The sequence below is a fragment of the Streptomyces qinglanensis genome (genome assembly GCF_900111245.1).
Taxonomy (GTDB): Bacteria; Actinomycetota; Actinomycetes; order Streptomycetales; family Streptomycetaceae; genus Streptomyces; species Streptomyces qinglanensis.
This window is the reverse complement of record NZ_FOGO01000004.1, coordinates 2496-462184: the sequence shown is the minus strand read 5'-3', so window position 1 is coordinate 462184 and position 459689 is coordinate 2496. Positions and strand designations below refer to the sequence as shown.

Annotated in this window: 389 protein-coding genes, 1 tRNA gene and 9 pseudogenes (1 of these 399 only partly in view); 164 read left to right on the top strand and 235 right to left on the bottom strand. The window is 72.6% G+C overall.

The genetic code is table 11. The features are described 5' to 3' along the window. Window positions 1-39: the 3' end of a TetR family transcriptional regulator gene (locus BMX65_RS11860; RefSeq protein ID WP_075000159.1), read on the top strand. It extends 570 nt beyond the left edge of the window; only the last 39 of its 609 coding nucleotides appear in the window; its start codon lies beyond the left edge, outside the window; the stop codon is at window positions 37-39. Between the two features lies 1 nt (window position 40). Further along, window positions 41-1003 carry a glycoside hydrolase family 113 protein gene (locus tag BMX65_RS11855; RefSeq protein WP_075000158.1) on the top strand — a complete coding sequence of 321 codons (963 nt, stop codon included), beginning with the start codon at window positions 41-43 and terminating at the stop codon, window positions 1001-1003. Window positions 1004-1074: 71 nt separating this feature from the next. On the opposite strand, the gene BMX65_RS11850 is transcribed toward BMX65_RS11855, so the two are convergent. Both BMX65_RS11850 and BMX65_RS11845 read right to left on the bottom strand, forming a co-directional pair. Further along, window positions 1075-1635 carry a cysteine hydrolase family protein gene (locus BMX65_RS11850; RefSeq protein ID WP_075000157.1) on the bottom strand — a complete coding sequence of 187 codons (561 nt, stop codon included), beginning with the start codon at window positions 1633-1635 and terminating at the stop codon, window positions 1075-1077. A 60-nt stretch (window positions 1636-1695) separates the two neighbouring features. Then, a complete protein-coding gene (locus BMX65_RS11845; protein ID WP_075000156.1) occupies window positions 1696-3183 on the bottom strand; it encodes an MFS transporter in 1488 nt (495 codons plus the stop codon). A gap of 477 nt (window positions 3184-3660) precedes the next feature. On the opposite strand from BMX65_RS11845, the gene BMX65_RS11840 reads away from it, so the two are divergent. Then, complete coding sequence (locus BMX65_RS11840) at window positions 3661-5352, top strand: APC family permease (RefSeq protein WP_075000155.1); 1692 nt, start codon at window positions 3661-3663, stop codon at window positions 5350-5352. 102 nt (window positions 5353-5454) lie between these two features. Here BMX65_RS11840 and BMX65_RS11835 read toward each other — a convergent pair whose 3' ends face one another. From BMX65_RS11835 to BMX65_RS11790, 10 genes are all read right to left on the bottom strand, one after another. Beyond that, the gene (locus BMX65_RS11835) at window positions 5455-7038 is read right to left on the bottom strand and encodes an FMN-binding glutamate synthase family protein (protein ID WP_075000154.1); all 1584 of its coding nucleotides are present in this window, start codon (window positions 7036-7038) and stop codon (window positions 5455-5457) included. Between the two features lie 272 nt (window positions 7039-7310). Further along, the gene (locus BMX65_RS11830) at window positions 7311-8597 is read right to left on the bottom strand and encodes a PP2C family protein-serine/threonine phosphatase (protein WP_075000312.1); all 1287 of its coding nucleotides are present in this window, start codon (window positions 8595-8597) and stop codon (window positions 7311-7313) included. A gap of 8 nt (window positions 8598-8605) precedes the next feature. After that, window positions 8606-9652 carry a SpoIIE family protein phosphatase gene (locus tag BMX65_RS11825; protein WP_075000153.1) on the bottom strand — a complete coding sequence of 349 codons (1047 nt, stop codon included), beginning with the start codon at window positions 9650-9652 and terminating at the stop codon, window positions 8606-8608. Next, on the bottom strand, window positions 9649-10218 hold the full coding sequence (locus tag BMX65_RS11820) for an ATP-binding protein (RefSeq protein WP_239502006.1): 570 nt from the start codon (window positions 10216-10218) through the stop codon (window positions 9649-9651). Before BMX65_RS11820 ends, BMX65_RS11825 begins: the two co-directional genes overlap by 4 nt. Further along, window positions 10215-10604 (bottom strand): STAS domain-containing protein, encoded by a 390-nt coding sequence (locus tag BMX65_RS11815; RefSeq protein ID WP_075000152.1) that lies wholly within the window; start codon window positions 10602-10604, stop codon window positions 10215-10217. The genes BMX65_RS11820 and BMX65_RS11815 overlap by 4 nt, the downstream gene beginning before the upstream one ends. After that, the gene (locus BMX65_RS11810; protein ID WP_075000151.1) at window positions 10601-11512 is read right to left on the bottom strand and encodes an STAS domain-containing protein; all 912 of its coding nucleotides are present in this window, start codon (window positions 11510-11512) and stop codon (window positions 10601-10603) included. Before BMX65_RS11810 ends, BMX65_RS11815 begins: the two co-directional genes overlap by 4 nt. A 532-nt stretch (window positions 11513-12044) precedes the next feature. After that, window positions 12045-13079 (bottom strand): ArsR/SmtB family transcription factor, encoded by a 1035-nt coding sequence (locus tag BMX65_RS11805; protein WP_075000150.1) that lies wholly within the window; start codon window positions 13077-13079, stop codon window positions 12045-12047. A gap of 446 nt (window positions 13080-13525) precedes the next feature. Beyond that, window positions 13526-14005 (bottom strand): PDZ domain-containing protein, encoded by a 480-nt coding sequence (locus BMX65_RS11800; protein ID WP_075000149.1) that lies wholly within the window; start codon window positions 14003-14005, stop codon window positions 13526-13528. A 257-nt stretch (window positions 14006-14262) separates the two neighbouring features. Further along, window positions 14263-15162, bottom strand: a complete 900-nt coding sequence (locus BMX65_RS11795; RefSeq protein ID WP_143081834.1) for a hypothetical protein — start codon at window positions 15160-15162, stop codon at window positions 14263-14265. A 194-nt stretch (window positions 15163-15356) separates the two neighbouring features. Next, a complete protein-coding gene (locus tag BMX65_RS11790; protein WP_143081833.1) occupies window positions 15357-15743 on the bottom strand; it encodes a hypothetical protein in 387 nt (128 codons plus the stop codon). A 480-nt stretch (window positions 15744-16223) separates the two neighbouring features. Here BMX65_RS11790 and BMX65_RS11785 point away from each other — a divergent pair, with 480 nt between their 5' ends. Further along, window positions 16224-16892, top strand: a complete 669-nt coding sequence (locus tag BMX65_RS11785; protein ID WP_075000146.1) for a sensor domain-containing protein — start codon at window positions 16224-16226, stop codon at window positions 16890-16892. A gap of 245 nt (window positions 16893-17137) precedes the next feature. On the opposite strand, the gene BMX65_RS11780 is transcribed toward BMX65_RS11785, so the two are convergent. The 3 genes from BMX65_RS11780 to BMX65_RS11770 form a co-directional block, all read right to left on the bottom strand. Next, window positions 17138-17557 carry a carboxymuconolactone decarboxylase family protein gene (locus BMX65_RS11780; protein WP_075000145.1) on the bottom strand — a complete coding sequence of 140 codons (420 nt, stop codon included), beginning with the start codon at window positions 17555-17557 and terminating at the stop codon, window positions 17138-17140. After that, window positions 17554-17979, bottom strand: coding sequence for a MerR family transcriptional regulator (locus BMX65_RS11775; RefSeq protein WP_075000144.1), 426 nt, complete (start codon window positions 17977-17979; stop codon window positions 17554-17556). Before BMX65_RS11775 ends, BMX65_RS11780 begins: the two co-directional genes overlap by 4 nt. A gap of 170 nt (window positions 17980-18149) precedes the next feature. Next, window positions 18150-18803, bottom strand: coding sequence for a TetR/AcrR family transcriptional regulator (locus tag BMX65_RS11770; protein WP_075000143.1), 654 nt, complete (start codon window positions 18801-18803; stop codon window positions 18150-18152). A 424-nt stretch (window positions 18804-19227) separates the two neighbouring features. Here BMX65_RS11770 and BMX65_RS11765 point away from each other — a divergent pair. Then, window positions 19228-19845, top strand: a pseudogene (locus BMX65_RS11765) (DUF5701 family protein); the annotation flags it as partial. Between the two features lie 172 nt (window positions 19846-20017). On the opposite strand, the gene BMX65_RS11760 reads toward BMX65_RS11765, so the two are convergent. The 8 genes from BMX65_RS11760 to BMX65_RS32815 all read right to left on the bottom strand — a co-directional run bounded on the left by BMX65_RS11760 (window position 20018) and on the right by BMX65_RS32815 (window position 28381). Further along, window positions 20018-20629: a TetR/AcrR family transcriptional regulator gene (locus BMX65_RS11760; RefSeq protein ID WP_075000142.1), complete on the bottom strand. Its 612-nt coding sequence runs from the start codon at window positions 20627-20629 to the stop codon at window positions 20018-20020. A gap of 100 nt (window positions 20630-20729) precedes the next feature. Beyond that, window positions 20730-21638, bottom strand: coding sequence for a 3-hydroxybutyryl-CoA dehydrogenase (locus BMX65_RS11755; protein WP_075000141.1), 909 nt, complete (start codon window positions 21636-21638; stop codon window positions 20730-20732). Between the two features lie 116 nt (window positions 21639-21754). Beyond that, window positions 21755-22927, bottom strand: coding sequence for an acyl-CoA dehydrogenase family protein (locus tag BMX65_RS11750; protein ID WP_075000140.1), 1173 nt, complete (start codon window positions 22925-22927; stop codon window positions 21755-21757). 115 nt (window positions 22928-23042) lie between these two features. Beyond that, window positions 23043-24215, bottom strand: coding sequence for an acyl-CoA dehydrogenase family protein (locus BMX65_RS11745; RefSeq protein WP_075000139.1), 1173 nt, complete (start codon window positions 24213-24215; stop codon window positions 23043-23045). A gap of 63 nt (window positions 24216-24278) precedes the next feature. After that, window positions 24279-26351 (bottom strand): acetate--CoA ligase family protein, encoded by a 2073-nt coding sequence (locus tag BMX65_RS11740; RefSeq protein ID WP_075000138.1) that lies wholly within the window; start codon window positions 26349-26351, stop codon window positions 24279-24281. Between the two features lies 1 nt (window position 26352). Then, window positions 26353-26544 (bottom strand): ferredoxin, encoded by a 192-nt coding sequence (locus BMX65_RS11735; protein ID WP_075000137.1) that lies wholly within the window; start codon window positions 26542-26544, stop codon window positions 26353-26355. A gap of 23 nt (window positions 26545-26567) precedes the next feature. After that, on the bottom strand, window positions 26568-27938 hold the full coding sequence (locus BMX65_RS11730; protein WP_075000136.1) for an NADH-ubiquinone oxidoreductase-F iron-sulfur binding region domain-containing protein: 1371 nt from the start codon (window positions 27936-27938) through the stop codon (window positions 26568-26570). Beyond that, entirely contained in the window at window positions 27935-28381 is a 447-nt protein-coding gene (locus tag BMX65_RS32815) for a hypothetical protein (protein ID WP_075000135.1), read from the bottom strand. The genes BMX65_RS11730 and BMX65_RS32815 overlap by 4 nt, the downstream gene beginning before the upstream one ends. A gap of 390 nt (window positions 28382-28771) precedes the next feature. Here BMX65_RS32815 and BMX65_RS11720 point away from each other — a divergent pair, with 390 nt between their 5' ends. The 7 genes from BMX65_RS11720 (at window position 28772) to BMX65_RS11690 (ending at window position 37188) form a co-directional block, all read left to right on the top strand. Then, window positions 28772-29956 (top strand): aromatic ring-hydroxylating oxygenase subunit alpha, encoded by a 1185-nt coding sequence (locus tag BMX65_RS11720; RefSeq protein WP_075000134.1) that lies wholly within the window; start codon window positions 28772-28774, stop codon window positions 29954-29956. A gap of 289 nt (window positions 29957-30245) precedes the next feature. Further along, window positions 30246-31412, top strand: a complete 1167-nt coding sequence (locus BMX65_RS11715) for a polyamine ABC transporter substrate-binding protein (RefSeq protein WP_107437462.1) — start codon at window positions 30246-30248, stop codon at window positions 31410-31412. Between the two features lie 4 nt (window positions 31413-31416). Beyond that, on the top strand, window positions 31417-32412 hold the full coding sequence (locus BMX65_RS11710; protein WP_079171829.1) for an ABC transporter permease: 996 nt from the start codon (window positions 31417-31419) through the stop codon (window positions 32410-32412). Next, window positions 32409-33257: an ABC transporter permease gene (locus tag BMX65_RS11705; RefSeq protein ID WP_079171828.1), complete on the top strand. Its 849-nt coding sequence runs from the start codon at window positions 32409-32411 to the stop codon at window positions 33255-33257. Before BMX65_RS11710 ends, BMX65_RS11705 begins: the two co-directional genes overlap by 4 nt. Continuing rightward, a complete protein-coding gene (locus BMX65_RS11700) occupies window positions 33254-34366 on the top strand; it encodes an ABC transporter ATP-binding protein (RefSeq protein WP_075000133.1) in 1113 nt (370 codons plus the stop codon). Before BMX65_RS11705 ends, BMX65_RS11700 begins: the two co-directional genes overlap by 4 nt. A gap of 70 nt (window positions 34367-34436) precedes the next feature. After that, window positions 34437-35783 carry a flavin monoamine oxidase family protein gene (locus BMX65_RS11695; RefSeq protein ID WP_075000132.1) on the top strand — a complete coding sequence of 449 codons (1347 nt, stop codon included), beginning with the start codon at window positions 34437-34439 and terminating at the stop codon, window positions 35781-35783. Further along, complete coding sequence (locus tag BMX65_RS11690; protein WP_075000131.1) at window positions 35776-37188, top strand: aminobutyraldehyde dehydrogenase; 1413 nt, start codon at window positions 35776-35778, stop codon at window positions 37186-37188. Before BMX65_RS11695 ends, BMX65_RS11690 begins: the two co-directional genes overlap by 8 nt. 213 nt (window positions 37189-37401) lie before the next feature. Here BMX65_RS11690 and BMX65_RS11685 read toward each other — a convergent pair whose 3' ends face one another. Beyond that, window positions 37402-38211: an IclR family transcriptional regulator gene (locus BMX65_RS11685; RefSeq protein WP_075000130.1), complete on the bottom strand. Its 810-nt coding sequence runs from the start codon at window positions 38209-38211 to the stop codon at window positions 37402-37404. Window positions 38212-38405: 194 nt separating this feature from the next. Between BMX65_RS11685 and BMX65_RS11680 the strand changes: the two genes are divergently transcribed. The 5 genes from BMX65_RS11680 to BMX65_RS11660 all read left to right on the top strand — a co-directional run bounded on the left by BMX65_RS11680 (window position 38406) and on the right by BMX65_RS11660 (window position 44269). Further along, window positions 38406-38981 carry a thioesterase family protein gene (locus tag BMX65_RS11680; protein WP_075000129.1) on the top strand — a complete coding sequence of 192 codons (576 nt, stop codon included), beginning with the start codon at window positions 38406-38408 and terminating at the stop codon, window positions 38979-38981. An 11-nt stretch (window positions 38982-38992) separates the two neighbouring features. After that, window positions 38993-40168 carry an acyl-CoA dehydrogenase family protein gene (locus BMX65_RS11675; protein WP_075000128.1) on the top strand — a complete coding sequence of 392 codons (1176 nt, stop codon included), beginning with the start codon at window positions 38993-38995 and terminating at the stop codon, window positions 40166-40168. Beyond that, entirely contained in the window at window positions 40168-42291 is a 2124-nt protein-coding gene (locus tag BMX65_RS11670) for an acetate--CoA ligase family protein (RefSeq protein WP_075000127.1), read from the top strand. The genes BMX65_RS11675 and BMX65_RS11670 overlap by 1 nt, the downstream gene beginning before the upstream one ends. After that, window positions 42288-43073 carry an enoyl-CoA hydratase-related protein gene (locus tag BMX65_RS11665; protein WP_075000126.1) on the top strand — a complete coding sequence of 262 codons (786 nt, stop codon included), beginning with the start codon at window positions 42288-42290 and terminating at the stop codon, window positions 43071-43073. The genes BMX65_RS11670 and BMX65_RS11665 overlap by 4 nt, the downstream gene beginning before the upstream one ends. Window positions 43074-43696: 623 nt before the next feature. After that, a complete protein-coding gene (locus BMX65_RS11660; RefSeq protein WP_075000125.1) occupies window positions 43697-44269 on the top strand; it encodes a hypothetical protein in 573 nt (190 codons plus the stop codon). A 21-nt stretch (window positions 44270-44290) separates the two neighbouring features. Here BMX65_RS11660 and BMX65_RS11655 read toward each other — a convergent pair whose 3' ends face one another. Continuing rightward, a complete protein-coding gene (locus BMX65_RS11655) occupies window positions 44291-44542 on the bottom strand; it encodes a type II toxin-antitoxin system RelE family toxin (RefSeq protein ID WP_075000124.1) in 252 nt (83 codons plus the stop codon). After that, window positions 44539-44793, bottom strand: a complete 255-nt coding sequence (locus tag BMX65_RS11650) for a type II toxin-antitoxin system Phd/YefM family antitoxin (protein ID WP_075000123.1) — start codon at window positions 44791-44793, stop codon at window positions 44539-44541. Before BMX65_RS11650 ends, BMX65_RS11655 begins: the two co-directional genes overlap by 4 nt. Before the next feature lie 1054 nt (window positions 44794-45847). On the opposite strand from BMX65_RS11650, the gene BMX65_RS32050 reads away from it, so the two are divergent. From BMX65_RS32050 to BMX65_RS11630, 5 genes are all read left to right on the top strand, one after another. Beyond that, window positions 45848-45955, top strand: coding sequence for a keywimysin-related RiPP (locus BMX65_RS32050; RefSeq protein WP_107437461.1), 108 nt, complete (start codon window positions 45848-45850; stop codon window positions 45953-45955). Between the two features lie 93 nt (window positions 45956-46048). Next, the gene (locus BMX65_RS11645; RefSeq protein ID WP_275435151.1) at window positions 46049-47956 is read left to right on the top strand and encodes a lasso peptide isopeptide bond-forming cyclase; all 1908 of its coding nucleotides are present in this window, start codon (window positions 46049-46051) and stop codon (window positions 47954-47956) included. Further along, complete coding sequence (locus BMX65_RS11640) at window positions 47953-48207, top strand: lasso peptide biosynthesis PqqD family chaperone (protein WP_075000122.1); 255 nt, start codon at window positions 47953-47955, stop codon at window positions 48205-48207. The genes BMX65_RS11645 and BMX65_RS11640 overlap by 4 nt, the downstream gene beginning before the upstream one ends. 91 nt (window positions 48208-48298) lie before the next feature. Next, window positions 48299-48715, top strand: coding sequence for a lasso peptide biosynthesis B2 protein (locus BMX65_RS11635; protein ID WP_075000121.1), 417 nt, complete (start codon window positions 48299-48301; stop codon window positions 48713-48715). Next, window positions 48712-50538 (top strand): ABC transporter ATP-binding protein, encoded by a 1827-nt coding sequence (locus BMX65_RS11630; protein WP_239502012.1) that lies wholly within the window; start codon window positions 48712-48714, stop codon window positions 50536-50538. The genes BMX65_RS11635 and BMX65_RS11630 overlap by 4 nt, the downstream gene beginning before the upstream one ends. A 260-nt stretch (window positions 50539-50798) precedes the next feature. Here the strand turns inward: BMX65_RS11630 and BMX65_RS11625 are convergent, their stop codons facing one another. After that, complete coding sequence (locus tag BMX65_RS11625) at window positions 50799-51443, bottom strand: nitroreductase (RefSeq protein ID WP_239502013.1); 645 nt, start codon at window positions 51441-51443, stop codon at window positions 50799-50801. A gap of 198 nt (window positions 51444-51641) precedes the next feature. Here BMX65_RS11625 and BMX65_RS11620 point away from each other — a divergent pair, with 198 nt between their 5' ends. Continuing rightward, entirely contained in the window at window positions 51642-52235 is a 594-nt protein-coding gene (locus BMX65_RS11620; protein ID WP_075000119.1) for a TetR/AcrR family transcriptional regulator, read from the top strand. Window positions 52236-52322: 87 nt separating this feature from the next. Here BMX65_RS11620 and BMX65_RS11615 read toward each other — a convergent pair whose 3' ends face one another. The 5 genes and pseudogenes from BMX65_RS11615 to BMX65_RS11595 form a co-directional block, all read right to left on the bottom strand. Then, entirely contained in the window at window positions 52323-54254 is a 1932-nt protein-coding gene (locus BMX65_RS11615) for an Hsp70 family protein (protein ID WP_162637659.1), read from the bottom strand. 69 nt (window positions 54255-54323) lie between these two features. Then, window positions 54324-54451 (bottom strand): annotated as a pseudogene (locus tag BMX65_RS33455) (IS5/IS1182 family transposase); the annotation flags it as partial. Window positions 54452-54540: 89 nt separating this feature from the next. Next, on the bottom strand, window positions 54541-55428 hold the full coding sequence (sigJ, locus tag BMX65_RS11605) for an RNA polymerase sigma factor SigJ (protein WP_275435152.1): 888 nt from the start codon (window positions 55426-55428) through the stop codon (window positions 54541-54543). Between the two features lie 28 nt (window positions 55429-55456). Further along, complete coding sequence (locus tag BMX65_RS11600; RefSeq protein WP_075000117.1) at window positions 55457-56014, bottom strand: carboxymuconolactone decarboxylase family protein; 558 nt, start codon at window positions 56012-56014, stop codon at window positions 55457-55459. A 154-nt stretch (window positions 56015-56168) separates the two neighbouring features. Next, window positions 56169-60404: a CHAT domain-containing protein gene (locus BMX65_RS11595; RefSeq protein ID WP_162637660.1), complete on the bottom strand. Its 4236-nt coding sequence runs from the start codon at window positions 60402-60404 to the stop codon at window positions 56169-56171. Between the two features lie 316 nt (window positions 60405-60720). Between BMX65_RS11595 and BMX65_RS32810 the strand changes: the two genes are divergently transcribed. Further along, window positions 60721-61161, top strand: coding sequence for a hypothetical protein (locus tag BMX65_RS32810; RefSeq protein ID WP_075000115.1), 441 nt, complete (start codon window positions 60721-60723; stop codon window positions 61159-61161). Next, entirely contained in the window at window positions 61158-62117 is a 960-nt protein-coding gene (locus BMX65_RS11585; protein WP_075000114.1) for a hypothetical protein, read from the top strand. The genes BMX65_RS32810 and BMX65_RS11585 overlap by 4 nt, the downstream gene beginning before the upstream one ends. Here BMX65_RS11585 and BMX65_RS32805 read toward each other — a convergent pair. Beyond that, entirely contained in the window at window positions 62042-62440 is a 399-nt protein-coding gene (locus tag BMX65_RS32805; RefSeq protein WP_177214243.1) for a hypothetical protein, read from the bottom strand. The genes BMX65_RS11585 and BMX65_RS32805 overlap by 76 nt on opposite strands. 184 nt (window positions 62441-62624) lie before the next feature. On the opposite strand from BMX65_RS32805, the gene BMX65_RS11570 reads away from it, so the two are divergent. Next, the gene (locus BMX65_RS11570; protein WP_075000113.1) at window positions 62625-63257 is read left to right on the top strand and encodes a hypothetical protein; all 633 of its coding nucleotides are present in this window, start codon (window positions 62625-62627) and stop codon (window positions 63255-63257) included. An 82-nt stretch (window positions 63258-63339) separates the two neighbouring features. On the opposite strand, the gene BMX65_RS11565 is transcribed toward BMX65_RS11570, so the two are convergent. Genes BMX65_RS11565 through BMX65_RS11555 form a run of 3 tightly spaced genes read right to left on the bottom strand, consistent with a single transcriptional unit; the run spans window position 63340 to window position 68170 of the window. Then, window positions 63340-64809: an MFS transporter gene (locus BMX65_RS11565; protein WP_075000112.1), complete on the bottom strand. Its 1470-nt coding sequence runs from the start codon at window positions 64807-64809 to the stop codon at window positions 63340-63342. Then, the gene (locus tag BMX65_RS11560) at window positions 64806-66827 is read right to left on the bottom strand and encodes a PEP/pyruvate-binding domain-containing protein (RefSeq protein ID WP_075000111.1); all 2022 of its coding nucleotides are present in this window, start codon (window positions 66825-66827) and stop codon (window positions 64806-64808) included. Before BMX65_RS11560 ends, BMX65_RS11565 begins: the two co-directional genes overlap by 4 nt. Continuing rightward, complete coding sequence (locus BMX65_RS11555) at window positions 66824-68170, bottom strand: ATP-grasp domain-containing protein (RefSeq protein WP_425315511.1); 1347 nt, start codon at window positions 68168-68170, stop codon at window positions 66824-66826. Before BMX65_RS11555 ends, BMX65_RS11560 begins: the two co-directional genes overlap by 4 nt. Before the next feature lie 485 nt (window positions 68171-68655). Between BMX65_RS11555 and BMX65_RS11550 the strand changes: the two genes are divergently transcribed. Beyond that, the gene (locus BMX65_RS11550; RefSeq protein WP_075000304.1) at window positions 68656-69945 is read left to right on the top strand and encodes a PAS domain S-box protein; all 1290 of its coding nucleotides are present in this window, start codon (window positions 68656-68658) and stop codon (window positions 69943-69945) included. Window positions 69946-70021: 76 nt separating this feature from the next. Next, a complete protein-coding gene (locus BMX65_RS34270; RefSeq protein ID WP_079171824.1) occupies window positions 70022-70618 on the top strand; it encodes a transposase in 597 nt (198 codons plus the stop codon). A 22-nt stretch (window positions 70619-70640) separates the two neighbouring features. Here BMX65_RS34270 and BMX65_RS11540 read toward each other — a convergent pair. The 17 genes from BMX65_RS11540 to BMX65_RS11460 form a co-directional block, all read right to left on the bottom strand. After that, a tRNA-Leu gene (locus BMX65_RS11540) sits at window positions 70641-70725 on the bottom strand. A gap of 148 nt (window positions 70726-70873) precedes the next feature. Then, window positions 70874-71935, bottom strand: coding sequence for a sugar phosphate isomerase/epimerase family protein (locus BMX65_RS11535; protein WP_075000108.1), 1062 nt, complete (start codon window positions 71933-71935; stop codon window positions 70874-70876). Beyond that, a complete protein-coding gene (locus BMX65_RS11530; RefSeq protein ID WP_075000107.1) occupies window positions 71932-73335 on the bottom strand; it encodes an alkaline phosphatase family protein in 1404 nt (467 codons plus the stop codon). The genes BMX65_RS11535 and BMX65_RS11530 overlap by 4 nt, the downstream gene beginning before the upstream one ends. Further along, window positions 73332-74513, bottom strand: a complete 1182-nt coding sequence (gene eboE, locus BMX65_RS11525; RefSeq protein ID WP_075000106.1) for a metabolite traffic protein EboE — start codon at window positions 74511-74513, stop codon at window positions 73332-73334. Before eboE ends, BMX65_RS11530 begins: the two co-directional genes overlap by 4 nt. A gap of 13 nt (window positions 74514-74526) precedes the next feature. Next, window positions 74527-75405: a TatD family hydrolase gene (locus tag BMX65_RS11520; protein WP_075000105.1), complete on the bottom strand. Its 879-nt coding sequence runs from the start codon at window positions 75403-75405 to the stop codon at window positions 74527-74529. A gap of 45 nt (window positions 75406-75450) precedes the next feature. Further along, entirely contained in the window at window positions 75451-76290 is an 840-nt protein-coding gene (locus tag BMX65_RS11515; protein WP_075000104.1) for an EboA domain-containing protein, read from the bottom strand. Continuing rightward, entirely contained in the window at window positions 76284-77198 is a 915-nt protein-coding gene (locus BMX65_RS11510) for a sugar phosphate isomerase/epimerase family protein (RefSeq protein ID WP_075000103.1), read from the bottom strand. The genes BMX65_RS11515 and BMX65_RS11510 overlap by 7 nt, the downstream gene beginning before the upstream one ends. Further along, window positions 77195-78127, bottom strand: coding sequence for an SCO3242 family prenyltransferase (locus BMX65_RS11505; RefSeq protein WP_075000102.1), 933 nt, complete (start codon window positions 78125-78127; stop codon window positions 77195-77197). Before BMX65_RS11505 ends, BMX65_RS11510 begins: the two co-directional genes overlap by 4 nt. Next, entirely contained in the window at window positions 78124-79404 is a 1281-nt protein-coding gene (locus BMX65_RS11500) for an inositol-3-phosphate synthase (RefSeq protein ID WP_079171823.1), read from the bottom strand. Before BMX65_RS11500 ends, BMX65_RS11505 begins: the two co-directional genes overlap by 4 nt. A 214-nt stretch (window positions 79405-79618) precedes the next feature. Next, on the bottom strand, window positions 79619-80986 hold the full coding sequence (locus tag BMX65_RS11495; protein WP_075000101.1) for a ThuA domain-containing protein: 1368 nt from the start codon (window positions 80984-80986) through the stop codon (window positions 79619-79621). 13 nt (window positions 80987-80999) lie between these two features. Further along, complete coding sequence (locus BMX65_RS11490; protein ID WP_075000100.1) at window positions 81000-83462, bottom strand: PQQ-dependent sugar dehydrogenase; 2463 nt, start codon at window positions 83460-83462, stop codon at window positions 81000-81002. 287 nt (window positions 83463-83749) lie between these two features. Continuing rightward, the gene (locus BMX65_RS11485) at window positions 83750-84748 is read right to left on the bottom strand and encodes a sugar phosphate isomerase/epimerase family protein (RefSeq protein ID WP_075000099.1); all 999 of its coding nucleotides are present in this window, start codon (window positions 84746-84748) and stop codon (window positions 83750-83752) included. A gap of 9 nt (window positions 84749-84757) precedes the next feature. Then, a complete protein-coding gene (locus BMX65_RS11480) occupies window positions 84758-85972 on the bottom strand; it encodes a Gfo/Idh/MocA family protein (protein WP_075000098.1) in 1215 nt (404 codons plus the stop codon). 124 nt (window positions 85973-86096) lie between these two features. Next, window positions 86097-87182: a substrate-binding domain-containing protein gene (locus BMX65_RS11475; protein ID WP_075000097.1), complete on the bottom strand. Its 1086-nt coding sequence runs from the start codon at window positions 87180-87182 to the stop codon at window positions 86097-86099. Beyond that, complete coding sequence (locus BMX65_RS11470) at window positions 87179-88189, bottom strand: ABC transporter permease (protein ID WP_075000096.1); 1011 nt, start codon at window positions 88187-88189, stop codon at window positions 87179-87181. The genes BMX65_RS11475 and BMX65_RS11470 overlap by 4 nt, the downstream gene beginning before the upstream one ends. A gap of 127 nt (window positions 88190-88316) precedes the next feature. Further along, the gene (locus BMX65_RS11465; protein ID WP_075000095.1) at window positions 88317-89819 is read right to left on the bottom strand and encodes a sugar ABC transporter ATP-binding protein; all 1503 of its coding nucleotides are present in this window, start codon (window positions 89817-89819) and stop codon (window positions 88317-88319) included. Between the two features lie 193 nt (window positions 89820-90012). Beyond that, the gene (locus tag BMX65_RS11460; RefSeq protein ID WP_075000094.1) at window positions 90013-91194 is read right to left on the bottom strand and encodes an ROK family transcriptional regulator; all 1182 of its coding nucleotides are present in this window, start codon (window positions 91192-91194) and stop codon (window positions 90013-90015) included. Window positions 91195-91403: 209 nt separating this feature from the next. Between BMX65_RS11460 and fdhD the strand changes: the two genes are divergently transcribed. After that, complete coding sequence (gene fdhD, locus BMX65_RS11455; protein ID WP_075000093.1) at window positions 91404-92291, top strand: formate dehydrogenase accessory sulfurtransferase FdhD; 888 nt, start codon at window positions 91404-91406, stop codon at window positions 92289-92291. 55 nt (window positions 92292-92346) lie between these two features. Here the strand turns inward: fdhD and BMX65_RS11450 are convergent, their stop codons facing one another. Beyond that, window positions 92347-93375, bottom strand: coding sequence for a bile acid:sodium symporter family protein (locus tag BMX65_RS11450; RefSeq protein WP_075000303.1), 1029 nt, complete (start codon window positions 93373-93375; stop codon window positions 92347-92349). Window positions 93376-93736: 361 nt separating this feature from the next. On the opposite strand from BMX65_RS11450, the gene BMX65_RS11445 reads away from it, so the two are divergent. Both BMX65_RS11445 and BMX65_RS11440 read left to right on the top strand, forming a co-directional pair. Then, window positions 93737-95563: an AMP-dependent synthetase/ligase gene (locus tag BMX65_RS11445; protein ID WP_075000092.1), complete on the top strand. Its 1827-nt coding sequence runs from the start codon at window positions 93737-93739 to the stop codon at window positions 95561-95563. Window positions 95564-95700: 137 nt separating this feature from the next. Continuing rightward, complete coding sequence (locus tag BMX65_RS11440; RefSeq protein WP_075000091.1) at window positions 95701-96540, top strand: aldo/keto reductase; 840 nt, start codon at window positions 95701-95703, stop codon at window positions 96538-96540. A 34-nt stretch (window positions 96541-96574) separates the two neighbouring features. Here the strand turns inward: BMX65_RS11440 and BMX65_RS11435 are convergent, their stop codons facing one another. Beyond that, window positions 96575-96970 carry a 4a-hydroxytetrahydrobiopterin dehydratase gene (locus BMX65_RS11435; protein ID WP_338068939.1) on the bottom strand — a complete coding sequence of 132 codons (396 nt, stop codon included), beginning with the start codon at window positions 96968-96970 and terminating at the stop codon, window positions 96575-96577. On the opposite strand from BMX65_RS11435, the gene BMX65_RS11430 reads away from it, so the two are divergent. Together BMX65_RS11430 and BMX65_RS11425 are read left to right on the top strand one after the other, a co-directional pair. Continuing rightward, entirely contained in the window at window positions 96969-97796 is an 828-nt protein-coding gene (locus tag BMX65_RS11430; RefSeq protein WP_075000090.1) for a helix-turn-helix domain-containing protein, read from the top strand. The two genes, BMX65_RS11435 and BMX65_RS11430, sit on opposite strands and share 2 nt — an antisense overlap. A gap of 21 nt (window positions 97797-97817) precedes the next feature. Next, complete coding sequence (locus BMX65_RS11425; RefSeq protein ID WP_075000089.1) at window positions 97818-98126, top strand: YrhK family protein; 309 nt, start codon at window positions 97818-97820, stop codon at window positions 98124-98126. A 230-nt stretch (window positions 98127-98356) separates the two neighbouring features. Here the strand turns inward: BMX65_RS11425 and BMX65_RS11420 are convergent, their stop codons facing one another. From BMX65_RS11420 to BMX65_RS11410, 3 genes are all read right to left on the bottom strand, one after another. Continuing rightward, on the bottom strand, window positions 98357-99367 hold the full coding sequence (locus BMX65_RS11420) for a TolB family protein (RefSeq protein WP_075000088.1): 1011 nt from the start codon (window positions 99365-99367) through the stop codon (window positions 98357-98359). Further along, a complete protein-coding gene (locus BMX65_RS11415) occupies window positions 99364-100638 on the bottom strand; it encodes an MFS transporter (protein ID WP_075000087.1) in 1275 nt (424 codons plus the stop codon). The genes BMX65_RS11420 and BMX65_RS11415 overlap by 4 nt, the downstream gene beginning before the upstream one ends. A gap of 93 nt (window positions 100639-100731) precedes the next feature. Continuing rightward, complete coding sequence (locus BMX65_RS11410; RefSeq protein WP_239502014.1) at window positions 100732-102486, bottom strand: S8 family serine peptidase; 1755 nt, start codon at window positions 102484-102486, stop codon at window positions 100732-100734. 282 nt (window positions 102487-102768) lie between these two features. Between BMX65_RS11410 and BMX65_RS11405 the strand changes: the two genes are divergently transcribed. Together BMX65_RS11405 and BMX65_RS11400 are read left to right on the top strand one after the other, a co-directional pair. Beyond that, window positions 102769-103749, top strand: coding sequence for a helix-turn-helix transcriptional regulator (locus BMX65_RS11405; RefSeq protein ID WP_075000086.1), 981 nt, complete (start codon window positions 102769-102771; stop codon window positions 103747-103749). Window positions 103750-104021: 272 nt separating this feature from the next. After that, entirely contained in the window at window positions 104022-105158 is a 1137-nt protein-coding gene (locus BMX65_RS11400) for a fatty acid desaturase family protein (RefSeq protein WP_075000085.1), read from the top strand. Between the two features lie 4 nt (window positions 105159-105162). On the opposite strand, the gene BMX65_RS11395 is transcribed toward BMX65_RS11400, so the two are convergent. Continuing rightward, the gene (locus BMX65_RS11395) at window positions 105163-107328 is read right to left on the bottom strand and encodes a phage holin family protein (protein WP_075000084.1); all 2166 of its coding nucleotides are present in this window, start codon (window positions 107326-107328) and stop codon (window positions 105163-105165) included. A 364-nt stretch (window positions 107329-107692) separates the two neighbouring features. On the opposite strand from BMX65_RS11395, the gene BMX65_RS11390 reads away from it, so the two are divergent. Continuing rightward, entirely contained in the window at window positions 107693-108469 is a 777-nt protein-coding gene (locus BMX65_RS11390) for an MBL fold metallo-hydrolase (protein WP_075000083.1), read from the top strand. Beyond that, window positions 108466-109131: a DedA family protein gene (locus tag BMX65_RS11385; protein WP_177214241.1), complete on the top strand. Its 666-nt coding sequence runs from the start codon at window positions 108466-108468 to the stop codon at window positions 109129-109131. Before BMX65_RS11390 ends, BMX65_RS11385 begins: the two co-directional genes overlap by 4 nt. Window positions 109132-109192: 61 nt before the next feature. Here BMX65_RS11385 and BMX65_RS11380 read toward each other — a convergent pair whose 3' ends face one another. Next, entirely contained in the window at window positions 109193-110587 is a 1395-nt protein-coding gene (locus tag BMX65_RS11380) for an MBL fold metallo-hydrolase (protein ID WP_420856808.1), read from the bottom strand. Beyond that, entirely contained in the window at window positions 110588-111907 is a 1320-nt protein-coding gene (locus BMX65_RS11375; RefSeq protein ID WP_075000082.1) for an aminotransferase class I/II-fold pyridoxal phosphate-dependent enzyme, read from the bottom strand. Window positions 111908-112485: 578 nt separating this feature from the next. Here BMX65_RS11375 and BMX65_RS11370 point away from each other — a divergent pair. The 3 genes from BMX65_RS11370 to BMX65_RS11360 all read left to right on the top strand — a co-directional run bounded on the left by BMX65_RS11370 (window position 112486) and on the right by BMX65_RS11360 (window position 114528). Continuing rightward, the gene (locus tag BMX65_RS11370) at window positions 112486-113040 is read left to right on the top strand and encodes a CBS domain-containing protein (RefSeq protein ID WP_075000081.1); all 555 of its coding nucleotides are present in this window, start codon (window positions 112486-112488) and stop codon (window positions 113038-113040) included. A gap of 220 nt (window positions 113041-113260) precedes the next feature. Beyond that, complete coding sequence (locus tag BMX65_RS11365) at window positions 113261-114070, top strand: class I SAM-dependent methyltransferase (RefSeq protein WP_075000080.1); 810 nt, start codon at window positions 113261-113263, stop codon at window positions 114068-114070. A 95-nt stretch (window positions 114071-114165) separates the two neighbouring features. After that, complete coding sequence (locus tag BMX65_RS11360; RefSeq protein WP_075000079.1) at window positions 114166-114528, top strand: VOC family protein; 363 nt, start codon at window positions 114166-114168, stop codon at window positions 114526-114528. A gap of 67 nt (window positions 114529-114595) precedes the next feature. Here the strand turns inward: BMX65_RS11360 and BMX65_RS11355 are convergent, their stop codons facing one another. After that, on the bottom strand, window positions 114596-116605 hold the full coding sequence (locus BMX65_RS11355; RefSeq protein ID WP_075000078.1) for a DUF5107 domain-containing protein: 2010 nt from the start codon (window positions 116603-116605) through the stop codon (window positions 114596-114598). A gap of 335 nt (window positions 116606-116940) precedes the next feature. Beyond that, complete coding sequence (locus BMX65_RS11350; protein ID WP_338068936.1) at window positions 116941-117594, bottom strand: AraC family transcriptional regulator; 654 nt, start codon at window positions 117592-117594, stop codon at window positions 116941-116943. 327 nt (window positions 117595-117921) lie between these two features. On the opposite strand from BMX65_RS11350, the gene BMX65_RS11345 reads away from it, so the two are divergent. Further along, the gene (locus BMX65_RS11345; protein ID WP_075000077.1) at window positions 117922-119139 is read left to right on the top strand and encodes an MFS transporter; all 1218 of its coding nucleotides are present in this window, start codon (window positions 117922-117924) and stop codon (window positions 119137-119139) included. Here BMX65_RS11345 and BMX65_RS11340 read toward each other — a convergent pair. Further along, the gene (locus BMX65_RS11340) at window positions 119117-119809 is read right to left on the bottom strand and encodes a 4'-phosphopantetheinyl transferase family protein (RefSeq protein ID WP_075000076.1); all 693 of its coding nucleotides are present in this window, start codon (window positions 119807-119809) and stop codon (window positions 119117-119119) included. The genes BMX65_RS11345 and BMX65_RS11340 overlap by 23 nt on opposite strands. A gap of 267 nt (window positions 119810-120076) precedes the next feature. Between BMX65_RS11340 and BMX65_RS11335 the strand changes: the two genes are divergently transcribed. Then, on the top strand, window positions 120077-120586 hold the full coding sequence (locus tag BMX65_RS11335) for a hypothetical protein (RefSeq protein ID WP_075000075.1): 510 nt from the start codon (window positions 120077-120079) through the stop codon (window positions 120584-120586). 123 nt (window positions 120587-120709) lie between these two features. On the opposite strand, the gene BMX65_RS11330 is transcribed toward BMX65_RS11335, so the two are convergent. The 7 genes from BMX65_RS11330 to BMX65_RS11300 all read right to left on the bottom strand — a co-directional run bounded on the left by BMX65_RS11330 (window position 120710) and on the right by BMX65_RS11300 (window position 130309). Next, window positions 120710-121243, bottom strand: coding sequence for a DinB family protein (locus tag BMX65_RS11330; protein ID WP_177214240.1), 534 nt, complete (start codon window positions 121241-121243; stop codon window positions 120710-120712). After that, complete coding sequence (locus BMX65_RS11325) at window positions 121240-123264, bottom strand: S9 family peptidase (RefSeq protein WP_075000074.1); 2025 nt, start codon at window positions 123262-123264, stop codon at window positions 121240-121242. Before BMX65_RS11325 ends, BMX65_RS11330 begins: the two co-directional genes overlap by 4 nt. A 6-nt stretch (window positions 123265-123270) precedes the next feature. Next, a complete protein-coding gene (locus tag BMX65_RS11320; protein WP_239501962.1) occupies window positions 123271-124716 on the bottom strand; it encodes a M20/M25/M40 family metallo-hydrolase in 1446 nt (481 codons plus the stop codon). Window positions 124717-124741: 25 nt separating this feature from the next. Continuing rightward, window positions 124742-125575 carry a M55 family metallopeptidase gene (locus BMX65_RS11315; RefSeq protein WP_075000072.1) on the bottom strand — a complete coding sequence of 278 codons (834 nt, stop codon included), beginning with the start codon at window positions 125573-125575 and terminating at the stop codon, window positions 124742-124744. Between the two features lie 74 nt (window positions 125576-125649). Next, window positions 125650-126345 (bottom strand): nitrogen regulation protein NR(II), encoded by a 696-nt coding sequence (locus BMX65_RS11310; RefSeq protein WP_075000071.1) that lies wholly within the window; start codon window positions 126343-126345, stop codon window positions 125650-125652. A gap of 347 nt (window positions 126346-126692) precedes the next feature. Beyond that, a complete protein-coding gene (locus BMX65_RS11305) occupies window positions 126693-129254 on the bottom strand; it encodes a DHA2 family efflux MFS transporter permease subunit (protein WP_420856811.1) in 2562 nt (853 codons plus the stop codon). A gap of 602 nt (window positions 129255-129856) precedes the next feature. Next, the gene (locus BMX65_RS11300) at window positions 129857-130309 is read right to left on the bottom strand and encodes an SRPBCC family protein (RefSeq protein WP_075000070.1); all 453 of its coding nucleotides are present in this window, start codon (window positions 130307-130309) and stop codon (window positions 129857-129859) included. Window positions 130310-130480: 171 nt separating this feature from the next. On the opposite strand from BMX65_RS11300, the gene BMX65_RS11295 reads away from it, so the two are divergent. Beyond that, a complete protein-coding gene (locus BMX65_RS11295) occupies window positions 130481-131578 on the top strand; it encodes an Rv2578c family radical SAM protein (RefSeq protein WP_075000069.1) in 1098 nt (365 codons plus the stop codon). Window positions 131579-131590: 12 nt separating this feature from the next. After that, complete coding sequence (locus tag BMX65_RS11290) at window positions 131591-131989, top strand: RidA family protein (RefSeq protein ID WP_075000068.1); 399 nt, start codon at window positions 131591-131593, stop codon at window positions 131987-131989. An 88-nt stretch (window positions 131990-132077) separates the two neighbouring features. On the opposite strand, the gene BMX65_RS11285 is transcribed toward BMX65_RS11290, so the two are convergent. Further along, complete coding sequence (locus BMX65_RS11285) at window positions 132078-132242, bottom strand: hypothetical protein (RefSeq protein ID WP_398761629.1); 165 nt, start codon at window positions 132240-132242, stop codon at window positions 132078-132080. A 122-nt stretch (window positions 132243-132364) separates the two neighbouring features. Between BMX65_RS11285 and BMX65_RS11280 the strand changes: the two genes are divergently transcribed. Continuing rightward, on the top strand, window positions 132365-132949 hold the full coding sequence (locus tag BMX65_RS11280; RefSeq protein WP_075000067.1) for a GNAT family N-acetyltransferase: 585 nt from the start codon (window positions 132365-132367) through the stop codon (window positions 132947-132949). A gap of 83 nt (window positions 132950-133032) precedes the next feature. Here BMX65_RS11280 and BMX65_RS11275 read toward each other — a convergent pair whose 3' ends face one another. Continuing rightward, window positions 133033-133617, bottom strand: a complete 585-nt coding sequence (locus BMX65_RS11275; protein WP_075000066.1) for a HEAT repeat domain-containing protein — start codon at window positions 133615-133617, stop codon at window positions 133033-133035. 358 nt (window positions 133618-133975) lie between these two features. Between BMX65_RS11275 and BMX65_RS11270 the strand changes: the two genes are divergently transcribed. The 10 genes from BMX65_RS11270 to BMX65_RS11225 all read left to right on the top strand — a co-directional run bounded on the left by BMX65_RS11270 (window position 133976) and on the right by BMX65_RS11225 (window position 146665). Continuing rightward, window positions 133976-135760 (top strand): 3-hydroxyacyl-CoA dehydrogenase family protein, encoded by a 1785-nt coding sequence (locus tag BMX65_RS11270; RefSeq protein WP_075000065.1) that lies wholly within the window; start codon window positions 133976-133978, stop codon window positions 135758-135760. Between the two features lie 101 nt (window positions 135761-135861). After that, window positions 135862-136653 (top strand): TetR family transcriptional regulator, encoded by a 792-nt coding sequence (locus tag BMX65_RS11265; RefSeq protein WP_204357564.1) that lies wholly within the window; start codon window positions 135862-135864, stop codon window positions 136651-136653. Between the two features lie 211 nt (window positions 136654-136864). Beyond that, window positions 136865-138394, top strand: coding sequence for an amino acid permease (locus tag BMX65_RS11260; RefSeq protein ID WP_239501961.1), 1530 nt, complete (start codon window positions 136865-136867; stop codon window positions 138392-138394). A gap of 314 nt (window positions 138395-138708) precedes the next feature. After that, a complete protein-coding gene (gene ccrA / locus BMX65_RS11255) occupies window positions 138709-140082 on the top strand; it encodes a crotonyl-CoA carboxylase/reductase (RefSeq protein WP_075000063.1) in 1374 nt (457 codons plus the stop codon). 10 nt (window positions 140083-140092) lie between these two features. Further along, window positions 140093-142192 (top strand): protein meaA, encoded by a 2100-nt coding sequence (locus tag BMX65_RS11250; protein ID WP_075000062.1) that lies wholly within the window; start codon window positions 140093-140095, stop codon window positions 142190-142192. Next, a complete protein-coding gene (locus BMX65_RS11245; protein WP_075000061.1) occupies window positions 142189-143160 on the top strand; it encodes an HpcH/HpaI aldolase/citrate lyase family protein in 972 nt (323 codons plus the stop codon). Before BMX65_RS11250 ends, BMX65_RS11245 begins: the two co-directional genes overlap by 4 nt. Window positions 143161-143163: 3 nt before the next feature. Continuing rightward, window positions 143164-143688, top strand: a complete 525-nt coding sequence (locus BMX65_RS11240) for a MaoC family dehydratase (RefSeq protein WP_075000060.1) — start codon at window positions 143164-143166, stop codon at window positions 143686-143688. Between the two features lies 1 nt (window position 143689). Continuing rightward, on the top strand, window positions 143690-144904 hold the full coding sequence (locus BMX65_RS11235; RefSeq protein ID WP_075000059.1) for an acyl-CoA dehydrogenase family protein: 1215 nt from the start codon (window positions 143690-143692) through the stop codon (window positions 144902-144904). Window positions 144905-145074: 170 nt separating this feature from the next. Continuing rightward, window positions 145075-145767: a phosphatidylserine decarboxylase gene (locus tag BMX65_RS11230; protein ID WP_075000058.1), complete on the top strand. Its 693-nt coding sequence runs from the start codon at window positions 145075-145077 to the stop codon at window positions 145765-145767. Next, a complete protein-coding gene (locus tag BMX65_RS11225) occupies window positions 145754-146665 on the top strand; it encodes a CDP-alcohol phosphatidyltransferase family protein (protein WP_075000057.1) in 912 nt (303 codons plus the stop codon). Before BMX65_RS11230 ends, BMX65_RS11225 begins: the two co-directional genes overlap by 14 nt. 777 nt (window positions 146666-147442) lie before the next feature. Here the strand turns inward: BMX65_RS11225 and BMX65_RS11220 are convergent. The 3 genes from BMX65_RS11220 to BMX65_RS11210 all read right to left on the bottom strand — a co-directional run bounded on the left by BMX65_RS11220 (window position 147443) and on the right by BMX65_RS11210 (window position 151063). Then, window positions 147443-148576 carry a glycerate kinase gene (locus BMX65_RS11220; RefSeq protein ID WP_398761646.1) on the bottom strand — a complete coding sequence of 378 codons (1134 nt, stop codon included), beginning with the start codon at window positions 148574-148576 and terminating at the stop codon, window positions 147443-147445. 178 nt (window positions 148577-148754) lie between these two features. Then, window positions 148755-150185, bottom strand: coding sequence for a phytoene desaturase family protein (locus BMX65_RS11215; protein ID WP_075000055.1), 1431 nt, complete (start codon window positions 150183-150185; stop codon window positions 148755-148757). 35 nt (window positions 150186-150220) lie between these two features. After that, entirely contained in the window at window positions 150221-151063 is an 843-nt protein-coding gene (locus BMX65_RS11210; protein WP_075000054.1) for an inositol monophosphatase family protein, read from the bottom strand. A 52-nt stretch (window positions 151064-151115) separates the two neighbouring features. Here BMX65_RS11210 and BMX65_RS11205 point away from each other — a divergent pair, with 52 nt between their 5' ends. Continuing rightward, a complete protein-coding gene (locus tag BMX65_RS11205; protein ID WP_075000053.1) occupies window positions 151116-151898 on the top strand; it encodes an SIR2 family NAD-dependent protein deacylase in 783 nt (260 codons plus the stop codon). A gap of 67 nt (window positions 151899-151965) precedes the next feature. Here the strand turns inward: BMX65_RS11205 and BMX65_RS11200 are convergent, their stop codons facing one another. Then, window positions 151966-152658, bottom strand: coding sequence for a B3/B4 domain-containing protein (locus tag BMX65_RS11200; RefSeq protein ID WP_075000052.1), 693 nt, complete (start codon window positions 152656-152658; stop codon window positions 151966-151968). Window positions 152659-152978: 320 nt separating this feature from the next. On the opposite strand from BMX65_RS11200, the gene BMX65_RS11195 reads away from it, so the two are divergent. From BMX65_RS11195 to lplAB, 4 genes are all read left to right on the top strand, one after another. Then, on the top strand, window positions 152979-153737 hold the full coding sequence (locus BMX65_RS11195) for an SDR family NAD(P)-dependent oxidoreductase (protein WP_075000051.1): 759 nt from the start codon (window positions 152979-152981) through the stop codon (window positions 153735-153737). Between the two features lie 120 nt (window positions 153738-153857). Continuing rightward, on the top strand, window positions 153858-154409 hold the full coding sequence (locus BMX65_RS11190; protein ID WP_075000050.1) for a COG4315 family predicted lipoprotein: 552 nt from the start codon (window positions 153858-153860) through the stop codon (window positions 154407-154409). A 49-nt stretch (window positions 154410-154458) separates the two neighbouring features. Beyond that, window positions 154459-154926, top strand: coding sequence for a hypothetical protein (locus BMX65_RS11185; protein ID WP_075000049.1), 468 nt, complete (start codon window positions 154459-154461; stop codon window positions 154924-154926). Window positions 154927-154988: 62 nt separating this feature from the next. Continuing rightward, the gene (gene lplAB / locus BMX65_RS11180; protein ID WP_075000048.1) at window positions 154989-156044 is read left to right on the top strand and encodes a lipoate-protein ligase LplAB; all 1056 of its coding nucleotides are present in this window, start codon (window positions 154989-154991) and stop codon (window positions 156042-156044) included. A gap of 51 nt (window positions 156045-156095) precedes the next feature. Here the strand turns inward: lplAB and BMX65_RS11175 are convergent, their stop codons facing one another. The 3 genes from BMX65_RS11175 to BMX65_RS11165 form a co-directional block, all read right to left on the bottom strand. Then, on the bottom strand, window positions 156096-156671 hold the full coding sequence (locus tag BMX65_RS11175) for a DUF3237 domain-containing protein (protein WP_079171820.1): 576 nt from the start codon (window positions 156669-156671) through the stop codon (window positions 156096-156098). Further along, window positions 156668-157165 carry an ester cyclase gene (locus BMX65_RS11170; protein WP_204357563.1) on the bottom strand — a complete coding sequence of 166 codons (498 nt, stop codon included), beginning with the start codon at window positions 157163-157165 and terminating at the stop codon, window positions 156668-156670. The genes BMX65_RS11175 and BMX65_RS11170 overlap by 4 nt, the downstream gene beginning before the upstream one ends. A 117-nt stretch (window positions 157166-157282) precedes the next feature. Continuing rightward, window positions 157283-158143 (bottom strand): NAD(P)H-binding protein, encoded by an 861-nt coding sequence (locus BMX65_RS11165; protein WP_239501960.1) that lies wholly within the window; start codon window positions 158141-158143, stop codon window positions 157283-157285. Between the two features lie 253 nt (window positions 158144-158396). Here BMX65_RS11165 and BMX65_RS11160 point away from each other — a divergent pair, with 253 nt between their 5' ends. Both BMX65_RS11160 and BMX65_RS11155 read left to right on the top strand, forming a co-directional pair. Further along, window positions 158397-158999: a DsbA family protein gene (locus BMX65_RS11160; RefSeq protein ID WP_075000046.1), complete on the top strand. Its 603-nt coding sequence runs from the start codon at window positions 158397-158399 to the stop codon at window positions 158997-158999. A 136-nt stretch (window positions 159000-159135) separates the two neighbouring features. Continuing rightward, the gene (locus BMX65_RS11155; RefSeq protein ID WP_075000045.1) at window positions 159136-159504 is read left to right on the top strand and encodes a GNAT family N-acetyltransferase; all 369 of its coding nucleotides are present in this window, start codon (window positions 159136-159138) and stop codon (window positions 159502-159504) included. On the opposite strand, the gene BMX65_RS11150 is transcribed toward BMX65_RS11155, so the two are convergent. The 4 genes from BMX65_RS11150 to BMX65_RS11135 form a co-directional block, all read right to left on the bottom strand. After that, window positions 159471-160481, bottom strand: coding sequence for a TIGR03842 family LLM class F420-dependent oxidoreductase (locus BMX65_RS11150; protein ID WP_075000044.1), 1011 nt, complete (start codon window positions 160479-160481; stop codon window positions 159471-159473). The two genes, BMX65_RS11155 and BMX65_RS11150, sit on opposite strands and share 34 nt — an antisense overlap. A gap of 64 nt (window positions 160482-160545) precedes the next feature. Further along, complete coding sequence (gene hydA / locus BMX65_RS11145) at window positions 160546-161946, bottom strand: dihydropyrimidinase (RefSeq protein WP_075000043.1); 1401 nt, start codon at window positions 161944-161946, stop codon at window positions 160546-160548. Further along, entirely contained in the window at window positions 161943-163304 is a 1362-nt protein-coding gene (locus BMX65_RS11140) for an aspartate aminotransferase family protein (RefSeq protein WP_075000042.1), read from the bottom strand. The genes hydA and BMX65_RS11140 overlap by 4 nt, the downstream gene beginning before the upstream one ends. Continuing rightward, the gene (locus BMX65_RS11135) at window positions 163301-164143 is read right to left on the bottom strand and encodes a nitrilase-related carbon-nitrogen hydrolase (RefSeq protein WP_075000041.1); all 843 of its coding nucleotides are present in this window, start codon (window positions 164141-164143) and stop codon (window positions 163301-163303) included. Before BMX65_RS11135 ends, BMX65_RS11140 begins: the two co-directional genes overlap by 4 nt. Before the next feature lie 239 nt (window positions 164144-164382). Between BMX65_RS11135 and BMX65_RS11130 the strand changes: the two genes are divergently transcribed. Beyond that, entirely contained in the window at window positions 164383-165975 is a 1593-nt protein-coding gene (locus tag BMX65_RS11130) for a CocE/NonD family hydrolase (protein ID WP_075000040.1), read from the top strand. 32 nt (window positions 165976-166007) lie between these two features. Here BMX65_RS11130 and BMX65_RS33445 read toward each other — a convergent pair whose 3' ends face one another. Both BMX65_RS33445 and ggt read right to left on the bottom strand, forming a co-directional pair. Further along, window positions 166008-168380 carry a serine/threonine-protein kinase gene (locus tag BMX65_RS33445; RefSeq protein WP_075000039.1) on the bottom strand — a complete coding sequence of 791 codons (2373 nt, stop codon included), beginning with the start codon at window positions 168378-168380 and terminating at the stop codon, window positions 166008-166010. A gap of 428 nt (window positions 168381-168808) precedes the next feature. Beyond that, window positions 168809-170728, bottom strand: coding sequence for a gamma-glutamyltransferase (ggt, locus tag BMX65_RS11120; protein WP_239501958.1), 1920 nt, complete (start codon window positions 170726-170728; stop codon window positions 168809-168811). Between the two features lie 148 nt (window positions 170729-170876). Here ggt and BMX65_RS11115 point away from each other — a divergent pair, with 148 nt between their 5' ends. After that, entirely contained in the window at window positions 170877-171596 is a 720-nt protein-coding gene (locus BMX65_RS11115; RefSeq protein ID WP_177214239.1) for a hypothetical protein, read from the top strand. A gap of 12 nt (window positions 171597-171608) precedes the next feature. On the opposite strand, the gene BMX65_RS11110 is transcribed toward BMX65_RS11115, so the two are convergent. From BMX65_RS11110 to BMX65_RS11090, 5 genes are all read right to left on the bottom strand, one after another. Continuing rightward, window positions 171609-172499, bottom strand: a complete 891-nt coding sequence (locus BMX65_RS11110) for an amino acid ABC transporter permease (protein ID WP_075000038.1) — start codon at window positions 172497-172499, stop codon at window positions 171609-171611. Next, window positions 172496-173140 carry an amino acid ABC transporter permease gene (locus BMX65_RS11105; RefSeq protein WP_075000037.1) on the bottom strand — a complete coding sequence of 215 codons (645 nt, stop codon included), beginning with the start codon at window positions 173138-173140 and terminating at the stop codon, window positions 172496-172498. The genes BMX65_RS11110 and BMX65_RS11105 overlap by 4 nt, the downstream gene beginning before the upstream one ends. Window positions 173141-173159: 19 nt before the next feature. Further along, window positions 173160-174068, bottom strand: coding sequence for a glutamate ABC transporter substrate-binding protein (locus tag BMX65_RS11100; protein ID WP_075000036.1), 909 nt, complete (start codon window positions 174066-174068; stop codon window positions 173160-173162). Between the two features lie 63 nt (window positions 174069-174131). After that, complete coding sequence (locus tag BMX65_RS11095; RefSeq protein ID WP_075000035.1) at window positions 174132-174869, bottom strand: amino acid ABC transporter ATP-binding protein; 738 nt, start codon at window positions 174867-174869, stop codon at window positions 174132-174134. 77 nt (window positions 174870-174946) lie between these two features. Then, a complete protein-coding gene (locus BMX65_RS11090; RefSeq protein WP_075000292.1) occupies window positions 174947-175390 on the bottom strand; it encodes a DUF6278 family protein in 444 nt (147 codons plus the stop codon). Between the two features lie 177 nt (window positions 175391-175567). Here BMX65_RS11090 and BMX65_RS11085 point away from each other — a divergent pair, with 177 nt between their 5' ends. After that, window positions 175568-177412, top strand: coding sequence for an SGNH/GDSL hydrolase family protein (locus BMX65_RS11085; RefSeq protein WP_107437458.1), 1845 nt, complete (start codon window positions 175568-175570; stop codon window positions 177410-177412). Between the two features lie 39 nt (window positions 177413-177451). Here BMX65_RS11085 and BMX65_RS11080 read toward each other — a convergent pair whose 3' ends face one another. From BMX65_RS11080 to BMX65_RS11040, 9 genes are all read right to left on the bottom strand, one after another. Further along, on the bottom strand, window positions 177452-178231 hold the full coding sequence (locus tag BMX65_RS11080) for an exodeoxyribonuclease III (protein ID WP_019357141.1): 780 nt from the start codon (window positions 178229-178231) through the stop codon (window positions 177452-177454). A 47-nt stretch (window positions 178232-178278) separates the two neighbouring features. Continuing rightward, window positions 178279-178956 carry an MBL fold metallo-hydrolase gene (locus BMX65_RS11075; RefSeq protein WP_177214238.1) on the bottom strand — a complete coding sequence of 226 codons (678 nt, stop codon included), beginning with the start codon at window positions 178954-178956 and terminating at the stop codon, window positions 178279-178281. Further along, window positions 178946-180244, bottom strand: coding sequence for a bifunctional 3-oxoadipate enol-lactonase/4-carboxymuconolactone decarboxylase PcaDC (gene pcaDC / locus BMX65_RS11070; protein ID WP_075000034.1), 1299 nt, complete (start codon window positions 180242-180244; stop codon window positions 178946-178948). The genes BMX65_RS11075 and pcaDC overlap by 11 nt, the downstream gene beginning before the upstream one ends. Before the next feature lie 194 nt (window positions 180245-180438). Then, on the bottom strand, window positions 180439-181008 hold the full coding sequence (locus BMX65_RS11065) for a hypothetical protein (RefSeq protein ID WP_075000033.1): 570 nt from the start codon (window positions 181006-181008) through the stop codon (window positions 180439-180441). Between the two features lie 59 nt (window positions 181009-181067). Continuing rightward, a complete protein-coding gene (locus BMX65_RS11060; RefSeq protein ID WP_019357145.1) occupies window positions 181068-182162 on the bottom strand; it encodes an ROK family glucokinase in 1095 nt (364 codons plus the stop codon). 213 nt (window positions 182163-182375) lie between these two features. Beyond that, the gene (locus BMX65_RS11055) at window positions 182376-183173 is read right to left on the bottom strand and encodes an ATP-binding cassette domain-containing protein (RefSeq protein ID WP_075000032.1); all 798 of its coding nucleotides are present in this window, start codon (window positions 183171-183173) and stop codon (window positions 182376-182378) included. Further along, window positions 183170-184273 (bottom strand): ABC transporter permease, encoded by a 1104-nt coding sequence (locus BMX65_RS11050; protein ID WP_079171819.1) that lies wholly within the window; start codon window positions 184271-184273, stop codon window positions 183170-183172. Before BMX65_RS11050 ends, BMX65_RS11055 begins: the two co-directional genes overlap by 4 nt. After that, a complete protein-coding gene (locus BMX65_RS11045) occupies window positions 184270-185265 on the bottom strand; it encodes a sugar ABC transporter substrate-binding protein (RefSeq protein WP_075000288.1) in 996 nt (331 codons plus the stop codon). The genes BMX65_RS11050 and BMX65_RS11045 overlap by 4 nt, the downstream gene beginning before the upstream one ends. 232 nt (window positions 185266-185497) lie before the next feature. Further along, complete coding sequence (locus tag BMX65_RS11040; RefSeq protein WP_075000031.1) at window positions 185498-186217, bottom strand: GntR family transcriptional regulator; 720 nt, start codon at window positions 186215-186217, stop codon at window positions 185498-185500. Window positions 186218-186361: 144 nt separating this feature from the next. Here BMX65_RS11040 and BMX65_RS11035 point away from each other — a divergent pair, with 144 nt between their 5' ends. Beyond that, window positions 186362-187384, top strand: coding sequence for a Gfo/Idh/MocA family protein (locus BMX65_RS11035; RefSeq protein ID WP_075000030.1), 1023 nt, complete (start codon window positions 186362-186364; stop codon window positions 187382-187384). Window positions 187385-187467: 83 nt separating this feature from the next. On the opposite strand, the gene BMX65_RS11030 is transcribed toward BMX65_RS11035, so the two are convergent. From BMX65_RS11030 to BMX65_RS11015, 4 genes are all read right to left on the bottom strand, one after another. Further along, the gene (locus BMX65_RS11030; protein ID WP_075000029.1) at window positions 187468-187962 is read right to left on the bottom strand and encodes a GNAT family N-acetyltransferase; all 495 of its coding nucleotides are present in this window, start codon (window positions 187960-187962) and stop codon (window positions 187468-187470) included. A gap of 109 nt (window positions 187963-188071) precedes the next feature. After that, entirely contained in the window at window positions 188072-189301 is a 1230-nt protein-coding gene (locus tag BMX65_RS11025) for a cytochrome P450 family protein (protein WP_075000028.1), read from the bottom strand. A gap of 133 nt (window positions 189302-189434) precedes the next feature. Further along, window positions 189435-190067: a bifunctional 4-hydroxy-2-oxoglutarate aldolase/2-dehydro-3-deoxy-phosphogluconate aldolase gene (locus tag BMX65_RS11020; protein ID WP_075000027.1), complete on the bottom strand. Its 633-nt coding sequence runs from the start codon at window positions 190065-190067 to the stop codon at window positions 189435-189437. A gap of 73 nt (window positions 190068-190140) precedes the next feature. Next, entirely contained in the window at window positions 190141-191070 is a 930-nt protein-coding gene (locus tag BMX65_RS11015; protein ID WP_079171818.1) for a sugar kinase, read from the bottom strand. Between the two features lie 591 nt (window positions 191071-191661). Between BMX65_RS11015 and BMX65_RS11010 the strand changes: the two genes are divergently transcribed. Further along, window positions 191662-192189, top strand: coding sequence for a sigma-70 family RNA polymerase sigma factor (locus BMX65_RS11010; RefSeq protein WP_075000025.1), 528 nt, complete (start codon window positions 191662-191664; stop codon window positions 192187-192189). Next, entirely contained in the window at window positions 192186-192893 is a 708-nt protein-coding gene (locus BMX65_RS11005; RefSeq protein WP_079171817.1) for a hypothetical protein, read from the top strand. Before BMX65_RS11010 ends, BMX65_RS11005 begins: the two co-directional genes overlap by 4 nt. A 108-nt stretch (window positions 192894-193001) precedes the next feature. On the opposite strand, the gene BMX65_RS11000 is transcribed toward BMX65_RS11005, so the two are convergent. The 3 genes from BMX65_RS11000 to allB all read right to left on the bottom strand — a co-directional run bounded on the left by BMX65_RS11000 (window position 193002) and on the right by allB (window position 196024). Next, window positions 193002-193427 carry a ribonuclease gene (locus BMX65_RS11000; protein ID WP_075000024.1) on the bottom strand — a complete coding sequence of 142 codons (426 nt, stop codon included), beginning with the start codon at window positions 193425-193427 and terminating at the stop codon, window positions 193002-193004. Between the two features lie 114 nt (window positions 193428-193541). Further along, window positions 193542-194684, bottom strand: coding sequence for an allantoicase (alc, locus tag BMX65_RS10995; RefSeq protein WP_075000023.1), 1143 nt, complete (start codon window positions 194682-194684; stop codon window positions 193542-193544). Beyond that, window positions 194681-196024 (bottom strand): allantoinase AllB, encoded by a 1344-nt coding sequence (gene allB / locus BMX65_RS10990; RefSeq protein ID WP_075000022.1) that lies wholly within the window; start codon window positions 196022-196024, stop codon window positions 194681-194683. The genes alc and allB overlap by 4 nt, the downstream gene beginning before the upstream one ends. Window positions 196025-196354: 330 nt before the next feature. Between allB and BMX65_RS10985 the strand changes: the two genes are divergently transcribed. Further along, a complete protein-coding gene (locus tag BMX65_RS10985; RefSeq protein WP_075000021.1) occupies window positions 196355-197164 on the top strand; it encodes an IclR family transcriptional regulator in 810 nt (269 codons plus the stop codon). A 3-nt stretch (window positions 197165-197167) separates the two neighbouring features. Here the strand turns inward: BMX65_RS10985 and BMX65_RS10980 are convergent, their stop codons facing one another. Both BMX65_RS10980 and BMX65_RS10975 read right to left on the bottom strand, forming a co-directional pair. Next, entirely contained in the window at window positions 197168-198967 is a 1800-nt protein-coding gene (locus BMX65_RS10980) for a serine/threonine-protein kinase (protein ID WP_075000020.1), read from the bottom strand. Between the two features lie 63 nt (window positions 198968-199030). Further along, entirely contained in the window at window positions 199031-199366 is a 336-nt protein-coding gene (locus BMX65_RS10975; RefSeq protein WP_239501957.1) for a DUF5955 family protein, read from the bottom strand. Between the two features lie 210 nt (window positions 199367-199576). On the opposite strand from BMX65_RS10975, the gene BMX65_RS10970 reads away from it, so the two are divergent. Continuing rightward, entirely contained in the window at window positions 199577-200275 is a 699-nt protein-coding gene (locus BMX65_RS10970; RefSeq protein ID WP_075000018.1) for a nucleotidyltransferase family protein, read from the top strand. A gap of 509 nt (window positions 200276-200784) precedes the next feature. Continuing rightward, entirely contained in the window at window positions 200785-202413 is a 1629-nt protein-coding gene (aceB, locus tag BMX65_RS10965) for a malate synthase A (protein ID WP_075000017.1), read from the top strand. An 85-nt stretch (window positions 202414-202498) separates the two neighbouring features. Here the strand turns inward: aceB and BMX65_RS10960 are convergent, their stop codons facing one another. Both BMX65_RS10960 and BMX65_RS10955 read right to left on the bottom strand, forming a co-directional pair. Next, entirely contained in the window at window positions 202499-203170 is a 672-nt protein-coding gene (locus BMX65_RS10960) for a GOLPH3/VPS74 family protein (protein WP_075000016.1), read from the bottom strand. Between the two features lie 74 nt (window positions 203171-203244). Further along, complete coding sequence (locus BMX65_RS10955) at window positions 203245-204771, bottom strand: YfcC family protein (RefSeq protein ID WP_075000015.1); 1527 nt, start codon at window positions 204769-204771, stop codon at window positions 203245-203247. Between the two features lie 266 nt (window positions 204772-205037). Here BMX65_RS10955 and BMX65_RS10950 point away from each other — a divergent pair, with 266 nt between their 5' ends. After that, on the top strand, window positions 205038-205733 hold the full coding sequence (locus BMX65_RS10950; RefSeq protein WP_075000014.1) for a helix-turn-helix domain-containing protein: 696 nt from the start codon (window positions 205038-205040) through the stop codon (window positions 205731-205733). 112 nt (window positions 205734-205845) lie between these two features. Here BMX65_RS10950 and BMX65_RS10945 read toward each other — a convergent pair whose 3' ends face one another. From BMX65_RS10945 to BMX65_RS10910, 8 genes are all read right to left on the bottom strand, one after another. After that, the gene (locus tag BMX65_RS10945; protein WP_075000013.1) at window positions 205846-207333 is read right to left on the bottom strand and encodes a nucleobase:cation symporter-2 family protein; all 1488 of its coding nucleotides are present in this window, start codon (window positions 207331-207333) and stop codon (window positions 205846-205848) included. 220 nt (window positions 207334-207553) lie between these two features. Further along, window positions 207554-208960 (bottom strand): 8-oxoguanine deaminase, encoded by a 1407-nt coding sequence (locus BMX65_RS10940; RefSeq protein ID WP_075000012.1) that lies wholly within the window; start codon window positions 208958-208960, stop codon window positions 207554-207556. A 75-nt stretch (window positions 208961-209035) separates the two neighbouring features. Further along, window positions 209036-209971 carry a factor-independent urate hydroxylase gene (gene pucL, locus BMX65_RS10935; protein WP_075000011.1) on the bottom strand — a complete coding sequence of 312 codons (936 nt, stop codon included), beginning with the start codon at window positions 209969-209971 and terminating at the stop codon, window positions 209036-209038. A gap of 4 nt (window positions 209972-209975) precedes the next feature. Further along, complete coding sequence (locus tag BMX65_RS10930; protein WP_075000010.1) at window positions 209976-210431, bottom strand: hydroxyisourate hydrolase; 456 nt, start codon at window positions 210429-210431, stop codon at window positions 209976-209978. Continuing rightward, window positions 210428-210946, bottom strand: a complete 519-nt coding sequence (uraD, locus tag BMX65_RS10925) for a 2-oxo-4-hydroxy-4-carboxy-5-ureidoimidazoline decarboxylase (protein ID WP_075000009.1) — start codon at window positions 210944-210946, stop codon at window positions 210428-210430. Before uraD ends, BMX65_RS10930 begins: the two co-directional genes overlap by 4 nt. Window positions 210947-211140: 194 nt before the next feature. Continuing rightward, window positions 211141-211527, bottom strand: coding sequence for a helix-turn-helix domain-containing protein (locus BMX65_RS10920; protein ID WP_075000008.1), 387 nt, complete (start codon window positions 211525-211527; stop codon window positions 211141-211143). Beyond that, window positions 211527-211781: a YkoF family thiamine-binding protein gene (locus BMX65_RS10915; protein WP_075000007.1), complete on the bottom strand. Its 255-nt coding sequence runs from the start codon at window positions 211779-211781 to the stop codon at window positions 211527-211529. Before BMX65_RS10915 ends, BMX65_RS10920 begins: the two co-directional genes overlap by 1 nt. 38 nt (window positions 211782-211819) lie before the next feature. Further along, window positions 211820-212725, bottom strand: coding sequence for a helix-turn-helix domain-containing protein (locus BMX65_RS10910; RefSeq protein ID WP_075000006.1), 906 nt, complete (start codon window positions 212723-212725; stop codon window positions 211820-211822). A 528-nt stretch (window positions 212726-213253) separates the two neighbouring features. Here BMX65_RS10910 and BMX65_RS10905 point away from each other — a divergent pair. From BMX65_RS10905 to BMX65_RS10885, 5 genes are all read left to right on the top strand, one after another. After that, complete coding sequence (locus BMX65_RS10905; RefSeq protein ID WP_075000005.1) at window positions 213254-214078, top strand: TIM barrel protein; 825 nt, start codon at window positions 213254-213256, stop codon at window positions 214076-214078. Window positions 214079-214152: 74 nt separating this feature from the next. Continuing rightward, complete coding sequence (locus BMX65_RS10900) at window positions 214153-215082, top strand: 2-hydroxy-3-oxopropionate reductase (protein WP_275435126.1); 930 nt, start codon at window positions 214153-214155, stop codon at window positions 215080-215082. 112 nt (window positions 215083-215194) lie between these two features. Next, the gene (gene gcl / locus BMX65_RS10895; RefSeq protein WP_075000003.1) at window positions 215195-216964 is read left to right on the top strand and encodes a glyoxylate carboligase; all 1770 of its coding nucleotides are present in this window, start codon (window positions 215195-215197) and stop codon (window positions 216962-216964) included. Between the two features lie 167 nt (window positions 216965-217131). Then, on the top strand, window positions 217132-218598 hold the full coding sequence (locus BMX65_RS10890) for a catalase (RefSeq protein ID WP_075000002.1): 1467 nt from the start codon (window positions 217132-217134) through the stop codon (window positions 218596-218598). 353 nt (window positions 218599-218951) lie between these two features. Continuing rightward, a complete protein-coding gene (locus BMX65_RS10885) occupies window positions 218952-219719 on the top strand; it encodes a hypothetical protein (RefSeq protein WP_075000001.1) in 768 nt (255 codons plus the stop codon). A gap of 63 nt (window positions 219720-219782) precedes the next feature. On the opposite strand, the gene BMX65_RS10880 is transcribed toward BMX65_RS10885, so the two are convergent. Further along, complete coding sequence (locus BMX65_RS10880) at window positions 219783-221471, bottom strand: AMP-binding protein (protein ID WP_075000000.1); 1689 nt, start codon at window positions 221469-221471, stop codon at window positions 219783-219785. Window positions 221472-221595: 124 nt separating this feature from the next. Between BMX65_RS10880 and BMX65_RS10875 the strand changes: the two genes are divergently transcribed. Beyond that, window positions 221596-222618: an endonuclease/exonuclease/phosphatase family protein gene (locus tag BMX65_RS10875; RefSeq protein ID WP_074999999.1), complete on the top strand. Its 1023-nt coding sequence runs from the start codon at window positions 221596-221598 to the stop codon at window positions 222616-222618. 32 nt (window positions 222619-222650) lie between these two features. Here BMX65_RS10875 and BMX65_RS10870 read toward each other — a convergent pair whose 3' ends face one another. From BMX65_RS10870 to BMX65_RS10850, 5 genes are all read right to left on the bottom strand, one after another. Next, on the bottom strand, window positions 222651-223811 hold the full coding sequence (locus tag BMX65_RS10870) for an XdhC family protein (RefSeq protein ID WP_074999998.1): 1161 nt from the start codon (window positions 223809-223811) through the stop codon (window positions 222651-222653). 94 nt (window positions 223812-223905) lie between these two features. Continuing rightward, on the bottom strand, window positions 223906-225387 hold the full coding sequence (locus BMX65_RS10865) for an NCS2 family permease (protein ID WP_074999997.1): 1482 nt from the start codon (window positions 225385-225387) through the stop codon (window positions 223906-223908). A 202-nt stretch (window positions 225388-225589) separates the two neighbouring features. Then, window positions 225590-227983, bottom strand: coding sequence for a xanthine dehydrogenase subunit D (gene pucD, locus BMX65_RS10860; protein ID WP_074999996.1), 2394 nt, complete (start codon window positions 227981-227983; stop codon window positions 225590-225592). Window position 227984: 1 nt separating this feature from the next. Further along, window positions 227985-228503, bottom strand: coding sequence for a (2Fe-2S)-binding protein (locus BMX65_RS10855; protein ID WP_074999995.1), 519 nt, complete (start codon window positions 228501-228503; stop codon window positions 227985-227987). Further along, window positions 228494-229399 carry an FAD binding domain-containing protein gene (locus tag BMX65_RS10850; protein ID WP_074999994.1) on the bottom strand — a complete coding sequence of 302 codons (906 nt, stop codon included), beginning with the start codon at window positions 229397-229399 and terminating at the stop codon, window positions 228494-228496. The genes BMX65_RS10855 and BMX65_RS10850 overlap by 10 nt, the downstream gene beginning before the upstream one ends. 382 nt (window positions 229400-229781) lie before the next feature. On the opposite strand from BMX65_RS10850, the gene BMX65_RS10845 reads away from it, so the two are divergent. Further along, window positions 229782-231518: a PucR family transcriptional regulator gene (locus BMX65_RS10845; RefSeq protein ID WP_074999993.1), complete on the top strand. Its 1737-nt coding sequence runs from the start codon at window positions 229782-229784 to the stop codon at window positions 231516-231518. Window positions 231519-231540: 22 nt separating this feature from the next. On the opposite strand, the gene BMX65_RS10840 is transcribed toward BMX65_RS10845, so the two are convergent. From BMX65_RS10840 to BMX65_RS10830, 3 genes are all read right to left on the bottom strand, one after another. After that, a complete protein-coding gene (locus BMX65_RS10840) occupies window positions 231541-232254 on the bottom strand; it encodes a response regulator (protein WP_280528991.1) in 714 nt (237 codons plus the stop codon). Window positions 232255-232350: 96 nt separating this feature from the next. Next, window positions 232351-233772 carry a sensor histidine kinase gene (locus BMX65_RS10835; protein ID WP_239501956.1) on the bottom strand — a complete coding sequence of 474 codons (1422 nt, stop codon included), beginning with the start codon at window positions 233770-233772 and terminating at the stop codon, window positions 232351-232353. After that, window positions 233766-235013: a glycosyltransferase family 4 protein gene (locus tag BMX65_RS10830; RefSeq protein WP_079171814.1), complete on the bottom strand. Its 1248-nt coding sequence runs from the start codon at window positions 235011-235013 to the stop codon at window positions 233766-233768. The genes BMX65_RS10835 and BMX65_RS10830 overlap by 7 nt, the downstream gene beginning before the upstream one ends. Window positions 235014-235627: 614 nt before the next feature. On the opposite strand from BMX65_RS10830, the gene BMX65_RS10825 reads away from it, so the two are divergent. After that, window positions 235628-236503: a hypothetical protein gene (locus BMX65_RS10825; RefSeq protein ID WP_398761710.1), complete on the top strand. Its 876-nt coding sequence runs from the start codon at window positions 235628-235630 to the stop codon at window positions 236501-236503. Between the two features lie 26 nt (window positions 236504-236529). Here BMX65_RS10825 and BMX65_RS10820 read toward each other — a convergent pair whose 3' ends face one another. Beyond that, the gene (locus tag BMX65_RS10820) at window positions 236530-237348 is read right to left on the bottom strand and encodes a GntR family transcriptional regulator (protein ID WP_074999991.1); all 819 of its coding nucleotides are present in this window, start codon (window positions 237346-237348) and stop codon (window positions 236530-236532) included. A gap of 141 nt (window positions 237349-237489) precedes the next feature. On the opposite strand from BMX65_RS10820, the gene BMX65_RS10815 reads away from it, so the two are divergent. Then, window positions 237490-238341, top strand: a complete 852-nt coding sequence (locus BMX65_RS10815) for a (2Fe-2S)-binding protein (protein ID WP_075000284.1) — start codon at window positions 237490-237492, stop codon at window positions 238339-238341. 212 nt (window positions 238342-238553) lie between these two features. After that, window positions 238554-239675 (top strand): DUF2637 domain-containing protein, encoded by a 1122-nt coding sequence (locus tag BMX65_RS10810; protein WP_074999990.1) that lies wholly within the window; start codon window positions 238554-238556, stop codon window positions 239673-239675. A 90-nt stretch (window positions 239676-239765) separates the two neighbouring features. On the opposite strand, the gene BMX65_RS10805 is transcribed toward BMX65_RS10810, so the two are convergent. Further along, window positions 239766-241010: an MFS transporter gene (locus tag BMX65_RS10805; RefSeq protein ID WP_074999989.1), complete on the bottom strand. Its 1245-nt coding sequence runs from the start codon at window positions 241008-241010 to the stop codon at window positions 239766-239768. 103 nt (window positions 241011-241113) lie between these two features. On the opposite strand from BMX65_RS10805, the pseudogene BMX65_RS10800 reads away from it, so the two are divergent. Continuing rightward, window positions 241114-241476 (top strand): annotated as a pseudogene (locus tag BMX65_RS10800) (MerR family transcriptional regulator); the annotation flags it as partial. Between the two features lie 163 nt (window positions 241477-241639). On the opposite strand, the gene BMX65_RS10795 reads toward BMX65_RS10800, so the two are convergent. Further along, complete coding sequence (locus BMX65_RS10795; protein WP_074999988.1) at window positions 241640-242776, bottom strand: protein phosphatase 2C domain-containing protein; 1137 nt, start codon at window positions 242774-242776, stop codon at window positions 241640-241642. Between the two features lie 205 nt (window positions 242777-242981). Between BMX65_RS10795 and BMX65_RS10790 the strand changes: the two genes are divergently transcribed. From BMX65_RS10790 to BMX65_RS10770, 5 genes are all read left to right on the top strand, one after another. Beyond that, window positions 242982-243542, top strand: a complete 561-nt coding sequence (locus BMX65_RS10790) for a nitroreductase family protein (protein WP_074999987.1) — start codon at window positions 242982-242984, stop codon at window positions 243540-243542. A gap of 650 nt (window positions 243543-244192) precedes the next feature. Further along, a complete protein-coding gene (locus tag BMX65_RS10785; protein ID WP_074999986.1) occupies window positions 244193-244534 on the top strand; it encodes a MerR family transcriptional regulator in 342 nt (113 codons plus the stop codon). Window positions 244535-245036: 502 nt separating this feature from the next. After that, window positions 245037-245240, top strand: coding sequence for a cold-shock protein (locus tag BMX65_RS10780; protein ID WP_074999985.1), 204 nt, complete (start codon window positions 245037-245039; stop codon window positions 245238-245240). Window positions 245241-245580: 340 nt separating this feature from the next. Further along, entirely contained in the window at window positions 245581-247041 is a 1461-nt protein-coding gene (locus BMX65_RS10775; protein ID WP_074999984.1) for a DEAD/DEAH box helicase, read from the top strand. Between the two features lie 269 nt (window positions 247042-247310). After that, window positions 247311-247733 (top strand): PPOX class F420-dependent oxidoreductase, encoded by a 423-nt coding sequence (locus BMX65_RS10770; RefSeq protein WP_074999983.1) that lies wholly within the window; start codon window positions 247311-247313, stop codon window positions 247731-247733. On the opposite strand, the gene BMX65_RS10765 is transcribed toward BMX65_RS10770, so the two are convergent. The 4 genes from BMX65_RS10765 to BMX65_RS10750 form a co-directional block, all read right to left on the bottom strand. After that, on the bottom strand, window positions 247708-249228 hold the full coding sequence (locus tag BMX65_RS10765; protein WP_074999982.1) for an AlkA N-terminal domain-containing protein: 1521 nt from the start codon (window positions 249226-249228) through the stop codon (window positions 247708-247710). The two genes, BMX65_RS10770 and BMX65_RS10765, sit on opposite strands and share 26 nt — an antisense overlap. Window positions 249229-249261: 33 nt before the next feature. After that, window positions 249262-249894: a hypothetical protein gene (locus BMX65_RS10760; RefSeq protein WP_074999981.1), complete on the bottom strand. Its 633-nt coding sequence runs from the start codon at window positions 249892-249894 to the stop codon at window positions 249262-249264. Window positions 249895-249972: 78 nt separating this feature from the next. Continuing rightward, complete coding sequence (rsgA, locus tag BMX65_RS10755; protein WP_075000283.1) at window positions 249973-251103, bottom strand: ribosome small subunit-dependent GTPase A; 1131 nt, start codon at window positions 251101-251103, stop codon at window positions 249973-249975. A 359-nt stretch (window positions 251104-251462) separates the two neighbouring features. After that, complete coding sequence (locus tag BMX65_RS10750) at window positions 251463-252707, bottom strand: YihY/virulence factor BrkB family protein (protein ID WP_107437455.1); 1245 nt, start codon at window positions 252705-252707, stop codon at window positions 251463-251465. A gap of 17 nt (window positions 252708-252724) precedes the next feature. Here BMX65_RS10750 and BMX65_RS10745 point away from each other — a divergent pair, with 17 nt between their 5' ends. Further along, complete coding sequence (locus tag BMX65_RS10745) at window positions 252725-254398, top strand: acyl-CoA dehydrogenase family protein (protein WP_074999980.1); 1674 nt, start codon at window positions 252725-252727, stop codon at window positions 254396-254398. Between the two features lie 4 nt (window positions 254399-254402). On the opposite strand, the gene BMX65_RS10740 is transcribed toward BMX65_RS10745, so the two are convergent. Then, window positions 254403-255038 carry a TetR/AcrR family transcriptional regulator gene (locus tag BMX65_RS10740; protein ID WP_074999979.1) on the bottom strand — a complete coding sequence of 212 codons (636 nt, stop codon included), beginning with the start codon at window positions 255036-255038 and terminating at the stop codon, window positions 254403-254405. 162 nt (window positions 255039-255200) lie between these two features. On the opposite strand from BMX65_RS10740, the gene BMX65_RS10735 reads away from it, so the two are divergent. Both BMX65_RS10735 and BMX65_RS10730 read left to right on the top strand, forming a co-directional pair. Further along, window positions 255201-256196, top strand: a complete 996-nt coding sequence (locus BMX65_RS10735) for a beta-ketoacyl-ACP synthase III (protein WP_074999978.1) — start codon at window positions 255201-255203, stop codon at window positions 256194-256196. Between the two features lie 35 nt (window positions 256197-256231). Beyond that, on the top strand, window positions 256232-256639 hold the full coding sequence (locus BMX65_RS10730) for an NUDIX hydrolase (protein ID WP_074999977.1): 408 nt from the start codon (window positions 256232-256234) through the stop codon (window positions 256637-256639). A 1-nt stretch (window position 256640) separates the two neighbouring features. Here BMX65_RS10730 and BMX65_RS10725 read toward each other — a convergent pair whose 3' ends face one another. From BMX65_RS10725 to BMX65_RS10695, 7 genes are all read right to left on the bottom strand, one after another. Then, on the bottom strand, window positions 256641-257606 hold the full coding sequence (locus tag BMX65_RS10725) for a carbohydrate kinase family protein (RefSeq protein ID WP_074999976.1): 966 nt from the start codon (window positions 257604-257606) through the stop codon (window positions 256641-256643). A 60-nt stretch (window positions 257607-257666) separates the two neighbouring features. Beyond that, window positions 257667-259346 (bottom strand): murein biosynthesis integral membrane protein MurJ, encoded by a 1680-nt coding sequence (gene murJ / locus BMX65_RS10720; protein WP_074999975.1) that lies wholly within the window; start codon window positions 259344-259346, stop codon window positions 257667-257669. A 167-nt stretch (window positions 259347-259513) separates the two neighbouring features. Further along, window positions 259514-260635: a metallophosphoesterase gene (locus tag BMX65_RS10715; RefSeq protein ID WP_074999974.1), complete on the bottom strand. Its 1122-nt coding sequence runs from the start codon at window positions 260633-260635 to the stop codon at window positions 259514-259516. Between the two features lie 71 nt (window positions 260636-260706). Beyond that, window positions 260707-262140: an MFS transporter gene (locus BMX65_RS10710; RefSeq protein WP_074999973.1), complete on the bottom strand. Its 1434-nt coding sequence runs from the start codon at window positions 262138-262140 to the stop codon at window positions 260707-260709. Then, the gene (locus BMX65_RS10705) at window positions 262137-262739 is read right to left on the bottom strand and encodes a TetR/AcrR family transcriptional regulator (RefSeq protein WP_074999972.1); all 603 of its coding nucleotides are present in this window, start codon (window positions 262737-262739) and stop codon (window positions 262137-262139) included. The genes BMX65_RS10710 and BMX65_RS10705 overlap by 4 nt, the downstream gene beginning before the upstream one ends. Before the next feature lie 33 nt (window positions 262740-262772). Next, the gene (locus BMX65_RS10700; protein ID WP_239501954.1) at window positions 262773-263216 is read right to left on the bottom strand and encodes an ATP-binding protein; all 444 of its coding nucleotides are present in this window, start codon (window positions 263214-263216) and stop codon (window positions 262773-262775) included. Continuing rightward, window positions 263213-263455: a hypothetical protein gene (locus BMX65_RS10695; protein ID WP_177214236.1), complete on the bottom strand. Its 243-nt coding sequence runs from the start codon at window positions 263453-263455 to the stop codon at window positions 263213-263215. The genes BMX65_RS10700 and BMX65_RS10695 overlap by 4 nt, the downstream gene beginning before the upstream one ends. Window positions 263456-263636: 181 nt before the next feature. On the opposite strand from BMX65_RS10695, the gene BMX65_RS10690 reads away from it, so the two are divergent. Together BMX65_RS10690 and BMX65_RS10685 are read left to right on the top strand one after the other, a co-directional pair. Then, window positions 263637-264488, top strand: coding sequence for a helix-turn-helix domain-containing protein (locus tag BMX65_RS10690; protein ID WP_074999971.1), 852 nt, complete (start codon window positions 263637-263639; stop codon window positions 264486-264488). After that, window positions 264469-264705: a DUF397 domain-containing protein gene (locus BMX65_RS10685; protein ID WP_074999970.1), complete on the top strand. Its 237-nt coding sequence runs from the start codon at window positions 264469-264471 to the stop codon at window positions 264703-264705. Before BMX65_RS10690 ends, BMX65_RS10685 begins: the two co-directional genes overlap by 20 nt. Before the next feature lie 269 nt (window positions 264706-264974). Here BMX65_RS10685 and BMX65_RS10680 read toward each other — a convergent pair whose 3' ends face one another. Beyond that, complete coding sequence (locus BMX65_RS10680; RefSeq protein ID WP_019357378.1) at window positions 264975-265355, bottom strand: hypothetical protein; 381 nt, start codon at window positions 265353-265355, stop codon at window positions 264975-264977. A 168-nt stretch (window positions 265356-265523) separates the two neighbouring features. After that, the gene (locus BMX65_RS10675) at window positions 265524-266264 is read right to left on the bottom strand and encodes an NIPSNAP family protein (RefSeq protein WP_074999969.1); all 741 of its coding nucleotides are present in this window, start codon (window positions 266262-266264) and stop codon (window positions 265524-265526) included. Window positions 266265-266390: 126 nt separating this feature from the next. Here BMX65_RS10675 and BMX65_RS10670 point away from each other — a divergent pair, with 126 nt between their 5' ends. Continuing rightward, a complete protein-coding gene (locus BMX65_RS10670; RefSeq protein ID WP_074999968.1) occupies window positions 266391-267368 on the top strand; it encodes a helix-turn-helix transcriptional regulator in 978 nt (325 codons plus the stop codon). Between the two features lie 79 nt (window positions 267369-267447). Here the strand turns inward: BMX65_RS10670 and BMX65_RS10665 are convergent, their stop codons facing one another. Continuing rightward, window positions 267448-267669, bottom strand: a complete 222-nt coding sequence (locus tag BMX65_RS10665) for a hypothetical protein (protein WP_074999967.1) — start codon at window positions 267667-267669, stop codon at window positions 267448-267450. Between the two features lie 372 nt (window positions 267670-268041). Between BMX65_RS10665 and BMX65_RS10660 the strand changes: the two genes are divergently transcribed. The 3 genes from BMX65_RS10660 (at window position 268042) to BMX65_RS10650 (ending at window position 270769) form a co-directional block, all read left to right on the top strand. Continuing rightward, a complete protein-coding gene (locus BMX65_RS10660) occupies window positions 268042-268563 on the top strand; it encodes a pyridoxamine 5'-phosphate oxidase family protein (RefSeq protein WP_074999966.1) in 522 nt (173 codons plus the stop codon). 5 nt (window positions 268564-268568) lie between these two features. Then, entirely contained in the window at window positions 268569-269657 is a 1089-nt protein-coding gene (locus tag BMX65_RS10655; RefSeq protein WP_074999965.1) for a serine hydrolase domain-containing protein, read from the top strand. A 566-nt stretch (window positions 269658-270223) separates the two neighbouring features. Beyond that, window positions 270224-270769 carry a GNAT family N-acetyltransferase gene (locus tag BMX65_RS10650; protein ID WP_074999964.1) on the top strand — a complete coding sequence of 182 codons (546 nt, stop codon included), beginning with the start codon at window positions 270224-270226 and terminating at the stop codon, window positions 270767-270769. Window positions 270770-270907: 138 nt separating this feature from the next. Here the strand turns inward: BMX65_RS10650 and BMX65_RS10645 are convergent, their stop codons facing one another. The 4 genes from BMX65_RS10645 to BMX65_RS10630 all read right to left on the bottom strand — a co-directional run bounded on the left by BMX65_RS10645 (window position 270908) and on the right by BMX65_RS10630 (window position 274558). Then, complete coding sequence (locus BMX65_RS10645) at window positions 270908-271408, bottom strand: SRPBCC family protein (RefSeq protein WP_074999963.1); 501 nt, start codon at window positions 271406-271408, stop codon at window positions 270908-270910. A gap of 473 nt (window positions 271409-271881) precedes the next feature. Then, window positions 271882-272496 carry a dihydrofolate reductase family protein gene (locus BMX65_RS10640; RefSeq protein WP_074999962.1) on the bottom strand — a complete coding sequence of 205 codons (615 nt, stop codon included), beginning with the start codon at window positions 272494-272496 and terminating at the stop codon, window positions 271882-271884. 89 nt (window positions 272497-272585) lie between these two features. Next, window positions 272586-273044 carry a TIGR03618 family F420-dependent PPOX class oxidoreductase gene (locus BMX65_RS10635; RefSeq protein WP_074999961.1) on the bottom strand — a complete coding sequence of 153 codons (459 nt, stop codon included), beginning with the start codon at window positions 273042-273044 and terminating at the stop codon, window positions 272586-272588. A gap of 38 nt (window positions 273045-273082) precedes the next feature. After that, a complete protein-coding gene (locus tag BMX65_RS10630; RefSeq protein WP_074999960.1) occupies window positions 273083-274558 on the bottom strand; it encodes an MFS transporter in 1476 nt (491 codons plus the stop codon). Window positions 274559-274668: 110 nt separating this feature from the next. Between BMX65_RS10630 and BMX65_RS10625 the strand changes: the two genes are divergently transcribed. The 3 genes from BMX65_RS10625 (at window position 274669) to BMX65_RS10615 (ending at window position 276593) form a co-directional block, all read left to right on the top strand. Further along, the gene (locus tag BMX65_RS10625) at window positions 274669-275154 is read left to right on the top strand and encodes a MarR family winged helix-turn-helix transcriptional regulator (protein ID WP_074999959.1); all 486 of its coding nucleotides are present in this window, start codon (window positions 274669-274671) and stop codon (window positions 275152-275154) included. Window positions 275155-275354: 200 nt separating this feature from the next. Then, window positions 275355-275657 carry an acylphosphatase gene (locus BMX65_RS10620; RefSeq protein ID WP_177214235.1) on the top strand — a complete coding sequence of 101 codons (303 nt, stop codon included), beginning with the start codon at window positions 275355-275357 and terminating at the stop codon, window positions 275655-275657. A gap of 114 nt (window positions 275658-275771) precedes the next feature. Beyond that, window positions 275772-276593, top strand: coding sequence for a Mut7-C RNAse domain-containing protein (locus tag BMX65_RS10615; RefSeq protein ID WP_074999958.1), 822 nt, complete (start codon window positions 275772-275774; stop codon window positions 276591-276593). Between the two features lie 6 nt (window positions 276594-276599). On the opposite strand, the gene BMX65_RS10610 is transcribed toward BMX65_RS10615, so the two are convergent. After that, window positions 276600-277034 carry a protein-tyrosine phosphatase family protein gene (locus BMX65_RS10610; protein ID WP_074999957.1) on the bottom strand — a complete coding sequence of 145 codons (435 nt, stop codon included), beginning with the start codon at window positions 277032-277034 and terminating at the stop codon, window positions 276600-276602. A 907-nt stretch (window positions 277035-277941) separates the two neighbouring features. Between BMX65_RS10610 and BMX65_RS10600 the strand changes: the two genes are divergently transcribed. The 3 genes from BMX65_RS10600 to BMX65_RS32455 are packed head-to-tail and all read left to right on the top strand — an operon-like array spanning window position 277942 to window position 283015. After that, window positions 277942-278340, top strand: coding sequence for a hypothetical protein (locus BMX65_RS10600; RefSeq protein ID WP_074999955.1), 399 nt, complete (start codon window positions 277942-277944; stop codon window positions 278338-278340). A 24-nt stretch (window positions 278341-278364) separates the two neighbouring features. Further along, window positions 278365-282561: a DUF6531 domain-containing protein gene (locus BMX65_RS10595; protein ID WP_079171812.1), complete on the top strand. Its 4197-nt coding sequence runs from the start codon at window positions 278365-278367 to the stop codon at window positions 282559-282561. A 46-nt stretch (window positions 282562-282607) separates the two neighbouring features. Continuing rightward, window positions 282608-283015: a hypothetical protein gene (locus tag BMX65_RS32455; RefSeq protein ID WP_143081831.1), complete on the top strand. Its 408-nt coding sequence runs from the start codon at window positions 282608-282610 to the stop codon at window positions 283013-283015. A gap of 66 nt (window positions 283016-283081) precedes the next feature. On the opposite strand, the pseudogene tnpC reads toward BMX65_RS32455, so the two are convergent. The 3 genes and pseudogenes from tnpC to BMX65_RS32800 form a co-directional block, all read right to left on the bottom strand. Beyond that, window positions 283082-284284 (bottom strand): annotated as a pseudogene (gene tnpC / locus BMX65_RS10580) (IS66 family transposase); the annotation flags it as partial. Window positions 284285-284330: 46 nt separating this feature from the next. Further along, window positions 284331-285308, bottom strand: a pseudogene (locus tag BMX65_RS34265) (putative transposase); the annotation flags it as partial. Between the two features lie 152 nt (window positions 285309-285460). Continuing rightward, the gene (locus tag BMX65_RS32800; protein ID WP_162637648.1) at window positions 285461-285886 is read right to left on the bottom strand and encodes a hypothetical protein; all 426 of its coding nucleotides are present in this window, start codon (window positions 285884-285886) and stop codon (window positions 285461-285463) included. A 368-nt stretch (window positions 285887-286254) separates the two neighbouring features. Here BMX65_RS32800 and BMX65_RS10570 point away from each other — a divergent pair, with 368 nt between their 5' ends. Next, window positions 286255-286782 carry an SRPBCC family protein gene (locus BMX65_RS10570; protein WP_074999952.1) on the top strand — a complete coding sequence of 176 codons (528 nt, stop codon included), beginning with the start codon at window positions 286255-286257 and terminating at the stop codon, window positions 286780-286782. Between the two features lie 100 nt (window positions 286783-286882). Here BMX65_RS10570 and BMX65_RS10565 read toward each other — a convergent pair whose 3' ends face one another. Continuing rightward, complete coding sequence (locus BMX65_RS10565) at window positions 286883-288019, bottom strand: MFS transporter (protein WP_074999951.1); 1137 nt, start codon at window positions 288017-288019, stop codon at window positions 286883-286885. A gap of 523 nt (window positions 288020-288542) precedes the next feature. On the opposite strand from BMX65_RS10565, the gene BMX65_RS10560 reads away from it, so the two are divergent. The 14 genes from BMX65_RS10560 to BMX65_RS10495 all read left to right on the top strand — a co-directional run bounded on the left by BMX65_RS10560 (window position 288543) and on the right by BMX65_RS10495 (window position 301348). Beyond that, entirely contained in the window at window positions 288543-290390 is a 1848-nt protein-coding gene (locus BMX65_RS10560) for an ABC-ATPase domain-containing protein (protein WP_074999950.1), read from the top strand. 72 nt (window positions 290391-290462) lie between these two features. Continuing rightward, window positions 290463-291044, top strand: coding sequence for a GNAT family N-acetyltransferase (locus BMX65_RS10555; RefSeq protein ID WP_177214234.1), 582 nt, complete (start codon window positions 290463-290465; stop codon window positions 291042-291044). 102 nt (window positions 291045-291146) lie between these two features. After that, complete coding sequence (locus BMX65_RS32025; protein WP_218158012.1) at window positions 291147-291611, top strand: hypothetical protein; 465 nt, start codon at window positions 291147-291149, stop codon at window positions 291609-291611. 96 nt (window positions 291612-291707) lie between these two features. Continuing rightward, the gene (locus tag BMX65_RS34135) at window positions 291708-291791 is read left to right on the top strand and encodes a putative leader peptide (RefSeq protein WP_312000843.1); all 84 of its coding nucleotides are present in this window, start codon (window positions 291708-291710) and stop codon (window positions 291789-291791) included. Window positions 291792-292025: 234 nt separating this feature from the next. Further along, window positions 292026-293720, top strand: coding sequence for a nitrite/sulfite reductase (locus BMX65_RS10545; protein ID WP_074999947.1), 1695 nt, complete (start codon window positions 292026-292028; stop codon window positions 293718-293720). Beyond that, window positions 293717-293941 (top strand): hypothetical protein, encoded by a 225-nt coding sequence (locus BMX65_RS10540; RefSeq protein ID WP_074999946.1) that lies wholly within the window; start codon window positions 293717-293719, stop codon window positions 293939-293941. The genes BMX65_RS10545 and BMX65_RS10540 overlap by 4 nt, the downstream gene beginning before the upstream one ends. Beyond that, window positions 293938-294654: a phosphoadenylyl-sulfate reductase gene (locus tag BMX65_RS10535; protein WP_074999945.1), complete on the top strand. Its 717-nt coding sequence runs from the start codon at window positions 293938-293940 to the stop codon at window positions 294652-294654. Before BMX65_RS10540 ends, BMX65_RS10535 begins: the two co-directional genes overlap by 4 nt. Window positions 294655-294715: 61 nt before the next feature. Beyond that, window positions 294716-295258, top strand: a complete 543-nt coding sequence (gene cysC / locus BMX65_RS10530; RefSeq protein ID WP_074999944.1) for an adenylyl-sulfate kinase — start codon at window positions 294716-294718, stop codon at window positions 295256-295258. After that, window positions 295255-296190: a sulfate adenylyltransferase subunit CysD gene (gene cysD, locus BMX65_RS10525; RefSeq protein ID WP_074999943.1), complete on the top strand. Its 936-nt coding sequence runs from the start codon at window positions 295255-295257 to the stop codon at window positions 296188-296190. The genes cysC and cysD overlap by 4 nt, the downstream gene beginning before the upstream one ends. A gap of 2 nt (window positions 296191-296192) precedes the next feature. Continuing rightward, window positions 296193-297542, top strand: coding sequence for a sulfate adenylyltransferase subunit 1 (locus BMX65_RS10520; RefSeq protein ID WP_074999942.1), 1350 nt, complete (start codon window positions 296193-296195; stop codon window positions 297540-297542). Between the two features lie 176 nt (window positions 297543-297718). After that, a complete protein-coding gene (locus tag BMX65_RS10510; RefSeq protein WP_074999940.1) occupies window positions 297719-298840 on the top strand; it encodes an ABC transporter substrate-binding protein in 1122 nt (373 codons plus the stop codon). 6 nt (window positions 298841-298846) lie between these two features. Beyond that, complete coding sequence (locus BMX65_RS10505; RefSeq protein WP_074999939.1) at window positions 298847-299626, top strand: ABC transporter ATP-binding protein; 780 nt, start codon at window positions 298847-298849, stop codon at window positions 299624-299626. Continuing rightward, complete coding sequence (locus BMX65_RS10500) at window positions 299613-300569, top strand: ABC transporter permease (RefSeq protein ID WP_074999938.1); 957 nt, start codon at window positions 299613-299615, stop codon at window positions 300567-300569. The genes BMX65_RS10505 and BMX65_RS10500 overlap by 14 nt, the downstream gene beginning before the upstream one ends. Further along, entirely contained in the window at window positions 300569-301348 is a 780-nt protein-coding gene (locus BMX65_RS10495; RefSeq protein ID WP_074999937.1) for a sirohydrochlorin chelatase, read from the top strand. Before BMX65_RS10500 ends, BMX65_RS10495 begins: the two co-directional genes overlap by 1 nt. A gap of 173 nt (window positions 301349-301521) precedes the next feature. On the opposite strand, the gene BMX65_RS10490 is transcribed toward BMX65_RS10495, so the two are convergent. From BMX65_RS10490 to BMX65_RS10480, 3 genes are all read right to left on the bottom strand, one after another. Next, window positions 301522-302760, bottom strand: coding sequence for a S8 family peptidase (locus BMX65_RS10490; RefSeq protein WP_074999936.1), 1239 nt, complete (start codon window positions 302758-302760; stop codon window positions 301522-301524). Window positions 302761-302929: 169 nt separating this feature from the next. After that, window positions 302930-304264 carry an SAV2148 family HEPN domain-containing protein gene (locus BMX65_RS10485; RefSeq protein WP_074999935.1) on the bottom strand — a complete coding sequence of 445 codons (1335 nt, stop codon included), beginning with the start codon at window positions 304262-304264 and terminating at the stop codon, window positions 302930-302932. 546 nt (window positions 304265-304810) lie between these two features. Beyond that, a complete protein-coding gene (locus BMX65_RS10480) occupies window positions 304811-305701 on the bottom strand; it encodes a LysR family transcriptional regulator (RefSeq protein WP_074999934.1) in 891 nt (296 codons plus the stop codon). 151 nt (window positions 305702-305852) lie between these two features. On the opposite strand from BMX65_RS10480, the gene lpdA reads away from it, so the two are divergent. Then, the gene (gene lpdA, locus BMX65_RS10475) at window positions 305853-307277 is read left to right on the top strand and encodes a dihydrolipoyl dehydrogenase (RefSeq protein WP_074999933.1); all 1425 of its coding nucleotides are present in this window, start codon (window positions 305853-305855) and stop codon (window positions 307275-307277) included. A gap of 160 nt (window positions 307278-307437) precedes the next feature. Here lpdA and BMX65_RS10470 read toward each other — a convergent pair whose 3' ends face one another. Further along, entirely contained in the window at window positions 307438-308886 is a 1449-nt protein-coding gene (locus tag BMX65_RS10470) for an MFS transporter (RefSeq protein ID WP_420856806.1), read from the bottom strand. A 413-nt stretch (window positions 308887-309299) separates the two neighbouring features. On the opposite strand from BMX65_RS10470, the gene BMX65_RS10465 reads away from it, so the two are divergent. Beyond that, a complete protein-coding gene (locus tag BMX65_RS10465) occupies window positions 309300-309557 on the top strand; it encodes a hypothetical protein (protein ID WP_074999931.1) in 258 nt (85 codons plus the stop codon). Window positions 309558-309850: 293 nt separating this feature from the next. Here the strand turns inward: BMX65_RS10465 and msrB are convergent, their stop codons facing one another. From msrB to BMX65_RS10445, 4 genes are all read right to left on the bottom strand, one after another. Further along, window positions 309851-310258, bottom strand: coding sequence for a peptide-methionine (R)-S-oxide reductase MsrB (msrB, locus tag BMX65_RS10460; RefSeq protein ID WP_074999930.1), 408 nt, complete (start codon window positions 310256-310258; stop codon window positions 309851-309853). A gap of 57 nt (window positions 310259-310315) precedes the next feature. Then, the gene (murC, locus tag BMX65_RS10455) at window positions 310316-311731 is read right to left on the bottom strand and encodes a UDP-N-acetylmuramate--L-alanine ligase (protein ID WP_074999929.1); all 1416 of its coding nucleotides are present in this window, start codon (window positions 311729-311731) and stop codon (window positions 310316-310318) included. Between the two features lie 180 nt (window positions 311732-311911). After that, window positions 311912-312382, bottom strand: coding sequence for a hypothetical protein (locus tag BMX65_RS10450; protein ID WP_019358861.1), 471 nt, complete (start codon window positions 312380-312382; stop codon window positions 311912-311914). A gap of 100 nt (window positions 312383-312482) precedes the next feature. Then, the gene (locus tag BMX65_RS10445; RefSeq protein WP_074999928.1) at window positions 312483-313304 is read right to left on the bottom strand and encodes a pyrimidine reductase family protein; all 822 of its coding nucleotides are present in this window, start codon (window positions 313302-313304) and stop codon (window positions 312483-312485) included. A 63-nt stretch (window positions 313305-313367) separates the two neighbouring features. Between BMX65_RS10445 and zapE the strand changes: the two genes are divergently transcribed. The 4 genes from zapE (at window position 313368) to BMX65_RS10425 (ending at window position 318838) form a co-directional block, all read left to right on the top strand. Then, window positions 313368-314489: a cell division protein ZapE gene (zapE, locus tag BMX65_RS10440; RefSeq protein WP_239501953.1), complete on the top strand. Its 1122-nt coding sequence runs from the start codon at window positions 313368-313370 to the stop codon at window positions 314487-314489. Window positions 314490-314664: 175 nt separating this feature from the next. Continuing rightward, complete coding sequence (locus BMX65_RS10435; RefSeq protein WP_074999926.1) at window positions 314665-316071, top strand: alkaline phosphatase PhoX; 1407 nt, start codon at window positions 314665-314667, stop codon at window positions 316069-316071. Window positions 316072-316227: 156 nt separating this feature from the next. After that, window positions 316228-316932 (top strand): peptidyl-tRNA hydrolase, encoded by a 705-nt coding sequence (locus tag BMX65_RS10430; RefSeq protein WP_074999925.1) that lies wholly within the window; start codon window positions 316228-316230, stop codon window positions 316930-316932. Window positions 316933-317194: 262 nt separating this feature from the next. Then, entirely contained in the window at window positions 317195-318838 is a 1644-nt protein-coding gene (locus BMX65_RS10425) for an alpha/beta hydrolase (RefSeq protein ID WP_074999924.1), read from the top strand. Between the two features lie 7 nt (window positions 318839-318845). Here the strand turns inward: BMX65_RS10425 and hemQ are convergent, their stop codons facing one another. Further along, on the bottom strand, window positions 318846-319562 hold the full coding sequence (gene hemQ / locus BMX65_RS10420) for a hydrogen peroxide-dependent heme synthase (protein WP_074999923.1): 717 nt from the start codon (window positions 319560-319562) through the stop codon (window positions 318846-318848). Window positions 319563-319663: 101 nt separating this feature from the next. Beyond that, entirely contained in the window at window positions 319664-321094 is a 1431-nt protein-coding gene (gene hemG / locus BMX65_RS10415) for a protoporphyrinogen oxidase (RefSeq protein WP_074999922.1), read from the bottom strand. 104 nt (window positions 321095-321198) lie between these two features. On the opposite strand from hemG, the gene BMX65_RS10410 reads away from it, so the two are divergent. Further along, window positions 321199-322611 carry an FAD-dependent oxidoreductase gene (locus BMX65_RS10410; RefSeq protein WP_074999921.1) on the top strand — a complete coding sequence of 471 codons (1413 nt, stop codon included), beginning with the start codon at window positions 321199-321201 and terminating at the stop codon, window positions 322609-322611. A gap of 129 nt (window positions 322612-322740) precedes the next feature. On the opposite strand, the gene hemE is transcribed toward BMX65_RS10410, so the two are convergent. Then, window positions 322741-323853, bottom strand: a complete 1113-nt coding sequence (gene hemE, locus BMX65_RS10405; RefSeq protein ID WP_074999920.1) for a uroporphyrinogen decarboxylase — start codon at window positions 323851-323853, stop codon at window positions 322741-322743. A 73-nt stretch (window positions 323854-323926) separates the two neighbouring features. Between hemE and BMX65_RS10400 the strand changes: the two genes are divergently transcribed. From BMX65_RS10400 to BMX65_RS10380, 5 genes are all read left to right on the top strand, one after another. Next, entirely contained in the window at window positions 323927-324598 is a 672-nt protein-coding gene (locus BMX65_RS10400) for a DUF3000 domain-containing protein (protein ID WP_074999919.1), read from the top strand. 422 nt (window positions 324599-325020) lie between these two features. Then, window positions 325021-325704, top strand: coding sequence for a response regulator transcription factor (locus BMX65_RS10395; RefSeq protein WP_026005023.1), 684 nt, complete (start codon window positions 325021-325023; stop codon window positions 325702-325704). A 165-nt stretch (window positions 325705-325869) separates the two neighbouring features. Beyond that, window positions 325870-327132 (top strand): ribonuclease D, encoded by a 1263-nt coding sequence (locus BMX65_RS10390; RefSeq protein ID WP_074999918.1) that lies wholly within the window; start codon window positions 325870-325872, stop codon window positions 327130-327132. Window positions 327133-327301: 169 nt separating this feature from the next. Then, entirely contained in the window at window positions 327302-328516 is a 1215-nt protein-coding gene (locus BMX65_RS10385; RefSeq protein WP_074999917.1) for a thiolase family protein, read from the top strand. Window positions 328517-328518: 2 nt separating this feature from the next. Next, window positions 328519-330639: a 3-hydroxyacyl-CoA dehydrogenase NAD-binding domain-containing protein gene (locus BMX65_RS10380; protein WP_074999916.1), complete on the top strand. Its 2121-nt coding sequence runs from the start codon at window positions 328519-328521 to the stop codon at window positions 330637-330639. Window positions 330640-330797: 158 nt separating this feature from the next. Here BMX65_RS10380 and BMX65_RS10375 read toward each other — a convergent pair whose 3' ends face one another. From BMX65_RS10375 to ngcE, 14 genes are all read right to left on the bottom strand, one after another. Continuing rightward, window positions 330798-333113 carry a hypothetical protein gene (locus BMX65_RS10375; protein WP_074999915.1) on the bottom strand — a complete coding sequence of 772 codons (2316 nt, stop codon included), beginning with the start codon at window positions 333111-333113 and terminating at the stop codon, window positions 330798-330800. Then, window positions 333110-333661 (bottom strand): hypothetical protein, encoded by a 552-nt coding sequence (locus BMX65_RS10370; RefSeq protein WP_143081830.1) that lies wholly within the window; start codon window positions 333659-333661, stop codon window positions 333110-333112. Before BMX65_RS10370 ends, BMX65_RS10375 begins: the two co-directional genes overlap by 4 nt. A gap of 195 nt (window positions 333662-333856) precedes the next feature. Next, entirely contained in the window at window positions 333857-335401 is a 1545-nt protein-coding gene (locus BMX65_RS10365; RefSeq protein ID WP_074999913.1) for an ArnT family glycosyltransferase, read from the bottom strand. 464 nt (window positions 335402-335865) lie between these two features. Beyond that, the gene (dxs, locus tag BMX65_RS10360; protein WP_074999912.1) at window positions 335866-337782 is read right to left on the bottom strand and encodes a 1-deoxy-D-xylulose-5-phosphate synthase; all 1917 of its coding nucleotides are present in this window, start codon (window positions 337780-337782) and stop codon (window positions 335866-335868) included. A gap of 535 nt (window positions 337783-338317) precedes the next feature. Continuing rightward, window positions 338318-339646, bottom strand: coding sequence for a sugar ABC transporter permease (locus BMX65_RS10355; protein ID WP_079171810.1), 1329 nt, complete (start codon window positions 339644-339646; stop codon window positions 338318-338320). Continuing rightward, window positions 339643-340449, bottom strand: coding sequence for an ATP-binding cassette domain-containing protein (locus BMX65_RS10350; RefSeq protein ID WP_074999911.1), 807 nt, complete (start codon window positions 340447-340449; stop codon window positions 339643-339645). Before BMX65_RS10350 ends, BMX65_RS10355 begins: the two co-directional genes overlap by 4 nt. A gap of 67 nt (window positions 340450-340516) precedes the next feature. Continuing rightward, the gene (locus tag BMX65_RS10345) at window positions 340517-341629 is read right to left on the bottom strand and encodes a substrate-binding domain-containing protein (protein WP_074999910.1); all 1113 of its coding nucleotides are present in this window, start codon (window positions 341627-341629) and stop codon (window positions 340517-340519) included. 165 nt (window positions 341630-341794) lie between these two features. Next, window positions 341795-342979: an ROK family transcriptional regulator gene (locus BMX65_RS10340; protein WP_075000276.1), complete on the bottom strand. Its 1185-nt coding sequence runs from the start codon at window positions 342977-342979 to the stop codon at window positions 341795-341797. Window positions 342980-343283: 304 nt separating this feature from the next. Next, complete coding sequence (locus tag BMX65_RS10335; RefSeq protein WP_177214233.1) at window positions 343284-344207, bottom strand: carbohydrate ABC transporter permease; 924 nt, start codon at window positions 344205-344207, stop codon at window positions 343284-343286. Beyond that, the gene (locus tag BMX65_RS10330) at window positions 344207-345157 is read right to left on the bottom strand and encodes a carbohydrate ABC transporter permease (protein ID WP_107437452.1); all 951 of its coding nucleotides are present in this window, start codon (window positions 345155-345157) and stop codon (window positions 344207-344209) included. Before BMX65_RS10330 ends, BMX65_RS10335 begins: the two co-directional genes overlap by 1 nt. Window positions 345158-345203: 46 nt before the next feature. Further along, window positions 345204-346463, bottom strand: a complete 1260-nt coding sequence (locus tag BMX65_RS10325) for an extracellular solute-binding protein (RefSeq protein WP_074999909.1) — start codon at window positions 346461-346463, stop codon at window positions 345204-345206. A gap of 232 nt (window positions 346464-346695) precedes the next feature. Further along, the gene (locus BMX65_RS10320; protein ID WP_398761817.1) at window positions 346696-347634 is read right to left on the bottom strand and encodes a carbohydrate ABC transporter permease; all 939 of its coding nucleotides are present in this window, start codon (window positions 347632-347634) and stop codon (window positions 346696-346698) included. Between the two features lie 19 nt (window positions 347635-347653). After that, window positions 347654-348574 (bottom strand): carbohydrate ABC transporter permease, encoded by a 921-nt coding sequence (locus tag BMX65_RS10315; protein ID WP_239501975.1) that lies wholly within the window; start codon window positions 348572-348574, stop codon window positions 347654-347656. Between the two features lie 175 nt (window positions 348575-348749). Then, a complete protein-coding gene (ngcE, locus tag BMX65_RS10310) occupies window positions 348750-350174 on the bottom strand; it encodes an N-acetylglucosamine/diacetylchitobiose ABC transporter substrate-binding protein (RefSeq protein ID WP_074999908.1) in 1425 nt (474 codons plus the stop codon). A gap of 528 nt (window positions 350175-350702) precedes the next feature. On the opposite strand from ngcE, the gene BMX65_RS10305 reads away from it, so the two are divergent. Continuing rightward, window positions 350703-354062 (top strand): GH92 family glycosyl hydrolase, encoded by a 3360-nt coding sequence (locus BMX65_RS10305; protein WP_239501952.1) that lies wholly within the window; start codon window positions 350703-350705, stop codon window positions 354060-354062. Between the two features lie 148 nt (window positions 354063-354210). On the opposite strand, the gene acnA is transcribed toward BMX65_RS10305, so the two are convergent. After that, a complete protein-coding gene (acnA, locus tag BMX65_RS10300) occupies window positions 354211-356931 on the bottom strand; it encodes an aconitate hydratase AcnA (RefSeq protein WP_074999907.1) in 2721 nt (906 codons plus the stop codon). Between the two features lie 497 nt (window positions 356932-357428). Between acnA and BMX65_RS10295 the strand changes: the two genes are divergently transcribed. From BMX65_RS10295 to BMX65_RS10285, 3 genes are all read left to right on the top strand, one after another. Then, window positions 357429-358802, top strand: coding sequence for an APC family permease (locus BMX65_RS10295; protein ID WP_074999906.1), 1374 nt, complete (start codon window positions 357429-357431; stop codon window positions 358800-358802). Between the two features lie 255 nt (window positions 358803-359057). Beyond that, entirely contained in the window at window positions 359058-360587 is a 1530-nt protein-coding gene (locus BMX65_RS10290) for a helix-turn-helix domain-containing protein (RefSeq protein ID WP_074999905.1), read from the top strand. 495 nt (window positions 360588-361082) lie between these two features. Continuing rightward, window positions 361083-362357: a hypothetical protein gene (locus tag BMX65_RS10285; RefSeq protein WP_074999904.1), complete on the top strand. Its 1275-nt coding sequence runs from the start codon at window positions 361083-361085 to the stop codon at window positions 362355-362357. 16 nt (window positions 362358-362373) lie between these two features. Here the strand turns inward: BMX65_RS10285 and BMX65_RS33440 are convergent. From BMX65_RS33440 to BMX65_RS10255, 6 genes and pseudogenes are all read right to left on the bottom strand, one after another. Further along, window positions 362374-362707 (bottom strand): annotated as a pseudogene (locus tag BMX65_RS33440) (hypothetical protein). Window positions 362708-362802: 95 nt separating this feature from the next. Next, window positions 362803-364224 carry an amidase gene (locus BMX65_RS10275; RefSeq protein WP_074999903.1) on the bottom strand — a complete coding sequence of 474 codons (1422 nt, stop codon included), beginning with the start codon at window positions 364222-364224 and terminating at the stop codon, window positions 362803-362805. Beyond that, on the bottom strand, window positions 364215-365399 hold the full coding sequence (locus BMX65_RS10270; protein WP_079171809.1) for an MAB_1171c family putative transporter: 1185 nt from the start codon (window positions 365397-365399) through the stop codon (window positions 364215-364217). Before BMX65_RS10270 ends, BMX65_RS10275 begins: the two co-directional genes overlap by 10 nt. Before the next feature lie 35 nt (window positions 365400-365434). Next, entirely contained in the window at window positions 365435-365776 is a 342-nt protein-coding gene (locus tag BMX65_RS10265; protein WP_112494222.1) for a hypothetical protein, read from the bottom strand. Window positions 365777-365940: 164 nt separating this feature from the next. Beyond that, a complete protein-coding gene (locus tag BMX65_RS10260) occupies window positions 365941-366369 on the bottom strand; it encodes a helix-turn-helix domain-containing protein (RefSeq protein ID WP_074999900.1) in 429 nt (142 codons plus the stop codon). A gap of 436 nt (window positions 366370-366805) precedes the next feature. Further along, window positions 366806-368170 carry an MFS transporter gene (locus BMX65_RS10255; RefSeq protein ID WP_074999899.1) on the bottom strand — a complete coding sequence of 455 codons (1365 nt, stop codon included), beginning with the start codon at window positions 368168-368170 and terminating at the stop codon, window positions 366806-366808. 123 nt (window positions 368171-368293) lie between these two features. On the opposite strand from BMX65_RS10255, the gene BMX65_RS10250 reads away from it, so the two are divergent. Continuing rightward, window positions 368294-368902 carry a CGNR zinc finger domain-containing protein gene (locus BMX65_RS10250; protein WP_074999898.1) on the top strand — a complete coding sequence of 203 codons (609 nt, stop codon included), beginning with the start codon at window positions 368294-368296 and terminating at the stop codon, window positions 368900-368902. A 78-nt stretch (window positions 368903-368980) separates the two neighbouring features. Here BMX65_RS10250 and BMX65_RS10245 read toward each other — a convergent pair whose 3' ends face one another. Beyond that, on the bottom strand, window positions 368981-369403 hold the full coding sequence (locus BMX65_RS10245) for a RidA family protein (RefSeq protein ID WP_239501951.1): 423 nt from the start codon (window positions 369401-369403) through the stop codon (window positions 368981-368983). Beyond that, on the bottom strand, window positions 369400-370716 hold the full coding sequence (locus tag BMX65_RS10240; protein WP_074999897.1) for an acyl-CoA dehydrogenase family protein: 1317 nt from the start codon (window positions 370714-370716) through the stop codon (window positions 369400-369402). The genes BMX65_RS10245 and BMX65_RS10240 overlap by 4 nt, the downstream gene beginning before the upstream one ends. Window positions 370717-370920: 204 nt before the next feature. On the opposite strand from BMX65_RS10240, the gene BMX65_RS10235 reads away from it, so the two are divergent. After that, a complete protein-coding gene (locus tag BMX65_RS10235; protein ID WP_074999896.1) occupies window positions 370921-372645 on the top strand; it encodes an AMP-binding protein in 1725 nt (574 codons plus the stop codon). Window positions 372646-372666: 21 nt separating this feature from the next. Next, window positions 372667-373542, top strand: coding sequence for a PaaX family transcriptional regulator (locus tag BMX65_RS10230; protein WP_075000270.1), 876 nt, complete (start codon window positions 372667-372669; stop codon window positions 373540-373542). 93 nt (window positions 373543-373635) lie between these two features. Here the strand turns inward: BMX65_RS10230 and BMX65_RS10225 are convergent, their stop codons facing one another. The 4 genes from BMX65_RS10225 to BMX65_RS10210 all read right to left on the bottom strand — a co-directional run bounded on the left by BMX65_RS10225 (window position 373636) and on the right by BMX65_RS10210 (window position 378004). Next, the gene (locus BMX65_RS10225) at window positions 373636-373908 is read right to left on the bottom strand and encodes a DUF3099 domain-containing protein (RefSeq protein WP_074999895.1); all 273 of its coding nucleotides are present in this window, start codon (window positions 373906-373908) and stop codon (window positions 373636-373638) included. 31 nt (window positions 373909-373939) lie between these two features. Continuing rightward, the gene (locus BMX65_RS10220; protein ID WP_074999894.1) at window positions 373940-374692 is read right to left on the bottom strand and encodes an alpha/beta fold hydrolase; all 753 of its coding nucleotides are present in this window, start codon (window positions 374690-374692) and stop codon (window positions 373940-373942) included. A 170-nt stretch (window positions 374693-374862) separates the two neighbouring features. Beyond that, window positions 374863-377169, bottom strand: a complete 2307-nt coding sequence (locus BMX65_RS10215; RefSeq protein ID WP_074999893.1) for a bifunctional salicylyl-CoA 5-hydroxylase/oxidoreductase — start codon at window positions 377167-377169, stop codon at window positions 374863-374865. A 7-nt stretch (window positions 377170-377176) separates the two neighbouring features. After that, the gene (locus BMX65_RS10210) at window positions 377177-378004 is read right to left on the bottom strand and encodes an enoyl-CoA hydratase family protein (RefSeq protein WP_074999892.1); all 828 of its coding nucleotides are present in this window, start codon (window positions 378002-378004) and stop codon (window positions 377177-377179) included. A 233-nt stretch (window positions 378005-378237) separates the two neighbouring features. Here BMX65_RS10210 and BMX65_RS10205 point away from each other — a divergent pair, with 233 nt between their 5' ends. The 3 genes from BMX65_RS10205 (at window position 378238) to BMX65_RS10195 (ending at window position 380547) form a co-directional block, all read left to right on the top strand. After that, complete coding sequence (locus tag BMX65_RS10205) at window positions 378238-379578, top strand: AAA family ATPase (RefSeq protein WP_075000269.1); 1341 nt, start codon at window positions 378238-378240, stop codon at window positions 379576-379578. A gap of 89 nt (window positions 379579-379667) precedes the next feature. Then, on the top strand, window positions 379668-379988 hold the full coding sequence (locus BMX65_RS10200) for a nucleotide pyrophosphohydrolase (protein ID WP_075000268.1): 321 nt from the start codon (window positions 379668-379670) through the stop codon (window positions 379986-379988). 103 nt (window positions 379989-380091) lie between these two features. Further along, entirely contained in the window at window positions 380092-380547 is a 456-nt protein-coding gene (locus tag BMX65_RS10195) for a DUF6099 family protein (protein WP_074999891.1), read from the top strand. A 164-nt stretch (window positions 380548-380711) separates the two neighbouring features. Here the strand turns inward: BMX65_RS10195 and BMX65_RS33435 are convergent. Next, window positions 380712-380762 (bottom strand): annotated as a pseudogene (locus tag BMX65_RS33435) (cation-transporting ATPase); the annotation flags it as partial. Window positions 380763-380861: 99 nt separating this feature from the next. Here BMX65_RS33435 and BMX65_RS10185 point away from each other — a divergent pair. The 11 genes from BMX65_RS10185 (at window position 380862) to BMX65_RS10135 (ending at window position 391821) form a co-directional block, all read left to right on the top strand. Beyond that, window positions 380862-381293, top strand: coding sequence for a hypothetical protein (locus BMX65_RS10185; protein ID WP_177214231.1), 432 nt, complete (start codon window positions 380862-380864; stop codon window positions 381291-381293). A gap of 88 nt (window positions 381294-381381) precedes the next feature. Beyond that, entirely contained in the window at window positions 381382-382305 is a 924-nt protein-coding gene (locus BMX65_RS10180; protein ID WP_074999890.1) for an LLM class F420-dependent oxidoreductase, read from the top strand. Next, the gene (mmuM, locus tag BMX65_RS10175; RefSeq protein ID WP_074999889.1) at window positions 382302-383222 is read left to right on the top strand and encodes a homocysteine S-methyltransferase; all 921 of its coding nucleotides are present in this window, start codon (window positions 382302-382304) and stop codon (window positions 383220-383222) included. The genes BMX65_RS10180 and mmuM overlap by 4 nt, the downstream gene beginning before the upstream one ends. Window positions 383223-383297: 75 nt before the next feature. After that, window positions 383298-384548 (top strand): arginine deiminase, encoded by a 1251-nt coding sequence (locus BMX65_RS10170; protein WP_074999888.1) that lies wholly within the window; start codon window positions 383298-383300, stop codon window positions 384546-384548. 60 nt (window positions 384549-384608) lie between these two features. After that, on the top strand, window positions 384609-385619 hold the full coding sequence (argF, locus tag BMX65_RS10165) for an ornithine carbamoyltransferase (protein WP_074999887.1): 1011 nt from the start codon (window positions 384609-384611) through the stop codon (window positions 385617-385619). A gap of 327 nt (window positions 385620-385946) precedes the next feature. Next, the gene (locus BMX65_RS10160; RefSeq protein ID WP_074999886.1) at window positions 385947-387470 is read left to right on the top strand and encodes an amino acid permease; all 1524 of its coding nucleotides are present in this window, start codon (window positions 385947-385949) and stop codon (window positions 387468-387470) included. Between the two features lie 185 nt (window positions 387471-387655). Next, on the top strand, window positions 387656-388054 hold the full coding sequence (locus BMX65_RS10155; RefSeq protein WP_074999885.1) for a hypothetical protein: 399 nt from the start codon (window positions 387656-387658) through the stop codon (window positions 388052-388054). Between the two features lie 100 nt (window positions 388055-388154). Further along, window positions 388155-389027 (top strand): PP2C family protein-serine/threonine phosphatase, encoded by an 873-nt coding sequence (locus BMX65_RS10150; RefSeq protein WP_074999884.1) that lies wholly within the window; start codon window positions 388155-388157, stop codon window positions 389025-389027. Next, window positions 389027-390097, top strand: a complete 1071-nt coding sequence (locus BMX65_RS10145; protein WP_079171807.1) for an MASE1 domain-containing protein — start codon at window positions 389027-389029, stop codon at window positions 390095-390097. Before BMX65_RS10150 ends, BMX65_RS10145 begins: the two co-directional genes overlap by 1 nt. A 9-nt stretch (window positions 390098-390106) precedes the next feature. Further along, complete coding sequence (locus tag BMX65_RS10140; protein ID WP_239501949.1) at window positions 390107-390820, top strand: hypothetical protein; 714 nt, start codon at window positions 390107-390109, stop codon at window positions 390818-390820. Window positions 390821-391188: 368 nt separating this feature from the next. Beyond that, window positions 391189-391821: a LysE/ArgO family amino acid transporter gene (locus BMX65_RS10135; RefSeq protein WP_074999883.1), complete on the top strand. Its 633-nt coding sequence runs from the start codon at window positions 391189-391191 to the stop codon at window positions 391819-391821. A gap of 263 nt (window positions 391822-392084) precedes the next feature. On the opposite strand, the gene BMX65_RS10130 is transcribed toward BMX65_RS10135, so the two are convergent. From BMX65_RS10130 to yhfZ, 9 genes are all read right to left on the bottom strand, one after another. After that, on the bottom strand, window positions 392085-392909 hold the full coding sequence (locus BMX65_RS10130) for an aldo/keto reductase (protein WP_074999882.1): 825 nt from the start codon (window positions 392907-392909) through the stop codon (window positions 392085-392087). A 151-nt stretch (window positions 392910-393060) separates the two neighbouring features. Next, entirely contained in the window at window positions 393061-394311 is a 1251-nt protein-coding gene (locus BMX65_RS10125) for a phosphopentomutase (protein ID WP_074999881.1), read from the bottom strand. Then, on the bottom strand, window positions 394308-395471 hold the full coding sequence (locus BMX65_RS10120) for an alanine racemase (protein ID WP_074999880.1): 1164 nt from the start codon (window positions 395469-395471) through the stop codon (window positions 394308-394310). The genes BMX65_RS10125 and BMX65_RS10120 overlap by 4 nt, the downstream gene beginning before the upstream one ends. 1 nt (window position 395472) lies before the next feature. Continuing rightward, window positions 395473-396837, bottom strand: coding sequence for an aminotransferase class V-fold PLP-dependent enzyme (locus tag BMX65_RS10115; protein WP_420856805.1), 1365 nt, complete (start codon window positions 396835-396837; stop codon window positions 395473-395475). A gap of 1 nt (window position 396838) precedes the next feature. Beyond that, window positions 396839-397837 carry a phosphotriesterase family protein gene (locus BMX65_RS10110; RefSeq protein WP_074999879.1) on the bottom strand — a complete coding sequence of 333 codons (999 nt, stop codon included), beginning with the start codon at window positions 397835-397837 and terminating at the stop codon, window positions 396839-396841. A gap of 96 nt (window positions 397838-397933) precedes the next feature. Then, entirely contained in the window at window positions 397934-399292 is a 1359-nt protein-coding gene (locus BMX65_RS10105) for a YhfT family protein (RefSeq protein ID WP_074999878.1), read from the bottom strand. 53 nt (window positions 399293-399345) lie between these two features. After that, window positions 399346-399699 carry a DUF2620 domain-containing protein gene (locus BMX65_RS10100; protein ID WP_074999877.1) on the bottom strand — a complete coding sequence of 118 codons (354 nt, stop codon included), beginning with the start codon at window positions 399697-399699 and terminating at the stop codon, window positions 399346-399348. 190 nt (window positions 399700-399889) lie between these two features. Further along, window positions 399890-400264, bottom strand: a complete 375-nt coding sequence (locus BMX65_RS10095) for a PRD domain-containing protein (RefSeq protein WP_074999876.1) — start codon at window positions 400262-400264, stop codon at window positions 399890-399892. A gap of 105 nt (window positions 400265-400369) precedes the next feature. Further along, window positions 400370-401314 (bottom strand): GntR family transcriptional regulator YhfZ, encoded by a 945-nt coding sequence (yhfZ, locus tag BMX65_RS10090; protein ID WP_074999875.1) that lies wholly within the window; start codon window positions 401312-401314, stop codon window positions 400370-400372. A 191-nt stretch (window positions 401315-401505) separates the two neighbouring features. On the opposite strand from yhfZ, the gene BMX65_RS10085 reads away from it, so the two are divergent. The 4 genes from BMX65_RS10085 to BMX65_RS10070 all read left to right on the top strand — a co-directional run bounded on the left by BMX65_RS10085 (window position 401506) and on the right by BMX65_RS10070 (window position 408986). Continuing rightward, entirely contained in the window at window positions 401506-404313 is a 2808-nt protein-coding gene (locus tag BMX65_RS10085) for a SpoIIE family protein phosphatase (protein ID WP_074999874.1), read from the top strand. 80 nt (window positions 404314-404393) lie between these two features. Further along, complete coding sequence (locus tag BMX65_RS10080; protein ID WP_079171805.1) at window positions 404394-406187, top strand: PucR family transcriptional regulator; 1794 nt, start codon at window positions 404394-404396, stop codon at window positions 406185-406187. Between the two features lie 554 nt (window positions 406188-406741). Beyond that, the gene (locus BMX65_RS10075; protein ID WP_074999873.1) at window positions 406742-408094 is read left to right on the top strand and encodes a type III PLP-dependent enzyme domain-containing protein; all 1353 of its coding nucleotides are present in this window, start codon (window positions 406742-406744) and stop codon (window positions 408092-408094) included. Between the two features lie 73 nt (window positions 408095-408167). Continuing rightward, a complete protein-coding gene (locus BMX65_RS10070; protein WP_074999872.1) occupies window positions 408168-408986 on the top strand; it encodes a DUF1266 domain-containing protein in 819 nt (272 codons plus the stop codon). Window positions 408987-409015: 29 nt separating this feature from the next. On the opposite strand, the gene BMX65_RS10065 is transcribed toward BMX65_RS10070, so the two are convergent. Then, window positions 409016-409918, bottom strand: a complete 903-nt coding sequence (locus BMX65_RS10065) for a LysR family transcriptional regulator (RefSeq protein ID WP_074999871.1) — start codon at window positions 409916-409918, stop codon at window positions 409016-409018. A 69-nt stretch (window positions 409919-409987) separates the two neighbouring features. On the opposite strand from BMX65_RS10065, the gene BMX65_RS10060 reads away from it, so the two are divergent. Beyond that, entirely contained in the window at window positions 409988-410332 is a 345-nt protein-coding gene (locus BMX65_RS10060) for a nuclear transport factor 2 family protein (protein ID WP_074999870.1), read from the top strand. Window positions 410333-410442: 110 nt separating this feature from the next. Here BMX65_RS10060 and BMX65_RS10055 read toward each other — a convergent pair. Both BMX65_RS10055 and BMX65_RS10050 read right to left on the bottom strand, forming a co-directional pair. Continuing rightward, window positions 410443-411693: pseudogene (locus tag BMX65_RS10055) on the bottom strand (DUF2075 domain-containing protein); the annotation flags it as partial. 126 nt (window positions 411694-411819) lie between these two features. After that, on the bottom strand, window positions 411820-412311 hold the full coding sequence (locus BMX65_RS10050) for a peptidase inhibitor family I36 protein (protein ID WP_074999869.1): 492 nt from the start codon (window positions 412309-412311) through the stop codon (window positions 411820-411822). Between the two features lie 695 nt (window positions 412312-413006). Between BMX65_RS10050 and BMX65_RS10045 the strand changes: the two genes are divergently transcribed. Next, window positions 413007-415298, top strand: coding sequence for a winged helix-turn-helix domain-containing protein (locus BMX65_RS10045; RefSeq protein WP_177214230.1), 2292 nt, complete (start codon window positions 413007-413009; stop codon window positions 415296-415298). Between the two features lie 250 nt (window positions 415299-415548). After that, window positions 415549-415833, top strand: coding sequence for a hypothetical protein (locus BMX65_RS10040; protein ID WP_143081829.1), 285 nt, complete (start codon window positions 415549-415551; stop codon window positions 415831-415833). A gap of 111 nt (window positions 415834-415944) precedes the next feature. Here the strand turns inward: BMX65_RS10040 and BMX65_RS10035 are convergent, their stop codons facing one another. Beyond that, window positions 415945-416154 carry a DUF397 domain-containing protein gene (locus BMX65_RS10035; protein ID WP_074999867.1) on the bottom strand — a complete coding sequence of 70 codons (210 nt, stop codon included), beginning with the start codon at window positions 416152-416154 and terminating at the stop codon, window positions 415945-415947. Further along, window positions 416136-416977, bottom strand: a pseudogene (locus tag BMX65_RS10030) (helix-turn-helix domain-containing protein). The gene BMX65_RS10035 and the pseudogene BMX65_RS10030 overlap by 19 nt, the downstream one beginning before the upstream one ends. 185 nt (window positions 416978-417162) lie before the next feature. Here BMX65_RS10030 and BMX65_RS34130 point away from each other — a divergent pair. Both BMX65_RS34130 and BMX65_RS33430 read left to right on the top strand, forming a co-directional pair. Further along, window positions 417163-417576 carry a hypothetical protein gene (locus BMX65_RS34130; protein ID WP_338068934.1) on the top strand — a complete coding sequence of 138 codons (414 nt, stop codon included), beginning with the start codon at window positions 417163-417165 and terminating at the stop codon, window positions 417574-417576. Further along, window positions 417573-417908 (top strand): hypothetical protein, encoded by a 336-nt coding sequence (locus tag BMX65_RS33430; RefSeq protein WP_398761896.1) that lies wholly within the window; start codon window positions 417573-417575, stop codon window positions 417906-417908. The genes BMX65_RS34130 and BMX65_RS33430 overlap by 4 nt, the downstream gene beginning before the upstream one ends. A 58-nt stretch (window positions 417909-417966) precedes the next feature. On the opposite strand, the gene BMX65_RS10015 is transcribed toward BMX65_RS33430, so the two are convergent. Further along, entirely contained in the window at window positions 417967-418887 is a 921-nt protein-coding gene (locus BMX65_RS10015; RefSeq protein WP_107437450.1) for an RNA polymerase sigma-70 factor, read from the bottom strand. Beyond that, window positions 418884-420089 (bottom strand): NAD(P)/FAD-dependent oxidoreductase, encoded by a 1206-nt coding sequence (locus tag BMX65_RS10010; protein WP_075000263.1) that lies wholly within the window; start codon window positions 420087-420089, stop codon window positions 418884-418886. The genes BMX65_RS10015 and BMX65_RS10010 overlap by 4 nt, the downstream gene beginning before the upstream one ends. Before the next feature lie 435 nt (window positions 420090-420524). Between BMX65_RS10010 and BMX65_RS10005 the strand changes: the two genes are divergently transcribed. From BMX65_RS10005 to BMX65_RS09995, 3 genes are all read left to right on the top strand, one after another. Then, entirely contained in the window at window positions 420525-421319 is a 795-nt protein-coding gene (locus tag BMX65_RS10005) for a response regulator transcription factor (protein WP_275435110.1), read from the top strand. A 95-nt stretch (window positions 421320-421414) separates the two neighbouring features. Continuing rightward, window positions 421415-422905: a sensor histidine kinase gene (locus tag BMX65_RS10000; protein ID WP_075000261.1), complete on the top strand. Its 1491-nt coding sequence runs from the start codon at window positions 421415-421417 to the stop codon at window positions 422903-422905. 26 nt (window positions 422906-422931) lie between these two features. Further along, on the top strand, window positions 422932-424284 hold the full coding sequence (locus tag BMX65_RS09995; RefSeq protein WP_079171804.1) for a bifunctional glycosyltransferase family 2/GtrA family protein: 1353 nt from the start codon (window positions 422932-422934) through the stop codon (window positions 424282-424284). Between the two features lie 83 nt (window positions 424285-424367). On the opposite strand, the gene BMX65_RS09990 is transcribed toward BMX65_RS09995, so the two are convergent. The 19 genes from BMX65_RS09990 to BMX65_RS09900 form a co-directional block, all read right to left on the bottom strand. Beyond that, on the bottom strand, window positions 424368-424859 hold the full coding sequence (locus BMX65_RS09990) for a phospholipase (protein WP_074999865.1): 492 nt from the start codon (window positions 424857-424859) through the stop codon (window positions 424368-424370). A 307-nt stretch (window positions 424860-425166) separates the two neighbouring features. Next, complete coding sequence (locus BMX65_RS09985) at window positions 425167-426717, bottom strand: TRAFAC clade GTPase domain-containing protein (protein ID WP_074999864.1); 1551 nt, start codon at window positions 426715-426717, stop codon at window positions 425167-425169. Between the two features lie 6 nt (window positions 426718-426723). After that, on the bottom strand, window positions 426724-429312 hold the full coding sequence (locus tag BMX65_RS09980) for a GTPase-associated protein 1-related protein (RefSeq protein ID WP_074999863.1): 2589 nt from the start codon (window positions 429310-429312) through the stop codon (window positions 426724-426726). Continuing rightward, complete coding sequence (locus BMX65_RS09975) at window positions 429309-430499, bottom strand: TRAFAC clade GTPase domain-containing protein (protein WP_074999862.1); 1191 nt, start codon at window positions 430497-430499, stop codon at window positions 429309-429311. The genes BMX65_RS09980 and BMX65_RS09975 overlap by 4 nt, the downstream gene beginning before the upstream one ends. Then, on the bottom strand, window positions 430499-432649 hold the full coding sequence (locus BMX65_RS09970; protein WP_074999861.1) for an Hsp70 family protein: 2151 nt from the start codon (window positions 432647-432649) through the stop codon (window positions 430499-430501). The genes BMX65_RS09975 and BMX65_RS09970 overlap by 1 nt, the downstream gene beginning before the upstream one ends. Continuing rightward, entirely contained in the window at window positions 432646-434883 is a 2238-nt protein-coding gene (locus tag BMX65_RS09965; RefSeq protein ID WP_074999860.1) for an AAA family ATPase, read from the bottom strand. The genes BMX65_RS09970 and BMX65_RS09965 overlap by 4 nt, the downstream gene beginning before the upstream one ends. A 2-nt stretch (window positions 434884-434885) precedes the next feature. Continuing rightward, complete coding sequence (locus tag BMX65_RS09960) at window positions 434886-436364, bottom strand: hypothetical protein (RefSeq protein ID WP_074999859.1); 1479 nt, start codon at window positions 436362-436364, stop codon at window positions 434886-434888. Beyond that, complete coding sequence (locus BMX65_RS09955) at window positions 436361-437011, bottom strand: 4Fe-4S single cluster domain-containing protein (protein WP_074999858.1); 651 nt, start codon at window positions 437009-437011, stop codon at window positions 436361-436363. Before BMX65_RS09955 ends, BMX65_RS09960 begins: the two co-directional genes overlap by 4 nt. Continuing rightward, on the bottom strand, window positions 437008-438117 hold the full coding sequence (locus BMX65_RS09950) for a hypothetical protein (RefSeq protein WP_074999857.1): 1110 nt from the start codon (window positions 438115-438117) through the stop codon (window positions 437008-437010). Before BMX65_RS09950 ends, BMX65_RS09955 begins: the two co-directional genes overlap by 4 nt. Then, window positions 438114-439187, bottom strand: coding sequence for a protein phosphatase 2C domain-containing protein (locus BMX65_RS09945; RefSeq protein WP_074999856.1), 1074 nt, complete (start codon window positions 439185-439187; stop codon window positions 438114-438116). Before BMX65_RS09945 ends, BMX65_RS09950 begins: the two co-directional genes overlap by 4 nt. Next, window positions 439184-439954, bottom strand: a complete 771-nt coding sequence (locus tag BMX65_RS09940) for a vWA domain-containing protein (protein WP_074999855.1) — start codon at window positions 439952-439954, stop codon at window positions 439184-439186. Before BMX65_RS09940 ends, BMX65_RS09945 begins: the two co-directional genes overlap by 4 nt. Continuing rightward, a complete protein-coding gene (locus BMX65_RS09935; RefSeq protein ID WP_239501946.1) occupies window positions 439951-440199 on the bottom strand; it encodes a hypothetical protein in 249 nt (82 codons plus the stop codon). Before BMX65_RS09935 ends, BMX65_RS09940 begins: the two co-directional genes overlap by 4 nt. A gap of 140 nt (window positions 440200-440339) precedes the next feature. Next, window positions 440340-441461 carry a macro domain-containing protein gene (locus BMX65_RS09930; protein WP_074999853.1) on the bottom strand — a complete coding sequence of 374 codons (1122 nt, stop codon included), beginning with the start codon at window positions 441459-441461 and terminating at the stop codon, window positions 440340-440342. Window positions 441462-441561: 100 nt separating this feature from the next. Next, on the bottom strand, window positions 441562-442239 hold the full coding sequence (locus BMX65_RS09925) for an RES family NAD+ phosphorylase (protein ID WP_074999852.1): 678 nt from the start codon (window positions 442237-442239) through the stop codon (window positions 441562-441564). After that, the gene (locus BMX65_RS09920; protein ID WP_074999851.1) at window positions 442239-442997 is read right to left on the bottom strand and encodes a hypothetical protein; all 759 of its coding nucleotides are present in this window, start codon (window positions 442995-442997) and stop codon (window positions 442239-442241) included. Before BMX65_RS09920 ends, BMX65_RS09925 begins: the two co-directional genes overlap by 1 nt. Beyond that, entirely contained in the window at window positions 442990-446829 is a 3840-nt protein-coding gene (locus BMX65_RS09915; RefSeq protein WP_074999850.1) for a CHAT domain-containing protein, read from the bottom strand. The genes BMX65_RS09920 and BMX65_RS09915 overlap by 8 nt, the downstream gene beginning before the upstream one ends. A 109-nt stretch (window positions 446830-446938) precedes the next feature. Next, on the bottom strand, window positions 446939-447481 hold the full coding sequence (locus tag BMX65_RS09910; protein WP_177214228.1) for a hypothetical protein: 543 nt from the start codon (window positions 447479-447481) through the stop codon (window positions 446939-446941). 148 nt (window positions 447482-447629) lie between these two features. Next, window positions 447630-448919, bottom strand: a complete 1290-nt coding sequence (locus BMX65_RS09905) for a condensation domain-containing protein (protein WP_074999849.1) — start codon at window positions 448917-448919, stop codon at window positions 447630-447632. Between the two features lie 37 nt (window positions 448920-448956). Next, window positions 448957-449154 (bottom strand): hypothetical protein, encoded by a 198-nt coding sequence (locus tag BMX65_RS09900; protein WP_162637646.1) that lies wholly within the window; start codon window positions 449152-449154, stop codon window positions 448957-448959. A 261-nt stretch (window positions 449155-449415) separates the two neighbouring features. On the opposite strand from BMX65_RS09900, the gene BMX65_RS09895 reads away from it, so the two are divergent. After that, the gene (locus tag BMX65_RS09895; RefSeq protein ID WP_079171801.1) at window positions 449416-450921 is read left to right on the top strand and encodes an amino acid adenylation domain-containing protein; all 1506 of its coding nucleotides are present in this window, start codon (window positions 449416-449418) and stop codon (window positions 450919-450921) included. 191 nt (window positions 450922-451112) lie between these two features. On the opposite strand, the gene sbnA is transcribed toward BMX65_RS09895, so the two are convergent. The 6 genes from sbnA to BMX65_RS09865 all read right to left on the bottom strand — a co-directional run. After that, window positions 451113-452120 (bottom strand): 2,3-diaminopropionate biosynthesis protein SbnA, encoded by a 1008-nt coding sequence (sbnA, locus tag BMX65_RS09890; protein ID WP_075000259.1) that lies wholly within the window; start codon window positions 452118-452120, stop codon window positions 451113-451115. Window positions 452121-452135: 15 nt separating this feature from the next. After that, a complete protein-coding gene (sbnB, locus tag BMX65_RS09885) occupies window positions 452136-453191 on the bottom strand; it encodes a 2,3-diaminopropionate biosynthesis protein SbnB (RefSeq protein ID WP_074999846.1) in 1056 nt (351 codons plus the stop codon). A gap of 61 nt (window positions 453192-453252) precedes the next feature. After that, window positions 453253-454293 (bottom strand): TauD/TfdA family dioxygenase, encoded by a 1041-nt coding sequence (locus BMX65_RS09880; RefSeq protein WP_074999845.1) that lies wholly within the window; start codon window positions 454291-454293, stop codon window positions 453253-453255. Continuing rightward, the gene (locus tag BMX65_RS09875; RefSeq protein ID WP_074999844.1) at window positions 454290-456890 is read right to left on the bottom strand and encodes a non-ribosomal peptide synthetase; all 2601 of its coding nucleotides are present in this window, start codon (window positions 456888-456890) and stop codon (window positions 454290-454292) included. The genes BMX65_RS09880 and BMX65_RS09875 overlap by 4 nt, the downstream gene beginning before the upstream one ends. 89 nt (window positions 456891-456979) lie before the next feature. After that, the gene (locus BMX65_RS09870) at window positions 456980-457198 is read right to left on the bottom strand and encodes an MbtH family protein (protein WP_074999843.1); all 219 of its coding nucleotides are present in this window, start codon (window positions 457196-457198) and stop codon (window positions 456980-456982) included. Between the two features lie 86 nt (window positions 457199-457284). After that, on the bottom strand, window positions 457285-459689 hold a 2405-nt coding region (locus BMX65_RS09865), incomplete at its 5' end, for an AMP-binding protein (RefSeq protein WP_143081841.1).

Here is a 459689-nt window from a genome sequence, read left to right as displayed (position 1 = left end):
CTGCTGGCGCACGGACTCGACCGAACAGAGGGGCGCTGAGGTGCGCGCACGCGGCATCAACTACGACACGGGCACCTTCCCCGGCGCCCGGCTCACCCGCGAGAACTTCGACCCCGAGCCGGTCCGCCGCGAACTGGCCGTGATCGCCACCGAGCTGCACTGCGACGCCGTACGCATCTCGGGCCGCGACCCCGGGAGGCTGAGCACCGCCGCCCGGTACGCCGCCGACGCCGGGCTGGAGGTGTGGTTCTCGCCGTTCCCCGTGGACCTCGGCCCCGAGGAGATCCTGGAGCTGCTCATCGACTGCGCCCGGCGGGCCGAGGAACTGCGCCGCGGCGGCGCGGACGTGGTGCTGGTCGCCGGCTGCGAGCTCAGCGCCTTCGCACACGGCTTCCTGCCCGGCGACACCCACCTCGACCGGCTGCACGCCATGGCCACCGCCGACATGCAGTGGTGGGCCTCGCTGGGCCCGGTTCCCGAACGTCTCAACGCCTTCCTCGCTCGGGCCGCGGCAGCGGTCCGGACGCACTTCGGCGGGCGGGTCAGTTACGCCTCCGGCGCCTGGGAGCCCGTCGACTGGACCCCTTTCGATCTGGTCGGCGTCGATGCCTACCGCACCGCGCAGAACGCCGGGACCTTCCGCGAACGACTGCGCGCACTCCACTTCCACGGCAAGCCGGTGGCCGTCACCGAGTACGGCGCCTGCGCCTACCGCGGCGCCGGCGACCTCGGCGGCATGGCCTGGCAGCCGCCCCCGGGAGCGGTCCGGGACGAGGACGAGCAGGTGCGGTATCTCAGCGAGCTGCTCGACATCTTCGAGGAGGAGGGCGTGGACACCGCGCTGTGGTTCTCCTTCGCCAACTACGACAAGCCCGGCGACCGCGATCTCGCCTCCTACGGCACCGTCCGCATGCTCGACGAGACCCGCTGGGAACCGAAGCCGGTCTTCCACGCCATGAGCGCTCGCTACCGGCGCCCGGCAGCTCGTCCCGGCGGCCGGTGAGACCGTCGGCACTCGCCGGACGCCCTCCGCACCAGCCGCCCGCCCGGCCGTGCCCGAGGAGCGACGTGCGCTCAGGCGGCAGGGGCGTCGAGGGCCCCCCGCCAGGCGTCGACGGTCGCGACCTCGCAACGCCGGGCGAGGACCGAAGCGAGCAGCGTGTCGTGCAGGGCGGGGTCGGAGTCGGCGCAGGCGTCGGACAGCACGGTGACCCGGTAGTCGAGGTCGACGGCCTGCAACGCGGTGGAGAGGACGACCCCGCCGGTGGAGATGCCGGCCAGGACGAGATGGCCGATGTCCTGGGCGGCCAGCAGCTGCTGGAGATTGTTCCCGGAGAACGCGCTGACGCGGTTCTTGTGGACGACGATCTCCCCGTCGGCGGGAGCGGCGTCGGGATGGATGGCGGCGCCGGGGTCGTCGGGGATGAAGAGGTGGGACGGCAGGGCGCCGAAGGTCTTGTTGCGCGGATGGACGTCGACGTGGCCGGGGCGCAGGCCGAGCGCGATGTGGAGCACCTGGACACCGGCGGTGCGGGCCACTTCCAGGGCGTGCGCTGCTCGTGGCAGACAGCCGTCGGGCATCCGGGCGAGGGTGTTGTGCTGGAAGTCCATGACGAGCAGTGCGGTGCGGGACATGTGGATGCCTCTCGGGTCGGATGCGGTGGGATGCGGCCGGGCCGTTCGCCGACCGGCGGGCTACTCCGCCGCAGCCCGGGCGTCCGCTGCCGCCACCCGGCCCAGCGAACGGTCGAGTGCGGTCAGCAGGAGATGGAGCGCACCGGCACCGAGCATCACGCAGCCGAGCCGGTGCATGCCCGCGGTGTCGGCGTGCTGCCCGAAGGACGCGGCGGCCGCGGAGGAGGCGATCATCGAACCGACGTAGGCGAAGGTGCGCAGCAGTCCGGCAGACGAGGCGGTGCGTTCGGGATCGGCCTGGAAGTAGACGGAGTTCTGCAGGGCGAGGTTGTTCAGCCCCTGCGGGACGCCGAAGATCAGGGCGACCAGCACCAGCATCCACAGCGCGCTCCGCCCGGTGAGCGTCAGCAGCACCGCGCTGGCGGCGAGCTGCCCCAGTGCGCCGACCACCAGCTTTCCCCGGACCCCAGCACGCCGCCCCGCGACGACGGCCACGCCGATCGCCAGCAGGAACATGGGCATTTGCACCAGCCCGGCGTGGAAGGGCGTCAGTCCGTAGCCTTCTTCCGTCCACTGGCTGAAGCCGTAGAGAAAGGAGTAGGAGACCGTGTAGGCCAGCAGCGCCCGCCCGAACGTGGCCAGCAGCGGGGTGTTCCCGCCGAGTACCCGCAGGTCGATGAAGGGAGCGGCGGTGCGCAACTCCCGTAGGGCGAAGGCGGTCGCCGCGGTGGCGGCGATCACCAGCAGATACCAGTCGCGCAGGTGCAGGTTCATCAGGAACAGCAGCAGCGAGGTGAGCGTCGCGGCGAACAGGGCCATGCCGGGCAGATCCAGCCGGGCGGCCGGGCCCTCGCGGGGCGGAGGGCCGCTGTCCGCCGCGGGCCCGGGCCGGGACTCGCCCGATCCGCCGGGTTCGCCCGTCCCCGGCGGGGGCCCGGTCCGAGCGGGGCGGATCCGGTCCGCTCCCGTCGTCCGCGGCAGCCGGCGCAGGCCCAACAGCACCGCCGCGACGGACAGCGGCACGTTCAGCGCGAAGGTGGCGCGCCAGCCGCCCGCCGCGATCAGCAGACCGCCCAGCAGCGGACCCACGACGGCGACGGTCTGATTGGCGACCGCCAGTGCTGTCAGCACCCCGCGCGGGCTGTCCCGGCCGGTGCGCTCCGACTCGCTGCGCACCAGGGCCATCGCAGAGGGGTAGCCAGCGCAGGTGCCGAACCCGAGCAGGACCCGGGCACCGATCAGCACCCCCAGGTCGGGCGCCGCGGTGCCGACCACGCCGGCGACCCCGACCAGAGCGGTGCTGAGGAGGAAGAGCCTGCGCGGGCCGAAGAGGTCGATGAGCCGCCCCACGACCGGCTGCCCGAGCGCGGTGGCCAGGTAGAGGGCGGAGACCAGCCACGCGGTCTGCGAGGGAGGCGCGCCCAGCGCCGCTCCGATGGGCACGAGCGCGACGGAGATGATCGTCGAGTTGACCGGGTTGAGGACCGAGCCCAGCAGCATCGGCGCCAGCAGCCGCCGGTCGAACCCCGGCTTGTCCGCCTGCCTCATCGCACTCGTTCCCGCCCTGCTCGTGGGTCGGCCGCTCCGACACGGCCCTGGCCGCGAATACGTCGCAGCACCCCTCTTCCGTGCGTCTGGCCTTCGCGGCGAGCGCGACGGCTGCCGCCGTCACCGGCCGGAGCCGCTCGCCCCGGTTGCAGCCAGGGCGACGTCCTCCTCGCCCGACAGTCGGGGGCACGGTCGCCCGCCCCCAGGGCGAGGTCCTCGACACCGGCGCGGGCGACCGGTCCGCACCCCGGCATCGGCGCCCCTCGGGGGAGTCCGCGTCGGATCGCGCTCGTGCGGCCCGTGCGACGGCGCGACCTCGGTTCACTGTACATCTTTGTCGTTTCTTTAAAGCCATGGATTCAATCATCGCTTCTACTGGACCCCCGGACGGCCTACGACGGCGGCCCACCGAGGATGCTGCGCGAAAATCCCAGATGCGGCAAATCGCGACATCTGAGCAAGCAGAGGAGGTTCCTTATGTCCATGGACACCAAGCCCCCTGACACATCAGTGTCCGCCGGGGACGACAGTCGGCTGAAACGTGAATTCGGCACCGTCGGCCTGCTGTTCACCGCGGTCGGCTCCATCATCGGTTCCGGATGGCTCTTCGGCGCACTCGACGCCGCTCAGATGGCCGGTCCCGCCGCCGTACTCTCCTGGGCGATCGGCGCGGTGATGTTCATTTTCATCGGCATGACCTATTCCGAACTGGGCACGATGTTCCCGCACTCGGGAGGGGTGGCCCGCTACCCGCACTACTCGTTCGGCTCCTTCACCAGCTTCTCGATGGGCTGGGTCACCTGGATCGCGGCCGCGGCGGTGGCGCCGGTGGAGGTGCTGGCAGTCGTCCAGTACTCCACGAACTGGCTCTCCTGGCTCCAGCGGCTCGACGAGAACAACGAGGCCGTACTGACCCCAGCCGGAACGGGCATCTCCGTCCTGCTGATGGCGATTTTCGTGGCCGTCAACTTTTTCGGAGTCCGCTGGTTCGCCCGAATAAACAATGTACTCGTGTGGTGGAAGCTCGCGATCATTCTGCTGGTGATAGCCGTGTTCTTCGCAATGGGCTTCACCACCGACCACTTCAGCATGGGCGGAGAGGTGGGCGGCTTCGCGCCCTACGGGGCGCAGGGTGTCTTCTCGGCAGTGGCGAGCGCCGGCATCGCCTTCTCCTTCTTCGGATTCCGCCAGGGAGTCGAGCTCGCGGGCGAGACGGACAACCCGAAACGGAACGTCCCGCTCACGATGATCGGCTCCGTCGTCCTGTGCGGCGTCATCTACGTCCTGCTGCAGATCGCCTTCATCGGCGCAGTGCCCACCGGCGCCATCAAGGCCGAAGGCTGGCAAGCGGTCGGCGCCCATTTCAGCTCGCACGGCGACGTCCTGGCCACCTTCGGCCCGCTCGCCGCCATCGCCGGCATTCTCGGTGCCGTCTGGCTGGCCGGGTTGCTCTATGCCGACGCGATCATCTCCCCCGGTGACACCGGGCTGATCTACGCGGGCGTCACCGCCCGCATCTCCTACGCCATGGGGCGCAACGGCAATGCTCCCGCCGGACTGGCGAAGGTGAACTCCACCGGTGTGCCCTGGGTCAGTCTGATTCTCGCGTTCGCCGTGGGCTGCTTCTTCTTCCTGCCGTTCCCCGGCTGGAGCCAACTGGTGGAATTCGTCACCAACAGCACGGTGCTCTCCTTCGGCTGCGGCCCCCTGGTGCTGCTGGCGATGCGCAAGCAGCTACCCGAGCAGACCCGCCCGTTCAGCCTGGGCAAGCTGGGCCCGGCGGTGTCCTTCGTCGCCCTGTGGTCGACCAATCTGATCGTCTACTGGACTGGCTGGGACACCAACTGGAAGCTTTTCCTCGCCATCGGACTGGGCTACGTCCTGATGGCGGTGCACCACGCCACCACGAAGCAGCGTACGCCCGCTCTCGACTTCCGGTACGGCTGGTGGGTGCTGGTGTGGTTCGCCGGGCTGGCTCTGGTCAGCTACCTCGGCGACTTCCCGAAGAAGGCGGAGGGCGCGGGCAATCTCGGCGTGCTCGGCCTCGGCCTGGGCGCCGCGGCCACCTTCGTCCTCAGCGGTCTGGTGGTCTGGCTGGCCCTGCGGTCGACGCTGCCCGCGGCCAGGGTCCGCGAGATCCTCGCGGAGCAGGATCCGCAGGACGCCTGAGCCCGGCCCTGTCCCGCAGCCGCCGAGCGGTGCGGTGTGGCCCGTTCGTACGCGCCGCACCGCACCGCTCGACCGTCGTGCGTGAGAACGACGAGGTACGGGTCAAGCAGCCGCGAAGCGGTCCGGGTCGGCGGCGGCCCAGTCGGCGGCCCAGTCCTCCGGCGGGTCCTTGAGCAACTGGCCGGGGGTGAGCCACTCGTGCAGTTGCGCGGCGGAGCGGATGGTGACGGGGTCCAGGCGGCGGCACAGCATGTGCGGGCCCAGCTCGCTCACCGATCCCGCCCCCATCGCGGCCATGATCCGCTGGGCACTGCGGACCGTGGCGTCCTGGAAGCGCTGCACGCGCGCTGACTTGTCGGTGACGTCGAGCGCCCGGGCACGCCGCGGATCCTGGGTGGCGACGCCGCTGGGGCAGGCGTTGGTGTGGCAGTTCATGGCCTGGATGCACCCGACCGCGAACATCATGCTGCGAGCCGCGTTGGTGTAGTCGGCACCCTGGATCAGCCGCTTGACGATGTCGGCGCCCGTGGCCACCTTGCCGCTCGCGCCGATGCGAATCCCCTCCCGCAGTCCTGTGCCGACCAGCGCGTTGTGCACCGTCATCAGCCCCTCGGACAACGGGAGGCCCATGTGGTCGCAGAACTCCAGCGGTGCGGCACCCGTTCCGCCCTCGGCACCGTCGACGACGATGAAGTCGGGCGTGGTCCCCTCCGCGAGCATGGCCTTGCACAGGGCCAGCACATCGCGCCGGCTGCCGACGCACAGCTTGGCGCCGACGGGCTTGCCGCCGGCCAGCTCCCGCATCCGGGCCAGGAACCGGACCAGCTCGCGCGGTGTGGAGAACACCCGGTGGTAAGGCGGCGAGATCACGGTCCGGCCCTCCGACACCCCGCGCACCCGCGCGATCTCGGCGTTCACCTTCCCGCCGGGCAGCACACCCCCGATACCCGGCTTGGCCCCCTGGGAGAGCTTCAGCTCCACACACTTGACCTGATCGAGCGCGGCCTTCTCGGCGAACTGGTCCGGGTCGAAGTCGCCGTCCTCCGTACGGCAGCCGAAGTACCCGGTGCCGATCTCCCACACCAGGTCGCCGCCGTGCCGCAGGTGGTAGTCGGATATGCCGCCCTCGCCGGTGTCGTGCGCGAAGCCGCCCAGCGCAGCGCCCTGGTTGAGGGCGAGAACGGCGTTGGCGGAGAGCGATCCGAAGCTCATCGCCGACACGTTGAGCAGCGCCATGTCGTAGGGCTGCGTGCACTCCGGGCCGCCGACGCGCGCGGACGGCGGCGTGTCGGGGACCGGCACCGGGCCCAGGGAGGGGGTCAGGAACTCGTAACCGGTGGCGTAGAGGTCCCGCTCGCTGCCGAAGGGCTCCTCGGCGGCGGTGCCCTTCGCCCGCTGGTAGACGAGGTCGCGGGTGTCGCGGTCGTAGGGGCGCCCGTCGTGGTTCCGCTCGATGAAGTACTGCTGCAGCTCCGGACGGATGCTCTCCAGCAGGTACCGCAGATGGCCCAGCACCGGGTAGTTGCGCAGCACCGCGTGCTTGCGCTGGAGCAGGTCGTACACGCCGACCGCGGCGGGCACGAGCAGCAGCGCGGCGGGCAGCCACCACCACGGGGACTGCACGGACAGGGCGGCGGCCAGGACGGCCGCGAGCGCGAGAGCTGCGACGCTGAGAATTCTGATCACTGTGGAGACGGTCCCTGGTCGGCGGCGAGGCGGCTGGTGCGGCGGCCGAGGCGCACCACGGGTGCCCTCGCCCCGGGGCGCGCGGCGCCGGGTGCCGACGTGATCACGCTCGCCGCCTCCTCCGTACGGCGGATATGGCGTGTGCACCGGTCCGTGTGCCCGACACGGAGAAGTTCACGCCCCCGAGGTGGCAGGGCCCCGGTACGATCACGCGTCGGCGCCGACCGGATCCCCGGCACACCTGCCGCTCACCGGCGGCGCAGCCGCCCCGCTCACGTGCGGGGTACCCGCAGTGCCAGGGCGAGGGTGTCGTCCGGGTGCAGCACGACGGTGTGCATGTCCTCGGCGATCGCCTCGGGGATCTCCTCGATGGGGCGCCTCCGGTGCCGGGCCGCGGAGGCGACCAGCCGGGCCTCGCCCTCCAGGGGGTCCTTGCGGCTCTCGGTCAGCCCGTCGGTGTAGAGCACCAGCAGGTCACCGGGGGCGAGGCGGGCCCGCAGCACGTCCTCGCTGCCCGGCAGCGGGAAGCCCACTCCCCGCCCGGACACCTGGAGGTAGGCGGTGGTGCCGTCCTCCCGTACGACCAGAGCCGGCGGATGGCTGCCGTTGGCCAGCAGCACCTCTCCGCCGTCGGGATCCACCCGGGCGAGCAGGACGGTGGCCAGCAACTGCGGATCGATGCTGGCCAGGATCTCGCTCGCCCGCTCGACGATGGTCCCCGGCGGGTGGCCCTCCAGAGCGAGCGTCCGCACGGTCTGGGTGACGTTCAGGGCGGCTCCGGTACTGCGGACCCCGTGTCCCAGCGCGTCGACCACGGTGATGTGCACCGTGCCGTCGGGCAGCCGGAACCAGTCGTAGAGGTCACCGCCGGTGGGGGCGTCGGTGTCCGCCGGGGCGTAGTGCACGGCCAGTTCCAGGCCGGGCACGGTGAGCGGTGCGGGACGCAGCGCGTCCTCCAGCTCGCGCAGCATCTGGCCGTGGGCACGCCGCAACTGCTCGTCGCGTTCCTCGAGCTGGACGTAGAGGGCCAGGACACCGCTGTTGGTCTCCTCCAGCTCCTCCTTCAGCAACCGGTGCTCGGCCTCCACGGCGTCGCAGCGGTCCAGTACCGCGCGCAGCTCCTCGTGGACCGCCTCCCCGTCGGGGACCGCCTCCCGGACAGGGGCCATGTCACCGTCGGGGACCGTCTCGCCGTCGGGGAGGTGCCCGGCTCCGTTCCCGGACGTGCGCGGCGGAAGGTGCCATACCGCGGCACCGTCCGCGTCGGCCGTGGCGGGCAGCGGCAGTCCGTCGAGCGCTCGCCGGCCGGCCTCGCAGGCGGTGCCCACGGGCGCCAGAACGCACGCGAGGGCTTCGCCGCCGTGCGTCTGCCCCGCCCCTGCCGAGGAGAGGCGGACCCGGACGCCGCGGCCTTCGACGAGTTCGTCCCGTGCGACGGCGGCGACGGAGACCACCAGCCGGGCCCGCAGCTCGGCCGGGACACCGTGGGTCCGGGCGAGGCGGCGCACTGCTCGCCGCACCCCGCCCAGCGTGGTCAGATGCCCGCTCTCCTGTCTCATCAGCAGCCTCATCGCAGTCCTGTCAGTGCCAGTGCGGTGGCGTCGTCCCGGAGCCGGCGGTGCCGATGTGCCAGAGCCGCGGGCAGCAGCGGCGCCGGCAGGTGCGACAGGAACCGGGAGGGATCGTGCGACCAGCGGGCCTGTATCCCGTCGGAGTGCACCACTGCCAGGCGGTCGGCCTCCAGCGGCTCGGTGCGGACGTGCGGAGTGGGAAGGTTCCACCCGACGATCCCCGGGCGGCTCTCGATCCGCCGCGGGGGCCGGTCGTGGTGGAGCACGCAGACGCGCACGTTGCCGACCCCGCAGAAGTGCAGCCGTCCGGGTTCGAGGCGCACCAGCCCGACGGCGGCGCCGCGGGTGTGCCGCAGAGCCCGGTGCATCTCCGACATGAGCGCCGGGAGGGCGCTGTCCGGTGCCTCCCGCGCGATGCGCAGCGCCAGTCGCGCGGCGCGGGCCGCGGCCTCGCCGTGCCCCAACCCGTCGACCACGGCCGCCGTCACCTGCCCGGCGGTGGCGTGCAGCGACCAGCCGTCCCCGCAGTGCTCCTCGCCCTCGGCAGGCAGACAGATCGCGCCCACACGGTGACCCGGCAGCCCGTCCCGACCGGACGGTCCGGCAGGCCCTCCGGCCGGGGAGCCGCCGCGGGGTGTCAACCGGGCGGAGGCGACGGTGCCGTCCGGTACCCGGGTGCGGATCACGAAGGCGTCCGCGACCCGGCTGACCGCGCCCAGACCGGTGCCGAGCGTGTTCGTGGTGGTGTAGCCGTCGGCCAGGCAGCGCTGCAACTCGCCCATTCCCGGACCGCGGTCGACGGCCAGCACCTCGAATCCTTCGCCCGTCGGAAGGGGCTGGAGGTAGACGACGCCGTCCCCCGCGTGCTTGTCCAGGTTGCTGGCCAGTTCGCTGGCCACAGCGGCCGCCTGGTCCGGCAGCGAGCCGTCCAGCCCGCACTGCCGTGCCGTACGCCGGGCCAGCTCGGCAGCCAGATGGACGGCGCTGTGGTGATCGATGCGTACCTGTGCCGTCGGCACGGTGCCGAGCTCGCCTCCGCTCACCGCTCGCTCCACCGTACGGCGGTGACCACGGCTCCGCTGCCCGGCTCCGAGCGCACCTCGAACTCGTGCATGAGCCGCCGCGCCCCGCCCAGGCCGTGCCCCAGTCCCGCCCCTGTGGTGTACCCGTCGGCCAGCGCGCTCGGCAGGTCGTCGATGCCGGGGCCCTCGTCCCGCACCGTCAGCCGCACCCCCCGCCGGATGCCGTGGCGCAGCAGCTCGATGGTCAGCGCGCCTCCGCCGCCGTGCACATAGGCGTTGCGGGCCAGTTCGCTGGCGGCGGTGACGACCCGCGTCTGGTCGACGAGGCTGAACCCGGCCTCCACGGTGGCGGCGCGCACCGCGTGCCGCACCAGCAGCAGGTCCTCGTCCGTGCGCACCGGATGGGTGACGGCGTCGGAACCCTCCGCCTCGGCGGGCGAGCCGCCGGCAGGCTCCTGGGGGCGCTCCCGGGGTTCCGCGCGCCTGCCCGGGGTCGCGGGATCAGCAGTCCGGCCGTGCGCGGGGGCCTGCTGTCCGGGGACCAGCCGCTCGCCGCGCTCGCCGTCAGCCGCGCCGAAGGTCCTCACGTCGGCGGCTCCTGCAGGCCGGAGGACGAGTGGCGCCAGCCCAGGGCGGACATGCCCTGTTCCGCGTTCAGCGCCGTCTCCACGCCCTTCAGTTCGATGCCCAGCTCCACCAGGGTGATGGCCACGGCGGGCCGCATGCCGGCCACGACCACGCGGGCTCCCAGCAGTTGCGCCATCGTCGAGAGTTCCATCAGCGCACGCGCCACGAAGGAGTCGATGATCTCCACGCGGGAGATGTCGATCAGCACGCCGCGGGCCCGGTCGGAGACGATGCGGTCGGTCAGTTCCTCGGCCAGCGCGAGGGCCGAGGAGTCGTCGAGTTCGTTGAGCAGGCCGGTGACCAGCGTGTCGCCCAGCCGCAGAATCGGTACCGGTCCTCCCCTCACGGCGCCGCCCGCACCTCCGGCGCGCCGGGCGCCGCCAGCGGGCCGGAGACGGTCCCGGTCCCGTCCTCCCCCGTCAGCCGCACCGCGGTGGCCAGGGCGTCCGCCAGATTGGCGCGGGTGAGGATGTCCGAGAGGTCGATGCCCAGTTGGACGATGGTCTGGGCGATGGCGGGCCGGATCCCGCTGATGACACAGTCGGCGCCCATCATCCGTACCGCCTGCACGGTCTGCATCAGGTGCTGGGCGACGGACGTGTCCACCGTCGGCACTCCGGTGATGTCGATGATGGCCACCGTCGCCTCGTGCTGCTGGATGGCCTCCAGCAGGGTCTCCATCACCACCTGGCTGCGCGCGGTGTCCAGGGTGCCGACCAGCGGCACGGCGAGAACGTGCCGCCACAGCCGCACCACCGGCGTGGAGACCTCCAGCAACTGGCGGCTCTGCCGGCGGATGATCTCCTCGCGGCCCTCGACGTAGGTCTCGAAGCACAGTGCCCCGGCGGCGTCCAGCAGCCGGTTGAGCAGCAGGGCGGCCGCCAGCATGTCGTCGGCCGCGAGGGACTCCTGCTGGGCCGCCTCCAGCAGCACGTCCTTCAGCGCCAGCACGGACAGCGAGGTGGCGGTCGGCGAGGAACCCGCACGTGCCCGCCGCATCGACATGTCGACCACCGCCTCGCGCAGCTCCTGGTGGGAGGCGACGACCCGGTCCGTGGGCAACTCGCTCGCCATCCCCCGGCGCAGCGCGGCGACCAGCGCGTCCGCCTCCTCGTGCAGGTCCTCCTGGGCAAGACCCTCACTCAGCGAAACCCGCTCCACCTGCTGCCGCACCCAGCGGTCGGCGATCTCGTCGCCCCGCCGCACCAGCACCTCGCACAGGCGCTCGCGCAGGGCGGACTCGGTGACACTCATCAACGGACCCCTTCACTCACACATTTGACTGTCGTACCCACCCGGGCACCGCACACCCACCGGGGACTGCCGCCGGGCGGGTTCCGCCCGCACAGGACGGCACCGGGCACGGGGACGCGACCGGGGGAACGGGAAGGTACTCGCACGCAGCGGCCGGACGGGCGCCGGTCCGGTCCGGATCCGAACCCGTCCCCGGCTGCCTCGGGCGCCCTCCTCACCAGGGCGCGGGCAGGACCCGGCCGGGAGGGCGCGGCACGAACTCTGCGGCGGCGGCACTCATGAAACGTCGATGCTCCCGTCTGCTGACCTGTGGGGGACGGGAGGAAGTCGACGCGACGGCACGCCACAGTCCGCTCCCGCGGAAAGGCGTGCCTGCTGTCTAAGCACGGAGTTACTGCGTTCCTAGCATCTCACACCCCACCCGACTCCCCCGGCCCGGACCTCTCCCCTGCCGGGCTCCCCTGGCCCGGAGCACCCGCCCGAAGTCCCTGCCCGGCACATGCCCGCCCCCGGGTGCCTCCTCCTCATCCGGTCACCGGCCCGGAGCGGCGGGCTCCGCGGCCGGTCGGGGCAGGGCCGCCGCCGGCACGGTGCGCTGGTAGTACACGGAATTGCGGCTCCTCGTGCGGCTCACCAGGCCCGCTCGGTGCAGCAGGCCCAGGTGGTAGGAGACGGTCGAGGCGCTCAGGTGGTGCAGGGCCGCGAGCTGCGTGGTCGTGCGCGCCACCTCGAGGTCCGCGAGCAGGGCGGATCGGGTGGGACCGAGGACGCCCCCCATGGAGCGGTTCCTACCGTCGGGCGGAGAGGACGAGGGTTGGGGACGGGCCGGGTAGATGAGATATGCCGGACGCTGCTCCTGAGGGTCGACGCTCAGCAGCCAGGTGTGCGCCCAGGGCGAGGGGAACAGGACGAGGTGTCCCCCGGCGGGCACCTCGGCGGTACCCGGGCCCACCATGCGGAGGGCCCCGTCGCCGTAGCAGACGGAGTCGTGCAGCGACCCCAGCGCTCCTGCCATGCCGTGATCCGCGAGCAGCCGGGTGCGCAGAGCGATGTCCTCCGCGGCGCCGGCCGCGGCCTCCGACCAGGTGCGGGAGAGGCCACGCAGCCAGAACCTGTCCAGTTCGCAGGCCAGTTGGTTCGCGAAGTCCGCCTCTCCGCGGTCCGCGACCCTCCGCAGGATGCGCAGCGCGGCGAGCGCGGCGCGGCCGTGCTGGGACTGCACGCCCAGGAGGCTGTCGAGCTGCCGGGCCACGACCCGGCTGGGAGCGGAGGCGACGCGGTGCAGATCCTCATGCGGCTCGGGGATCCGGCCCGCGGCCGCCGGGGGCGTCAGGAAAACCGGCGCGTAGAAGACCGGCGCGAAGGCGTGCACCATCTGGCGTACCGCGGCGAGCAGATGCAGCCGCTGCTCCCGCAGCACACCACTGACGTGGCTGTATGACAGGGAATACGCGCCGGTCGTGGTGCGCGGTCGGTACGGATGCAGCAACGCTCCCGCGTGCATCAGCGGGGAGACCGCGAATCGCGTTGCAGCCAGCGCGTCCGCGCTCAGCGGGATGGTGATCACGAAGCTGCCTTCTTCCGTGCCCCTCTTTCGATTAATCGAATCACCTTCTGCTCAGCCACGTCCACCTGATGGACTCCGTCCCGGTGGGAATGTGGCGCATGCGGCCGCAAAACCGGTCAAGTACCCGTGCGCTGAGGCGCGCAGAGGTGATTGAAAGTGAAACCGGATCGTTCGGAGCCGAATGCCCTGCACCGCATTCCGGAGAAGGGCACCGGCCGGAGAAGGGCACCGGGAGAGCGCCTCTCTCCGGTGAGCTGGGCAGACCGCAGCGACCGGCCCGGAACACGGGCCTCGGGACCGGGAATGTACGACCGCGTCAGCCTCCGCACCGCCGTTCCGGCGAGGACGCCTCCCGGTTTCCCGACCGGTTCGGGGTCCGCGGCGGTCGCCTGCGCGAGGGCGACACCTCACCCTCCCCGCGGCTCCGCGCAGCGGCGGCCGGAGGCTCATTTCACCGTGTACTCGCACGGCTTCTCGGAGGCGCCGCCCTGGTTGTCCGCGACCTTCTTCCCGTCGACCGTGATGACGCAGTCCGCCGGGCGGAGCGTGCCGTCGGAGTCGGGTACGGAACCGGGTGCGACGGACACCGTGGTGCCGATCCGCTTCTGGGCGTCGGTCTTCAGGGTGATGGTCGAGGTCTTCTTCCAGGGCAACTTCACCGTCTCCATCTTGTTGGTGGCGAGGGTGTAGGAGATCTGCGACGTACCGCTGCCGCGGACTTCGAGAGCGACCTTGTGCTCGACCTCGCCGCTGCCGCTCCCCGTGCCCGGCGTCGGCTGCGACGTCGCTTTCGGTTTCGGCTGCACGCTCTCGTGTGCGGAATTGTCGTCCTCGTCCGCCGACGAGCCGCCGTCGTCGCGGCCGCCGCAACCCGTCAGCAGCGCTGCCGTGACGAGGACAGCCGTACCACTGATGACCTTGCGCATGTTTCTCCTTTGCGGATGGGTAGATGATCACAATTTCACGGACGGCCACCTCGCGGACGGGTCCCGGCTGTTCCCTCTCCGGGGGGCGGTGAGGAGCCACTGGCGGCGCCGGCGGGGATGCGCTCACGTGGTTCCTGCCGTCGCACACCGCCGGACGACCGCATGCCGACCTGGTCGTGCAGGGACGACCGAACACGATGCAGCTCCCCGTGGTGCCGGCGAGGCCCTCGGACGCGGTGGATCCGGCGCGACGGATCTCAGCCGGAGCGGCCGTGAGTGACCTGCTCGGCCTTGCGGGTACGGGCCCGGTGGAAGTCGCGCACAGCTCGCAGCCGCGAACGGTGGCGAGCCTCCGCTCGCTTTTCATGCCGAACGGTCAGCGCATCCACCACCCCGAGGAAATTGACGCGCAGTTGGCACCGGGTGTGGGCCACGGCTGCGTGGATCTCCTTGGCGGACGGTTCGGAGGAGCGCTGCCAGCGCGGATCGCGCGCGGCAGTGTACGGATTGGCCCGGGAGAGACCGGTCGCCTTCCGATAGCACTTCGCCCAGCGTTTGGTGACGGCCACGACACGCGGCTCCTCGGCGACGGCTCCCGCCGCATGCGCCCGCAGCCGCTGGACGAAGTTGAACGCGTCCTGCGCGCCTCCCGGGGAGTTCCCGGGAACCGGCTGGTCCAGCCCCGCGGACAGCCGGGTGTCCGCCTCCCCGAAACAGCCGTACTCCGGAATCCTCCGACCGTGGTACGTCTTCTGCGGCCTGACGTTCCGTCCTGCTTCGCGCGCCTCCTGCGCCCGATGCCATCCGTTGAGGACCGGCAGCATCGCCTGCAGCTCCCTCCGGTTCTTCTCCACCGACTCCGCGTCGGGCCGCGTGTTGCCCTTCACATGCTGCGGCGACTTGCCGGAAGGCCGGTGGAATCCGTGACGGCGGGCCTGTTCTTCGGGAACGAACAGGGCATCCTTCATCTCCCGGAGCTGGATGGCGATTCCGCTGTCCTCCGGGATGACGGGATGTTCCGCGGCGAATCCGTAGCGGCGCAGGCAGCTCCGGGCGAAGGAGTCCGCGGCCGCGGACATCGTGTTCTCCGCCTTCCGGGTGGGAAAATAGGCGTCGAGCGGGAGGGCCACCGTTCCGTCGGCGGTCGGCGAAGGCACCGCCCCCGGCTCCGGATCTCCGGACCCGGGGGCGGTGGAACACCCGCCGAGCGCCATCACCAGAACGGACAGTACTGCGCCCACACCCGGCAATCCTCTGCGCGTCACACGTCCCCCAAGATGCTCCGTAGAAGCGGTGCAACCGAGCAGGGGGCGCGCCTGACCGGCCCGCCCCCTGTCGAGTGCCGGGCCGGTCAGGTGACTCCCATGCCTTCCATCGCTCCGCAGTCCCCCATTTCCCGGCCGGCGTACTCACCGGTGCACGGGAAATAGAACATGTACCAGCCTTCAGGGGTGTAGGCCGGGTCCTTCCCGTCGCACGTCCGCTTGACCAGATGTCCGGATCCCTTGGCGTTCCAGAGCGGAGTGCAGTAATAACGCATGTCGTGGTAGTACCAGTGCTGTCGACGCGCGGCCAGGACGGCGGACTTTCCGTCCGCCACCGCGTCCCAGGCAACGAGCTTGTCGCCCTTGTGCTCGAACCAGCCGCTCACGTGCCCCGAAGTGTCCCAGGTCTCGGGCCCGTTCCGGCTGTGGGGCTTGTCCGATGCCATGGCGGCAGTGGGCATGGCGGTCGTCATACCAGCAGCGCAGGCGGCCACGAAAGCCACCCCGGCGGCGAATGCTCCGCGCCGCCCAGATCTCGCTTTCAAGGAATTCCCCTTTCCTTTCCACCATGTTGTTCGTCGTCGTTCGTCGTCGTCCGTCGTCGTCCGTCCTGAGTGGACCACGCCGACCAGGACTGGGAGAGGATGATTCGACGAGCCTCGAAAGTCCCGCAGCGCGCAGCGCCTTGCGCCCTACCGCCCGTGTGTGCAGTACGCCGGCGAACGGGTGCCGAGAGAGGCCGTGTTCTCCCCTTCCCGTTCCCGTGTGGCCCTGTCGACCTCGGCGCGATGCCGGTCAGCCTCCTCGGCGGCCCGTGAAGGACAGCCTGTCCCCCGGACAGCGGTGCTCTCCGTGCCGTCATCTACGCTGCGTGGTCGGGTTCGTGTCAAAGGGGGGGTCCAGTGGGAGTTTCGGCACGCGGCAGAGCGGCTGTTGCGGGGGCGGGAGTGCTGGTGATCCTGCTGGGGGCCTGCACGTCGGGAGCGGGTCCGGCAGCACCGGAGAGCAGCGACAAGAGCGAGAAGCACGTGCGGCACACCGAGCCGCTGTCGCGGGCGCAGTTGAAGAAGCTGCTGCTGACCCGGAACGACGAACTCGACACGGAGTACCGCCGGGCCTGGGACACGACAACCAGCGGCAAGGACTGGAAGGCGTCCGAGCCGGAGTGCCAGCCGCTGGTGGACGGTATCCGCCCGTGGACCACGGACCGGGCCGGCGCCCGGGCGAGCCGGCGCTTCGTGAAGACGCCCGAGGACTTCGTCAGTGTGATCCTGGTGTCCTATCCCTCGGTGAAGGACGCGTCGGATGTGATGAGCAGCCTGAGCTCGTCCACCAAAGCCTGCGCCTCGCCGTTTCGCGCGGGAGAGACACCCGAGGACAGCGACCCCTACCGGGGCGTGAAGCGGAGGGCCGGGCCGGACGACGGCGACCAGGCCCTCTCCTACTACCTGCGTACGGTCTCCTACGCCGAGGACCGTCACGAGTTCCCCCACCTCTTCGTGCACGTCCGGGTGGGGAACCTCATCGTCACCTTCTCCCGGTACGGGTCCTACCGCCCCGGAGACAACACCATTCCCCCGAACCTCATCACATCCCAGGTCGACAAGATCCAGACCACGTAGGACGCGACCGCCGACCGCGGTCTCCTCCGTGGAGGACAGTGGCGCCCGGACGCAGGCGCCGTCTCCAGGAGTCCGCCGGCTCCGGTCGGCATCGGAGGACCGCGAGGCCGGTGCTCTCCGGGCAGCGGCACCGAGGATGTGCGTGGAAATCGGGCACAGCGGCTCCACCGGGTCCGGGCCTTCCGAGTGCTGCCGGCCGATGTCTCCGACACCGCGGTTCGGAAGGCCGGGCCCGGTTGTCGCGGCTACTGGTTCCTGACGGGCAGCAGGTCCCGTTCGGCGAAGACCTTCTTTGCGACGAAGGTGGCGTTCAGGGCTTTGGGCATTCCGCAGTAGACGGCCGCGTGCAGCAGGGCCTCGACGATCTCCTCGGGGGTGAGCCCGACGTTGAGGGCCGCGTTGATGTGCACCTCCAACTGGGGTTCGCAGCCGCCGAGGGCGGTGAGCATGCCGAGGGTCACCAACTGGCGGTCGCGCGGGGGCAGGGCGGGACGGTCGTAGATCTCCCCGAAGGCCCAGGCGACGACCTGGTGGCCGAGTTCGGGGCTGATGTCGGCGAGGGAGTCGACGACCTTCTGTCCTCCCTCGCCGTCGACCTGGGTGAGGATCTCCAGACCATGTGCGAAGCGGTCCTGGCGGGTGGTGGCTGCGTCGGTGGCGCTCATGCGGGTGTGTCCGTTTCCGGCTGCTCAGTGAGCAGCTGTTCGTAGTGGTCGATCTTCGCGTCCAACGCGGTGGCGTTGCGACGCAGGCTGCGGATGCGCTCGGCGAGGCTGCTGCGGTGTGCGCGCAGCATGGCCAGCCGGTCGGGGACGGTGGCGGCCCCGTCGGCTCGCAACCGGGCGAAGTGCTGCATGTCGGTGATGGACATGCCGGTCTCGCGCAGCCGCAGCAGAAACTCGAGCCAGGCCAGGTCGGCGGCCGCATAGCGACGCTGGTTCCCTGTGGTGCGCCCCACCCGGTCGATCAGCCCGGCGCGCTCGTAGTAGCGCAAAGTGTCGGGCGACAAACCGGTCCGCTCGGCGACCTGGGCGATCGTCAGGGCGGGTTCCCGGTTCTGCTCGGGGAGGGTGCTTCCGTCGGCCATGAAGAAGACCGTAGAACTTGGAGTGTGCTCCAAGTCAAGCTTTACCCGGACGTCGTCTGCCGCCCGGTCCGGCACCGGCCACGTGCGGTGGTCGGCCGGCAGGCGTGGCGGATCCCGCCCGGACGGTCCTGGGAGCGAACGGGCGCCAGGCACCGGGCAGCGCACAGCCGTCAGGCGACGGCGTAGCCGCCGAGGGCGGGTTCGACGAGGCCGAACGCGTCCTCGGCCGCTGCAGTGATCTCGGTGCGGATCCGCGTCATGTCCTCCCCGGCGAGGGTGAGGCGCTGGATGCGGTCGAAGAGGATGCGGTGGACCGCGCCGAGCAGTCCGGCGGCGGTGCGTACGCCGACGTCGTCGGGTTCCGCACCGGTGGCCTCGGTGAGCGCCGCCGCCAGGGCGGCTTCGCGCAGATCGTGCAGTTCGCGCAGCCGGGCCGTCAGGGTGGGGCTGTCGGCGATCATGCGCGCGAACCCGGGTCCCGAGAACCCGGCGACCGGGTCGGCAGCGGCTACCGCGCCGCTGAAGGCGCGCCGCAGGGCGGCCAGTGCCGACTCGCCCGGTCCGCGGTCGGTGACCGCGCGGGCCAGCGAGGCGACAAAGGCGTCCTGGCGGTCCAGGGCCAGGTCCTCTTTGCGCGGGAAGTAGTTGGTGACGGTCTTCTTCGCCACCCGTGCGGCGGCGGCGATCTCGGCGATGGAGGTCTGTTCGAACCCCTGGGCGAGGAAGAGCCGGGTGGCGGAATCGGAGATCAGCCGGCGACTCTCCTGCTTCTTCGTCTCACGGAGTCCGGGCTGCGGAGTCGGCGGTGCGGTGCGGGTGGCCATGGCGAAATCTTACCCTCGTAGCATTTTTATGTTGACCCTCTTCTTCGTCTGGAGTATTTTTACACTGAAGGTACGACCGTTCCGCCGGTGCAGACTCTCCGCGACGGGTTCCCGTCGCTCACCCGCTCGTTCCTGCTCCCGCTCCCGTCCTGAGGGACCCCTGACCGTCCCTGCGCCCGCGTGCGCAGTACCGAACGACTGCTCCGCTGCTGCCGGAGCCCGCCCTCGTGTCCACCGCCGCCGCGCCCCGGTGAACCGGCCCCGCACGGAGCCGAACCGCTGCCGGGAAGCGGTGCCGACCCACCAGGGCCGGCCCGGCAGCACCCCGTCGGCCGCACCTGGTCGGCCGCACCCCGCCGACCCTCCACATCCGTTCCCCCGCACATCAGGGAGTGCTTTGCCCACCTCGACGCCCGCCGCCGCCATGCCCACACTCCCGGCGCTCACCGCCCAGGCAGAACACCTGATCGCTCTCGGCGTGCACGACCTGGCCGGGTTGCCCGCCCGCACCCTCCGCTCCTTCGCCGCGGAATCCGCCGCCGACGACGGCACCCTCCTCGCCGTCCACCCCGACCGGGTTCCGGCCTCCGCGCTCGCCCCGCTGCTCCGCCACGGGGACAAGCCCGGCTTCGTCGTCAGCGACATGGCCGACGTCGACCGCTTCACCCCCTCCGGCATCGACCTGCCCGACGCTCCCCTCTACCTCGCCACCGGCATCGACCGCGGCGACCACATGGCGAACTGGAGCCCGGAAGAGGCCCTGCCCGCCCTGGCCGAGCAGGGCCGTACGCCCCTGCTGCTCACCGAGGGCATCCACTGGGTGCTCAACCAGCCGGCAGCGCTGGAACGCAACCGATGCTTCATGACCATCGGCTCCCGGCTGCGCAAGCCCAACGGCACCCTGGACGCCCGCACCCCGGCCCTGTGGATCAGCAACGGCACCGGCCGGGACGGGCGGGAACGCCGCGGCGCCCCGAAGGTCGGCTGGTGCTGGTGGCGCAACCGGCACACCTGGCTCGGTTTCGCCTCCACGGAAGGCCGCGGAATCCAGGACCCGTCCCGTCCGGCGGCTCCTGGTGCGGTGTCCGCAGCGGCCGTCGGAGGCGATGACGGCCAGGCGGGCGGCGCCGGGCCGGGTGAGGTCGCGCCCGGGTGAGCCCCCACCGCCGCCGCAGCAGTGGTACGCGGCGCGCAAGGGGCCGCGGAGGTGGGCGTCACAGCTGCGGGAACTGCGGCGCGATCTTCAGCTCCCGGGCCGCCGTCGCCCACAGCGCCGTCTGCGCCGACGCGACGGTGACCCGGGGGTCGCCCAGCATCAGCCGGATACCGAAACCGTCGCACAGCGCCAGCAGCGTGGTGCTGGTCGCATCGACGTCGCAGTCGGCGAACTCGCCGCTGTCGACACCGCGCCGCAGGGCCTGTCCGACCCAGTCGTGCAACTGGTCGTAGAGGTCGACGGCGAGGCGCTGCGTGGTCTCGTCACGCAGCGCGCGCACCCACAGCTCCTGCCACAGCCGCCAGTCCTGGCGCAGCACCGGGTCGGTGGGCAGGAGGCTGTGCAGGATGCGGGCGAGGATGACGGCCGCGGGCACCGTGTCGGCATCCCGTTCGAGTTCGGTGCTGGTGTGGGCGAAGGAGTGCGTCATCGCCTCGGTGAAGAGCTTCTCGCGGTTCTCGAAGTGGTAATGGAGCAGCGCCGTCGACACCCCGGCGTGCTCGGCGACCATGCGCATGCGGATCTTCTCGAAGCCCACCTCGGCGATCACTTCGCAGGCGGCGGAGAGGATCCGCTCGCGGGACGCCCGGGTGCGTTCGGCGCTGGACACGTGCGTGCTCCCCTGATCGGTCCGGTGGCCGGGAGTGCGCCGGCCGCTCGCCTCCCCCATCCTCCCGCATCGGCACGGAAACAGCCGGAGTGGTGCCCGTTCAGCGGTAGGAGTGGCGGTAGGAATGGAAGCCGCTGCCCGTCTTCCGGCCCAGCATCCCCGCGTCGACCATGCGGGCCAGCAGCGGCGGCGGGGCGTGGAGGGGTTCGCGGAACTCGTCGTACAGCGATTCGGCGATGGCCTGGACGGTGTCGAGCCCGATGAGGTCGGCGAGCGCGAGCGGGCCGAGCGGGTGGGCGCATCCGAGCGTCATGGCACGATCGACGTCCGCGGCCGATGCCGTGCCGGACTCGACCATGCGGACGGCCGCGAGCAGATACGGGACGAGGAGGGCGTTGACGACGAAGCCCGACCGGTCCCGGGCACGTACGACCTGCTTGCCCAGCACCTCGGTGGCGAAGGACTCGGCGAGGCGGGCGGTGTCCTCGCCGGTCAGCAGGGAGGGCACCAGCTCCACCAGCGGCAGGACGGGAACGGGATTGAAGAAGTGCAGCCCCACGACGTATTCGGGGCGTCGGGTGGCGGTGGCGAGACGGATGACCGGGAGGGAGGAGGTGTTGGTGGCCAGGACGGCGTCCTCGCGCCGCACCACGCGATCCAGCCGGGTGAACACCTCCAGCTTCGCCGCCTCGTCCTCCGCGACGGCCTCGATCACCAGGTCCCGGTCGGCCAGCCGGTCCAGGTCGTCGGTGACGGTGAGCCGGGACAGGGCGGCGTCCCGGTCCGCCGCGGTGAGCTTGCCGGCCGCGGCTGCACGTTCCAGGGAGCCGGCGACCCTGGAGCGGCCCGCCCCGGCGGCGGCGGCGCCGGACTCGGCGACGACGACGTCGAGTCCGGCGCGGGCGCACACCTCGGCGATGCCGGACCCCATGAGGCCGCAGCCCACGACGCCGACGCGCTGTACGGATGGTGCGCTGCCCCTGGGCGCGGCGGTCACCGGCTCCGTCATGTGTGGCTCCCTTCCGAACGGATGGGCCGTCCCGGAGGGCCCGGGGCGGCGGTTCTCCGATCACCGGCGGCCCCGGCCGGTGGTCCGGGGCCGCCGGTGATCGGGCGTGTCGGCCGTCAGGTGGAGGGCAGTTGCAGGACGCCCGTGCCGCGCTTGACGAGTTCGCCCGCGACGATCAGGCGCTGGATCTCCGAGGTGCCCTCCCAGATCCGGTCGACCCGCAGCTCCCGGTAGAGGCGCTCGACCGGGTGGGAGCGGTCGTATCCGCGCCCGCCGAAGATCTGCAGACAGCGGTCGACGACCCGGCCGGCCGCCTCGCTCGCCGCCAGCTTGGCCGTCGACGCCTTGGCGTGCAGGGCCTTGCGGTCGGCAGTGCCCTCGGAGACCTCCCAGGCGACCTGGTGGGTGTAGGCCCGGTTCACGGCGATGTCCACCGCGCAGTCCGCCAGCATGCCCTGGATCAGCTGGAAGTCGGCGATCCGGGAACCGAACTGCCGCCGCTCCACCGCCCAGTCACGGGCCAGCTCCAGGGCACGCTCAGCGGCCCCGATGGTGCGCGCCGCGATCATCAGACGTTCCTCGGTGAACCACGAACGGGTGAGCTCGTGACCTTCGCCGACTCCGCCGAGCACCGCGTCGTCCGGCACCCGCACCTGGGTGAAGGTGAACTCGGGGTGCTCGTAGACGAAGGTGTGCATGAAGCGCGGCACCCGCGTCATCTCGACGCCGGGGGTGTCCTTGTCGACGAGGAACAGGGTCGGTGCCCGCTTCTCACCCGCCGCCGCGAGAACGATCAGGAAGTCGGCGTGGTCGCCGACGGTGACGAACCACTTCTCGCCGTCGAGGACCCAGTGGCCGTCCTCGGTGCGGGTCGCGGTCGTGCTGAGGTTCTGCGGGTCGGAGCCCGCCTCCGGTTCGGTCACGGCGTAGCAGTCGCGCCGCTCGCCGCGGATGGCCGGCATCAGGAAGCGTTCGCGCTGCTGAGGGGTGCAGACGCGCAGGGCGTTGGCGGGCCGCCAGACCGTGTCCCACAGGGCGCCGGTGAGGCGGCCCAGCTCTTCCTGGACGACGGCCTGCTCGACGATGCGGAGCCCGGCGCCACCCCACTCGGTGGGCATGTTGACGGCCTGGAGGCCGCAGTCGAGCACGGCGTCCCGGATGGCGGCGTGGGCCTGCGGGGGCAGGCCGTTGTTCTCCTCGCAGTCGTCTTCGTACTTCGTGATGAGGTCGGTGAGCCTGCGAGCCGTGCCCTTGAGCTCCTGCTGGCGGGCGGTGAGGCGGAAGTCCATGTCGGATCCTCGGGGATGCGGGGTGACGGGCGGGACAGCGGAGGCCGGGCCGCGGGCCGGAGGGGGACGGAGCAGCCGGAGCGGACGCGGTGAGAGGAGCAGGGGGATCCGGAGGTCAGTGCAGGGGCAGGGCGAGGGCCCGGGTGCCGCGCTTGATCAGCTCGTTGGCGATGATCAGGCGCTGGATCTCCGAGGTGCCCTCCCAGATCCGGTCGACGCGGACCTCCCGGTAGAGGCGCTCGACCGGGTAGGAGCGGTCGTAGCCGCGCCCGCCGAAGATCTGCAGACAGCGGTCCACGACCCGGCCGGCCGCCTCGCTCGCCGCCAGCTTGGCCGTCGACGCCTTGGCGTGCAGGGTCTTGCGGTCGGTCTTGGGCTGGTCGGCCTCCCAGGCGACCTGGTGGGTGTAGGCCCGGTTCACGGCGATGTCCACCGCGCAGTCCGCCAGCATGCCCTGGATCAGCTGGAAGTCGGCGATCCGGGAACCGAACTGCCGCCGCTCCACCGCCCAGTCACGGGCCAGCTCCAGGGCACGCTCAGCGGCACCCGTCGTCCGGGCGGCGATCATGAGCCGCTCGTCGGTGAACCACTCCTTGGTGAGCTCGTAGCCGTTGCCGACCCCGCCGAGCACGTCCTCGTCGGGGACGAAGACGTCCTGGAGGACGAACTCGGGGTGGCCGTTGACCGCGGAGTGCATGAAGCGCGGGACGCGGGTCATCCGCACGCCGGGCGCCTGCTTGTCGACGAAGAACAGCGTGGGCTGCCGGTCGGGCCCCGCGTCGGCCTGCACCAGCAGGAAGTCGGCGACATCCCCACAGGTGACGAACCACTTCTCGCCGTTGAGCAGCCAGCCTCCCGGCACCGGGTCGGCGGTGCTGGTGCCGGAGCCGGCGTCCGATCCGGCACCGGGCTCGGTGACGGCGAACGCGTCGAAGCGTTCCCCGCGGATGACGGGCAGCAGATACTTCTCGCGCTGCGCCTCGGTGCCGTACGCCAGGACGTTGGCGGGCCGCCAGGGGATGTCCCACAGGCAGTTGGTGACCTTGCCGAACTCCTCCTCGACGATGACCTGGTCGAGGAGGCTGAGCCCGGCGCCGCCCCATTCGACCGGCATGTTGATCGCGAACACACCGGCGTCGATGGCCTCGCGGGTCAGGGTGCGGACGGTTTCGGCCGGCAGCGGACCGCCGGCTTCCTCCGACTCGTTCTCGTAGCGCATGAGCCGCTGGGAGTAGGCGGCGGCGCGGGCCTTGAGTTCGGCCTGCTCGGGGGTGTAGCGGAAGTCCATGGCGATCCTTCCAGGCGGTGGGTGACTCGGGCCGTGGGGTGGGCGGATGGCGGGGGCGGCCGGTCAGGCCAGGACGGCGCGGGCATCCAGGGCGAGGGCGCCGTCGGGCCGGACGAGGAGGGGATTGACCTCGAGTTCGGCGATCTCGGGGTGCGCTGCGGCGACTTCGGTGATGCGGGCGACGGCCTCGGCGGCCGCGGTCACCTCGACTGCGGGCCGGCCCCGGGCGCCCGCGAGCAGCCCGGCGGTACGCAGTCCGCGCAGCAGCCGCTCGGCCCGCGCAGGCGGGACGGGGGCCAGCGCGAACGCGACGTCGTGCAGGGTCTCGGTGAGGATTCCGCCGAGACCGACCATGGCGACGGGACCGAAGCGGGGGTCCCGGTTGACGCCGACGATCAGCTCGACCCCGTCGCTGAGGTCGGCCATGGCCTCGACCGAGTAGGCGGGGGCACCCAGCCTGGTGTGCATCTCGCGGTACGCGGCCAGCAGCGCGGCCCGGTCGGGCAGCCCCAGCGCGACGCCGCCCGCGTCGGACTTGTGCAGCAGATGCAGCGCCTTGAGGACGTACGGCCCCTCGAACTCGGCTGCGGCGGAGAGCAGTTGCGCTTCGTCGGTGATGTGGCGGGCCGCGGGGAACCGCAGCCCTGCGGCGCCGAGCAACGCCCGCAGGGAGTGGTAGCCGGGGTCCCTCACCGCGGAGGAGGGCGGCGGCAGCGGAGGGATTGCGGCCGGTCCCGCGGGCTCGTCGACGGTGAGGGCGGCCAGGGCACGGGCGGCGTCCTCGGTGGCGCCGAAGACGGGGATGCCGGCGTCGGCAAGCAGCCGGCAACTGGGCGAGGCGGGGTACATGGACTGGACGACCAGGGGCTTGGGCCGCCCGGCGTGCGCGCGGACGATCTCCCGGGCGGCGCGGAGCTCGCCCTGGGCGAGGTCCGCGCCGCCGTCCCCGAGGTCTCCCTCCGAGGCCGCGTAGCCGCCGAAGTATCCGGTCAGCAGCACCGCGTCGACCTCGTCGGTGCTGAGCAGGGCGTCGACGGTCGTGGCGTAGGAGCCGGGGTCCTGCTCGCCCATGCCCGCCAGGTCGACGGGGTTGCCGACGGCCGACTGCTGCCAGAGCATCCCGCGCAGCCGGGCCTGGGCGGCCTCGCCGAGTTCAGGGACGTCGAGTCCGGCGGCCTCGGCCGCGTCGGCGGCGATCGCGCCGTGGCCGCCGCCGTCGGTGAAGATCGCGGTGCGCCGCCCGGCCCGGCGTCCCTGGGAACCGAGAGCGGCCAGCACGGTGGTCATCTCCCGGGGCGTGGCGACCAGATGGACTCCGGCGTCGCGGCAGGCGGCGGCCACCACGTCGGCCGAGGTGGTCAGGGCACCGGTGTGGGACTGTGCGCTGCGCGCGGACGCGCTGCCGCGCCCGGCGGACAGCAGCACGACGGGCTTCCCGGCCGCGGCGGCGGCCTCGGCGAAGGCCCGGCCGTCGCCGAAGTCCTCGGCGTAGACGGCGATGGCGGACGTGCCCTCGTGCCGTGCGCAGTCGTCGACGAGATCGACGAGGGTGACGTCGGCCTGGTTGCCGAGGGAGACGAACCGCGAGAACCCGGAGCCGTGCGGGGCGAGCCGCAACTGGAGTTCGAGGGCGAGGTTGCCGCTCTGGCTCAGCAGCGCGATGCCGCCGGGGGCGAAGGTGCCGGAGGCGAGATACAGCGCGGTCGTGTTGTCGGCGACGCCGAGGCAGTTGGGGCCGACGAGGACCGCTCCGGCGTCCCGGACCCGGGCGGTGATCGCGCGCTGCCGTTCGAGACCGGCGGCGCCCGTCTCGGCGAAGCCCGCCGTGATGGCCACCAGGGCGCGGGCACCACAGGCCAGCGCGTCCTCGACGGCCGCCTCGAACCCCTCGCCGGGTACGGAGAGCACGGCCAGGTCGACCGGTTCACCGATCGCGGCGAGGCTGGGGGCCGCGGTCCGGCCCAGCACGGTGCCGCCGCGCCGGTTGACGAGGTGCACGGGCCGGCGCCCGGGGGCGCGCAGCGCCTGTGCGGCGATTGCGTGCCCGTACTTGGCGGGATCGTCGCTGGCACCGACCACCGCGACGGACGTGGGGTCGAAGAGGGGAGTCAGGTCCCGGCCGGGCGTGCGGGCCATCTCACTTCTCCAGCCTGAGCGCGGAGTTGGGGCAGCTCTCGGCGCAGTCCCGTGCGGCGTTCTCCTCGCCGGGCGGGATGTCCGCGGCGACGACGGACGCGTAGCCCCACTCGTCGAGGGCGATCAGTGCGGGGGCGTGTTCCTGGCACAGCCCGTAGCCCTGGCACCGGGTGGAGTCCAGCAGGAGTTTCATCGGGGTCCTTTCGACTGCCCGTCTCACGGGCGGTGCGCGGGTGCGGCCGTGCGGGCGGGTGCGGACGGGAGGGTGTCCGGCACCTCGGGCACGGGGACGGTGAGGCGGTGGGTGGCGGAGAGGGGCGCGCCCGGTGGTTCTGCGGCAGCGGCGCAGCGGGCGCACGGGGCGGCCAGATGGGCGTCGACGAGAGCGGGGAAGGCGCGCAACAGGCTGCCCGCGGTTCCGGCGGCGGCGTCCAGGAGGCCGCAGGCGCCGCGGCCGGGCAGCCCCGCGGACCAGCGGCCCAGCGCGGTACGGACGTCTTCCGTCGCGCTGCCGTCGGCCAGGTGCCGCAGGGCGTCGCGGACCGATCCCGATCCGGCGACGCATACGCCGCACTGCCGGGCGCTCTCGGCTGCGAGGTAGGCGGCCGCACGGGCAGCGGCGGTCACGGGGCAGTCCTGCGGGCCGAGGAAGCGCACGGCGCCGCAGCCGAGGGCGGTGCCGGCGCCGGCGAGGCGGTCGGGGTCGACGGGCAGGCCGAACGCGGGCTCCGCGACGAGTCCGCCGAACAGGCCGCCCATGAGCGCGGCCTGGGCATCCGTGCTGCCCTGGGCGCGCGCCAGCTCCCGCAGGGTGGCGGTGTAGGGGACCTCGGTGAGCAGCGGCGCGGCACCGGGCCCGGAGAGGGTCATCAGGGTGCTGCGGGCGATCCGGCGGCTGAGGTCGGGGCGGGCGGCGATGAGCGCGATGCGGGCGAGGGTCTCGACGTTGGCGACGAGGGTGGGCTCGTCACCGACGCCCTGCTGGAAGGGCCGGGGCGGTTTGGCCAGCGGAAGTGCCGGGCCGCCGTCGATCCGGCGGACCACCGCGCTCTCCTCCCCCGCGACGTAGGTGTGCTCGGTCTGCACGATCTCGACGGACAGGGGCGGCGGATGCTCCGCGAGGGCCTGCCGGACCCGCTGGGCGGCGGCCGGATCCGCGAGGTAGACGTACCCGCGCCGGGCTCCGGTGACGGCGGCGGCCCGGGCGAGGCCGTCGAGGACGAGGTGCGGGCGGGCGCGCAGCAGCCAGCGGTCCTTGACGGAGCCGGGCTCGCCCTCCTCGCCGTTGGCGACGACGACGGGCGTACCTCCGGCGTCGCGCACGGCGGCCAGTTTGGTGGCGGTGGGGAATCCCGCTCCGCCGCGTCCGCGGAGCCCGGCCTCGTCGAGGTGCTGGAGCAGCGCGCCGGGGGTGGGTGCGGTGCCGTACCCGCCGTGTGCGAGGTACGTCCGGGCGCCCTCCAGCCGGTCGGGCCGGGCTCCGAGAACGGTATCGGCCGTGCGGCCGCCGTCGGGTGCGCGGGATGCGGGAGGCGTCAGGGACCGGATGACGGTCCGTTCTGCCCTGCGGGCTCGCGTCGTGGTCATGCGTGCCCTCCGGGGTGGGTGGCGGCGTCATGGGGAGGGGCCGTGTCTTCGGCCTCGTCGGCTCCACCGGAAGCGGGGCTCCCGGCGTGCAGGTCGCGGAGTGCGGACTCCAGGGCGCGGCGCCGGCCGGCGGTGCGGGCGTAGGCGGTGCCGGGGAGGCCGATGAGCATCCGGTGGTGGTCGAGGATCACCTCGGCGGCCAGCCGGGCCGCGCGGCGGTCGCCGGGGCTGGTGCCGTTCGCGACGCGGGTCACCAGGTCGGCGACCTCGTCCAGATACCGCAGCCAGCGGCGTTCGCTGCCGTGCAGGATCAGCCGCTGCAGGCGGCGGCGCTCGGCGGCGGAGTCCGTCGGTGGGCTGCGCAGGGCCGCCACGCTCGGGGGCAGTTCCCGTTCCGGCTCGGGCGTCAGGCCGAGCCAGACCAGACTCCGACGACGGCTCATGCGTGCCTCCGGGGAGAGGTGTGCGGACCCGGCCGGTGCCGGGAGGTGACCTGGTGGGTGCCGTGGCCCCGGGTGGGGGTCGGGACCACGGCTGTGCCGGGCGGCCCGGGAGGTGCCGGGGGCGCCTCGGGCACCGTCGAGAGGGCAAGAGGTGAGGGGTGTGAAGGGGGTGAAGGGGGGTGAGGGGAGCAGCAGCGGGTGGCGTGTCGCGGGCGTTCCGGACGCGAATCGTCCGGAACGGCCGCGTCCGGGAGCTGGGACTCGTCGCGGCGACAGCCAGACGCTAACTAACTGATTAGTTAGTCCGCAACCCTTGACACCGACCGACCGGCTCCGCAGGCTGACTAACCATTCAGTCAGCACTCGGTCTTCTCACTCTGGAGTCAGCTGATGCACGCGAAATCCCCGGCCACCCGCGCGACCACGGGCCCGCCCGGCACCGAGCCGCCCCACCCCGGTGCGGCCCTCGCCGCCCGCTACTACACGGACCCGGGCATCGCCGCGGCCGAGAGCCGGCACATCTTCGCCAAGTCCTGGCAACTGGTCTGCCACGAGTCGGACCTGCCGGGCCCGGGCGCCCGGCTCACCGCCACCGCGGCCGGGCGCGAGGTGCTCGTCGTCCGCACCGAGGACGGCAGCCTGGCCGCCCACCTCAACGTCTGCCGGCACCGCGGCACCCGGCTGGTCTCCACGCCCGAACCGGACGGCAAGGCCATCCGCTGCCCGTATCACGGCTGGACCTACAAGCTCGACGGCCGTCTCGTCGGCGCGCCGGAGGCCCGGCAGATCCCGTGCCTGGACAAACCGAAGCTGGGGCTCTTCCCGGTCCGCGTCGAGTCGTTCCTCGGCTTCGTCTTCGTCAACCACGACCCCGACGCCGTCCCGCTCGCCGAGCAGTGCGCCGGGCTCGCCGAGGCCGTCGGGCACTACGCCGGGACGGACCTGGTGCCGGTCGGCCGCGACCGGATCCACGACCTCGACGGTGCCGAGGTCCAGCAGGCCAACTGGAAGGTTGCTGTCGACAACTATCTGGAGGGCTACCACGTACCCGTGGCCCACCCCGGGCTGATGCGGCTGCTCGACTACCAGGGCTACACCTGCGAGATCGACGAGTCCTATGCGCTCTTCGCCTCTCCCCTGCGCGACAAGCCCTCGTCGAACTGGCCCGAACGCCTCTACCAGCGCCTCACCACTCCCATGCCCGGTCTGACGGAGGCCGACCGCAGAGTGTGGCGGTATGCGGTCATCTATCCCAACACGCTCATCGACTTCTACCCCGACCATGTGCTTGCCTGGACCGCGATCCCGACGGGCGTCGACCGCGTCGCCGTACCAGGCGCGTTCTACACTCGCGCCGGCACCTCGCTGCGTACCCGCATCGGGCGGCGGCTCAACATCCACATCGGCTGGATCACCAACGACGAGGATGCCGAGCTCGTAGCACGCGTACAGAAAGGACTCAGCACCCCAGGGTTCGAGCCCGGCCCGCTGTCCCGGCGCGAGTCGGCGGTCGGCTGGTTCGCCGGCCGGGTCCGGGCGGATCTCGCGGCGGTCCCGGACGACGGGACGGCCTGAGCCGACCGCGAACGCGCGCGAGGGAGCCCGATCGGCACACCCGCTGCCGCACCCGCACCGGTCTCCCCGCAGCATCCCCTTCGGATCCCTGGCCGCCACCCCGCCGCGTCCCGCTCGCGCAGCACCCACCCCGCGGCACAGGGTTTCGAGCACCCGCAACGGCACCGTACCCCCGGAGCCACACCCCCCTCGGGCCCCGTCTTCCGAGTCCCACCCGGTCGGCGCGCGCCACGTGTACACACCCGATCAGTGTCCGTCCCCCGTACGGACCCTATGGAGAGGACCACCGATGTCCCCCGAGGCGCTCTCCCCATCCACCTGGATGTCCCGCCACCTGTCCCGCCGATCCCTCCTGCGCACCGGTTCCGCTGCGGCGGTCGGACTCGGCCTGGGCACGGCCGCATCCGGGTGCGGGTTCGATTCCGGAGGCTCCGCCTCCCAGAAGACCGGCGACGAGCCCATCGAAATGAAGATCGACGGCGATCTCGTGTACTTCAACTGGGCCGACTTCGTCGACCCGGCGGTCTTCGCCGGGTTCGAGAAGGAGTACGACGTGAAGGTCGTGCAGTCGAACTTCGACTCGATGGAAGGCATGGTCGCCAAGCTCAACGCCGGCAACAAGTACGACATCATCTTCCCGACCGCGAAGTGGGCCGAGCGGCTCGTCCAGGGCAACCGGCTGCGCCGCATCGATCACTCTCAGCTCCGCAACGCCGATGCCGTCTTCGGCCACTACGACTACTTCGCCGATCCCTGGTACGACCAGGGATCGCGGCACACTGTGCCGTTCACCATGTACAAGACCGGCATCGGCTGGCGGAAGGACAAGATCGGCGACGATCTGTCCGGGTCCTGGGACGACCTGTGGCTGTCGCGCGCCAAGGGCCGCGTCTTCGTGCTCGACGACCGGGACGAGGTGCTGGGCATGGCCGCGCTCAAGCGCGGCCTCGACGTCTCCACCTCCGACTCGGACGACCTCAGCGAGATCACCTCCACCCTGCGCTCGCTCCGCCCGCACCTGCGGGGCTTCTCCAGCAACAGCTACAACAACCTGCTCACCGGCAACGCAGCCATGACCCAGGCATGGAGCGGTGACATGGCCGCCATGCTGAACGAGGCCAAGGACCCGTCGAAGTTCGGATTCGAGATCGCGAAGGAAGGGGCGCCCCTCAACTCCGACTGCTACGCCATTCCCTCCAACGCTCCCCATCCCGGTACGGCGATGCTCTTCATCGACTATCTGCTCCGGCCCGAGAACGTCCGCAAGAACATCGAATACATCGGATACCCGATGCCGGTCAAAGGTTCGGAGGACACCTACTCCGCGCTGGTCGAGCCCTTCCCCTCCTGTGTCGTCTCCGCCGACGAACTCAAGGACGACCTGTACTTCCACAACGGCGACAAGCAGGCCGAACGTGCCCGCGACGCCGCCTGGACACGTGTGAAAGCCAGCTGACGCCATGGCAACGCAGAACACCGCCGAACCGGCACCTCCCGGGCTCGGCGAAGAGAGCGGCCGCCTCCCCGAAGACGGTGCGGCCGACGCAGCCGGCGGCCCCCGTGGGAACCGCTCCCCCGGGCGACCCGCGCGGAGCAGCGCCTCCGCCGGGGGCAACCGGCTGTGGACCGTGCTGATGCTGCCGGGCACGCTGTGGATGACCGCGTTCCTCATCGGCTCGCTGGTCCTGGTCGCCACCCTGGCGCTCGGCACCACCGACCCACTCGGCAACCCGCGCTTCGGCTTCCGGCTCGAGAACTTCTCGGCGCTGGCCGAACCCGCCTATCTGGAGGTGATGCTGCGGTCCCTCGGCTACGCGCTGCTGACCTGTGTGATCTGCCTGCTGATCGCGTATCCCGTCGCCTACACCATCGCGCTGCACGGCGGGCGCTTCAAGACACTGCTGATCGCACTGATCGTCGTGCCGTTCTTCGCCAACTACCTGGTGCGCATGTACGGCTGGTCGGTGGTGCTCTCGGACGACGGGCCGCTGCTGCAAGGTCTGCGCGCGATCGGCCTGGCGAGCGACGGCACCAAGATCCTCCAGACCGGCACCAGCGTGGTGGCCGGGCTCGTCTACGGCTTCATCGTCTTCATGATCATTCCGCTGTACGCCGCGCTGGAACGTATGGACGTCGCCCTGATCGAAGCCGGGCGCGACCTGTACGGAGGGCCGCTGCGGACGTTCTTCCACGTCACCCTGCCCGCCACGAGACAGGGCGCGGCAGCCGGCTGCGTCCTGGTCTTCCTGCCCGCCATGGGCGACTTCGTCAGCGCTCAGCTGCTGGGAGGCCCCGACCAGATCATGATCGGCAATCTGATCCAGGACAAGTTCTTCCAGGGCCAGAACTGGCCGCTCGGCTCGGCGCTGACCATGCTGCTGCTGGCCGTGCTCTTCCTCGGCATGCTGGGATATCTGCGGCGCGCCCGCAAGGACGAGGCGGAGGCGCTCCGATGACGACACCCTCCGCTGCCGCCCGCCCCGCCCGCCGCGGCACCGACCGCAAGCCCCGGTTCGCGCTCGCCATGACCGTCGCGTTCTTCGCGGTGCTGTATCTGCCCATCGGCGTGGTGGTGCTCTACTCGTTCAACTCCCAGAAGTCGCTGACGGTCTTCAAGGACTTCAGTCTCCGCTGGTACCGGGACTTCTTCCACGACCAACTGCTGATCGACTCGCTGGGCATGAGCCTGCAGGTGGCACTGGTGGCGATGGCGGGCTCGCTGGTCCTGGGCGTGACGCTCGCCCTCGGGCTGGTCCGCTGCCGCAACCGGCTCGGTTCCCTCGCCGGGCTGATCATGCTCGTGCCGCTGGTCACTCCGGAGATCGTCACCGGCGTGGCGTCGATGCTGCTCTTCAAGGGCATGCAGATCCCGCTCTCCACCGGCACGGTGATGCTGGCCGAGATCACCTTCTCCATCTCGTATGTGACGGTCATCCTGCGCTCCCGGATCGCGGCGCTGAATCCGGAGGTGGAGGAGGCCGCGATGGATCTGGGCGCGACGCGCTGGCAGGCGCTGCGGCTGGTCACCCTGCCCGCGCTGCTGCCGAGCATCCTGGCGTCCGCGGTGCTGATCTTCGCGCTGGTCTTCGACGACTTCGTCCTCGCCTACTTCACCACCGGCGTCGACCCCCAGCCGCTGCCGGTGCGCATCTACTCGGCCATCCGCTTCGGGGTGCAGCCGACCATCAACGCGGTCGGCACGCTGATGCTCGTCGGGTCGATCGCCCTCATCGCCCTCGCGCTGTTCATCCCGCGCCTGTTCGGCCGCCGCGGCGGCCTCGATCTCCTCTCCGGGAAGTGACACCCGTGACCACCACTGCCGCCAACGCCACGAACGCCCCGGGCCGGCCGCCCGCCGTGCGGCTCGACACAGTCTGCAAGAGCTACGGCTCCTCCTACGCCGTCCAGGACCTGAGCCTGGACATCGCCCCGGGCGAGTTCTTCTCGCTGCTCGGTCCCTCCGGCTGCGGCAAGACCACGTCGCTGCGCATGATCGGCGGGTTCACCGATCCCACCGAAGGGACGATCCTGCTGGACGGCGCGGACGTCACCGCCCTGCCGCCGAACAAGCGGGACGTCAACACCGTCTTCCAGAGCTACGCCCTCTTCGACCATCTGTCGGTGCGCGACAACGTGGCCTTCGGCCTCAAGCGCAAGGGAGTGGCCCGCACCGAGATCCGCGAGCGGGTCGCCACGATGCTGGAGCGCGTACAGCTGGCAGAGCTCGCCGAGCGCAGACCGACCACCCTCTCCGGGGGGCAGCGCCAGCGGGTCGCGCTGGCCCGGGCGCTGGTCAACCGGCCGCAGGTACTGCTGCTCGACGAGCCGTTGGCGGCGCTGGACCTCAAGCTGCGCCGCCAGATGCAGGTCGAACTCAAGCAGATCCAGCGGGAGATCGGCATCACGTTCGTCTTCGTCACCCACGACCAGGACGAGGCGCTGACCATGTCGGACCGGACAGCGGTGCTGAGCGAGGGACACCTGCAGCAGTGCGGCACCCCCGAGGACGTCTACGAGCGGCCCGCGAACAGCTTCGTCGCCTCCTTCATGGGCACGTCCAACCTGGTGCCCGGCACCTACCGGTCCGGCGGCGTGGTCATGGACCAGGGCCCCGAGCTGCCGGTCGGTCCTCGCGAAGGCATCGCCGAGGACAGCCGGGTGAGTCTGGCGATCCGGCCGGAGAAGATCTGGCTGTCGGACCTCGCTCCGGGCATGGCGCGGGTGAACGGCGTGGTCCGGGAGACCGTGTACTCGGGCCCGACCACCACCTATCTGATCGAACTGGCACCCGGGGTCACGGTCTCGGTGCTGGAGCAGAACACCGACCGCTCGCGGATGGAGGACCGCTGGAGCGGGGGCGAGCACGTGGAGGTCGGCTGGTTTCCGGAGCACTGCCTGGTCCTCGAGTGACTCGGACGACTCGGATGACTCGGACAGTGGCCCCGGGCCGAACGCGGACCCATACGAAGGAATGCTTCCCATGCACCATGACGTGATCGTTCTCGGCGCCGGACTCGCCGGTCTCGCGGCGGCGCGGGACCTCGCAGCGGGCGGGGCCGACGTACTGGTCGTCGAGGCCCGGGAGCGGGTCGGCGGCCGGGTCGAACAGACCACGCTCCCGGACGGCCGGCTCGTCCAGCTCGGCGGCGAGGTCGTCGGCCGTGCCCACACCGCCTATCTGGCCCTGGCCGCCGAACTGGGGCTCACGCTGGTCCCGAGCTACGTCGCCGAGCCAGGTCTCCTCGCCCGGGCCACGCCCGAAGGGGTCTCGGCCGGAGACCCGCCGCACTGGTTCGGCACCGGGGACGACGCCTGCCACCGGCGGGTCTCCGAGGCGTTCGCCGACCTCGCCCGCACCGTCGACCCCGGCGACCCGTGGAGCCATCCGCACGCACAGGCCCTCGACCGGATCTCCGTGGCCGACTGGCTGCGGTCCGCCGGGGCCTCGCCGGGCGTCGTACGGCTGTGGGAGATCGGCCAACTGGCATTGGCCGACGGCTCGTACGAGCGCACCTCGCTGCTGGCGGCGCTGCGCAAGCACGCGGCCGTACCACCGCGCGCTGCCGTACCGGGAGAGGGAACCGAGCACGTCGAACACTACGACTACGAGGAATGGGAGGGGCTGCGGGTGGCGGAGGGTTCGGCGACCGTGGCCCTGCGCATGGCCGACGAGCTGGGCGCACGGGTGCGGACCGGCGCACCGGTCGAAGCGGTCGCCGTCGATCCCGGCGGCTGCGCGGTCCGCCTCGCCGGAGGCGAGACGGTGACCTCCGGGGCCGTGGTCAGCGCACTGCCCGCGGGACCGCTGCGGTCCGTCGAGATCACCGGGGTCTCGGACCGGCGGCTCGCCTCGCTGCACCGCCAGCGACACGCCGTGGCGGCCAAGTTCGTCGCCGCCTACGACAAGCCCTTCTGGCGCGCCTCGGGCCGCAGCGGGCTCTCCGAGTGCGAAGGCGTGCTCGGCAGCACCTGGCCGCAGAGCGAAGGCGTGCTCTCCTGCCTCGTCCCGCCCGAACGGTACGGGGTACTGCTGGGTATGCCCGAGGAAGCGGGCGAACGGGAACTGCTGGCCGAGATCGCCCGGCTCTACGGCGACGACGCACACCGCCCGGTCGGCACCTGGACCCGGATGTGGGGCACCGACCCGTGGACCCTGGGCTATGTCACGCAGTGGACGCCCGGCGACGTGACGGCCGTCGGGCCGCTGCACGGCACCCATGAACCGCCCTTCTACGTCTGCGGTTCGGACCAGTGGGTCGCCGGATACATGGAGGGCGCGGTCCGGACGGGGCGCGCCGCCGCGAAGGAGGTGCTGCGCCGTGGCTGAGCAACCGGCCCCCGTCCCGTACAACCACATCGGCGGCGCGGAGCTGACCGCGGCCTCGGGCGCGACCATGCCGCTGACCGACCCCGCCACCGGCGTCGCGGACCGTAGGGCGCCGCTGTCGGGCCGGGCGGAGGCCGACGCCGCCTGCGCGGCGGCGGAGGCCGCTCACGAGCACTGGTCGGTGACCACGCCCGCCGCACGGGCGGACGCGCTGCTGCGGATCGCCGACACGCTGGAGGCGCACACGGACGAACTGGTGGCGGCGGAAGTCGCGGACACCGGCAAGCCCGCCGAGCTGTTCCGGGCCGACGAACTCCCCGCGGTCCTCGACACCTTCCGGTTCTTCGCCGGTGCGGCCCGGAACCTGCCCGGTGCCGCCGCCGCGGAGTACGTCGAGGGGCACACCTCGCTGCAGCGGCGTGAACCGGTCGGTGTCTGCGCCCAGATCACTCCCTGGAACTACCCCCTGATGATGGCGGCCTGGAAGGTGGCACCGGCCCTGGCCGCAGGCAACACGAGCGTGCTCAAACCGGCGGACTCCACACCCACCTCGGCCGGACTGCTGGCCCGCTGCGCCGCCGGGCATCTGCCGCCGGGTGTGCTGAACGTGGTGTGCGGGGACCGTGACACCGGCCGGGCGCTGGTGGCCCACCCGGCGACCCGGCTGGTCGCGGTGACCGGCAGCGTGCGCGCGGGGCGCGAGATCGCCGCCGCCGCGGCGGCCGACCTCAAGCGCGTACACCTGGAGTTGGGCGGCAACGCACCGGTCGTCGTCCACCAGGACGCCGATGTGGAGTGGACGGCCGCCCAGTTGGCCGCCGTCGCGTACTACAACGCGGGCCAGGACTGCACGGCACCGACCAGGCTGCTGGTGCACGCGGAACTCCACGACGCCTTCGTCGAGGCGTTCGCCGCGCACGCCTCGGCGCTGCGGCCCGGCACCGACTTCGGGCCGCTCGCCGGAGCCGGCCAGCTCGCTGTGGTGGAGGGCCTCTTGCAGCGGCTGCCGGGGCACGCGAAGGTGCTCCTGGGCGGCGCGGCGCGGGCAGGGGCCGGTTACTACCACGAGGCCACCGTGGTCTGCGGGGTGCGGCAGGACGACGAGATCGTGCGGGAGGAGATCTTCGGCCCGGTGGTGACCGTGCAGACCTTCACGGACGAAGAGGAGGCCCTCCGGCTGGCGAACGACACCCGGTACGGGCTGGCGGCGAGTGTCTGGACGCGTGACCACGCCCGCGCCATGCGGGCCACCCGGGCACTGCGCGCGGGCATCGTCTGGGTGAACACCCACGGGACGACGGTCTCGGAGATGCCGCACGGCGGGGTGAAGCACTCCGGTTACGGCAGCGATCTGTCGATGGCCGGACTGCTGGACTACACCCAGGTCAAGCACGTCATGCTCTGAGCGGTGGGCCGGGCACCGCGTTCCGCGGCCCTCGGGCGGTGTCCGGCCGCACGCACCGCGCTCTCCGAGCGGGTCGAGCGCCGGTACGACCTCGACCGGCTGTCCGGCAGTCCTGGCTACCGCCGTCCGGCTGCGAAGCCGTCGCCACGACGGCGTGGCCGGGACACCGACGGCGGCCGTCGAAGCGGAACCCGCTCACCGACCCGGCGGTGGCTAGGTCTCGGGGGTCAGGCGTGCACGGATCTCGCGCGCCGCCTGTTGCGCCTGGGAGCCGAGTTCCGCGAAGCGGGACTCGGGGACGCGGTCCCGCGGGCCCCAGACGCTGACGACGGCCACGGGGTGGTCACCCGCGTCGAGTACGGGGGCGGCGACCCCGTAGAGCTGGGGTTCGAGTTCGCCGACGCTGACGCTGTAGCCCCGGGCGCGGACCTGGGCGAGTTCGGCGTGCAGGGCCGACCGGTCGGTGCGGGTGGTGTCGGTGTACTCGGCCAGCGGGCCGGAGAGCAGGGCGTCCACCTCACCGCTCGTCTGCCAGGCCAGCAGTGCCTTGCCGGCCGAGGTCGCGTGGATCGGGACCTGTCGGCCGAGCCAGCGCGCGCTGAGCACCGCGGGTGGCACCACCTCGTCGACGTAGGTGAGGCCGAGGCGGCGGGCGACCGCGAGGTTGGCCGTCTCCCCGGTGGTCCGGCACAGCCGCTCCAGCACGTCGTGCGAGCGGCGGATCAGCCCTTCCACGCTCGCGGTGGAGGCCAGGCGGCTGACCGCGGAACCGATGGTGTACCGGTTGCCCACCGGGTCGCGCTCGACCAGCGCGTGGTGTTCCAGGGTGGCCAGCAGCCGCCAGGCGGTGGCCCGGTTCAGGCCGCACTCGGCGGCGAGTTCCGCGGCGGGCCGGCCTTCGGGGGCGCCTGCCGAGACGGCGTTGAGCAGGGCGATCGCTCGTTCCAGCGCCTGTACGCGCCCTCCGCCCGGCCGTGTCCCGCCCCGCTCCGCCAAGGCGTCCGGGGCGTGCGCCGCGTCCATTGCCGATGCCTCCCGCTCTCGTCGTCCGCTCGGGGAAGCGTAGCCGCCCGTCATCCCCTGGCCTGCGCGGGCTCTCCGTCGTCCCAGGGGCGGTCGCTCCCCTTGACGCGTCGGAACCACTCTCGTAGCGTCGCACAATGCGAGCAGACGACGCACATTATGCGACGCGAGTCGAGCAACCCGCAGGGGAACGGATGGCAGAGAATCCGGCACGCGTGGTCACCCCGTACGAGGGGACCGGCCACCGGCCATGGGACGACACGGCGCCCGTACCGGCGCCGCTCGATCTGCACAGCACTCCGGTACGGCCGGAGTGGGTGGACTACAACGGGCACATGAGCGAGTCGTGCTACTTGCGCGTCCTCGGCGACAACTCCGACGCGTTCTTCCGCTACCTGGGCGTGGACGAGGAGTACCGGGCGCAGGGGAGGTCCCTCTACACGGTCGAGACGCATCTGCACAACAAGCGCGAGGCAACCGAGGGGGCACCGCTCCGGCTCACGCTGCGGCTGCTCGACCACGACACCAAGCGGCTGCACCTCTTCCACGAGATGTGGCACGGCGCCGACGGCACTCTGCTCGCCGCAGCCGAACAGATGCTGCTGCACGTGGACACGGCACAGGGGCGCGCCTGCCCGCTCCCCGGTGAACTGCTGGACCGACTCGGCACCATCCAGGCGGCGCACGACGTACTGCCCGCGCCCGAGATGGCCGGGAAACCCATCGGCATACCCGGTGGCCGGGGCCGGACCGGCCGCCGGGCCAGGTGAGGAAGGAAGACATGGAGTTCGAACTCACCGACGAGCAGCGCATGATCGTCGAGACGGTCGGCAAGTTCGTGAGAACCGAACTGGACCCGCACGCGGACGAGGTGGAGAAGCTCGACGACGTGCCGCCGGAGCTGGCCCGCAGCATCCGCGAGAAGGCGATCGCCGCCGGACTGTACGCGGCGAACATGCCCGAGGACATCGGTGGCGGCGGCCTCGACGCCGTCGGCATCACCCTTGTCGAGCGGGAACTGGGCAAGACCGGTTTCGCCCTCCAGATGCTCGTCGCCCGCCCCAGCAACATCCTCCAAGCATGCGAGGGCGAGCAGCGCGACCGCTATCTCCTGCCCACCGTCCGAGGCGAGCGGCACGACTGCCTCGCCATGACCGAGCCGGGCGCCGGCTCCGACGTGCGCTCGATGCGGACCCGGGCCGTACGGGAAAGCGGCAGCGACGGGAGCGACACTTACGTACTGAACGGCACCAAGCACTTCATCTCGCACGCCGACATGGCCGACTTCGCCCTCGTGTTCGCTGCCACCGGCACCGAGGAGACAGCGCGCGGCACCAAGAACCTCATCACCGCCTTCCTGGTGGACCTCGACACACCCGGCGTCGAGGTGCGGCGCGGCTCGCAGTGCGTTTCGCACCGCGGCTACCACCAGTGCGAACTGATCTTCACCGACGTCCGGCTGCCGGCCGGGCAGCGGCTGGGCGAGGAGGGGCGCGGCTTCGCGCTGATGGGAGAGTGGCTCGGCGCCAGCCGACTCCAGGTCGCCGCCACCAGCATCGGCCGCGCCCGGCGGGTTCTCGACCTCACTCTCGACTGGGCCGCCGAACGCGAACAGTTCGCGCAGCCCATCGGGCGCTTCCAGGGCGTCAGCTTTCCCCTCGCCGACATGGCCACCGAGCTGGAGGCTGCCGAACTGCTGACCCTGCGCGCCGCCTGGAAGCAGGACCAGGGCACCATGACCGACCGCGACGCGGCCATGGCCAAGCTGTACGCCTCGGAGGCGCTGGGCCGCATCACCGACCAGGCGCTCCAGACCTTCGGCGGCATGGGACTCATGGCCGAGCTGCCCATCGAACGCTACTGGCGCGACGCCCGCGTCGAGCGCATCTGGGACGGCACCAGCGAGATCCAGCGGCACATCATCTCCCGCTCCCTGCTGCGTCCCCTGGGCGCCTGATGGCACCGGGCCCTCGCTCCCTCGGCCGCCTGCTGAACCCCCGCCACATCGCCGTCTACGGGGGCGCGTCGGCCGCGGCGGCCGTACGCCGGTGTCGTGCCCTCGGCTTCACGGGCGAACTGTGGCCCGTGCATCCGCGGCGGGACCACATCGAGGGTCTGCCCTGTCACCGCAGTACGGCCGACCTCCCCGCGGTGCCGGACGCCGCGTTCCTCGCCGTACCCGCGGAGGCCACGGTGGAGATCCTCGCGGAACTCGCCGGACGCGGCGCGGGCGGCGCCGTGTGCCACGCCTCCGGATTCGCCGAGGACGGGCCCCGCGGCGCCGCGCTGGAGGACGCCCTGCGGGCCGCTGCCGGCGACATGCCGGTGATCGGCCCGAACTGCCTCGGCGTCCTCAACTACCTGGACGGCACCGCGCTCTGGGCCGACCAGCACGGCGGTGTCCGGACCGGAAGCGGCGTCGCCGTCATCACCCAGAGCGGCAACATCGGGCAGAACATCACCATGCAGCGCCGAGCCCTTCCCCTCGCCTACCTGATCAACGCGGGGAACGGGGCCGTCACCGGGGTACCCGAGCTGATCGAGGCGCTGCTGGAAGACCCCCGGGTGACTGCCATCGGGCTGCATCTGGAAGGGATCGCCGACCCCGGCGGGTTCGCCCGCGCGGCGCTGGCCGCACTGCGACGCGGTGTGCCTCTCGTGGCGCTGAAGACCGGCAGCTCCGAGCTGGGTGCGCAGACCGCCATGAGCCACACCAGTTCCCTCGCCGGGTCGGACGTCCTGTGTGATGCCTTGTTCCGGCGCACCGGCGTCGCACGCGTGGCGGAGATCGGCACCTTCGTGGAAACGCTGAAGCTGCTGCACGTCCACGGATCGCTCGGCGGACCCCCGGACCCGGCGGGGCGGGCCCGGATCACCTCGGCCAGTTGCTCGGGCGGCGAGGCGGCCCTGCTGGCCGACACCGCTCAGCGGCACGGGGTCGAGCTCCCCCCGCTTCCGGAACGGTCGGCCGCGCGGTTGCGCCACGTGCTGGGCGACAAGGTGAGCGTACGCAACCCGCTCGACTACCACACCTACATCTGGGGTGACTTCCGCGCTCAGCAGGAATGCTTCACCGCCCTGCTCGAAGCGGGCTGTGACATGAACGTGCTGCTGCTCGACATACCGCGCGCCGACCTGTGCGAGGACGATGCCTGGAGCACCGCCCTGGATGCCTTCGTAGCGGCGCACCGGCGTACCGGGGCTCCGGCGTGCGTCGTCGGTACGCTGCCCGAGGGGGTGCCGGAGCCGGTCGCCCGACGGCTGCTGTCGGAAGGTGTCGCCCCGCTCCAGGGCCTGGCGGACTGTGTACGGGCCATCGCTGCGGCCGGAAGCATCGGTGCCGCACGGCGCACGGCGGACCGGGGGTTGCCGCCGCACGGCGCGCGCGCCGTGCGGCCCGCCCGCAAGGAGGAGATGCTCGACGAGCATGCCGGGAAGCGGGAGCTGGCCGGCCACGGACTGGCCGTCCCGGACAGCGCCGTGGCCCGGCCCGGCGAAGCGGCACAGGCCGCACGCGCGCTGGGCTTCCCCGTCGTCGCCAAGGCTCTCGCCGCCGAGACGGCACACAAGAGCGAGGTGGGCGGAGTCCGGCTGGGGCTCGCCGACGAGAAGGCGGTGGAGGAGGCCGTCTCGGCGATGACCGGGCTGGCCGACCGGTTCCTGATCGAGCGGATGGTGCCGGACGCCGTCGCCGAACTCCTGGTCGGCGTGCACCACGACCCCGTCTTCGGCCCTGCGCTCACTCTGGGAGCCGGCGGCGTACTGGTGGAACTGGTCCGCGACACCGCCACGTCGCTGCTGCCCACGACCGTGACGGAGATCGAGGACGCGCTGTCCTCGCTGCGGATATGGCCGCTGCTGCGCGGGTTCCGCGGCCGTCCGGCCGGTGACGTGCGTGCTGCGGTCGCCGCCGTCCAGGCCGTCTGCGCCTATGTGGAAGACCACCCCGAGGTCACCGAACTCGATGTCAACCCGCTGCTCGTACTGCCCGAGGGGCGGGGCGCGGTCGCCGCGGACGTGGTGCTCAGGCGTGTCGCGCCGCACCGGAACAACGGGAACGACGAAGAGGAGTCGCCATGACCCCCGTACGGCTGGACGCACACGACGGCGTACTGGTGATCACTCTGGACCGGCCCACGGCAAACGCCGTGGACGCCGCCACCAGCCATGCCCTGTACGAAGGCTTCGACCGGCTGCGCAGGGACCGGACCCTGCGCGCCGCGGTGGTCACCGGCGCCGGGGAGCGGTTCTTCTGCGCAGGCTGGGATCTGAAGGCGGCGGCCGGAGGCGAGGCCGTCGACGCCGACCACGGGCCCGGCGGATTCGCAGGGCTGACGGAGCTGTTCGAACTGGACAAGCCGGTGATCGCCGCGGTGAACGGGCTCGCGCTGGGCGGAGGCTTCGAACTCGCGCTCGCCGCCGATCTGATCGTCGCCGACGCGCACGCCGAGTTCGCGCTGCCCGAGGTGAAGCTCGGCCTGATCGCGGACTCCGGCGGCGTCCTGCGACTGCCGCGCAGGCTGCCGCGCGCCGTGGCGACGGAACTGCTGCTGACCGGTCGTCGGCTGGGAGCTGTGGAGGCGGCCGGCTGGGGGCTGGTGAACGAGGTCGCCGAACGGCCGGACACCGCCCTGGAGCGGGCCCTCGCCCTGGCGCACACTCTGCGGGAGGGCGCGCCGCTGGCGGTGGCGGCCGTGAAGGAGGTACTGCGCGTGACGGAGCATCTCGGGGTCGAGGACGCCTATGCCCGGATGCGCCACACCCACCTGCCCCGGTACCGGGCCATGCTGAACTCCGACGACGCCTTGGAGGGCCCCCGCGCCTTCGCGGAGAAGCGGTCCCCGCACTGGACCGGTGCGTGAGCGCGGCGGCCGGCCGCACCACGCCTCGCCGCGTCCGGGTGGCGTAGTGCTGCGCCTCGGCCGAGAGGCTGCCGAGCCGGTCCTCGCCGGTCCGCCGCCCCCGGGAAGCTCGGGCGGCGGCTCCACCATGAACCCGGCCGACACACAATGCGGGTCGAGGCGCACCTCGGCCGGCACAATTGCGAGCACCCACGGGTGTATGTGGAGGATGCGATCTGGGAGCCCCTTGCCCGGCCGGCCCGGGACGCGGACGAGCGCGGACAGGCCCGGCTGGAGACGGCCGCCGACGGCCTGGCCGAAGTTCTCAGCGCACTGGCCCGCCGCCCGCACGAACACCGCGCGCACATCGCCGACCGCCTCGCCCGCGTCCTCGACTCGGGCGTGCTGCCGGAGAACCTGCGGGAGATGCCGCTCTACTACCTGGCCAAGGACCAACGCGGCCTCGGGCAGAGCGCGGCCTCCCGCCGCGGTATGCAGCAAGTCGCCGACGCCGGCGGTCGCATGGCGCCCGTCACCCGACGCGGGCTGGCCCCTCCCTCCCGTCTGGCCGGTGACTTCCCACCACCCTGGAACTCGCCCGCCACGCCGGGCGGGAAGGACGCGGACAGCGCATCGAGGGCGATGTGTGGTGGGCCCACGGCGACATGGACCGCGCGGCCGCCGCCTACCGCACCGCCCGGGCTGAGGCCGAAGAGGAACGAGCCGACGGCGAAGCCGCCGCCTGCCAGGCCCAGTTCGCCCTCGCGCTGTCCTTCACCGACCCGCAGACCGCCGCCGAGGAAATCGACCTCGCCGAGCGGCTGCTGGCCTCCCTGGACATGCGCGCCCCCATCTCACCGTCCACATCGCCTCCCTGGCCCGTGACGCCGGACGCGAGAACGCCGGCATCGAAGAGCGGGCACAGATCGTGCGCACCGAGGCGCAGGTTGCCGGCGTCGGGGAATGAAGCAGAGGTCAAGCTGGAGACGGCCCTGGCCTTCCACCGCGCCGTGCGCGACGGCCAGGAGCAGCTCGCCCACAGTCTCGGCCGTCTGCGCGACCTGTCCCCGGGGCGGCGACCACGCCCACTACATCGAGACCGCCCGTTTCCTGGCCGGCCGCCGGCCCGGAACGCGACCGCCCGGTGGATCGACGGGGGACAGGCCACCCGCGGACGCGGGGACACCCTGGTCCAGCACCGCCGAGCCACTGTCTGAGGGCTCCCTGCGAGAAGGGGGTCAGCCTGTCCGGCCCAGGTGCATCACGACAACGGTGACGGTGCTGTCGGTGATCTCGTACAGGACCCGGTAGAGGCCCACGTACATGCGGCGCAGGTCGGGCGAACCGTATTCGACGGTGCCCTCCGGCCGCGGCTGCCGGGCGAGGAGATCCACCGCATCCAGCAGCCGGCGCAGCCCGTCGGCGTCATCCTTGAGGAAGCGGGCGGCAGCGTTGAGAGCCGCCTCTTCCCAGACGATCGTGTAGGTCAACCGCGCTCCAGACCGAGCCGGGCGCGCACCTCATCGTGCGGGACCACGACCGTCTGGCCCGCCGCCTGCCGGGCGCGGTACTCGGCCAGCGCGAGCGCGTCCTCCAGGTCGGCGAGCTCCTGCGGATTGACCAGGACAGCGGCGGGCTGGCCGTGATCGGTGATCGTGATGCGCTCGCGCGTATGGGAAGCACGGCGCACCAGCGAACCGAACCGGGCCCTCGCCTCAGTGATCGGCACTGTCTCGCTCATGTACAGAACTGTACACTTCCCGCCGCTACCGGCAAGAGCGTCCACCACGCCCCCGGACTCCAGGCGCACTGCACGAGAAGGCTGGTCTCCGAGGCTGCGGGCCCGCGCCTGGGGCTGACCCACAATGACCTCAGCTCACATGCGCCACCGTCCACGGGAAGGCCGGCGGCCATCCCTACGGCTCGGCCGTCCAGCAACGCGACGACGTCGTAGGCGGCGGGCATCGCCAAGCGTTCACGCCACCGCTCCCCCCCACCGTGGTGCCATTCCACCGACCCAGTCTCCCGTGGCGATCCCCGGGCGTGAGAACAGAGGAATGCCGCCTCGACCACAGATTCCAGGAGGAGACAACGAGAAAACGTTCTCCCAAGGCGGAGCGACGCCAGGGCGGACACCACCTGATACCGGTGGTGCGACATACGGGCGGACACCCGTGTCAATTTCTGGAATGCAAGTGGCGGACCTCTTGTTTTTCTGCGGACTCCCGGCGCGGACACAGTCCCTGACGCCTGCGTGGTGGCGCGCTTCCCCGCGCCGGGGTCAGAACGCACCCGACGCCGGTGAGCGGAGCGAGCTGCCGCGCCGCGGCCGGGTGAACTGTCGTTCGGGGGGGCGCAGTCGCGCCGGAACGGCGGTTCGCAGCAGCCGGGCCGCGTCGTTCGCCCGCCGTTCAGTGCCACTACAGGCGGCGTTCCCCGCACCGAGCAGCGAGACGACAGGGACGGGGGGCAGATCCGGACGAGCTGGGCCCGATGCCGACGGTGCCCGGTTGCGGACTCGGCGTGACATGCACAGGCGCATCCACCTGCCGCTTCGCACCGCTTGGATCTCCGATCGGCTCCTCCTCCCCAGAAGACCACGTGACCGAGGAGCCGCATTCGCGCCAAGATAATACACCGTTGAACGGCATGTAATTGCCAGGGAAAAGATCGCCGCCTAGGGTCTCCTCTGCGACAACGAATTCCATGACTTTGATGCGTAGTTCAGCAGGCGCATTCTCCGTCATGCGAAGGGAAATTCGTCGCTCCGACCAGTCGAATACAGAGGAGCAATAATGACGTACGAGCGTCCGACCCTCTCGAAGGCCGGCAGCTTCCGGAAGGTGACCGGGATCAAGGACACGGGCCCGAAGGACCTGCTGGGCGGCAAGCAGCTTCTCTGACCCCGCCCGGCCTGCGGCACCGCGGCCGGGTGCCGCAGGCCGACCGGGTACGGCGGGGGAAGGCCGACCAGTTGCCGCCCTTCCCCCGTCGACGTGCGTCCCACCCGCGACGAGGAGACCTTCATGGGCCACCACTTGGCCTTGTCAACGCTTCCGGCCTGGTTCGTTGTGCTGCCCGACACCGATGCGGCCGTGCCGGTGGCACGGCGGGCCGCCGACTACGCCACGCGGATCGTCCGCCACGAGTCGGGACGCCCGTGGTTGCTGGGGCGCTGGGAGGAGAGCGGGTCACCGGCCCTCGCACGGGCGGGCAACACGAGGATCGCCGTGTTCGGCGAGCACGAGGTGACGGCCGCGGAAGCGGAACGGGCGGCGGCGCACGCGCGGCGGTCCGAGGCGCATCTGGACCGGCTGGTGGCCACGTGGCGCGGAAGCTTCCACGTGATCGCCTCATCGCCGCGCGGTGTGCGTGTCCAGGGCAGTGTGGTGGGGCTGCGGCGGGTGTTCCATGCCTCCCCGGCCGCCTCGGGCCGCACCGCGGTGTGCCTGGCCGCCGACCGTGCGGACATCGTCGCCGAGCTGTCGGGTGCAGAGCTGGACGAGAGGCAGGTCGCGCTGCAGCTCCTGACCTCGGGGGTGCCGCATCCGCTCGGCGGTGCCCCGCTCTGGCGGGGAGTGCACACGGTTCCCGGCGGCCACCGCCTGCTGATACGGGAGGACGGCCCCTCGACGTACCGGTGGTGGCGGGCGCCCCAGCCGACTGTCGGCCTGGACACCGGGGCGCGGATCCTCGGAGAGGAACTCGTGGACGCGGTGAAGCTGCGCGCGCGGGGCCGCTCCCTGGTCTCGGCGGATCTGGGAGGGCTCGACTCGACGGCGATCTGCTCCGCGGCCGCCGGCACCGGCACACCGGTGGCCGCCTATACGGCAGGTGTGCACGACGAGGCCGGTGACGACGTCTACTGGGCGGAACGCACCGTGGGCTCGCTGCACGGCGTCGAGCACCATGTGATCCGGGCCGGTGGAACCCCGATGACCTTCGCCGGGATCGCCACCCAGGCAGACATCCTGGACACCCCGACGATCATCGCCGTGGACCGTGCACGCCGCATGGACATCATCGAGCGTGCCGCGAAGCGGGGCTCCGCACTGCATCTGACCGGCCTGGGAGGAGACGAGCTGCTGGCAGGCTCACCGGCCCGGCTGCACGAACTCCTCCCGCGTGCGCCCTTGCACGCCCTCCGGACAGTGCGCGGCTTCGCGGCGAAGTACCACTGGTCACACGTGCGCGTCGCCGCGCAGTTGCTGGACCGGGGGTCCTACCGCTCCTGGCTGGCACGTACCGCCCGTGACCTCACCACTCCCCCGGCCGGACCCGACGAGCCGCTGCTGGACTGGGCCGGCCGACCCCGAATGCCCACCTGGGCGACACCCGATGCGGTGCTCGCCGCCCGAAGCCTCCTTCTCGAGGGTCTCGGCACAGTGCAGCCACGCGGTCCCGGGCACGGGGAGCACAGGGAGCTGGTGGCCATGGACGGCATCTCCCAATGGTGCCGCCACATCGGCCAGATGGCCGCCCCGCACAGCCTGACGGTCTCGGCCCCCTACTACGACCACCGCGTCATCGAGGCGGCCCTCTCCGTGCGCATCCAGGAACGCATCACACCGTGGCGCTACAAGCCGCTCATCGTGGAAGCCGCACGAGGCATCGTCCCGGAGTCCAGCCGTACGCGGGACACGAAGGCGAACGCCACGTACGAGGAGGAAGCGGGCCTGCGACGGCATCGCTCCGAACTCCTCCAACTGTGCGAGGACTCGCGTCTGGCCCGCTTGGGGCTGGTGGACGAGGCGACGCTGCGCCGATGGTGCGAACGGGCCCTGGCAGCGGAGACCGAGAGCTACCAACTGCACCCCACCGTCGCCTGCGAGGTATGGCTGCGGGCCCGCGAGACCCCGGCCATGCCCCCTACCCGCACCGTCGATCCAGGGAGAGTGACGTGACCGCTGTCAGGAAAGGCGTACTCCTCGCCGACACCGAGTACGGAACAGCTCTCCTCGACCAGGAGAGCGCCGAATACTGGACGCTGAACCCCACCGGCGCACTGGTCCTCCGCACGCTGCTCGACGGGGGCACTCTCGAGGACGCAGTCCGCGCCCTGACCGACCAGTACGACGTCTCCCCGGACCAGGCACGGACCGACGCGGAGGACATCGTCGACGAGCTGACGACGGCAGGACTGCTGACCCGTTGACACCCGTGCCGTGCGGCGACATCACCCTCCCGGCCCGGGAGCCGCCGTGCCTCGGGGCGCCACCCGCACACCCTTCGCAGAGAGGCCGCCCGTGACGAGTTCCGAAGCCCTCCCCTATGCACCCCGCTCGGTCCCCCTCGCCCGGCGGTGGTCCGCCAGGGCCGCCGTCACCGCCGCCCACCTGCTCGCGACGCAGCCACCTGCCAGGATCAGGAGGGTCCTTCTCGTGACGGCCCGCGGCGCCCGTCCGGCCACGCTCGACGAAGGGCAGCGGGCCCGTGACGACGTGCTGGCGGTCAGTCTCCCGGCCGGCGGCCAGAAGGGGTGCCTCCCCCGCTCCTTGGCGACGGTCCTGCTGTGCCGGATGCGCGGGACCCGGGTGACGTGGTGCGTGGGCGTACGCACGCGCCCGCCGTTCGCCGCGCACGCCTGGGTCGAGGCGGAGGGCGTGCTGGTGGGCGAGGACGCCGAACCCGCATACTTCCAACGCTTCATGACGACCGGGTGAGGGCACACGTGGTCGTCCCCGTCGACCGGGCAGCCCCGCCGACCAGCACCTCGGCGGCCGACGGCGCGGATGCCGCCGGACCTCGAACACGCGCGGCCCGCGGTGGGTTGCTGAACTACCTCCGCGCGCAGCGCTACCGGCTGGCCGCGGGCATGGCCCTCGGCCTGCTCGGCAGTGTCCTCGCCCTCGCCCAGCCGCTGGCCGCCAAACTCGTCATCGACCGTCTCAGTGCCGAGGAGCCGATCCTCACGGCGGTCACCGTGCTCAGCCTGCTCGTCCTCGGCGGTGCGCTCACCTCCGGCCTGGGGCACTTCGTGCTGCAGGCGGCCGCCGAGAACGCGGTCTGGACGGAGCGCCGACGTCTGATCTCCCGGCTGCTCCGCCTGCGGGTCTCCGTGGTCGAGGAGACCGGGCCAGGGGATCTGATCGCGCGCGTCACCACCGACACGACGCTGCTACGGCAGACAGCCCATCAGGCTGTCGCGTCGTGCGTGACGGGAGCACTGTCCATCGTCGCGACCCTGGTCCTGATGTCCACTCTGGATCCGCTCCTGCTGGCGGCGACCGTTGCCGTGGCGGGGGTCGCCGCGGCGGGATCGGCTGTTGCGGCGCCACGCATAGGCAAGGCCACCCTTGAGGTGCACACCGCGCTGGGCGGCATCGGAGCCGGTCTGGAACGCGCTCTCGGAGCCTTCCGCACCGTCAAAGCAGCCGTTGCCGAACACCGGGAAGCCGAGAGGCTGCAGGAGTCGGCCGACCATGCCCGCCGGATGGGTCTGAAGGCGGCCGGCTGGGAGGCCACCTCCGCTACCGCCTCCGCCGTGGTCGTCCAGATCGCCTTCCTCGTGGTCCTGGGCATCGGTGGTGCCCGGGTCGCCTCCGGCGCCCTCCCGGTGTCCGCACTTGTGGCTTTCCTGCTCTACGTGTTCGCTCTGGGACCCCGCGTCGCCCAACTCGCCGAAGGCGTGAACCAGGTCCAGATCGCAGCCGCAGCGGTCACACGCATCGAACAGGTCCGGACCCTGGAGACCGAACGCACCCGGGCCCTCGTCCCGGCGCACGGGTCCCCAGCGGTGGGCTCGCCACCGATCCCCGGGGTGGAGTTCCGCTCCGTGACCTTCTCCTACGGGCAGGATCAGCCGGGCGTGCTGCACGATGTCTCGCTGCGCCTGCCGGGGTCCAGCGGGCTCACAGCCGTCGTGGGCCCCTCCGGCGCGGGAAAGTCCACGCTCTTCTGCCTGCTGGAGGGCTTTCACGATCCCGACAGCGGAGACATCCTCGTCGACGGCACCGACATCCGTGCCCTGAGCCTGTCCGACCTCCGCGGCACCATCGGATACGTCGAACAGGACAGCGCCGCGCTCCACGGCACGGTACGGGAGAACCTCACCCTCGGGCGGCACGACGCCACCGCAGGACAGATCGCCGAAGCACTGTCCCTGGCTCGTCTCGAGACGGTCGTCGCCCGCCTGCCGCACGGTGTGGACACCCGCGTCGGCCACCGCGGGGCGCACCTGTCCGGAGGAGAGAGGCAGCGGCTGGCCATAGCCCGAGCACTGCTGCGGCAACCCCGGATCCTGCTCCTGGACGAGGCCACATCCCATCTCGACGGTGTCAACGAAGCGCAGCTCAACGCCACCCTGAGGGACATCGCGCAGCGGACGACGGTCATCGCGATCGCACACCGCCTCTCCACGGTCAGGACAGCCCAGAGGATCATCGTGATGGACTCCGGGCGCGTCGTCGGTACCGGTACTCACGGGAGTCTGCTTCGCACCTGTCCCCTCTACCAGGACCTCTCCGGCGGGGGCGCGTTCGCATGAGCAGCCCCTGAGGGCCCTGCCTCGCACGCGACAGCGCCGCGAGGACCGGTGCGGGCCCGCGGTCTGCTCCGACCGGTCCGGCTTCCGCCTGCTCGCCTCCGCGGCCCGGCCCGGTGACGCAAGGACCGAAGGGGCCGTGGGGGCCCGCGGGGTGGCCTGGAACGCTCACGGGATACGACCGACTCGCCGTCCGCCACCAGGCGGCCGTACTGGTCGCAGTCCTCAACGAAGCGCTCCGACCGGCGATTTCGCCGCGGACGCTAGCTGTGGAAGGTGGTGGTCGCCGCCAAGGCCGCCCGGTCGGTCGCGACCTGGTTCACCAGCGCCTTCTCGTCCGCGTAGCCGAAAGAGATCCCCACGAGCAGCTTCCCTTCGGCTACCCGGAGTTCGTCGCGGACGGTGTCCGCGTAGAAGCTGAGCAGGCCCTGCGGGCAACTGGCCACGCTGTACGCGGTCATGGCCAGCAGCAGCGTCTGCAGGTAGGCGCCGGCGTCGGCGGCCAGTCGCGGCCCGCCGTCGCCGGTGACGAACAGAAACGCCGCATGGGGTGCTCCGTAGAAGCCCAGGCTCTCCGCGTCGTAGGCCGCGCGGGCCGGATGGTCGTCGGGGCCGATGCCCAGCGCTCCGTACAGACCGGCGCCGAAGGCGGCCCGCCGTTCCTGGTGGACGGGGGCGTACATGTCCTCGGAGTACGGGTAGTCGGCCGTGACGCGTCGCTCGGTGTGGGCCGTCCGCAGGGCGTCGGCCAGACGGTCTCGCCGCGCGCCGCCGACAATCTCGATCCGCCACGGCTGCGCGTTGGAGTTGGACGGAGCGGCTCCGGCGAGGGAGAAGACCGCACGCACCACGTCCTCGGGCACCGGCTCGGGGCGGAAAGCGCGGGTCGCGCGGCGCCCGCGGATCAACTGCTCAGCGTATTCCCGCGTTCGTGTCCCGCCCGTCTGCGTCCCGCCGGCAGGCGTCTCGCTCGTGCGTGTCCGGGTGAAGACCGGTCCGCTCATGGAACTCTCCTCAGGATCACTTAGGTAAACACGACCGTTTACCTGGAAGAGCACCGTAACCGGCCACCCCCTCTGAAGTAAACGAGAGCGTATACTTACGTCATGACCACGGTGACGACGGCCTCTGGACGGCAGGGCCGCGGAGGGCGGGAGCGCATCCTGGCCGCCGCGGCCGGACTGTTCGCGGCCCAGGGGATCAACGCGACCGGCATGGAGCAGATCGCGGAGCGGGCGCCGGTGTCCAAGCGCACCCTCTACGCACACTTCCGGACCAAGGACGAGCTTGTCCTCGCCCACCTCAAGGACCTCGCCTCGACGGGACGCACCCTGGAGGGCGCGCTGGTACGCGAGGAGGTTCCCGCCAAGGAGAGAATCCTCGCGCTGTTCGATCCGCCCCCGGCAGGCACGGATCCAGTGCGCGGCTGCCCCTTCATCGACGCTGCCGTGGAGTTCCCCGACCCGCACAACGCGGTCCACTCCTACGCGCGCGAACGGAAACTCCTGATGGTGAGACTGGTGGCCGACCTGGTAGCGGAACTGGGCTGCCGCCGGCCCACCGCCCTCGCCGAGCAGCTCGTGACCCTCGCGGACGGCGCCGCCAGCCGCGCCATGGTGCTGGGCGAGGCGGACTACGGCCGGCACGCCCGGATGGCGGCGGAGATCCTCCTGGACAACGCGCTGCCGACCGCGGACTGACGGGCCCCGCCGCATCGCCGGTGTGCCGGGGCTGTCGTCAAGGCCCCGTGGCGGCCGCCTTGGCCGGAGCCGAGCCCTCCGGCATGGTCAGGGCTCCTCCCGGCGGGGTGCGCGGGCAAGATGGGCGACGGTCTTCCGGCTGAGCGCCGACTTGGCCCAGTAGGCGCCTGCGAGCAGGAGGAGCCCGGGGAGCAGCAGAATGGGGCTGGCCACGTTCCTCGACGGGTACGCCAGGGCCATCACGCCGGTTCCGGCCATCAGATACCCGGCGATGAAGGCGAGGGGGATCAAACAGCTCAGGGAGCTCAGGCCGACCGGCATGTCCTGGGGACGGACACAGGCATCATTCGACTGCAGGAGCCGGAGTGCCTGCTGCTCGGTGAACCCGGGCAGGCCCGCTCGCAGTTCGGTCTTCCGTGGTGCGGTGGCGCCCGGCCGGTGTGCCGCTGCGGGCCGGCTGTCCGTGCCGTGGGGCGCGGGGTCCGGCGCGGACGGCTCCGGAGTCAGTGCGATGGACGACGGGGCGGGCTCGGAGGTGCGCCCCGGGGACAGCCGCCACTGCAGTCCGGTGGCCAGGGCGGTTGCGGTCACCGCAGCCTCCCCGTCCGCGTCCATGGTGACGGTGATCTCGATCTGCGGGGTGCCCGACGCGGTGGGCCGCAGGCCGGTCAACTCCACCGTTCCCAGGCGCTGACGGTACGGCGGGCGGTCCTGGCCGACCGCGCGGGGCTCGTGGCCCTCGTCCGTTTCGTAGACGTCGAACGCCACGGGCCGCGAGCCGTCCCGGGGAAGCGGTTCGGCGGGTATGAAGAACTCGGATCTGTGCGTCGGCCGCACGGTGCCCTGCTTGATCATCGTGGTCGACGCGCCGCCCCTGGTCCCGATTCCGAGCGTCTTCGGAGCCCCGTCGAGGAGCAGCAGGTCCCGGCGTGCGTGGGTGATGACGGCGGCCTGCAGCGCCGCGCCGGTCGCCGCCTGAGGTCCCTGCAGGATGCGGACCGTCTTGCCGGGGAGCATGCCGCGGACGGTGTCCACGATGCCCGGCGTCCGCACCGCGCCGCCCGCCAGCAGGATCGGGACGACGTCGGGCAACAGACCGTCCAGATCATCGGTCACACTCCGGACGAGGTGTGCGCAGCGCTCGCGCAGGGGAGCGGTGAGTTCGTCGAACTCGGCCCGGGTCACGGATTCCTGGAGGTGAACAGGGCCGCCGGGGCCGGAGACGAGGTACGGCAGGTCGACCGTCGTGGAGGACGACGAGGACAGCTCCGTCCTGGCCGTCTCGGCTGCTTCCCACAGCCGTTGCCGGGCTGCCGGATCCCGGGACACGTTCACCCCGTACCGATCCTGGCACAGTCCGGCCAGATGGTCGGCCACCGCCCGGTCCCAGTCGTTGCCGCCGAGTCGGGCATCACCGCGGAAGGCGGTGACGTCGGCGCACAGCACCCCGCCCGAACCGTCGTCCACGCCGAGCCCGCAGATGTCGAAGCTGCCCGCACCGAGCCGGACGATCACGAACTGCCTGTTCTCGCCGTCGACCGCGTGCTCTGCCCCGTGAGCCAGACCCACGCAGGCGCTCTCATGCGCCAGGCGCAGCACCTCGAGCCCCGCGAGTCCGGCCGCCTCGTGCAGGGCCTGCCGCTGCGCGTACCCGAAGCCGACGGGGACGGTGAACACCGCCTCCGTCACCGGGTTCCCGGTGAGCGCCTCCGCGTCCCGCTTCAGGGCCCTCAGCAGCAACGAGGCGATCTGCGGGGCGGTGTGGGACCGCCCGTCGATCTCCACGTGCCAGTCCGTACCCAGGTGACGCCTGACGGAGTGCACGGTGCGGTGCGGGTCGACCGCCGCCTGCCGGCGCGCGGCCTCGCCGGTCAGCACGCCGCCGTCCGGCGTGAACGCGACGACCGAGGGAGTGCTGTGGTCTCCCTGGGCGTTCGTCGCGAGGACGGGCTTGCCGTCCATCAGCACGCAGACCGTCGAACGGGCCGTCCCCAGGTCGATCCCCACCACACCAGTCACTGCTGCTCCCGTCCGGCTCACGCCGTCGCTGCCGCTTCCGATCGGCTCCGTGGCAGCTTAGACCTCGCTTCAGTCGGTGAGTCGGCGGTAGCCGAAACGGGCCCCCGGCAATGCCCGACGAAGGCAGGGAACGGCTCGGACGTGCGCTCGCAGCGGCGGTGCAGGCGTCGGCACCCGGCCAGCCAGGACACGGTCCTCCCGCCCCTGTGCCCGCGCGGTCTGGACACTGCCCCCGTCTGATGTCGAGCAGCCCGGGGCATGGTGTGACCAGAAGACGGCGGCACCGTCACCCCGGCCGCCCCGGCACCCGCACATGCTGCAATTTGTCAGGGTTACGAAGGATATACACCTCACGGATCCTGCCATCGGCCACTTCCAGCGAGGACACCGTGTTCACCAGCCCATGGAACGTCACCACCGCACCCGGCCGCCCGTTGACCGTCGCCGGGTGGACCATGAACTGTGAACCGAGCTTGCGGGTGACGCCCAGGAGGAACCGTGCCACGTTCTCAGCGCCCCGCACCGGCCGCAGGGCTGCCGAGTTCCTGCCGCCGCCGTCCGACCACACCGTCACATCCGGCGCCAGCAGCTCCATCACCACACCCAGCTCCCCACCCACACAGGCAGCCAGAAACTCCTCGGTGACCCTGTGCTGCTCCTCCGGTGTCGTGCCGAAGCGTGGCCGCCGAGCCTGCACATGCGACTTGGCGCGACGCGCCAGCTGTCGTACGGCAGACTCCGAGCGGTCCAGGGCCAGAGCGATCTCGGCGTGCGGATAGCCGAACACCTCCCGCAGTACGAAGACCGCTCGCTCCAGCGGACTCAGGGTCTCCAGTACCACCAGCATGGCCAAAGACACCGACTCCGCCAGCGCCTCGCCCTCCACCACCTCATCCGCCACGTCCGGCGCCGTCACCAACGGTTCCGGAAGCCACGGCCCGACATACCACTCCCGTTGCACAGCCGCCGACCCGAGCCTGTTCAGGGCGAGATTGGTCACGGTACGGGCCAGATAGGCGCCCGGCATCTCGACCACCGCTGTGACCTGGCTCCAGCGAACCCAGGCGTCCTGCACCACATCCTCAGCATCGGCGACCGTACCCAGCATCCGATAGGCGATACCGAACAAGCGCCCGCGCTGCTCCTCGAAGATCGCCGTCACATCCACGCCCACTCCCCCACTCCTCCCGCACTCCCCCCACTCACTCCGCCGTCGGCACGGCACACGACTCGGAGAACCCCTGACTGACCAGCCCCAGGGCGGAGTAGAAGCGCGACCGCTGATTCTCCACCGCCACCATCATCGTCAACTCCACCAGCGCGGGCTCACCCAGGTTCTCCACCAACGCCTGCACCAGCTCATCCGTGACCTCCGGCGGCGTCTCGGTCATCACCTCGGCGTACTCCAGCACCCAGCACTCCACCTCCGTGAACATCTGCCGGTGCTCCCTCCACACCGGCACCTTGCTGATCTTCTCCAGCGGTAGACCCAGCCGGGACGCCTCCCAATATCCGAAGTCCGTGCACCAGGTGCAGCCGATCTTCACGGCCGACGCCATCACCGCCAGATGCTTCAGCCCCTCGTCCAGCTCGCGCCACCGCATCACCCCCAGCTCGAACCGCATGCCGGTACGCAACAGCTTCGGGTGATACCCCATCGCACTGGCCGGCTCCATGGCCTTGCCGTACTTCCGCCGCGCATACCAGTCCACCACCCGCAGGGTCAGAGTCCGCTTGGGCTCCAGCGAGATCCGCGCCACCAGTACTCATCTCCTTCTCCGCCGTTCCATGGTCCGGCCGTAAGGCCCGTTCACCAGCGATGACCAAGGAGGTCCCCGGAACGTGACACAGCCCGCCGGAGCATGTCCGGGCAGCGACGAGGACTCCGGAGTCGTCGAAACGCCCTGTTGCAGCTCATTCCCCCACGAAGACGAAACCGGCCCAGTGCACGGGATGGGCGAAGCCCTTGCGGCCGGGCTCGAGCCGGATGAGGGTACGCCGCAGGTCGCGCGCCGTCGCGGGCGGCAGACCGTTGGGCGCGCCTGGCACGAAGCAGTCGGCCTTCTCCTTGTTGGTGGTGTCACGGAGCCAGCGCTGGGCCGCGTGGAGTGCCGAGGCCGGTGCGTGGCCGTTGGTCTTCCATTCGGCGTAGAAGCGCAACATGAGGAGAGAGGTTGACAGGTCGGGTACTCGCCATTGGGAGGCGATCACGCCCGCCACTCCGGCCTCGAGCAGGCTGCTCGCCAGGCTGACGACTTCGTTGGGGACGTCCAGACCGATCACGCCCGTCTCGCACGCTGAGAGGACGACCAGGCGGACGGGGTTCTCCTCGCCGAGCCGAACCCTGAGGATGTCCCTGAGCTCCAGAGGTGCGTCTCCGGCAAGGGTCAGCGAACTGTTGAGCGGGTCGAACAGGTCTGCGCTGCCATGGCAGGCGAAATGGACCACGTCGTGGTCCTTGAGGAGGGGAAGAACTGCGTCCGGAACCGCCTGTTCCCCGGCCAGGACGACACTGCTCAAAAAGTGGGAGCGAACTCCGGCTACTTCGACGGCCGCTTGCTTCAGTGGCGCGGCCGACACCGGCTGAGGATCCTGGACGGCGAGCACACTGGTCTGCCCGGCGCGCCCGGCGCGGGCGACGGCGGTGGCGAGGACTCGGGCGTTCGGGACGGTGCGGATCGGCAGCTCGTCGACCACGTAGCGGCGTCCCCCTGGCCTGTCCGGCGCGGGGGTCCATGCGGCGTTCATCGGCAGCAGTTCGAGATAGCCGCTCCGGATGAGCGTCACGGGTCCCTGGCCCAATGCCTCCGCGAGAGGGCCGAGGACCGCGTCCCACAGCTCTCGCGCGACGTTCTCAAGCCGGGCCCACCAGTTGAGCGTTCCGTCCTGTACCAGCGCCCTCAGCCAGCGTATGACCTGCTTCCTCGTCAGCGTGGGCAGGTCCAGCGACCGGACATCGCCCTCGTCGACGATGAGAGCCGCCCCGCCGTATTCGGTCGTGACGAGATACACCAGCCGGTCGGGCACACCGGCCGCGATGTCGGCGAAGGTCGGCGGGCTGAGGAACTCGGCCCGCCCGGTGGTGGACCTGATCTCATCGACAAGGTCCTCGAGGTCCGCGCGGGCGGCCCTGACAGCAGCGTCGTGATCGGCGAAGTCAGCGACGCGGGTGCCGCCGAGCAGATCTCGCTCCAGCCCGTCGCCGGTGGTGGCCAGCCAGCGAGCCGCCGCGGCCTCGAAGCGTTCGGCCAGACCGTGCCGACCATGCTCGCTCAACCATCTGACGTCCGTGGAGCCAAGCTGGAGGGCTTCGCTGAGAGAGACGGCCCGAGCGGTCTCCACCGCCATGACCGCGGCTTGGCAGTCTCCGGACCGCGTGAGGGCATAGGCGGCGAACGCCCCGAAGTCCGGGTTCTGCCCGATCACGCGATTGCGCAGCCCGCGGCTCACCTGAAGACGCACGAGCTCGCCCAACACTTCGGTCGCCGCACGGGATGCCTCAGCCGCCTCCTCCCAGGCCCCACGCCCAGCGGCCCAGCGTGCCCACTCCACGCTCGCGGCACGCTTGATCTGGGGGGCGGTCATCTCGGTCGTCGTGCAGAGCCTCCGGAAGATGGCCGTGGCCTCGGCCCCGGCTGCCGTGTCTCCCTGATGAGTGTGGCGCCTGCTCAGTGCCTCGGCGAGGTGGAGGGCCGTGCGTTTCTCCAGCAACGTCCCGCCCCGGGAGGAACGCACCGCCTCCCGGGCAAGTTCGACGGCCTCGTCCAGGTCTGCCAGTTCGTCGGTGACCTGGAACTTCGCAGCTGCCGAGATGCTCAGGGTGGTGACGGCGTCGGGGCGCATCGGAGAGTCGGCGGGGATGTCGTCGAGTACGTGTCTCAGCAGTGCCTGCGCGCGGTCCAGATCGGCGCGCTGCTCGTCCAAGCCGAAGAACCGGGTCATATGCGCATTGGCCAGGTTGAACAGGCGCTGAGGGAGGTAGGGGTGGCCGGGCGGCAACGCCGCCACTGCCTGTTCGTGCAGGCTGATCGCTCGATCGAGCCGGTCCCCTTCGCCCGTGGCGTCATAGGAGGCGCGCAGCGCGTTGGCGAGGTTGCCCACCCCGACCGCCCACGAGGGCGTATGGTCCTCGCTGTCCCAGCCGGAAATCGCCTGCTCGTATGCGGTGATGGCCTTGTCGAGATAGCCGAGATCGCCGGTGAGATCGAAGTGAGCCCGCAGCACGGTTCCCAGATTCCCCATGGCGTTCGGGTAGTGGGGGCTGCCCGGTTCGCACCTGTCCAGGGCGTGTTCCAGTCGTTCGGTCGCCCGCCTGAAGGCCGCTGTATCGGCCGAGAGCGAGTACTGCTCGCGCCACCGCCCGCCGGCTAGGACGAGCAGGTGATCGTAGATCGTCGTCTCGCGTGGCGTGGTCGCGAGCTGGGCTTCCAGAATCCCGGTGGCACGGCGCAGATCGTCCTGGTCGCCGCTGGTCTCGTACCGGTGCACGAGAAGCTCGCTGGTGAGAATGGCGTACTCCGCTGCCGCGGGTCCCGGCGTCCCCATGAGTCGGCTCGCGAGGCCGAGCGCGACCTTCACGATGTCCCGCCCGTCGGCGAGTGTCGGATGCCGCCTCGCCACCTCGGTGATCCGCTGGACCACCTGTTGCCAGTGATACCAGGAGGCTTCGGACAGAGTGGCGGGGTATGCGAGTGTGGCGAGCGCCCCCTCCAAATCGTCTGCTTGCAGGGTCAGAGCGAACCGCTCGGTCAATCCGCAGGCAAGCGGGGTCTCGGCCGCCGCCGCCCTCCCCAGCAAGATGCCGTTGTCCAGATCGGCGAGCGAGGAGTTCACCACGCCGCGGCTTACATAGAGCTCCGCCAGCAGACCCGTCACGTCGACCTGACTCAGCGAGTCCTCGTTCCCGTCCGGGGCATATGCCTCAAGCCGGGCGATGGCACGCGTCATCTCCTCCGGATCCCGGCTGTGTCGTGCGTACGCAGGCTCCGACATGAGAAGCATCTGCGTCAGCCGCCGGTGGTCCGCCGGGCCCGCTGCTGTCTCGGTGAGCGCGGTGCGCAGCACGGGCACCAGGTCGGAGACGTCGCCGGACTCCTCAAAACCCCAGAGCGCCTGCACCAGGGCGTGTTTGGTCACCGTCAACTCACCGAGCCGCGAGTCGGGCTCCGCCACCGCGCACGCCTGCTCCAAGAGGCTGAGAGACCGCCGGAATTCGGCCTCGTCGCCGCGGGCCGCCGCGCGGCGGGCCAGCGCCTCGCCGAGATCCATCAGGCACTGGACGTGAACCGGCCCACGTGGTTCGAGCGCGATCGCGCGCTCGCCGAGCTCGACGGCCCGGTCGACATCGGACTGAGTGGATGTGAGGTCGAAGCGTTGGCGCAGGGCAGAGGAATGGTTGGCCAGGGCGCGGGGGAGATCGGCATCCGCCTCTGAGGCAGTGGCCACGAGGCGTTCGAAAGCGGCGATGGACCGGTCGAGATCCGCTGGCTCTCCGTCCCGGAGAAACCGGTCGCGCAGCGAGACCGCGAGGTTGTCGGCGTAGAGGGTGTGTTCACCTCTCAGTGCCACCGCCTGTTCGAACAGCTCGATGGCCCGGTCCAGCGCGCCCCGCTCCTCGGCCACGACGTGGAGATCCCGGCAGGCGGCCCCGAGGTTGTGTACGCGGTCCGCCCGCTCGGGATCGTCCTCGGGGGTGATGCCGCACGCCTCCTCACAGAGCTTCAGCGCCCTCCGCAGGTCGTCAGCGTCACCGGTGTGCTCGCCGCGGTCGGAGTAGGCATGCCCGAGAAGGCCGAGCAGCGCGGCGTGCTGACCCCTGTCCTGTGGGGGAGGATCCAGGGCCGCCAGCGCGACCCGGATGCGAAGGTCCGGCAAACCCGGGGCGGATCGGCTCGCGAGTAACTGAACCTTGCGCAGCGCCAAGCTCATCTCGGTGAGCAGGATCGTGTGCCCTCTGGGTTCCACAGCCAGCCGGAAGGGGTGATCGAGAAGTCGTTCACACAGCGGAACTGCCTCGTGCAGGGAATCAGGGGACTGGAGACGTTCCTGTATCCGGAAGATCAGCGTTTCGAACTCGGCTGTGCGTGCCGACGCGTTGGCGAGCCGGGCGAGTCCCTTCTTGTCGCCGACCTCTCTGCAGACGTGGATCACGCGGAGTGCGAATCTGGCAGGATATGACTTTGTGTCCTCTTGCTTGCCTCCACCGCGCGTGTCGAGGAGCGACCTCAGGAACGCCTCGAAGGCGGGAGTCAGTGCCCGGGGGTGCGCCCGGAACCACGCGCTCATACGGGAAACGCTGCCGTGCCTCAGGAAGGTTGCCGAGTAGGCCCTGGTCAGGGCATACAGGAGAGCGGCCGCCTCATCGCGGTTCATGGAGTCGCCGGTCGAGCGAGCCCTGCGAGCCGTCTTTCTTCTCCGACTTGACATGTTTGCTTTGTCTCCGCTGCCTCGCAGGCCAGAATGAACCGTGTCCTTCGACGACTTCGACAACGGTACTGCGGCCGAGGAGGCTCGTCTGGTCCACGCCATCGAGCGTCTCGCCGAGGAACTCCCCGAACTGCTGCCCGGCGAGCCGGACGTACGGGCGGAGTTCGGAGCGTTGCTCACCCGGCTGAGGTCGGACGCCACTGCGGCTCGGGACGAGACACTCGACGAGATCCTGGTGCTGCTCGCGGCTCGGCACCGTACACGAGAGCGCCTCAACGAACTGGCGGATCCCGATCCCGCCATCGATCGGCACGTGCGCCTGGCCGGCGACCCCTTCGTCGGGTATGAACGGCACGTCTGCCCCCGGTGCGGGCGGTTCTGGGTGATCCTTGACGCCGACGAGGACGACCAACCGCCCGAGCACTGCCCCGACGACGGCGCGGTGCTGACCGACGCGTCCGGGGGTGTGAGCACGCCGTGATCGGGGACTTCTGGCGAGGGGTGGGCGGACGACTGGCCGAACGCTGGGTCGCCGCGCTCTTCTCGCCCACGTTCGCGTTCTGGGTCGGCGGACTGCTCGCCTGGCTGGCACGCTCCGGGGCGCGGGACGATGGCTGGACGTCCAGAGTTCTCGCGTTCGGGCGTGAGCTTCAGGGACAGCCGGCGATCGTGCAGGGAATCTACGTGGTGGCGCCCCTTACCTTGATCGTCCTCTCCGGCTTGGCCCTGCAGCAGCTCGTCTTTCCAGTCCTGCGCGCTCTCGAGGGTTACTGGCCCGCGCCCTTCACCCCCCTGGCCAACAGACTGCGGGCCCGGTTGTCACGCCGCTCCGACGTACAAACGTTGCGCCTGCGGCAGCTCGCAGCCAGGTCACTCCCGGAACTCACCGCGGACGAGCTGGCGGAACGGGCACGCCTTGAGCGCCGTCACCGCCGCATACCGGCTCAGCGCGTCCAACGGATGCCGACCCGGTTGGGGAACAGCCTGCGTGCGTCGGAGTCCCGCATACGTGCCCGCTACGGACTCGACCCAATCGTGTGCTGGCCGAGGCTGTGGCTGCTGCTGCCGGAGACCGCACGGCAGCAGACCACAGCCGCTTACGCCTCGATGCTGCTGACCGTCCAGGTGTTCATCTGTGGTGTCCTGTTCACTGTATGGACCGTGTGGTCCTGGTGGGCTCTCCCCGTAGGGCTGCTGGTAGCAGCCGCGGCTTACGCGAGGATGCTCCCGGCTGCATCCGCCCTCGGCGATGTCGTCGAGTCCTGCTTCGACGTTCACCGCCGGCTTCTCTACCAGGCGGCCCACTGGCCCCTGCCCACCAATCCACGCGACGAGCGGACCGAGGGGACGCGCCTGACCACCTATCTGCACACATCCACCCGGAGCCCAGAGCCGGCCTTTGTCCAGCCGGCCGAATTCCCGTCGCCCGGGCCGTAGTACATCGTGACGGCCGACGGCGTCACAGGCGCACCGAGGATCGTGAGCGGAGTCGCGATCGTCAAGGAACCAGGGTCTGTGCCGAGTTTCGTCGCGGGTCGGCTCGGGTCCTGTCCGCGGGCTTTGCACCAGGCGCGCGCGTGGTCGAGCATGGCGCCGCCATCGGTGTCGATTGTTCGGTGGGCGGCCTGCCAGATGTCGGCCAGTGTGGTGAGCAGGTCGCTGCCGAGGATGGTGGCCACGACCTCGTGATGGGCGCGGGTCTCGTCCTCGAAGAGGATCCAGGCCCCGGACGCCGCCGCGGCTGTTTTACCTGCGGCCACACCTCCTTCTTCAACAGCTCAGGCGGGGGCCGAGTGGTGTGCGCTGTTCAGGGGTATGGCGGGAGGGAACGGCGGGAGAGGGAACGTTCTTCCGGGCACGCGGGGGCCCCGTTGGACCGGCCGCGTGTCACGCACCGGACATGTGCATCCATGAGATGCGTCGAGGAGAAGGGCGCCGACCACCATGACAAGATCCGCATTCCGCGGCTTCTTCCGCACGAGCCTCGCGTTCTCAGCGGCCGTACTGGCGTGGGCCGCGCCGGGTACTGCGGCGAACGCGGCCGTGCCCGTGGAGGTGTCGCATGACGCTCCGGCCGGGGCGCGGGCGGACGCCGCGCGCGGCTGCGTCATCGTCTACTTCGATTTGGGCGAGACCCTGGTGCACACGGCCGAGGACTCCAGCATCAGCTATATGCCCGGCGCGGCCGCGTATCTGCGCGAGTTGCGGAAGCGGAACATCGAGGTCGGGCTGATCACCAACGTCCCGGCCTCCTGGGGTGAGACGGATGCCGAGCGTGCTGCCGCCTTGAAGAAGGAGGTCGACAGGGCCTGGAAGGGCTCCGCCCCCTTCGCCTGGGAGGACTTCGGCGACCGGATCCGCACTCCGCGCACCGAGGCTGAGCGCAAGCCCGCACCCGCTCTCTGGGAGCGTGCCAGGGCCGACGCGAACGGCTGCCGCCTCGTCTACGAGGCCGAGACCGCCGAGGAGACCACTGTCGCCGCCTCGCTCTGCTACGTGGCCTACCAGGTCGGTCAGCCTTCCCGCCCCACCTACCTCCCGGCCCGGGTCATCGAACGCCTGAAGCACGGCTCCTGACGCCCGAGAGCCGCGGCACGGCGGGCGCGTGCAAGCGCCTCTGCGGCTCCATGTGCCGGGGAGGGGGTGGACATGTGACCTCCTACGCTCCGGCCTCGGGGGGTGCGTCCGCTGTCGGGTGTTCTGCCCCGCCCGCGCCTGGCCTCCCAGGTGCGCCGGACGCCGCCGGCCGAGCACCCGTGTCCGCCGTCGCGCCCGGGAGGGGGCGGTCGGCCGTCTCCTCGGTGGCGTTCCCGTTGCCCGTCCCGTCGGGAACGCGCCGCAGCACCCCGCTGCGCAGGACGAGTTGGAAGGCGCCGAGAAGTACAGCGGTCGCCAGGGCGCTGTGCCAGAGCAGGGCGTCCAGGCGTCCGGCGGAGAGGTAGGCACCCACCGCGACGGCCGCCAGTGCGCACACTGCGCGGTCCACGATCGACTCGGCGGACAAGAGCGTCGCCCGCGGGGCGTGGGCGGGCACGGCGTCGTTGACCAGCTTGCGCTGGATCGGGTAGGCGAAGCCAGTGGCAGCGGCGAACAGGCAGAGCAGGGCGACGACCGTCCAGGGTCCGCCGAGGGTGATGCCCGCCAGGGTGCCCGCGAGGACGAGGCTGAGGACGGAGACCCAGGCCACCGGTCTCAGGCGAGAACCGAGCCACTGGGGGCGCGCCGAGCCGACGGCCTCCGCCACCGTCATGGCAGCGAGCACCCCACCGTGCGACGACTCACCGATGCCGTGGTCGAGCAGGATCGGCTGGAAGAGGTTGACCTGGCAGATCCGGGACAGCGTGAACACGGCCACGCCCTGCACCATCACCAGTGCCAGCCATGGCGACGAGGCGATGCAGCGCAGTGCGGCCTTCGCGTCGCCCAGCGAGATACCGCGCCCGCGGCCACCCCCCGCAGCCCCGGACTCCTTCCTCGTTCGGCCCGATGATGCCGTGCCGCCCGCCCCGCCGGGGACGGCCAACCGGGGCAGGGCCAGGGCGCAAGCCAGGGAGCCCGCCGCGCTCACGGCGCTCAGGACGTACGGAGCAGGGTGAGCGAGGGCCATCAGCGGCCCGACCAGTGGCCAGCACAGAACTTTCGCAGCGAGTCCGAGTGCCCGGGCCGTGCCCTCCGCCTTCAGGTAGTGCTTGTCGCATCGCTCGGCACGCAGCCCGTCGTACAGGTAGGCGCTGGCCGCTCCCGAGGTGAGGGAGCGACCCGCGGCGATCGCGAGGAAGTGGACGAGGAAGCCGGTGTACGAGGCGCTGAACACCGGAGCGAGATTCGCCGCCGTCATCACAAGGGCGCCGGCGCGCAGGCAGTTGCGGGCGCCGACACGGTCGGCGATCAGCCCGGTCGGGATCTCGAAGAGGCAGAAGGCCACATAGTAGATACTCTGGATACCGAAGATCTGCCCGTCGGAGAGGCCGGCGTCCTTCTGGTAGGCGTAGAACACCGGCATCCACCACAGCAGGTTGAACAGCAGTTGGAAGCCGTAGTTGAGCCGGATGATGCGGCGGGCGGCGCCGGTCAGAGGGGTGGCCGCAGGCCGCGCGGCGGAGCGCGAGCGCTGGAGGCGGGCGCTCACAGCGCGTAGGGGCGGATCTGGACCAGGCGGAAGTCATCCTGGTCGGTCAGCAGCCACTCGATGTCCAGGGGGGCGTCCACCTCGGGTGCGCTGAAGTGGGACTGCAGCAGCCGCCCGGTCAGCGACAGGTCCGCAAGTCGGGCGCGCGTACCGGCGGACAGCCCCTCGCTCCAGGAACCGAGGTCGACGGTTCGGCCGCCCCCCTCGACGGTGTTGTAGCAGTACTGCTGCGGCAGGACGGCTCCCTCCACGACCTGTTCGGGCGAACCCGGCGAGCAGTTGAGATAGACGTTGCGAAAGTCCTGGCGTCGGGTCGGGTTGCAGGTCACAAGGACACCGCCGAGCGCAGCGGGGACATACACCTGGATGATCACGCCCATGTACGTGTCGTCCAGGGAGATGCCCGCCTGGTGGCGCAGCCGCACGCTGCGCGGCGAGAGCAGGGAGGCCCAGACGCGGCGCACGGCGTCGAGGAGTTCCTCGGTGCCGCGGACGGTGGTGACGGAGTCGTAGAGGCCGGCCGCGGAGAAGCCCGGAAGGTCCTCGGCGTTGGAGGAAGAGCGCACCACGAGGCGGCCGCGCGCGGCAAGCGGGGCGGGGAGGACGCAGGTGATCTCCCTGGCGACGGACTCGGGTATCGGGGTGTGCCTGATCAGGTGCTGGACATGCAGGCAGAGCGAGTCGAGCACGTCGGTGGCGTCGAGTTCGAGCGCCATCTTCAGCTTGCCGATGCCTTGTTGGAGCGCCGGAGAAGAGGTGAGGAAGCGGTGCTGGAGGGAGAACGGCAAGGCGATGCCCTCGGGGGCCTCGACCGTGTCGGCCACGAAGGACGCCGCAGCCGCGCGGAGTTCCGCAGCGGAGGGCGTGCGCAGGCCGAGCCTGGCCGCGAGGTGGCCGTACAGGTCCTCCCGTGGTGGGCGGGGGCGACCGTAGAACCCGGTGAGATCGGCCGTGCGGCTGTCGAGTACCTGATGCAGCTCTCCGAGGTTGGCCGCCTTGGTGCCGTAGCGGTCCCGGTCAGCGCTGCGCAGCCGGTACAGGGAGAGTACGGGCGCGTCCTCGAGGAGCGGGGGTTCCAGCCGGATGCGCTGTTGATGCCAGGCCGGGGCCCGCAGCTCGGGGGCCTGATCCAGCCGCTCCAGGGTGATCTCGTCCTCGCGAACCCGGTAGCGGACCCAGGCGCCGTCCAGGCCGTCCTTCTCGACGAGCTGTTCCAGATCGCGGAGGATCGCGTTGGGGATGTCCCATCCGGAGGCGAGAACGTTGGTGTGGGACAGCGGGGTGATGGGCTCGGTGTTGATGAGCCCGGCCACCCGCTCGACGTTGTCCGGCAGGGAGGGCATGGCGACGATGTCCGACCAGCCGAGCCCGTCGACCGCCGCCTCGTACTCCTCCACGCTCCGGAAACAGCGCAACCTGCCGGTGGCCTCCCCGGGGTTGAGCGGGGTCCGGGTCCTGGTGCCGAAGAGTTCGTGACTGAGGATGCGCGGCACCCGCTGCTCGCTGACTGCGGCCAGCTCCTCCTCCTGGCCGTGATTGGCAGGCTTGAGCAGGAGCGGCAGCCTGCCGTCGACGCGCTCACGGACGAAGGTGAAGAAGAACTCCAGCAACCCCCCGTGCATGGTGTCGGCCTCGGTCGTCTCCAGCACGAGGAAGGTGCGCTCACGACCCTCCGGGTCCTCGCCGGTGTGCAGGGACAGCACCCCGAGCAGGAAGCGTCGCTCGGGGTCCATGTAGACGGATGCGTTGAACTCGTCGAGTGTGGCGTCGAGTTCGGCGAGATCCATGCCGAGCACTTGGGTCGCGATGTAGTTGACGTGGAAGGGATGCACGGCCGTGTCGAGCAGATGCCAGGTGCCCTCGGCCCGGTCGACGACGACCTTGAGGTACGGGTGGCCGGAAAGGACCCCGGAAAGCGTGCGGAACAGCGGCAGCGAGAGATTCTCGCCGACAACTGTGCGATCGGTCGCGGGTTCCGGGGCGCCGGTTCCGAGCTGGTCGGCAACGCGGCCGCTCATGCGGGGACTCCCTCGGGCTCCGCGGCCGGACGGGTCCGGGAGCCGGCGGCGGGCGCGGACTGCGGCACGGCGGGCACGACGGGCGGCGGCAGCACGGCGGGCAGGGCGTCCACCAGGGCCGTGAAATCGCGGAGCACGGTGCGCGCGTCGTCAGCGGAGAGCAGGCACAGGGCCGCCATCGTGTTGGCTCCGCCGACGGGATCGTAGACCGGCACGATGCTGCCGTCGGGCAGCGAACTGTCCGGGACGACCGAGAGGTTGCTGCCCTCACTCAGTGCGACGGCATGCTGCACCGCGGGAAAGTCCCAGACCCTGCGGTCCCGCCACGCCGCACCGTGGCCGTCCACCGCGAGGACGACGAGGGAGCCTGCTGCGCCCCGCGCCTGCTCGGGGCCGAGGGCCCGCTCGGGCCAGGAGACCGGGCGACCCAGGAGGTGGTCGACGAGCATGCCGACGAGGTCGAGCCGGAAGACCTCCTCGATCTGCGGCACGGTCATCGCACCGCCGAGCCGGGCGGCCGTCTCGATCAGCCACATGCGCCCGCCGGCCCCGAGTTTGATCTCGGTGTGGGTGCCGCAATCGCGCAGGCCGAGAGCGTCGACAGCGCTTCGGGCGAGGGCCACCACGCGGTCCTGGAGGTCTGCGGGAAGGAGCGCGGGAGTGATAGTGGCACGCTCGGTGAACGGCTCCACCGTGGGCATCCGGCCGCTGACACAGACCGGGTGGAAGACGCCCTCGGCCACCACCCCCTCGACGCTGACGTAGTCGCCCCAATCGGGCTCGTCGAACCACTGCGCCGTGGTGCCCGTCACGATCTCCTCGACCACGAAATGCGCCTCCGCCTCGGCCACATGGAGTTCGGCGAAGCCCGACTGGGCGGATTCGGACATCACCTCGCGCGAGCGCCGCCAGGCCGCGTCGGCCTCCTGCGGGGAGCCGATGATCTGGTGGGCGGTGGAGCCCGCGCTCCAGGCCGCCTTCAGCAGCATGGGGGCGGGCAGGTCGGCGACGGCCTCGTGAAGTTCCGCCTGCGTGGCGACCGGGCGGAACTCAGGCTGCGGCAAGCCACTGCGCTGCCAGGTGCGCCGCATCATCCGCTTGTCGCGGGCCAACGCGGCGGCGCCTCCGGCCCCGGCGAGGCCGAGCACCTCGCATGCCTCGGCGACCGCTACGACCGCATACTCGGAGAAGGTGAGCACCGCGTCGGCGCCCACGGCCTCGGCCCGCGAGGTGATCAGCGAGACCAGGTCCAAGCGCTCCGCCTCGGAGGGCGTCACGACCGAGGTGCACAGGTTCTCGGCGGAAGCGGCGACAGTCGCGGGAATCGCACTGAGCGCCAACACGTGCACTTGCGCTCTCGAGGCCGCCCGGGACAGGACGTGGCCGAGCGGCGGACCACCCTTGGCATGCACCAACAGCACTGTGCCCACTGAAGTTCGTCTCCCATCGCTTGTCCTGTCCGGGGTATCGAGCGGTGGCTCGGCCCCGCCGCCTGGTCGCCTGCGCTGTCCCGCTCTCCGTCTCCGACCGGGACACACGGGTGACGCAACCCGCTTAGATCACGACGGGTAACTGGCAACACACTCAAGGGAATCAGACTGTGGGACCCGGAAGTGCCGCAGGAGGCACGCAGCGATCAGGCAAATGCCAAAGTCGCAGACATCGTTGAGTGAAGATGAAGATCCGTGATCACATTTGGCGCGCCTCACCGGGGATGCGGTCACAACTCGCAGATGGCCGAGAACCGGGCATGAGCGGGACCCGCACGGGATAGACATCGCGGTGTCGCCTCCAGCCGGTCGGTGGGAACATGGAGGGGAAGGCCGTCGTGGACAATTCCAGTCTCAAAGCGCTGCTGGAGCGCCTCTCCGTGTTCTGGTGGGAGGTCGACGAGCAGTGGCACCTCCTGGAGAGGGGCGGCGGCGCCTTCGCGGACCTGCTCACCGCGCAGCGCTTCCTCGACCACCTGCGCCAGGAGATGTCCTCGCCGCGCCGCTCCTTGGAAGACGGCCGCTGTCGGGTCCAGTTCGACGGCCGGACCTTCGATGTGAGATCACCCCAGGCCGAGAGCCAGGGCCAGGACTGCACCCGCGGGCTCGCGGTGGAGGCCGATGCACAGCCCGCGGGCGGCCGCCAATACGCCGCCTTCGCGGAGTTCGCCGACTTCGCCCCGGCCCCGGCCTTCATCCGCGACCGCGCCGGGTGCTACCTATGGGCCAACCACTCCTACGCGCACCTCTACGGCACCACACCGGAACAGGTGGTCGGCAGCCACATCGAGGACTTGGACTCCCCCTCCGACGCCGCGCAGTTCCGCGCCCTTGATCAGGAGATCCTCAGCCGTGGCAAGCCGGTCCGCCACAACTTGAGCTATCACCGCTCGGACGGCAGCACAGGGCAGGCGGCCGGCCACCGCTTCCCCGCCCAGGAGAACGGCCAGACATGTGTGGCCGGGATCTACGTCGACATCACCGAGCACGCCCGCGCCATGAACCAGCGCCGGGAGGCCGAGGAGAACCTGCGGGCGCTGCGCGACCACAGCGGGCTGCCCTGCGCGCTGCTCTCGGTCAACGGCCGTATCGAACAAGCGGGTACGGCCACCGCCGAACTGTTCCGGACAAGCCTGTCCGACCTCGTCGGCCGCCGTGCGCACACCCTGCTCGCCGCCACACCCGACCTCCGCGAACTGCGCCTCGCATGGGAGGGGCTGATATCCCGCCGCATCAGACGCGTGGAAACCTCCGCCGTGCTCGTCGATTCCCAGGGGCGCCAACGCCGTGCGCAACTGCACCTGGCCACCGTGAGCCGGTCCGCCGGCCGCGCCGCGCACGTGTGGGCCGTCGTCACCCACCAGAGCCTCGCCCACGAGGCCCACCCCCCGCTCACCGCCGCGCAGATCCGCATACTCTCCCTCCTCGCGGAGGGCAGCACGAACAGCGAGATCGCCACCTCGCTGAGGCTCTCCCGGCAGGCGATCGACTACCACCTCAGTCGACTCCGCGGTCTCTTGGGGGCGGCGACCAGACCCGCCCTCGTCGCCCGTGCCTACGTCCTCGGCATCCTCTCCCCCGGCGCCTGGCCCCCGCGCCCTGCCACGACCGCCCACCCCCTCACCTGAGACGTGCGGCCGTTTCTGAGGACTGTCCACAGTGCGGGACCACCTGCGGACTTGGGCTTGATCCGGTTCGGCGGACATGCGAGATCAGGGGTCCGTCCCCGGGAGGATGTCCATCATGGAGAGCATGGGGAAGAAGCCTCGCCGCGCTCGCCGCTCGTTCACGCCGGAGTTCAAGGCCGAGATCGTGGAGCTGTGCCGTCGTGGTGACCGCTCGGTCGGCCAGGTCGCCAAGGACTTCGACCTGGTGGTCGAGACGCGGGTGCGTGACTGGGTCAGGCAAGCAGAGATCGACGAAGGTGACCGCGCCGGTCTGACCAGCAGCAAGCGTGAGGCACTGACCGCGCTGCGTCGGGAGAACCGCCGACGGCGGAAGGCGCCGACCCCCGGACCGTCACCCAGTGGATCAGTGAGACCAATGCCCGGCGCTCACAGGCACAGGCCCTGCTCTCCGCCGCCCAGACACAAGCCGACGGACCAGCGTCACGGGAAGCCGTCGCCAAGACTGTCCGCTCGGTCAGCAATGCCGCCGCCACAGTCCAGCAGGCCAGGCCACAGGACAAAGCCGAGCTCTACAGCCAGCTGGGGCTCCAGCTCACCTACGCCTCGAACAAAGCCACAGTCCTCGCCGAGATCACACCCGGCACCGGAAACAGCACATCCCCACGGCATATAGGCAACCGTGGGGATTTGGTACGTGTCCGAGGGGGGACTCGAACCCCCACGCCCGATAAAGGGCACTAGCACCTCAAGCTAGCGCGTCTACCATTCCGCCACCCGGACCGGGCCGCGCCACGGAGGTTGGCTGCCGTGGCGACGGCCGTAACGATACCAAGGGTTGGGAGTGCTTCTCACCTGGGTTTCCTGGCGCTCCGTACCTTTTGCGCCGAATGTTGTGGAATAAGCCTCACGGCTCCCGGGAGAACGGGGGTCACGGATGGCGCCTGCCGCGCAGGTAGGCGGCGGAGCGGCGGGCCGAGGTGAAGGAGCCGGCCGGGTTGGCGTCGGGGTCGACGGCGTCGTCGCGCTCCATCAGCCAGTGGTGGTCCGTGCGGCGGCCGCGGTGGCGTCTGAGGACGGTACCGATGAAGTGCTCGTAGTCGATGTCGCCGTCACCGACGTCGACCATGTGGTAGCCGTCCGGTGACGCTTCGTCGTGCTCGCCGTCCTTGACGTGGAAGAGCGGGTAGCGGTGCGGGGCCGCCAGTACGTAGTCGAGGGGGTCGAAGGGGGCCGGGGTGCCGTCGAGGCGGACGCTGAAGCGGTGCTGTCCGGCGTAGGCCCAGTAGATGTCCATCTCCAGGTGGACCAGTTCCGGGTCGGTCTCGGCGAGCAGCACGTCGTAGAGGCGTACGTGCGGCTTGTCCTCGGCGAAGCCGAACTCCATCTGGTGGTTGTGCTGGTAGAACGTCAGTCCGCGGGCGCGTGCCGCGGCGCCGTAGGTGTTGAAGTCCTCCGCGGCGCGCTTCCAGCCGTCCACGGTGCGGCCGTAGCGGTCGGGGCTGGCCGCGGTCCCCACGTGGGGCAGTCCGAGCGCTGCGGCGTCGTCGACGACCTTCTCCAGTTGGGTGGCGAAGGTGTAGGCGGCCGGGTCGGCGGAGTAGTAGCCGACGTGGCTGCCGATGCCGCGCAGGCCGTGCTCCCGCATGAGGCGCTTGAGCTGCCGGAGGGTGAGGTCGCCGGTGCCCTGGGTGTAGCCGGCGAACTCGACCGAGTCGTAGCCGTAGCGCTCCAGCTCCCGGAAGACCGGACCGAAGCCGAGCTGCTGGACCTGGTCGCGGAGGGTGTAGAGCTGGATGCCCAGTCTGCCGCGCGGGACGATCGGGCGGCAGCTCCTGTGGTCAGCCGCCGCGGCCGCCTGCGGTGCGGCTGCGGCGGGACGGGCTCCCAGCAGGGTGGCGGCGGTGGCGCCCGCTGCGACGCCGAGGAAGCCGCGGCGGCGCAGTCTGCGGTGGAGTTCGGCGTACTGCGGGTCGGCTGATCTGCTGCTCATGAGGCGTCTCCCAGTGCGAGGTCGAGAAGCAGGCGTTTCACTTCGGTGGCGGGGAAGGCGGCGGCCGGCCCGCTCCGTCCGCGGTCGCCGAGCGCGTCGGCGCGGGAGCAGAGGAGTACGGGGCCGTCCTCGGTCCGGTCCGGGAGCCGTCCGTGGCTGCCCCGGATCGGAGCGGGGTCGAGGGGGACGACGGCCATGCGGTAGCGCATGCCGGTCTTCTTGCGGGCCAGCGCGGCGGCGGCGCGGAGCTTGACGTAGGGGTCGTCGGGGTCCATGAACAGCTCGGCAGGGTCGTAGCCGGGCTTCCGGTGGATCTCCACGAGCTGCGCGAAGTCGGGGGCGCGGCGGTCGTCCAGCCAGTAGTAGTAGGTGAACCAGGCGTCGGGTTCGGCCACGGCGACGAGTTCACCGGAGCGGGGGTGGTCCAGGCCGGCCTCCTTCTTCCCGGTCTCGTCCAGGAGCTGTTCCAGGCCCGGCAGCCCGGCCAGTGCCGCGCGGGTGGCGGGCAGGTCGGCGGGGTCGCGGACGTAGACGTGGGCGAGCTGGTGGTCGGCGACGGCGAAGGCCCGGGAGGTCCAGGGGTCCAGGTATTCCATGCCGTCCTGGGTGTGCACCTCCAGGAGTCCGGCGCGGCGCAGTGCGCGGTTGATGTCGACGTGCCGGCGCACCCGGGTGATGCCGTACTCGGAGAGGGCGACGACGGTGCGACCCTCGGCGCGGGCGTCGGCGAGCAGTGGGGCGAGGGCGGCGTCCACGTCGGCGGCGGCGCGGTGGGCGCGCGGTTCGTCGGGGCCGTGGCGCTGGAGGTCGTAGTCGAGGTGGGGCACGTAGCACAGTGCGAGGTCGGGGTGCCGGGTGCGCAGGATGTGGCGGGTGGCGTCGATGATCCACTGGGAGGAGGTGAGGTTCGCGCCCGGCCCCCAGAAGGTGAACAGCGGGAAATCGCCCAGCTCGGCGACGAGTTCGTCGTGCAGTGTCGGCGGCCGGGTGTAGCAGTCCGGCTCCTTGCGGCCGTCGGCGTAGTAGACGGGGCGGGGGGTGACGGTCCAGTCGGTGTCCGCGCCCATCGCGTACCACCAGCAGATGTTGGCCACCGTGTAGCCGGGCTGCCGGGCGCGGGCCGCGTGCCAGAGCTTCTCGCCGCCGACCAGCGCGTTGTGCTGCCGCCACAGCAGCACGTCACCGAGTTCGCGGAAGTACCAGCCGTTGCCGACGATGCCGTGCCGGGCGGGGAGTTCCCCGGTGAGGAAGGTGGACTGGGCGGCGCAGGTGACGGCGGGCAGGACGGTGCCGAGGGGGGCCTGCGCACCGTCCCGGGCCAGGGCACGCAGGTGGGGCATGTGGGCCAGCAGCGCGGGGGTCAGCCCAACGACGTCGACGACCAGCAGCGGGGTGCTCACGGCAGCTCCTCGAGGCCGAGACCGGTCAGCAGGTCGCGTGCGGTGGACAGTTCGGCGGCGAGGCCGTCGGCGAGCTGCGCGCGGGTGGTGGGGCGCAGTGCCGCCGGGAGGGCCTGCCAGGTGTAGGTCTCCACCTCCAGGTGCCGGGTCAGCGGGGTGGGGCCGCCGACCAGGTGGTCCAGGGTCTCGCCGAGGACGTCGGTGGTGGCGGTCAGCGGTGGGTCGAGGGGGGCGTGCAGCGGTACGTGGAAGTGGGAGCGCCAGGGCCCGGTGGTGGGCAGCGCTCCGGGGGCCAGGGCCCGGTCGAGGTCGTCGGTGGCCCGGAGCGTCCCGTCCGGGGTGCGGGCGCGGGTCTGGTGCAGGAAGCGGGGTTCGGCGAACTCGGCGAGTGCGGCGCGTACCTCGGGGCGCTCCGGGTGTTCGGCGTGCAGCGCGGCGGAGAGCTGGGACTTGACCACCGGCAGGCCCGCCTCGGCGAGCGCGGCCGACGCCTTGGCCGGGTCCTCGAACGCGGTGGCCAGGTGGCAGGTGTCCAGGCAGCCGCCGATCCGGTGCGGGGGCGGGCCGTCCTCCCCGGTGAGTGCCTCGATCAGGTCGGCTGTGGTCTCGACCGTGCAGCCGGGCTCGGGTTCCAGTCCGACGCGGATGGAGCGGCCCGTCAGTTCTTCCAGCGCGTCCAGCCGGGCGGCGAGGGTGTGCAGCCGGGTCAGCGCGCGGTGCCGGGCCTCGGCGTCGAAGCCGGTGCGCCAGGCGAGCGGGAGGGTGGAGATGCTGCCCTCGCGGACGTCGTCCGGGAGCAGCGCGGCGAGCAGCCGGGCCAGGTCGGTGGTGTGCTCCAGGCGGGCGTCGTCGGTCCAGTCGGGCCGGTAGACGCGGTATTTGACGTGCTCGTTGCCGAAGCCCTGGTAGGGGAAGCCGTTGAGGGTGACCACCTCCAGCCCCGCGCGGTCGAGTCCGGAGCGCAGCCGCCGGACGGCTGCCGGGTCGTCGGTGAGGGTGCGGGCCGCGTCGCGGGCGAGCCACAGGCCGATGCCGAGCCGGTCCCGGTGCAGTCTGCGGCGTACGGGCTCGGCGTATGCGGTGAGTTGCTCCAGTACGCCGTCGAGTTGTTCGGCGGCGTGGACGTTGGTGCAGTAGGCGAGGTGGACCGTGGTGCCGTCGGGGTGCCGGAATCGCATGGCCGCGTTCTCCTCACTCTCCGCCGCGCAGGATGGAGTTGCCCTGGAACAGGTGCTGCTGCTCGCGCGCGCCGGGCGGGGGGACGTCGAGGTGGAGGTGTCCGCTCTGGCCGTAGAAGGCGACGGGGTTGCGCCACAGCACTGTGTCGACGTCGTCGTCCTCGAAGCCGGCGGCGAGCATGGCGTCCGCGACGTGGCCGGTCTTGAGCGGGTCGCTGTGCCCCCAGTCGGCGGCGGAGTTGACCAGGACGCGCTCGGTGCCGTGCACCCGCAGGATGCGGACCATCCGGTCGGGGTCCATCTTGGTGTCGGGGTAGATGGAGAAGCCGAGCCAGCAGCCGCTGTCCGCCGCGTCGCCCACCGTCGTCTCGTTGAGGTGGTCGAGCAGCACCCGCTCGGGAGCGAGCGGGGATTCCCGGAGCACGTCGAGGGTGCGGGCCAGGCCGGCGGCCTTGTCCCGGTGCGGGGTGTGGACGAGGGCGGGCAGTTCGTGGTCGTGGGCGAGTTGGAGCTGTGCGGCCAGTGCGTCGTCCTCCGCCGGGGTCATCGAGTCGTAGCCGATCTCGCCGACGGCGACCACCCCGTCCTTGAGGAGGTAGCGCGGGAGTTCGTCCAGTACCGGGAGGCAGCGCGGGTCGTTGGCCTCCTTCGGGTTGAGCGCGAGGGTGCAGTGGTGGGCGATGCCGTACTGGGCGGCCCGGTAGGGCTCCCAGCCGAGCAGCGCGTCGAAGTAGTCGAGGAATGTCGCGGGCGAGGTGCGGGGCTGGCCGAGCCAGAAGGAGGGCTCGACCAGGGCCCGTACCCCGGACGCGTACATCGCGGCGTAGTCGTCGGTGGTGCGGGACGTCATGTGGATGTGCGGGTCGAAGATGCGGCGGGTCGGCCTGGTCATGGGCTCACGCTCCTCGCTCCGGGCGCCGCTGCGGCGCGCGGCTGGCTACGGCTCGGGGGACGGGCGGGGCGGGGTCGGCGGTGCGGGGGCTGAACGCGACGGGGGTGGTGGGTGGGGCGGGCGGGGCGAGTGGGAGGACTTCCCGGTCTCCCCCGGCGCCGCGAGCCGGGCCAGCCGCAGTGCGCGGTCGAGGTCCTCGGGCACGGAGCGGCCCGCCGCGGTGCGCTCGTGCGCGTAGTCCTCCAGCATCCGGGCGAGTTCCTCGTCCCCCGAGGCCCGGTGCGCCAGCCCGGCCAGCGCGGCCAGTGGTACGCCGGTGAACAGGCACTTGAGCACGCCGTGCCGCCACTGGTGCGCGTCCAGGTGCGCTGCGGCGTACGGCCCGAGCGCGGCGGCGATCAGCCGGGTGTCGTTGGTCCGCAGCGCGTCCTCGACCAGTTCGAGTGCTGCCGCCGGTTCGGGGGGCGGGTCCAGCTGCGGCAGGGCCAGCAGGACGGCCCGCCGCTCGTCGCCGGTGCCGTGCCGGTAGAGCCGGGTCAGCTCCCGGGTGCCGGGGGCGGCCGCGTGCAGGATGAGGACGCGGGCGGCGTCGACCGGGTCCGGCGCGTCGGTGCTGTCCGCGGCCGCCCCGCGGCAGATGCGGCCGGCGCGGGCGAAGTGCAGTTCCCAGCGCGGGAGGCGGGGTACGGAGTGGGTGCGGGTCGCGGGGGTCCGGGTGCCGGACGGTGGGCTCGCGGTCGGCCGGACACCGGCCGGTGGGGGGTCGGCGTCCGTACGGTGCCGGTCGTCCGCCGCTTCGGCCAGCGCCCGGTGCAGCCAGTCGCGGGCCTCCGCGGCCAGTCGCAGCTCCAGGCCGGTGCGCAGGGAGGCGAGCGGGGTCAGCACGGGATCTCCTCCTGCGGCAGGGTGCCTTGCCGCGCCGGGGGCGCCGCCTCGGCCTCGGCGGCGGTCAGGAACGCGAGCGAGTCGGCGGCGCGGGAGGGGCCGGCGTGCGAGTCGCGAGGCAGTTCGACGGTGACCAGGCCGTCGTAGTCCGCCTCGCGCAGCGCCGCCAGCACCGGCGGGAAGTCGATCTCACCGTCGCCGAACGGCAGGTGGGTGTGGTCGCCGCGCCGCATGTCCTCGATCTGCACATGCCGCAGCCAGGGTGCCGCCTCCCGGACGCAGTCGGCCGGGGGGCGTGGTTCCAGGCACTGGCAGTGGCCGATGTCGAGTGTGACGCCGAGGAGTTCGGGGCTGCCGAGTGCGGTGCGCAGTCGGTGGAACCCGGTCAGGTCCGCCAGCAGATGGCCGGGTTCCGGTTCGACGGCCACCGGGACGCCCGCCGCGCCCGCGGCGTCCAGCACCGTGCCGATGCCGTCCGCCAGCCGCGTCCAGCCGGTGTCCGGGGCTGTGCCGGTCGGGAGGGGGCCGCTGAAGCAGTGCACGGCGTGGGCGCCGAGGTCCGCGGCGACGCGTACGGCCTTGAGCAGCAGGTCGGTGCGGGCGGTGCGGGCTTCCGCGTCCGGGTCGAGCAGCGTGGGGTGGTGTTTGCGGCGCGCGTCGAGCACGTAGCGCGCTCCGGTCTCGACGGTGGCCGTCAGCCCGTGGCGGGCCAGCGCGCGGCCCACCTCGGCGGTGCGGGCCGGGAGCCGGGGGGCGAGCGGGTCGAGGTGCATGTGGTCGAGCGTCAGCCCGACGCCCGCGTACCCGAGGTCGGCGAGCAGTCCGAGGGCGTCCTCGAGCCGCAGGTCGGCCAGGCCGTTGGTGCCGTAGGCGTAGCGCAGTGCGGAGGCGGTCCTGGGCGGGGTCATGTGGGGCTGACCTTCCGGGAGAGGCGGCGGGCGACGGGCAGCAGGCCGAGCAGTGCCGCGGCGGAGAGCGAACCCGCGGTCCGGGCCCGCGGCGGGTGGGAGGAGCGGCAGGCACGCGCGGTGAGCGCGGCCTGGAGCGGGATCATGGCGCGGATCCCGCCGCCCACCGCGCGCTGGAGCAGCGGCGGCGAGGGGTTGAGGGCGGCGTGTGCCAGCGGTCGAGCGGCTGTCGCCGCGTAGGCGGTGCACGCCGCGAGGGTCAGCGGTGCCCGCTGCCGTGCCAGCAGAGCCGTGGTCGCCGCCACCGCGCCCAGTGCCGCGAGCGGCACCGCCGGGGCACCGCCTTCCGCCTCGCGCCGGGAGACGGAGGTGACCGCGAGGGTGTGTGCCCCCATGAGGGCGGCCGCGCCCAGCACCGGTGCGGGGCCGGGCCCCGGCGGGAGTGCGGATGTGCCGTCGGTCCCGGGTGCGGCGGGGCGCTCGGTGGCCGCCGCGCCCAGGAGTACGTCCAGGGAGCGGGCCGCCGCCATGGCCGCGGGACCGGCCGGGGTGTGCTTGAGGCGGAGGTCGTAGGCCCACACGGTGGTGGCCAGCGCGGTGGCCGTGAGGAGCGGGAGCCGCCCGGCGCGGGCGGCCAACGCCAGTCCGGTCGCGGTCAGTCCGGTCGCCGCCGCGAGGGCCGCTCGCGGCTGGATGCGGCCCGAGGGCAGCGGCCGCTGCGGTCGCTCGCGGGCATCCTCCTCCTGGTCGGCCCAGTCGTTGAGCGCCATGCCCGCCTCGTACAGGCACAGCGAGGCCCCCGCGGCCAGCGCCGTCCCCCGGCCCGGGCCGCTGCCGCCCGCCACGGCGCCGACCACCGCGTCGCCGGGCACGGTCGAGACCGCGGAGATCCGCAGGAGCTGCGCCCAGGCGGCTGCCCGGCCGGTCACCGGGCGGACCCGGCGCCGTCGGTGGCCCCGGCTGCGGCATCGTCGGCGGCCCCGGCTCCGGCACGATCGGCGACCCCGCCGCGCTCGTCCGTTCCGGCGCCGTCGTGCGGCGCGGGCCGGAAGCCGCGGGCGAGGTCGAGCAGGGCCCGCCACTGCCCGGGCAGGTCGGCCGGACCGCTGTCGGGGTCCTTGAAGTAGAAGCCCAGTCCGGGCACCGGACCGGTGAGGCCGCGTTCGTCGGCGCGGGCGACCAGCCGGGCCAGGTCGAGGACGAGTGGGGCGGCCAGGGCGGAGTCGCAGCCCTGCCAGGTGGTCTGGAGCACCATGCGGGAGCCGAGGAAGCCGTCGAAGGCGATGTGGTCCCAGGCGGTCTTCCAGTCGCCCATCGCCGGGACGTCGTCGATGTGCACCTCCCCCTCGGGGAGGGTGCCGAGGTTGTCGGCCAGGACCCGCGCCTTGCCCGCGTTCTTGGCGGCCGCGGCCGCGGGGTCGGCGAGTGCCGCGCCGTCCCCGCCGCCGAGCAGGTTGGTGCCGCTCCAGGCGCGTACGGCCAGCGCGCGCTGCGCGAACATCGGGGCCAGCACCGAGCGCAGCAGGGTCTGCCCGGTCTTGCCGTCCCGCCCCGCGTACGGGACGCGGGCGGTCCGGGCCGCTGCGGCCAGCCGGGGGTGGTGGAGCCCGGCGGACGGGGTGAAGTTGACGTACGGGCACCCCGCGCGCAGGGCCGCTGCCGCATAGCGGGAGCTGGGCGGCAGGGGGGTGTGCGCGCTGCCCGGCGCTTCCCCGGGCTCGGGCGGGGGCGGCTCGGTGCTGGCCACATTGATCACCACGGTGCGGGCCAGGCCGTGGGTGCGGGTGAACTCGGTGAGGTCGGCCGCGTACCCGGCGATCAGGTCCTCCTCCGCACCGGTGTCCTCCGCGGCCGGTCCGGCCGCCGGGGCGCCGGGGCGGAGAGCGGCGTCGGCGGCGGCGAGTTCGGCGCGCACCGCCGCGGGCAGGCCGTGCGGGATCACCCCGGCTTCGGCCAGCGCCTCGGCCCGCTTGGGGAGCGGGCAGGAGGCGGTGTCGTGTCCGCCGAACACGAGGGAGTCGAGCGGTGGCAGGGCGGCATCGGCGAAGGGTCCGGTCTCGGTGACCATCCCGACGGGTGGGTGCAGCCGGGCCGCGAGCGCCGCGGCTCCGGTGATCGCGGTGGTCGCCACGGAGCCCCTGGCGCCGATGAGCCACACCCCGGTACGGGGCGGCCGGAGGCCGGAGCTGTCGGTGCGGTCGGTCACGGTGTCCTCCCTGATGCTGCTGCGTACGAGGGGCCGCGGGTGGGCGGGAGCGCGGGGCCGGCCGCGCCCGGCCCCGCGGCGGCCGGGCCGGGCAGGACGGGCCCGGCTGCGGGCCCGGCTGCGGGCCCAGGCCGTCCGGGTCCGAGTCGCCCGGTCCGGACAGCGGGACGGCCCGGACAGCGGGACGGCCGGGTGGCCGGTGGGATCAGCGGGGTCAGCGGGGTGCCGACGCACGGATGCGCACGTCGCGGAAGGCGACCTCGTCCCCCTCCCCGTGGTTCTGCAGCCCCACGTATCCGTCCGTGAGGCTCCGGGCCGGGTCGGTGTTGGTGAAGTCGTTGATCAGTACGCCGTTGAGGTGGACGCGCAGCCGCTCGCCCTCGACCCGGATCTCGTAGGTGTTCCACTCCCCCGGCGGATTCAGTGCGGCGTCCCGTGCCGCGAGGTCGGCCGACTGGAAGCCGTAGACCGCCCCGGTGGTCCGGTCGTCGGCGTCGGTGGCGTCGATCTGGATCTCGTAGCCGCGGTCCACGGCCGACCAGGGGTCGTCGGAGGCGGGGAAGCCGACGAAGACACCGGAGTTGTCGTCCCCGTCGGCACTGGCCATCCGCCAGTCGAGCTTGAGCGAGTAGGAGCCGTACGAGCGGGCGGCGTACCACAGCAGGCCCATCCCGCCGCGGGTGGTGAGGGTGCCGTCGGCGCTCTCCTCGAACGAACCGGGACCGGCCTGCCGCCACTCCTCGGTTCCGGGACCGTCGCCGGTTCCCTCGTACAGCGTCGTGTAGCCGGTCTCCGGACGGCAGTCGGCCCGCGCCGCGCCGGTCGCGTACCGGATGCCGCCCAGCAGGTGCGCGCGGAAGGCGGGGTCGGCCCAGGACTCCCGGGTGTGCCCGGCGCCGGTGTGGAAGGCGCGGCCGCCCGCGTACTCCTGGCACCAGGCCAGCGGGTGCTCCTCGCCCATCGTGCCGCCGGTGTAGGAGTCCTCGTCCAGGGACGCCAGGATGCGGGCGTGCTCGCGCGGATCGGAGCGGTAGTTGTACCACTCGTCGGTGCGCTCCCAGTCCGCGCCCAGGTGCGCGGTGGCGGGGTGGGCGCGGTCCTCGATCCGCACCGTGGCGGGCTGGATCGCCGGATGGGACGCGAAGTAGGCGCCCGCGAGTCCGCCGTACCACTCCCAGTCGTACTCGGTGTCGGCCGCGGCGTGCACGCCCACGTAGCCGCCGCCGTCGCCGATGTACTCCTCGAAGGCCGCCTGTTGGCGCGGGTCGAGCACGTCGCCCGTCGTCGAGAGGAAGACGACGGCGTCGTACCGGGCCAGCTTCTTCGGGGTGAAGGCGGCGGCGTTCTCGGTGGCGTCGACGGTGAAGCCGTGCTCGGCGCCGAGTTCCCGCACGGCGGCGATGCCGTCGGGGATGGAGTCGTGGCGGTATCCGGCGGTCTTGGAGAAGACCAGCACGCTGCCCGCCGCCTGCTCGTGTCCGCCGGGGTGCTGCGCGGCCTGGCTCGGCGCGGCGAGCGCGCCGGCCAGCAGTGCACCGGCTGCCAGGGTGAGGCGGGCGCGAGGGGTGGGTGCCCGGTTCATGCGCGTCCTCCGTTCAGCCGGTGGTGACGGTGAAGCTGTCCAGGTCGTAGAGCGCCCCGTCGCCTCCGGTGAAGACGAGGCACAGCGCGCCCGCGTCCTCGGGGACGCCGCTGAGGTCGGCGCTCACCTCGGTCCAGCCGTCCGTGGCGGAGATCTGCGCGGTGCCCAGCAGGGGGCCGTCGGGGCCGTCGGCGCGGACTTCGAGCGCGGCGTCAGCGGTGCCGGCCACCCGGGCGGTGAGCTGGGTGACGTCGGCGGGCGCGTACGGCTCGTAGGCGATCCACTGGCCGTCCCGCGCCCCGGTGACGGCCTTGCCGCCCTCGGCTCCGGCGGCCTCGCCCGTGCTGACGCCGTCCGCCGCGCCGGTGAAGTGCTCGGCCTGGCGGTGCTTGGGCTGCAGGATGCTCTGCCCGTGGCTGGTGAGCGGGGGTTGTCCGTTGGCGCCGTTGTCGGTGTAGGAGGCGTCGAAGACGCCGAAGATGTCGGCGTTCGGGTCGTGTTCCCCGTCGGCGAGGGTCTTGATGGTGCCCTTGCAGCCCTTGGCGGAGGTGAGGGGGTGGCCGTGGCTGTCGTGGCCGAGGATGTAGGCGACCTCGACCCGGGAGCAGTCGATCTGCTCCTCCTCGGGGTCGGTGACCTGCACCTCGAAGGGGATCTCGTCGCCGAAGGAGAAGGGCTGCCCGTCGGCGGGGAGCTTCAGTTCGACCTGGGGCGCCGTGTTGCCGACGGTGATGTGCACGCTGGCGGAGCCGGTACGGCCGGAGGGGTCCTCGGCGGTGACGGTCGCGGTGTAGGTGCCGTTCGTCTCGTAGGTGTGGGTCGGTTCGGCCTCGTCGGAGGTCGCGCCGTCGCCGAAGTCCCAGCTCAGTTCGGTCGTGTCGCCGTCCTGGTCGGTGGCCTCGGCGGAGAAGGAGACGGTGAGCGGGGCCTGGCCGTCGCTGATGTCGCTGCTCGCCTCGACGACGGGGCTGTGCCCGTCGGTGGCGTTCTCGATGCGGTAGAGGGCGGAGTTCTCGTCGCCGTTGAAGTAGCCGGTGCCGTAGTCGAGGACGTACAGCGCACCGTCGGGGCCGAAGTCCATGTCCATGACCTGGGTCCCGGACCACGGGAAATCGTTGATCCGCACGTCGCCGCCGTCGCGGTCCTGCTCGACGCGCTTGATCCAGCGGCGGCCGAACTCTCCGGCGAAGAAGTCCCCGTCGTACTCGCGGGGGAAGGCCACCGGGGAGTCGGAGTGGGGGTCGTAGCGGTAGACGGGGCCGCCCATCGGGGACTCGGAGCCGTCGCCGAACTCGGGCACCGAGTCGCCGTCGTAGGGGATCCACGCCGGCTGGGCAGCGGGGAGCCGGGTGCGTCCGGTGTTGCGGGGAGAGGTGTTGCGCGGCGCGGCGCAGTCGAACTTCTCGCCGGAGGTGCCGGTGGCGAAGTCGTAGTCCGTGTAGGCGTCGTTCTTGCCGGTGCAGTACGGCCAGCCGTAGTTGCCCGGGCGGGTGACACGGGCGAACTCGACCTGGCCCGCGGGGCCGCGCTGCGGATCGGCGGTGCCCGCGTCCGGTCCGTAGTCGCCGACGTAGACGGTGTCGGTCTTCTTGTCGACGGTCATCCGGAAGGGGTTGCGGAAACCCATCGCGTAGATCTCGGGCCGGGTCTTCGCGGTGCCCGGCCGGAAGAGGTTGCCGCGGGGAATCGTGTAGGAGCCGTCCTTGCGGACCGTGATGCGGAGGATCTTGCCGCGCAGGTCGTCGGTGTTGCCGGCGGAGCGCTGCGCGTCGAAGGCGGGGTTGCGGTCGGCGCGCTCGTCGATGGGGGTGTAGCCGTCCGACTGGAAGGGGTTGGAGTCGTCGCCGGTCGACAGGAGCAGGTTGCCCTTGGAGTCGAAGGCGATGTCTCCGCCCACGTGGCAGCAGGTGCCGCGGTCGGCGGGGACGTCGAGGACCTTGTGCTCGCTGGACTCGTCCAGGGTGCCGTCGGGGCGCAGGACGAACCGGGAGAGGCGGTTGACACCGGCGAACTTCTCGAAGTCGGCGGCGGTGCCGGTGTCGGGCGCGTCGCCCTCGGGGGTGTCGAGCGGCGGCGCGTAGTAAAGGTAGACGAAGTGGTTCTTGGTGAAGCGCGGGTCGACCCCGACGCCCTGCAGGCCCTCTTCGTCGTGGTTGTAGACGTCGAGGCGGCCGGCGGTCTTCGTGTTGCCCTGCGCGTCGGTGAGCCGCAGGGTGCCGTCGCGTGAGGTGTGCAGTACGGAGCGGTCGGGCAGCACGGCCATCGTCATGGGCTCGCCCGTCTCGGCCACGCCCTTGGCGAGGGTCACCTGCTGGAAGTCGCCGGCGGCGGGCTGGGCGGCCTTGTCCGGGGCGGTGGTGGCGGGTGCGTCGGCGGCCTGGGCGGCGACCGCGGTCGCGCCGGTGAGCAGGAGGGCGCCGACGAGTGCGGCGACGCGGGTGCGGAGACATCGTTGTCCGCGGGGTCGAGTGTGCACAGCGGATCCTCCCTGGTGGGGGTGGGTTGACTGGTGCCGTGCGCTGCGCCCGCGCTGCGCTGGAGGGGGCGCTGTTGTCCCGTACGCCTCAAGGACGGTAGCGGCGTTTATCCGGAGCGGGAACCCCTTTGACGCGCATCCCCGGTAGTTTTGTCCACGCGCAGGACAAAGGCCCGGGAGCACGCGAAGACCTCGCCCGACCGCACCGAGGCGGAGGCGCGCAGGACGGAGCCGGGGGCACCCGGGAGGGTTCCCCCCGGGGCCCCGCAACGGCGCCGTACGGCGGGTCAGTTGCCGAACGCGGAGTCGAACGAGGCGCTCGGCGGTTCGTAGTCGAAGGCCCGCAGCCGCGCCAGGGCCTCCGGGGCGCCGGCCAGACGGTCCATCCCGGCGTCCTCCCACTCGACGGACACCGGCCCCTCGTAGCCGATGGCCCGCAGCATCCGGAAGACGTCCTCCCAGGCGACATCGCCGTGCCCGGCCGAGACGAAGTCCCAGCCCCGGCGCGGATCGCCCCACGGCAGATGCGAGCCGAGCCGCCCGTTGCGGCCGTCCAGCCGGCGCCGGGCCTCCTTGCAGTCGACGTGGTAGATCCGGTCCCGGTAGTCGTAGAGGAACCCGGCCGGGTCCAGGTCCTGCCACACGAAGTGCGAGGGGTCGAAGTTGAGGCCGAAGGCGGGCCGGTGCCCGACCGCCTCCAGGGCGCGCTGGGTGGTCCAGTAGTCATAGGCGATCTCGCTGGGGTGCACCTCGTGCGCGAACCGCACGCCCTCGGCGTCGAAGACGTCCAGGATCGGGTTCCACCGCTCGGCGAAGTCGGCGTAGCCGCGGTCGACCATCTCCGGGGGCGTCGGCGGGAACATGGCCACCAGGTGCCAGATGGAGGAGCCGGTGAAGCCGACGACGGTGCGCACACCGAGCGCCGCGGCGGCCCGCGCGGTGTCCTTCATCTCCTCGGCGGCCCTGCGGCGCACCCCCTCGGGGTCGCCGTCCCCCCAGATGCGCGGGGCGACGATGGCGCGGTGGCGCTCGTCGATGGGGTGGTCGCAGACGGCCTGCCCGGTGAGGTGGTTGGAGACCGCCCAGCACTCCAGGCCGTACGTGTCCAGCAGGCGCCGCCTGCCGTCCACATATCCGGGCTCGTGCAGCGCCTTGCCGACCTCGAAATGATCGCCCCAGCAGGCCAGTTCCAGTCCGTCGTAGCCGAAGTCGCGGGCGAGGCGGCAGACCTCCTCCAGCGGCAGGTCGGCCCACTGCCCGGTGAAGAGGGTGAACTTTCGTGCCACGGTGACCTCCTAGGCGGTTGCCGCGGCCGCCCCGGCCGCGGATGCCTCGTGCTGGACCGGTGTGTAGACGCAGTCCCGCCCGGCGCTCTCCTCGACGGCGGCCAGCACCCGCTGGACCTGGAGCCCGTCGTCGAAAGAAGGGGCCGGCGCAGTGCCCGTCGCGACGGCGTGCACCAGATCGCGGGCCTGGTGGGTGAAGGTGTGCTCGTAGCCGAGGCCGTGGCCGGGCGGCCACCACGCCTCCAGGTAGGGATGGTCGTGCTCGGTGACCAGGATGCGGCGGAATCCGGCCTCCCCCGCGGTCTGGGTGTGGTCGTGGAACTCCAGCTCGTTGAGGCGCTCCAGGTCGAAGGCGAGGGAGCCGAGAGTGCCGTTCAGCTCGACGCGCAGCGCGTTCTTGCGGCCCGCGGCGACCCGGGTGACCTCGAAGGAGGCCAGCGCCCCGGAGCCGAACCTGCCGGTGAAGACCGCGGCGTCGTCCACGGTGACCGGGCCCCGCTCCCCGTCCGGTTCGCCCTCCCGCAGCGGGCGCTCCCGCACGAACGTCTCGGTCTGCGCCGAGACTCCGGCCAGCGGGGCACCGGCCAGATGCTGGGCGAGGTCGACGGCGTGCGCCCCCAGGTCGCCGAGGGCTCCGGAGCCGGCCGCCTCCCGGCGCAGCCGCCAGGCCAGCGGGAAGGCGGGGTCGACCAGCCAGTCCTGGAGGTAGCACACCCGCACGTGCCGCAGCTCCCCCAGTCTGCCGTCCGCCACCATGCGGCGCGCGAGCGCCAGCGCGGGGGTGCGGCGGTAGTTGAAGCCGACCATGGCGACCTGGCCGCGCTCCCGGGCCGCGCGCGCCGCCGCGGCCATGGCCTCGGCCTCCTCGACCGTGTTGGCCAGCGGCTTCTCGCACAGCACGTGCTTGCCCGCCGCCAGCGCCGCGATCGCGATCTCGGCGTGGCTGTCGCCGGGTGTGCAGATGTCGACGAGCTGGACGTCCGGGCGGGCGATCAGCGCCCGCCAGTCGGTCTCGGCGGCGGCCCAGCCCAGCCGCTCGGCGGCCGTGCGCACGGCCGCCGGGTCCCGCCCGCACACGGCGGCCAGCGCGGGCCGCAGCGGCAGGTCGAAGACCCGCCCCACGGTGCGCCAGCCCTGCGAGTGCGCCTGGCCCATGAAGGCGTAGCCGACCATGCCCACGCCCAGGGGCGGCGCGGCGGCGGGCGCGGTGCTGTCGTACGGCATCGAGGTCCTCCCTCTTGAGGGACTCCTGCTCCGGCCCCGGGCCGGAAGGTGCCCCCGGATCTGCGTCAGCGGTCCGGACGGTGCGGCGGGCGGTCCCGGCGAACGGGGCCGCCGGCCCGGGCTGTCAGGTGAAGCCGATCGGGAGGTACTCCTCGACGTTCTTCTCGGTCACCACCGCGGAGTAGAGCGTGACCTGGGCGGGGATCTCGTACTCGGCCATGCCCGCGATGCCCTTGCCCTGGCCGAGGGCGCGGGCCAGGTCGATGGCGGAGGCGGCCATGGTGGGCGGGTAGAGGACGGTGGCCTTGATGACGCTGTCACCGTCCTTGATGGCCTGCATCACGCGCTTGGACCCGGCGCCGCCGACCATGAAGAACTCGTCCCTGCCCGCCTGCTTGATGGCGCGTTCGGCGCCCACGCCCTGGTCGTCGTCGTGGTTCCACAGGGCGTCGAAGCTGCGCTGGGCCTGGAGGAGCTCGGACATCTTCTGCTGCCCGGACTCGACGGTGAACTCGGCGGCCTGCCGGGCGACCTTCTTGACGTTCGGGTAGTTCTCGAGCGCGTCGTCGAACCCCTTGGTGCGCTGCCGGGTCAGCTCCAGGTTGTCGATCCCGGCGAGTTCCACGACCTTGGCGCTCTTCTTGTCCTTGAGCTGTTCGCCGATGTAGTGCCCGGCGTTGAGGCCCATGCCGTAGTTGTCGCCGCCGATCCAGCAGCGGTACGCCTGCTGCGAGGAGAAGACCCGGTCGAGGTTGACCACGGGGATGCCGGCCCGCATGGCCTTGAGGCCGACCTGGGTGAGGGCCTTGCCGTCGGCGGGGAGCACGACGAGCACGTCGACCTTCTTGTTGATGAGCGTCTCGACCTGGCCCACCTGGGTGGCGTTGTCGTTGGAGCCCTCGGTGGCCTCCAGGGTGACGTCCTGGTACTTCCCGGCGCGCTTCTTCGCCTGGGTGGTGATGGCGTTGAGCCAGCCGTGGTCGGCCTGCGGACCGGCGAAGCCGATGGTGACCTTCTTGCCGGGCTTGTCGTCGGCGACCTCGGCGCCCGCCGAGTCCGTGTCCGCGTCGTCGTTGTTCTCGTTGCTGGTGCAGCCGGTGGCGAGGAGGGCCGCTCCGGCTGCCGCGGTACCGAAGAGCATGCTGCGGCGGCTGGTGGCCGGGAGGCGGGACTCGGGTGGGGTGTCGGGGGTGCTCGGTCTGATGTTCATGGTGTGGAACGACCCTTCTGGACCAGGACGGCCGCGACGATGATCGCGCCCTTGGCGATCTGCTGGATGTCCGTCTGGAGGTTGTTGAGGGCGAACAGGTTGGTGATGGTGGTGAAGACCAGGACGCCGAGCACCGAGCCGAGGATCGTGCCGCGACCGCCGCTGAGCAGCGTGCCGCCGATGATCGCGGCTGCGATGGCGTCGAGTTCGTACAGGTTGCCGTTGGTGTTCTGGCCCGAGCCGGTGAGGATGACGAGCATGAACGCGGCGATCCCGCAGCACAGTCCGGAGAGCAGGTAGAGCAGCAGCCGCTGCCGTCGCACGGCGATGCCGGCCAGCCGGGAGGCTTCGGGGTTGCCGCCGACCGCCACCGTGCGGCGTCCGAAGGTGGTGCGGTTGAGCAGCAGCCAGCCGAGCACGCAGACGAGCGCGAACACCAGCACGATGGGCGGGACGCCCAGCACATAGGAGTCCTTGACGCCCAGGTCGAGCACGGCGTCGACGGTGACGACCTGCGTCCTGCCGTCGCTGATCTGCAGCGCCAGTCCCCGGGCCGAGGCGAGCATGGCGAGGGTGGCGATGAAGGGCACCATCGGCCCGTAGGCGACCAGCAGCCCGTTGACGAGTCCGCAGCCGACGCCGACCAGCACGCTGCACAGCAGCATCCCGCCGAGGCCGAAGTCCTGGGTGGCCAGCGTCGTCGCCCACACCGAGGCGAGCGCGACGACGGCGCCCACCGACAGGTCGATGCCACCTCCGATGATCACAAAGGTGACGCCGACGGTGACGACGCCGATGACGGACGCCTGGGTGAGGACGAGGCGGAGGTTCTCGGCCGCCAGGAACTCGTCGGGTTTGGTGATCGCCCCGACGACGGCGAGCGCGGCCAGCACCCCGATGAGCGAGAGATGGCGCACGTCGAGCGGGAGGCGGCGGACGGCGGGTGGCCGGTCCGCCGGGGGTGCGGGCGCACCGGGCTCACTGGTCGCGGTTGCTGGTGAGTTCATGACGGGTCACCTCTGAGGGGACGGAGGCCGGTGGGTGGATGCGCGGGCGCCGCCCGCCGGAGGGCGGGCGCGGCCGCGCGGCCCGCTGTCGCACCCCGGCAGGGGCCGGGAGGTGCGGGGGCGCCGCTCATTCCGGGGTGCTTTCCATCACGAGGTCGAGCACCCGGTGCTCGTCCAGTTCGTGCGAGGGGGCCGCATGCACCACCCGGCCCTCGCGCAGCACCAGCACCCGGTCGGCGAGGCCGAGGACCTCGGGCAGCTCGCTGGAGACGAGCAGTACGCACACCCCGGAGTCGGCGAGCCGCCGGATGACGGCGTACAACTCGGCGCGGGCGCCGACGTCGACGCCGCGGGTCGGCTCGTCCAGCAGCAGCACCCGGCAGCCGCGCAGCAGCCAGCGGGCCAGCACCGCCTTCTGCTGGTTGCCGCCGGAGAAGGTGCGCACCGGCCGTTCGGGGTCGTCGGGGCTGAGCGCCAGCTCGCGGGTGCGGCTGCGGGCCTCGGCGCGCTCCCGGGCCCGGTCCAGCCAGCCGCCGCGGGAGAAGCGGGGCAGCGAGGAGACGGAGACGTTGCGGGTGACCGACTCCAGCATCAGCAGCGCCTGGGACTTGCGCTCCTCGGGCGCCAGTCCCAGCCCGGCACGTACGGCGGCGGGGATGCTGCCCGGACGCAGCGGCCTGCCGTCCACCAGGACGCGTCCCGCGGTGGGGCGGCGTGCGCCGTAGAGCGTCTCCAGCAGCTCCGAGCGGCCGGAGCCCACCAGCCCGGCCAGCCCCACGATCTCGCCGGGCCGCAGTTCCAGGTCGAGCGGCTCGAACTCGCCTGCCCGCGCCAGCCCTTCGGCGACCAGTACCGGCTCGGCGCGGGGCGCGTCCTGCGCCGAGCGGCGCGGGAAGACCTGCCGTGCGTCCCGGCCCGTCATCCTGGCGACCAGTTCGTCGGTGGGTGTGCTGCGGGCCGGCAGGTCGCGGGCGGCGACCCGGCCGTCCTTGAGGACGGAGACCCGGTCCCCGATCCGGCGGATCTCCTCCAGCCGGTGGGAGATGTAGACGACGGCGACGCCGTCGGCCGTCAGGTCGCCGACGATCCGGAAGAGGTTGTCGACCTCGTCGGGGTCGAGCGCCGCGGACGGCTCGTCCATCACGATCAGCCGTACGTCGTGCGAGAGGGCCCGGGCCATGGACACGATCTGCGCTCCGGCGGCGGAGAGGGAGCCCACGAGCGCGGCCGGGTCGATCTCGGGGTGCCCGAGCCGGGCCAGCAGTTCCGCCGTCCGAGCCCGCGCCGCACGCGGGCGGACCAGGCCGCGGGTGGCGATCTCGTGGCCGAGGAAGACGTTCTCCGCCACCGACACGTGCTCCACCAGGTCGAGTTCCTGGTAGATGGTGGCGATGCCCAGCCGCATCGCGGAGACCGGGGTGGGCAGCCGGACCCGCTCGCCGCGCCAGGCGATCTCACCGCCGTCGGGCTGGTGGGCGCCCGCGAGCACCTTGATGAGGGTGGACTTGCCCGCGCCGTTCTGGCCGAGCAGGCAGTGCACCTCGCCTTCCTCGACATCGAGGTCGACACCGTCCAGCGCACGGACACCGGGGAACGATTTGGTGATTCCGGACATAGTCAACAGGGGCATGCAGGACCTCCGTCCCAGGGGTCGTACGGGAGTTCGCCGTGCGGGAGCGGTGCCGTCGATCAGTTGCTGGTGCGGTGCGCTGCGCTGTGCGTCGTACGAGCCGGGGCACTTCGCCGGCCGGGGACCGGGGAGGTGGTGCGTGCGTGCGGTGCGGTGCGGTGTGTGCGGTGTCCGGGGGCGCCGGGACCAGGGGCTACGCGGGCGAGAACAGGTGGTCGCTGGTGAGCCGGGCGGCGCCCGTCACCCCTGCGACCTGCCCCAGTTCGCCCAGGACGATGGGGAGGTTGCCGGTCGCCAGCGGCAGCGACTGGCGGTAGACCTGGGTGCGGATGCTGGCCAGCAGGGTGTGGCCGAGCCCGGTGACACCGCCCCCGATGACCACCAGGCCGGGGTTGAAGAAGCTGACCAGGCTCGCGATGACCTGGCCCACCCGGGCGCCGCCGTCCCGGATGAGGTCGAGCGAGGTGCCGTCCCCAGCGGAGGCGGCGGTGGCGATGTCGGCCGCGTCCAGCCGCCCCTTCTCCGCCAGCAGCCGGGCCAGTTCGGGCGACCGGCCCTCCCGGGCGGCCTCCTCCGCGTCCCGGGCGAGGGCGGCGCCGCCGAAGTACGCCTCCAGGCAGCCGCGGTTGCCGCAGGCGCACTGGCGGCCGTCGGGTTCGACCTGGATGTGGCCGATGTCGCCTGCGCTGCCGGTGGTTCCGCGGTGCACCTCACCTCCGACGACCACTCCGCAGCCGATCCCGGTGCCGATCTTGACGCAGAAGAAGTCCCGCACCGAACGCGCGACCCCGGCCTGCATCTCGCCGGTCGCCATCAGGTTCACGTCGTTGTCGACCATCACCGGGCAGCCCAGTTCCTGGCTGAGCGCCTCCCGGACGGGGAAGCCGTCCCAGCCGGGCATGATCGGCGGTGCGACCGGTGTGCCCTCCGGGAATCGGACGGGCCCGGGAACCCCGATGCCCGCGCCGTCGAATCCGTCGGCGACCCCGCTGTCGCGGAGCTTGGCCACCATCGCCAGCACCTGGTCGAAGACCGCGACGGGGCCTTCGCGGACGTCCATGGGCTGGTTGAGGTGGCCCAGGATCTCCAGTTCCGGGTTGGTGACCGCGACGTCGACGGAGGTGGCGCCGATGTCGACCCCGAGGAAGCGGAGGCCGGGCGCCAGCCGGATGTTGTGCGAGCGGCGCCCGCCCCGGGAGGCGGCGAGGCCGTCCGCGACGACCAGCCCCGTCTCCAGCAGCCGGTCCACCTCGACGGCCAGCTTGGAGCGGGACAGGTCGACCCGGTCCCCGAGTTCGGCGCGGGAGCGCGGGCCGCCGTCACGCAGCAGGCGGAGCAGCCGCGCCTGGTGCGCGTTCGCGGGCCGTGCAGTCATGCGCCTCACCGCTACCCCTCCAGCCGTACGTGTCGGCGTCGTGTCCGGGAAAGTACGGGGAACGTAGCAGCGGCGGCCGACGTTGGAAAGAAGTTCTGCACAAACCCGTGCGACTTCTTCCTGAGAATGGACAAAGACTGCCGGCCGCCACGCCCCGCAGCGGCCGACCGGTTGCCTTAGGGTCGGAGCGACCAGGAGGTGAGGGCACCATGGGCAGGGTCACCGCGCGACGCCCCGTCGTACGCGTCCGGGAGGGCGCGGTCAGCACACGTCCGGACACCCTCGTCACCGAAGAGCCGCTGGAGATCCGGCTCGGCGGCAGGCCGCTGGCGGTCACCATGCGCACCCCCGGCGACGACTTCGCGCTGGCGACCGGGTTCCTGGTCAGCGAGGGAGTCGTCGCCGCTGCCGAGGACGTCGCCGGGATCTCCTACTGCGGAGACGCCCGCGACGAGGACGGCGCCCGCACCTACAACACGGTCGACGTGCGCCTCGCCCCGCACCTCCCCGCACCCGACCTCGCCGGGCTGGAGCGCAACGTCTACACCACGTCCTCCTGCGGGCTGTGCGGCAAGGCCAGTCTGGACGCGGTCCGCACCACGGCGCACTGGGAGCTCGACCGGGCACGTCCGCACGGCCTCGGCACCGCGCTGCTGGCCGGACTTCCGGACCGGCTGCGCGCCGCCCAGCGGGTGTTCGACCGGACGGGCGGGCTGCACGCGGCGGCGCTGTTCTCGGCCACCGGCGAACTCCTCGACGTACGCGAGGACGTGGGACGGCACAACGCCGTGGACAAGGTGGTGGGCCGCGCGGCGCAGGAGGGCGCGCTCCCGCTGCGCGACGCGCTGCTGATGGTCTCGGGGCGCGCCTCGTTCGAACTGGCGCAGAAGGCGGTGATGGCGGGCATCCCGGTACTGGCGGCCGTCTCGGCGCCGTCGTCGCTCGCCGTCGACCTGGCGGAGGAGGCCGGGCTGACCCTGGTCGGGTTCCTGCGCGGTTCCTCGATGAACATCTACGCGGGGGCGCACCGGCTGACACTGCCGACCGCGTCGGCCGAGGCGGTCTCGTCGGCTGGGCCGGCCGCGGGCGCCGGCTGAGCCGACTGCGGGGGGGGCAGCCCAGCCGGGGCGCGCGGCACGCTGGTGCCGCCTGTCAGCCGCGGACCGTGCTCGGGCAGGGTGCGGCGGTGTCCCGTTCGGGCACCGGTTCCGCACCGGTGCCCGGAGCGGACGGCTCCCGGGCCCACCGCCGGGCCAGGTAGGCGCAGACCAGCAACTGCATCTGGTGGAAGAGCATCAGCGGCAGGACGGCCACGCTCGCCTCGGCGCCGAAGAGCACGCTGGCCATGGGCAGTCCGGCGGCCAGGGACTTCTTGGAGCCCGCGAAGCAGATGGTCAGCCGGTCGGCCCGCTCGAAGCCCAGCCGGCGAGCCCCGCACCAGGTCAGTCCCAGCATGGCGGCCAGCAGGAGGGCTTCCACACCGAGCAGGGCCGGTAGCCGGGCGGGACTGACCGCACTCCAGACTCCCTCGGTCATGCCCTGGCTGAAGGCGGTGTAGACGACGAGCAGCACCGAGGAGCGGTCCACGTACCCCAGCGCCCGCTTGTGCCGGGTCAGGAAGCCGGCCAGGCGGCGGCGCAGCAGTTGCCCCGCGAGGAAGGGCGCCAGCAGTTGGGCGGCGATGCCGAGCAGGCCGTCGGCGGAGAGCGCGGCCCGGCCGCCGATGAGCCAGGCGGCCAGCAGCGGGGTGGCGAGCATGCCGAGCAGGCTGGAGTAGGTGCCCGCGCAGATGGCGGCGGGCACGTTGCCCCGGGCCAGCGCGGTGAAGGCGATCGACGACTGGATGGTGGAGGGGACGAGGCAGAGGAAGAGCAGCCCGTCCTGGAGCTGCGGGGTGAGCACATAGGGGACGAGCCCGCGGGAGGCGAGCCCCAGCAGCGGGAAGACGACGAAGGTGCATGCCACGACGGCCAGGTGCAGCCGCCAGTGGCGGAGCCCGTCCACCGCCTCGCGGGTGGACAGCCGGGCCCCGTAGAGGAAGAAGAGCAGGCCGACGGCCGCCTTGGTGGCCCAGGTGAACCCGTGCGCGACCCCGCCCGATGCGGGCAGCAGGACGGCGACCAGCACGGTGGCCACCAGCAGCAGGATGTAGGGGTCCAGGAGGCGGGCGATGCGGCGCATGCCGACCAACATACCGATCTGCGGAATCGCTCTTCCGGAATCCTCGGAAGCCCCGGAAGCACCGGGAGCACCGGGAGCACCGGGAACACACCCCGGCGGCCCCGTGGGACGCCGCTCCCCCCGCTGTCACACCAGCCTCCGACGACCCGCACCTTTCGCAAACGCTCCGGTTCGCTCGCGAATATTCCGTGCAGAATTCCGGCGGGCGGGGAAACGGCCTCGCGGTCATCCGCGAGGGGGTCGGCGAACTGTCCCAATTGACCGACTGACCTGCATCGACACCCCTGCCGATCACGGCCTGCCATCGGATACGGTCCTCGCGCGGTGCCACCTGGCACTGCGCAGTCGAGGAGCAGAGCCTTTGCGCGAGTTCACCGTTCCGGCCCTGACGACCACGCCCCAGGTCGGCGGGGTGGCCGATGCCGTCTTCGCGCACGCCGACCGGACCCCCCACCTGCCGCTGCTCGCCCGCAAAGGTCCGGACGGCGACTGGCAGGACGTACCGGCGGCACAGTTCCGGGACGAGGTCATGGCCGTCGCGAAGGGGCTGCTGGCCCAGGGCGTCCGGTTCGGCGACCGCGTGGCGCTGATGTCGCGTACGCGCTACGAGTGGACGCTGCTGGACTTCGCGCTGTGGACACTCGGTGCCCAGTCCGTGCCCGTCTACCCGACCTCCTCGGCCGAACAGGTCGCCTGGATGCTGTACGACGCCGAGGTGACGGCCGCGGTGGTCGAGCACGAGGACCACGCGATGACCATCGGTTCGGTCGTCGACGGGCTGCCGCGGCTGGAGAAGCTGTGGCAGTTCGACTCCGGCGCGGTGCGGGAGCTGATCGCCGCGGGGGCGCACCTCGAGGACGAGGTCGTCCACCGGCACCGGCTCGCGCTCACCCCGGACACGGTCGCCACCGTCATCTACACCTCCGGGACCACCGGCCGCCCCAAGGGCTGTGTGATCACGCATGCGAATTTCATGGCCGAGACCGACAACATCATCGCCCGGTACGACCGGGTCTTCAGCGCCAAGGCCGGGGAGCAGGGCTCCCTGCTGCTGTTCCTGCCGCTGGCCCACGTCTTCGGCCGGATGGTGGAGGTCGCGGCGGTGCGGGCCGGGCTCAAGGTGGGGCACCAGCCGGAGATGACGGCGCGGGCGCTGCTGCCCGACCTGGCCGCGTTCCGCCCCACCTTCATCCAGGCGGTCCCCCACCTGTTCGAAAAAATCTTCGCGAGCGCGCGGCGCAAGGCCGAGTCCGAGGGGCGCCTCGGCCCGTTCGAGAAGGCCGTGGAGGTGGCCGTCCGGTACGCGGAGGCCGTCGAGCACAAGGCGTTCGGCACCGGCCCGGGTCCCGGCGCCTCGCTGCGGATGCAGCACCAGTTCTACGACAAGTTCGTCTACGCCAAGCTGCGGGATGCCATGGGGGGCCGCTGCCGGTACGCCATGTCGGGCGGCTCGGCCATGGAGCGGCGGCTGGGGCTGTTCTTCGACGGCGCCGGAATGCGGATCTTCGAGGGCTACGGGCTGACCGAGACGACGGCCGCCGCCGTGGCCAATCCGCCCGAGCGCCCCCGCTTCGGCACCGTCGGGCAGCCGGTGCCCGGCACCACCGTGCGGATCGCCGAGGACGGTGAGATCCTGGTCAGCGGCGGTCAGATCTTCGGCGGCTATCTGAACAACGCGCGTGCCACCCAGGGCACCCTGCGCAACGGCTGGTTCGCCACCGGCGATCTGGGCGCGCTGGACGACGACGGCTATCTGACGATCACGGGCCGCAAGAAGGAGATCCTGGTGACCTCCAGCGGCAAGAGCGTCTCACCCGGCCCGCTGGAGGACCGCGTCCGCGAGCATCCGCTCGTCGGGCAGTGCATCGTGCTGGGGAACGACCGCCCGTACGTCTCCGCACTGCTCACGCTCGACGAGGAGGCGGTGCAGCACTGGCTCGCGATGCGCCAGAAACCCGAGACGGACCCCGCTGACCTGCTGCGGGACGAGGACTTGGAGACGGAGATGCGCAGGGCGGTGGTCGCCGCGAACACCCAGGTCTCCCAGGCGGAGTCGATCCGCACGTTCCGCATCCTCGCTGCACCCTTCACCGAGGAGGACGGACTGCTGACTCCGTCGCTGAAGCTGCGGCGCGCCGCGATCGAGGCGGCCTGCGCGGCCGAGATCGAGGCGCTGTACCGGGGCTGAGCGCGATCCGGTCCCGGACCTGCACGAAACTGTGTTCGACACGGAACAGATGTCCGGCGGTGCTCGTTGACCTCGGGGGCGGAAAAACGCCGACAGCGAAGCAACGCACGCACAACACTGAACGTAAGGACCCACGCGTGAGCAACGTTCCCACCATCACGCTCAACAACGGCGTCACGATGCCGCAGCTCGGCTTCGGCGTCTGGCAGGTGCCGGCCGACGAGGCGGCCACGGCGGTGACCACGGCGCTGGAGTCCGGCTACCGCAGCATCGACACCGCGGCGGCGTACGAGAACGAGGAGGGGGTCGGCCGGGCGCTGGCCGCCTCCGGCCTGCCCCGCGACGAGGTGTTCGTCACCACCAAGCTGTGGAACGCCGACCAGGGGTACGACACGACCCTGCGCGCCTTCGACGCCTCCCTCGCCAAGCTCGGCCTGGACTTCGTCGATCTGTACCTGATCCACTGGCCGATGCCGGAGGCCGACCGGTACGAGGAGACCTGGCGGGCCTTCGAGAAGATCCACGCCGACGGGCGCGCCCGCGCCATCGGGGTCTCCAACTTCCAGCCGGCCCACCTCAACCGGATCATCCAGCTCGGCGGGACGGTACCGGCCGTCAACCAGATCGAGCTGCACCCCAGGCTGCAGCAGTCGGTGCCGCGCGCCTTCCACGCCGACCACCACATCGCCACCGAGGCGTGGTCGCCGCTCGGGCAGGGCGGTGACCTGCTCGACGACCCGACGCTGGGCGGGATCGCCGAGCGGCACGGCAAGACCGTGGCGCAGGTGGTGCTGCGCTGGCACCTCCAGCTCGGCAACGTGGTGATCCCCAAGTCGGTCACCCCGTCCCGGGTGCGGGAGAACATCGACCTCTTCGACTTCGAGCTGAGCGGCGAGGAGATGGCCCGGATCGCGGAACTCAACACCGACACCCGGATCGGCCCCGACCCGGACACCATGAACTGGACCGGCGACTGACACCCGCCGAGGCCGCCGCCGCGGCGCGCGGCCCTCAGCTCGCCCCGTGGCCCGGCGCGATCTCCTCGATCCGCCGGGCCAGGGCGATGTCCAGCTCGGTGATCCGCCCGCCGACACTGTGCGTGTTGACGGTGACCGAGAGCGTGTTGTAGCCCAGCGTCAGCTCCGAATGGTGGTCGAGCTCCTCCTGCAGCGCCGCGATGTGCATCGCCATCGCCGCCGCGGGAAGGTGCCCCGGCAGGGAGTAGCTGCGCGAGACGCTGTCGCCGTCGGTCGTCCAGTGCGGGAGACCGGCCAGCGCCTGCTCGGTCTCCTCGGGGGTCAGCGGCTGGGGCGCCATGAGGGTCCCTTCCTCGATCGGCTGCGGGCCGGCCGGACGGCGGTCCGGGGCCCCAGCCTGCCATGCGGCGTCGGTTACCGTCTGGTCCATGACGCTTCTGTCCGGGACGCACTCCGATGCCCCTTCCGTCGGGACACTGCTGCGCGGGTGGCGCGAACGCGCGGCGCTCAGCCAGCTCGAACTGGCGCTGCGCGCCGACTCCTCCGCGCGCCACGTCAGCTTCATCGAGACCGGGCGCACCGCGCCCAGCCGGGAGATGGTCCTCAAGCTGGCGGCCACCCTGGACGTCCCGGTACGGGAACGCAACACGCTGCTGCTGGCCGCCGGCTTCGCGCCGGCTTTCGCCGCGACCCCGCTGGACGACCCGGCCCTCCGGGAGGTGCGGGTCGCACTGGAGCAGATGGTCGCCGCCTACCAGCCCTACCCCGCACTGGTGCTCGACGGCTGCTACACGGTGGTGGCCGCCAACACCGGCCTGGCCGCACTGCTGGAGGGGGTGGCCCCGCACCTGCTGGAACCCCCGCTGAACGCCATGCGGATCACCCTGCACCCCGAAGGGCTCGCGCCCCGCATCCGCAACCTCGCCGAGTGGCGGGGCCACCTCCTGGACCAGATGAGCCGGCAACTCGCCCTGCACCGCTCCCCCGCGCTGCGGGCCCTGCACGACGAGGTCGCCGCCTACCCGGTGCCGGACACGGACTCCCCCGCGCTCGGGGACGCCGCGGCTCCCGTGCCCGGGGACCGGCCGCAGTTCGCGCTGCCCCTGGTCATCGAGCACGGTGGACAGACCCTCTCGTTCCTGTCCACCATCGCCACCTTCAACACCCCGCTGGATGTGACCGTCTCCGAACTCGCCGTGGAGACCTTTCTCCCGGCCGACCCGGCGACGGCCAAGGCGCTGCACGGCACCGGGTGAGATCCGCTAGCGTTCCTGACCGTGTCTCACAACCCCCCACATCAGCACAGAAGCGGCAGTCTCACCCTGCATCTCGGCAAGGAGGAGCTGGTCGTCCGGCAGCGCTACGAGACGGCCAGCATCGCCAACGACGTCCTGATCGCGGTCTGGTTCCTCATCGGCAGCATCATGTTCTTCTCACCCGAGTGGACCCGCACCGGAACCTGGTGCTTCGTGTTCGGCAGCGTGGAGCTGCTGATCCGCCCGGTCATCCGGCTCACCCGGCAGTTGCACATCCAGAAGATGCGCGGCGGCACCCGGGGGATGACCGCCTCCTCCCAGGACTACTGACGTCCCCGCGCGGATCCCGCGGAAGGTTCCAGCCGCGCACGGCGGCCGAGAGGCGGTGGCGGGTCGCGCGGATCACCTCCGGTGTCGCCGCACAGGTGAAGCGGATCTCGGTGCGGTGCATGGCAGCAGGTCTCCCGGAGGTGTGAAGCGGTCACGGTTCCGGGCGCCGGCGGTTCGGCACCGGATGGGCCGGACGGGCCGGCCCACGGCCCGGAGGCCGAACACGCCGTTCACTGCGCCGCAGGGGCGGTGGTGCCGAGGGCGGCGGGGGATTCGGCGTCGGGGATCAGAACGCGGGGCGTGCCGGTGCCGTCGGCGGGGACCGCCCATACGTCGGCGCGGGCCCGCCCGCGGGGAACGGAGTAGGCGACGGTGTGCAGGTCGGTCCAGGCCGCCTGGTCGTCGACGCTGCGGGTCTCGGCGAGCGGGGTCACCCGGCCGGTGGCGAGGTCCAGCACCGACAGGCGCCAGCCGTGTGCCGGATCGCCGTCGCGCGCGTGCTTGAAGGCGATGCGGGTGCCGTCGGGCGAGAGGGAGGGACATTCCACGTTGTCCCTCAGCGTGCGCATGCGGTGGGTGGCCATGTCGCCGCGGACGAGGTAGCGGTGGCCGCCGGTGGACATGGTCGCGTAGAAGTGGCGGTCGTCGGGGGCGAAGGTGACACCCCAGAAGTTGCGGTCGGCGGCGCGGTAGCGCTTGCCCGCCACGGTGACCGCCCACTCCTCCAGGCTGGGGACGAGTTCCTGGGTCCGGGTGTCGAGGATGCCGGCGCGGGTGGAGAACTGTCCTCCGTTGTAGGAGTCGCCGGTGACGAAGACGGTCCAGGCCGCCATCCGGCCGCTGGGCGAGACCCGCGCCCGGTTCGGCACACCGACCAGGGGGATCTCCCGGACGGTGTGCAGGCGTGCGTCGAGGACCGCGAGCCGGTACGTCGTCAGGCCGCGGCCGAGGCGCAGGCACACCCCGGTGCCGCCGGCCGCGTACACCCTGGCGCACGACCGGGACGAGACGGCGCGCCTGCCCCCCGGGGTGCCGGCCGGGACGGAGACCAGCCGGCCGTCGCTGCCCGGCGCGGTGCTGCGGGCCACCAGCCGCGGCCCGGGGGTGAGCGAGACCCCGCCGGCTGTCGACCCGGCCGGTGACGCGCTCTTTCGGGCGTGGGCGATGGAGAGGGCCGCCAGGACGGCCAGCGCGACGACGGCCGCCGCCCCCGCGATCAGGCGTGCGCCACGGCGGGTCATGCCTCGGCTCCTTCATCGGTGTGGTCCCGCAGGAGGACGGCCGTGGCGGTGACGGCCAGCAGGGTGGCTCCGGCGGCGGCTGCGGTCGCCGCGGTGCTCCCCCAGCCGGACCAGGCCAGGCCGAAGGCGACGGAGGAACCGAAGTAGGCGAGCGCCTGGACGGTCTGCACACAGGCCAGGCCGGTGGTGCGCAACGCGGTCGGCAGGAGCGGACCGGCCAGGGCCATCAGGACTCCGTCGGTGGCGGCGTAGAAGGTGCCGTAGCAGCACAGCGCCGCCACGGTCAGCCGGGCGCCGGACAGTGGGCTGCTCAGCAGCAGGTAGACGGCGAGGAGCGCGCCGTAGCCGGCCAGCAGTACGGTGCGGCGGCCGAGCCGGTCAGCGAGCGAACCCAGCGGTGCGGCCAGGAGCAGGTAGACGAGGTTGGTGCCCACCGCCATGAGCGGGAACCAGCCCGCGGGCATGGACTGACGGCGCATCAGCAGCAGGTAGACGAAGCCGTCGCCGACTGTGGCGAGGCCCAGCAGCCCGGCGGCGCAGAGCAGTCTGCGCAGCGCCGGAGACCGCAGCAGCGCCCCGGCCCTGCGGAAACTGACGGCGGCCGGGGCGACGGAACGCTCGTCTCGGGGGTCGCGGGCGAGACCGGCCAGGGCCAGCAGTCCGGCGGCGGCGATGCAGAAGCTGGTGAGGAACAGGGCGTGGAAGGCTGCCGGGGAGGTCGCACCGACGACCGCGAGGAGGCCGAGGGCGGCCAGCGGCCCGGCGAAGGCACCCATGCTGTCCATCGTCCGGTGGATGCCGAACGCCCGGCCGAGCAGGGGTTCGGGGACCGAGAGGGTGATCAGCGCGTCCCGTGGCGCGGTGCGCAGTCCTTTGCCGGCCCGGTCGGCGACGATGACTGCGCCGAGGGCGGGCACGGAGGAGCCGGCGGCCACCAGACCCAGCTTGGCCAGGGCCGAGATGCCGTAGCCGGCCCCGGCGACGGCCTTGCGTCTGCGGGTCCTGTCGGCGGCGTAGCCTCCCACCAGCCGCAGCAGGGCGGTCGCTCCGGTGTAGAGGCCGTCCATCAAGCCGTAGGCGGCCGGTCCCATGTGGAGCGCAAGGGCGAAGTAGAGCGGCAGGACGGCGGTGACCATCTCCGCGGAGATGTCGGTGAGCAGGCTCACCGTTCCGAGCGCCAGGACGTTCGTACCGACCGCGGCGACGGTACCGCGCATGCCCCGGCGCGCGTGGTCGCCGCCTCGGGGTCGGTCGATGGTGGACAGGTACACGGCCGGACGTCGCCTCCTCGGCAGCGGTCGGGAAGGGGAGGGGGCCGGAGGCGGGGCAGGTGCGGCGTCCCGCCTCCGGCTGTGCCGCTCGGTTCAGTTGCGGGTGATGCTGAGGTCGTCCACCTGGGCTTCGAAGAGACTGGCCGAACCGGCGTCGGCGGCCTCCAGATACACACGCACGGACTTGCCCGCGAACGCCGACAGATCGACCGTGCCCTCCCGCCACTGCCCGGCCACCTCACTGGCCGAGCCCTTCCGCTCGAACACCGTCGTCGGCGAAGTCCCCTCCAACACCCTCACCCGCAGATAGTCCTCCGCATCCGAGTTGTCCCCATGAGCCACGTTGTAGGAGAACCGCAACGACAACGAACCCCCCTCCGGCAACGCGATCAACGGAGAGAACACCGTCGTGCGCCCACCATCCAGATCGTTGTCCCCATACGCACCACCCGCCGCAGCACCCGTCGTCAACGCATACGAACCCGACACCGCAGCCAACTGCTTGACCTGATTGCTGTACGTCGACACCGTCTGCTCCGCCACACCCCGCTCGAACACCCCCGACGACGCCGTATCCGAACCCGCACCATCCACCCGCCAACCCCGATCCGACTCGAAACCGTCCGAGAACACCACCGTCCCCCCACCCGACCCGGTGGCATCGGTGCAGAGCAGGCGGTTGGGCGTGTGGGAGCCGGCATTCTTGATCTTGTTCTCCGTGGCGGCGCCGATCAGGGCCGCCTGCACGTCGGCCGGAGAGGCATCGGGGTGGCCGGAGAGGTAGCGGGCGGCGGCTCCCGTGACGTGCGGTGCCGCCATCGAGGTCCCGCTGAGCGACTTGGTGGCCGTGTCGCTGGTGTTCCACGCCGAGGTGATGGAGGTGCCCGGTGCGAAGAGGTCCGTACAGCGACCGTAGTCGGAATCCGAGCGCCGAGTGTCGGTGGAGTCGGCGTTGTTGACGACGATCGCGTCGGTGACACCGCCCGGGGAGTTGCCGCAGGCGTCCTCGTTGTCGTTGCCGGAGGAGACGACCCAGGTGACGCCGGAGGCGATGGACTTCTCGATGGCCTCGTCCTCGCTGCGGCTCGCCCCTCCGTTGATGCTCATGTTGACGACGGCGGGTTTGGCGGCGTGCGCGGTGATCCAGTCGGCCGCGGCGATGATCGACGAAGTGCTGGCCGAGTCCCTGCAGTTCAGCACGCGGGCGGCGACCAGCCGGACGCCCTTGGCCACCCCGTGGTCCTTGCCGCCGACGGTGCCCGCCACATGGGTGCCGTGGCCGAGGCAGTCCTGCCCCCTGCGTCCGTCGCCGACCTCGTCGACGCCGATGCTCGCCCGCCCCTCGAACTGCGCGTGCGTGGTGCGCAGTCCGCTGTCGACCAGATACACGGTGACGCCGGTCGCCTCGGTGTCGTACGTGTAGCGACGGTCGAGGGGCAGGTTCCGCTGGTCGATCCGGTCCAGCCCCCAGGACGGCGGGTCCTTCTGGGTGGCGGAGCCGTGGTGCTCGGCGTCCTGTTCCACGTACGCCACGGCCGGGTCGGCCGCGGTCCGGCGGGCCTGCTCGGCGGTCATCCCGGCGGCGTATCCGTGCAGCGCCGTGCCGTAGGTGTGGCGGATGTCCGCGCCGTGGGCGCGGGCGATCCGGGCGGCCTCGTCGCGTACGGAGGCGGCAGCCGCCTTCGTCTCCTCGAGCGCCACGATGTAGCGGCCGGGCAGGGCATCGGCCACGGTCCGGATCCGGCCGTCCGGAGGGAGCGGCGCCGCCTGCGACGGTGGGGCGAGGACGGCGGTGAGGACGGCCGCGGCGAGGGCGGCGAGAACCGGTATGCGGGCAGGGGAGTTCACATCGACTCCAGGATCGAGGGGGGGCCTGGTCCAGGGGCACGGACCCGGCAACGACTGTGTACACCCCGGTCGGCTCACCCGGTGTCCATCCCTCGCCAGTAGCCAGAGCTGGTCAGTACATGCCAAGCCCACCGCTGTGCGGTACCGCCGTCGGCTGCCGTTCCCGAAGGGCCCGTTGCAGCGGCGGCCCGGGCATGCCACTATCTCGGCCCGATCCCGCCGGAGGCGTACGTCTCCCCCTCCTCCGCACACGCACTCGTCCGCCCGACGTGAGGGACCCTCATGAGCGACGACCTGTCCGGGCATCTGTGCCGCCTCGGCCTGACGTCTCCGGAGGCTGCGACCTATCTGGGCATGCTCCACAGCGGCCGGACCAGCACTGCCGCTCTGGCCGAGCACCTCGGCCGGCAGCCGGAGGAGGTGAGGACGTGCGTCGCCCGTCTCGTCGAACTCGGACTGGCTTCGGCGCACGGCCCCGACGGCACCGACGCCGCCCCGGTGGACCCCGCCCTCGCCCTCGGGCACCTCTCCCACAGCAGAGCGGCGGAACTCCATCTGGCACACGTCTCAGCCGTCAACGCCTACCGCGACTACCGGCGCTCGGTGTGCCCCCAGCCCACCGAGGACCTCCTCGAGGTGGTGCGGGGAGCCGGGATCCCCGACCGGATCCTGCACGTGGAGGGAACGGTCGACTCCCAGGTCCTGCGATTCGACTCACCGCCCTACCACATCCCGGCAGGAGCCAATCCGACCGAGGTGGGCAATCTGGAACGCGGGGTGGAATACCGCGTCGTCTACTCGAAGTCGGCCGTGCAGAACCACTCCTACTACGCCGCCAACATCCAGCCCTGCGTAGCGGCGGGCGAGCACGCCCGGGTGCTGCCCACGGTGCCGGTCAAGCTCACGGTCTTCGACCGGTGCCTGGCCATCGTCTCGATGTCCTTCGTCGAGGCCGAGGTCAACGACTCCCTCCTCCTGGTGCGCCCCTCCAGCCTGCTGTCCGCCCTCACCGGCCTCTTCGAAACCGCCTGGCGCGCGGCGTATCCGATGCACTTCGGCGACCGGGTACCGCCCTCGCTGCGTCCGCTGCACCTGCGGATCCTGGAACTGCTCGGCACCGGCGTCACCGACGACACCATCGCCCAGTTGCTCGGGATCAGCCGGCGTACGCTCTCCCGCAACCTGGAGCAGCTCAATCACCGGGCCGGGACCAGCAGCCGATTCCAGCTCGCCCTGTACGCCGTCCGCAACGGGTGGATCTGACCCTCGCGGGCGCTGCCGAGCCGCGGCCGGACCGAGGTCTGCCGCACCGGCGAACGGCGGGCCGGGCAGCCGGATCCGGGAGAGCCCGCGCACTCCCGGTCCGCGGTGGCCGAGAACCGCTCGGGCGGCCGGACGGGACCCTGACCCCGGGCTCAGGGATGTCCCCCAGACCGGGTGTAGCCAGGTACACCCGGCGAGGAGGGCAGCCCCCCGCCCCGGCAGGCGGGCTGCGCGGCTGTCGGCACCGGCCCGCGGCCGGAAGGCTCGTGGGCATGACGACAGCGATCGACGCACCGCAGCCGCGGACCGCCCAGGACTCCGGCAGCGCCGCGCCGCGGGCCGCACGGGAAGGTTCCGGCGGAGGGCGGCAGGGCAGCGACTTCTCCCGACTCTCAGCGCGGATCTCGGACGCCGGGCTGCTGGACCGCAGACCGCTCTACTACGCCGTACGCCTCACGCTCGTCGGGCTGGCCTTCGCCGCCGGGTGGGTGGCCCTGGGCACCGTGGGCGCCTCCTGGTGGCAGCTCGCCGTCGCCGGGTACCTGGGCATGGTCTACGGCCAACTCGCGCTGGTCGCCCACGATCTGGCGCACCGGCAAGTGTTCCGCGGCCGCCGGGCCAGTGAGGTGTTCGGCCGCGCGGTGGGCAACCTGTGCATCGGGATGTCGTACGGCTGGTGGATGAACAAGCACACCCGGCACCACGCCAACCCCAACCACGAGGACCTCGATCCGGATGTCGCGCCCGACATCCTGGTCTGGTCGCGGGAGCAGGCGGCCGAGGCGCGCGGGCTGCCCCGGTTCGTGGGACGGCACCAGGCGGCACTGTTCTTCCCGCTGCTGACGCTGGAAGGGTTCAATCTGCACGTCTCCAGCTTCCGGGCACTGCGCCAGCCGCATCTCAAGCGCAAGTGGCTGGAGGGCGGGCTGCTGCTGGTGCACACCGCGGGATACCTGGCTGCGCTGTTCTGGGCGCTGCCGGCCGGTATGGCCCTCGCGGTGCTCTTCGTCCATCACGCCGTCTTCGGCGTCTATCTGGGCAGCATCTTCGCCCCCAACCACAAGGGCATGCCCACGCTCAAGGGCGACGAGCGCCCGGACTTCCTGCGCCGCCAGGTACTCACCTCGCGCAACGTGCGCGGCGGGCCGCTCACCGATCTGGCGCTGGGCGGCCTCAACTACCAGATCGAGCACCATCTCTTCCCCAGCATGCCGACCCCGCACCTGCGCAGGGCCCGCCCCCTCGTCCGCGACTACTGTGCCGAACTGGGCGTCCCGTACCACGAGACGGGGCTGGTCGCCTCCTGGCGCGAGGCGATGCGCCACCTGCGGGACGTGGGCACCCCGATCAGGGAGGGCACCGGGACGACCCGGCAGCCCGAGGACGCCGGGAAGCCCGCAGCCGGATGAGCGGTCAGCCGCCGGGCGCGGCGGGCAGCGGCTCCTGCGCGCCGGCCGACCCGGCGGTGCCGTCAGCCGGTCCGGCCTCTTCCGAGGCCGCGGCCAGATGGTCGGCGCCCGGCAGCAGCCGCGGCTCGGCCGACTCCGCCAGCCAGCGCCGCAGCACCCGGTGCACGGCCTCCGCACCCACCAGCGACTGCCCCGGCTCGACCGGCGGTGACAGCTCCAGCGGGGAGAGCAGGAACGCGTCGCTCTGCTCACCACCGAGCCCGCCGTGCGAGCCGATCTGCTCCTCGAAGGCGTGCACCGCACCGGTGGCCGGATCGAGGGCGGAGTTGACCATGATGTCCGGGGCGTGCGGGAAGCGCGCCGTACGCAGCAGCGCCTGGCGCGCACCCGCGCCGAACGGGGCCAGCGGGTCGCGGCGGCCGACCACCTCGCCGGTCTGCAGCCGGTGCTCGCATCCGCCCGCGCCCAGCGCCACCGGGCCGTGCTCCGCGCTCCGCACCACCACGAAGCCGATGCCCGGGTGCTCGGCCAGCGTGGGCAGCAGGGCCGGGCGCAGCTCCTGGATGCGCTCCCGGGTCAGCCGTCCGGGGTGGTCGGGGAAGGAGATCAGGCCCAGGTTGCCGGACGCCAGCACGACCGGTCCGGTGTCGCGCCGCGGGGTGCGCGGCGCCTCCTGGCCGGAGTCCTCGGGGCGGCGCAGGGCCGCGCGCGCCGCGGCCCGCGCCTCCGAGCCGCTGGCCGTCCGCCCCGCGCGGCGGGGCACCTGCAGTCCGCTGCCCGCCCGCACCAGATCCTCCAGCGTCAGCCCGTAGGCGTGCTCGAACGTCTCACCGAAGCTCTGCCCGTGGTCGGAGAGCAGCACCAGCCGGTAGGGGCGCGGCGCGTGCTCGGCGACCTTGGCGATCAGCCGTACCGAACGGTCCAGCCGCCGCAGCACCTGCCGGGTGTCCCTGCCGCGCGGTCCCGAGTGGTGCGCCACCTCGTCGTAGCCGACCAGGTCGGCGTAGACCGCTGTCCGGCACCTGAGCATGTCCCCGAGCACGGCGGCCACCACCACGTCCCGCTCGACGACGGTGGCGAAGGCGCGGACGAACGGGTACAGCCCGCCGCGGCCCACCCGGGGCCGTTCCCGGCGCAGCAGCGCTCGGGTGGACTGGACCATCTCGCGGAGCACCTCGGCGACGAACGAGACGGCGGTGCGGGTCGCGTTCGCGGGGTCGGAGAAGTAGGCGAAGTACCCGGCGCGGGAGCGGGTCTCCTTGCCGCGGCGGGCCGAGACCGACAGGACCAGCGCGACCTGCCGGGCGCCGCCGGTGAACAGATTGCCGCGGCTGGCACCGTCCTGCGCGAGCAGGCCCGGATCGCCGGTGCGTTCGACGGCGCGGCGCTGGAGTTCGGCCGCGCTGGTGGGCCGGTTGCTGACCACGACCTCGCCGGTCTCCTTCTCGTACCAGCGGAACGCGGGCACGTCGGTGTTGCTGCCGTGCAGGATGCCGAGCTGGCTGGCGCCGGTCTGACTGGACCAGTCGGTGCGCCAGCGGGTGAGCCGGTGGGTGCGCCCGTACAGCGCGGCGACCGCGGGCATCAGCGGCTCGCCGCCGGGCGGTGCCTCCAGCGCCTCTTCGAGCACCGCGTGGCCCAGCCCGTCGAGCTGCAGGAAGACCGTGCCCGGGGTGCGGGGCGGCGCGCCCTGGCCCTCGCGCCGCCTCCTGCGGCCCGCGATCCGGGCCAGCCGGTGCCGGTAGCCCCGGTCGTCGCGGACCGCGAGGAGGGCGTTGGTGGCCGAGGAGGCCGCGGACATGGCGGCGGCCACGACGACCGCCATGGACGGATCCGCGCTGCCCCTGCCGTAGGGGATCAGGGACAGCGCGAGCCACAGCAGCGACCCGTTGAGGAAGAAGACGAGCAGTCCGAGGACCAGCGCCGGCACCAGCAGGAAGGCGCGCACCAGCAGCGGCCACACCAGGGCGCTCAGCAGTCCGAAGACTCCGGCGCCGACGGCGGCCGTGATGCCGATGACGGTGGCGCTGTCACCGCCTGCGGACTGCAGCCGGAAATCCGGCAGCACTCCGGCGAGCACCAGCATCGTGAGGGTGCCGGCCAGCCAGACGGCTCCGACGCGGAGCGAGGCCGCGCCCAGCCTGCGCCACGGTATGCGGGGAACGCGCACGCCCGTCAGGTCACCTCCCTCACGGTTGACGGAACAACCTCCACTTTTGCACAGCCTCGTCCGGCGGCAGCAGGGCGCTCGAGGCGTGCGCGAGGCTCGCGGACGGCGCAGGCCGACGGGGGCCGGAAGGGATCGGCGGGACCGGAGAGGGCCGGGGCCGCGAGCGGCCGGGGCCGGAGACGGCCGGGGCCGGTGCCGGAGACGGCCGGGGCCGGTGCCGGAAACGGCCGGGGCCGGTGCCGGAAACGGCCGGGGCCGAGGGGCTCGCGGCGGAGCGCGCCCGGAGGCGGCGGTCGGGTCGCCCCGGTGCGCGCTTAGGCTCGTAGGGGCGCAGCAGCCGACGAGGTCCCGGGGAGGAGCGCACGTGCCGGTCGAGGTCACCTGGTGGGGACATGCCACCGCCACCGTGCGGGACTCCGGGGTCACAGTGCTGACGGACCCGCTGCTGGTACCCCGGCTCGCCCATCTGCGCCGTCGGCGCGGGGCGCTGCCGCCGCCGCACGCGGCACGGGCCGACCTGGTGCTCGTCTCCCACCTGCACGCCGACCATCTGCACCTCGGCTCGCTCGCCATGCTGGCGCCGGGCACCCGGGTGCTGGTGCCACGCGGTGCGCTGCGGGCCGTGCCCGGCCTGCGGCGGCTGGCGCCGGTGCTGGAGCTCGTCGAGGTCGTCCCGGGCGACGAGGTCGCGGCGGGCCCGCTGACCGTCCGGGCCGTCCCGGCCGCGCACGACGGGCGGCGGCTGCCGCTGGGACGGCACACGGCTCCCGCGCTGGGGTTCGTGGTGGCCGGCGAGGAGCGCACCTACTTCGCGGGGGACACCGGACTCTTCGACGGGATGGCGGAAGCGGTCGGCGCCGTGGACACGGCGCTGCTGCCGGTCGGCGGCTGGGGACCCTTCCTGGGCGAGGGGCATCTGGACGCGGGCCGCGCCGCCGAGGCACTGGCCCGGCTGCGCCCGCGCAGCGCGGTGCCGGTGCACTTCGGCACGTACTGGCCGGTGGGCATGGACGCGGTCAGGCCGCACGAGTTCCACTCCCCCGGCGCCGAGTTCAAGCGGCTGGCGGCGGGGCCCGCGCCGGAGGTCGCGGTGCACCTGCTGGGGCACGGGGAGAGCGTGCGGCTGGAGGCGGACAGATGACCGGCGCGCTCCCGGACGGCCTCGGCGCGATCGCCCACACCGTCTCCGACGCCGTGGTGCGCCCGCCCGAGTCCACCCAGCAGGCCCTGGGCTACCCCTCGCTGTTCCTGCTGGTGGTGCTCGGCTCGCTGGTGCCGGTCGTCCCGACGGGGGCGCTGGTCAGCGGAGCCGCCGTGGTGGCGCTCCACCAGAGCATGCCGGTGCTCGCCCTGCTCGCCGTGTTCGGCGTCGCCTCACTCGCCGCCTTCCTCGGCGACCTGGGGCTGTACTGGCTGGGCAGGCGCGGGATCGGCTCCCGGAACGGCTCCCGCTGGCTGTCGGCGCTGCGCGAGCGAGCCGCTCCCGAGCGGCTCGCACAGGCCGACGCCCGGCTGCGTACGCACGGGGTGACGGTGCTCGTCGTCTCCCGGCTGATCCCCGCGGGACGGATCCCCGTGATGCTCGCCTGCCTGCTGGCCCGGATGCGGATGCGCGAGTTCGCCCGCGGGGACGTCCTGGCCTGCCTGGCGTGGGCCGCCGCCTACCAGCTCGTCGGCGTCGCGGGGGGCGCCCTCTTCCCCCGGCCGTGGGAGGGGATCGCCGCGGCTGTCGCGCTGACCCTGCTGCTGAGCGCCGCACCGGCGGCGTGGCGCCGGTTCCGCGGGGGGCGTACCTCGGAGTAGCCCCCGGAGCAGCCCTGCCGCGGGTCGTCCGGCGGCAGGAGGTGGCGCCTCGTGCCGGGAACTACGCCGCCTCCAGGACCCTGGAGGCCCCCACCGGAAGGTCCCACAGGTCCTCGCGCGGGCGTCCCGCCTCGGCCCAGGCGTCCCGTACCCGGGTGAGCGGCTCCAGCGGGGGCTCTCCGGAGAGCAGGAAGGTGGACCAGTGCATGGGCGCCATCCTGCGCGCGCCCACGTCCTGGCAGGCGCGCACGGCCTCCTCCGGATCGGTGTGCACGGGGCGCAGCATCCAGCGCGGGTCGTAGGCGCCGATGGGCAGCAGCGCCAGGTCGACACCGGCGAACCGGCGGCCGATCTCGGCGAACCAGTGCCCGTATCCGGTGTCACCCGCGAAGTAGACGCGCTGCCCCTGCGGGTCGGTCAGCACCCAGCCGCCCCACAGGGAGCGGCAGGTGTCGGTGAGGGTGCGCTTGGACCAGTGGTGGGCGGGCACGAAGTCGAAGCGCACCCGCGCCCTGCCGGCGCCCCCCGCCGTCGCCGCCGAGCCGTCCCGCCGTGCGGGCAGTTCGGCACCCTCCCACCAGTCCAGTTCGGTGACGGTGGTGAAGCCGCGCTTGCGGCACCAGGCGCCGAGTCCGGCCGGGACGAACAGCGGAGTCGAGCGCGGCAGTCTGCGCAGGGTGGGAGCGTCGAGGTGGTCGTAGTGGTTGTGCGAGATGACGACAGCGTCGATCGGAGGCAGATCCTGCCAGGCCACCCCGACGGGGGTGATGCGGGCGGGAGTGCCGAGGATCTTCCGCGACCAGACCGGGTCGGTCAGCACCGTGAGCCCGCCGATCCGCACCACCCAGCTCGCGTGCCCGGCCCAGGTGACCGACAGGCCGTCGGGGCCGGGTTCGGGGAGCGGGCCCGGTGCGAAGGGGAGCTGGGGGATCTCCTCGGCGAGGGCCGTTGCGACCGGCCGCATGGCGCCCTCGCGGGCGAGCCTGGCCAGCGCCCGGACACCGGGCAGCGGCGAGGTGAGCCGGTGCGCGAAGGAGCGGGGCCAGATCCGCCGGGCACCGACCGGGCGCGGCGGGGAGAGGGCGGGCGGGGGCGGCCGGAGGAGCACATCGGTGGGACCGGGCCGGGTGCTTCCCCCGGAGCAGGGCGCGGCCGTGCGCCCCTCGGCACCCGGCGACCCGCCGTCGGGCGCGGTGCCGCCCGCCGCATCCGGCCGGGCCGTGGCCCCGGAGGGCTCGGCCCCGGACACACCGGCAGCCTCCGCGGCGGGCGCCCCGGGGGACGTTCCCGCGGGCCTCCCGGCCGGGGTTCCGGACGGGGTTCCGGACGGGGTTCCGGCCGACGGGGGCTGGGCCGAGGAGGGCTGGGCCGGTCCGGAGGATTCCGAGGCGGCGGCCCCGTCCGGCCGGGGCGGGGAGGGAGAGCGCTCGGAACGCTGCCCGGTCCGTTCGGTCATCTACTGACAACTCCCATCCGTGAGGTCGACCAGCACCGACTGCACCTGTGCCAACGTCCCGGGCGCTCTCGGCCATTCCTGCGGAGGCTGCCGCCCGGCCGCCCCGGCGGCCACCGGCTCGCCCGCGCCCCCGTCCTGTCCGGCGGCCCCTGCCGCACCGGCCGGGAGGTCCGTGGCAAGCCGCACCCGCAGCTCTCCCGGGGCGTCGCCGAAGCGGTGCCCGCCCTGTGCGTACGGGCCCAGCCGCCGCACCAGCTCGGCCTCCAGCCGTGGTGCATCGGTGACCCCGCGCGCGGCCAGGCGCGGCCGGAAGGGGTCGAGGTCGAGGTACAGGTGGCGGCCCAGGTGCGGCGGACGGCACACCGCGCCCGTCCCGGTGACGACCCGGTGCAGCGCGCGAGCCCGCTCGCCGCGCAGCCGGGCCGCCTCGGCGCGCCGGGACAGCAGCTCGGCGGGCTCCCGGAGCGTCGCGGCGGCGGCCGCCGCGACCGGGCCGGAGAGCCTGGCGCCGAGCTCGGTCAGCAGGTGGTGCACACGTTCGCCGAACGCCCTGCCGCGCTCGGTGGCGGCGAACCGGGCGATCCCCGGGGACGGCCCCGGGGGTACCTCTCCGGGCCCGGAGCCGGGGCCCGTCACCGGCGCCCCGTCCGTCGCGGCGTCCATGGCGGCGTCCATCGCGGCGTCCATCGCGGCGTCCATCGCGTCGAGCCCTGCGAGCACGACCACATGGTCGGCCCGGCCCGCCTCGGTGAGCATCTCGGCCGGACTGACGACGACGGTGTCGTGCGGGCCGTGCGAGGTGTCGCGCCAGGTCTCGTCGCTGACGATCAGCAGCCCTTCGGCGACGGCTGCCTCGCACACCTCGTGCAGCAGCTCGGGCGGCGGTGCGGTGCCGGTGATGTCGTCGGCGACGGAGAGCACCAGCGCGTGCGGGACCTCCCCCGCCCCGCGGGACCTGCGCACCGCCTCCAGCAGCGCGAACGGATCCGGAACCCCGCCGCACTCCGCGGGCACCGGAACGGTGTGCACCGTCCGGCCCAGTTGCCGCGCCTGCGCCGCGTGCCAGGGCGGGCACGGATGCGGAAGCAGCACACTGCCGGGTGCCCGCAGTCCCTCACCGCCGCCCCCGGGCGCACCGGCCGCGGCAGCCAGCACGGCGAGCAGCAGCAGCGGAGCACCGGGGGCGACAGCGACCTGCGGAGGGTCGGCCGGCAGTCCGCGGCGGTGCCAGTAACCGCAGGCGGCCGTGCGCACGGCCGTCGCGGACGGGACGGCGAGCAGCTCCGCGCCCCCTCCCCCGACCTGGTCCGTGCGCCGCATCTCGTGGCCTCCGCCGCTTATCGGACAACCTTTCTTGCGTACACCTTCCCAGAAGGCGGTGGCCCCGGCAGCGCCGACACGTACGGTTTCGCTCCTGCGCAGGCGCCCGCACGGCGGCCCTGTGCGCGGGCATCCGCCCCCGTCGTACGGCGGACCCCGGGCACGGCTCGGGCGGCGCCGGGCCCGCGGGGTCGGGACGGACCACGAAGGCGGGACGGGGCGGGTCGGGTCAGGGCGGGACGGGTCGGGGCGGGACGGGGCGGATGGCGGCGGGGCCGGCGGCAGCGGGCAGTCCGAGGCGAGGCGAGGCCGAACGGCGGCGCCAGGCGGGGGACGGCGTCGCCGGCGCGGACGTGCGGGCGGCGTCCGGTCCGGACGGGTGGGCCCGAAGGGCCCGGGCGGCGCCGGAACACCACGAGCCGGTGGCGAGAGTGACGGACCTGCGCCGGACGGCGGCGACATCGAGCCGGTGGCCCCGACCCCCGCCCATCCCACGGGTGTCGGCGGCGCGGCTGCGGGTACGCCGTGCTGTTCCACGGGGGGGGAGAGAGCACACGGCGCGGACGAGGCACCCGGAGATGGCGACCCGGAAAGAGGACTGGAACATGGCGCGGTTGGTGCGAGACATCATGACGCCCGCGGCGACGACCGTCCGCCCTGACGCATCCCTGGTGGAGGCCGCCCAGTTGATGCGCGCGCAGGAGATCGGGGACGTGCTGGTGGTGAAGGACGGCAGACTGCTCGGACTGCTCACCGATCGGGACATCACCCTGCGTGCGGTGGCCGATGCGGTGGATCCGCTGAGCGTGAACTGTCTCTCGGCCTGCACTCGCGACCCGGTGACCGTCTCGCCGGACACGGAGTTGCGGGCGGCGGTGGAGCTGATGCGTACCCACGCGGTGCGGCGGCTGCCGGTACTGGACGGCGGCCGGCTGGCGGGGATGGTCAGCATCGGCGACCTGGTGCGGGAGAGCGATCCGGAGTCGGTCCTGGCCCACATCAGCCGTGCCGTGCCGGACTCCGGGCCCGGAGGGGACATCGGCGCGGGACCGGGACGGGGCACCGGAGCACCTCGCGGCGCGGCGGTGCGGCCGCCCGCCGAGCGGGAGGACGGTCCACCGCGCTCCGAGTGAGCGGGCAGGACAGACGTTCTCCGCGCTCCGGGGCCGTACGGGCCATACCGGGCCGGGCCGTGCGGGGCCGGGCCGTCGCCCCACGCCTCCGCACCCTCGGCGGCGCGCAGGCACGCGGAGACCCACGGAGGCACGCGCAGGCGGACTCGACCCGCATTTTCATGTCCACATTACGGAACACTCTTGCTCGAATAGCGAGACGCAGGACTACAGTGCGCGCATGGCACACGAGACCGCCGTGTACACCCACGGCCACCATGAGTCCGTCCTGCGCTCGCACCGCTGGCGCACCGCCGAAAACTCCGCCGCCTACCTCCTCGACGAGCTGCGCCCGCACCACCGCGTCCTGGACATCGGCTGCGGACCCGGCACCATCACGGCGGACCTGGCCGCGCGGGTGCCGCAGGGCTCGGTCACCGGACTCGACGCAGCGTCCGGGGTCCTGGAGCAGGCCCGTGCCACCGCGCAGGAACGCGGGCTGGCCAACACCGTGTTCACCACCGGCGACGTGCACGCGCTCGACTTCGCCACCGGCGACTTCGACGTGGTGCACGCCCACCAGACACTGCAGCACGTGGGCGATCCGGTGGGCGCGCTGCGCGAGATGCGGCGGGTGTGCGCGCCCGGCGGAGTGGTGGCGGTCCGGGACGCGGACTACGGCGGCATGTTCTGGTACCCGCAGCCCCCCGGCATGGACGCCTGGCTGGAGCTCTACCGGCGGGTCGCACGCGCCAACGGCGGCACCCCGGATGCCGGACGGCGACTGCACGCATGGGCCCGAGCGGCGGGCTTCGCCGACATCACCGTCACCACGAGCACCTGGTGTTTCAGCACGCCGGACGAGCGTGCCTGGTGGAGCGGGCTGTGGGCCGACCGCACCGTCGCCTCCGGCTACGCGGCGCTCACCGTCGAGGGCGGCCAGGCCGACGAGGACGAGCTGCGCGGGATCGCGGAGGCGTGGCGGGCCTGGGGACAGGAGGAGGACGGCTGGTTCACGGTGGTGCACGGCGAGATCCTCTGCCGCGTGTGAGCGGCCGCGGCCCGCCGCGGTTCCCGGCGCGGGGCAACTGCGGTATCCCGCAGCATGGTTCGGCGCCGCGGGCGGTCCCGTTCTAGGGTGGTGCCATGGATATCCTGGGGACCTCGCTGCGTATCTGCGTCGACGATCTGGACGCCGCCGTGCCGGTGTACGAACGGCTGGCCGGCGCGGAGGCGATGCGCTTCCAGAACGGTCCCGTGGAAGTCGCGGCGGTCGGCCCCTTCTTCCTGATGAGCGGTCCCGAGGAGCATCTCGATGTGCTCAGCAAGGTCAAGGCGACGCTCGCGGTGAAGGACGTGGACGACGCGCTGGCCGATCTGCACACCGTGGGGGCACAGATCATCGCGGGTCCCAAGTCCACCCCGATCGGCCGCAATCTGGTCGCCCGCCACCCTGACGGCAGCGTGTTCGAGTACGTGGACCGCCAGCAGGACGCCCCCGAGCAGTGACGGCACCGCGCTCCCGGTGCGGTTTCCACCGGGAGCACCGCGGCAGCCTCGTCCGACCCGCCGTTCCCTACGGCCGCATACGGAAGTCGTACCGGGCCGGGAGCGGATCGGCCGTCAGCGCCGCCCAGGTGTCGCTCAGCACCTCCTCGCCCTCCCGCAGATCCTCGACCTCGAAACCGGCCTCGAAGAGCGCACGGGCGCCCGCCGGGTCGCCCTGCGCCAGCAGGACCCGGGCGCGCAGCAGCCGGCAGCGGCCACGCTGTTGCTGCTGCCGGGACAGGCCCGCCAGCACCTGCTCGGCGTCCTGTGCCCGATCCTCGGCCAGCAGCGCTTCGACCGCCTCGGCCGCCAGCGCGGTGAGTGCCGCCTCCGCCAAGGCGTCGCTCGGGTCGAGCCGCTCGCGTGCGTCGTGCACGGCCGCCAGGCAGCGCTCCGCCGCACGGGCACCGTTGCCCTCCTGCCGGTCGGCGACAGCAAGGCAGCGCAACGCGGGCCAGCCCACGCCCTGTTCGAGGGAACGCTCCCAACTGCGCACCGCCTGCGAGCGGTCGCCGACGTGCCACTGCGCGACGCCCAGGTGGTAGTCCACCTCGCGCCGCGAGGCAGCGCCCGTCGTGGCAGAGTTCGGATCCGCGTCGGCGGACTCCAGCAGCTCGCGCCACTCCGGTGCGACCAGCGTGGGTCCCGGCGGAAGGTGTTCCAGGCCCCCGGGGAGTGTGCCGGTGCGCAGCAGCGCGGTCCACGGCCGCTGCTGCGCACCCATGGTCTCCGGCGGGAACGGCGTACCCGGCAGGGTGAAACCGCCGCGCTCCACCTCCAGCGCCCCCCAGCCCGACCCCGAAGCGAGCCAGTCGGCCGGTCCGCCCTCGGGGGCGTCGTCGGCGCAGGGCCGCCACGCCGCGTACGCCTCCTCCACCGCGCCGCGCGGCAGGACGCTCTCCAGCCGCTCCTCGGTGTGCGCGCGCGCCGCCGCCCAGTCCGCACCGTGCACCGTTTCCGGATCGGTGTCCAGCGGTCCGTACGCCTCCAGCCAGGCGAACTCACCGCCCGCTTCCAGCGGCAGGTGTTCGAGCTGGGTGCGGGCCAGTCCCGCCTGGATCTCCACGTACCCGGGCGTGCCCGGTTCGGTCAGCCACTCCTGCCAGCGTCTGCCGCCCGGTCCGGCGCCCCAGACGAACAGCTTGCGGCCGCGCAGCAGGTCGGTCGAGGTCTGCACCAGGCCCCGCCCCGTCCCGTCGAGGGCGGCGATCCACTTCCGCGACTGTGCGGGCACCTCGTGGAAGTAGTCGGCGGGGAACCGGCTGTTCAGCGGGTAGGTCAGATCGACGCCGTCCCACTCCGGCACGGGTATCCGGCGCAGCGTGCGCTCGTAGGCGTAGTACCAGCTCTCCTCGGCCGGGGCGAGCACCCGCGTCCCCGGGCTCTCGGGGACCGCGATGTTGGACCACCAGTAGGCCGGCACGGTGCGGTGGTGCGGGTTGCGGATCCGGGCGCCGACGTAGAGGAAGTCCGAGTCCTCCGGCAGCCACAGGTCGACCTGGAACGGGGTGTCCCGCAGCCGCTCCCACTCCCACAGCCGCACCATCGCACCGTCTCCGCCGGGCGCGGGCACCCGGGCCGCGTGCAGAGGCGCGCAGGAGAGCGCCGTATGCCCCGTGGCGCCGATGTTCCACTCGACGCCCCCCGAGAACCAGGCCCCGTTGAGGGCGAAGTCGGCGGGTTGGAAGACGGGGTTCGCATACAGCAGCTCACGCCCGGTCGGCTTGTGGAACAGCGAGGCGAGGCGACCGCCGAGGCCCGGGAGGACGGTGGCGCGGAGTCGTGCGTTCTCCAGGACGATCGTCTCCAGCGCGGTCGGGGTGCGCTGCCGTCCGTAGCCGTCCAGCACCCGGGTGGGAAGCACCGACCGCAGCGGGGCGTAGCCCACCTGCCGTGCCATCTCCGGCGGCAGCGCGGCGCGTTCGGATCCGTCCAGGACGTGGGCCTCGTCCCGCGGCAGCAGCGCGGGCAGCGGGTTCTCCGGACCGAGCGGCGCGGCGGGCAGGGTCCGGGTGCTGCGTCGTACGGTCGTGGCCACGGCAACCTCGCTTCTTCCATACCTCCACGGGCGCCGCCGCCTGACCGGGACCCCCGATGACCATGGAACACGCTCCGTCGGCCGCACGCCAGATCCTTTCCGCGGCGATGCCGCGGCGCCCGCGGGACCCTCGGCACGCCCGGGGCCCCCGCGGCAGTCGGGACTCCGGGGGCACGCGTTGCGCGCCCTTCCGGCGGGCCGCCCTTCCGATGGGCCGCCGACACTCGCGGCATCGGACCGCCGTACACCCGACCGCCGCGTACCGGGACCGCTACAACCGGATTCGCCGAGGCCGGGCCCGCGGCACACGAACCGGCACACGAACCGGCGCGCGCTCACGTGGCGGCGAAGTAGTCCCGGGGCGTGGTGCCGAGTGCGCGGCGGAACATGGCGGTGAAGGCGCTGGGCGTGGCATAGCCGACGGCACCCGCCACCGCGGTGACGGAAGAGCCCCGCGCGAGCAGGGTCACCGCGTGCACGAGCCGCGCCTGCTGCACCCAGCGGGCCAGGCTCATCCCGGTCGCGGCGGAGAAGTCGCGCTGCAGGCTCCGGGGGCTCAGATGTGCGAAGGCCGCCGCCCGGCCGGTCGTCCAGGGATCCGCCGGAGACCGCCGCACCGCGTCGCAGAGCGCCGCCAACCGCGGGCTGTCCGGGGCCGGCAGATGCAGCGCCGCCACGGGATGCGGCGTCAGCTCCCGCAGCAGCAGCGCCATCACGTGTCCGTCCCGGCCCTCGGCCTCGTACTCCACCGGCAGCCGGGTCGCCTCGTCGATCAGTTCCCGCAGCAGCGGCGAGACGGAGACCACGGTGGGGACGTCCGGCAGCTCCACCGCGGCGGCCGGATCGAGGTAGAGGGTGCGCATCGCCACCGGTCCGGCGCACCGCATCTCGTGGGTGAGCCGCGGCGGCACCCACGCGCCCCGGGTCGCCGGAACCACCCAGGTGCCGTGGCCGGTGACCACCGTGATGGCGCCCGTGGTCCCGTAGATCAGCTAGGCACGCCGGTGGCGGTGCGGCGGGATGTGGTGGCCGTCGGGCAGATCCCGCGCCATCGCCGCGACCGGCCGGGGGATCTCCTGGTAGTCGTCCCGGTCCTCGCTCTTCCCGTACATGGCTCCCCGCGGCGCCAGCGCCCGCAGCTCCGGGTCGGCGCACTCTCGACAGTTGCCGGCGTACGGGCGAAAGTCTGCCGCGCCGCACGTCCCTAGCCTCGTTGCCCGTGAACCACTCCTTGCCGGTCCCCGCCGAACCGTCCGGCCGCTTCCACCGCCGGATGCTGCTGCTGGCGGTCACCAGCGTTCGTCACCGCAGCCAACGTGTATCTCAGCCAGCCCCTGCTGGAGGGCATCGCCCGGTCGCTGGGCGGCGGTGCCGCTCTGCTGGGAGCCGTCCCCACCGCCACCCAGCTCGGCTACGCCGCCGGCATCCTGCTGCTGGTGCCGGCAGGCGACAGCCACGACCGGCGCCGCCTGATCCTGACGCTGGGCACCCTCTCCTCGCTGGCACTGGCGGCCTGCGCGCTGGCCCCCACCGCGGAGTTCCTGCTCGCCGCGGGCTTCGCGCTCGGCCTGTGCTCGCCGGTGCCCCAACTGGTGACGCCACTCGCGGTCGCCCTCGCGGAGGGGCGCAGGGGCGCGGTGGGACAGGTGGTCGGCGGTGTGCAAGCAGGGCTGCTCGTGGGGGTGCTGGCCTCCCGTGCCTACTCCGGCGTGCTCGCGGAAGCCGTCGGGTGGCGCGGCGTCCACCTGTGCTCCTGTGCGCTGACCCTGGCGCTGGCCGCTCTGCTGCGCTCGGCACTGCCACCCGCGCCGCACGTGCCGACCGTGCCGCCCGCGCCGCACGTGCCGACCGTGCCGCCCGCGCCGCACGTGCCGTCCGCCGCTTCCTCCCCGGTGCCGGGCTACCGCGCCGCGCTGGCTTCCCTGCCCCGGCTCGCGGCACACCCGATGGTGTTCCGGATCGTGCTGTCCGGGGCGCTGGTCGGCGTCGCCTTCGGCGCGTTCTGGACCAGCCTGACGTTCCTCCTCGGCGGCCACTACCACTACGGACCGGCCCGGATCGGCCTCTTCGGGCTGGTGGCCGCGGCGAGTGCCGCGGCCTCGCCGTGGGCCGGGCGGGCCGCCGACCGCATGGGACGCCGCGGCGCGTCCGCGGCGCTCCTGGCGCTCGTCCTGGCGGGATGGCTGGTGCTGCTGCCCGGCGGAGGCTCGCCGTGGTGGCTGATCCCCGGAGTGCTGCTCGACATCGGGGTGTGGGGCAGCCAGGCGGCCAGTCAGACCGTGCTGTTCACTCTCGACCGTGGCCTGCACAGCCGCCTCAACACCGTCTGGTTCACCGCGCGTTTCCTGGGCATCGCGCTCGGCTCACTGGCCGGCTCGCTCGCCTGGGCGGCCGGCGCCTGGCCCGCCGTCGTCGCGGTGGGCTTGTCGTTCAGCGCCCTGGGCCTGCTCGTCGCGGTCCTTCCCGGCGGCGACCGGCGGACGCCGACCGTGCCCCGCACGGAGCGAGCGCTCACCCGACCTCGTGAGCGGTGAGCTGCCGCAGCGCACTCGCGGCGGCGTAGCCGGACGGCGCCGGAAGGTCCGAGAGCCGCCACCCCGGCACCGGAGCCGGATCCTCCAGGGCACTGACATAGGTGATCGAGGGGTCCTCCCCCAGTCCCGTCCCGGTGCCCTTCAGATACGCCTCCTTGCGGGTCCAGCAGCGCGCGAACACCAGAGGCAGCGCTGCGGTGTCCGCGACCGCCGCCAGTTCGGCCTGCTCCCGGGGGTGCAGGGCGGTCATCGTCTCGCGCGCCGTCCCGGCGGTGGGGAACTCCTCGATGTCCACCCCGACGGGCACGGCCGCGAAGGCCAGCAGCACCACGTCCCCCGCGTGCGAGAGGGAGAAGTGGACCGGGTTGCCGGGGACGATCGGCCGCCCGTGCGGGCCCTCGCACACAGGGCAGTCCGCGCGGGCCAACCGCACCTGCGCCGGATCCAGATCGAGCAGCACACCCAGTTCCCTGCGCAGCGCGAGGTGCGCGACGAGGTAACGGTCACGGTCGACGGGCCGGACGAAGGCGGCGGCCCGCTCCCGCTCCTCCTCGGAAAGCGGGGCGAGCGCACCGGGAGCCCTGGTCGCGGCGGCCTGCTCGGAGACCCTGAGCACGTGAACAGCCGGAGAGCTGGCGGGACCATCGATACCGGGTGCGACGCTCGTCATGCCGCGACCGTACCCGAACAGACGAGTGCGGCGCTGCTCCTTCGAGCTACTGGAGCTCGTACGGCCGCGGGAACGGACGGCAGGCGGGCACGGAGCGAAGACGGGGACAGGAGCCGGAGCAGCACCGGTCGGCAGGAGGGAGGCGGAGAGCTCCGCGGCGTACGGCACAGGGCTCCGCGAAAAGCCGCTCGGCGACGGGAGGTACACGCCGTACCGTGGTGCGGCCCCGGCAGCAGCCGGCGCCGCAGACGACCACCCGGACGTGCCATGACCGACCTCTTCCCGCCCGCCCTGCCCGTGCTCACCGCGATGAGCCGCACCGCCGACGGACGCGGATGGCTGGCCGGGCTGCCCACGCTGGTGGAGCAGATGCGCGAGCGCTGGCAGTTGCGGCTGCACGCGCCCTTCCACGGCGGAAGCTGCTCCTGGGCGGCACCCGCCGAGCTGCCCGACGGAACCCGGGCCGTGCTGAAACTGACGTGGCCGCACCCCGAGGCCCGCACCGAGGGTGCCGCACTCGACCCCGCCTTCGATCCCTGGCCGCTGCTCGAACAGATCGACGCTCCCTTCGCACACGCCGATCCGCACCGGGTACTGCGGCACCGCACGGCGCTGCTGGCGGAGGCGCTGGGGGAGGACGCCGACCGGATACGCGCCTGGTCCGTGGCGCGCCATGTCGAGTACGCCCTGTGGTCGGTGGACGAGGACGAGAGCCTGGACCACAGCATCACCCTGCTGCGGCAGGCCCGGATCCTCGCCGACCTGGCCGGTCTGTAGACCCGCCGGTACGGAGCCCGGTCCTCGTACGGGCGGGGGGTGTCTGCCTCCGCCGTCCGGACCGGTCCGCACGGGAGGTGGTCCCGAGACGGCCTCCGCGGAGCGGTCCGGCTCGGAAGCGCGCTACTCCCCCGTCCCTCCGCCCGCCAGTTCCACCACCACATCGAGCTGCCCGACGTGACGCGCGTACTCCTGCAGCAGATGGAAGAGGATCCAGGCGAGCGTGGGGGCCTCCGCCTCGGTGGGAAAGCGGCCACCGGTCGCCGCGCGTCGGTCGAGCCGCCGGCCGGCCGTGATCTGCCGGGAGCGGTCGCATTGCGCCGTGTACGCGTCGAGTACCTCCTGGGTGCTCGCCCCCTCGGGTACCTGCCAGCGGTCCGCGGCTTCGCCCGTGCCGTGGTCGCCCCAGGGACGGGGTACGGACTCCGCCATGAATCCCCAGTTCAGCCAGCGCTGTTCGACGTGCTGGAGGTGCCGTATCAGCTCCAGCGGCGTCCATCCGGAGGGGAGGCGGGCGGCCCGCAGTTCCTCCTCGGGGAGCTCGGCGGCCTTGCGGAGCAGGGTGCCGCGGTAGTAGTCGAGGTAGCCCTCCAGCAGGCCGTGCGGATCGGCCAGGGTGGGCGCCGGTTCTCCTACGGGCAGCGGGGGAATACTCATGGCCGCAGCTCCACCGGGGTGATGTCTTCCCTTGCCAGCCCGAAAGTCTGGCAGTACAGCGACAGTTCGGCCTCCACCGCGCGCACGATCGTCTCGGCCCGGCGGAAGCCGTGCCCCTCGCCCTCGAAGGCGAGATAGGCGTGCGGGACTCCCCTGCCCTTGACCTGCTCCAGAAAGCGTTCGCACTGCACCGGCGGGCAGATCACGTCGTCCAGCCCCTGGAGCAGCAGGAAGGGGGCCGCCGTCCGGTCCGCGTGCTGCAGCGGTGAGCGCTCGCGGTACCGGTCCGGCACCTCGGCGAGCGGGCCGACCAGGGACTCCAGGTACTGGGACTCGAAGTCGTGGGTCTCGCCTGTGGCCCACCCCGTCAGGTCGAGGATGGGGTAGGTGACGGTGCCGCAGGCGTACAGGCCCTCCGCGAGCGGGGAGGTGAGCGACGCGGCGCTGGTCCAGCCGCCCGCGCTGCCGCCCCGGATCGCGAGCCGCGCCGGGTCGGCGGTGCCCTCCCGGGCCAGGGTGCGGGCCACCGCCGCGCAGTCCTCGACGTCCACGACGCCCCACTGCTGTCGGAGGCGGTTGCGATACGCGCGCCCGTAGCCGGTGGAACCGCCGTAGTTGACTTCCACCACGCCGATGCCGCGCGAGGTGAAGTAGGCGATCTCCAGATCGAGCACCAGGGGGGAGCGGCTGGTGGGTCCGCCGTGCACCCACACCACGTACGGCGGCAGTTCCTCCGCGGGTGCGCTGTGGTCGGGATGATGCGGGGGGTGGAGGTGGGCGTGGATGTCGCGGCCACCGGGCCCGGTGAAGGTACGGCTCTGCGGCTCCGGACAGTAGGCCGGGTCCACCAGGTCCTCGTGGTGCGCGGCCACGACGACCGTGTGGCCGGTGCGGGTGTCCAGTTCGACGATCTCATAGGAGGTGCGGGGGCTCGCGGCGATCCCGGCGACACGCGAGTCGACGACGGCGAGCGAGGGCGCCCACTCGGTCCACGGCCCGGCGGCGTCGACCAGTGCGCCTGTCTCCGGATCGAGCACACCCAGCCGCTGCGCGCCCCGCCCGTGCAGCGTGGCCACCAGTCCGCCGGGCAGCGGTGCGAACCATCGCTGCCCGATCTTCCAGGCGGCGCCCGCGAACTCCTCCTCGCGCGGGCACAGCGGTACGCCTCGGGGCCGGGAGCCGTCCGTTCCGGCAGCTCTCGGATCCACCCGCTGGAGATTCCACCAGCCGCTCGCGTCGGAGGCGATCAGCAGCGTGCCGTCGGAGGCGAACTCTGCCTGCGCCACCGACTCCTCGGGGCCGCCCGCGACCGCGCGCGGAGGTTCGAGGCTGCCGTCACCGCCGATCCGTGCGGTCATGACGCGGGTACCGTCCCACGGCATCGCGGGATGGTTCCACGCCAGCCAGGCCAGGCGCTCGCCGTCCGGGGAGAGCCGCGGGCCGCTCAGGAACCGGTCGTCGTCCCCGGTCAGCTCGCGCACCCGGCCGCGGTCGGCGGCGGCCGATCCGTCCAGTGGTACGGCCGCCAGTACCCTGCGCAGTTCGGTGGGCCCCTCGCCGGTGAACTCCTCCAGTACGCACCACACCTCGCCGCGGTCGACCAGCACCACCGGATCGCACCAGCGCAGCCCGTCCTCGGTGATGTCGGAGAGCGGCGTCAGCGGGCGGGGCGCGGCGTCGGGGGCATCGGGCTCGACCGCGTAGAGCCGCTGGTCGGCGAAGTGGGTGAAGACGATCAGTGGCCCACCGCTGTTCCGGGCCGCACCGGCCCAGGGCAGACCGCCGTACTCGATCACCCGGTTGCGCACGTTCCACGGCGCGGGCAGCACACTGACCGGGGACTGCCTGCCGTCGGCCGGCAGCCGCAGCAGAGCGCGGCGGCCGCCTTCCTCGGGGCGCGGCTCGGTCCACCACAGCTCCCCGCCGACGGATCCGAGGAAATCGGGCCGCCCGTCGTGCGCCGCGACGAGACCGGCGTCGATCGGGGAGGGCCAGGTGCCGTAGGGGGCCTGGACGGGCATGGGGGGTCAGCCTCCTGACGGGGTCGTGGCGTCGCGGCCGGTGGCGCGGTCACCGCCGAGCGGGTCGCCGCCGGTGGTGGAAGCTCGGGCGGAAGTGCTCGACCGCGCCGCGGTGCCGAGCAGGGTGCGGTCCAGGACGCGGATGCCGAAGTGCAGCGCCTCGACGGGTACACGTTCGTCCACGCCGTGGAACAGGGCCTGGTAGTCGAAGCCCTCGGGCAGTTTGAGCGGGGTGAAGCCGTAGCCCGCGACACCGAGCCGGGAGAACTGCTTGGCGTCGGTGCCGCCGGACATGCAGTGGGGCACCGCGTGCGCTCCCGGGTCGAAGTGCTCCAGCGCCTCACCCATGGCGGCGAACAGCGGGGACTCCAGTGGTGCCTGGAGCGGGATCTCCCGATGCTGGAACTCCCAGTCCACCTCGGGGCCGGTGAGCGCGTCGAGCGTGGCGTGGAACTCCTCCTCGGCGCCGGGCAGCATGCGGCCGTCCACGCGTGCGGTGGCCGTCCCGGGGATCACATTGACCTTGTAACCGGCCTCCAGCACTGTGGGGTTGGCGCTGTTGCGCACGACCGGCTCGACCAGCGCCGCGGCCGGACCCAGTTCGGCGAGCAGGGCGTCCACCTCGGCGTCCGGCGCATCGGGGCGGAGCGGGCGCAGCCCGTGCAGTTCGGCGAGGCGGACGAGCGCGGCCCGCACCGTGGGGGTCAGGCGTACCGGCCATTCGTGCTCGCCGATGCGGTGGACCGCGGCGGCGAGCCGGCTGACGGCGTTGGCGTGGTTGACCTTGGAGCCGTGCCCCGCCCGGCCGTGCGCGGTCAGCTTGAGCCAGGCCGTTCCGCGTTCACCGGCCGCCACGGGGTAGAGCCGCATTCCGGGACCTGCGTGGAAGGTGAAGGCGCCGGACTCGCTGATGCCCTCGGTGCAGCCCTCGAAGAGTTCCGGGTGCTCCCGCACCAGGAAGTCGGAGCCGAACTCGGCGCTGTCCTCCTCGTCCGCGGTGAAGGCCAGGACGATGTCGCGCGGCGGCCGCACCCCGGCCCGGGCCCAGGCGCGGGCCAGGGAGAGGGCCATCGCGTCGGCGTTCTTCATGTCGATGGCGCCGCGGCCCCACACCACGCCGTCGCGGACCTCGCCCGAGAAGGGGTGCACCGTCCAGTCGGCGGGCTCGGCGGGGACCACGTCGAGGTGGCCGTGCAGCAGCAGCGCCCCGGCCGCCGGATCGGTGCCCTCGATCCTGGCCACCACGTTGGTCCGGCCGGACTTCTTCTCCAGCAGCCGGGGTTCGATGCCCACGTCGGCCAGTGCGGAGGCGACGTACTCGGCGGCCGGGCGCTCGTTGCCCTCTCCCGCACCGTGGTTGGTGGTGTCGATCCGGATCAGTTCGGAGGTCGCCCGCACCACCTCGTCGAAGACCTGCGCGTCGAGGTGTCCCTCGTCCGTCGGAGCCGTCATCCTGCCTTCCTCCTGTGCTGCCCGCTCAGCCATACTGCTCCTCCACCGCGGCGGAGACGACGGTCGTGACGGCCTTGAAGCAGCGGATCATGTCGTAGGCCCCGGCCGAGGTGAAGGCCACGCGGCGCTCGCCGGAGCGCTCGACCCCCGGTACGACCGTGGCGGCGCCCACCAGGTGTTCGGCGTCGAACTCCAGCTCGACGGTGTGCGGTTCGGGCTGCGGCGGGGTACGGCGCCCGGCCAGCGGAGCGGCGCGCCGGGCGGCGTCCCGGATCTCGGCCGCGGTGCGGGCGGGAGGGCGGCACACGGCGGCGTACCGCGACACGTAGTCCTTGACGGCGACGCCCAGCGCGTCGGGCGCATAGCCCTTGGCGTCCTCGACGGTGCGGTCGTCGCCCGTCACCAGCACGACGGGGACGCCGAACTCGGCCGCCACCAGATTGTTGAGCCGGCCCTCGCCGGCCCGCACCCCGTCGGCCCACACTCCCGTCAGGGAGTTGGCGAGGTAGGTGTGGGCGAGGACGCCTTCGCTGCCGGCACCGGTGTGGTAGCCGATGTAGGCGACGCCGTCCACGTCGCCGTGCTGGATGCCTTCGACCATCGACAGCGCCTTGTGCCGACCTGTGATCATCTCGGCCCGCTCGTCGAGCTGTTCCAGCAGGAGGTTGCGCATCGTCCAGTGGGCTTCGTTGATGAGCACCTCGTCAGCGCCTGCCTCGAAGAAGCCCCGGACGGCGGCGTCCACGTCCGAGGTGAACATCGAGCGGCAGCGCTCCCACTGCGGGGTTCCCGGCAGGACGTCCGCCGGCCAGGTGACTCCCGTTGCGCCCTCCATGTCGGCGCTGATGAGGATCTTCATGCCCGGCACGTTACGCGGTGGCCAACCGCCAGGACACCCCTGTGGATAACTCCACTGGTCCACACCACCTGTTTTCACCCGGGCAGGCGAGGATCCTCCCCGCATCCACCGCTGACCTGCGCGTTCAACGCCCCGAGCGCCGGATCGTCCGGGCTCGAGGGGCGATGCACCTCCACCACGGGGCAGCCCAGTTCCCGGATCCGGGAGGCCGCCGGCGCCGCCGCCGCGCGGGCCGGGCGGCCGAGCATCCGCGGCAGCCGCGCGCCCAGCTCGGCCGCCTCGGGGAACCAGCGGTGGTGGCCGAACGAGGGCACGATCCTGGTCCCCCGCAGCGCCCGCTGCCGCTGGAGCCGGGCGGCGCCGGTGGCGAGCACCAGCAGCCGGACGGGCGCGGGAGCAGCCAGCGGATAGCTCCACCACAGCACGTCGGCACGGTCCCGGCCGGGCACCGGAACACGGGCCCGCCCCGCCATGGCCGCACCGGACCCCGTCAGGTCTCCGGCACCGTCGAGCCAGTGATGGTCACCCGCGCGTGCGGAGGCGTTCAACGCGCCCGTCACCGGCAGGACGTCGGCTGCCGGGGCGCCCAGCACCTCTTTGCGGCGGTGGCCGAACAGCGCGCTCGCGCCGCTGCCCCAGTGCACGACGGTGCCGCGCGCGCCGATGCCGACCGCTGCGGCCGGGAGACACCCGCGGACGGCGACCAGGGTCTCCGCCGCGCAGGGACCGGTCCGGCGGATCCCACGGTCAGCGTCCGGCTCGCTTCCCATGAACCAGTCCTCTCTTCCGGCGGTGGCCGGTCCCGCCACGCCGGGCAGCCCTCACCACCGTAGAGCCGGACGGGAACGGCGGGAGAAGCAACGCCCGAACGGGGGACGCACCGGGGTGCGGTCGGTGTGCCGACCGCACCCCCCGGGAGCCCTGGGGTGCCGGAAAGCCGCGCCGGGGCCGGTCCTGGTTGCCCTGGCCGGTCCGGTCGGTCCGGTTCGGTCCGGTCGGCCCGATCACCCCGGTCGGCCCGATCACCCCGATCGGCCCGGTGGCCCCGGCCGGTCGCACCGGTCGGCGGTCCGGTAGGCGCCCCGGTCGGCGCCCCAGTATGCGGTCCGGTAGGTCGTCAGTCCTCGTGGCCCAGTTGCAGATCGCGCTCCGTGCGTCCGCCGCCCGCGATCTGCAGCACGGTCGCGACCGGCGGATAGCCCGCGGCCACCACCGTGTACTCGCCCGAGGCCAGGTCGACGAAGCGGAAGATGCCGTCCGGGCCGGTCGTCGCAGTGTCGACGACGTTGCCCGCCGCGTCCAGCAGGGTGACCCGCGCGTCCTCCACCGGCCGCCCGCCGGAGGCCCGGACAGTGCCGCGCAGCACGGCGCCGCCGGCGAGTTCGACGTCCTGCCGGGTCTCGCGGGACGCCTGCACGGAGACCGGGAGGGCGGCGGGGCGGTAGACGGGAGCGCTGGCCGCCAGCGTGTACTCGCCTGCGACGAGTTCGGAGATGACGTAGCCGCCCTCCCGGCTGCTGCGAGTGGTGGCGACGACCTCGCCGCGCACGTCGGTGAGCGTGACGATGGCGTCCTTGACGGGGTTGCCGTCGGCCGTCAGCACGCTGCCCGCCAGCCGCCCCGCCCCGCCGAGCACCACGTCGAGATCGACGGGCCGTTCGCCCACGCTGACGCTGACCGCGCGCGGCTGGTGCCCGCCCGCCGCCGCGATCATCACGTACGAGCCCGCGCCCGGGGTGCTCAGCGCGTACCGCCCGTCCTCGCCGGTGGCACCCCGCCCGATCTGCCGCCCGGCGGTGTCGACCAGAGTGAGCGCCGCGCGGGGAACGGCCGTGCCGTCGTGGTGCCGCACGGCGCCGCAGACCGGAACGCCAGCGGCGCAGGGCGCGGACTGCGGCTGCGACGCGGCGCCGTCGGGCGCGGACGCTGCGGGTGCTTCGGCACTGCGGGCCGGAGGCACGGACGTGTGCTGGGACACCAGGGGTTTCTCCTTGAGGAAGAGGGACAGTGCCAGCCCGAGGACGAGCACCGGAACGAGGTAGAGGAAGATCCGCGGCATCGCGTCCGCGTACGCCTCGATGTAGCCGTCGCGCAGCGGTGCGGGCAGAGCGCGCACGAGTTGCGGGGTCAGGGAGTCGGGATCGGGCAGGTCGCCCTGGTCCCGGGGGAGTTCCCGGGCGAGCGCGTCCGCGAGCCGGTGCGCGAGCAGGGTGCCGAACAGGGCGGCCCCGATGCTGCCGCCGATCTGCCGGAAGTAGTTGTTGGCGCTGGTGGCCGCGCCGATGTCGGAGGATCGCACCGAGTTCTGCACGGCCAGCACCAGCACGGGCAGCACGAAACCGATCCCCAGGCCGAGGATTCCCGACCAGATGCCGAACATCTGGCGCGAGGTGTCCGCGTCCAGCTTGGAGAGCAGCCACATCCCTTCGGCGGAGAGGGCGCAGCCCAGGACGGGGAAGATCTTGTAGTGCCCGGTGCGGGTGATCAACTGGCCCGAGAGCAGGGAGGAGACGACGACCCCGGACATCAGCGGCAGCATCAACAGCCCCGAGGCGGTGGCACTGACGCCCTCGACCATCTGCAGGAAGCTGGGCAGATAGCTGGCGGCGCCGAAGAGCGCGATGCCGATGGCTGCGCCCACCAGACCGGTGACGTTGAAGACGGAGTCCCGGAACAGCCGCAGCGGAAGCAGGGGTTCGGGTGCGTAGTGCTCGGCGACGAGGAAGAGCGCCCCGCTGAGGACGGCACCGGCGGCCAGACCGAGGATGACCCGGTCGCCCCAGTCGTAGGTCGTGCCGCCCCAACTGGTGAGCAGCACCAGGCAGGTGGAGAAGGCCGCCATCAGCAGCCCGCCGAGGATGTCGAGCCGGGGCCGCACCCGGGGCCTGGGCAGGGTGAGGGCGAGCGAGGTCACCAGCAGAGTGAGCAGGCCCACCGGCACGTTGAACCAGAAGCACCAGCGCCAGGACAGGTCGTCGGTGAACCAGCCGCCCAGCAGCGGACCGGCCACCGAGGCGAGCCCGAAGGCGGCGCCGATCAGGCCCATGTAGCGGCCGCGGTCCCGGGCCGGTACGACGTCCGCGATGATCGCCTGCACCCCGATCATCAGGCCGCCGGCACCGGTGCCCTGCACGGCGCGGTAGACGATCAGCTCCTCCATGGAACCGGCCCATCCTGCGAGGGCCGAGCCGACGGTGAAGACGCCGATGGCGAAGAGGAAGAGCCCCTTGCGGCCGAAGAGATCGCCGAGCTTGCCGTAGACGGGCAGCACGATGGTCGCGGCCAGGAGGTAGGTGGTGACGGCCCAGGACATCCGGCGCAGGCCGTCGAGTTCGCCGACGATCTTGGGAAGAGCCGTGGCCACGATGGTCTGTTCGAGCGCGGCCAGCAGCATGGCCAGCATCAGCGCGCCGAAGACGAGCCGGAGGCGGCGCGGCGACAGAAGCGCCTGCGGCGGATCGCCGTCCGGCACCGCGGTCTCCAGCGCGGCGGCGCCCGGTGGGGCGTCCTGGGGCCCGCCCCGCGCAGCATCCTGCGCCGCGTCGGCCGACGGGGCATCCTGCGGGATCCGCTGTGCCGGGTACGCCGCTCGGAGGTCGTGCGGGTCGGACCCCGGCGCGCGGGAGGCGCCGGCCGCGGCGGACGGGACCGCTCCGGGCCCCGGCACGTCGGAACGCATCGGTCCGTACTCCGCCGGAACGGCCCCCGACCGGGCGGCATTCGGACTCGTCGGCGGGTCGGCGGGGCCCGGCGCGGGCGCCGGTACCGTCGTGGCCGCCACCGGGGCCTCCGGCCGGCCGGGCAGTTCGACGGTGACCTCGACGGCGGCCGGAGCCGCGGCGGCCACGGGCCCGGGGTACTGATGCCCCCCGCCGGGCACCGGGTCCTGAAGTCCCCCGCCGGGTACCGGGCTCTGAAGTCCCCTGCCGGGCACGGGGGTCTGAAGTCCCCTGCCGGGTACCGAGGTCTGAAGTCCCCTGCCGGGTACGGGGTTTCCGTCACCCCTGGTGTCGAGGGTCGCCCCGCCGGTACCGCCCATCCCACTCCCCTTGCCGATGCTTCTGGGGGAGTATTTCTCGCATTGCACGACAAGCGCGTTCAAGCACGGTTCAGGTGCGCGCCGTGGGACGGATGGGGCTCAATTCGGTTGCCCGGGGCGCCTGTCGGGCTGCCGATCAGGGGTTTTCCCTGCGGCGGACCACCACCTGCAACAGCGGCGCCCCCACCGGAAACCACCCGATCCAGTGAGGGCGCGCCGCGCGTGCCGGAGGTCGGCAGAGGTCAGCCGCCCTGCTCCGTCTTGGCGGCCAGCCGCTGCAGCACGTCGTCGTAGATGCGGGCCAGGCCCTTGGGCGCGAAGGTCCGCTCGAAGAAGCCGCCGATACCGCCCGCGCCGTTCCAGACCGTGGTCACCGTGACCCGGGCGGTCTTCTCCCGGCTGCCAGGGGTCACCCGCCAGGTGGTCACCATCGAGGAGTTGCGGTCGGTCTCCACCAACTCACCGTCGGCGGGCTCGGTGACGTCGAGCAGGCAGTCCCGGACGCGCTTGCTGGTCGCCTGGAGCTTCCAGTGCACGAGCGTGCCCTCGCCGTCGCCGCCCTCCCTGACCTCGTATTCGCTGAAGGGGGCGGGGAGCAGTTCGGCCCGGGTCCCGCTGTAGTCGGCGAGCGCGTCGAACACCTCATCGGGTCCGGCCGCGATCTCCCGCTGCGTGGTCGCCTCGACCTGCGCCATGACTCCTCCTGTGACTGGACGGCCTGTGATCGGGGTGGCCAGCCAATCACCCTCGGGTCGGCTCCCCAAATCGAGCTTGACAGTTTTCGTACGAACGCGTGTTCTATTCTGGGACCGTACAGGGCGACAGTGGAGCCGAGGGACGCGACACCACCACCGAGGAGGCCGCGCATGCGCTGGGACGAGCTCAAGGACACCGACGAGCACAGCCGGGACGCGGCGCCCGCCCTCTTCGGCGCTTCCGCGGTCACGCGCCGCACCTTCGACACCCCCGAGTTCCGGGGGATGACCTTCCACGAGATCCGGGCCCGGACCCTGGTGAACAAGGTGCCCGGGGCCTCACGCATGCCGTTCGAATGGACGGTGAACCCCTACCGCGGCTGCTCGCACGCCTGCGTCTACTGCTTCGCCCGCCGGACCCACAGCTACCTGGATCTCGACCCGGGAGTGGGTTTCGACACCCAGATCGTGGTCAAGGTGAACGCGCCCGAGCTGCTGCGCAAGGAACTCAGCAGTCCCCGCTGGCGGGGCCAGCACATCGCCATGGGCACGAACGTCGACTGCTACCAGCGGGCCGAGGGACGGTACCGGTTGATGCCGGGCATCCTGACGGCCCTGCGCGACCACGCGAACCCCTTCTCGCTGCTCACCAAGGGCACACTCGTCCTGCGCGACCTGGACCTGCTGCGCTCGGCAGCGGCTGTCACGGAGGTCGGCGTCTCGGTGTCGGTCGGCTTCACCGACGAGGAGCTGTGGCGCACCGTCGAGCCGGGCACCCCGGCGCCGCAGCGGCGGCTGGATGTCGTACGACGGCTCACCGAGCACGGCATCCCGTGCGGGGTGCTGATGGCACCGGTGATCCCCTTCCTGGGCGACTCCCCCGCGCAGCTCAGGGCCACCGTTCGGGCCCTGGCCGCCGCCGGGGCGACCTCCGTCACCCCGCTCGCGCTGCATCTGCGGCCAGGGGCGCGCGAGTGGTTCTTCCGCTGGCTGCACCAGCACCACCCGCGGCTGGTGCGGCACTACGAGGCGCTCTACGCGGACGGCGCGTACGCGCCCAAGTGGTATCAGCGCCGTATCACCCGGCAGGTGCACGAGCTGGCCGCCGAGTACGGCGTGGGCCCCTCGGGCCCCGGCGCCGCCCGGCAGTCGGCGCCGACCGCTCCGGCAGCCGGCGACGAGGACGGCGCAGGTGACGGCGCAGGTGACGGAAACGCCCGCGAAGAGCCCACGGAGAAAAACCGCTGCACGCAACTCACCCTGCTCTGAGAACATGCCTGGATGTCATCGCTCACCCACATCACCACGCCCGAGGGCCTCCCGCCCGGGAACGGCTACAGCCATGTCGTCGTCGGCGAGGGCAGGTTCATCGCCGTGTCCGGCCAGGTGGCTCTCGACGCGGGTGGCAAGGTCGTCGGCGCGGACGATCCCGAGGCCCAGGCGGAGCAGGTGTTCGACAATCTGCGGCGCTGTCTGGAGGCGGCCGGAGCCGGCTTCGGCGACGTCGTGAAGTTCACCTTCTTCGTGACCGACCTGGCCGTCATGCCCGCGCTGCGCACCGTGCGCGACCGGTATCTCGACCCCGGGCGGCTCCCCGCGTGCAGCGCCGTGCAGGTCGCCGGGCTCGTACGGCCGGAACTGCTCATCGAGATCGAGGCGCTCGCCGTGTGCCCGTCCTGACTCTGGCCGCCCCAGGCGCGGAGGCACGCCGCGCGCCGGGCGCGGACGACCGGGCGGCGGAGCACCGGTTACAGCAGGGTGCGGCGCGTCAACCGGCCGGGTCCACGCGCGGCGGGGAGTCGTCGTTGCCGCGCCTGACCGTGCGCGACCGCCGCCCGGGGCGCCAGGTACGGAGGACCATCTCCTCGCCCTCGACGGTGACGTGCACGACCTCGGCCACCACCGCCCGGAAGAGGGTGTGTGTCGTCGTCATGCGCCCACTCCGGCGGGGCAACCGGACATCTCCTGCCGGGTATTCGGCGGCGGGCCGGGGCGGGGCGGGGCGGCCGGGAAAAGGCGGTGCGGACCCGGGGTCCGTGGGAGCACCCTCGGCACATGCATGTGCGGGAGATGACCGAGGACGACGTCGAAGCCGTGGCAGAGGTGCGGGTGCGCGGTTGGCGGAGCGCGTACCGGGGGCTGGTGCCGCAGCCGTATCTGGACGCGATGTCACCGGCAGCGGAGGCGGCGCGGCGGCGGCGCTTCTTCAGGGCCGGCCGGGGAGTGGTGCGGAACCTGGTGGCCGTGGACGGGGCCGGAGGCGGTCAGGTCACGGGATGGGCAGCGGCCGGGCCCCGGCGCACCCAGGGGGACACCCCGCGCCCCGGGCCGCCCGGCGGTGACGAAGAGCTCTATGCGCTGTACGTCCACCCGGACCACATCGGCACCGGGGTGGGCCGGCTGCTCATGGGGGCGGTGCTGGAGGATGCCGCCGCGCGGGGCTGCCCGCGGATGTTCCTGTGGGTGCTGGAGGGCAACGCCCGTGCGCGCCGCTTCTACGAGCGGGCCGGCTTCGCCGCGGACGGGCTCACCTCGGCGTTCGAGGTGGCGGGTGCGGAGGTCCCCGAGGTCCGCTACCGCACCGTCCTCGGCGGGGGCCGGGGGCCGGAAGCGGGGTCCGGACGACGGGACCACGGGTAGATGTGCCGTCCGCGGCGTTCCGGGCCGTCGGGGCCGGCTGAGCTGCCCCGGACGGGATCTGGCCCGGTCACGTCCGCGGCGGCTCAGCCGGGGAGCCGCGCCAGGGCCGCCTTGGCGTAGGGGGACAGCCGGTGGTGCCGGGCCGCCGCGTCGAGGACGGGGATGGCGCGTTTGTCGCCCAGCGCTCCGAGGCCGACGACGCACGCCTCGGCGATCGGCCAGTAGTGCAGGGGCCCGATCAGGAGGCGCTGGAGCACGTTGATCAGGGTGGGCACCGACTCCGGGGCGCGCAGGGCCGTCAGCAGCCGGACCGGGTAGAGCGCGTAGGCGGTGCGCAGTTCGTTGGTGGCCAGGGCCGCCGCGGCTTTGGCCGTGCGGGGGTCGCGTAGCCGCTCCAGGGCCTGGGCGGCGCTGGCGCAGCACACCGGGTCCCGGTAGTTCAGCATGAAGACGAGGGTCTCGAAGGCCCTCCGGTCCCCCGCGCTGCCCAGTGCGAAGGCCGCGATCTCGCGGGCCCACAGGGGCCGTTCGCTCTCCACGAGTACGGCGGCGAGCTGGTCGCGCGCCTCCGTGCTGCGCTGCCTGGCAAGCGTGACCAGGCGTGCGTACTCGACGGGCTCGGCCTCCGGCCGCACACGGTCGATCAGCGTTCGGAACGCGTCGGCCACTCCGGCTCCCCCTTACGTGCTGAGTTCCCCAGCGGTGGAAGTGTTCCTACCCCTGGCTTTATGGTTACCCACGAGTTAAGGTGCTCATCAGAGCGGTATCCCCGCTCAGGCGGTTTGGTGACGCAGCCGCCGAGAGTGACGTCGGTTCGGCAGCGGACCCGGCACGCGCAGGAGCGCGTCGGAGCCGTACGGGCCGCCTCGTGACCGGGCCCCGGGACAGGGCCGCGCAGCGGGGCGTGACCGGTAACTCCCCTGCCCCGCGCGTACGTACGCCCGCGCGCCCGGTAGTGCACGAAACCCTCACCCTCATCACCCGTGCCCCTGTAGGGGCCAGTGTCACACCCTCTGGAGTCCCCTGATGGACCGTCCTCCCCTGCGCACGATCGCCGTCGTCGGCCTCGGCACGATGGGTACCGGCATCGCCGATATTCTCGCCCGCGCCGGGCGTGAGGTCATCGGCATCGACACGAACGAAGCAGCCGCCCGGCACGCCGTCGCCGCACTGGAGTCCTCCACAGCGCGCTCGGTGGAGCGCGAGCGGATGACGCAGAGCGAGCGCCGGGACGTGCTGGCGCGGTTCCGCACCTTCACCGGCCTCGCGGCGGCTGCCGAGGCGGACCTCGTCATCGAGGTGGTGCCGGAGGACTACGACACCAAGTGCCAGGTGTTCGCCGAGCTGGACACCGTCGTCAAGCCGGACACCGTCCTGGCCACCGGCACCAACGCGCTCTCCGTGACGCGGCTGGCAGCCGACTCCGACCGGCCCGAACGCGTGCTGGGGCTGCACTTCTTCAATCCGGCCCCCGCCATGAAGCTCGTGGAGATCGTCTCCTCGGTGCTCACCTCGCCGCAGGCGATCGCCGCGGTCACCGAGCTGGCCCGGGACCTGGGCAAGGATCCCATCGCAGTCGGTGACCGCCCCGGGTTCGTCGCCGACGGGCTGCTGTTCGGCTATCTGAACCAGGCCGCCGCGATGTACGAGTCCCGCTACGCCACTCGCGAGGACATCGACTCCGCCATGCAACTGGGGTGCGGTCTGCCGATGGGCCCGCTGGCCCTCCTCGATCTGATCGGGATCGACACCGCACGCACCGTGCTGGCGGCGATGTACGAGCAGTCGCGCGACCGGCTGCACGCTCCCGCGCCGATCCTGCGGCAGTTGAGCGAGGCGGGGCTGACCGGCCGCAAGGCGGGCCGCGGCTTCTACACCTACGCGGCGCCCGGCAGCTCGGAGGTGCTGCCCGACGCGCTCACCCCCGACGCGGCGGCCGACCGCGCGCCGGGCCGCCCCGTCACGGCGGTGGGCGTGGTGGGTTCGGGGACGATGGCCGGGGGTATCGCGGAGGTCTTCGCCAAGGCCGGCTACCCGACGGTGCTCGCGGCGCGCAGCGAGCAGAAAGCGGCGACCGCCAAGGAGCGCGTCGCCCGGTCGCTGGAGCGCTCGGTCCACAAGGGCCGGATGACGGTCGAGGCCCGGGACGCGGCACTGGCGCTGATCACCCCGGCCGGGTCGCTGGACGCACTGGGCGAGGCCGACCTGGTGGTCGAGGCGGTAGCCGAGGACCTGGACGTCAAGCGGCGGCTGTTCGAGCGGCTGGACGCGGTCTGCAAGCAGGGGGCCGTGCTGGCCACCACCACCTCCTCGCTGCCCGTGGTGGCCTGCGCCCGTGCCACAGCGCGGCCGCAGGACGTGATCGGGATGCACTTCTTCAACCCGGCGCCCGCCATGAAGCTGGTCGAGGTGGTGAGCACGGTGCTGACCGACCCGCAGGCCCACACCACCGTCCGCGAGGTCTGCCGGAAGGTCCGCAAGCACCCGGTGGACTGCGGGGACCGCGCGGGCTTCATCGTCAACGCGCTGCTCTTCCCCTACCTGAACAACGCCGTGAAGATGGTCCAGGAGCACTACGCCTCGCTGGACGACATCGACGCGGCGATGAAGCTCGGCGGGGGCTACCCGATGGGGCCCTTCGAGCTGCTGGACGTGGTGGGTCTGGACGTCTCGCTCGCGATCGAGCGGGTGCTGCACGAGGAGTTCCGCGACCCCGGGCTGGCGCCCGCGCCGCTGCTGGAGCACCTGGTCGCCGCGGGCTGTCTGGGCAGGAAGACGGGGCGCGGCTTCCGCGAGTACGCACGCCGGTGACCGGCGGTATCGCCGGGTGGGGCGGGCTGTTGGAGCCGGCGGCCGGCGGCCTGCCTCACGGCCCGCCCCCCGACCCTGTCACGGCGTGTAGCGTTCACCACATGCCAGAGCCCGAGAAGAACTCCCGTACGACCGGCCAGCGTGCGAGCGGCGCCGCCACCCAGCGGCTGAGGGTGCGCCGTGAGTTGGCCGCCGCCGCCACGGAGCTCTTCGCCACGAAGGGTTACGAGGCCACCACGGTGGATGAGATCGCGGCCGCCGCGGGGGTGGCCCGGCGCACGTTCTTCCGGCACTTCCGCTCCAAGGAAGAGGCGATCTTCCCCGACCACGACGACACCCTCGTGCGTGCGCAGGCCGTACTGGAGGCCGCGCCCGCGCACGAGCACCCGCTGGACACGGTCTGCCGGGGCATCAAGGAAGTCATGAAGATGTACGCCGCCTCCCCCAAGGGCAGCGTCGAGCGGTACAAGCTCACCCGCGAGGTGCCCGCGCTGCGGGAGCGGGAGATCGCCTCGGTGGCGCGCTACGAGCGGCTTTTCACCCGCTATCTGCTGGGCCATTTCGACGAGGAGGCGCACCGCGACGGCATCAGCGGCTACGACGAGCCGCTGCTCGCGGAGGTGGCGGCCTCGGCCGTGGTCACCGCGCACAACCATGTGCTGCGGCGGTGGCTGCGCTCGGGCGCCGAGGGGGACGTGATGACGCAGCTCGACCACGCCTTCGCGATCGTACGGCGTACGTTCGGCACCGGTTTCGGCGCGCACCGCCCGGCCGGGGAGCAGCCCGCGGCATCCGTGGCGCGCAGGGACGAGGTACTGGTGACCGTCGCCCGCACCGACGCACCCCTCGGCGAGATCATGTCCACCATCGAACGCGCGCTCTCCCGGGACTGACCGGCCGCCCGCCCCGCGGAACACCTCCCGGGGCGGCTGCGGACCGGGCCCCGTCCAGGAGGGTTCCGCACCGCTTCCGCACGCCCGGCCGCCGGGGGCCGGCCCGGCGGGCGAGGGAGTCGGGTGAATTGCGCCCGTACCCCGCCGCGCGTACCCGCCGCCGGGCCGCCGAGTGGAAACCATGGCGCGAAGGCGACGTGGAGGTGCGGCAGTGTCGGTGGCGCCAGGCGGGGAGAAGAGCCCGAGGCAGTGGTTGCGGACCAAGTCCGTCGAAGAGTCGATCATCGACACGGACGACCCCGAGCAGGGGCTGCCCCGCTCGCTGTCGGCGCGCGACCTGACGGTCTTCGGCGTCGGCGTGATCATCGGCACCGGTATCTTCGTGCTGACGGGCCAGGTCGCCAGGACGACGTCCGGTCCCGCGGTGGCCATCTCCTTCGGCGCGGCCGGAGTGGTGTGCACCCTCGCCGCGCTGTGCTACGCGGAGTTCGCCTCCACCGTGCCGGTGGCCGGCTCCGCCTACACCTTCGCGTACGCCTCGCTGGGTGAACTGCCTGCCTGGATCATCGGCTGGGACCTGGTGCTGGAACTGGCGCTGGGCTGCGCGGTGGTGGCGGTCGGCTGGTCGGGGTACGTGCGGTCGCTGCTGGACAGCATCGGCTGGCGGCTTCCCGACTGGCTCTCGGGCACCAGCGACACCAACGGCTTCGGTTTCGACCTGCTGGCCTGCGCCCTGGTCCTGCTGCTGACGGGCATCCTGACGGTCGGCATGAAGCTGTCGGCCCGGGTCACCTCCATCGTTGTGACGATCAAGGTGGGGGTGGTGCTGCTGGTGATCGTCGCCGGGGCGTTCTTCGTCACGGCCGAGAACTACGACCCCTTCATCCCGCCCGCGCAGGGAACCGCGGACTCCACCTCCGGGTTCGCGACACCGCTGATCCAGGTGATGTCCGGCTACGCGCCGACCACGTTCGGCGTGATGGGCATCTTCACCGGAGCGGCTGTCGTCTTCTTCGCGTTCATCGGCTTCGACGTGGTGGCCACGACGGCCGAGGAGACCCGCAATCCGCAGCGCGACATGCCGCGCGGCATCCTGGGCTCGCTGATCGTCTGCACGGTGCTGTACATCGCGGTCTCGATCGTGGTCACCGGGATGCGCAAGTACACCGAGCTGACCGTGGACGCTCCGCTGGCCGACGCGTTCAAGGCCGTCGGCGAGCCGTTCTGGGCAGGGCTGATCAGTTTCGGTGCGGCGGTGGGACTGACGACGGTGTGCATGATCCTGCTGCTGGGCCAGTCCCGGGTGTTCTTCGCGATGAGCCGGGACCGGCTGCTGCCGCCGCTGTTCGCCCGGGTGCACCCGCGGTTCGGCACGCCCTACCGGTCGACGGTACTGCTGGGGGTGCTCGTCGCCGTCGCGGCGGGTTTCATCCGCCTCACGGAGCTGGCCGAACTGGTGAACATCGGGACGCTCTTCGCGTTCGTGGTCGTGGCGGTGGGGGTGATCATCCTGCGGCGCACCAGGCCGGACCTGCCGCGCGCCTTCCGCACGCCGCTGGTGCCCGCGCTGCCGATCGCCTCGGTGCTGACCTCGCTGTGGCTGATGCTGAACCTGCCGTCGGAGACCTGGGCCCGGTTCGCCGCGTGGATGGCACTGGGGGCCGTGCTCTACTCGGGGTACGGACGGCGCCGCAGCCGGGTGCGGCAGGGAACCGAGCCCTCGGCACATCAGGTGCCCTGACCTGCGGGGCAGCAACATTTGATCGATCATCGCTCAGATGAGAGCGATCCACGCCATGTGAGAATTCACGGCACGCGGTGTCTTGTGTGCTGGCACTGGGTGTCATACGTTGGCAGCAGTCCGGGCGCTGTCCCCGCGGCCGAAACCGTGTGCCCCGGACCGCTCGGCGTCACGAGCGACCGCGCGCACCCTCGCGCACCAGCAACAGCCGAACCGACGGCACTGCCTCACCACCGACGTACCCCGACGGGGCTCCTCCGGCCGCAGCCGGAGGCGTCCCCACACCACGCTCCACGCTTCGCCGGAGGCACACCGTGAACCAGATCCTCGACGCGATCCTCGCGTCCGACACCTCGCCGGACGACTTCGCCGCCCTGCCGCTGCCCGAGTCCTACCGGGCCGTGACCGTCCACAAGGACGAGGCCGGGATGTTCGAAGGGCTGGAGGCCCGGGACAAGGACCCGCGCAAGTCGCTGCACCTGGACGAGGTGCCCGTGCCCGAACTGGGCCCGGGCGAGGCCCTGGTGGCCGTGATGGCCTCCTCGGTCAACTACAACTCGGTCTGGACCTCGATCTTCGAGCCGCTTTCCACCTTCGGGTTCCTGGAGCGCTACGGCCGCGTCTCGCCGCTGGCGAAGCGGCACGACCTGCCGTACCACATCATCGGCTCCGACCTGGCGGGCGTCGTGCTGCGCACCGGCGTGGGGGTCAACTCCTGGAAGCCGGGCGACGAGGTGGTCGCGCACTGCCTCTCCGTCGAACTGGAGTCGGCCGACGGGCACAACGACACGATGCTCGACCCGCAGCAGCGGATCTGGGGCTTCGAGACCAACTTCGGCGGACTCGCCGAGATCGCGCTGGTCAAGTCCAACCAGCTGATGCCCAAGCCGGCCCACCTGAGCTGGGAGGAGGCCGCGGCCCCCGGCCTGGTCAACTCCACCGCCTACCGGCAACTCGTCTCCCGCAACGGCGCCGGGATGAAGCAGGGCGACAACGTCCTCATCTGGGGGGCCAGCGGCGGACTGGGCTCGTACGCCACCCAGTTCGCGCTGGCCGGCGGCGCGAACCCGATCTGCGTGGTCTCCAGCGAGGACAAGGCCGAGATCTGCCGCCGGATGGGCGCCGAGGCCATCATCGACCGCAAGGCGGAGGGCTACCAGTTCTGGAAGGACGAGCACAACCAGGACCCCAAGGAGTGGAAGCGCTTCGGCAAGCGGATCCGTGAACTGACCGGCGGCGAGGACGTGGACATCGTCTTCGAGCACCCGGGGCGGGAGACCTTCGGCGCGAGTGTCTACGTCACCCGCAAGGGCGGCACCATCGTCACCTGCGCCTCCACCTCCGGATACGAGCACAGCTACGACAACCGGTACCTGTGGATGTCGCTGAAGCGGATCATCGGCTCGCACTTCGCCAACTACCGCGAGGCGTGGGAGGCCAACCGGCTGATAGCCAAGGGCAAGATCCACCCCACGCTCTCGAAGAGCTACCCGCTGGAGGAGACCGGCCAGGCGGCCTACGACGTGCACCGCAACCTGCACCAGGGCAAGGTCGGCGTCCTCGCGCTGGCGCCCGAGGAGGGACTGGGCGTGCGCGACCACGAGAAGCGGGCCCGGCACCTGGACGCCATCAACACCTTCCGCGACGCCGAAGGCGGGCGGACCGACGGGCACAGCCGGAACGCGTGAGGCCCCCGCGATGACTGATGAACGGGAGCCCAGGAAACGCGACCGGCCCTGGCTGATGCGGACCTACGCCGGGCACTCCACGGCCGAGGCGTCCAACGAGCTGTACCGGCGCAACCTCGCCAAGGGCCAGACCGGGCTGTCCGTCGCCTTCGACCTGCCCACCCAGACCGGATACGACCCCGACCACGTGCTCGCCCGCGGCGAGGTCGGCCGGGTCGGGGTCCCGGTCTCCCACCTGGGCGACATGCGCAGGCTCTTCGACGGCATCCCGCTGGAGAAGACCAACACCTCCATGACCATCAACGCCACCGCCATGTGGCTGCTGGCGCTCTACCAGGTGGTCGCGGAGGAGCAGGGCGCCGACGTGTCGCAGCTCCAGGGCACCACGCAGAACGACATCGTCAAGGAGTACCTCTCCCGCGGGACGCACGTCTTCCCGCCGGTGCCCTCGCTGCGGCTGACCACCGACATGATCGCCTACACGGTGGCCCGGCTGCCCAAGTGGAACCCGGTCAACATCTGCAGCTACCACCTGCAGGAGGCCGGAGCCACACCGGTGCAGGAGATCTCCTACGCGATGGCCACGGCGATCGCGGTGCTGGACGCCGTACGGGACAGCGGGCAGGTGCCGCCCGAGGAGTTCGGGCGGGTCGTGGCGCGGATCTCGTTCTTCGTGAACGCGGGCGTCCGGTTCGTCGAGGAGATGTGCAAGATGCGGGCCTTCACCCGCATCTGGGACCGCGTCACCAGCGAGCGCTACGGCATCACCGATCCCAAGCAGCGCCGCTTCCGGTACGGGGTGCAGGTCAACTCGCTGGGGCTGACCGAGGCCCAGCCCGAGAACAACGTCCAGCGCATCGTGCTGGAGATGCTGGCCGTGACCCTCTCCAAGGACGCCAGGGCCCGCGCCGTGCAGCTGCCCGCCTGGAACGAGGCGCTGGGCCTGCCCCGCCCCTGGGACCAGCAGTGGTCGCTGCGAGTCCAGCAGGTGCTGGCGCACGAGAGCGACCTGCTGGAGTACGACGACATCTTCGCCGGCTCGCACGTGATCGAGGCGGAGGTGGACAGCCTGGTCGAGCAGTCGCTGGCCGAGATGGCCCGGATCGAGGAGATGGGCGGGGCGATGGCCGCCGTCGAGTCCGGCTACCTCAAGTCGCAGCTCGTCGCCTCGCACGCGGAGCGCCGCGCCCGGATCGAGTCGGGCGAGGAGAAGATCGTCGGCGTCAACTGCTACGAGGCCACCGAGCCGAGCCCGCTCACCGCGGACCTGGACACCGCGATCCTGACGGTGGACCCGGCCGGCGAGGCGGCCACCGTGGCGGCGGTCAAGCGCTGGCGGGAGACCCGAGACGAGCCGTTCTGGCGCGAGGGAAACCGGGAGCCTGGCCTCCACCCCAGCGCGGAGCAGGCCCTCGCCGACCTGCGGGAGGCCGCCGCCGGGGACACCAACCTGATGGAGGCCACTCTGGAGTGTGCCCGCGCCGGGGTCACCACCGGGGAGTGGGCGGGCGCGCTGCGCGAGGTGTTCGGCGAGTTCCGGGCGCCGACCGGGGTGAGTTCGGCGCCGGTCGCCGTGAGCGCCGAGGAGGGCTCGGAGCTGGCCGCGGTGCGGCGGAAGACGGCGGACACCGCGGCGGAGCTGGGGGTCGGCAAGCTGCGGCTGCTGGTGGGCAAGCCGGGGCTGGACGGCCACAGCAACGGCGCCGAGCAGATCGCCGTACGGGCCCGGGACGCGGGCCTCGAGGTGGTCTACCAGGGCATCAGGCTCACGCCGGAGGAGATCGTCGCGGCGGCCCTCGCCGAGGACGTGCACTGCGTGGGCCTGTCCATCCTCTCCGGCTCGCACGCCGAACTGGTGCCGGACGTGCTGGAGCGGATGCGGAAGGCGGGCGCGACCGACGTCCCCGTGGTCGTGGGCGGGATCATCCCGTCGGCGGACGCGCGGGCGCTGCGCGAGGCGGGGGTCGCCGCCGTCTTCACCCCGAAGGACTTCGGGATCACCGGGATCATCGGCCGTATCGTCGACGAGATCCGCAGTCAGCACAAGCTCCCGACGCGCGACGAGCGCAGTGGGCGCGATCAGCGAGAACCACTGGAGGTCACCTCGTGAACAGCGACAACCGGCAGCGAGCGCTCCGCCCGCGCCGTTCCTGCCTGGCGGTGCCGGGCAGCAACCCGCGGTTCCTGGAGAAGGCGCAGGGCCTCCCCGCCGACCAGGTCTTCCTGGACCTGGAGGACGCCTGCGCCCCGCTGGCCAAGCCGGAGGCGCGGCACACCATCGTGAAGTTCCTCAACGAGGGCGACTGGAGCGGCAAGACCCGCGTCGTGCGGGTCAACGACTGGACCACGGAGTGGACCTACCGCGACGTGGTGACCGTCGTGGAGGGCGCCGGCGCCAACCTCGACTGCGTGATGCTGCCCAAGGTGCAGGACGCGGCACAGGTGCAGGCGCTGGACATGCTGCTGACGCAGATCGAGAAGACGGTCGGCCTGGAGGTCGGCGGGATCGGCATCGAGGCGCAGATCGAGAACGCCAAGGGCCTGGTGAACGTCGACGAGATCGCCGCGGCCTCGCCGCGGATGGAGACCATCGTCTTCGGGCCGGCCGACTTCATGGCGTCCATCAACATGAAGTCGCTGGTCGTGGGCGAGCAGCCGCCCGGCTACCCGGCCGACGCCTACCACTACATCCTGATGCGGATCCTGATGGCGGCCCGCACCCACGACCTCCAGGCGATCGACGGGCCCTATCTGCAGATCCGCGACGTGGACGGCTACCGGGAGGTGGCCCGGCGGGCCGCGGCGCTCGGCTTCGACGGCAAGTGGGTGCTGCACCCGGGCCAGGTCGAGGCGTCCAACGAGATCTTCTCGCCCTCCCAGGAGGACTACGACCACGCGGAGATGATCCTGGACGCGTACGAGTACTGCACCTCCGAGGCCGGCGGCAAGAAGGGTTCGGCGATGCTCGGCGACGAGATGATCGACGAGGCCAGCCGCAAGATGGCGCTGGTCATCTCCGGCAAGGGCCGCGCGGCGGGCATGCAGCGCACCACCTCCTTCACCCCTCCGGAGGGCTGAGCCATGCAGTTCGGACGCACCTACGAGGAATTCACGGTCGGCGACGTCTACAAGCACTGGCCGGGCAAGACGGTCACCGAGTACGACGACCACATGTTCTGCCTGCTGACCATGAACCACCACCCGCTGCACCTGGACAGCCACTACGCCGAGTCGACCACCGACTTCGGCCGGAACGTGGTGGTGGGCAACTACGTCTACTCGCTGCTGCTGGGCATGTCGGTGCCGGACGTGTCGGGGAAGGCCATCGCCAACCTGGAGATCGAGTCGCTCAAGCACGTGGCTCCGACCTTCCACGGCGACACGGTCTACGGCGAGACGACGGTGCTGGACAAGACGCCGTCCAAGTCGAAGAACGACCGTGGGATCGTGCACGTCGAGACCAAGGGCTACAAGCAGGACGGCACCCTGGTCTGCGTCTTCCGGCGCAAGGTGATGGTGCCCACCGAGACGTACGTCAAGGAGCGCGGCGGGGAGCAGCCGGGCCGCCCCGAGCTGCGGGAACCGGCGCCGAAGGGCGGTAGGTGACATGAGCCGGCTGGCGCAGACCGAGGGTCTGACGGAGATACAGCGGGAGATCCTCTCGACGGTGCGCAGCTTCGTCGACAAGGAGATCCTGCCCGTCGCCACGGAGCTGGAGCACAAGGACGAGTACCCCACCGAGATCGTCGAGGGGCTCAAGGAACTGGGGATCTTCGGTCTGATGATCCCCGAGGAGTACGGCGGACTGGGTGAGTCACTGCTCACCTACGCGCTGTGCGTCGAGGAGATCGCCCGCGGCTGGATGAGCGTGTCGGGCATCATCAACACGCACTTCATCGTGGCCTACATGCTCAAGCAGCACGGCACGCAGGAGCAGAAGGACCACTTCCTGCCGAGGATGGCCACCGGTGAGGTCCGCGGCGCCTTCTCGATGTCGGAGCCGGGGCTGGGCTCGGACGTCTCGGCCATCACGTCGAAGGGGGCGCCCGCCGCGGACGGTTCCGGCGACTTCCTGCTGAACGGCCAGAAGATGTGGCTGACCAACGGGGGCTCCGCCACCCTGGTGGCGGTGCTGTGCCGGACGGACGAGGGCCATCCGGAGGGAACCGCTCCGCACAAGTCGATGACGACGTTCCTGGTGGAGAAAGAGCCCGGTTTCGGCCAGGTCAAGCCCGGACTCACCGTCCCCGGCAAGATCGACAAAATGGGTTACAAGGGCGTCGACACCACCGAGCTGGTCATGGACGACCTGCGCGTTCCGGCCGACCGCGTGCTCGGCGGTGCGACCGGGCGCGGTTTCTACCAGATGATGGACGGAGTGGAAGTCGGCCGGGTGAATGTCGCGGCGCGTGGCTGCGGTGTCGCACAGCGTGCTTTCGAGCTCGGCATCGACTACGCGCAGCAGCGCCACACGTTTGGGAAGCCCATCGCCGGGCATCAGGCCATTCAGTTCAAACTGGCCGAGATGGCCACGAAGGTCGAGGCGGCGCACGCCCTGATGGTGGGTGCCGCACGCAAGAAGGACTCCGGCCAACGCAACGACCTGGAAGCGGGAATGGCGAAATATCTCGCCTCCGAGTACTGCAAGGAGGTCGTCGAGGACGCCTTCCGCATCCACGGCGGGTACGGTTTCAGCAAGGAATACGAGATCGAGCGACTCTACCGGGAGGCGCCGATGCTTCTGATCGGCGAAGGAACCGCGGAGATCCAGAAAATGATCGTGGGTCGACGGCTCCTGGAGGAGTATCGCAGCCAGGGCTGAATGTCCTATTCGGGGTGTTTTCTTGACGTTCAAGATCACACCCCGAACCGGGACATCGGCCACGGACTGGCCCGCTGGCTTGCCCAGTTGCCATCAGAAACCGATAGCATCCCGGGAAAGCCGCCGTCCCCCTGTCACCTACGCGGCTCCCTCCGCTACGAAGGTCATTCATGCCCCACAGCCCATCCACCACACCCAGCGGCTCTCCCTCGTCCGGCCCGGACGGATCCGGCGCCTCGGGCGGACCCCGGGTCCGCCTCGCGCGCGGCGCCTCGCCGTGGCTCGCGCCGACCGTCGCGACGGCGGCCCTCAGCCTGGTACGCGCCCGCCGGTCGAAGCGGGCCGCGCTGGTCGCCGTACCGGCGACGGCGCTCGCCGCCGGGATGCTGTGGTTCTTCCGGGACCCGGAGCGGGAGATCGGCCAGGGCCGGGTGATCTCCCCGGCCGACGGCGTGGTGCAGAGCATCATGCCGTGGCAGGACGGCCGTACCCGCGTCGCCATCTTCATGAGCCCGCTGAACGTCCACGTCAACCGCGCCCCCCTCGCGGGCACGGTGACGTCCGTCGAGCACATCCCCGGCGGCTTCGTTCCGGCGTTCAACAAGGAGAGCGAGAACAACGAGCGCGTCGTCTGGCACTTCGAGACCGAGCTGGGCGACATCGAGATGGTCCAGATCGCCGGTGCCGTGGCCCGGCGGATCGTTCCGTACGTGCCCAGTGGTGCCAAGGTCGAACAGGGTGAGCGCCTCGGGCTGATCAGGTTCGGCTCCCGGGTGGACGTCTATCTTCCCAAGGGTGTCGAGACGGCCGTGGAGGTCGGTCAGACCACGACAGCGGGGGTGACTCGCCTTGACCGTGATTGATCCCGACGCGCAGGCGGCCTGGGCCCCCGGAGCCGAGCGCTCCGCGGACCGCGACGGCTACGCGCACTACGCCGAGTATGCCGACGACGACTACGCGGACGACGCCGACGACGAGATGCCGCTCTCGACCCGGCTGTCCATCGCGGACACCCTCACGCTGGGCAACGCGACCTGCGGCTTCATGGCGGTGTACTTCACCACCACCGGCGTCCTCATCCCGCATCTGACGGGCAGCGAGGACGGCGGCATGGCCCGGCACAGCGCCGCCACCGCCGTGGTGCTGATGCTGATGGCCGCCGTCTTCGACCTGTTCGACGGCCTGGTCGCGCGCAAGCTGCGCAGCTCGGCCATGGGCGCCGAGCTGGACAACCTCTCCGACCTGATCAGCTTCGGACTGGCACCGGCCTACTTCGTCGCCGTCTGGGGCATGGTGGCCAACGACGCCCACCAGCGGATCTCCGTGGTGGCCGCGATCGTGGTCCTGCTGGCGGTGGTGCTGCGGCTTGCGCGGTTCTCCTGCGTGCCCATGCGGAACGGAATGTTCCAGGGCATGCCTGGGCCGTTCGGCGCCCTGACCGTCATCTCCGTGGTGCTGCTGGAGCTGCCCTTCGTACCGACGGCACTCGGCATCCTGGGGGTCGCCTGGCTGATGGTCAGCCGTGTCGAGTACCCCAAGCCGCGGGGCCGGCTCGCGGTGGCCATGCTGTGCTGGATCGTGCTGAGCATGGGGCTGCTGGCCTCCTGGGCCTTCGACGCTCCCGGAGGCGAACTGCTCCTGCAGACCGGCTGCGCCCTCCAGGTCGTTCTCGGCGCCGTGATTCCGCTGTTCGCGACCGCACGCCGGGTCAACGCCTTCCGCGACAACCGCCGCGAGGCGCGGGCCGCCGCGCAGGGCTGACCGGCTGCCGCCCGGGGCTGACAGGGCCCCTTCCCGAGGGACGACGCCCGTGAGGGGCCCGCCACGAGAAGTGGCGGGCCCCTCACGCATGTGCCGGGGCTCCGCAGCCCGGTCCCTCGTGATCCGAGCCCCTCGTGATCCGGACTCGACCGGATCCACGGATCCACGGATCCCGGATCCGGCGGGAGACCGCAGAGGTGGGCGGGGCTTCCGCGGGGCCCTCCGTACCGGTCCGGATGCCGGGCTTCGCGCAGCCGGGCGGCGTGTCGGATCCCCGCGATGTGTGCCGGGCCCTCCCGGCACCTCGCGGATCTCCGCGGGCTCCGGGCGCCCAGGCGCCCGGGCGCCATCGGGGGCACTGCCCGGGCGCCGTCCGGTTGCCTTGTGGGCCCCTGTGGAGGCTTGTAGGGCCTTGTGAAGCCTTGAGGCCGCCTTGCGGGCCTCCCTTGCGCCCTGGAGCCCTGTGCGGGCGCGCAGGCGGGCGCAGGGGCCCTGAGGGGCGCCGCGCGGGCCCTGTCAGCGCTCCTTGCGGCAGCACGGGGGCCGGCCGGCGGGCAGCACGGCACCCGATGCCTGCCCGGCACCTGATGCCTGCCCGGCGCCGCGGCGGGCTCGGGAAGCCGCGGCGGCTCTCCGGGGGGCGCCGACGGACCGGGCAGGCCCCCGGCGCGGATCCCGGTGACCGTCCCGGGCGGGGACGGGGGGCGTGGTCCGGAGCCCTCACCTGCACCTGCAGCCCGGCACCTGCCGCCCGGCACCGGCCCCGCGGGGCCGGTCCTACAGGCGGTCGGCCGCCAGGCGTTCGCCGAGCGTCTCCAGCAGGGGCCCGGCCTCGGCGATGCAGCGCTCGACGTCGGACTCCAGGTCCGTGAGCGCGTACGCCTTCTCGATTCCGGCGGCCGCGAGCTCCTTCTTCCCGATGGCGACCCGGCCGCAGACGGCGACCACCGGCTTCCCCGCGTCGCGGGCCGCGGCGGCGACCCCGGCGGGTGCCTTCCCGTGCAGCGTCTGCTCGTCCAGCGAGCCCTCTCCCGTGATCACCAGGGAGGCCCGCCCGATGGCGGCCTCGACGCCGAGCTCCTCCATCAGGATCTCGATGCCGGGCCGGAACCGGGCGCGCAGCCCGACGAGGGCGCCGAACCCGATGCCGCCCGCGGCCCCGGCCCCGGGCGAGGCCGCGGCGTCCTGCTCGCCGAGAGTCTCGGCGAAGTGGGCGAGCGCGGCGTCCAGCAGCTTCACGTCCTCGTCGGTTGCGCCCTTCTGCGGGCCGTAGACCGCGGCGGCGCCCTTCGGACCGGTCAGCGGGTTGTCGACGTCGCTGGCCAGGACGACCTCGACGTTCTTCAGCCGCGGATCCATACCGGACAGGTCGGCGGAGACGAGCTCGCGCAGCCCTCCACCGCCCCACGGGATGGAGTCGCCGTCCTGGTCGAGCAGCCGGGCCCCCAGCGCATCGAGCATCCCGGCACCGCCGTCGGTGGTCGCCGAGCCGCCGACGCCGAAGATGATCGTGGTCGCGCCCGCTTCGACAGCGGCCAGCAGCAGCTCACCGGCACCGTAGGTGGTGGCCGTCAGCGGTACGAAGACCCCGGGCGGCAGGTGCTGGAGCCCGGCCGCCTCGGCCATCTCGACGACGGCGGTGCCCTCGCGCAGCGCGAAGGCGGCCGTGACGGAGGCGCCGAGGGGACCGGTCACCTCGGCCTCGTGGCGGGTGAAGCCGTTGGCGACCGCCGCCGCGACGGTGCCGTCGCCGCCGTCGGCCACGGGCAGAGCTTCGACGTCCACCTCCGGGCGCGCTTTCCGGATGCCCGCCGTGAGATGCTCTGCGACCTCGACGGCCGTCAGCGATCCCTTGAACTTGTCCGCGGCGATCAGCACGCGCGCCGATGTGGTTCGCGCCGTCGTTGTCATGGTTCTGCCCCTGGGTCTCTCTGTTGTTCGAACAGGCAGTCGCGCCTTGGGGACCCTATCTTTCCGACGCCTCCCCCGACCATGGCGCCATGGCCGCAGGGGGCGCGTCCCCTCCGCCGCGCACGCGCCGCCCCGCACCCTACGCGGCGCGCGGCCGGCCGCCGTACGGTCCCCGGTCTCACCGCTCCCGGCGGAGGCGGCGCCACACGGCTCGGGCGGCGTGATGGCCCGCCATCCCGTGCACTCCGGGACCGGGCGGCGCGGCGGAGGAGCACAGGTAGACGGACGGGTGCGCGGTCTCGTACGGGACGCGCTTGAGCTTGGGCCGGATCAGCAGCCGCAGTCCGGCGGCCGACCCGCAGGAGATGTCGCCGCCGACATAGTTGGCGTTGCGCGCGGCGAGCTGCGGCGGCCCCGCGGCGGCCCGCGCCAGCACCCGGTCCCGGAACCCCGGCGCGAAGCGCTCGATCTGGCGTTCCACCGCCTCGGTCGCGTCCCCCTGCCAGTTGTTGGGCAGATGGCCGTAGGCCCAGAAGACGTGCTTGCCCTCGGGGGCCCGGGTGGGGTCGGTCAGGCTGGGCTGGGCGGTGATCAGGAAGGGGCGCTCGGGGGCGCGGCCGCGTACCACGGCGTCGCGCAGCGCGGTGTCGATGTCCCCCAGGGTCGGCCCGATGTGCACCGTCCCGGCCCGCGCCGCGTCCGGAGAGGTCCACGGGACGGGTCCGTCCAGGGCGTAGTCGAGCTTGAAGACGGCGGCGCCGTAGCGGACGGAGTCGTAGGCGCTGCCCAGCCCGGCGATCCGGGCGAGCGCGGTCGGCGAGGTGTCGAAGACGTAGGCGCGGGCGGGCGGCAGCTCGTCCAGGCGCTTGACCTCGGTGCCGGTGTGGATGGTGCCGCCCAGCGCCCGCAGGTACCCGGCCAGCGCGTCGGAGATGGCCTGCGAGCCGCCGCGCGGGAACGGCCAGCCGACCGTGTGCGCGGCGAGCGCGAAGACCAGGGCCGGAGCTGTCATGAACAGATTGTTCAGGGGTGCGATGACGTGCCCGGCCATGCCCGCGAGCAGCGCCCGCGCCTTCTCGTCCCGGAAGCGGGCCCTGGCCCAGGTGACCGGCTGCAGCCCGGTCAGCCCGAACCGCACGAGTTGGAGCGGATCGGCGGGGAAGCGGCCGTTGAACGCGGAGCCGTAGCCGAAGAAGTCCTCCGCCAGGGTGTCCCACCGGCCGAGGTAGGGCCCGACCAGGCGGCGGTAGGCACCCGCGTCGCGCGGGCCGAGAGAGGCCGCCGTCTCGCCGACGGACCGGGCCAGCACGGCGGCGGTGCCGTCCGGGAACGGGTGCGCCAGCGGGAGTTCGGGATGCAGCCACTCCAGCCCGTACCGCTCCAGCGGCATCGAGCCGAAGGCGGGCGACCCGGCGCCGGTGGGGTGGACGGCCGAGCAGGGGTCGTGCCGGAAGCCCGGCAGCGTCAGCTCCTCGGTACGGGCGCCGCCGCCGACGGTACCGCCCGCTTCGAACACCTCGACCCGGAAGCCGCGCCGGGCCAGTTCCACGGCTGCCGTCAGCCCGTTGGGGCCGGCTCCCACGACCACCGCGTCCCGGATCGATGGCACTTGCGGCTCCCCTCGCCCGGCTCGCCGGACCCCGGTCAGCGGGGTCGGCTCCGGTGGTCCTCGCTCTTGTCCCGCAGCAGCCCCACCATACGCCGGGTCGTGTCCGCGTCACGCGCGGCGGTGAACGGCAGCGCGTTGCCTCCCGCGAGGCGGAAGGGCACGCCCTCGACGGTGCTGCTGGCGCCGCCCGCCTCGGCCACGGCCAGCAGGCCCGCGGCGTGGTCCCAGGCGGCCTCCCAGGTGTAGGCGACGGCGTCCAGCCGCCCGCGGGCGATGGCGAGGTACTCCAACCCCGCCGAACCAGTGGACCGCACCTGCAGCCCGGCGGTGTGCAGCCCGCGCAGCGAACGCTCCTGCCACTCGTCCGTGTAGTCCGGATGCGAGACGGCGACACGCAGCGGCGCACCCGCTTCGGGGGAACCGGCGTACAGCGGCTCTCCGTTGAGCAGGACACCGCCGCCGCGGCGCACCGTGGCGGCCAGGCCGAGGACCGGCGCCCGGATCCATCCGGCCAGGGTCTCGCCGTGGTGGGCCAGCGCGACCATGGTGCAGAAGCCCTCGCCGCCCGCGACGAACTGGCGCGTGCCGTCGACCGGGTCGATGATCCACACCGGGTCGGGGCCGGAGAGCGCCGTGTAGGAGGACGGGTCGGCGTGCACGCCTTCCTCGCCGACCACCGCGGAGCCGGGCAGCAACCGGCGCAGTGCGTCGCCCAGTTGCCGCTCCGCCTCCCGGTCGGCGACGGTGACCAGGTCGTGGCTGCCGGTCTTGGTGGTGATCTCGTGCTCGGCGAGTTTCCGCCAGCGCGGCATGACCTGCGCGTCCACGGCCTCGCGGACCGCCCGTTCCACCGCTGTCGTCAGTTCGTCGTCGATCACCCCACCATGGAAGCACGCGCCTGCCGGTGCGGAGGCGAACTAGGCTGGCCGCATGGGCGAACGTGACAGCACGCCACGGAGCGGGGAGACCGCGGACGGCACGCCCGGTGGCGGTCCGCCGCTGGTGGCGATCCTCACCGGCGCCGGGATCTCCACCGACTCCGGCATCCCCGACTACCGCGGGCCGCAGGGGGTGTGGCGCACCGATCCGGAGGCCGAGAAGCTGGTCACCTACGACTCCTACATGGGGGACCCCGACATCCGGCGCCGCTCGTGGCGGATGCGCGGCGAGAGCCCGGTGTGGGAGGCCGTCCCCAACGCGGCCCACGAGGCGGTGGCTCGGCTGGAGCGCTCCGGCACCCCGGTACGGGTCATCACCCAGAACGTCGACGGGCTGCACCAGGCTGCGGGCGTTCCGGACCGCAAGGTGCTGGAGCTGCACGGGAACGCCCGTACGGTGCTGTGCACGGCGTGCGGGGAGCGCTCGGCCATGGCGCGGGCGCTGGAGCGGGTCGCGGCGGGCGAGCCGGATCCGCCGTGCGAGGTGTGCGGGGGCGTGCTGAAGTCCGCCACGGTGATGTTCGGCCAGCAGCTCGACGGGGAGGTGCTGGCCGCGGCGGTGGCGGTGGCCCGGGCCTGCGACGTCTTCCTCGCCGTCGGCACCAGTCTCCAGGTGCAGCCCGCCGCGTCCCTGGCCGGGCTGGCGGCCGAGCACGGGGCCCGGCTCGTCATCGTGAACGCCGAGTCCACGCCCTACGACCCGCTCGCGGACGAGGTGGTGCGGGAGCCGATCGGCACCGCACTGCCCCGGCTGCTCTCCGCGCTGCACCGCTGAGGCGGACGGCCGCCGCACGCCGCACCGCTGCGCCGCTGCGCCCCGGAGGCCGGGGCGCGGTCGGGGCTCAGGCCGCGCGCAGCAGCCTGGACGCGGTCACCGCTCCGGGGGCGGCGGCGCACAGCGCGTCGGTCAGGGCGCGGCCCGCCTCCCGCAGCGCGGTGTCGTCCATCGGCCCGAGGGCGTCGAGGAGGAAGACGGCGCGGGTGGTCTCGGTCGTCAGCCGGGTGCGGACGCACTGCCGCCAGTTCCAGCGGCGGCAGGTGACGCCCTCGTCGTCGCGCCAGACCACTTCCCCGGCCCGCGGGTGTTCCGTCACCGGCTCGCCGCCCGACATCAGTTCGAAGGGCTCGGTGCCGTCGGCGCGGGTGAGCCGCAGGGGTCCCGCGTAGCGGTCCAGGTCCTCGCCGCCGAGCGGGACGACGTGCGCCACGGAGACCGCGTTGTAGATGTCCGTGAGCCGGTCGATGCGGGGCAGGCCCTCGGGGGCGCGCCGCAACAGCGCGTCGACGCTGGGCCGGGTGCGCTTGGGCTTGGCGCCGAATGCCTGGAACGCCTCCCGCCACGCCGCCGCGTGCGGGTGCTGCTCGGGATCACAGGCCGTCGCCTCGGCCTTGGCCAGGAGTTCTTCACTGACGGCGTCGCTCGGCCCGGGGACCAGCCCCTCCGCGACGATCAGCAGTGCGCGGTAGTCGGGGCGCAGGGCGCCGACCGACGGGTCGATCCGGGCGGCTGCCAACCAGTCCTCGGTCGTGGTCATCTCGGGGTCACTACTCCTTGTCCTCGCTGTACTCGCTGTACTCGCTGCACTCGCTGTATTCGCTCTCACCGTTGCCCTCGCCGCCCCCGGCACCGTGGGCACGCTGGACGCCTGGCAGCCCGGAGCCCGGGGCCGCACCCGCGCGGCCCGCGTCGGGCCCGGGGTGCGCGACCGACCCGGTTGGTCCATTTCACCGTACTACGCAGTGCATCATACGTGACCCAAAATGTGCCGTCCGAAGAGCGCCAGCACCGCGGAGCGCGCCGCACCAGGATCGAGTCATGCCAACCGGAGCAGCACTCGACGAACGGAAAGAACCCATGCGCAGCAACGCCTCGGACAAGCCCCTCGACGGCAAGGCCGCCCTCGTCACCGGCGGCAGCCGCGGTATCGGAGCGGCCGTGGCCCTGCGCCTGGCGGCGGACGGCGCGGATGTGGCACTGACCTACGAGGCGAACGCCGAACGGGCCCGCGAGGTCGCCGCGCGGATCGAGGAACGCGGCGGCCGGGCCCGGGCGGTGCGTGCCTCACTGGCGGACGCGGACTCCGTACGGGCGGCCGCGGACGAGGCGGCCGAGGCATTCGGGCGGCTGGACATCCTCGTGAACAACGCGGGGACCGGCAGCCAGGGCGAGCTCGGCTCCGTACCGGTCGAAGAGGTGGACCGGGTGCTGGCGGCCAACGTGCGGGGCGCCTACCTCGTGGCGCAGGCGGCGGCCTCCCGGATGGCCGACGGCGGCCGGATCGTCAACATCGGGAGCTGCGTCTCGGCGCACGCGCACTTCCCCGGGATGGCGCTCTACACCATGAGCAAGGCGGCCGTCACCGGGCTCACCAAGGGCCTGGCCCGCGAGCTGGCGCCACGCGGCATCACCGTCAACCAGGTGTCGCCGGGGCCGATCGACACCGACATGAACCCCGCGGACGGGGAGAGCGCCGCGGCGCAGGCCGCCGCCACCCTGCTCGGCCGGTACGGGACGCCGGAGGAGATCGCCGACTCGGTGGCCCACCTCGTCGGTGACGGCGCCCGGTATGTCACCGGCGCGCTGCTCGCGGTGGACGGCGGCTTCGCCGTCTGACTCGGTGGGGGCCGTCCGCGCGGACGGCCCCCACCGAGTGGCCGCCTCCTCCGGCACGTGGTGCGCTGGTCCCGCGGCCTGCTGCGGGCCGCGGGACCGTGTGGCACCGGAGGAGCCTTGATGCGGAAGATCAGCAGGACAGCCGTGTACGCCGGGACTGCCGCACTGTGGGCCGCCGCGCTCGGCGGCTGCTCGGACGGCGGCGGGGACGGCGGCTCGTCGCCCTCCCCCTCGTCCTCGAAGGAGGCGGCGACCGTCGAGGTGCGCTCCGGCGACCTGGGCAGGTTCCTGGCCGACGGCTCCGGCCGCACCCTCTACCTGTTCGAGGCCGACACATCGGGCAAGTCGACCTGCGAGGGGGGCTGCGCAACGGCGTGGCCCCCCGTCGTGGTCGAGGGGAAGGGCAAGCCGAGGGCGGGGAACGGCGCCGAGAGCGGGCTGCTGGGCACCACCGAGCGGAAGGACGGCAGCCGGCAGCTCACCTACGACGGCCATCCGCTCTACCGCTACCAGGGGGACGACAAGCCCGGTGACACCGCCGGGCAGGGGCTCGACCAGTTCGGCGCCAAGTGGTTCGTGCTCGACCCGTCCGGCAAGAAGATCACCGACGGGAAGAAGAAGGAGAAGAAGAAGCCCTCCGACAAGCCGCAGGAGAGCGACGGCGGGTACTGACGCGAGCAGGTGCCCCGCACGTCCGGACGGCAGAAGAGGAGGAGCGGCCATGACCGCGCAGACACCCACGCCTCCACCGGCACCCCACGGAGGGGCCTACCGCATCGTCCAGGGCGGCGCCCGGGTGCTGTCGGCAGGCGGTCTGGTGGTGAACGCCTACCTCCACGCCGCCCTCGCCGACCAGTACGACGGGGTGGGGGCGACCATCAGCCAGGGCGACCTCTTCCGCGTCGAGGCCGGGCTGGCGTCGCTCGCCGCGCTGCTGGTCCTGGTGTGGTGGCGGATCCCCTCCGACGCGTTCGCCTGGCTGGTCTCCGCCGGCGGGCTGGCGCTGCTGCTCGCCTACCTCTACATCGACGTGGGGAAGCTGGGGCCGTTCCCGAACATGTACGACCCGGTCTGGTTCGACGACAAGAGACTCGCCGCCGTGGCCCAGGGGATCACGCTCGTGATGTCCACGTTCCTGCTGGTCAGTCATACCCGCCACGCGCGGCGGCTGGTCACCGACGTAGGCTGAGCGGCCGGGTGCGGACGGATGACGGACGGTCCACGGACGCTTCAGGACGGGCGGTCGGCTCCATGCACGGCGCATACAAGATCCCCGGCGGCAAGCTGGTGGTGGTCGACCTGGACGACCAGGACGGCGTGCTGCGCAACGTCCGGGTCGCGGGCGACTTCTTCCTGGAACCGGACGAGGCGCTCGACGCCATCGACCGGGCGCTGGAAGGCGCACCCTCGGACACCGACACGGCGGGGCTCACCGCCCGGATCGAGGCGGCGCTGCCGCCGGGCACGGCGATGTACGGCCTCACCGCCGAGGGGGTGGCCGTCTGCGTGCGCCGCGCCCTGACCCGGGCCACCGACTGGAGCGACCACCGCTGGCAGCTCGTCCACGAGCCGCCGCAGTCCCCGGCGCTGCACATGGCCCTCGACGAGGTCCTGACCGCGGAGGTCGCCGCCGGACGCCGCTCCCCCACGCTCCGGGTGTGGGAGTGGGACTCCCCCGCGGTGATCATCGGCAGCTTCCAGTCGCTGCGCAATGAGGTGGACCCCGAGGGAGCGGCCCGGCACGGGGTCACCGTCGTGCGGCGCCTCTCGGGGGGCGGCGCCATGTTCGTGGAGGCCGAGAACACCATCACCTACTCCCTCTCGGTGCCTGCCTCGCTGGTCTCCGGCATGTCGTTCGCGGACTCCTACGCATACCTGGACGACTGGGTGCTGACCGCGCTGGCCGACATGGGGATCACGGCCTGGTACCAGCCGCTGAACGACATCGCCTCCAAGGAAGGCAAGATCGCCGGAGCCGCCCAGAAGCGGATCACCGCCGGCGGCGGTGCCGTCCTGCACCACGTGACCATGTCCTACGACATCGACGCCGAGAAGATGCTCGACGTGCTGCGGATCGGCAAGGAGAAGATGTCCGACAAGGGCACCAGGAGCGCGAAGAAGCGGGTCGATCCGCTGCGGCGGCAGACCGGCCTGCCCCGCGGCGACGTCATCGCGCGCATGGTCGACTCGTTCCGTGCCCGGCACGGGCTCGCCGAGGGCCGGGTGACTCCGCAGGAGGCGGCCCGCGCCGAGGAGCTCGCCCTCACCAAGTACAGCAGCGAGGGGTGGACCGCCAGAGTGCCCTGAGGAACGCCGCGGCCCCGCACGCAGGGTCACTCCGGGCCGCGGACGGGCCGGCTACAGCACCTCGGAGACGCGGTAGGCGACCCCTCCGTCGACGAAGCGCCCCGAGCCGATGCCGACGGTGCCGTTGAGCCAGGCGTAGCCCTCGGCCCCGGTCTCGAACAGCGGGTTGGTCCGGAAGTAGTAGTCGCCCGGGTCGACGCGGTGCCGTCCGGCGGGATCGCCCAGCGCTTCGCGTACCGCGGGCGGCGTGACCAGGCGGCCTCCGTAGGACATGTGCAGCAGCGCCCCGTCGTGGGTGCGCAGGGTCAGTCGGACGTCCAGGGTCATCGTCCCGTCCGGGCCGAACAGCGCCCAGTCGCCGCCCCCGGGCAGCACCTCCCCGTGCAGCCGGGGGCCGTGGAAGGTGCCTCCGGCGGCCCCGAAGACGACGCGCCGGCCGTACAGGCCCCTTCCGACGGACAGCGAGGGGTCCAGATCGACGACGAGGTCGAAGAGGTGCGCGGTGCGGAACTCGCCCGCGGACGCGGCCTCCCCGGCGTTCCGGGCGCGCTCCCCGGCGTTCCCGGCGCGCTCCGCATGCGGACCGGCGGCGGGGAGGGGGCCGGCCGCGTTCGGGCTCGGGTTCATCGCGCGCCCCTCTCGGTTCCGGGGGCTCCGGGGGCTCCGGGGGCTCCGGGGGCTCCGGGGAAGAGCGTGCGCCGGACGGCGTCCGTGGAGACTCCGGACCCGGCGCACAGCACCGACAGGTCGAAGAAGAACCGCTCGCTCGCGATGAGGTCGTCCCGGAAGGTGAACCGGATGAACACCGGCAGCACGGTACGGCTGCCGTCGGGGCGCACCCCGAACCGGTCCCCGGTCATCGTCAGCCGCGCCGTCCCCCAGCACACGAGCGAGTCCGCGTCGCTCGCCGAACCCTCCAGCGTGACGTCGTAGTCGGGGAACGAGGCGAAGAACCTCCGCAGCGCCTTCTCGTTCGCGGCCGGACCCCGGGCGGTCGTGCCGAATGCCGGAACCTCCAGCAGCATGTCGGGGTGGAGGAGCCGCAGTGCTGCGGGCACGTCCTGCCTGCTCTTGGCGACGGCCAACGCCTGCGCCAGTTCCACCATGCGTCGCTCGTGCACGGATGCCTCCTTCGCGTCGAACTAAAAGTACGATCGTTCGCACTTATAGGCAACCGCTTTCCTGCCCCGGGTCACGCACGCGCACCCCGCCCCGAAGACGGCTCGGCGCGCCCGCCGTCACCGGAAGTCGGCGGCGTGGTCCGCGACCCAGCGGCGGAAGTCGTGCGGCGGGCGGCCCAACAGCGCGGCGGCTCCGGGGGCGACCGTCTCGGGCCGGGTCTCCATCGCCTCGTGCGCGTCGAGAATGCCGTCCGCGTACGACTCCGGCAGCCCCGCCTCGAGAAGGTCGGCACGAGCCTGCTCGCGCGTGATCTTCTCGACCGGCACGGAGCGGCCGAGCACCTCGCCGATGAGGGCGATCTGCTCGGCCTGGGTGAGCAGTTCGGGCCCCGTCAGCTCGGGCGTCGCGCCGACCAGGTCTCCGGTCAGCAGCGCGCGGACCGCGGCGGCGGCGATGTCGGCCTCGTGCACCAGCGTGCGGGCCGCCTGCGGCGACGCGGTGCGCACGGATGCCCCGGCGCGGATCTGCGAGGCCCACATCAGGGCGTTGCCCGCGAAACCGCCGGGCCGCAGCAGCGTCCACTCCGCTCCCGAGGCGCGCACGAGACGCTCCAGCGCGGCATGGGTGCCGGGGATGTCCTCCGCGGACTCGGCCGCGTCGCCCTCCGGTACCCCGCGGGTGGAGAGGTAGACGATCCGGCGGGTGTGCGCGGCCAGGGCGCCGACCGCCTCGGCCGCACCGCGCGGACCGGCCAACGGCCACACGAGGAAGACGCCCGCCACCTCCTCTCCCCCGAGGGCACGGGTCAGGCTCGCGGGATCGGTCAGATCGCCGCGCACGGCTTCGACACCCTCCGGGAGGCGGGCGGCCACCGGGTCGCGGACGAGGGCGCGCACCCCGGCTCCCCGGGCCGCGAGCTGGGCCGCCACCTGTCCGCCGACCTTGCCTGTCGCTCCGATGACCAGAAACACACGCATCTCCTTCATGACTGCGGACGGCTGCCCCGGCCGCCGACGGACCTCCGGGTGCGCCCCGGCCCTGTCGGGGACCGGGGCACCGGAAGGGCTCCAGGTTGCAAGCTGAAGTGAGGTTCAAGTCAATGCGAGGCCGGCGTCACCCGGGTGTCCGGCGCCCAGGAGCGGGAGAGACGGCCCCGCCGGGACGGACCGCGCCCACTCCGATGGGCGCTCCGCCGTTGCCGGGTGCGGCCGGCAGGGCGAGGCTGGACACATGATCCCGGCGAACACGATCGGCGTAGGCGGCACCACGGTGGTCTACGGGGCCGGCCCCGAGGCTCCCGAGCCGGAACCGCCCGTGCTGGACCTCTACCTGGATCTGCGCTGCCCGTACTGCGCCCGTACGGAGAACACCCTGGGCGGCACCCTGCAGCAACTCGCCGACGACGGCGAACTGGTGCTGCACCACCACTTCGGCACCTTCCTCGACGACCGGCTCGGCGGGCAGGGCTCGCACCACGCACTGGCGGCCGCGGGGGCCGCGGCCGACGTGGGCCAGGCACAGTTCCTGGGCTACCTGCGTACCCTCTTCCGCAACCAGCCGCACGAGGGCCACGACGGGTTCGCCGAGGACCGGATGCTGCTCGGCCTGGCCAACGACGTACCCGGGCTGCGTCGGCACACGTTCGACGACGCGGTGCTGGAGGGCGCGTACCGCATGTGGGCCCGGCGGGTCAGCCGCGCCTTCGACGAGAGCGGCGTCGCGGCCACCCCGACCGTGCTCTTCCGCGGGGAGCCCGTAGCCGTGCTGGACGACCGGGGGCAGGCCCTGCCGCCGGAACGGTTCCTGGCACAGATCCACCACACCGCAGGCTGACGTCCCGCAGTCGGGAGGCCGGAGCAGCAGTCGGGAGGCCGGAGCAGAAAGGCTGCCGGAGTCCCCGGGCCCCGGCTCCGGCGGTACAGCCGGAACCGCCGGAAGCGCCGGGAACCGCCGGGAAGAACGAGGAGGGATGGCCGTGGACGAGCAGTTCGAGATCTCCGACAACACCGCCGAGGGCCGCTTCGAGGCCCGGATCGACGGCGCCCTCGCGGGTGTCGCCCAGTACCTCCGCGCTCCCGGCGTGCTCGCGGTGACGCACACGGAGGTCGAGCCCGCCTACGAGGGCCGAGGGGTGGGCGGTGCCCTCGCGCACCACATCCTGGAGTCCGCGCAGGAGGCCGGCGAGAAGGTGGCACCGGTCTGCCCGTTCGTGGCGAACTGGATCCGCAGGCATCCCGACTACCAGCCGCTGGTCTACGAGAAGCGGCAGGACAGCCACGGACTCCCGGGGACGGGTTCCGCGCCTCAGGCCAACTCCGGGACGACCGAGGCGCCGTAGGCGTCGACGGTCGCCTCCTTCGCGTCGTGCATGGCGTAGAGGGCGAACTGGTCGACGCCCAGATCCGCGAGCTCCCGCAGCCGCGCCAACTGCGCGGAGACCGGCCCCAGCAGGCAGAACCGGTCGACGATCCCGTCGGGCACGAAAGCCGTGTCCGGGTTCCCGGCCCGCCCGTGGTGCGCGTAGTCGTACCCGTCCCGCTCCTTGATGTAGGAGGTGAGCGCCTCCGGTACGGCACCGGAGTGCTCGCCGTAGCGGGCGACGAGGTCGGCGACGTGGTTGCCGACCATGCCGCCGAACCAGCGGCACTGCTCGCGGGCGTGCGCGAGCGCCTCCGGAGTGTCCTCGCACACGTAGGCGGGCGCGGCCACGCAGACGGTGACCTCCGCCGGATCGCGGCCGGCGCCCGCCGCCGCCTCCCGCACCGCGCGCACCATCCAGGCGGTCAGCAGCGGGTCGGCGAGCTGGAGGATGAACCCGTCCGCCTCCCGCCCGGCCAGGGCCAGCGCCTTGGGCCCGTAGGCGGCCATCCACACCGGGAGCCGGCCGCCCACCACCCACGGCAGCCGCAGCGGGGTGCCGTCCACCACGGTCTCGCGGCCCTCGGCCAGCTCGCGGATGGTCCGCATGGCCTCCCCCAGCCGGGCCAGGGTGGTGGGCGGGCGCCCGGCGACCCGCATCGCCGAGTCGCCCCGCCCGATGCCGCACACGGTGCGGTTGCCGTACATCTCGTTGAGGGTGGCGAAGGTGGAGGCGGTGACCTCCCAGGAGCGGGTACCCGGGTTGGTCACCATGGGCCCGACGGTGAGCCGGTCCGTCTCCGCCAGAATCCTGCTGTGGATGACGTACGGCTCCTGCCACAGCACCGGCGAGTCGAAGGTCCAGCCGTAGCGGAATCCGTTGCGCTCGGCGCGCCGCATCAGCCCTACGGTCGTGGCGCCGGGGGGATCCGTCTGGAGGACGAGTCCGAAATCCATGCAGTTGCCCCTCAGTTCGACGTGGTGACAGCCGCGGCCGCGGCGGGATCGGGGTTCGGAGCCTTCAGCCGAGGAACTGGCAGGTCCCGCGGGGGACGTACCGGCCGTGCCCCGCCCTGCCCGTGTACGTGCCCCGCTCCAGCACGGTCTCGCCGCGGGAGAGGACCGTCTCGACACGGCCGGTGAGCCGCTTGCCCTCGTAGACGGAGTAGTCGACGTTCATGTGGTGCGTCGCGGCGGAGAGGGTCTGCTCGGCGTGCGGGTCGTAGACGACGACATCGGCGTCCGCGCCGGGGGCCAGCGTCCCCTTCCTGGGATGCAGCCCGAACATCCGCGCCGGGGTGGCGCAGGCGAGGTCGATCCAGCGGCGCCGGGTGAGGTGCCCGTCGACGACCGCTTGGTGGAGCAGGTCCATCCGGTGCTCGACCCCGGGCATCCCGTTGGGGATCTTCGAGAAGTCGCCGCGGCCCAGTTCCTTCTGGCCGGTGAAGCAGAAGGGGCAGTGGTCGGTGGAGACGACCTGGAGGTCGTTCGTCCGCAGGCCCCGCCACAGTGCCGCCTGGTGCTCACGCGGCCGCAGCGGGGTGCTGCACACGTACTTGGCGCCGCCGAAGTCGGGCTCGGCGAGGTTGTCGGTGCTCAGATAGAGGTACTGCGGACAGGTCTCGCCGAAGACCGGGAGGTCCTTGCCGCGGGCGAGGGCCAGTTGCTCGACGGCTTCCGCGGCGGACACGTGCACGACGTAGAGCGGCGCCCCGGCGACCCGGGCCAACTGGATGGCCCGGTGCGTGGCCTCGGCCTCCAGCAGCGCCTTGCGGACCTCCCCGTGGTGGCGCGGGTCGGTGCGGCCCGCGGCGAGGGCCTGCTCGACCAGGACGTCGATGGCGATGCCGTTCTCGGCGTGCATCATCGTCAGGCCGCCGTTGTCCGCGGTGCGCTGCATGGCGCGGAGGATCTGGCCGTCGTCGCTGTAGAAGACACCGGGGTAGGCCATGAACATCTTGAACGAGGTCACGCCCTCCTCGACCAGGGTGTCCATCTCCCGGAGCGTGCCGTCGCCGACGTCGGAGAGGATCATGTGGAAGCCGTAGTCGACGGCGCACCGGCCGTCGGCCTTGGCGTGCCAGCGGTCCAGCCCCTCGCGGAGCGCCTGCCCCTTGGTCTGCACGGCGAAGTCGACGATGGTCGTGGTGCCGCCCCAGGCGGCGGCCCGGGTGCCGGTCTCGAAGTCGTCGCTGGAGAAGGTCCCGCCGAAGGGGAAGTCCATGTGGGTGTGGGCGTCCACACCGCCCGGGATGACGTACTTGCCGGTGGCGTCCAGGGTCCGGTCGGCGGTGAACGCCGCGGCGGCGGCGCTGTTGCGGGCGGCGAGAGCGGCGATGCGGCCGTCCTGGACGAGGAGGTCGGCCTGGGTCTCCTCGGCGTCGGTGACGACGAGGCCGCCCTTGATCAGGGTCGAGGTCATGCGGTCTGCCCTCCTGCCAGTGCGGACTCGGCGGTACGCAGTGCGTGCTCCAGTACGGCGGCGCCCTCCTCGGCCTCGGCGACGGTCAGCGTGAGCGGCGGCGCGATGCGCAGCACGCCGGCGGTGGCGTGGCCGCCGCCCTTGCCGAGCAGGAGCCCGCCCTCCCGGGCGGCTTCCAGCACGAGCGAGGCGGCCTCGGGCGAGGGCGTGTCGGTGCCCGGCGCCACGAGTTCGATGCCGATCATCAGCCCGCGCCCGCGCACCTCGCGGACGACGCCGAGCCCGGCCGCGGCGGCGCGCAGCCGCTCCAGCAGCAGGCCGCCGACGCGCCGCGCGTTGCCCTGGAGGTCGTGGTCGAGGAGGTGGGCGAGATTGGCGTTGGCTGCGGCCATGGTGACGGGGCTGCCGCCGAAGGTGGAGAGGGAGTTGGCGTCCAGGCAGTTCATGACCTCGGCGCGGGCGACGACGCCGCCGACGGACATGCCGTTCCCGATGCCCTTGGCGAAGGTGAGCAGGTCCGGCGGGCCCGCGGCGGCGTGCGCCTGCCAGCCCCAGAAGTGGTCGCCCGTCCTGCCCCAGCCGGTCTGCACCTCGTCGCTGATCCACAGGATGCCGTGCTGCTGCAGGACTTCGCGGAAGGCCGCGTAGAGCCCGTCCGGCGGCGAGGTGAAACCGCCGACGCCCTGCACGGGTTCGGCGATCAGCGCGGCGACGTCCGCGCGGGCCTGGCCCAGCATGTCGGCCAGGTCGGCGACGCAGGCGGCGGTGAACGCCTCGTCGTCCAGGTGCGCGAACGGTCCCCGGGTGCGGACGCCTCCGTGGACGTAGAGGGTCTGGAGGGGCGAGAGCGAGGTGGGCGACCAGGAGCGGTTGCCGGTGATGCCGACGGCGGAGAAGGAGCGGCCGTGGTAGCTGTTGCGCATCGCCAGGACCTGGTTGGACCGCCGGTGCGCGGTGGCCAGCAGGAGTGCGGTGTCGTTTGCTTCGGTGCCCGACGTGGTGAAGAAGACCCGCGCGTCGGGGATGCCGGAGAGCGCGGCGATCCGCTCCGCGAGTTCCACCATCGGGCGGTCGAGGTAGACGGTGGAGGTGTGCAGGATGCGCCCGGCCTGCTCGGCGACCGCCTTGGTGACCTCGGGCAGCGCGTGCGCGGTCATCGTGGTGAGGATGCCGCCGAAGAAGTCGAGATAGCGGCGCCCCTCGGCGTCCCACACATGGCGGCCCTCGCCGTGGGTGATCTCCAGCGGCTCGGCGTAGTAGAGGGCCAGCCAGTCGGGCAGCACGGCCCGGTGGCGGGCGAGCAGTTCGCGGTGGACGCCGGATCCCGCGGCGGCCGGGGCCGGTTCCCCGCGGCTCACGGCTGCACCAGTCCCTGGTAGGCGTCGGGGCGCCGGTCGCGGTAGAAGGCCCACTGTCGGCGCACCTCCTCGATCAGGCCCAGGTCCAGGTCGCGGACCAGCAGCTCCTCCTCCTTGTCGGAGGCGACGTCGCCGACGAACCGGCCGCGCGGGTCGACGAAGTAGCTCGTGCCGTAGAAGTCGTTGTCGCCCAGCTCCTCGGTGCCCACGCGGTTGATGGCGGCGACGAAGTATTCGTTGGCCACGGCGGCCGCCGGCTGTTCGAGCTGCCACAGGTAGGCCGACAGTCCGCGCGAGGTGGCCGAGGGGTTGTAGACGAGCTGCGCGCCGGCCAGACCGAGCGCGCGCCAGCCCTCGGGGAAGTGCCGGTCATAGCAGATGTAGACGCCGACCTTGCCGACCGCGGTGTCGAACACCGGCCAACCGAGGTTGCCGGGGCGGAAGTAGTACTTCTCCCAGAACCCCTCGACCTGCGGGATGTGGTGCTTGCGGTAGGTGCCGAGCACGGTGCCGTCGGCGTCGATGACGGCGGCGGTGTTGTAGTAGAAGCCGGAGCCGTCGGTCTCGAAGACGGGCGAGACGATCACCATGCCGGTCTCCCGCGCCAGCCGGCACATCCGCCGGGTGGTGGGCCCGTCCGGTACCGGCTCGGCCCAGCGGTAGTGCTCGGGGTCCTGGACCTGGCAGAAGTACGGCGCGTTGAAGACCTCCTGGAAGCCGATGATCCGTGCGCCCTGGCGGGCGGCCTCCCGGGCGTGTTCCTCGTGCTTGGCGATCATCGACTCGGTGTCGCCTGTCCAGGTCGCCTGCACGAGTGCGGCTCGTACGAGGTCGGGCATGAGCAGCTCCTTCACGAGGTGTTCTCTCGGGGCGGCAGCCTGTTCGACACGCGTAGATATACGTGAGGTTGAGACCGTAAGTCCCCTCTGCCCGCCTGGCAAGAACCCGTACGGAGCGGCGAGCGGCCCGCCTCTTTACCCGTCCGTAACCTACTGATGGGTTACCCCCGGTAGCCCAACCCGCCTACTCTCCAGTCACTTTCCCCCACCCGGGTCGCCCACGACATCTGGAGCAGTGCATGCGCCCCTCCCCCACCTCCGTGCGGACCGCCTCCGCGCTCCTCGCCGGAACGCTCGCCGCCACCGGTCTGGCCGCCGCCCCCACCGCCGCCGCACAGCCGGCGCGGACCCCGGCGGCTGCCTCCCTGCCGGACTTCGTCGACATCGAGGGCGCCGGCGGCATCACCCTCAAGGCGAACGTGCTCCTTCCCGCGGGCGCCTCCACCGGCGGCACCCGGCAGTACCCGCTGATCGTGCTGCCCACCAGTTGGGCCACCCCGCAGATCGAGTACTTCGCACAGGCCCGGAAGCTCGCCGACTCCGGTTATGTGGTGGTCACTTACAACTCGCGGGGCTTCTGGCAGTCCGGCGGCCGGATCGAGACCGGCGGGCCGAAGGACATCGCCGACGCCTCCCGCGTCATCGACTGGGCGCTGGCCCACACCCCGGCCGACGAGGACCGCATCGGCATGGGCGGAGTCTCCTACGGCGCCGGCATCAGCCTGCTGGCGGCCGGGCACGACCCGCGGATCAAGGCGGTCACCGCGCTCAGCGGCTGGGCCGACCTGATCGGCGCCATCTACAGCGGCCGCACCCAGCACCTCCAGGCAGCCGGGCTGCTCGGCGCCTCGGGCGAACTCACCGGCCGCCCCAGCGCCGAGTTGCGGGAGATCCTGAAGAACTTCCTCGCCTCCGACCTGGACAAGGAGGACGAGATGATCGCCTGGGGGAAGAAGCGCTCCCCCGCGACCTATCTCGACCGGATCAACGACAACGGCGCCGCCATCATGCTCGGCAACGCCTGGAACGACTCGATCTTCCCGCCGAACCAGTACGCCGACTTCTACGAGAAGCTGCGCGGCCCCAAACGGCTGGAGTTCCGCCCCGGCGACCACGCCACCGCCGAGGCGACCGGTCTGCTCGGGCTGCCCAACGACACCTGGTCGCACGCCCGCCGCTGGTTCGACCGCTATCTGAAGGGCGAGCGCAACGGCATCGCCACCGAAGCCCCCGTACAGCTCAAGTCCCGCTCCGGCGGCGGCTACGAGGGATTCGCAAGCTGGCAGGAGGTCTCCACCGGCAGCCGCACCCTCCCCCTGGGCGGGACGAAGAAGCTGGCCACCGGCAAGGACTCCGGCGCCAACGGCGGCACGGTCCTGCTCACCGGCGTCCTCGACCAGTTCCTCAAACTGCCGCCCCTGGTGTACGTACCGCTGCTGCCGCGCTCCCGGGCAGCCGTATGGCAGTCGGAGCGCTATCGGGAGAAGACCGCGGTACGCGGCACGACAACCCTGCACACGACGGTGACCAGCAACAAGGCGAGCGGCACCTACTACGCCCACCTCTACGACGTCGGCCCGCTGGGCACCGGCAGGCTGATCACCCACGCCCCCTACACGTTCCACGACCGCACCCCCGGAAAGCCGTTCCCGGTGGATCTGGAACTGTTCTCCACCGCGTACGACGTCCCCCGGGGCCACCGGCTCGCCGTCGTCATCGACACGGTCGACCCGCTGTACGCGGAGTACAACCCGGACGGCGCCCGGCTGGAGTTCACCTCACCCGCGCACGACCCCTCACGGCTCACCGTGCCGACGGGCGGCGGCCGCTGACTCCAGGGCGGGGCGGTCCCGGCCGGGGGGGCTCAGTCCGAACCGGCCCGGCGGTAGACGCGCCCCGCCCCGTCGGGCTCCCCGACCGCGGCGACCCGGATCGCGTCGCCGCCGGCCGCGGTGATCCGCAGCGACTCGAGCGACGCCGCGCACCCGGGCGCCGAGGCCCCGTCCACCCGGTCCGGCCCGTACGTCAGGGTGTTCTCCTCCGCACCGCCGAGCGTGCTCTCCCACACGCAGGACACGCCGGCGTGCTCCCCGGCCAGCCTTACCGTCGCGGTCCCGACCCGGCCGCGGCGCAGGGTGAGGGTGCGCTCCTCGCCCTGCGCCGTGGTGCCCTGCCACTCGCCCGCCATGCTGCGGGGCACCGGGGCCGCGGGGTCGCCCACCTTGCGCAGCTTCGCCGAGAGCGACCCGCTCGGATAGACCCAGGAGAGGGTGCCGTCGGTGCGCAGCCGCAGCGTCTGCTCCCGGTAGGGGGAGCAGGACTTGGCCGCGGGGTGACTGCCGGTGATCCGGCTGGTGATGCGCAACCCCGTGCCGGCGCCCTCGAAGGCCACCAGTGTCGCCTCGCCCTCGCACATCATGTCGGCCCGGATGTTGACGGTCTTGGCCACGACCTCGCCCTGCTCGCCCTGCCGGATCTCGAACCGCCGGGTGATCGTGGAGCCGTCGGCTTCCTGGACGCTGCCCTGCCAGGCGCCCAGATAGCCCTTGGGCAGCGCACCGCCCGGAGCCGGGCTGCCGATGTCCTCCTGCGACGGAGTGCCCGACCCGTCACCGGGGGACGCCTCCGCTGCGGCATCCGGCTGCTGCCGCGCACGGTCCCCGCCGTTGTCGTACACACGCAGCGCGACGAAGGTGCCGAGACCGGACACCAGCGCCAGCAGCACACCGAGCGCCCCCAGCAACATGCCGCGCCCGTGCGCCCGTTCGGGCCGGTCCGCGGCCGGGCCGTGCACGGTGTGGGGCGGCGTGGCGGGCCGGCCGGGCTCCGGGAACTCACCGCCGTACGAGGGACGGGGTCCGGCGGGCGCGGCCGGGGGTCCCGTGACGGTCAGCATGCCGTGCACCTGCTCCTGGCCGGGCACCGGGGGCGGCGCCCCGGCCTCCGCGGCCGCTCCTCCGGTCCCGGACGCCACGGCGTCCTGATGCCCGGTGTCCCCGGGGCCTCCCTGGGCTCCGCCGCCTTCGGGGGTACTGGCCGCTGCGGTGTCGCCGGACGTGCGGGGGGCGTCGGACGCCCGGGCTGCCGCGGGGTCGGTGCCCTCCGGCCGGGGCCGGGTGACGGAGGTGGCCGGGGAGCCGGTCGCCGGAGTGGCCGCCGCTTCGGCACCGGCCGGGTCGGTGCCGTCCGTCCCCGCGGCGGGCTCCGCCGGGGTCGGGGGCGGCGGAGATTCCGGGGGCCCGGCGCCGGGGGCGGGCGGGACGGCGGGCGCCTCGGCGACCCGGGCCGCCGCGGCCCGGGCGCCGGGCACCTCCGCGTCCAGCAGCCGGGCCGCGTGCCGGCCCAAGTGGGCCACCAGGCCGGCCGGGAGCCAGGGGTCGGCGGTCTCCGGACCGGACGTGCCGGGCCCCGGCTCGTCCTCGGGATCCGCTGTCCGGTCCAGGATCTCCGGCAGCCCCGGCCGCTGCGCGGCGGACTTGGTCAGGCAGTCGGCGACCAGGGCCCGCAGTTCTTCGGGAACGCCCGCCAGATCGGGCTCCTCCTGGGTGATCCGGTACAACTGCACGTGCCCGGCGGCCCCGTCGCCCCCGAAGGGGGTGCGCCCCGTCGCGGCGAAGGCGAGCACCGAGCCGAGCGAGAAGATGTCGCTGCTCCCGGTCACCCGGTCACCGCGCACCTGCTCGGGCGACATGAACCCGGGCGAGCCGACGACGGCACCCGTCCGCGTCAGGTGTGCGTCCGCCACGGTCTCCAGCGCCCGTGCGATACCGAAGTCGATGACACGCGGGCCGTCGATGGTGACCAGGATGTTCGAGGGCTTGACGTCGCGGTGGACCAGCCCCGCCTCGTGGACGGCACCGAGCGCGCGGGCGAGCCGGTTGGCCAGGATGCGGAGGGTACGCGCGGGCAGCGGCGTCCTGCGGTCGGCGACGGCCTCGTACAGCGTGATGCCCGGTATGTAGCCGGTGGCGACCCAGGGCGGGTCCGCCTCGGTGTCCGCGTCCAGCACCGGCGCCGTCCACTCGCCGCCGACCCGGCGCGCGGCACCGACCTCCTGCTCGAAGCGGTGCCGGAACTCGGCGTGTCCGGCCAGCTCCGGCCGGACCAGCTTGACGGCGACGGTACGGCCGCGCGGTGACTGGGCGAGGTAGACACTGCCCATCCCGCCTTCGCCGAGCCGCCCCAGCAGCCGGTACTGGCCGATGCGTTCAGGATCGTCCGCACGCAGGGACCTCATGCCCTCTCCCCCGGTCCGTTCGGCCGCGACGGGCCGTCACACAGCTTTGCAGAGCGATCGTACGGCCTGTGATCAGGCGGCAACCACGCGCGGCGCACGCCGATACGCGCCGGTCCGGCGCTTCCGGGCCACCCGGCCGGACAGACCCGCGGGTGCGCCCACCGGGCTCGTACGGTCGACGTAGGGGGCGGCCGGACACAGGGCGTACGTGAACCACACGGCAGCGGAGGTGCGGTGCGGAACGGGCCACCGGGCGCGGGGCGTTCGGCTGTCGGCGCCACGGGCCGCCTCCCGCCCGGAGCGTACGGCACGGCCCGGCACGGCCAGCGGGCAGTCGGGCGACCGGCCAGGACCGCTCGGCGGGAGCGGCGGGAGCGGCGGGCGGAGCGACGCCGCGGCCCGCCCGCCGCCGGGTCCGTGCCGGTCCGTCAGTGCCGTGCGGGGTGTACGACCATCGCCGAACCGCCGCCGCGGCGCTCGGGCTCGGCCGCCGCACGCCAGTGCCCCGACCCGGGCAGCCGCCGCACCCCGGTGACCGCGCCGATCTCCGCCGTCTCCTCGAACGAGTGCCCGAGCGCGGCCAGTCGGCGGCGTACCGGACTGTCCATCAGAGCGGGCTCCGCGACGGTCTTCGCCGTGTTCCGCTGGCTGGCGCGCGGTGCGGCGATGGCGTCGACGAGCGGCATCCCGCGGTCGAGGTGGTTGGTGAGGGTCTGCAGCACCGTCGTGATGATCGTCGATCCGCCCGGCGAGCCCAGTGCCAGCACCGGCTTGCCGTGCCGCAGGACGACGGTCGGCGACATCGAGGAACGCGGACGCTTCCCCGGCCCGGGCAGGTTCGGATCGTGCACCCCGGGGGCGCTGGGCACGAACGAGAAGTCGGTCAGCTCGTTGTTGAGCAGGAACCCCCGGCCCGGGACGGTGATGCCGCTGCCGCCGGTCTGCTCGATGGTGAGGGTGTAGGCGACGACGTTGCCCCACTTGTCGGCGACGGTCAGATGAGTGGTGTTCTCGCCCTCGTAGGTGGTGGGCGCCGCCTGGTCGGCGTCCCCGCGCTCGCAGGACTCCGGCCGCCGCGGGTCGCCCGGCGCCACCGGACTCCGGAGGGCCGCGGCGTCGTCGATCAGGCATTCCCGGGCGTCCGCGAACCGCTGCGAGGTCAGTCCCCTGGTCGGCACGTCCTCCTGGGCCGGGTCGCCCACCCAGCGGCCCCGGTCGGCGAAGGCGATGCGGCTCGCCTCCAGGTAGCGGTGCAGATACGCCGTCCTGCTCAGGGAGCCCAGATCGCTGCGTTCGAGGATGTTGAGCGCCTCGGCGACGGTGGTGCCGCCGGACGAGGAGGGCGCCATGCCGTACACGTCCAGACCGCGGTAGGCGGTCCGGGTCGGGCGCTGGGAGAGCACCCGGTAGGCGCGCAGGTCCTCGGCCGTCAGGTCGCCGGGCCGCACGGTGCGGTCCGTGCCCTCGGCGACGGGCGGCTTGCGCACCGTCCGTACCAGGTCGCGGCCGATCCCGCCGCGGTAGAGCGCGTCGGTGCCCTCGCGGGCGAGTTGCCGGTAGGTGCGGGCGAGATCGGGGTTCCGCAGCCGGGAGCCGACCTCGGGCAGTTCGCCGCCGGGCAGGAACAGCTCCGCCGTCGCCGGGAAGTCGCGGAAGCGGTCCTCGTTCTGCGCCGTCTGGTCGCGGAAGGTCTGATCGACCGTGAAGCCGCGCCGCGCCAGCTCGGTCGCCGGGCGCAGCGCCTGGGCCAGCGACCTGGTGCCGTAGGCGCGCAGTGCCTTCTCCCAGGTGGCGGCGGTGCCCGGGGTGCCGACGCCGAGGCCGCTGGTGACGGCCTGGTCGAACGGGAGGGGTTCGCCGTCCTCGGTGAACAGGTTCCGGTCCGCGCTGCGGGGCGCCGTCTCGCGGCCGTCGAGGGTGTGCACCCTGCGGGTGGCCGCGTCGTAGTACACGAAGTACCCGCCGCCGCCGATGCCCGCCGAGTACGGTTCGGTCACGCCGAGCGCCGCGGCCGTGGCCACCGCCGCGTCGGCCGCGTTGCCGCCGTTCTTCAGCACCCTGATGCCCGCCGCCGAGGCGTCGGCGTCCACGCTGGAGACGGCGCCCCCGTAGCCCGTCGCCACCGGCGACTTGCCGTGCGGGTGACCGTGCCCGGCCGGGTGCCGGTCGGGCTGTGCCGGTGCTGCGCCCAGCAGGCCCGCCACCACGGCCCCGGTGCCGAGCACCGCGGCGAGACGGCGCGCCGTACGGCGGCGGGGGCGGGCGGGTCTGCCTGCGGTGTACCCACCCGCGCGGGCGGGTGGGCCGTCGTCGGGGCGCGGCGGGTGGCCGGCGGGAGAGGGCGTCATGCGGGCCTCCTTGGGGCGTGCTCCGGGGAACGCGCGTGATCCGCGCAGCGTAGTGCGGCTGACGCGGATGCGTCAGCACCCCGCGGCGAGCGGAACGGACGGCCACCCGGCCGGACGCCGCCGTCCCGAGGGCCTACGCTGCGCCCCCATGGACGAGAACCTGAGAGAGATCGCACTCGGACTGATCGCCGCCGCGCTCACCGCGGCCGCGGGCTGGCTGGGCCGCAGCTCCCTGTGGCGCCGCAGACTCCACCGCAAGCAGCGCTTCTTCGGCATGCCGGAGAACTCCTCCTGCCTGCTGGTGGTCAACCGGGACCCGGGCGTCGAGGAGTGGAAGGTGGCGCCCGACGACGTGTTCGCGCTGCTGGAGCTGTCCGGCATCATCAAGGACTGCGGTGCCAGGGCGGACATCGTCGGGCACGACACGACCCGCCAGGGGTTCGGCGAGCGCACCGAGTTCTGCCTGGGCGGCCCGGCCTCCAACCGGCGGACCGCCGCGCATCTGCAGTCGCTGCTGCCGGGGGTCTCGGTGGTCATGGACGGCGAGGCGCCGGGGGTCTTCGCCATCGGCAGCGAGCGCTACCGGGCGGAGAAGGGGACGGTCGAGCACGTGCTGCTGGCCCGGCTGACGGGCAACCAGGACGGGCCCGGGGCGCGGCCGGTCTTCCTCATATGCGGGCAGCGGCCCGTCGACAACCAGGCCGCCGCCCGGTATCTGGTGCGCCACCATGCGAAGCTCGCCCGCAAGCACGGCCGCAACGGCACCTTCTGCCTGCTGCTGAAGGTCGTCAACTCGCGTGCGTACGGGCCGGATGTGGTCGAACTGGTCGCCGATGTGACCCGCGCGGCGACGACCGCGGCGGAGTGAGGCCCGGGATGCTCACGGCTCGGCGCCGGGCATGGTGGGGGCGGCTTCGGCGGGAGCCACCGGGACGGCCTCGTTCTTGACGTTGCCGCGCTCGCGCCGTGCGACCCAGTGGGCGAACCAGGACAGCAGCATGCACAGCCCGATGTAGACCGCCGAAATCACGATCACGACGGGGATGAACGGCATGGTGTAGTCCATGTTGATGGCGATCAGCCGCCCCGCGTGCAGGAACTCCTCGTAGGTGATCAGGTAGCCGAGCGAGGTGTCCTTGAGCGCGACGACGAGCTGGCTGATGATCGCCGGCAGCATGGCCCGCACCGCCTGCGGCACCAGGACATGCACCATGACCTGGGTCTTGCGCATCCCCAGGGCGTAGGCGGCCTCCCGCTGGCCGCGATCGACCGAGAGCACACCGGAGCGGAAGACCTCGGCGAGCACGGAGCCGTTGTAGAGGGTCAGTCCGGTCACCAGGGCCGGCAGCGGCTGGACCTCCAGAGCCACGAAGACGAAGAAGATCATGACCAGCACGGGCATCGCCCGGAAGAACTCCACCAGCAGCGTGCCGGCCCAGCGCACCGGCCGGTGCTCGGAGAGCCGTCCGGCGGCCAGCAGGGCGCCCAGGGCCAGCGCCAGGACGGCCGCCAGCGCGAAGGCTTTCAGAGTGTTGCCGAGACCGCGCAGCAGCAGTTCCTGGATCCCCGCGTAGCCGAAGGGCCGCCACTTCACGAAGGCGAACTGCCCGGTCGTGACCAGCAGATGGACCACCCAGGCCAGCAGCGCCGCGAGGGCGAGGGTCGTCAGCACCCCGTAGAGCAGATGCCGGGCCTGTGCCCTGGGTCCGGGGATGTCGTAGAGCGCGGAGGGCGCCGGAGCATGCTGCCGGGTGCGGAAGCGCGGACTCATCGGGCCACCCCCCAGCGCCGCTCCATGGCGTGGAAGAGCGCGCTGATCGACAGGGTCAGGATCAGATAGCCGACGGCGATCCACACGAAGCTCCAGATCACGCTGTACCCGTTCTCGCTGAGCGTCTTGTAGGTGCTCAGCAGCTCCACGACGCTGAACGAGCCGGCGATGGCGGAGTTCTTGGCGAGCGCGATCAGGGTGGAGCCGATCGGTGCGATCACGGTGCGGATCGCCTGCGGCAGGACGACGGCGCCCAGCGTCTGCCCGAAGGTCATCCCCAGGCTGCGGGCCGCTTCACCCTGCCCGACCGGCACCGTGTTGATGCCCGAGCGCACCGCCTCGCAGATGAACGCGGAGGTGTAGCAGCCCAGCGCCAGCACCGCGAACAGCTCGAACGGCAGCGCGACACCGAAGCGGGGCAGCCCCAGCAGCAGGGCGAAGAACAGCAGCGTCAGCGGGGTGTTGCGCAGCACCGTCACCCAGGTGGTGCCGACCGCGCGCAGCGCGCGCACCGGCGCCACCCGGAACCCGGCCGTCAGCACGCCCGCGGCCAGCGCCAGCAGCGAGGAGTAGAGGGTCAGCCGCACGGTCCCCCAGAAGCCCTCGCCGTAGAGGGAGAAGTTCTCTGTCAGTACGTCCATGGGGCCGTTCGGACTCCTCTCAGCGCGTCAGCGCGGGGTCGACACGGGGCGGCCGCGGTGCGGGGCGGCCGGAGAGGCCGAGCGTGACGTCGTAGGCCCGCTTCCAGTCGCCGTTCCGCTCCCGCGCCACGAGGGCCCGGTCCAGGGCGCGGGCCAGCGCCCGGTCCTGGCGGGGCACGCCGATGCCGTACGGCTCCTCGGAGAACGCCCTGCCGACGACCTTCAGGTGCGCCGGGTCCTTGGCCGCGTAGCCCAGCAGGATGGTGTCGTCCGTGGTGACCGCGTCGACCTGATGGTTGAGGAGGTTGTCCACGCAGATGGCATAGCTGTCGTAGGCGACCGCGTCGGCACCGGGGTAGTCCGCCTGGATGCGCTGCAGCGGGGTGGAGCCGACCGCCGAGCAGACCTTCCGGCCGGCCATCTCGTCCGGGCCGGTGAGCTGCTTCTCGTCCCGCCGCACCAGCAGCCGCTGCCCGGCGATGTAGTAGGGCCCGGCGAAGCCGACCAGCTTCTTGCGGCCCTCGTTGATGGTGTAGGTGCCGACGTAGTAGTCGATCTGGCCGTTCTGCAGGGCGGTTTCCCGGTTCGCGGAGGCGATGGCCCGGTAGGTGATCTGCCGGTCCGGATCGAATCCGAGCGAGGCCGCCGTCATCCGGGCGATCTCGATGTCGAAGCCGCTGTACGCGCCGGTGGCCGGGTTCTTCTCGCCCATGCCGGGCTGGTCCTCCTTGACGCCGATCGTCAGCTTCCCGTCGCGGTGCGCGCTCCGCCAGGTGGGTGAGGTGGGCAGCGAGAAGTCCCGGTCGACGGCGTAGTGCGGAAGTCTGCCGGGCTGCGGGCCGCGGGCGGGCGGACTGCCGGAGGCTCCGCACCCGGCGACGGCGAGCAGCAGCAGCCCGGCGGCCAGGCAGCGGGCGGGGCGGCGCACGGCGCCCCGGCGGGTGGCACGGGTACCGCTGGACGGAGCAGGCGCAGGCACGGCCGGGCCCCCTCAGTGCTCGAGGATCTTGGCGAGGAAGTCCCTGGCGCGCTCGCTGCGGGGCGCGGTGAAGAACTCGCCCGGGGCGCGGTCCTCGACGATCCGGCCGTCGGCCATGAACACCACGCGGTGGGCCGCCGAGCGGGCGAAGCCCATCTCGTGGGTGACCACGACCATGGTCATGCCGTCCCGGGCGAGCTGCTGCATGACCTCCAGGACCTCGCTGATCATCTCCGGGTCGAGTGCGGAGGTGGGCTCGTCGAAGAGCAGCGCCTGCGGATCCATGGCCAGGGCGCGGGCGATGGCCACCCGCTGCTGCTGGCCGCCGGAGAGCTGCGCCGGGTACTTGTCCGCGTGCTCGGCCAGGCCGACCCTGCGCAGCAGTTCGCGGGCGTCCGCGTACGCCTCGTCCTTCTTCCTGCCGCGCACCTTGAGCGGGGCGAGCGCCACGTTGGCCAGCACGGTCTTGTGCGCGAAGAGGTTGAACGACTGGAAGACCATGCCGACTTCGCTGCGCAGCCGGGCCAGCTCCCGGCCCTCCTCCGGGAGGGGGCGCCCCGCCAGGGTGATGGTGCCGGACCCGATCGTCTCCAGGCGGTTGATGGTGCGGCACAGCGTCGACTTGCCGGAACCCGACGGTCCGATGACGACGACGACCTCGCCGCGGCCGACGGTGAGGTCGATGTCCCTCAGCACGTGCTGCGTGCCGAAGTACTTGTTGACTCCGCGCAGCTCGATCAGCGGTTCCATAGGAAACGGAAACTATCGGGCCGAACGGGTCATCACCGGGATGACACGCAGCAAGGCGATATACCGGTCGGCGTACGTCAGTCCTCGCTGACCTCGGCGTACGCCTGGGACAGCTCCGGCGAGCCCGTCTCGGCCCAGTTGGTGCCCTCCTCCAGCACGTCGGCCTCCCGTCCGGACGGCAGCCGCACCACCGGCTGGCCGTTCGGCCACCGCACCCAGCGGGCCCCCGGCACCGACCGCACCATCACGGTCCCCAGGTAGAGCCCGGCGTCCGTGCCGAGCCACGGGGTGACCTCGGGGTCCTCGCGCCAGTGCGGCAGCAGTTGGTCCAGCGCGGCCAAGGACTCCACCGAGTCGTCGAGTTCGACACCCGCCCCGCGCGCCTGCTCGCGCAGGAGTTCGCATTCGGAGAGGAGCTGCGTCGCGGTCTCCGGATCGTCCGACAGCCGGCGGCTCGATGCGACCGCCCCTTCGGCATCCGGGTGGGGCTTGCGCCAGTTGTCCAGAAAGGGGAAGTGCATGCGCATCAGCGTGGCATTCTCGCGCCCGTGGGCACTATAGGCGCGCTGGGTGCGAAACCCGGCCGGTTTGGGCCGCCGGACACCTTGACGCCGCGTCAGGGCCTCTCTAACTTCACCCCGCCTCGGTGGAATCCGGGGTGCACGCACCGCAGTCGGAGTCCCACGAGAGGGCATCACGTGCGCAGACGTACCTGGACCCGGTCCCTCACCGTCCTGGTGGCCGCCGTGGCCGCGACGGCACCGACCCTGGTGGCGACGGCCACCGCACAGCAGAGCACCCGGCAGACGGCGCCCGCGGACCCCGGCGCCGAGCGGCCGCTCCCCCTGGCACGCCTCTACGACAACCGCGCGATCAGCGACGACGCCGCACCGGATGCCGGCGACTTCGACGGCGCCGGGCGCTCCCTCTCCGCGCAGGACCTCGAGGCCGCCGGCTGGGGGCCCGGCGCCCGGCTGGACCTGGACGCGGCCGCACTCCGCTGGCCGGACCGGGCCCCCGGCCGCCCCGACAACGTCCGTGCGGACGGACAGCGGGTGCGGGTCGGCGGCCGGGGCGAGGCGCTCACGTTCCTGGTGGCCGCCACCTCGCCGCACGGCCCGGCGGACGCCGCGGGCGGCGAGGGCACCGTCCGGTACCGGGACGGCTCCCGGAGCCGCTACACGCTCACCGCGGGCGACTGGCGCGGCGGACCGCTGGCCACCAAGGCCGTCGCGCTGCCCCACCTCAACACCCGGCAGGACGGCCAGGTCGCGGAGAAAGCCCGGATCTACGCGGTCACCGTGCCCCTGGAGCACGGCCGAACGGTCGGTTCGGTCACCCTGCCCCGGGATCCGGGCGCCGACGCCGATCTGCACGTCTTCGACCTCGCGGTGCGGCCCGAGGCCACCGGCTGGACGGGGAGCTGGTCCGCCGGTACCGGCGGCTACACCGGTACCGGCGAGTGGCGGGACCGGACGCTGCGGCTGGTCGTCCACACCTCGGCGGGCGGCCCCCGGGCGCGGATCCGCCTGGAGAACACCTTCGCCGCGCAGCCGGTCCGCATCGGGCACGCCTCGATCGCCGTGCAGAAGAACGGCGCCGCCGCACACCGGCGACCGACCCCGCTCACCTTCGACGGCGGCCGCCTCGGCACCCGGATCCCGGCCGGGGCCCGCGCCGTCAGCGATCCCGTGGGCTTCGACGTGCCCTCGGAGACCAATCTGCTGGTGAGCATCCATCTGCCCGGCCCGGTCTCCGCGGCTCCGGTGCACAGCGTGGCGAAGCAAACGTCGTATCTGAGCGAGGACGGCAGCGGCGACCGCACCGGCGAGACCGGCGGGGCGGCCTTCACCGGTTCGCTGTCCCGATGGCCGTTCCTGACCGGCGTCGACGTGCAGGGCGGCCCCGGCTCGGTCGTCACCCTCGGGGACTCCATCACGGACGGCGTCCGCTCCACGGAGGGGGCCAACCGGCGCTGGCCGGACGTGCTGGCCGGCCGGCTGCTGGCGCAGAGCAGGGTGCCGCGGCTCGGGGTGCTCAACGAGGGCATCTCCGCCAACCGCATCGTCACCGACCGCTATCCCGGCGACGGCGTCAGCAGCGACACCGCGGGGGTGAGCGCACAGCACCGGCTGGAGCGGGACGTGCTGGCCCAGACCAATGTGCGGACGGTGGTGCTCTTCGAAGGCATCAACGACGTGCGCTGGGGCGCCTCGGCCGAGGAGGTGATCGCGGGGATGAAGGCGATCGCCGCGCGGGCGGCCGAGCGCGGCACGCGGGTCGTGGTGGCGACGATCACGCCGTGCGAGGGCTACCACGACTGCACGGCGGAGGTCGAGGCCAAGCGGGCGAAGGTCAACGCCTTCGTCCGGGACAACGGCGGCCGCTTCGACGCCGTCCTGGACTTCGACAAGGTGGTGCGGGACCCCTCCCACCCGGAGCGGATGGCGCCCAAGTACGACTCGGGCGACCATCTGCACCCCGGTGACGCGGGACTGCGCGCCCTCGGCGAGTCGGTCGACCTGCGGCTGCTCACGGACTGAACCGCGCCGCCGGGGACCCGGCCGGGGAGCGCGGGGGCGTCACACCTCCAGGTCGACCACCACCGGAGCGTGGTCGGAGGCGCCCTTGCCCTTCCTGGCCTCCCGGTCGACGTAGGCGTCCGAGACCGCGGTGGTGAACGCCTCGTTGCCGTAGACGAGGTCGATCCGCATACCGCGGTTCTTCGGGAAGCAGAGCTGCCGGTAGTCCCAGTAGGTGAACGGCACGTCGTACTTGAGCGGACGCGGGTGGACGTCCGAGACGCCCGCCGCCTCCAGGGCGGCGAGCGCCTCCCGCTCCCGGGCGGTCACATGGGTGGCGCCCTCGAACTCGGCGATGTCCCAGACGTCCTCGTCGGTCGGCGCGATGTTGAAGTCGCCCAGCACCGCGAACGGCGTCGCGGCGGAGGCGAACTTCTCCGCCGCGTCCCGCAGGGCCGCCAGCCACTCCAGCTTGTACTCGTAGTGCGGGTGCCCCACCTCGCGCCCGTTGGGTACGTACAGCGACCACACGCGCACCCCGCCGCAGGTGGCCGCGGCGGCGCGGGCCTCGACGGCGCCTTCCCAGGCGGGCGCGCCGGGCAGGCCCAGCGCCGGGTCCTCGATGCCCACGCGGGAGAGGACCGCGACGCCGTTCCAGCGGCCCTGCGCGCTGACGACCGACTCGTAGCCGAGCGCGCGCAGCTCCTGCTGCGGGAAGGCGTCGTCGGACACCTTGAGCTCCTGCAGGCAGAGCACGTCGGGCTGGGCGGACTCCAGCCACTGCGTCAGGCGGGGCAGTCTGGCCGTTATCGAGTTGACGTTCCAGGTGGCAATTCGCATGCGGACTCCGTCGGGGTCACGGGGGTCGTCCCCCGGCAGACTGCAGGCTACCGCGCCAGTCGGACACTCTCGCCGGGCCGGAGCTGGTTGTGCGCCGCGCCACCCGTTCCGGGGCCGCCCTCGCCCAGCATCCGGCCGAAGAATGCCAGTCCGAGGTCGCCCAGCAGTCCGTCGTGGACGTCGTAGACCTGCGCGGGGCTGACGGTGCGGACGTAGTCCAGCACCTCGGCGTACTTGTTCCAGGGCGCGTACACCGGCAGCAGCAGCGTCTTGACGGGCCGCTCGGGGACGGTGAGCGCGTCACCGGGGTGGAAGACCAGCCCGTCGACGACGAAGCCGATGTTGGTGATCTGCGGGATGTCGGGGTGGATGACCGCGTGCAGCTCCCCGTGCACCTCGACCTCGAATCCGGCCGCCTCGAACGTGTCACCGTGGCCCACGGTGTGGACGCGGCCCGGGAAGGCTCCGGAGAGCTGTTCGGCGACGCTGCGCAGCGTCCAGATCTCCGCTTCCGGATTGGCTTCCATGGCGGCCCGCAGCCGCAGCTCGTCGAAGTGGTCGGGGTGTTCGTGCGTGACGAGCAGCGCGTCCGCGCCCAGCCCGGCCTCCTGCTCGCTGTAGCCGCCCGGGTCGATGACGAGGGTGCGGCCGTCCTTCTCCAGCCGGACGCTGGCGTGGCCCTGTTTGGTGAGCTTCAGCGCGGTGTCGTTGGCATCAGTTCCCATGGGGCTCATTCTCCTCCCGGGGCTGCCGGTGGTCCTCCGGGGTGGTCTCCTCCCGGATCACCCGCTGGGCGACGGCGAACGCCGAGTTGGCCGCGGGCACCCCGCAGTAGACGGCGGTCTGCAGCAGCACCTCCTTGATCTCGGCGGGGGTCAGCCCGTTGCGCAGCGCGGCCCGGACGTGGAAGGCCAGCTCCTCCAGATGGCCGCGGGCCACCAGCGCGGTCAGCGTGATCACCGAGCGGGTGCGCCGGTCGACACCGGTACGGGTCCACACCTCGCCCCAGGCGTACCGGGTGGCGAAGTTCTGGAAGTCCTCGGTGAAGTCGTCGGTCTGCTCCAGGGAGCGGTCGACGTGGGCGTCGCCGAGCACCTCGCGGCGCACCTTCATCCCCGCGTCGTAGGAGTCGGTGCGCAGCGCCGCCGCAGCGCCGGACTCCAACTCGGCGACCGCGGACGTCTGCGGCGGCACGGGGCTGATGACGGGCGCCGGGGCGGGCGGACCGGCGGCCGAGTCCTGCCAGGTGGTGGTGAAGTGCCGGATGAGCAGATCGGTGACGGCCCCGGGCTGCTCGACGGGCGTCAGATGCGAGGCGCCGGGCACGATCGCGAGCCGCGCGTCGGGGATGCCCGCGACCAGGGCCCGGGCCTCGGCGGGCGGGGTGATCTGGTCCTCGGCTCCGGCCATGACCAGCGTGCCCACCCCTATGCGGTCCAGCGACTCCTTGACGTCGAAGGAGGCCAGCGCCTCGCAGGCGGCGATGTAGCAGCCCGGGTCGGTGGTGCGGACCATCTGCACCGCCCACTCGACGATGGCGGGCTGTGCGGCGGCGAAGCCGGGGGTGAACCAGCGCTCGGGGGTGGTGCGGGCGATCGGGTCGAGCCCGTTGGTCCGGATGACGACCCCGCGCTGCCGCCAGCTGTCCGCGGTGGCGAACCGGGGCGAGGAGGAGATCAGCGCGAGCGAGGTGACGCGCTGCGGGGCCCGCAGCGCGAGCTGGACGCCGATCGCGCCGCCGAGGGAGCAGCCCGCGTAGCCGAAGCGCTCGATGCCGAGCTGGTCGAGGGTGGCCAGCAGCCGCTCGGCGTAGGCGTCGGCCGAGTCGGCGGAGTAGGCCGGGGAGCCGCCGTGCCCGGGCAGATCGAATCTGAGCACCCGCCAGTTCCGGGACAGCTCGGGGATCTGCCGGTCCCACATGTGCCAGGTGGTGCCGAGGGCGGGGCCGAGGACGAGTACGGGCGCGTTGTCGGGCCCGTCGGTCCGGTGCTGCAGCGTCTGGGCGGGGGTCACCGTGCTTCACCTCGAGCTGACGTGCGGGACGGGTTGGGGGAGGGACGGCCGTTGCTCACGCGTGCACGCTATCGAGCGGCGGGCGGTTCGCCTGCCCCGGGGGCGCCCGCTCCGGGGCACAGAGCGCGTCCGTGGCGGCAGCGTGCGCGGGGCGTGCGGAGCGCGTGCGCAGGCCGTGGAGAAAGCGTGCGGGCTCAGAATTCGGCGGTGGAGACGACGTAGACGCGGGGTCTGCTCGGATACGTCGTGTCCACCGTGACCACCAGGTCGGGCTCGCTCCCGGGCTGGTCGAGGCGCAGGCTCCGGTAGTGGCTGCTGGGCTCGTCGAACCGCCAGCCGACCACTCTGGCCTTGCGTCCGCTGATCGCGACCTCGCCCTCGGCCAGTTCGGCCCGGCTGCTCCCGATGTCCTCCAGGAACTCGGTGAGCCGCTTGGGGCTGGTGCGGAACTGCACCCACATGGTGCTCTTCTGCCAGGCGTTCGCCTCGTAGAAGGCCACCCGGGTCGAGGAGACCGGTACCGGGACGCTGTAGATCCGCTGGCTGACCTTGGGGGGCCGCGCGTAGGTGAGGCTGGTCGCGGCGGCGGCGCGCTCCTTGTCCTTGCCGCTGGCGCGGCTCTGGAAGGCCGACTGCACCAGGTAACCGGCCGGCAGCGCGATGAGCAGCACCACGATCACCAGTACGGCGAGGCGGTGGCGGGGCAGGTGCGGGGGGCGCTCGCGGGGCTCGGAGGGGCGGGGGCTGTCGTCGGTGTGCGGCATGGCGCTGGGCGTCTCGGGGTGTGTGGTGGATGTCCGGCGGGGCGGCTGTCCCGGCCCCGTCACTGACCGACGGCCCGGCGCAGGTTGTCCGCCGCCCGCTCGTAGCGCTCGTAGCGCTCCAGCCGGCGCCGGTTGGCACGCCGGAAGCGACGGGCCACCAGCCGGGCCAGGTCCGCAGCACCGACCATACCCGCCTCGGGCCCGAGCTGTGCCTTCACGATCCGGGCCTCCGGCCGGTAGCCGCGGCCGGTGAGCTGCCGCCGGAACGCCTCCCTGGCGGGTTCGATCAGCAGTTCGTCGGCGGCGCTCACCCCGCCGCCGACCACGAAGCAGGACGGGTCCAGGGCGGCGGCCAGATTGGCCAGGCCCACCCCCAGCCAGGAGCCGACCTCGTGGAAGAGCTCCGTGCACATGGCGTCGCCGGAGCGGGCGAGCTCGGTGATCAGCGGCCCGGTGATGTCGCCGACCTGGCCGCCCACCCGGTCGATGATGCCGTAGGCGACCGGCGACTCGGCGGCCGCCAGCTCACGGGCCTCCCGGACCAGCGCGTTCCCGGAGCTGTACTGCTCCCAGCACCCTCTGTTGCCGCACGGGCACCGGTGACCGCCGGGTACCACCTGCATATGGCCGAACTCACCGGCCACCCCGTACTTGCCGCGCTTGACCCGGCCGTCCTCCAGGATGGCGCCGCCGATCCCGGTGCCCAGCGTGATCATCACCAGGTGGTCCTCACCGCGCCCGGCACCGAACCGCCACTCTCCCCACGCCGCGGTGTTCGCGTCGTTGTCCACCATCACCGGCACCGCCAGCCGCGCCGTCAGCGCGTCCTTGAGGGGCTCGTCGCGCCAGGCGAGATGCGGCGCGAACAGCACCCGGGAGCGGTCCGCGTCGATCCACCCCGCCGCGCCGATGCCGACGGCGTGCACGTCGTGCCGGTCCGAGAGGTCGAGCACCAGCTCCGCGATGGTGTCCTCGACCACCTTCGGGCTCTTCGACTTCTCCGGCGTCTCGGCCCGGACCTTCTCCAGGATCACCCCGTCGGCGTCCACGACACCGGCCATGACCTTGGTGCCGCCGATGTCGATACCGACGGTGGGAACGCGGGGTGCCGACAGATGGGAGCGGCGCTCACGCGTGCTGACGGTCCTCAGCACGCTCGGGCTGGGGCCCGTCCGCCGTCGGTGGACCCGGTCTGCTCGCTGAAAGCTGTCCGCGTTCAAGAGGTGGTCGTCTCTCTGGGAGGGGTCTCACGGGTGCGCCCGCTGCTGCCAGGGGTCAACGGTACGTCGTCCGGCGCACGGGCGCTCGGAGTCCCGTGCACCGCCGGGCCCGCCCCGGCTGCGGCCGGCGGGCCCGGAGCACCGGGCTCAGTCGCGCTGCAGTTCGTGGCTGAGCTGGTCCAGTTCCGAACCGCCCGCCATCTGCCGCACCAGCTCCTCCAGCTCCAGCCCGTCCTTCACGTAGGACCCGGCCATGGTGCCGCGCTTGAGCAGCACGAAGCGGTCCCCGACGAGATAGGCGTGGTGCGGGTTGTGGGTGATCAGCACGACGCCGAGGCCGGCGTCCCGGGCCGCGGCGACGTACTTGAGGACGACCCCGCTCTGCTTGACCCCGAGCGCGGCGGTGGGCTCGTCCAGCACCAGCACCTTGGCGCCGAAGTGCACGGCGCGGGCGATGGCGACGGACTGCCGCTCGCCGCCGGACAGCGTCCCGATCGGCTGGTCGACGTCGCGCAGGTCGATGCCCATCCGCAGCAGCTCGCTGTGCGTGGTGCGCCGCATGCGCTGCACGTCGAGCCGGCGCAGCGGTCCGCGGCCGGTCGACGGCTCGGAGCCGAGGAAGAAGTTCCGCCACACCGGCATCAGCGGGACGACGGCCAGGTCCTGGTAGACGGTGGCGATGCCGCGGTCCAGCGCCTGGCGCGGCGAGGAGAGCCGGGTCTCCTCGCCCTGGATGCGGAAGGTACCGCCGTCGTGCTGGTGCAGCCCTGAGATGATCTTGATCAGGGTGGACTTGCCCGCCCCGTTGTCACCGAGCACACAGGTGATCTCCCCGGGCCGCACCGTCAGGGAGATGCCCTCCAGGGCCCGGATGTTGCCGTAGAACTTGCTGACGTCGGACAGCTCGACGAGCGCCCCGTCGTCGGCCGGCTGTACCTCGCTCATCGGGTCGCCTCCGCCCGCTTCCGGATCCACGCGTTCAGCAGCGTGGCGAGCAGCAGCATCGCGCCGAGGAAGAACTTGAACCAGTCCGGGTCCCACTGCGCGTAGATGATGCCCTTGTTGGCCATGCCGAAGATCAGGGCGCCCACGGCCGCGCCGACCGCGGAGCCGTAGCCGCCGGTCAGCAGGCAGCCGCCGATGACGGCCGCGGCGATGTAGATCAGCTCGTTGCCGACGCCCTCGCCCGACTGGACGGTGTCGTAGTTGAACAGCAGGTGCTGGCCGGAGATCCAGGCGGCGAACGCGACACCCAGATACAGGCCGATCTTGGTGCGGGCCACCGGAACGCCGACGGCACGGGCCGCGTCCACTCCGCCGCCCACCGCGAAGATCCAGTTGCCGACGCTGGTGCGCAGCAGGATCCAGGTGGCCGCCGCCACCAGCAGCAGCCACCACACGATGGTGATCTGCAGATCGACGCCGCCGAGGGTGAGCGTGGAGGCGAAGACGGCCTTGGCCGAGTCGAAGCCCTCCATGTCGCTGATGCTCTTGGTGGTGACCGTGCCGCTGATCAGTTTGGTGAGGCCGAGGTTGAGACCCGTCAGCATCAGGAAGGTGCCCAGCGTGATGATGAAGCTGGGCAGCCTGGTGCGGGTGAGCATGATCCCGTTGAAGAGCCCGATGGCCAGTGTGACCAGCAGCGACACCCCGACGCCGACCCAGGTGTTGGCCGTCATCTGGTAGCTGAACATCGAGGAGGCCAGCGCGGAGGAGGTCACCATCACGCCGGTCGACAGGTCGAACTCCCCGCCGATCATCAGCAGCGCCACCGGCACCGCCATGATCCCCAGGGTGGAGGAGAAGTAGAGGACCGTGGAGAGGCTGGAGGGGCGCAGGAAGCTGTCCGCGACCAGCGCGAAGAAGACGAACAGCGCGAGCGCGCCGACCACGGCGCCCAGCTCCGGGCGCCGCAGCAGCCGGACCGCCAGCGGGCGGTGCACCAGCCGCTCGTCGACCGCCGCCGGGGCCGCCGGGCGGGGGTCCTCCGGCAGTGGGGAGCCGTCCTGGGCGCCCTGGCCGCCGGGCCGGGCCGGGGCCGTCATCGGGTGCCCCGCTTCGTCAGCTCGGCCAGCTTGCCCGCGTCCTTCTTGGTGAGGATCTGCGGCCCGGTGAGCACCGGCTTGCCGCCGCCGAGCATGTCGGCGTTGTAGCGGTAGAGCCAGAGCAGGTCGACGGCCTCGTAGCCCTGCATGTAGGGCTGCTGGTCGACGGCGAAGCCGATCGTGCCGTCCTGCAGTCCGGCGGCGACCTTGTCGTTGAGGTCGAAGGTGTCGATCTCGGCCTCGCTGCCCGCGTTCTCCTTCGCCTTCGCCGCGGTGGCCGCGAACGGCGCGCCGAGCGTGACGACCGCGTCGACCTTCTTGTCGGACTGGAGCTTGGCCTCGACCGACGACTGCACGCCCGGCATGTTGGTGCCGTCCACGTACAGGTTCTTGACCTTGCCGTCGAACGTCTTCTCGATGCCGTCGCAGCGCTGCTCGTGACCGACGTTGCCCTGCTCGTGGATGAGGCAGACGGCCTTCTTCCGGCCCCGCTCGTTCAGCTCGCGGCCGACGGCCTCACCCGCGAGGACCTCGTCCTGACCGATGTGGGTCAGCGCGCCGAAGTCCTGCGAGACCTCCTGGCCGGAATTGATCGTGATGACCGGGATGCCGGCCTTCACGGCCTTCTTGACCACGCGCTTCATCGCGTCGGGCTTGGCGAGGGTGACGATCAGGCCGTCGACCTTCTTGTCGATCGCCGTCTGGACGAGCTGCGCCTGGCGGCCGGCTTCCTTGTCGTGCGAGTAGAGGAACTCGATGTTGTCCTTGTCGGCTGCCTGCTTGGCGCCGCTCTGCACGATGTCCCAGTAGGTGTCGCCGTCGCCGGAGTGCGTGACCATGGCGACCTTCCAGCGCGGAGTGGTCACGTTGGCCTTGCCCGAGGCCGCCTGCTCGCGCGCCTCCTCCGCCCGCTTGCCGCCGGTGCTGCTGCACCCGGCGAGCGCGGTCAGCGCGACGACCGTCGCCGCCACCGCGGCCCCGGTCGTACGTATGGACCTGCGGAACCTTCGCCGGGACCTCTGCACGCTGGCCACCTGTCCTGCTCTCTGGGTAGGTATACGGTCGGGAACCGCCCTGGATCTTCGCACACATATCCGCCAAGGTGGCCGGAAACCCCCTGCCGGGCCCGCGCCCACCCCCTCCGACCGGGATGTGTAGCGGCGAGCAGGGCGGCCGTCAACGTCATCGGCTCGGGGCTCTCGCACGGGGACACCTCTCAAGGACTCAGGGACGCACCAGGAGCTGGAAGTCGAAGGAGTAGCGGGACGCGCGGTAGAGGTGCGAGCCGTACTCGACGGCGCGCCCGGTGTCGTCGTAGGTGGTGCGCTCCATCGTCAGCAGCGGAGCGCCCTCGGTCTCCCCCAGCAGCTCCGCCTCGGCCTCGTCCGCGATCCGCGCGCCCACCGACTGCCGGGCCGAGTGCAGCGTCACTCCGGCTCCGCGCATCAGCCGGTAGAGGCCCGTCGTCTCCAGCTCGCCCTCCCGCGGAGTGAGCAGATCCACCGGCAGATGGTTGCGCATGTGCGCCATCGGCTCCCCGTGCGCCAGCCGCAGCCGCTCCACCAGCCGCACCTCGGCCCCCTCGGGCACTCCCAGCGCCGCCGCGACCTCCCCCGTCGCCTCCTCGACGCCGTGCCGCAGCACCCGGGTGGCCGGACGCTGGCCCGCCGCCTCCAGATCGTCGTAGAGGCTGCTCAGCTCCATGGGACGCTTGACCTGGCTGTGCACGACCTGGGTGCCGATGCCCCGGCGCCGGACCAGCAGCCCCTTGTCGACCAGCGACTGGATGGCCTGCCGGACGGTGGGGCGGGACAGCCCCAGGCGGCCGGCCAGCTCGATCTCGTTGCCCAGCAGGCTCCCGGGCGCCAGCTTCCCGCGCTCGATGGCGCTCTCCAACTGCTGGGCGAGCTGGAAGTAGAGCGGGACGGGACTGGCGCGGTCCACACTGAGCTGCAGGTCTACCGGATCATTCTTGGCCACGAACGGGAGCGTAGTGCCCTTCGGCGGTCGCGTGAACCGTACATTCGATTGTCAGGACGAAAAGACAACACATTGACACCGCCGGGCGCGCGGGCGAGCGTGGGGCCCATGCGCATCGGACTCATCGGCACCGGCCGGATCGGCACCCTGCACGCCCGCACCCTCGACGCGCATCCCGAGGTGAGCGGACTGGTGGTCGCGGACGCGGACGCCGCACGGGCCCGCGAGACGGCCGCCGCCCTCGGCGCCACCGCGGTACCCGGCGTGCCCGACCTCTTCGACGCGGACCTCGACGCGGTCGTGATCGCCTCGGCGACCGCCTCGCACGCCGAGCTGATCCGCACCGCGGCCCGGCGCGGGCTGCCGGCCTTCTGCGAGAAGCCCATCGCCCTGGACCCGGCCGGTACCCGGGCGGCGCTCGCGGAGGTGGCGGCCGCCGGAACCCTGCTGCAGATCGGCTTCATGCGGCGCTTCGACGCCGGGTACACCGCCGCCCGGGAGGCGGTGCGCACGGGCCGTCTCGGCCGGCTGCACACGGTGCGGGCCATGACCTCGGACCCGGCGCCGCCGCCCGCCGCCTATCTGCCGCACTCGGGAGGGCTCTACCGGGACTGCCTCGTCCACGACTTCGACGCCGTGCGGTGGGTGACCGGGCGGGAGATCGTCTCCGTCTACGCCACCGGCTCCGCCGCGGGTCCCGCCATGTTCGCGGAGGCGGGCGACGTGGACACCGCGGCCGCGCTCCTCACCCTGGACGACGGCACCCTGTGCACCGCGACCACGACCCGGATGAACGGGGCGGGCTACGACGTGCGGATGGAGCTCGCGGGCGAGCGGGACCAGTTCGCGGTCGGGCTGGACGCGCGCACCCCCCTCACCTCACTGGAGCCGGCCGCTCCCCCGCCGCCGGAGCGGCCCTGGCCCGGCTTCCTCGACCGGTTCGGGCCCGCGTACGAGGCCGAGATCGACGCCTTCGTGCGCACCCTGCGCGGTGAGATCCCCAACCCCTGCGACGGCCGGGAGGCCCTCGCGGCGCTGCTGGCCGCGGAAGCCTGCGAACTGTCGCGCGCCACCGGCGCCCCCGTGGAGCCGGCCGCACTCGACGGCGCCGAGCCCTCCCGGACCGGCTGAGCCGGGGCCGCGCCGGGTCGGTGCCGGGACCGCGGCGCCGGTCCGATCGGGCACGCCTCGGCACCGGCGCGCCCGGTGGGCGGTCACAGCTTCTTGACCATGAACAGGCAGGCGTCGGCGACCCGGTGGACGACCCCGGCCCCGTCCTGGTAGCTCCAGCAGTCCAGATACGGCACGGAGTCGCGGTAGCCGAGGTGGCCGTAGAGCGCGCTCGCCCGCGGGTTGTTCTTCTCGACGCCGAGCCCGACCGCGCGGCAGCCCCGCTCCGCGGCCAGGCGCTCCACCTCCCGGAGGAGGGCTGTGCTGATGTTCTGGGCGCGGAGGGCTCCGTGCCACACCCCGAGCCCGTGCACCTCCGGGCAGCCGGGATGGGCCGCCCGCACCTCAGGCGCCTCGCACCCCGCCCAGCGGATCTCGCAGCTACCGACCGGCCGCCGGTCCTTCCAGGCCAGCAGGAACGTGGCGCTGCCCTGCCGCTGCCGCGCGTAGCGGGCCTCGTGTGGGGTGGCCGCCCCGCGCAGCGGCATGTGCGCCTCGAGCAGTTCGAGGTCTTCTTCCCGGCACTGACTGATCCGCATGCCGGTACCCTACGAGTCTGGTACGGACCTGTGTCCATGCTTCACAACACGTCCCCCGGCCCGGACCACAGCCCCCACCCCGCCGGCCCTCCGGCCGGAAACGCACTGGTCAGCCGAACCGCACCGGCACGCTCTTCACCCCGCGCAGCACGGTGCCCTGCCGCCACTCCAGTGCGGCGGGACTGGCGTCCAACTCCAGCCGCTCGGTGCGCTCCAGCAGCATCCCGAAGGCGATCCGGGCCTCCAGACGGGCCAGCGGGGCGCCCAGACAGAAGTGGATGCCGTGCCCGAAGGCGAGGTGGCCGCCGCTCTCCCGGCGGATGTCGAAGCGGTCGGCCGCCGGGAAGCGCGCCGGATCCCGGTCGGCGTCGGCCAGGACCGGCAGCACGAGCCGGCCGCCGCCGGGGATCAGGGTGCCGTCGATCTCCAGGGGTTCGCGGGTGAAGCGGTAGGTGGACATCTCGACCGGGCCGTCGTAGCGGAGCATCTCCTCGACGGCTCCGTCGAGCAGCGCCGGATCGGCGCGCAGCGCTGCGAGCTGGTCGGGGTGGCACAGCAGCGCGAGCGCGCCGTTGGCGATGAGCCCCACCGTCGTCTCGTACCCGGCCACCAGCAGCAGCCAGGCCATCCCGTGCAGCTCGCCGGTGGAGAGCCGGTCGCCGTCCTCGTCGCTGGTCCGGATCAGGAGGCTGAGCAGGTCCTCGCCCGGCCGTGCGCGCTGCCGCTCCAGCAGTTCGGCCAGATAGTCGCTCAATGCCTCCACCGAGCCGCGCTTCTCCTCCTCCGGGGCCGCGCTCAGTACGTGGTCGCTCCAGGCGCTGAACCGCTCGCGCTCCAGGTCCGGTACGCCGAGCAGTTCGCAGATCACCGCGATCGGGAGCGGGAAGGCGAGCGAGTCGACCAGGTCGGCGCGCCCGTCGGGGTGTGCGAGCATCCGGTCCAGCAGCCCGGCGGTCAGCTCCCGGATGCGGGGTTCCAGCGCGGCGATCCGGCGCGGGGTGAACTGCCTGCTGACCAGCTTGCGCAGCCGGGTGTGGTCGGGCGGGTCGCTGATCAGCATGTGGGTGCCGGGGGAGATCGAGAGGGTTCCGGCGTCCGGCGAGGCGTTGGCCCAGTTCTTGGAGAGCCGCGGGTCGTTCAGGGCGGCCCGCGCCGCCTCGTGGCCGACGACCAGCCAGCCGTGCGCGCCTTCCGGGGTGCGCACATGGTGCACGGTGCCGCGGCGGCGCAGCGCGGCGTAGACGGGGTAGGGGTCGCGGACGAAGTCGTCCCCCAGCGCGGCGAGGTCGACGATGCCGTCCGTGTCCGGGCTCAGATCCAGCACGCTCCGGTCAGCCATGGGGTGAGCCTAGGAGCGTGCCCGCGGCAGGTCACCGGGGCGTTTTCGGCCAGCGCGGGGTTGCCGTCCCGCTCCTTCGCCGGCGGACGGGCTGCCCGTGCCGGAGGGGGAGACGGGCAGCGCGGTGCCCTGCTCAGTCGGGTGCGGCGTCCTGGAGGCGCTTGAGGAGTCCGGCGACCCGCTTGGTGGTCGACTCCCGGTCGTGGCCGTCGGTGAGCGCGGAGCCCATGCCGCAGGCGACGGCGCCCGCAGCGATCCACTCGGGCGCCTCCTCCAGGGTGATGCCGCCGGTGGGCAGGAAGGGCGCCTGCGGCAGCGCCGCGCGCACGTCCCGCAGCCAGCCGGGCCCGTGCTGTGCGGCGGGGAAGAGTTTGAGCCCGTCGGCGCCCAGTTCCAGCGCCCGGACCGCTTCGGTGGGAGTGGCGACGCCGGGGAAGACGGGAACCCCGTAGCGGTGTCCGGTCCGGATGACCTCCTCGTCGAGAGCGGGTGCGACGAGGAAGCGGGCACCGGCATCGACGGCGAGCCGGGCCGAGGCGCCGTCCAGGACGGTGCCCGCTCCGATCACGACGTCCTCGCCGGTCTCGCGGCGCAGCGTGCTGATGGCGTCGAGCGCGTACGGCGTGGTCAGCGAGACCTCCAGGCTGGTGAGACCGGCGGCGAGCAGGATGTCGGCGGTCGCGGCCGCCTTCTCGTAGCTGTCCGCGCGGACGATGGCGAGGACGCGCTGTTCCAGCGCCGCTCTGGTGATCTCCCAGCGGTACACGGCAGTTCGCCGCCTCTCTCGGTCTGTGGGATGTCGGCCGGCCGGCACCGGGCCGGACCCTGCGGGGGCAGGGTCAGCGGTGCACCGGGTCGGTGCCGCGGGTGAACGCCGCGAGAGCGCGGTCGCGGGCGGCGGCGGTGGGCAGTCCGTCGATGTCACCGGGCGCCTGGACGACGAGCGCCGCCACGCACGCGGCCTCGGCCAGGGCCCGCTGGTGGTCCAGTCCGCGCAGCCGGGCCGAGAGCCAGCCGGCCGCGAAGGCGTCGCCCGCGCCGACCGGGTCGGTGACCGGCACCTCGAAGGGCTCCTGCCGCCACTGGCCCTCGGCGGTGTGCGCGACCGCGCTGTGGTCGCGGTGCTTGACCACGACCGTGCCGGCCCGGCCGAGCGTCAGCAGCGCCTTGGCACCCTCGTCCGGGCCCGCGCCCAGCAGGAGTTCGATCTCCTCCTCCCCGGCGAGGACGAGGTCGGCCTCGCGCAGCAGCGGCCCGACGCGCCGGATCCACTCGTGGTCGGTGCCGAGTTTGCGCCGCACGTTGGGGTCGAAGCAGACGGTGGCACCGGCCTGCCGGGCGCCTTCGATCAGGGCGTGGGTGGCCTGTTCGGCGTCCTCGGAGAGCATCGGGGTGATGCCGGTGACGTGCACGAGCCGCACACCGGCCAGCGCTTCGGGGGTGATCTGGGCTGGACTGAGCAGCGAGGCGGCCGAACCGGTCCGGTAGTACTGCACATCGACGGCGCGGCGGGGGTGGCTGTCGCGCAGCAGCAGCCCGGTCGGCGACTCCGGGTCCATCTCTGCGCAGGAGACGTCGACGCCGTCGGCGCGCAGTTCCCGCAGCACGGCCTCGCCCGCCGGGTCGTCCCCGACCCGGCCGATCCAGCGGGCCCAGTGGCCCAGCCTGGCGAGTCCGGCCGCGACGTTGGACTCGGCCCCGGCCACGGAACGCCGGAAGTGCGTCGCGCGTTCCAGGGGGAGGCCGGGTTCGGCGAGCATCAGCAGCATGGCCTCACCGCAGGTAACCGCTTCCGGGCCGTTTCTCACCGTTGACTCCCCATATCTACCGCCCGCGCATCACTCTCTGTGGGGAACGTTACCCGTTTACGCCGGGTAAGCCACCCCCGGGTGGCGCGACACCTGAGGTTCGACGTCGCCTCACCTGGCGAGTCGAAGGTAGTCGATGAGACCTGCGGTGCGCCGGTCCCCGTCGCACTGCCCCGCCGAGCGGAACGGCAGCCGCCGCCGGGGCGGCCCGCCCCGGCCGCCAAGTGGGGTGACGCCGGTGGCACTGCGAGGACCTCGGCGGAAGAACGCACAAGGGAGCCGATACGCATATGCCTGGTATGGCATACGTCACGCGCCGGGGAGCGGGAGGTGTAGACCTCCAGGAAACGGCAGCACCGAAGCTCCAGTTGGGGAGCCGTTACTGACAAGTATGTCATTACGGTGTGCCGCCTCGTGACATCACTGTGTGATTTTTATGCCCAGCGGTATGCGTGTGCGGGGTGTTTCGAGGGTTGAGTGGTCGTCATGCACACGCGATACGACGTGACATGCTCACAGGTTGTCGCTTCCACCCCTCGACGAAGAGGACCCATGAGCGAAGAGGCCCACCCGCACATCGTCTTCGGCACGATCACGGAGACGGCACCGCTGCCGCTGCCGCTGGAGTTCGAGGCCCTCTGGGTGGCCAACCAGGCGGACTTCCACCAGTACGCCCGCGTGGTGTCCGGGAACTGGCAGGCCGCCGAAGCCACCGTGCACCGCGCATTCCTGGAGATCCTCAACCTCTGGGACGAACTGCTGCAGTCGAGCAACATGCAGGGCGAGGTCTGGGCGATCTTCCGTAAGACCGTGGTCTCCCAGGAGCTGAACTCCTTCCGGGAGGGCCTCTCCCGCTTGGAGCCGGACGAGGAGATCGGCCTCTTCCGGGCCCTGCGGAAGCTGCCTCCGCGCCAGTTCGACGCCGTCGTCCTCAAGCAGGTGATGAACCTGGAGACCAGCAAGATCGCCTGGTACCTGGGCGTGACCACCCGGACCGTCGACTACCACTGCCGCAAGGCCAAGGAGCGCCTGGAGCAAGCCGTGCCCTCGCACGTGAAGCACGGGAAGGATCCCAAGTGACCGGCAGCCGCGTCGAGAGCATGCTGGCTTCCCTGGGGCAGGCGCTGCGCACCGAAGAGCGCACCTTCGACGAGCCCACCGCGCTGCGCCGGCTCGCCGAGGACGCCGGGCTGCTCCCGCTGCGCGACCTCCCCGCAGTGGCCGGGCAGCAGTTGGCGGTGGTGGTGCGCTGGGCCCTGGAACGCCCCGGGGCCGCCACGCACCTGGAGCGTCTCGCCGAGGCGATCGGTGAACGGAAGAGCTACGGCGGTGAGCAGGACGACTGGATGCTCCTGGTCCGCGTCAGCGACCTCACCGAGATCGACGTGGACGGCGCCCACCTCTTCGCGTGCATGCTGTACCTGGCCCGGCATCACGAAAGCGCCCAGTTCTGGTGGCAGTTCGCCGCCGGTGCCGGGATGCGCGTCGCCGCCTTCTGCCTCCACCTCCACCACCTTGGACGGGGCGAGACGCCCGAGGCCGAGCACTGGCTGGGGATGCTCAAGGCCATGGACACCCCGGAGATGGTGGACGAGGAGTTCCTCAGCGGCCTGCTCAGGTTCGCCGCCTGGGAGTGGCGCAACGGGAGCCTGGCGTCCGGGTACGTGGCCGCTCTGATCGACGAGATCTACCGGCTGGCCAGCATCGACAACGCGGACGAGGTCCTCGTGTGCCGTCCCGACCGCGAGCTGGCCCTCCGCCTGAACGGCTGCGGCTCGGTCTGAGCCGGTACGGCGCGCGGCCCGCCCCGCGCCCGGACAGGAGCGGCCACCGCCCCGGTGCGGGACGGCGGCCGCCTGAGGCCCCTGAGAACTCGGTGTGGGGGTGATCCGTCAGCAGGTGTGGTCGACCAGGTCGAAGGAGGCGTAGTGGTCGGCCGTGTAGTAGTCCTCCGCCTCCTGCTCCCCGGTGACGATGCGGCGGGCGCCGCGGTCCTCGGAGCCGGGGGTCTCCACGGTGTACTCGTGGTAGTAGCCCTGCTCGTGGTCGGGCAGGATGCCTTCGCGGTTCTCGAAGACCGTGCCGTCCTGCGGATAGGGGTAGGGGCCGCCCTGTTCGATGAGGTCGAGGGTGTCGTGGGCCTCGGGCGGGAGCGCGGAGGCGCAGATGTCGCCGACGGCGGCGATCCGCGCGGCCGCGGCCGCGGGGTGCGCGGCGGGCGCGGCCGCGGCGGTGGTGAGGGCGGGGCCGCCGACGAGCATCGCGGCGGCGAGGGCTCCGGCGGCGCCGATACGGGTCCAGCGTGGGGGGAATGTCATGCCACCCCATGGTGACGCGCGTAGAGGGCGTGTCAATGCCAACTCGCGGGGCTTTGCCGCACGTTCACCGGTCCGCCGCCGGAGGGGTGCGTGGGCGCCCCTCCGGCGGCGGGATCAGTTCGACTCGGCGTGGCGGGCCGCCAGTCGGCGGGCCCCCTCGTCCGTCAGGGAGCCGTGCAGCCGGAGGCGGGCGACCGCACCGTCCGGGTGGATGTCCATCCGCACATGGGTGACCGCGGGCGCGTCGGTCAGCAGGAAGCGGTGGATGGTGTCGGGCTGGAGGCGGGTGCGCGGCAGCAGTTCGGCCCACTCCCCCGTCTCGCCGTCCTTGCCCACCAGGCTCACCCAGCCCGCCGCGTTGCCCCGGTAGCAGGCGGTGTCGACCTCCACGGCGCGGATCCGGCCCTGTCCGGCGAGCACGTAGGAGACCCAGTCGTGTCCCTTGTCGCGTCGGCGGCGGGTCTCCCAGCCCTCGTCCATCTTCTGCGAACGGCCCGGCAGGATGCTGTTGACCGGCGGGGAGAAGAAGCGGTCCGAGGCGTCCTCGGCGAGGCCGCCGTTCTCCAGCGCCACCAGGTCGAAGGTGCCCAGCGCCGCCAGCCAGGCGGGGGCGGCGAGCACCTGGCCGTGCACCCGGAGCCGGGCGATGCCGCCGTCGGGGTACTGGCGCAGCCGCAGGTGGGTGAAGCGGCGCTCCTCGGTGACGGTGAAGCCGTTCGCGGCGTGGCCGCCGACGGGGGTGCGGGGGACGAGGGTCGTCCACTTCACGTCGTCGGCGAGCAGTTCCCCGGGGGAGGGCGCCCCCGGCACGGAGGTGGCCTCGACGGAGATCTCGGGCGGGTAGTTGCCACGGAAGTGCGCGGTGTCCACGACCAGGCCGCGGATCACACCGGGAGCGCCGAGCTTGACCAGCGCCCAGTCGTGTTCGTCCGCGGACGGGTGCGGCTCCGACGCCGAGGCGCCGCGCCTGCGGCGGGTCTCCCAGCCGTCCATGACCTTGCCCTTGTGCTGGAAGGCGTGTGGATCGAACTCGGGGCGCTCGGAGTTGAGCAGGTTCTCCCGCTCGGCGAAGAACTCGTCGTTGGCCGCGATGACAGTGGCGCCCAGCCTGCGGTCGGCCAGGTCGGGAAGGTGGGCGAAGGGGAACCCGGCCTCCGGCGCACGGTAGTCGGCGTAGGTGTCGCCGCCCGAGTAGGGCGCGGCGTCGCCGGTGTAGCCGGTGGAGCTGGGTATGCCTGCGGTCTGCGCCGCTGTCATGCGGTCTTCCTTTCGATGAGCCGTCCGGTCTTTCCGGTGGGAACTCCGTGGTCGGCCACCCGTTCGCCGCGCAGCCAGGCGGAGCGCACCACGCCGTGCAGGGTCCGGCCCGCGTAGGCGGTCACCTGGTTGCGGTGGTGGAGCCGGGCGGGGTCCACGGTGAAGGTCTCCTCGGGTGCCAGGACCGCGAAGTCGGCGTCCCGGCCCGGGGCGATGCTGCCCTTGCCCTCCAGCCCGGCCAGCCGCGCCGGTGCCCGGGACATCCAGCGGACGACGTCGGTCAGGGCGAATCCGCGGCGGCGCGCCTCGGTCCAGACGGCGGGCAGGCCGAGCTGGAGGGAGGAGATGCCGCCCCAGGCGGTGCCGAAGTCGGGGGTCTTGAGGTCGGTGGTGCAGGGCGAGTGGTCGGAGACGACGCAGTCGAGGGTGCCGTCGGCCAGCGCCTGCCACAGCGCGTCCTGGTTGGCCCGCTCCCGGATGGGCGGGCAGCACTTGAACTCCGTCGCGCCGTCCGGGACCTCCTCCGCGGTGAGGGTGAGGAAGTGCGGGCAGGTCTCGGCGGTCAGGCGGAGCCCCGCGGCACGTGCCTCGGCGAGCATCGGCAGCGCGTCGCCCGAGGAGAGGTGCAGCACATGGACGCGGGTGCCGTGCTCGGCGGCCAACTCGATCAGCAGCGCGATGGCGTCGTTCTCCGCCGAGCGGGGGCGGGAGGCGAGGAAGTCGGCGTAGGCGGGGCCGTTCCGCTGCGGCGCCGCGGCGAGCCGGCCGGGGTCCTCGGCGTGCACGATCAGCAGCCCGTCGAAGGAGGCGATCTCGGCCATGGCGGCGGCGAGCTGCGCGCGGTCCAGTTCGGGGAACTCGTCCACCCCGGAGGGCGAGAGGAAGCACTTGAAGCCGAAGACTCCCGCCTCGTGCAGGGGGCGCAGCTCGGCGACGTTGCCGGGCACGGCACCGCCCCAGAAGCCCACGTCGATGTGTGCCTTGGGTCCGGCCACCTCGCGCTTGATCCGCAGGTTGTCCGCGGTGGTGGTCGGCGGGAGGGAGTTGAGCGGCATGTCGAGGAGTGTGGTGATGCCGCCGGCCGCGGCGGCGCGGGTGGCCGTCCAGAAGCCCTCCCACTCGGCGCGGCCCGGGTCGTTGACGTGGACATGGGTGTCGACGAGGCCGGGCAGCAGCACGTCGTCCCCGACGTCCTCCAGCGCCGCCCCCTGCGGCACCGGGGTCCCGTGCGCCGACACCTCCGCGATCCGGCCGCTGCCGTCGACCGCGACGTCGGCGGGACGTTCTCCCTCCGGGGTGATCACGCGCCGGGAGCGCAGGACGAGCCGCACGTCGGTCACACCGACCTCCTTCGTACTCCGCGAGCCCTCGGATTCGAGCCCTCACCACCCTTCAACGTTCTGTTGAAGGATCGGCTGTACGAATCTTCGTGCGAGGAAGAGGGTCAGTCAAGAGCCGACCCCTTGGAGAACTCCACAAAATGGAACTAGACTTTCGCCATACAGAAGAAAAGCGCCGCCAAGGCCGGGCGCGACAGCGAACGCGTCGCCGCAGGAAACCGGTGTCCGCGCCGGTGCGTGTACCAGAGGGGTGACCGCGCGGGAGACCGCCGCCCGGCCCTCCGCCCCCGATACCATGCGCCTGACCGCAGGCCAGGAAAGGAACGCGACGTGCCGCCGTCCGCAGAGCACACAACCACCCCCCAGGCTGCCACGCCGCCCGCCGCGAGCGGCGGGGTGCAGTCCCTCGAGCGGGCCTTCGACCTGCTGGAGCGGATGGCCGACGCCGGGGGCGAGGTCGGTCTCAGCGAGCTCTCGGCCGCCAGCGGCCTCCCGCTTCCCACCATCCACCGGCTGATGCGCACCCTCGTCTCCTGCGGCTACGTACGCCAGCAGCCCAACCGGCGCTACGCCCTGGGCCCCCGCCTGATCCGGCTCGGGGAGAGCGCGGCCCGGCTGCTGGGCACCTGGGCCCGCCCCTACCTGGCCCGGCTGGTGGAGGAGACCGGTGAGACGGCGAACATGGCGCTGCTCGACGGCGACGAGGTCGTCTACGTCGCACAGGTGCCCTCCCGGCACTCCATGCGGATGTTCACCGAGGTCGGCCGCCGGGTGCTGCCGCACTCCACCGGCGTGGGCAAGGTCCTCCTCGCGCACACCCCGGACGACCAGGTCCGGGCGCTGCTGGCCCGGACGGGCATGCCCGCCGCCACCGAGAAGACCATCACCACCCCGGAGGGCTTCCTGGAGGCCCTGGCACACGTGCGCGAGGCCGGGTACGCGACGGACGACAACGAGCAGGAGATCGGCGTGCGCTGCATCGCCGTCTCCGTGCCCGACTCCCCGACCTCCGCCGCCGTCTCCATCTCGGGCCCCGCGGGCCGGGTCACCGACGCGGCCACGGACAAGTTCGTCCCCCTGCTGCACGAGGTGGCCGGCGACCTGTCCACGGCCCTCGCCAGTTCGGGGAACGGCCAGTGACCGCTACCCGTCCTCCGACGCGATCGCGTCGCGCCAGACCGTCACGTCCAGCTTGACGTAGTCGCTCGGGTCGCCCTGCGGCGCGTGGCCCCGGTAGGTGACCAGGGCGATGTGCCCGGAAGTCGTCTGCAGGCACAACCGGGAGCCGGGCGCGAGCTGCTTCAGCGCGACGTCGTCGGTGAAGCGCGTCTCGGCCCGGCAGGTCTTGAGCGAGCCCTTCTGGGACTTGTCCAGCAGGGCCAGCTTGCCGTTGGGGTCGTCGATACCGAGGTTCGCCCCGTCGATCGTGGTGTTGAGGTACGTCAGCTCCGAGGGAATCCCGCCGTCGTCCAGGTCCCGGGGCTTGAGCGGATCGTCGCCCATCGCCAGGAAGTAGCCGTCGGGCAGGTTCAGCCCCTTGTACGTCTCGGGCTCCGGTGCCCGCTTCGCCGCCTCGCCCTTCGCGTCGGCCCCGGAGGAGCCCTCCCGGTCGGACTTGTCGGACCCCGCGGAGAAGACGGCACCCCAGAAGAGCACCATGCCGCCCACGACCACGGCCGCGATCGTCTTGCCCCGGTCCCAACGGCGCCGGGGCGGCAGCGGCCGCGGGTGGACCGGACCGTACGGGCCCGCACCGTAGGGGCCCGCACCGTAGGGGCCCGCACCCGGCGGACCGGGGTGCCGCGGACCCACCGGGCGGGAGGCCATGGTGGGAGCAGCGGCGAGCGGCGACGGCGGCGGGTGCGGCCCGGACGGCGGGGGCGGTGAGGGCGCGGGCGGCACCGGGGCGGTCAGCGGCGCCGTTCCGGCGGGGCTGGGACCGACGCCGGGAGCCGCGGTCTGTGTCGGGGCCGCGGCCTGGGTCACCGGCGCGGTCGGCGGGGCGCCGTGCGCGGGCGGCGGCTGCGCGGGAGCCGGCGCGGCGGCGCGGTGGGTGATGTCGGCGGCCACCGGCGACGGCAGCCAGTCCCCCGGGCGCCTCAGCTCACCGCCGCCGGAGGCGTCCTGGCACAGCCGCAGCACCTCGTCGAGCCCCGGCCGGTCGTCCGGGCGCTTGGCCAGACAGCGAGTGACCAGTTCCCGCAGCTCGTCCGGGAGACCGTCCAGCGCCGGCTCGGCATGCACGACGCGGTAGAGGACCCCGTGCGAGGTGCCCTCGCCGAAGGCCGGAGTGCCCAGCGCGGCGTAGGCGGCTATCTGCCCCAGCGCGAAGATGTCGGTGGCCGCCGTGACGCGCTGCCCCTCCGCCTGCTCGGGAGCCATGAACGAAGGAGTGCCGATCGTGACCCCGCTGCTGGTGAGCGCGGTGGCGTCGGCGGCGCGGGCGATACCGAAGTCGATGACCCGCGGCCCGTCGTCCGCGAGCAGTACATTCGAGGGCTTCAGGTCCCGGTGCACGATGCCCGCCTTGTGGATGACCTGGAGCGCCTCGGCGACTCCGGCGACCAGGAAGAGCACGGTGGGCACCGGAAGCCGCCCGTGCCCGCCCACCGCGTCCGCGAGCGAGGGGCCCGGGACGTAGGCGGTGGCCAGCCAGGGCTGCGGGCCCTCGGTGTCACTGTCGATCACCGGCGCGGTGTGCAGCCCCTGCACCCGCTCAGCGGCCCGGACCTCCTGCTGGAACCGGCGGCGGAACTCCGGGTCCTCGCTGAAGTCGGGGCGGATGACCTTGATGGCGACGGGACGCCCGCCCGGGGTGTAGGAGAGGTAGACCTTGCCCATGCCTCCGGAACCGAGCCGGGCCGCCAGCCGGTAACCGGCGACCGTTGCCGGATCGTCCGGCGCGAGCGGAGTGAAGACCCGGGCCGCCGCACCGTCAACCATGAACCACTGCCCCCGATAGAGTCGTTGCGCGTTGCTGACGCCCAGACACTATCGGTGTGGTGCTCAACTCTCGGAGCGCGGGCCCGTCCCGAAGAGCTCGACGGCCTCCCGGACGCCGACCAGCGGGCGCGCCAGGGCGCTCACCGAGCCGACGGCGGCCGCCAGCAGCAGCAGCGGATAGCGCAACTCCTCGGCGGCGGGCGCCCCGGAGCGGACCGCGGCCGTCAGCGCGTCCAGCCCGCGCTCGGCCTCGCGGCGGTCGGGCAGCTCGGCGGGGTGCGCGTCCAGCGCCCGCCGCATCCGCTGCACGGCCCGGCCCAGCGCCTCGACCCGCGGGTCGGCGCCGGTGTCGTGCCCGGCGGTCGCGGACCGCCGCTCACCCACAGCCTCGCTTCGCACGTTCTCCCCCCACATGGGATGTCCCGCGCCATCGGGCACGGGATTTCCGCCTTCCTCCGAGGAAGTGACCGCTCCTGTCGGAGGTTCCGACAGTAAACGCCACTCTACGCGTGTGTCGCCACACGGAACGCTAGATTTCGGGTCGCCTTTCCGATGATCATCCCCAAGGATGACGGCTGCATCCCCCTTACGTGCGATATCCATGAACGTATGGCGCACAGGGGACAGACAACCCACGACCCCGAGCACGGCACGGCACCGCGGGTGGCCGGGCTGCTGCTGGCCGCCGGCGCAGGGCGGCGGCTGGGCGGCCGCCCCAAGGCACTGCTGCGGCACTCCGGCGGACTGCTGGTGGAGCACGCGGCGCGGGCCCTGCGGGAGGGCGGCTGCGGACCGGTGTTCGTGGTGCTGGGCGCGGCCGGTGAGCGGGTGCGGGAGACGGCGGCCCTGCCCGGGTGCGTACTGCTGGACAACCCGGACTGGGCGCAGGGCATGGGGAGTTCGCTGCGGGCCGGGCTGACGGCTGTCTCCGCGGCGGGGGCCGCCGCGGAGGGCGCCGGGGGTGACGCAGGGGGTGACGCAGGGGGTGGCAGGGCCGGCCACGGTGCCGAGGCGGTCCTGGTGTCCCTGGTGGACCAGCCGGGCATCGGCGCGGACGTGGTGGCCAGAGTGCGGGCCGCGTACCGCTCCCCGGCGACCCTCGCCGCTGCCGCGTACGACGGCCGACGCGGCCACCCCGTGCTGCTGGGCTCCGCGCACTGGACCGGCGTCGCGCGCAGCGCACGGGCGGACGCGGGGGCGCGCGGATATCTGCGAGAGCGGCAGGACGCGCTGACGCTCGTGGAGTGCGCGGATCTCGCCGACCCTTCCGACATCGACACCCCGGGCGACCTGCACCGCCTGCGGTAGAAGCCGCCGCGGCCCCGGCGGCCGCGCACGGGCCGCGAGGCACGAGACACAAGACACGAGACACGGACAGCGGGGCACCAAGCACGGGCCGCGAGGCACCAGGCACGGGCCGCGAGGCACCCGGCACGAGGCGGATACGGGGCACGGGGCGCCGGGAAGCGGGGGCCCGGACGGCGCGTACGGGACGGAGGGCGCGGGGTGGCTGCCGACGGAGGCGGGGTGGCTCCGAGGACGCGGGCGGCACCCCGGGGTCAGCCGTGGCACCCGAGGACAGCGGAAGGATCCTTCCGGGCGGCGGATCGGGGTGAGAGATATCTCGACGTCAACAAACTCTTGAAGTTCCACTATGAGGAAACTAATCTCCACTGATCAGAAGCACCTTCCTGTCCCGAAGGCGCCCATGCCCGCGTTCCGTGCGCCTGGTGCGGGGCGCGGCACCCCGTGCCGCGCCCCGCACCGGACCTCGCCCGGCGGCCTCTGCACACCGCTCGCTGAAGGAGTGACCCACCATGTCCGCACCAGCGCCCTCCCCGCTGGAAATCGTCGGCGTCGAGCCAGGGCAGCGGCCCGAGAGGCAGGACGAGGTTCTGACCGGTGCCGCGCTCGACTTCGTCGCCGCGCTGCACCGCAGGTTCACCCCCCGCCGGGACGAACTGCTCGCCCGCCGCGCCGAGAAGCGCGCCGAGATCGCCCGTACCAGCACGCTGGACTTCCTCCCGGAGACCGCGGAGGTGCGCGCCGGCGACTGGCGGGTGGCCGACTGCCCGCCCGCGCTGCTGGACCGCCGGGTCGAGATCACCGGCCCCACCGACCGCAAGATGACGATCAACGCCCTCAACTCCGGCGCGAAGGTGTGGCTCGCCGACTTCGAGGATGCCTCGGCTCCCACCTGGGAGAACGTGATCGGCGGCCAGCTCAACCTGAGCGACGCCTTCGAGCGGCGCATCGACTTCACCGACGAGCGCTCCGGCAAGAGCTACGCGCTGCGCCCCGCCGAGGAACTGGCCACCGTCGTGGTGCGGCCGCGGGGCTGGCACATGGACGAGCGGCACCTGGAGTGCGACGGGCAGCCGGTGCCCGGCGCGCTGGTCGACTTCGGGCTCTACTTCTTCCACAACGCGCAGCGGCTGCTCGACCTGGGCAAGGGGCCGTACTTCTACCTGCCCAAGACCGAGTCGCACCGGGAAGCGCGGCTGTGGAACGAGGTGTTCGGCTTCGCGCAGGAGTACTGCGGCATCCCGCACGGCACCGTCCGCGCCACCGTCCTGATCGAGACGATCACCGCGGCCTACGAGATGGAGGAGATCCTCTACGAGCTGCGCGAGCACGCCGCCGGGCTGAACGCGGGCCGCTGGGACTACCTCTTCTCCATCGTCAAGAACTTCCGGGACGCGGGCTCGCGCTTCGTGCTGCCCGACCGCAACGCGGTGACGATGACGGCGCCCTTCATGCGGGCCTACACCGAACTGCTGGTGCGCACCTGCCACAAGCGCGGGGCCCACGCGATCGGCGGCATGGCGGCCTTCATCCCCTCCCGCAAGGACGCGGAGGTCAACGAGGTCGCCTTCGAGAAGGTCCGGGCCGACAAGGACCGGGAGGCGCGGGACGGCTTCGACGGCTCCTGGGTCGCGCACCCGGACCTGGTGCCGGTCGCCAAGGAGTCGTTCGACGCCGTGCTCGGCGACCGCCCCCATCAGAAGGACCGGCTGCGCGAGGACGTCGAGGTGAAGGCCGCCGACCTGATCGCGGTCGACTCGCTGGAGGCCCGCCCCACCGCCGAGGGCCTGCGCAACGCCGTCCAGGTGGGCATCCGCTACATCGAGGCGTGGCTGCGCGGCCTGGGCGCGGTGGCCATCTTCAACCTGATGGAGGACGCGGCCACCGCGGAGATCTCCCGCTCCCAGATCTGGCAGTGGATCAACGCGGGCGTCGTCCTGGACACCGGCCGGCAGGTCACCGCTGAGCTGGCACGGCAGGTCGCGGCCGACGAACTCGCCGCGATCCGCGCGGAGATCGGCGAGGACGACTTCGCGGCGGGCCGCTGGCAGGAGGCGCACGACCTGCTGCTGCGGGTGGCCCTCGACGAGCAGTACGAGGACTTCCTGACCACTCCGGCCTACGCCGCCCTGCGCGACTGAGGCGACCGGGCACGCGGGGTCCCGGGCTCCCACCCGGGACCCCGCACCGGAACCTGCGCGGCAGGGCCCCGGGGCCCGCCGGGCGTCACATCGTGGCGACCGTGGTGGCGGCGGTGGTGGCCGTCATGACGGCCACCAGGACCGCCTGCATGTCCTGGATGGCCTGGCGGATGTCCTCGGCCACCCACTGGCCCTCGGCGATGGCCTCCATGCGGGGAGCCACCTGCTTCCGGGCGATCCCCGGGAAGGCCACCGCATGCAGGCCGGCGGCGTGCAGCAGCGCGATCAGGCCGGTCGTGCGCTCGTCCGGTTCCGCGCCGTAGCGCACGACGTCCTCCAGCCGGTGCCGCAGCTCGCGCTCGGCCGTGCCGTCCACCTCGGGATAGCGGCGGGTGGTGAAGATGCCGAGGGTGCGGTGCTTGTGCTCGGTGACGACGCCGCGTGCGCAGAGGTTCTCGACGGCGGCCTCGAGCGCCTTGGCCTGGTCCTTGCCGAGCCAGTCGCCGACCTTGGCCTTGGCGTCGCGCTCGGCCCATTCGGCGATCTTCGCCAGCCGCCCGTCCAGCAGCGCCTCGCCCGTCGGCGCCGGGTCGGTCACGGTGAGCCGCTCGTCGACGACGGCCACCCGGCCGGCCAGTGTCAGGTCCAGCAGGACGCCACCGGCGACGGCCCAGCCGGCGGCGGATCGGTTCTTCGCGGCGCCGGAGTGGTCGTCCAGCGCGAGCAGCGCCACTTCCTCACCCAGTGTGACCGCCATGAGTCCCCCTTCGCGCGTCCCCGTAGTCATCCGGTTTCCGCTGCCCATCCTCGGGCGGCGCAAACCTCGGCCCGCTACGTGAGCACCGCGCCCAGCGCCAGAAAACCCGTGATCAGCAGGGCCAGCAGACCGAGCAGCGGGAGCGCGAAGCGCAGGTACCGGTCGTAGCCGACCTTGGCGAGCGAGATCCCGCCCATGATGACGGCGGAGGTCGGGACCCACAGATTCATCCAGCCGCTGGCCGCCTGCCAGGCGGTGACGACGACCGCGCGGGAGACCCCGGCGAAGTCGGCGAGGGGTGCCAGGACCGGCATGGCCAGGGTGGCGTGGCCGGAGGTGGAGGGGATGAGGAAGGCGAGGGGCAGATTGACGACGTAGATCATGACGGTGAAGAGCGCCGAGGGCACCCCGGTGACCGCTCCCTCGATGGAGTGCAGCAGAGTATCGGTGATCTTGGCGTTGTTCATGATCGCCGTCACCCCGCGGGCCAGCACGATCACCAGGGCCGGCGGGACGAACTCGCCCACGCCGCGGACGAAGGTGCTGGTGAACCGCTGCTCCCCCATCCGTGTCAGCACTCCCACCAGGATCGCCGCACAGAGGAACAGTGCGGCCAACCGCGGGAAGGACCAGCCCAGTTCCCATCCGTAGGGAGCGGCCTCAGCGTCCCCGGTGAGCGCGCCGGACCAGGGGATCACCGAGAAGATCATGAAGGCGAAGACCAGCGCGACGGTCACCAGGACGAGGACGTGCAGCCCGGTGAGCGGCGGCGGCTCGGCCGCGTCCTCGCGCACCGCGGCCTGCTCCCGGTCGCCGGGCCGGTAGCCGGAGAGGGAGCGCTCGGGGTGGTCCCGCACCCGGCGCGCGTACCGGACGACGTAGCCGACGGTGACCGCGGTCAGCACCACCCACATCAGCGCCCGCAGTGCGATGCCGTCACCGAGGGAGACGTCCGCGGCCGAGGAGGCCACGCCTGTGGCGAAGGGATTGACGGTCGAGCACAGCACGCCGATCCCGGCGCCCAGCACGATGGTGCCGATCGCCACCATCCGGTCGTAGCCCAGTGCGAGCATCAGCGGGACGACGAGTCCGTAGAACCCCAGCGTCTCCTCGGCGAACCCCTCCACGGTGCCCAGCAGCGAGAAGACCAGCATCACGCCGACGATCAGCAGTACGCCCCGGTCCCGCAGCCGGTGGGCGAGACGGCCGATCCCGCGGTCCATGGCACCGGTTGCGAAGACGACGGTGATGAAGGCGCCGATGGTCAGGACGAAGAAGAACACCCCGGCGGCGCCGAAGAGTTCCCCGGTGAGGTCGGGGCCGATCCGCCCGGTCCTGGTGTCCCGCACCCCATAGAGGCCGTTGACCGGCGAGAGGAAGAGATCGGTGAACCGGTCCGCGAGGCCGAGTCCGGACGGCTCGCGGTGATAGGTCCCCTGCACGGGCGCACCGTCGGCGTCGCGGTCGTAGCTGCCGGAGGGGACGAAGAACGCCACCGCCCAGACCAGCAGGGTGACGAGTGCGAGCACGGTGAGCGCGCTCGGGAAGGTGAAACCGCGCTGCGGTTCAGCCTCCTCGTGCGGCTCGGCCTCCGTCCGCATGCCGTGCGCCCCTTCCTGGGTCACCTGTCGAGCAAACCGCAGCATAACGGGCACAAGACGGAGAACAGGGGCAGCACGGGCAGGACATCGCCACCGGTGTCCCCGGAAGCCGGCAGGGCGGCGCGCTCCTGGGAACGGGACCGCCACGCGGGCTCCGATGCCTTCCGCTCGGCGTATACGCCCACATCGGTGGAGGTTTCTACGAGTCCGGGCTTCGGGTGAACGCACTGTAGGCAGCCGCGGATCCGGCTCCGTACGGTGAGCGGATGCACTACGGCACGTCACGGGGGCAGGCAGGAAGTTCGTTCGACGGCGCGGCCGCACGGCGGCTGCGCGAGGGGTTGGGGCTCTCCGCGGAGGATGTCGCGTACGGGATGCGTGCCGCCTACGGCACCGGGGCCGACGCCCGAACGGTCGCGGCGTGGGAGACGGGAGCGGCGGCGCCCGACGAGCGGCATCTGGCCGCACTCGCGGGCGCGCTGTGGTGCTCGGCAGCCGATCTGATGGGCAGCCCCGGCACACTGCGCGAGTACCGGCTGGCGCGGGGCGTCTCGCTGACCGACGTCGCGCGGGAGATCGGCATGTCCCCCGAGAACTACGCCGCCGTCGAGGAATCCGGCCGCTGGCCGGGGAACGCCCGGCAGGCCGAGGCGCTGGGCGCGGTGCTGCGGCTGCCGGTGCCCGCGCTGATCGAGTTCACCGGGCGCGACGAGGAACTGGCGCGCCTGCTGCGGAAGGCCGCGGCGACCCGGTGGCAGGCGTACACGGATCCGGTCTGTGCGCTGGTGCCGCTGCCGCGCGAGTACGTCGCGGACGGGCTGCGGGCGCTGCACGCGGCGTACCACTCCACGACCGCCGCCTCCCTCGGCTGGGGACAGCCCGCCTCGGCGTCGTCCCGGGACGCGGGCCGGGCCTTCATGGACGAGATCCTCGCCCGCTTCTGGCAGGCCATGGAGGGCTGACCCCAGCGGTGGGGGCGGCCCGTCACGGCAGTGCGGCGGCGCACCACCGGCCGGTGGTGCGCCGCCGCACTGCCTGTGTCTCCGCGTTCCTGCGCCTCTGCGCGCGAGGGGGTTATGCGGGGGCGCCCTCCCGCGGGTGCGGGATGCCCTCGCCGGGTTCCATGGGGTGGGCCACCACTTCGTCGTCGCGGCGGGAGCGACCGAGGTGGTTGAAGACCAGGTTGAGGACGACGGCGGTGACGCAGCCGGTCGAGATGCCGGAGTCGAGGATGATCTTCGCGCCCTCGGGGAACGCGTGGTAGAAGTCCGGCGCCGCGATCGGGATGATGCCGACGGCCAGCGCCGTACCCACGATCAGCACGTTGTTGTCCTTGCCGAGATCCGCCTTGAGCAGGGTCTGGATGCCGCTGGCGGCCACGGAGCCGAACAGCACGACACCCGCGCCGCCCAGCACCGGCTGCGGCACGGCCGCGATCAGCCCCGCGGCGAGCGGGCAGAGACCCATGACGATGAGGATGCCGCCCCCGGTGGCGACCACGAAGCGGCTGCGGATGCGGGTCATCGCCACGAGGCCGATGTTCTGTGCGAAAGCGCTGCACAGGAAGCCGTTGAAGAAGGGGCTGACGAAGGAGCCGAGCGTGTCGGCGCGGAGTCCGGCCGCGATGGTCTTCTCCCCGGAGGGGCGGTCCACGACCTCGCCCAGGGCCAGCATGTCAGCGGTGGACTCGGTCATCGAGACCAGCATGACCACGCACATGGAGATGATCGCGGCGAGTGCGAACTGCGGGGCGCCGAAGTGGAAGGGGGTGGGGAAGCCGACCAGATCGGCCTGCTCGACCGCGGTGAAGTCCGTGATGCCGACCGGTATCGCGGCCAGGGTGCCGACGACGAGACCGATCAGCACGGCTATCTGCTTGAGGAAGCCGGAGGTGAACCGGCGCAGCAGCAGCACGATCAGCAGGGTGGCGCCCGCCATGCCGATGTTGTCGAAGCCGCCGTAGTCGGGATCCTTCGCGTTGCCGCCCTGGGCCCAGTTGAAGGCGACGGGCATCAGCGAGACGCCGATGAGGGTGATGACGCTGCCGGTGACCACCGGCGGGAAGAAGCGGACGAGCTTGCTGAAGAACGGGGCGATGACGAAGCCGAGCGCGGCGGCGACCATCGTCGCGCCGAAGATGACCGGCAGCGCGTCGGCAGGGCCTTCGGACTTGTTGATGGCCAGCATGGGCGCCACGGTGGCGAAGGTGACGCCGTTGACGAACGGCAGCCGCGCGCCGACCTTCCAGAAGCCGAGCGTCTGCAGCAGGGTGGCGATGCCGGCCATGAAGAGGCTGGCACCGGTGAGGAACGTCAGTTCGGACGGCGAGAGGCCCACTGCCGCGCCGATGACGAGCGGCGGCGCCACCACTCCCGCGTACATGGCGGCCACATGCTGCAGGCCGGTGGTGAACAGCTTCACCGGCGGCATGCCCTGGTCGACCGGGTGCTTCTCCTGCGCCGCAAGCCGCTGCTGATCGGGGTCGCGCGAGCCGCGGCCCGGTTCGTCCCCACTGCCGTCCGCCGTCTTTCCTTGCCTGGTGAACCTGGGCGTCTTGGCCACGGGGTCCTCCTGTCGCTGTCTGCGCCGTGTGGCACTCGTTTTCCGGAGGTGTTGCGCTGTGCAAGGTGGTGCTGTCGGTGCGATGTCCTACTGGTGCGCCCGTTGGTGTCCGGAACATGACAGGAGTCCGGATGGGGGTCGAACCGGCCGGGAGCCGTCCCTCCCGGCCGGTGTCTGTGGGGTGGTACCGGAGCGGCGCTCCGGCCTCGTGGCGGGAGCGTCAGCCCGCGTCGGCCGCGATCCGGGCGAGGCGCCGTGCCTCGTCCCGAGCGGTGCCGGCGATCTCCTCCTCGTCGGCCCGGACGAGGTGCCCGTCCTCGACCACCGGCCGGCCGTTGACGAGGGAGAGGGTGACCGGGGCCGCCGCGCCCAGGACGAGGGCGGCGACCGGGTCGGCGATGGAGGAGTGCCCGATGCCGTCGAGCTTCCACAGCACCAGGTCGGCCAGCTTCCCGGCCTCCAGCGAGCCGGTCTCCTGGGCGCGGCCGAGCACTCGGGCGCCGCCGTGGGTGCCCAGCCGCAGGGCCGCGCGCACGGTCAGCGCGTCCTGCCTGCGCGGACCGAGCCGGTTGATCAGCAGCGCGTTGCGCAGTTCGGTGTGCAGCTCACCCGACTCGTTGGAGGCCGTACCGTCCACGCCGAGTCCGACCGGGACGCCCGCGTCCAGCATGTCCGGGACCCGGGCGATCCCCGCGCCGAGCCGCGCGTTGGACGAGGGGCAGTGCGCCGCGCCCGTCCCGGTGCGGGCGAAGGCGGCGATGTCCGCGTCGGTCATATGGACGCAGTGGGCCATCCACACGTCCTCGCCCAGCCAGCCGACCGACTCGAAGTAGTCGGTCGGGCCCATGCCGAAGAGTTCGTGGCAGAACGTCTCCTCCTCCGCCGTCTCCGAGCCGTGGGTGTGCAGCCGCACGCCCTTGCGGCGGGCCAGCTCCGCGCCCTGCCGCATCAGTTCGGTGGAGACGGAGAAGGGAGAGCAGGGCGCGACGGCGACGTGCCGCATCGAGCCGAAGGAGGCGTCGTGGTGTGCGTCGACGGCCTTCTCGGTCTCCGCGAGCGCACCCTCCAGGGTCTCCACGGCGAAGTCCGGGGGCAGGCCGCCGTCCGACTCGCCGCGGTCCATCGAGCCCCGTGCCGCGGTGAAGCGGACGCCGAGCTCGCCGGCGGCGCGGATCTCGGCGCCCAGCAGGTCGCCGGCGCCGCGCGGGAAGACGTAGTGGTGGTCCATCGCGGTGGTGACACCGCCGCGGGCCATCATGCCGAGGGAGCCGCGGGCCGCGGCGTGCACCATCTCCTCGTCGATGCGCGCCCAGACCGGATAGAGCGTGACGAGCCAGTCGAAGAGGTTGCAGTCCTGGGCCAGACCGCGGGTGAGCCACTGGTAGAAGTGATGGTGGGTGTTGATCAGACCCGGGGTGAGGAGGTGGCCCGTGCCGTCGATGCGGCGGGTGACGTCCGTCAGGCCCTCGGGCGCCTCTCCCGGGCCGAGGGACTCGATCCGGTTGCCGTTGACGACGAGATGGCCGCTCGCGTATTCGGTGTCCTCGGCGTCGACGGTCGCGATCGCGCACTTCTCGATGACGACGCGCCCGCTGGGTGGTGGCTGTTGTGGTCCGGTGTCGGCCATGGGGGGTCCTCGCTTGGGATCGGTCCCTGCCCCGCCCCGCCCGGTTCCAGGAAGGGCGGGGCAGGGTGAGGAAGATCAGAGGTTGGTCATGTCCACCGGGATGCGGGGAGTGACCCCGTCCCGCAGGACCGTGGCCTCGATCAGGCCGTACGGCCGGTCCGCCGCGTAGTAGACGGCCCCGTCGGCCGCCTCGTTCTTGATGTCGAACGGCGACAGGTCCACCTTGAAGTGGTGCTTGTTCGGCATCGAGAAGCGGATCTCGTCGACCTCGGGCCGGCTGTTGATGACGCGCGAACCCATCTGGTAGAGGGTCTGCTGGAGCGAGAGCGAGTAGGTCTCGGCGAACGCCTGCAGCATGTGCCGCTTGGTCTGCGCGTAGGACTTGTCCCAGTTGGGCGTCCGCTCCCCCGCCGCGCCGGTCCAGTTGTGCCGCCACACGGCGGCCACCTCGGTGGCGAGGATGCGGTCGTAGTCCTCCTTGAGCGTGGTGTACCGGTCCTTGATGTAGCCCCAGAACTCCGAGTTGGTGGAGTTGAGGACGGTCAGCTCCTTCAGGCCCGACAGCACCTCGACGCGCTCGCCGTCGAAGGTGATCTGGGCCGTGCGTATCTCCTGGCCCTTGCGTACGAAGGAGTGCTTGACCTCGTCGGCGCCGATGAACTTCGAGTTGGCGTCGGAGGTCTCGATGCGCTCCCAGTCGTACTGCTCGATGCGGATGCGTGCCCTGCTGATCGGCTCGCAGCTCTCCACGAAGTGCCGGGCCAGCAGGACGCCGTACGCCTCGGCCGACTCGATCCCGTGCTCCTTCGCCTTGGCGAACACGGTGTTCTTGGTGGTGTCGGTCGGCAGCACATGGGCGTTGGAGCCGGAGTAGTGGACGTCGTCCAGATCGCCGCTCAGGGCGACCGAGACGTTGAGGTCCTTGATGTGGTGGGTGTCGCCGTCCCGCGTGATCTTGACGACGCGGTTCTCTGCCTTGCCGTACTGGTTCTGGCCGAGAATCGTGGGCATGGTGTCAGCTCCCTCGGTACACGGAGTAGCCGAACGGGTTGAGCAGCAGCGGCACGTGGTAGTGCTCCCCCGGGTGCACCGCGAAGACGATGGTCACCTCGGGGAAGAAGCTGCCTGGCGCGCTGTCCCTTACGCGGGGGGCGTCCTGCTGTTCCGCGGCTTCGCGCTGGCTGCGCGGATTCGAACTGTGCTCTGCCACCTCCAGTCGGTCCGAGTCGGACCCGCCGCAGAAGTACGGCTCCGTCTCGAACCACAACCGGACGTGGGTGGTGCCTTCCGGCAGCGCCGGAAAGTCCTTGCAGCGCCCGTCGGCGTCGGTCCTCGACGCCCCGTGCGCGACCCATCCGGCCTGCTCGTCGCCCTGGCGTACGGACAGCCGTACCCCGACCCCGGCGGCCGGGCGGCCGCGGCTGGTGTCCAGGATGTGGGTGGACACCGACGTGCTCGTCGCGTCGCTCATGCCGTGGGGGCTCCTTCCTCCGCGAGACGGGTGAGCCGGAGGCGGTTGATCTTCGCCAGCTCCCGCCGCACGATCTCCCGCTCCTGTTGCGGAGTGTTGTCGATCCGGTGACGAACGGCGTCCCTCATCTCCTCGGCACTCCTGCCGGTGGCGCAGATGAGAAACACGTGCCCGAATTTGTCCTGGTATGCCAGGTTCAGTTCGAGCATCTCGGCCTTCAGCTCCTCGGAGGCGCCCGCCATCCCCCGCTGCTCGCGGGAGGAGGTGGGGTCGCCGGGCTTCGGGCGGCCGATGGGCGGGTGCCCGGCCATGGCCTCGGCCAGCCCGCCGTCCGTGAGGGCCTCGGTGGCCTCGTCACTCGCGGCGAAGAGGGCTTCGACGGTGTCGTACGGACGTCGGGCGAGCAGCGCGCTCCCCCAGCTCCAGGCAGCGCACATCTCGTGGAGCGCGGCGCGCGCCTCGGCGTCCGCTGCGGAGTTGAACCAGGTGAGACCTGGCGTCGAGCGCGAAGTCACGGGACCTCCGTGGCCGTGGTGCTGTTCGGGCTGGGAATAGCTAAGTCCTCAGGCCACACCACGTCAACACTTTGTTGAATGCTTTTCGGCATCCCGGAAAACAGCACCCGCCATACGGAAGCTCCACAGGCGGCCCGGCGGAGGCCCCGCATCCCCGTCAGGCAGCCCCCACCCCGCCCCGGAGGGCGCAGACCTCAACTCGTGGAGCGCCCGTTCTCCCGGTTGAGGTAGTTGTAGACGGTGAAGCGCGAGACGCCCAGCGCACCGGCGACGGTCTCGACGCCGTGCCGGACCGAGAAGGCCCCCCGGGTCTCCAGGATCCGCACCACCGACTGCTTGGTCTTGCGGTCCAGCTCCGCGAGCGGCACCCCGTGCCGCCTCTCCAGCTCCGCCAGGATGTGGTCGAGGGAGTCCGACAGATGCGGCAGCCGCACGGCCACCACGTCCTCGCCCTCCCAGGCGAGCACCACATCGTCACCCTGGGCCTCCTGCGGGGCGACCATGTCCCCGCCCATGGCGTCCACCAGCGGCTTGATCGCGACGACGAACGGATGCCCCGAGGCGCGCGCGTCCTCCCCCATCAGTCCTCGCCCTCCCCGATCACGTTCACCTGCAGGGAGACCCGGGTCGCACCGGCCTCCAGCGAGCGGCGCAGCAGTGCGGCGACCGCGCCCAGCACCGCATCGGCCGAGCCCTCGGCGGTGTTGCCGAACGGACCGACGTCCACGGCATCCAGTGCCGCCGACTGGACGACCTCCCGCGCCACGACCGCGTGCTCCGGCGCCTCGTCGAGGTCGAAGGGTTCGGTCGTGAACTCCACTCGCAATCGCTCCATGGCCCCACAGTACCGAGAACGCCTTGGTCCGCCGCAGGTCAGCGCAGCTCGGCGAGCATGTCCTCGATGAAGGCGGCCGTCTCCGCCGGCTGCCGGGCCTCGGCACACAGCCGGTCCATGATCAGCGTGTACTGGTCGATCTCCGAGGGCTTGTCCAGATAGACGGCGTTGGTCAGGTGCTCCAGATAGACCTTGTCCGGCAGATCGTGGTCGAGGAAGCGCAGCAGGGTCACCGGAGTCCCCGCCGCGGCGGCCGTCACCTCGAACGGTGCGACCTGCAGCGTGATGTGCGGCAGCTCGATCATCTTCAGCAGATGCTCCAGTTGCTCGCGCATCACCTCGGTGCCGCCGAAGGGACGGCGCAGCACCGCCTCGTCCACGACGGCCCACAGCCGCGGCGGCTCGGGCCGGCGCAGCAGCTTCTGCCGGGCCATGCGCAGCGCGACGATCCGGGCCACCTTGCGCGGGTCGGTGTTCGGATAGCCGAGCTTGCTGACGGCGTGCGCGTAGTCCTCGGTCTGCAGCAGTCCGGGCAGGAACTGGACCTCGTAGGTGCGGATCACCGACGCCGCGTCCTCCAGCCCGAGGTGCAGCTCGAACCAGTCCTCCAGCACGTCCGAGTACTGGCACCACCAGCCGGGCGAGTTGGCCTGCTGGGCGAGGCCGAAGAACTCCTCGCGCTCGTCCGGGTCATGGATGCCGTAGAGCGTCAGCAGGTCGCGCAGATCGCGTTCCTTGGCCCGGACCTGGCCGCGCTCCAGCCTGGTGATCTTGGCGTGCGAGCCGCGGATGGCCCGTCCGGCGGCCTCCCGGCTGATCCCCCGGCGCTGCCGGAGCCTGCGCAGCTTGACACCCAGGATGATCCGCAGCGCGGTGGGACCGTTCGACTGCTCCTGCGCAGCCCCTCGCGCCGCGTCACCGGACGGCTGCATCATGGCGGTCATTCCGACTCCCAAGGGTGTTTGGGCGGTCACATCAGTGTGGCACCGGTGTACCGGTCAGGTACAGGTACCTGGAGAATACGCCGCCGGCGCACGGAGGTTGCGCTCGGAACCCTCCTTCTTGCGCCGTCGCCGCCCCGGCAACAGCTCACCCCGGCACGGCAGTTGAAGAACCCGGAGGCCAGGCGCCCGACCGCCGGCTCCGGCCCGGCACCGGAAGCCGGGGTGCAGCGGGCCCCGGCGCGCGAGCGGCAGCCACGTACAGCCAGTCGCCGGGACGGTCGGTGAGAGAAGCGGGCCCACGCGCGAGCGGCAGCCACTCCGGTCACCCCTTCCCCGCCCGGTTCCCCGCCCGGGTTCACCGGCCCGACCGCCGGATCCGCCCCCGACCGCCGGGCCGCCCGACGGGGTGGCGGCAGGTCCGCTCTTGACAGGACCGGCACCGGCATCGCAATCTTCCAGTGAGCAGAAAACAAGTTTCACAATACGAAATCTTCTCTACGGTCCCCGACGGAAGGGAGGGCGGTCGCAGTGGTCTCCTCGGACCGGTTCACCGTCAACGCCTCGATCCTCTTCACCGAGCTGCCCCTGCTGGAGCGCCCGGCGGCCGCCGCCGCTGCGGGCTTCGACAAGATCGAACTGTGGTGGCCCTGGGTCGACGCGCCCGTGCCCGAGCCCTCCGAGCTCGACGCGCTGCGCGGCGCGCTGGAGGACGCCCAGGTGCAGCTCACCGGGCTGAACTTCTACGCGGGGCAGCTCCCCGGACCCGACCGCGGCGCCCTGTCCGTGCCCGGCGAGGAGTCGGAGAAGTTCCGCGCCAACATCGACGTGACCGCCGACTTCGCCCGCTCCGTGGGGTGCAAGGCGCTCAACGCCCTCTACGGCAACCGCGTCGAGGGAGCCTCCGAGGCCGAGCAGGACGCGCTCGCGCTGGAGAACCTCGGGCTGGCCGCGCGGGCCGCGGACCGGGTGGGGGCGGTACTGCTCATCGAGGCGCTGAACGCCCCCGAGTCGCCCAAGTGCCCGCTGGTGAGCGCGCCCCGCGCGCTCGAGGTGGTCGACGCGGTCAACACGGCCACCGGCCTGGACAACGCGCGGTTCCTGATGGACCTCTACCACCTGTCCATGAACGGCGAGGACCTGCCGGCCGTCATCGAGAACTCCCTCGACCGGACCGCGCACGTCCAGATCGCCGACAACCCCGGGCGCGGGGCACCGGGGACCGGGTCCCTGGACTTCGGCGACCTCTTCGAGCGGCTGGACAAGGGCGGATACGACGGCCTGGTCGGGCTCGAGTACAAGCCCGGCGACAACGGCAGCGCCGCCTCCTTCGGCTGGCTGGAGCAGCGGAAGTAACTGAGCGCCCCCGTCCGCGCCGGGCGGGGCCCGTGCACCGCGCGGGGCCGGAGGGGCGGCCCCGGCATTCGGAACTGCGAAAGGCACAAGAGATGGCTTACACCGCCGGCAACACCAAGATCGCCTTCATCGGGCTCGGCATCATGGGCGCGCCCATGGCACGCAACCTCCTGAAGGCGGGGTACGACGTCACGGCGTACACGCTGGAGACGGAGAAGGTCGAGACCTTCGTCAAGGACGGCGGCACGGGCGCGGCGTCCATCGCGGAAGCGGTCGGCGGCGCCGATGTCGTCATCACGATGGTCCCCGCCTCCCCGCAGGTCGAGCAGGTCGTCCTGCACGAGGGCGGCGTGCTGGAGAACCTCCGCGAGGGCGGCACCCTCATCGACATGTCGTCGATCACCCCGCAGACCTCCGTCGAGGTCGCCGAGGCCGCGCGGGCCAAGGGCGTCAAGACGCTCGACGCCCCGGTGTCCGGCGGCGAGGCGGGCGCCATCGAGGGCGTGCTGTCCATCATGGTCGGCGGCGACCAGGAGACCTTCGACGCGGCCAAGCCGGTGCTGGAGGCGCTCGGCAGGACGATCGTGCTGTGCGGCCCGGCCGGGTCCGGCCAGACCGTGAAGGCGGCCAACCAGCTCATCGTGGCGGTCAACATCCAGGCCGTCGCCGAGGCGGTGGTCTTCCTGCGCAAGTCCGGCGTCGACCTGGAGGCCGGTCTCGAGGTGCTCAACGGCGGGCTGGCCGGCTCCACGGTGCTGACCCGCAAGAAGGACAGCATCCTGGCCGGCGACTACAAGCCCGGCTTCAAGATCGACCTGCACCACAAGGACATGGGCATCGTGACCGACGCGGCCCGCGCGGTCGGTGCGGCCGTGCCCGCCGGTGCACTGGTCGCCCAGCTCGTCGCGGCGCTGCGGGCGCAGGGCGACGGCGGGCTCGACCACTCGGCGCTGGTCCGCGGCGTCAAGCGGCTCTCGGGCGAGAACCCCGACGGCGCCAACTGAGGACCGCACTCCCCCAGAGACTCCGGGCGGCGGTGTCGACACTGTCCTGTCGCGCCCAGACGCCGCCGCCCGGATACCACCTGCACCGAACCAGGAGAGTCCGATGGCTCGTATGACCGCTGCCCGCGCGGCAGTTGAGATCCTCAAGCGCGAGGGTGTGGACACCGCTTTCGGGGTGCCGGGTGCGGCGATCAACCCCTTCTACGCGGCCCTGCGGGCCGCGGGCGGCGTCGAGCACACGCTCGCCCGGCACGTCGAGGGCGCCTCGCACATGGCCGAGGGCTACACCCGCACGGCGCCCGGCAACATCGGGGTGTGCATCGGCACGTCGGGCCCGGCCGGCACCGACATGATCACCGGCCTGTACTCGGCGATCGGCGACTCGATCCCGATTCTGTGCATCACCGGGCAGGCGCCGGTCGCGGTGATCGAGAAGGAGGACTTCCAGGCCGTCGACATCGCCTCCATCGCCAAGCCGGTCACCAAGAAGGCCACCACCGTCAAGGAGGCGGCACAGGTCCCCGGTGTCTTCCAGGAGGCGTTCCACCTGATGCGCTCGGGCCGCCCCGGCCCGGTGCTGATCGACCTGCCGATCGACGTCCAGCAGACGGAGATCGAGTTCGATCCGGACACCTACGAGCCGCTGGTCCCGCACAAGCCCGCCGCGACCCGCAGGCAGGTCGAGAAGGCGATGGACATGCTGGCCGCGGCCGAGCGGCCGCTGCTCGTGGCGGGCGGCGGCGTCATCAACGCGGACGCCTCCGAGCTGCTGGTCGAGTTCGCCGAGCTGACCGGCATCCCCGTCGTGCCCACGCTGATGGGCTGGGGCGTCATCGGCGACGACCACCCGCTGCACGCGGGCATGGTCGGGCTGCAGACCTCGCACCGCTACGGCAACGCCACGTTCCTGGAGTCGGACTTCGTCCTCGGCGTCGGCAACCGCTGGGCCAACCGGCACACCGGCGCGCTGTCGACGTACACCGAGGGCCGCACGTTCGTGCACGTGGACATCGAACCGACCCAGATCGGCAGGATCTTCGCACCGGACTACGGCATCGCCTCGGACGCACACGCGGCCCTGACCCTCTTCGTCGAGGTCGCCAGGGAGCGCGCCGCGGCCGGTGGCCTGCGCGACCTGTCGGAGTGGGCCGCCGGGGCGCGGGAGCGCAAGGGCACGCTGCAGCGCCGTACGCACTTCGACGACGTGCCGCTGAAGCCGCAGCGCGTGTACGAGGAGATGAACCGGGCCTTCGGGCCGGAGACCCGCTACGTGTCGACCATCGGGCTCTCGCAGATCGCCGGCGCGCAGTTCCTGCACGTCTACCGGCCCCGGCACTGGATCAACTGCGGCCAGGCGGGCCCGCTGGGCTGGACCGTGCCGGCCGCGCTGGGCGTGGCCAAGGCGGACCCGGAGGCGAGCGTCGTGGCGCTGTCGGGCGACTACGACTTCCAGTTCATGATCGAGGAGCTGGCCGTCGGCGCGCAGCACCGCATCCCCTATGTGCACGTGCTGGTCAACAACTCCTACCTCGGGCTGATCCGGCAGGCCCAGCGCAACTTCGACATGGACTTCCAGGTCAACCTGGAGTTCGAGAACCTGAACGCGCCCGAGCTGGGCGCCTACGGCGTGGACCACGTCAAGGTCGCCGAGGGCCTGGGCTGCAAGGCGCTGCGGGTGACCGAGCCGGACAAACTGCTGCCCGCCTTCGAGGAGGCGAAGAAGCTCGCCGCCGAGCACCGGGTGCCGGTCGTGGTGGAGGCGATCCTGGAGCGGGTCACCAACATCTCCATGAGCGGCAGCGACATCGCCTCGGTCAACGAGTTCGAGGAGCTGGCCACCGAGGCGGCGCACGCGCCGACGGCCACCGTTCCGCTGGGCTGAGGACGGCACCGCCCGCCCCCTCGGCCGCCCGCCCTCCGGCCCCCGGGAACGGTCTCCCGGGGGCCGGAGAACCGAGTTTCAACAAAGTGTTGACGCCCTGATAAGGCGTCCTTACGCTCCAACATGCGGAAACCGTTTTCCGTGAATCAGCCCCAGGAAGGTCGTCCATGTCGAAGTCGTCGAAGCCCACGCTGACCACCGAGGCGGGCGCGCCCGTCGCCGACAACCAGAACTCCACCTCCGCCGGCATCGGTGGGCCGCTCCTCCTCCAGGACCAGCACCTGCTGGAGAAGCTGGCGCGGTTCAACCGCGAGCGCATCCCGGAGCGCGTGGTGCACGCCCGCGGCTCCGGCGCCTACGGCTACTTCGAGGTGACCGACGACGTCACCGCGCACACCAGCGCCCACTTCCTCGGCGAGGTCGGCCGCCGCACGGAGACGTTCATCCGCTTCTCCACCGTCGCCGACAACCTCGGCGGCCCGGACGCGGCCCGCGACCCGCGCGGCTTCGCCCTCAAGTTCTACACCGAGGAGGGCAACTACGACCTCGTCGGCAACAACACCCCGGTCTTCTTCATCAAGGATCCGCTGAAGTTCCCCGACTTCATCCACTCGCAGAAGCGGGACCCCTTCACCGGCAAGCAGGAGCCGGACAACGTCTGGGACTTCTGGGCGCACGCGCCCGAGGCCACCCACCAGGTCACCTGGCTGATGGGGGACCGCGGCATCCCGGCCTCCTACCGGCACATGAACGGCTACGGCTCGCACACCTACCAGTGGACGAACGCCGAGGGCGAGGTCTTCTTCGTCAAGTACCACTTCAAGACCAACCAGGGCATCCGCTGCCTGTCCAGCGACCAGGGCGCCGAGCTGTCCGGCACCGACCCCAACAGCCACCAGACGGACCTGCTGCAGTCCATCGAGCGCGGCGTCTTCCCGTCCTGGACGCTGTACGTGCAGATCATGCCCGCCGACGAGGCCGCCGACTACCGGTTCAACCCCTTCGACCTCACCAAGGTGTGGCCGCACGGCGACTACCCGCTGCAGCGCGTGGGCCGGCTGGTGCTGGACCGCAACCCGGACAACGTCTTCGCCGAGGTCGAGCAGTCCGCCTTCTCGCCGAACAACTTCGTGCCCGGCATCGGCCCCTCGCCGGACAAGATGCTCCAGGGCCGGCTGTTCGCCTACGCCGACGCGCACCGCTACCGGCTCGGCGTCAACCACACCCAGCTGCCGGTCAACGCGCCCAAGGCCACCGAGGCGAACAACTACGGCAGGGACGGCCTGATGGCCGCCAACGCCTACGGACGGCACACCAAGAACTACGAGCCCAACTCCTACGGCGGCCCCGTCGAGAGCGGCGCGCCGCTGTCCGCACCGCGTCCGGTCACCGGGTACTGGGGCACGCACGAGGCGCCGCAGCACTCCAAGGACGACGACTTCTTCCAGGCCGGGGAGCTCTACCGGCTGATGTCGGAGGAGGAGAAGGGGCGGCTGGTCGCCAACATCGCCGGCGGCCTCGCGCAGGTCTCCCGCGAGGACGTCATCGAGAAGAACCTGGCCCACTTCAGCGCCGCGGACCCCGAGTACGGGCGCCGCGTGGAAGCCGCCGTGCGGGAGCTGCAGGAGGGCTGAGCACCGTCCGCCGCAGGGCGCGTCCCGACAGCGGGCGCGCCCGCGCGGGGCGCCCCGCGCGGGCGCGCCGCATCTCTCGCGCGGTGAACGGCGTACCGGGGTGATTGGGAGGTCGGCCCGGCACGCGCCCCCGTGCGGAACGGTCCTTGTGATGAGGGGTGGCCGTTCCGCGCGGGGGCATACCTTTGTCATCATCCACGCAGCCACCACCGCCCGCCCTCCCCGCCCCACCTCCCCCGGCCCGTCCGGCGCCCGCCCCTTCGGAAAACCCGCTCCATCGGCGACGATTGGAGAGCGGCCGGGCACAGCAGCCCCACCGTGCCCACCGGACCACCCGTGCCAGGAGCCGAACGATGGCTGAGAGAGTGCTTGTGCGCTGCCCCGTGTGCCGGCGTGAGCACAGCTACACCGCGCCCGTCTACCCCTGCGGCTGCGGTGCGCCGGTCGCCCTGCCGCTGCTGTCCTCCGCCGCCGCGGTCCAGGTCCGGCACCGCACCTGGGCGGGCTCCTGGATCTCGGTACGCTGCCCGGCCTGCGGGCGCGTCGACGAGTGGCCGCAGCCCGAGCTGGGCTGCGGCTGCGGCACCACCCTGCGGGTGCCGGTCGCCCGCGGCCGGACCGGGGTGGCGGCGCCGTCAGCCGAGCACCCTCCGCCGGTCGCCCGCACCGCGCCGGAGGCCGTGCCGGAGCCCGCGCCGAGCACCGCGGACCCCGCTCCCGCCGCGCGGGGGCCGGTCCCGCGGCCCGCCTTCCGGCCCGTCACCATCCGCACGGCGCAGGACGCGAAGCTGGCCGCGGCACAGTATCTGCGGTGGCTGGGATTCGAGGGGGTACGGGTCGCCGAGCGGACCCCCGCCTCGGGAGTGGACGTGCGCGGGCCCGCCGTGGTCGCACACGTCGACCCCTCCACCTCCCCGGCCGCGCTGCGCGACGTGGAGACCCTGTGGCTCAACGGGCTGAACGACTCGGTCGCCGCCGTCTGCTTCGCCCTGGCCGGATACGGCAAGGACGCGCGGGCCCGCGCCGACGAACTGCGGCTCCCGCTGTTCGTCCTGGACCTGACGGGCACACCGCGGGCGGTGAACGAGGCCGCCGAGCAGTTGATCCGCACCCCGCGATGACGCCGCCGCGGTGCCGGCACCGGCAGGTGCCGGCACCGGCAGCAGCGGCCTGTCCGCGCCGCGCTACCGGTCGCGGTGCTCGGTCCCCGGCGTACCCGCCTCACCCGCCGCATGGGCGCGCAGCTCGACGCGGCGGATCTTCCCGGAGATCGTCTTGGGCAGCTCGGCGAACTCGATCACCCGCACCCGCTTGTAGGGGGCGAGCCGCTCCCTGCAGTGCGCGAACAGCACGGCCGCGGTCTCCGCGTCCGCGGCGGCGCCGTCCGCGACCACCACGTACGCCTTGGGCACGGCGAGCCGCACCGGGTCCGGCGACGGCACGACGGCGGCCTCCGCCACGGCGGGATGCTCCAGCAGGACGCTCTCCACCTCGAACGGGGAGATCTTGTAGTCGCTGGCCTTGAAGACGTCGTCCGCGCGCCCCACGTAAGTGAGGTAGCCCTCCTCGTCCCGCGCCCCGATGTCGCCGGTCCGGTAGATGCCGTCGGCCATCACCTCCGCGGTGCGCTCCGCGTCGCCCCGGTAGCCGACCATCAGACCGACCGGCCGGGTGGACAGGTCGAGGCAGATCTCGCCCTCCTCGACACCGGTCTTGCCGGTGACCGGGTCGCGCAGGGTGACGTCGAAGCCGGGCGTGGGCCGGCCCATGGAGCCCGGCTTGAGGGGCTGGCCGGGGGTGTTGGCGACCTGGACGGCGGTCTCGGTCTGGCCGAAGCCGTCCCGGATGGTGACATCCCACACCCGGCGGACGTGCTCGATGACCTCGGGGTTGAGCGGCTCACCGGCGGCGACGACCTCCCGGGGGACGGTGGAGAGGCTGCTGAGGTCGGCCTGGATGAGCATGCGCCAGACGGTGGGCGGTGCGCAGAAGCTGGTGACGCCGCCACGCTCCATCTCGGTGAGCAGCCGCCCGGCGTCGAACCGGCTGTAGTTGTGGATGAAGATCGTCGCCTCGGCGTTCCAGGGCGCGAAGAAGTTGGACCAGGCGTGCTTGGCCCAGCCGGGCGAGGAGATGTTGAGGTGGACGTCGCCCGGCTGCAGGCCGATCCAGTACATCGTCGCCAGGTGCCCGACCGGGTAGGAGGCGTGGGTGTGCTCGACCAGCTTGGGCAGCGCGGTCGTCCCGGAGGTGAAGTACAGCAGCAGGGTGTCGTCGGCACGGGTGGCGCCTTGCGGGTCGAAGTCGGCCGCGGCCTCGTAGGCGTCCTCGTAGGCCAGCCAGCCGGCGGCCGGGGTGCCGCCGCTGCCGACGGCGATCCGCGTGTAGTCGCCCGGCACCTCGTCGGTGAACTTCTCGGTGTCCTCGGCGCGTACCACCACATGGCGCGCCGCGCCGCGGGTGATCCGGTCGGCCAGGTCGCGCGGGCCCAACTGGGGCGTCGCGGGGATGACGACGGCGCGCAGCTTCATCAGCGCGAGCAGCGTCTCCCACAGCTCGACCTGGTTGCCCAGCATCAGCACGACCCGGTCGCCGGGCGCCACGCCCCGGCCGCGCAGCCAGTTGGCGACCTGGTCGGAGCGGGTCCGCATCTGGTCGAAGGTGACGCGGCGCTCCAGCCCGTCCTCCTCTACGATGTGCAGCGCGAGCCGGTCGTTGCCCCGGGCGATGTGGTCGAACCAGTCCAGCGCCCAGTTGAAGTGCTCGGGCCGGGGCCAGTCGAAGGCGGCCCGCGCGGCCTCGTAGTCCGTCCGGTGCCGCAGCAGCGTGTCGCGGGCGGCGCGGAACTGATCGGTAGGCGTGGACGGGACCATGTTTCCTCCTGCTCAGGGGGTGCTGCGGGCGCTGGGAGCCATCGTGTACGCCCACCCGTGTGCCGCACCACCCCCGGCCGGGGGCTTACGCCCATGTGACGGGAGGTGCGGCATCATCGGAGAGATGTACACGGGGGCCGACACGCGCAGGGACCGGGGCGCGGCAGACGGTGGGACGCGCGGCGGCAGGCGGCGGGCGCGGCGGCATCCCTTCCTGACCGCGCTGTCGGTGCTGACCCTGCTGGTGCTCAGCGTGGCCCTGGCCTTCCGGGCCGGGGACGAGGACGGGCCCACCCCGGTGCCGCAACTGCTGGCGTTCCTGCCCTGGTTCCTGGCCCCGGCCTGGCTCGCGGCGCTGGTCGCGACGCTCTCCCGCCGCTGGCTGGTGCTGCTGTGGGCGCTGGTGGTGCTGGCGGGCACCGGATGGTTCCTGCGCCCCTACGGGCAGCCCGCGCCGGCGGACACGGCCGCCCGGCCGGCGAAGGCCCAGTTCCGGGTGCTGACGGCCAATCTGGACCACGGTGCCGCCACCCGCGACCTGGTGGCGGCGGTGCGCCGGGAGCGCCCGCAGGTCGTCTCGCTGCAGGAATGCGACGCACGGTGCGCGACGGCGCTGCGTGCCCCCGCGCTGCGCGAGGAGTATCCGCACCGCATCATCACCGACGACGGAGGGGCCCGCGGCTCGGCGCTGCTGAGCGTCTATCCGCTGGCGGGCCGCGGCGAGGTACGCGGGCGGCTGGCGATGCCCGGCGCGATCGCGGACATCCACGGCGAGCGGGTCGCCCTCCAGGTGGCGCATCCGATGCCGCCCGAGCCGGGCCGGACGGCGGCCTGGCGGGTGGAGCTGGACCGGCTGCGGGCCGCGGCGGCGGCGCGGGGCAGGCTGCCGACGCTGATCGCGGGCGACTTCAACTCCTCGCAGGACCACGCGGCCTTCCGGGCGATCCTGCGCACCGGCATGCACGACGCGGCCCGCATGCTGGGCAACTCGCGTACCCCCACCTGGCCCACCCGCACCACCCCGGTGCTCGGCGCGCAGCTCGACCACGTGCTGCTGAGCGGTGCGATGCTGCCGGTGGACGGCGAGTTCGTGGATCTTGGCGGCACCGACCACCGTGCCCTGCTGGTGAACGTCAAGCTGTTCTGAGCCCGGCCGCGGCCGGACCCCGCGCGGGGCGCTCAGCCCGCGGCGCGCCCGGCGCCTCCGGTGATCGAGGTGGCGGAGCCGCCGTCGTGGTGGATGGGGGTGTGGGCGCCGTCGAGGGGGACGCCGGTGCCGCCGTGCCGGGCGGCGACGATCTCCGCGGCGATGGACAGCGCCGTCTCCTCCGGGGTGCGGGCCCCCAGGTCCAGGCCGATGGGTGAGCGCAGCGCGGCCAGTTCCAGCGACGTCAGTCCCACCTCGCGCAGCCGCTCCAGCCGGTCCAGATGGGTGCGGCGGGATCCCATGGCGCCGACGTAGGCCACCGGCAGCCGCAGCGCCCGCTCCAGCAGCGGTACGTCGAACTTGGCGTCGTGGGTCAGGACGCAGACGACCGTGCGCGGATCGAGGTCCTGGGAGTCGAGGTAGCGGTGCGGCCAGTCGACGACGACCTCGTCGGCCTCGGGGAAGCGGCCGGGCGTGGCGAACACGGGCCGCGCGTCGCACACCGTCACGTGGTAGCCGAGGAACGTGCCGATCCGGGCCAGCGCGGCGGCGAAGTCGATGGCGCCGAAGACGAGCATCCGCGGCGGCGGGACGCTGGACTCCACCAGCAGGGTCACCGGCCGGCCGCACCTGCTGCCGTCCGCGCCGATGGTGACGGTGGCCGTACGGCCGGCGGTCAGCAGCGCCCGGCCCTCGGCCGCCGCGGTGGCGTCCAGTTCGGGCGCCCCGCCCAGGGCGCCGTGCGGCTGCCCCTCGGCGTCCAGCCGCAGGGCGCCGCCCAGCAGCTCGCCGGGCCCGTCCACGATCCGGACGAGCGCGGCGGTGCGTCCTTCGGCGGCCTCGGCCGCGCTCTCGGCGCACACCGTGCGGGCCGCCGTTCCGGCGCGGACCGGGGTGATCAGGATGTCGATGGTGCCACCGCAGGTGAGACCGACGGCGAAGGCGTCCTCGTCGCTGTAGCCGAAGGTCTGGCGGACGCTCGCACCGGACTCCAGCACCTCCTCGCACAGCGCGTAGACCGCGCCCTCGACGCAGCCGCCGCTCACGCTGCCGACGGCCTCGCCGTCCGCGTCCACGGCCAGCGCCGCGCCCGGCTGCCGCGGTGCGCTGCCGCCCACGCCGACGACGGTGGCGACGGCGAAGTCCCGCCCCTCCTGGCACCAGCGGTGCAGCTCAGCGGCGATGTCCAGCATGTGTCTCTCCTCGGCGGTGATATACGGCCAGGTGGGAGCGGGAACGGCCAGGGGACCGCACCCGCTCCCACCTGAGCGGTTCGTGGAGGGCCGGCTACTTGACCCCCAGCCACTGTTCGATCGGGTTCAGTGCGAAGTAGGCCAGGAAGACGAGCCCCAGTACCCACATCAACCATCCGGGCTCACGAAACTTTCCCTGGACGGCCTTGATCAGAACGTAGGCGATGACTCCGGCGCCGATGCCGGCCGTGATGGAGTAGGTGAACGGCATCAGCACGGTGGTCAGGAAGACCGGGATCGACGTGGCCGGGTCGGTCCAGTCGATGTGCATGGCGTTGGTCATCATCATCGAGCCGATGACGACCAGTGCCGCGGCCGCCACCTGCGGCGGGATCACTTGCGCGAGGGGTGTGAAGAACAGGCAGAGGGCGAAGCCCAGGCCGGTGACGACGCTGGCCAGACCGGTGCGCGCGCCGTCGCCGACGCCGGCGGTGGACTCCACGAACACGGTCTGCCCCGAGGCTCCGGCCAGCCCACCGACCGCGCCGCCGGCGCCGTCGATGGTCAGTGCCTTGTTCAGTCCGGGCATCCGGCCCTGCTCGTCGGCGAGTCCGGCCTGCTGGCCGATGCCGATGATGGTGCCGATCGCGTCGAAGAACCCGGCCAGGACGAGGGTGAAGACGATGACGCCGACGGTGATGCCGCCGACGTCCCCGAGCCCGCTGAAGGAGACGTTGCCCAGCAGTCCGAAGTCCGGCGAGCTGACCAGCGACCCGGTGATCTCCGGGGCGTTCCGGCCGCCCCAGTCCTTCTTGTCCAGGCCCGCGAACTGGTGGACGAGCGCGGCCAGCACGGTGCCGCCGACGATGCCGATGAGGATCGCACCGGGCACCTTGCGCACCTGGAGCGCGAAGATGAGCAGCACGGTGACGGCGAAGCACAGCACCGGCCAGCCGGTGAGCATGTCCGCGGTGCCGAGCTGGATCGGCTTGGCACCGGGCAGTCCGCCGGGGCCGGGCATCGAGGTGACGAAGCCGGCCTGGACCAGGCCGATGAGGCAGACGAACAGGCCGATGCCCATGGTGATGGCGTGCTTGAGCGCCAGCGGGATCGCGTTCATGATCAGTTCGCGGAGTCCGGTGACCACCAGCAGGATGATCACCGCGCCGTAGATGAGGCACATCGCCCAGGCGTTGCCCCAGGTCATCTCGGGCACGACCTGGAACGAGAGCACCGCCGAGACGCTGAGTCCGGCCGCCAGGGCCAGCGGAACGTTGCCGATGATGCCCATCACGATGGTCGTCGCCGCGGCGGCGAACGCCGTGGCCGTGGTGACCTGCCCGCCGTCCAGGGTCTGCTGGTTGACGTCGGGCACCGAGAGGATGACCGGGTTGAGCAGGACGATGTACGCCATCGCCATGAAGGTGGTGATACCGCCGCGTATCTCCCGGCCGTAGGTCGACCCTCTCGCGGAGATGTGGAAGTACCTGTCGAGCCAGGAGCGGCCCGCGGGGATGCGCGAGCCGGGGCCCGCGTCCTCCGCCGACGTCGTCGGCTCCACTGTGGACTGGGTCATTGTGCTGACTCCCAAGGTTCAAAGGGGCACCTCGGCGACTGCCGAGGATTTGGGAAGCACGACCCGGGGGACGGCCCGTGTCCTGCCATGTCCTCGATCCCGCCCCGAGCGTCGGAGAGGCTGCTGCAGCCTCTCCGCCGCTCGGGCCCGGGTTCCGGGGGCGATGCCCCCGAAGCCCCGGTGCCGGCGGGACCGGGGAAGATCACACGTCGACGATGTGCTCCGGACGGACCGGTACGCGCGGCAGTGCGCGCCCGGTCGCGGCCCGGACGGCCGCCAGGACGGCGGGCGTCGACGAGAGGGTCGGAGCCTCGCCGGCGCCCCGCAGCCCGTAGGGCGCGTGCGCGTCGGCGAGTTCCAGCACGTCGACCGGGATGGTCGGCGTGTCGAGAAGAGTGGGGATCAGATAGTCCGTGAAGGACGGGTTGCGGACCTTGGCCCCGGGGTCGACCACGATCTCCTCCAGCACGGCGAGTCCGAGCCCCTGCACGGTGCCGCCCTGGATCTGACCCACCACGGCCTGCGGGTTCATCGCCTTGCCCACGTCCTGTGCGCAGGCCAGTTCGACGACCTTGACCAGCCCGAGCTCGGTGTCGACCTCCACCACGGCGCGGTGCGCGGCGAAGGAGTACTGCACGTGGCCGAAGCCCTGGCCGGTCCGCAGGTCGAAGGCTTCGGTCGGCCGGTGCCGCCACTCGTCCTCGGCCTCGACCGGCTCCTCGCCGAGCACGTCGGCCAGCGATGCCAGCACCTCGCCGCCGTCGGTGACGACCTTGCCGCCCTCCAGCAGCAGCTCGGCCGTCGCCCAGGCGGGGTGGTGGGTGCCCAGCCGCTCCCGCCCGCGCTCCAGCACCTTCTCGCGCACCAGTGCGCACACGTGCTGGACGGCGCCGCCGGTCACATAGGTCTGCCGGGAGGCGGAGGTGGACCCGGCCGAGCCGACCCGGGTGTCGGCCGGCTGGATCGTCACCTGGGTGACGCCCAGCTCGGTCCGGGCGATCTGGGCGTGCACGGTGATGCCGCCCTGCCCCACCTCGGCCATGGCGGTGTGCACCAGGGCCACCGGCTCGCCGCCGACGACCTCCAGCCGCACCCGCGCGGTGGAGTAGTCGTCGAAGCCCTCGGAGAAGCCGACGTTCTTGATGCCGACGGCATAGCCGACGCCCCGCACGACCCCTTCGCCGTGTGTGGTGTTGGACAGCCCGCCGGGCAGCGCGCGGACATCCGGCGCACCGCCGACGGTCTCCCACTGCGCCTCCGGCGGCATCGGCCTGGCCTTGACCCGGCGCAGCAGCTCGGCGACCGGCGCCGGGGAGTCGACGGCCTGCCCGGTGGGCAGCACGGCGCCCTGCGCCATGGCGTTCCGCTGCCGCAGCTCGACCGGGTCCATCCCCAGTTCGGCGGCGAGCTTGTCCATCTGCGCCTCGTAGGCGAAGCACGCCTGCACCGCGCCGAAGCCGCGCATCGCCCCGCAGGGCGGGTTGTTGGTGTAGAGGGCCAGCGCCTCGATCTCGACGTCGTCGACCACGTACGGCCCGACGCTGAGCGAGGCCGCGTTGCCGACCACCGCCGGGGAGGCCGAGGCGTAGGCGCCGCCGTCCAGCACGATGCGGCACCTCATATGGGTGAGCTTGCCGTCCCGGGTGGCACCGTGCTCGTACCGGAGCTTGGCCGGGTGGCGGTGCACATGCCCGAAGAACGACTCGAACCGGTTGTAGACGATCTTGACCGGCTTGCCGGTGGCCAGCGCCAGCAGGCAGGCGTGGATCTGCATGGACAGGTCCTCGCGGCCGCCGAAGGCGCCGCCGACGCCGGAGAGCGTCATCCGCACCTTCTCCTCGGGCAGCCCGAGGACGGGGGCGATCTGCCGCAGGTCCGAGTGCAGCCACTGGGTGGCGACGAAGAGGTCGACCCCGCCGTCCTCGGCGGGTACGGCCAGCCCGGACTCGGGGCCCAGGAACGCCTGGTCCTGCATCCCGACCTCGTACTCGCCGGTGACGACCACGTCGGCGCGCCCGGCCGCCGCCGCGGCGTCGCCGCGCACGATCGGCTGGCGGTGCACGATGTTGGGGTGCGGCACATGGCCCGCGTGGTGGTCGTCCCGGCCCGGGTGGAGCAGGGGCGCATCCGGGGCCGTCGCGGACTCCTCGTCGTGCACGACGGGCAGCTCGCGGTACTCGACCTTGATCTTCGCGGCGGCGCGGCGCGCCGTCTCCGGGTGGTCGGCGGCCACCAGCGCCACGGGCTCGCCGTGGTGCCGGACCCGGCCGTGCGCCAGGACCGGCGTGTCCGGGATCTCCAGGCCGTAGTTCTTCACCGCGGCCGGGAGGTCGTCGTGGGTGAGCACCGCGTACACCCCGGCCTGCCGCAGCGCCTCACCCGTGTCGAGGGAGACGATCTCCGCGTGCGCGTGCGGGCTGCGCAGGGTGCAGCCCCAGAGCATGTCCTCGTGCCACATGTCCGAGGAGTAGGCGAACTCCCCGGTCACCTTGAGGGTGCCGTCGGGCCGCAGCGGCGAGTCGCCGACTCCGGCCCGGGTGCCGGCGCCCTGGCCGAGGGTGGACGGGGCCCCGGCGGGGCCGCTCGGGGGAGCCATCTCAGACCACCTCCCGCGCGCCGCCGGCGTCGGAGCGGGCGGCCGCGAGCCGGACGGCGTCCATGATCTTCTCGTAGCCGGTGCAGCGGCACAGGTTGCCCGAGAGCGCCTCCCGGATGTCCGCGTCCGAGGGCTCCGGGGTGCGCTCGATCAACTCGTCCGCCGCGACCAGCAGGCCGGGGGTGCAGAAGCCGCACTGCACCGCTCCCGCGTCCAGGAACGCCTGCTGCACGGGGGCCAGGTCGCCGGTCCCTGCGGTGCCGTCCCGCTCCCGCGCGTAGGCGGCCAGTCCCTCGACGGTGACCACCTCGCGGCCCTCGGCCTGGCCGGCGGCCACCAGGCAGGCGCAGACCGGCTCGCCGTCCAGGCGGACCGTGCAGGAGCCGCATTCGCCCTGTTCGCAGGCGTTCTTGGAGCCGGGCAGGCCCATTCGCTCGCGCAGCACGTACAGCAGGGACTCGCCCTCCCACACGTCGTCGGCCTCGTGCCGGCGCCCGTTGACGGTGAATGTCACGCGCACTGTGCGCCTCCTTCGGTGGTGCTGCCGTTCCCGGTGGCGCGGTAGCTCTCCCAGGCCCAGCCCAGCGTGCGGCGGGCCATGACGCCCACGGCGCGGCGCCGGTAGGCGGCGCTGCCGCGTACGTCGTCGATCGGGTTGCAGGCGCCGGAGCAGAGTTCGGCGAACTCGCGGGCGACGGCCGGCGGGATCGTCCTGCCGCTGCTCCAGAGGCCGCCCTCCTCCAGCGCCGCGCCCAGGAAGTCCTCCGCGACCCGGGCCCGCAGCGGGGTCGGTGCCGCCGAGCCGATACCGGCGCGGACGGTACGGGTCGAAGGGTGCAGCGCGATTCCGAAGGCGCACACGGCGATGACCATGGCGTTGCGGGTGCCGACCTTGGAGAACTGCTGCGGCCCGTCCGCCTTCCGGATGCGGACGGACCTGATCAGCTCGTCCTCGGCGAGCGCGTTGCGCTTGACCCCCGTGTAGAACTCCTCGACGGGGATCGACCGGGTGCCCCGCACCGAGACCGCCTCGACCTCGGCGCCCGCGGCGAGCAGCGCGGGGTGCGCGTCTCCCGCCGGGGAGGCGGCGCCGAGGTTGCCGCCCACGCTGCCCCGGTTGCGGATCTGCGGGGAGCCGACGGTGCGCGAGGCCAGTGCGAGGCCCGGCAGCTCGCGGGAGAGCCCGTCGATGATCTTCGAGTAGGGCACGGCGGCGCCGAGCCGGACGGTCCCGCCGCCGGTCTCCCACTCGTGCAGCTCCCGGATCCGGCTCAGATCCAGGAGGTGGGTGGGACGACGGTGATCGAAGTTGATCTCGACCATGACGTCCGTGCCCCCCGCGAGGGGCACGGCCGAGGGGTGCTCCGCCTTCGCGGCGAGCGCGTCCTCCCAGCTTGCCGGGCGCAGGAACTGCATGGTGTCTCTTCTCGGTGTGCTGGCGGGGGGGTGCTGGCGGATGCCTGCGCGGGGTGCGCCGCGGCGGGGTGCTTCCCAGCGGGTGCGGCCCGGGAGGGGTGTCTCCGGGTGCGGGGGACGCTGCGGATGCTGTCGGGGGGCGAGGGGTCTCGATGTGTGTCGAGGGGGTGCGGTCAGTACACCGAGAGGTACCCGCTGCGGTGCAGTCACCGAAAACATGAAGCGTTTGGCTGGTCGGCCACCCTGTCTTGTAGATTCAGACGAAAGCAGGGAAGCGGTAACCTCACGGCTTTCTCCCGGAAACACCCCGGTGCCACGACAACGTGCTGCGCACGAACCCACCCACCCGGCAGACGAAACACGAACGGCAGGCGACGAGACGATGCGGCTGCGCGCCCTCCTGGAGAACGACTCGCTGGGCCTCCGGCTCCTCGGCGGCGACGACGAGCTGGACCGGACCGTACGCGGCGTGATGACCACCGACCTGCGCGACCCCAGCCGCTACCTGTCCGGCGGCGAACTGGTGCTCTCGGGGCTGGCGTGGCGGCACGCGCCCGAGGACTCCGAACCGTTCGTCCAGATCCTGGCCACCGCGGGCGTCGCGGGGCTGGCCGCGGGCGAGGCGGAACTCGGCCCCGTCCCGCAGGACCTGGTCGACGCCTGCGCCCGGCACCGGCTGCCGCTGTTCGCGGTGACCGAGTCGGTCGCCTTCGCCACCATCACCGAGCACGTGGTCCGGCAGGTCTCCACCGAGCGCGCCGGGGACCTGGCCGCCGTCGTGGACCGGCACCGGCGGCTGATGTCCTCCGGCCCCGCGGGCGGCGGGCCCGATGTGGTGCTCGACCTGCTCGGCTCCGACCTGGACCTGGCCGCCTGGGTGCTCTCCCCCACCGGCCGGCAGGTCGCCGGTCCCAGCGAGGGACCCCGGCTGCCGCACGCCACCGCCGCCGCCCTGGCGGGCGCGCATCTGGCCGCCGTCCGCGCCGGGCGGCGCGCCCCGCACCGGACGACCGAGAACGGTGCGGCCTACTCGCTCTTCCCCGTCGGCCCGGGCACCGGCGACCCGCGCCGCACCGTCCTCTCGGACTGGCTGCTGGCAGTCGCCGACGACACCGGGGACTGGCCCGCCGAGCGCCTGGACCTGCTGCACGGCGTCACCCAGCTCATCGCGGTCGAGCGCGACCGGCGCGACGCCGCCCGCACCGTGCGCCGCAGGCTGGCCCAGGAGGTCCTGGAGCTGGTGCAGACCGGCGCACCGCCCTCCGAGATCGCCGCGCGGCTGCGCGTCGCCGCGCCCGTCCTGCTGCCGGGGCAGGGTGCGGCTCCCGCCTGGCAGGTGGTCGTGGCCCGCGTGGAGTGGGACGAGCCCGACCCGGCCCGCGCCCTGGACGGCGGGGCGGTCGCCCAGTCCCTGCTGGAGGAGCTTCTGGTGGACCCGCGCACCGGGGGCCCGGACGGCTCGGACCGGATCGCCGTCGCGCACGTCGACGGCGAGGCGATCGCGCTGGTGCCGCTGACCGGCGAGAGCCCGCAGGACGATGTCACCGGGGACGGCGCCGGGGCGCAGGAGGCGGCGGCCGCGGGCGGCGAGGCGCCCGCGCACGCCGGAACGCGCACCGGCGAGGGTCTGCACGCGGAGACGCTGCTGGCCGAGGCCGGGGAACCGCTGGGACGTGCCCTCGCCGACGACGGGCGGCTGACGTTGGGCGTGAGCGCCGCCGTGCACTCCGCGGAGGGGCTGCGAGGCGCCCTGGAGGAGGCCCGGCACGCCCGCCGGGTGGCAGCGGCGCGCCCTGGTGCGGTGCGCGCGGCCGGGCACGAGGAGCTGGCCTCGCACGTGCTGCTGCTGCCGTTCGTCCCCGACGACGTGCGCCGCGCCTTCACCGCCCGGCTGCTGGACCCGCTGCGCGAGTACGACCGCAAGCACCGCGCCGAACTGGTGCCCACCCTGGAGGCGTTCCTGTCCTCGGACGGTTCCTGGACCCGCTGTGCGGGCCGTCTCCACCTGCACGTCAACACACTCCGGTACCGGGTCAGCCGCATCGAGCAGCTCACCGGCCGCGATCTGTCCCGCCTGGAGGACAAGCTGGACTTCTTCCTCGCGCTGCGGATGAGCTGAGCCGGCCGGTCGGCAGCCGCGCTCACGGGTCGGAGGGGTTCCTCCCGCCGGAGGGCGGGACCGCCCGTGCCGCGGCGCCGGTCGCGGTACCGGCGCCCGGGTCGGCCCGGCGCAGAAAGGCCAGAACGGCCAGCACCCGCCGGTGGTCGTCGGGCGCGGGCGGGAGGTCGAGCTTGGCGAGGATGGAGCGGACATGCTTGACGACCGCCGCCTCACTGACGACCAGCGCGCGGGCGATGCCGCCGTTGGAGCGCCCCTCGGCCATCGCGGCCAGTACCTCGCGCTCCCGGGCGGTCAGCCGCCGCAGCGCTGCCGGTTCGCGGTCCGGGGCCAGCAGCCGCCGGACCACCTCGGGGTCGATGACGGTGCCGCCGGCCGCCACCCGCCGCAGCGCCCCGACGAACTCCGCCACCTCGCCCACCCGGTCCTTGAGCAGGTAGCCGACACCGTCGCCGGTGGCCAGCAGGTCCGCCGCGTAGGAGTTCTCGACGTACTGGGAGAGCACCAGCACCGGCAGCCCGGGGTGTTCGGTGCGGAGCCGGAGCGCGGCGCGCAGCCCCTCGTCCCGCAGACCCGGCGGCATGCGCACATCGGTGACGACGCAGTCCGGCGCGTGCGCGGCCACGGCCTCCAGCAGCGCGGGCGCGTCGCCGACGCCCGCGCACACCTCGTGGCCGAAGCGCGCGAGGAGCTGAATCAGCCCCTCGCGCAGCAGTACGGAGTCCTCGGCGAGCACCAACCGCACAGCCGTTCCCCCCTCCTCGTGCTGTTCCCCCGGGGCCACCGATGGCCCCGCGGCCCCCCGATCCAGACGGTTCCCGCCGCCCGCACATCATCGCCGATGCGGGCCTCCGCCGGTCCAGGGCAGCTCCATCCGCAGCAGGGTCGGACCGCCGGGCGGGCTGGAGAGACGCAGCCGTCCGCCGTGCACCGCGAGCCGGTCCGCGAGCCCCGTGAGGCCGGTGCCGCGCGCCGGGTCGGCGCCGCCCCGGCCGTCGTCCCGGACCTCCACCGTCAGCATCCGCCCGCCCCCTACGGTCACTTCGGCGTGTGCGGCGCCGCTGTGCTTGGCCACGTTGGCCAGCGCCTCCGCGGCGGCGAAGTAGGCGGCCACCTCCAGCGCCTCGGCGGGCCGGGCCCCGAGCCGGTCCTCCACCCGCACCGGAAGGGGCGCCCGCTCGGCCAGCGCGCCGAGTGCGGCGCCCAGACCCCGGTCGGTGAGCACCGGGGGATGGAGACCGCGGACGAGGTCCCGCAGGTCGCCGAGGGCGGCACGGGCCTCCTCCTGTGCTTCGGCGACGAGCGCCGGGTCGGCGTCCAGCCGCGCGAGACCCAGCTTCATGATCAGTCCGGTGAGCCGCTGCTGCGCGCCGTCGTGCAGATCGCGTTCGATACGGCGTCGCTCCCCCTCGAACGCGTCCGCCAGCCGGGCCCGGGAGGCGGTCACCTCCGTCAGCCGCGCGTCCAGTTCCCGTTCCCGGCGCGGTCCCACCAGCACGGCCCGGGTGAGCGCCGCCCGCATCCCGGCCAGGCACGCGAGGGTGTAGCAGGCGAGCACCGCGAGGACCGGCGTCAGCAGGAGCCACGGCAGCACCTGGACCGGTTCCGTCAGCACGATGCCCGGCCCGTACTCCACCCGGTCCCCGTCCGCGACGACGAGCAGCGCGAAGGGCTGGCTGACGACCAGTCCGAGCGCCAGCAGGACCGCCGCCAGGTCGAGCAGCGACAGCACCGCGTTGAGCAGCGCGAAGCCGAACTCCGCCCAGGTCGCCGGGGAGGCGGCGCGCCGTCGCAGCGCGCGCAGCCCGCGCCGGATCGCGCTGCCGCGCGCGCTCCCGCCCGCCCCCGCGGGCAGGCGCGGGCGGAGTGGCCGGGTGCCCCGCGGACCGGGCAGGCGCAGTCGGTGCCGTTCCAGTGCGGCGAGGCCGGCGGCCGAGGCGGGGACGCCCAGCAGCACGACCGCACCGACCCCGACCGGCAGGAGGAGCACCCCGGCCATCGTGAGCGCGGCCGCGAAGCAGAGCCAGCCGAGCCCCAGCACGCCGCCGACCAGCAACTGGCGCACCGCACGCAGCGGCCACGTCGAGCACAGGAAGGCCCGGGGCCCGCCCGCGAGCGCCTGCCACACTCCGGAGTCGGCGGCGTCCTGCCGGCCTGCGGCGGCTCCGCCGGTCCCCGGGTGCGCGGCTGCCCCCGGTCCCGCCCGGTCCCCCGCGAACGGCGGCCGCGCCGCCTGCTTCTCGCTGGTCACCACGGATCGACCGTACGCGACAGCAGCGCGCGCAACTGCCGGACCGCGGACTCCCAACTCCATTCCGCCGCGGCCCAGGAGCGGCCCGCCGCGCCCATCGCGGCGGCCGCCCGCGGGTCGGTGAGCAGGCCGGTGAGGCGCTCGGCGACGGCCCGGACGTCGCGGCCGTCGACGAGATACCCGGTCTCGCCGTCCCGGACCGCTTCCGGCACCCCGCCGGAGTTCCCGGCCAGCACGGGCAGTCCGGCAGCTGCGGCCTCCAGACAGACGATGCCCAGCCCTTCGGCCTCCAGGCCGAGCCGGCGGGTGCGGCAGGGCATGGCGAAGACGTCGGCTGCCGCGTAGTAGGGCGGCAGGTCGCCGTGCGCCCGGGACCCGGTGAAGACGACGGCGTCGTCGGGCAGTTCCGGCATCCGCCGCACCAGTCGGCGCAGCGCCCGTTCGCGGGGGCCGGAGCCGACGATCACGAGCGTGGCCCCGGGTACCGCGGCACGCACCCGGGGCATGGCACGGATCAGGGTGTCCTGTCCCTTGCGTCGGACCAGCCGCGAGACGCTGAGCACCACCGCCTTGCCCTCCAGGCCCAGTCGGCGGCGCACGGCCCGCTCTTCGCCGTCCGGACGGAAGCGCGTGCTGTCGACTCCGGGCACCAGCCGGGCCGTGCGGGCGCGCGGGCCGAACGCCGGGGCCGTGCGGGCCCGGGAGTGCGCGGTGAGGTGGGTGACCGTGTCGACGCTGTCGCCGATCCGGCGCAGCAGTCCCCGGGTGCCGGGGAGCGCGGCCCACCACATCTCGTGCCCGTGGGTCGTGGCGACGGAGGGCAGTCCGAGGCGTCCCGCGAGCAGTCCCAGCGGGGCGGCGGCGCCGAACCACACGCGGTCGCATCCGTAGCGGAAGGCCAGCGCCCGGGCCGTCGCGGCCACCCGCGGGGTGGGCAGCAGCGTCCGGGCCCGGTCGCGGACGACGGGGAAGGGCTGCGCGGCGTCGAACGCGTCGGAGCCGGGCTGGGCCGCCGTGTAGACGACGACCTCGGCGGGCGGGAACCGGCGGGCGATCTCGTGGACGAACGTCTCGATGCCGCCTCGGCGGGGCGGATAGTCGTTCGTCACGATCAGCGTGCGCCCGCGGTCCGCGGTCGGGGACCGGTCCCGGTGCGGGCGGACGACCGGACCCGGGGCATCGGTGCCCGGCGGGCCGGACGGCCGGTCGGGGCGGGACGCGCGCGGGTTCGGGTCGTGGGGCATCAGCGGCCTCCGGAGTGCGCCCGCGGGGCGGGCAGGGCGGTGGTGGACGGCGGGTGCCCGGCGCCGGGGCCGCCTGTGAACGCGTGCACGAGGGGCGCGCGAGGACCCGTGCCGAGCGGCGGCATGCGGCGAAGTGCGGGCGCAGGGCCGCACAGGGGCCACTCCGCGCGGCGCCGAGGGGCGCGGCACCGGACGGCCGGCGCGGGGTCCGAGCGGGCGCGGCCGGCGTCCGCGGACCGCTCCACGCCCGGCACGGCGGCGTGCGGAGCGGCCTCGCGGCCGGGACCGGGGAGCGAGTGGGGACGGCGCGCCGGACGGCAGCGCTGGGGCCGGAGGGGCGCCGCGGCCTGCGGCGATGGGGTGCACTCCGCCAGCCAACCGCTGAGCGGCGGGGAGTTCACTGCAGCAGGTTGCCGACCTGGGGTAGAGCAGGCACTACCCCGCCGCTCCCTCCGAAGCGCCGGGAGTCGGGCACTTGTCGATCCGCCGCCGCCGGTAAAACTTTGTGAACTGATTCACACCACCCCCTTGGCCGGGCGGCGCCACCCGTGCTGTGATGCGCTCACATCCGGCTCGACGGCGCGCTTGGGGAGGGCACTGTGGCGGACACCGCCATGTCACGTTCGGAAAGCCTGGATCCGAGAGGCCCGACAGGTCATGGCGGTCCCGCCGGGCCCGGCATGGGCCCGGACAGCCCGCTCGGACAGGCGGTGTGGCGGCTGCGCTCGCGGGGGTGCTGGGAAGACGCGGCAGCGCTGCTGGAGCCGTATGTGCAGGAGCATCCACAGGCGGCCGTCGGCCGGGCCGGCCTGCTCGTCGAACGGTGCATGTACACCGGGGACGGCTGGTCGGCGGCCGAGGACGCGCTGCGGGCCGCCGAAGCGGTGGCGCAGGTGGACGACGACCGCGGGGCGGCGGCCTGCGAACGCGGCCAACTCGCCTACGCGGCGACCGTGCTGGGCGTCCGCGACCGGACCGACGAGGCGCGGGCGGCGCTCGGCCGGGCCGCCGCGCTGCTGGAGCCGGGCGCGCCCGGCCGGGCACTGCTGGACTTCCGGCGCGGGCTGCTGGCGGAGAACCTGAGCGACACCCCGGAGTCGGCCCGCGCCGCCTACCGCAGGGCGCACGCGGGCGCGACAGCGCGCGGAGACCTGCTGCTGTGCTCCTCGACCTGGCGGCATCTGGCCGGACTCGCGGCCCGCGAGGGCGAACTGGCCGAGGCCCGGCACGGTTTCGCCGAGTCGCTGCGGCTGCGGGAGGAGCTGGGGTTCCTCGTCGGCATGGCGCCCGCGCTGGCCTCGCTCGCCGAGGTCCAGCCGGAACCGGAGGCGACCCGGCTGCGCGAGGAGGCCGGTCGGCTGTTCCGGCTGCTGGGCGGCGTGCCCTCCTGGCTCGCCGACCGGCTGCCGGAATCGGAGCGGGGCGAGGAGCGGGACGAACATCCGGCGGGCGGGGCCGCCGCGGAGGGGGCGCCCTCGACCGGGCCGTGATCCGCGCCCGCCCGGCGCGCCGCGCCTCAGAAGTGGCCGCGGACCAGCCGTTCGACGGCGGGATGGTCCTGGTCGGCCAGCGCGTCCAGCAGCGCGAGGTGGTCGGCCGCCTCGGCGAGCAGGTCGGTGGTACGCGGGGCGGGCGCCGCCCGCAGGGCCGACAACTGCGCCCGGCGCTGCACGTCCTCGGCGACGGCGATCAACTGCCGGTTCCCCGTCGGCTCCAGCAGAGCGCGGTGGAAGGCGAGGTCGGTCTCGGCGTAGGCGGTTCGGTCCCCGCACGCGGCCGCCTGCAGGGTGTCGTCCGCGAGCGGCCGCAGCTCGGCCCAGTGGCCGGGGGGCTGGGTGCGGGCGAGCGCCAGGATCGCGGGGACCTCCAGCAGAGCCCGGATCTCGGTGAGTTCGGCCAGGTCGCGGGGGCTGTGCGCGGCGACGCGGAAGCCCCGGTTGGGCACCGTCTCCACGGCGCCCTCGCTCGCCAGGAGCTGCATCGCCTCCCGTACGGGGGTCGGCGAGACACCGAAGCGCTCCCCCAGCGCGGGGGCGGAGTAGACCTCGCCCGGGGCCAGTTCGCCGGAGAGCAGCGCACCGCGCAGGGCCTCGAGGATCTGGTCGCGTACGGAATGGCGCTGCGGCACCACCTTCGGGGCCGCCGGTTCGCAGTGGGTGTGCTCGCCGCGGGCGCTGCCCTCCGCGCGCCGGGGGCGGGCGGCCGACGGCGCGGCGGCACGTCCGGCCGGTCCGGGACCCGCCGGGGCGAGGGGCCGGAGCACGACGGGTGGCGGGGCGGCCGTCGACGGGACGGCAGCGGGCCCCGCAAGTGATTCCGCTCTGCTCTGCTCCATAGGGCCCCCAGCACTCTGCGTACCTGTCTTCGCCATGCAGGCTGCCGTGCACCCTAGGCCGCGGCGACACGAGATCAAACCTCGGGCGTGATCAGTTAAGGTAAGGCTTACCTGCTGATGCTCGTCGATTCGGTGGTCCCCATGACCGTGCCCACCCTCGCCTCCGTAGCCTCTGACGTCTCCCCTTTCCGTGCGGCCTACGCCCGGCTGACCGAGGTGCTCCCGTCGCTGGGTGTGACCGAGACCACGGCTCGTGAACCGCTCCCCGAAGGCCCCGGCTGGGTGCGCGCCGCAGCGCTCGCGACCGGCGGCGAGGCGCTCGACGCCTTCCTCGCCTGGGACGAGGAGCAGATCCTGCGGGACCACGGGCGGCCCGGACGCCCGGACGTCGCCGCCAGCTTCGGACTGCACCGCTACGCCTGGCCCGTCTGCCTGCTGGTCACCGTCCCGTGGTTCCTCCAGCGGCGGGTGCCCCGGCTGCCGGTGGAGGCCGTGGCGATCCAGCGGTCCCAGGGCCGGCTCGCGGTCCGGATCGAGGAGTTCGCCTGCCTGCCGGACGACCCTGCGGCGGCCGCGCCCGGCGCGCGCGTGGTGCCCGGCGAGGAGGCGCTGCGGGCCGAGGTCCGCGACGCGGTGGCCACCCATCTCGCGCCGCTGCTGGAGGGGTTCAGGCCCCGGATGCGGCGCGGCGCGCGGGCACTGTGGGGGATGGTGACGGACGAGATCACCGAGGGACTCTGGTATCTGGGCCACCTGCTGGGCGAGGAGTCGCGCGCACGGGCGGAGGCCGAACTGCTGCTTCCCGGCGCGGTCGCACCCTTCGCCCAGGGTGCGGGCTTCCGCGAGCTGCCCGGACCCGGTGGTGCGGCGCTGACCACCCGCGACCGGGCGAGCTGCTGCCTGTACTACACCCTCCGGCCCGAGGACACCTGCGTCACCTGTCCCCGGACGTGCGACGCCGAGCGAATCGAGCGGATGACCGTGGTGCGCTGAAACGTTCGACTCCGGGTCCCTCTCCCGGCCCCCTGCGCCCCCTTTTCGCGTGCTCTTCCCCCGAAACCCCCCGGCGGGGTGGTGCCCTCCCGTAAGGATGCTCGGGACGAAGCAAGCCAGAGCGCGAGCGCCGTACCGCACTCGCACGCGACGGGGCCTACTCGGCGTCCCCGGCGTGCGCCCGCGGTACCGCGCGGCAAGGGGCACACCCGATGAGACTGACCGACATACCGCTGAACTGGGTGCTGCCGAGCGCCGTGCTGCTCGTCGGCACTCTGGCCGCGGTGCTGGTGATGGCGCGCTCGCGCCGGCACGGCTCCGCCTCCGAGAGCGAGAGCGCGACCGCGCACGGGCAGCCCGACTCCGCGGAGCGGGCCGAGGAGCGGCGCCGCCGCAAGGAGACGCTCTACGCGACGGCCGCCTACCTGCTCCTCTTCTGCTGCGCCGCGGTCGCCGCAGCACTCTCCTTCCACGGACTGGTCGGGTTCGGCAGGCAGAACCTGGGCCTGGGCGGCGGCTGGGAGTACCTGGTGCCGTTCGGTCTGGACGGCGCCGCGATGTTCTCCGCCGTGATCGCCGTCCGGGAGGCCAGCCACGGGGACGCCTCGCTGGGATCGCGCCTGCTGGTGTGGATCTTCGCGGGGGCCGCGGCGTGGTTCAACTGGGTGCACGCGCCGCGCGGCACCGGACACGACGGCGCGCCGCAGTTCTTCGCGGGGATGTCGCTCTCGGCCGCGATCCTGTTCGACCGGGCGCTCAAGCAGACCCGCCGCGCGGCGCTGCGCGACCAGGGCCTGGTGCCGCGCCCGCTGCCGCAGATCCGCATCGTCCGCTGGCTGCGGGCGCCCCGGGAGACGTTCGGGGCGTGGTCGCTGATGCTGCTGGAGGGGGTCGGGACGCTGGACGAGGCCGTCGACGAGGTGCGCGAGGACCGGCGGCAGCACGAGCAGGAACGGCAGCGCCGCAAGGACCAGGAGCGCCTGGACCGGGCCCGGGTCAAGGCCATCAACCGGCAGCACCGCAGGTGGAGCCGGGGACGGGCTGCGGCGGCGCCGCACGTGGAGGTCGAACTCGGCACGCCCGCGCCGTCCGCGCCCTCCGGCGGGGGTGAGCCGTCCGGCGAACTGCCCGCGGTGGCCGCCTCCCCCGTGCCGCCCCGCGGCAGGCCCGCGCTGCAGGCCGTCGGGGACGACGGCGCCTCCGCGCGCGGCCGCCGGGAGGGCGAGCTCACGGCCGGCGAGTCCGGCCGGGAGGGCGGCGAGAAAGGCGCGGCCAGCCCGCGGCTGGACACCCTGGAGGAGAAACTGGCGGAGATCGAGCGGCAGTTCGGCTGATGGTCCGGCATCCCGCCGGTACGGAGCGGAAGCCCTGCCAGGGCCCCCTCCGCACCGGCGGTGCCGGTCGTCCCGCCCGTGCCGGGCGCCTCAGCCACCCGCACCGGCGCGCCGGGCGGGGAAGCCGCGGCTGCGGGCCGCGTACACCAGGGCCAGCACCGGCAGCATCAGCACCAGAACGCTCCACGGGAACGACCCCGCGCCCAGGGCGTCCAGCAGCACCCCGCCCACGACGCCCCCGCCCGCCATGGCTGCGTTCCACAGCGTGACGAGCATCGCCTGCGCGGCGTCCGCGGACTCGCCACCCGCCTCGCCGACGGCCGTCTGCAGCAGCGTCGGCGCCCCTCCCCAGCCGAGCCCCCAGAGCGCGACCGCCGTGTAGACGAGCGGCGTGCTGTCGGCCGCCACCGCCAGGACGGCTGCCGCGAGAGCGACCAGCAGGGCACCGCCGAGCGTCAGCGCGCGCAGCCCGCGGCCGATGTGCGCGCCGACGAACCAGATGCTCAGCAGCGAGGCGGCACCGAAGACCAGCAGGACGCGGTCGACCGAGCCGCCCAGGCCCGCGTGGTCGAGGAAGGCGGCGATGTAGGTGTAGAGCACCGTGTGGGCGAGCACCCAGCCGAGCGTGGTGAGCAGGACGGGCAGCACGCCGGGGATGCGCAGCACGGCCGCCATGGGGGTGCGGTCGTCCGGCCGCTGCCCGGGCTGGTCGGGAACGGCGGCGGTGATCCAGCCGAGCAGGACGGCGGTCAGCCCCGTCATGGCCCAGAAGGCGGTGCGCCAGCCGAGCGCGTTGCCCAGGAAGGTGCCCGCGGGGACGCCCAGCGACAGCGCGACCGGGATCCCGGCCATGGCGATCGCGAGGGCCCGGCCGCCCAGGTGCGCGGGGACCAGGCGGCGTGCGTATCCGGCGAGCAGCGCCCAGGCGAGCCCGGCCGCCACACCGGCGACGAAGCGCGCGGTCATGGTGAGGGTGTAGTCGGTGGAGACGGCGGTGACGGTGTTGGCCGCGGCGAAGCCCGCCATCGCGGCCAACAGCAGCCGCTTGCGCCGCCATCCGGCGGTGAAGGCGGTGAGCGGCACGGCCGTGAGCGCGGTGCCGACGGCGTAGATGGTGACGCTCTGGCCCATGGCGGACTCGCTGACGGCGAGGTCACCGCTCATCCCGGGCAGCAGGCCCGCGGGCAGGGTCTCGGTGAGGCTGGTGACGAAGACGGCGGTGGCGAGCGCCAGCAGGGCGGCGAGCGGGAGTGCCCCGCGCTCGGAGCCGGCGGGTTCGGACGGCCCCGGAGCACCGTCCGGGGTGAGCGCGTCGTGCGCGGTGTCGGTTCGCATGACCGGTATGCTCAAACCCTCACATGGATGTGAAGGTCAAGTCGGTGTCTGCGGAGCGTCTTCCGAACGGGTCCGCAGGGTGCCGGGCAGGGTGGAGGGCCCGATGCGGATCGGCGAACTCGCGGAGCGGACCGGGACACCCCGGCGGCTGCTGCGCTACTACGAGGAGCAGGGGCTCATCGCCGCGGACCGCGCCCCCAACGGCTACCGCGACTACGACGAGCGGTTCGTCGACCGCGTACTGCAGATCCGAGGGCTGCTGGACGCCGGGCTGCCCACCCGGATCATCAAGCAGATCCTGCCGTGCCTCGACAAGCCCAGGGTCATCCACTTCCGGGACGCCACCCCGGAGATGCTGGCCACGCTGGAGGACCAGTTGGAGCGGATGACGGCCCGGGTGCGGTGCCTGACCCGCAACCGGGACGCCATCGCGGCCTACCTCGAAGAGGTGCGGGCCACCCGCGCCCCGGCGCACGGGGAGGTCCGGGGCGCGGACGCCCCGGACGCGGAGCAGCCCTCCGCACCGGCGCACCCCAGCGGCCCGGGGCCCGGCATCGCACCGGCGGCGGCCCCCGGAGCCGGTCAGCGGACTCCGGCGGCGGCCCGCACGGCACGGCGCAGCCCCCGCGTCAGCTCTCCCACACGGTGACCGCGGTGCGGTCCCCCGAGTGTCCCTCCACCGCGCACAGCAGACCGTCCAGATAGGCCGCAGGGCCGGGAGGTCCGCCGTCCGCACCGGTCCAGCGGGCGGCGAGCCGTTCCGCGAGGGCGGGCTCGGCCCGCAGCGGTTCCGCCACACCGGGGCCGCACAGCAGGAGTACGCCGCCGGGCTCCGCGGCCCGGGAGCGGAAGTGGAACGGCGCAGCGGCCGCCTCCGCGGTCGGCTCGGCCGGAGCGAAGCCGTCCCGGGCCGCCGCCGCGCCCGCGGCCGGATCGCGGCCCGCCGGACCGTCGGGCAGCGGGGACACGGGGGTACTGACGGGTTCGATGTCCTGCCAGCCGTCGCCGCTGCGCCGGAAGGCGCCGCCCGCACCGGCGCCGAAGAACACCCGCGTGCGGCAGTGCGGGTCGGCGGGCAGCAGCAGGCAGCGCAGATCGACGGTGTGCCGCTCGGGCTCCAGCCCGAGGGCCGCGGCCTGGGCGCGCAGCCTGCCGAAGGCGCGGTCCGTCAACCGGTGCAGGCCCGGTTGCAGCGCACTGGTGCGGTCCTCCCGCAGGTCCCGGGCGAGCCGTGCGCTGCTGCGGCCGACCGCCTCGCCCACCGCGTGGCAGGCCGCGCGCGCGGCGCGGTGCCCGTCCGGCCCCGACCGTCCCCCGGCCGCGACCGCGACCAGCAGCAGCCCGTCCTCCTCCGCGCCGAACCGGGCGGCCAGCAGCGCGTCGGTACGCGGCCGCCCCGCCTGCCGTCCGGCCGCACCGCGCACGGACACCGCGTGCAGCACCGCGGACCCGAACCGCGCCGACTCCACCACGGTGTCCGGCACCCACTCCCCCGGTGCGTCCGGTGCGGCGGGCGGCAGCACCCCGGGCGGCAGCGCGGGCACCGGCGCGGTGGCGGCCTCCGGTCCGGGCGGGGCCCCGGCAGCCGCGGGGCCGGGCCCCGGCGCGGTGGCGGGCGGGCCGGTCAGCGTGCGGCTCACCGAGCGGTAGCGCTCGTCGAGGGTGTCCCGGGCGCGTGCGCGGCCGGTGTCCGCAGCGTGCGGGTCGTACAACTGGGCCCACCAGTCGCGGTGTTCGTCTGCGTCCTGCGCCCCCTGTCCACTCATCGGCTCATTGTCCCGCGCACGGACCGGCTGGGAAGGGCGTACGCGGGATACGCCCTCGGGGTCCCGGTCCGGCATCGGCGAACAGTCAGCCCGCCGGGGGCTTCCACGGGTTCGCAGCGGCGTCTTCACCGGCTGGCGGGCACGGCCGGCGACTCTGCCCGCACCAGCCGGAATACCGGCTCGCGGGCGCCGGTTGCAGCAGACCATGCACCGTCCACAGGAGCCGTCCAGCGGCATACATCCCCTGCTCGCCGGGCGCTTCAGTCCCTACCGGTTCGATCCGTCGGCGGCTGTCGACGACCACGCTCTCGGGCTGCTGCTGGAAGCCGCGCGGTGGGCACCGTCGGCGGGCAACTCCCAGCCGTGGGGCTTCTTCACCGGCAGACCCGGCGAGCCGGAGCACGACCGGATACTCCCCCACCTCGCGCCGAGCTCGGCCCGCTGGGCGACGGACGCGGGCCTGCTCGTCGTCACGCTGACACGCCGGCACGTCGATGACACGCGGCTGCTCTACTCGGAGTTCGCGGACTACGACCTCGGCCAGGCCATCGCCCACATGACGGTGCAGGCCCAGGCCATGGGGCTGGCCGCGCACCAGTTCCGGGCCTTCGACCTGGAAGGGCTCACCAAGGAGCTGGACCCGAGCCCGGGCTGGGCGATCGTCTCCATGGCCGCGGTGGGCAAGGCGGCCGGCGAACCTCCGGAGGGCCGTGCCCGGCACAGCGTCGCGCGGTTGCGTTCCGCGCCCTGGTCACCGGCGGAGTAGCGGCGGAGCCGGACCCGTCGAGCGGTGAGCAGGCCCGCACAGCCGGGCGGACAGTCACGGCAGTCGACAGCGCACAGTCGCGCATCGTGCGGACGGCCGAGCAGACCCTCGCAGCAGTGGGTGGCGCAGATTTTCACCGCACCTGGAGATGAGACTCTCCGGTATCTCGCTCGAAGAAAATCTGCACTCGCGAGAGTAGACATTGCAGGCCGCCGGGGGTAGCGTTCTTCTCGTACTCGCGGAGATCAGTTCGGCGGGGCAGATGACGGAACTGCCCCGCACGCAGGTCGAGGAACGGCAGTCGAGCGGTGTGGCCGGATGCTGGGGCTCCACCGTCGACCGCCGGGCCAGGCGACCCCCGGGGTCGCAGATGGTTCCGCAGGATCAAGCAGTACATGACAGAGCAGTGGAGAAGGAGGAGAGAGCGCCATCAGGATCGCCCGGGCAGGGCAAACCGCCCGGGTACCGCAGACCCCGGATTGGAAGGTGGTCCCCGGTCACGCAACCGCGATCCCCGCTCCGCCGCCCTGCCAGGCCGCGGAGCGGAATACGGAAGCCGGCACGGACAGCCGGCAGATGGTGTTGATCCCCTCGGGGCCTTGGTGCCGCATGGCACCAAGGCCCCTCGACGCGTGAGCCGAGAGGTGCCAGTGGCCGCAGACAAACCCACCCCGTCGAGCAACCTCGACGACGATGATTACCCCGCCTACACCATGGGGCGGGCGGCCGAGATGCTCGGCACCACGCCCGCCTTCCTGCGAGCCATCGGCGAAGCAAAGCTGATCGTGCCGCTGCGCTCGGAGGGGGGCCACCGCCGCTACTCCCGCTACCAGTTGCGGCTGGCCACCCGAGCCCGTGAGCTGGTCGACCAGGGAACCTCCGTGGAGGCGGCCTGCCGCATCATCATCCTCGAGGACCAGCTCGAAGAGGCCAGGCGTATCAACGAACAGCTGCGCAACGGGATGTCCCCGGATCCGCAGACCGACGCCTGAAGCCTCTGTCGCACCCTGCGCATCGCCTTCCGGAGCATCGGCGGGCGAGCCGATCTCGCCCGAGCGGTTCAACCGGCCACCGAGGCGGGGGCCGAGGGGCCACCGAAGACCGGGACCTGGGTGTCAGCGCGGCCCGCAGCGTGGTCGCCGACGACGCCGGAACCGGGGCCGCCCGGTGGCGAGCGCCCTGCCTTCGGCCACGCCGGCCCATTGCGTCGACTGCCCGGACACAGAAATCTATTCTCGCCGCTACAGAAACGTGAATAATATGCGGGGAGAAGTTTTACCCCGGCGACCCCGGCGCGAGAAGCGGTCGTAATCCAGGGAGTGGCCGTGCTACGGTTACGTCCAGTTGCAGTTGTGGTTCCCTGAAACTTCAAGCACTCGTCCGGGTCCCCGGAGAGAGCACTTGCGTTCATCCGTTGCACGGAGGGTTATCATCGCGGCAACCCCGGTCCCCGCGCAGTGCGGTTTCCGGGTACCGCCTTGAAGGAGATGTATTTTGGCTACTGGCACCGTGAAGTGGTTCAATGCGGAAAAGGGCTTCGGCTTCATCGAGCAGGCGGACGGCGGCGCAGACGTGTTCGCCCACTACTCGAACATCAACGCCACCGGCTTCCGTGAGCTGCTCGAAGGCCAGACAGTGAATTTCGATGTCACGCAGGGCCAGAAGGGCCTCCAGGCGGAGAACATCGTTCCCGCCTGACGCTGACATGCGCGACGAGCTGGGGCACGCACTTGCGTGCGGCCCCGGCTCGTTGCGTTGTTTCCCGCTCACCCCTCTCCGACAGCGGCGCGTGAGCGGCAGCACAGTCAGTTGTCACGTCGCCGATTTTGGAGCGGCACATGCCCCGCTCTGCGCGTCTCACCCGCACCGTTGTTTCCGACCGCCCCGGCGGGCAGCGGACCGGTGCATTTCCTGACGACTCCGTAGCTGTTCTGGTCACGGGCTGGTCGTCTTTTTCTTCGGCTCGGTCTTGTGAATCCTTGTGCGGCGCATGCTGCGGTGAATTCCTCGATTCGTGCCGCATCGAGGAAGGTTCTGCATGAACCGTACTGCTCGCACCACTGCCGGCTCCTCCCGCGGACACGGCCGCGACAGCCGCCGCTCGCAGGCCGCTCACCGGGGCGGGCCCCCGCGTTCGGCCAAGCGCCCGGCGCAGGGACGGCCCTCGGGCCCGCCGAAGGAGTTCGCACTGCCGGTCACCCACACCCCGCCGCTGCCGGCCGTCGAGACGTTCGCCGGCCTCGACATGCCCGACCGCCTCAAGGCCACGCTGCGCGCCCAGGGGATGAACGCCCCGTTCCCCATCCAGGCAGCGACACTGCCCAACGCGCTGGCCGGCCGGGACGTCCTGGGCCGCGGCCGCACCGGCTCGGGCAAGACGCTCGCCTTCGGGCTCGCTCTGCTGGCCCGAACGCATGGGCAGCGCGCCGAACCCCGGCACCCGCTGGGACTGGTCCTCGTTCCCACCCGGGAGCTGGCCCAGCAGGTGACCGCGGCACTCACCCCCTACGCACAAGCGCTGCGACTGCGGCTCACCACCGTGGTCGGCGGCATGTCGATCAGCCGTCAGGCACGCGACCTGAAAGCGGGCAGCGAAGTCGTGATCGCCACCCCCGGCCGGCTCAAGGACCTCGTCGAACGCGGCGACTGCGCACTGGAGCAGGTGGCCGTCACGGTGCTGGACGAAGCTGACCAGATGGCCGACATGGGCTTCATGCCCCAGGTCACCCGCCTGCTCGACCAGGTACGCGCCGACGGGCAACGGCTGCTGTTCTCCGCGACCTTGGACCGCAACGTCGACCTGCTGGTGCGCCGCTACCTGAGCGACCCGGTGGTCCACTCCGTCGACCCCTCTGCGGGCGCGGTGACCGCCATGGAGCACCACCTGCTGCACGTGCAGGGGGTCGACAAGCAAGCGGCGGTCACCGAGATCGCGGCCCGCGACGGGCGGGTGATCATGTTCTTGGACACCAAGCACGCGGTGGATCGGCTGACCCGGGACCTGCTGGCGGTCGGGGTGCGCGCCTCGGCCCTGCACGGCGGGAAGTCGCAGGCCCAGCGCACCCGGACTCTCGCCGGGTTCAAGTCCGGTCACGCGAACGTCCTGGTGGCCACCAACGTGGCGGCGCGCGGCATCCACGTCGACAATCTCGACCTCGTCGTCAACGTCGACCCGCCGAATGACCACAAGGACTACCTGCACCGCGGCGGTCGCACCGCCCGCGCCGGTGAGTCGGGCACCGTCGTCACCCTGGTCCTCCCGGGACAGCGACGTGGCATGAACCGCCTGATGTCGGACGCCTCCATCACACCGGTACAGACCCGAGTCCGCGCCGGCGACGCCGACTTGGGGCGCATCACCGGTGCGCGGAGGCCCTCGGGGGACCCGCTCACCGTCGCGGACACCGAACCGCCCAAGCCCGCCCCCACGCAGCGGACACGGCGGGGCCGACCCGCCGCCCGCCGGGGGCGCCGCTCCTCGTTCAGGGCGGCCGCATAGTCCCGGACCTGGCCGTACGGCAGGCCGGTTGGTCACGGAGACGGCAAGGGGGGACAACTCCCGTGCCGTGGACGAGCAATCGGCCTGCTGAGATGGGACACACCGGACCACCTCATCCGGGGCATCAGCCGCCCTCGGGGGTGCTTGCTGCCGGTGTCCGCGGACTACAGGTCCGGTACGGCACCGGCCGCGGTCGTAGGTCTCGGGGCGTGGGCCGGGTACGACCGGCGTCCGATGCGGGTCCGAGCGCGGCGTGTGACGCTGCTCGTATGACGGAGACGACACCCGCCGGGACTCCCGGCGCTCCCGGTGACCCCCGTGACCAGGCGTTCACCGCCGCCGAGTGGGAGTACCTGGCCTCCCAGCGGCTGGGGCGGCTGGCGACGGTGGACCCCCGGGGCCAGCCGCAGAACAACCCGGTCGGCTTCTTCCCGCAGCAGGACGGCACCATCCTGGTGGGCGGCTACGCGCTCGGGACGACGAAGAAGTGGCGCAACCTCCAGGCGCAACCCCGGCTCGCCCTCGTGGTGGACGACATCGTCAGCTTCTCGCCGTGGCAGGTGCGCGGCGTGGAGGTGCGGGGCGTGGCCGAGCTGCGCGAGGGGCCGCACGGCCTCGGCCCGCACTTCAGCGACGAGCTGATCGTCGTCCATCCGCGCCGGGTGCTCAGTTGGGGGCTGGAGGAGGCGTGAGGCCGGTCGCGTGCCACAGGTGGTGCAGCGCGTAGGAGCGCCAGGGGCGCCACCGGTCGGCCTGCCCGGCCTCCGCCCCGATCAGCGCCAGCCCGTGCCGCACTCCCGCGTCGCCGGGGAGGAAGACGTCCGGGTCGCTCAGGGCACGCATCCGGATGTAGCCCGCCGTCCACGGACCGATTCCGGGGAGCTCCAGCAGGGCGCGTCCGGTCTCCTCCCGGTCGGCGCCGGGGTCGAGGACGACGGTGCCGTCCGCGAGTGCCGCCGCGACGGTCCGGATGGTGCGGCGGCGGGTCTGCGGCATGCCCAGCTCGCCCAGCGGCGCCTCGGCGAGCGTTCCGGCGTCCGGGAACAGGTGGGTGAGCGTGCCGTCCGGGGCCGCCAGGGGTTTCCCGTAGGCGGCGACCAGCCTGCCGCCCAGCGTCCGGGCGGCACCCACGGTGACCTGCTGGCCCAGCACGGCGCGGACCGCCAGTTCGTGCGCGTCGGCGGCGCCGGGTGAGCGCAGCCCGGGGGTCCGGGAGACGAGCCGGCCCAGGGCCGGCTCGCCGCCGAGCCGCTCGACGACCGCGTAGGGGTCCGCGTCCAGATCGAAGAGGCGCCGCACGCGCTGCACGGCGGTCGTCAGGTCCCGCAGGTCCCCCAGGTGCAGCCGGCAGTCGAGCCAGCCCTTGCCGCTGCGGGCCGCGCACTCGTCGACCTCGGCGATCCCGATGCCGTAGGGCAGGTTCAGGGTCCACCGGTAGGTGCGGCCGCCGGGGGCGCCCCGCACCTCCTCGACGCCCGGTACGGCGCGGCGTGCCAGGAAGCCGAAGACCTGACCGGTGTCGTAGCCGCCGCGGTAGGCGAGCCGCAGCGGCACCCCGGCGACGGCCGCGCCCCCGTGCGCCGCCGCCTCGCGCGCCTCGGGGCGGCCCGCGGGACCGTGTCCGCCGCGTGCGGAGGCTGCGCGCAGTGCGCTCGGGGTGCGGGCGTAGATCTCGCGGACGGTGTCGTTGAACTGCCGTACGCTGGCGAAACCGGCGGCGAAGGCGACCTGGGTGACGGGCAGCGGCGTGGTCTGGAGCAGCACCCGGGCGGTGTGCGCCCGCTGGGCCCGGGCCAGAGCCACGGGGCCCGCGCCGAGTTCGGCGGTGAGCTGGCGCTGCACCTGGCGGGAGCTGTAGCCCAGGCGGCGGGACAGGCCCGCCACGCCTTCGCGGTCCACCACCCCGTCGGAGATCATCCGCATCGCGCGGCCCACCAGGTCGGCCCGTACGTTCCACTCGGCGGAGCCGGGCACCGCGTCCGGGCGGCATCTGCGGCAGGCGCGGAAGCCCGCGGCCTGGGCCGCCGCCGCGGTGGGGTAGAAGCGGACGTTCTCCCGCTTCGGCGTCACCGCGGGGCAGCTCGGCCGGCAGTAGATCCCGGTGGTGCGCACCCCGAGGAAGAACACTCCGTCGAAGCGCGCGTCTCTGCTGCGTACCGCCTCGTACCTGCTGTCTTCTGTGGTCACGTGCTCCAGTGTGGAAGAGCTCCGGGCCGGGGGCTAGCGGAAATCGGACGGGGCCGTCGGGGCATCCCCGGGCGGCTGCGGACCGACCGGGAGGCGCTGCAGCAGTCCCCAGGTGAACTCCGCGACGACCGCGTGCGGGGTGCCGGCGCGGTCCGGCGCCGTGCAGGCGAGCCGCTGGCGGTGGGGGGCCGAGCCCTCGCGCGGCTGCGCGGGGTGGAAGGCGCGGGCGGCCTCGTCGACGGTGCAGGACCAGGGGACCAGGTCCTCGACGGTGCGCAGCCGGGGCCCGGGGGCGCCGGGGGCGCGCACCAGCCACGCATTCCAGGCGGGCCCGCCGCCGGGCGCGCTCAGCACCTCGAAGCGCAGGTCGGTCCAGAGCGGCAGGGCCCAGGAGCGCGCCTGGCACAGCAGATCCCCGAGCCGCCGCTGCTCGGTGCGCTCGGGCGGGCCGAGGACCGCGCGGTAGGGCGCGGACGGGCCGCGGGGTGCGTGGAGCATCGCCTGCCAGCGCTTGTTGGCCTCGCGCATGGCCGCCCGGTCGACGCCGAGTTCCCGCAGTGCCGCGGCCACCCTGCCGGGCTGGAAGTCCGCCATCCTGCGCAGCAGCACGAGCTGGAACTCCAGCGCGCCGAACGGCGCCGGGGAGCCGGTCGAGGGGCGGCCCATCAGCCGGGTGGCCGGGGCGGCAGGTGCAGCAGCATGGTGGGGACGGTACCAACCGTCCCCACCATGGCCCCCGGTGCGCTACGCCTTGCGGCGCGGGCCGCGCTTGCGCTCGCCCAGGTGGCGGCCGAGCTCCTGGCGCTGTTTGAACAGCTTGCGCTGCTGGGCGCGCAGCCGCGCGTCCGTGCGGGCGGCCAGCCGGGTGTTCTCCCGCAGCAGCTTGCGGTAGCTGTGCAGGCGCCGTTCGGGCAGCGCGCCGCTCTCCACCGCGGCGAGCACCGCGCACCCGGGCTCCGCCTCGTGGGCGCAGTCCTGGAAGCGGCAGTCGGCGGCGAGCTCCTCGATCTCGGAGAACGCCTGGCCGAGCCCCTCCTCGGCGTCCCACAGGCCGACGCCCCGCAGGCCGGGGGTGTCGATGAGGACGCCCCCGCCGCGCTCCACGGCCAGCGGCAGCAGGTTGCGGGTGGTGGTGGTGTGCCGGCCCTTGCCGTCCTGGTCCCGGATGGCCTGCACGCGCTGCGTCCGATACCCCAGCAGTGCGTTGGCCAGCGAGGACTTTCCCGCTCCCGACTGGCCGAGCAGCGCTGTGGTGCCGCCCGCGAGGACGGTCGCGAGGGGGTCGAGCCCCGCGCCGGTCCGCGCGCTGACGGGCAGTACCCGGACGCCGGGGGCGGAGCTCTCCGCGTCGGCGACCAGGTGCGCGACGGTGGCCTCGTCGGGTACGAGGTCCGCCTTGGTGAGGGCGAGCAGCGGCTGCGCGCCGCTGCTCCAGGCCAGCGAGACGAACCGCTCGATCCGGCCCAGGTCCAGTTCCGTGTCGAGGGACACGGCGATCAGCGCGTGGTCCACGTTGGCGGCCAGGACCTGCCCCTCGGAACGTTTGGAGGAGGTGGAGCGGACGAAGGCGGTACGCCGGGGCAGCAGGGTGCGGACGTACGGCGGGGTACCGGTGGCGTCGACGACCGCCCAGTCGCCGGTGCACACGACCCGCATCGGGTCGCGCGGGACGACGTACTCGGTGTCGGCGCGCAGGGTGCCCGCCGGGGTGACCAGATCGCACTGGCCGCGGTCGACCCGCACCACCCGGCCCGGCAGCGGGTCGGGCCCGGCGGCGGCCGGATCCGCGGTCGCCCGCAGGAACTCGGCCTGCCATCCGGCATCCCAGCCGTAGCCGGCCAGCGCCGGGTGCTCAGGCTGTGCGGAGGTGTTGATCGTGCGTGACGTGCTCTGCGACGTGCTCTGTGACGTGCTCTGTGACAAGGGAGGGCCCTTCACATGGGTGGCCCCGGCCCGGCGCAGGAAGGGTCGGCCGGTTCAGCCGGTGGCCACGGAGGTGGGTGTGACGGACTGGATGCGGGCAGCGCCCGGCGCGGTGACAGCCATCGGTCGCACCTCCGTTCACGTCGCAGGGCACGGCGGTCGTGGTGCCGCCGTGCGGAATGCGAGGACAGTAGCGGGCTCCGACATCCGGCCGCCACTGTTTTTCCGGCTTCCCTCCGGCGTCCCTCCCGCGTGCCGCTGCTCGCGCGGCCGCCCGCGCCCTCCGCGGCGGTACCCGGCCGGCCCGGCGGTCAGGTGCCGGTGCCGCCGCTCCCGGGGTCGCGCCGGGCGGACTCCGCGGGTTCCTTGAGGTCCTCGCGGTCGTGCCCGCGGGGGCGCAGCAGCCGGCCGCGGACGTCGGACGGGGGCAGGAACTTGGTCCAGCGCTCCGGGAACTCGGCGGGTGCGTCCAGGTCGAAGGGGTCGTCGTCCTCGGTCTCGTCGCTCTCGTCCCCGGTGCGGCGGCGGCGCCGGGCCTGGACGGCGGCGACGACCTCGGCCGCGGCCTCCTCGCGGCGGCGTTCGTTGGCGCGCCGTGCCGCCGCGGTGGCGACCGAGGGCCACACATGGTCGATGGCCGCGTTGACCGCGGCCCCCACCAGCACCGCGAACGCCGAGACGCCGATCCACAGCAGCACCGCGACGGGTGCGGCCAGGGAGCCGTAGATCGTGGGGCCCTCGACGGTGTTGGTCAGGTACAGCCGCAGCAGGAAGCTGCCGAGCACCCACATCACGAGCGCCACCGAAGCGCCGGGGATGTCTTCGCGCCAGGGCGAGCGCACGGGCACGGAGACGTGGTACAGCGTGGTGAGGAAGACGATGGACAGCAGCAGGACGACCGGCCAGTAGAAGGCGCTGACCAGCCACTGGGCCTGCGGCACCAGGCGCAGCACCGCGTCCGGCCCGGCCACCATGAGCGGCAGCGCCACCGCGCCGATCACCAGCGCGACGAGGTACAGCACGAAGGCCAGCAGCCGGGTCTTGACGATGCCGCGCCGTCCGTCGAGCCCGTACATCACGGTGATGGTGTCGATGAAGACGTTCACCGCGCGGGAGCCGGACCACAGGGCCAGGGCGAAGCCGAGGGAGATCACGTCGGGTCCGCCGCCCCGGATGACGTCGTCGATCAGGGGGCGTGCGAGCTGGTCGACGCCCCGGTCGGAGAGCACGGTGGCGGAGGCGTCCAGGAAGTTCTGCCGGATGGTCTCGATCGTGTCGGCGCCCACCCAGTCGAGATAGCCGAGCGAGCCGATCAGGCCGAGCAGCAGCGGGGGGATCGAGATCAGGGTGAAGAACGCCGCCTCGGCGGCCAGCCCCAGGACGCGGTACTCCATGCAGGAGTTGACGGTGTCCTTGAGCAGCAGCCAGGCCATCCTCCGCTTGGGGACGTCCCGGTACTTCACCCGCGCCCTGCGGAACTGGTTGCGGGACCGGCGGGGAGCCCACTTCAGGGCCCGTCCGGCGGTCTGCTCAGGGGTTTCCTCGACTGCACGCACCTCTTTAACGTATCTGTATGCCACCCTCGACACACACCGTGACCAATCAGGCCCCGCCGCTGACCGACTACGACGTCTTCTCGACCGACGCCGCGCTGGCCGAGGGCGTCGCCCGGCACATCGCCCCCGAGCAGGCCGAGGAGGCCCGGTCCGAGCTGGCCGGACTGGGCCGTGCGGCGGGCTCCGCGCAGGCGCAGGAGTGGGGCAGGCAGGCGAACGAGAACCCGCCGGTGCTGCGCACCCACGACCGGTTCGGGCACCGGATCGACGAGGTGGAGTTCCACCCGGCGTGGCACCACCTGATGGAGCAGGCGGTGGACGCCGGGTTGACGGACGCCTGGTCGCGGCCCGACGGGCAGCTCCGCCGCACGGCGGGTTTCTACGTGTGGTCGCAGGTGGAGGCCGGGCACAGCTGCCCCGTCTCGATGACGCACGCCGCGGTGCCCGCGCTGCGCAAGGAGCCGGAGCTGGCCGCCGAGTGGGAGCCGCGGCTGAGCGCGCACCGCTACGACTACGGCCTGGACCGGCCGGCGAGCGCCAAGCTCGGGGCGATCGCCGGGATGGGCATGACCGAGAAGCAGGGCGGCAGCGACGTCCGGGCCAACACCACCGAGGCCGTGCCGCTCGCCGGTGAGGGCGAGTACACGCTGCTGGGGCACAAGTGGTTCTGCTCGGCGCCGATGTCGGACGTCTTCCTGGTGCTGGCGCGGACGGCCCCGGCGGCCGGGGACGGCGGTCTGACGTGCTTCCTGGTGCCGCGGGTGCTGCCGGACGGCACCCGCAACGCGTTGCGCATCCAGCGGCTGAAGGACAAGCTGGGCAACCGCTCCAACGCCTCCGGTGAGATCGAGTTCGACGGCACGACCTGGGCGCGCCGGGTGGGCGAGGAGGGCCGCGGGGTGGCCACCATCATCGAGATGGTGGCCGCGACCCGGCTGGACTGCGTGACGGGCTCGGCCGCGCTGATGCGGCAGGCGGTGGCGCAGGCCACGCACCACACCGCGCACCGTTCGGCGTTCGGCAGGCCGCTGGTCGAGCAGCCGCTGATGCGCAATGTGCTGGCGGACATGGCGCTGGAGTCGGAGGCGGCCACCACGCTGGCGCTGCGGCTGGCCGCGGCCTACGACAGCGCGGCGGGCGAGGGCCCGCAGGCGGAGGCCGACCGCGCGTTTCTGCGGCTCGCGCTGCCGACGGCGAAGTACTGGGTGACCAAGCGGTGCGTGCCGCTGACGGGCGAGGCGCTGGAGTGCCTGGGCGGGAACGGCTATGTGGAGGAGTCGCCGATGCCGCGGCTGCTGCGCGAGGCACCGCTCAACTCGCTCTGGGAGGGCTCGGGGAACGTGCAGGCGCTGGACGTGCTGCGCGCGCTGCAGCGCTCGCCGCAGTCGCTGGATGCGTTCCTGACCGAGATCGGGCGGGCGCACGGCGCGGACCACCGGCTGGACGCCGCCGTCAAGGACGTGTTCGCGCAGTTGGCGGACCTGGAGGGGATCGAGGCCCGGGCCCGGCGGCTGGTGGAGCGGATGGCGCTGGTGCTGCAGGGCTCGCTGCTGGTGCGGTTCGCGCCGACGGCGGTCTCGGACGCGTTCTGCGCTTCGCGGCTGGGCGGCGACTGGGGCGCTGCCTTCGGCACGCTGCCCTCGGGTGCCGATCTGGCGGCGCTGGTGGAGCGGGCGCTGCCGGAGGGGTAGCCGCTCAGTTCCGGGGTGCGGTGCCCGCCGGGGGTGCCGCACCCAGCATCCGGTCCAGGGCCCGGCGGGTGCGGGCCGGCGCGGTGGCGTCGGCGAAGAGCTGGAGTTCCTGGTTGAGTCCCATGTAGAGCCCGTGCAGTTCGAAGGCGAGCTGCTCGGGATCCTCGCCGCGGCCGAGTTCTCCCACCTCGACGGCGATCCGCAGGTCGTTCACGAGGAGCCGCCGCCCGCGCAGCATGAACCGGGCCACGGTGTCGTGGACGGGGCCGCCGCGGGTGTCGAACTCGACGGAGGCGGCGGTGAACAGGCAGCCGCCGGGGAAGGCCGTGCGTTCCTGTTCCAGGTAGCGGATCCACGCCTCGCAGAAGGCGCGCAACCGGACCAGGCCGGGCTGCAGGTCGGCGACGGGTTCCCAGACCAGCCGGGTGAAGAGCCCGGAGGCACCGTGCAGTGCGGCGAGTTGCAGCGCCTGCTTGGTGCCGAAATGGCCGAGTACGCCCGCCTTGCTCATGCCGAGGTCGGTGGCGAGCCGTCCGATCGTCAGCCCCTCCAGCCCCTCGACGGAGCCGATGGCGACGCTGCGCTCGATGATCCGCTCCCGCGTGCGGCGGGCCTCGGCGGCGGACTTGCGTGGGCTCATGCCTCCATCGTATCCGGCCTCCCCCATTTAACTTCCGATCGATCGGTTGCTATATTTCCGGCGCCGGACGCACATCGAGGATGTCCGGCGCCGGACGCCCTCCGCGCGCAGCCGCCGAGGTGCGCTCCGGCTCCCCTCCGCCGCAACGAGGAGAACAGCACCGTGCCGGGAACCCGCATCGCCGCGATGGGCCACCACCAGCCCGACCGCGTCCTGACCAACGACGACCTGGCGGACCTGGTCGACACCAGCGACGCCTGGATCCGGCGGCGCACCGGGATCGCCACCCGGCGCATCGCGGCCGAGGACGAGACGGTCGCCGACCTGGCCGCCCCGGCCGCGGGCAAGGCGCTGGCCGCCGCCGGACTCGCCCCCGAGGACATCGGCCTGGTGGTCCTGGCCACCTGCTCGGCGCGGGACCGCTGCCCCAGCAACGCGGCCCAGGTCGCCCGCGCCCTGGGGATCCCCTCCGCGGTCGCCTACGACCTCAACAACGGCTGCGCGGGCTTCTGCACCGCGCTCGCCTCCGCGAGCCACTCGGTGCGCGCGGGCGCCGCCCGGCACGCGCTGGTGATCGGTGCGGAGAAGATGTCCGACGTCACCGACTGGACGGACCGCAGCACCTGCGTACTGCTGGGGGACGGCGCGGGCGCGGCGGTCGTCAGCGCCGTCCCGGACGACCACACGGACGACCACACGGACGCCGACGCGGCAGCGGAGGCCGGCCTGGAGGGCATCGGGCCCGTCGAATGGGGCTCGGACCCGACGCGGGGCGAGATGGTGCGGCTGCTGGACGACTGGCAGCCGCACTTCGCCCAGGAGGGGCAGGCGGTCTTCCGCTGGGTGACCACCGAACTCCCCGCCGTGGCCCGCCGCGCCTGCGAACGGGCCGGGCTGACGCCCGGCGACCTGGCGGGGGTGGTCACCCACCAGGCCAACCTGCGGCTGATCGAGGCCCTGCTGGACCGGCTCGGCCTGCCCGAGGACACGGTGGTCGCCCAGGACGTGGTCGAGTCCGGCAACACCTCCGCCGCCTCCGTACCGATGGCGCTGGCCAAACTGGTGGAGCGGCGGGAGATCGCGCCGGGCGCGCCCGTGCTGCTGCTCGGCTTCGGCGGCGGGCTGTCCTGGGCGGGCCAGGTGGTGCGCTGCCCGTGACGGCGTCTCCGGCGGCGACTGGCAGGATCGGCCCCATGCATACCGGAGCCGTCGGGGAGACCGCCGCCGAACTCGTCGTCGCGGCGGCGGCCGTCGTCGAGCGGGGGCGGCTGCTCGTGGTGAGCAAGCACGCCGCGCCCGACCTGTTCTATCTGCCCGGCGGCAAGCCGGAGCCCGGCGAGAGCCTGCGCGCCGCGCTGGAGCGCGAACTGCGCGAGGAACTGGGCGTCGCGCCGTCGTCCGCCACCCCGCTCACCGAGGTACGGGCGACGGCGGCGCTGGAGGGCGTGCCGATGCGGCTGGTGGTCTTCCGGGCCGACCTGGTCGGACGACCCGTGCCGGCCGCCGAGATCGCCGCGCTTCGCTGGACCGGCGCGGCGGTCTCCCCGGAGCTCAATCTGGCCCCGGCCGTCCGGAACCACGTCCTCCCGCTGGTGCTGTGACTCAGTCCGCCGCCAGGTCGGCCGCCCAGGGCGGGTTGGCGCCGCGCACCGAGACGACCGCGGCGGCCACCCGGACGCCGAACTCCAGCGCCTCGGTGACCTGCTGCCCGGTGAGGCCGTCCAGTCTGCCGCCGAGCGCCCCGGCGGTCCGCAGGGCGTGCAGGAAGCCCGCCATGAACGAGTCACCCGCACCGACCGTGTCCACGACCGGCGTGGGCGGGGTCGGGACCCGGACGCGCATCCCGTCCAGCGAGGCCAGCACGCCCTCGGCGCCGAGGGTGACCACGACCAGCGGCACGCCGTCCGCGTGGAAGGCGTCGGCCCCCTCCTCCGGAGTGGCGCCGGGCCGCAGGTGGGCCAGGTCGTCGTCGGACAGCCGCAGGATGTCGGCCGCCGCGCACCAGCGGGGCAGCGCCGCACGGTAGTCGGCGGGCTCGACGAGCAGCGGCCGGACGTTGGGATCGACGGAGACGGTGGCCCGCTCGCGGATGTCCGCCAGCAGCCGTTCGACGGCCGCCGCGCCGGGCTGCCGGACCAGCGCGAGTGAGCCGGTGTGCAGACAGGCGACGGGATCGGCGGTGGCGGCGGTGAGTTCGGCGTCGGTCCACTGCCAGTCGGCTGTCCGCTGCGCGTGGAAGGAGTAGTCGGCGCTGCCGTCCTCGGCCAGATCCGCCACGGCCAGGGTGCTGGGTTCGGACGCCGCACGGACCGCGTGGCCCAGGTCGACGCCGGACTCCGCAAGCCGGGAGGCGAACAGCCGTCCGAAGACGTCGTGCGAGAGCCGCCCCAGGAACCGGGTCGGGGTGCCCAACCGGGCCAGCGCCACGGCCGTGTTGGCGGGCCCGCCGCCGGGGAAGACGTCCAGCGCGAGCGGCGCCGGGGCGGCGCCCCCGGAGCTGCGCGGCTCGGTCACGAACGCGTCGGCGACGCACTCGCCCAGCACGGCGAGGGGAAGTTCTGCGGTCATCTCGGCCCTTCCGGTCCCACAACTCGGCGCCTCTCCGGCCCTGTCGGCACCACCGTACGGTCACCGGGTCCGGCGGGAGCGGCCCGGCAGGGTCCGCAGCTCCGGCACCCCCAGCAGCCGCCCCAGCACGGCGTAGCCGACGGCCAGCGCGAGGACGCCGGCCGCCAGCGACAGCGCCGCGGGCAGCGTGCCCCCGCCGAGGGTGCGCCGCACCGCGTCCGCCGCCGCCCAGCCGAGCCCCGCGGCCACGGCCGACGCGAGGGCCACCTTTCCGTACGCCCGCGCCAGTCCTCTCGAGGCGTCGAGCGGGCCGGACAGTCTGCGGCGCAGCAGCCGGAGCGTGAGCAGCAGTCCGGCGGCGTAGGCCAGTGCGTACCCGGCGGCCATGCCGGTCACCGCCCAGCGGGGCGGCAGCAGCAGATGGCAGCCGGTGGCCAGGGCGATGTTCACGGCCGCGATGAACGCCGCCGTCCAGAAGGGGGTGCGGGTGTCCTCGAAGGCGTAGAAGCCGCGCAGCAGCAGATACTGCGCGGAGAAGGGGATCAGGCCGAGTCCGAACGCCTGGAGCATCTGCCCCAGGGGCCGGGCCGATTCGGCGTCCGCGGCGCCGTGTGCGAACAGCAGCGCGGCGATCTGCGGGCCGAGGGCGAGGAAGAGGAAGGCGGTGGGGACGATGGCGGCGCCGGTGAGCCGGAGCCCGCGGGCCAGATCGGCGCGCAGGTCCGCGTGCCGCCCCTCGGCCACCGCGCGGCTCATCCGGGGCAGCAGCGCTGTCACCAGCGAGACGGTCACGATGGACTGCGGCAGCATCCAGATCGTCTGCGCGTAGGTGTAGGCGGAGTATCCGGCGCCCGCGTCGGGAAGCGCCTGGTCGGCGGCGTTGGCGTAGTTGGTGACGACGGTGAGCGCGACCTGGTTGGCCAGCACGAACAGCAGTGTCCACTTGGCGGCGTGCGCGCTGCGGCCCAGCCCGGTGCCGCGCCAGTCGAAGCGCGGCCGGAAGCGGAATCCGGCGGCGCGCACGAACGGGACCAACGCGAGGGCCTGCAGGGCGATCCCCCCGGTGGTGCCCAGGCCCAGCAGCCGCACCTGGGTGCCGGTGATGTCCGCGACCCGGTCGGGGACCGTCATCATGCCCAGGTAGACGCCGAACATGGCGATGAGGACGACGTTGTTCAGGATCGGGGTCCACATCATCGCGCCGAACTTCTCGCGCGCGTTGAGGACCTGGCCGAGGATCGCGAACAGCCCGTAGAAGAAGATCTGCGGCAGCAGGAAGCGGGCGAACACGACGGTCAGCTCGAACGCCTCGTGCTGTGCGGGGGTGTCCCGCATGTAGAGGCCCACGATCTGCGGCGCCGCCCACACGGCGAGTGCCGTGCCGAGTGCGAGCACGGTGACCACGAGGGTCACCAGGCGCTGCTCGTACGCCCTGCCGCCGTCGGCGTGCGTGGCGCGCGCCCGCACGAGTTGCGGCACGAGTACGGCGTTGAGGGCCCCGCCGATCAGCAGGGTGTAGAGGCTGGTGGGCACGGTGTTGGCCGTGTTGTACGTGCTGGCCAACAGTCCGGTGCCGAGCGCCGCTGCCTGCAGCACCTGCCGGATGAGTCCGGTGGCCCGCGAGACGACGGTGCCCGCCGCCATCAGCAGCGACGAGCGGGCGAGCCCCGTCCGGCCGGGGGCTGTCGGGGACTCGGGCGCTGTCCGCGCAGCGGCCACCGGCCGCGTTCCGTCTGCCATCCGGACAATCTAAGGGCAGTTGATCACCGTCCGTGAATCGCCCTGGAGGGCACCGGGCTTCCCCACCCAAGTCTCCGCGGGCGAGCGGGTGGCGCAGCTGGTGCGATGACCTTCCCGGCCGACCCCCGCCGTGTCGCCGGTCAGCCGGCCGGCCGCCGTGTCCCCGCTCAGCCGACCGCGCCCGCGCGGCCGCCGGTCCCGGCGGGCAGCCGGTCGGTGCGGGTGTGCCGGTAGGCGTGGACGGGCTCGCCCGTGCCCGGTTCGAGGGTGTAGGCGTCCACCACGACCTGCTGCGCGTTGATGGTCAGCAGCATGAAGCCGAGGGTGTCGTACGCCTCCCAGAACGCCTTGTTGCTCGGCTCGTCCGCCCTGCCCTTGGTCTTGGCCGCGGCGCCGCAGACGATCTGCTGGGTGCCCTGGTACCGCGCCGCCGTGTCCAGGATCTGCAGAGTGTGGTCGTGCCCGCCGAGCAGGAACTCCGCCTTCCCGGCCACGACGTCCTCGTACAGCTCCTTGACGTGTTTGCCGCTGAGGTAGTCGCCGCAGGAGATGCCCTCGTACTCCCCGGCGTTGCGGTGCGTGCCGTTGTTGCGCAGCGGGTGGTGCGCGAAGACGAACTTCCAGCGGGCCCGGGAGGCGGCCAGCGACTGCTTCAGCCAGGCGCGCTGTTCGCGCGCGAAGGGACCGTTCCAGTAGTACTCGGGGTCGGTCTGCAGCACGTAGGAGGCCAGCGGGGTGGTGTCGATCGCGAAGAACTCCGCCACCGGCTCGTCGGCACCGCCGGGCACGGCGACCGAGTAGTAGCGGCCGGGCATGTACCAGCGGGCCGAGTGCGCGTGGTAGGCGACCTCGTGGTCGCCGCGCGAGGGCCAGCCGCCGCTGCCGGGGATGATGCCGCTGGTGTCGTGGTTGCCGAGCACCATCAGCCAGGGCACGTCGATGCCGGCGTTGGGCCGTTCGAACTTGGACTGGAACTCGTCGTCCGTGTCGCTCTCGGGGCCGTTCTCGTAGATGTTGTCGCCGAGTCCGATCGCCAGGTCCACCCCGCGGCGTGCGCACACTGTGCGGGCGGCGTCGGCGACCTGCCACTGGCCGTCCCCGCCGGTGCCCGCGTCGCCGGTGAGCAGCACGGTCAGCTCGGCCTTGTCGGGTATCGGCAGCTTGTCGACCCCGGCGGCGAGCGCCTGCGGCACCGACACGCCGCCCAGTACGGCAGCCGCGCCCACCCCGCCGGCTCCCGCGAGCACCCTCCGCCTGCTGACGCCGGTGCCGGTCCCCTGAGTTCGCATGCGTCTCTCCTCGTGTGTGTCTGGCACAGACACCACCCCCTACGGGTGAAGGTGACATGTACACGGCGCAGCTAAGAGTGGGCGCGGTGAGAAACACTGTCAACTCGTCGGTAACCACGAATTCCCCGGTCGGGGCCGAGCCGGACGGCCAACAGCAGACCGGTGGCCGCCAGGAGCGCCAGCACGGTCAGCGTCGGACCCATCGCCGCCAGGAACCCGGCACCGCCCCCGGCCCCCCGCGCGGGCGTCCAGAGGGCCAGCAGCGTCGTCGCCAGCGCCACTCCCGCCGTCGGCCCCACGTTCATCGCCGTCTGCTTCACCCCGCCCGCCACCCCGGCCTGTTCGGCCGGAGCCCGCCCCACGACCACGGACGTGGCCGTCACCAGCACCGCGGCGAACCCCGCGCCCAGCGCGAAGAACGCGACGCCGACCGCACCGGCCCCGGCGTCCGCACCCAGCCGGGACAGCAGCCACACCCCGGCCGCCAGCGACGCGGCGCCCGCCCCCGCCGTGCGGCGCGGACCGCACCGCCGCAGCAGCACGGCGCACAGCGGCGCGCCGAGCACCATCGTGGCGGCGAGCGGCAGCGTGCGCAGTCCGCAGACGAAGGGGTCGAGACCGAGGACGTCCTGGAGGAAGAAGGTTCCCACGAACAGCGTCCCGAACAGCGCGGCAGAGGAGACCACCAGCAGCGCCAGCGCGGGAGCGATCCCGGGCGCACGCAGCAGTCCGGCGGGCACCAGGGGGTGGGTTGCACGGCGTTCGTGCCGGATGAAGGCGACCGCTGCGGCCGCGCCACCGACGGCCAGGCACGCGTCCACCGCCGTCCAGCCGTCCTGGGTGGTGACGACCAGCGTGTGCACCAGGCCCAGCAGCGCGCCGCCCAGCAGGCAGGCGCCCGGAAGGTCGAGGGCTTCGCGCGGAGCCGGTTCGGGCCGGTCCCGGCGGCCGGCCAGCAGCACCAGCGGGCCCACCGCCGCCGCGGGGACGTTGAGCAGGAACACCGCACGCCAGCCCGGTCCCGCGACGAGCAGCCCGCCGAGCACCGGCCCGCACGCGGCCGCCAGCCCGATCGCGCTGGTGCGGACCGCGATCGGCGTCGCGAGGCGTTCCGGCGGGAACGCGGCGCGCAGCATGCCGAGCGTGGCGGGTTGCAGCAGTGCGCCGAAGACACCCTGGACGACCCGCAGCGCGACGACCCAGCCGATGCTTCCGCACAGCCCGATCCCCGCCGAGGCGGCCCCGAAGCCGAGCATCCCCAGCGCGAACAGGCGCTGATGCCCGTACCGGTCGCCGAGCCGCCCGGCGAAGACCAGCAGACTCGCGACGGCGATCAGATATCCGGTGCTCGTCCACTGCACCTGCGCGAACGTGGCGCCCAGCTCCTGCTGCAGCCGGGGCTGGGCGACGGTGAGGACCGTGCCGTCCAGCGCCACCACGGCCGCCCCCGTGACGCTGCCGAAGAAGGTCAGCGCCCGCACCCGGCGGTCCGACTGCGCGCTCACCCGCCCACCGGGCCGAGGTGGGCGTCCAGGGTCGCGTCCAGCACCTCGTCCTGCCCGGCCGCGGTGGCGAGCGGGAGGCTGCGCCAGGCGCTCAGTTGGGCGATCCCGTGCAGGTTCGCCCACAGCGCGCCGGCCCGGGCCCGCGGGTCGGCCACCGGGCCGTCCCCGCCCTCCCGGCCCGCACGCGCGACGAGGTCCACCAGCACCTCGAAGAGCGGCAGGCTGACCTCCCGCAGCCCCAGCTCACCGCTCTCCAGCAGGTCGTGCCGGAACATCAGCTCGTACATGCCCCGGTGGTCCCGGGCGAAGGCCAGATAGCTGCGGGCCAGCGCGGCGAGCTGGGCACGCGGAGTCTCCTGCGGCCGGTCGGCCAGCACCTCCCCCGCCTCGGCCGCCAGTTGGCCGAACCCCTCCCGGGCGATGGCCGACAGCAGCGCGAGATGCGTCGGGAAGTACCGGCGGGGCGCCCCGTGGGAGACCCCCGCATGCCGGGCGATCTCCCGGAGCGATACCCCCCGGGCTCCCTCCGCCGCGACCAGTTCGACCCCTGCGCGGACCAGCCGCCCGCGCAGCCCGGCGTCCGTGTTCGGTTCATCCATAGACAGTGTCTACCAGGCATTGGTAGACACTGTCTACTCTCCCCGTCGGTCCTCGTTCTCGCAGGCCAGCTCACACCAGACCGTCTTCGCGTAGGCGCCCTGCTCCACGCCCCAGCGCAGCGCGAGCGAGTCGACCAGCGCGACCCCTCTGCCGGACTCGGCCTCCGGCGCGGCGGCCAGCAGCAGCGGGAGCGGCCGCGGGTCCGGGTCGGTCACCGCGAGCCGCACCCGCTCACCGCCGCACCATGTGATCCGCACGGTCACCGGAACCCCCTCCCCCACGTGCACGACCACGTTCGTGAGCAGTTCACTGACGCAGAGCGCCACCGCGTCCGCCGCTCTGCGGGCACCCCACTGCGCACAGTGCCCGGCCACCTGGTGCCGTACCGCGCCGACGTCCGCGGCCCGCGCCAGCAGCGCGAGCGAGAGCGCGGGACGCTGCGGCGCCTCGGCGATCCGCCACGTCCGGGTCCTCACCCTCCCGCCTGCCTCTCCCCCGCCGCGGCACGCAGCACCGCCGCGAGAGCACGGGCGGTCTCGACGTTGCAGTTGCCGAGCGAGACGAGCGGGCGGGGCTGCCGTCCGGCATACGTCACGGGATCGACGCCGAGGGACGGCAGCGTGAGCCCGTGCGCGCGCAGCGCCGCGCCCAGTTCCGCAATGCATGCCTCACCTTCGTCGCCGTTTTTCGATCGCCCGTACGCACACTCGTTCATGTGTCGCACCTTCCTTGAGCAGTGTGTGACTGACACCCCACACAATAGCCGGAGGGCGGGTAACGTTGCGGCCGATCGGGCTTCCGCAAGCGAACTGCCCATCAGCTACGACCAATTGCGGACCCCCCGGGAATGGCTCCCCAGCGAGCGAAAACAGCCAGCACTCTCTCGGCGGTGAACCGTGCCAGGACCCAAGGACATCGACGGCTCGGCGGGCGTGCCCACCTTCTACGGCAAGGAGCTCCGCTGGAAGCGCGAGCAGGCCGGACTGACCCAGCCCCAACTGGTGGAGGGCAGCTTCTACGGCCACAGCCACCTGAGCGAGATCGAACGCGGCGAGCGGCGCATGCCGCCGGACCTCGCCGCGCACGTGGACAAGGTCCTGAAGACCGACGGCTTCTTCAGCCGCCGCTGCGAGGATGTGCGGAACGCCCGGCGCAGGGGGCACGCCCCATACTTCGAGCGGGTGTTGGAAACCGAAGGCAGTGCTCTCTCCATCGATCAGTGGAGCCCTACTCTCGTCCCGGGCTTGCTGCAGACCGAGGCATACATGCGGGCGGTCATTCGCTCCACGCACCCTCAGGATCTACCGGAAGAGGTGGACGAGAAGGTGCGAGCCCGGCAAGCCAGGGCCGAGCTCTTTGAGAACCCTAAGACACCGGAGTACTGGGTGATCATGCACGAAGTCGTGCTGTCTGAGCCACTGCTGGAGCCGGAAGCGATGGCCCTGCAACTCGACCACGTTTGCGGATTGGCAAAGCGACGACGCATCGTTCCACAGGTCCTGCAGTGGAATGCCGCGACTCGAGCACTGATGACCGTCACTCTGACATCGTTGGAGTTCGCTGATGCACCGCCACTCGTCTACGCCGAGGGGCCATACCATGGTCACGCCATGGAAGATCCCGGATCAGTGAGGCAGTACCAGAAGGCATACGATCGCTTGAGGGCCGCAGCACTTCCGCCAGACGCGTCCCTGGCACTGATCGAAGCAGCTGCAGAGGACTATCGAAGTGGCAGACGACCGGTATGACTTGAACGCAGCTTGGCGGAAGAGTAGCTACAGCAACGGCGATGGGGGCGAGTGCGTCGAGGTCGCCGTTCCGGCGCACGGTGGGGTCGTCACGGTGCGGGACACCAAGGCAGGGCCAGGAGGCCAGGCACTGACGCTTCCCGCGCCGCAGTGGGGGCACTTCGTCGCGGCGGTCCGCAGTGGGGGCTTCGATCGCTGTTCAACGGCTGCCTCTTGAGCATCCGCACGAGGGCCGTCGCTCCGAATTGACCCCGGCTCCGCGTCGGTCGGCCACGTGGAGGACCTGAAGGGCATCGAGCCGTTCTCCGACTGACCGTGGCAGTTCGCCGGGCCGGTGGCGCTGGTACGACGCCGCGATGACGAGGTCCAGCGCCGCCGTCCACGGGCGACCGCTTCCGGTGGGCCGGGGGTTGCTGGGGGCGAGGGACTGGCGCACGCACCGCTGCCGGCCGTCTCGCCGGTCCACCCGGCCCCGCCGGTCCGGCCTCAGCAGGTGATGCGGCGCTCCGCGCTCTCGTAGATGCCGAGGTTGGAGTCGACGGCCACGACCGTCTTGTAGGTGTAGGTGCCGGAGCCCGTGCAGGTCCACCACGCGATCGGCGAGCCGCTGTAGAGCGGGGTCCAGTCCACCTCCTGCCAGCCGTACCAGCGGTGGCGCTGGAGAGAGATCGTGGCGTCTTCGCAGCTGCTGCGGGCCTTGCTGGCCCCGCCGATGACCTCGCTGATGCCCTTGTAGGGCGCCTTGATGTGGTAGCAGCTCCGGTCCCAGTCCGAGGCGGCGGCCGGCGTGGTCGGCATCAGCAGGGTGGCTGCGAAGGCGAGGGCGACAGCGGCGGACGCCTTTCCGGCGAGCCCGAGAGATCTCATGGCAGAAGCTCCTGTCTGCGGTGTGGAGGGTACGCGACGGAGGAACCTTTTCATCGGGAGCGAGATGAGATCAATACTCACACCATCACCTGATGCACCATCAATCACACGTGACACACGCTCATTTCACTACCGCCGGCGGGGCGACCGCCCGAGCGGTGAGCGGCGTCAGACGAGGAGCGAGCGGCCGGTGGGCGCCAGCCGGAGGGTCCGGGGGGCCGTCGTCTGCAGGCGGGCGAGGCCCGGCAGGACGGCGTCCCGCACATGGGTGCGGGCGGTTGCCTCGGCCAGATGCCGTCGGTGCGCGTTCTCGTCGGGGTACGAGAAGAGGAGCACCGCGACGTTCTCTCCGGTGCGGACCGGCAGTCCGGGGAACGTGTTGCGCGCCTCCTCGGTGACCAGGAAGGCGAGCGGCGCGGGCCCCGTCTCCGTGAGGGCCGGGAGGAGACCGTCGCGGATCGACGCGATGCCGTCGCGCTGCCCCGGCGGGAAGGACCACACGGTCGCGGAGACGAACCGGTCCGGTGCGGGGGCTCCGACCGGGGGCCGCACGGCGGGAGAGTCGGCGGCGGCGCGCGGGCCCGGCACCGGGCGCAGGAGGAGGACGTCGTCGGAGTCGACCATGGTGTCGTTCGCCCGGGGGCCGTGCCGGGCCCAGACGGGGCCGCCGTAGAAGTCCGTGAGGCCGCGACGGCGCGACGCCATGTCGGGGAATCCGCGCAACCAGACGAACCGGTCCGGGTCGTCGAGGTCGCGGAACTGGCCGAGCACCCGCATCCCCACCTCCTCCTGGGACTCGACGAACTCCCGCTCGAAGAGGTCGACGAGTTCGTCCCGGCGGCCGGGGCGCAGCGTGTACTGGCGAAGCTCGATCACGGCGGGCAGGCCGGGAAGGTCGTTCGGGGACACGGCGGGTCTCCTGTTCGACGGGGTCGGCGGGTGGCGAGTGCGACGCGTACGGCCCGCCGGGACGCGGGTCGACGGTAGGAGAGCCGTGTGACAGGGACTGTCAGGGTTTCCGAGGAGAATGCCGTCATGACTGCCAGTCGTCTGCTGTCGGTGCTTCTGCTCCTCCAGTCCCGCGGCCGCATGTCGGCGCAGGGGATCGCCGAGGAGCTGGAGGTGTCCGTGCGCACCGCCTACCGCGATCTGACACGTCTGCAGGCCGCCGGGATTCCGGTCTACGCGGAACCGGGCCGCGGTGGCGGGTACCAACTGCTGGAGGGCTACCGCACCCGGCTGACCGGGATGAGCGAGGGCGAGGCGCGCGCCCTGTTCTTCGCCGGGCTTCCCGGCCCCGCCGCCGAGCTGGGGCTGGCGGAGGAGGTGACGGCGGCCCGGCTGAAACTGCTGGCGGCACTGCCGACGGGGGCACGCGCGGAGGCGGCGCGGACCGCCGCGGTCTTCCATCTGGACGCTCCCGGCTGGTACCGGGAGCCGGAACCGGCGCCGCATCTGCCCCTCCTGGTCGACGCGGTGCTCACCCGGCGTGCGGTGGACGTGCGCTACCGCCGCTGGCGGGCACCACAGGAGGTGGACCGCCGCCTCCACCCGTACGGGCTGGTCCTCAAGTCAGGTACCTGGTATCTGGTGGCCGCCACGGCGAAGGGGGTCGCGACGTACCGCGCGGGCCAGGTCCTGGAGGCGGCACTGAGCGACGAGTTGTTCGAGCGACCGGGCGACTTCGACCTGGGCGCGTACTGGGCCGGATACCTGGCGGATTTCACGGCACGCCGCTACACCGGCAGCGCCACCATCCGCCTGTCGCCCCGGGGACGCCGACGGCTGCCGGACAACGTCCCCCCGGAGGTGGTCCGGTCGGTCGACGCCACCGCCACCGCCGTCGGCGACGAGGGTTGGGTCGAGGCGGTCATCCCCACCGAGAGCACCGGACACGCCTGCGGTGAGCTGCTGCGGCTCGGCGTCGATGTCGAGGTCGTCGCACCGGCCGAACTGCGTCGAGCCGTGGCCGCCACCGTGGAGGTCCTCGCCCGCACCTACGCCCTCCCCTGACGCCCCCGGCTGCCGTGGGCGGGACCGTCCGCTGCCGCGGGCCGCAGCAGCGGGGGCGCGGCGGGCGCCCGCCGCGCCCTCACCCACCGGTGCGGCTGTGCTGCCCGAGCAGGCCGAGTGCCGTCAGCACGGTGACGCAGAGCGTCATCCAGCCGATGAACGCGCCCCCGCCGTACAACAACGCGCCCGCCGCCGGTGCTCCGGCCTCATGGGAAAGAACCCCGGCCACCACCGCTACCAGCAGCGACGACACGAAGGACAGAAGTACGAGAAGCACCTGGACCTGAAGTGTGAGCCTCACCAGTCGACCCCTTCATGAAGGTGGTCGACCAGTCGGCGGGCAGCCTCAGCTCGACCACCGCTTGCGGATGGCCTGCTGAGGCTCTGCGACGATCGGAGACTCATCGTGCTCATCGCCTGTCGGGGAAGAGGCACTGTCCCCCATCGGACACGTCGCCAGTGCTCGCCACCCGCGCATGAGCAGTGCTGAGCCTAGCGGCATGCGCTGTGGAGCGCCATCATCGAGGCCCGAACCGACGCCCGGACGACAGCCGCTCACGCACGTGCCGAACCCGTCCTGCCGGATGTCCCGTAACTGCAGGGCGGCTGGGTGTGTTGGTCCGGAGTGGGCGGGACTGTCGCTGCGGATCGCGAGCCCCACGGAGGGTGTGTCATGTCGGACAGTGAACCGGAGGCCGTGCTGGGGCCGTTCTCGGCTCCTGGCGCGCGGGCGACACCGTGGACGTCGGCGTTGGAGTTGCTCGGCGAGGCGGAGGTGTTCTGGCTCTCCACGGTGCGGCCGGACGGGCGACCGCATGTGACACCGCTGTTGGCGGTCTGGAGCCTGGGGGGCATGTGCTTCACCACGGGAGGTGAGGAGCGCAAGGCACGGAACCTCGACCACAATCCCCGCTGCGCGCTGACCACCGGCACGCATGCGTTGACCGGTGTGGACGTCGTGATCGAGGGTGTCGCATCCGTCGTCGAGAAGCGCGCCGCGCGTGAACAGGCGGTCGCGGACCTCGAGCGGAAGTACGGCACCCATCTGACCAGCACCGAGGGCACCTGGTACGGGCTGGGTCAGGCTGTCGTGGGCGGCGATGTCAGGCTGTACCGGGTGGCGCCTACAGTCGGATTCGCCTTCGGCAAGCTGCCGACGTCCAGCCAGACGCGCTACAACTGGCCGAGCCGGTGACGACGATGCCTACATTGCAGCCGAAGGTCCAGAGTGTCCTCGACGAACTCGTCGCCACCGGAGCCGAGACCGGCCTCCAGACTGCGGTTCACCAGCACGGTGCGCTTGTCGTCGACGCTGTCGCCGGAGCCGCCGACAGCCGGACCGGGCGCAGGGTGACCCCGCAGACCCTGTTCTTCAGCTTCTCCGCCGGCAAGGTCATGACGTCGCTGATCGCCCACCTGCTCGTCAAGACCGGTGCCGTCGGATACGACACACCGGTGGTCGAGTTGTGGCCGGAGTTCGGTGCGCACGGCAAGGCGACCGCCACTCTCCGACACGTGCTGACGCACTCGGTCGGCGTGCCGGCGATGCCTCGCGGTATCGGCCCCGCCGACCTGGCCGACTGGCCGCGGGTCTGCACCGCGCTCGCCGACGCCGCGCCGCGGTGGCGTCCCGGGACCGAGACGGGGTACCACTCGTTCACGTTCGGCTTCCTCGTCGGCGAAATCGCACGCCGGGCCACCGGGAAGCCGATGCGGCAGCTCCTGCGGGAGTGGGTCGCCGCGCCCCTGGGCCTCGACGGCGAACTGTACTTCGGTGTGCCCCGGGCCGACCTGGACCGGCTGGCACGGCTCGAAGACGACGTACCGCCCTCCGCCGCCCCACCTGACGACACTGCCGTGCTCGCATCCTGGGAGATGCAACCAGCCGCGGACCTGGGCAACAACCGGGAGTTCCTGCGGGCGGACATCCCGTCGGTGGGCACGTTCACCGCGCGGGGAGTCGCTGCCATGAATGCCGCGGTCCTCGCCGGCCGGCTCATCGACGCCCGTCAGCTCCAGGAGGTGACGGCAGTGGCCTTCGAGGGCACCGACCAGGTCTTCGGCAACCCTGCGCGGCTGGCGCTGGGTTATCCGCTCGGCCGCCTCGGCGCCGGACCGCATGAGGCACCCACCGCGTTCGGTTGGGTCGGCGGTGGTGGCAGTTACGTCTACGCCGACACCACCAGCGGCATCTCCTTCGCCATGGCCAAGACCCGGCTCACTCCGCACTTCGACAGCGCACAGCGGCTCACGGACCTGGTCGCGGCCGAACTCGGCCCGCTCGCTTGAGCAGCGGCACGAGACGGCGTCGGGTGCGGGGCGCGCGCCGTGGGACGGGGACGGGTTGCGCAGTCGGACGGCACCCGGCGCGACCTGGCCCCGCGTGCCCGGCACGGCCGGTGGAGTGACGGTCGGCGCATCCGGTTCCCGGCCGAAACGGTGGGCCGCGAAAGCACCTGAGCGCCTGACGGCTGCCGGCCTTGAGCATCTGTCACACCTATGAGCTCCAGGGGTGTGACATCTGTACATAGTCCCGAGGGTGCGGGCCGTCCTACCTTCGGTGTGCGCGAGATCTCACGCCGGGTGACCCTCGGCCTTCTCGGTCGGCCGCCCGGTCCACGGCGGACGGGGGGAGGTTCCCGTCCGCGCTGCCTGCAGTCTCATGCGTACGCCGGTACACCCCGGAGTCGAGAGGCGACGTCCGAGGGCAGCGGCGCGGACCGGGCGGCCGTGCGCCGCACACCCCCGTGCCCGGGCCCGCACAGGGTCCCCCAAGGCCCGCACGGCGGTCCGCGACCGCCCCGCCGGGACGAAATGCTCTCGCCGCCCCGCGCCGGGACCGTTAGCTTGGCGCCGTGACGACCGAGCTGCTGACCGAACGCCTGCTGCTCCGCGGATGGCAGGAGAGCGATCTTGCCCCCTGGGCTGCGATGAATGCCGATCCGCAGGTGCGGGAGCACTTCCCCGGGCTGCTCAGCCGGGCGGAGAGCGATGCGTCGGTGGCTCGCTTCCAGGCGGATCTGGAGCGGCGCGGCTGGGGCTGGTGGGCGGTCGAAGTCCGGGCGAGCGGAGAGTTCATCGGCTTCGCCGGGCTGGACCCGGTGGAGGAGGAGCTGCCGGTCGAGGGGGTGGAGGTCGGCTGGCGGCTGGCCCGCTCCGCATGGGGGTACGGCTTCGCGACGGAGGCGGGCCGCGCGGCAGTGGAGTTCGGATTCGCGTCGCTGGACCTTCCGGAGATCGTGGCGATCACTCCCGTCGGCAATGTGCGCTCCCAGGCGGTGATGCGCCGTCTGGGCATGACCCACGACCCGGCCGACGACTTCGAGGATCCCACCGTGCCGCCCGGCCCGCTGCGGCACAGTGTCGTCCACCGCCTCCGCCGCGGCGACCGTCCAGGATGACGTGCGGCGCTCGGCTGCTGCGGCGGGCCGCCGTCCCGGCCGCCGCGGGTCGCCGTCCCGGCCGTAGCGGGTCGCCGTCCCGGCCGTAGCGGGTCGCCGGAAGGACTCCGTCAGGAGGACGTCCGCAGGAGGACACCGTCAGGAGGGGGCGGAGAGCCGCCGTCCCGGCTCGGGGCCCTCCGGTGGGGTGCGCCCGGTGCCGCAGGTGTGTTCGCGTGCGGCGATGCGGGCCAGTTTGGTCAGCATCATGCCGTTGCGGACTGCGACGACGTAGTCGACGGGAAGACCGTGCATCCGTGTACCCGGACCGCGCAGCGGATGCCATTCCAGGACGACGAGGGTGTGCTCGCCCCAGGGGATCAGCTCGATGGCAATGCGGGCCGCGCCGAAGGGTTCGGCCCTGGCTTCCAGTTCCAGGCGGCGCTCGGGTTCGCAGATCCGGACGACGCAGGTGTCGTCGAGGGTCAGGGCACCGATGCCGACGCGGACCCGGAGCCGGGCACCGGCCCGGGGCCAGTGCGGGTCCGTGTCGAGGACGCGCTGGGTGCCGGTCACCCACTCCCCGTACCGGTGCCCGTCGGACAGCAGGCTCCACACCTCGGGCGGTGGACTCATGATCAGGCGGCGGTTCCGTGACACTCCGACCAGGCTCCTCAGAACTCCTCAGAACGGCTTCGCCGCAGGCGGAGCGGCTCTCCCGGTCCCGCCGTCGGTCACCTCCGGCATAGGCTCCCTCCTCGCAGGAGCAGAAGCGGTACCGATGCGCCCCACAGCGCCGTCGCACCCCGCAGTGCCGTTGCACCCCGCAGTTCCGCCGACCGGGCGGCCGGTGTCCGGGGCAGCTACCGAAGACCCTGCGCGATGCCGCCGGAACCGTCGCGTCGAACGTGGCATCCGGGTGTCGTGGGAGGTCGGGCCGCCCGCGTCGGCCACCGGCCCTGCCCGCGGCGGCAACTCAGGGTGACGCCGACGGCTCCGCCTCGTGTGCACGGTGCAACAGGTCCAGGAACGCGGGCGCTGCCGGCAGCGGTACGGAGCCGACGCGCTGCAGCGCAGTCGCGGCGCGCTCGCCGGGCTCCTGGACCCGTCCTGAGGCCCGAGGCCGGTGGCCGTCAGCGGACGTCGTAGGTCAGATGCGTCGCGGTCGAGGTCGCGGTCACGGCGCGCTGCACCAGCGTGCGTGGCGTCCCGCCGGTGAACAGCGGCGTCCCGGAACCCAGCACGACGGGTGCGAGGTGCAGTTGCAGCACATCGACCAGCCCGGCGTCGAGCGCCGAGCCGACCAGTGCGCCGCCGCCCATCAGAAATGCGTCCAGCTCCCTGCCGCTGTCCGAGGACGCCTCCTCGGCGCGAGCGCGCGCGGCGGAGACCGCGTCGGACAGGCCGGTGGTGACGAAGGTCCAGTCGAGGTCGGTGAGCCGCACCGACTCCGGCGGCGTACTCGTCACGACGAAGAACGCGGGCTTGCCGACCTCACCGGCGCCGTAGCCGGTCCGGTCGTCCCAGCCGTGGGGCCCGTCGACCACGTCGAAGAGCCGTCGGCCGAGGACGACGGCGCCCGAGCGGGCGGTCGCCTCGCGCAGCACCCGGCGGTCCTCGGGGTCGTCGGAGAACGCCCAGGTGTGCAGGGCCTCGCCACCGGTGCCCAGCCCGTTGTCGGGACCGGGATCCGGGCCGGTGACGAAGCCGTCCAGAGAGACCGAGATGTCGGCGATGATGCGTGTCATACAGGGGCAGAGCGGGTCCGGAACCGAAACTCATCGCCCGGGCCGGAAGAAATCCGCAGCCGTCCCCGGCCGCCGCGTCCCGGTGCGGGTCAGCCGGCGCCCCCGACATCGAGCGCGGTGCCGTAGAGCCGGGACACCCGGAGGCGGATGACGACACGCCGTTCCTGGACGGCTTCGGCCAGGAACCTCTCCTCGTCCTCCGGGGTGGCGAAGCCGCCGGCCATGGCGGCGAGCTCGCGGCCGACGGCGTCGCCCGGCACGGTGGTCGGCTGGGAGACCTCGGCCTCGCCCTCGGCGACCGCGAAGGTCCACACGTCGCGGCTCACGTGCAGGGCCGCGTGCGGGTCGGCGCGGAAGTGCCGGGGCTTGAGGCGGTCGCGGGTGGTGGAGATCCGCAGGACGCGTGCTGCCGTGTCCCAGCGGTACAGCACCGTGGTCAGGTGCGGGTGACCGCTGCTGCGGACGCTGGCCAGCGTGCCGAACTGCTGCTCGGAGAGGAGCCGGTCGAGCTCGGGGTCGGTGAGCGGGCGGGGGGCGGGTCCGGGCATGGCGGTTCCTTCGGGGCGATGGGACGGGAGGTCGGCTGTCAGTTCGCGGGTTGCTCCGCGGCGGCGACCGGTTCCGGGGCCGGTGCCGCGGGGGTGCCGCCTTCGGATACGGGCTTGCGCAGCGCCGCGAACGCGAGGACGAACGCCAGGACGAGCAGCCCGGCCCCGGTGGCGAAGGCCGCGTGGTAGCCCCCCGTCAGTGCGGCGGCGCGGGAGCTGCCGGCGGCGGTCAGGGTGTCGGTTCGGGCGGCCGCCAGGGTGGAGAGGGTGGCGACGCCGAGCGCCATGCCGATCTGCTGGGTGGTGTTGAACAGCCCGGAGGCCAGTCCGGCGTCGCTCTCGTCGGCGCCGCTCATGCCCAGCGAGGTGAGGGCGGGCAGAGCCAGGCCGAAGCCCGCCGCGAGCAGCATCACGGGCAGCAGGTCGGTGGCGTAGTGCGCGTGCACCGGTAGCCGGACGAGCAGTCCGAGCACGCCGATCAGCAGCGCGATCCCGGTCAGCAGCACGGCGCGTTCCCCGTACCGCGCGGTCAGCCGCGCTGAGGCGCCGAGCGAGACCGCTCCGATGACCAGGGCGGCGGGCAGCATGGCGATGCCGGTGCGGGCGGCGCCGTATTCGAGGACGTTCTGCAGGTAGAGGGCGAGCAGGAGCTGGAAGGAGAAGAGGGCCGCGACCATCAGCATCTGCACGAGGTTCGCCACGGCCACGCTGCGCGAGCGCAGCACGCGCGGCGGCATCAGCGGGGTGCGGGCCCGGACCTGGCGCCGCGCGAAGCCCGCCAGGAGGGCGGCGCCTGCGAGCGCGGGCACCAGGGTGTGCGGTGAACCCCAGCCGTGTTCGGTGGCGTTGACGACTCCGTAGATGCCCGCCATCAGCCCCGAGGTGATCAGGAGCGCGCCCCAGCCGTCGGCCCCGGCCCGCAGTCCGCTCCCGGCGTCCGCCGGGAGCGAGGGGAGGGCGAACGCGAACACGAGGGCGCCGATGGGCAGGTTGATGAAGAAGATCCAGTGCCAGGTGAGCAGGTCGGTCAGGACGCCGCCGAGGACCTGGCCGATGGAGGCGCCGGCGGCGCCGGTGAAGCTGAAGACGGCTATGGCGCCCGCTCGTTCCTTGCTCCCGGGGTAGAGCGTGACGAGGATGCCGAGCCCGACGGCGGTCGCCATGGCGCTGCCGACGCCCTGCAGGAAGCGGGCGGCCAGCAGGACGGCGGGGGTGGTGGCGAGCCCGGCCAGCAGCGAAGCGGCGGTGAAGACGCCGGTCCCGGCGAGGAACATCCGCTTGCGGCCGAGGAGGTCGCCGAGTCGGCCGGCGAGCAGCAGCAGGCTGCCGAAGGCGACGAGGTAGGCGTTGACGACCCAACTCAGCTGCGAGGCGGCGAAGTCGAGGTCACGCTGGATGGCCGGGAGCGCCACGGTGACGATGGAGCCGTCCAGGATGATCATCAGGGTCCCGGCGGCGATGACGCCGAGTGCGAGGCCGCGGGGGCCTCCGGCAGTGGTTGCGGATGCGGGCATGGTGGCCTCTCGGTTCGCACAGCGGAGGGAGCGGAACAGAGCAAGACCGTAGCAGATAGTTTCGTCGCAGACGATATTCTTGGGGACGATCCTCCCGGTAAGCTGACCTCATGACCGCCATGACGCCACCGACCCGCACCCAGCCGGACCTCTCCTACCTGCTGGACCACACCAGCCATGTGCTGCGCACCCGGATGGCGGCGGCGCTCGCGGAGATCGGACTGACCGCGCGCATGCACTGCGTACTGGTGCACGCGCTGGAGGGCGAACGCACCCAGAGCGAACTCGCCGGGATCGGCGACATGGACAAGACCACGATGGTCGTCACGGTCGACGCGCTGGAGAAGGCCGGACTCGCCGAGCGCCGCCCCTCCAGCACCGACCGCCGGGCACGGATCATCGCCGTCACCGAGAAGGGCGCCCGGACGGCCGAACGCAGCCAGCGGATCGTGGACTCGGTGCACGGGCAAGCACTCGACGCGCTGCCGGACGGCGACCGGGAGACGTTCCTGCGGCTCCTGGACCACCTGGCCGGCGGCCACCTGAGCACCCCCTCCCCCGCACCCGCCCGCCGGGCCCGGCAGCACAGCGGCTGACCCCGCGCTCGCGGGCGCGGGCGCGGGCGCGGGCGCGGGCGCGGGCTGCGGACCCGGCGCCGAGCGGTCGCAGAACGCCCGGAACGACCGCGTCCCGGTCCGGAGCACCGCGTCCGTGAGAGACGCGGGAAGCCGGGATGCCCCCGGGCGGGGTTCGCGCGACCATGGCCGGGCCACCACCCGAGGGCTGGAGTGAACCGATGGCTGTGCGATCCCGGCGGATCATCGTGACGGGGCAGGTGCAGGGCGTCTTCTTCCGGGACACCTGCCGCCGGACGGCCGCCGCACAAGGGGTACGCGGATGGGTGCGCAACCTGCCGGACGGCAGCGTCGAAGCCGTCTTCGAGGGTGCGCCGGAAGACGTCGAAACCCTGGTGGAGTGGGCCCGCGAAGGGCCACCGGCCGCGTTCGTCGACGACGTGCGGGTCACCGAGCAGGAACCGCAGGGACACACCGCCTTCCAGGTGCGCACCACCGCACCCGCACCGGAGGAGGGCCGGTGACCGCCCTGACACCGGACGAGAGCCGGTGACCGCCCTGACACCGGACGAGAGAACCGGTGACCACCCTGGCACCGGGCCAGGCCCCGTGACCGCCCCACCCCGGGACGGGACCCGGTGACCAACCGGGCGCGGCCGCCGGCCTCCGCGGCCCGGCTCCGCATCCTGGTCCCCGAGGAGTTGCGCCACTTCCTCCCCGCGCGGCGGCGCCGCCCGGCCCGCGACCCGGACGGCATGCCCTGCCCCTACGACGGTGCCGCCTCGCTGGGCCACGTGGTGCAGTCGCTCGGCGTACCGCTGACGGAAGTGTCCCGGCTGCGGGCCGACGGCGAGCCTGTTCCCGCCGCGTACCGCCCGCCGGACGGCGCCCGTATCGAACTGTCCCCCGTGCCCCGCCCGCAGCCGCTGCCGCCCACGGCACCCATGCCGCCCCGGTTCGTGCTCGACGTGCACCTGGGAGCGCTGGCCCGGCGGCTGCGGCTGCTGGGAGTGGACACCGCCTACCGCAACGACGCGGCGGACCCGGAACTGGTGGAGCAGGCCGCGGCCGAGCGCCGCATCCTGCTGACCCAGGACCGCGGTCTGCTGCTCCGACGAGCACTGTGGCTGGGCGCCTACGTGCGCGGGAGCCGCCCCGACGAGCAGCTCACCGACGTACTGGAACGCTTCGCGCCACCGCTGGCCCCCTGGACCCGCTGCCCGGCCTGCAACGGAATGCTCGTGCCCGTCCCCAAGGAGGAGATCGCCGAACAGCTCCCGCCGGGCACCCGGCGCACCTACGACACGTTCACCCGCTGCACCGCCTGCGGACACCTCTACTGGCCCGGCGCCCACCACTCCCGGCTCGCGGCCCGCGTCGCCGCCGCCCGGCGGGTGTCCGGCGACGGGTCGGCGCCGCGCGACGGGTCCGGCAACTCCCCCGGCCGCGACGCCAGATGAGGCACGCTAAGCCCGCCGGCACCGCCGCACATACCGGCGCTGCCACGGGGTCTCGACCGCGCGGCGCGCGTAGTGCTCCCTGACGTAGCCGACGGCCCGCTCGGCCGGCACCCCGTCGAGCACGGCCAGGCAGGCGAGGGCCGTACCGGTGCGGCCCACCCCGCCGCCGCAGGCGACCTCCACCCGTTCGTCCGCCGCCCGCTCCCACACCTGGCGCAGCGCGGACCGGGCCTCGGCGCGGTCACTCGGCAACCGGAAGTCGGGCCACCGCAACCAGCGGGACTCCCAAGCGACCGGGTCCGGCGGCCGCCCCGACAAATAGAGGCCGAACTCCGGCTCCACGCCGGACGGCAGGGCATGCCGCAGCCCCCGGCCGCGGACGAGCCTCCCGGACGGCAGGCGCAGCACCCCCGGCGCACCGGGATCCCATGTGGCGGACATAGCGCGAGACTAACCGGCTGCCCGCCACCACGGACACGGAGTCCGCCGGGTCCGGCATGGCCGTATGGCCGTGCCCCTGATCGGCAGGAAATTCCGCTCCTCACGCGGCTTCTCCGGGGCCACCTGGTTGATGCACCGGCTCGGCTCCGACCTACAGCTCCTCGCGCGCAGAGCTCCGGACGCGACGACCAGGCACCCCTCGAGTGAGTACAGGAGGCCGAGCACAAGTTGGGGATTCTTGCCGTCATAACGCCGTCCAGCTCGCACCCCCTCTCCGCTATCGGCTCGAACGCCTGCACCCACTCCAGGAGAGGCGCACCGCAGCGGCCCGCGCCCTGCCAATGGACATTCATCCAGCCGTCTGAGTGATGGCATGATTACAATCGAGTATGTTTCGGCGTGCGGGGGTTCGAGTGCGATCTGAATCGACCGTGCCGCGCCGCAGTTGGTCTTTCTGGAGTTGAACTCGGTGAGCAAGCGGAGCTTCTGTCACGTCTCGTTGGCCACATCGGCCTTCCTCGCCGCAGAGTCCCTCGCGGTCGACTCCGGCGAGGGCGATGCGGACCCGCGAACCTGTACATGCGTCGCGAGGACGGCTCAGGACGCCGTCAGGCCGAGGCGAGGGACGCTGACTGCAACATCGGTTGCGAGCACGCCGCATTCCACGGTGGCGAAGGTGCCTACGCGCAGACGACACACCCTGGTATGGGGGCATGACCCGGACCGACTCTCCACACCCCGGCGGTCCCGGCGGTCGACGGCCCTCTTCTGACAGGTAGCCAGTCATTCCGGCACGAATTGACCTTCCAGGAGTTCCAGTCTTTCGTCCGCGGCTGACCACGCGGTTGGCTGTCTCGGCTCAGTTACGGAGGAGGTTGTCATGTCGCACGGTGATGGGCCTGCGCGGATGCAGTTGAATCACGCCACGAGTTCGGATTACGGGGCGGGGGCCACCAAGGGCGGGGAGGTGCTGGGGATCGAAGTGCCGGAGTTGAAGCTGGCGGCACCGGTCTTCGGCAAGCAGAGCAAGAAGCTGAGCCGGGCACTGACGACGCTGATCACCACGCTGGACGGCCTGGGCGAGCCGTGGGGCGACGACCCTACGGGTGAGAACTTCGCCAAGGACTACAAGTCCTACCAGCGGTCTCTCGAGGAGGCGGCGGGGGTGTTGATTCTCGGGCTGGTGAGTATTCATGAGGCGCTTGACGACATGAAGGACGGGCATGTCGACAACGAGGACTTGATCAAGGGGATGTTCACCAAGGCTGTCCGTGACCGCGGTGACCGGGACGCGGACGGCAAGTAGCACCACACAGGGGGGCGGCGGCGCGTGAGCGCTCTGGAAAAGGCGTGGGAGATCCTCGAGCGGATGGGCCTGATCTGGCCCGACGGGGACGAGGGCAAGCTGCGGGATGCGGCCAAGGCATGGCGGGCGTTCGCGAAGGACGCCGAGGAGGTGCAGGGGGACACCAACCACTCGGCGCAGCGGATCCTGGAGGTCAACAGCGGCGAAGGCGTCGACGCGTTCGAGACGTTCTGGTCCCGCTATGTCGGCAAGGGGGAGAAGGGCTGGCTGCGCAGCCTGCCCGAAGCGGCCCGGGACATGGCCAAGATGCTCGACGAACTCGCCGATGACATCGACGGCACGAAGAAGCAGATCCGCAGCGAGATCGTGGGCAGCGCGGCGGTGATCGCGGCCGGGATCGTGCTGACCGGCCCCACCCTCGGAGCTTCGGACGCGGCGGCGGTGGCAGCGGCGACCGGGATCGTCACCCTCAGCATCGAGAAGTCCACGTCCCTGGCCACCCGTGCTGCTGCGCTGGTCATGCGTATCGCGCGGGGTGCGGTGTTCGCCGGGGTGAGCAGCGTCGCCATGGACCTGGCCGTGGCCCAGCCCGCACGCATCCTGGCCGGACAGCAGGACGGGATCAGCCTGGAGGAGGTGAGCAACGCCGCGAAGTACGGCACCCTGACCGGCGCGGTCCTGGGCCCCTTCGCCCCCGGACCGGGGGCGAGACCGCCGATGATGCGCCCGCCCGCCTCGCTGCGCGAGAAGCTCATCCCGGGCAAGTCCTCGCGGCCGACGGAGAAGGTGCCTGGTGCTGGTGAGCCGGTGGATGTCGCCACCGGGGCGATGTTCATGCAGTTGACCGACCTGTCCCTGCCGGCGTCGCTGCCGCTGCACTTCACCCGTACCCACGTCTCCTCCTACCGGGCCGGGGTGTGTTTCGGACCGAGTTGGTCCTCCACCCTGGACGAACAGGTCCAACTCGATCCGCAGGGCGTCGTTTTCGCGGCGGCGGACGGCATGCGGCTGGTCTACCCGGTCCCGGAGCCGGGCGTGCCCCTCCTGCCGGAGAAGGGCCCGCGCTGGCCCCTGGAATGGGACGGCAAACCGGACGGAGTGCTGAGGGTCACCGACCCCGACAGCGGCGTCACCCGCACCTTCGCCCACCCCGGCCCCACCCAGGACGAGACAACCCTCCGGCTCCCGGTGGAATCCTGGCAGGACCGCAACGGCGCCCGCATCGAGGTAGAGCGCGACGCCGCCGGGATACCCAGCGCGGTGCGCCACTCCGGCGGCTACCACCTCGCCCTCGAGACCGAGGGACAGCGCGTCACCGCCCTGCGGCTGCTGGATGAGGCCCCTTCGCCGTATGAGCGGGAGCAGGCACCGGCACCGGGCACCCTGGTGATGCGCTACGGATACGACGAGGCCGGCAATCTGACCGAGGTGATCAACTCCAGCGGCCAGGCGATGCGCTTCACCTACGACGGTGAAGGACGCATGCTCTCCTGGACCGACCGCAACGGGGTGTGGTGCCGCTTCACCTACGACGAAGCAGGCCGCACGGTCCGCACCGCGGGCACCGACGGTATCTACAACGACACCTTCACCTACGACGACACGTCGTGCATCACGACGTATATCGACTCCCACGGTCACCGGACCGTCTTCCGTTACAACGACGACGGCCAGGTCGTGGAAGAGACCGACCCGCTGGAAAATACCACGCACACCGAGTGGGACGCCCGAGGGCACGACCGCCTTTCTCACACGGACGAACTGGGCCGTACCACCCGCTACACTTACGATAACGACGGGAATCTCGCCGAGATCCTGCTGCCCGACGGTTCGCATGTCTCTGCGACGTACAACCATCTGCGGCAGCCGACCACCGTGACGGATCCCGGCGGCGCGCGCTGGCAGCACGCCTACGACGAGCTGGGCAACCTCACACGCCATGTGGACCCCACCGGCGCGGCCACCAGCTACGCGTACAACGCGCGCGGCCATCTGACCTCCCTCACCGACGCCCTCGGTCACACCCGCCACATAGGGCCGAACCCGGCCGGGCTCCCGGCCACCGTGACCGACGCGCTGGGCCACACCACCCACATCAGCCGCGACACGTTCGGCCGTGTCACCGAGATCACCGACCCGCTCGGACACGTCACGCGCATGGCCTGGACGGTCGAAGGCAAACCGCGCTGGCGGGAGGACGCCGCAGGCGGACGCGAGAACTGGACCTGGGACGCCGAAGGCAATCTCCTCACCCACACCGACCCCGCTGGTCACACCACCCGGCACACCCCGGGGCCCTGGGACATGCCGGTCTCGCGTGAAGACGCGGACGGAGCCGTATACAGCTTCACCTACGACTCCACACTCCGCCTCACCAGGGTGACCAACCCACAGGGTCGGCACTGGGACTACGCCTACGACGCGGCGGGCCGTCTCATCTCCGAAACGGACTTCAACGGCGCTGTCCTGACCTACGCAGTTGACCCCGCAGGCCGACTGACGGCCCGCACAAATGCGGCTGGCCAGACGCTGCGTTTCACCCACGACGCCCTCGGCCGCCTGACGGAGCAGCACGACGAGGACGCGGACACCGTCACGACGTACGGCTACAGCACAACGGGCGACCTGGTGCGGGCGAGCGGCCCGGACGCTGATATGACACTGACCCGAGACGCCGTCGGCCGCGTGTTGAGCGAAAGGGTCAACGAACGCACGACGACCTTCGCCTACGACTTGCTCGGCCGATGCACCAGACGCACCACGCCTTCGGGCCTCACCTCCACCTGGACCCACGATGCGGAGGGCCAGCCGGCGCAACTCGCAACTGAACACGGCGCTCTGTCCTTCATCTACGACGCCGTGGGCCGCGAGACCGAACGCCGCACAGGCGATGTCGTCCTTACTCAGCAGTGGGACGCGGCGGACCGCGTCACCAGACAGACGGCGCACACCGCCTCGGCGCTCCTCCAGCACCGCGACTACACATACCGACCGGACGGTCACCTGACCGAGATACGCGAACTCACCTCCGGCACCCGGCGCTTCGACCTCGACGGGACGGGCCGGGTGACCGGCGTGCACGCGCACGGCTGGCGGGAGACCTACGCATACGACGCGGCTGGCAACCTCACGTCGGCCGAGGCCCCCGACCACCCCGCTCCGGGTGAACGCACTGTGGAGGGAACGCTCCTCCACCGCGCGGGCCGCACGGCGTACGCCCACGACGCCGCCGGCCGCCGCATATCCAAGACAGTCCGGCTGCTGAACGGCCAGCAGCGCACCTGGACCTATACCTGGAACGCGGAGGATCGCCTGTCGGGGGTCACCACCCCGGACGGTGCGGAGTGGACGTACACGTACGACCCGTTGGGCCGCCGGGTCTCGAAGCACGGGCCGGACGACGAGGCGGTCGTCTTCGCTTGGGACGGCACGCGGGTGGCCGAGCGGACAGCGTCCGACGGCCGCACCACCACCTGGGACTACGCCCCCGACACCCACCGCCCCGTCGCCCAGACCGACCACACCCCCCTTCTCCCCGAGCCGGGCTCTTCCCTCCTCACCAAGCTCACCGGCCCGACAGGCACCCGCCCCCGCTTCCAGGCCGTCCTCACCGACCAGACCGGAACCCCCACGGAGCTGATCTCCCCGACAGGCGAGGTCACCTGGCGTCACCGCACCACCCTCTGGGGCACCCCCCTCCCCCGCCCCACAGTGGAGGGCACCTCCGACTGCCCGCTCCGCTTCCCCGGCCAGTACGCCGACCCCGAAACCGGCCTCAACTACAACTACTTCCGCTACTACGACCCGGAGACGGCCCGGTATCTGACCCCGGACCCGCTCGGTCTCGTTCCAGCACCCAACCCGACCACGTATGTCAAGAACGCTCTTTCTGAAATTGACCCTCTCGGGTTGGCCGGTTGCGGGATCGACTTGTCCAAGGCGACTCCGCACAGCGGAAGATTCCCGAAGACGGCAAATCCCGACGAGATCTTGGTGCGGCGAAAGGACGACGGAACCGTGACAGCGTATGCTGTCTATGACACTGAGGGGAAAACCTTGAAACGCGTGGACGTAGACCCAGACTCGAAGCCGCACGCAGGAATCCCGGCACCGCATGTCCTCGAGACGGAGAAACACGTAAACCCGAAAACAGGCGAAGAATTCAGGACCTGGAAAAAGATGCCACGCCCCGCCCGTCCCGATGAACTCCCACCTCCATAAGGGAGAGGTAACAGCAAGATCAGATCCATCAAACCGGGAGAATCACGTGGATCAACTGTACGATAGTCTCGACTTCTTCGATTACGCTGCATATCGCCTGAATTTGTCAGACTGGGCAGCCGTCGCAAGAGTCTTCCATCCTCGCTTCATCGAAGTCTCTGGGTGCATCATCTGGGAACGTGCGTATGAGGAGCAAAATTTTTCGGACTGGTTTGAAAAACTCAATGGTGACGCCACGGCAGTAGAAAGTACCTTGAATCAGCTAAGACTATGGCAACTTGTCGATAGCGACACGGGCAGTCCAGTCGAGATGGAATCTGAAAAGCAACTCGCACATGAGATTGCTTTCTTCTGGAGAGCAGCTCTGGAGTCAGCCTATCCTGATAGAGATTTTGATGGAGGGGTCGTGGAAACCGATGACGGCCCTGTCATCAGGTTCGTCGTCCGCCGATAGGCCAGCATAGAAACATGGTCAGATAGCTCCTTGCAGGTAGCTATTCAGCAGGGTATGGCTGTGTGGTCACACGCCAGCGGGGGTGAGGGCGTGCGGGATCCACGCCCCGGTGGTGAAGAGGCGTTTGAGGGCGTCGTAGCGTCCGATGCCCCACTTGCCGGCCGTGGATAAGTAGGACTGGACGATCGCGAAGTCCGCGAGTCCTTGGAGGGTGCGCCAGCAGCCGCCGGAGGAGCGTTGCTGGACCTTGGTGGGGCGGATGTCGCGCTCGGACTGGTTGTTGGTGAAGGGGACGGCGAGGTCGGTGGCGAAGCGGAGGATGGCCTCGCGGTGGTTTCCGAAACGGCGGGCGAGGGTACGGGCGTGAGTGGCCAGTTCGCTTGTGCAGTGCCGGTTGTCGCTGCGGGCACGGGCCAGGGCTCCGGTGTAGAGGCGCTGGACGGCGGTCAGTTCATCGGCGCTCAGCGCGTGGCGGCCCGCTTGGCGTGCGGCGTGTGCGAGGCGGTTGGCCTCCAGCAGGGTGTCGGCCATCGCACGGGCCCACAACTGGCCTTCGGGGTGGGCTTCGTGGATGCCGCGCAGGTCGCGCAGCAGGTGGGCGCCGCACCAGGCGTGCAGGACGTTGTCCAGGTGGGTGTAGCCGGCGTAGCCGTCGCGGACCAGGATCCCGCTGAGGTAGGGCAGGACGTCCCCGGCGTCGATGGTGGCTGCGGAGCGGTCGCCGGTGTGCATGAGAGTGAGGTGTTCGGTGGCGGCGACGTGCAGGTAGCGGGTGGCGCCGGCGGTGCGAGTGAAGGTCTCGTCGGCGTGGACCACCGGGGCGGTGATGAGCAGGGCGCGGACGGCGGGCAGGAAGGTCTCTTCCAGCAGGCGGGCCGCACGCCCCCGCAGGGACGCGGCGAACCCGGTCGACACGCGCGCGGCGCACAGTTCCATGACCAGCAGCGTCGAGCGGTACACCGGGATGTGGTGGCCCAGTACCGCGTCGGCGACCTTGGTGGTGATCTCGGGCCCGTACTGGGCCGGGCTCTCGATACCGGTGGGGAAGGCCCCCGCGGCCCTGATGCCGCAGCCTGGGCAGGGTTTGACCTCGGCCGCGTACTCGGTGACCTCGACGGGAGCGGGCTCGGGCAGGTCGAAGACCTGCCGTCGGCGCACCGCCGCCACCGGCACCTCGGCCAGTGGGGCAGCGCAGCCCGGGCACGAGGCCGGAGCGGGGATCGTGATCCGGTGGTCCGGTGCTTCGACCTGCCGCAGCGTGGTGCCCGGGTCTCCCGGCTGCTTGCCAGGCTTGCGGCCCGAAGGGGTACGTGACGTTGGTGGTGTCGTCGGTCTCGGTCATGCGGTAGTCGCACAGCCAGTCGATGCCGTGCAGGCGGGCGAGGTCCTTGATGGCGTTCTCGATCCGCCGGCGCGAGCGCAGCCAGGCAAGCAGCGACGCGGCGTCGGCGGTCATGTCACTGGTCAGTACCTGCAGCCGTAGCACCCCGTCCTCGAACAGGGAAAGCTGCCGACACACCCCGTAGCCGTCGAACTCCACCAGCTCATCCGCCAGATACACCACCTCACCCGCTTCGGCTTCGGCTTCGGCTTCGGCTTCGGCTTCGGCGGGAAGGTAGGGGTGCGCGGTGGGGTTGACCAGGGACACCTTCAGCTTGCCGCGCCGGTAGGTGAGCCAGTCGACGTCGAAGGCCCGGCACACGCTGAACACGCGCGCGTAGGCGCCGCCCCGGTCGAAGCCGAGCATCAGCTTGGCGTCGTCGCCGGTGATGGCGCGCAGTTGCTCCAGCGCTTCGGGCAGGGTCTTGGTCAGCCCGGAGGGCTCGCCGGTCAGGAACGCCACCGCGCGGCCCCGGTGGTCGGTGACCAGCGTGTCCCCACGGCCCTTCTGGGCCTGCTTGCGCTTGTTGTTCCAGCCGCGGCCCACCGGGCGGGCCCCGGCATAGGGCACGAAGTGGTCGTCCACGTAGTACACGCCCAGCGCGGGCGCGTCCGCCTCAAGCATCGCCGAGGCCAGCCGCCGCTGCACCGCCAAAGGATCACAGGCATCCGCGATCGCCGCCAACTGCGGGCGCAGCGTGCGCATTTCCGGCAGACATGCCAGACCCGCCAGCACGCCGGCCTCCCGCCGCTGAAGCAGCTTCGCACCCTCGACCGAAGAGATCCCCAGCCCGAACGCCAACGTCACCGCACACAACAAACCGGCGTCATCGGCCCGACGCGAGGCGGACGTCCGCAAGGACGCGAACGTCTCCGGCACTCCAGAGCGGGACAGGAACGCATGCCCCAGCATCGCCCCCGCATACCGCGAACGAACCTGGCCGGCAGGCACGCCCTCCGGCTCCGGCTCCGGCTCCGGCTCCGGCTCCGGCTCCGAGGCAGGCTCTACGACCGGCTCCGACTGCTCCGTTTCCCCGGCAGGCAGCGGGAGCCGAGGATGTGGCGCTATCGCGCCGTGCCTGGCGAGCAGCAGGCTGATCTGGGAACGGTGGATGTCCAGTCGCACCGCGATCTGTTCCTGGGTCCATCCCTCACCGGCCCACCGCCGGCCTGCTCGACTTGACGTGCAGTCAGTTTCGGGCGCCGCCCCATCGGCTTGACCAGGCCGGCCGAGCCGTCCCGGCGGGCCCGCCCGCGAAGCATCGAAACGTACTGCGGAGTCAGCCCGAAGGCCACAGCCGCCTCCTGGACCGCGACGCCTGCGTCAGTGACCGCCACCACCGCGAGGTTGCGCATCCCGCGATCCGCCGCGTCGTACACAAACAGCACCGACCCGCCACGGCTGACCAAGCACTTTCCATCGGCCTCGACCCGACGCAGCACAGCGGGTTCCGGCATCCCCGGAAGCTCCGGCGCGGTGGTCTCGGTCACCAGAAGACTCTATCCATCCGGCAGGCATCTCAACAAGTTTCACACAATCGATGCCGCAGAAAGCGCGCAGGTCAGCGAGGTTATCCACAGGCCGCCACCGGAGGTCTGGGACCCGTAGCGGCTCACGTCAGGGCAGACAGAAGCACCCCCGGCACACGCCACGGGATTTACCACGCCCACGGCGCGCGCCGAAGGCGCGCTGCGCTGCTGACCTGCAATGCCGGGAATCGGACCGCCACAGCAGGGCCGGCGAAGGGCACAGCGGTCCCCCGGACGGGCGCGCCCCGGCGGCGGACGTGCGGGCCCGGCGGGAGACTCGGCGGGACGGCCGCCGCGGCAGCGGGCGAGGCGAAGGGCGTGAGCGTGGGATGAGCGTGGAACTGGGGATCTTCGTGGAGCGGGACGGGGAGCCGGCCGTACAACTGGAGCGCGCGATCCCGGCGGGCGTGCAGGAGGTGTGGCAGGCACTGACGGAGCCGGGCCGGATGGCGGCCTGGTTCCCCTCGCCGACCGTGCACATGGAGCCGACGGTGGGCGGCCGGGTCGACTTCGCGGGCGACCCGTACGCCGAGGACCAGTCCGGCACGGTCCTGGAGTTCGACGCGCCCCACCGGCTCTCCTACACCTGGGGGGATGACGAACTGCTCTTCCGGCTCACCCGGCGCGGCGAGGGGTGCGTGCTCACCCTCACGGACGTGCTGGAGGCGCGGTCGGCGGCCGCCCGGAACGCGGCCGGCTGGGATGTGTGCCTGGACGAGCTGGTGAAGCTGCTCACTGGCGGCAGCCCCTCCGGGCCGCACGACGGCACGGCAACCGACTGGCGGGGCCGCTACGACGCGTACGTGGCCGCGGGCATGCCCTCGGGCGCGCCGGTGCCGGGCGGCGACCCCGGCTGAGCCACGCCGCATGCCGGTCACCGCCGGCGGGCGCCACTCGCCGCGTCATCGCCGGCGGGCGCCACTCGCCGCGTCACCGCCGGCGGGGCCACTCGCCGCGTCACCGCCAGCGGCGGGCGACGTACAGCGTCCAGCAGGTGAGCGCGGCGCACAGGATGCCGCCCGCGGCGAAGACGGTGGCGTGCCGCCCGTCCTGGAGGAGGGACGAGGTCAGGCCGACCGTCGCGGAGCTGGAGAGTATGGCCGAGGCCGAGAAGAGCGACACCGCGCGGCCCCGGGCCGGGGCCGGGAGCAGCCAGGGCAGCCAGGTCTGCAGGGTGGTGTGGAGGTAGCTCCAGGCGGTCCCCAGCAGCGCGGCGCACAGCATCAGTACGGCCGTGCCCGGTACCAGCGCGGCCAGGAGCGCGCCGGTGACGCCCATCGACCCGCCGGTGGCCAGCAGCCGCATGGGGCCCCACACGCGCGCGTGGCGGCGCAGCACCAGTGTGCTGGTGAGCACGCCGAGTGCGTAGATGACCAGGACCGCGGAGGTCGACGCCTGGCTTCCGGCGGTGGCCAGGGCGGGGGCGAGGAGGGCGGGCAGCCCGAGCATCACCGCTCCTTCGGCGGCGCCGAGGCCGAGCACCGTGCAGTACGCGACGGAGGTCCGGCTCGGCACGGCGTCCGGCGGGTCCTCGTACGCGCCGCCGACGTCCACCCGGACGGGGGCGGCGCGGGTGGCGGCCCGGATCCGGCAGACCGTCACGGCGGTGAGCAGGGCGATGACGGCGAACGCCGGCCGCCACGAGCCGCAGCGCAGCACGGTGTCCGCGAGGACCGGCGAGGCGATGCCGCTGGCGGCGGTGACGGAGGTGAGGGTGGCGAACGCGCGCTGCCGGGCCTGCGCGGGCCGCAACGAGCCGTAGTAGAGCGAGACCGAGGGGATGACGGTGGCGAAGCCCGCGCCCGCGGTGGCCCGCAGCGCGATCCACCAGCCGGGGCCGGGGCACAGCGCCGAACCCACGGAGGCGGCTGCCGCCACCAGCAGCCCGGTGCGCAGGCTGCGGCCCGGCCCGTAGCGGTCGGCCAGCCAGCCCCACAGCGGCATCGCGAGCCCCTGGCCGAGCGAGTAGGCGGCGAGGCCCGTGGTGACGGTGGCGATGTCGGTGTGCCAGGCCGTCGCGAGGGCGGCGAGCAGGGGTGCGGCCAAGTGCCAGTCGGCGTTGCCGAGGGCGGCTGCCCAGCGCAGCGCGGACATGGTGCCCCCTCTCTCGCGGTGGTCCCGGTGGTCGGCCGGGGGCGGGGAGCCGTCCTTGCAACAGCCCCACTGAACGAGAGAATATGGGCGTTTTCCCCAAGAAGACGGCGTGTGCCGGAATTTGACCCCTTCTGGGGATGCTTGGCCGTGCGGACCGGCACTCCCGTTCCCCGGCCCCTCCCCAACCCCTCCTCGACCGTCGGCGGCTGCTCCCCGGCCGTTCGCGGCTGCTCCCCGGCTGCTTCCCGACCGCTCCCCGACCGCTTCCCGACTGCTCCCCGACTGCTGCGCAAACGTTCTCCGGCCGCTCCCGGCCGATCCCGGCCGCAGGCGCGGACGTCCCGGACCGCGGGCAGGTTTCGGGCCGGTCGGTTCGGACCCGTATCGTCGGGTTCCGCGCGGCCCCGGTGCCCGGCACGGCGGCCACCGGGGCCGCACCACGGTCGGCGGCCACAGCACACCCGGCGGCCGGCACCACAGCCGACGGAGAGCAGCCGGAGACACAGGAAGGCAGGCGAGCGGCGTGCGGGAGCAGTCCTCGGGAGCCGGCGGGCAGCGGCGCGGCGGCGGCAGGTCCTACGGACGCGGCGGCCACGGAGGGCCACGCGGCGGGCAGCGCGCCCACGGACACGGCGGTCCCCCGCGCGGCCGTCCGGGACGCGCCGACCACGGCGAGCACCGGCCGCACGGTCCGCGCACCGGACTGGCGGCCGAGCTGCGGACGTTGGAGGGCGCGCAGTACGGCCGCTACAAGGGCCTGGTGGGGCGCTGGGAGATGCCCGGCGGGGAGACCCTGGAGCTGGTGCGCGGCCAGTCCGACCCCTATGCGCCGCCGGCCCGGGTCGCGGTGCACGTACCGGGCCCGCTGGCCGCGCTCCCGCCCGAACTGCTGACGACCGCCACCCGGCGGCGCGCGCTCGCCTCGTATCTGGTGCGGCAGGCCGCACGTGCGGTGCGCGGGGAGCGGGCGCTGCGGGTGGACGCGGGCGGCCAGGAGGTGCTGGAGCGCAGTTCGTGCACCGTCAGCGGCGAGGACGGCTCGGTGACGCTGCGGCTGGGTGCGGCCCTTCCGGGGCACGGGCGGCGGATCGACGCGCGGGAGGCCGAACGGCTGCTGTGCCGGGTGCTCCCCGGGGTGGTCGAGCAGGCGCTGCGCCACCCGGCGCTGGACGCGGCGGCGGTCGAGCGCTTCGTCGAGACGGTCGAGGACTCCGTGGCGCTGCGGGACGCGTTGGCGGGGCGCGGGCTGGTCGGTTTCGTCGCCGACGGCGCGGTGCTGCCGCGGCGCAGCGGGGTGGACGACCGGCCGGCCGCGGGCGGCGGCGTGGTGCCGTTCGCCTCGCCCGCCGATTTGCGGGTGACGATCGAGCTGCCGCACGCGGGTCCGGTGACCGGCATGGGGGTGCCGGAGGGGGTGAACCTGGTCGTCGGCGGTGGGTTCCACGGCAAGTCGACGCTGCTGCGCGCCCTGGAGACCGGCATCTGGGATCATGTGCCGGGTGACGGGCGCGAGTTGGTCGTCTCACGGAACGAGACGGTGAAGCTGCGGGCCGAGGACGGCCGGCGCGTCGAGCGGGTGGATGTGCACGCGTTCGTCGACCATCTGCCGGACGGTTCGGACACCTCGGACTTCTCCACGGAGAACGCCTCCGGGTCCACCTCGCAGGCCGCCTCGCTGTGCGAGGCCGTGGAGGCGGGGGCCCGGGTCCTGCTGATCGACGAGGACACCGCGGCCACGAACCTGATGATCCGGGACGCCCGGATGCAGTCGCTGGTCGCCAAGGACCGCGAACCGCTGACCCCGCTGGTGGACACCATCCGCTCGCTCCACCGGGACCACGGCGTCTCGACCGTGCTGGTGATGGGCGGGTCAGGGGACTATCTGGAGGTCGCCGACCGGGTCGTGATGATGGACGCCTACCGGCCCTCGGACGTCACCGAGCGGGCACGCGCGATCGCGGCGGTGCCCACCGGGCGGCACGCCGAGGCGGAGTCCTTCCCCGGCGTCGTCGCGCGGGTGCCCGATCCCGCGTCCCTGGACGCGGAGGTCCGCGGACGGTCCCGGATCCGCGCCCGCGGCGAGGACGTGCTGACCTTCGGCGACCACGAGGTGGACCTGCGGGCCGTCGAGCAGATCGCCGATCCGCGCCAGGTCACCGGGATCGGGCTGGCGCTGGAGCTGATGGTGCGGCGCGGGCTGCTGGACGGCCGGCGCCCGCTGGCCGAGGCCCTCGATCTGCTGGACGAGGTGCTGGCGGACGGCCCGACCGGGCCGCTGCTCGGCATTCGGGACGAGGATTTCGCCGCACCGCGCCGCTTCGAGACGGCCGCGGCGGTCAACCGGGTCAGAGGGCTGCGCATGCTGCGCTGAGGGGGCCGGGAGAAGGTGTCCGGCTGAGGGGGCCGGGTGAGGCGGCCGGGACCGGCGTGGTTGGCTGGCCCCATGAGTGCGACCGTCGACGTCACCACCTGGTATCTGGAGCAGACCTCGGCCGCGGACCGGGTACCGGCGCGGGAGCCGGAGGAGGCCGCCGCCCTCCGGGTGGAGCGCGCCGAGGTGCCGAGCCCGGAGTTCAGCCGGTTCCTGTACACCGCGGTCGGCGGGGACACGACCTGGGTGGACCGGCTGCCGTGGACGCGCGCGCAGTGGCGGGACTTCCTCGATCGTCCCGGGGTCGAGACCTGGGTCGCCCACCACCGGGGCACGCCTGCCGGGTTCATCGAGCTGGACGGCGCGAGCGGAGCCGCCGAGGGGACCGTGGAGATCAGCTACTTCGGGCTGCTGCCCGCCTTCCGCGGCCGCGGGCTCGGCGGGCACCTGCTCAGCCTCGGGACGGCACGCGCCTGGGACCTGGCCGACCGCTGGGAGGGCCACCGGCCCACCACCCGGGTCTGGGTGCACACCTGCTCCCGGGACGGGGCCCACGCGCGGGCCAACTACGAGCGCCGCGGCTTCCGGGTGTACCGCACGGAGACGGAGCAGGAGCCGGACGTCCCGACGCCGGGGCCCTGGCCCGGGGCCTGATCCGTGCCGCCGCAGCCGGTGCGCCCGCGGCCCGTTCCGTCGCGCCGGCCCGGTCGCGGGCGCGCCGTACTGGTCGGTACGGCCACGCTGGTCTGCGCCTGCGTGGCGCTGTGGGTGTTCGCCTCGACCGCGCTCGCCGATCCCGTCGACCTCCGCGACACCCTGTACGGGACCGTCCTGCTGCTGGTCGCGCTGCCGGTACTGACCGCGGGATGCCTGCTGACGACCGTGTTCCTGGTCCTGCCGGTGCTGTTCCTCGCCGAGCGGGTGGGCCGCGTGTCGTGGTCCTGGATTCTGCTGTTCTCCCTCGTCCTCGCGGCGGGGCCGTTCGGCCCCTGGCTGTCGTTCCGGGGCGGGCCGTGGTTCTCGGTGGGGTGCTGGCTCGCCGCCGGGGGTTCGCTCGCCGCGGCGGGACTGGCCGCACGGGCGGCACGGCGGCGGGTGCGCACCGAGGGTGCGTGGCGGGCGCTGGGCCGGGCCCTGCTGCGGGGCCTGCCGGCCGTTCCCGCCGCGCTCGTGGTGGGTCTGGCAGCGCACCTGGCCGCGCGCGGCGCCGGGCTGGCGTGAGGCCCGAACCCTCTCCGATCTCATTTATCGGGATTCTTTTGTCCAGGATACGGATGGCAGTGGACTGACGTCTGACGCGCATGCAAGGCTTCCGCCATGTCTCGCGCTGGAATCGCCTTGGTGAGTCGACGTCACGTCGACCTCGTTCGCGTGTCCAGCGCCATCTGTCCGGCGGGCTGACAGTCACAGCACCGCCGTTCCGACAGCCCCCTCCCGGCGTCCCCCGACGCCGGTCCGGCACCGCCGATCCGCAGCCGCCGCCCTCATCGTCGCGGGCGAGCCGCCTGGAACCGGCGCCGAAACCCCTGCGTACGGGCGCCTGAACCGCTCCACCCGAGTGCGGGACCGCCCGGCGTGCCCGCACACCCGCCCGACGTGCGTCGCCCGCGCCCCCTGCCCGAAGGATCCCCCGCCATGGCCGACACCTCCGAGCGCCCCGCAGCCCCCACCCGCCGCAAGGCAGGACGCCACCGCGGCGAGGGCCAGTGGGCCGCAGGTCACTTCACGCCGCTCAACGGCAACGAGCAGACCAAGAAGGACGACGACGGTCTCAACGTGCGGACACGCATTGAGACGATTTACGCCCAGCGCGGCTTCGCCTCCATCGACAGCGCCGACCTGCGCGGCCGGATGCGCTGGTGGGGCCTCTACACCCAGCGCAAGCCCGGCATCAGCGGCGGCAAGACCGCGGTGCTGGAGCCGGAGGAGCTGGACGACGAGTACTTCATGCTCCGCGTCCGCATCGACGGCGGACGGCTGACCACCGAGCAGCTCCGCGTCATCGGCGACGTCTCGCAGGAGTTCGCCCGCGGCACCGCCGACATCACCGACCGGCAGAACGTGCAGTTCCACTGGATCCGGATCGAGGACATGCCGGAGATCTGGCGGCGGCTGGAGGGCGTGGGACTGTCCACCACCGAGGCATGCGGCGACACCCCGCGCGTCATCCTCGGCTCCCCCGTCGCGGGTATCGCGGCAGACGAGATCATCGACGGCACGCCCGCCATCGAGGAGATCAACCGGCGCGTCGTGGGCAACCCGGCGTACTCCAACCTGCCCCGCAAGTTCAAGACGGCCGTCTCCGGTTCGCCGCTGCTGGACGTCGCGCACGAGATCAACGACGTGGCGTTCGTCGGCGTGGACCACCCCGAGCACGGCCCCGGCTTCGACGTGTGGGTCGGCGGCGCGCTGTCCACCAACCCCAAGCTGGGGCAGCGGCTGGGCGCGTGGGTGCCGCTGGAGGAGGTCGCCGAGGTCCACGAGGGCGTCACCGGCATCTTCCGCGACTACGGCTACCGGCGGCTGCGCACCCGCGCCCGGCTGAAGTTCCTGGTCGCCGACTGGGGCCCGGAGAAATTCCGGCGGATCCTGGAGGAGGAGTACCTCGGACGGAAGCTGACCGACGGCCCGGCCCCCGCGCAGCCGCCCCGCGAGTGGCGCGACCACGTCGGCGTGCACCAGCAGCGGGACGGCCGCTACTACGTGGGCTTCGCACCGCGGGTGGGCCGGGTCGACGGCACCACGCTCAGCAAGATCGCCGACCTGGCCGAGGCCCACGGCTCGGGCCGGGTCCGCACCACCGTCGAACAGAAGATGATCGTGCTCGACGTTCCGGAGGACCAGGTCGAGTCGCTGGCCGAGGGCCTGGAGGCACTCGACCTGACGACCCGGCCCTCCGTCTTCCGGCGCGGGACGATGGCGTGCACCGGCATCGAGTTCTGCAAGCTCGCCATCGTGGAGACCAAGGGCCGCGGATCCTGGCTGATCGACGAACTGGAGCGCAGGCTCCCCGGCTTCGACCAGCCCGTCACCATCAACGTCAACGGCTGCCCCAACTCCTGCGCCCGCATCCAGGTCGCCGACATCGGCCTCAAGGGCCAACTGGTCACCGACGCCGACGGCAACCAGGTGGAGGGCTTCCAGGTGCACCTGGGCGGCTCGCTGGGCATGGACCCGGGCTTCGGCCGCAAGGTGCGCGGGCTGAAGGTCACGGCGGCGGAACTCCCCGACTACGTCGAACGCGTGCTGCGCGCCTTCCAGGACCAGCGCGAGGAGGGCGAGCGGTTCGCCCAGTGGGCGGCGCGCGCCGCGGAGGAGGACCTCAAGTGAGCGAGCGTGCCGCACCCTTCCACTGCCCCTACTGCGGGGACGAGGACCTGCGTCCCAGCGAGCTGGAGACGCCCCGGGGCCAGGGCGCTGCCTGGGAGTGCGCCGCCTGCAACCGGGCCTTCCGGCTGAAGTTCCTCGGACTGCTGGCCTCCGGGCTGCAGGCGGCACACCACGACGGTGCACACACCGACGGTCTCCACGGAGAGGACTCCGACTCATGAGCACCGCGCACATAGCCCGGCGCCGCTCCCCCGACGAGCTGCGGCCGCTGGCCGAGCAGGCGGGCCGGGAGCTGGAGGAGGCCGACGCGCTGGAGGTGCTGCGCTGGGCCGCCGACACCTTCGGGCACCGGTTCTGCGTCACCTCCTCCATGGAGGACGCCGTCGTGGCCCACCTCGCCTCCCGGGTCTTCCCCGGGGTGCGGGTCGTCTTCCTCGACACCGGCTACCACTTCCCCGAGACCATCGGCACCCGCGACGCCGTCCAGGCCGTCATGAACGTGGACGTCGTCACCCTCACGCCCCGCCGGACGGTCGCCGAACAGGACGCCGAGCACGGTCCCGCGCTGCACGACCGCGACCCCGACCTGTGCTGCGCGCTGCGCAAGGTGCAGCCGCTGGAGGAGGGGCTGCGCGACTACGACGCCTGGGCGACCGGGCTGCGCCGCGACGAGTCGCCGAGCCGCGCGGGCACCCCCGTCGTGGGCTGGGACGAGAAGCGGCAGAAGGTCAAGATCTCCCCCATCGCCCGCTGGAGCCAGCAGGACGTGGACGACTACATCGCCGAACACGGCGTGCTCACCAACCCGCTGCTGAGCGACGGCTACGCCTCCATCGGCTGCGCCCCCTGCACCCGCCGGGTGCTGGAGGGCGAGGACGCCCGCGCCGGTCGCTGGGCCGGCAGCGGCAAGACCGAGTGCGGGCTGCACCTGTGACGGCCGCGGCGCACGCACCAAGACGGACGCGGAGAGACGGACGGACGACCGAGGGGGTCCGATGAGCGGGGCACGCGGAGCGACCGTGTGGCTGACCGGCCTGCCGAGCGCGGGCAAGACGACCGTCGCGACGGCGCTGGCCGAACGGCTGCGCGGCGAGGGGCACCGCACCGAGGTGCTGGACGGGGACGAGATCCGCACCTTCCTCTCCGCGGGGCTCGGCTTCTCGCGGACCGACCGGGACACCAACGTCCAGCGCATCGGCTTCGTCTCCGAGCTGCTGGCCTCGCACGGGGTGATCGTGCTGGTCCCGGTGATCGCGCCGTACGCGGACAGCCGCGAGGCGGTACGCAAGCGGCACATGCGCGAGGGCACCCCCTATCTGGAGGTGCATGTGGCGACGCCGGTCGAGGTGTGCTCGGAACGGGACGTGAAGGGCCTGTACGCCAAGCAGGCAGCCGGCGAACTGACGGGACTGACAGGGGTCGACGACCCGTACGAGGAGCCGGCCGACCCGGACCTGCGCCTGCTCACCCACGGGCGCGAGGTGGCGGAGTCGGCCGCGGCCCTGCACACGCTGCTGAAGGAGAGGGGACTGCTATGACCACGGCGGTGAGCGCACCGGAGGAGACCGACAACCCCTTCGCGCTGACGCATCTGGACGCGCTGGAGTCGGAGGCGGTGCACATCTTCCGCGAGGTCGCGGGCGAGTTCGAGCGGCCGGTGATCCTCTTCTCCGGCGGCAAGGACTCGATCGTGATGCTGCACCTGGCGCTGAAGGCGTTCGCCCCGGCGCCGCCGCCCTTCGGACTGCTGCACGTGGACACCGGGCACAACTTCCCCGAGGTGCTGCGCTTCCGCGACGAGACGGTGGCGGAGCACGGGCTGCGGCTGTTCGTGGCCTCGGTGCAGGAGTACATCGACGCCGGCACGCTGCGCGAACGCCCGGACGGCACCCGCAACCCGCTCCAGACGCTGCCGCTGCTGGAGGCCCTGGGCGAGCACCGGTTCGACGCGGTCTTCGGCGGCGGGCGCCGGGACGAGGAGAAGGCGCGGGCCAAGGAGCGGGTCTTCTCGCTGCGGGACGAGTTCGGCGGCTGGGACCCCCGCCGCCAGCGCCCCGAACTGTGGCAGCTCTACAACGGGCGGCACGCCCCGGGCGAGCACGTGCGGGTCTTCCCGCTGTCGAACTGGACCGAGTTGGACGTCTGGCAGTACATCGCGCGGGAGGACATCGCGCTCCCCTCGATCTACTACGCGCACCACCGGGAGGTCTTCTCCCGGTCCGGCATGTGGCTGGCCCCGGGCGAGTGGGGCGGCCCCGCGGACGGGGAGCGGGTGGAGAAGCGCCTGGTGCGCTACCGCACCGTCGGCGACATGTCCTGCACCGGCGCCGTGGAGTCCGACGCGGACACGGTGGAGAAGGTGATCACGGAGATCGCCGCCTCCCGGCTGACCGAGCGCGGCGCCACCCGGGCGGACGACAAGCTCTCCGAGGCCGCGATGGAAGACCGCAAGCGGGAAGGCTACTTCTAGAGATGAGTACGACAGCCGGAGCCGGCCACGCCGCAGAGGCACTGGCGGCCACCTCACTGCTGCGGTTCGCCACCGCCGGAAGCGTCGACGACGGCAAGTCCACCCTGGTGGGCCGTCTGCTGCACGACTCCAAGTCGGTGCTCTCCGACCAGTTGGAAGCCGTCTCGCGAGCCTCCCAGGCCCGCGGCCAGGAGGCACCCGACCTGGCGCTGCTCACCGACGGGCTGCGCGCCGAGCGGGAGCAGGGCATCACCATCGACGTCGCCTACCGCTACTTCGCCACGCCCAGGCGGCGGTTCATCCTCGCGGACACGCCGGGCCATGTGCAGTACACCCGGAACATGGTCACCGGCGCCTCCACGGCGGAGCTGGCCGTCGTGCTGGTGGACGCGCGCAACGGGGTCGTCGAGCAGACCCGGCGGCACGCCGCCGTGGCAGCCCTGCTGCGTGTCCCGCACGTGGTGCTGGCCGTCAACAAGATGGACCTGGTGGGCTACGCCGAGGACGTCTTCGCCGCGATCGCGGACGAGTTCTCCCGCTACGCGACCTCCCTCGGGGTGCCGGAGGTGACCGCTGTGCCGATCTCCGCGCTGGAGGGCGACAACGTGGTCGCGCCCTCGGCGCACATGGACTGGTACAGCGGGCCGACCGTGCTGGAGCACCTGGAGACGGTGCCGGTCACCCACGATCCGACCGACGACCCGGCACGCTTCCCCGTGCAGTACGTCATCCGGCCGCAGTCCGCAGAGCACCCCGACTACCGCGGCTATGCGGGCCAGTTGGCCTCAGGTGTACTGCGCGTCGGGGACCGGGTCACCGTGCACCCCTCGGGCCGCTCCAGCACCGTCGCGGCGCTGGACGTGCTGGGCCGGCCGGTCGACGTGGCCTGGGCCCCGCAGTCGATCACCGTCCGGCTCGCCGACGACCTGGACATCTCGCGCGGCGACCTGCTCGCTCCCGCGGACGCCTCGGTGCGGCCGAGCCAGGATCTGACCGCGACCGTCTGCCATCTGCACGACCGGCCGCTGCGGCCCGGCGACCGGGTGCTGCTCAAGCACACCACCCGCACCGTCAAGGCGCTGGTCAAGGAGATCCCCTCGCGGCTGACCCTGGCCGACCTCTCGCAGCACCCGGAACCCGGCGAACTGGCCGCCAACGACATCGGCCGCGTCGTCCTGCGCACCGCCGAGCCGCTGCCCGTCGACGCGTACACCGACTCGCGGCGCACCGGATCGTTCCTGCTGATCGATCCGGCCGACGGCAGCACGCTGACGGCGGGGATGGCCGGCGGGGCGTTCGCCGACGCGGACGCCCCGGCCGCCGAGGCGCCCGACGGCGACTGGGACTTCTAGGCCGATGGGCATTCCAGGAGAGGTCTTCTCGACCTTCGACCAGACCGGTGGCCGCATCGGCAGCGGCGCACGCGGCAGCGGCCAGGGCGGAGTGGGGCGCTGCGGCAGGTGACGAGCGCCGACCCGCGCGCACCGTCCCCGCCGCCATCCCCCTTCCCGCTTGAGAGGACTTCCCCGTGCCCCGTCTCCGCGCTCCGCGCAGCCGGTCCTCCGGCCGCACCCGCACCGCCCTGCTGGTCGTGTCCACGCTGCTGTGCGCCGCGGGCTGCGGCTACGGGTCCAAGGCCGTGGAGCGGGCCGACCCGGCGGCCGCCGGAGGCCGCAAGGTCGACGGGCTGGACGCGGTGAAGATCGGCTACTTCCCCAACGTCACCCACGCCACGGCGCTGGTCGGACTGCGCTCGGGCGGGCAGATCCCGGAGGAGCTGGGCGGCACCCGCGTGCGCACGCAGGTGTTCGACGCGGGTCCGGCGGCGATCGAGGCGCTCAACGCCAAGGCCGTGGACATGGCCTGGGTGGGCCCCTCGCCCTCGGTCAACGGATACACGCAGTCCGGCGGGAGGAACCTGCGGATCGTCTCCGGCGCCACTTCCGGCGGCGCCTCGCTGGTCGTCGATCCGGAGAAGGTCGCCTCGCTCGGCGATCTGAAAGGCAAGCGCATCGCCTCCCCGCAGTTGGGCAACACCCAGGACGCCGCGCTGCTGCACTACCTCAAGACCAAGGGCCTCACCGTCGACCCGCAGACAGGCGCGGGCGACACCTCGGTGCTGCGGCAGGACAACAAGGAGATCCCCACCACCTTCCGGCAGGGCGGCATCGACGGGGCGTGGGTGCCCGAACCGACCGCCTCCGTCCTGGCCGGCCAGGGCGGCAAGGTTCTGCTGGACGAGAAGAAGCTGTGGCCGGGAGGGGCGTTCGTCACCACCGACCTGGTGGTGCGCCAGGACTTCCTCCGGCAGCATCCGAAGGCGGTCGAGGCGGTGCTGCGCGGCTCGGTGAAGACCAACGCGTGGATCCGCGCGCACCCGGAGGCTGCCAAGGAGCGCATCAACGAGGCGCTGCGGCGGGACGCGGGCAAGCCGCTGCCCGGCACGGTCCTCGACTCCGCATTCGCCCGGATCGAGGTGACCGACGATCCGCTGGCCGCCACGCTGCGGAAGCAGACCGACCACGCGGTCTCGGCCGGGCTGCTGAAGAAGCCGCGGCTGAAGGGGATCTACGACCTCGCCCCGCTGAACCGGGTGCTGCGGCACGAGGGCCGCCCCACCGTGTCGGACGCCGGGCTCGGAGCACGGTGAGCGCCCATGACCACCGCAGGAGGTGAAACAGTGACCGCGACCACCACGACGCGCCCCGCAGCGCGGATCACGCACGTCTCCAAGTCGTTCGGCCCCCAGCAGGTGCTCGACGACATCAGCGTCGACGTCGCCGACGGCGAGTTCGTCACCCTGCTCGGCGCGTCCGGCTGCGGCAAGAGCACCCTGCTCAACCTGGTGGCCGGGCTGGACACGCCCACCTCGGGCACCGTCGAGGTGCCCGGCGGGCGCCCGGCGCTGATGTTCCAGGAGCACGCGCTCTTCCCCTGGCTGACGGCGGGCGGGAACATCGAACTGGCGCTCAAGCTGCGCGGGATGCCCAAGGCCGAGCGCCCGGCGGAGGCAGAGCGGCTGCTGGAGCTCGTCCGCCTCAAGGGCGCGCACCGCAAGCGGGTGCACGAGTTGTCCGGCGGGATGCGGCAGCGGGTCGCGCTGGCCCGCGCCTTGGCGCAGGACAGCGAACTGCTGCTGATGGACGAGCCGTTCGCCGCGCTGGACGCCATCACCCGGGACGTGCTGCACGAGGAGCTGACCCGCGTGCGGGCGGAGACGAACGTCGCCGTCCTGTTCGTCACGCACAACGTCCGGGAGGCGGTCCGTCTGGCGGAACGCGTCGTCCTGCTCTCCTCGCGGCCCGGGAGGGTCGCCCGGGAGTGGCAGGTGGACATTCCGCACCCGCGCCGTATCGAGGACGCGGACGTGGCCGCGCTGTCCGTCGAGATCACCGAACAGCTCCGGGGGGAGATCCGCCGCCATGGCCGACACTGAGACGCGCCCGAAGACCGCGGACGGACCGGCGGCACCGCCCGCCGCCGCGGCGGAGCCGGCCACCGGCCGCCGGGAGCAGGACGGCGGGCCCGGCGGGGACCTGGCCGGGCTGGAGGCGGGGCTCGACGCGCTCGACACCCGCACCACGTCCCGCACCCCGCTGCCGGTGCTGCTGCGCCGCAAGGCGCTGCCGCCGCTGGTGGCGGTCGTCCTCGTGCTGGGGCTGTGGCAGACGGCGTTCGCGCTGGAGCTGAAGCCCGACTACCAGTTGCCGGGCCCGCTCATGGTGTGGGACGCGCTGGCCGAGGAGTGGTACAAGGGCACCATCCTGAGCATCGTCTGGCAGAGCGTCTCCCGCGGCGCGCTGGGCTTCGCGGTCGCACTGCTGGCGGGCACCCCGCTGGGCCTGCTGGTGGCGCGGGTCCGGCCGGTGCGGGCCGCCATCGGGCCGATCCTCTCCGGACTGCAGTCGCTGCCCTCGGTGGCGTGGGTACCGGCGGCGATCATCTGGTTCGGACTGACGGACGCGACGATCTACGCCGTGGTACTGCTGGGTGCCGTGCCCTCCATCGCCAACGGCCTGGTCGCCGGAGTCGACCGGATCGACCCGCTGCACCTGCGCGCGGGCACCGTGCTGGGCGCCACCGGACTGAGCGGCGTACGGCACGTGCTGCTGCCCGCGGCGCTGCCGGGCTACATCTCGGGGCTCAAGCAAGGATGGGCGTTCTCCTGGCGCTCCCTGATGGCGGCCGAGCTGATCGCCACCTCGCCCGAGCTGGGCGTGGGGCTGGGCCGGCTGCTGGAGACGGGGCGCGCCTACCAGGACATGCCGCTGGTGCTCGGCGCGATCCTGCTCATCCTGCTGGTGGGCATCGGCATCGAACTGCTCGTCTTCGCACCCCTCGAGCGGCGGGTGCTGCGCCACCGGGGGTTGCTGCGCTGATGTCCTCCGCACCCTCGCCCTCCGCGCCCGCGCTGCTGCTCGTCGCGCACGGGAGCCGCGACGAGCGGCACTCCGCGACGGTCGGCGCGCTCGCCGCGCGGGTCCGGCTGCTGCTGCCCGGCGTCCGGGTGGCGGCCTGCTATCTGGACTTCGACTCCCCCTCGGTGCCCGCCGCGCTGGAGGAGCTGTACACGGCGGGGGTACGCGAGGCCGTCGCCGTCCCGCTGCTGCTGACCCGTGCCTTCCACGCGAAGACGGACCTCCCCGGGGTACTGGCCGAGGTGGCCGCCGCGCTGCCGGACCTGGCGGTCCGGCAGTCGGCGGTGCTCGGCCCGCACCCCCTGTTGACCGCCGCCCTGGAGCGGCGGCTGCGCGCGGCCGGGCTGAGCTCCGGCGACGCGCCCCGGACCGGCGTCGTCCTGGCGTCCGCCGGTTCCTCCGACCCGGAGGCGAGCGCAGTGATCGCCGACATGGCGCGGGAGTGGCGGCGAACCACCGGTTGGTGTGCCGTGCGACCTGCGTTCGCCTCCGCTGCTCAGCCCAGCACGGCCGACGCCGTGCGGGAGCTGCGCGCCGCCGGTGCCCGCCGGGTGGCCGTCGCGCCCTACGTGCTGGCCCCGGGCCGGCTGCCCGACCGCATCGAGGCCGGTGCCCTGGAGGCCGGTGCCGAGGTGCTCGCGCCCGTGCTGGGTGCGGCGCCGGAGGTGGCGCGGGTGGTTGTGGAGCGTTACGCGGCGGTCGCCTCCGGCGGAGGCGCGACGGTCGGCGCCGCGGCCTGAACTCCGGCGTATCCGGCGGCGGCCGCGGGCGGTAGGGGGCGGCGGCCGCCTCGCGGGCACCCGACAGGCCCGCCGTGCCCCGTGGGGGAAGGGCGCGGCGGGCCTGGGGGTGCGCTTACCCGGAATTCCGGGGTTACGCACGGGCGGGGCTCAGAAATGACCGTGAATGTGTGTCACCTGACCACACGCAGTAGTTTGTTGGGCGTCCCCTCGCCGATGCCGGAGAGGGCGCCGTCGGTGGTGCCGTCGAGCAGTGCCTCGGTGACCTGTGCGGGGGTGGCGTCCGGGTGCCGGCTCAGATAGAGCGCTGCGGCTCCCGCGACGTGCGGGGTGGCCATGGAGGTGCCCCATCCGGCCATCTTGGCGGTGTCGTTCTTGTTGCTGGCCGAGACGACATCGATGCCGGGGGCGAACAGGTCGACGCTCTTGCCGTAGTTGGAGAACTCCGTGCGCCGGTCCTGCTGGTCGCTCGCGGCGACGGTGATGGCATCCGGCACCCGGGCCGGGGAGGCGGCGGAGGCGTCGCCGCCGTCGTTGCCGGCGGCCACCACGCAGGTGATGTTCGCGTCGACGGCCCGCTCGACGGCCTCGTCCAGCGCATAGTCCTGGAAGCCGCCGATGCTCATGTTGGCCACGGCGGGGCCGCCGTCGTCCTCGTGGTCCTCGATCATCCAGTCGATGCCGGCGACGGCGTCGGCGGTGGTGCCCTTGTTGTCGTCGCCCAGGATGCGCACGGCGACGATCTTCGCCTTCTTGGCGATGCCGTACTCGGTGCCCGCGAGGGTGCCGGAGACGTGCGTGCCGTGGTTGGCGCCGTCCTGCGCGGTCCCGTCGTCGTCCACGGCGTCGTAACCGTCGACGGCCCGGCCGCCGAAGTCCTCGTGGCTGACCCGCACGCCGCTGTCGACGACGTACGCCGTGACGCCCTCGCCCGCGCTGTCGGGGTAGGTGTACTTCTCGTCGAGTTCCGGTCCGGGCTGGTCGACCCGGTCCTGTCCCCAGGACGGCGGTTCGGTCTGGGTCTCCTGGCCGGTGATCACGCGGCTCTGGACGACCTTCGCCACTCTGTCGTCCGCCGCCAGCCGCCGGGCGTCCCGGGCGCTGAGCCCCTTGGCGGACCAGCCGTCCAGCGCGGCGTGGTAGGTGTGCTCGACCTTTCCGCCGTACTCTCCGGCCAGGTCGCGGGCCTCGGTCGCGGCCGCGGTGCGGGTGCGGGCGGCGGCGTCCCGCTTGAGCAGCACGATGTAGTCGCCCTCGACCGCGCCCCGGGCCCCCGCGCCCAGGACGGTGCCCTCGGGGGGTGCGGCGTCGGCGGGGAGCGTCAGCAGCGTCGCTCCGCCCGCGACGGCGACAGCGGCGCCGAGCGCGACGGATATCCGGCGTTTCGTGTGGCGTGCCCCATGGTGTGCCATGCCGAGGGAGTCCTCCGAGTGTGGGGTCCGGCGATCCGCGGCGGATCGTTTCGAAACCCTGTCGGATTGCTCCGTGCGGCTCAAGTGACTTGGCGGACTGTGACACACGACACCGCACGCACCGTGTGCCACACTCCCCCGCCTACCGTGGGCCGCCCTCCGCCGACGGTTACGACACCGGGCGGGAGTCGGCCCAGAACGCGTCGAACTCCTCCCGGTACGTGGGGAAGAGCACGCCCTCGCCCACGCCGCGTGCGGACACCGTGCGGCCCGGCCCGCGCAGCACCAGGACCGGCGTCTCCATCCCCCGCGCACCGCGCAGATACGACTGGACGACGGCCAGCCCGTCCGCGCCGTCCCCGTCCACCAGGTACGCGGTGAACCGCGGGGTCTCGTCGAAGACATGGATCTCGAAGGCCGCCTGGTCCCGCAGCCGGGAGCGCACCCTGCGCATGTGCAGGATGTTGGTCTCCACCGAGCGGGCCAGTTCGCCCTTCTTCAGCCCGAGTTCCCGCTCCCGGCGCTTCACCGCGCTGCTGGCCGGGTTCAGGAACAGCAGCCGCACCCGGCAGCCCGCCTCCGCCAGCCGGACCAGCCGCCGCCCGCTGTAGTTCTGCACCAGCAGGTTGAGGCCGATGCCGACGGCGTCCAGCCGCCGGGCCCCGCCGAACAGGTCCTCGGCGGGGAGCTGGCGCTGCAGCCGTACCCGGTCGCTGTGCACGCCGACCACGTCGCAGAAGCGGTCCCCGACCAGCTCCTCGACGGCGTCGACCGGCAACCGGCCCACCGCGGCCGCCCCCTCGGGTGCGGCCCCCAGCAGCTCCAGCAGCCGCCGGCACATCCGCTCGGCCTGCGCGAGCACCGTCTCGGACAGGGCCCGGTTGCGGGCGACCGCGCTGCGGGCCACCTCCAGCTCGTCCAGCGCCAGCTCCACCTCGCGGCGGCCCTCGAAGTAGGGCTCGAAGCAGGGCCAGTGCTGCACCATGAGCTCGCGGAGCTGCGGCAGGGTCAGAAAGGAGATCAGGGTGTCGTCCGCCGGGTCGAGCAGATAGCCCTTCCGGCGGCTGACCTCCCGTACCGCCACGGCCCGCTGCACCCACTCCTGCCCGGCGGGCCCGGCCGCCGCGATCACCCACTCCTGGCCGTGCACCGGCTCGTAGATCGGCCGCAGCACGGCGGCGACGACCGCACGCATCCGCTGCTCGACCAGATTCAGCCAGACGTACGCGCGCCCGGCGCGCTGCGCCCGGGTGCGTACCTCGGTCCAGTCCTCCTCGCCCCAGCCCACGTCCGCGCCGATCTCCATGGGCCGGGCCAGCGGGACAGCGCCCGGTTGCCCGGCACCTCCCAGACTCCGGCCGGGAGGTCCCCCCAGCCCGAGCCCGCCGGTCGGATCGTCCGTCGCTCCGGCCTCACCGGCGGGGCCGCCGCCCTCCGGCTCCTCACCGCCGTCGCCTGGGGGGAGTTCAAGCCCTCCCGCGCCCAACTGCGCACCGCCTTCCACGCCCGCTCTCGGCCCCCGCTGTTCGATCAAGGAAGACTACTTCGGCCGCCCCCTGGCTGCACCCGGAACCCCTGTCAACTTCCCGTGCTCGTACGGGTGGACGGGACCCTGCCGACTCCCGGGAGACGGCTCCGCGGCAGCGGCGGGGGCGGACGCCGCAGAGCGCACGACGCACGGCCACGTGTCCCGCGCCCGGAGCGTGCCGTCCGGACGGCACGACGGCAGCCGCCACGGCCGCACGCTCTCCCGCCCGGAACCGGTCCACGCCCCGTCCTACCGCCTCGCGACCGCTCCGCGCCAGCGCCCGGACAGGACCGGCACCGGGAATTCACTCCCGCCACGCGCGGCACCGTCACCGGTGCTCCGGCCGGGGGTGCGGCGTGGTGCTCCCCAAGGCGCGCCGTGGACGCCACCCGGCCCGGACGACGACACGGACGGCACGGGCGCCGGCCCCCGGAACGCCACCGGCGTGCCCCGCACGCGCACGCCGGCCGCCCACTGCCCCACAGCCCCACTGCCCCACTGCCCCACTGCCCCACTGCCCCACTAATCCTCCCGCAGCACGCGGAGGAAGGCGTCCGCGGCCCCGGTCGGCTCCGCCCGGCTGAAGGCGATCAGCGGGCGGCGCCACGGGGGCCCGACGGCCACGAGTTGCCGGGCCGGCACGAGGGCGGGGGCCAGATGCTCCGCGATCAGGCAGATGCCCGCGCCGGCCGCGGCCATCCGCGCGGCGGTCGTCGCGTGCTCGACCCGCAGCACCGTCCGTGGCACGAACCCGGCCCGGCCGCAGACCAGATCGACGAAGGGGCGCCCCTCGATCCGGGGCTCCATCCCGCACCGCACCCAGCCGCGGTCGGCCAGCTCCGCCAGGTCGACCGGTACGCGCCCGGCACCGGAGCTGTCCCGGTCGCACAGCGGGTCGTCCGGCGGCACGGCGAGGACGATACGCTCCTCGCCGATCTCCCAGCAGGGGCCCGGCCAGGCGTCGTGCCGGTAGCCGACGGCGAGGTCGGCGACCCCGCGCGCCAGGTGCTCGTACAGTTCGTCCTCCGTCGCGTACTCGCGCAGCCCCAGCGTCACCCGCGGGTGGAGCCGCCGCATCCGTGCGACGGCCCCGGTCAGCACCCCGACCGCGACGCCGTGCACGGTGGCGATCTCCAGCTCGCCGCCCTCGGCTCCGGCCGCGGCCCGCGCCGCCCTGCGGGCCTGCCGCCAGCTACGGACGGCCAGTTCGGCGTCCGGGAGGAAGGCACGGCCCATGGGGGTGGGCCGCACGCTGCGCGGCAGTCGCTCCAGCAGCGGGCCGCCCACCTCCCGCTCCAGGGCCTTGATCTGGTGCGAGAGCGCGGACTGGGTGACGTGCAGCGCCTCGGCGGCACGGGTGAAGGAGCCCTCCTCGACGACCGTCACGAGGTACTCCATCTGCCGCAGACTCACAGTGCCCTCCCGCTCCTCGCGGCTTGCCCGCCCGCTCCTCCGCATCCCGGCCTGCTCTGCGGTCCTGCGACGAGAAACCATGAACATTCTTCATCACGAGCATCGAATCATTGCGTTGGACTCATCGCACTGGCGGCGGAAGTCTGAGGCCATGAGCGGGAACACCACAGACGTGATCGTCATCGGCGGCGGAACAGGCGGTTACAGCACGGCACTCCGCGCCGCGCACCTCGGACTCGGCGTCACCCTCGTCGAGCGCGACCTGATCGGCGGCACCTGCCTGCACCGGGGCTGCGTGCCCAGCAAAGCCATGCTGCACGCCGCCGAACTGGTCGACGGCATCACGGAGGCGCGCGAGCGGTGGGGAGTCGACTCGAAGCTGGAGGGCGTCGACTGGAACGCGCTGACCGCCACCCGCGACGCCCTCGTCGCCCGCAACCACCAGGGCGTGGAGGGGCAGCTCTCGGCGGCCGGAGTGACCGTGGTGCGGGGCACCGCCGCGCTGACCGGCCCGCGCACCGTCCGGGTCGACACCCCCGGCGCAGCCGGCACCCGGTGGACGGCACGGCGCGGTCTCGTCCTGGCGACGGGCTCCCGGCCGCGGACCCTGCCGGGACTGGAGGCCGGGGAGCACGTCGTCACCAGCGACGACGCGCTGTTCGCGCCCGGTCTGCCGCGGAGTGTGCTGGTGCTGGGCGGCGGCGCGATCGGCGTCGAGTACGCCTCGTTCCACCGCTCCATGGGAGCCGAGGTCACCCTGGTGGAGGCAGCGGATCGGCTGCTGCCGCTGGAGGACGCGGACGTCGGGCGCCGGTTGGCCCGCGCGCTGCGCAAACGCGGCGTCACGGTGCTGACCGGCGCCCGGCTGCTGGCCGCCGACCGGGCGGACGACGGGGTCCGGGCCCGGGTGCGGTCGGCGCGCGGCGGGGAGAGCGCGGTCACGGCCGAGCGGCTGCTGGTCGCCGTGGGCCGGGTCCCGGTCACCGACGGGCTCGACCTGGCGGCGGCCGGTCTGGCCACGGACGAGCGGGGCCATCTGCCGCCCGCCGACTGGGCCACGCTGGAGACCGCCGTGCCCGGTGTGCACGTCGTCGGCGACCTGCTGCCGCCGCCCTCCCTGGGGCTGGCGCACGCCTCGTTCGCCGAGGGGCTGGTGGTCGCCGAGGTGCTGGCCGGGCTCTCGCCCCGGCCGGTGGACTACGCCGCCGTGCCGCGGGTGACCTACTCGGCGCCGCAGACGGCGTCGGTCGGACTCGGCGAGGAGGCCGCGGCGGCCGCCGGATACGAGACGGCGGTCAACGTGCTGCCGCTGACCGCCACCGCCAAGGGCATGGTGCACGGCCAGGACGGCATGGTGAAGGTCGTCGCCGAACCGGGCCCCGAGGGCCGGGTGCTGGGCGTGCATCTGGTGGGCCCGCACGTCTCGGAGATGATCAGCGCCTCCCAACTGGCGGTGGCCTGGGACGCGTCGCCCGCGGACATCGCCCAGCACATCCACCCGCACCCGACGTTGAGCGAGGCGGTGGGCGAGACCTTTCTGACGCTGGCCGGGCGCGGGCTGCACCAGCACCGGTGAGCCGGCGGGGCCGGGCGGTCCCCCGCCACCGCCGAGAGCTCCCGGAGGACGGCCGCTCCGCCGTACCGCCCGACGTGCTGACCGGCCGCTCCGGCGGAACGGCCGCTGCAGCACCCGGTCAGAAGCGTCCGCGCGGCCAGGAGCGGCCCGCTGCGTCCGGTCACGGCCGTCGCAGGCCCGCGGGGCTCTCGGCGTCCGGGGCGGGAACCGCGTCCGGTCCGAGGTCCCGGCCCGGGGCCGGCACCGCCTCCGCGCGCCGCTCGGCGGCGGTCGACGACGGGAGGAACGCCGCGATCACCAGACCCAGCAGCGCGGCGCCCGCCGCGATGAGGAACGCCGTGCGGAAGCCGTCCAGGCCGGGCACCCGGGTGGGGCCCAGCGGGACCGACATCCGGGCCAGGACGACGCCGACGACCGCACTGGAGGTCGAGGTCCCGATCGACCGCATCAGGGTGTTCAGCCCGTTGGCGGCGCCGGACTCGGACGGATCGACAGCGCCGAGGATCAGGGCCGGCATCGCCGAGTAGGCGATGCCGATGCCCACGCCGATCAGCACGGACAGCACGACCGTCTGCCACACGGCGGCCAGCAGCAGCGTCCCCAGCAGATAGGCGGCGGCCAGCACGACCAGCCCGGCCATCAGGGACACCTTGGGCCCGCGCGCCCTGGAGAGCCGCGCGGACAGCGAGGAGACCGCCATCATCGCGAGGCCCATGGGCGCCACGCACAGCCCCGAGACGACCATCGACTGCCCGAGCCCGTAGCCGGTGGCCGCCGGGAGCTGCAGGAGCTGGGGCAGGACGAGGGTGAGCGCGTAGAAGGCGAGGCCGACCATGATGGAGGCGAGGTTGGTCAGCAGCACCTGGCGGCGCGCGGTCGCCCGCAGGTCCACCAGCGGATCCGCGGTCCGCAGCTCCAGCAACCCCCAACCGGCGAAGAGCACGGCGGAGGAGGCGAACAGCCCGAGCACCGTCGGGCTGGACCAGCCCCAGTCGGCGCCCTTGGAGATGGGCAGTAGGAGAGTCACCAGTCCGGCCGCCAGGCCCAGGGCCCCCAGTACGTCGAAGCCGCCCGGGGCGCGCAGCGGGGTCTCGGGCACCAGCAGTGCGACGAGCAGCATGGCCAGCGCGCCGAGCCCGGCGGACCCGAAGAAGAGCATGTGCCAGTCGGTGTACTGCGCCACGTAGGCGGCCAGCGGCATGCCCAGCGCGCCGCCCACGCCGAGCGAGGAACTCATGAACGCCATCGCCGAGCCCAGCCGTTCGGGCGGCAGCGCGTCCCGCATGATGCCGATGCCCAGCGGGATGGCCCCCATCGCGAACCCCTGCACGGCCCGCCCGGCGACCATCGGCACCAGCGCCGAGGTGGAGCCGCACACCAGCGAGCCCAGGACCATGAGGCCCAGGCTCAGCAGCACGATCCGGCGCTTCCCGTACAGGTCGCCGAGCCTGCCCATGATGGGCGTGGCGACCGCGCCCGAGAGCAGCGTCGAGGTGATCACCCAGGAGGCGTTGGAGGTGGAGGTGTCCAGCAGGGCCGGCAGCCGGGCGACGATCGGGACGATCAGCGTCTGCATGACGGCGACGGAGATGCCGCCGAACGCCAGCACCGCAACGATCCCTCTCTCGCCCCCCGCCGCCCGTATCGGCCCGCCGGTACCCGCTGCGATGCGTTCCCCCACGCGTCCCGTCCTCTCCCTGTCGAGTCCCTGTCGAACCCGTGTCGAACCCGTGTCGACTTCCCTGCCGGACTGTCCGCTGTGCGCCGCCGCACGCGGCAATCTGCGTGCAGCGTACAAATGAACCCTCGAGGGCCGCCCGTTGTTCCGCCGGACGGCGGGCGCGTGGAGGCGGGCGGGGCGGCGGTGCCGCATGCCCGGGCGCGGGGCGCACGACCTGACCGAGGGGGCACGCCCCCGGCCGAGAGGTACCCGGCATGCCCCGAACATGCGAAACCTCGCACCAGAGGCCATGGTGGACCGGGGGCACCGGGAATCCCTCAGGAGGGACCAGAGGAGGGACCATGAAGCTTCCGCGCGAGTTGACGGACGCACAGGCCAAGGCTCTCGAAGAGAACGCAGCCGACTACCGTGAGCTCAAGACCCGCATACGCAAGTTCAACGAAGCCGCCTCGCAACGACTGTCGGCTGTCGGACTGGACGACGTGTTCGACGACCCGTGCGGCCTGTGCAACTGCCGCACCTTCGAATTCAGTTGGTACGGCGCCGACATCTGCACCTGCCATCACGGCAGGTTGCTGCACGGCGATTTCCCGCGTTAGGGCCTCCCGCCCGGAGCGCGGCGGGCTCACACCTTCCGGTCCTTCCCCTTCGCGCTGTCGCGCGCCGCTCCCGGCTCCCGCTCCCGCCCGACCGGTCAGGCGGGGCGCTCCATGGAGGGCGGTCGTCCGCGTGCCCGTCGGCGGGTTCGCCGGACAGGCCCGCGGACCGCGCCGCGCCGGGCACGTCTGTCCGGCGCGCAATCCGTGCTCGGCCGCACACCCGCGGTGGTGGAGCGTGCAGCGGAGCCGACGCCGCCGGCACGGCGCAGGCGCGGCCCGGGCGGGCGCGGATCTCAGCTCTCGGCGGGCTCCAGCCGCAGGGAGAGGGAGTTGATGCAGTACCGCTGGTCGGTGGGGGTCGGGTAGCCCTCGCCCTCGAAGACGTGGCCCAGGTGGGAGCCGCAGCGGGCGCAGCGCACCTCCGTGCGGACCATCCCCATGGAGCGGTCGGTCAGCAGCTCGACGGCGTCCGAGTCCGCCGGGTCGTAGAAGCTGGGCCAGCCGCAGTGGGAGGCGAACTTGGTTCCGGAGCGGAACAGCTCGGCGCCGCAGGCCCGGCAGGAGTAGACACCGGTGGTCTCGGTGTCGGTGTACTCACCGGTGAAGGGACGCTCCGTACCGGCCTCGCGCAGCACCTGGTACTCCTCGGGCGTCAGCTCCGCGCGCCACTGCTCCTCGGTCTTGTCGATCTCGTAGGCCATCTCGGCTCCTCAGCGCTGTTCGGGTACGGCCCGGGGCGGGCGGTGCGGACGTGGGCGTCACTCGGCGAGCCGGGCGAGGATCCGGGGGCCCAGCTCCGTGACGTCACCCGCGCCCATGGTGAGAACGAGATCGCCGGGCTCCGCCATTCCCACGACCGCCTCGACCGCCTCGTCCGGGGTGCCCACGGCCCGCACGGCGGCGCCCGCCGCCTGCGCGGCGTCGGTGATCAGCGCGCTGGTGACGCCCGGAACGGGGTCCTCGCGCGCCGGGTAGATCGGCAGCACGACCGAGCCGTCGGCCAGCGACAGCGCCTCCCCCATCTCCTTGCCGAGTTCCTGGGTGCGGCTGAAGAGGTGCGGCTGGAAGACCACCAGCACCCGGCCGTTCTCCGCGCCGCCGCGGATGGCCTCCAGGTCGGCGGTCATCTCGGTGGGGTGGTGGGCGTAGGAGTCGATCACCTGGACGCCGTCGGTGAGCCCCTTGAGCTGGAGGCGGCGCTTGACGCCGGTGTACGAGCCCAGCGCGCGCCCCAGCTCAGCCGCCGGGACGCCCAGCGCCGCGCCCGCCGTGAGCGCTGCCACCGCGTTGAGCGCGTAGTGGTTGCCGGGTACCGAGACGTCGAAGGTGAGCTTCTCGCCGTCGAGTACGACGGCGACCTCGCTGGTCAGCCCCTTCGGCGTGATCTTGAGGACCCGTACGTCGGCGTCCTCGGCGACGCCGTAGGTGCGGATGGTGAGCGCGCGGTCGCGCGGGGTCGCGCGCAGCCGGCGGACCAGCTCCCGCGCCCCGTCGTGGTCGGCGGAGACCACCAGGGTGCCGCCGTCCGCCACGCGCTCCACGAACGTCTCGAAGGAGGTGTAGATCTCTTCCATGGAGCCGTAGTTGGCGTGGTGGTCCAGCTCCACGTTGAGGACGATGGCGACCTCGGGCGCGTACTTGTGGAAGCTGCGGTCGCTCTCGTCCGCCTCCGCGACGAAGATCTCCCCGGTGCCCTGGTGCGCGTTGGAGCCGGGGCCCTCCAGGTCGCCGCCGATCGCGTACGAGGGGTCCAGACCCAGGTCGGCGAGGCTGACGGCGAGCATCGAGGTGGTCGTCGTCTTGCCGTGCGTACCGGCCACGGCCAGCGGCCGCAGCCCCGCCATGAGCGCGGCCAGCGCGTCGGCGCGGTGCAGCACCGGGAGCCCGCGCCGGTTCGCCTCGACCAGCTCGGGGTTGTCCTCGCGGATCGCGCTGGAGACGACCACCGTGGTGGCGTCCGGCGCCAGATGCGCGGTGGCGTGCCCCACGTGGACGGTCACCCCGAAGCCGCGCAGCGCGTCGGCCGTCGCGGACTCGCGGGCGTCGCTGCCCGCGACCCGCGCGCCGCGCACCGCCAGGATCTTCGCGATACCGGACATCCCCGCGCCGCCGATCCCGATGAAGTGCGGCCGCTCCATGGCGGAGGGGAGGGAGGGGGTGGCGGCAGCGGTCATACGGACTTCTCCTGGCTGGCTCGGTCGGGCGCCGCACGCGCGCGGGCGCGGCAGGCGGGGGACGGCGCAAGCCTATGCGGTGCGGGCCGCCGCCTCACGTGACCCCCGGCCGCTCCGCGCCGGGCGCGCGCCCGCGCCTCCGGTGCCCGCGGACACCGGAGGCGGGGGGGGCGGCCGGGCTCACTCCTCGTTGTGCGCGAACAGCTTCAGTACCGGGACACCCACCTTGTGCCGGGCCCGGGAGGCCCAGTCCCGGTGGAAGAACTCCTCCACCAGGTGCGGTGCGGTCAGCACGATGACCTCGTCGGCGCGGGTCTGCTCCGCGACCGACTTCAGGACGTCCAGGGGGTGGTCCTCGATGATCTGGCCGACCGCCTCGCAGCCCGCGTCTCTGAGGTGCTTGAGGGACAGCTCGAGGGCCTGCTCGGCGGGCCCGACGGCTTCTCCGCCCTCCGGTTCGTCGGCCTCGCGCACCACCTGCTCCAGTTCGCCGAGCGCGACGTCGTCCAGCGCCCGCAGCAGCCGGTCCTGGTCGCCGCGCGGCTGCAGGAGCACGACGAAGGAGACGGTCTCCTCGCCGTGCAGCGTCGTCACCATCTCGGTGTCGGCCGCCACAAGCGGCTTCTCGATCATCAGCACTGTCGTGATCACGACTGGCGCTCCTTCTCCGGTCGGAAAGAAACCCTGCGGCCCCGTGCTCCCAGGGGTCCTGCGGTTGTCAGTCTGCCCAGCGACACGAAAGCGGAACGTCTCATTCCGCAACGCTTCGCGACCGACGGTAGCGGGTGAAGAGGAATCCCTCTTCCTCCAGCACCCCTTCCAGCGCATATGCGTCGGGGTCGGGCAGCACGGGTCCGTTCATGATCCGCGGGGCGGACCCGGCGACGACCCGGGGGGCGATGGACAGACACAGTTCGTCGAGTACCCCCGCATCCGCGAATTCCCCGAGCAGCGTGGGACCGCCCTCGGTCAACTGCCTGCGCAGACCCCGGTCGGCGAGCAGCCCCGGCACCCGGGCCGGATCGGCGGTACCTCCCTCACCCGCGAAGACCACCTCCGCTCCGGCCTGCCTGGCGCGCTCCACCCGGTCCGGCGGCGCGCCGCCTCCGGTGATCAGCAGGGTGGGCACGGCGGGCTCGGTGAACAGCGGGGCCGAGAAGTCCAGCTCCAGCCCGGCCGAGACCACGGCGATCACCGGCGCGGGCGGCTGCCCGGCGGCGGCGCGGCGGTCGGCGAAGGCCCGGCGCCGCTTGGCGGGCCGGTAGCCCTCCTGCCGCACGGTCCGGGCGCCGACGACGACCACGTCGGCGAGCGCCCGCAGCACGCCGAAGATCCGCATGTCGGCCGGGGAGGAGAGCGGCTGGGAGCGCCCGCCGTGGTGGATGGCACCGTCCAGGGAGGCGACCATGTTGCCGCGCAGCCACCGCGCGGCCCCCTCGGCTCCCCCGCCCACCGGCGGATAGGCGTACTCCGCTGCGATCTCCTCGAGGCTCCACTCCGGCGCGGACGCCGCCCCCTCGGAAGCGTGTGAGGAGGGCACCGGGGCTGTACGGGATGGGAACAGGCGTTGCATGCGCGCAGTGTGGCACGGCGCACGCCCGGTGAGCGGCACACCCGCAGGGGTGAGCCGACTAGCATGACAATCGTGTCAACGACCGCAGCGCACATATCCGAGACCGGCTCCGACTGCCCCGGCGGCGCCCCCGTCGCCCTCACCGCACGCGAGCCGCACGTCCCGGCCGACCAGTTGGTGGCCGAGATGGTGCCGCCGCCGCGCTTCGACAGTGTGCGCTTCGCCACCTACATCCCGGACCCCGCACAGCCGAGCCAGGCCGAGGCGGTCACGGTGCTCGGCGGATTCGCCGAGGGCCTCGGCGGCGCCGCGCGGACCGGCAGCAGCGGGCCCCGGCGCTGGTTCCGCCGGGTGCCGAAGCAGGCCGCCCCCGCCGGGCCGCGCGGCGTCTATCTGGACGGCGGCTACGGCGTCGGCAAGACGCACCTGCTCGCCTCGCTGTGGCACGCCGCACCGGCCGCACCCGAGCGCAAGGCGTTCGGCACCTTCGTCGAGCTGACCAACCTGGTGGGCGCGCTGGGCTTCCAGCAGACCGTGCGCACCCTGGGCGACCACCAGTTGCTGTGCATCGACGAGTTCGAACTCGACGACCCCGGCGACACCGTGCTCGTCTCCAGCCTGCTGGCCAAGCTGGTGGAGAACGGTGTGGCACTGGCGGCGACCTCGAACACGCTGCCGGGCAAGCTGGGCGAGGGGCGATTCGCCGCCGCCGACTTCCTGCGCGAGATCCAGGGCCTCTCGGCGCACTTCCGCACGCTGCGCATCGACGGCGAGGACTACCGCCACCGCGGGCTGCCGCAGGCTCCCGAGCCGTACACCGAGGAGCAGGTCACCTCCGCCGCACGGCGGATGTCCGGGGCCTCGCTCGACAGCTTCCCGGCGCTGCTGGGCCACCTCTCCCGGGTCCACCCCAGCCGCTACGGCGCGCTGGTCGAGGACGTGCGGGCCGTCTGCCTGACCGGCCTGGCGCCGGTTCCCGACCAGTCGACGGCCCTGCGCCTGGTGGTGCTCGCCGACCGGCTCTACGACCGGGAGATACCCGTGCTGGCCTCGGGGGTGCCGTTCGACGAGCTGTTCGGCGAGGACATGCTCAAGGGGGGTTACCGCAAGAAGTACTTCCGGGCGATCTCCCGGCTGACGGCGCTCGCCCGGGACGGCGGAGCGCTGGCCGGCACCGACGGCTGATCCCGTAGCGGAGCACCCGCCGGGCAGCGCCCGCGTCGCGCCCACCGTCCGGCGCCCGCCACGCATACCGTCCGGCGCCCAGTTCGCGCCGGTCGTGTCCTGAGCGCTGTGCGCACACTGGTGCGCGTGGTACACACACTCGGGTCACCTGTCCGCCAACAGGGGAGAGTGCCCGATGCCCACGACCCGACGTCAAGCGCTGGCAAGAACCGGAGCCGCCGGGGCGGCAGTCGCCTTCAGCGGCGCGCTCTCGGAACTGTTCACAGGGACCGCCGCGGCCCAGGCCACCGGCGGCAGCGCGGGCTACGGCCCGCTCGTCCCCGACCCCGACGGACTGCTCGACCTGCCCAAGGGGTTCCGCTACAAGGTGCTCTCCCGCGAGGGTGATCCGCTCCGCTCCGGCGAGGGCAGAGTCCCCAGCAACTGCGACGGCATGGCCGCCTTCGCGAGCGGACGGCACGGCCACCACGGCCACGGCCACGGTCACGGCAGGGAGCGCACCTGGCTGGTGCGCAACCACGAGAACCGGATGGAGTCGCGGGTCCCGGTCCCCACCGTCGACGGGCTGACCTACGACCCCGCGGGCGAGGGCGGCTGCACGGTCCTGGAACTGGACGGCGACAACGACGTGCTGGCCGAACGCGTCGGCATCGCGGGGACCTCCACCAACTGCGCCGGCGGACCCAGCCTCTGGGACACCTGGCTGACCTGCGAGGAGACCGAGCACCGGGCCGGCGAGGAGGGGTACACCAAGGACCACGGCTTCGTCTTCGAGGTCGGCTTCGACCGCCGCCGTCCCACCTCCGTCGAACCGCTCACCGCGATGGGCCGCTTCCAGCACGAGGCCGTCGCCTTCGACCCGCACACCGGCGTCGTCTACGAGACCGAGGACGCCTTCGACGAACCCTTCGGCCTCTTCTACCGGTTCCTGCCCAGGAAGCCCAAGGGCGGTTACGGTTCGCTGCACGCCGGGGGCAGGCTGGAGGCCATGCGGGTGCCCGGCGTGCCGGACCTGTCCGCCGTCACCGAGCCGGGCACCTCCTTCGACCGGATCGAGTGGGTGGAGGTCCCCGACCCGCTCGCGGCGGAAACCCCCGTCCGCCTCCAGGACTTCGGCAAGGGGGGCATCACGCACGCGCAGAAGCTGGAGGGCTGCTACTGGGGCGGCTCCTGCGTCTACTTCGTCTCCAGCTACGCGCGCACGGCCGAGGGTTCGCAGGGCGACCACTTCGGCCAGATCTGGCGCTACGACCCGCGCCGGCGCCGCCTCACCCTCGTCGTGGTCTTCGGCCCCGACACGGACGTGCAGCTCCCGGGCGAGGAACCGGACAACATCTGCCTGGCTCCCAGCGGCGGGCTGATGGTGTGCGAGGACGGCGCGGGCGCGCAGCACGTCTTCGGCGTCACCCGGCGCGGCACGGTCTACCCGGTGGCGCGGGGCGCCCAGAACATCGGTACCCCGCAGGACCCGGCGTGGGGCGAGTTCGCGGGCGTGACGTTCGCGCCGGACGGCCGGACGATGTACGTCAACTGCTACACACCGGGTACCACGTTCGCGGTAACCGGACCCTGGAAGCACTGAGCCCGGGCCGCTGAGCCGGTCCCGTGTCCACGGCGGAGGGGGCACTCCCGTCCGGGGGGGCGCCCTCTCTTCCCGGAGCTGCCGCGCCCGCGGCCGCTTCGGCACCGCCCGCGGACCGCCCGCAGGCGCGTGTCCGGCCACTGGCAGACTGAACGGGTGACCGCCCCAGACACTCCCGATGCCGGCCCCGCGGAGCCCGAGCGTTTCGTCCTGCCTCTCGTCGCACGGCTCGAACGTGCCGAGCCGCCTGCCCGGACGGACGCTCTGCAGACCGCGGCCCGGGCGGTGCTCACCCTGCTGGCCGATCCGCGCACGGCCGAGCCGACGGGCGAGTGGCACGAGCGGGTGACGCTCTGGGAGGAGTTGCAGATCCGCAAGGTCGTCCGGCGGGCCCGGGGCGCCGAGTGGCGGCGTGCGGAGGAGCTCGCGGGGATCACCGTGGCCGGGGAGACGGCACAGGTGCGGGTCTTCCCGCCGGTTCCGCTGGACGGCTGGCCCAAGGAACTCTCCCGGCTGCAGGTCTCGGGAACGGAGCTGGCGGACCCGCGGCCGCCCGCAGCTCCCGCCGCCGGTACGCCCGTGCTGTGGCTGAATCCGGAGGTGGAGATGTCGGCCGGCAAGGCGATGGCGCAGTCCGGCCACGGCGCACAGCTCGCCTGGTGGCAGTTGGACGCCGCGGAGCGCACGGCGTGGCAGAAGGACGGCTTCCCGCTGGCGGTCCGCCCGGCCCGGGACCGGGCGCACTGGAGCGAGCTGACCGGCGGCGGCCTGCCCGTGGTGCGCGATGCCGGGTTCACCGAGGTCGCCCCGGGGTCCTGCACCGTCGTCGCCGAGCATCCGGCACTGCGCACCCGGAGCTGAGCCACGCCGCTGCCGCTGCGGCCCGGCTCCGGACCGCGACGGCAGCAACCGGGCCGCCGCCGCGCCGCCGCGTCTCCGACGCGCCTCTGACCTGTGCCGCTGCCGCGACGGCGCGGGCCCCGAGGACCCCGTACGAGCGGTGTTCCGCGACACCGCGGGGCAATGCTTTACATCTACGTATGAGCCGCTGAGCATCCGATATGAACGGCGGTGCCGTGGGGCACGGCTGACGGAGCGACAGCGACACCCAGCGGGAGCCCCAGTGCGCGCAGCAGCGATCCCCTCCACCCTCGGTGCCCTGGCCCTCGCGCTGGCGCCCGCCGCCGCAGCGGCCCCGCCCGGCGGCGACCACCGGCCCGGCCACGTCGCGGAGCCGACCGGGTCCGCGACGGCCCACGGGGGGCCGGAGGCGGCCGGGGTCGCGGAGGCCGCCGAGGACGCGGCGGCCGCCGGTATCCGGTGGGGCCGCTGCCCGGCCGCCGAGCACCTCCCCCGGTCCGTCGAGTGCGGCACCGTCCGGGTCCCGGTGGACTACGCGCGACCGGACGGCGCACACCTCTCCCTGACGGTCAGCAGGGCCCGGGCCACCGGAGAGCCCGGCCGGCGGCTGGGCCCCCTGGTCTACAACCCGGGCGGACCGGGCGGCAGCGGGATGAGCTTCCCCCGCTACCCGCACCTGGGCGGGCTGTGGAAGCGCCTCAACGCCCGCTACGACTTCGTCGGCTACGCGCCCCGCGGGGTGGGCCGCTCCGACCCGCTCTCCTGCCAGGACCCCGAGGAGTTCCTGCAGGGGCCCAACCGCTCCCCCGCGCACCCGTCCTGGGCCTTCAAACAGACCATGAACGAGCGGGCCGCCGCCTACGCCGCCGGCTGCGCCGCGGCGCAGCCCGACCGGCTGCGGCACTACACCACGCCGAACAACGCCCGCGACCTGGACGTCCTGCGGGCCGCCCTGGGCCAACGCGGGCTCAGCTACCTCGGGGTCTCCTACGGCACCTACATCGGCTCCGCCTACGCCACGCTCTTCCCCTCCCACGTCCGCCGCCTCGTGCTGGACAGCGTCGTCGACCCGTCCCCCGACAGCGTGTGGTACCAGGCCAACCTCGACCAGAACCGCGCCTTCCAGCGGCGCTGGGAGGACTGGAAGACCTGGGTCGCCCGGCACGCGGACACCTACCGGCTGGGCTCCACCGCCCGGCAGGTGCAGGAGTCCTTCGACGCGGTACGGGCCGCCGTGGACCGGAGGCCCGCGGGCGGGACGGTCGGGTCCAAAGAGCTGCTGGCCGCCTACCTGGTCACCGGGTACGCGGACGCGACCTGGGCGCCGTACGCACGGGCGCTCTCCGCCTTCCGCGAGGGCGACCCGGAGCCGCTGGTGAAGGTGGCCGCACCCGACATGGCGGCGGCCAGGAGCGAGGAGAACGGCAATGCCGTCTACAACGCGGTCGAGTGCCAGGACGCGCCCTGGCCGCGCAACTGGCTCCGCTGGGACCGGGACAACACCGCGACGGCGGCAGTGGCCCCGTTCAACACCTGGGACAACGCCTGGATGAACCTGCCGTGCGCCTACTGGCACACCCGGCCGGCGGAGCCGCTGCGGGTGCGCACCGACCCGGGCGAGCTGCCCGGGGTGCTGCTGGTGGCCGCGACCCGGGACGCGGCCACCCCCTACGAGGGCGCGCTGGAGACCCGGCGCCGGCTGGCCGGCTCCTCGCTGGTGACCGAGCGCGGCGCGGGCAACCATGGGGTGAGCGGCGGCAACCCGTGCGTGGACCGGCACATCGAGCGGTACCTGTTCGAGGGCAGGACGCCGGGCGCCGACGCGGAGTGCGCGGCGCGGCCCGCGCCCGAACCGGGCTCCCGGCGCGCCGCCAAGCCCGCCTCCAACACCCGGGCCGCCCGCTGAGGCCGGGCTACGCCAGTCCGGCGACCAGTTCGGCGACCGGCTTGCGGCGGCCGGTGTAGAAGGGGATCTCCTCCCGCACGTGCCGGCGCGCCTCGGAGCCGCGCAGGTGCCGCATCAGGTCGACGATGCGGTACAGCTCGTCGGCCTCGAAGGCGAGGATCCACTCGTAGTCGCCCAGCGAGAAGGCGGGCACGGTGTTGGCGCGGACGTCGGGGAAGCCGCGGGCCATCTTGCCGTGGTCGGCGAGCATCCGGCGGCGGTCCTCGTCCGGCAGCAGATACCACTCGTAGCTGCGCACGAACGGGTAGACGCTCACGTAGGCGCGCGGCTCCTCGTCGGCCAGGAACGCCGGGATGTGCGACTTGTTGAACTCGGCGGGGCGGTGCAGCGCCATGTTCGACCAGACGGGCTCCAGCGCCCGGCCCAGGGCCGTGCGGCGGAACCGGTTGTAGGCGTCCTGGAGCGCGTCGGAGTCCTCGGCATGCCACCAGATCATCAGATCGGCGTCGGCCCGCAGTCCGGAGACGTCGTAGGTGCCGCGGACCACCACGTCCTTCTCCGCCAGCCCGGCGAACAGCTCCTCGACCTCGTCCGCGTATCCGGTCCGGTCCTCGGGCAGCAGGTCGCGCAGCCGGAAGACCGACCAGAGGGTGTAGCGGATGACCTCGTTGAGGTCCTTGGCCTTCTTGCCCGCGTTGGGCTCCTTGTGCGGTGCCTCAGTCATGGCTTCTTCCTCATTCACCGTCATGCAGCTTTGTTGTGCCGTTGTTCGGCGTTGTTGTGCCGTTGTTCGGCGTCGTCCGGCGTCGCTCGGCGCGGCGTCGTTCAGCGTTGTCGGGCGTCCTCGTCGGCGGGGTCGGCCGACCCCGCCGATTCCAGTACGTCGTGCGCCGCGCGCCGGCCACCCGCCACGCAGGCGGGCACGCCCACGCCCTCGTACGGCGCACCGGCCACGGCCAGGCCCGGCACCGCGCCGACGGCGGCGCGGACGGCGGCGACGCGGTCGAGGTGGCCCACCGGGTACTGCGGCAGGCCGCGGTCCCAGCGGGAGACGACGGAGTCCACGGGGCGCGCGTCCAGCCCGGTGGCGGCACGCAGGTCGCGCAGCGACAGCTCGACCAGCTCGGCGTCGTCCCGCTCCAGCATCCGCTCCTCGCCGTACCGGCCCAGCGAGGTGCGCAGCACGAACAGCGAGGGGTCCTGCGCCGCGACCCAGCTCCATTTGTGCGCGGAGAAGGTGGCGGCCTTGATGGCGCGGCCGTCGACGGGGGGTACCAGGAAGCCGCTCCCGTCCGGGATCCGGTCCGCCTCCGAGCGCCGGAAGGCCAGCGTGACCAGGGCCATCGAGGCGTACTCGACCTCGTCGAGCGCCGTGGCGGCGGCGGGAGCGTGCGGGGCCAGCAGCCGGGCCGCGGCCGGTGCGGGCGCGGTCAGCACGACGCCGTCGGCGGACAGCGCCTCGTGATCCGTCACCGCGAGCCACCCTGGCCCGCCGCCGCCGGGAGCCACCCGGCGCAGCTCACGCACCGGGGTGTTCAGCCGGATGTCGGCGCCCTGGGCCGCGCACGCCTCGGCCACGGCGAGCGGGAGCCTGCCGACGCCGCCCTCGATCCCCATGAAGACCGGCCCCGCGGGTGCGGGCCGGGCCGCGGCGCGGTCCTGCACGGCGCGGACGGCCGCCAGCAGGGAGCGCTCCTCGCGCACGGCCTCGAAGAGCTGCGGGACGGCGGCGCGCATCGAGATCCGGTACGCGTCACCCGCGTACACCCCGCCGAGCAGGGGTTCCACGAGCCGGTCGACGACCTCGCGGCCCAGCCGCCGCGCCACATGGCCGCCCACCGAGACGTCGTCGCCGACCTCGGTGCGCGGCAGCCGCCCGTCCTCGGCGATCCGGGCCAGCCCCTCGGGGGAGAGCACCCCGCCGAGTGCGGCCGGGTCGCCGGGCACGCCCATCAGATGCCCGCGCGGCATGGCGCGCACGGCACCGCGGGTCCAGATCGCTCCGCCGGCGACGGACGGCGGCTGGAGCTGCCCGCCGAGTCCGACGGCGCGGGCCAGCTCCACGGCCTCGGGACGGCGTGCCAGCAGGGACTCGGCACCCAGGTCGACGGCGGCGGCGCCCGCGACGCTGCCGGTGAGCAGCTTGCCTCCGAGGCGGCTGCCGGCCTCCAGCACGGTCACCCGCGCACCGAGGGCCAGCAGTTGGTGCGCGGCGGCCAGCCCGGAGATTCCGCCCCCGATGACGAGTACGTGCATACGGGCAAGTCTCGCAGAACGGGTTCCGGCACATAGCGTGGGCCCTGGCAACGGCAACAGGTCCGGTGGGCGGCACGGCCCGCCCGGCGAGAGGAGGGTCCGCGATGGCGGCAGCGGAGCGGATGGTGGTCGTCGGCGGCGATGCGGCGGGGATGTCGGCCGCGGCGCAGGCCCGCAGACTCCGCGGACCCGAGGAGCTGGAGATCGTGGCCGTGGAGCGCGGCCGCTTCTCGTCCTATTCCGCCTGCGGCATCCCCTACTGGGTGGGCGGCGACGTCGCCGAGCGCGACGCGCTGATCGCCCGCTCGCCACAGGAACACCGGGCGCACGGCATCGATCTGCGGATGCGCACCGAGGCGGTCGAGCTGGACGCGGCCGGCCGGCGGGTGCGGCTGCGCGGCCCGGAGGGCGCCGAGCACTGGCTGGGCTACGACCGGCTGGTGCTGGCCACCGGTGCCGTCCCGGTGCGCCCTCCGCTGCCCGGGATCGACGCCGAGGGGGTGTACGGGGTGCAGACGCTGGAGGACGGCCAGGAACTGCTGGACGCGCTGGAGCAGCGCGTCGACCGCGCGCACGGCTCCGGGCCGGGAGCCGGGGAGCAGCAGCCGAGGGCGGTCGTCGTGGGCGCGGGGTACATCGGCGTGGAGATGGCCGAGGCGTTCGTGCGGCGCGGCTACGCGGTGACGGTGCTGGAGAAGGCCGAGCAGCCGATGTCCACCCTCGACCCGGACATGGGCCGGCTGGTGCACGAGGCGATGTGCGCGCTGGGCATCGAGACGGTGCTGGGCGCGGCCGTCACCGAGGTCCGCACCGACGGGCAGGGGCGGGCCTGCGGCGTGGTGACGGAGGAGGCCGAGTACCCGGCGGATGTGGTGGTGCTGGGACTGGGAGTGCGGCCGGAGACGGAACTGGCCCGGCGGGCCGGCCTGCCGCTGGGGGAGTCCGGCGGGCTGCTGACGGACCTGGCGATGCGGGTGCGCGGCCGGGAGGACATCTGGGCCGGCGGGGACTGCGTGGAGGTGCTCAACCTCGTCTCCGGCCGCGACCAGCACGTTCCGCTGGGGACGCACGCCAACAAGCACGGGCAGGTCATCGGCGCCAACATCGGCGGCGGCTACGCCACCTTCCCCGGCGTGGTCGGCACGGCCGTCAGCAAGGTGTGCGACCTGGAGATCGCCAGGACGGGACTGCTGGAGGCACAGGCGGCCGCCGCCGGGCTGCAGTTCGAGAGCGTGGTGATCGAGTCGACGACCCGCGCGGGCTACTACCCCGGCGCCCGGCCGATCCACGTCAAGATGATCGCCGAGCGCCGGTCGGGGCGGCTGCTCGGCCTGCAGATCGTCGGCCACGAGAACGCGGGCAAGCGCGTGGACATCGCCGCGGTGGCCCTGCACGCCGGTATGACGGTGGAGCAGATGACGGCGCTGGACCTGGGCTACGCGCCGCCCTTCAGCCCGGTCTGGGATCCGGTGCTGGTGGCGGCCCGGAAGGCGGCGGCTGCGGTACGGAAGGGCTGAGAGCCCGGGGCCGCCGCGGACGGGCCGCACCCGCCCACCGCGTCACCGGGCTGCCGGGCCGCCGGGACGGTGCCGGGCGGGGCTCCCCCGGGCTCCGGTCCGGGGAGGCACCCGCGGCCGCGGCCCGGCTCAGCGGGAGCTCTGCTCGTGCACGTACGCCACGAGGTCGGTCAGCGCCTCCGGGTCGGTCTGCGGCAGCACCCCGTGCCCCAGGTTGAAGATGTGCCCCTCCAGCCCCTGGGCGGCCCGGAGGATGTCCGCCGCGCCCCGGCGGACGGCCTCCCGCGGCGCGAAGAGCAGGGCCGGGTCGAGGTTGCCCTGGACAGCCTTGCCGGGGCCCACCCGGCGGGCCGCCTCGTCCACCGGCACCCGCCAGTCGGCGCCGACGACATCGGCGCCCGCCTGACCCATGAGTCCCAGCAGCTCGCCGGTGCCGACGCCGAAGTGGATGCGCGGCACGCCGTAGCCCGCGACGGCCTCGAACACCTTCGCGGAGGCGGGCAGCACCCGGTTCCGGTAGTCCTCGGGGGCGAGGGCCCCCACCCATGAGTCGAAGAGCTGCACCGCCGCGGCGCCCGCCTCGATCTGCACCTTCAAGAACGCGGCGGTGATGTCCGCGAGCCGGTCCAGCAGCTCGGCCCACAGCTCGGGGTCGCCGTACATCAGCGCCTTGGTGTGCTCGTGGTTCTTCGAGGGGCCACCCTCGACCAGGTAGCTGGCCAGGGTGAAGGGCGCCCCGGCGAATCCGATGAGCGGCGTGGCGCCCAGCTCGCGGGTGAGGATGCCGACCGCCTCGGTCACGTACCCGACGTCCTCGGGCTCCAGGGCCCGCAGTTGCTCCAGGTCGGCGCGGCTGCGGATCGGCTTCTCGACCACGGGCCCGACGCCCGGCTTGATGTCGAGGTCGACACCGATGGCCTTGAGCGGGACGACGATGTCGCTGAAGTAGATCGCGGCGTCCACCTTGTGCCGGCGCACGGGCTGCAGGGTGATCTCGGCGACCAGGTCGGGCCGCATGCACGAGTCCAGCATCGCGATGCCCTCGCGGAGCTTGCGGTACTCGGGCAGCGAGCGTCCGGCCTGCCGCATGAACCACACCGGGGTGTGCGGCACCGGCTCTCGGCGGCACGCGCGCAGGAATGCGGAGTCGAACGCGGCGTGCGGCGCTGCGTTCGGGGTAGCGGGCGCTCGGGTGTCCCGGGGCGGCGTCGGCTGGCCCTCAGGGCGGTCGTTTCCACTCACGCACCGAGTCTCCCATGGCCTGAAGGGGTGTCCCTACCGACCTCGGGCACACCGTCCGCCTACCCTTCGGCCCATGACTGCGGCTCGGGCGGCGAAGGCGGGAGGCTCCGGCGGAGTGGAAGACACCAGCGGGACGGGAGGATCCGGTGGCGGGGGCGGGGACTCCGCACCGCCGCCTTTCCGGGCGGCGGTCGCGGCATTGAGCGAAACGCGCCCGCGCCCGGAGATCCAGCTCTCCGTCCTCCCCGCACCCCGGCGGCTGGCGCCGTACTCCTTCGCGCTGGAGGCGGCGGTCACCGACCCGGAGGACACGGATTCCGAGCTGGCCGACGGGCGGTTCGTGCTGCTGCACGACCCGCAGGGCCAGGACTCCTGGCAGGGCACCTTCCGGGTGGTCACGCTGGGACGGGCCGAACTGGAGCCGGAGATCGCCGGTGACCCGCTGCTGCCCGAGGTGACGTGGACCTGGCTGACCGGCGCCCTGGAGGCCCGGGGCGCCGGGTACGCGGAGCCGAGCGGGACGGTGACCCGGTCGAGCTCGGCCTTCTTCGGCGGGCTGGCGGAGCGCGCCGCCGAGGAGCTGCTGGAGATCCGGGCGAGCTGGACCCCGGAGGGCAGCACCCCGGACGCGGCGGCGCATCTGACCGCGTGGTGCGAACTCCTCTGCCAGTGCGCCGGTTTGCCTCCGGAGACGGGAGAGGGCAGTTCCGTGGTGCAGCTCCCCCAGCGCCGGGGACCGCACTAGCGAACGCGGGCGCCACTCGGCCCCCGGCCCCACTCGGCTCACCTCGGCTCACTCCGGCCCCGTCCGCCTCCCGGCGGGCGGGGCCGCTGCCGTGCCCGCGCGCCGGCCGGGGGCGCCGCACGCCCGCCGCCTGGACTCCTCGATCGCCGTATCCGGCGGGAGCCGCTCTCGCCGGATACGGCGTTTTGTCTACAAAGCCGCTGTGCAATTCCGGTCGCCGACCCCTCGTCTCTGTGTAGACAAAGGAATCTTTCGCACCCGGAAAATGCCACGGGAAACGGGATTGTGGAATTTCGGGTCACTAATTCGTGATCTTTCTCTAAAGAGGCATGGAGAAGGTGCCGAAGGAGTCTGTGACCCTTCACACGGAATACCCGACTCGTTGGGTTCCGTCCCCCACAGCCACTCCCTCAGGAGGCCCGGTGTCTGTTCTTCTTGAGCACCCCACAAGCCTGGTCGCCTACCGCCCGAACAAGCCGACGGCCATGGTCGTCGTGGCCGACCCCCGCGTCCGTTCCACCGTGACCCGCCATCTGTGGGCTCTCGGCGTGCGGGACGTGATCGAGGCGTCGTCCATCGCGGAGGCCCGCCCCCGAATCGGCAACCCACGCGACATCTGCGTGGCCGACGTCCACCTTCCCGACGGTTCCGGACTCAGCCTGCTGTCCGAGACCAGAGCCGCGGGCTGGCCGAACGGGCTGGCACTGTCAGCGGCGGACGACATCGGCGCGGTACGCAACGCACTCGCCGGCGGCGTCAAGGGATACGTCGTCACCGGCACCCGCACCAACCTGGGCGGACCGCTGCCCACCCGGCACGGCGCCGCCCCGATCGGCGCGGCCGCTGCCGCGCGCATGCACCGCAGGCCGGGCGGCGGCGGCCCCGGCGGCCCGGGCCACCCGGGCGGCTACCGGGAGCTGTCCGGCCGCGAGGTCGAGGTGCTGCGCCTGGTGGCCGAGGGCCAGTCCAACAAGGCCATCGGCGTGTCGATGGGGCTCTCGGCGCTCACCGTCAAGAGCCACCTCGCCCGGATCGCCCGCAAGCTGGGCACCGGTGACCGTGCGGGCATGGTCGCCGTCGCCCTGCGGACGGGCATCATCCACTGACCGCACGCCCCCGTGCGGCGCCCCGCCGCGCCCCTCCTCCTCCCCTGCCCTCCCCCCACTGCCCTCTCCCCACTTCTCACGGCTCCCCAGCTCTCCGGGCGCCCGTCGGCGTAACGTTCCGTCGGCGGGCGCTCGCCATTGCGTGCGCGCAGATACCCTTGGCTGGTGACCGACGCCCAAGAGACCGCATCAGCATCCGCAGCTCAGGCCCATGCCCAGGACTCAGCGCCGGCGCCGGTCCCACTTCTGGAGCCACGCGAGGGGATTCCGCCCGTCACCGTGACGGCCGAGGACCTGGCGCGGGTGACCGACGCCTACGCCGCGGGCAGCGGCCCGGTGGCCGTCGACGCCGAACGCGCGTCCGGGTACCGGTACGGGCAGCGGGCCTATCTGGTGCAGTTGCGCCGCGCGGGCGCGGGCACCGCACTGGTCGACCCGGTGGCCTGCCCGGACCTCTCGGCGCTCGACGCCGCGCTGGCGGGCACCGAGTGGGTCCTGCACGCCGCCAGCCAGGACCTGCCCTGCCTGCGGGAAATAGGCATGCGGCCCACGCGGCTCTTCGACACCGAACTCGCGGGCCGGCTGGCCGGTTTCGCGCGGGTGGGCCTGGGCGCGATGGTGGAGAACGTCCTCGGCTACGCCCTGGAGAAGGGGCACTCCGCCGTCGACTGGTCCACCCGCCCGCTGCCCGAGCCCTGGCTGCGGTACGCCGCGCTGGACGTGGAGCTGCTGGTGGACCTGCGGGACGCGCTGGAGGAGGAGCTGGCCCGGCAGGGAAAGCTGGAGTGGGCCCAGGAGGAGTTCGCGGCCATCGCGGCCGCTCCGGCCCCGCCGCCGCGCAAGGACCCCTGGCGGCGCACCTCGGGGATGCACAAGGTGCGGCGGCGCCGGCAGATGGCCGTCGTCCGGGAACTGTGGCAGGCCCGGGACGAGGTGGCACGCAAGCGGGACGTCTCGCCGGGCAAGGTGCTCTCGGACGCGGCGATCGTGGAGGCGGCGCTGGCCCTGCCCGCGAACGCGCGGGCGCTGGGGGCGCTGCCCGGGTTCGGCCAGCGGGCCGGGCGCAAGCAGCTCGACCAGTGGCAGGCCGCCGTCGAGCGGGCCCGTGCGCTGCCCGACGAGGAGCTGCCGCAGCAGTCGCAGGCCACCAACGGTCCGCCGCCGCCGCGTTCCTGGGCCGACAAGGATCCGGCCGCGGCGGCGCGGCTGGCGGCCGCCCGGGCGGCTGTCACCCAGCACGCGGAGGAGCTCAACCTGCCGCAGGAGAATCTGCTGACCCCGGACACGGTGCGCCGGCTGTGCTGGGAGCCGCCGGCGGAGGCGACCACGGAGGCCGTCTCCGGTGCACTGCGGGCGCTGGGGGCGCGTGAGTGGCAGATCGGGCAGACCGCCGGGCTGCTGCGCGTCGCACTGACGGCCTCGGCCTGAGCGGCGCCCGGAGGCGGTCTTCCGCTCTCCGGGTGAGTGTGCGGCGCGGCGCACCGCGCACCTGGCGATGTGACGTGTGCCCCTCGGCCGGGCGGCCCCTTGCCACCTGGTTACCGGCAAGTAGCATGGGGGTCGACCGACCCCTGGCCGCACCTGGAGGAGAGCCAACGTGCCTCGTACCGCAAGGGACGTCGTCTTCGTCGACGGCGTTCGCACACCGTTCGGCAAGGCGGGCCCCAAGGGCATCTACCACGAGACCCGCGCCGACGACCTGGTCGTCAAGTGCATCCGCGAGCTGCTGCGCCGCAACCCCGACCTGCCTCCGGAGCGCATCGACGAGGTCGCCGTCGCGGCGACCACCCAGATCGGTGACCAGGGGCTGACCCTGGGCCGCACCGCCGGGATCCTCGCGGGACTGCCGAAGACCGTCCCCGGCTACTCCATCGACCGGATGTGCGCGGGCGCGATGACGGCCGTGACGACGACCGCCGGCTCGATCGCCTTCGGCGCCTACGACCTCGTCGTCGCCGGCGGTGTCGAGCACATGGGCCGCCACCCGATGGGCGAGGGCGTGGACCCCAACCCGCGCTTCGTCTCGGAGAAGCTGGTCGACGAGTCGGCCATGTTCATGGGCATGACCGCCGAGAACCTGCACGACCGCTTCCCGCACCTGACCAAGGAGCGCGCCGACGCCTTCGCGGTCCGCAGCCAGGAGAAGGCGGCCAAGGCGTACGCGAACGAGAAGGTCCAGCCGGACCTGGTGCCGATCTCGATCCGGCGCACCTCGCCCGAGGGCGGCGAGACCGGCTGGGGTCTGGCCACCGCCGACGAGCCGATGCGGCCCGGCACCACGCTGGAGAACCTGGCCGGGCTCAAGACGCCCTTCCGTGCACACGGCCGCGTCACCCCGGGCAACTCCGCCGGTCTGAACGACGGCGCCACCGCCTCCCTGATCGCCGCCGAGGACGTCGCCCGGGAGCTGGGGCTGCCGGTCAAGATGCGGCTGGTCTCCTACGCGTTCGCCGGTGTGGAGCCGGAGGTGATGGGCGTCGGTCCGGTGCCGGCCACCGAGAAGGCACTGGCCCAGGCGGGCCTGTCGATCGACGACATCGGCCTGTTCGAGGTCAACGAGGCGTTCGCCGTCCAGGTGCTCGCGCTGCTGGACCACTACGGCATCGCCGACGACGACCCGCGCGTCAACCAGTACGGCGGCGCCATCGCCTTCGGCCACCCGCTGGCCTCCTCCGGCGTGCGGCTGATGGCCCAGCTCGCCCGCCAGTTCGAGGAGCAGCCGCACGTCCGCTACGGCCTGACCACCATGTGCGTCGGCTTCGGCATGGGCGGGACCGTCATCTGGGAGAACCCCCACTGGGAGGGCAAGTAAGAATGAGCACCGCTGAGCTGCTGAAGGGTGCGGCCGAGCTGTTCCCGGACGAGGTCGTCACCCAGGCGCACGTACGCCACCTCGACCTGCCGTCCGGCGCGGGCCGGTTCGCCCTCATCACGCTGGACAACGGGCTGGACCACACCAAGCCCACCACCTTCGGGCCGCAGTCGCTGGCCAACCTCAACGCCGCCCTCGACCAGGTGGAGAAGGAGGCCGCGGACGGCGAGATCAAGGGCGTCGGCCTCACCGGCAAGCCCTTCATCTTCGCCGTCGGCGCCGACCTCAAGGGCGTCGAGCTGCTGCAGCGGCACGAGGACGCGGTCGCCATCGGCAAGGGCGGCCACGACGTCTTCGTCCGGCTGTCCGACCTGGCCGTGCCGACCTTCGCGTACTACAACGGTGCGGCGATGGGCGGCGGCGTCGAGGCGGGGCTGCACTGCACCTACCGCACCGTCTCGGCCGCGCTGCCCGCCTTCTCGCTGCCCGAGGTCTTCCTCGGCCTGGTACCCGGCTGGGGCGGCTGCGCGCTGCTGCCGAACCTGATCGGCGCCGACCGCGCGGTCAGCGTCATCGTCGAGAACTCGCTCAACCAGAACCGGCAGCTCAAGGGCGCGCAGGTCTACGAGCTGGGCATCGCCGACGCGCTGTTCGAGGGCGCCGACTTCCTGGAGGAGTCGCTGCGCTGGACCGCCGCCGTGCTCAAGGGCGAGATCGAGGTGGCACGCCCCGAGGTCGACCGCGGCGAGGCGTGGGACGCGGCCGTCGAGCGCGGCCGGCAGATCGCCGACAGCAAGGTGCACGGCGCGGCTCCGGCCGCCTACCGTGCCCTGGACATCATCGCCGCGGCCAAGAACGGCGATCTGCGCAAGGGCTTCGAGGCCGAGACCCAGGCGCTCGCCGACCTGATCATGGGCGGAGAGCTGCGCAGCGGCATCTACGCCTTCAACCTCGTGCAGCGGCGCGCCAAGCGTCCGGCGGGCGCCCCCTCCAAGGACCTCGCGCGTCCGGTCACCAAGGTCGGCGTGGTCGGCGCCGGGCTGATGGCCTCGCAGCTCGGCCTGCTGTTCGCGCGCCGCCTGGAGGTGCCGGTCGTGCTGACCGACATCGACCAGGAGCGGGTCGACAAGGGCGTGGCCTACTGCCACGAGGAGATCGACAAGCTGCTGCTCAAGGGTCGCGTCAACCAGGACAAGGCCAACCGGCTCAAGGCCCTGGTGACCGGCTCGCTCGACAAGGCGACCGCGTTCGCCGACGCCGACTTCGTGATCGAGGCCGTCTTCGAGGAGATGGGCGTCAAGCAGAAGGTGTTCGCCGAGGTCGAGGCGGCCGTGCCGGAGCACGCCATCCTCGCGACGAACACCTCCTCGCTGTCCGTCAGCGAGATGGCCTCGCAGCTCAAGCACCCCGAGCGGGTCGTGGGCTTCCACTTCTTCAACCCGGTCGCCATCCTCCCACTGCTGGAGATCGTGCGAGGCGAGCAGACCGACGACGCGGCGCTGGCCACCGCGTTCGGCGTCGCCAAGAAGCTGAAGAAGACCGCGGTCCTGGTCAAGGACGCCCCCGCGTTCGTCGTCAACCGGGTGCTGACCCGGTTCCTCGGCGAGGTGCTGCGCTCCATCGACGAGGGCACCCCGGTCGCGACGGCCGACCGCGCGCTGGCGCCGCTCGGGCTGCCGATGTCGCCGATCCAGCTCCTGGAGCTGGTCGGTCCGGCCGTCGCGCACCACGTCGCGGGCACCCTGCACGCCGCCTTCCCGGACCGGTTCGCCGTCTCCGAGAACCTGGGCCGGGTCGTCGAGGCCGGCAAGCGGAGCCTCTACCTTCCGGGCACCCAGGAGCTCGACCCGGAGGTCGCCTCCCTCTTCCAGGTCGGCGACACCGTCCTGACGGAGGAGCAGGTGCGGGAGCGGGCCCTGGACGCCATCGCCGAGGAGATCCGGCTGATGCTGGACGAGGACGTGGTGGCCGAGGCCCAGGACATCGACCTGTGCCTGATCACCGGTGCCGGCTGGCCCTTCCACCTCGGCGGGGTCACGCCCTACCTGGACCGCGAGGGGGTCAGCGAGCGTGCCACCGGCCGCCGCTTCCTGGCTCCGGGCCTCGCCAGCGTCCCGGAGTGAGCCGCTAGCGGTCCCTTCCGCCGCGCACGGGGCACCGTGCCCGGCGGAACCGGGCCGGGACGGCCCCGTCCCGGCACTCCCGCGGAGTGCCGGGACGGGGCCGTCGGCGTCTTCGCCACGCGTGGGAAAGTCCCCCGCCGCGCCCTCGCCGCCCCGTCTTACCCCGTATAGGGCTCGCGGCCCTCGAATGCGTCGCCCTGCGGCCCGACGGCCAGGTACTTGGACTTGATGTCGTCCGCGAGATCCCCGGTCGCATCCGGGCCCTTCCCGTAGTTCTCCAGATATTTCTCCGCGGTCGATCCGAGATCACGCTCGCCCCGGGCGAAGAACTGATCCGTGTTCTCCGGGGGATCGGGCAGATCGGGCCCGCCGAAAACCGCGTCGTCGTGGAAGAGTTTCGCGAACTCCACTCCGCCCGCCTGTGCGATGGGAATCACCACGCCCCAGGGGCCGCTCTTCCCGACCACCGAGAGGATTCCGTTGGCGAGGGCGGGCGCCGAGGAACTCATGCCGACCCGTGTCCAGTTCGCCGACTCGCGGAAGGCCCGCTGGGCCTCGGCGCTGTCCGCGGCGTATTGCGCCTCGATGTGCTGCACCCGGGAGTGGTCGAGCGTGCCCCGGGCCTCCGCCTCGGTGAGCAGCACCCGCCGTCCCGCCGCCCAGCTCTCCTCGCTCCCGGACGGCGGATTCTGGGCCAACCTGTCCAGCGTGTAGAGGTGTTCGGCCTGGTTCATCAGGCCGTGCGACGTCTCGTTCTGGCCCAGCACGCTGAGGAAGTCGACGGCCTGCCCCCGGCTGAGCGCCGCGGCGCCCGGGTAGGCGGGCGGGAAGGCCCCGGTGCTCTGCAGCGAGTCGCCGACCCCGGAGACGGCGCGGTTGAGGTCGTCCACGTAGGCGCCGCCCATCGCGCCGAGGCTCGGCGCGATCGCGGGCTGCTCGTGCAGCAGTTCCGGGCCCTTCGGACCGCCGTAGACGTGGACGACCTGCTCCATCACGTCCGCGGTCGCAGCGGTGCGCCGGTCGCCGCCGTGCCGGAAGAGCTCCGGGTCCTTGCCGGTCAGTTGCGGATCGTCCCAGGCGTAGCCGGTGGCGGCGGCGGTGAGGGCGTGGCCCAGCGCTTCGTGCCCGGGCAACTCGCGGGGGCCAGCGCGGGTGTTGCCGTCGAAGATCCAGTTGCGGTCTGTCGTCAGGTAGGAGAGGCGGTCGCTGAGTTCGCTGTCGCGGTCCACCACGCCGCTGACGCCCGCCGGCTGCGCGAAGAAGGCGGTGGCGGCGCCGGGGTTGTGCCCCAGGGCCTCCAGGAAGCCGACCATCGCGTCGTGTCCGGTGTCGCCCGGCGCACCGCCGGGGTCGAGGTCGTCGGTGTCGGCGGAATTGGCCCAGTAGGCGAAGCCCTCACGGGTGTTGAGCTGCTCGTCCCAGTCCACGAGCCGGGCTCCGTAGCGGTTCAGGAAGCCGGCGTCGTAGGTGCCCGAGTGCATCAGGTTGTTCATGAGCTGGAAGCCGTAGGGGTGCGTCCGGCCGCCGCTGCTCTCCAGCCGCTGGTCGCCCAGCGCGATCATGTCCTGCTGCCACTGCCGCATCGCGGGGGTGTCCACGTGCGTGGCGTGGGCCAGCGTGGTGCTCAGCGACTCCTGGAGGACCTTGGCCGACTTCCACCACGCCGCGTCGTCGATCTCGGTGTCCGGATGGTCCGGGTGGTGCGGATGGGTGGCGTTGTACCAGAGCCGCAGCGTCCGCTCGGCGCCGAGCTCGGTGGCGAACCGTGCGGCGAACTCCGGGTCCCGGCTGTGCCGGGCGATCAGCGCGGTGAACCGCTCCAGTCGGGCCGAGCCGGTGGTGCCGTTCTCGGCCCGCGCCAGGTGCAGGGCCTCCTTCAGGTCCTGCGCCGCCTGCGCACGGGCGGCCGCGAGGCTGTCGTACGCGTGGTCGTTGAAGCCGCGCGCGGTGCCGTTGACGTCGGCTGTCAGCGCGTGCGCGAGGTCCCGGTCGGCCTGGTCCGCGCTGTCCAGGGCCGCGAGGGTGCGGTCCCGGTAGCCGGTGATGATCTCGCGGTACGCCTTGGCCCACAGCGTGCGGTGCTGCTCCTCCTCGTCCGTGAGCTGCAGGGAGACCGTGCCGTCGCGCGGGTCGAGCCGCAGGTGCGCATGGCCCTCGAGCTCGTCGGCGATGTCCTGGAGCACCTTCTGGGCGGAGCGGAACCTGCCCAGTGCCTCGGACAGCACGACATGCGTCCGGCGCGCCTCCTCCTGCGCGGCCAGCAGTTGGGCCCGCACGGTGCGGAACCTGCGCCAGGCCGCCTCGGCGCTCTCGCCCTCCCAGTCCGAGTCGGCCAGGCCCTTGACGACCTCGCCGGCGAAGTTCGTGGCGACCTGCTCGAATTTGCCGGGCGCGTTCTTCCACTTGGCCACGGCCTCGTTCAGCGGGGTGAGGTCGGCGTGCCGTACCTCGGGGTAGCCGAGCCCCTCGCTCATCGGGAGCCGCTCGTGGCCGGGAGATGCCTGCCGTTGTGCGCGCCGCTGCCGCTCCCGGCGCCCGGGCCGCTCCCGGCGCCCGAGCCGTTCCCGGCGCCCCGGCCGCGGCGGTCCGTGGCGACCGCGATGCGGTCGATGTCCGTCTTGCGGCGGTGCTCCTCGGTGGCGAACGCGCCGGCGGCGCTGCGCAGCGCGGACGCCGTGCCGGAGAACTGCTCCTCGACGTAGGACATCTGGTCGCGCCAGCGCTCCTGGAAGGTGGCGAGCGCGGTCTCGGTCCGGAAGCCGCTGAGGCTGCCGGTGATCTCGCCGGTCTCCCGCATGACCTCGTCGTCCGCCTTCAGGAACTGGCTCCGCACCGTCCCGGCGCGGCCCGCGCGGCCCCGCAGCACGTGTGCGGTCACCTGGAGCCGCGGTCCGGGGCGCTGCCCGGTACCGGACCCGCTGCCGCACCCTCCGGTTCCGCCGGTCCCGGCGAGCCGCGTGTGCGCCGTGCTCTCCGGCGCGTACGCGGCCTTGAGACCGGCCCACTCCTGCTCGAACGACAAGCTGACCACCTGTTTCCCCCGTACCGTGTCTGAACCGCGTGCGACGACCAGGCGCCTGCGGCGGCGAACGTAGCCGCCGCAGGCGAACAGCAGGCGAGCACTCAGGGAGCAGAGGCTGGACAGCCGGGGGCCGCACGGGGCCGATGAGGTGGATGTGGCGGGCGGGGCGAAGTGCGAGCCGGGCGGCGGGCGCGGTCAGCGGGCCTGCGGCGCGTGGCCCGCCCGGGAGGTGGGGATGTCGGGCCGGTTGCGCAGGTAGAACGACGAGCCGTCGATGGTGGCCACCTTCTCGTAGTGGCGGGCGAGATGGCGGCGCAGGGTGGGGATCTGCTGGACCCCGTACCGCTTGCCGCGCGAGTCGTCCACGATCAACTCGGGCGGCCGCCTGCGCAGTTCGCGCTCGAAGTGCGGCCAGGCTCCGTCCATCGCATAGCGCTCGCCCACCCGGGCCTCGCCGCGTCCGCCGCTGAAGTTGGTGAGGAACCCGGCGGTCAGGTAGCGGGAGGCGGGCGAACGCTCGGACAGCCAGTACCCCTCCGGGTGCATGCCCCACAGCAGCACCCGGTCCTTGCGGTCGGTGTAGGAGCGCACGGTGTCGGCCAGCCGGCGCGCATGGTCGACCTCGGCCCGGCTGGCGGTGAAGCCCCAGCCGACGAACGCACAGGCCAGAAACGCCGTCGCGGCCAGCGATGCGGTGGCGGCCCGCGCGGTCAGCCCGTGCAGCGCTGCCGCGCCGAGCACCGCGAGAGGCGGGACGAGCTGGAGGAAGTAGTGTCCGAAGAACTGGAAGCCCACGGTGGCGGCTCCGAACGAGGCGGCCAGCCAGACCCAGAGATCCGCGGTGCCGTGCAGCGGATCGCGCGCGGGAGACTCTGCGGCGGTGCGGGGGCCCGCACGGCGGGAGCGGACGGCGCGGACGAGGGCGACGACGAGCGGCAGCGCGGCGAGCGTGAGCAGCCCGACCCCGGCGAGGGCGCGGAGCAGCGGTTTGAGCCCGGCGCCGTCGGCGGAGAGATAGGAGCCGGAACCCGTCGCTATCCAGTACAGGAACCGCCCCGGATCGAAGGCGAGAGCGGCGCTCACCACCGGGAGCGCCGCTCCGGCCGCCACCCGGAGGACCGCCGGCCAGCCGGCCCGGTACTGCCACAGCAACACCAGGACCGGCAGCAGCACCGCACCACCGGTCTGCTTCGAGAGCACCGCTCCGGCGACCGCCAGCCCGGCCCCGAGCCACCGGGCGCGCTCGGCGTACCAGAGCGCGGCGACGGTCCACGGCAGCATGAAGACCTCGAACGTCGCGGCCTGGGTGTCCTCCGGCTTGAGTCCGACCGACAGGAAGACGTAGCAGATCCCCGCCGTCCACCCGGCCCGCTCGCCCCAGCGGCGGGACGCCAGGGACGCGGCCAGGGCCGCACCCACCACGACCGCGACGACGGCCGCGACCCGCACCGGCCACAGCGAACCGTCGCCGAAGACCGCGAAGGCGCCCCGGTAGAGCAGCGGCACGAACGGGGGCTTGCGGTCCACGACCGTGTCGTAGAGGACGCCGCCGTCGGCCAGTTGACGCGCCTGCGTGGCCAGAAATCCCTCGTCCGGGTTCCACGGTGTGCGGGCGAAGGACGGGAGACGGGTGAGGACCGTGAGCACGGCGAGGACGGCGAGGAGCCGCATCCGGTTCGCCGCCGGCTCCTTGGCGCGCGCGGCGGTGGTACGGCGCTCCGTGGCAGGGGACAACGGCATACCGCTCAATCTAGCGAGCCCCCCGGTCCGCGGCCTCCTCGGCCCCGGAATCGGCCCCGGCCGGCGGACCCGGCCCCGGCCGTACCGGCGGCCGCCCCGTCCTCGGCCGTCGCCTTCGGTCGTCGCCTTCGGCTGTCTTTGGCCGTCCTCGCCTTTTGCCGGCCCCGGCCGCCCGGTGCCGCAGGGCAGCCCGCCCGCTTCCGGGCGCGGCGCTCCCGGTCCCGCGCCGGGCCGGTACGGGACCGCTCCGGGGCCGGTACGGGACCGCTCCGGGGCCGGTACGGGACCGCTCCGGGCCCCGGCGCCGGACCGTCCCCGGGGACCGACCGCAGCGGCCCAACCCCGAGGGACGTACCGGCGCCGAGAGGCGTACCGGACCCGAAGGGCGTACCGGACCCGAAGGGCGTACCGGACCCGAACCGGACCCGGCGGGCAGCGCCGGGCAGCGCGCCGCGGCCCGCGGGTCAGTCGCCGGCCACCTCGGCGGGCGCCGCGTCGAAGCGCCCTTCCAGCTTGGCCACCAGCCCCGTCACCTGCCGGGCGATGTCCGGCGCGGTGAGCCCGATCTCCGCCATGATCTCCTTGCGGGAGCCGTGGTCCAGGAAGCGCTCGGGGATGCCGAAGTCCCGCAGCGGCACGTCCACTCCGGCGTCCCGCAGCGCCTGCGCCACGGCGGAGCCGACGCCGCCCGCACGGCTGTTGTCCTCCACGGTGACGACGACCCGGTGCCGGTCCGCCAGCGCGGGGAGCGCCTCGTCGACCGGCTTGACCCAGCGCGGGTCCACCACGGTGGCGGTGATGCCCTGTTTGTCGAGCAGGTCGGCGATCTCCAGGCACATCGGTGCGAGCGCTCCGACGGACACGACCAGCACGTCGCCGGCCGCGTCCTCGGCGGGCTCCCGCAGCACATCCATGCCGCCGATCCGGCGCAGTGCGGGGACGGCGGGGCCGACGGCGCCCTTGGAGTAGCGCACCACGGTCGGTGCGTCGTCCACCTCGACGGCCTCGCGCAACTGCGCGCGCACCTGGTCGGCGTCGCGGGGCGCGGCCAGCTGCAGGCCGGGCACGCACTGGAGGATGGACATGTCCCACATGCCGTTGTGCGAGGCGCCGTCCGAACCGGTGACCCCGGCACGGTCCAGCACGAAGGTCACCCCGCACCGGTGCAGTGCCACGTCCATCAGGAGTTGGTCGAAGGCCCGGTTGAGGAAGGTGGCGTAGACGGCGAAGACCGGATGGAGCCCGCCGGTCGCGAGCCCGGCGGCGGAGACCGCACCGTGCTGCTCGGCGATCCCCACGTCGTACACCCGTTCGGGGAACTCCTGCGCGAAGGCGTGCAGTCCGACCGGCCGCATCATGGCCGCCGTGATGGCGACGATGTCCTTCCGCTCCCGGCCGAGCTTGACCATCTCCTCGCTGAAGACGGAAGTCCAGTCCGCGCCCGAGGACTTCACCGGCAGCCCGGTGTCGGGGTGGATGACCCCGACGGCGTGGAACTGGTCGGCCTCGTCCTGCCGGGCGGGCTGGTAGCCGCGGCCCTTCTCGGTGAGGCAGTGCACCAGCACCGGGCCACCGAACCGCTTGGCGCGCTGCAGCGCCGACTCCACCGCCGTGATGTCGTGCCCGTCGATCGGGCCGACGTACTTCAGCCCCAGGTCCTCGAACATCCCCTGCGGTGCGATGAAGTCCTTCAGCCCCTTCTTCGCGCCGTGCAGCGTCTCGTACAGCGGCTTGCCCACCACCGGGGTGCGGTTGAGCACGTCCTTGCCGCGGGCGAGGAAGCGCTCGTAGCCGTCGGTGGTGCGCAGCGTGGCGAGATGGTCGGCGAGCCCGCCGATGGTGGGCGAGTAGGAGCGCTCGTTGTCGTTGACCACGATCACCAGCGGCCGGTCCTGGGCCGCGGCGATGTTGTTGAGCGCCTCCCAGGCCATCCCGCCGGTCAGCGCGCCGTCGCCGATGACCGCGACCACGTGGTCGTCGGCGCCCCGCACCTCGTTCGCCTTGGCCAGGCCGTCCGCCCAGCCCAGCACCGTCGAGGCGTGCGAGTTCTCGATCACGTCATGCGCCGACTCGGCGCGCGAGGGGTAGCCCGACAGACCGCCCTTGAGCCGCAGCTTCGAGAAGTCCTGCCGCCCGGTCAGCAGCTTGTGCACGTACGACTGGTGCCCGGTGTCGAACAGCACCCGGTCTCTGGGCGAGTCGAACACCCGGTGCAAGGCGATGGTCATCTCCACCACGCCCAGGTTCGGACCCAGATGGCCACCGGTCTTGGAGACCGCTTCGACCAGGAAGGTGCGGATCTCCTCGGCCAGCTTCTCGAGCTGCTCCGGAGCGAGCCGGTCCAGATCGCGTGGTCCCCTGATGCGGGTCAGCAACGCCACCCGTACCTCCTTGCGTCAAGCGTGATCGAACGCTGTCGAGCCGTCGTTGTCGGACCGTGCCGATTCCTCCCCCGGGCCCCGGCCCGGAGGTACCACCGGACGGGGTCCGGAAGAGGTGCTCCCAAAGTCTAATGTTCCGCCGCCGCACGGATTCACCGGACGGTGGCAACTCAGTCACACGAATGCCGTGTCTCCACCGGCGTCCCCACCGCTCTCCCCACTGGCCCGGGCCGTCCCGGACCGGTCACGCGCGAGGGGTACCCCGGGAAGTCCTCCCGGGGTACCCCTGGTGTCCCGGCCGCAGGCCAGGCGGTGTGCGGCCGGGTCGGAACCCGCCGTCGAGCCGAGCCGATCCGCAGGCCGGCCGCCCCTTCCGGGGTCCGGCCCGCACCGTCCGGACGGCGCCGGAATCCACTGGAATCCGCATCGCAAACGGATGAATCCGGATCGACCAGCACCGATCTGCATCAATCAGCGCTGAGCCGGATCAACCGGACCCGGTTCATCCGTCCCGCGGTCTCTCGCCCCGGACGGGTCAGGCCCGCCCGGCGGTCTTCTGCGTCCGCCGGGAGACCGAGTCGATCACCACCGCGGCCAGCAGCACCGCACCGGTGATCATGTCGCGCAGTGCGGAGCCGGTGCCCAGCAGTGCCATGCCCGAGTTGATCGACTGGATGACCAGCGCACCCAGCAGCGCCGACCAGGTCTTCCCGCGGCCGCCGAAGAGGCTGGTGCCGCCGATGACGGCTGCCGCGATGCAGTTCATCAGCAGGCTGCCCGCACCCGAGGACTGGTTGGCCGCGTTGATCTGTGACGCGAAGAACAGCCCGCCGACGGCCGCCATCGTTCCGGCGATCGCGTAGACCGTGATCCGGATGAGCGGCACGTTGATCCCGGCCCGGCCCGCCGCCTCGCTGCTCCCGCCGACGGCGAAGACCTTGCGGCCGTAGCCCGTGCGGCGCAGCACGAAGTCGCCCAGGACGACCACGCCCAGGAAGATCACCACAGCCAGCGGCAGCCCCCGGTAGGAGTTGAAGACGGCCGCCGCCGCGTAGGCCGGGACCGCCAGGATCGCGGTGCGCAGCAGGATCTCGCTCAGCGGGCGACTGGGGACCCCGGCCGCCTTGCGCCGCCGCGCGTCCAGCAGCGAGAAGGCGAGGAAGGCCAGCACGCAGACGGTGGCCAGGCCCATGGCCGCCGCCTTGTCGGCGAAGTAGTAGTTGGTGAGATGCGCCACCACGCCGTCGCCGTCGAGGTTGATCGTTCCGCTCGGCCCCAGGATCTGGAGCATCAGGCCGTTCCAGCCCAGCAGACCCGCCAGGGTGACCACGAAGGCCGGGACGCCGATCCTGGCGAAGAAGAAGCCGTGGACGGCGCCGGCCGCCATCCCGGTGAGGATGGCCAGCAGGACCGCCAGGACCTCGTTCATCCCGTGGTTGATGTTGAGGACGGCCAGCACCGCCGCTGACATGCCGCTGACCGAACCGACCGACAGGTCGATCTCGCCGAGGATCAGCACGAAGACGATCCCGACGGCGATCAGCCCGGTGCCCGCGCTCTGCACGAACAGGTTGCTGAGGTTGTTCGCGCTCAGGAACGCCGAGTCCTGGAGCTGGAAGACCACGCCGATGACCAGCAGGCCGATGACGACCGGGACCGAACCCAGCTCGCCGGTCCGCAGCCGGCGCAGCAGGACGTCCAGGTAGCCGCTGAAGCCCTGCTGGCGCACCAGCAGCCGGGGGTCGACGGTGGAGACCTCGGCCGCCGGGGCCGGCGCTCCGCTCGCCCCGTCCTCCGGGGCCTTCGCCATGTCCACGGGCGCGTCGTCGGCCGGCGTGCCGTTCGTGGGGGTGTCGGTGGTCACTGCTGCACCTCCTTCGGGCGCGCGTTCTGGGCGGTACGGGCGTCGCGGCGGGTGACGACGTTGTCCGTCGCCCCGGTGATCGCGGAGACGATCTCCTCCTGGGTGGTCTCGCTCACCGTGTACGTCCCGTTGTTGCGGCCGAGGCGGAGCACCGCGACCCGGTCGCTGACGGCCCGGACGTCCGCCATGTTGTGGCTGATCAGCAGCACTCCCAGGTCCCGCTCCCGGAGCCGTTCGACCAGGTCGAGGACCTGCGCGGTCTGCTCGACACCGAGCGCCGCTGTGGGCTCGTCGAGGATGACGACGCGGGGCTCGCCCAGCAGGGAGCGGGCGATGGCGACGGTCTGCCGCTGACCGCCGGAGAGCGAGGCGACGGGGACGCGGACGCTGGGGATGCGGATGGAGAGGGTGGAGAGCAGCTCGCGGGCGCGGCGCTCCATCTCCACCTCGTCCAGGATCCCGCGCGGCTTGATCTCGTTGCCGAGGAAGAGGTTCCCGACGACATCGAGGTTGTCGCACAGCGCAAGGTCCTGGTAGACGGTCGCGATGCCCAGCTCCTGGGCGTCGTGCGGCCGGTCGATCCGGACGGGTTCGCCGTTCCATTCCACCGTGCCCTCGTCGGCCGGGCCGACGCCCGCGATGGCCTTGACCAGGGTGGACTTTCCTGCACCGTTGTCCCCGACGAGTGCGACGACCTCGCCGGGGTGGACCTCCAGCTCGACGTCCGTGAGCGCCTGGACGGCGCCGAACCGCTTGGAGACTCCGCGCAACGCCAGCACGGGCGTAGCGGACACGTGAATCACTCCTTCTGCCCCGGGGCCGTGCCCGGGCCCACCGCCGCGGCGGTGGGCGGGCCGGCCGCCTGAGGGGTTACTTGATGCCCGCCTCGGTGCATGCCTTCTTGAAGTCCGCGGTGCAGATCTCCTTGGCCGTGAAGAATCCGGACTTGCCGACGTACTTCTTGATGTCGTCCTTGGTCAGCGGAAGCGGCGTGACGATCTTCGTCGGGACGCCCTTCTCGGACTGGCTGTCGGTCTTCGAGGACGCGATCTTGTCCAGGGACTCGCCGCGGGCGAGCGCGACGGCGAACTCCGCGGCCGCCGAGGTCTCGGGCACGTAGGGCTTGTAGACGCTCATGAACTGCGAGCCCGCGAGGATCCGCTGCACCGCGTTGAGCTCGGCGTCCTGGCCGGTGACCGGGGGCAGCTTGTCCTTGTCGAAGCCCGCGCGCTTCAGCGCGGTGATGATGCCGCCCGCCATGCCGTCGTTGGCGGAGTAGACGCCGACGATGTTCTTCTTGCCGAGCGAGGAGATGGCGCCCTTCATGTTCTCGTTGGCGTTCTCCGGCTTCCACTCCTTGGTGTCGTACTCCTTGCCGATCTTCACCTTGCCGTCGAGGACGGAGTGGGCGCCGTCCTTGTACATCTTGGCGTTCGGGTCGGTGACGGAGCCGTTCATCATGACGATCTTGCCCTTGTCGGCCTTGTCGCCCAGCTCATCGAGCAGGGACTGGGCCTGGATTCTGCCGACCCGGGGGTTGTCGACCGAGGTGTATGCCTTGATCGGGCCCTCGGCCAGCCGGTCGTAGGCGACGACGGGGATGTTGCTGTCGTCGGCCTTCTTGACCGAGCTGGAGATCGACTTGGCGTCCACCGCGTCGACGATCAGCGCGTCGACCTTCTTGGTGATCATCGTTTCGACCTGCTGCTGCTGCAGGTTGGCGTCCTGCTTGGCGTTGGCGTAGAGGACCTTGGTGTCCTTGCCCGCCAGTTCCTTGATCTTCTTGACCATCAGCGGCTTGTCGAACCGCTCGTAGCGGGCCGTCTGGTTCTCGGGCAGCAGCAGCCCGATGGTCAGCGGGCCCTTCTTGGACTTGTCGCTGTCCTTGCCGTCCGCCTGGTCCGCACTGCCGCAGGCGGCCGTGCTGAGGGCGAGCGAGAGCGTGATGGTGCCGAGGGCGATGCCGCGCAGCGCTGCGTGCATTTCAGAGACCTCCCTGACGGGGCCGCGGCGGTGCGGCCGGGGTGTCCGGAAGTCAACTCGCCGGAAACTCAGCGGTCAATAAGCTAATACTTAACGAGAAGACAACGATGCCATCCGTTGAAGACAGAAACCCAGGACCGTGCTGCGCGGTGTGCGAGACGCCCCTCAGGCGGCTGCCGAGGCGGCGTCCACCAGGGTGGCGTCACCCATCTCGTCGAGGACCAGCGCGAGGGCGCCCAACACCTCGGCGCGGCTGTCGAGTTCGCCGGGCAGGACCTTCAGCCGGCGGGCCGCGCTGGGGATCGCGTAGCGCGCGACCGAGTCCCGCACCGGTCCCAGCACCAGGTCCCCCGCCTCCGCGAGGTCACCGCCGAGCACGACCCGGGAGGGGTTGAGGAGGTTGCAGAGGCTGGCGACACCGCTGCCGATGTAGCGGCCGATGTCGGCGACGACCCGGCGGCAGCCCGGGTCGCCGTCCGCCGCCAGCCGCACCACCCGGGCCATGGTCAGATCCGTGCCGTGGCTGGAGTGCAGCAGCGGCAGCACGTAGCGGGCCGCGGTGAAGGTCTCCAGGCAGCCGCGGTTGCCGCAGCGGCAGACCGGGCCGGACTCGTCCAGCGTGATGTGCCCGATCTCGCCCGCGGTGCCGCCCGGGCCGCGGTAGATCTGGCCGTTGATCACCAGCCCGGCGCCGACGCCGCTGGCGACCTTGATGTACGCCAGGTCGCGGGCGCCCCGGCCGGCGCCCCAGACCTGTTCGCCGAGCGCGCCGAGGTTGGCGTCGTTGTCGACGTAGACGGGCACCCCGGTCCGCGCGGCGAGCTCGTCGCGCGGGTTGGTCCCCGCCCAGCCGGGGAGGATGGCGGTGGAGCCCAGCACACCGGTCTCGATGTCGATGGGGCCGGGGACGCCCAGCCCGATGCCGATGACCTTGCCCGGGCTGATGCCGCTCTCCCCCACCAGCCGCCGCACCAGGCGCTCGGCACGGTCGAAGCCCTGGTCGGCCGAGGCGTCCACGTCGATGGGCTCGGCGTCCTCGGCCAGCACGGTGTGCGCCAGGTTGCCCACGGCGACCCGCAGGTGGGAGTGGCCGAAGTCGACCCCGACGACGATCCCGGCGTCGGCGCTCAGCGAGACGGCACGGGCCCGGCGTCCGCCCGAGGACGTGGGGGTGACCTCCACGGTCCCGGCGTCCTTGAGCTCACGGACGATGTTGGAGACGGTCGCCGCGGACAGCCCCGTGCCGCGGGCGATCTCCGCCTGGGTGAGCGAACCCGCCATCCGGACCGCCCGTACGACCCGCTCGAGATTGGCCCGGTGCAGCGAGGACTGCGACCCCGGAGTCTCCACCACTGTTCACTCCCCGCTTGTCTCCAACAACTGAACCTTTAGCAGAGCCCCGGCGGTTCTTCCCGTCAAGCCCTGCGAGCCGGACGGGGAGCGGCTGGTGCTCATTTGTGGCTCATCATACGGAGCTGAGCGGGGAGAAAACGCCGGGTCCCCGGCGGCTGCCGGGAACCCGGGACGTGCGGCAGGCGTGCAGAAGTCTATGCCCGCTTTCTGCCCGTGTACGGCGCTCGGCGCAGTCCGCGGTACGGAGTACGGGCATGCCGCGCCCCGGCCGGCGGGTGGCCGGCCGGGGCGCGGCCGGTGCTCACTTCACGGAGCCCGCGGTCAGGCCGGAGACCACGTGCCGCTCGATGAAGGCGAACAGGACGATCACCGGGATGATCGCGACGACCGACGCGGCGAACAGGTAGTTCCACTGCACCGTGTAGGCGCCGATGAAGTTGTTGATCCCGACGGTCAGCGGCTGCTTGTCCGGCTCGGTGGAGAGCGTCAGCCCCATCACGAACTCGTTCCAGGAGGTGATGAAGGTGAAGATCACCGCGGTCACCACGCCCGGGAGTGCCAGCGGCAGCGTCACCTTGATCATCGCGCCGAAGCGGCTGGTGCCGTCCACCATCGCCGCCTCCTCCAACTCAGGCGGGATCGACCCGATGTAGGCGGTCAGGATCCACACCGCGAAGGCCAGGTTGAACGCGGCGTTGGTGAGGATCAGCGTCCAGATCGAGTTGAGCATCTCCAACTGGTGGAACTCCCGGTAGAGACCCACCAGCAGCGCCGTCGGCTGGAACATCTGGGTCACCAGCACCAGCAGCAGGAACCACTTGCGCCCCTTGAACCGCATCCGTGCCGTGTAGTACGCGGCCGGCAGCGAGACGAGCAGCACCAGGATCGTGGCGCCGCCGGAGATCAGCAGCGTCACCTGGAGGTTGTCCCCGAGTGAGGACTCCTTCCAGACGTCGATGAAGTTCGACCAGTTCAGCGTGTCCGGCAGATAGGTCCGGTCGCGCAGCTCGTCGGCCGGCCGCAGGGCCGTGACGATCATCTCCAGGTACGGCGCGAGGAACAGCGCCGCGAGCAGCCAGGCCACGGCGGTGATCACCAGGGTGCGGGGCCGGAAGGTGCGCTTCGGCGGCCGCGCCGTCGGCCTGGCCGGCGCGGCGGCACCCCGCTCGGCGGACTCGGGGTCGCGGCCGGGGCCGGCTCCGGCGGTCTGGGTTGCGGTCGCCATCAGTCCTCCTCGTTCCACCGGCTGACCTTCAGGAAGATCAGCACGAGCACGACGACCATTGCGAAGTTGACCACCGACATCGCCGCGGACTCGGCGATGTCCGTCTCCTTCAGCTTGTACATGAACACCGTGGTCGTCGCGGTGTCGCTGCCCGGTCCGCCCTGCGTCATCGCCCAGATGATCGGGAACGAGTTGAAGACGTTGATCAGGTTGATGACCACGCCGACCAGGAAGGCCGGGCGCAGCAGCGGCAGCGTGATGCCCTTGTAGGTCTGCCAGGAACCGGCGCCGTCGATCCGCGCGGCCTCGTAGACGTCGGCCGGGATCGTCTGGAGCCCGGCCAGCAGGGTGTAGGTGGTGAAGGGCAGCGAGACGAAGACCGCCACGAACATCATCCAGGGCCAGGCGGTACCGGCCGATCCCAGCCAGTCCTTGGACGAGTCGATGATGCCCAGATCGATCATGACGGTGTTCAGGACACCGGCCGTCCGGTTGAGCATCCACTTGAAGCCGATCGCCGTCATCAGCACCGAGGCGGCCCAGGGGGCGATGAGGGCCCAGCGGGTGACGCGGCGGCCCGGGAAGTTCTGGTTGAACAGCTGCGCCAGGCACAGCGAGAGCAGCATCGTCACGCCGACGACCACGACGGTCCACAGCACGGTCCACAGCAGGACGTGCCCGAAGTCGGTCTCGTCGAAGAGCTTCTTGTACTTGTCGGTGCCGGCCGAGCCCCGCACGATCCCCGCGATGCTGATGTTCAGGAACGAGGTCCTGATCAGCTCGATGACGGGCCAGACGACGACAGCGAGAATGAGCAGGACGACAGGGGCGATCCAGGGGAGCGGGCCCAGCCGGGCCAGCCCGCCGCTCGTGCGGCGGACCGGCCGGCCGGACTGCCCTCCCCGCCCCCGGCTCCTGCGGGCCGGGGACGGCGGGGCCTTCAGTGACACGGGGTCTCCTTGCGGTACGGAGGTGCTGGGTGGTGCGGGCCGCGGCCTACTTGTCGGCCGCCGCCTCCTCCGCCTTCTTCTGCAGGTCGCCGAGTACCTTCTTCGGGTCCTCCTTGGCCGCCTTGCCGCCGCTCTTCTTGATCTCGGCGGAGACGACGTCCCAGGACGGGTCGCCCAGCGGGTAGAACTTGGCGTTCTGCAGCTCGTCGAAGAAGGGCTTCAGGTCCTCGTGCTTGCCGTTGGACTGCATCGTCTCCAGCGCGTCCTGGGTGACGGGCGGGAAGTTGTACATCTCGTCGAACTTCAGCATCTTCTTCGAGTAGACGAAGTCGAGGAACTTCTTGATCTGCTTCTGCTTGCCGCCGTCCTTGAAGGCCATCATCCAGTCGGCGACGCCGAGGGTGGACTTCAGCGGCCCGTCCTTGCCGGGGATGGTGGTGACGCCGTAGTCGACCTTGCCCTGCTTGGCCATCTGGACCAGGCTCGGGTGGCCGTTGAGCATGCCGGCCTTGCCGGCCGCGAAGTCCGCGAAGGCGGTCTTGCGGTCGGTGGTGCCCGGGTTGGAGTAGGTCAGCCCCGGCTTGACCAGGTTGTCCTGCAGCCAGTTGAAGGTCTCGACGTTCTTGGCGCTGTCGATGGTGTACTTGCCGCTGCCGTCGGTGTAGCCACCGCCGTTGCCCAGCTCCCACATCATCATCTCGCCCTGCGCCTCCTCGGGGCCGAGGGGCAGCGCGTAGGGGGTGTCGGCGGCCTTGGACTTCTTTATCTTCTTCGCGGCGTCGGCCAGTTCGTCCCAGGTCTTCGGCGGGTTCTTGATGCCCGCCTCCTTGAAGACCTCCTTGTTGTAGAAGAGCACCCGGGAGGAGGAGACCCACGGGATGCCGTACTGGGTGCCGTCCACCTCGCCGGCCTTGGCGAAGGAGGGGATGAGGTTCTTCTGCGTCGCGGGCGAGAGGACCTCGTCCGCCTTGTAGAGCAGGTCGTCGGCGACCTTGTCGGCGTAGCCGCCGGTCTGCAGCAGGTCCGGAACGTTGCCGCTCTGGATCATCGTCTTGACCTGCTTGTCGATGTCGTTCCAGTTGATGACCTGGACGTCGACCTTGATGTCCTTGTTCTGCTTCTCGAAGTCCTCGGCGACCTTGTCCCAGTAGATCTTGGAGGCGTTGGACTTCTTGTCGCCGTAGTCGGCGGCCACCAGTTTGATGGTGTTCTTGTCCCCGGAGCCCCCGCTGTCACCGCCGCAGGCGGTCACGCTCAGTGCCATGGCGAGCACTGCGGCACCGGCCGCCGCTGCTCTCTTGTTCATGTTGCTCAACCCTTCGACATCGGTGTCGACTTGCTCGCAGGTGATGCGTCACTCCGGGCGCGACCCGGACCTCCCGGGCAGCGTCGGTCGAGGAGGGCCCCGACCGCTCGGTGAGGTGTTCCCCCGTGCCGCTACGGCGCAGAGACTACTCACGGCATATTCCGCCGCACAGGTCTAGGCCACTTTCGTGGCCAACCTGAAATCACTGCGCGCCGCGGAGGATTAGACGGGCCTACTTCAGGGCACCGGCCGTCAGCCCCGCCTGCACCTGCCGCTGGAAGACGGCATAGACCACCAGCACCGGGACCATGGCGATGGTCAGCCCGGCGAACAGGGCTCCCCAGTCTCCCGCGTACCCCTGCGACACCGTCAACGCCGCGAGCCCCTGGGGCAGCACGTAGTTGTTCTCGTCCTCGTTGTTGAGCAGCAGCGGCAGCAGGTACTGGTTCCACTGGCCGAGGAAGTTGAAGATCCCGATGCTCACCAGGCCCGGCTTGGCCATGGGCATCATCACCTGGAAGAACGTCCGGGTGTGCGAGGCCCCGTCGATCATCGCCGCCTCCTGGACCCCGCTGGGCAGGGTCCGGAAGAACGAGGTGAGGAAGAAGGTGGTGAAGGGCAGCGAATAGGCGATGTAGGCGATGATCAGGCCCGGGCGGGTGTCCAGCAGGGACATGTTGTCCATGATCGTGAAGAGCGGGATCAGCGCCAGGATCACCGGGAACATCATGCCGCCCGCGAACAGCAGGAAGACGAACCGGTTGCCGGGGAAGGTGAACCGGGCGATGACGTAGGCCGCCATCGAGCCCAGCAGCATGGTGCCGGTCAGCGAGCCCGCCAGGATGATCACCGAGTTGAACGCGTACCGGCCGATCTTCGCCTCGGTCCAGGCGTGCGCGAAGTTCTGCCAGTGGAGCGTGGTCGGCAGGCCCATCGGGTCGTTGAGGAAGTCCGCGGTGGGACGGAAGGCCGTCAGCGCCACCCAGATCAGCGGCCCGGCCGCCATCACCACCCAGGCGATCAGGAAGGCGTGCGAGAAGACGTTCAGCACGCCGCTCTCGGCGCGCCCCGGGCCGGAGCGCACCTCGCCCCCGGCGGCCGGCGGGGAGGGCGCAGCGGACTCCTGCGCCCGGTCGGTGAGGGCGTCGGTGGGCATCGGTTCGGCACTCATCGCTTCGCTTCCCCGCTCCTCAGTACTCGATCTGGTCACGGCGCCCGATCCGCATCACGATCAGTGTGAAGACCATGCTGAGGACGAGGAGCACCACGCCGATGGCCGTGGCATAGCCGAACTGCCCCTCCCGGAACCGCTCGTAGAGGTAGACCGGGGTCACCTTCAGCGCGTGCGGCGGCACCATGATCAGCACGACCGCGAAGGCGTCCAGGGCCTGGATGCCCATGTAGATCCAGCCGGTGCGCACGGTGTCCCAGATCAGCGGCAGGGTGACCCGGAAGAAGGTCGCGGCGCGCCCGGCGCCGTCCAGCAGCGCGGCCTCGTAGATGTCCTTGGGGATGGCGCCCATGGCGGCCGAGAAGAGCACCACGTAGAAGCCGACGAAGCTCCAGGCGATCACCGCCATGGTCGAGAAGAGGGCGAGCTTGTAGTCGCCGCCGAGCCAGCGCTGTTCGAGCCCCTCCAGCCCCACGGAGCCGAGCAGGCCGTTGAGCAGGCCGCTGCGGGAGCTGTAGACCTGCTGCCACACCACGGCGATCAGCGCGATGGACAGCACCTGCGGGAAGAAGTAGACGATCTTGTAGAGCGAGGAGCCCGCCACGCCCGAGACCGCCTGTCCCCTGCGGTGCCGTCCACCCGCGGTGATCATGTAGGCGAAGAAGATGCCCAGTGCCAGGGTGACCAGCGGAACGACGACCAGCAGCAGCAGACTGGACTGCAGGGAGGCCCAGAACCGCTCGTCGTTCCACATCTTCACGTAGTTGTCGAAGCCGACGAAGTTCGCCGTGGCACCGCCCGCCCAGTCCGTGAACGAGTAGTAGATCGCCTGGAGGAACGGGGAGATGACGAAGACCGCGTAGAAGGCCAGCGGCAGGGCCAGAAACCCCACGATGAAGCGGTACTTGTCCAGCGTGCGGTATCTGCGGTCGTTGCGCACCCGCTCGGGGGTGAACCGGGGCGGCAGGACGACGGCCAGCGCGAAGGCCGCTCCCCCGCTCGCCCGGGTCCGCCCGACAGGCCGCTTCCCGCTCGTCTGCCCGCCCGTGGCCGGCCGTGTCTCAGTCTTCACACCGCTCCGATTCTCCCCGGGTCCGTGCCCGCTGCCCGATCGCTCAGGACTTCTTGATCTTCGTGACGTCGGGGTCCTCGGCAGTGCGGTCGGCGGCCTTCTGCATCGCGTTCATGGCCTCCTTCACCGACGTCTCGCCATTCATGAACTTCCCCACGACGGCGTCGAAGTCCACCCGCCACAGGTCGGCGTACCACTCCTTGAAGAAGGCGATCACGATGTTGTCGCCGGCGGCCTTGACGGCCTGCTGCGCGCTTTCCACACCCGGCGGCAGCTTCATCCCGTCGATGGCGCCCTTGACCACGGGCATCGAGGAGACCTCGTGGAAGAGGTTCACCGCGGCTTTCTTGCTGTACATCATCCGCATCCACTCCAGCCCGCCCTGCCGGTTGGAAGCCTTGGCCGGGATGATGTAGGGCTCGCCGGGCGGCGCGTAGAGGGTGCCGAAGGGCATCGCGTCACCCTTGTCGAGCGAGGGCGTCGCGCCGACCCGCATCCCGAAGTCCTTGGGCGTGGTGTCCTTCGCCTCGTTCTCCACCCAGGAGCCGTCCGGGATGAAGACGGCCTTGCCCTTCGTCCAGGCGGTCTGCGCCTCGATGTGCGCGTTCTTGCCGTCGAATCCGGTCAGCACGTACTTCTTGGCGAGCAGTTCCTCATACGCTTCGAAGACCTGCTTGACCGCGTCGGTCTTCCAGGCGTTCGGCTCCAGGTAGTCGAAGGCGTCGAGCTGCTTGCGGCCGCCTGCCTGGCCGAACATGGCGTACATGCTGAAGAACATGTAGCGGGGGTGGCCCGCCGGGTACGTCCAGCCGTGCAGCCCCTTCTTCTTGGCCTTCTTGCAGAGGGCCAGCATGTCGTCCCAGGTCTTCGGGTATTCGGCCTCCAGCGTGTCGCGGAGCATCCTGTCCGAGTACCAGATGCCGTACACGGTCTGGGCGATGTTGAGCTGGTAGCAGGCGTCGCCGCCGAACTGCCCCATCTCCACGACGCCGGGCACCAGGGTGTCGCGCACCTTGACGTCCGGGTCGTCCCAACTCGGTGCGTCGAGCAGTTCGGTGACGTCGCTGACCTGCTTGTTCTTGACGAGCTTCGAGATCGACATCATCTCTGCGCCGGAGTTGTTGACCACGTCCGGCGGGTCGCCCTTGATGATCCGCGGCTGGACCTGGGTGGCGATACGTTCGGTCCGCTTCTGGTCGACCTCGGCCTTCGTGTACTGCTTCTCGTACATGTCGCTGACGAAGCGCGCGTACTTGTCGTCGTATCCGCCGTTGAAGACGTAGACCTGCAGCCCGGCGTCCTTCTTGACGCCGAGCGGATTCTTGTCCGTCTTCTCGCCCTTTTCCGCCTTGGTGTCCTCACCGCCGCCGGTGGCGCAGGACGTCAGCGAGCCGAGGGCCGGCACGGCGAGAAGTCCGGCCGCGGTGGCCTTGACGACGTCGCGACGGTTGACGCTGTTGGTTCCCATGCTCAAGTCCTCGCCTTCTCCAGGACTCAGGCGGTGTACCGGTCTCCTGTCGACTTGCCACCGGCGAAGGGCCCGACACCGCGGGTCAGTTGAAGCTGGGTGGTGCGGATCTTGCGGATGGTGCGCCGATGAGGCGGCGGCCGCGCGCGGTACCGCTCAAGGTGCGGACAGGTATAGTCCACTCTTCGCCACCCGGGCAAGATCGAGAACATTCCCGTCCGCCATCTTTCCCGAGTTGAGACCTGTTTCGATTCCCTCCTTCCTCCGACTCCCTCCGAGTCCCCCTGAATTCCCCCGAGTTCCTCCGAGATCCCCTTGACACCCGGGGGAAGACGTACGTTACTTGTCGCTGATATCCACAACCTGACAACGTTGTCGGCCTGTTGAGAGGTCCGTGTGCGCCGCAGCCCGCAACCCCGTCCCCGGCCCTCGGCCGGATCCGGACCCGCAGCCCGGCTCCGCCGCGGACCGAAGGTCCGGCCGCGGGCCTTATCCGGTCGGGCGGCCGCGCGGCGCCGGGCACTGGCCGTGCTCCTCGCGCTGCTCGTCACCACCACGGCGCAGGCCACCACGGCCGTCGCGGCACCGGACCCGGGCACCGGACCGCGAGCCACCCGGTTCGCCTCCTCGTTCGAGGCGGACACGCCCCCGCCGGACTGGAACGACACCGTCGAGACCGGCCCGGACGGCAGGCCCCGCGCCGACGGAGTCACCGCCGACGGCCGCCCCGGGCTGGCCACCCGCACCGGCGGCGGCCCCGAGTCCTCGCCCACCGCCAGGACCGGCGCCGGCTTCACCGGCACCCGCGCCCTGCGCTTCGCGGGCGACCATGCGGCACCGGGCCGCGGATACGCCTACAACAAGATCTTCGACGTCGATGTCACCGTCACCCGCGACACCGTGCTCTCCTACCGGCTCTTCCCCGAGATGACCGGCCAGGACCGCTCCTACGCCGCCACGCACGTCGCCGTCGACCTCGTCTTCACCGACGGCAGCCACCTCGGCGACCTGCGCGCCGCCGACCAGCACGGCACCCGGCTGACCCCGGCCGCGCAGGGCGCCGCCAAGACGCTGCACGTCAACCAGTGGAACAACGTCGAGGCCCGGATCGGCCGGGTCGCCGAAGGCCGGACCGTCGACCGCGTCCTGCTCGGCTACGACGCGCCGTCCGGACCCGCGAACGGCTCCCGTGCCTTCGCCGGCTGGCTCGACGACTTGCGGCTCGCCCCGCAGCGCCCGGCCGCCCCCAAGGCCCATCTGTCCGACCACGTCCGCACCACCCGGGGCACCCTCTCCAGCGGCTCCTTCTCGCGCGGCAACACCTTCCCCGCCACCGCGCTGCCCCACGGCTTCAACTTCTGGACACCGGTGACCGACGCGGGCGCCAAGAGCTGGCTGTACGAGTACGCGCGGAAGAACAACGCCGACAACCTGCCCGCACTGCAGGCATTCAGCGCCAGCCACGAGCCCAGCCCCTGGATGGGCGACCGGCAGACGTTCCAGGTGATGCCCTCGACCGCGAAGGGCACCCCCAGCGCCTCCCGTACGGCCCGCGCACTGCCCTTCCGGCACTCGGCGGAGACGGCCAGGCCGCACTACTACGGCGTCACCTTCGAGAACGGGCTGCGCGCCGAGGTCACCCCGACCGACCACGCGGCGATGATGCGCTTCACCTTCCCGGAGCGGGACGCCGCCGCGCTCCTCTTCGACAACGTCGACGACCACGCGGGCCTCACCCTCGACACCCGCCGGGGCACCGTCAGCGGCTGGTCCGACGTGCGCAGCGGGCTGTCCACCGGCGCGACCCGGATGTTCGTGCACGCCGAGTTCGACGCGCCCGCCACCGGCGGCAGCAAGCTGAAGGACGGCGGGAGCAAGGACGCCGCCGGCTATCTGCGCTTCGCCCCGGGAGCGGACCGCACGGTCACCATGCGGATAGCCACCTCGCTGATCAGCGTCGCGCAGGCGAAGGCCAATCTGCGCGCCGAGGTCCCCGCCGACCGCTCCTTCGCGCAGGTGCGGAAGCGGGCCCAGGCACGGTGGGACGACCTGCTGGGCGTCATCGAGGTCGAGGGCGCCACCCCCGACCAGCTCACCACGCTCTACTCCAACCTCTACCGGCTCTACCTCTACCCCAACGCGGGCCACGAGCGGGTCGGCGGCCGGACCCGCTACGCCAGCCCCTTCTCCCCCGCCACCGGTCCGGACACCCCCACCAGGACCGGCTCGAAGATCGTCGACGGCGAGGTGTACGTCAACAACGGCTTCTGGGACACCTACCGCACCACCTGGCCCGCCTACTCCCTCCTCACCCCGAAGCAGGCCGGGAAGATGGCCGACGGGTTCGTGCAGCAGTACAAGGACGGCGGCTGGATCTCCCGCTGGTCCTCCCCCGGCTACGCCGACCTGATGACCGGCACCTCCTCCGACGTCGCCTTCGCCGACGCCTACCTCAAGGGCGTCGACTTCGACGCGGAAGCCGCCTACGAGGCCGCCGTCAAGAACGCCACCGTCGCCCCGCCCGACCCCGGTGTCGGCCGCAAGGGCATGGCCACCTCCCCCTTCCTCGGCTGGACGAGCACCGACACCAAGGAGGGCCTGTCCTGGGCGCTGGAGGGCTACCTCAACGACTTCGGGATCGCCCGGATGGGCAAGGCCCTCTACAAGAAGACCGGCAAGAAGCGCTACCGGGAGGAGTCGGCGTACTTCTCCCGGCGCGCCCGCGACTACGTCCGCCTCTTCGACAAGAAGACCGGCTTCTTCCAGGGCCGGAGGCCCGACGGCTCCTGGCGGCTGTCCCCGCAGGAGTACGACCCGCGCGTCTGGGGCTACGACTACACCGAGACGAACGGCTGGAACTTCGCCTTCACCGCACCCCAGGACACCCGCGGCCTGGCAGCCCTGTACGGCGGGCGCTCGGGCCTCGCCGAGAAGCTGGACCGCTACTTCGCCACCCCGGAGACGGCCGAGCAGAAGTACGCGGGCAGCTACGGCGGCGTGATCCACGAGATGACCGAGGCCCGCGACGTCCGGATGGGCATGTACGGGCACAGCAACCAGCCCTCGCATCACATCCCCTACCTGTACGACGCGGCCGGACAGCCCTGGAAGACCCAGGCCAAGGTCCGCGAGGTGCTCTCCCGGCTCTACGTCGGCAGCGAGATCGGCCAGGGCTATCCGGGCGACGAGGACAACGGCGAGATGTCGGCCTGGTACGTCTTCAGCGCACTGGGCTTCTACCCGCTGGTCATGGGCTCCCCCGAGTACGCGGTCGGCTCGCCGCTGTTCACCAAGGCCACCGTCCACCTGGAGAACGGCCGGGACCTGGTGGTCGAGGCGCCGAAGAACAGCGCCGAGAACGTCTACGTCCAGGGCCTGAAGGTCGACGGCAAACGCTGGAACTCCACCGCGCTGCCGCACAGGCTGCTGGCCGACGGCGGCACCCTGGAGTTCGCCATGGGCCCGAAGCCGTCGAAGTGGGGCTCGGGCCGCGACGCGGGACCGACCTCGCTCACCCGCGGCGACCGGGCGCCGACACCGGTCGGCGACGTCAGCGAGCCGGGTGACTCCCCGCTGCTGGACGACACCTCCGACACGGCCGCGGACGCCGCGTCCGGCCCCGTCGCGGTGGCGGACGGCGCCCGCGTCACGGCGTACACCCTCACCTCCGACGACCACGCCGAGGCACCCGGCGGCTGGCGGCTGCAGGGCTCCCGGGACGGCGAACGCTGGCACACCCTGGACCGGCGCGCGGACGAGACGTTCCGCTGGGACAAACAGACCCGTGTCTTCACCCTCCCCCGCAGCGCCCGCTACTCCCGCTACCGCCTGCTCCCGACCGGCCCCGACAGCCGCCTCGGCGAACTCGAACTCCTGGGCGGACGCTGACCGCCGCGCCTCGGCGGGGCGCCTTCGTGACCGTGCGGGACGCCGCCGGCAGCGCGGACGGCCCCGCCTCTTCCCGGAACGCTGCGGCACACAGCACGGCGGGCCGCACCCTCGAAGGGTGCGGCCCGCCGTCGCGCTGTCGGTCCGGTCAGTCGCGGATGAGCGACCGCAGGACGTACTGCAGGATGCCGCCGTTGCGGTAGTAGTCGGCCTCGCCGGGGGTGTCGATGCGGACGGTGGCGTCGAACTCGACGCCGGTGTCCGTGGTCACCTTCACCGTGGCGGGGACGTCACCGTCGTTGAGGGCGGTGATACCGGTGATGGAGAAGGTCTCCTCGCCGGTCAGTCCCAGGTCGAGCGCCGAGCCGCCGGTGGGGAACTGCAGCGGCAGGACGCCCATGCCGATCAGGTTCGAGCGGTGGATGCGCTCGTAGGACTCGGCGATGACGGCGCGCACGCCGAGCAGCGCGGTGCCCTTGGCCGCCCAGTCGCGGGACGAGCCGGAGCCGTACTCCTTGCCCGCGAGGATGACCAGCGGGGTGCCCTGCGCCTGGTAGTTCTGCGAGGCGTCGTAGATGAAGGAGACCGGGGAGCCGTCCTGGGTGAAGTCCCGGGTGAAGCCGCCCTCGGTGCCGGGCGCGATCTGGTTGCGGAGCCGGATGTTGGCGAACGTGCCGCGGATCATGACTTCGTGGTTGCCGCGGCGGGAGCCGTAGCTGTTGAAGTCGCGGCGCTGGACGCCGTGCTCGGTGAGGTACTGGCCGGCGGGGGTGTCGGCCTTGATGGCACCGGCCGGGGAGATGTGGTCGGTGGTGACCGAGTCGCCCAGCTTGGCCAGCACCCGGGCGCCGGAGATGTCCGTGACCGGCGCGGGCTCCATCCCCATGCCCTCGAAGTACGGGGGCTTGCGGACGTAGGTGGACTCGGCGTCCCACTCGAAGGTGTTGCCGGTGGGCACGGGGAGGGCCTGCCACTGGGCGTCGCCGGCGAAGACGTCGGCGTAGTCCTTGGTGAACATCTCCTGGCCGATGGCGGAGGCGACGACCTCCTCGACCTCCTGCTCGGAGGGCCACAGGTCGGCCAGGTAGACGGGGTTGCCGTCCTGGTCGGTGCCCAGCGCGTCCTGGGTGATGTCCACCTTCATGGACCCGGCCAGCGCGTAGGCGACCACCAGCGGCGGGGACGCCAGGTAGTTCATCTTGACGTCGGGGTTGATCCGGCCCTCGAAGTTGCGGTTGCCGGAGAGCACCGAGACGACGGCCAGGTCGTTGTCGTTGACCGCCTGGGAGACCTCGTCCGGCAGCGGGCCGGAGTTGCCGATGCAGGTGGTGCAGCCGTAGCCGACGAGGTTGAAGCCGAGCTTGTCCAGGTAGGGGGTGAGCCCTGCCCGGTCGTAGTAGTCCATGACGACCTGCGAGCCGGGGGCCAGGGTGGTCTTGACCCAGGGCTTGCGGGTGAGGCCCTTCTCCACCGCCTTCTTGGCCAGCAGCGCGGCGCCGACCATGACGTACGGGTTGGAGGTGTTGGTGCAGGAGGTGATGGCCGCGACGGCGACGGCGCCGTGGTCGATCTCGTAGGTCACCCCGTCGGGGCCGGTGACCTGGACCGGCTTGCTCGGCACGCCGTTGGAGACGGCCGGCGCGTCGGAGGCCGGGAAGGACTCCTTGCCGGCCTCGTCGGTGTCGGCCTCGGAGACGTAGTTGATGACGTCCTGGCCGAACTTGTGGGCGGCGTCGGCGAGCGCGATGCGGTCCTGCGGGCGCTTCGGGCCGGCGATGGAGGGGACCACCGTGGCCAGGTCCAGCTCCAGGTACTCGCTGTACTCCGGCTCCTGGGCCGGGTCGTGCCACAGGCCCTGCGCCTTGGCGTACGCCTCGACCAGGGCGAGCTGGTCGGCGCTGCGGCCGGTCAGCCTGAGGTAGTTGATGGTCTCCTCGTCGATCGGGAAGATCGCCGCGGTGGAGCCGAACTCCGGCGACATGTTGCCGATCGTGGCGCGGTTGGCGAGCGGCACGGAGGCCACGCCCTGGCCGTAGAACTCCACGAACTTGCCGACGACACCGTGCTCGCGCAGCATCTCGGTGATGGTGAGCACGAGGTCGGTGGCGGTGGTGCCGGTGGGCAGTTCACCGGTGAGCTTGAAGCCGACGACCCGCGGGATGAGCATCGAGACGGGCTGGCCCAGCATCGCGGCCTCCGCCTCGATGCCGCCGACGCCCCAGCCCAGCACGCCGAGACCGTTGACCATGGTGGTGTGCGAGTCGGTGCCGACCAGCGTGTCGGGGTACGCCTTGCCGTCCCGGACCATGACGGTGCGGGCCAGGTGCTCGATGTTGACCTGGTGCACGATGCCGGTGCCGGGCGGGACGACCTTGAACTCGTCGAAGGCGCCCTGGCCCCAGCGCAGGAACTGGTAGCGCTCGCGGTTGCGGCCGTACTCCAGCTCGACGTTCTTCTTGAACGCGTCGGAGGTGCCGAAGGTGTCGGCGATGACGGAGTGGTCGATGACCAGCTCGGCCGGGGCGAGCGGGTTGATCCGGTCGGCGTCGCCGCCCAGCTCCTTGACGGCCTCGCGCATGGTCGCCAGGTCGACGACGCAGGGCACGCCGGTGAAGTCCTGCATGATCACCCGGGCCGGGGTGAACTGGATCTCCTGGCTGGGCTGCGCCTTGGGGTCCCAGCCGCCGAGCGCGCGGATGTGGTCGGCGGTGATGTTCGCGCCGTCTTCGGTACGGAGCAGGTTCTCCAGCAGGACCTTCAGGCTGTACGGCAGCCGGGCGGAACCCTCTACTTTGTCCAGCTTGAAGATTTCGTACGACTCGTCGCCCACCTGCAGCGTGCTGCGGGCGTCGAAGCTGTTCGCCGACACGACAGTCTCCTTCAGTGCCTTGAGTGCATCGGCCGCCGGTGCGCTATGGTGAGCAGGAGACGAAGTTAGGTAAGCCTTACCATTCTTACCGAATCGGTCCTCGCCCTGCGACAGCGACCGCGACGTATGCCGTCGCCAGTTATCTCGATGTCGAGATAACTCTAGTACACGACCGTCCACCGGTCATGCCTGCCCCCGGGTGCCCGCCGCGAGCCGCACCGACACCCGGTCGGCGGTGCTGCCCCGCGGCGCGGCGCCCCGCACCCCCGCACCGCGGACCGCCGAGCCGCCCCGGGGTGCGGGGGTGCGGGACGGAGGGTGCGCGTGGAGGCAATCGGCGCCGGGCGGAGCCTCCTGGCGCCGCGGCTGCAGACGGTCCGCCCGCCCTCGCACGAGGAACCGTTTCGCACCCGCGGAAACGGGCCGTTCGGGGCTGCGTACCCGAACGCGCGCCGCATTCCCTGGACCCGCGGCCACGGCTGACGCACAGTGTCCCCGTGCCCACCGCGAACCCGCACGAGCCCGCACCCCGGGACGCCGGGGAACCGTCCGAACCCGCGCTGAAACGCGCCATCGGCCCCAAGCTGCTCATCCTGTTCGTGATCGGCGACATCCTGGGCACCGGCATCTACGCCACCACCGGCAAGGTCGCCGGAAAGGTCGGCGGAGCCCTCTGGCTGCCGTTCGCGATCGGGTTCGCGGTGGCGCTGCTGACAGCCGCGTCGTACGTGGAGCTGGTCGGCAAGTACCCGAAGGCGGCCGGAGCGGCGCTCTACACGCAGCGCGCGTTCAAGGTGCCGTTCCTGACCTTCATCGTCGCTTTCATGGTGATGTGCTCGGGGCTCTCCTCCGCAAGCGCGGCGGCGCTGGCCTTCAGCGGCGACTACCTGGACGAGCTCACGAGCGGAGCCGTGCCGCCCACCCTGGTGGCCGTCCTGTTCGTGCTGGCCCTGGCCGCGCTGAACCTGCGCGGCGTCTCCGAGTCCGTCAAGGCGAACGTGGTCTTCACCCTGGTGGAGCTCACCGGGCTCCTGATCATCCTCGGCATCGGGGCCGCCGCCGTCCTCTCCGGGACCGGCGAACCGTCCCGGCTCGGCGACCTGGAGACCGGGGGCACCGGGTACGCGCTGTTCTCCGGGGTGCTGGGCGCCACCGCGCTGGGCTTCTTCGCCTTCGTCGGGTTCGAGGACTCGGTCAACATGGCCGAGGAGACGGTGGATCCGCAGCGCACCTTTCCCCGCGGCATCTTCATCGGCGTGGCGGTGACCGGAACCGTGTACGTGCTCGTCGCACTGGTCTCCTCGCTGCTCGTGCCGACAGCGACGCTGGAGGAGTCCAGCGGACCGCTGCTGGAGGTGGTCAAGGCGGGCGGTGTGCACTTCCCGCAGCAGCTCTTCGCCGTGATCGCCCTCTTCGCCGTCTCCAACTCGGCCCTGATCAACATGATGATGGCCTCGCGGCTGTGCTACGGCATGGCCAACGAGCGCATCCTGCCCCGCGCGATGGGCAGAGTCCTCCCCGGGCGCCGCACACCCGTCGTGGGCATCGTCTTCGTGACGCTGCTCGCCCTCGGGCTGGTGTCGACCGGGGAGATCGCCGGGCTGGGCGACACCACCTCCTTCCTGCTGCTGTGCGTCTTCGCCGTGGTGAACGTGGCGGTGCTCGTGCTGCGCCGCGACCGGGTCGGGCACCGGCACTTCCGGGTACCGACCCCGCTGCCCGTGCTGGGCGCCCTGACCGCGCTGGTCCTGGCCAGCCCGCTCGCGGACCGGGCCACCGGGGTCTACGTCAGGGCGGGCATCCTGGTGCTGCTCGGCATCGCGCTGTGGGCAGTGAACGCGCTGGTCCGCAAGGCGGGCGGCGAGAGCTGAGCGGCGGGCGCGACACCCGGCATCGGCACCGGTGGCGGCACCCGGCACCCGAGTGGGGGAACCGCCCGCGCCCCGCGCCCGAGCGGCCCCTACCGTTCGTACGAAGAGCCGCCGACGGACCGGCCCGGACGTCGCTGCACCCGGCGGAGCGCGCCCGCAACCCGGATGCGGCATTCAGGCGGTTGCCGGCGAATCACCGCCGCCACACCACCCCCAGATGCGCCCCTATCTCAGATCTGAGATACATTCGTCTCCATGACCGACGACTACCTCGCCCGTATCGGGCAGTTGATCCGCGATGCCCGCCAGCATCGAGGCTGGACCCAGTCGCAACTGGCGGAAGCGCTCGGCACCAGCCAGAGCGCCGTCAACCGGATCGAGCGCGGGAACCAGAACATCAGCCTTGAGATGATCGCCCGGATCTCCGAGGCGCTGGACAGCGAGATCGTATCCCTGGGCTACTCCGGCCCGATGCACCTGCGCGTGGTCGGCGGGCGGCGGCTGTCCGGCAGCATCGACGTCAAGACGAGCAAGAACGCGTGCGTGGCGCTGCTCTGCGCCTCGCTGCTCAACTCGGGTCGTACGGTGCTGCGTCGGGTCGCGCGCATCGAGGAGGTCTACCGGATCCTGGAGGTGCTCTCCTCGATCGGCGTCCGCACCCGGTGGATCAACGGCGGCGCCGACCTGGAGATCGTGCCGCCCGCCGAACTGGACCTGGACTCCATCGACCACGAAGCCGCGCGCCGCACCCGGAGCATCATCATGTTCCTCGGCCCGCTGCTGCACCGGATGGACCGCTTCCGCCTCCCCTACGCGGGCGGCTGCGACCTGGGTACCCGCACCGTCGAGCCGCACATGAGCGCGCTGCGCCACTTCGGTCTGGCGGTGACCGCGACGGAGGGCATCTACCACGCCGAGGTGGAAGCGGGCGTCGCCCCGGCCCGGCCGATCGTGCTGACCGAACGCGGGGACACCGTCACCGAGAACGCCCTGCTGGCCGCCGCGCGCCACGACGGCGTCACGGTCATCCGCAATGCCTCGTCCAACTACATGGTCCAGGACCTGTGCTTCTTCCTGGAGCAGTTGGGCGTCCGCGTCGAGGGCGTCGGCTCGACGACGCTGACGGTGCACGGCGTGCCCGTCATCGACACGGACGTGGACTACTCGCCCTCCGAGGACCCGGTCGAGGCGATGAGCCTGGTCGCCGCCGCCGTCGTCACCGAGTCGGAGCTGACGGTGTGCCGGGTACCGGCCGAGTTCATGGAGATCGAGCTCGCGGTCCTGGAGGAGATGGGCCTCGACTTCGACCGCAGCGCGGAGTACCCGGCCGACAACGGGCGCACCCGGCTGATCGACCTGACCGTGCGGCCCTCCAAACTGGAGGCGCCCATCGACAAGATCCACCCGATGCCGTTCCCCGGCCTCAACATCGACAACGTCCCCTTCTTCGCCGCGATCGCCGCCTCCGCGCAGGGCAAGACCCTCATCCACGACTGGGTCTACGACAACCGCGCCATCTACCTCACCGACCTCAACCGGCTCGGCGGCAGGCTCCAACTCCTGGACCCGCACCGGGTGCTGGTCGAGGGCCCGACCCGCTGGCGGGCCTCCGAGATGATGTGCCCCCCGGCGCTGCGCCCCGCGGTCGTGGTGCTGCTGGCGATGATGGCCGCCGAGGGCACCTCCGTCCTGCGCAACGTCTATGTCATCAACCGCGGCTACGAGGACCTGGCCGAACGCCTCAACGAGGTCGGCGCCCAGATCGAGACGTTCCGGGACATCTGACGGACGAATGCCGCCGCGCCCTGCCCGCACCGCACAGCAGCAGGGCGCGGCGGCAGCCGCGGGTCGGCCTCCTCCCGGCTCCACCTCGGCCAAGGATCCGGTGCTACTGAACTCGAACTCGTGATGTCAGCCGTACCCGCCCCCGGGCTGCCCTCTGGGCGTCGGTCGAGCCGCCGCCCTGCGCGTACCTCACAGCGACAGCAGTACGGCGCAGCGAACTCCACGCTCAGCCGAACGAGCCGACATCGCCCAATCAAGTCCATTAGTACGTGATGCCTGGATATGTAGAAATACCTCTGCCACTCGACCCTCGGGCCTGTGTCTCCTCGGTTACTCAGGGCTGTTATCGTCACTGCAGTTGAAAAGGGGGGGGCATTAGTGCGTGGACTGAGGGTTCTGTCGTGTGCCGCAGTGCTGGCAACGGTGGCAGTGGGGTGCTCGGAGTCGTCCGACAGTGACAGCTCAGCCGCTGGGGCGGGACACAAGCGGCCAGCCGTGCAGGACGACCCGCCGGAACGCCTGAAGAAGCTTTCGGTCCCGCCCGCCTACGACAGCGCAAAAGGCTGGCAGCACACCTTCGAGAGCCTGCCCGAGAACCTGAGTTCGATCCCGGCCACGGTGGGCACGAAATCGAAGTCCCTCGCCTATCTGCGGACCGGGCCCACCGGTCACGTCATCCAGAGCCGCGCTCTGGGCTCCGGCCGCCTGCGCTGGTCCAGCAAAGTCTGGAATCCGCCGGTACCGGTGAAGGAGGCATCTGACGAGGATTCGAATTCGGGCCAGAACGCCCCTCACCTGACCATTGCGGCGCATGGCGGACGCGAATACGTCGTAGCGTGGGGCCACGGTATGGAGGGCAAGGATGAACTCCACAACGGTCGGGAAATCGTCAAGCTCTCGATCTTCCCCTCGAACGCCTCGGGGTACGACGTCACCCCCGAACGTACCGTCAATGTCCCCTTCGAAGTCGGTCGCATCGAGGAACTGAGAGTTCACGGGGGCAGCCAAGGGATCCTCGTCACCGCAGGTTCCCACGCCGCCTCGGTGAACGTGCGAAGCGGCAAGGTGAAGCAATATGAGGATGCCAATGAGTTGCTGAAGCAATGTGCTGACAGCGCATGTGCGGGGAGCAAGATCCCGGCTCTGACGAGCCTCGGCCCTGTGGTGAGCACAGAGGGCGTCGAGGGGTTCGGCATCCCGGGCCACTGGTTCAGCGAAGAGCTTGCCCCAGAGGGCAGGACCAACGGAAAACTGCTGGCGGCAACAGACGAATCCCTGTTCGCCTCTTGGGAGGCGAAGGGTTGGGGAGGCTCCTCGAAGTCGGTCTTCGCGATGCACGACCCCGAGACCGGAGCCGTCGAAGCTCGCGTGACATGTTCCGAAGATGCCTACTCGGACGGCAAGGACATGTGGGGTGAGGACAAGAGTCGGATGCCGCCGGCCACTGTTTCCCCCAACGGACGCTATCTGGTGGCCGGGTCGGTTGCCTTCGACCTCAAGGAGAAACGGGGATTCTGCCTGATGGGTGACGGAGACCGCAAGCGACTCATTCTCTTGAGTGTCGGGGACAACGGCACAGCTTACGGCGGCACAGCACCTGAGGACGCCGATGGAGAACATTCCACCCCCGTGGCGGTGCCCCTCGCTTCCGGCAGTCCCAAGGCTCTCCCGCAGGGCACCCAGATACCGCTCATGATGGGCCCGGGAGTAGGCGGCTTCCTCACCAACGAGAACGAGGAACTCAGCCTGGCGATTGTCCGCGAGCGCTGACCGCCTTCCGGGGGTGTCAGCGGAACTCGTGGGTCACCTGGCTCTCTCCGACGTTGTGCGCGTGAAGTCCTCCAGATCCGCTGCCGGCACCCGCAGTTCGAGGATCATCCGTCCTCCTGCCTGCCGCACGGGGTACCGGCTCAGGAAATCCGACTCGGCCTTGAAGCGAGTGACGAAACCGGCACCGCTGTACTGCACGTTCCAGTCCCGCGCGGTCTTGATGGCGTAGTCCTCGTCGAGGACCGGGGGGGGAAGATCGGCTGCTCGGGCGACCGGGGCGGCCAGGCACGCCAGTTCAGCTCCCGGATCCAGGCCCGGTCCGAAGCGGGCCGCGGACCGCCCTCCACCAGCCCGCCTCCCGGCCGACGGCGGTCACGTCACCGGTGCGCGCCGCCCCTCGTCGCGGGCGGCGCCGCCCGGCCCGGTCGGTGATACGGCCCTGTCGTCAGTCGGTGCTCGTCAGAAGCCCGGCGAGGCGGGTGACGGTCAGGTCGCCCAGATACGGGCCGATGAGCTGGACTCCGAGCGGGAGGCCGTCGGGAGTGACGCCCAGCGGAACGGTGGCCGCGGGCAGATGCGCCAGACCGGCCAGGTTCAGCCAGGTCGTCTGGTCCCAGTACGCCCGGCGCTCGCCGTCCACGGTGATGTACCGCTCCGGGACGGGTACATCGGTCTGGCTGGGAACGGCGGCGGTCGGAGCGGCAGGTGTGACGAGGACGTCGATGTCGCGGAAGTATGCCGCCCACTGCTGCCGCACGCGTCGGCGCTCCTCGTCCGCGAGCAGCCAGTCCCGGTGACGCAGCGTTCGGGCACGCAGAAACTCCGCGCCGGGTGACTGCTCACCGGGCGGCAGGTTCCCGGCCGCCTGCACCTCGCCGTCGAATGCCTCCGCGGACGCGCCGGCCGACGAACCGGCGAACATCAGAGTGCGGAAGAGGCGGTCGGAATGGGCCATGTCCACCGGCCGACTGGTGGTGTCGACGCTCGCCCCGGCGTCCAGCAGCCGCTTTTCCGTGCTGTCGAGCAGCTCACGGGTGGCCGCGTCCACGGTGCAGTAGGGGTCGTCCGCCCACAGGCCGACTCTGAAGTCGCGCAGGCTGCCGTGCCGTGCCGGAGGGAGGGTGAGCTGCCAGCCCGCACTGTCCTCGGGGGAAGGGCCGGCCAGCACGCTGAGAGCGAGTTCGAGGTCGGTCGAACTCCGTGCGAGAGGACCGATGCTGAGCATGTCCGAGGTCGACAGCCAGCCGGGGGCCCGGGGGATGTGTCCCCTCGCGGGGACCACGCCGTAGCTGGGGCGCAGCGCATGGACGCCGCAGTAGTGGCCGGGCAGTCGCAGGGAACCGGCCAGGTCGCTGCCGATGCCGAGAGGACTCAGCCGGGCCGCCACGGCTGCGGCCGAGCCTCCGGAGGAACCTCCGGCCGTCCGCTGCGGGTCGTGGGGATTCGGCGTCGTGCCGAAGAGCGGATTGGTGGTCTGGATGTCCTGGCACATCGAGGGAGTGTTGGTCTTGCCGAGGATCACCGCGCCTGCTTGGCGCAGGAGGGCCACGGCGTCCGCGTCCCGGTCCGGCACATGCCCTTCCAGCTCGGCGGCGCCGCACGTGGTGCGCAGGGCTTCGGTCTCCAGTGCGTCCTTGACGACGACGGGCAGTCCGAGCAACGGCCCGTCGGAACCGCCCTGGGCTCGCCTTCGGTCCGCCCGGGCCGCCGCATGCAGCGCCCCTTCGCGGTCGAGCGTGGTCACCGCGTTGTGTTCGGGATGACGTGCGATGCGCTCCAGATGGGCAGCCGTGAGTTCCCGGCTGGAGACCTCTCCCGTGGTGAGGGCGTGGAGCTGGTCGAGGGCCGTGCGGTGGGTCAGGTCCATGAAGGTGCGGTTTCCTGTCGTGCGGGTGCGGTTTCGAAGTGGGCAGCCGTACGCAGCAGCGCTTGGACGTCGTCGTCCGGCGTACGCACGTCCTCCCGGGTGCTTGCGTCCGCGTACTCCGCCGGGATCCGAGGTGCCTCGTCGCGCTTCGAGGCGATCAGTGCCGCCCGGATCTGGTCGGCGGTGACCGCGGATGCCAGGTCGGCACCGGTGAGCCCGGCATCGCGCCGGCGCTGCTCGGATGTGTGGCGCACGGAGGCGTCCAGGAAGGGCTGAAGTGCCCACTGGCCGTCCCGGATCTCCACAGCCCGGCGGTAGAGATGCCAGGTGATGGCACGGACGCGCATCCGTGAGCCGTTGCGGGTGCGGGGGGAGTTCAACGCGACGCCGGGGACGGCCTCGTGCATCGCTTCCCAAAGGGGCGCGAGACGCCGGTAGTCGCGCTGCGCCCGGAGCCAGGCACGGGCGTGCGGAACGGCGTGCAGAGCCAGCGTCGGTACGAAGAAACCGATCAGGGTGAGAGTGGTGCCGCCGTCGGCACACAGCCAGGCGAACTTCTCGGCAGCGGCCGAGGGCTGAGGGAGCCCGGACAGCACGGCGACGACATAGCCCAGGCGTACGGCGCTGTAGCCGATGGTCACGACCGCGCCCACCCCCACGATGCGCAGTCCGCGGGCGATCCAGACCTCGCCGGTGTACCGGGCCGCTCTCCAGCAGCCCACCGCCAGAACCGTTTCACCGAGCGTGTAGGCCACGATGTACAGCGTCAGGTACGCCTGGTAGGTGCCGGTGTGCACGTAGTTGATGGTGAACCCCTGCGGGGTCGACCGGCCCGTCGGCGTGAGGTGGAAGAAGAGCACCCCCAGTGCCGCGATGACGACCGCACCTGCCGCCAGGCAGAACACGGTACGCCTCCGTGCCCGCTCCCCTGGCAGCGTCCAGTGGGCGAGCACGACAGGCTGGAGGGCGAGCAGGGCCACCACCGAGCCGAAGGCCGCGAGGATGCCCGTGGAGGGCCGCCCTGTCGTCTCGTCGAGTACCTTCCAGACGGGTTCGAGCGACACCAGGAAAGAGAGCGCCGAGAACCCGTAGACACCGGCCAGTGCGGCAAGCGCGCGGTCTTCGGCGAGACGTCGCGGCGGCCAGAGAAGCAGCAGCAGACCGGTGACAGCCAAAGTAAGGCATATGGGATGAAGGAGCTGTTGCACCGCTATCTCCCGTGACGCAGCAGAGTCTCAGCGATGGGGTCCCCAGCGCTGATGTCGGGGCCTTGGTGATGAATGTGCCGTTGCAGGTGTGAGGCGATCAGCTCGGCTTCTCGCTCGTCGTGGAGCTCGTAGTCGCTGCGCCCCAGCATCATCTTCACCACCTGCGGATCAAGGGTGGGGGCGAGACGGTCCGTCACGGGGTTGACCTCGCCGAGTGTGCCGCTGCCCTGGTGATTCCGCAGGATGTGCGCAGCCTCGTGCGCGATGATGTGGTCCTGGTGCGCACGGCTGGTCTCCTCGTTCACGAAGATGTAGTCGATGCCCTCCACCGTGCGTATCCACATTCCGCACAGGCCGCCTCCGCTGTTCGGCGGGGAGGGTTCCAGCCGGATCGAACGACCCGAGCGGGACTCGATCGCGGGCAACAGGTCGCGGATGCTCCGCGCCGGGGGAAGACCGAGGTCACGGACGAAGCGGCGGCATTCCCGCCGCAGGCTGCGCCGGCGCATCAAGCACTGCCTCCCTCACCCGAGCCTGCATCGAGACCTTCGCGCTCGCGTATGTGCTCGATGGTGGCGAGGACCTGCTCCATGCTCCGCGGTGACAACCCCGCCGCGCGGGCCGCCACACGCTGCACACCGCTCTCGCGCATGCGCCGGACGAATGCCAGTTCCTCGGAGACCCTCAGCGCGGTGTCCTCGTCGAAGAAGTAGGCCACCGGGACGCCGAAGAACTCTGCGAGCCCCTCGAGGTGCCGTCGGGTCGGGTTGTCCCGCCGTCCGGTGCGCAACTGCCACAGATAGACATGGGAGAGGGTCGGTCCGCCACGCTCTCGGAGCAGCGCCGCAACCTCCTGATTCGTGTACGGGCCGCGGTCAGGGGGGTGGACCATCTCGAACAGCCTGTTCAGACGCTCACTGAAGGCGTCAGCCGGCATACGACCTCCCTGATGACGAGATTAATCTGAGTTGACACTGCGAAGCAGGGTGTGCAATGTTTCTGCCCTGCGATTAACTGAGATTAATCGACGGACGGTTGGGTGTGCACAGCAAGCACACTACCGACGCCGGTTGTCCGGTGGCTCACCGCACGCACACCGGGGAGAGCCGAGCGCACGGCGCTCGGGACGCAGGGACAGGGGCCGCCACGGCCCGGCGAGATTCGGAGCACGACGCGCATGACCACCACACGGACTCGCCTCCGATCCCCCAGGTCTGTGCTCTGCGGAGCGGGAGCCGTCACCGCACCCGGTGGCCCGTCCGGGCGCAGCGCCGCGCCGGTCGCGAGCCCGCGCAGGGCCGTGCGTCACACGCTTCCGAGGAAGCCCGGCACCGAAGCCATGTGAGTGCGAGGCAGCATGCCCTGGCTCGCACTCACCATGAGCCGCCGGGGCTCCGCGGACCCCGGGGGAGTCCGCGGAGCCCTGGCTGACGCCCCGTACCGGCTCCCGGCTCCCGATCCGGGGGCGCCGGCCGACTGCGTCGCAGGCCGCGCAGGAGTGCGGCGGCGGCCAGTTGGAGCGCCGCGGTCAGCAGGAGGAGGGACTGCGGCGGCAACGAGGCGAGGGCACCGACGAGCGCGGTTCCGGCAGCACCCGCGGTCAGTTTGAGCCCCGCGCCGAGAGTGAAGACCTGGGCGCGGGTCCCCTCAGGGGCGTGGTCGGCGCGGAGGCGCAATGTGGCGGACAGCAGCGGGCCCTCGCCCAGTCCCGCGCACAGGAACAGCCCGGCCGTCCACAGGAGGGACGGGGTGAGGGCGGCGCCCGCCAGCCCCGCGGCCGTCACCAGCAGGCCGAGGCGCGCCGAGCGGGCCGGTCCGGACGCGCCGGGCCACCGTGCCGCCGCCAGCGAACCGGCGAGCCCGCCCACGGCGAACGCCGTCATCAGCAGTCCGCCGCCGTCGGACGCGCCCCGGGCCCGGGCGAGCAGCACGGCGGTGACGGGGAGCGCACCGGCACCGAGAAAGGCCACGCAGGTCGCGAGGGTGAGGGTGGCGAGTTGCGGAGTGCGCCGCAGGACACGGAACCCGGTGCCGAGTTCGCGGATCCGGAATCGGTGGGCCGGGGACGAGCCGAGGTCGGCCGCGGGAAGCCGCAGCGCTGCGCACAGGAGGGCCGCACAGCCGGCCGAGCCCGCGAGCAGCACCGTGGCGAGGGCTGCGGAGGACACGGCAGCCGTGGCGGCGACGGCAGCCGGTGCGGTGACGGCTGCGGCGTTGTAGGTGGCCGCGTCGTAGGCGTAACTGCGGTCGCGGAGGCGACTGCCGCGGCCTCCGGCCGAGGCATCGGCGCCGCCGGGACGGTCTCCGTCGTCGCACCTGCCGAGGGGTGTACGGCCCAGGCTGCCGTCACCGCCCTGGCCGGCTCCGCTGTGCCCGCGCGTCTCGGCGAGGAGGCTGGAGAGGCCGCCGGTGACGAGCGGGCCGACGCTGCCTCCGGTGAGGGCGACGGCGAGGGTGAGCAGGACCGGCATCCGCCCTGTCGTCAGTGCCAGCAGGGCGAGCGCCGTGCCGAGGAGGGCGAGTGCGCACCCGTGCAGCAGGCGCGGGGCGCGGGTCCGTTCGGCCAGCGTGCCGACGACGGGGGCGGCCAGTGCGTGCGGGGCCAGCCAGGCCGCGAGGACGAACCCTCCCAGCGCCGGGCGGCCCGTCCGTTCGACGGCCAGCAGGGCCAGCGCGACGCCTACCCCTTCGTCGGCGAACCGCGCCAGGAAGGCCGTGGCCAGATACGTCCTCAGCAACGCTGCTGCCCTCCCCCTGGGGCGAACGGTCCTCCGCGCGGCATGTCCGGTGGTCCCGGTGCCCGCCCGGTGCCGTGTGCCGGACCGACCGTCGAGTAACGGCTTCATCGTATAATGCGTTACATGAAGCAGCATGGCGAGTCGCAGGACGGATTCCGGCCCGGTGAGCGGCTGATCGACCTCGCGAACGCCGTACGGGAGGATCCCGCGCTCCCCCGCGCGGCGATGGCGGCCCTCCTGCGGCGGCACGGCGAGTCGGAGGAGGAGCTGCGCAGCCTGACGGACGCCGAAGCAGCCGCACTCCGCCGCGCGGTGGTGGAGCTGACGGAGCGGGTACTGACCGAGGCCGGTACCGACCGGGCGGCCGAGGCGCTCAACGCGCTGCTGGAACGCTGCGCGGCCCGCCCCCGGCTGAGCAGGCACGACGGACACGCCTGGCATCTGCACGTCGACCGGGGCGACGACGCGAGCTGGGCGGACTGGTTCATGGCGGCAGCGGCGCTGGCGCTCGCCCGGTTGCTGAGCGAACAGGGCGGCACCGCCTGGGGCGAGTGCGCGGCACCGGGCTGCCGACGGCTCTACCTGGGCGGCGGGCCCGGTGCGTCGCGCCGCTACTGTTCCCGCCCGTGCGCCACCCGCACCCGGGTCGCCGCGCACCGGCGCCGGCAGCGCGGCGGAGGCGGACTGCAGGCCGGGACGGGCGGCGGGGAGCGGACCGGCCCCGGCGGCTGACACCGCCCCACGACCCGGCCGTCCCACGACCCGGCCGCCCCGGGGCCCCGGCCGTCCCGCGACCTCGCGTCCCCCGAGTCAGGGCAGCACCGCGAAGCCGTCCAGCTCGATCCGGGCCTCCTCGTCCCACAGCCGCACCGCGCCGATGACCGCCATCGCGGGGTAGTCGCGGCCGGCCAGCTCCCGCCAGATCCGGCCCAGTTCGGCGGCGTGGGCGCGGTACTCGGGAACGTCCGTGGTGTAAACGGTGACGCGGGCCAGGTCCGCCGGAGTGCCGCCGCACGCGGCCAGGGCGGCCAGCAGGTTGCCGAGCGCGGTGCGGAACTGGTCGGGGAGGGTGTGCGCGGCGACACGGCCCGCGCTGTCCAGTGCCGTCTGGCCCGCCAGGAAGACCAGCCGCGAACCGGTGGCCGTCACGGCGTGCGAGAAGCCGCGCGGCGGCGCGAGTTCCGCGGGGTTGACCCGGTGCAGGGCGCCGCCGTCGGCGGGGTCGGGGTTCACAGCCGGTCCTCCCCCGCCTCGTCCGCGGCCCGGCCGGCGGCGACCCCCGGCGCACCGTCCGGGGCGGCCTCCCTCGCACCGGCAGCAGGCCCCTCGTCCGCACCGGTCCCGCCCGAAGCCGCGTCCCGCTCCCCCGAGCGCTCCCTGTACAGCTCCTTGGCGATCAGGGAACGCTGGACCTCGCTGGCGCCCTCGTAGATGCGCGGCGCCCGTACCTCGCGGTAGAGGTGTTCGAGCAGGTGGCCCCGCTGGAGTGCGGCGGCTCCGTGGATCTGGACGGCCGCGTCGACCACGTCCTGCGCGGTCTCGGTCGCCAGCAGCTTGGCCATGGCGGAGCGGCGCGCCAGGTCCGCGCCCTCGCCGTCGCTGCCGTCGTAGGCGCAGGCGGCGGCGTACACCAGCAGCCGCGCCGCCTCGGTCCGGGTGGCCATCTCCGCCAGCCGGTGCGAGACCGACTGCAGGTCGCGCAACGTGCCGCCGAACGCGGCGCGGGCGTCGGCGTGTTCGAGCGAGGCGTCCAGCGCGGCCTGGGCCATGCCGACGGCAAAGGCGCCGACGCTGGGCCGGAACAGGTTGAGGGTGCGCATGGCGACGCGGAATCCGGCGCCCGGCGCGCCGAGGAGGTCGGCCCGGGTGACGGGGACGGCGTCGAAGGTGAGGGTGCCCAGGGCGTGCGGGGCGAGCATGTCCAGGGGTTCGCCGTGCAGTCCGGGCCGGTCGGCGGGGACGAGGAAGGCGGTCACACCGCGGGCTCCGGGAGCCTCGCCGGTGCGGGCGAAGACCGTGTAGAAGTCGGCCCAGGGCGCGTTGGAGATCCAGGTCTTGGTACCGGTGAGCCGCCAGCCCTCCGGGCTTCCGGCCGGGTCGTCGGCGCCGGTGCCGCCGTCGGGTTCCGCGTGCAGTGCCAGGGCTGCCGCGTCGCTGCCCGCGCCGGGCTCGCTCAGTGCGAAGGCCGCCACCGCCCGGCCCGCGGCGACGGCGGGCAGCCAGCGGGCCCGCTGCTCGGCTGTTCCGGCGTCGGCAACCGGCCCGGCGCCCAAGCCCTGGAGGGCGAGCGCCGTCTCGGCCTGCGGGCAGGAGTAGGCCAGCGACTCGCGCAGCAGACACAGGTCGAGCGCGCTGCCGCGGCGCCACGGGGGCGCTGCGGGAACGGCGTGGGCGAGCAGTCCGAGTGCGCCCAGTTCGCGGAGCAGCGGGCGGTCGACCCGGCCGTCCTCGCACCGGGCTGCGAGTGGGGCGAGCTGTTCTCCGAGTGTGCGCAGCCGCGCGCACCAGGCGCGCTGCTGCGGGGTGAGTGCGAAGGCGGTGGTCATGGCGGCTCCCCTCGGCCGTGGCCCGGTGCGGGGGTCCCCGCGCGGACCGGTTCCTGTGCTGTCGCCGACTCCCTGTCTATCGCGGACCATTGACTGCCGTCACCAACACGTTACGCTCGACGCCACGCGCCGGACCGGCGCCGCCGGCGGTCCGCGGGCCGTCGGCCGAGTTCGGAGGACCGCCCGCGAGGGGGTAGCCCGGTGATGGATCCGACTCCGTCCGCGCACGTCGACACCTTCGCCCGGGACCATCTGCCGCCGCCCGAGCAGTGGCCCGTCCTGCTGCTGGACGACCCGGCCCCGGCCTATCCCGCGCGGCTCAACTGCGGCGCCGAACTGCTGGACGGGACCATCGAGCGGCTCGGAGCCGACCGGCCCGCCTTCCACAGCGGCGGCCTGCCCCCGGCTCCCGGCGCCGGACCCGACCGGGCACCGGCACCCCGGCGCACGTGGTCGTACGGCGAACTGCGGGCCACCGTCGACCGGCTCGCGCACGTCCTCACCGGGGACCTGGGCGTGGTGCCCGGCAACCGGGTGCTGCTGCGCGGCCCGACCAGCCCGGAGCTGGCCGCCTGCTGGCTGGCGGTGATGAAGGCGGGGGCCGTGGCGGTGACCGTCCTGGCCGCCCACCGGGCGGGCGAGTTGGCGACCGTCTGCCGGCTGGCGCGGGTCTCGCACGCGCTGTGCGACGTGCGGTCGGCGGACGAACTGGTCAAGGCCGACGTGCCGGGGCTGCGCACCGGCCTGTTCGGCGGCGGTGGTCCGGACGACGTGCTGCGGGTGGCCGCCTCCCGGCCGGACCGGTTCGAGGCGGTGCCCACCGCGGCCGACGACGTGGCGCTGATCGCCTTCACCTCCGGGACCACCGGTCGCCCGAAGGGCTGTGCGCACTTCCACCGGGACGTCCTGGCCATAGCGGACACCTTCGCCGCGCAGGTGCTGCGCCCGCACGCCGACGACGTGTTCGCCGGAACGCCGCCGCTGGGCTTCACCTTCGGGCTGGGCGGGCTGGTGGTCTTCCCGCTGCGGGTGGGCGCCTCGTCGCTGCTGGACCAGTGGGGCGGCGCAGCCCGGACGCCGGAGGCGATCGCGGCGCACCGGGTCTCGGTGCTGTTCACGGCGCCGACCGCCTACCGGGCGATGCTGGCGCGGCTGGCGGCCGAGCACCCCGGCGAGGCCGATGCCTGCGACCTGTCGTCGCTGCGCCGCTGCGTCTCAGCGGGCGAGCATCTCCCCGCCGCCACCTGGGAGGCGTGGCGGGAGCGGACGGGGCTGCGGATCATCGACGGGATCGGGGCGACGGAACTGCTGCACATCTTCCTCTCCGCCGCCGACGACGCGATCCGGCCCGGCAGCACGGGAGTTCCGGTCCCGGGGTTCCAGGCGCGCATCGTGGCGCCCGACGCGCAGGGGGCCCTGGTGCCGGTGCCGGACGGCACCCCGGGGCTGCTGGCGGTCCGCGGGCCGGTCGGCTGCCGCTATCTGGCCGACGAGCGGCAGCGCGCCTACGTGCGCGAGGGGTGGAACATCACCGGGGACACCTATGTACGGGACGCGGAGGGCTACTTCCGGTTCGTGGCACGCGCGGACGACATGATCATTTCCGCGGGCAGCAACATCTCGGGCCCCGAGGTCGAGGAGGTGCTGCTGGGCCACCCGGAGGTGAGCGAGGTCGCCGTGGTCGGCTGCCCGGACGAACACCGCGGGCAACTGGCCGTCGCACACGTCGTACTCGCCCCGGGCAGCACGCCGGACAGCGGGACGGCCGAGCGGCTGGCGGAGCACGTGCGCGCGGAGCTGGCCGCGTACAAGTGCCCGCGCCGGTTCGTCTTCGCCTCCGAGCTGCCGCGCACTCCCACCGGCAAGCTGCAGCGCTTCCGGCTGCGGGACCCGCGTCCGCAGGAGGGGCCCGACACCCGCCGGGCCTAGAGTGACGGCGTGGTCCAGAACGTGTTTCCGCAGCTCGACGAGGCCGCCCGCACCCCGCGCGGCCCACACCGCAAGCCCTCGCCCGGCTCCCTCGTCCTCTCCTTCTACGGCGCCTACGGCCGCGAGCCGGAGGGCGGGGGCACCGTACCGGTCGCCGCGCTGATCCGGCTGCTGGGCACCCTCGGCGTCGACGCGCCGTCGGTCCGCTCAGCGGTCTCCCGGCTGAAGCGGCGCGGGCTGCTGGCCGCCGACAGACCCGGCAGCAGGGCGGCCGGATACCGCCCCTCGTCCGCTGCCGCGCAGCTCCTCGCCGACGGCGACCACCGGATCTACCACCGCCCCGAACCGGACGGCAGTTGGCTGCTGGCCGTCTTCTCCGTCCCGGAGAGCGAACGCGACCGGCGGCATGTACTGCGCTCCCGGCTGGCCCGGCTCGGCTTCGGCACCGCCGCACCCGGTGTGTGGATCGCACCCGGTCATCTGGAGGCGGAGACCCGGCACGCCCTGGAGCGGCTGGAACTGGCGCCGTACGTGGACCTGTTCCGGGGCAGCCACACCGGATTCACACCGACCGCCGAAGCGGTGGCCCGGTGGTGGGATCTGGAGGCCATGGCGGAGGGCCACCGGGCGTTCCTCGCCGTACACGAACCCGTCCTGCGCCGCTGGGAGCGGCGCAGCCGGGTGCCCGCGGAGGCGGCGTACCGGGACTACCTGCTCGCGCTGGACGCCTGGCGGCAGCTCCCCTACGCCGATCCGGGCCTGCCCTCGGCGCTGCTGCCCGCGCGCTGGCCCGGCGAGCGGTCGGCGAAGGTGTTCGCCGGGCTGCACGCGAAGCTGCGCGACGCGGGGTACGCGTATGTGCGCGAGGTGTACGCCGAGACCACGCCGGCCCGATGACGTTCCAGCGTGCCGGGATGCCGCCGCGAGCCGCCGCGCAGCCGCCCGCGCCCGCACCGGGAGCCGCCGGGCCCCGGGCTGCGGGCTGCGGGCTCAGCGGCCTCCGCCGTCCCGCGGCGGCCGGTCGTCACCGGTCCACCGGTCGTCGGGCGGCAGGTCGTCCTCGGGCGGCTCGTCCCACCAGCGGTCGTCGGGCTCCCGCCGGTTGCCGACGATCACGGCGAGCGGCGGGAGGACCATGGCGACGGCGCACAGGGCGATGGCGGCGGGCACCGACCACAGCCGCACGAAGGCCCACGCGCTGACGAACAGCACCAGGCAGATGGCCATCAGCGTGAAGTACCGCCGCCGCCTCCGTGCGTACATGCTTCCACCGTACGGCGGCGGAGGCGTCCCGTCAGGCGGGGCGGACGGCGAAGCGCAGGGCGAGTTTCTCCAGCGCGTCGGCGGTGCCCTCCGGGTCGGTGAGCGGGCTCAGATGGTGCGCGGTGCGCCGCAGCACCCGGTGCCCGAGGGCCTCCACCCGCATCGCGGTCTCCTCGTAGCGGGGGCTGAGCCGCAGGTAGGCCGTCCGGGCGGGGTCCGGGTCCGGGAGGGCGGACGGGGCGGGCTCCTGGAAGTAGGCGAGCGGCAGCCGCGGGAGACCGGCCCGGAACTGCTCGCGCAGCACCGGATCGGGGACCTCGTCGATCAGGTCCTGCTCGGCGAAGCAGATGTCCCAGGGCGGCAGCACGCCGTCCTCGGCGAGTTCGCGCAGCCGCGCGGCCTGCTCCGGCTGGAGGGCCGCCAGCCCGCTCCGCCCCGGGTGCGGCCACGGCGCGTCGACGTAGACCGTACCGGCCACGGTGCGCGGCGGGCGGTGCCCGCGGGTGAGCAGTTCGCGGAGCGCGGGCAGCAGGGCCCCGGCGGCGCTGTGCCCGGCCAGGACGACGGGCGCGGCGGGGACGGCGGGGACGGCGGCAAGCTGGCGGGCCACGGCGTCGAGCAGTTCGGGGTAGTAGGGACCCGGGGCGTCGAAGGCCCCGGTCAGGGAGGGAACGCTCACCGTGCGGCCCCGTACACGGAGCGCACCGGCGACCGGTTGCCAGAAGAGGTCTCCGGCCAGCGGGTCGTGCACCAGCACCAGTTCGGCCTGGTTCAGAGCGGGCACAGTGCTCCCCTTTCCGGCTTCGGCGGGCGTGCGCGCCGGCTCGCCCGTCCGCGCCCCGGAGGCGCCTTCCCCGGAGGCGGGGGATCGCGAACGGACCGCTCAGCCTAGACCCGTACGGGGCGGCGGAGCCTGGGGATTACTACATACCGCAGAGTATGCAGCGGCGGGGGTCACAGGGACAGGCGGGGCTTCGGCGCATCGGTGCGACCGGTGGGAGGTCTGCGGCTGCCGGCCCGGTAGGGCTCCGGCCACGGCGCGCCGGGGCCCTCGTACTCCTGCTCGGCCGCCGCGTGCAGCGTCCAGTGCGGGTCGTACAGGTGCGGCCGGGCCAGCGCGCACAGATCGGCGCGCCCGGCGAGGAGCAGGGAGTTGACGTCGTCCCAGGAGGAGACGGCTCCGACGGCGATGACCGGGATGCCCAGCCGGTTGCGGATGCGGTCCGCGAACGGGGTCTGGTAGGAGCGGCCCAGCGCGGGGCGCTCCTCGGCGACGACCTGGCCGGTGGAGACGTCGATGGCGTCCGCGCCGTGCTCGGCGAAGGCGGCCGCGATCCGGACCGCGTCCTCCCCCGTGGTCCCGCCCGGCGCCCAGTCGGTGGCGGATATCCGCACCGTCATGGGGCGTTCGGCGGGCCACACCTCGCGGACCGCGTCGAAGACCTCCAGCGGGTAGCGCAGCCGCGCCGCCAGCGGGCCGCCGTAGCCGTCGGTGCGCCGGTTGGTCAGCGGGGAGAGGAAGCCGGAGAGCAGATAGCCGTGTGCGCAGTGCATCTCGAGCAGATCGAAGCCCGCACGGGCCCCGCGCCGCGCCGCGGCGGTGAACTCCTCCCGGACGGCGGCCATCCCGGCCGGGGTGAGCTCCTGCGGGGTCTGGCTGACGCCGGGGCGGTAGGGCAGCGGGGAGGCGGCGACCAGCGGCCAGTTGCCCTCGGTCAGCGGCTCGTCGATGCCCTCCCACATGCGCCGGGTGGAGCCCTTGCGCCCGGAGTGGCCGAGCTGCAGACCGAGCGCGGCGGTCGGGGACTGGCTGTGCACGAAGGCGGCGATCCGCCGCCAGGCCGCCTCCTGTTCGTCGCTCCACAGCCCCGCGCAGCCCGGCGTGATACGGCCCGGCTCCGAGACGCACACCATCTCGGTCATGGTCAGCCCGGCTCCGCCCAGCGCCCGCGCGCCCAGGTGGACGAGGTGGAAGTCGCCGGGCACGCCGTGCTCGGACCGGTACATGTCCATCGGGGAGACGACGACCCGGTTGCGCAGCTCCAGTCCGCGCAGCCGGAAGGGAGTGAACATGGGCGGAGTGCCCGGCCGGATACCCGCCTCCCGCTCCGTGGCGGCGACGAACGCCGGGTCCCGCACCCGCAGGTTGGCGTGGGTGACGCGGCGGCTGCGGGTGAGCAGGTTGAAGGCGAACCGGTGCGGGGGCTGCGCGACATGGTCGGCCAGCTCCTCGAACCAGGTCAGACTGGCGTGCGCGGCACGCTGGGTGGACCGTACGACCGGCTTGCGCTCCGCTTCGTAGGCGGCCAGCGCGGCGGGGAGGTCGGGCTCCTCGCGCAGGCAGGCCGCGAGCGCCAACGCGTCCTCGACGGCGAGTTTGGTGCCCGAGCCGATGGAGAAGTGCGCCGTGTGCGCGGCGTCGCCGAGCAGCACGATGTTCCCGTGCGACCACCGCTCGTTGACGACCGTGCGGAAGGCGGTCCACCGCGAACGGTTGCCGTGCAGTGTCCGCCCGCGCAGGGTCCCGGGGAACAGCGCGGCGCACCGCTCGGCCGCGGCGCGCTCGTCCAGCCGGTCCAGCCCCGCCGCCCGCCACACCTCCTCGCGGGCCTCGACCACGGCGGTCGAGCGGTCCGGCGCGTAGGGGTAGGCGTGGAGTTGGAGGATGCCGTGCGGGGTCTCGGCGATCTCGAAGCGGAAGGCGTCCGGCGCGAAGTCGGCGGCCAGCCAGATGTACCGGCAGCGGTGGGTGGTCAGCGCGGGCCGGAAGACGTCGGCGTGCGCTGCCCGGGTGGCGCTGTGCACCCCGTCGGCGGCGACGACCAGGTCGTGGTCGCGGGCCAGTTCGGCGGCCGGGGGCGCCTGGGTGCGGAAACGCAGCACCACCCCGAGCCCGCGGCACCGCTCGTGCAGCACCGACAGGAGCGTGCGGCGGCCGAGCGCCGCGAATCCGTGCCCGCCGGAGGTGAGGGTCCGGCCGCGGTGCACCACCTCGATCGCGTCCCACCGCACCAGGTGTTCGCCCAGGGCGGCGAAGGCGTCCGGGTCGGCGTTCTCGATCCCGCCGACGGTCTCGTCGGAGAGGACGACCCCGAAGCCGAAGGTCTCGCCCGGGGCGTCGCGTTCGTAGACCGTCACCTCGCGCGCCGGGTCGAGCCGTTTGAGCAGCAGCGCGGCGTACAGTCCGCCGGGGCCGCCGCCGATGACGGCCACGCGCAGCGCCCGGTGCCCCGGGGACGGCGCCGGGTGCACCGCGGTCACCGCCTGCTCACCTGCCCCGCCAGGACGGCGGGCGCTTCTCGGTGAAGGCCGCGTGGAACTCCTGGTAGTCCTCGCCGTGCATCAGCAGCGCCTGGGTGGCGGCGTCGAGTTCGACGGCGCCGGACAGCGGGAGGTCCAGTTCGGCGGTGAGCAGCGCCTTGGTCTGTGCGTGGGCGAGCGCGGGACCGTCCGCGAGCCGCCGGGCCAGTGCGTCCGCGGCCGGTCCGGCCGCGCCCTCCTCGGCCAACTGGCTGAGCAGGCCGATCCGTTCCGCCTCCGGTGCCCGCACCGGCTCCCCCAGCATCAGGATGCGGGTGGCGTGGCCGAGCCCGACCACCCGGGGCAGCAGGTAGGCGGCGCCCATGTCCCCGCCGGAGAGGCCGACGCGGGTGAAGAGGAAGGCGAACCGCGCGGTGGGGTCGGCCACCCGGAAGTCCGCCGCGAGCGCGAGCACCGCGCCCGCGCCCGCCGCCACCCCCTGGACGGCCGCCACCACGGGGAACGGCGCCTCCCGCAGGGCGCGGACGACCTGGCCGGTCATCCGGTTGAACTCCAGCAGCCGAGCGGTGTCCATCCGCAGCGTGGCGCCGATGATCTCGTCCACGTCGCCACCCGAGCAGAAGCCGCGTCCCTCGCCCGCGAGCACCAGGGCCCGGGTGCGGCCGCGGTGCGACAGTTCGGCCAGCAGATCGCGGAGGTCGGCGTACGCCTCGAAGGTGAGCGCGTTCAGCTTCTCCGGCCGGTCGAGCGTCACGGTGGTGACGCCCTCCTCCTCGGCGACCCGCAGGTGTCGCCATTCCTCGGTGCGCTGCGCAGATCCGGTGAACGGGCTCATCCCGCCGCCTCCGTCGCTCCGTCGGCAAACCGCCGGCCTCCCGCCGGTTCGGGCGGGTCGGCCACCGCGTCGAACGTATCACTGTGTTCTGACTGTCGTCACGAGTACGCGATAGACAACGACCGGGGGTCCCCTGCCCGCCGCGGCCCGCCGGCGCCGCGCGTCATCCGATCGGGGGAGCACGGAGGTGCGGGAACGGTTCGCCGCACAGGGGCGTGCGTACGGTCCCCGGCATGCGAGCGGCACAGCACGGCGGAGGAGCGGCCGCCACCCTGGACGGGCGCGCGGACGGCACGGACGGCCTCGCGGACGGTCCCGGCGGCGACCCCGGCGAGCCCTGCGAGCCCGGCAACCCTCCGGACTCCCCCGGCGACCCCGCGGACGGCCCCGGCCTCGGGCCGGGACGGGCCGCGCAGGCACCTGCCGTCAGCGCCCTGCACCTGTCCGCCTTCCGCGCGCTGCGCACCCGCACGGTTCCCCTGGGTCCCGTCACCGTGCTGACGGGACCGAGCGGCAGCGGCAAGTCCACCGTGCTGGAGGCGTACGAGGCGCTGGCCCGACTCGGCCAGGGCAGTCCGCTGGACGAGGTCTTCGGTGCACCTGCCGTCTCGCCCGCGGAACACTCCCCCTATGTCCCGCGGACAGCCCGGCCCGACCGCCAGGGGCGGCGCGGCTTCCGGCTCGGCTGCACCGTGGCGGGCCCGGCCGGACCGCTGCGCTTCGACGTCGCCGTACAGGCGGAACCCGAACTGCGCGTCGTGGGCGAGCGGTTGTCCGACGCCTCCGGCGGGACCCTGTTCTCCACCGCGCTGCGGGACCCGGCCCGGCGCGCGGTGGCGGCCGCCTGCCCGGCCGCGGGCGCTCACCGGACGCTGCGGATGCCCGACGACCGGCTGGCCCTGCCGCTGCTGCCGCTGCGGGTCGCCGGGACGACACCGGAGGAGCAGGTGCTGCTGGAGGCGGTCGAGCAGGTCGTGGTGGCACTGCGCTCGGTCTTCGCCTGCGCACCGGCGCCCGCGCGGATGCGGGAGCCGGTCGCGGCCCGGGACGGGAGGCTGCGCGGCGACTGCGGCAACCTCGCGGACGTGCTGCGGCGCACCCGGGCAGAGTGCGGCACCCGGCACGCGGCCCTGCTGGCCGCGGTGCGGGAAGGGTGCGCCGGGCCGGTGGCCGCCCTGCGGTCGGAGCCGGCCGGACCCGGCCGCGGACCGGACCCGGAACTGGTGCGGGGTGTCCTGGTGCGGGACGACGGCGGACCGGGCACGCCGCTGGAGTGGCTGGGCGAGGGCGAGTTGCGGTTCACGGCGCTGGCTCTGGTCCTGCTGACCGGGCCCGGGGTGCTGTCGGTGGACACCGTGCACGAGGTCCCGGCCGCACGGCAGGCGCTCACGGTGCTGGCGGACGGCGCGGACCGCGGGCTGGACGAGCGGCAGGCAGCCGAACTCCTCGCGCTCGCCCGGCGGATGGCGGAGCGCGGCCATGTGCGGCTGCTGGCGACGAGCACCGCCGGGGGCGTGCTGTCCCGGGACGCGGCGCGGAGGGGCGATCCGCTGCTGGTAGACCTTGGGAGGTGAACGCAGAGCACGACGACGCAGACGAGACACGCACCGGCGGCCCGAACGGCACCGGCAGCCACCAGAAGGCTCCCCGCACGGTCGCGGAGCTGCAACGACGACTCGCCCGGTTCGCCGAGGCGCGGGACTGGGGGCAGTACCACACCCCCAAGAACCTGGCGGCGGCGCTGAGCGTGGAGGCGGCCGAACTGGTGGAGATCTTCCAGTGGTTGACCCCGGAGCAGTCGGCGCGGGTGATGGCGGACGCCGAAGGTGCCGCGCGGGTCGAGGACGAGGTCGCGGATGTCCTCGCGTACCTGCTCCAGTTCTGCCATGTGGTGGGGGTCGACCCCCTCGCGGCACTGGAAGCGAAGATCGAGAGGAACGAAACGCGTTTCCCGAAGCCCGGAACCGGTCACTCTATGGAGTGAAGAACTTCGTCGCACGAGCCTTTTATCCACGAAAATCCGAAACCTCCTGGCGGAGCTGGCCCAATTCAGTCACGCTGGGTGACGACCAGTGAGGGGTAGGCAGATGGACGCAGGCCGGCTCATCGCCGCCACACGCCAGGCCCTCGCGCTCAGCGCGGACGTGTCCGACACTCTCGCCGAGGCATGGCAGGCGCAGGCGCTCGCGGCGGCGGTCGGCAGCCACCTCGCGGTCAGCGGACCCCCGGCGGTCCGGTCGGAGGCGCTGGGCCTGAGCGAGGTGGGCGGCAGGGCCAACGGCTCCAGGAACCAGGCGATGCGGGCGGGGGCGGTGCGCGCCGCCCAGCTCTCGGAGATCGACGACCCCCGGCGCACGCTGGACGACCTGGGCGCGCTCCTGGGCGAAGCCGGGGTCGCCCTGGTCGGCGTCGCGGTCACGGCGGAGGAGGAGGCGCTGTACTGGCAGTGCATGGAAGCCATCGACGCGGCCGACGAGTCGGGCGACCGCATCGCCGCGATCCTCCGCACCCTGGCCATGCGGGAACGCGGCAGCCTGGCCTGACGGCGCGGCGACCGCGCGGCTCTGCTCCCCGCAGCCGGGGGCGAGTTCGTAGCCGGCCTCGTCCACCGCCTCGCGGACGGCCGCGAGGCGGGGAAGAGCGGCGCCGAGGAGGGTGGGGTGACGGTGTCGTGCTCGACGTCGACCACCACCTCGGCCACCCCCGGGAGCCGGCCCAGCTCCGCACCGACGGCCTCGGCGCAGTGGCCGCAGGCCATGCCCAGCACCGGGTAGCTGCGGCTGCGGGCACCGGGCCCGCTCACGCGGCGGCCTCCGCGCCGTCCGGGACATGCCGCGTTCCGTCCGGGACGTGGCGGGTGAGCATCCGGGCCCGCCGCAGCCGCCCGTCGGACGCGCGGGAGGATGCGGAGCGGCACGTCGCCGTCGCCGAGTTGCTGGAGCGGGTCGTCCGGCGCGGCCGGCGCGACAGCGAGTTCGACGACCGGCCTCCGGCGGACTGGCTGGTCTCCGCCGTCATCGCCCTGGCGCACACCGCGAGCGAGCAGGCGGAGGCCGGACGGCTGTCCCCGGACCGGGCCCGGGAAGTCCTCCGCACCAGCCTGCTCCGCCTTCTGGGGGCCGGCTCCGGTCGGGCCGCAGAGGACGGCGGGACCGGCGGGACGGGCAGGACAGGCGGGACGGGCAGGACAGGCAGGACGGGCAGGACAGGCAGGACGGGCAGGACAGGCAGGACGGGCAGGACAGGCAGGACCGGCGGGACCGGGGAGGACGCCGCGCGGGACGGCTGAAGCAGGTCCGGCACGGCCGAGGCGAGCGCGCAGGGCCCGGTCCGGTGCCCGCGCCTCGCAACACCGTGCGACCAGGCAGTATGGGGGCATGCGACTGCGAATCTTCACCGAGCCCCAGCAGGGGGCCGACTACGACACGCTGCTGAAGGTCGCGAAGGCCACCGAGGACCTCGGCTTCGACGCGTTCTACCGCTCCGACCACTATCTGGCCATGGGCGACTCCGACGGGCTGCCCGGGCCCACCGACGCCTGGATCACCCTGGCCGGGCTCGCCCGGGAGACCAGCCGCATCCGGCTGGGCACGCTCATGACCGCCGGGACCTTCCGGCTGCCGGGGCCGCTGGCGATCCAGGTGGCCCAGGTGGACGCCATGTCGGGCGGCCGCGTCGACTTCGGCCTGGGCGCGGGGTGGTTCGAGGCGGAGCACACCGCCTACGGCATCCCCTTCCCCAAGGAGAAGTTCGGCCGGCTGGAGGAGCAGCTCGCGATCATCACGGGGCTGTGGGAGACCCCGGCCGGTGAGACGTTCAGCCACCAGGGCACCTACTACCAGCTCACGGACTCCCCCGCGCTGCCCAAGCCGCACCAGGAACACATCCCGGTCCTGGTGGGCGGCTTCGGCGCCACGCGGACGCCGCGGCTGGCCGCGCGCTACGCGGACGAGTTCAACGTGCCCTTCGGCTCCCTGGCCGACACCGAGCGGCAGTTCGACCGGGTGCGGGCCGCCGCCCGGGACCGCGGCCGCGACGCCGCGGAGCTGGTGTACTCCAACGCGCTGGTGGCCTGCGTGGGCCGGGACGACGCGGAGGTGGCCCGCCGCGCTGCGGCCATCGGCCGCGAGGTGTCCGAGCTGAAGGAGAACGGACTGGCGGGCACGCCGGAGGAGGTCGTGGACCGGATCGGCCGGTTCGGCGAACTCGGCAGCTCCCGCGTCTACCTCCAGATCCTCGACCTGGGCGACCTGGACCACCTGGCACTGATCGCGGATCAGGTGCAGGCCAAACTGTCGTGACGCCGCATCCCGGGTCTCCGCTCGCCCAGGCGCTCGACCAGGGCACCGTACTGCTGGACGGCGGGCTCGCCCACCAGTTGGAGGCACAGGGCAACGACCTCGGTGACGAGCTGTGGTCGGCCCGCCTGCTGGCCGAGGCGCCCGGGGAGGTCGAGGCCGCGCACGCGGCGTACGTCCGGGCCGGGGCGCGCGTGCTGATCACCGCCAGCTACCAGGCGTCGTTCGAGGGCTTCGGGCGTCGCGGCCGGGATGCGGCGCAGGCCGCCGCGCTGTTCCGGCGCAGTGTGGAGCTGGCACGGGCGGCGGCGCGGGGCGCGACCGGCGAGCAGGTGTGGATCGCGGCGTCGGTCGGCCCCTACGGCGCGGTGCTCGCGGACGGCAGCGAGTACCGGGGCCGGTACGGGCTGGGCGTCGCGGAGCTGGCCGACTTCCACCGGCCGCGGATCGAGGCGCTGGCGGCGGCGGAGCCGGACGTCCTCGCGCTGGAGACGGTGCCCGACGCGGTGGAGGCCGAGGCGCTGCTGCGGGCCGCGGCGGACTGCGGACTGCCGGTGTGGCTGAGCTGCACGGTGGCGGGCGGGCGCACCCGCGCGGGGCAGCCGCTGGCGGAGGCGTTCGGGCCCGCCGCGGGCAATCCGCAGGTGCTCGCGGTCGGCGTGAACTGCTGCGCGTCCGAGGAGGTGGACGCGGCGCTGGAGGCGGCCGCGCGGGCGTGCCCGGGGGTGCCGCTGGTCGCCTATCCGAACAGCGGCGAGGGGTGGGACGCGGCACGGGCCCGCTGGACGGGGTCGCCGTCGTTCGCGGCGCGGCGGGTTCCGGGGTGGGTGGCGCGTGGGGCCCGGCTGGTCGGCGGCTGCTGCCGGGTGGGACCGCGGGACATCGCCGCGGTGGGGCGGATGCTGCGGCAGGACGGCTGAATCCGGCGGGGCGCGTGCGGCGGCGGGGCCTGTCGACTCCTCGCGGTGCGCGGGGTGCTCCGTCAGGATGAGCGCATGGGATTCCATGTCGACTCCGAGACCGGGCGGCTGCGCCGCGTCATCGTGCACCGGCCGGGGCTCGAACTGAAGCGGCTCACCCCCTCCAACAAGGACGATCTCCTCTTCGACGACGTGCTGTGGGTGCGCCGGGCCCTGGAGGAGCACGACGCGTTCGCCGGTACGCTGCGCGAACTCGGTGTCGAGGTCCATCTGTTCGGGGATCTGCTGGCGGAGGCGCTCGACGTCCCCGCCGCCCGCGCACTGGTCCTGGACCGGGTCTTCGACGAGAAGGAGTACGGCCTGCTGGCCACCGACCACCTGCGGGACTCCTTCGACCGGCTGCCCACGGCCGAGCTGGCGGAGGCGCTGATCGGGGGCATGACCAAGCGCGAGTACGTGGAGCGCTGCACCGAGCCGGCCTCGGTGCGCTTCCATGTGATGGACGAGGACGACTTCCTGCTGGCTCCGCTGCCCAACCACATCTTCACCCGGGACACCTCGGCGTGGGTGTACGACGGGGTGTGCATCAACGCGATGCGCTGGCCGGCGCGGCAGCGCGAGACCGTCCACTTCGAGGCCGTCTACCGGCACCATCCGCTGTTCGCGGCCGCCGCGGACGCCGGCGGCTCCGGCGGCGGGTTCCACACCTGGGCGGGCGGCCAGTCGGCGTACCCCGCCACCATCGAGGGCGGCGACGTGCTGGTCCTGGGCAACGGCGCGGTGCTGGTCGGGATGAGTGAGCGGACCACCCCGCAGGCCGTGGAGACCCTGGCGCACGGGCTGTTCGCGCAGGGCTCGGCCCGGTCGATCGTCGCGCTGGACATGCCCAAGCGCCGGGCCTTCATGCATCTGGACACGGTGCTGACGATGGTCGACGGGGAGACCTTCACCCAGTACGAGGGGCTGGGCATGCTGCGCTCGTACACGATCGAGCCGGGTTCCGGCGCCCAGGAGCTGAAGGTCTCCGACCACGCCCCCGAGCACATGCACCGGGCTGTCGCGGCGGCGCTGGGGCTGGACCGGATCCGGGTGCTGACCGCGACGCAGGACGTGCGCTCCGCCGAGCGGGAGCAGTGGGACGACGGCTGCAACGTGCTGGCCGTCGAGCCGGGTGTCGTGGTGGCCTACGACCGGAACGTGACGACCAACACGCATCTGCGGCGGCAGGGCGTCGAGGTGGTGGAGATCCCCGGCGGTGAGCTGGGGCGGGGGCGCGGCGGGCCGCGCTGTATGAGCTGCCCGGTGGAGCGCGACCCGGTCGTATAGGAATTCATTGCACCGTATACAATTGCGGACAGCACTGCACGCGCGCACCTAGGAGCCCCCATGGCAGCAGATCTCACCGGCCGCCACTTCCTCAAGGAGCTGGACTTCACGCCGGAGGAGTTCCGCGGACTGGTCTCCCTGGCCGCCGAGCTGAAGGCGGCGAAGCGGGAGGGCACCGAGCAGCCGCGACTGCGGGGCCGGAACATCGCGCTGCTCTTCGAGAAGTCCTCCACCCGCACGCGCTGCGCCTTCGAGGTCGCCGCCGCCGACCAGGGAGCGCACACCACCTACCTGGACCCGGCCGGCTCGCACCTGGGCGTGAAGGAGTCCATAAAGGACACCGCGCGCGTGCTCGGGCGGATGTTCGACGGGATCCAGTACCGCGGCAGCGGACAGGAGAAGGTCGAGGAGCTGGCCGCGCACGCCGGGGTGCCGGTCTTCAACGGGCTCACGGACGCGTGGCACCCCACCCAGATGCTCGCCGACGTGCTCACCATGACCGAGCACGCGCCGGGCGCGGCGGGCAGGCCGCCGGAGGAGCTCGCCTACGCGTACCTGGGCGACGCGCGCAACAACATGGGCAACTCCTACCTCGTCACCGGGGCGCTGCTGGGGATGGACGTGCGCATCGCGGCCCCGCGCCCGCTGTGGCCCGAGGAGCCGGTGGTCACCCGGGCCCGCGAGGTGGCCGAGCGCACCGGCGCGCGGATCACCCTGACCGAGGAGGTGGCCGAGGGCGTCGCCGGGGCGGACTTCCTCGCCACCGACGTCTGGGTCTCCATGGGCGAGCCGCAGCAGGTGTGGGCCGAGCGGATCGCGCTCCTGAAGCCGTACGCGGTGACCATGGACGTCCTGCGGGCCACCGGGAACCCCGAGGTGCGCTTCCTGCACTGCCTTCCGGCCTTCCACGACCTGGGCACGGCGGTGGCCCGGGAGATCCACGAGCAGCACGGACTGACCTCGCTGGAGGTCACCGACGAGGTGTTCGAGTCGGCGTACTCGGTCGTCTTCGACCAGGCCGAGAACCGGCTGCACACGATCAAGGCCGTACTGGTGGCCACGCTGAGCTGACGGCCGGCCGGACCCGCCCGAGGCCGACCGGGCCCGCTCCACGGCGGTCGGGCGCCCGGGATCCGCACGACTGTGCGCATAGTCATACGGATATCTGCGGAATCATGCAGTCGGGGCGCTTACGATGGAGACCACCTCGAAGGGTCCGGGCACCCGCCCGGACCCTTTCCTTGTGGCCTCGTGGCCTCGCGGCCTTTGTGACCCTGTGACCCCGTGGCCTCGTGGCCTCTGTACCCCTGTCTCCGTGTCCCCGTGCCAGGCACCCCTGCGCACGTCCCACCTGTGCACCCACCCCCGTGCGCACACCCGCACCACCCTGGAAGTCCCATGCCCCGCACCGGCCTGCGTCTGAAGTCCCCCGATCTGCTGGTCGCCGAATCCGGCGCCGACCTGGAGGGACACGGCCTCAAGCGCACCCTCGGCCCGTTCCAGCTCGTGTGCTTCGGCGTCGGCGCGATCGTCGGCACCGGCATCTTCGTCGGCCTGTCCGACACCGTCGCCGAAGCCGGTCCTGCCGTCCTCGTCTCGTTCGTCCTGGCCGCACTGACCTGCGTCTTCACCGCCTTCTCCTTCGCCGAGCTGGGCAGCGCCATGCCGGTCTCGGGCAGCTCCTACTCCTACGCCTACGCCGCCCTCGGGGAGCGTGCGGCGTTCCTGGTCGGCTGGTGCCTGCTGCTGGAGTACGGCGTCTCGGTCTCCGCCGTCGCGATCGGCTGGGGGCAGTACCTCAACGAACTGCTGGAGAACACCGTCGGCGTGCGCATCCCGGCCGCCCTCGCCGACGCCCCCGGGCACGGCGGCGTCGTCAACGTGCCCGCGGTGGTCGTGATGCTGCTCGCCGCCGTGCTGCTGGTGCGCGGCGTGCGGGAGAGCGCGCGGGCCACCGCCGCGATGGCAGTGATCAAGGTCGGCATCCTGGTGCTCTTCTGCGCCATCGCCTTCACCGCCTACGACGCCGGGAACCTCTCGCCGTTCGCACCCGAGGGCCTGGGCGGCATCGGGGCCGGGGCCTCGCTGGCCTTCTTCTCCTTCATCGGCTTCGACGCCATCTCCACAGCCGGTGAGGAGGTCCGGAACCCGCGCCGGAACGTCCCCCTGGCGATCCTGGTGACCCTCGGCTGCGTGGCGCTGCTCTACTGCCTGGTGTCGGTCGCGGCCATCGGCGCGATGCCCTGGGAGCAGGTGGGCGGCAAGCCCGCCGCGCTCTCGCTGATCGTCGACCACGCCACCGGATCGGCCTTCGGCTCGACCGTGATCGCGCTGGGGGCCGTGGTGGCCATCGCCTCGGTGGTGCTGGCGGTGATGTACGGACAGACCCGGATCCTGCTGTCGATGTCCCGGGACGGGCTGGTGCCGCGGGTGTTCGCACGGGTCTCACCCAGGACCTCGACCCCAGTCGCCAACACCTGGATCGTCGCCGTCGTCTTCGCCGTCCCCGCCGCCGTGGTGCCGCTGGACGTCGTGCTCGACATGACGGTGATCGGCACCCTGGCGATCATGGCGGTGGTGAACGTGTGCGTCCTGTCGCTGCGCCGCTCGCAGCCCGGACTGCGGCGCAGCTTCCGGGTGCCCTTCTCGCCCTGGTCGCCGCTGCTGGGTGTGGCGCTGAGTCTGTATCTGATGTCCGGGCTGCCGCTGGTGACCTGGGTCCAGTTCGCGGTCTTCCTCGCGGTCGGTGCACTGGTCTACTCCCGCTACGGGCGGCCCCGCTCCCGGTTGGCCGCGTCTCCCGAGGCGCAGCCCCCGGGCGGGACGCTCCCGGACGGCACGCCCGCGGGCGGCAGCCCCACGAGCGGAGAGCCGTCGAACGGGGACCCGTCGGCCGCGCCCCGGCCCTCCGTCGGGGCCTGACGGCCCGCCGGCACGGGTACGGTGCCCCCGGGCTGCACCGCACGCCGTCCGCCCCGTACCAGGGTCCGCGGCGGCGCGCACCGGTGCCGCCGACCACCGGTGCAGGCCCCGTGCAGCCGCGGTCCGGCCGGTGACCGGCCGGCGGACCCGCGGGCACGGGGCGGAGCGAGAGAGCGGAGAGTGCGATGCGCGTGGGACTGCTGAGGGCTGTCGGAGCGGCGACGGCCGTGTACGGAGCCGCCGTCACGGCCTGGCCCGGGCTGCTGGCCAAGCCGTCCGGACTGGTGGACCAGGACGGCCGGACCGCCCCCGAGACCCGGACCTCGCTGCGGCCGCTGGCCTGGCGGGACGCGGCCAGCGGCCTCGCCCTGGTGCTGGCACCGGAGGGCCCCGCGCTGCGCACGGCCGCCTGGCTGCGGATCGCGGCCGACCTGGGCGACGCGGTACTGCTCGGCACGACCCTCCCCCGCGCCACCCGTGCCAAGGCGGTGGCCGTCTCGGTGGGCTGGGGCGCCCTGTCGGTGGCCGCGCTGTGCGCGGGCCGGGAGAGCGCCGGGGAGGCGGAATCGGCCGGGCGGGGCTGACCTCCGGGCCTCCACCGATGCGGGCCGGTGCGCTGCGGGCCGCCCTCCGTACGCACGCGCTCACCGGGCGCGGCTGCCCGCCCGGGGCTACGCTCGGATCATGGAGGGTCGGCACCGTCACGCGCGGCCGGCGAGCGCGGACGATCTGCTCTCGCAGCTCGGACAGCTCACCGCCCGGGTCCGCGAGGAGGTCGAGGTCCAGCGCGCGCGGGTCGAGCTGGCCGAGGCCCTGCAGCGCGGCATGCTCCCCTCCACCCTGCCCACCGCGCCGGGCCTGCGCGTCGCGGCCCGCTACGCTCCGGCCCGCAACGGCCTGGACATCGGAGGCGACTGGTACGACGGCTTCCTGCTGTCCGACGGCACCCTCAGCTTCTCGGTGGGCGACGTCCAGGGGCACGACGTGGAAGCCGCCGCCTACATGGGCCAGGTCCGCATCGCACTGCGCGCCGTGGCGGCCATGGGCTCCACGGACCCCGGCGAGATCCTGCACACGGCCAACGAGCTGCTCGCCGCGATCGACAACCCGCTCTTCGCCACCTGCGTCTTCCTCCGGTTCGACCCGCGCACCTGGAGCGTGCACACCGCACGCGCCGGACACACCGGCGCGGTGTGGGCGCGGGCCGACGGGGTGTGCGGCGTCATCGACCACACCGCGGAGGAGATCGGCCTGCCGCTGGCCGTGCTGGAGGGCCAGACCTACACCGTCACCGAGTACCGCTTCACCCAGCCGGGTGCACTCGCGCTGCTGACCGACGGCGTGGTGGAGGGACCGCGCTTCCCACTGGAGCAGGGCCTCGACCAGGTCGCGCAGGTGCTGCGGGAGGGCGTGCACGAGGACCCCGAAGTGCTCGCCGACCGGGTCATGGAGGTGGCCGAGCAGACCGGGCACACCGACGACGCAGCCGTACTGGTGCTCAGCTATGACGGGCCGGAGGCGTGTCAGACGGACCGTGCGGCGCCCGGCGTTGTCTGATGAACGATGTGCCCCCCAGCGAAACGACAGCCGATCACCACCCACCGGAACCCTCCCCTCCGCCGGCCGGTCCGCTGCTCGGCGACACCCCGTCGAGGCTGCTCGCGGCCTATGTGCTGCGGCTCGTCGTGCTCGCCCTGCTCTACTACGGGGGCGGACGGCTCGGCCTGCTGTGGAAGGTGGCGGTCGAGAACGCGGTCGTCACCCCGTTCTGGCCGCCGACGGGTATCGCCGTCGCCGGGCTGCTCTGGTTCGGACTCCGGGTGTGGCCGGGGGTGGCCCTCGGCGCACTGCTGGTGCTCACCAACATGGGGCCGCTGAGCTGGACCTCGCTGGGCTCCGTCGCGGGCAGTACGCTCGCCCCGGTCCTCGCGTGCCTGCTGCTGCACCGCGCGGGATTCCGCGAACAGGTGGACCGGCTGCGGGACGGGGTGAGCCTGGTCTTCCTCGCGGCGTTCCTGGGCATGCTGGTGAGCGCGACCGTGGGCACCCTGATGGTGGTCGCGGGCGGCAACCTCACACTGCATGAGTTCTGGCCGGTCTGGTCCGCATGGTGGGCGGGCGACGCGGTCGGCGTCCTGGTCGTCACACCGCTGCTGCTGTCCCTGCCCCGACTGGGCCGGCCGCGCAGCGTCCTGCAGGCGGTCGAGGCCCTGGGACTGGGCGCGGCGACGACAGTGCTGGCCATCGTGGTGACCCGCGCCCCCATGGATCTGCTGTTCCTGATCTTCCCGCTGCTGGTGTGGGCCGCGCTGCGGTTCCAGTTGGCGGGCTGTGCGGTGAGCACGACCATCCTCGCGGTCGCCGCGACCGGGGCCGCCACCGCACGGGTGGGGGTCTTCGCGCGGGAGGACCTGATCACGGGCATGATCACGCTCCAGGCCCTGAACGGCTCCGCCGCGCTGACCACGCTGCTGCTGGCCGCAGTCACCGCCGAGAAGCGCAACACCCACCGGAGAATCGCCGCCGCCTGCGAAGACCTCGCCGAGATGGTGGAAGTCCTCGCGCCGCAGGGCCGCGGTCCGCGCTCGTTCCCGGCCGGCGGCCGAACGGGGCAGCGCCAGGGATAAGGTCCCGCCATGGCCCTGCCCCCGCCCGCCGAGCCCCCGCCCGTGCCGTCCCGGTCCACTCCGTCCCAGACCGTGCCGTCCCGGACCGCGACCCAGACCGTGCCGTCTCCGGACGCCGCCGCGTGGGAGCGGGCACTGGGCACGCTGGGACCGTGGCTGGCCGCCGTGGGTCCGCGGCGGCACGCCGACTGGCTGCAGGACGTCTCGGCGGTGCTGCGGCTCGGCACCCGGGACCCGCGCGGCTGGCACACCGTCGACCAGCATGCGGGAAGCTCCTCCCGCACCTCGCAGGCCCCGTACTACCCGCTGGCGCTGGTGGACGCGCACTACCTCGACCACCACCTGGAGCTGATCACCCGGCGGGTGGCCACCATGCTGCTGACGCGCCACTGCGCCGAATACGGCGGCTCCCCGTTCCACCACCACTCCGCGGCGGCGCTGGGCGCGGCGGCCCGCACCGTCCTGGCCAGGTTCGGCCCCGCCGCGGAGTTCGCCACCAACGAGGACCTGCTCACCGACGAGTTCGGCGACGACACGTTCGACGACGACACGTTCGACGACGAGGAGGGCGGGGCGCAGGCCGCCGACAGGTGCCGCCGGAGCTTCGCCGTCAACGGCCTCACCCATCCGGCAGCCGAGCGGGACGGCTACCTCATGGACATGGGGGTGGTCGCCGCCTCGGAGACCGAGGTCGGCGTCTTCTGGAACTACTTCATCGACTGACCCCCCGCCCGCGTCGTGCTGGGCCACTCACCGGCGTAGCGGCCTGCCCCCTCACCCGCTCCTCGAACTGGAGGCAACGGTGGGCCCGCACACACAGGTGCAGGCCGCGTTCGCTGCCCTGCGACCGGACCGGGGAGAATCGCGCAACTGCCGCTTCCGGTACGAAGGTTCGGATGTCCGGGAGCGCGGAACAGCTCGTGTCGCGGACCACGGCGATCACGAAATCGAGTTGCGTGGGTGGCCCGGGGCCCCGAGGATCTGCCCATGCCCACGACAACTGTTTCCGTGCTGCCCCTGTCCTCCTCCGCTGCCGCGGGGCGGGGCCAGCAGCAGCCCGGCTGTCCGCGGAGGCCGGTTCTGCACCGCGCATGAGCGCGGCCCTGGTCGCCGGACTCCTGGCCGGCTACGGCATCGCCATGCCGGTGGGAGCGGTGGGGACGTATCTCGTGGCCCTCACTGCACGGACGTCGTTGAGGGTGGGTGCGTGTGCCGCTTTGGGTGCCGCGACCGCTGACGGCCTGTACGCGCTGATTTCCGTGCTCGGTGGCTCAGCGCTCGCGCCCGTCATCGAGCCGATCACGCAGCCGCTGCGTTGGGCCTCGGCCCTGGTGCTCGCGATGCTGGCGTGCCGGACCGCCGCGACGGCCATCGCCGAATACCGCAAGCGGGAGGTCACCGGAAGGATCGACCGGGAACCGATGAGCCCGGTGCGGGCGTATCTGGGGCTCCTGGGCATCACGCTGATGAACCCGATGACCGTGATCTACTTCGCGGCCCTGGTGCTCGCCGGCCAGGGCTCCACCCCGCTGGACCGCTGGGACAGGGCTGTGTTCGTCCTGGCGGCCTTCGTGGCCTCTGCCAGTTGGCAACTGCTGCTCTCCGGTGGCGGAGCCTTGCTGGGTCGCGTGCTGACGGGGCCGCGCGGACGGTTGTGCACCTCCCTGGTCTCCGGCACCGTGATCATCGGTCTTGCGGCTCATCTGCTGGTCTCGAGGTCGTGATCGGCGGGCCACCTCGGATACACAGGCGGTTCCCACGGCGCCGGCCGACCAGCCAGCGGTCGGCAGCCGAAGGGCTGATCGCTGGCAGACGCCGGAGAGCGGCTGGGGGTCGGAGAGCGACTGGGGGTCGTGTGCAGAAGTCGAGCAGGACTGCGCAACGTCCGCCTGTCGCGGAAAGTCCGATGCCGCGGAGCCCGACGGGCCAGGTGCCCGCTGGTCACCGGCCCTCCACGAGCCGAAACCGGCGGCGGCCGCGCGGCCGCTCAGAGGATCTCCAGCGGGCGCTTGCGGTGCGGCGGCGGGAACGCCTCGTCCAGCACGGCACGGTCCTCGTCCGTGAGCCGCAGATCGGCCGCCGCGCGGTTCTCCTCGACGTGCGCGCGCACCGACGCCTTGGGGATCGCGACGACGTCCTCGTGGCGCAGCACCCAGGCCAGCGCCACCTGCGCCGGGGTGGCTCCGTGCGCTTCGGCGACCGTACGCAGTGCGGGGTGCTGCAGCAGCCGCCCCTGCTCGACCGGGGAGTAGGCCATCAACGGGACCGCCAACTCGCGGCAGCGGGGCAGCAGATCGAACTCGGGGCCGCGCCGCGAGAGGTTGTAGAGCACCTGGTCGGTCTCCGGCACCGCTCCGTCGGGCAGGTCGGCGAGGTCGTCGGTGTCGAGGTTGCTCACTCCCCAGAAGCGGATGTCGCCCTCGCGTACCAGGTTCTGCAGCGCCTCGACCGTCTCGGCCAGCGGGACGCCGCCGCGCCAGTGCAGCAGGTACAGGTCGATGCGGTCGGTGCCCAGCCGGCGCAGGCCGGCCCGGCAGGCTTCGACGGTGCCGCGCCGGTCGGCGTGGGAGGGCAGCACCTTGCTGACGAGGAACACCTCGTCCCGGCGGCCCCGCACGGCCTCGCCGACCAACTCCTCGGCGGCGCCGCTGCCGTACATCTCAGCGGTGTCGATGAGCGTCATGCCCAGATCGATTCCGGTGCGCAGCGCCTCCAGCTCCTGGGCCCGGCGGGAGGGATCGTCACCCATGTGCCAGGTGCCCTGGCCCAGAGCCGGGACGGCGGTACCGGAGGGGAGCTTCACAGTGCGCACGACGTTCGCGGTCCTTTCCGTGGGCGGCGGTTGCGGCCGGGCCCGGTGGGATGCGCCGGTGCCCGACGGAAACCGGGACGGTGCCAGGCTGAACCGGGCGGGTGCCCAGGCGGCGCCCGGACCGGGCGCCCGGTGCCGCTCCTATGATCGCTCAGACCGCGGCGCGCTGCGGTATCCGCCTGCCGTTGGCGAGGCCCCCGGGGTCGAGACCCAGCGCGGCGGCGGCCGTGGCACCCACGTCCGCCAGGCTGTCCGCGTCCGGCAGCAGCTCCACGCCGGGCGCTCCGGGGCGGTGGATGAGCACCGGCACGTACTCGCGGGTGTGGTAGGCGTGCCCGATGGTCGGGTCGTTGCCGTGGTCGCCGGTGACCACGAGCCGGTCCCCGGGCCGGTCCAGCAGTGCGACCAGCGCGGCCAGCCCCGCGTCGACCTGCTCCAGGATGCGCGCGTACCGCTCGGCGTCCTGCTGGTGCCCGGCCAGGTCGCTCTCCTGCACGTTGGCGACGACCAGGGCCTCCCCCGGCGCGCGGACCGCCTCCGCCGTGTGGGCGAGGACCTCGGCCGTGGGCACGGCGGGGCGGCGGACCGCGGCCTCGCACGCGAGGATGTCCGCGGCCTTGCCGACGAGGGTCACCGGAATGCCGGAGCGCGCCGCCAGGTCGGGCAGTTGCCGGGTGTGGTCCAGCTCCGCGCCCAGGTGCCGCACCTGGAGGCCGTCGTTCCGGTAGAAGCCGCTCGCCGGGGTGTCCAGCCCCACCGTGCCGGCGTCGCCGTCGCGGACGAACTCGGGCAGCGGGCCGTCCGCGTGACCGCCGACGGCGATGACCCGGGCGACGGGCGCCACCGCGCGCACCGTGCGGGCGACGGCGAGGATGCCGTCGAAGCCGAGGTCCGTCAGCTCTGCCGACGCGTTCCAGTTGATGCCGGGGTCGGCCTCCAGATTGTCGTGCACCAGCACACTGCCGTCGACCAGCAGCAGCGGCCTGCCGTCGAGGAGTACGACGCGGTGCCCCGCCGCGCGCAGGGCCGCGGTGACCTCCGGCAGATGCTCGCCGAGCCGGGCGACGGTCACCCGGCTGAAGTCGGCGCCCATCATCGTCTGGTGGCCGGCGAAGGTGTCGGCGCCGGGGTAGCCGAGCGCCGCCCGGCCCGCCGCGACGGGCAGCCGGGTGCCGCGGGCCAGGTCGGGGTGCGGGTGGACCAGGCCCAGGCCCAGCGCGCCGAGGACGGGCAGCCGCAGCGGCCTGCCGAGCACCTCCCGGGCGTGGTCGAGCACATGACCGCAGGTGTCGGCGGCCAGGTCGCCGGGACGCAGCGCTCCGGCGTCCGGCATCGCACCGATCCCGAACCCGTCGACGACGACGATGACGGTGCGCCCCCGGTCGTCCCGCCCGGCGGTCACAGCGCCCGCCCGTGTGCGTCGTACAGCCCGGTCAGCCGGGGTCTTCCGGACGCGAGACCGGCCACCACCGCGACTGTGGAGCGGGTCACGAAGACCTGGGTGCGAAAGGCCAGCAGTGCGGTGTCGCCGGCCCGCACCGGCCGGCCGGAGCCGGGGGCGGCCAGCAGCCGGTAGTAGTCGATGTTCTCCGCGGGCGCGTCCTGCACCGCAAGCCGCTGGCCGGTGCGGGGCAGCAGCGCCGAGGTGATGTGCGCGCGCGGGTAGAATCCGCCGCCGAACAGCGCCGGCCTCCCGTCCGCCAGCGTGTGCGCGACCTCCGACACGTAGACGTAGGCGGGCCGTTCGGGCTGGCCGGTGTCGACGGCGTGCAGCGGCGTGGTGCCGGTCAGGGCGTGGCCGGGCTCGCCGTGGGTGGCGCCCAGCCGCGCGAGCAGCGGCAGGCTGGCCACGGAGGTGGCGCTGGGGGCGCTGAGCTTCAGGTCCCGGTGTCCGCGTGCGGCGAGCGCCTCGCGGGCTTCGAGGGCGACGTCGAAGGTGGGAGTGGGCTCGGGGAGGCCGGTCTTGGCGTCGCTCAGTACGCAGGGGAAGGCGGTGACTCCCGCGATCCGGATGCCCGGCAGCCGCTCGGCCTGCTCGGCGAACGTGTCGAGCGCGGACAGCGGGACACCCCCCTCCTGCCCCGGGTAGACCGAGCCGGGGGCGCCCTCGAGCCGGACGAGGACGTCCTGCACCAGGCCCAGGCGCTGCGCCGCCGCGGAGACGGCACGCGCGTTGTCGAGGTCGAAGACGGTGACGGCCTCCGGCCGGAGCGCCAGCAACTCGGGGAGGGCGCGGTGCGGGACCTGCACCAGGTGGCCGAGGTTCCCGGCGCGGGCTCCGGCCGCGTGCAGGGTGCGGGCCTCGTCGGGGTCGATGGCGGCGAACCGGGGAATGGCGCGCGCGACGGCCCGGATCAGTTCCGGGTTGCGGCCGAACTGCTTGACCACGAACCACAGCGACAGGTCCAGGCGCCGGGCCGCGTCCGCGAGGAGGGCCGCGTTCTGCGCGATGGCGTCCAGGTCCATGACGTAGGTGTCGGGTGGGATCTCGCCGCGCCGGTGGAGGTCGGCCGCGGTGTCGGCGAGCTCCGGGTTGCGGGCGAGGAGGCTGTCGAGGAACACGTCAGTCCTTTGCGCGGTGCTGCGGTACGTCGTGCGGGGCTGCGGGCGCGGGGCGCCGGGGCGCCTCGGGTGCGGGGTCGTGACCGGGCGGTTCGGGCGCGGGGTGGTGTCCGGGCGCTGCGGACCCGGGGTGGTGTCCGGGCGGTTCGGGCGCGGAGGGCTCGCCGCCGATCACCGCCAGGGAGCGGCGCAGGATGTCCAGGACGAGGTCGGCACCGGCGCGCATCGGATTGACGCGGACCACCCAGTCGGCCAGCTCCGGCGCGTCGTCCAGGGCAGAGCTGGACATCCGGTAGAAGAGCGGCGCGATCTCGTACCGGGAGTTGGAGCCCACCGGGTAGGGCGCCGCGCCGAACCGGGCGGCCACCTCGGGCAGCCGCCGCGCCACGGGCGTGTCGAGCTGCACGAGCAGGCATCTGTCCTGCGCGTTGGCGAGGCGCACGTCGGCGACGCCGGGCACTTCGCCGGCCGCGAGGCGCTCGGCGACCTCGGCGCCCACCCGGGACTGCAGGGCCCACATCACCGGCACGTGGGTGAGGGCGCGCAGCGCATCGAGCGCCTGGTGGCCCTGGACCTGGCCGCCACCGGAGTAGTTGTCGGCGTGCACGCGGGCGATCAGGTCGGCGGCGCCGACGACGGCGCCGACGCCCTCCGGGCCGTGCAGCTTGAACAGCGAGAAGCAGGAGGCGTCCGCGCCGAGTTCGACCCCGGAGGCGGGCACCCGGAAGACGGCGTAGTTGTCGTCGGTGAGGGTGCGGACACCGGCCTGCCTGCAGGCGGCGAGGACCTCGCCGGGATCGTAGGAGTCGGCCAGCCGCTGGCGGGTGTGCTGCACGTACGCCCAGCGGAAGCGGCCTGAGGCCAGCACGGTCCGCAGCGCGTCGAGGTCGTTGAAGTCGGCTTCGACGGTCTCGACCCCGAGCCCGCGCAGCGTCACGGCGGTGGTGCGGTAGACGGGGGCCCGGTGGACGAGCAGCGGTTCGCCCGGGCCGACGGCGGCGACGAGCGCGGCGCGGATGGCACCGGTGCCCGCGCCCTGCACGAGCGCGGCGTCCTCCGCGCCGAAGTACGCGGCCAGCACTGCCTCGACGCGCGCGGTGGTCCGCGGGCGGCCGAGCTCGGGCACCACCCCGGCGTCGGTGGCGAACAGCTCCGGCCCGGCGAAGTGCGCGGCAGTGGCCTCCAGCAGCCGGAACTGGTGCCCGGCCGCCTCCTCCACCGGGACGGTGTCCAGCGGGAAGGTGCGGGGCAGCGGCGGGGGCACCGGCCTCGAGCCGTTCGCATCCGGCGCATCCGGCGCATCCGGCGCGTTGGACCCGTCGGACCAGTCGGACCAGTCGGACCCGTTCGAGGGGGTGGCAGCCATCTCAGATCTCCTCCGGGCTCGCACCGGTCAGAAAGCGCAGCGGGTTGCGCCGGGTCAGCACATCGATCAGTTCGTCGTCCACGCCTGCGGCGCGCAGGGCGGGCAGGAAGGAGTGGAACAGGTGCCCGTAGCCCGTACCGCCCTCGCTGCGCAGATAGGCGTGGCGGGAGATGTCGCAGCTCAGCAGCGCCCGCTCGGCGTGCCCGGCCTCCAGGAACGCGAGGAGCAGCCGCAGCCGCTCCTGGTCGCTCTGGTAGCTGTCCTTGCCGACGGTGTCGAACGCGATGTACGCGCCGGCCTCGGCGAGCCGCCGGTGCACGGCGGGGGCGGTGAGCAGGTCCTGGTGCCCCACGCAGATCCGGTGCGGGGCGAGGCCCGCGCCGGTCAGCAGGTCGAGCTGGGCGAGCCCGCCGTGGCCGAGCTGGGCGTGGGTGGCCACCGACAGGCCGGTGGCGACGGCCGTGTGTGCGGCGGCCCGCAGCACGCGGGCCTCGGGTTCACTGGGAACCTCGCCGTGGCTGCCCACCTCGCCGAGCACCCCCGGACGGATCCCGGTGGGAGCGCCGTCGGGGCCTGCCATCCCGTCCCGGACCTCCGCCGTCAGGGTGGCGGCGAGCTGTTCCACGGAGGCCCCGGCCAGGTCGGCGGCCGGGTGGAACGGCTCGTAGTACCAGCCGGTCGCGGCGACGACGGCGACGCCGCTGTCCTGTCCTATCCGGGCGAGGGCGGCCGGATCGCGGCCCATGCCCCGGCAGGTCAGCTCGATGACGAGGGAGAGGCCGTACTCCTCGCGCAGCGCGGCCAGTTCCCGGCCGACGGCCGGGCCGTGCCGCTGCGCGTCGAGGACGGCGGCACCGTCGTTCCGGCGGTCCAGGTCGAGGACCAGGTGCTCGTGGGCGAGGACGGGACCGCCGACGGCTGCCGCCGCCAGCGGCCCGGCGACCGTGTGCACCTGCGGCTCGGTGCGACGGTGCGGGTGGGGGGTGGAGCTCGCGCTCATCGGTGGGCCTTCCTGGTGGCGGTGCTGCCTCGGGGGCTGCTCGTGCGGATCCAGCCGGATCGCGGGCCCCGGGCAGGACGCCCCGGTCGGGACGGATCAGCCCTTGAGAGGGGTGAACAGGTCGAGCCAGTGGAGGACGTTGAGCAGGACGCCGCCGATGATGACCGCGGTGGGCGCCGCCGCCATCCGGACGACGGGGCGGCCCATCGCCTCGTTGAGCAGGTAGAGCCCGCCCACGACGAGGATGCCGAGTCCGCCGCCCATCGCGTTGGCCGCCATCAGGGAGCCGAAGAGGATGGCCAGATGGAGGCTGTCGGTGATGGCGTTGCGCAGATGCTCGGAGGAGTCCCGGACGCTGGGGAGCTTGCCGAGGACCTTGCCGATGGAGGAGAGCGCCAGGACCTCGAGGGCGAAGACGGCCGCTCCGACCACCGCCGCCAGCACCGGGTTCGGCATCAGATAGCCGATCGGGTAGACCAGCGTGAATCCGGCGATGCCGTAGGCGCCCGAGGCGAGCGCCGTCGTCGCGATCAGCGGGACGAAGCCGAAAACGCGGTAGAAGTCGACCTGTGCGGCCTCGGAGAACTGGCCCTTGGCTATGAGGAAGCTGGTGGCCTCGCCGCCGCCGAATATGTGCATCTGGGCGAGGACGCAGACTCCCGCGCCCAGGACCATGAACAGCGGCAGGTAGCGGCGCAGCCGGGTGGCGCTGGCGCTGAAGAGGGAGGCCATCGGATCGTCGTCGGGCGCCTCCTCGGAGACGGCGCCCGAGGCGGCGGCGGCCTGGCGGTCCGCCTTGCGCTGCACCAGGTCCCTGCGGACGGCGAGGCCGATCAGCAGGAGGACCCCGATTGCCATGGCGAGCGCGCCCGCGAAGATGTCGGGCCACAGCTTCATCGTCATCACGACGAGGGCCAGTTCCACCGCACCGGCCGCCGCGCCCCACGCGCGGCCGAACTGCTTGGTGATGGCCAGCACCGGGAAGAGCGTGAAGAGGAAGAGGATCGGCGTCGACATCTGCTGCATGGCCGTCAGGAAGTCGACGGGAAGGTCGTGCGCCACCTCGTTGGCGCCGTCGAGTCCGAAGACGACCACCGCGCCCCATCCGGCGCCCAGCAGCGGTGCCAGCCACTTCTTCGGGGCGAGCAGGCCCAGGATGTCGGTGGGCAGGAAGAGCAGCCAGGGGTTCAGGACGCCGGAGGAGAGCGCCATCGGCGCGCCGAGCCCGAAGATGAAGCCTGCGGAGAGCCCGAAGGAGACCGCGGTGGTGGCCGAGCGGGTGGTCCGGCCGTGGATGAAGTCCAGCATGAACGGGCGCACTCCGTCGTTGAAGACGGCCAGCGCCATGTGCGAGATGAACGCGGTCAGCGCGCACAGCAGGATCACGGTCAACTGCTGCGGCAGCGAGAAGTCCAGTCCGGCGTCTGCGGCCAGGGGGAGGCCGGTGGTGCTCATCGTTCTCACGGGGTTCGCTCCTTCACGCCCGGGGTGTCTGCGCCTGGACCCGGTCAGGCACGCGCGAGGGCGCGGGCGAGCAGGGGGGCGATGGTCTCGATCTGGTCCATGGAGAAGCCGAAGACCTTCTTGCCGTCGGCGAGCAGTGCCGCCACCTCGTCCTCGGTGGGGACCGTGCGGCCGAAGGTGTGGCAGGCGGGCTGGCCGAGCAGCCCCACGAGTACGCCGAGGGAGGCTCCGGCCCCGGTGTGGCAGGTGCCGAGGTAGTAGTCGGCCTGCCCGGAGCGCAGCTTCATGGCGGCGTCCATGTCGCTGGAGACCACGACCTCGACATCCTCCAGGTCGAGGGCGCGGACGGCGTTCGCCACTTCGGTCTTGCCGACTCCGCCGGTGAGGATCTTCGTCATGAGTGGTGCCTCTCGTCTGTGCCGGGCGGGACCCGGCGGCGGGTCCCGATGGTGCGTCGTGGGTGCGTGGGAGGGGTGTTTCGGGTGCGTCCCGGTGGTGCCGGGGGCGGTTGGGTCCGTGGGTGCCGTGTCTCCGGGGTCTCCGGGGTCTCCGGGGTCTCCGGGGTCTCCGGGGTCTCCGGGGCGAGGGTCAGGGAGACACCCGCTGGGCGAGCACGGCCAGGTGCATGGCCAGGAAGTTGATTTCGGAACCGGGCAGCGAGGCTCCCAGTTCGGTCTCGGCGCGGGTGGCGACGCGGCGGGCGCGGGAGACGGCCGCCGGGTGATCGGCCAGTTCCGCCGCGACCTGCGCGTCGGTCTGGAACTCCTCGACGGGCTCGCCGTCGAGCAACCGGGTGAGGGCCATCATCAGATGGCTCGTCAGCATGCCCGCGGTCTCCTCGGTGACCGGAGCGCCCTCGTCGGCGAGCGCGGACAGCTCCGCCGTCACGAAGTCGGCCACTTCGGGGCGGACCCGGCCACCGTCACGGAAGAGCTGGATACGGAGTGCGAGTTGGTCGTCCACGGACTTCTCCTCGACGGGCGACAGAAATCGGGATTCTGGATTCTCGGGACCGGCCGGGCCCCGTCACAGAACGGACGGGGCGGTCGGCCGGGCGCTGCCGGGACGTCAGTACGAAGGCATCCGGTCTCCTCGTACGACCGCGGACTGCAGCTTCGTCACCCGTTCGGTGTCGATGGCGTCCCGTATGGCGTGCAGCGCGGCCACGCTCTCGGCTCTGCCGATGACCGCCGCGCTGGAGTTGCGCAGCGACAGGTCCCGCGCTATCTCGTCGCCGAGCGGCAGCACCTCGATGCCCTCGCCGAGCCGGCCCTGCACCTCGTCCAGGTTCCAGACGGTGGCGTCCGCCTCGTCCTGCACCAGCAGGTCGAGGAGCTGCATGTAGGAGCACTCGATCCACTCGACGTCCGCACGGCCTGCGAACGCGCGTTCGGCGAGCAGCCGCTGGTCCTCCGAGGCGTGGTCCACCGCGACGCGCAGACCGGGCGCGTCCAGCGAGGCTCCCTCGCGCAGCAGCACTCCGTGGGCCCCGACATAGGTGGTCGGGCCGAGATCGACCACCAGCGACAGGTCCTCGGGATACTCCTCGATCAGCCGGTCCGCGGCGTAGCGGGAGAGGACGACCAGGTCGGCCTTGCCCTCCAGCAGCGCCGTCGCCCTGCTGCCCGCTCCGCGCATGAAGGTGATGCCGAAGGGCGTCCCGGCGTCGTCGAAGGCGGCGCGCAGACCGGTCGCCAGGCCCTCGTAGCGGCGGGAGTAGGGCAGCGGCATCGCGGCGAGCAGGGTGCCCAGCCCCGACAGCCGCCACAGGATCGAGCGGTCCGACCGCACGAGGAAGGTGCCCAGATGGCCGCGCGCGGCGGTCTCGATCGCCCCGGCCTCCTCCAGCAGCCGCAGCGCACCCTGAACGGTGCCGTTGCCGCAGCCCAGCTCCTCGGCGAAGTCCCGGACCCGGGGCAGCCGCCGCTCGGGCTCGTACTCCAGCAGGAGGAGCGCGAGCTGGCGGGCCGCCAGGCCGTTGCGGGTCAGGAACCGCTCGTCGTAGTCGTTCACGACGGCACAGTAAACAGAATCCTGGATTCTTGACAAGACCCTCTCCCGGATTCCTCCGGACGCGCCGGGCCCCGCCTTCCGGAGGGAGAGAGCCCGAGTCGACGAAGGCTCACCCTGCGGAGAACTGCTAGAAAAGGGGCATGCGCGGACTTTTCGGGCGCCGATCGACTCGGCGTGGACGGCACCGCCAAGTGCGGTCCGCCTCCGCGCATTCCGCGCGCGGGCCGGGTGCCGAGAGGTCCCCCGCCCGGGACAGGCCCCCCGACCGCCAACCGGCACCGCCCCGCGAACGCCTCTTCCGGCTCCCGTTCGGCCCCCGCACCGTCGCCGGCGAGGTCTTCTTCCTCCAGGTGTCGGTCATCGTGCTGCTGATGGTGGCCGTGGTGGTGGCCTTCGTCCTGCACGCGCGCTGGAGCAGCACCCGCCAGGCCAACAAGCAGTCCCTCGCGGTCGCCACCACTTTCGCGCGCTCCCCGGACGTCCTGGCCGGGCTGGAGAGCAAGGACCCGACCGCGGCGCTCCAGCCGCGCGCCGAAGCGGTCCGCAAGGCGACCAAGGTCTCCTACGTGGTCGTCTGGAAGCCCGACGGCACCCGGGTCACGGCGCCGCAGCGCGACCTGATCGGCAAACGCGTCGCGGGCCCCGTGCAGGACCTCGTCGACAACGCGCGGGAGGGCCGCTCGACCACCAAGACCCTCCAGGCCGCCCCCGGACTGACCGTGAACTCCGCCGTCCCCGTCACCCGGCCGGACGGCACGCTCGCCGGACTGGTCTCCACCGGCGTGACGGTCTCCCGGGTGAACGAGGGCGTGAAGCGGCAACTGCCGGTGCTGCTCATGTCGGCCGCCGGGGCGCTGCTGCTCGCCTCGGGCACCGCCGCGCTGGTCAACCGGCGGCTGCGGCGCCAGACCCACGGCCTGGGTCCCGAGGAGATGACCCGGATGTACGAGCACCATGACGCGGTGCTGCACGCCGTCCGGGAAGGCGTGCTGATCGTCGACGAGACGGGACGGCTGGTCCTGGTCAACAACGAGGCACGGCGGCTGCTGGAGCTGCCCGAGGACGCCGAGGGGCACCCTGTCGACCAGGTCGGTCTGGGCGCGGGCATGCTGGGCCTGCTGACGTCGGGCCGCGCCGCCTCGGACGAGGTGCATCTGGCCAAGGGCCGGCTGCTGGCCGTCAACATCCGCTCCACCCGCAGCGGGGAGGGACCGCCCGGGCGGGTGGCGACGCTGCGGGACACCACCGAGCTGCACGCGCTGGAGGGCCGTGCGGAAGGCGCACGGGAGCGGCTGCGGCTGCTGTACGAGGCCGGAGTGCGGATCGGCAGCACGCTGGATGTGACGCGCACCGCCGAGGAGCTGACCGAGGTGGCCGTCCCCCGGTTCGCCGAGTTCGCCACCGTCGAACTGCTGGACCCGGTGCTGCGCGGCGAGGAGCCCTCCGCCGCGCGCACCGACATGCGCCGTACCGCGATGAGCGGCGTCCGCGACGACGCGCCGCTGCTCCCGGTGGGCGCCGTCGTCCGGACCGTGGAGACGCTGCGCGGCCACGCCGAGGAGGCGGGCGAGCATTCGGTCCTGGAGGCCGACCTGCGGCAGGCCGACGCCTGGCTGGCCCAGCAGCCCGACCACGGTCGGCGTGCGCTGGAGTACGGCATCCGCTCGCTGATCAGCACCCCGCTGCAGGCCCGCGGCGTGCTGCTGGGCAGCGTCGACTTCTGGCGCACCGACCGCAGCGACCCCTACGGCGACGACGACGTGGCCTTCGCCGAGGAGCTGGCCGCACGAGCCGCGGTCAGCATCGACAACGCCCGCCGCTACACCCGCGAGAACGCCATGGCGGTCACTCTGCAGCGCAGCCTGCTCCCCCGCGGACTGCCCGAACAGGACGCCCTGGACGTCGCCTCGCGCTACCGGCCCACCAGGGCAGGGGTGGGCGGCGACTGGTTCGACGTCATCCCGCTGCCCGGCGCCCGGGTGGCGCTGGTGGTGGGCGACGTGGTGGGCCACGGACTGCACGCGGCCGCGACCATGGGCCGGCTGCGCACGGCCGTGCTCAACTTCTCCTCGCTCGACCTGACCCCCGAGGAACTCCTGGCGCACCTGGACGAGCTGGTCGACCGGATCGACCAGGACCAGACCAGCGAGAGCAACGGCGCGACCGTCACCGGAGCCACCTGCCTGTACGCGATCTACGACGCGGTCTCCGGACGCTGCACCGTGGCCCGCGCCGGCCACCCGGGACCCGCGCTGGTCGCGCCCGACGGCACCGTCGACTACCCGGAGGTGCCCGTCGGCCTGCCGCTCGGCCTGGGCGGCGCCCCGTTCGAGACCGCGGAGCTGCACCTGCCGCCCGAGAGTCAGCTCGTCCTGTTCACCGACGGACTGGTGGAGGACCGCGAACGCGACATCGACGACGGCCTCGCCCTGCTGCGCCGCACACTGACCGGCCATCCGGGCAGGTCTCCCGAGGACACCTGCCGCGCTGTGCTCGACACCCTGCTGCCCGCCGAGCCCAGCGACGACATCGCCCTGCTGGTGGCGCGCGCCCAGGTGCTCGACCCCGAACAGGTCGCCCAGTGGGAGGTACCGGCCGACTCCGGCGCCGTGGCACCGCTGCGCGCCCAGGTCAGCCGGAAGCTGGCCGAGTGGGGTCTGGAGGAGGCGTCCTTCACCACCGAACTCATCCTCAGCGAACTGGTCACCAACGCCATCCGCTACGGCAGCGAGCCGATCCGCGTCCGGCTGCTGCACCAGTCCCGTCTCACCTGCGAGGTCTCCGACGGCAGCAGCACCTCGCCGCACATGCGCCGCGCCGCGGCCACCGAGGAGGGCGGCCGCGGTCTGTTCCTGGTGGCGCAGCTCGCCGAACGCTGGGGGACGCGCTACACACCGCACGGCAAGGTGATGTGGACAGAACAGAACCTCCACCCCGAGGAGCACCGCCCCGAGGAAGACGCCGACAGCCTCCTCGACCAGTGGGGCGAGTCCCTGTGACCCCGTGAGAGCCCCCGTGCGGTCCCCGGGCCCGGGAGCCGCCGCTCTGCCGCATCCGGCGGCTGGTCCACACTTGGGCCATGTCCACCACGTCCAGTTCGAGCCCGTCGCACCGACCGGCCGCCCCGGGGACGACAGAGCAGCACCAGGGACACCCCACCCTGGCGAGCCTGCTGGCGACCGCCGCGGGCGAGGCACTGGACCTGCTGGCGGCGCCCCGCGGCAGCCACGTCCCCGTCCACGGGGTGGGCGTCTTCGACGCCGGCGAGACGTTCACCGCGCACGGCCAGGTACTGCTCGCCCCCGGCACCGACGACTCCTCCGACACCGCCCCGCTGGTGCTGCGGTCCGCGGCCCGCGCCGGGGCCGCGGCCGTCGTCGTGCGGCGCGGCGCGGGCGGAGCGGCCCCGCGGCTGCTGGAGGTGGCCGCCGAGACCGGCACGGCACTGCTGACCCGCGCCCCCTGGGTCGAGTGGACCGAGCTGATCGGCATGCTGCGGGCCGGACTGGCGCACGCCGGCGGTCCGCCCGCCGGGGAGTCCTCAACCGACGTGCCGCTCGGCGATCTGCCCGCACTTGCCCGCGCCCTGTCCGCACTGGTGGGCGGCGCCATCACCATCGAGGACCCGGACTCGCGGGTACTGGCCTTCTCGCCCACCGAGCACGGCTCCGACCCGCTGCGCCGCCAGACCATCCTCGGCCAGCAGGTCCCCCGGTGGCGGCTGGCCGAACTGACCGCCAGCGGATTCCTGCGCACCCTGTGGTCGACGGACGAGGTGGTGCACCGCCCCGCGGAGGGGCAGTTCTCCGAGCGGCTGGCCGTCGCGGTGCGCGCCGGGGACGAGGTACTCGGCTCGATCTGGGCCGCCGCCGACGGCAGTCCGCTGCGGGAAGCGGCGCGGCAGGCGCTGCGGGAGGCGGCACGTACCGCGGCCCCGCATCTGCTGCGGCACCGACAGCGCACCCAGTACGCAGCGGCGCACCGCAGACGAGCGGTGCAGGACCTGCTGGAGGGCACCGGCGACGCCGACTCCGCGGCCGCACTCGGGCTCACTGCCGAGACACCCTGCGTCGTCCTGTCCGTCACCACCCGGGGCGCCGTCACCACCCGGGGCGGCCCGCCGCCGACTGCAGACCAGGAAACTGCAGACCAGGAAGGGGAGCCTCCCGACAGCCACGACCGGGCGCTGCGCCTGGCCTCCCTCCAGGCAACGGCACACCAGCCGACCGGACACCCGCTGCGGGACGCCGACCGGCTGGACGTCCTGCTGCCGCTGCCCGACGAGGATCCTCCGGAGGCGGACACAGCCGCCCGGCGACTGGCCCTGCGGCTCGCCGCCGCCGTCCGCGACGCCGGAGCCCTCCCCCTGGTGGCCATCGGTACGCCGCAGCCCGCTCCGGCGCAGGCACCCCGGTCGCGCACATCCGCGCACCTCGTCCTCCACGTGCTGCGGGACCGCAGCACCCGAGCGGCCCCCGGCGGCGCTCCGGAGCCCTTGGAGGTCGCCGACGAGACGGATGTGCGCGCGGCACTGGACGCACTGCGGGCCGTACACGCGGTGGCCGGACTGACACCGCAGGTGGACGGCCCGGTGCGGGAGCTGCTGGCCCACGACGCGCAGCACGGCACCGCGCTGGCACCCACCCTGGCCGCCTACCTCAGCAGGTTCGGCGACGTCCCCGGCACCGCGCGCGAACTGGGTGTCCATCCGAACACCCTGCGCTACCGGCTGCGGCGGCTGCGCACCCGGTTCGGGCTCGACCTCGACGACCCCGACGTGCGCCTGCTGGCCGAACTGGGACTGCGCGCGGCGGGCCGCCGTCCGGCAGCGCCACAGGACGAGCGGGACAAGCGGGACGACCGGTCCTGGTGACCGGCGGCGCGGCGCCGGTCACGGCCGCGATCGCGTTGTGCAGCCGCACCAGACCGTGGGGCGACACATGTGCGCGCGCACCATGCCCGCCGGGGTACCGCGGCCCCGTTGGAGGGTCGTCCACCTGAGCGTCCGGAAGTTCGGCCCCGCCGCCGCAGACAGGGCCGGTGCCCGCGGCGCACAGTGGACGGGTTCTCGGGGCCGCACGGGACTCCTCGGGGCCGCACGAAGCGACGACGGGCCACCGGCACGGTGCGGGCGACCCGGGGCGGCCGGCGCGTACCGGCGTACCGCGTCGGTGCGGGGCACCGGCCACCGGCCCGGCGACGGAGTCACCGGGCCGCCCCGGGGAACCCGACGCCCGAGCCTCCCTGGGGAGCCGTCCCCGGAGAACGAACCACAAGGCCACCCCGGGGGAAGCGGCCCGAAAGCCGGTGCCCGGGGAACCGGCCCGGAAAGCCGGCCCACGGGACCGGCCGCCACCGACCGAACAGAAGGCAGCACCCGCCTCGGGAAGCCGACCCGCGGGGCCGACCACGTGAAGGGAGCCGCAGATGGCGCCGGACGCCGTTGCGCGCAGGCAGGAAGCCGTCCGGGCGGCGGTCCGCGAAGGGCTGCTCGGCGCGGAGACGCCGGTCCTCGCCCTGCTGGACGTCCAGGGCATCCGGGAGACCGCCCGGCAGTTGCACGCCGCGTTCGCCGGCCCCTCCCCCGTGCTGCACACCTTCGCCGTCAAGGCGGCCTCTCTGGTGCCCGTGCTGGAACTGCTGGACGAGGAACAGATCGGCGCCGAGGTGGCGAGCCCGGGAGAGCTGGCGCTCGCTCGGGCCGCGGGCGTCCCGGCCGCCCGGACCGTCCTCGACTCCCCCGCCAAGACCCCGGCGGAGTTGCGGGACGCGCTGGAGACCGGCGTGGCGGTCAACGCCGACAACCCGCAGGAGCTCTCCCGGCTCGACGCCTTGGTGGCCGAGCGCGCCGCGGCGGGGCAGACACCGGGCGCGACGCTGGGCCTGCGAATCAACCCCCAGGTGGGCACGGGTTCCATCGGCGCGATGAGCACCGCGACGGCCACCTCGAAGTTCGGGGTGGCGCTGCGCGACGAGGGAGCCGAGCAGTGGATCGTGGACAGCTTCCTGGCCCGCCCCTGGCTGACCCGGCTGCACTCGCACACCGGGTCGCAGGGCGTGCCGCTGGAGCTGATGGCGGAGTCGGTGCGGGTCGTCTTCGAGCTGGCGGAACGGATCAACCGCGAGGCGGGCCGACAGCAGATCGACACGGTCGACATCGGCGGCGGCCTCCCGGTCAACTTCGCGGGCGACGAGACCGATCCGTCGTTCGACACCTACGCCCGGCTGCTGCGCCGCACCGTGCCGGGTCTGTTCGGCGGGCGGTACACCGTCGTCACCGAGTTCGGCCGCTCGCTGCTGGCCAAGCAGGGCTTCATCGCGGCGCTGGTGGAGTACACCAAGGATTCCGGCGGCCGCCGCATCGCCGTCACCCACGCGGGGGCGCAGGTGGCGACCCGTACGGCGTTCGCCCCCGAGGCGTGGCCGCTACGGGTGGGCGCCTTCGACGCCAAGGGGGCACCCAAGCACACACCCGACCTGGTGCAGGACGTGGCGGGGCCGTGCTGCTTCGCCGGGGACCTGGTGGCCCGCGAGCGTGCGCTGCCCGAACTGGCGCCCGGCGACGTGGTGGCACTGTGGGACACGGGTGCCTACTACTTCTCCACGCCCTTCCAGTACAACAGCCTGCCCCGGCCCGCGGTGCACGGCTTCCGGCGGGACGGCGACGGTGGTACCCGCTTCTCGCTGGTCCGTGCGGCGCAGCGGATCGAGGAGGTCGTGGCGGAGAGCGGCGCCGCCCAGCGCGGGGCGCTCACCGACGGCCCCGCACCCGGCCGCTGAGGCGGACGGCGGCACGGATAGGCTCCCGCACCGTTCCCGGAAACACCGGGTGCGTTCCGCACGGGGGTCGAGTGTGTTCGGTTTTCTCCGCAAGTCGCCGATCTTCCCCTGGGCGGGCGACCGGCTGCGGTCCGCCCGCTCCGGGGGTGAGACGGACGAGGCGGTGCTGCGCGGCCTCGCCTGTGGAGCACATCTGAAGTACGCCAACGGCGACCCGTGGAACACGGTCGCCGACCCGCGCCCGGCGCCCAAGTGGGAGCGCACCCGGCTCAAGTCCATGTGGAACGTCACCGACGCGCACCGGTGGTACGAGATGGTGCAGGAACTGCTGGACGGCCAGATCTCCACCCCGCTGTGGGACATGGCCATGGGAGCCCGCGCCGCGCTCCTCGTCCGGCGGCAGGGCACCCCGGAGGCCGGGCAGCCGGTCTCGGAGCAGGCGTGGAACGACGCACTGGGGCGCTGGCTGGTGGACCGGCTCGGCCCGCACCATCCCGAACTGCGCGACACCTCAGCGGCGCTCCGCGAGAGCGTCAGCCGCATCCTGCGCTACGAGGCCCGCTTCCGCGAGGACGGCCTGCTGCACCGCGACGCCGTCGTACGCCGCACCCTGGCCTGGGACCTGGGCCGGGCCGCCAACATGGCCTGCTGGGGCGTCGACGCGCGCTTCGCACAGCCCGACGAGGCACGCGAGGCGCTCCGGGTCGTGGGCTCCGCCGCGGCGGAGGAGTACGACACCTGGCAGGACTTCTCCCTCGGCTACGTCCTCGGCCGCTGCCTGCACTTCGACGAGGACGCCTTCGGCTCCTGGTACCGCGAGGTCCGCGACTCCCACCGGCTCCTCACCGCCGACCGCAAGAGCCCCTGGACGGCGCTGCCGCTGCGGGGGTGAGGCGGGCGTTCCCAGGGCTCTTGTCGCCGTCACCCTGCGGAACGTGCGGTCTCGCTCGCCGTGCGCACGAACGCGGCAAGCGCACGTGAGCGTGCGCTCTGCGGCCATGCGACCACCAACCGGCTCGGGCTCAGGCCCTGGACAGTGCGGTAGGTGAGCGCGCGGCCGCTGAACCGCCGGGCGACGGACAGCGGGAGGAAGGTGACCGCACGGCCGAGTTCGACCAGGCGCAGCGCCTCGGCCAGGCCACTCACCACGGGCCCTGCGGTCTCGACCGCACAGTGCTCGGACTCCGGATCGCGTCCGCGGTAGTACGCGTCGACCTCGGGGGAGGCTGCGGCCCACCGCGCGACGGGCTCATCCCGCAGGTCCGCCAGGGCAAGGGAATCAGCACCTGCCAGCGGGTGATCGCAAGGCAGCGCTGCCACCCGGTGCTCGCGGACGAGTTCCTCGTGGTCGAGGCCGGCGGCATCGAACGGAACCTGGATCAACGCCGCGTCGGCCCGGCCGTCGCGCAGACGCGGTACCAGCTCGTGGGTGCCGACCAGTGCCAGCTCCACCGGCACGGCTTCCGGGTCTCGTGCGTACGCGTGGAGGCACGGACCGAGCAGTCCGCCGTCCCCGTCCGGTTTGGCCACGACGACCAGCTTCGCCGCGGGTCCGCCGGCACGGCCGACGGCGCGCTCGGCTGCCTCTATCGCGGCCAGCGCGACGGTCGCCCGGCCGTGCAGCACGCTGCCCGCCTCGGTGAGCCGGACCACCCGGGTCGTGCGATCCAGCAGCCGTGCGCCGAGACGCCGTTCCATACCGGCGATCGTCCGGGAGACCACCGACTGCGCCAGCCCGAGCCGCACCGCGGCGGCCCCGAAGTGCAGTTCCTCGGCCACTGCCACGAAGCACCGAAGCTCACGTGTCTCCAGGCCACCATTCATGCTGCGCAAGCATAAATGGCGCCGATATCGCATTTCTGTTTTCCGCCGCGGAGGCGTTGGGTTGGTCACATGACCGATCACAAGAGCGTGTTCCGCGCCTACCTCGATGCGTTCAACAACGGTGACCTGGACGCCTTCGACAAGCTCGTGACCGACGACTACCTCAACCACGACCCGCTGCATCCCCACACGGCACCGGGGCCCGCCGGCCTGAAATCCGTCGTCGCCGAGATGCGGGCCCAGGCGCCGCAGCTCCACTTCGAGGAAGTACACCTGATCGTCGAGCATGACCTGCTCGTCGGGCACCTGCTGGTGCACGGCTTCGGGGAGGCCCCTGTTCGCCAGATCCAGGTCGAACGCTTCGTCGGCGGCCGCATCGCCGAGCACTGGCGCGCGACCGGCAGCGGGAGCTGAGCACGCGAGAGCGTACAGACCCGCGACACCCGGCCACCGCCACCAACGCCCCGTCCCCCGAAACCTGGTGAACGGCCACGACCGGGCGCGGTCGCGGCGGTGTCACGGTGTCACACGGCAGTGCTCTCGAGCTGGGCGCCGACCAGTTCGCGGAGCTTCGCCTGCGTCTCCGGATCCGTCGAATGGACCACGGTGCCGACCATGCCGCGTGTCAGCAGGACCTTGTAGGTGTTGCGGATGAGCCGGTCCACGTCGTCGTCGGACGTCGTCTTCGTGAAAGCCGGGTCCTTCGACACCGTACGGTCGGTGATCCACCGGTCGCCGCGCCAGAGCAGGTCGGGCCCGATGATGACACCCGACCAGTCGTACTCGAAGCCCTGGGCCGTGTAGACGCACCCGATCTGTCCGAACCCGGCCGGGTCGGTGGCCCACAGCGCTGAAGGGGGCGCTCCCGCCACCCCTCGGTCGCCTCGCAGGTTCCAGGGGCGTGCCCAGTCACCGATCACGACGTCGGCCGGCAGGGGCTCTCCCGGCTTCGGCTCGGGCGACCACGTCCAGCAGTAGCCGGCCGACATCCGGGCACCGAAGCCCTGGGTGCGCCGTTCGTCGAGGAAGCGCTCCATCTCCTCCGGGCTGTCGGCGATCCGCAGCTCCATCCGGTCGTCCGGCTCCCAGACCAGGGGGCCGCCCTCCTCCAGCTCCAGGAGCCGTACGACCCACCGGAGATACGCGTCGCTGCCGCCGCAGCGGAACTGGCTGTCCAGCGGGATGACGGTGCAGGTGAGGTTCTTCTTCTCGGCCGCGGCCCTGATCTCGGCCTCGGTACCCAGTTCGCCGGGGCGGACGACCTGGTGCTGGTCGAGGAGGAAGACGGGGACGCGAGCGGCGTCGATCAGCTCTTCCACCTGGGGTTTGCCGGTGCGGAGAGCGGCGGAGGTGTAGCGGTTGGCAGAGGTCTCCCGCATGCGGTACGCCTCGTCGCAGATCAGCACATCGAGGGAGTTCTTCTCGGCGGCCATGAAGCTGTTGAAGTATTTGAAGAGGTCCTGCACCTCGCGCTTCCGGAAGCCCGCCACCTTGCGCAACGTCTTGGTGAACGCCTGCGAGCCGGTGGCGTGCAGCGCGGAAGTCCCCTGCCGGTAGAGCTCGCCCAGCAGGGAGAGAGCGATGACGCTCTTGCCCGTGCCGGGACCGCCGGTGACGACCACGACCTCCTTGCTGTCGGCCTGCTTCGCCTTCCGGACGGCGTTGAGGACCATGCGGTACGCCACCTGCTGCTCGTCCAGGAGCACGAACTGCTCCCGCTCGCGCACTTCCTGGGCGGCGACGGCCATCAGTTGCTTCGAGGGGCCCTGCGCGCCTGGCGGCCGCCATCGCACGTGGACGCCGGGCCGCCAAGAAGTAGCGGGCCAGCCCCCTCTCACGACTCTCGGTCCCGCTCGCTGGTCGACCCAGCGAGCGGGACGGCGAGCGCTGCACCGCGTGATCTACAGCCCCCGCGACGCGTAGTCGTAGCGGTCGTTGTAGCGGACGTACGCCTTCTTGCCCTCAAAGTATTCGAAGGGGTCGGGCTGGTGCGCCTTCGCGTCCTTGAGGAAGTAGTTGCGACGTTCGCAACCGCCGCGTGCCCAGAACGACGACACCTTGTTCCGCCAGTGCTTCTTGAACTTATACTTCTTGCAGTGCGCGGCCGTGGTGCTCCACTTCGCCATCGCTCCACGCCAGTTACTGTGCTCCCACACGCAGTACCATCCCGCTTTGCAGGACTTCGCGGTGGCGTTCATGAGCACGCGCACTTGGCCGCCCTCGTAGGAGATCTCGTTGTTGCTCAGCTTGGTGCCGTGCGGGACCGCAACCATGTAGCTGTCGACCTTGGCCGATGCCGCGCTCGGTGCTGCGTGGGCCGGGAATACGGTGAATCCGCCGACGACGATGCAGCCGGTACTGATCGCGACACCGGCCTTCTTCAGAGTCTTCATGAGAAATGTTTCCCCCTTCCGCGCCGAAAGAAATCGGCACGGCGAACACGGTACGCAGCGCAGATCCAGCGGACAGCAACCGCAGTTCGAATTCCTTGTCCTCCTGGAGCGGTACTCCACACAGGTCCCACCCAACGGATTACTGCAAGGATCTACACCCGCTGCTGCACCGGTTCGTCACTCGCGGCCCAGGAGCGCCACCCCGGCACAAGCTGCACGGCCCCGAAAGGTACCTCTACCACGAGGAAGGCCCACAGCACCGCGTGGCGACCGGTCGGCACCGGGGGTGCCCCTTGCGAGCCGCCGAACAAGTCGGCTGCGTACAACACAACGACGACTTCTACTCCGTCGACCGGTCGCGGGGGCTTCGACGGACGGTCGTGTCTGCCGTTGGTCTTTGGGGTCAGAAGCCCTCAGAGTCTGCCCGTTGGTCCAGGTACCTGTGCTTGACCACACGTCAGGTGCCTGGTTGCTACGCGTGTCTGGTTCCCCCGTGTTGAGGAGTAGCTTCTGTATGATTAAGCCGGATTTGCGCGCGTTGTTCCGCTCGAATGATCGCGAGGTGAAGGCGGTCGACTTCTTCGCCGACCGGCGCGACGAATGGGACACCGTGGTGGCCAGCCTCGTACGGCATACCCAGCGGGTGCGGGGGGGCCGGGTTCAGTGTCGAGGACCTGGAAGCTCCCCGTCGGAACGTGCTGGTCTTCTACGGCGTGGGCGGAATCGGCAAGTCCACGCTGTCGCGAGCCCTGACTGAGCACCTGAGAGATCGCGAAGGTGGCGGCAGCGGCTGGTCCCCGCTCGATCCACAGGTGGGGCGAGTGGTGCCGGTCCGGGTGGACATGTCCCGGGATTCGGGCGGGGACTTCGAGTCCTTGATGCTGAGCCTCCGGTTGGCAGCGGCGGACCTCGGGCAGCCGATGCCGACGTTCGACATCGCATTTCAGCGTTACTGGGATCGCAACCATCCGGGTGAGCCGCTGGATGAGTATCTGCGACGGCGCACGTGGTTCAGCCGTTTCTCGGGAACCCAGTCGCTGTCCGAGCAGATGCAGTCGGCCTTGGCAGATGTCGCGCAGGCGGTGGCGCTTCCGGGAACGACCGGTGCCTTGGTCGGGCAGGGACTGCGGTCAGTGGTCCGCGCTCTGCGCGAACGGCGGCATCAGATCCGCTCCCTTGCCGAGTGCCAACGACTCGCCGACCTGCTCGAAGCCGATCCCGATCTCGAAGCGCTCAGCTACTACGCCCATCTCCTTGCATGGGATCTCGACAGGGTCCCTGCAAAGCATCGGGCCACGCCGGTCGTGCTCCTGGACACCTTCGAGGACGTCGGGGACCGCGTACATCGTGATCTCGAACGGCTGATCCAACGTGTGGTGTGGCTGATGCCGAACGCACTCTTCATCATCACTGGACGCAATCGTCTGCAGTGGGACGATGCGCGACTCGAGGGGCAGTTGGACTGGGCAGGCGCTCAGTTCTGGCCTCAGCTCACGGGAGGCGCGGCTGAGGAGCCGCGGCAGCACACCGTGGGCTACCTGTCGGGGGAAGACTGCGAGACCTACCTGTGCAAGCGGCTCACCATGGCCGGGCAACCACTGATGGACGACCGAACGCGGCACATAGTGACAGCCAACTCGCATGGGCTGCCGCTGTATTTAGACCTCGCTGTCATGCGCTTCCTGGACCTCTACCGATATGGGCGGGCTCCTGAGCCGACCGAATTCAACTTCGACTTCCCGGCCCTGGTCTCACGGACGTTCCGGGACCTGTCTCCGAACGTGCGACAGGTTCTGCGGGCAGTGAGTCTGCTGGACTCCTTCTCGGTCGAGCTGGCGGTCGCTGCGGCCGGGCTCGGCCACGATGCCCCGGCCCTGGAGCTGGTGGAGCGGCCGTTCGTGGATGCGGATCCAGGCGCGCCGTGGCCGTATCGCGTTCATGCTCTGGTCCGGGAGGCGGTCCAGGAAGCCGATTCCACGAGCGAGGATCGCTGGAGTGCGGCGGACTGGCGGAGAGCGGCGCAGCGGACGTTCGATGCCCTGGGCCGTGAGGCGTCCGGGGATCGGGTCCACATGGTTGCTGCTTTGCGGCAGGGTCTGAAGCTCGCCCGTGATGACGACTTGGAGCTCGGCTGGCTGACAGATGCGGCGTTCCGCTATGTCGACGACTTCGTCTGGGAGCCCATCGAGATTCCCGCCCTTCCATCTGCCGATCCTGGCAGCGGGGAGATCAACAGCGCTGCCGAGGCGCTGGCTGCGGCGCTGCGCGCGATCGCGCAACGCCAGCGCAGGCACCGCGGCTGGACCGCCGAGCAGCTCCGTATGGTCCTGGAGTCGGACCTCCTGCCCGAACCCTTGCGGGAACTCCCGCGATACTTCCTCGCGGAGTGCGATCGAAATCTGGGCAACCTCGACGACTCTCTGGACGGTATGCAGCGGGTTGTCGATGGCGCAGGGCGGATGGCTCCCACGGCCGCTCGCGGCCTCGCGCACTTGGCCCGCCGGGTGGGGCGGTTCCCACAGGTACGTGACGTGGCGGAGACCCTCGGCGCGGAGGGCCGCAAGGACCGCGTGCTCGGTGATCTGTGGTGGACCCAGGGAAGCATGGCCCTGGCCTGCTCGTCGTACGCGGTGAGCCGTGACGAGGCCCTGCAGCTCGGCCACGCGGGTGAGGCCGCGCTGTCCCAGGCATGCCTGGCCTTCGCGTCTGCGTATCAGGACCGCCCTCGCGCCGCGGAACAGATCGCACGCGCCCGCGACTTGCTGGGCGGCGTCTCGATCCGGTGGGCAGAGGTCCAGACACGCATCGCCGAACTGGTACGGAACGCCGGCGTCGAACCCGATCTTCCTGAGCGGGCCGAGGAAGTGGCTGCGTTGGCGGGTGAAGCCGGGCTGTCGTCTTCGGTCGCCTACATCCGCTTCGCGTATGCCTGCACGCAGTCGTCCTGGACTCCCCCGACCTGCTGTCCGAGGCCAGAGCCCGGTTGAACGAGTGCGTCCGTGGCGAAGAGTTCGCCTACCTGGCGGAACTCTCCTACCTCATCGCAGACGAGGACCCCCCTGCCGAGCTTCCCCGGGCGCAATGGCTGGACGGGCAGGACCAGGTCCGGGCACGCTGGACCGCCATCGCAGAGGACCGGCGTCGGGAAGCCGCAGCGAGTAGAGGAGAGTGACCGGGTGGCGAAGTACACCACCTCAGACCAGCTCGATGTCTCCGCCCTTGCCCAGCATTACGGGCTTGATCAGGTACGACTCACACCTCTCGCAGGTGGGGCGGCGAACTCCAGCTTCAGGCCCGGCGCGGCTGGATGCCCTTCTCTCCGGATACCAGGACATCGCACCGCTGTCCGGGGAGGATGCCGCAGCGCTGCCGACGGAGATCGTGCACGCGGCGTTGATCATCGCCTTCCACCGCGACTACCGGCACAACATCCGCTTCCCCGACCCGGCCAAGAGCTCCATCCACAACGAGATGATCCAGTTCGTGGATTCGGTGGAGAAAGCGACCTCGTTGCGAGGCTGAGACGGCTACGGCTTGGGGCGCCGCTCCACTCTGCGCAGGTCGGCTGAGTACACAGGGAAGCGGCTCCAGCGACCTATGGCGCTGGAGCCGCTTCCCTGTTCTTGCTGTCGCTCAGACGCGCAGCTCGCCGCCCTTGACGGCCGACACGAACGCCGACCAGCCGTCCTCAGCGAACGTCAGTACCGGCCCGTGAGCGTTCTTGCTGTCACGGACGGGAACGACAGCGGGGAGGTCGTCCGCGACCTCGACGCATGCGCCGCCGTCTGGGTTGCTATATGAGCTCTTGCGCCAGGTAACGGCGCTCAGATCGAGGGATCGCACGGCACTTCCTCCAACATGCGCAGGACGAACTTCCGCGACTCAGCCGGGGACGGCGCCAAGTCGCGCAACGCATCGTACGCACGCTGCAAACGCTCAACCGACGCGTTTTCCTCGATGAGGTCGCCACGGTAGGTGCTTTCGCTGTACGCCACGGTACGTGCGTCGGCGAATCGCAGGAACCACATGTCCGTTCCCACCAAGCCGTGCAAGCCAGCATCGAACGGCAGCACATGCAGGGTGATGTTGCCTCGCTGTGTCGCGTCCCTGATGTACGCCAACTGCTGCTGCCACTCTCCGACGTCCTGCAACGGCGTCCGCAAGACTGCTTCCGACACGATGGTCCGGAACGGCGGTGCGTCGTCACCCTCCAGCAGAGAGCGTCGTCCCATTCGAGCCTGCACCTGCTGTTCAAGCTCGGGGCCTTTGAGCCCACCAGCGGAGAGAACCTCCCTTGCGTACCCCGGCGTCTGCAGCAGGCCGGGCATGACACTGACTGCAAAGTGCCACAAGCTCGTGGCCTTGGCTTCCAGTTCCATGTAGCGGCGGTAGCGCTCGCGGAACTGGGTCCGGTCGTCGATGGCCAGCTCCCACAGGGCCAGGAGCAGCCCTGGGGTGCCGTAGTGCTGGTCGAGGGCCTCGACCACTTCGGGCCCGCCCAGGGTCTCGCCGCTCTCCATCTTTCCGAACAGGGACCAGTCCCAGCCCAGTCGTTCGCCGAGCTGGCGGAGGCTCTCTCCGCGTTGCGCCCGCAGGTGCCGCAGTCCTCCGCGAACCGGGCGCGTGGTTCACGGCTGCGGCCGGTGACCGCTCGCCTCGTCGGCATGGTGTGCCTCCGTGGAAGGTGTGGAACATGCGCTGGTCTGCCGGGGAATCACAACCGATCTGCGGTGTGCGCAGCTCAGCCAGGACGCATTCTCGTAATGCGCCCCTCACGCACGGTAGTTCAAATGGTGCGCGCCAGGCGGCGAAATATCAGAACAAACCATGAAAAGTTCAGGAGCACCACCGATGGCGAGCCCCCAGCAGTCCCCGAACCTCGACGGCGCCTGCAACTCCGACGGAGCCTCAGGCAAGAGCGCCAACAGCAGCAGCGACAGCGCCCCGAACCCCGACGCCCACCCGAACGAGCTCCGCGGCTGGACAGAGGGCCGGGTACCGGCCGGGGCCGGCAAGATCCGGGAGGCGGTGGCGGCGCGTGACGCGCTCGCCGAGGCGCTGACCCGCGCCGGTATCCAACTCCCGGCGATGGACGTCCGCACCCCGTGGCGGGACGCGTCGGCGGGCAATGACGACGGCGGCGGCGAGCGCGACATGCCGGACTCCGCGCGGGCCGCCCGGTACGCGCTCGTCCACCTCGGCGTCTGCTCGGCCTCCGTCGCCTTCGCGCTGGCGGCCGTGATCGCGCGGGGTGCCGGCCGGTGACGGACGGCGGAGCCCGGCCGCAGGTGTCAGTCATCGCCACGCCGGTGGAACCGGTCGTCGGCTCGGCGGTACGGGATCTCGCTCGTGACCGGGTCGGGGTGGTGATGGGGCGGGAGGGCCCCTACCTCCAGCTCCGGCCGCTGGGCGGGGGACGGGAGTGGGACGCGGACCCCGGCCGCGTCCGGCTGCTGACCCATGCCGAGGTGCTGAGCGCCCGCGTCGCGGAGACGAACGCACGCAGTCGGCGGCGCCTCGAGCTCGGCGGAGCACCCGCGGCACCCCGCGCATCGTCCTGGAGCGGCCAGGACCCGTGCGGCCCATACCGCCGATGAGGATCGGTCGCGGACGACCAGCCTGCCCCCGCCCGGCGACAGCTCGCGGTGAGGACGCTCACGGCGTCCCGATGTCGTAGGCGGTGCCGCCGGCGACGGCCTGGAGTTTGTCCGGGTTGGCCACGTTGTGGATGACGGTGATACGTCCGTCGGCGCCGAAATCGAACGTGACGGTGGCGATCACGCGTCCCGGCGCACTGAAGACGATGCCCGGCCCGCCGTTGATCACGACGAGTTCGGCTCTCATGTCGGCGGGCGCGATGCCCTGGTACGGGACGGTGCCGATGGCCGCGAACCAGTTGGCCACCGTGCTTGCGCCGACAACTGGGCGCAGGGCCTGACGGACCTTGCCACCGCCGTCGGTCCACAAGGTGACGTCCGGGGACAGCAGTTCCATCAGGGTGTTGATGTCACCGCCGATCGTGGCAGCGAAGAACCGCTCGGTGGCCTCGCGCTGCCGGGTCCGGTCGGCTGCGAAGCGCGGCCGCCGGGCCCGCACATGCTCGCGGGCCCGGTGCGCGGCCTGACGCACCGCAGGTTCAGAACGTTCCACCGCCTCGGCGATTTCGGCGTGGCTGAAGTCGAAGACCTCCTTGAGCACGAACACCGCGCGCTCCAGCGGGCTGAGTGTCTCCAGCACCACCAGCATGGCCATCGACACCGACTCGGTGTTCACGACGGCCTCGGAGGCATCCCCACTGGTGAGGATGGGCTCCGGGAGCCACGGCCCCACGTAGGTCTCGCGCTTGTGCCGAGTCGAGCGCAGCCGTTCCAGCGCCAGGTTCGAGACGATCCGGGTCAGGTACGCCTTGGGGTCGGCCACCTGCGAGCGGTCCGCGGCGGACCACTTGATCCAGGCGTCCTGGACGGCGTCCTCGGCGTCGGCCGCAGTACCCAGGAGGCGATAGGCCACGGAGAACAGCAGGCTGCGGTGCTCGTGGAAGACCTGCTGGTCGGGGTGGCCTGGCATGTTGATCATCGGGCCTCCCGGACACGGGTGAAGCGGCCCCCGCGGGGCCAGAACGCACCCGAGGCGGGCATCTTCTTCATACGGCCATAGGTCGGCCAGGGCGAGGCGGTCACCGTTTCCTTGTACCGGACGGCCATGCGGCCGGTCAGGAAGATCCGGCGCGGGCTGTCATCGGGGCGGGTGAACTGCACCACGGCATCGCCACGTCCCAGGCTCACCGACGTGTGGTAATAGCCAAAGCGGAACGGTTTGGGCTGCTTGCCTTTGAGCATTCGCTCGATGGACAGCGCGGCATGCACCCCGGTCGGCATGCCGCCCTGGCAGGTGCCGTGCATCACGCCGTAGCGCTGGCGGATCGCGGCCGCGTCGCCGATCGCGTACACGTCGGGATGGGACACCGACCGCAGTGTGGCGTCCGTGACGATGCATCCGCGCTGGTCGACGGCCAGCCCGGCGGCGGCCGCCAGCGGCGACACCCGTGTACCGCTCGTCCACAGGACCGCGTCGGCGGCGATGCTCTCCCCGCCTGCCAATTCCACCCCGTTGGGCAGAACCTTCACCACCTCGACCCCTGTACGCACCTGAACGCCCAGCCGCCGGAGCGCGGCGTGCACGTACGCCTTGGCCTTGGGCTTCATGGCCGCACCGGGCTCGACCCGGCCCTGCAGCACGACCTCCAGCTTTGGGTGCCGCTCGGCAATCTCCGCGGCCGACTCGATGCCGGTCAGCCCGCTGCCGCCGACCATCACCGTGCCGCTGCCGAGCCGCCCCAGTCGGTCGGCGAGCAACTCGGCGTCCTGGGCACTGCTCAGGGTGTACGCGTGGTCCTCGGCCCCCGGCACCGCCGACGTGTCGGCCACACTGCCCAACCCGTACACCAGCGTGTCATAGTGCAGGACCCGGTCGTCGTCGATCCGCACAGTCTTGGCGTCCGCGTCCACCGCCGTCACCCAGCCCCGTACGAATCGCGCCCCCGTGCCCTCCAGCAGTTCCGGGATGCTCAGCTCGGCGAGCCGCTGCCCGGTCGCTGTCATGTGCAGCCGCATGCGCTCGGTGAACCGCTCCTGCGCATTCACCACGGTCACCCGCACGCCCTCGCACCGCTTGCCCCTGGCCGCCAGTTGGATGGCCGCGGACATGCCCGCGTACCCAGCCCCCAGGACCACCACACGGTGTGTGACCGTCATGCCGGTCTCCTGCTGTGTGCTCACCGTTCCGACCTCCTCCATCGCTTCCGACGACCACCAGATGGAAGCGGACCTCCCATCCGTGACAAGAGGTCGATGTGATGCACAGCACAGCCCGAATCCGCTTGGAGGAGTTCCTCGCGAACACCTCTCTCCGGCGCAGCATCCGGTGCACCTGCTCCAGCACGCGGAGCGCGTATGTTCCAATCCGCTGTGCCCGGCTCCAGGTGCGGCCCGGACAGCACCAGACGCCGCCAGGAACCCGTGAGCAGACCCGTGTCGGCCTTCTGTGCGATCAGCCCAGGTCAAAGCGTCGTTCGAGGCTGCGAGGGCTTAGCTCACGATCTGACATGGATGGTCGGACGTCGGCCGTGGGCCGTGGGCCATCGGGCCCCGCTTCTCAGCCGCCCCCCAGGGTTTTCACAGGTTTCTCTCAGGTTGGGCGTGCAGGGTGCCGGTATGGACGAGAAGGCGGGGTCGGCCGCGCGTGAGGGTGGTGCACGAGCGGGTGCCGGGCGGGCCGGGGCGCCGGGGCAGGAGCCGTTGCGGCGGCCCGACGGCAGTCCGGTGCGGATCCTCGTGGTGGACGACGAGCCCTCGCTCACCGAGCTGCTGTCGATGGCGCTGCGGTACGAGGGCTGGGAGGTGCGCGCGGCGGGCGGCGGTGAGGCCGCGGTGCGCACGGCGCGGGACTGGCGTCCGGATGCGGTGGTGCTGGATGTGATGCTGCCGGACGTGGACGGGCTGACCGTGCTCGGCCGGCTGCACTCGGTGACCCCGGGGATTCCGGTGCTGTTCCTGACGGCGCGGGACGCGGTGGAGGACCGGATCGCCGGGCTGACCGCGGGCGGCGACGACTATGTGACCAAGCCGTTCAGCCTGGAGGAGGTGATCGCCCGGTTGCGCGGGCTGCTGCGGCGGGCCGGGGCCACTGCCGCCGGGCAGCCGTCGTCCGTGCTGGCCGTGGGCGATCTGACGCTGGACGAGGACACCCACGAGGTGGCCCGGGGCGGCGCGGAGATCCGGCTGACGGCGACCGAGTTCGAGCTGCTGCGGTATCTGATGCGCAATCCGCGGCGGGTGCTGAGCAAGGCGCAGATCCTGGACCGGGTGTGGTCCTACGACTTCGGCGGCCAGGGCAACGTGGTGGAGCTGTACATCTCGTATCTGCGGCGGAAGATCGACGCGGGGCGGGCTCCGATGATCCACACGCGGCGCGGTGCGGGCTATCTGCTCAAGCCCGCGGCGGAGTGAGGGAAGCGGCGGTGTTCCGGCTGTTCTCCGGGGTGCGCGCGCGGCTGCGGGTGCGCCGTTCGCTGCGTGCCCGGCTGGTGCTCTCGGTCGTGGCGATGATCGCGGTGGTGGCCGCGGTGATCGGCACGGTGACGACCATCGCGCTGCACACGTACCTGTACCAGCAGCTCGACAGCCAGCTCAAGGACGTCACCTTCCGCGCCGCGGGCCCCGGACCGCCCGGTCATCAGCGGCCCGAGGGGCTGGAGAAGCTGCGGTTCCTGAAGGTGGGCGGGCAGCCGGTGGGTACCGTCGGCGCCTTCGTCAAGGACAACGGCGACGACGCCTCCGACAGCGGCTCCGGCAGTACCTTCAGCTCCGCGGCCCGCAGTGTGCAGCAGCAGCCGGCCGACGGGATGCCCGGCGTCGGCATCAGGGAGCTGACCGACGCGCAGTCCGCGGCGCTGGCCTCGGTGCCCCGCGACAGCAGTCCGCACACCGCGGAGCTGCCGCAGGTGGGCAGCTACCGGGTGACGTCCGTGCCCGTGGCGGGCGGCACCCTGGTGGTCGGTCTGCCGACCACCGCCGTGGACGACACGATCAGCACGCTCGTGCTGGTCGAGGTGTGCGTCGCCGGTGCCGGACTGCTGGGTGCGGGGATCGCCGGTGCCGCGTCCGTGCGGGTCGCGCTGCGTCCGCTGCGGCGGATGGCGCACACCGCCACCCGGGTCTCCGAACTTCCCCTGCACAGCGGCGAGGTGCGGCTGCGGGAGCGGGTGCCGGTGCGGGACACCGACCCGGAGACGGAGGTCGGCCAGGTCGGGGCGGCGCTGAACCGGATGCTCGGCCATGTCGGTTCGGCGCTGGCGGCGCGGCACGACAGTGAGCTGCGGCTGCGCCGGTTCATCGCGGACGCCAGCCACGAGCTGCGTACTCCGCTGGCGTCCATCCGGGGCTATGCGGAGCTCTCGCGCCGGGAGCAGCCGGACGCCGGTACGGACACGGGTTACGCGCTGGAGCGGATCGAGTCCGAGGCGGTGCGGATGAGCGGGCTGGTGGAGGACCTGCTGCTGCTCGCGCGGCTGGATTCGGGGCGGCCGCTGGAGCGGGAGCCGGTGGATGTCTCGGCGCTGGTCGTCGACGCGGTCAGCGATGCGCGGGTGGCCGGTCCTGAGCATGTGTGGCGCCTGGAGGTGCCCTCCTCCCCGCTGCTGGTGACCGGCGACGAGTCGCGGCTGCGGCAGGTGCTGGCCAATCTGCTGGCCAACGCGCGCAGTCACACTCCGCCGGGTACGACGGTGCGCGCGCAACTGGCGCTGGACGGGGACCGGGTGGAGGTGCGGGTCGTGGACGACGGCCCCGGCATCCCGGCGGACGTGCGGGAGCGTGTCTTCGAGCGGTTCGCGCGGGGCGACGTCTCGCGCTCCCGGCACCGCGGCAGCACCGGGCTGGGGCTGGCCATCGTGGCGGCGGTGGTGGCCGCGCACGGCGGCGGCGTCCAGGTCGCCAGCCGGCCCGGCCGGACCGCCTTCACCGTGCGGCTGCCCGCGGATTCCGCCGGATCCGGCACCTCACAGGTGGCGCACAGGCTGACCACACCGGGCTGACAGGCCCGTTCGCCACGGTCGGCGGCATGAGTGCGAAGACCGATCCTGTGGGGCGCGAGACCGCGCCGTCGCACGAGCGCCTGCCGTCGTGCGAGACCCTGCCCTCCCGCCGCCATCTGCCGTCCCGGACACCCACGACCGTGCTGGACGTGGTGGTGCCCGTCTACAACGAGGAGGCGGCCCTCGGGCCCTGCGTCCGGCGGCTGCACGCCTTCCTGACCCGGCACTTCCCCTACGGCTTCCGGATCACCGTCGCGGACAACGCCAGCCGGGACCGCACCCAGGAGGTGGCCCGCGAACTCGTCCGGGAGTTCGACTCCGTCTCGTTGACGCGCCTGGAGGAGAAGGGCCGGGGGCGCGCCCTGCGCACCGTGTGGGCCGCCTCGGACGCCCCCGTGCGGGCCTACATGGACGTGGATCTGTCCACCGACCTCAACGCGCTGCTGCCGCTGGTCGCGCCGCTGATCTCGGGCCACTCGGACGTCGCGACCGGCACCCGGCTGGCCTCCGGTTCGCGTGTCGTACGCGGTCCGAAGCGCGAGGTCCTCTCGCGCGGCTACAACCTGCTGCTGCGCGGCTCGCTGGCCGCCCGCTTCTCCGACGCGCAGTGCGGCTTCAAAGCCGTACGCGGCGAGGTGGCGGACCGGCTGCTGCCGCTCGTGCAGGACAACGGCTGGTTCTTCGACACCGAACTGCTGGTGCTGGCCGAGCGCGCCGGGCTGCGTGTGCACGAGGTACCGGTGGACTGGGTGGACGACCCCGACTCGCGGGTGGACATCCTGCGCACCGTCACGGACGACCTCAAGGGGGTCTGGCGGGTGGGCAGGGCGCTGGCGGGGGGCGCGCTGCCGCTGGACCGGCTGCGCCGCCCGTTCGGCGACGACCCGCGCGACCGCGAACTGGCGGACGTGCCCGGTGGCCTGCCGCGGCAGCTCATCGGTTTCTGCCTGGTCGGAGCGCTGAGCACGCTGCTGTATCTGGGGCTCTACTCACTGCTGCGGCAGGGCCTGGGCGCACAGTCGGCCAACGCGTCGGCGCTGCTGCTGTCGGCGCTGGGGAACACCGCCGCGAACCGGCGGCTGACCTTCGGGGTGCGCGGGCGGGAGCGAGCCGTCCGGCACCAGGCCCAGGGCCTGCTCGTCTTCGCCGTCGGCCTGGCGTTGACCAGCGGTTCGCTGGCCGCGCTGCACACCGCGGCCGCCGGGGCGCCGCGCAGTGCCGAGCTCGCCGTGCTGGTGTGCGCGAACCTGGCCGCCACGGTGCTGCGCTTCCTCCTCTTCCGCGCCTGGGTGTTCGGCCGCCGCGCCGAACGGCGGGAGCGTCGGGAGCCGCAGGAGCAGCCGGAGCCGTCGGCCGCGGGGCGCTCCTCCCGTGGCTGAACGGCAGGCGCCCCTCCCGTGGCTGAACGGCAACGGAAGGAGCGCCCGGGTACCCGTCCGGCGGACCGGGTGCGGCGGGCCGGTCAGGCGGCCTTGTCCGCGGCTGCCTCGTCGGCGCCCTTGAGGCCGAAGATGTCGACGGCGTGGTAGTACGTCCAGGCCGTCGAGTTGCAGGCTGTTTTGGTCGCTCCGGAGTAGCGGTTGCAGACCCGCTTGAGGTCCGCGTAGAAGGCCGAGTCGATGCGGGACTTGTTCGCCGAGAAGGTGCCCATGGCCTTGTAGTTGCGGTAGCCGAAGTCGTGGCGGGCGCAGGCGGTCCGGAAGGGGAAGCCGAAGGGGTTGTCGGGCGAGGAGCTGCAGTAGTCCGTCGACCAGTCGAAGCCGTAGGCGGACCAGTCGCCCTGGTGCTGCCGGGCCTGATACCAGGAGTTGTAGCTGGAGGCGCTGGTCTGCGTCCAGGAGCTGAGCACCTGCGCCTTGTCGGCGGGAGCGGCCGAGGCCGAGCCGGCGGGGACGAGCACGGCGGGGAGCGACAGCGCGGCGGCAGCGAGCGGGACGGCGAATCTGCGGCGCATGGAGGACCTCCGAAGTGACGGGCCCGGAACGACCGGGCCATGGGGGGGTTCACTGGGGCACGGCAAGTGTGGCAGCGCGTCGCAGCCCTGAACAGATCCTTCAACTCACCATCGAGTGAACGTTGTTGAGTCGACGAGCGGGCCGCACCCGAGGGCCCCGCACCGAGCGGCCGGTCCCCTTCCGGCCGTGCCGGACCCTCGCATCGCCTGCGCTGTCCTGACGCCCCCCTGCCCGTCCCAGCGGGTGTGCGACGCCGGTCCCCGGTGCCGCCCGTACCGCCCCGATGCGCGCAGGAGAGGGCCCGGTTCAGGGCCGCAGACACCAGTCGACGAGTCCCGCGATGCTGGCGTCCACCCGGGCCTCCTCGTCCGCCACGGCCGCCGTGCAGAAGAACCGCACCTCGCGGAAGTCCAGTTCCATCGCCCGGACGAGGCTGTGCAGGCCGAGCGCCTCCGTGAGCCAGGCGCGGGCCTCGTCGCTGCCGGCGGCGCTCCCCGGCCCGAGGCCGGACCCGGCCAGCACGTCCGCCTTGCTGATGGCCACGGCGAGGCGCGCCTGGCGCACGGGGGCGCGCATCGCGGCCACCGCCTGGACCGACCGGGCGAAGACCTCCTCGGGACGGACCGTGGAGGCGAGGCTGCGGTCCGGTCCGGCGCCGGGCCTGTGCTCCAGGCCGTCCCAGAACGCCTCCACCGCCATCGGGTCCAGGACGAAGACGAAGGTGCGCGCGGCCCGGGCGTAGCGCAGCGCGTCGGTCTCGTCGCGGTCGACGAACCGCTCCCCGGCCGTGTCGAAGAGGTGGACGAGGCGCTCGGTGCGGCCGGTGCCGAGGACGAAGGAGTGCGCGCTGGGCAGCTCCTTCTGGGTGCCGCGGGTGTTGCCGCGGATCCGCAGCACCTCGCGGAGGACCTGGAAGTCGGCCTCGGAGCGGGCGTCGGCGAAGCGGAGCGCGGGACCGCCGCTGCCGGCCGCGTTCTCCAGCGTCAGCAGCATGGCGGCCATCAACTGGGTCTTGCCCGCGGCCCGGCCGCCGATCAGCGGGAGGACGGTTTCCGGCATGTGCCCGGCGTCGGCGTTCATCGCCCGCCCGCAGTGCGGATGGGTGCAGTACGCCTGGAGGCGGGCCTGCGCGCTCATCAGGATCAGCAGGGTCGGCATGCGCTGCCCGCACTCGCAGCGGCGGCGCAGGAGGCCGTAGGTGCCGGGGCGGATGTCCGCGTGCCTGCGTCGGCAGGCCGAAGCCGGGCAGTCGTAGGCCGGGTGGCGGACGCGCTCGTAGCAGTGCGGGCAGATCATGCCGACCGACAGCCGCCGCGTCCACAGGGCCGCACGGTCGAGTGCGCGCAGCAGCCCGGCGACGAGCCGGGCTCCTGCCATCAGCAGCGCGAGGACGAGCGCGTGCAGCGCCAGCAGGGCGCCCAGGGGCAGTACGGCCAGCGCCGCGCCCAGGCCGAGGCCCGCGTACAGCGTCAGGCCGTACGGGACGGTGAGTGCTCTGCTCCTCGCGGGGGAGGTGAACTGCCGTGCCGTCACGTCGCGGAAGGCGTCGCCGACCGCTGCCGCGTACGACCGGCGCTCCAGGGTGAGGAGCTGCCGCAGGTCCCGGGCTCCCGGCCCGAAGAAGTAGTTGCGGTACGCCTTCACCTCCTCGTCCTGCGGGCGGTACGGCGGCAGGGTGCGGAACTCGGGGGTGCGCCGGTACAGGACGCCGGTCAGCAGCTCCAGGTGGCCGCGCAGGAGCTGCACCACGAACGCGAGTGCCCGCAGACCGGCGAGGAGCGGGACGAACAGCAGGAAGACGGCGAGCAGGGCGAGGTACAGCACGGGGATGACGACATAGGCGACGATCTCGGCCACCGCGGGTCACCTCTCCCCGTCGTTCTTCCGGGGGCTCCACCGCGGGCCTCTCCCGGGCCGGTCCCGTTCGCCTCCGGTGCCGCCGGGGGCGGTGCCGTGGGAGTCGTCGCGGGGATGTCCGCCGCCGGTGCCGCGCCGGAGTCCCGGGAGCCGGTGTGCGAGCCTGCGCGGTCCGCTCAGCCGGGACTCGGCCCACGCGCCGAACCAGTCGGCGAGCGGCGCGTCGTAGGGCCGCACGGCACGCTCCAGCCGCTGCAGGTCCGCCAACCGCCAGTGCCGGGCGGCATGGAGCCGGATCCGGTCGACGACCTCCAGGTGCGCCTGTGCCAGCCCGGCCCGCGCCGGTGCCGCGGCGACCGCGGCGACATGGCTGAGCCGGACGTCGTCGACCGGTTCGCTGCCGGTGGCCACGCGCTGCACGGCAGCGAGATAGCGGTCGGTCTGGGCGTGTTCGGTGTGTCCCAGCAGCTCCCCCAGTGCGCCGATGTCGGCGGGCAGCCGCAGCATCGCGGGCACCAGACGGTAGCGCTTGAGCGCCTGCGGTGCGGCCCATCTGTCGGCCTCGGGCACCGCGAACAGCCGGGCGAGCCCGGTGGCCTCGCGGGCTCCGCGGAGCGCCGCTGCCAGGTCCAGGGTGGTCCGTACGCGGGCGCGGACGTCCGCGGGCAGCAGTGCCCAGCGGCCCGGCGCTGCCAGCCGCCCGCACAGCTCCAGGCAGTGGTCGAGTTCCGCGGCCGTCTCGATACGCCGGTTGACCGCGCGGTCGAGCCACCGGCCGACCACCGGGTCCGCCAGCGCCTCGGACGGCAGTCCGCGGGCGATCTCGCCGGCCTCCCGGTGGGTCCAGGTCCGTGCAGGGTGCCGCCACAGCGCCCGCAGCAGCGTTTCGTCGGGCACCGGCCGGCCGCGGACCCGCAGGATCCGGAACATCAGCTCGACCGTGCGGGCCGGCTCGCGTTCGGCGCGCGCCCGCCAGTAGTGCTCCAGGAGCAGCGGACTGCCCCGCAGGTCCCGCTCCTGGAGCAGTGCGGCGGGGAACTGCGAGAAGAGCTGCTCCTGCCCCGGGCGGCCCTCCAGCACCTCCCGCACGGCGGCCGCCAGAGCGCCCCTCATCCGGGGCTCGGCGGCGACGAGCAACTCCACCTCCCGCCGGAGTGCGGCCCCCGGCGCCGAGGTCCCCAGCAGGGCGCGGGCGGCGGTGAGCGTCTCGCGCTCGACGATGTCCGCTTCCGGCGCCAGCCGCGCGCCGTGCGCCCAGAGCAGCAGCCGCACCCGGCGGCGGGTGGTGGCCGCCTCGTCCCGCAGCAGGCGCTCCCACAGCGCGGTGGCCCGCGCGCGGAGGTCCGGGTCGGTCAGGGGTGCGGGCTCCGTCGCGTCCGCGGCGCCGGTCATATGGGCCCGCATGCGGGACTCCAGCAGCCTCCCCTCGATCTCCTGGTGCAGTGCGGTGTCGTCGGCGGCTCGCGCGACGCCGCTGAGCAGGCGCAGCCGGCTGTCGTCCAGGTTCCGGTGCCTGCGGTGGAGGTCCGCGGCGATCTGGGCGCCCAGCGGGCCCAGGTGCTCGGCTGCGGGCAGCCAGTCGAGCAGCGCGTCGACGTCGGCGGCGGCGAGGGCGACCCCGCCCGAGGACGCCGCCGCGGCGACGGGCGCGTGCCAGTCGCCGGGGCTCTCCTCGCCGCCGTGTGCGAAGTCCTTGGTCCAGGCCCAGACCGGCCGCACGGCTCCGACGCCGATCCGGGTGAGCAGCGCGACCAGGGCGTGCACGTCCGGTGCGGCGGGCACGGCGTCGGGGAACCGGCCGCGGCAGAAGTCGAAGACGGTGTAGGCGTCCTCCTCGTCCGGCCCGAAGTCGAGCTGCGCCTCGGGCACCGTACCGATCAGGTGCAGTCTGCTGCGGGCCGGGCGGAAGACGTAGGTGGCGAGGGAGAGGCGGCGGGCGAGCGGCGGCGGCAGCAGGTAGCAGACCGCGGCGAACCAGTGCGCGATCCGCTCGGTCGTGCCGTCGACCACCACGACCGAGCCGTGCTCGGTGAGCGCGGCGAACGCGGCGGCAAGCAGGTGCGGCAACTGCTCCGCGTGGGGATGCGCGTCCAGGAAGCCGCGTACCGTGCGGGGGTCCAGCGGTCCGCGCGGCGGCGCCGTGAGCACCGGGATCCGGGTGGTCGGGGAGGTGCCGCCGGCCCACACCGGCGAGCCCCACAGCTCGATGCCGAGCAGTCCGCGCCCTGCGGCCGGGAAGTCCTCGCTGTGCAGGGCGTGGGCGAAGTAGTTGCCGAACCGGCGGGCCGAGTCCCGGCCCGCGTAGCGCACGCACAGCACCGTACCGCTGCGTCCCCGCGGATCGTGCGGCCGGTAGCAGAGGTTGACCGGACAGCGGTCGAGCTGTTCCGGGGTGTCCGACTCCGCCATGGAGCGGGGCGGCTCGTACCCGGCGAGCGCCTCCACGGCCTGCCGGGTGTCGGCCGTGACGCCTTCGCTGACGGCGTTGAACTGGAACCCGGAGAACCCGCTGAGCCCCTGTTCGCAGGAGGTGTAGTAGAGCTGTTGGAAGTGCGGTCCGGCTTCCGGCTGCTGTCGTGCGGCGTCGCCGGTCATCCACGTCCCGCCTTCGGCACCGACCCGAACTCGCTCAGCAGCCACAGCAGCGGGTCGGCGACCCGGTAGGGCTGGATGCCGGTGGCTGCGACGCGGGCGTCGGGGGTGGGGTTGCGGCCGAGGGACGAGACTCCGAAGTAGCGGTAGCGGGTGTAGTGGTTCTCCAGGAGGTTGTCGACGGGTACCCCGTCCCAGTCCTTGAGGAGCCTGCGTACCTCCTCGTGGACGCTGAGACTGTCGCCCACCTCGAACCGGCCGCGTGGCGGGGCGTGGTCGCGCAGCGGGCTGCTGTTCTCCAGCAGGTGCCAGAAGGCGTCCAGTTTCGAGAACACCACGGCGATCGGAGTGTCGATCTTCTGCGCGGAGCGGCCGCTGCGGGGTGCCAGCAGCAGGCCGGTCACCCGGGAGAGGACGTTCATGGGTGTGTCGAGTCCTTCGGTGCCGGGCAGCGGTGTCCCCGGTGCGGCCCCGTCCCGGGCGCCCGGCATCTGCAGCGGATCGAGCAGCAGGATGATGCCGTCGGCGCCCGACAGGTAGCGGGTGTTCAGCTCCACGCTCTCCCGCGAGCTGAAGTCCTCACCCGCGGTGTCGAAGAACGAGAGCACGGTGTGCTGCGGTCGCTGGCCGAACAGGGTGCGCCGCCGCAGGCCGAACCGGAACACCAGCGGGTCCACCCGGTTGAGGTTGGTGGAAGCGGTCTGGGTTCCGGGGAACAACTGCTTGTCACGGAAGAGGCGGTCCTCGTAGTCGGTGCTGAAGCGGCGCATGGTGGCGTCGTCCAGGCCCATCAGGGAGGCACCGAACGCCTCGCCGACCCGGTTCCTGACCTCGTGCAGCAGCACCGTCATGTACACGGTCTTGCCGGACGCTTTCGCGCCGACCATCGCTATCAGCCGGTTGTCCACCATGCCGAACTGCACAGGCAGTTCGGAGTGGCACACCGGGCAGATCCGGTAGGTCGTCTCGCCCTTGCAGTCCTGGCAGACCGCGGTCGGGCGGCGCCCGTCGGCGGCGAAGTCCGGGCCGAGGTCGTGGCTGCGGCGCGGGCCCATCCGCTCGTCCAGTACCTGGTCGCGGCGCCGCTCGCACTTCTTCCCGGACGGGCTCAGCCGGGTGTTGCAGCGGAAGCGGATCTCCCGCGCGGCGAAGCTCTCGTAGCAGTAGGGGCAGGTGTGCCGTCTGGCCATCAGGTCACTCGCAGTCTGTGCAGCGCCGTCGGACGGATGTCGAGGTCGCAGTCGGAGCCCGCGTCGGCGTCCGCCGGGAAGCAGACCAGCCAGGAGGGGCCTCGGGTGGCGGGCAGGGGGAACTCCACGGCCAGCGGAGTGCCCGCGGGCAGCCGCTGGCCGGGCACCTCGTGCAGGACGGTGCCCTCGGACGCGCTGGTGGGGCGGAACCGGCCGATGCTGTGGACGATGCGGAGGCGGGGCAGGTAGCAGCCGGCCTCGGAGGTGAAGGTGACCGTCGCGACCCGGCCCGCGAAGCGGCGCCGCACGGTGGGCTCGTACTGCACCAGGGCCGGCTGCGCGGGCAGGGAGAGCGAGGCGGCCGCCTCGCAGACCGCGCCGGGATCCGCGACCAGGGCCTCCACGGTGAGAGTGACCGCGTCCCGGCCGACGGCCAGATCGAGGCCGCCGTCGTGCTCGTACACCCGGCGCCGGCAGACCAGATCCCCCTCCCGCGGCCCGGAGCCGGCCGGGGCTCCCTCCCGCCGCCAGCGGACCCGGGCACTGAGCGCGCCGTCGGGCCAGGCCCACAGGACGAGGAGATGGTCCCCGCGCCGGAGCGCCTGGAGCTGTTCGACCGGAACGGCGACGAGCGCGTGCGGATCCGCGCCGGCGCCGTCGGTGGATGCGGGGTGTGCCGAGTCGGGCGGGCGCATTCCGGCGTCCCCCGGTGAAGGGGGCGGCGGATTCGCGGTGGCGTGCGGATCCGCGGTGGCGTGCGGGGCCGGTTCGCCGGGTGCCGGGGACGGCGGCGGCTGCCCGGTGCCGCCGTCGCCCGGTACCGGAGTGCCCCGGGGCGCGTGCGGTGTTGCCCGCGGGGAGGCTGCGGCGGCCGGGGCGTCCCCGTCAGGCGCGGCCGGGGCGCTGCCCGCCGCGGGTGCGGCGCCAGGGTCTCGTGCGGCGAGCCGTTCCGCGGCGTCCGGCCCGGCCCCGGCGGGGTGCTCCTCCTGCGGTGGGCGCCGGAGTCCGGGCGCGGGCGCCGGATCGGACGCGGGCCGGGAAGCGTGTTCCGGGCCGGGCCGGGGGGCCGGGGGGTGGTCCGGCGCGGGCCGCGGCGAATCGGCGTTCGGCCGCTGGAGCGGGTCCGGATCGGAGTGCGGGCCCGCCTCGGAGCGCGGGGCGGGCCCGGAGCCCGAGGCGGGCTCGGGGGGCGGGGCGGCCTCGGGGGGCGGGGCGGGCTCGGAGTGCGGGGCGGGCTCGGGGTCGAGGTCCGGGAGGAAGTACCCGTCGTGGGTAGCGGCCGGCCGGGCCGCGGGGCCCGATGCGATCCGCAGGATCCCGAAGTCCCGCAGCGCCAGCAGCCCCCGCACCACGGCCTGTTCCGGCCGGTCGCAGCGCACTGTGAGGCCCTGCGCGGCCGGCAGCTCCCGGATCCCGGCCGACCCGCCCGCCATGGCGAACAGGCCGCCGGCCAGCAGGACGGTGTCCGGTGCCGGGTCAGCGGCGAGCAGTTCCTCGCCCACCGCGGCCAGGGTCCGCTCCCGCAGCGGCGCCGCGACCGCCTCCACGTCGGCCCGGTCCAGGGTCAGCGGGTGCAGCTCCCCGGCGGCGTCGGCCACCTCCTCGGTGACACTGTCCGCGCCGCCCAGCGCCCGCCGCAGGAGCGCCGCCGCACGACGCGGATCGGTGCCGTCCGGGAGTCGTCCGGCCAGCCGGGCCGCCAGTGCCGCGTCCCAGTCGTCACCGCCGAGGCGGTGGCTGCGGGTCCGCACGACGCGCAGGGTGAGGTCAGGGGTGACGGTCAGGACACTCAGGTCCAGCGTGGTGGCCCCCTGGTCGCAGACCAGGAGGGTGCGGTCCACGCCCTCGCCGGCCGCCCCGTAGTGCAGGGCGACGGCCACCGGCTCCGGGACGACACGCTCCACGCGGAGCCCGGCGCGGTCCGCGGCACGCCGCAGCTCCTCCTCCCGGCCGTCCGATGCGGACAGGCCGAGGACCGCGCCGTCCGCGCCGGTGCCGCCCGGGGCGGAGCCGAGCAGTGCGGGCAGCGCCCGGGCCGGTTCGAGGACACCGTCCACGGCCTCGAACTCCGTCGCGGTCACCTCCGGATGTCCGCCGGTGCCGAGCCGGGCCACCCGGCCGAACCGGTGGCCGAGTTCGATGGCGATCACGCGGGCCCGCCCCCTTCCTTCGTACTCGCGGAGCCGCCCGGCCCGGCCGTGTCCGCCGCAGCCGCTGTGTCCGCGGTGGGCGGCTCCGCCGTACCGCTGGAGCCGGCGGCGCTCGTGGGGTCTGCCGTTTCCGTGGTGACCCGCACCGCGCCGTCCGGGCCGATCTGCGTCCGGACCCGGCTGCCCGGCACCGGACGGTGTTCCAGCAGGTGGCGGACGACCTGCGCGCGCACCTGCTCCAGTTCGTTGCGGATCTGCCGCCCGCCGTACGCCTGGTGCTCGGGCTCCGACATCCGCGCGGTGATCCACGGGTGCAGCGTCCCCGTGTCGTGGACCAGTTCGACCCGGTGGCGCTCGCGCACCGACTCGGTGAGCTGCCCCAGCAGCCGGTCGGCGATGCTGACGATGTGCTCGCGGCGCAGCATGTCGAAGACGACCACACCCGGCTTGAGCCGTCCGTAGATCTCCGGCCTGCCGTTCTGCCGGAACCGGTCCTCCACAGCCCGGGTGAAGTGGGCTTCGAGCGCGGCGTAGGGGAGTTCGTCCTCGCAGCCTTCCAGCAGGGTCCGCAGCTCCTCCGCACCGGTGTTGGAGGTGAAGATGATCAGGCATTCGGAGAAGTACGCGGTCTGCCCGCGCCCGTCCGTGAGCCGGCCGTCCTCCAGGATCTGCAGGAACTTGTCCAGCACCTTGGGGTGGGCCTTCTCGATCTCGTCGAAGAGCAGCACGCTGAACGGCCGTTCCTGCACCCGCCGGGTCAGCTCGCCGCCCTGCTCGTAGCCGATGTAGCCGGGCGGCGCGCCCGCGAGGCGCTCAGCGGCGTGCTCCTGCTGGTACTCGCTCATGTCGAAGCGGGCGTACGCGCTCCGGTCGCCGAACATCAGCTCGGCAACCGCCTTGGCGAGTTCGGTCTTGCCCACCCCGGTGGGGCCGACGAAGAAGAAGGCGCCGCGCGGCCGGGCGGCCCCCGAGTGGCCGAAGTCGACGCCGACGAAGGCGGACTGGAGGGCCGAGGCCACGGCGTCCACTGCCGCGGGCTGGCCGACCACGCGGGTGGCGAGCGCGTCGGCCGCGCGGGCGACGGTCTCCCTGTCCAACTGGGCCCACGGGTCGACGTTGACATTGAGCCGGTGCAGTTCCAGGAGCTTGTCCGGCTTCTGCAGCGGCGCACCGCGCAGCCTCGACGTCCGGGCCAGGGACTCGATGTCCCAGCCCGCCATCCCGTCGGTGGCTCCGACCAGCGCCTCGAGGTCGGCCCGCGAGGCGTGGCGGCCGCCGTCGAAGTGCCGCAGCAGCCAGGTCAGCCACAGCCGCCGCTCGCTGGGGTCGGGCGGCCCGATGTGCAGCGCGGCGATCCGCGGATCCTCCAGGTGGAACCAGCCCGGCAGCCGTCCCACGTCGCCCACCGCGCAGAGCACGGCGTTGCGGGCGTGCGGCTGCGGGCCGTCGGCGGAGTGCGGGGTGACGGCGTCCGCCATCGCGGCCCGCAGCCGCAGATAACCCAGTTGCGACTCCGGCCGGTCGGGCGGCAGGTGGTGGTCGACGTCCTCGAAGACGAAGGCCGTGGCCGCCTCGGGCGAGGCCGCGAGACGCTGCACGGTGGCCACGACGTCGTCGAAGGAGCGGGGCCGCCCTGGAGAGCGGGCGGCGAACAGCCGCTCGCGGCTGCGCTGCCGCTCCCCGCCGCGCCGGGTGCGCCCCGCCGGGTGCTCTTCCGCAGGCGACTCCTCCCCGTCGCGCCGTGGTCCACGGCCGCTCTCCACCGCTGCTGCGGCTGCAGGCGCTCCCCCGCCGCTGTCCACGCCGCCGGTGCCCGCACCGCCGCTGTCCACGCCATCGGTGCCCGCACCACCGGTGCCCGCGCCGCCGCGTCCGGTTGCGGGCGGCGCGGCGGCCAGCCGGTCGAAGCGCTCCGCGTGCTCCGGCAGCGGGAAGGTGAGGCCGCCGACGGGGTCCCACCAGCCGACCACCTCGGCACCGCGCGCCGCCAGCGTTCCGGCGACCACCTCCCGGAACGAGGCGGGGCTGTCGTCGAACCACCAGCGGTCCCGGATCTGCCCGTTGAGGATCACCTGCCGCCCGCGGCGGAGTTCCCAGCCGAGGGACACCGCCCACAGCGGCATCATCCCGTCTGCCACGACCGGCTGCCCGTCCGGCGCCGCTCCCCCGCGCCGGTCGCCGGACGCGGGCTGCTGCGGACCGGCACCGGCCCCCCGGCCGGCCCCCTTCGCCATGCTCACCCGCGCCGCACCTGCCCCGCGCCCGGCAGCGACCGGGTGTGCCCTCTCGGGGGTTTGCCCTGCCAGGTGAGTTCGCCCGGGAGGAAGCCGTCCCGCTCGCCGATCGCCTCGTGCACCCGCTCCAGCAGATCCTCGGTGCGGTCGCAGACCGCGCCCTCCGCCACCGGGCCCAGCGTCACGTCGGGCTCGCCCTCGACGTGATAGACGAGCACGGGGGTGCCGTCGGCTTCCGTGGCGACCGTCGCCCCGTACCGCGCCCCGCTGGGCCGCTCGAAACGGAGCACGAAGGCCGCGCCCTGCTCGCTGCCGTCGGTGAAGGTGAATCCCTCCTCGCACATGGCGTCCTGCAGCGCCTCGGCGAGGTCGCTGCGCCGGGTGAAGGCCAACTGGAGTTCGTCCAGCCGGGCCTCGGCCTCGGGCAGCAGCCGCTCCAGGGTGCCGACCGCCTCGAGCGCTTCCTCGGCCGCCTCCCCGCCGAGTGCGCCCGTGACGGCGTGCAGGGCCTGCTCGACGCGGTCGGCGAGGTCCGGATCCGCCAGTTCGCGGGCCTCCGCCGCCACGGCTTCGGCGGAGCCGCGCACGACGCCCAGCCGGTCGGCCGCCTCGACGAGCACCGCCGCACGGCTCTCCTGCGCGGCCTCCTGTGCGGCCTCTTGTGCGGCTTCCTTTGCTTCCTTTGCTTCCTCTGCTTTCTCGGCCGCCCGCGCCGCGGCGCGCTCCTCCTCGCCGCGCCGCTCCTCCGCTGCCCGCAGCCGCTCCTCGTCGTCGTGGTGCTGCGCGGTGCCGGCATGGCGGGTGAGCGCGTGCTCCACCGTGCCGAGCAGCGCGGCGAAGCGCGTTTCCGCGCCCGCTCCCGCCGCAGCACGCAGTTGGCCGAGCAGTTCGGTGCAGTTCTGCCGACCCCCCGGGTCGTGGGCCGCGCCGTCCGGTCCGATCGCGGCCAGTCGCTGTTCGAGTCCCGCCAGGACGGCGTCGTACCCGGTGCCCGGCTGCGGGGCGTCCCCGGGGCTGCTCAGCAGAACGAGGCGGCCGCGCAGTTCCTCGATCGGCCCGTCGAGCTGCTCCCCCCGGCCCACCTCCTCCCGCAACTGGGCCAACCTGTCCTCGATCGCCGCGAGTTCGGCGGCCGGTGCGTCCGGTTCGGCCGTCCGCACCCGCGTGAGCAGGGCGTTCACCTCGTCGAGGCGGCGGGAGCCGGCAGCGACCTGCTCCTGGCGCATCCGGGAGGCGTGCGCCTCCTGCTCCGCGGCCCGCCGGTCCGCCGCCTCCCGCTGTCTGCGCTCGAGGTCCGCCTGCGCCCGCTCCCGGCGCTCCGTCCGCTCGCGGGCCCGGCGGGCCGCGAGTTCGGCACGCTCCCTGGCGCGCTGCTCCTGCCGGGTGCGACGCTCGGCCTCGCGCCGGGCACGTCGTTGCGCCTCGCGCCGCGCGTAGGCGGAAGCGACCGACACGGTGCTGTACTTCGGTGATCCACTCATGTGTCCCTCCGGGCCTGGGTGTGCAGCACGAAGCCGCGCTCCGCGAGGTGCGCCTCGAGTCCCGCGCGGAAGCCGGGGGTCGGCGGCACCCCGGCCCAGGAGAGCGCGCCTCCGGGCTCCACGGACACCTCGATCCCGGCGCCGGTGTCGGGTTCGGAACGCAGGTCGGGGTAGCGGTCGGTGAGCGCGACGAGGCGCTGGTTCGAGGAGCCCCGCCAGCGCAGGCTGCCGTGCAGGGCCGCCACGTAGGGTCCGTCGACGAGGAGATCGAGGCGCCGCAGCAGGGCGCGCCGGTCGGCCCCGCCCCTGCGCAGGGCCTCGTATCGGAGGCCCGAGTAGGCCATCGCGCTGAAATCGGGGCGTCGCGCGCGGACCGCGTCGAGCAGTGCCGCCAGCCCGGCCGCCTGGCTGAAGGGCTCTCCTCCGGAGAGGGTGACGCCCTCCACGTCGGGCAGCCCGCACAGCCAGTCGGCGAGTTCGGGAACGGTCCGGTCGGTGCCCCCCTCGAAGGGCAGTGTCTCGGCCGCGACGCACCCCCGGCAGCGCAGCGGGCAGCCCTGCACCCAGAGCACGGCGCGGGTCCCCGGGCCGAGGACGGTGCAGCGGTCCAGCGTCCGGGCCACCGAGAGCCGGATCACCTCCGTCATCTGCCGTCCCTCCTTCCGTGCGCCGCGTTCCGCTGCTGTCCGGTCCCGGCCGGGCCGTCGGCGGGCGGGCCGCCTCGCCCCGCCCGGTCTCCGGAACGGTCCGTGACCCGGTCCTCCAGGTCGCACCAGGGGCACCACGGGCGCTCGACCGTGTGCACGTGCCCGGCGTCGACCGGGCACGTCCGCAGCCGTCCGGGGGCCGCCTCGGCCGCCAGCGCCTCGGCCCACACGGCCGCCGGGGGGCGCACTCCGCCGAACGCCGCCCGGAGCAGTTCCCGGAGCCGCCGCGGCAGCAGGTCGGCAGGCGGGGCGGACAGCGGCAGCACGACCGACAGCCGATCCAGCAGACGGCAGCGTCCCCGCAGGACGTTGTCGTCGTAGGAGCGGTAGTCGGCGCCGTCGGCGGGGTACCCGGCGAACGGATGCAGGCCGTCGGCCAGCAGTTGGTGGACCAGAATGGCGAGGACGAAGTCGTCCGAGGCGCTGTCCGGTGGCGTGCCGGCGGGTGCGCCGATCCGCTCGGGGGCCGTGTAGCCGGGGGTGCTCATCCGTCCGGGGAACACCTCGGCGCCGTCCCGGAACTGCCAGGAGTCCACATCCGCGACACCGACTCCGCCCCGGTCGTCGACCCAGAGGTTGTCGGGCTTGAGATCGCCCACCACATAGCCCTCGGCCTGCAGATCGGCGAGGAGCCGGGCGAGTGAGCAGGCGGCGGCGAGCGCGGTCGTCCAGGTCGCGCCCGGCAGGAAGTGCCGGCGGGCGGCGGGGAAGAGCAGGTGCGCCAGCGGCCGGTAGGCGTGGCGCATGTCGGTCATCAGATAGCCGTCGGCGCCGGCGTCCCGGGTGCGCACCAGCACCATCGGCCAGGCGGCCCGCGGGGGCGTCGGGGCCAGCAGCCGGACCGTGCGCGGCTCGCGGCGCTGCCTGACCAGCCGCGCGAGGCGGCGCCGGTAGGCGGCCGGATCCGGCGGGTCCGGGACGAGTTTGGCCACCAGGGGCCGGTCGTCCTCGACGCCGTAGACCACTCCTTCCGAGCCGCTGCCGATCCGCTCGGTGAGGCGCCACGCGTGCCCCGCGGAGGACACCACCGTGAGAGACACCGTCACCACCCGTCCGTCAGGGCGCACAGCACCGTCAGATCGTCGCCGGTACGCGCTGCCTCCGGGCCGGAGAGCAGTGCTCGGAGGGGTTCGGCGTCGCCGCCGTTGGCGCGGAGGGTCGCCGCGAGTCCGCAGAAGAACCGCTCCGAGGGCAGCGGACCGGCCTGCGGCGGGAGCGCACGGGCCGAGGGGTGGTCGAGGGTCAGCGCCGTACAGCCGTCGGTGGCCAGGACCACTCCGGTCAGTTCCGGCTCCCATACGGCGAACGACCGCACCCGCAGCGCGGCGCCGGGCGAGGAGAGGAAGACCGGGCCGGGACCGCCGGGGCCGGGCGGCGGGAGGACGAGGTGGCACCGCTCGGCGGCCCCCGGTGGCGGCCCGCCGGACCCGGGCGGTGGCACGGGGGACTCGGGCTGCGGCACCGGGGACTCGGTCGGCGGCACCGGGGACTCGGTCGGCGGCCCGCTGCGCTCGGGGAACCGCCCGTCGGGCGCGATCGGCGGCTCGGGCTCGGCCGCCCCGCGGGTCAGCACGGTGCCGAAGCAGTCGCCGACCGCGACGAACACGACCCAGGGCGGGCGGAGGACGGCCGCGGCCACCGTGGCGGCCAGCGCTCCGGTGTCCACCGGGAGCGTGGCGGGCCCCGGAGATGCCTCCGGCAGCCCGGAGGGTTGCGGGAGTGTCCCGGGCACCCTGGAGGGTTGCGGGAGTGTCCCGGGCAGCCCGGCGGGTTCCGGGGGCTCGGCCCGCCCGGATCGTGCCGGGGGCCCGGCCGCGCGCAGTATCCCTTCGACGGCCCGCAGATGGTCGGCCACCAGCCGTGCGCCGCGCGCGGCGGCCCATCCCGTCCACGCCGCGGGAGGCTCGTGCGGGCCGGGGATCTCTGCGGCCAGCACCCGGCAGGCCGTGTCCACGGCGAGGTGTGCTCCGAGCGCGCTGCGCTCCCTGCTGCCGGCGCCGTCCGCCACGGCGAGCACCACCGCGTCGCCCAGGTCGGCCGCCCGGAACGCGTCCTGGCAGTCCTGTCCGGCGGCCAGATGGCCGGTGCCCTGCACACTGGCCCCCGCGACGATCACAGGTGCTTCTCCTCGAGCAGCCGCATCCGCTCCTGCCGCTTCATCTCGGCCGACACCTGCTCGTGGATGTCGTCGACGGCCGCGAAGGCTCCGATGACGTCCGAGCTCCGGAACATGGACTCCAGGATCTGCCCGAAGTCCAGGCCCTCGAGTCTCCGCGCCCCTTTGGGCGCGAGAGCCCCGAGCAGTTCCAGGTCTGCGCCCCGCACTCCGATCGCCTGGAGGACGCATTCGCCCCGCCCCTCCCCGTCGCGCACCTTCCGCGCCGTGGCGGCGACAGTCGCGGGGTCCGCGCGGCGGCCGTGCGCGTCGCTGGGTGCTCCGTCCGTCAGGACCCACAGGAACGGCCGCCGCACCTGCACCCGCTGTGCCTGCAGCGTCCGGTACCGGTCGCGGGCCAGGGCCAGGGCGGCCTCCACGGCCTCGGTGAGCCGGGTGAGCCCGGACGCCTCCAGGTGCGGCGGGCTCAGCTCGTCGACCGGCACGAAGAGCCGGTCGGCCGGGGCCTCCTCGACGGGAACGAGGTCGCCCCGCGCGGGGTCGAGGACGCGCACCCGCGAGTCGAAGGTGATCAGGCAGAGCTCCACCCGGGCGCGCAGGCGCAGTTTCACCCGCACACCGTCGAACAGGTGGACGAGCGCCGCGTTGAGCTCGTCGATCCGCGGACTCTCCGCCGGCCGCGCCATGGAGGCCGAGGTGTCGAGGAGCAGCACGACGGGTTGCCGCTCGTCGTAGCTCTCCGCGGGCCCGAAGCCGGGTGTGCTCATCCGCGGACACCCCCGTCCTCCTCCTGCACCGCCGGGGCGGACCCGGCGGGCGCGGCCCGGTACGCGACGAGCCGTCGCCGCTCCGTGTCGTACCCCACGACGACCTCCGTTCCCGCGGGTGTCCCGGGGTCGTCCGGAAGCATCCGCAGCAGCACGCCCTCGACCAGTACGTAGGTGTCGGGAGCCGGCCAGGTCACGGTCCGGCCCGGCGCCCCGTGAGCCCATTCCGCCATCCCGCCGCCCATCCGCGAAGCCTAGATGATCAACCGTCAAAAAAACGTGTTCCAGGGGAACTTCGTGCGGGAGGGCACCCCCCGGCGCGCCCTCCCGCACACATCCTCCGCACCGGCTCACGCGGCGCGGGATGCACTCCCATTCCACCGGGTCATCCGGTCGCCCGCCGGTCGTGCGCCGGGCGGATCCCGGCCGGAAGCCGCTCCACCAGCGCCGCCGCCTCCGGCGAACGCACCACGAAGTGGATGTCCCAGTCCGCGCCGCGAGCCGCGTCCGCCTCCACCGCGGCCCACACAGCAGCCAGACTGACGCCGTACGACAGCCCGCCGCGCCCCGAGCCGAGCAGCGGGAAGCACACCGAACGGAGCGGCGGATCGAAGCGGTCGTGCTCCTCCGCCAGAACCGCGAGCGCCCGGGACACGGCCCGGGTGACATCGGACTGCAGCACGTCGTAGTCGTTGGTCCCGGCCCGCGGGACGGCGACCGCCGCGTGGTAGATCCGCCGCACCCCCTGTCCGGTCAGCGCCCCCGCGCCGGTGGCGGCCACCGTGCCGGGCAGCACCGCGCGCCCCGCGGCACCGTGCCGGGACGCCCAGCCGAGCAGTTCGTCGTGGAGCGGGTCCGCCAACAGGTCCCCGGTCACCCCGTGCACGGCGGCCGCCCGGCGCAGCGACGCGGCGACGGAGGACTTGAAGCGCTCGGGCAGCGCGAGGTGGACGTTGACCGGGGAGACGACCGCGTCCACATCGCGCAGCAGGTCCACGGGGTGCACATGGAGGGTCAGCGCCACGGTCCGGCCGCCGGCCGCGACCCGTACCGACCGGTGCGTGCCGGAGCCGTCTCCCACCCCCGCGGCCCGGGCCGCGGGGGCGCCGGCAGCCCCGGCGGCCGGCTGGCTCACGAGGCGCACGATGTGCTCGGCGACCTGGCCGAGGACCATCACCTCGTGGTCCTTGCGGAACCGCTCGATGCTCACCCCGTACACCAAGGCCGCCCTGGCGCGGCGGGAGGCCGCGGGCCAGTCGCGGGTGCCCTGCGCCAGCCCCAGGGTGTACTCGGCGGCGGTGCGCAGGGTACCGGCGTCCAGCCGCGCCACGGCGAGCCGGAGCAGCTCCTCGACAGCGGCGCCAGGGGTGCGGGCCCCGGTCGCCGCCATCGCCGCGGCCGACTCCAGCGCAGGCAGCGTGCGTCCCCGCAACCGGACCAGTCCCGCACGCCGAACTTCCTTCAAGTCGGAGTGAAGTGACGCCTCATCAGGCGCGGTCGATGCCATACGCCCACCATGCACCGGGCGTCAGCCGCTCACAAGGCTGATCGGTGCTTCCGCGGCCACCGCCTCGGCTCGGCATTCCCGGACGGACGGGGAACCTGCGTCACCTCCCCACCGGTTCGGAGATCCGCGCCCGGAGGGGTTCGAGCAGGCGGTTGGCCGCGGCGACACCGTCGGCGGACTCCAGGGCCGCAATACCACCGTCCGGCGCGGCCTCCAGCGGCTTGCCGTCCCAGTGGGCGAACCGGTCGTGGAAGAGCACCAGCGCGTGCTGCGGCCGGTGGTGCCGCGACTGCCAGACCAGCCCCATGGCGCCCGGCGCCTGCGCCCGGATCTCACTCGCCCAGCGCCTGGCCGGGACGTAGTTGCGCTCGTCCTCCAGAAGCGTGGCGTCCTGGCAGACCGCGGCCAGGTCCTCCGACTCGACCAGCGAGACCAGGTTCAGCTCGCACCTGGTCCGCACGGCGCTCAACGAACGGCCCCGGACCGCGGCGTAGGGAATGAGCCGCAGGCCCGCGGGCGGTTCGAAGGGACGCGAGCGCAGCACGCTCTCGGCGAGCGCCGTGGTCGGGGTGTCGGCAAGGTACAGGCAGTGGTACGGGTCCAGCGACGTGCCGTCGAAGCGGTTGCCCCTCCGGAACTCGAAGGGGTCGGCGAGCGTCGGGTTGAACGCGTCCGGGGCCCGGCGCACGCTGTGCACCCGCCACAGCAGGGTGCCCGCCGGGAGCACGCGGTGGTTGGGGCGCAGTTGCAGCGGCGTCATGGGGAAGAGGCCGCCCATCAGTCCTCCTCCACCAGCGCGGTGGCCGCACCGACCAGTTCCCGGTCGGGCAGGCGGCCCAGCAGCGAGGCGGGCGCACCGCCGAGCCAGGTGTTGCCCTCCAGCCACCAGGCCGCAGCGCCCCAGGGGTCGATGTCCGCGAGCAGCAGCCGGTTGACCTCCAGGACGACCTCGTGCGGGGCGCCGTGGCCCGCGGGGAACTGGAACGCCGGGTAGTGCTCGCGCCCCAGCGGATCGGAGAGCCTGATCAGTTCGGAGGGCGGCGCCGCTCCCCCGCAGCGGGCCCGCGCCTCGTCCGCCGGGAGGGCCGGTGCGCGCAGCAGCCGCTCGTGGGCGCCGAGGAGGCTTCCGGGGCCCGGATCGGGGTCGGTACCGCCCGTACCGGGGTCGGCGCCGGGGCCGGTGGCGGAACCGGCCGGCGCGGAACCCGTCAGCAGAGCTGCCAGCTCCCGTGCGTCCACCACGGTCGCCGATCCCGGCGGCACCCCCGCCAGCCGGTCGGAGTCCAGCGCGAGGTGCACCGGATGGTCGTAGGGCAGCGGCAGCCGCGTCAGAAGCACGCGCACGCCCTGGAAGGCCCTGCCCACCGCCCGGTCATCGTCCGCCGCGGTGCCCGCGAGGGCTTCCAACCGGGCGAGCAGCAGCGCGTACTGCTCCTCGCCGAGCGCCGCGCGGACATCCTCCCGGTGCTCACCGACCAGCACCAGCAGACGTTGCGCCGGAGCGCCGGGCCGGTCACCCGCGCCCTCGTCACTCATCCCCTCCCCCTCCTCTTCCTGCTCCTCTTCCTGCGTCCGGCACCGTGCGCCCCGGGCCCGGGTGCCCCTGGTGGATGAAGGCGGCCCAGAAGCGGGCCCGGTCCAGATCGGGTCGCTCCATCTGCCGCAGCAGCGGGCCGCGGAGCGAGCCCGGGTTCTTCCGGTCCGGGTCGAGCATCCACAGCTGCGCGGCCCTGAGCGCGTCGGCGGGGCCGAGCCCGTCGACGGTCACGTAGTGGTGGAAGACGGCCATCAGCAGCGCCGACACGGCGTCGTCGGTCCGCCACCGCGAGCCCACGACGTCCCGCGCCCCGCCCGAGACGAACGCCGTCGTGAGGGTCAGCGCCTCGTCGTGGTCGCGGGTGCTCAGATCGGTCTGGCAGGCGCTCAGCACCACCAGCGGTGCCCCGTCACCGGCGCCCGCCCGGGTGGCGTACGCGCGGTCGGCGCCGCCTCGCGCGGAAGGCCGGTCCAGCAGCCGGGTCACGGTCAGCATGCCGGGGTCCGGCCCGTTCCCCGGCGCGGCCCCGTCCGCTGCCGGGGCCCCGGTGCCCTCGGGGGCGGCGAGGTGTAGGGCCGAGACCGTGGGGCGGGTGCCCGCCGACCCGTGGGAGGCGACGTGGAGCAGCGACGCCCCGTCGGCGAGAAGCGCGAGCACGTCCTCGGGCGTGCCGGGGAGCAGTTCCTCCTCCGGCAGCTCGAAGATCCCCCCGCACATCCGCGCTTCCCGGTAGAAGGCGTCCCGCAACGCCATGACCTCGACTTCCGCGTGCGCCAGGTCCATGCCCGGGTCGGCCAGCAGCACCGGCGCCGCCGCCGGATCCCGCGGCGCGCGGCGCACCGAGCGCAGGAACTCGCCGCCGGACGCCGCATAGCTGACCACCGTCGTCCGGCACAGGTGCTCCCGGCCGGCCGCGCCCTCGCGGCTCGCGGCGTGCCAGGGGACGATGCCGAGCCGTCCGCAGGGCACCAGGACGATCCGGAGCAGTCCGTCCCTCCGCGGCCCCTCCGCCACCGGCCGTTCCTCGGCCTCCCGTTCCTCGGCCGGCCGTTCCTCCGCCAGCCCTGCGCGCACCCCGCCGAGGACAGGGCCGAGCACCTGGTGGGCCCAGTCGCAGAGCGCCGCGAGGGCCTCGTCCCAGGTCTGCTCGGCGGACGGGTCGGCGGAGCGCCCGCTCCCCGCGGCGGCGTCGCGGGCCGCGGTGGCGTCGAGGTAGTTCTCCAGCGGGCCGGATCCGGCACCGGACAGCAGCGGCGCAACCCCCACCGCGGCGCCGAGCCGGGGCGCCACGACGAGGACCACGCCGGGGTTCTCGCCTTCGCCGGGGACGAGGTAGAGCAGCGCGTCTGCGCCGCTGTCCGCGATCCCGTCCGAGAGCGCGCTCAGCGACGGGGTGCCGAGCAGACCGTCCTCGTCCCGGTAGCCCAGCGCCTCCAGAGCCTGGCGGCGCAGCGTGCTCGGCATCCGGCCCGGTACCCCGCCCTCGTCGGCCTCGGTGCCCTCGCCGCACCCGTCGTTCTCCTCTGCGTTCCCGGCCGCACCTCGGGCCACCCGCCACTGCTCGGCGAGCGCGTGGTGCCCCGCCGCTTCGAGCAGTTCGGGGACCGCGGAGGACGTGGACGCCGCGTGCAGCACCAGCGCCCGGCCCAGTTCCAGCACGGCGACCGCCTCGTGCAGCCGCCCCTGGGAAGCCGCCCACAGCGCGGCCTGCACACCCCTGTTCGCACCGGAGCGGGCCGCCAGCAGCCCGTGCTCGGCACCGGCCTGGAGGAGGACGTCGGCGGCGAGCGCGGTCAGCGCCTCCTTGGCCGCCTCCAGCGCCGCGATGTCGGTCACATCGTCCTTGAGGACTCCGCGTTCGCGGTACGCCTGGGCCAGCTCCCACAGCGCGTCGGCGGCGATGCGCGGGGCCCTCCCCTCCCTGACCCGGTCGCGGACCCGCTCCAGTTGGCCGATCAGCGCGTCGAGGAGGGCGGGGTCGCGGGTGAGGGAGAAGCGCAGGGCCAGGTCGAGCGCGGCGGTGTGCAGTTCCTCCGGTGCGGCGTCGGGGGGCGCGGGAACGTGCTCGTGCACCGGCGCGGGGCCGCCGCCGAGACCCGCGCGGAGCAGGTCGAGGTCCGGGAGGGGCGGCAGCGGCAGTGGCAGCTCGTCGGCGAACGGGAGGGCGCTCATCCCCGCGTGCCCCGCCTCGATGTGCGGCAGCGCACGCAGCACCGTCGTCCTGTCCCCGGTGACGATGCCGAGTCTGGCGACGGCCGCGCCCAGGGCCCACAGGACGGCGAACCGGAACGGCTCGTCCTCCGGGACGGACTCCTCCAGTGCCTCGGCCTCGGCCACCAGTTCCCGGAGCGTGTGGACGTCCTCCGTCTCCCCCGCCGCCATGACCCGGGTGTACAGCGCGAACGCACGACCCCAGACAGCCGGGTCCCCGACTCCGGCGGGCAGCGCGCCTGCGAGCGAGCTGAGGTGGTCGACGACGGTGGCCAGATGGGCGCGCCCCGCCGAGGTGTCCTCGTGGGTGCCGCCGACGCCGGGAGAGATGTTGAGCAGCAGCGCCCGCAGGCTCTCCAGCGCGTCGGCCGGGTCCGGGCCGGGAGGCGGCTGGTCCTGCACTGCGCGCAGCCGCCGGAGCAGGGCATCGAGTGCCTCGGGGTCGCTGCCCTTGAGCACGTCCTCCAGACCCCAGGTGGTGGCATGGACGGCGTCCATGGTGGCGGTGAGACGGCGGATGTCGTCCGGTGTGAGCCCGGGGCCCGGAGGCGGAGGCGGACCGCTCGGAGGCGGGACGCTGTCCGGGGACGGTCCCGGGGGCGGCCCCGCGGGTGGGGGCGGGCCGGGTTCCGTGGCCGCCCCGGCCGCGTCGGTCCGCTCCGCCGACAGGGGCGAGCCGGTACCCGGTGAAGCGCCGGAATGCCCGGGAGCCGCGCCCGGGTCGGGACGCGAGCCCGGTTCCGCTTCGGGACTCCGACCCTGCTCGGGGACCGCGTCCGGCTCGGGGGCCACCTCCGAGCCGGAGGCCGCGTCCGGCTCGGAGGCCGGATCGGGCCCGGGAGCCGGGTCCGGTCCGCGGTCCTGGCCTGGCCCGGGGCCGGCCGGCTCGCGGTCCGGAGGTCCGGGCGGGGCCGCGGAAGCGGTGCTGCTGCCGGCGGAGCCCCCGGGCGCGTTGAAAGCGTTCTCCATCGTCTGCCGCATCTGCTCCGCGAACGGCGAACCCGCGGGCGTCATGGTCGCGAGCAGGTCGGAGAGCGACGGTCCCGACGGGGCGGTGGTGGCGCGGTGCATCTGCCGTAGCTGTGCCAGAAAGTCCTCCGGCAGCGGCAGTTCGAGCACCTCTTCGGTCAGCGTCTGGAGCTCCGCCGCGGTCTGCACCATTCCGGCGGGGCCGGTCCGGGCCGCCCACGCGGCGTAAGCGGAGAGGTCGGGTGCGCCGCCCGAGGCGCCCGGCTGCATCTGCAGCGGTGACACGAGCGGCAGCAGGAAGAACGCCGCCCAGCGGCGGTCCTCCTCGCCCGCCGCCGCGCCCTGCTCCGTCGCGCGGTCCCGTGCGGCCCGCAGCAGCGCCTCGGCACGCTCCCGGTCCCGCGGCCCGCCGGACCCGGCGAGACTCCGCGCGGCCAGCGCACCTCCGAGCCAGACACGCACCGTGCTGCGCAGACCGGGATCGTGGTCCAGCAGCCCTGCCAGTTCCTCGAGTTCGGCGACCGACGCGTCGTACGCGCCCGACGGCACGGCACCGCCCCGCACGGCGGGCAGCAGCCGCTTGGCCCGCTCGGCGGCGTCGGCCGCCCAGGCGCGCAGTCCCGCGACGCCACCGGTCTCCTCGCCGTTCACGGGCAGCCCGCCTCTCCTGGATCTCGACAGACGTGGGACCTCTCGTTCGAGCCACCGCCACTATGCCGATCCGCGGGCGCAGTTGCGACACGATCCCGCGCTTTCACGCTCAACGCCCGCAATCCGACCGGGAGACGCCCAGTTCGGCGCGCATCTCGCGGCGCGCCTGCCGCAGTCGGCCCCACAGCGCGTCGATCCGCCGCTGGGCCGCGGACGGGGAGTCCCCGTCCCGCGGTACGCCCTCGTCCAGGCGCCGGACGGTGCCGTAGACCGCGCCCAGGTCGCGGCTGAGGTCGCCCGCGATGTCGAGCACCCGCTCCGGCACCCGCATCTGGGCCTCGGCGTACACGTCCCGGTACTGGTCGCGGGCCTCGGTCAGCCGCTGCCGGGCGGAGGCCAGATCCGCGGTACGCCCCAGCGCGTGCAACTGGTCGGTGAGTGCGGCCAGGTACTGCCGCGCGGAGGTGTTCAGCGCCACGTAGCAGGACCGCAGCTCCTGCGCCTGGCTGCGGTGCTGCCACAGCTCCTCGGCGCGGTCCTGCTCGCGGCGGCGGCTGCGGTCGGCCGCGCGCTGGGTCAGCAGCGCCGACAGCAGCGTCCCGACGACTCCGACGGCCGCGACCACGGGCGCGGTCGCACCCTCGATCTCCATCCCGGCTCCCTCCGCCGCCTGCGGTCGCCCGCAAGCGAAGCAGCGGACCCGACCGCGGTGAACCCCCGGGCCGGACATCGCCCGGTCTCCGCCCCGCGGCCGCCCACCGGACCGGGCGGGGTCGGCTGCCCGGCAGTTCGGGGCGGGGTCAGGGCGCTGCGGGTGCGTGGTCCAGCAGACCGGTGACCGAGCGGAGCAGGGTGACGATGTCCTCCAGGTGCCGGGACAGTTGAGCGCGGTCGTAGAGCTCGGCGTTGCCGTCCAGGGCGATCTGCAGGCCGCGGCCGTCCATCCGGTCGTAGACGTTGATCGTCAGGTCCTCGACCGGGCCGGAGCACAGGGTGTGCACGGTGGCGGGGCGGCCCGCGTAGTCGCCGTGGTAGTTGAAGGACATGATGTTGACGTCGGGACCGAACTGTTTCCTCCCTTCGGGGAGTCCGGGCAGCTCGCGGACCAGGTGCTCCTGCGGGTAGCGCTGGTGCCGGAGCGCTTCCTCCAGACGCAGCGAGGTCTGGGCGACCACGTCGGCGAAGGGCGTGTCCGGGCCGAACGAGAGCCGCAGGGGCACCACGTTGGTCACCATCCCGGGCACCCTGCGCAGCATTGGTTCCGTCCGGGCGGTCACCGGCAGGCCGACGACCGGTTCCCGGACGCCGGTGGCCTGCTGCAACCGCACGGCGACCGCGGCGACGACCACCTCGGGCCAGGTCACGTCGAGTGCGCGGGCCGCAGCGCGCAGGACGTCGAACTCCGCGGGGGTGAGGTGACCGCTCTCGCGCAGCGAGGCCCGGGAGGCAGTGGGCCGCCAGTCGGTGAAGGCGGCCGCCTCGGTCTGTCCGGCGAGCCGGTCCAGCCAGAACTCGCGGTCGCGCGCGTACTCCTCGGACTCCTGGTAGGCGAGGTCCGAGGCGATGACCTGCTCCAAGGTGCCCGGCGGACGCGGCCTGCGGGCCCGACCGGTCACCAGGGCCGAGTAGACGTCGGCCACGTGGGAGGCGATCAGGGCCAGGCCGAAGCCGTCGAGGACGATGTGGTGGGCCGCGCGGTACCACAGGGTGCGCTCGGCCCCCAGCGTGAACAGCGCCCAGGTGACGAGAGGCCCCTCGGCGAGGTCGTACTCCTTGGCCAGGTCCTGCCGCATCCACCGCTCGGCGGCCTGCCGGGGATCGGGTTCGCCGCTGACGTCGATGCGGTGCAGCGGTGTCTCGACGGTGTCGTCGAGATACTGGCAGAGCCCCTCGGCACCGATGTCGAACCGTGCGCGCAGCGCCGGGGTCGCCGCCACGACCTCGCGGAGCGCCTGCTGGAGGAGGTCCGGGTCCACCGGCCCGGCGATGTCGCAGTACTCCCCGATGTTGAAGGACCTGTCCTCCGGGTCGAGCTGCTGCGCCATCCAGACTCCGGTCTGGGCCGAGGACAGCGCCAGTTGTGCAGCCATCAGTCATCCTCTCCCCGCCCGCCGAGCGGGACGGTCCCTACGCCGCATCGTGCGGAGCGGCCGGCTCGGGCTCGGTACGCCCGGCACGCAACTCGGTGACGAACGCGCAGATCGAGTCGAGGCTGTGGAACCTCTCCCCCACAGCGCTGCCGGTGGGCAGGACCACCTCGAAGCGCTTCTCGACGAAATTTCCGAGCCGGGCCACGGAGAGGGAATCGAGAATCCCCCATTCCAACAGCGGAGTATCTCCCTCCACTTCCCCTTGTCCTTTGAGGACGCTGTCCTCCACATATCCCTTGACAGCCTCGAAAACCTCATTGTCCCGCACGCGGACCCCCGAGTTCGCATCAGTTCTTCGCCGGAACCACCGCCCGACTCACCGTCACGCTACTATGCTGGCGGATGCTACTGAGCCGCCGGAAAACCTGTCAAGGTTCGCAGGATTTGACCAAATCCTCCCGGCTGTGCGGGCCAAGAGATACGGAGACGTACCGTGATGCTCCACCACCTCGTGCAGGACGCAGCCCGAAATACCCCGGACGCCACTGCCGTGGTCGGTCCGGACGGCGCAGCGACGTATGGATATCTGGACGCCTGGGCCGATGCGCTCGCCCTGGAACTCGCCGGCCTCGGCGTGAGCCGCGGGGACCGGGTCGGAATATGGCTCGACAAATCCACGGCCGCCGTCACCGTGATGCAGGCCGTGCTGCGGCTGGGCGCCGCCTATGTTCCGCTCGATCCGCAGGCGCCGCCGCGCCGCACGGCGAAGCTGCTGGCCGACTTCGCGCCCCGGGCCCTGGTGGCACCGCCGGAGCGGGAAGCGTCACTGGCGGAGTTCGGCACCGCTCCGGCGACCCTGCGCCGCTGGCCGGACGGCTCCCCCTGGGACCGTCTGCCCGCCGGTCCGCCGCCCGCGCCGGACCGGGCCCTCCCCCCGCCCACCGGCACCGGCGACGACCTCGCCTTCATCCTCTACACCTCCGGGTCGACCGGCGAACCCAAGGGTGTGTGCCACAGCCACAACAGCGCATGGGCCTTTGTCTCCTGGGCGGCCGAGACCCAGAAAGCACAGGCAGCGGACCGGTACTCCAATCACGCTCCATTCCATTTCGACCTGTCCGTCAACGATATCTACGTGCCGTTCTCGGTCGGTGCTTCCGTGCACCTGGTGCCGCAGGAGACCGCATATTCGGCGAAGGGCCTGGCACAGTTTCTTCTGGACCACCGGATAACCGTCTGGTATTCGGTTCCCGCAGCTCTCATGCTGATGATGCGGCACGGTGGCCTACTGGACACCCCCGTGCCTTCGCTCCGCTTTCTGCTGTTCGCCGGAGAGGTCTTCCCCATCGGTCCGCTGCGGGAGCTGCGCGCCCACCTCCCGTACTGCCGGTTCATGAATCTCTACGGCCCGGCCGAGACCATCATCAGCACCGGCCACGAGGTCGAGGAGATCGACCCGGACCGCATTCTTCCGGTACCCATCGGCACCGGCGCGTGCGGAAACTCCGTGACCGTTCTCCGGCCGGACGGCAGCCGGGCCGGGGCCGGTGAGGAAGGCGAGATCGTTGTCACCGGTCCGAGTGTGATGCTCGGCTACTGGGGTCGCCCGGCGGTGACCGACCGTACCTATGCGACCGGCGATCTCGCCCAGGTGCTGGAGGACGGCAGCCTGCAGTTCGTCGGCCGCCGGGACAGCATGGTGAAGGTGCGCGGCAACCGCATCGAACTGAGCGAGATCGAGGCGGTGCTGCAGAGCCACGAGGGGGTGGCGGATGCCGCGGTCCAGGTGGCGGGCAGCGGCATCGACGTCCGCATCGTCGCGCACGTGGTGCCCGCGGCGGAGCCCGCGCCGTCTCTCATCGAGCTGAAGCGCCACTGCGCGCAGCAGCTCCCGCGGCACTCGATCGTCGACAGCGTCCACCACCTGGCGTCGCTGCCCCGCAATCCCAACGGCAAGGTCGACCGCAGGCTGTTGGCGGCCCGGGCCGACGAGCGCGGCTGAGCCCCGGCGGCAGCCGGACCGGCGCGGGGCCCGCGCCTCGCGCCACCTGCCGGCCGGTGCACCGGGTTCCGCCGGTGCTCCCGGGTCAGCCGCTGCGATGCGGGCCGGACCGGCCGGCCCCGGAGTGCTTCCGCCGGGCCCGGCGGTGCACAGCGTCCACCGCCGGGCCCGGACGGATCGGCCGGTGCCGCTCATCGGGCCGGGAACTCGGCCAGCGGCAGACCGTCCAGCGCGGAGTCCTCCTCGGCGAACGCGGCGACCCCGTACACGGCCTGCACCCAGGAGTTGCGGTAGACCGTGTCCAGGTAGCGCTCGCCCAGGTCCGGTGAGATCGCCACGGCCGTCACCTCGGCTCCCGGCCGGTGGGCGGCGAGCCACCGCTGCGCACCGGCGACGACCGTCCCGGTCGAGCCGCCGAACAGGAATCCCGCCGAGGCCAGCCTGCGGCAGGCGCGCACCGTCTCCGGTTCCGGCACCATCACCACGTCGTCGACGTAGGAGGCATCCAGGAGCTGCGGGCGCACGCCCGCGCCGAGCCCCGGGATCAGCCGCGTCCGGGGCGCACCGCCGAAGGTCACCGATCCGACGGTGTCGACCGCCACGACGGTCACCGGGCGTCCCGACTCGCGGAAGTAGCGGGCGCACCCCATCAGGGTGCCCGTGGTACCGGCGCCGACGAAGAGCACGTCGAGGTCGGGGAACTGCTCGGCGATCGCGGGGGCCGTGGTCCGGTGGTGGGCGATCCAGTTGTGTGCGTTCGTGTACTGGTTCAGCCACACGTAGCGCGGGTCGGAGGCGCACAGGTCCCGGACGTACTCCAGCCGCGCGCCCAGGAAGCCGCCTTCCGCGTCCGGCCGGTTCACGGAGTACACCTCGGTTCCCATCGCCTCCATCAGCCGGCGTGTGCTCTGGTTGCACCGGGCGTCGGTCACGCAGAGGAACCGGTAGCCGGCGTTCGCGGCGATCATGCTGAGCGCCACGCCCAGGTTGCCCGAGGAGGACTCGACCAGGACGGAGTCCTCCGTCAGCAGCCCGGACTCCTCGGCCTGCGCCACCATGGCCGCGGCGGCCTTGAGTTTGACGGAACCGGCGAAGTTGAACCCCTCGCACTTCAGATGGAGCGCGCTTCCCAGAAGCGGCCGCAGATCGATGTAGAGGTCCTCGGTGTTGAAGTCCTGCGGTGCACTGATCACCGGCAACGTGGCCACCCCGCCCTAAGCGTGTTCATCGTCGGCCCCGACGTCTCCGTAGCGGCTGGTCTCGTGGAAGAAGCCGTCGACGACGCCCAGTTCACCCCGCTCGCAGACGGTGTCGTAGACGTGCTTGCTCACCGCGAGGTCGAGCACGCCCAGCCCGAACGGCGAGAAGATCACGGGGCGGTCGGCAGGCACCCGCACCCGGTCCGTCATCACGTCGAAGAGCGTCCCGTCCAGGAAGTCCCGGTGGCCCACCTGCTGTTCGGCCAAGTGCGGTGAGGTGTCCGCCTTCAGACAGTGTTCGACGTCGTCGACGATGTTGGCCGACTGCAGCACGATCTCCGGCGCCAGGTCGCGCAGCGAGACGTGCAGCACCACCGGGTTGTGCGAGAACCACGAGGGGTCGTCGATGTGCGGGACTCCCGCCACCGTCGCGAGCACCACCAGGTCGCTGGAGCCGATCAGCTCCTCGCCCGTCCCGTGCACGGTGACCCGACCGCCGCCGCCCGACCGTTCCAGGTAGGAGCGGAAGCCGTCCGCGTGCTCGGGGCTGAGGTCGTGTACGCCCACCTCGTCGAACGACCAGCCGGCGGCGTGCAGATAGGTGTGGATGTAGCGGGCGATGAAGCCGGTGCCGAAGAATCCGACGCGCCGCGGCCGCCTCCGCCCCCTGGTCAGCCAGTCCGCGGCCAGGGCTGCCGAGGCCGCGGTGCGCGCGGCGCTGATGATGGAGCTCTCCATGCAGGCGATCGGGTAGCCGGTCTCCTGGTCGTTGAGGATCGCGACGGCGGAGGCGCGGGGGATCCCGGCCTCGATGTTCTGCGGAAAGCTGGATATCCACTTCATCCCGTCGACCCGGGTCCGCCCGCCGACGGACGCGGGCAGCGCGATGATGCGCGAGGCGGGCCGGTCGGGGAAACGCAGGAAGTACGAGGGCGGGTTGACCGTGTCTCCCTCACCGTGCAACCGGTAGGTGTCCTCGATCAGCTCGATGAGCGGCCGCTCCTGCCCGGTGAGTACCTGATGGACCTGCGAGCCGGGGATGACGGCGAAAGGAGGGATCTGGGCGTTCATGACGAAGCGCGGCTCCGTTCTCGGAGAGGGTCGGAGAGGGGGTGCAGGTGCGGCCGACAGCTCAGGAAGCGGTGTCGGGCAGATGTGTGGGGGCGCAGTCGGCGAGGCGCACCGGGGCGCCCAGGACCATGCCGACCTCGCGCGATCCGGAGTAGGGCTCGCGGCTGTGCGCCATGCGGATGTTGTCGACCAGGAGGACGTCTCCGGCCTGCCACGGCTCACGCACCGTCGCCGCCTCGTACACTTCGTTGATGGCCTCCACGACATCCGCCCCGATGGCCGGCCCGTCGCCGTACCGGCTGTTGAACGGCAGTCCGTCCGCGCCGAACTGCGCCACCAGGTACTCCCGCACCGCCGGATCCATGGTCCACTCGTTGAGGAACGCGATCTGGTTGAACCAGACCCGGCGCCCGGTCCGAGGATGCCGGATCACCGCCGAGCGACGCTGACTGGTCCGCAGTCCGCCGTCCGGCTGCCAGTCGTGGGCGATGCCGTTGGCCCGGCAGTACTTCTCCGCGGCCGCCCGGTCGGGCGCGCCCAACGCCTCCGTCCAGGGGACTCCGACCAGGTCGTTGTAGGAACGCGTCAGCGACCAGCCGACCTCCGTGAAGCGCTCCACGACCTCCGGGGGCAGGGCCGCGAGCACGGCTTCGGCGTCAGCGAGTCCGGTGACGCCGCCGGTGGCCGGAGGCGTGAAACATCCCATGAGCAGCAGCCGAGGGAACTCCAGGGCGTAGCTCAACTCGTGGTGCATGCACATCGGCTGGTCCGGCGGCCACTCCAGGGACGAGAAGACCGGCCCGCCCAGCGGACGGCGGCGCGCGAACGCCTCCGTCTGGGTCAGATGCCGTCCCAGCAGCCGCTCGCCGATCCGGCCGAGAGCTGCCGCGTCCCGCGCCTCCAGACCGCGGATCAGCACGGCACCGTGGCGGAGCACGGCCGCCTCCAGTGACTGTGCGCGCTCGCCGATCCAGTCCTGGAGCGCGTCGGCCCCCACAGGCTTGCCGACCTGCAGGATCGGGGGCTTGCCGGGAGTCAGTTCCAGGCCGAGACCGTCGGCGGGCTGCTGGGCAGTCGGCGTCGGTGCGGACGGCTGCGTCATGCGCTCTGTTCCTTCCCCTGATGCGTGTGCTCGTCCATGACCCTGGCCAGCTCGGCCAGGACAGGGTTGTTGACGATGTCCTCGAGGGAGGCGGTGCCGCCGCTCTCGACTCCGAGGCGGACCGCCGACAGCGAGGTGCCGCCGGATTCGAAGAAGTGCTGCCCCCGGGTGATCTCCGCGACCGGGATGTTCAGCACCCGCGCCCACTGCTCGGCCAGCCGCCGCTCCGTCGCCGTCCGGGGCGCGGAGTCGCCGCCGGATGCGGCGGGCTCCGCGGTGCGGGACGCGGCCTCGCCCGCCTCCCGGGCCAGCGCCTTCTTGTCGATCTTGCCGTTGCCGGTGAGCGGCAGGGCCTCCCGGTGGTGGTAGATCCGCGGCACCATGTACGCGGGCAGGGCCCCGCCGAGGACCTTGCGCACCTCGTCCACGGACAGCGGAAGGTCCGCGGCGTAGAAGGCCGCCAGATGCTTCTCCCCGTCGGTTCCCTCCACGACGACGACCGCGGAGTCCCGCACGCCGGGCACGCGCAGCAGGTGGTTCTCGATCTCGCCGATCTCGATGCGGAAGCCGCGGATCTTGGTCTGTGAGTCCCGCCTGCCCAGGAACTCCAGCGCGCCGTCGGGGAGCCGGCGGCCGATGTCCCCCGAGCGGTAGAGGCGCTCCCCGGGCCGGTGCGGATCGGTGCCGAAGGCGGCGGCCGTCCGCACCGGGTCGTTGATGTAGCCGCGGCCCACGCACACCCCGGAGAAGACGATCTCACCCGGCGCCCCGAGCGGGACCGGGACGAGCTGCTCGTCGACCACGTAGACCCGCACGTTGCGGACCGCGGGGCCGAGGGGCACCCGGTCGTGGGCGGGCACCCGGTCCATGACCGCGTGGTTGGTGTCGTCCGACGTCTCGGTCAGCCCGTAGGCGTTCACCAGTCCGATGTCGGGGAAGACCGCGAACCAGCGCTCGACCAGCTCCTTCTTCAGCGCCTCCCCGGTCGCGGAGACGACCCGCAGGCGGCCGAGCCCGCGTTGCCTCTCCTCCACCCAGGTGAGCATCACCTCCAGGTAGGAGGGGACGACCTGCAGCACCTCGACCCCGCCGTCGACCAGTGCTTCGACGTACCGCTCGATGTCGAGCACCTCCCGCTGCCCGACGATCAGCGTGCGAGCCCCCACCAGCAGCCCGCTCACGAGCTGCCACAGGGAGATGTCGAAGCACTGCGGCGCGGTCTGGGCGACCACCTGTCCGGCACCGATCTCCAAGTCCTCGATCTTGGCGAGGAGATGGTTGAGCATGCCCGCGTGCTCGCACATCGCGCCCTTCGGCTCCCCCGTCGAACCGGAGGTGAAGTAGATGTACGCGAGCTGTCCGGCACCGACGGGAACACCCGGATCGGTGTCCGCGCCCTCCCGCTCCTCCGCCAGAACGTCGTCGAGGTACAGGCGCCTCGGCACCTCGACGTCCGGCACCGGCTGACCGGAGGACCCGCGCGCGCCGGGATCCGCCGACGCCTGATCCAGGGTCGCGGTGCTGCCCGGCTCGGTGAGCACGAAGCGGCATGCGCTGCGGCCGAGCATGGCCGCGATCCGGTCGGCCGGGAAATGCGGCTCCACAGGGAGATACGCACCCCCCGCCTTGAGGACCCCGAGGACCGCGGCCATCCAGGGCAGATTCCGCTCGGTGACCACCGCCACCACGTCCTCGGGGCGCAGCCCGCGGGCGAGCAGCGCGTGGGCGATCCGGTTCGCCCGGCGGTTGAGTGCGTCATAGCTCCACTCCGTGCCGTCGTGCACGGCGGCGACGCGATCGGGGTGCTCGCGCACCCGCTCCTCGAACAGTTCATGCATCCGCCGGTCCGGCAGGGGACGCCGCGGCCCGGCCAGCCCGTCGATCTGCTGGGCGAGCTCCGCCGCGGACAACAGACTCTGCAAGTGATGCTCCGCCGTGGCGTCGGCGGTCATCGTCGCGAGGGCGGTGAGCAGGTATCCACCGACGCGCTCGGCGTAGGGGACATCGAGGACGTCGCTCCGGCCCAGCAGTCGCAGACGCCACCCGTCCCGCTCCGGGTGGACGACGACACGCAGAACGCAGGCACCCGGCAACCCGTCGTCGGCCGTCGGGTCGGCGCCCGCCCGGGCGGCGGGCGCCGCGGACGCGGAGGGGGCGCCGGCGGAGGGGAAGCCGTCGGAGAGGGCCGAGAGGTCGAGGACCACCTCGAATCCGGCGGCAGGAGCGGGCTGCTCCGGCCCCGACGACGGCATGGCGCGCTCGGCGGCGAGCACCAACTGCCGCCAATCGCCGTCCTCCACCAGCAGACCGCACGGCTCGGGAACGCCCCCGCCGGGAGCGACGAACCCGGTCAGGACGTCCCGCTCGCCGCAGAGAACAGCGAGGACCTTCGCGTGCGCGGCGAGGAGCACGGACTCGGTCCGCACCTGCAGCCGGTCGGCGAGTGCGCCGAGACGCCGGACCGTGTCGGCGGGAACCGGGCATTCGTACTCGGTCCTCGGCGTATCGGCACGCCACGGCTCACTCCTCCACCGCGGAACGGCCGAAGCGACCCCGGATCCGGGTGGTGTGCCGCCGGCCACTGTCGGTGTACCCATCGATTCCGTGCCCTTACCAGAGAGGTTGGTGACAGGTGGCGCTCTCCCGCTGAGAGCGCCACCAGAGGGTGCGGCCTTCAGCCGCCGCTTCAGGACTCCGCGGCGGTCATGGCCGCGATCAGACTGGCCGGGCGCATGTCCGTCCAGTTCTCCTCGACGTACGCGAGGCAGGCGTCCCTCGTGTCAGCCGACTTCGCGACGTTCCAGCCGCTGGGTACGTCGATGAACTCGGGCCACAGCGAGTGCTGTCCCTCGTCATTGACGAGAACGACGTAGGTGCCGTCGGGGTCCTCGAAGGGGTTGGTCATGACTGGTCCTCTTTCCATCTCGTGGCTCAGCCGGCATGAGCGGCTTGCTCTCACCCGGGTCGGCTCCGTCTGCCGCCGGGAATCCCTCAGGGCTTTCCGGTCGGTCGCGTCATGCGCCGCAGCGCCGGTCGCTTCCGCACCGGGGTGCGGGACGCCGTGCTCAAGTGCTCCGCCAGCCCGGCGACGGTGGGGGTCTCGAAAATCGTGCCGATCGCGACTTCCGCCTGCAGCTCGCTGCGGATGCGGCTGACCAGGCGCGTGGCCAGGAGGGAGTGGCCGCCGAGGTCGAAGAAGCTGTCGTCGATCCCGACCCGCTCCAGACCCAGCACCTCGGCGAACAGCCCGCACAGCGTCTCCTCCTGCGGAGTCCGTGCCTTGCGTCCACCCGCGCTCGCCGCATACTCGGGTGCGGGCAGCGCCTTGCGGTCCAGCTTCCCGTTCGGCGTGAGCGGCAGCCGGTCCAGCACCATCACCGCCGAGGGCACCATGTACTCCGGCAACCCCGCGGAAAGCCGCTCACGCGCCGCCTTCACCACCGCGCCGATCCCCCGCGCAGCCACCGGACTGTTCACCCACGGACCACCCGAAACAGCCGGCACATACACACCCGACAACGCTCCTTCGTCCCCGTCGTCCGGCAGCACGACCGCATCGAACAGCGCCACCGAGCGGGACGACCACGTCACCACCACCCGCCACCCCAGCTCAGCACCCCGAAGCACCAACTCCTCGGGATCCATCGCCCCACCGGCATCCCCGGAATCCAGGCCGTCCAGCCGACGTTCTGCGGCCATCTCACCAGCCAACCGCGCATTAGGAATGCCGGAAATCCGAACCGGCGACTGCACTTCGGCGATGTCGAACTCCGGCGTCCAGACATGCCGAGGCAGCTCAGCGACGTCCACGACCGCGGAGGGGGCCTTGTGCAGCACCACCTCATACCGGTGCCGTGTCAGCTCGTTGTGATAGCCACCCCGCTTGAGCCGCACATCCACAGCCCCCACACGGCCATCACCCCCGGCCAGCTCCGTGAAGAACTCCGGAGCCACCACCAACTCCTTCTCCAACAACACCGCACGATCCACCACCGCACGCGCCTGCACACCACGATCCCCATGCACCGCCGCATGCAAAGCACGCAACGACCCCGCATGCCGCACATCCCCCACCACCACACGACCACCCGGCACCAACAACTCCAGCGCCCGGTCCAACACCCGGGCCAGATACTCCCCGTCCGGGAAGTACTGCACCACCGAATTGATCACCACCGTGTCGAAATACCCCGAGGGAAGGTCCCCGGCCGCATCGGCCGCCTGGCACCGCAACCACACACGGTCCGCCAACCCCGCCCCGGCCACCTGACCACGAAGCCGCTCGATCACCGCACCCGACAGATCCGTACCCCAATACTCCCCAACCCCCCGCGCAAGATGACCCATCAGCAGACCAGACCCCACCCCGATCTCCAGAACCCGGCCACCACCGAAACCACGCACCCGCTCAACAACCGCATCCCGCCACGCCCGCATCTCACCAACCGGAATCGGCTCACCCGAATACGAACTGTCCCACCCCGCGAAATCCTCACCAAAATCACCCGACCCCACACCCGAATACACCGAGTCATAGATCTCCCGCCATTCGCCGACTTGGGCGTCCTCCTCGGAAGGCGTGTCTCGGGAGCTCTCGGCAGTTGTGGCGGCCGCCACCAGATCCGGCACGACGTACGCGGCCAGCCGTTGGTCCCCCGGCATGTCCTCGCGCGCCAGGACCACGGCTTGGCGGACGCCTTCGCAGCCGGTCAGAAGGGTCTCGATCTCGCCGGGCTCGATCCGGAACCCGCGCACCTTGACCTGCTCGTCCGCACGGCCCATGTACTCCAGTTGTCCATCCGCTCGCCAGCGGGCCAGGTCACCGGTCCGGTACATCCGCGTACCGGGCTCGAAGGGCGACGCCACGAATCGCTCCGCGGTCAGGTCCGCCCGCCCGACGTAGCCACGGGCCAGACCGGCGCCCGAAGCGTAGAGCTCACCGACGACCCCGGCAGGGACCGGTCGCAGTACCTCGTCCAGGACGTGGGCACGGGTGTTGGCGACCGGGCTCCCGATCGGCACCACGCCGTCGGAGAAGGTGTCGCTCATCGAGATCGCCACGGTCGACTCGGTCGGCCCGTAGGCGTTCACCAGGCGGCGCCCCCTCGACCAGCGCGCCACCAGTTCCGGCGGAGCCGCCTCGGCACCGACGACCACGCACGCGAACTCGGTCAGCTCCTCCTCGGAGCCCGCCGGAAGGGTGGCCAGTACCGAGGGCGGGATCAGCGCATGGGTGATGCGCTCGGCGGCCAGTACATCCCGCAGTGCCTCGCCCACCAGACGGGCGCTGTCGGGCACCACGACCGCGGCGCCGGCCGCGAAGGCGGCGACCAGTTCCCAGACTGCCGCGTCGAAGCTGGGTGAGGCGAACTGCAGGACTCGGCTGCGGGAGGTGG

What these genes read in the sequence shown, in the direction of transcription:
- BMX65_RS11435 (WP_338068939.1), bottom strand. Translation starts at nt 96,970, where the DNA reads ATGGACCAGACGGTAACCGACGCCGCATGGCAGGCTGGGGCCCCGGAC.
- BMX65_RS10250 (WP_074999898.1), top strand. Translation starts at nt 368,294, where the DNA reads ATGAAGCAGCATGGCGAGTCGCAGGACGGATTCCGGCCCGGTGAGCGG.
- BMX65_RS11650 (WP_075000123.1), bottom strand. Translation starts at nt 44,793, where the DNA reads ATGAGCGAGACAGTGCCGATCACTGAGGCGAGGGCCCGGTTCGGTTCG.
- BMX65_RS10775 (WP_074999984.1), top strand. Translation starts at nt 245,581, where the DNA reads ATGAACCGTACTGCTCGCACCACTGCCGGCTCCTCCCGCGGACACGGC.
- BMX65_RS11330 (WP_177214240.1), bottom strand. Translation starts at nt 121,243, where the DNA reads ATGAGTATTCCCCCGCTGCCCGTAGGAGAACCGGCGCCCACCCTGGCC.
- BMX65_RS11420 (WP_075000088.1), bottom strand. Translation starts at nt 99,367, where the DNA reads ATGACCCGCCGTGGCGCACGCCTGATCGCGGGGGCGGCGGCCGTCGTC.
- BMX65_RS10880 (WP_075000000.1), bottom strand. Translation starts at nt 221,471, where the DNA reads ATGGTCCCGTCCACGCCTACCGATCAGTTCCGCGCCGCCCGCGACACG.
- BMX65_RS10865 (WP_074999997.1), bottom strand. Translation starts at nt 225,387, where the DNA reads ATGACCCAGTCCACAGTGGAGCCGACGACGTCGGCGGAGGACGCGGGC.
- BMX65_RS11385 (WP_177214241.1), top strand. Translation starts at nt 108,466, where the DNA reads ATGACCGGCGCGCTCCCGGACGGCCTCGGCGCGATCGCCCACACCGTC.
- BMX65_RS10080 (WP_079171805.1), top strand. Translation starts at nt 404,394, where the DNA reads ATGTCCACCACGTCCAGTTCGAGCCCGTCGCACCGACCGGCCGCCCCG.
- BMX65_RS10535 (WP_074999945.1), top strand. Translation starts at nt 293,938, where the DNA reads ATGAGCACCGCGCACATAGCCCGGCGCCGCTCCCCCGACGAGCTGCGG.
- BMX65_RS10400 (WP_074999919.1), top strand. Translation starts at nt 323,927, where the DNA reads ATGACTGCGGCTCGGGCGGCGAAGGCGGGAGGCTCCGGCGGAGTGGAA.
- BMX65_RS09990 (WP_074999865.1), bottom strand. Translation starts at nt 424,859, where the DNA reads ATGCGCCGCAGATTCGCCGTCCCGCTCGCTGCCGCCGCGCTGTCGCTC.
- BMX65_RS10345 (WP_074999910.1), bottom strand. Translation starts at nt 341,629, where the DNA reads ATGCACGCAGCGCTGCGCGGCATCGCCCTCGGCACCATCACGCTCTCG.
- BMX65_RS11105 (WP_075000037.1), bottom strand. Translation starts at nt 173,140, where the DNA reads ATGGACGTACTGACAGAGAACTTCTCCCTCTACGGCGAGGGCTTCTGG.
- BMX65_RS11200 (WP_075000052.1), bottom strand. Translation starts at nt 152,658, where the DNA reads ATGACCACGACCGAGGACTGGTTGGCAGCCGCCCGGATCGACCCGTCG.
- BMX65_RS10890 (WP_075000002.1), top strand. Translation starts at nt 217,132, where the DNA reads ATGTCGAAGTCGTCGAAGCCCACGCTGACCACCGAGGCGGGCGCGCCC.
- BMX65_RS11035 (WP_075000030.1), top strand. Translation starts at nt 186,362, where the DNA reads ATGCGCATCGGACTCATCGGCACCGGCCGGATCGGCACCCTGCACGCC.
- BMX65_RS10505 (WP_074999939.1), top strand. Translation starts at nt 298,847, where the DNA reads ATGACCACCGCAGGAGGTGAAACAGTGACCGCGACCACCACGACGCGC.
- BMX65_RS10980 (WP_075000020.1), bottom strand. Translation starts at nt 198,967, where the DNA reads ATGGTTGACGGTGCGGCGGCCCGGGTCTTCACTCCGCTCGCGCCGGAC.
- BMX65_RS10760 (WP_074999981.1), bottom strand. Translation starts at nt 249,894, where the DNA reads ATGGGCCGCCCCTCGACCGGCTCCCCGGCGCCGTTCGGCGCGCTGGAG.
- BMX65_RS10410 (WP_074999921.1), top strand. Translation starts at nt 321,199, where the DNA reads ATGGCGGCAGCGGAGCGGATGGTGGTCGTCGGCGGCGATGCGGCGGGG.
- BMX65_RS10960 (WP_075000016.1), bottom strand. Translation starts at nt 203,170, where the DNA reads ATGGCGGTCACACTGGGTGAGGAAGTGGCGCTGCTCGCGCTGGACGAC.
- BMX65_RS10920 (WP_075000008.1), bottom strand. Translation starts at nt 211,527, where the DNA reads ATGGGGGAGGACGCGCGCGCCTCGGGGCATCCGTTCGTCGTCGCGATC.
- BMX65_RS09935 (WP_239501946.1), bottom strand. Translation starts at nt 440,199, where the DNA reads ATGGGCGGCGGGATGGCGGAATGGGCTCACGGGGCGCCGGGCCGGACC.
- BMX65_RS10060 (WP_074999870.1), top strand. Translation starts at nt 409,988, where the DNA reads ATGACCGATCACAAGAGCGTGTTCCGCGCCTACCTCGATGCGTTCAAC.
- BMX65_RS10660 (WP_074999966.1), top strand. Translation starts at nt 268,042, where the DNA reads ATGTCGGACAGTGAACCGGAGGCCGTGCTGGGGCCGTTCTCGGCTCCT.
- BMX65_RS09905 (WP_074999849.1), bottom strand. Translation starts at nt 448,919, where the DNA reads ATGGCTGCACAACTGGCGCTGTCCTCGGCCCAGACCGGAGTCTGGATG.
- BMX65_RS11430 (WP_075000090.1), top strand. Translation starts at nt 96,969, where the DNA reads ATGACGCTTCTGTCCGGGACGCACTCCGATGCCCCTTCCGTCGGGACA.
- BMX65_RS10490 (WP_074999936.1), bottom strand. Translation starts at nt 302,760, where the DNA reads ATGGCACACCATGGGGCACGCCACACGAAACGCCGGATATCCGTCGCG.
- lpdA (WP_074999933.1), top strand. Translation starts at nt 305,853, where the DNA reads ATGAGCGGGAACACCACAGACGTGATCGTCATCGGCGGCGGAACAGGC.
- BMX65_RS11535 (WP_075000108.1), bottom strand. Translation starts at nt 71,935, where the DNA reads ATGAGCAGCAGATCAGCCGACCCGCAGTACGCCGAACTCCACCGCAGA.
- BMX65_RS11510 (WP_075000103.1), bottom strand. Translation starts at nt 77,198, where the DNA reads ATGACCCCGCCCAGGACCGCCTCCGCACTGCGCTACGCCTACGGCACC.
- BMX65_RS10825 (WP_398761710.1), top strand. Translation starts at nt 235,628, where the DNA reads ATGTCACGTTCGGAAAGCCTGGATCCGAGAGGCCCGACAGGTCATGGC.
- BMX65_RS10170 (WP_074999888.1), top strand. Translation starts at nt 383,298, where the DNA reads ATGGGATTCCATGTCGACTCCGAGACCGGGCGGCTGCGCCGCGTCATC.
- BMX65_RS09980 (WP_074999863.1), bottom strand. Translation starts at nt 429,312, where the DNA reads ATGACCGGCGACGCCGCACGACAGCAGCCGGAAGCCGGACCGCACTTC.
- ngcE (WP_074999908.1), bottom strand. Translation starts at nt 350,174, where the DNA reads ATGGGAACCAACAGCGTCAACCGTCGCGACGTCGTCAAGGCCACCGCG.
- BMX65_RS11160 (WP_075000046.1), top strand. Translation starts at nt 158,397, where the DNA reads ATGATCCCGGCGAACACGATCGGCGTAGGCGGCACCACGGTGGTCTAC.
- BMX65_RS10730 (WP_074999977.1), top strand. Translation starts at nt 256,232, where the DNA reads ATGCATACCGGAGCCGTCGGGGAGACCGCCGCCGAACTCGTCGTCGCG.
- BMX65_RS09975 (WP_074999862.1), bottom strand. Translation starts at nt 430,499, where the DNA reads ATGGCCAGACGGCACACCTGCCCCTACTGCTACGAGAGCTTCGCCGCG.
- BMX65_RS09940 (WP_074999855.1), bottom strand. Translation starts at nt 439,954, where the DNA reads ATGAGCACACCCGGCTTCGGGCCCGCGGAGAGCTACGACGAGCGGCAA.
- BMX65_RS10625 (WP_074999959.1), top strand. Translation starts at nt 274,669, where the DNA reads ATGACCGCCATGACGCCACCGACCCGCACCCAGCCGGACCTCTCCTAC.
- BMX65_RS11095 (WP_075000035.1), bottom strand. Translation starts at nt 174,869, where the DNA reads ATGGAACCGCTGATCGAGCTGCGCGGAGTCAACAAGTACTTCGGCACG.
- BMX65_RS10435 (WP_074999926.1), top strand. Translation starts at nt 314,665, where the DNA reads ATGCCCACGACCCGACGTCAAGCGCTGGCAAGAACCGGAGCCGCCGGG.
- BMX65_RS10655 (WP_074999965.1), top strand. Translation starts at nt 268,569, where the DNA reads ATGCCTACATTGCAGCCGAAGGTCCAGAGTGTCCTCGACGAACTCGTC.
- BMX65_RS11735 (WP_075000137.1), bottom strand. Translation starts at nt 26,544, where the DNA reads ATGAAACTCCTGCTGGACTCCACCCGGTGCCAGGGCTACGGGCTGTGC.
- BMX65_RS11780 (WP_075000145.1), bottom strand. Translation starts at nt 17,557, where the DNA reads ATGAGCGCCACCGACGCAGCCACCACCCGCCAGGACCGCTTCGCACAT.
- BMX65_RS10970 (WP_075000018.1), top strand. Translation starts at nt 199,577, where the DNA reads ATGGCGCACAGGGGACAGACAACCCACGACCCCGAGCACGGCACGGCA.
- BMX65_RS10240 (WP_074999897.1), bottom strand. Translation starts at nt 370,716, where the DNA reads ATGACCACCGCCTTCGCACTCACCCCGCAGCAGCGCGCCTGGTGCGCG.
- BMX65_RS11270 (WP_075000065.1), top strand. Translation starts at nt 133,976, where the DNA reads ATGGACCGTCCTCCCCTGCGCACGATCGCCGTCGTCGGCCTCGGCACG.
- BMX65_RS10725 (WP_074999976.1), bottom strand. Translation starts at nt 257,606, where the DNA reads ATGACCGCAGAACTTCCCCTCGCCGTGCTGGGCGAGTGCGTCGCCGAC.
- BMX65_RS10740 (WP_074999979.1), bottom strand. Translation starts at nt 255,038, where the DNA reads ATGAGCCCACGCAAGTCCGCCGCCGAGGCCCGCCGCACGCGGGAGCGG.
- BMX65_RS11695 (WP_075000132.1), top strand. Translation starts at nt 34,437, where the DNA reads ATGCACCATGACGTGATCGTTCTCGGCGCCGGACTCGCCGGTCTCGCG.
- BMX65_RS11730 (WP_075000136.1), bottom strand. Translation starts at nt 27,938, where the DNA reads ATGACCACGACGCGAGCCCGCAGGGCAGAACGGACCGTCATCCGGTCC.
- BMX65_RS09910 (WP_177214228.1), bottom strand. Translation starts at nt 447,481, where the DNA reads ATGGAGATCGAGGGTGCGACCGCGCCCGTGGTCGCGGCCGTCGGAGTC.
- BMX65_RS11080 (WP_019357141.1), bottom strand. Translation starts at nt 178,231, where the DNA reads ATGCGAATTGCCACCTGGAACGTCAACTCGATAACGGCCAGACTGCCC.
- BMX65_RS10380 (WP_074999916.1), top strand. Translation starts at nt 328,519, where the DNA reads ATGAGCACCGCTGAGCTGCTGAAGGGTGCGGCCGAGCTGTTCCCGGAC.
- BMX65_RS32050 (WP_107437461.1), top strand. Translation starts at nt 45,848, where the DNA reads ATGACGTACGAGCGTCCGACCCTCTCGAAGGCCGGCAGCTTCCGGAAG.
- BMX65_RS11680 (WP_075000129.1), top strand. Translation starts at nt 38,406, where the DNA reads ATGGCAGAGAATCCGGCACGCGTGGTCACCCCGTACGAGGGGACCGGC.
- BMX65_RS10955 (WP_075000015.1), bottom strand. Translation starts at nt 204,771, where the DNA reads ATGCGGACGGAGGCCGAGCCGCACGAGGAGGCTGAACCGCAGCGCGGT.
- BMX65_RS11745 (WP_075000139.1), bottom strand. Translation starts at nt 24,215, where the DNA reads ATGGACTTCCGCTACACCCCCGAGCAGGCCGAACTCAAGGCCCGCGCC.
- BMX65_RS11055 (WP_075000032.1), bottom strand. Translation starts at nt 183,173, where the DNA reads ATGAGCGAGGTACAGCCGGCCGACGACGGGGCGCTCGTCGAGCTGTCC.
- BMX65_RS11325 (WP_075000074.1), bottom strand. Translation starts at nt 123,264, where the DNA reads ATGCCCGTCCAGGCCCCCTACGGCACCTGGCCCTCCCCGATCGACGCC.
- BMX65_RS11715 (WP_107437462.1), top strand. Translation starts at nt 30,246, where the DNA reads ATGTCCCCCGAGGCGCTCTCCCCATCCACCTGGATGTCCCGCCACCTG.
- BMX65_RS10885 (WP_075000001.1), top strand. Translation starts at nt 218,952, where the DNA reads ATGGCTGAGAGAGTGCTTGTGCGCTGCCCCGTGTGCCGGCGTGAGCAC.
- BMX65_RS09930 (WP_074999853.1), bottom strand. Translation starts at nt 441,461, where the DNA reads ATGGCATCGACCGCGCCTGATGAGGCGTCACTTCACTCCGACTTGAAG.
- msrB (WP_074999930.1), bottom strand. Translation starts at nt 310,258, where the DNA reads ATGGCCTACGAGATCGACAAGACCGAGGAGCAGTGGCGCGCGGAGCTG.
- BMX65_RS11155 (WP_075000045.1), top strand. Translation starts at nt 159,136, where the DNA reads ATGGCCGTGGACGAGCAGTTCGAGATCTCCGACAACACCGCCGAGGGC.
- cysD (WP_074999943.1), top strand. Translation starts at nt 295,255, where the DNA reads ATGACCACGGCGGTGAGCGCACCGGAGGAGACCGACAACCCCTTCGCG.
- BMX65_RS11750 (WP_075000140.1), bottom strand. Translation starts at nt 22,927, where the DNA reads ATGGACTTCCGCCTCACCGCCCGCCAGCAGGAGCTCAAGGGCACGGCT.
- BMX65_RS10050 (WP_074999869.1), bottom strand. Translation starts at nt 412,311, where the DNA reads ATGAAGACTCTGAAGAAGGCCGGTGTCGCGATCAGTACCGGCTGCATC.
- BMX65_RS11450 (WP_075000303.1), bottom strand. Translation starts at nt 93,375, where the DNA reads ATGCGCCGCATCGCCCGCCTCCTGGACCCCTACATCCTGCTGCTGGTG.
- BMX65_RS11845 (WP_075000156.1), bottom strand. Translation starts at nt 3,183, where the DNA reads ATGAGGCAGGCGGACAAGCCGGGGTTCGACCGGCGGCTGCTGGCGCCG.
- BMX65_RS34135 (WP_312000843.1), top strand. Translation starts at nt 291,708, where the DNA reads ATGTCTCGCGCTGGAATCGCCTTGGTGAGTCGACGTCACGTCGACCTC.
- BMX65_RS09960 (WP_074999859.1), bottom strand. Translation starts at nt 436,364, where the DNA reads ATGAGTGGATCACCGAAGTACAGCACCGTGTCGGTCGCTTCCGCCTAC.
- BMX65_RS10635 (WP_074999961.1), bottom strand. Translation starts at nt 273,044, where the DNA reads ATGCCCGGACCCGCCCCCCGCCCGCTCACCGACCCCGAGCTCGACCGG.
- BMX65_RS11205 (WP_075000053.1), top strand. Translation starts at nt 151,116, where the DNA reads ATGGGCGAACGTGACAGCACGCCACGGAGCGGGGAGACCGCGGACGGC.
- BMX65_RS11150 (WP_075000044.1), bottom strand. Translation starts at nt 160,481, where the DNA reads ATGGATTTCGGACTCGTCCTCCAGACGGATCCCCCCGGCGCCACGACC.
- BMX65_RS10375 (WP_074999915.1), bottom strand. Translation starts at nt 333,113, where the DNA reads ATGAGCGAGGGGCTCGGCTACCCCGAGGTACGGCACGCCGACCTCACC.
- BMX65_RS10155 (WP_074999885.1), top strand. Translation starts at nt 387,656, where the DNA reads ATGCGCGTGGGACTGCTGAGGGCTGTCGGAGCGGCGACGGCCGTGTAC.
- murJ (WP_074999975.1), bottom strand. Translation starts at nt 259,346, where the DNA reads ATGGCAGACGGAACGCGGCCGGTGGCCGCTGCGCGGACAGCGCCCGAG.
- BMX65_RS10875 (WP_074999999.1), top strand. Translation starts at nt 221,596, where the DNA reads ATGTACACGGGGGCCGACACGCGCAGGGACCGGGGCGCGGCAGACGGT.
- BMX65_RS11840 (WP_075000155.1), top strand. Translation starts at nt 3,661, where the DNA reads ATGTCCATGGACACCAAGCCCCCTGACACATCAGTGTCCGCCGGGGAC.
- BMX65_RS11705 (WP_079171828.1), top strand. Translation starts at nt 32,409, where the DNA reads ATGACGACACCCTCCGCTGCCGCCCGCCCCGCCCGCCGCGGCACCGAC.
- BMX65_RS10445 (WP_074999928.1), bottom strand. Translation starts at nt 313,304, where the DNA reads ATGCAACGCCTGTTCCCATCCCGTACAGCCCCGGTGCCCTCCTCACAC.
- BMX65_RS10205 (WP_075000269.1), top strand. Translation starts at nt 378,238, where the DNA reads ATGCGAGCGGCACAGCACGGCGGAGGAGCGGCCGCCACCCTGGACGGG.
- BMX65_RS11570 (WP_075000113.1), top strand. Translation starts at nt 62,625, where the DNA reads ATGACAAGATCCGCATTCCGCGGCTTCTTCCGCACGAGCCTCGCGTTC.
- BMX65_RS11090 (WP_075000292.1), bottom strand. Translation starts at nt 175,390, where the DNA reads ATGCACTTCCCCTTTCTGGACAACTGGCGCAAGCCCCACCCGGATGCC.
- BMX65_RS10810 (WP_074999990.1), top strand. Translation starts at nt 238,554, where the DNA reads ATGAGACTGACCGACATACCGCTGAACTGGGTGCTGCCGAGCGCCGTG.
- BMX65_RS10235 (WP_074999896.1), top strand. Translation starts at nt 370,921, where the DNA reads ATGGATCCGACTCCGTCCGCGCACGTCGACACCTTCGCCCGGGACCAT.
- BMX65_RS11405 (WP_075000086.1), top strand. Translation starts at nt 102,769, where the DNA reads ATGAGCGACGACCTGTCCGGGCATCTGTGCCGCCTCGGCCTGACGTCT.
- BMX65_RS11790 (WP_143081833.1), bottom strand. Translation starts at nt 15,743, where the DNA reads ATGACGACCGCCATGCCCACTGCCGCCATGGCATCGGACAAGCCCCAC.
- BMX65_RS10915 (WP_075000007.1), bottom strand. Translation starts at nt 211,781, where the DNA reads ATGGAGCGATTGCGAGTGGAGTTCACGACCGAACCCTTCGACCTCGAC.
- BMX65_RS10600 (WP_074999955.1), top strand. Translation starts at nt 277,942, where the DNA reads ATGCAGTTGAATCACGCCACGAGTTCGGATTACGGGGCGGGGGCCACC.
- pucL (WP_075000011.1), bottom strand. Translation starts at nt 209,971, where the DNA reads ATGCCCACGATTCTCGGCCAGAACCAGTACGGCAAGGCAGAGAACCGC.
- fdhD (WP_075000093.1), top strand. Translation starts at nt 91,404, where the DNA reads ATGGGCAGGGTCACCGCGCGACGCCCCGTCGTACGCGTCCGGGAGGGC.
- BMX65_RS10000 (WP_075000261.1), top strand. Translation starts at nt 421,415, where the DNA reads ATGATCGCGGTGGTGGCCGCGGTGATCGGCACGGTGACGACCATCGCG.
- BMX65_RS10100 (WP_074999877.1), bottom strand. Translation starts at nt 399,699, where the DNA reads ATGACGAAGATCCTCACCGGCGGAGTCGGCAAGACCGAAGTGGCGAAC.
- argF (WP_074999887.1), top strand. Translation starts at nt 384,609, where the DNA reads ATGGCAGCAGATCTCACCGGCCGCCACTTCCTCAAGGAGCTGGACTTC.
- BMX65_RS11310 (WP_075000071.1), bottom strand. Translation starts at nt 126,345, where the DNA reads ATGGGAAGCGAGCCGGACGCTGACCGTGGGATCCGCCGGACCGGTCCC.
- BMX65_RS11115 (WP_177214239.1), top strand. Translation starts at nt 170,877, where the DNA reads ATGGACGAGAACCTGAGAGAGATCGCACTCGGACTGATCGCCGCCGCG.
- BMX65_RS11280 (WP_075000067.1), top strand. Translation starts at nt 132,365, where the DNA reads ATGCATGTGCGGGAGATGACCGAGGACGACGTCGAAGCCGTGGCAGAG.
- BMX65_RS11850 (WP_075000157.1), bottom strand. Translation starts at nt 1,635, where the DNA reads ATGTCCCGCACCGCACTGCTCGTCATGGACTTCCAGCACAACACCCTC.
- BMX65_RS10335 (WP_177214233.1), bottom strand. Translation starts at nt 344,207, where the DNA reads ATGGCGACCGCAACCCAGACCGCCGGAGCCGGCCCCGGCCGCGACCCC.
- BMX65_RS10225 (WP_074999895.1), bottom strand. Translation starts at nt 373,908, where the DNA reads ATGTACGCACGGAGGCGGCGGCGGTACTTCACGCTGATGGCCATCTGC.
- BMX65_RS10555 (WP_177214234.1), top strand. Translation starts at nt 290,463, where the DNA reads ATGAGTGCGACCGTCGACGTCACCACCTGGTATCTGGAGCAGACCTCG.
- BMX65_RS09875 (WP_074999844.1), bottom strand. Translation starts at nt 456,890, where the DNA reads ATGGGTACACCGACAGTGGCCGGCGGCACACCACCCGGATCCGGGGTC.
- BMX65_RS10260 (WP_074999900.1), bottom strand. Translation starts at nt 366,369, where the DNA reads ATGCCGGCTGACGCCTTCAGTGAGCGTCTGAACAGGCTGTTCGAGATG.
- BMX65_RS10065 (WP_074999871.1), bottom strand. Translation starts at nt 409,918, where the DNA reads ATGAATGGTGGCCTGGAGACACGTGAGCTTCGGTGCTTCGTGGCAGTG.
- BMX65_RS11285 (WP_398761629.1), bottom strand. Translation starts at nt 132,242, where the DNA reads ATGACGACGACACACACCCTCTTCCGGGCGGTGGTGGCCGAGGTCGTG.
- BMX65_RS11025 (WP_075000028.1), bottom strand. Translation starts at nt 189,301, where the DNA reads ATGGCTGACCGGAGCGTGCTGGATCTGAGCCCGGACACGGACGGCATC.
- BMX65_RS10850 (WP_074999994.1), bottom strand. Translation starts at nt 229,399, where the DNA reads ATGCAGTTCCTGCGCCCGGCAAGCTGGGAGGACGCGCTCGCCGCGAAG.
- BMX65_RS10465 (WP_074999931.1), top strand. Translation starts at nt 309,300, where the DNA reads ATGAAGCTTCCGCGCGAGTTGACGGACGCACAGGCCAAGGCTCTCGAA.
- BMX65_RS11240 (WP_075000060.1), top strand. Translation starts at nt 143,164, where the DNA reads ATGCAGTTCGGACGCACCTACGAGGAATTCACGGTCGGCGACGTCTAC.
- BMX65_RS10520 (WP_074999942.1), top strand. Translation starts at nt 296,193, where the DNA reads ATGAGTACGACAGCCGGAGCCGGCCACGCCGCAGAGGCACTGGCGGCC.
- BMX65_RS11830 (WP_075000312.1), bottom strand. Translation starts at nt 8,597, where the DNA reads ATGAGACAGGAGAGCGGGCATCTGACCACGCTGGGCGGGGTGCGGCGA.
- BMX65_RS11250 (WP_075000062.1), top strand. Translation starts at nt 140,093, where the DNA reads ATGACTGATGAACGGGAGCCCAGGAAACGCGACCGGCCCTGGCTGATG.
- BMX65_RS10115 (WP_420856805.1), bottom strand. Translation starts at nt 396,837, where the DNA reads ATGGCTGCCACCCCCTCGAACGGGTCCGACTGGTCCGACTGGTCCGAC.
- BMX65_RS34130 (WP_338068934.1), top strand. Translation starts at nt 417,163, where the DNA reads ATGGCGAGCCCCCAGCAGTCCCCGAACCTCGACGGCGCCTGCAACTCC.
- BMX65_RS11375 (WP_075000082.1), bottom strand. Translation starts at nt 111,907, where the DNA reads ATGCGGCGCACGGACCAGGTCGGGGGAGGGGGCGCGGAGCTGCTCGCC.
- BMX65_RS11075 (WP_177214238.1), bottom strand. Translation starts at nt 178,956, where the DNA reads ATGGGAACTGATGCCAACGACACCGCGCTGAAGCTCACCAAACAGGGC.
- BMX65_RS11400 (WP_075000085.1), top strand. Translation starts at nt 104,022, where the DNA reads ATGACGACAGCGATCGACGCACCGCAGCCGCGGACCGCCCAGGACTCC.
- BMX65_RS11065 (WP_075000033.1), bottom strand. Translation starts at nt 181,008, where the DNA reads ATGCCGCACACCGACGACAGCCCCCGCCCCTCCGAGCCCCGCGAGCGC.
- BMX65_RS11380 (WP_420856808.1), bottom strand. Translation starts at nt 110,587, where the DNA reads ATGACCGAACGGACCGGGCAGCGTTCCGAGCGCTCTCCCTCCCCGCCC.
- BMX65_RS10845 (WP_074999993.1), top strand. Translation starts at nt 229,782, where the DNA reads ATGCGGCTGCGCGCCCTCCTGGAGAACGACTCGCTGGGCCTCCGGCTC.
- BMX65_RS09965 (WP_074999860.1), bottom strand. Translation starts at nt 434,883, where the DNA reads ATGGCGAAGGGGGCCGGCCGGGGGGCCGGTGCCGGTCCGCAGCAGCCC.
- BMX65_RS11665 (WP_075000126.1), top strand. Translation starts at nt 42,288, where the DNA reads ATGACCCCCGTACGGCTGGACGCACACGACGGCGTACTGGTGATCACT.
- BMX65_RS11810 (WP_075000151.1), bottom strand. Translation starts at nt 11,512, where the DNA reads ATGAGTGTCACCGAGTCCGCCCTGCGCGAGCGCCTGTGCGAGGTGCTG.
- BMX65_RS10680 (WP_019357378.1), bottom strand. Translation starts at nt 265,355, where the DNA reads ATGAGATCTCTCGGGCTCGCCGGAAAGGCGTCCGCCGCTGTCGCCCTC.
- BMX65_RS10150 (WP_074999884.1), top strand. Translation starts at nt 388,155, where the DNA reads ATGGAGGGTCGGCACCGTCACGCGCGGCCGGCGAGCGCGGACGATCTG.
- BMX65_RS11360 (WP_075000079.1), top strand. Translation starts at nt 114,166, where the DNA reads ATGGATATCCTGGGGACCTCGCTGCGTATCTGCGTCGACGATCTGGAC.
- BMX65_RS10545 (WP_074999947.1), top strand. Translation starts at nt 292,026, where the DNA reads ATGGCCGACACCTCCGAGCGCCCCGCAGCCCCCACCCGCCGCAAGGCA.
- BMX65_RS10940 (WP_075000012.1), bottom strand. Translation starts at nt 208,960, where the DNA reads ATGGCCGACACCGGACCACAACAGCCACCACCCAGCGGGCGCGTCGTC.
- BMX65_RS11175 (WP_079171820.1), bottom strand. Translation starts at nt 156,671, where the DNA reads ATGAACCCGAGCCCGAACGCGGCCGGCCCCCTCCCCGCCGCCGGTCCG.
- BMX65_RS11230 (WP_075000058.1), top strand. Translation starts at nt 145,075, where the DNA reads ATGCCCCACAGCCCATCCACCACACCCAGCGGCTCTCCCTCGTCCGGC.
- BMX65_RS09895 (WP_079171801.1), top strand. Translation starts at nt 449,416, where the DNA reads ATGCTCCACCACCTCGTGCAGGACGCAGCCCGAAATACCCCGGACGCC.
- BMX65_RS11185 (WP_075000049.1), top strand. Translation starts at nt 154,459, where the DNA reads ATGACCGCGCAGACACCCACGCCTCCACCGGCACCCCACGGAGGGGCC.
- BMX65_RS10210 (WP_074999892.1), bottom strand. Translation starts at nt 378,004, where the DNA reads ATGAGCCCGTTCACCGGATCTGCGCAGCGCACCGAGGAATGGCGACAC.
- BMX65_RS10320 (WP_398761817.1), bottom strand. Translation starts at nt 347,634, where the DNA reads ATGAGTGCCGAACCGATGCCCACCGACGCCCTCACCGACCGGGCGCAG.
- alc (WP_075000023.1), bottom strand. Translation starts at nt 194,684, where the DNA reads ATGACAGCGGCGCAGACCGCAGGCATACCCAGCTCCACCGGCTACACC.
- BMX65_RS10695 (WP_177214236.1), bottom strand. Translation starts at nt 263,455, where the DNA reads ATGAACGAGTGTGCGTACGGGCGATCGAAAAACGGCGACGAAGGTGAG.
- BMX65_RS09870 (WP_074999843.1), bottom strand. Translation starts at nt 457,198, where the DNA reads ATGACCAACCCCTTCGAGGACCCCGACGGCACCTACGTCGTTCTCGTC.
- BMX65_RS11130 (WP_075000040.1), top strand. Translation starts at nt 164,383, where the DNA reads ATGCGCCCCTCCCCCACCTCCGTGCGGACCGCCTCCGCGCTCCTCGCC.
- BMX65_RS11755 (WP_075000141.1), bottom strand. Translation starts at nt 21,638, where the DNA reads ATGACGGAGCCGGTGACCGCCGCGCCCAGGGGCAGCGCACCATCCGTA.
- murC (WP_074999929.1), bottom strand. Translation starts at nt 311,731, where the DNA reads ATGACCGCTGCCGCCACCCCCTCCCTCCCCTCCGCCATGGAGCGGCCG.
- BMX65_RS09995 (WP_079171804.1), top strand. Translation starts at nt 422,932, where the DNA reads ATGAGTGCGAAGACCGATCCTGTGGGGCGCGAGACCGCGCCGTCGCAC.
- BMX65_RS11770 (WP_075000143.1), bottom strand. Translation starts at nt 18,803, where the DNA reads ATGGCCACCCGCACCGCACCGCCGACTCCGCAGCCCGGACTCCGTGAG.
- BMX65_RS11320 (WP_239501962.1), bottom strand. Translation starts at nt 124,716, where the DNA reads ATGACGGCTCCGACGGACGAGGGACACCTCGACGCGCAGGTCTTCGAC.
- BMX65_RS10500 (WP_074999938.1), top strand. Translation starts at nt 299,613, where the DNA reads ATGGCCGACACTGAGACGCGCCCGAAGACCGCGGACGGACCGGCGGCA.
- BMX65_RS10770 (WP_074999983.1), top strand. Translation starts at nt 247,311, where the DNA reads ATGACGGAGACGACACCCGCCGGGACTCCCGGCGCTCCCGGTGACCCC.
- BMX65_RS11190 (WP_075000050.1), top strand. Translation starts at nt 153,858, where the DNA reads ATGCGGAAGATCAGCAGGACAGCCGTGTACGCCGGGACTGCCGCACTG.
- BMX65_RS09880 (WP_074999845.1), bottom strand. Translation starts at nt 454,293, where the DNA reads ATGACGCAGCCGTCCGCACCGACGCCGACTGCCCAGCAGCCCGCCGAC.
- BMX65_RS11775 (WP_075000144.1), bottom strand. Translation starts at nt 17,979, where the DNA reads ATGGCCGACGGAAGCACCCTCCCCGAGCAGAACCGGGAACCCGCCCTG.
- BMX65_RS11235 (WP_075000059.1), top strand. Translation starts at nt 143,690, where the DNA reads ATGAGCCGGCTGGCGCAGACCGAGGGTCTGACGGAGATACAGCGGGAG.
- BMX65_RS10790 (WP_074999987.1), top strand. Translation starts at nt 242,982, where the DNA reads ATGCACCGTCCACAGGAGCCGTCCAGCGGCATACATCCCCTGCTCGCC.
- BMX65_RS11000 (WP_075000024.1), bottom strand. Translation starts at nt 193,427, where the DNA reads ATGACATTCCCCCCACGCTGGACCCGTATCGGCGCCGCCGGAGCCCTC.
- BMX65_RS10110 (WP_074999879.1), bottom strand. Translation starts at nt 397,837, where the DNA reads ATGAGCGCGAGCTCCACCCCCCACCCGCACCGTCGCACCGAGCCGCAG.
- hemQ (WP_074999923.1), bottom strand. Translation starts at nt 319,562, where the DNA reads ATGACTGAGGCACCGCACAAGGAGCCCAACGCGGGCAAGAAGGCCAAG.
- BMX65_RS10830 (WP_079171814.1), bottom strand. Translation starts at nt 235,013, where the DNA reads ATGCCCCACGACCCGAACCCGCGCGCGTCCCGCCCCGACCGGCCGTCC.
- BMX65_RS11300 (WP_075000070.1), bottom strand. Translation starts at nt 130,309, where the DNA reads ATGGCGCAGGTCGAGGCGACCACGCAGCGGGAGATCGCGGCCGGACCC.
- BMX65_RS10495 (WP_074999937.1), top strand. Translation starts at nt 300,569, where the DNA reads ATGTCCTCCGCACCCTCGCCCTCCGCGCCCGCGCTGCTGCTCGTCGCG.
- zapE (WP_239501953.1), top strand. Translation starts at nt 313,368, where the DNA reads ATGACAATCGTGTCAACGACCGCAGCGCACATATCCGAGACCGGCTCC.
- BMX65_RS11305 (WP_420856811.1), bottom strand. Translation starts at nt 129,254, where the DNA reads ATGCGTTCCGACGTGCCGGGGCCCGGAGCGGTCCCGTCCGCCGCGGCC.
- BMX65_RS10610 (WP_074999957.1), bottom strand. Translation starts at nt 277,034, where the DNA reads ATGTCCGCCACATGGGATCCCGGTGCGCCGGGGGTGCTGCGCCTGCCG.
- BMX65_RS10795 (WP_074999988.1), bottom strand. Translation starts at nt 242,776, where the DNA reads ATGAGTGGACAGGGGGCGCAGGACGCAGACGAACACCGCGACTGGTGG.
- BMX65_RS11135 (WP_075000041.1), bottom strand. Translation starts at nt 164,143, where the DNA reads ATGCCCGACCTCGTACGAGCCGCACTCGTGCAGGCGACCTGGACAGGC.
- BMX65_RS09920 (WP_074999851.1), bottom strand. Translation starts at nt 442,997, where the DNA reads ATGAGTGACGAGGGCGCGGGTGACCGGCCCGGCGCTCCGGCGCAACGT.
- BMX65_RS11010 (WP_075000025.1), top strand. Translation starts at nt 191,662, where the DNA reads ATGAGCGAAGAGGCCCACCCGCACATCGTCTTCGGCACGATCACGGAG.
- BMX65_RS11365 (WP_075000080.1), top strand. Translation starts at nt 113,261, where the DNA reads ATGGCACACGAGACCGCCGTGTACACCCACGGCCACCATGAGTCCGTC.
- BMX65_RS11290 (WP_075000068.1), top strand. Translation starts at nt 131,591, where the DNA reads ATGTCATCGCTCACCCACATCACCACGCCCGAGGGCCTCCCGCCCGGG.
- BMX65_RS11340 (WP_075000076.1), bottom strand. Translation starts at nt 119,809, where the DNA reads ATGACGAGCGTCGCACCCGGTATCGATGGTCCCGCCAGCTCTCCGGCT.
- BMX65_RS11195 (WP_075000051.1), top strand. Translation starts at nt 152,979, where the DNA reads ATGCGCAGCAACGCCTCGGACAAGCCCCTCGACGGCAAGGCCGCCCTC.
- BMX65_RS10005 (WP_275435110.1), top strand. Translation starts at nt 420,525, where the DNA reads ATGGACGAGAAGGCGGGGTCGGCCGCGCGTGAGGGTGGTGCACGAGCG.
- BMX65_RS10105 (WP_074999878.1), bottom strand. Translation starts at nt 399,292, where the DNA reads ATGAGCACCACCGGCCTCCCCCTGGCCGCAGACGCCGGACTGGACTTC.
- ggt (WP_239501958.1), bottom strand. Translation starts at nt 170,728, where the DNA reads ATGACGCCCTCTCCCGCCGGCCACCCGCCGCGCCCCGACGACGGCCCA.
- BMX65_RS10705 (WP_074999972.1), bottom strand. Translation starts at nt 262,739, where the DNA reads ATGGATGAACCGAACACGGACGCCGGGCTGCGCGGGCGGCTGGTCCGC.
- BMX65_RS11720 (WP_075000134.1), top strand. Translation starts at nt 28,772, where the DNA reads ATGCACGCGAAATCCCCGGCCACCCGCGCGACCACGGGCCCGCCCGGC.
- BMX65_RS33445 (WP_075000039.1), bottom strand. Translation starts at nt 168,380, where the DNA reads ATGAGGTCCCTGCGTGCGGACGATCCTGAACGCATCGGCCAGTACCGG.
- BMX65_RS11685 (WP_075000130.1), bottom strand. Translation starts at nt 38,211, where the DNA reads ATGGACGCGGCGCACGCCCCGGACGCCTTGGCGGAGCGGGGCGGGACA.
- BMX65_RS10365 (WP_074999913.1), bottom strand. Translation starts at nt 335,401, where the DNA reads ATGCCGTTGTCCCCTGCCACGGAGCGCCGTACCACCGCCGCGCGCGCC.
- BMX65_RS11030 (WP_075000029.1), bottom strand. Translation starts at nt 187,962, where the DNA reads ATGCGGATCAGTCAGTGCCGGGAAGAAGACCTCGAACTGCTCGAGGCG.
- BMX65_RS11050 (WP_079171819.1), bottom strand. Translation starts at nt 184,273, where the DNA reads ATGACGGCCCCGGCCCGGCCCGGCGGCCAGGGCGCCCAGGACGGCTCC.
- BMX65_RS10670 (WP_074999968.1), top strand. Translation starts at nt 266,391, where the DNA reads ATGACTGCCAGTCGTCTGCTGTCGGTGCTTCTGCTCCTCCAGTCCCGC.
- BMX65_RS10815 (WP_075000284.1), top strand. Translation starts at nt 237,490, where the DNA reads ATGACCGTGCCCACCCTCGCCTCCGTAGCCTCTGACGTCTCCCCTTTC.
- BMX65_RS11670 (WP_075000127.1), top strand. Translation starts at nt 40,168, where the DNA reads ATGGCACCGGGCCCTCGCTCCCTCGGCCGCCTGCTGAACCCCCGCCAC.
- pucD (WP_074999996.1), bottom strand. Translation starts at nt 227,983, where the DNA reads ATGGCTCCCCCGAGCGGCCCCGCCGGGGCCCCGTCCACCCTCGGCCAG.
- BMX65_RS10075 (WP_074999873.1), top strand. Translation starts at nt 406,742, where the DNA reads ATGGCGCCGGACGCCGTTGCGCGCAGGCAGGAAGCCGTCCGGGCGGCG.
- BMX65_RS10265 (WP_112494222.1), bottom strand. Translation starts at nt 365,776, where the DNA reads ATGTGGATACGCACGGTGGAGGGCATCGACTACATCTTCGTGAACGAG.
- BMX65_RS32815 (WP_075000135.1), bottom strand. Translation starts at nt 28,381, where the DNA reads ATGAGCCGTCGTCGGAGTCTGGTCTGGCTCGGCCTGACGCCCGAGCCG.
- BMX65_RS10640 (WP_074999962.1), bottom strand. Translation starts at nt 272,496, where the DNA reads ATGACACGCATCATCGCCGACATCTCGGTCTCTCTGGACGGCTTCGTC.
- BMX65_RS11315 (WP_075000072.1), bottom strand. Translation starts at nt 125,575, where the DNA reads ATGAAGATCCTCATCAGCGCCGACATGGAGGGCGCAACGGGAGTCACC.
- BMX65_RS10325 (WP_074999909.1), bottom strand. Translation starts at nt 346,463, where the DNA reads ATGAACAAGAGAGCAGCGGCGGCCGGTGCCGCAGTGCTCGCCATGGCA.
- BMX65_RS10930 (WP_075000010.1), bottom strand. Translation starts at nt 210,431, where the DNA reads ATGAGCGACGCGACGAGCACGTCGGTGTCCACCCACATCCTGGACACC.
- BMX65_RS10180 (WP_074999890.1), top strand. Translation starts at nt 381,382, where the DNA reads ATGCGACTGCGAATCTTCACCGAGCCCCAGCAGGGGGCCGACTACGAC.
- lplAB (WP_075000048.1), top strand. Translation starts at nt 154,989, where the DNA reads ATGCACGGCGCATACAAGATCCCCGGCGGCAAGCTGGTGGTGGTCGAC.
- BMX65_RS11015 (WP_079171818.1), bottom strand. Translation starts at nt 191,070, where the DNA reads ATGCTGCTGATGCTCGCCGAACCCGGCCTCCCCCTGGAACGCGCGACG.
- sbnB (WP_074999846.1), bottom strand. Translation starts at nt 453,191, where the DNA reads ATGAACGCCCAGATCCCTCCTTTCGCCGTCATCCCCGGCTCGCAGGTC.
- eboE (WP_075000106.1), bottom strand. Translation starts at nt 74,513, where the DNA reads ATGCGATTCCGGCACCCCGACGGCACCACGGTCCACCTCGCCTACTGC.
- BMX65_RS10805 (WP_074999989.1), bottom strand. Translation starts at nt 241,010, where the DNA reads ATGCGAACCGACACCGCGCACGACGCGCTCACCCCGGACGGTGCTCCG.
- hemG (WP_074999922.1), bottom strand. Translation starts at nt 321,094, where the DNA reads ATGCACGTACTCGTCATCGGGGGCGGAATCTCCGGGCTGGCCGCCGCG.
- gcl (WP_075000003.1), top strand. Translation starts at nt 215,195, where the DNA reads ATGACCGCTGCCCGCGCGGCAGTTGAGATCCTCAAGCGCGAGGGTGTG.
- BMX65_RS10135 (WP_074999883.1), top strand. Translation starts at nt 391,189, where the DNA reads ATGAGCGCGGCCCTGGTCGCCGGACTCCTGGCCGGCTACGGCATCGCC.
- BMX65_RS11560 (WP_075000111.1), bottom strand. Translation starts at nt 66,827, where the DNA reads ATGAGCGGCCGCGTTGCCGACCAGCTCGGAACCGGCGCCCCGGAACCC.
- BMX65_RS11475 (WP_075000097.1), bottom strand. Translation starts at nt 87,182, where the DNA reads ATGAACATCAGACCGAGCACCCCCGACACCCCACCCGAGTCCCGCCTC.
- BMX65_RS11470 (WP_075000096.1), bottom strand. Translation starts at nt 88,189, where the DNA reads ATGAACTCACCAGCAACCGCGACCAGTGAGCCCGGTGCGCCCGCACCC.
- BMX65_RS10820 (WP_074999991.1), bottom strand. Translation starts at nt 237,348, where the DNA reads ATGGAGCAGAGCAGAGCGGAATCACTTGCGGGGCCCGCTGCCGTCCCG.
- BMX65_RS11165 (WP_239501960.1), bottom strand. Translation starts at nt 158,143, where the DNA reads ATGCGTGTGTTTCTGGTCATCGGAGCGACAGGCAAGGTCGGCGGACAG.
- BMX65_RS11110 (WP_075000038.1), bottom strand. Translation starts at nt 172,499, where the DNA reads ATGAGTCCGCGCTTCCGCACCCGGCAGCATGCTCCGGCGCCCTCCGCG.
- BMX65_RS11675 (WP_075000128.1), top strand. Translation starts at nt 38,993, where the DNA reads ATGGAGTTCGAACTCACCGACGAGCAGCGCATGATCGTCGAGACGGTC.
- BMX65_RS10290 (WP_074999905.1), top strand. Translation starts at nt 359,058, where the DNA reads ATGACCGACGACTACCTCGCCCGTATCGGGCAGTTGATCCGCGATGCC.
- BMX65_RS11620 (WP_075000119.1), top strand. Translation starts at nt 51,642, where the DNA reads ATGACCACGGTGACGACGGCCTCTGGACGGCAGGGCCGCGGAGGGCGG.
- BMX65_RS10140 (WP_239501949.1), top strand. Translation starts at nt 390,107, where the DNA reads ATGGCCCTGCCCCCGCCCGCCGAGCCCCCGCCCGTGCCGTCCCGGTCC.
- BMX65_RS11335 (WP_075000075.1), top strand. Translation starts at nt 120,077, where the DNA reads ATGACCGACCTCTTCCCGCCCGCCCTGCCCGTGCTCACCGCGATGAGC.
- BMX65_RS11495 (WP_075000101.1), bottom strand. Translation starts at nt 80,986, where the DNA reads ATGAACCGGGCACCCACCCCTCGCGCCCGCCTCACCCTGGCAGCCGGT.
- BMX65_RS10570 (WP_074999952.1), top strand. Translation starts at nt 286,255, where the DNA reads ATGAGCGTGGAACTGGGGATCTTCGTGGAGCGGGACGGGGAGCCGGCC.
- BMX65_RS34270 (WP_079171824.1), top strand. Translation starts at nt 70,022, where the DNA reads ATGCGAGATCAGGGGTCCGTCCCCGGGAGGATGTCCATCATGGAGAGC.
- BMX65_RS10620 (WP_177214235.1), top strand. Translation starts at nt 275,355, where the DNA reads ATGGCTGTGCGATCCCGGCGGATCATCGTGACGGGGCAGGTGCAGGGC.
- BMX65_RS10275 (WP_074999903.1), bottom strand. Translation starts at nt 364,224, where the DNA reads ATGGACCTGACCCACCGCACGGCCCTCGACCAGCTCCACGCCCTCACC.
- BMX65_RS10715 (WP_074999974.1), bottom strand. Translation starts at nt 260,635, where the DNA reads ATGCGAACTCAGGGGACCGGCACCGGCGTCAGCAGGCGGAGGGTGCTC.
- BMX65_RS11370 (WP_075000081.1), top strand. Translation starts at nt 112,486, where the DNA reads ATGGCGACCCGGAAAGAGGACTGGAACATGGCGCGGTTGGTGCGAGAC.
- BMX65_RS10565 (WP_074999951.1), bottom strand. Translation starts at nt 288,019, where the DNA reads ATGTCCGCGCTGCGCTGGGCAGCCGCCCTCGGCAACGCCGACTGGCAC.
- BMX65_RS10870 (WP_074999998.1), bottom strand. Translation starts at nt 223,811, where the DNA reads ATGCTGGACATCGCCGCTGAGCTGCACCGCTGGTGCCAGGAGGGGCGG.
- BMX65_RS10630 (WP_074999960.1), bottom strand. Translation starts at nt 274,558, where the DNA reads ATGCCCGCATCCGCAACCACTGCCGGAGGCCCCCGCGGCCTCGCACTC.
- BMX65_RS10950 (WP_075000014.1), top strand. Translation starts at nt 205,038, where the DNA reads ATGCACTACGGCACGTCACGGGGGCAGGCAGGAAGTTCGTTCGACGGC.
- BMX65_RS10160 (WP_074999886.1), top strand. Translation starts at nt 385,947, where the DNA reads ATGCCCCGCACCGGCCTGCGTCTGAAGTCCCCCGATCTGCTGGTCGCC.
- BMX65_RS11465 (WP_075000095.1), bottom strand. Translation starts at nt 89,819, where the DNA reads ATGCCCCTGTTGACTATGTCCGGAATCACCAAATCGTTCCCCGGTGTC.
- BMX65_RS11220 (WP_398761646.1), bottom strand. Translation starts at nt 148,576, where the DNA reads ATGACAACGACGGCGCGAACCACATCGGCGCGCGTGCTGATCGCCGCG.
- BMX65_RS09955 (WP_074999858.1), bottom strand. Translation starts at nt 437,011, where the DNA reads ATGACGGAGGTGATCCGGCTCTCGGTGGCCCGGACGCTGGACCGCTGC.
- BMX65_RS11460 (WP_075000094.1), bottom strand. Translation starts at nt 91,194, where the DNA reads ATGACTGCACGGCCCGCGAACGCGCACCAGGCGCGGCTGCTCCGCCTG.
- BMX65_RS11295 (WP_075000069.1), top strand. Translation starts at nt 130,481, where the DNA reads ATGCGCTGGGACGAGCTCAAGGACACCGACGAGCACAGCCGGGACGCG.
- BMX65_RS09925 (WP_074999852.1), bottom strand. Translation starts at nt 442,239, where the DNA reads ATGGGCGGCCTCTTCCCCATGACGCCGCTGCAACTGCGCCCCAACCAC.
- BMX65_RS11265 (WP_204357564.1), top strand. Translation starts at nt 135,862, where the DNA reads ATGCCAGAGCCCGAGAAGAACTCCCGTACGACCGGCCAGCGTGCGAGC.
- BMX65_RS10015 (WP_107437450.1), bottom strand. Translation starts at nt 418,887, where the DNA reads ATGATCAACATGCCAGGCCACCCCGACCAGCAGGTCTTCCACGAGCAC.
- BMX65_RS11520 (WP_075000105.1), bottom strand. Translation starts at nt 75,405, where the DNA reads ATGACCAGGCCGACCCGCCGCATCTTCGACCCGCACATCCACATGACG.
- aceB (WP_075000017.1), top strand. Translation starts at nt 200,785, where the DNA reads ATGTCCGCACCAGCGCCCTCCCCGCTGGAAATCGTCGGCGTCGAGCCA.
- hydA (WP_075000043.1), bottom strand. Translation starts at nt 161,946, where the DNA reads ATGACCTCGACCCTGATCAAGGGCGGCCTCGTCGTCACCGACGCCGAG.
- BMX65_RS10745 (WP_074999980.1), top strand. Translation starts at nt 252,725, where the DNA reads ATGCCACCCTCGACACACACCGTGACCAATCAGGCCCCGCCGCTGACC.
- BMX65_RS10145 (WP_079171807.1), top strand. Translation starts at nt 389,027, where the DNA reads ATGAACGATGTGCCCCCCAGCGAAACGACAGCCGATCACCACCCACCG.
- BMX65_RS10195 (WP_074999891.1), top strand. Translation starts at nt 380,092, where the DNA reads ATGGACGCAGGCCGGCTCATCGCCGCCACACGCCAGGCCCTCGCGCTC.
- cysC (WP_074999944.1), top strand. Translation starts at nt 294,716, where the DNA reads ATGAGCGGGGCACGCGGAGCGACCGTGTGGCTGACCGGCCTGCCGAGC.
- BMX65_RS11800 (WP_075000149.1), bottom strand. Translation starts at nt 14,005, where the DNA reads ATGCGCAAGGTCATCAGTGGTACGGCTGTCCTCGTCACGGCAGCGCTG.
- BMX65_RS11710 (WP_079171829.1), top strand. Translation starts at nt 31,417, where the DNA reads ATGGCAACGCAGAACACCGCCGAACCGGCACCTCCCGGGCTCGGCGAA.
- BMX65_RS11740 (WP_075000138.1), bottom strand. Translation starts at nt 26,351, where the DNA reads ATGGCCCGCACGCCCGGCCGGGACCTGACTCCCCTCTTCGACCCCACG.
- BMX65_RS10910 (WP_075000006.1), bottom strand. Translation starts at nt 212,725, where the DNA reads ATGACCGCCATGATGCAGCCGTCCGGTGACGCGGCGCGAGGGGCTGCG.
- BMX65_RS11480 (WP_075000098.1), bottom strand. Translation starts at nt 85,972, where the DNA reads ATGCCGTACGACAGCACCGCGCCCGCCGCCGCGCCGCCCCTGGGCGTG.